This is a genomic window from Brevibacillus humidisoli (assembly GCF_020923435.1).
In the GTDB taxonomy this organism is placed as follows: domain Bacteria; phylum Bacillota; class Bacilli; order Brevibacillales; family Brevibacillaceae; genus Brevibacillus_E; species Brevibacillus_E humidisoli.
Genome location: NZ_CP087263.1, coordinates 2,760,644 through 3,222,016, shown reverse-complemented (window position 1 = coordinate 3,222,016; position 461,373 = coordinate 2,760,644). Strand labels below are relative to the sequence as shown.

Below are 461,373 nucleotides of genomic sequence, written 5' to 3'. Positions count from 1 at the left end.
CGATACGGATGTGCTGAGACCGTTGATCGAGGCCTGGCAGCAGCGCGGCATGATGATAAGACAAGATAGCGCGGTGATTGGCGGGGTGATTCGCTCTTTTTTTACTCTTGCCCTGCACAAACGGGAGATTGGCGAGGAGGTTTATGAACAAACCTTGGATTTGTTGGCTGAACTGATCGCCAACGGTCTGGTTATCGAGAGGAGGGAACAGCATGATTGAGGTGGCGGATCTGCAGTATGCCTATCCGGGCGAGCGAGAGGATACGATCAAAGGGATTGATTTTTCCATCGCCCCTGGTGAGATTTTTGGTTTTCTTGGCCCGTCAGGCGCAGGCAAAAGCACAACGCAAAAAGTTCTGATTGGCATGTTAAAAGAGTATCGAGGACACGTCTCTGTGCTGAAACGGGAGCTGCGCTCGGCGGGGCCGGACTACTATGAGAGGATCGGAGTTGCCTTTGAGTTTCCCAACTTTTACAGCAAGTTCACTGCTCTGGAAAATCTGCAATTCTTTCGTTCCTTATACACTGGGAAGACAGTGGACCCTCGCCGTTTGCTGGCCCGAGTCGGGTTGGAGCGGGACGCAGAGATCAAAGTAGCCTCCTACTCCAAGGGAATGAAGATGCGGCTCAACTTCTGCCGAGCTTTTCTGAATAATCCCGAGATCATCTTCCTCGATGAGCCGACTTCTGGGTTGGACCCGGTCAACGCAAGAATCGTCAAGGATTTTATCCTGGAGCAAAAAGCGGCAGGCAAGACGATCGTAATTACGACCCACAACATGAACGCCGCGGATGAATTGTGTGACCGCGTCGCTTTTATCGTCGATGGACAGGTGAGCCTGATCGACTCGCCAAGCTCCTTGAAAGTAAAGTACGGCAGGAAAGTAGTCCGGGTGGAGTACAGGCGGGACAGGCAGCTGCAGACGGCTGATTTTGCGCTTGACCGTTTGGCCGAAAATGCACAATTTCTCCACCTATTGAGCGAAACAGAGATTGTGACGATGCACACGCAGGAAGCGACGCTGGAGGATATTTTTATTGACGTGACAGGGAGAAGGTTGTCATGAGGGTGATCGCAGCTGTTCGTCACGATGTCCGCTTTCAGTTCCGACATGGGTTCTATTACGCCTATGCGGTGATCAGCGTGATCTACATCCTGCTGCTGCATCGTCTGTCTGGAGAGGCAAAACCGTTGACTGCCTCCTTTTTGCTGTTTTCTGATCCAGGGATGCTAGGGTTTTTTTTCATCGGCGGGATTGTGTTGTTGGAGAGGGGGCAGCAGATTCTTGATCCTTTGTTTGTGACACCGTTTCGCATCTCTGAATACGTAACCGCCAAGTTGGCCTCGCTTATCCTGTTGGCGCTGGCCTCGACCGGGGTGATCGTCTTTGGTACGTTTGGCACCGACTTCTCTGCGTTGCCATTGCTCATCGGAATCATGCTTACATCCAGTCTGTTCACCCTCATTGGTTTGTCTGTAGCGGTACGGGTCAAGTCGATTAATCAGTATCTGTTCACCTCGCCGGTATATATGACGATTCTTTGCCTGCCACTATTGGAACATGTCGGACTCATGGAAACTCCCTGGTTTTGGCTGTTCCCGACGCAGGGGGCGCTCATCCTGATCCACGGTGCTTTTGTCCCGCTCACTGTACAGGAATGGCTGTATAGTGTGCTGGTACTGCTGGTGTGGAACACAGCGGCTGTCGTGTGGGCGGGTCGCTCCTTATATCGTCATATCGTTTTGCAGAAAGGGGGGAGGGGATAGTGAGACAGATCGCAACGTTGGCACTTGGTGATCTGAAACAGATCAGCAGGGACGCGCTGATGATCCTGGTAACGGTGGCTCCCGTTCTGCTTTCTCTCGTTATTGGTTATGCCGTGCCTTGGATAGATGGCACATGGCTTGTCGGTTTGCCGTTTGCACTAGGTGATTATGATCTGCTCTCGCTCAGCTTTCTCCTGCTCGTCAGTCCGCTGATGCTGGGTGTGCTGAGCGGGTTTATCATCCTGGACGAGCGAGACGAAGGGATTTTGATGCAGCTAGCGGTCACGCCGCTTTCCCATACCCGTTATCTGTTGTATCGCATGCTGGGCCCCGTGTTGGTCAGTACCGTGCTGTCGTTTTTCGTGATGCCGATTGCCGGTATTAATCCGCTGTCCCTGTTCGAGATGATCCCGATTGTGGCTACGATGGCGCTGGAAGCGCCAATCATTGCACTGGCAATGGTTTCATTCGCTGCCAACAAGGTGGAGGGGATGGCCGTATCCAAAGTCCTCTCTCTCATACTTATTGCGCCGGCAGTCGTCTATTTCGTCCCGTCAGTCTGGCAGTATACGGCCGGTATCCTTCCCTCCTTCTGGGCAGCCAAAGCCTTTTTTGCCAGTGCCCGGGGGAGTGAGGACGTCTGGTTTTGGATTCTATGCAGTTTGTGTTACCATCTGTTTCTCGTCTGGTTTTTGGGACGACGGTTTCGTCCCAGAGGTTAGAAAAAGACTCCGATGCAGTTTTATGGTATCCTGTATCGGAAGACAAAAAAGTTTATTTGCCGAGTAAGGTTGTGTCATAGATGAGCAACATCATGCTTTTTTTGTTTGTGGTAGCACCACTTGGCATATTGGTTCATGAATGCGGCCATCTGCTGATAGCCATCCTGATGCGGGTGAGGGAGTGTAAAATCCATCTGGGAGTGGGCCCTGTTCTGTATAGCGGGAGCAGAGTGACGGTGAGACTAGCTTTTTTCATGGGAGGAACGACCGAGTATTCCGTTTCAGAAGACCCCAGTATGAGAGGAAAAGTAGCCCTTATCTCGCTTGGCGGACCTTTGTCCAACCTGCTGTGTTACTGGCTCATCCAGCAATGGATCACGAGCTATCATATCGAGAGTATCCTGCCGACCTATTTTCTGATGTTTAATCTCTGGTTGGCCGTGATGAACGTCATACCTGTCAAGTTAGGTCAGATCAGGTCTGATGGTTGGCTGTTCTTTCATAATCTTTATGCCTTTTTGAAAAAGAAAGAGAGATAACCGTTCTCGCAGAGTCAAACAGGAATCACGCAGGGGAGTGACTTGGGATGCAGACGCATCACATCCTCATAAATGAGCTGCTTCCTGCTTACATGGAAGGCATGGTAAGCGATGAAGCAAAAGAAGCGATCGAACAGCATCTGACAGAATGTGAACGCTGTCGACAACGTCTAAAAGAGATGCTGGACGAACTGGCGGAACCGTCTCATACGGACCATATGGGAAAAACTCGGCACGACAAAGATAGTGCTGACGACCTCCGCTTCGTCAGACGCATGAAGCGAGTAGCCCGCAATACGTTAGCCGCTGTCTTGGCTGGTGTGCTCCTCTTCTCTGCTGCTAGCTGGACGCTGGGCAAGATCTTTACTGAGGAGGAGCATCAAGCCGAGGAGCTTGAGGAGAATCGGGAGTTGATACAGATTGACAGCAGTCTGGTCTCCCTATCGCCGCCCCAATTGGAGATTCTGAAGCGGTCAGGTGTTGCAATCGAGGTTGTAGAACGAACCTTTGGTCAAGATGAGAGCAAACTGGTCTATCGATACCACTGGGATAGTCCCAACATTGACTATGTACAGGAAGACATATACTGGCCCAATCATCTCATCGCCATGGACTTAACCAACAACGAACTGATCATGCGTAAAGAAAATGTCAGTTCATTTGGGCATCGTGAGGATCTGGTCACCTGGAAGCTGGAAGGCGTGCGTGAAAATACGGAGACGATCGGGATTGAGCTGCCGAACTTTGCGATCTTCTACAAACCGGGTGAGTGGGAGACCGCTCTGAACAAAAGCGGGGAGACACGGATTGACCAGATCGTGGAAGTAAACCAGGTACAATTCTACATTGAAAAGGCGGATGTGAAGGATTCACAAGTGATCGTTTACTACCAACAATTGAGCGACGTACAGGAGGTTGGGCTGTACGAGCTTAGCTTTTCTCTGGTCGACGAACAGGAAACGGAGTGGAACAAGGAGCCGAATATCGATTTTCAAATATCGGAAAAACGTACGACCAGCTTGCCGATTTACAAAGACATGGAGGGGCTGGTAGCACTTCGCCTCGAACATGCGGCGCTCATTGTTCCAGGTATGCGTTACAAGTTTGATGTTCAACCATAATGTTGCGAGCCTTCTGGGGACGGATAACCCGAGGCTTTTATTTTTTCATCACAGGTGTAACCTTTCGCCTTTGTTTGTTACTACATGAGTGAGAGGGGAAAAGGAGGACTATCTTTTGAGCCTATTTGATCAACTGAAGCGTAATCATCGGGCTCGTAGTTCTTTATTGGATGAATTGACGGGGTTTTACAAGAAATACAAATCGCTGGTCTACGTGTATTTTTTCCAGCTAACGGGTTCTAGTGAAGAGAGCGAGGAACTGACGCAAGAGACATTTTATCAAGCGGTCAAGTCGATTCATCGATTTAAGGGACACTCCAGCTTGAAGACCTGGTTGCTGCAAATTGCCCGCAATGTGTATCGCAACAAGGTGCGGTCGTGGGCCAGGGATCAGTTGGTATACGCTCCGGTTGAAGTTGAGCTGCAGCCCGATGAAACGAACAATCCGCAAGAAGTGGCTTTGCAGAAATATTCGCATTCTCTGATACAGCAGATCTTCAGACTTATGCCCGAAGACTACCGCGATGTCTTGATTTACAAGGAGGTCGAAGGATTATCTCACATGGAGATCGGCGAGATCCTGAATAAAACCCCTCAAACAACCAAAGTTCTCCTCTATCGAGCGAAGAAGCGCTTTCGACAGCTATACGACCTGGAGGTGATCAGGGATGAGGGAACAGTGTGACATTGTGCAAGATATACTCCCTCTCTACATGGATGGGGCACTTCGCCAACCAACCAAGGATTATGTACAACGTCACTTGGCTGAGTGTGAGAGATGTCGGGCAGTCAAACAGGAATGGGAGAAGCTCGACAAGTGGCAGGCGGGTCGGTCCATCGGACAAGAGCCGCTGACCATCTCGACAGAGGAAGCCCGTTTTATCAAAGAAGTGAAAAAATGGCGAAGGAGGAGCGGGTTGTTCTTCCTGCTGCTGATCGTGTTGTTTTCAGCCGTTACCTGGATGCTTCGGACTTATCTGTACGAACCGATTCCCGCCGATAACCCCATGCAGTCCGTACGTGAGGTCATTCATCTTGTTCCCTTGCTGTAAGGCTGCAGCTTTACGCTAAGGAGGTAGTACGTGTGTTGGTATTGGAACTAGTCATTATCTTGCTTGCAGCAAAACTGGCGGGAAGCATTAGTGTCAAGATGGGGCAGCCGTCAGTGCTGGGGCAGTTGGTTGCCGGAATCGTGATCGGACCGTCTCTGTTGGGGTGGGTCAATAACAGTGAAATTTTGCAGGAACTTAGCAATGTAGGCGTTATTCTACTGATGTTTATTGCTGGTTTGGAGACCAATCTCAGGGAGTTTCGGGCTAGCGCCAAGGCCTCTACAGCCGTCGGGATTGGTGGCATTATCCTGCCGCTAGCTGGGGGATATGCTTCCGGGATGATGCTCGGACTATCTCCATTTGAATCGATGTTTTTCGGATTGGTGCTGACGGCGACCAGCGTGAGCATCTCCGTTCAGACGCTGCGTGAACTGGGGAAATTAAAAAGCAAAGAAGGAGCCACCATCCTTGGAGCGGCCGTGCTCGACGACATTGCGGTGATCATCTTGCTTGCGTTGTTGATGAGCTTGATCGATTCGGGGGTAAGCGTCGGAATGGTGGTGCTGAAGAAATTCCTGTTCTTTGCTGCAGCCATCCTTATCGCTTGGAAGGTTGTTCCGTGGGTGATGAATCGCTTTGCCCACTCAGGTATTCAGCAGGCTCCTCTGGTATTGGCCGTGATCCTCTGCTTCTCGTTTGCTTACTTCGCAGAGGCAACCGGTGTAGCCGGTATCATTGGGGCTTATCTGGCGGGCATCGCTATTTCCACGACCCGGATGCAGGAAGAGATGATCGAAAAGGTGGAAGTGCTCAGTTACGGCATCTTTGTCCCGATCTTCTTCGTCAGCATTGGGATCAGTACACAAATCAGCGGTGTAGACGGGATGTGGATGGTCATACCGCTCAGTCTGCTGGCGATTCTCGCCAAGCTGATCGGCAGCGGATTGGGGGCGAAATGGGTTGGATTCTCTTGGCGCAGTTCTCTCGGCATCGGGGCAGGTATGGTCTCCAGAGGAGAGGTTGCCTTGATTCTGGCTGCGCTTGGGCTGGAACAGGGGATTATTGAAGGGTCGATGTTCTCCGTGCTGATTATGGTTGTGTTGGTTACGACAATTGTGACTCCTCCGATATTGAAAGTTCTGTTCCAAGAAAAAAACGTGGTAGCAGTAGAGAAATAAGTTTGGCCGTCATGAGGTCTTCAGATTTTTCTGGAGACCTCATCGTCATTGGATAGAAAATGGCATGATGGTGTGACAGTATTCAGGAGTAGGCTTTTCGGCCGCGTTTCTGCTTCAATAGAAGTTGTCGCGAATCCCCTTTTGATACTGCTCCGCTTCTTGAGGATGGCGGAAGATGACCACCGTTTTTCCGTCTTGTACCGCCTTTAGCTTTTGTAGAATCGCCGGTCTTTTCTTTTTACGAAAGTTCCAGATCCATTGCAAGAACTCCCAATCAATTTTTTCCGAGCAGCCTTCTGCCATGTCTGCTCTGGTTTTTCCGTGATACTGTATTCTCCTCTTGACTACCCGGTAAAGACAGAGGGATCTTGGAAAGTCGAAGAAAATCACCGTGTCGGACTTGTCCAATCGAACATCAAGCGTTTGTGAGTAATTTCCGTCGATGATCCACTCGTCTTGTTCGGCCAACTTTGTTACAATCTCCTCCCACTCCTCACGGGGAGTCGCTTGCCAACCGGGCTTCCAGTAAAATGAATCCAGATGAATCACCGGCAAACCTGTCAGGCGGCCCAAAGACTGAGCAAAAGTTGACTTCCCTTATCCAGCACACCCCAGTACGAGTACGCGTTTCAATCCAGACCCCACCCTTTTGGCCAAATGGTCATTGCAGTGGCCTTCCGTTGTAAGACCCATGATAGTATACCATGAAATGACAGTCTTCTTGGTGTCATTACTCAGAATAAGTTGTACGACTCAGAATAACAAGAAAGTGTGAACGAAAAGGAAACACCCGAGGTTTTACCCTCGGGCGTTTGGCTTATCCACTACTTCTCTGTACTTCCTACAACAGCAGGTAAGCCACGGGCGCAGCGATAATCAAGGTGAGGATGGTCCGCTCCAGCCAGATGATCAGCAGCTTGGGAATGCTGATCGGAATATCCGTCGACAGGATGCAGGGGATCGTGGCCGAGAAGAACAGGACGGCCGAGACGGACAGGACGCCGATGACGAACTTTGTGATCAGGGGTGCGTCTGCCGTCAGCAGAGCGGGCAGGAACATCTCGGCGATTTCGATCGCAGACGCTTTTGCTGCCAGCAGCGGTTCCGGAATCTGCAGCAGCAGGGTAAATGGATAAAAGATGTAGCCCAGCAGATCAAATACCGGGGTGTACTCGGCCAGCACTAGGCCGATCAAGCCGACAGACATGATCGAGGGCAGGATGCTCATCGTCATCACAAACCCATCGCGCAGGTTTTCCCAGACATTGCGGGCTAGACCTGACGATTTGTCTGCTGCTTCCATCGCTTGTCTCCAAGCAGTGGACAGGAATTGACTGCGAATCACTTGTTCCGGCTCCCCTGTCTCCGTATAGTAGCTGTCGCTCAGCTTGCTAAGCGGCCAGATCCGCACGGTGATGGCGGTTACGGCAAAAGTAATGATCAGCGTAGCCCAAAAGTAGAGATTCCAGATTTCCATCAGGCCGAGGGTCTTGGCCACGACGATCATAAAGGTGGCCGATACGGTGGAAAATCCGGTAGCGATAATCGTTGCTTCTTTGATCGTGTACTTGCCTTCTTTAAATACCCGGTTTGTAATCAAAAGACCAATCGAATAACTGCCGACAAACGAGGCGACAGCGTCAATCGCTGAGCGGCCCGGTGTTTTCCAGATTGGACGCATGACCGGCTGCAGCAGCACGCCGATAAACTCCAGCAGACCATAGCCGACGATCAGGGCCAAAAAGACGGAACCGATCGGCACCAAAAGCCCTACCGGAATCACCAACTTTTCAAAGAGGAACGGCCCCATGCTGCTGGCCATCATCCAGGCAGGTCCCATCTGGAAGTAAATCATCGCAGCGACGATCACGCCAAGTACTTTTAAAAAGGAGAAAACGATGCTGACCTTGTCTTTGTTCCAGCTTTTCGTAATAAAGGGATAAAGAGCACCTAACAGAATGACGATCAGAGCATAGAGAGGAACTACAGACGGAAAACTTGTCCTGAACCAGGTGACGATATGATCAAGCGGGATAGAAGAACTACCGTTCACGGTGACAGGAATAAAAAACATGAAAATACCGACTAAACTAAACACAATGAACTTGACCACACTGGCAGGGGCAGTAGAAGGCCCTCTGGTTTCAAGCTGAATGCCGGATTGTTCTTTCAAACGCAACATCCTCCTTTGCGAAATGATCCTTTATGGGGATGGCCATAGTGCCCTGTCTACACCTGATGAGGGATAAACAGGGCGCTAATGGCTCCTATACCTGCAATTCGCCGATTTCCTCTTCGATCAAGCCTACGAGCTTGCCACTGCGAATCAGATCGGCAGCTTGCCGGATGTCGGGGGATAATACCCTGTCTTGTTCAAGCGGTGGAACATGCTGGCGGAACAGGTGGTACGCCGCTGCCGTTCCGACCCCCGGTTTGAGGGGCTGCATAAACTCCAGCGCCTGGCTGCTGCACATCCATTCAATCCCCAGTACGTTTTCGGTATTCCCGATAACTTTTACGGCTTTCAATGCGGCAGAAGTGCCCATGCTGACATGGTCCTCCTGCCCTGCCGTAGTTGGAATCGAATCGACGGAAGCGGGGTGGGACAGCACCTTGTTATCCGACACCAGGGCAGCCGCCGTATACTGCGGTATCATATAGCCGGAGTGAACCCCGCTCTTATCCACCAAGAAGGCGGGATGCCCGCTGTACTGTGGAGAGACCAGCCGGAATATCCTGCGCTCGGATACATTGGAGATTTCTGTGATTGCCATAGCCAGCATATCCATCGCCATGGCGACCGATTCCCCATGGCAGTTGGCAGAGGAGATGGCGACGCCTCCATGCTCATCAAAAACCAGGGGGTTATCCGAGGCGGAGTTGATTTCTCTTTCGATTACCTCTCTTACAAAGGCCACCACATCCTTGCTAGCCCCATGGATCTGGGGGATCGAACGGATACTGAGCGCGTCCTGAGTTCGGTAATCTTTGAATCTTTCGGCGATTTCGCTTCCTTTGATCAATTGCTGTATATTTTCGATGGTCTTCTGTATCCCTGGATGACGTTTCACCCTGGCGATTCGCGGATCGTAGGCGCGATAGGTTCCTTTCAGCGCTTCGAAACTGATCATCGAGACGATGTCGGCAGTCTTCAGCAGATTGATCGCATCATAGACAGCAAGCGCACCAAGGGCGGTCATATCCACGGTTCCATTGATCAACGAAAGTCCTTCTTTCTCAAAAAGCTCGATCGGCTCAAGTCCGCAGCTGTGCAATGCTTCACGCCCGCTCATCTGCCGCCCGTCGCAGATCGCTTCTCCCATGCCCAACAAAACGAGACTGATATGGGCTTGATGGGATAAGTAGCCCAGAGACCCCTCTTTTGGCACAAGCGGGGTGATCTCATGGTTCAGGAGGGAAACCAGCGCTTCCACGGTTTCCAGGCGGACACCAGAGTAGCCTTGGGACAGACTTTGGATCATCATCATGATGATCGCTCTGACCTGCTCTTGTGCCAGAGGCTCTCCCACTCCGCAAGCATGGCTCATAATCAGGTTTTTTTGCAGTTCTTTGGAGTCGGCAGTCGAAATTTTTACGCGCGCGTTGTCGCCAACTCCCGTCGTGATGCCGTAGACGACCCTTTCCTCGAAGACAAACCGTTCGACCAGGCTGCGTCCATGAACAATCCGCGCCTTTACTTCATCTGCTAGCTCCAATTGAGCATGATAGCGGGCGACGGCGACCAGTTCCTCTATGCGAAGATCATCATGGTCGATCGTTACCTTGTTCGGAAGACACATCTTCTGCACTCCCCTTTGCTGATCAGAACTGTATTCATTTCAATCAGGCCGTGTGGTTTGCTGCGACAGCTTCTTCCTCAGCCATGTCGATGTTCGCCGTGTCCGGGTGATTCGCTCGGTCATATACTTCCTTTTGCAAGATTCCTTTGATGGTAGAGTACGTCTGGACGATCATGAAGAAGAGAACAGGAAATCCTGCCACGGTGGCCATCTGCTTGACTGCGTCGATACCGGTGATATCTCCGCCGGTTCCCGCTGTAATGTTCAGCAGGGCCAACAAACCCATGATGATACCCCAGAATAGTTTGATTTTTCCGGGCGGTTCCGGATCGGCAATCGTATTGCCCGTGGTGGTAAGCGATGAGACAGTGGTCGTCAGCGAGTCAGCCAAGGTCGTAAAGGAAATATAGACGGCAATCAAGAGAATCCAACTGATCAGGGTAGCCAAGGGGAAGTGCTCAAGGAAGGCGAACAGCGAGAGCTCCAGGCCGCCTTCTTGCGTGTGAATCATGTCCCACAACTGGCCGCCGCCTTTCCAGTCAAAGTAAATCGCTGAGCCCCCAAAAACCCAGAACCAGATCGCTCCAAAACCGGCGGGCAAAAGCAGATTCATCACGACAAACTGGCGAATCGTTCTGCCGTACGCCAACCTGGCCAGGAACATCCCGATGATGGGAGCATAAGCCATCCACAAGGCCCACTCGAAGATCGGCCAGCTTTTTGGCCAATCGGATCCTTCCATCGGACTCATCCACAGATGTTTTTCCGGCATGTGACTGAGATAATGTCCAGTTGCTTCTGTACCGAGATTGAGTACAAAGGTAGTCGGTCCGAAAACAAAGACAAAAATCATCAAGAACAGGAAAAGTTTGGCGTTAAAGTCTGCAAGGGTCTTGATCCCTTTCTGCAGCCCGGTGTAGCTGGAGATGATATAGGTGGCAGTGATTGCAATCACTAGCACGGACCATAACCCGGGACCGGTGCTGATGCCCGCCAGGTGGTCGAGCCCGCTGCCAATCTGCAGGACGCCCTCACCCAGGATGGCAGCCATCGCTCCGGCGATCGCGAACATGCAGATGGCGTCGATGACCGTGCCGAATACACCGAATGCTTTTTTGCCCAGCAGCGGATAAAGGGTTGATCCGACGCTGTAAGGGAGTTTCAAGTTGTAGTGGGCATAGGCTACCGCAATACCGCAGATGACGTACATCGCATAGGGAGCGAGGGTCCATTGTTCCATGACCGCGGCCATCGAGAAAAGCGCTGCCTCTTCCGTGCCTGGTTGAATGCCCAATTCTGGTGGCGGACTGCTGAAGTGATAAAGCGGTTCTGCGGTACCCCAAAACAAGATGCCAACCCCGATCCCGGCCGTGAGTGAGATTGCGAACCATTGCCATTTGGTCACAATGGGAGTGGCGTCTTTTCCGCCAAAGCGAATCGATCCGTACTTTGAGAATCCGAGATAGAGACAGATGAAAATAAGAGCGAGGGCCATCAGGTTAAAGAGCCAACCGAAGTTGGTGAAGGCAAAATCGACAATCGCCGTTTGCAGATTGTAGAACTGCTCTGGTGCGACGATGCCAATCAAAACCGTTGTCACCAGCAAGATGGCCATAGGTAAAAATACTCCCCAACGAATCTTCTTTTGATTGTTCATCTTGATCGTTCCCTCCCATGCTGCGGATCACTTTACTGTTATACTGCATTAAAATCTTGGCGTGCAGAAAAACGAACTGAATGCGCTTTCAGAAGCTTCGCATAGGAAATGCGCCTGATACGCGCACTTCCTATATGAACCAAGAAATGTTTCACGTCTGCAACCGCTGGGCAACCCCTGTCAAGAACGAGAGCATCACATGGACCGCCGTTTTGACAGTCATGTCCCTCAGGTCCTTGAACGGATCGAGGCAGACGATGTCAGCCGCTTTTACCTTGTCACACTGACCAGCCAGCCAAACGGCTGCAAACAGTTCGTCACTGCGCATCCCGCCGGGAGTGGAAGCCGGCACACCAGGGGCATAGGCAATGTCCAGCACGTCCATGTCAACGGTGAGGTAGATCGTATCCACCTTGCGGCTCAACGACTCCAGCGCTTCGCCAATCGTGTTCTCGATCCCTCTTTTGCGAGCCTGGTGCAGGGTTACGTAGTTGACACCTTTTTGGTCAGCGTATTCTTTTAGCGAGCGGGCGTTGAAGAAGCCGTGCAGTCCGATGTTGTAGACATCTTCGCCGCGGATTACATCGCTTTCGATCAGATTGCGGATCGGTGTGCCGTTGCTCGGCCCGTTGTCCGACAGGTCACGCAGGTCGAAGTGGGTGTCCAACTGCAGGATGCCGACCCGTTCGTCGCGGTGCACGTCCCTGTAGCCTTTGACCAACATCGCGGTGATCGAGTGATCGCCCCCCATCACCACCGGCATGATGTTGGGATGATGGGTGCGCATGCTGGCCATCGCTTCGCGGATATGGCGATGACAAGTCTCGATGCTGGTTACGTGCTGGCGGACGTCGCCGAGATCGACGACGCGCAGAGCGGATAGGTCCTGATCGTAATCCAGGTTGTACGTATTGAAGTACTTCCAGGCCCGACGCATCGCATCCGGATTCTCACTGGCAGCGGAAGCAGAAATCGACGAGCGGGACAGGGGAACGCCAAGAATGGCCACATCATAACGGGACCAGTCAACTTCCGCTGTCTGCGCCGGATCAAGTGTCTCAATCCACTCGTGCACTTTTCGCTCGGCTCCAGCCGTGCTCCGCTCCCAGGAAAACGATGGCGGTTTTAGTTGGGGATACGGGTACCGTGTCACACCAACCGTCCTCCTTCCACTACTTTCACGCCAGCCTTGATCACCGTATCGGTGTGGTTGACGCCGTAGCGGTACTGCAGCTGCATGTAGTTGGGCACGTCAAAAATCGTGATGTCTGCTTTTTTGTTTACTTCGATGCTGCCTACTTCATGACCGCGGCGGATGGCGTGGGCTGCGTTGATCGTGGTGGCGACCAGTACTTCCGCCGGGGTCATGCCCATTTTGAGACAGCCCAGATTCATGATCAACGGCAGGGAAACGGTCGGTGAAGAGCCGGGATTGCAGTCGGTGGAGAGGGCCACCGGCACGCCAGCGTCGATCATCTTCCGGCCGTTGGCTGACTCCGCCATCAGGAAAAAGGCGGTTCCAGGCAGCAGGACAGCGATCACGCCAGACTCCGCCATCATCGCAATCCCCTTGTCGGATGCGCGCAGCAGATGATCGGCAGATACGGCTCCGATCTCGGCGGCCAGTTCCGCTCCCTCATATGGTTCGATCTCATCCGCGTGGATTTTGGGCAGCAGACCATGCTTTCGCCCTGCTTCGAGAATCCGACGTGACTGCTCAGGCGTGAAAACACCTCGTTCGCAGAATACATCGTTAAACTCAGCCAGCTTACGCTGGGCTACTTCCGGGATCATCACATCGATGACGTAATCGACGAAGCGGTCGGGATCCTCTTTGTAGTCTTGTGGAACAGCATGGGCACCCATGAAGGTGCTGACGATGTCGATCGGATGGCTCTTGTTCAACTCGGCGGCGACCTCCAACTGCTTCAGTTCATTCTCCAGCGACAGACCGTATCCGCTCTTTGCTTCCACGGTGGTCACCCCATGCAGGAGGAACTGGTCCAGCCGTTTTTTGCTTTCACGGTAAAGGGTCTCGTGACTAGCCTGGCGGGTAGCGGAGGTGGTAGCGTGGATGCCGCCGCCCCGATTCATGATCTCCATGTACGTCGCGCCTTTTAGTCTCAAGTCGAATTCGTCTTCACGGCTGCCGGCGAACACCAGGTGGGTGTGGGGATCAACCAGGCCAGGGGTGACCACTTTGCCGCTGGCATCGATGATGTCTGCATCCTGCATCCGTTCCCGGCAGGCTGTAGCCACCTCTTGGTCGGTGCCGACATGGCGGATCAGGCCATCCTCCAGCCAGACACTGCCGTCTTCAATGATGGACAGTTGCTCCATCCGTTTTCCGGTGAGCGGTTCGCGGGAACTGCCAGCCAGTGTCACCAACTGGCTGGCATGGCGAATCCAGAGCGGTTTTGTGCTCATGGAATCTCTCCTTTCAATCAAGCGTTGCAATCAGGACAAATCGTTTCCGTATGCATGACTGGTCACTACTCTTTTAGCATCGGGATGTGGACCCCTTTTTCCTTTGCCGTCTGGATGGCAAGCTCGTATCCGGCGTCGGCGTGGCGAACGACTCCCATTCCCGGGTCACTAGTCAGGACGCGTTCCAGACGTTTCTCCGCTTCTTTTGTACCGTCTGCTACGATGACCATCCCGGCGTGCAGCGAGTATCCCATCCCTACACCGCCGCCGTGGTGGACCGATATCCAGCTCGCGCCTCCGACGGCGTTGATCAGCGCGTTGAGGATCGGCCAGTCGGCCACCGCATCGCTGCCGTCTTTCATCGCTTCCGTCTCCCGGTTGGGGGAAGCGACCGAGCCAGAGTCGAGGTGGTCGCGCCCGATCACGATGGGAGCCTTTAGTTCACCCTTGGCAACCATCTCGTTGATGATTTTGCCGAAGCGGGCCCTCTCGCCGTAGCCCAGCCAGCAGATGCGGGCGGGGAGACCTTGGAACTGAATCCGCTGCTGGGCCATTTTGATCCAGTTGCAGAGATGCGTGTTGTAGCTGAACTCGCGCAGGATCACTTCATCCGTTTTGTAGATGTCTTCCGGATCTCCAGACAGCGCCGCCCAGCGGAACGGTCCTTTACCTTCGCAGAACTGAGGGCGAATATAGGCAGGAACAAAGCCCGGGAAGTCAAAAGCATTATCCACTCCCTCATCCTTGGCTACTTGGCGGATGTTATTGCCGTAGTCAAAGGTGATCGCTCCCCGCTGCTGCATCTCCAGCATCGCCCGAACATGAGTGGCGATGCTTGCCCGTGATTTTTCCTCGTACGCCTTGGGATCGCGCTGGCGCAGTTCGGCTGCCTCCTCCAGACTCATGCCGATTGGGATGTACCCGTTGAGCGGGTCGTGCGCCGATGTCTGATCGGTCAGCACATCGGGAATGAAGCCGCGCTGCAGCATCTCGTTCAGCACTTCGGGAGCGTTGCCGAGCAGTCCGATCGAGAGGTCTTTTTTGTCCCGTTTAGCATCGAGCGCCAACCGAATCGCCTCGTCCAGATTGTCGGTCATCACATCGAGGTACTTCGTATCGAGGCGGCGCTGGATGCGGGTAGGGTCTACTTCGATATTGATGCTGACCCCGCCGTTGAGAGAGACGGCCAGTGGCTGGGCGCCGCCCATCCCGCCGAGACCAGCGGTAACCGTGATCGTACCTGCCAGGCTGCCGTTAAAATGTTGGCGCGCGCATTCAGCAAACGTCTCATACGTGCCCTGCACAATGCCCTGGCTGCCGATGTAGATCCAGCTGCCGGCCGTCATCTGGCCGTACATCATCAAGCCTTTTTTGTCCAACTCATGGAAGTGGTCCCAATTAGCCCAGGCTGGTACCAGGTTGGAATTGGCGATCAGTACGCGCGGCGCGTCTGCATGTGTTTTAAAGACGGCTACCGGCTTACCCGACTGCACCAGCAGTGTCTCGTCGGCTTCCAGGTTTTTCAGTGTTTCTACGATCGCGTCAAAGCATTCCCAGTTGCGGGCTGCTTTACCGATGCCGCCATAGACGACCAGGTCTTCCGGCCGCTCGGCTACATCGGTATTCAGGTTGTTGTGCAGCATGCGCAGTGCTGCTTCCTGTATCCAGCCTTTGGTATGAAGTTCTGTGCCGGTCAACAGGGGCACAACTCGCTTGTTCGTATGGTTTGTGATAGGCATGATCTCACCTGCTTTTCGATAATGGATTTGCTCCTCTTTAGTATAGAAAAAGAGGAGCAGCGAAAAACAGGAGGCTCCCTTTCGAATCGGTTTCATTTTTTTCTGTCAACGTGGACAAAAGAAAAAGCGCTTACAGCGATATAAGCACTTTCTTTCGGTTTCTTTCATTTTTTACGATTTCGAAACGAGCGGGGGGATGTTCCTGTTTTTTCTTTAAAAATTCTGCTGAAGTAGTTGGCATTCACAAACCCGCTCTTATCTGCGATTTCCTGTACGGACAGGTTGGTTTCCAGCAGCAGGCGCTGTGCTTCCTTGAGTCGGATCGAGGTGAGCAGCTGGCGGAACGAGCTGTCCGTCCGTTTGGTCATCAGCGAGCTGAGATAAGCCGGGCTGCGGTCGACGTAGCGGGCGACGTCTTCCAGACGCAGATCAGACTGCTGAAACTGTTCTTCCATATAGCGGAGCGCTTGTTCGACCACATCGGTACGAGCACTCTCCCGGTGGTGACTGGCGGCATCCAGCACTTCGTAGAGAAACAGCAGGAATTCCTGGACGATCCGGTAGAGGATCGGATTGTACAGGATCGTCTCAAAAACACGGTGATAGAGATCTTCCACCGCGCCTTCGTCCAGGTAGTACGACTTCATGAAGCGGCGTACCTGTGCCAGTATGCTGGTCAGCCGAATCCGCAGCAGTCCCGGTTCGGGATAGGGTGCTTCCTTGTTTAAAAACTCCCGGTACATCCAGCGTTTGATTTTCTCCCGATCCCCGTCGTTAAGCATCTCGATCCAGGTTCGCTGTTCGGCAGGCGTGAGGAACGGGTCAATCATCAGCCAATCTACTTTTCCTTGTACCACTGAAATCTGCCGGTATCCCTTAAAGAAACGGATTTCGAGAGCCTGCTTGGCATGACGGTACTTCTGGTTGAGTGTCAGCAGCGGATCGTCTGTGTCGTAGATGACGATAGACAAGGGTTCAGCAGATGTTTCTTCCCACTCCCGCAAGAGACGGCTTCCCAGGTAGTGCAGCTGCTGTGCTGACTGCAAGTGCTCGGAGGGGAAGACACAGACGATGGCGTCGCTGAGCGGCAGCAGCACGGGCGGCGCGTGAAACGGGTACTCCTGCAAATAGCTGAGCAGCGTCGTCAGTTGTGCCGTATCTTCCGGCTGGATCAGCATCAAGTGGTAGGAGGTGCCAGATGCTTCTTGCGGCAAAAACAAGGAACGGTAGGAGACGGCAGGTGAAGCAGGAGCCGCGGTTCCTGCCGATGCCCGCACAGATGGGAGCAGTTCCCTTGCGCAGCGGGTGAGGACCCGTTTGATCGTATCGGGTGACTGTGGCTTCACCCACAGGTCAATAGCGTGCAGTTCAATTCCCTGCACAGCTCTCTCAAATGTGGCCTCTGCGGTCATCACGATGACCACGGGCTGGTAATGATGGATCAGCTCCTTAAAACTGTCCCATGCTTCCCGCGGAATCATGTCCAGTTCGATACAGATCACGTCAGGTACTTCTGCTTCGATCAGGCGAAATGCTTCGGTCGGCGTTCCCGCTGTCAGCACGATCTCATAGTTGAGCGCATAGGAGGAGACGAGCCAGGCAATCCCGGTTCGTTCGTTTTGGTCGCGGTCGGCTATCAGCAGTTTGGCCATGGGAATCCTCCTTCACTATCTGTCTTTAGGGGGAACAAGAAGCGGCCCTGAAGGGATGTTCGATCAAAAGATTTGCTTTCATTATACCTCTTGAGCGTGCTGGAAACAGTGTGACTTTCAAGTTGGACAACTGCGGTTTATACTGGAAACAGTTTGAGTGGAGGTTACAACCATGTCAGCAACAGCAGCAAAACTACGTGAAGCACCAATCGGGAAGTTGTTTTTTGCCTATCTGCTCCCTTCGGTTCTCGGTATGCTTTTAATGTCTGTCAACATTGTGATTGACGGTATCTTTATTGGTCATGGAGTCGGCCCCAATGGATTGGCAGGGGTCAATATCGCCGTTCCTGCTTTTTCGATCTTCATCTCGATCTCGCTATGGATTGGGATTGGCGGAGCGACGCTGTATTCCATTTCCCTGGGGGAAAACAAGCAGAGAGAGGCGCAATCGATCTTTTCCCAAGCCTGTACCCTGGCTATTCTGCTGATCGGCGTGATCATGATTATCTGCCTGTTCAACATCGAACCTCTCGCCCTGCTGCTTGGGGCCAATCAGGTGATCCTGCCGTATGCGTTGGATTACCTGTCGATTCTGTTGATGTACGGGATCGTGTTTGTTTTTCAGAATATACTGAGCATCTTTGTTCGCAACGATGGCAATCCCAATCTGTCGATGGCCTCTCTGATTGTAACTGCGATCCTCAATGTGATCCTCGATTACGTGTACATATTTGTCTGGGGATGGGGAGTGGCGGGGGCGGCGTACGCGATTGTTCAGGCAACCGGGATCGGCTTTATCGTCCTGCTTACCCATTTTTTCCGGCGGAACAGGACGCTGCGGTGGGTGCCCGTTCGCTTTGATGGTCACACGATCAAGCGCATCTTGACGATCGGCTTTCCCAGTTTTGTTGCCGAGATCGCCATCGCGATCGTGACGATTGCGATGAATCTGGCCTTCATGCGGATGATTGGAGAGATCGGCGTTGCTTCCTATTCAATCTTGAACTATCTGCACTCCTTGATGCTGCTCGTATTTCTCGGAGTCGGGTCAGCGCTGCAGCCGCTCGCCAGTTTTCACTACGGAGCACGGCTGTACGATCGTCTGAAGCGCTGCATGCGGCTGGCCGTGATCACGGCGCTGGGGCTGGGCCTCTTTTTTCTTGGTACAGGCTGGCTTTTTGCCGGACCCCTCGTCGCCCTGTTCGACGTCACCTCGGAGGAACTGTATCAACTGACGGTGAACGGGTTGAGTTTGTTTTTCTTAAACTATTTGTTTTTAGGCTACAACCTGGTGTACGCCACCTATTTTCAATCAGTAGGGTATATCCCCGTCGCCTTGATCATTACGATTGGCCGGGGAATCCTGCTCGTTTTGCTGTTTTTATGGCTGCTGCCGGACTGGTTGGGTCTCAACGGGATTTGGCTCTCCGTACCTGCGGCTGAGGCGTTGACCGCGCTTATGATCTTTCTCTTTGGACGCTTGAGACGGTCTGTTCCCGATCCGATGGTGTAAGGGTGGGCTGTTTCGATTGGTTAGCAAACATGCAGGGGAATACAGCAAGCAAACAGGCGCTGCTTTTTTTCAGCAGCGCCTGCTTAATAGACAGATCATCATGCGGTGTAATCGCAGCGTATGCATTCACCAAAGCCATAATAGTTTACCAAAGCCATATTAGTTCACTAAAGCCACTACTTTCCCCAGAATAATCCCGACGATGCCAAAATCAGCGTCGCCAAAGGTGGTTCCCTCAAATCCGAGCGAGCCCAGTACCGGCAGAAGCATCGCAGGCAAAAAGCTGATCAGCAAACCGTTTACGAAGGCGCCGGCAATCGCTCCGCGACGGCCGCCTGTCGCATTTCCAAACACGCCGGCCGCGGCACCGGTAAAGAAGTGGGGGACAAGTCCGGGTACGATCACTTTCAATCCGAAGATCGGCAATAAGAACATCGATACCAAACCTGCGACAAAGCTGGCAAAAAATCCGATCACAACGGCATTGGAGGCAAACGGGAAGACCGTCGGACAATCAAGTGCCGGAATGGCGTTTGGCACTACTTTGTCGGCAATCCCTTTAAAGGCGGGCACAATCTCGGCCAGCAGAATCCGCACCCCGGCCAGTACGATGTAGACCCCTGCGGCAAAGGTAATCGCTTGCAATACCGCATAGACGAGGTAGTTTTGGCCACCGCTTAGTTCCTGCTCAACCAATCCTGGCCCTACTGCAAGGGCCACAATGAGAAACAAGAGCGTCATCGTTAAGGATACAGAAACGGATGTATCTCGCAAAAAGCCCAGTGATTTTGGCACTTTAATCTCTTCTGTCGATTTTTCCGGGTTGCCGACCACTTTTCCGATATACCCGGCCACCAAGTAACCGACAGAACCGAAATGACCCATCGCAATGTCATTGGTACCTGTAATTTTTCTCATAAAAGGCTGCAGCATGGCAGGAGATAAGACCATCAATGCACCGAGGATAATCGACCCGATGATCACCATTGGTACGCCCTTCACACCACCGGTCGACAAGATCACGCCAATCAGGCACGCCATAAACATCGTGTGGTGACCCGTCAAGAAAATGTACTTAAACGGGGTGAAGCGCGCCAACAGGATGTTGACGATCATCCCGAACAGCATGATCATCGCTGTTTCCGCGCCAAAGGTTTGCTGGGCGAGCGCGACGATCGCTTCATTGTTGGGGATCACACCCTGGATGTGAAAGGCCATGTCAAACATTTTGCCAAAAGCGTCTAACGCGCCCACCAATATGCCTGCGCCAGCGCCCAGGATCAGAAAGCCCATGACTGTCTTTAAGGTTCCGGAGACGACATCAGCCGTCCCTTTTTTCTGCAGCAGCAATCCGACCAGGGCAAACAGCCCGACCAAGATCGCTGGGGTTCCCAGTATGTCTTTCATGATTAGATCAAGCATCGATGATCATCCCTTCGTGAAGTATTGTTGCAAGGCTTCCTTGATCTCTGCTTGGTTTAAAATGTTCTCAAGACCAATCACGCAGCGTTTGCCATCTTCCAGTTGATCCACAATATCTTTTGAGCCCAGATACACATCTGCCTGCTCTGTTTTGCTCGTCGCCAGATCGGTGTGGGAGACTTCCGCTTGCACGCCCATCTCAGCGAGGATTTTCTTTACGTTCATCTCCACAATGAAGCTGCTGCCCAATCCATTTCCACATACCACCAGAATCTTTTTCATGCTTTTCCCTCCTATTCGGAATACGTTGCGATATATCGAAGTATGGTATCTTTATCATTGGCGGCGATCAGTTCGTCGATGTTGCTTTCTTCGGACAGCATCTTTGACATCTGCGCCAATGCTTTTAAGTGGGTTTCTTGGTCGATGGCGGCCAATACGATGATCAACTGTGCTTCCCGCTCTTGGTCCTCTGAGAATGAGACGGGCTTCTTCAATCGAAGCAAACTCATGCCGACCCGGTTTACTCCCTGCTCCGGTCTTGCATGCGGCAGCGCCACTTTGGGAGCAATCACGACATAAGGACCGTTTTCTTCCACGTTGGCGATCATCGCCTGCACATACCCCTCTGTGATCGACTGGCTGCGCAGAAGCGGTTCGGCTGCCGTACGTATGGCTTCCCGCCAATCACTCACCTGGTCTTTCAACAGGATATATTCTTCGCGTAACAACTCGTCTAGCATTGGTTTTCGCTCCCTTTTTAGCTGCTTATGCTGTTGCAACACCTGCTTGATTTCCTCTATGACCTCTTCCTCTTTTTCCAGGACTGCATATTTTTTCACTACCTCGACGATGCTTTGTGCCGTCACATGGGAAGGGGAATGGTTGGATAAGTTCTCCATTTCATTTAACAGGTGCACTTTATCGGCATCCGTTAAGATCGGGTTGACGAAAATGATCCGATGACGCGGGTTGCTTATTTTGGTCGTAGAGACAACCAAGTCTACCTCTTCCTGAAACTGTTCGTATTGCCTGAGGGTAAGGGGACCAAGCAAATCAATGTTGGCAAAAAGCCCCTCCAACTGCTGCGCCAGGATGCGAGAGGTGCCTACGCCATTTGCACAAACCAGCAAGACACGCCGCAGGGTGCTCGCTGTGATCCCTTGTCGCCGCATCCAGCCTCCGAAATGAACGGTAATATAGGCGATCTCATCTTCTGTGATCGTTTTGCCGACCAATTCTTCCAGCGGTGAGATGCTTTTTTTGGTCAGTTCATAAATGTCGCGATATTGGCGCACAATCACGCCTTTCAGCGGGTTGGAGACGTCGATGTTATAGATAAAGCGGTAATAGGCTGGCTGCAGGTGAAGATACAAATTTTGTTCCAGTTCAACGCGGTGATCAAACACCACACAGGCTCGCATCTCAAACAGATCAACCATTTTCCGGATCGCCGCTTTTAGAAAAGGAATCTCATGCTGCTCCGTCGACTGATCCAGTTCATTCACCTTGGCGCTTAGCAGCAAGGTAGACAAATAGCATTTTTCGTCCTGATTCAGCTTGATTGGGATGATTCGCTCCAGCGTATCAACTACCTGATAATGCTTTGTCGTCACGATGTGCTTGATCTGTTTTTGTGGAAAAGAGACGGGATGGCCGCTCAAAAACCGCTGGAGGTAGAGAGAAAAGAGATAACTTAATAGCTTGGTCGAATCATCGGCAAACTGCAGATGCAAGTGGTACTCGCATTCCCCCAGCCATTGCAGGATCGCGTCGGGAGTAGGAATGTCTCCCCGGCCTGCAAGCAGTTCCTGGATCAACCGTTCTTGACCATCATGCAGCAGAGAATGTACGGATTGACTTAACAGATTGCGGATCGTCAATTCACTCCCGCTGATCCGATATCCATCCGTGTGCGAGTAGGAGAGTCGCAGCCCCTGCCGTTCTACTTCCTTTTTGATGTGCTTGATATCATGTAAAGTGGTATTGCGGCTGACACCAGTCTTCTCCATGCACTCGCGTGTGGTAATTCGTTCATCGGTCAGGAGCAGATAGAAAAGCAAATAGAGCTGCCTTTCACCTGGGCGCAAAGCAGATAGATCGAAGCTTTTTGTTCCCGTGATCCGAGCTATCGCTTGCTTCCTGCTGTCGTCGAAATAAAACCCTTTTGCATAGATGTACGGTACGGCTGGCAAACCAGATTGTTTGAGCCAATCGTTGATTTTCCCGATGTCGTAGTATAATGTTCTACGAGAAATCGAGAAATGTTCCATCAATTCCTTGACTGACACGTAGTGATGGGACTGCAGTAGATACTGCAAGATTTGCATTGCTCTTTTGTCTAACATGGTGGCCACCTTTAGCACAAAATCATGCACAATCTGCTGCTTGCACAGATGGTAGAACATCTGTTTATACTACTACTTTACTATATGGGGCATTTGTATTGTCAGACCGAATGTTACCAAGCAGACTTGTGCAAAAATTGTTCCCTGGATACTAATGGGAAACGGCAGTTGTAGAATGAATAGGTGTGAAAGAAGCCAGCGAAACGGGTTGAAAAAGAAGCAGGTTAGTCTCGCGACAAGTGCGGAACAAGCAGATATCCTGCTATACCTAGTTGTGAGATCATCTTGTTTTTTGCGAACTTAGGATCTCAGGTGAATATTGCGGCTGTGTGTACGTCTTCATATAAGCAGACCATATTGTCAGTTAAGGAGAAGATATCGTCTGCGAGTTTGAATTCCCGCATAAAAGAAGAGAAGAGGCAGTTGCCTGCTGTCTGGAGGATGAAGCCGGCCAATAGGCAGCAATCCAGGAAAAGCGAGGAGGGTCAGCGGTGACCAAAGATCTATCCAAATACGTCGGATACACATTTGAGCCGTATGCGTATCGCGTAGAAGCAGGAAAAATCCGCGAGTTTGCACTTGCGATCGGCGATGACAACCCGATTTACCATGACAGAGATGTTGCCCAGCAGTCAGGCTTTCGCGACATCCCTCTACCCCCTACATTTTCTACCGTGATCGAGATGTGGGCAGGACCCAGTTTCGAACATTTGATAGAAGTGTTAGAGCTGGACCCGCTTCGCGTGCTGCACGGAAAACAACGGTACGATTACGGCAGTGTGATCTGCGCGGGTGATGAGATCACCGCCTGCTCACGGATTGTCGCTGCCGAGTCGAAAAGCAGAATGAACCTGTTCACATTGGTGACAGAGTATGCCAATCAGCAGGGAGAACAAGTACTGAGAGCTGAGTCGGTGATCATCGAGATGCAGGAGAGAATGAGAGCGAAGGAGGGAAAAGGATGAAAGAACTGCCCATCCTACATAAGCAAGCGATTACCCACACCCAATTAGTCCGCTACGCCGGTGCCTCTGGTGATTTCAACCCGATTCATACGGTTGTACCCGTAGCCAAACAGGCTGGACTGCAAGATGTCATCGCCCATGGGATGCTGGTGATGGGGTTCGCGGGACAGGCGCTGACAGAGTGGTTCCCCCGTCAGTATTTGCGCAGTTTCCAAGTGCGGTTTTCGCGAATGACCTATCCAGGCGAGCAGTTGTCTGTGAGTGGTCAACTAGTGGAGTCGATGGTCCGCGATGGTGAGGAACGCTGGCTCGGCGAGCTGATCGTGACCAACCAGACGGGTGAAGCAAAGCTGAAAGGAACCTTTGAAGTATGGAAAGGTGAACCAGAAGGTTCGGAGAACTTACCATTAATTCCCTAGAAAATTGATTCACATTTTTACCGTTATTAGAAATAGAAGCCTTCTCCTCCTCGGGAAAAAGGTTGTCGACAGTCCCACCCAAATACGCGCAGACCGGGTGGGGCCTTTTTGTGGGACCGAAGACATACAGATATGTAAAATCAGGAAAAAAACACATTATATGAAAAGGGTTGATAAAATCATATTTTCATTTAAAATGAAAAAGAAGTTCATAGAAAGACCCCTTATTATGAGTGGTGGAGGGACTGGCCCGATGAAACCCGGCAACCCACTGGAAGGCAAACTTTCAGGAAGGTGCCAATTCCTGCAGGCATACGACCTGGCAGATAAGGGAGAGCGGTGCAGATGCGATCCTCTTCCCTGTCAGCAGGGGAGAGGTTTTTTCGTATTCTTTTACACTTACACAACAAGGAGAGAAGCAGTCATGAAGAGAGTATTTTTGCTGCTGTGTCTGTTTGCCTTGGCCTTGGCTGGCTGTGGCGGCGGCGGGCAGCCAGCGGACTCCAGCCAGTCGCAATCGGCAGAAGGAGATCGAGGCCAAGATCAGCCGAAGAAACGGATCGCCCTGGTGCTCCCGGAAAAAATCGGCGTCAATCCGTTCTTCCAGCAGATGGATGAAGGGGTTAAGAAAGCGGCTGAGGAGTTTGGACTGGAGGCAAAAACAATTGAGGCGACCGATCCCAACGCGTTCGAAGAAAACCTGCGGGTTGCGGTGGCTGAACAGTACGATTTGGTTATTACGGCTACCTTTCAGGCAGAAGATGCTTTGAAAAAAGTGGCGACAGAAAATCCGGACCGTCAGTTTGCGATCATCGACACGGTCATTGATCTGCCCAACGTGCGCAGCGTCTCATTCCGCGAGCACGAAGCGGCATACCTGATGGGGGCTGCCGCCGGACTGGCGACCAAGACAGGAAAAGTGGGAATGGTAGCAGCGATGGATATTCCACTGTTGAAAAAATATACGGTTGGCTTCGAGGAAGGTCTGAAAGCGACCAATCCGGATGCGGAGTTCCTGTTGAACTACGTAGGCAGCTTTGAAGATCCGGCAAAAGCGAAAGAATTGGCGCTGCTGCAGCATTCACAAGGTGCTGATTTTATTGCAGGGGCCGCTGCTGTAGGCGATCTGGGCGTGTTCGAAGCGGCCAAGGAGAAAGGGTTTTACACAGCCGGCCAAGACATAGACCGTACGGAAGTGGACCCGGAACATGTCGTCTTGTCACAACTAAAGGGTACCGATGTAGCGGCGTATGAGACGGTAAAAGATTTTGTCAACGGCACGTTTACACCAGGGGTGGTCGATTACGGATTGAAAGAGAAAGGCGTTGGTCTCACTTTCGTCACCCACGAAAGCAAGTCTCCGCTCCATCCGTTTATCGGCGAAGAGACGATCGCCAAAGTGAAAGAAATCAATGACGAGATCGTCTCTGGCAAGCGTGAGGTCCCCGACCCGCTGAAAAACTAGATCGGGCAAACCGGCTACCCACCGTAGTCGGTTTCCTCTTTTCTCGACAAAGGGGTGACACTGTGTGACTGTTTTACTGGAAATGGAGAACATCACCAAGCTGTATGGCACGTTTGCCGCCAATCAGCAGGTTAGCTTTTCCCTCAGACAAGGGGAGATCCACGCGATCGTGGGGGAGAATGGAGCGGGCAAAACAACGCTGATGCGCATGTTGTACGGCATGGAAAAGCCGACAGATGGCACCATCCGGATCAACGGAGAAGTGAAGCGGTTTGACAGCCCGGCAGACGCGATCAAAAGCGGGATCGGCATGGTTCACCAGCACTTCATGCTGTTTCCCACTTTCACGGTGGCAGAAAATATCGTGATCAGTCAGGAACCGGCAAAAGGGGTCTGGTTTGACCGGAAAAAGGCGGCCGCTCAGGTGAAGGAGCTCTCGGAAAAGTACCGGATGAGCGTCGATCCCCACAAGAAGGTCTGGGAGTGCACCCTGGGCATGCAGCAACGTGTGGAGATTCTCAAGGTCCTCTACCACGGTGCCGATATCGTGATTCTCGATGAGCCTACGGCCGTGTTGACGCCGCTGGAGGTAAAAGAGCTGCTGGTTACACTGAAACATCTCGCTCAGCAAGGAAAAAGCGTCATCCTGATCACGCACAAACTGCACGAGGTGATGGAAGTGGCCGATCGTATCACGGTGCTGCGGGGTGGACAGGTTACGGGGACGCTGAAAACAGCGGAGACAAACGTGGAGGAACTCTCCCGGTTGATGGTCGGCCGCGACATCGCTGAGATCCAGCGCAGCGAACGGCCGCGAGGTGATGTGCTGCTTGCGGTAAACGAACTGTTTATCCGCGGCAACTCGGGGAAACCGCTGTTGGACCGTGTCAGTTTTCGCGTCCATGCTGGTGAGATTGTCGGGATTGCCGGTGTGTCCGGCAACGGTCAGTCAGAACTGATACAGGTCATCACCGGTCTGCGCAAGGCAGACCAGGGAGACGTTTACCTGCTCGGACAACCGATCACCAACGCACCGGTGCGCAGCATTCGACAGCAGGGTATGGCCCACATCCCGGAAGATCGTTATCTGTTGGGAGCAGCCAAGGACGGCAGTATCGTCGAAAATGCGATCTTGCATCAGTACGTGCAGCCGCTCTACCGGCGCTTTGGCCTGCTCAGGCAGAAGCGGCTCCAGCAGTTGACCGAGCGCTGGGTGAAACAGTTTGCTGTCAAAACCAACTCACTGTATGAAAAAGCGCAGCATCTGTCAGGGGGGAACCTGCAGAAGCTGATCGCCGCCAGAGAGATCGGACAGGAGACGCCTTTTTTGCTAGCGGCTGAGCCGACCCGTGGCGTAGACATCGGGGCCATGGAGTTTATTCATGCCCAGCTGCTAAAAAAGCGGGAGCAGGGTGACGCGATCCTGCTCGTCTCATCGGAATTGTCAGAAGTGATGGCCTTGTCCGACCGCATCCTGGTGATGTACGAAGGCAGAGTTGTCGGGGAGTTGGACAGTCGGGAAGCGACGGAAGAAGCGATCAGCCTGTTGATGGCGGGAGGAGGAGCACGATGAGAACGAAAGAACTAGCTTTTGCCCTGCTCCATCCGCTGCTGGCCGTATGCGTCGGGCTGCTCGCCGGTGCCCTTGCGATCTGGGTGGTGGGTGCTTCGGTAATCGAGACGTATGCCGAACTGTGGAAAGGTGCGTTTGGCAGCTTTTACTTTTTTACCAATACGCTAACCAGAGCGACGCCGATCATCCTGATCGGATTGGGGGTGGCGCTTGCCTTTCGAGCCGGGTTTTTCAATCTCGGGGCAGAGGGCCAAATGGTGCTGGGAGCTGTGTCGGCTGCTTTAACGGCTCTCTACCTGCCAGGTCCTGGATGGGTGAAGCTGATCGCGGCCTTGTTGGCCGGGTTTCTCGCAGGAGGGCTTTGGTCGATCCTCGCTGGTTGGCTGGATGCCGCCTTCCGCTTAAATCTGTTGATTACGACCTTGCTGATGAACTATATTGCCGCCTTGTTTGCCGGTTATCTGGTGACCGAACCGTTTAAGGACACATCAGGTTCGGCAGCGATGGCACAGACGCCGATGATCGACAATACGGTCTGGCTGCCCAAGCTGTTTTCCGGCATGAGCCTGCACGCCGGTTTTCTGATCGCGGTCACGGCGGCGATCCTGCTGTACTTGATGATCCGCTCCAGCTCATTTGGCTATGAAGTGAGGGTGTTGGGATACAATCCTTCCTTTGCCGCTTACGGCGGCATCCGCCGCACACGGGTGATGCTGTGGAGCATGCTGATCAGCGGCGGGTTGGCGGGACTGGCAGGAACAGTGGAAGTATTGGGCATGCAGTATCGTTATATCGATGGCGCCTTGACCGCACCGGGGTACGCCTGGACCGGACTGATGGCCACTTTGCTGGCCAATTCTCATCCGCTGGGTACCGCTGCTGCCGGCATTCTGTTGGCTGCGTTGGAGACGGGAGCGATGGGAGTGGAACGCAATACAGAGGTGCCGCTGGAGATAGCCAGTGTGATCCAGGCTGTCCTGATCTTGTTCGTCTCGGTCAAGTTTAGCTACTCGTTCTGGAAACGGAAAAAAGGGAGGGGATCACATGGAACAACTGCTTGACCTCTCCTTGTTGAACTCAACCATCCGGATGGTGACGCCGATCCTGCTTGCCGCTCTCGGAGGAGCGCTCTGCGCCCGCGTCGGGTTGTTTAACGTGGGGCTGGAAGGGCTGATTCTGATCGGAGCGTTTTCGGCGATCGTCGGCAATCACTTTACAGGCAGCCTGCTGTTGGCCATTCTCTTTGCGGTGCTTTGTGTGGTGCTGTTTTCCCTCTTGTTTGCCTACATCACCATCGACCTCAAGGCAAACGAGATCGTCGTCGGGATCGCCCTAAACTTCCTGGCGACTGGACTGACCACGTTTGCCCTGCGCACGATCTTCGATGTCAAGGGTGCCTTTTACGACAAAAATATGGAGGGGCTGCCATCAATCGATCTGCCCATCATGGGTGACGTTCCGGTGGTGGGGACGATTCTCTCCGGACATTCGCCACTGGTCTACCTTGCCTTTGGCCTGGTTTTCGTCCTGCACATCTACCTGTTTAAGACGGTCTCTGGTTTCCGGCTGCTGGCTGCCGGTGAGAATCTGACTGCTGCCAAAAGCTTGGGGATGAAAGTTCGTCGAACCCAATACGGAGCGATCCTGGTTTGCGGTCTCTTGTGCGGATTGGCAGGTGCCCAGTTGTCGCTTGGACAGGTGACCATGTTTTCTGAGGGGATGACCGCGGGTCGCGGCTTTATCGCGCTGGTGGCGATGATGCTCGGGCAGTCTAATCCATTTGGCGTGATGGGGGCCAGTCTACTCTTTGGCTTCATGGATGCGCTCAGCATCCGTCTGCAGGGATTCTCGATCCCTACTCATTTCACCTTGATGCTGCCGTACGTGATGACGATTGCAGCGATGTTCTTCTTCCGGGACAAGAGCTATCTGCAGCTCGCACAGCGGGGCGGGGGCGGTTCGCGCTAGCGAGTGTTTGACAAGTATGGTGATTCATGGGCAGAGTGGAGTTGTGAGGCGAACCGCTGCCCCGCTTTAGAACAACTCCACACGAGAGAGGAGGCGGTAGCAGATGAACAAAGCAGAGCGGATCAAGCGGATGAAGGTTCCCGCCGTCGATCCGTCCCTGGCGCACCGATTGCCGCCGGGTCAGGTACTGACGGATCGGTTTCCGATCCTGCATGAAGGAGACGTGCCGACATATGACCTTGACACCTGGACACTGCGGGTCTTTGGCGAGGTAGAGCAAGAGAAAGTTTTCTCGTTCACCGATCTGATGGCGCTGTCGCAGACCCAGTCAGTCTGCGACATCCACTGCGTCACTCGCTGGTCCAAGTTTGATACCCAGTGGGAGGGCGTGCGCTTCACTGAGTTGCTGGACGTGGTGCAAGTGAAGCCGACAGCGAAGTACGTGATGCTCTACGGCGACCATGATTACACGGCCAACCTGCCGCTTCGCGAGCTGATGGGCGAGGGGATTCTCTTGGCTCACACCTATGCAGGCAAACCGCTCACCGCGAAGCACGGCTGGCCGCTGCGGCTGATCGTACCGCACCTTTACTTTTGGAAAAGTGTCAAATGGATTCGCGGGATTGAGTTTATGACCGAAGACCGCCCCGGATTCTGGGAGCAGAACGGTTTTCACAATGATGCCGATCCGTTTCGGGAGCAGCGTTTCTCTGGAGAGGAACTGCCGATACCGGAAGACGAATGGTTGAAAAAGGAGTTTGATTGAGATGCTGTTATCCATCCTACGTGTCAATCCGGAAGAGATCCCAGCCCAGGCGATTGTCTGCGGCGATCCGCACCGTGCGGCAGTAATCGCTGATTACTTGGAGAACAGCCGGGAATTGGCGTTCAGCCGCGAATACCGCACGTTTGTCGGCGAGTATAAAGGGGTGCCGTTGGCGGTGGTCAGCCACGGCGTCGGTTCACCCGGTGCCGCTGTCTGCTTTGAAGAACTGATTCGGGCCGGGGTAACCACCTTGGTCCGGGTGGGCACGGCAGGCTCACTGACCGGCGAACTTCCACCTGGTAGTTTGGCGATCAGCACCGCCGCGGTACGTGAGGAAGGGTTGACCCGCCAGTATGTGCCGCAGGGTTTTCCGGCAGTTGCCGACAGCACCGTGGTCGAAGCTCTGTACACTAGTGCACGCGAGAGAGAAGGAGTCGTCAGGAAGGGAATTACCCTCACGCTGGATGCTTTTTTTCGTGGCGTGGTCGAACTCCCGCATAAAACGTATCAGCAGGCAGGTGTGATTGCGGTGGAGATGGAGACAGCCGCGCTGTTCGTGATCGCCTCCCTGCGCGGCGTTAGGGCGGGATCGATCTTGGCGATCGACGGTTATGCCGACGTGGATCTGGCTCAGGAGTACAACCCGCATACCGATGAAGTGGCCAAAGCGGTGGCGCGGGAGATTGAGATCACACTGGAGGCGTTCCGCAGGCTGTCGTCCCAGGAGGCATAAAGGAACGTGAACGAGAGTAGGACGACAGAGGATAAGCGATAGAGAAGCTAGAGAAAACGGGCAGATGTACGGAAAGAAAGCCTTTTAGGGACAGAGTGAGCTCCCTAAAAGGCTTTTGCTTTTAGTGGGGCTCACCGCCCCCTCTTAGATCTCAGAACGATCCACTCGCTGACAACCAAATGCAGGACGAGACCGGCCCAAATGTTCACATTCAGTACTTCTTGCACCATGTACGCTATTCCTCCAGCAGGAAGAGCCAAACCATTGAACAAATAGGAAAGAAGCAGCAGAATCGGCACCAGGACGCGTGCGCCAACAGCGACCAATGTAATGCCGAAACTGTGAATCATCCATTTGCGGTACTCCTCGTATTCACCCCTTACCGCTGTACGATACCCCTTCCAATTGGTGAACGCTTTTACGCCGAACTGTACAAGAGCCAATTCAGCCGCCAACCACCAAAAGCTGTCTGACCAAATCTGATGTGTTATCACCATCGGCTCCGCTAGGTTGGTTGGCAAAAGTGTCCGGAAAAGAGCTGCTTTCCACCTGTACCGAGGCTTGGTCTTCAAGCTAGGCCGACTCTTCATCAGTCGGCCATTTTCATGTGCAGGATTTCTACAGGAGAATAATGGTCCACAGAGCGCACCTCCATTTTGTGTGAAAATTTGCTGAACGAGCAAAAAGGACCAGGAATCAAAGAAATACCTTGAATCACCTTGTGATTTCAAAGAATAACGTTCAGATCAGCAACAGAGCAAGGCAAAATAGGAAGGTTTTGCTTTCTTCCTTGAGATTTGCACCAATTGCCCGATTATGGTAATTTGTTGACTTGGATAAACTGACCATGAATTCGTTCATCAGGTAAAGAAATGAGAGTAAAAGGTGATGAACATGAAAAACGTAACAGTCGTATTCTTCTTGGCGTTGGCACTTTTACTGGGAATAGCAGCGTGTTCGGATCAGACAGAAACACCGCCACATTCGGAGCACAGCAATGCCGGAGAAACGACAACAGGACAGCCGGATGGGGAGCAATCAAATAGGGAACAACCAAGTGGAGAACAAGTGAAAGAACTGGATATTTCCTATGTAAAGGAAAACCTGAAGCAAGGTCTCTCCCAAGACGAAGTGAAGAAGTTGTTTGGCGACAAGTTCACGAAAGTAAAAAGCGCGATGGACAACACCGACATGTGGCGATATGATTTCGGTGCCAGAGAAGGATACCAGTCGCCAGATGATCAGTATGACACGGTAGATGTGGAAGGGATCAAGAACGGAGAACTGGAGATGATCGTATTCGTTGGCTGGACGATCGATGGAAGGGTTGACACTTTTTCCGCCTACTACATGAAAAAAAGCGATGGAAATGTGTACGATTATCGAGTGCTGCCAAATGGTGAAGTAAAAGAGCAAGCCATTTGATTCTATTGATAGTGGGTTCTCCTGCCTTTGCCGAGGGAGCAGACGTTCCGAACCGTCCGCCCCCCGGCTTTTTTATTAGGCATGCTGCAAGGCGGCCGGTTTTGGTCTGGCACCCGATCCATGTCGGGCGGAGAGTGAAGCAAGTGCAGCCCGATACTGTTCAGTCAAGGCCTGTTGGATCTCTGCCGAGGCATACGGGTGGACCGATAAGCCGGCGTTCAGGAGAAACTGTTCGTACTGCTCTGCGATTTGAACTTTTTGCAGTGCCATCTCAATGTGAATGTTGCGAGCCATGGGAGTATGCATGCCCATCGCCGAAGAAAAATCTTCCTTGGCCATGGAGACTGCGTTGAGACGTCCGTCCAGGGCAATCAAATAGTCTGTTTCGGATGAAACAGCGCCAATGGTTGGGAGTTGCTGCACAGGAGGCAAGGAAACGTATCCCGAGTCTTGAGGGGTCAGGAGTTGTTGCATTGCTTTCATGTGGGCAACCATGATTTGCAGGTTGTTCTGTACGATCAACTGTAATGAATGGCTCGTCTGCAACGATAAGTAGTAGCTCAGCTTGGCAATCGTCCCCTGGTGCATCGGGAGGTGATTGCCCATGAGACCGGCATCAACGGCGTACAACTGCAATGACCTCATCCTTTCCAATTATTTGTGTACGTTTGTAAGATAACCTGAACCATATGTGACTGATACATGCCTTGGATAAAAATATCAAAACGAAAAACCTCCGCCGTTGTACGTCAGCATACTGGTCAAGACCCCATTTTGTAGACACTAAAAAACCCCCCCGGCCGTTAGGCCGCAAGCTGACGCCTGTACTCGACTGGCGTCAGCTTATTTAATTTGATTTGTATACGCTCCTCATTGTAAAAACGAATGTAGTCCTCAATTCGTCTTTGTGCCTCATCCAGACTTCGTATATCATAAGGATAGAGAGCTTCCGCCTTCAGATGCGAGAAGAAGCTTTCCATAGCGGCATTGTCCAAACAATTGCCGCGACGGGACATGCTGATTCGGGCGCCAACCTTCAGCAGCATGTCGTGGTATGCGTGGGACGTGTACGGGTAGCCTTGATCGCTGTGAACGATCAGTCCAATCACGTCCTTATGCTTTTCAAATGCTTTCCGAAACGTCTCTAGGACAAGGGCATTGTCATTGTGTAAGCTCACATGGTACGCCACGATTTCGTTGTGAAACAAGTCTTTAATCGCTGATAAGAAAATGCGTTGATCTCCTACACGAAACTGGGTAACGTCGGTCACCCACTTTTGGTTCGGTTTCTCGGCTGTGAAGTTACGCTTCAACAGATTTTCGGCAACACGACCATCTAATTCAGCCGCTTGATACGTGCTCCGATACGCTCGCTTGCGACGAATAATGGCTTTCAGCCCAAGAATTTGCATGAGCCGTAACACCTTCTTATGATTCACAACCTTGCCGTATTGACGAAGGAGTTCCGCCTGAATTCTTCGATACCCATATGTTCCTTTTCGTTCTGTACTTTCTTCCTACACCTCCCGCATCCAGATTTCCAAACACTTTTTTAGGATTTCGTTCTCCCGTTTCAATTTTCGCACATGTCGACCTTGATCGATGTACTCTGCACGTCGTCCACGCTGGTCCAAAAGACCAAACTCCCCAAGTTGTTTGTATTTCCGCATCCACTTTTTCACTCGATCCTTATCCTGGATTCCCAAATGCTCAGTGATTTGTTTGTACGTCCAATTCTCCGCTACATGCAACCGAATCGCCTCAATTTTCATCGTCATTGGATAATGCTTGAACTTTTGCCCTTTGAATGCCATAAAGAATACACCCCCTAAAGTAACATCGGTTTTCCCTAGGGGTTTTTCCAATGTCTACTTTAAGGGGTGCACTTCATACATCAGCGGAGGTTTTTTAGCTAAGCATTCATTCTCAAGATCTAAGGGCCGAAGGGATACCAAAAACTCTCAAACACATACAGCTTCAGAAAGATAGAACAGACGACCAATCCGACGCTCGCGGTCAGTGTGAAGGTATCCAGTCGGGTAAACGACGTAGCGTTGTACCAGCTGCGGCTGCGTCGGTTGCCGAAGCCACGCAGTTCCATCGCGTTGCTCACCGTCTCCACTCGGTCGAGACTGGAGACAAACAGCGGCATCAGCAAGGCTACCCACGCTCTCATCCGCTTCCCTATGCTGCCGCTTCCTTTTTCCAGAGAGACGCCGCGAGCTTGCTGGGCATGGGCAATCTGCATGAATTCACGCTGCACATTGGGCAGATAGCGCAAGGCGATGTTCAGCGAATAAGCGATCTTGTAGGGAACGCCAATCCGATGCAGACTGCTGGCCAGTCGGCTGGGGTGAGTGGTCAGGATAAACAGGATGGCCATCGGGAAGATCGCCAGGTATTTGACGATCAGCATCACACTGTAAAAAGCGGTTTCTTTGGTGATCGTCAGACCGGCAACCGTAAAGAGCGGATGCTGCACCGCTACGAACCTGCCAGCGTAGGAAGGTGTCAGGATATTGGTCAGTACAGCGGTTAGGGTGACGAATCCGATCATCATCAGGATCATCCGCCGGATGCGCCAAAAGGAGATCTGAGCTAGTGGAATCAGCAGAAACCCCCCCAGTAAAAAGACGGCCAGGATACGAATGTCATAGAACAGGAAGATGGAGACAACCCAGCACGCCAACAGAGCAAGCTTGGTTCGTCCGTCCATCCGATGCAAAAACGAGCTGCCGGGAATGTACTGAAAGTTAAACGATTGCATCTGTCTTCACCTGCCTGTCCGCATCGATAAAGTACTGGATAAACTGGTCTGGCTGCGCAACCCCCAGGTGTTTGGCCAACTGGTACAAACTGGTTGTGCGCAGACTGGCCGCTGTCAGCGGCGGCTCGTCGGCAAACAAGCGGGATGTGGCCATATCGCCGATGATCTCCCCCTGACTAAGCACGATGGAGCGGCTGGTGTACTCCAGGGCAAGATGCATGTCATGGGTTACCATCAGCAGAGCGATACCCGTCTCTGTCAGACGGCTGATAAAGTCCATCATCTCCCGATAGTGACGGTAGTCTTGTCCGGCTGTCGGTTCATCAAGCAGCAGGACCCGCGGCTTCATGGAGAGGATCGACGCTATCGTAAGGCGTTTTTTTTGTCCAAAGCTGAGCGCAGAGACCGGCCAGTTCTTGTGGCCAAGCAGGTCGCATACGTGGAGCGCCTCTTCCACACGTTGCAGGACTTCCGCTTCATCCAGACCAAAGTTGCGCGGACCGAAAGCCACTTCATCTTTTACGGTCTCCTGAGAGATCATGTGGTGTGGATTTTGCATTACGTAGCCGATCTTGCCGCCCCGCTGGATGACGTTTGCCGATTCAGCCGGTTTCCCCTCCAGAAAAATCCGCCCCTGCAGCGGTTTCAGTATGCCAAGCATCAGATGGGAAAGTGTCGATTTGCCGGCTCCATTATGGCCTAACAGGGCAATACGTTCCCCTGGACGGACCGCGAAGCTGATCGCCTTCAGCAAGGGCTCCTCAGGGGTATAGGAAAACCAGACATCGTCGAACTGAAGCAGAGGAGCCGTATCCACCAAGGGGGCATCGGATGCTGCAGTATGGAATTGCCATTGGCGGAAGCTAGGCAGGACATCGTCGCGTTCGACTGCGCTGACCGCCAGGGGAATCGTCTCTGCGGTATAGGTGAGACCGGCCCGCTCCAGTGCTTCCAGATAGAGTGGATGACGGATGCCGGTTTGCTTCAGTTTTCCAGAGCTGACGACATCGGATGCGCTGTCATCGGCCACGATCTCTCCTTGCTCCATCAGGATGATCCGATCCATGCCGATCTCCAGCACTTCTTCAATGCGGTGCTCGACGATGATGATCGTTTTGTTGTACCGCTGGTGAATCTCGTCAATCAGGGCCATCACCTGCTGCCCGCTTTGGGGGTCAAGGTTGGCCAAGGGCTCGTCGAACAGCAGGATGTCCGGATTCATGGCGGGGATGCCGGCGATCGCTACCTTTTGCTTCTGACCCCCGGAGAGTTCCTGAGGACTTTTGTCGATCTGACTAACCATGTTTACCTTGGCCAATGCTTCCTTGACCAGCGCGACCATCTCTTTGTAAGACATCTCTTGGTTCTCCAGGGCAAACGCCACGTCCTCACCGACGGAAAGTCCGACAAACTGCCCTTCCGGGTCCTGCAAGATGGTTCCGACACTCTCGGAGATCTCGACGATTCTCATGGACGAGGTCGGTTTGCCATCGATGATGATCTGCCCCTGCAGTTCTCCCTTGTAGCTGTGGGGAATCAGCCCGTTGAGACAGCGGGCCAGCGTCGATTTGCCGGAACCACTCGGACCGGCGATCAGGATTTTCTCGCCGCGGCGGATATCCAGATTGATCTCGCGAATGGTCGGATGCTTCAGACCTTCGTATGTATAGCTCACCTGTTTTACAGATACGATTGGTTCCATTCTGACTCCTTTTCAGTGAAAAACCCTCTGCAGCGAGAGGGTTTCTCTATCTTGATCCAATTGATAAGACGTGATGGGGCGCTGCAGTTCGTTTCTTACTTGCCGATCTCCAGGTCGGTATGCCCGCTTTTGCGGCGAGCAAAGGCAGCGATCAACAGCAAGCCCAAAGTAGCTACCCAGACGACGTTAACCAGTGCCGGGACGATGGCCCAACTCACAACGGCTGTTGCAAACGGCGTTCCCATCGCGACGTCTACCAGAGCGGCTGCGGTAAGACCGACGATGTTGCCAACCAAACCGTAGAGGACAACCCACAGATAATGCTTTGTACGAACCTGGCCGCGGTTCACATCGAAATCCTTCATAAGAAAGACGAGACCGGCGAATATGCCAATGATCCCGTTGCCGATGTTCCAGTGCAGCCAGATCTGGCCAGAGAACAGATCATTGATCATCGCACCAAACGTGCCGACGAAGAAGCCGACCAGCGGACCGAACATCGCTCCGATCAGGGTGAGGACGGAGATGGCCGGACGCAGGCTGTTCCCGGCGACCGGAACGAAGTTGGTCACGTAGGATAGCAGACCGTAGAGGACAGCACCAATCCCGATCACCACGACCGTTTTGGTACTAAGTTCAAAGATAGACTTAGATGAAGACATGAGTGCATTTCCCCTTTGATGATAAAATAAAAAAACTCCCAATAAGAGGAGTTGTACACGTCCTCTTATCTTGCAAGCATCGCGCTTGCGGGAATTGGCACCATCATGTTGTGCGTCACATGTGGTTGCCGGGTTTCATAGGGCCCTGCCCCTCCACCTCTCTGGATAAGAGATCTTTGGCTATGTAAAAACAGATAAAATGTACCATTTGATGATCATGATGTCAATCTGTTTTTATGCTTTAGAATTATCGCTATACTGACCTTGCCAGGAAAATATTGAAACAAAGGAGTTGGACGATGGAACAGTACTGGCAGCACGAGGAGTTCGTCATCTCGACAGAGAAACGTTACCTGAATCTCGATTTAATCCATACGTTTTTGTCACAGGACTCATACTGGGCCAAGGGAGTACCGCGAGAAGTGGTAGAAAAAGCGGTTCAGCATTCAGCGCTCTGCTTTGGTCTTTACCGGGGTGATCCTCGGCAGGGCACCGTCGAGCAGGTTGGCTTTGGCCGGGTGATCAGCGATCTAGCTACATTTGCTTATCTTGCTGATGTGTTTATCCTGCCTTCGCATAGGGGGCTTGGACTGTCGAAGTGGCTGGTACGGGTGATTGTGGAGCACCCTGAGTTGAGTAGACCGAGACGGTTTATGCTCGCGACGCAAGACGCCCATACGCTCTATCATCGTTATGGATTTGCTCCGCTGGACAAACCGGGGATGTTTTTGCAAAAAGTAACCAAAAACCCTTACGGAACAGAGTCTTGACGCTTGATAGGATGTATACTAGAATGTGAAGGACGAACACAACGAAATAGACTCGTATAATCATGGGAATACGGCCCATAAGTATCTACCAGATGACCGTAAATCATCTGACTACGAGTGAAAGAGCGTCTAGGGTTCCGCTTTTCCGCTGCTTGCCGTCTTGGCTACAGTCGAGAGATGATGGGAATGCGAGTGATAGAGCACATGCTGCGCATCCTCTAGGAGAAGGTCTGGACCGAGCGACGCAGACACGTGAGTTTGGCTTATGTGTTACACCTTAGGGAGAAAAGCCCAGAAGGACAGGTTTCACTTCGATTGCATGTCTGTAATCAGTGGAACTGTCCCTCTGGGCTTTGTTTGTTATTGGTACAAGGAGGCAGCCTAGCCGTCGGGGAGTTGCGTGCTGATGCGACATAGCAGATGCGCGGGCCCGTCAGGTATTGCCGATTAAGATAGAAGATTTGCGGCGGGACGGACCGCCGATTACGACAAAAGGGAGACGAGATGATGAAAGCATTGCAGGAGCGCATCAGACAGGACGGTATCGTTTTGTCCAGTCAGGTGTTAAAAGTAGATTCTTTTCTCAATCATCAGGTAGATCCGATGCTGACGATGGAGATCGGGCAGGAGTTTGCCAACCGGTTTCGAGCGGATGGCGTCACCAAGGTGCTGACGATCGAAGCGAGCGGCATTCACTTCGCGATGGCTGCCGCGTATGCCTTGCGGGTGCCGTTTGTCTACGCCAAGAAAAAGCAGGCGGTTACGTTGACGGAGGATGTCTACAGCGTGCCAGTCTATTCTTTTACCCGCCAGGAGACGTACCGGATCAGCGTATCCAAGCGTTATTTGTCCGAGGGGGACCGCGTGCTGATCGTAGATGACTTTCTGGCTACCGGTGCTGCTCTGCTGGGACTGGTAGAGATCATCAAACAGTCCGGTGCAAAACTGGTTGGCGTCGGTGCTGTGATCGAAAAGAGCTTCCAGGAAGGTCGGGGCAAACTGGAACAAGCGGGTGTTGCGATCCATTCGTTGGCTCGGATTGAATCGATGTCGCCTGGTGAGATCCGGTTTGTAGAAGAGACAGAGAAAACACTGGCAGAGGAGACGAGTACACGATGCTAAGCAAACAAAAACAGTTTACGCTGGGACTGCAGCATGTCCTGGCGATGTACGCAGGGGCAGTAGTTGTCCCGCTGATCATCGGCGGAGCACTCAAGCTGTCTTCTGCCCAGATGGCCTACTTGATCGCCGCCGATCTGTTTACCTGCGGGATCGCTACTCTGCTGCAGGTGATTGGGACACGATATCTGGGGATTCGCCTGCCGGTCGTGTTGGGCTGTACCTTTACGGCGGTCGGGCCGATTATCGCGATTGCCTCTACGACCAACCTGGCTACGGCTTACGGGGCGATTATCCTCGCCGGGATCTTTGTCCTGCTGGCAGCGCCGTTATTCGGCAAGCTGCTGCGCTTCTTTCCCACCGTCGTCACCGGTTCGGTCGTGACGATTATCGGGGTATCGCTGATCCCTGTCGCGATGAACAATGCGGCAGGCGGACAGGGCAGTCCCGATTTCGGTCAGCCGCACAACCTGCTGCTTGCGTTCGGTACGCTTGCGCTGATCCTGCTGGTTAATCGTCTATTTGGCGGTTTCATCCGGGCCATTTCGGTGTTGATCGGACTGATTGCAGGTACAGTGGCTGCCTATTTTATGGGGATGGTCAGCTTTGCCGAGGTCTCCAACGCATCATGGATCAGCATCGTTCAGCCCTTTTACTTTGGGACACCTCAGTTTGATCTGGTGGCGATCCTGACCATGATCCTGGTCTGTGTGATCAGCATGGTGGAGTCGACAGGAGTCTACTTTGCACTTAGTAAAATAGCTGAGAAAGAGTTGACCCAAGGCGATATCGTCAAGGGCTTGCGGGCCGAAGGGGTGGCCATCGTACTGGGCGGCGTGTTTAATGCCTTTCCCTATACAGCCTTCTCGCAAAACGTCGGACTGGTCTCGCTGACGCGTGTCAAAAGCCGTGATGTGATCATCGCCGCCGGATTGATCCTGGTCGTTCTGGGGATGCTGCCCAAGCTGGCGGCCCTGACCACTGTAGTCCCGAGTGCCGTATTAGGCGGGGCGATGATCGCGATGTTTGGGATGGTTGTCGCGTCCGGGATCAACATCCTCTCCAGTGTCGATCTGAAGCAAAACGAGAACCTGCTGATCGCCGCCTGCAGCATCGCTGTCGGTCTCGGTTCTTCCGCCGTGCCGCAGATGTTTGACCTGCTGCCGACGACGCTCAAGATGCTGCTGCAAAACGGGATTGTCACCGGTTCGTTGACTGCTGTCGTGTTGAATATCCTGCTGCTGCACACCAAGCAAAAGAAAGAAACCAAGTTGGTCATACAGACGTCTGTGAATGAGGCGTAGACAGAAGACGAGGAGGGTGTCCCAAAAGTAAACTTAGGAACGACCTCATCAGAAAAAAAATTAGATAAGTCTCGGAAGAAACAAAAAACAAAGGAGCTAAGCGACCTGTTCTCGCTTAGCTCCTTGTCTTTGGGCGTCCACTGCAGCCTTCTTGAGCAAATTGTGGGCAAGGGAAAGCCACCCGACCTCCAGACTTACTTTCGGTAAGCCTCGAAGCAGGAACCTTTTGAACCCTCGATTGTTCTTCATAGCACCAAACACGGGCTCCGGCTCAATCATGCGCCTCACTGCCAGGGCATACCCTTCTTCGCTGCGGAGCTTCTGCTTTGCTTGGTTCTTTAGCCGCAAATACTTCATGCTGACTTTGACTTCGCGATTGCCTTGGGCTTTCGTACACTGAGACTTCAACGGACAGTCCTCGCAACCGGCGCTTCTGTAATGACGGTACACGATTTCGTATCCACTTTCCGTTTTCTCCTTGCTCTCTCTTCGGAAATGGAGGGTTTGCCCCGCTGCGCATGTCCACGTATCTTGCTCACTGTTATACGTCCAGTTGTCGATCTTGCTGATGTCCCTTTGCCATGCCTTGCTTTTTTCGCGGTGATACGTGCTGTATTTGACGATGGCTTCGACTTCGTTTTGTTCGAGATAGTCATAATTCTCTTCGCCGCCATAACCCGCATCTGCGATGACGCTTCTCGGTAGCTTTCCGATCTGCGCCTTTACTTTTTCAAGATGAGGGATAAAGCAGCGCGTATCGGTCGGCCGCTGATGCACACTGTAGCCGACAATGAATTGATTTTCGGTGCCAATCTGCACATTGTAGCCAGGTTTGAGCTGGCCGTTTCGCATGTGGTCTTCCTTCATTCGCATAAAGGTAGCGTCAGGGTCCGTTTTGCTGTAACTATTTCGAGTGCCTAGTATCTTCTCATGTGTTTCATACTTTTGGAGGCGAGGAAGCAGGTCTTTGCGGATGGTGCGAACCGCCTTCTTTAGTGGCTTGTCTTTTGGCTTCTCCTGCAGGCGTTCCTCCAATTGCTTGACGGCATGCTCCAGCTTTTCACTTGTGAGGGTAGAGGACTCGCCCAGCTCGCGAAGATCTTGGCCCCCGTGCGCTCCTTCTTCTTGCTTTTCGGCTTCCTCAATGGTGGCAAACAAGGTCTTCACTTTCTCCTGGAGCTTGGCTTTGTGCTTGACGACAGCCTTTCCCCAAACAAACGTATACCGATTCGCATTGGCTTCGATCTTGGTACCGTCCACAAAGTAATGCTCCAGCTGCACGTAATTCTCCTCGACCAAGAATTGAAGAATGGCGGTAAACACAGTCTCCAGTACGGGTTTCATTCGTTCCGAGCGAAAGCGGTTGATGGTGCGGAAGTCCGGACGTTGTCTGCCTGCGATCCACATGAACATTATGTTTTCACGGACGGCCTTGGCAATCTGGCGAGAAGAGTAGATGCGCTGGGTGTAGGCATAGATGATGATTTTGGTGAGCATCTTGGGGTGATAGCTGTCTCGTCCGCCTCCGGGGTAAGCCGCGTCAAAGATGGCGTCGTCGAGACGATTGACAGCGGCGTTGACCACACGAACGAGATGATTGGCGGGAATGTCCTCTTCTACATCCATTGGTAAACAAAGTTGATCCATGGTATATTGAATGTACAAAGAAACCACTCCTTTTGTATGTGTTGGGTCGCACTTACATTTTACCAAAGGATGGTTTCTTTTTGTTTTTCTAGATTGAAAAAAAAAGGGGATCCCTCAGCCATTATTCATGGCTTTTGGGACACCCTCCTCGATTCTCATTGGAAGCTGGTTTTAGTTTCTGGAGAAGGTGAGAGTAAAATCTCTCAGATCTCCAACCTGCTCTTGCGTATCATACGGATCATCATCCCAAGCGATGTAGCTGAACCATGCATCCAAATCAACTCGTAATTTTGTTTTATAATCCCCATCACCAATGTAGTCAGGTTCCGATTGGGTAATCGCGGCGAAATTTTGTACAGTAGCAGCGACAACATATTCTCGCTCGGCGGTAGACCAAGGAATGTCATAATCTCTATACTTGATCTCCACATTTACCTCTTCATCATCGGGAACATCTGATTCATCTTCTACATAGATGTCATATTCATCTTCTGTCATAGATATCTGTGAAGTGATACCAATCGACCCACCATACTCCGTCCCGGATACCACTCCCGATAATCCTCCGCCAACAGAATATTGCCATGTGGTCTTTTCTGGGCTTTGCTTCGGGTCATAATCAAATGCATGATTGTCATATCCCTCGTCATTGAAATGATCAAAGTCTATCTGAAACTCAAACTGATCTGTTTCATACTCTGGGTCAGAGACGTCGTCATTATCTGGATCTATATGTGCCTGACCCATGTACCCAATATAAGCATCCCCTGATTCATCCCAAAGGTCTGCGAACTGATACCAGAACCTGGCATCACCGAAAGAACTGTAATCATTTTCGTAGTTCCATCCCCACTCATCCCAACCGTTTTCCACATTAAACTCATCAAAATCTTCAGCTCTTGCGGTATTTAGCAAACGAAACTTTGTTTCATCTAGCTTCATAATATGTGAAACCTCATGATCTTTTTGCCGATGCCACGCATTTACGATAATAAGCTTATTTACTTCTTCATCCGATGGATGATCTCGTGCAAAAGCGGCTCCCCTGACATATTTGCCTGATTTCGTTTTTGACAATGCAAGATAAATCTGTTCCTGACCTTCTTTTAACCTCTTTTCAGGGACTGCATGATCTCCTGAACTTGTTATTTCGTATAGCTTCGTATACAAGTCTAGAGAGTCGGTTTTAAAATGAATGGAGTACCCTTTATCAAGGAATTTGTCCAGTTTTTTAAACGACTCCTTCGATAAAAGTTGTTCTGCCATCTTGTCATCGATAATCAAAGTCTTTATTTTATTTGTTTTCTCTCGTTGTTCAATTTGTTCGTAGTCGGGTTCTGGTCCATCAAGTTCCTCAATATCTATACTTTCTGACAAATCTTCTGGAAAACTGAAACTGTCGAATACAAAGACTTGCATATTTTTCTGTTTTTTGATCTCTTTCAGGGTTTGTTGTTCATCATTGTACAGATATTTAGAATCAAGTACGTCTGCTTTTAATGGATTTGGAATATAAGCTTCAAGGATAAACAAACTGAAAAGAAAGCAGCAGATCAAAAGAATCTTTCCTATTTTCAAGCCCAAAACCCCTTTCGTGGTAAGATGGGTGAATCTTCCACCGAAAAAAGCTTTAAGCCTCCTTTCTTTCGCGGTTGGAATGTCCCTTACTTTTTTGGATAATTAATCCTGGCGCTAAGCATACAGCATGAGAAAAAGGTTGTAAACCCCTTTTTCCATTTTTAGTTAGCAACCTTGTGGTGTCATGCAAAACCTTTCCCTACCAAAACTGAGTCACATTCAGTATGAAATAGTACTATATCTGACCTATCTGCCGTTACAAAGCATTTTTTACCCAGTGCATCATATGGTACTATGAAAAGGTAAGCTCATATCCTTTTTCAAGAATGGAGGAGTTCAGCGGTATGGCAAAAGCGATTACGGACTGCACGGTCTTACATAATGGTGTGGAAATGCCCTGGTTTGGCTTGGGCGTATGGAAGGCGCAAGAAGGAGACGAAGTAAAGAGGGCGGTTCGCTGGGCGCTTGAAACCGGCTACCGCAGCATCGACACGGCTGCCGTGTACGGCAATGAAGCAGGTGTTGGGGAAGCGATCCAGGAGAGCGGTGTTGCCCGCGACCAACTGTTTGTAACCACCAAGGTGTGGAATTCGGAGCAGGGCTACGAGACAACCCTGAAAGCATTCGAAGAAAGCCGCAAAAAACTGAAACTGGATTATCTCGATCTGTACTTGGTGCACTGGCCAGTCAAAGGGAAATACAAAGAGACCTGGAGGGCACTCGAAAAGCTGTACAAGGACGGACACGTACGGGCAATCGGGGTCAGCAACTTCCAGGTGCATCATCTGGAAGATCTGATGGCCGATAGCGAGGTTGTCCCCATGGTGAACCAGGTGGAATTCCATCCGCTGTTGACGCAACAGGAACTGCGTACATTCTGCCGTCAGCACAGTATCCAACTGGAGGCGTGGAGTCCGTTGATGCAGGGCAATCTAGATCAGCCGCTGCTGACCCAACTGGCTGAAAAGTACGGGAAAACGCCAGCACAGATCGTGCTCCGTTGGGATCTGCAGAACCAGGTGGTCACTATCCCTAAATCCGTTACGGAGCATCGCATCCGCGAAAACGCCAATATCTTTGACTTCGAGCTAAGCGCCGAAGACATGGAACAGATCAGTGGGCTGAACCAAGACAAACGCTTTGGCCCCGACCCAGATAACTTCAACTTTTAAAAATGCAGGACAGAGGGTAACCCGTCGAACGAAGGCGGGTTACTTTTTTTGACGGATAGAAGAAGGACAAGTTGGTTGGAGCAGGGGACCATATAACCCTCCCAAGCCAGGATTGAGGCTGTTCATATGGGAAGAATGCCATGATGTACGCAGAGTTCCCAATCGGTGTACGGGAAGATTCTGTCCAACCTGTTCTGTTGGTGAGACAGAGAAATAGGGCGTTCTCTAGAGGAGAGATGCATCGGGAGGATGATAAGGGTTCCATGTATAGTGACAAGATGGCGGAGTACGCAAGGAAATGTTGCGTATGCAAGCAAACGTTACGCGGCGAAAGAGAAAAACAGGTGGGTGAAAGCCTTGGCAGTGCCCACAGAGTCGGAGCGGAAACAAAGCGGTACACGCTTGACGGCCAACTGCTCCCCTGAACTCCCTTCGCCCCTTGAGGGCTTCTGTCCGACGTACCGTTTTGTTGGAGCGTAGACAGTCATCCTGGCTTCCCCGCAGGTACTGGCACGAGCCGAGCGTGTTTTTCTCTTTCACCCCCTATAGCTTGTCCAAAGCGGTGGGCCACCAGCTTGTCATTTCTCTGACGGTTTTTCTTATGCGTCCCGCAACAACCCCCTCAGCACAACCGCAAAGAACCTGCGGCTTTCCAGCGGAAGGTTAAAACTATCATCACTCATACACCAGTCATAGATGCATCCCCGCATGCAGCGCGTCAACGTCTCGATGATCTCCTGCAGGGACAGATCGCTGCGCAACTGATCACTGCCCTGCCCTTCGCTTACAAACGCTGTCAGAATGTTGTACAGATGCCGGCTTTCATCCAGGAAGTAATTGTGCGGATTAGGGGTTAAGGCGTTGATGTAGATCACCCTCATGATCTCTTTGCCCAGTTCATGTTGGATGTACGTCATCTGGGCATCGACGAACGAGAGGATCTTCTCGGTCGTACGCATGTCGTGAGGTATCGTTTGACTAAAACTCCAATAAAACTCATCGATCTCTTTAAATTTCTCCAAAAAGATTTCGTACTTGGATTGAAAGTGGGTGTAAAAGGCGCCTTTTGATGTGCCGCTTTTTTTGACGATTTCATCTACGGTTACTTGATTGTATCCTTTCGTGCTAAACAAGCGTAAAGACGTCTCCAGAATCTTCTTTTTTGTTTTTTGTGCCTCGATTTGTCTAGGCGTCAACTTGGACACGTTGATGACCCCTCTCCATTTTTAAAATTTTCTAAATATTATTGACTATAACCTGGGTGCTCCTATAAAATGGGTGGCAGTGACAGACTGTAGTCTGCGACTGTGGTCCGCGAAATCGGGTTGTACGTTTCCATCTTATCTGTTTTTCTCAGGAAAACTCAACTCAATCACAAAGAATCCATCATTGGAGGTAAACCATGGGGGAGGGAGAAGCTGATGGACATCGTCGGAGACAGAACCTTGCGGGACTTGCTGCAGGAAAAAGTGAGCATGCATCGGGAGAAGCCGTTTCTGCTGTTTGAAGATGAGGGTGAGCGAGGCTTTCACCTCACGTATGGGCAGTTCGAGGAGAGAGTGACACGTCTTGGCAACGCGTTTGCGCAGTTGGGTGTGGGAAAGGGAGACAAGGTAACGATACACTTGCCCAACTGTCTGGAATTTATGACGGCCTGGTTCGCAATCGCCTCGATTGGAGCTGTGATGGTGCCAACCAATATCCTGTCCACTGCAGGCGAGATGGAGTACATCCTGGAACATTCCGGGTCCGTCCTGCTCATCACGGAAGAACGGTACCTGCCCAAGTTTGATCAGCTGCGTGGCAAACTGCCCAACCTTCGCAGCATCCTGCTTTCCCGTTATAAAGGAGGTGAACATGCAGACAAGAGTTTAGATCACCACATGGAGCGAGCTTCCACTGCACCGCTGGAAGTACCGCTGAACCCGGAAGATGTGGCTGCCATGCTCTACACCTCTGGCACGACATCACGGCCAAAGGGTGTGCTGGTCACCCATGCCAACTATCTGTATGCAGGCGAAGTGATGTCGAAGTCGATCCGGTTGTCGCCAGAGGATCGTCAGTTGATCGTGCTGCCTCTCTTTCACGGAAATGCACAGTATTACTCAACCATGTCAGCCTTGACAGTTGGCGCAAGCGTTGCCATAACGGAACGGTTTAGCGCCTCAAGGTATGCAAAACAGGCGAAGCGTTTGGGGGCTACGGTCGGCTCGCTGTTTGCCGCTCCGATACGAATGATCTTGGCGCAGGAATACGATCCGGCCGATCGTGAGAACCGGTTGCGTGTGGTCTGGTTCGCCCAATCCGTGACCAGAGAACAGCTGGCCCTCTTCGAAGAGCGTTACGACACCAAACTGCTCCAGCTGTACGGGATGACGGAAACGATCGGAGCCCCTTTGATGAATCCGCTCGACGGCATTCGCAACAACATGGGGATCGGCAGACCGACTCTGGGTTACGAGGTAAAAGTGATCGATCCATCCGGCATGGAATGTCCAAGGGGAGAGGTGGGTCAGCTGATTGTGAAAGGAATCCCCGGCCGCAGTTTGATGAAAGGATATTTTCGCAATCGAGAGGCAACGGAAGAGACGCTGAGGGACGGCTGGCTGTACACGGGAGATCATGCGCGGATTGATGAAAGCGGTTACTTTTTCTTTGTGGACCGCGCTAAGGACATGATGAAACGAGCCGGTGAGAATGTAGCGGCTCAAGAAATCGAGAACGTGATTGCCAAGCATCCCAGTGTATACGAGTGTGCGGTGATTGGCGTTCCCGACGAGATGCGTGACGAATCGATCAAAGCGTATGTGATGCTACACCAGGGAGCGCAAGCAACGGCGGAGGAGATTATCGCTTTCTGCACGGCTCGTCTGGCCAAGTTCAAAGTTCCTGAATATGTGGAGTTTGTCGAGGAGTTTCCTCGTACCTCTGTCGGTAAGATTCAAAAACATGTGCTGCGCAGATGGCACGAAGAGCGCGGTTGAACACACCCCCTGTTCAAGAGAAAGGATGCTTGGATGCAGCAGCGTCCTTGAAGGGGTGTGTTGGATCGAGCAGTCTGCGTGCTGCCATATCAAAAGGGGGCATCAGAATGGTTCGGGGCTTCTCGCATTTCTTCGTTCGCGTCATGGAAAGGTATTTGCCGGATCCTTTCCTGTTTGCGACGATCTTAACTTTTGTGGTTTTCGGTACGGCGTGGATACTCACTCCCAGCTCGCCATTGCAGCTGGTCGATTACTGGGCGGAAGGATTGTGGAGCCTGCTGGTCTTTACGATGCAGATCAGTATCGCTCTGGTGACAGGCACTGCACTTGTACGAACCAAGGCTGTCACAAAAGGGCTTAATTTTCTCTCTTCCCTTGCCAAGACGCCGAAAGCGGCGTATGGGCTGACTGCTCTGATTGCAGGGGTGGCAAGCTTAGTCTCATGGGCGATTGGACTGGTAGTCGGGGCATTTGTTGCCCGACAGATGGCGCTTCGAGTAAAAAACGTTCATTACCCGCTGCTTGTCGCGTCTGCTTATTCGGGATTTGTGATCTGGCATATGGGCTATTCCAGCAGTGTGGCTCTCTTGATCGCGACGGAGGGACACCCGCTGGAACAGATGATTGGCATTATCCCTGTCAGCGAGACGATGCTCGCGCCTTTTAACGTAATTACCGCGCTCGCCATCTTGATTACGCTGCCATTTGTGATGATGCGGATGGCCCCAAAAGAGAGTGACGTGGTGACGATTGACGCCTCTTTACTAGCAAAAGAGGAGACCGCAGCCAGTGTCGCAGCGGTTCAGAAAACGGTGCCCACATGGGCCAGTAAAATAGAGCGCCTGCAGATCGTTAACCTGCTCATCGGCGTGGCCGGCCTGATCTATCTCATCCGTCACTTCTCCAATGGCGGTTCGCTTGATCTGAACATTGTGAATCTAAGCTTTCTTGTCGCCGGGATCCTGCTGACCAAGACACCGATCGAATATATAGCAAATGTCACCGAAGGCGGAAAATCGTTGGGACCGATCGTGCTTCAATTCCCCTTTTATGGCGGAATCATGGGTCTGATGACCAGCTCCGGCTTGGCGGCTATCGTAGCGGGATGGTTTGTCGCCATCTCAACGGCGGAGACGCTGCCGTTCTGGTCTCTGATTTGCGGTGGAATTCTGAATGTGTTTGTTCCCTCGGGAGGAGGCCAGTGGGCCGTCCAGGGACCGATCATGATGGATGCGGCGCTTCGCTTGGGCGCGGACCTGCCCAGGGTGGCGATGGGAGTCGCATGGGGGGATCAGTGGACCAATATGATTCAACCGTTTTGGGCGCTGCCTGCCTTGGCCATTGCGGGGCTAAAAGCGAAGGATATTATGGGCTATTGCGTGATCACGCTGATCATCAGCGGCGTGTTCTTCTCGTTAGGTATTCTGTTTTTATAATTTGCCTTTCGTACGAGTATAAAGGAGAAGCGGGATGCTTATTCTCCTTCCTTTTCTGACGCACCTCCGGCGTGGTTCCCGGACGGTGCTTTTTTTCTATTGAGGGTTCCAGACAAGTACCGATTTTTCCCTAAACAATTGTCTTACTTGATGACTGTTCGTTAAGATAGTACTTATTGAGCTGTTCTGAGAAACGATGGTGGAGCAGCAGACCGAATGGAGGGAGAGGAGATGCGGAAGCGTCTTCGCGAATTAGGGTATCAGGTCGGCCGGTATCAGCCCGGAAACCAGAATGCGATTGTCGATGTAGCCGGGGTGAGAGTAGGCCATGTCACGCTTAACCAGGATTTGCCCGATGGGCGAGCGGTTCGTACCGGTGTCACCGCGATTCTGCCGCATGGCGGCAACCTGTTTCGGGAAAAGGTGCCTGCCGCCTGTCATGTGATCAACGGTTTTGGCAAGACGACTGGCTTGGTACAGGTGGAGGAATTGGGACAGATCGAGAGTCCGATCCTGTTCACCAACACGCTCTCCGTCGGGGCAGTCCTGCACGGGGCGGTACAGTACCAGTTGGCGCAAACCCCGGAAATCGGCACGAGTGCCGGCACAGTAAACGTGATTGTCGGTGAGTGCAACGATGCCTATTTAAACGACATCCGTGGACTTCATGTGACGCCGGATCATGCGATAGAGGCGATTCGCAATGCCTCCCAGACCAATCTAGAGGAAGGGGCGGTCGGCGCAGGAGTTGGCATGTCCTGTCTCGGGTACAAAGGCGGGGTCGGCACTAGTTCCCGGCGGATCGACACAGGGGAGCAGGCGTATACAGTCGGTGGACTGGTGGTTAGCAACTTCGGAAGGCTGGCCGACTTGAACCTGTGGGGTTGGCTAAGTCCGCTGGCGAGGGATGAGCAAGCGGAGGAGCCCAACCGTGTCGGACGAGAGCAGCTCCGTCCGCAATCGAACACCAGTGAGGAACCGCTGCCCGATGGCTCGATTATGATCGCCTTGGCTACGGATGCGCCGCTTGATGCACGGCAGTTGAAGCGACTGGCCAAACGGGCTGTCTTCGGGTTGGCGAGGACAGGCAGTTATGCAGCCCACGGCAGCGGCGATATCGTGATCGCCTTTTCTACTGCCCGCAGGATCGCCACTCAGCGGGCAGATCAGTCCCGACAGGGTGAAAAGGATCCGCAAGCGGGCCAGCGTGAACAGGTTGAGCTGTTGCGAGAAGACGGGGAGACGATCAACCGCCTGTTTGAGATGGCGGCGGAAGTGGTCCACGAGTCGATCCTCAATTCGCTCTGCAAGGCCGCTGCCACAACCGGACAGTCAGGCCGCTACAGGGAAGCTTTTCCTTACGACTTGCTGGATCGGATGCGTTTTTTTGGTGTTGAGGGATGAGAGCAGGCATAGGTACTGGCGCTGCCGGAAGCAAAAGCACAGCGTGAACGAAGACGGAAGATCAGGAAGGGAAACGCGATGATACCGATTTATGCGCTGCGTGCATACAATTACTTTTACTTTTCACTGCTTGCCATTTTTATTTCGTTTTTACCGGTTTACCTCAATGGCCGAGGCATTTCACCTGCGGAGATCGGCCTTCTGGTAGGAGTCGGGGCTTTCGTCGGCATCATCTCCCAGCCGATTTGGGGAGTGATCAGTGACAAGTATCGGACGATCCGAAAAGTAGTGATCGTGGTTTTGGCTGTTTCCCTCGTGCTGGGAACCCTGCTGTTTCAGTTTTCCAACATTCTGCTGCTGTTGGTCTTTGTACTCCTGCTCTACTTTTTTCTGCTGCCCAGCGATCCACTGACGGAAAGTCTCAGCTACCAAGTGGCCCAGCAGCATCAGATCAGCTTCGGCTCGATCCGCATGTTTGGTGCGATCGGATATGCGACGGCTTCCCTGTTCATCGGATACGTCCTTGATTGGTTCGGGATAGGAAGTATGGCGGTGCTCTTCTTCGGTTATGCCCTGATTACCCTGCTGCTTGCCTTTGCCATTCCCGATGCGCCAGCGGCAGGCAAGCCCGTCTCCTTGGCCAGCTTGCAGCAATTCCTGTTTTATCCGAAAACACTGTGGTTTTTCTTGCTGGTGCTGATTGCTGCCATTCCGCATCGCACCAATGATGTTTTTCTGGGCGTATACATCCAGAGTATGGACGGCACCACAGGCATGGTGGGGCAGGCCTGGTTCCTCGCTTCCATGAGCGAGGTGGCTTTTTTTGCCGGCAGTGCGTGGTGGCTGCGCAAGGGGAAAGAACGGCAGTTAATCCAGGTCGCTGCCGTCGTGTATGTGTTGCGCTACCTGGCCTGTTCGCTGGTGACGGACCCGCAGTGGGTCGTCTATCTGCAACTGCTGCACGGGCTTACGTTTGCCGTCTTTTATCTGGCATCGATCCAATACTTGTATCAGATCGTACCCGAAGAATGGAGAGCGACAGGACAAACGGCGTTGGCCGTGATCTTCTTTGGCATCTCAGGGATTATCGGTTCGTTTGCCGGTGGTTGGGTATTTGACCGATTCGGCGGCTCTACTTTGTATCTGGTGATGTCAATCGGCTCTCTGCTCAGTCTGCTGTTCAGCACTACGGTGCCGAAGAATCGCTAGGCATACCCTGCTAGGGACACTTTCAAGTATGTGAACATACCAATCTGGCTAAAAAATTGATACCATAAAGAGCATGGGACACATCCTACACAAAGTTGGTGATCGCTGTTGTTGAAACTAACTGGTGAACGAGTCATACCCGAGTTGATGAAGCCCACCAACGGACTTTTGTTGGAGCATCTGGCCCGTTATTACTTTGCTACGCCTTATGTAGAGGGGCGGGTTCTCGATCTTGCCTGCGGTGTCGGCTACGGAACCCACATGATGGCCAAGACGTGCAAAAAAGAAGCAGCAGAAATCGTCGGTGTCGATGTAGATCCGGAGACGATTCAATATGCCAACAAGACGTACAACCATCCGTTGATCACCTATCAGACGGCAGACGCCTTGGACCCGGAATTGCCGCAGAAGCTGGGATTGTTTGATACGATTGTCAGTTTTGAAACCATTGAGCACCTGGATGACGACCAACGGTTTATGGCAAGTCTTTACGAGATGCTCCGTCCTGGCGGGACGCTCGTCTTGTCGTCGCCATTCGGGCAGGGAAGAGGGAAACCGTGCAGCGAACCGTTCCATGTCCATCAGTTCACGGAGGCGGAGTTTGCGGAACTGTTCCATGCGTTTCAGGAAGTAGAGCTCTATTATCAGCGGGGCGTGACAATCGAGCCGCCGCGGCGAGATGTGAAGTATTACCTGGGTGTCGCCGTATGCAAAAAATAAGCGGTAATGGCCCTGCCATTACCGCCTTTTCAGTACGGGAATCCAGATCTCACTTTTAAACGTCGGTGAGCTGATATCGTTGTGTTCATTCCACAGGATTTCAGGACCTTCTATCTGTTCGTAGCTGGAGGAGGGAAACCATTCGGCATAGATGCGTCCCCAGGTCTCCTGCAGCGTATCAGGAAATGGTCCGACAGCTTGGAATACAGCCCATGTTGAGGCAGGGACTTCCAGGTGGGCCAGGTGGTCCGGGCACACATTCGTCGTTGCCACGCCTATATAATGATCCAACTCCCCTTTTTCCTCCATTCGGCCCTCCGAAAAGTTGGTGGATGCTTGAATCAGTCCCGTAGGCTCCACATTGGAGAGCTGCTTTAGTGTAAGGATCGTCTTATTATCTAGCGTTTTCCACATAGCAGCAATCTCTGGATTGATCCCCTGGAATAGAATAGGCACTCTTTTTTTGATGCCAACGATGCGAAACGCTCCTTTTTCCTCGATGCGGTAGTTCATTTCTTTTCCTCCTTTAATTGACAACTGGAAGGTCATTGGCGGAAATGCTTTTAGTGATGGACCGCTATTTCTGGCTTCTGATGGCGTTACGCCGTGCAAACTTTGAAACGCTCTGGCAAACGAGTCGGGTGAGCTGTATCCATATTTGATCGCGATATCGATGATTCTCATGCTGCTGTGTGTAAGCTCAAATGCTGCAAGCGTAAGGCGTCTGCGGCGGATGTATTCCGATAGCGTGATGCCGGCGAGGAAGGAAAACATCCTTTTAAAATGATATTCCGAACAGAGAGCCAGTCTGGCCGCTTCTCTCAAGTCGATCTCGTTGGCGAGATTTTCCTCGATATAGGTGATCGCTTGGTTCATGTTCTTGAGCAAATCCATTGGATGACCTCCTTTGTCAATAGAATAGCAGGAGTGAAATCGACCCATCCGACATTTCGTGCACAATACTGCAGGATCTGTTCTTTATGGCTTTAGGGTAGGGTGTTAGGACGCAAACATGCAAGATTTTCTGATTTCACAAAATAAAAAGGGATTGACGAAGCGTACAAACGACTGTATGATGTTGCTATTACCAATTATGTTAGAGTGGAATACTCGGAATTGAATACCCTATTCTCTTATCGAGAGCAGGCTGAGGGACTGGCCCGATGACGCCCGGCAACCGACCGCACCTGCTGTGATCGCCACAGCAGACGGCACGGTGCTAACTCCTGCAGGAGCAATCCTGAGAGATAAGAGGCGGCGTCTCGTACGAACCACCTCTTTCCTCAGGGAAAGGGGTTTTTTCATTTCCGGTCGTTTCACTGCGAACACAGACAGACAAGGGGGAGCCTACATGTTGAAAAAATGGATGACACTACTTTTGCTGCTGGTGGTCGTGCTGGCCGGATGCACCAATGAACAGCCGCCGCTGCAGCAAGCCCAGACAGATCAGACCCAGACAGAGCCGCAACAGCAGGACTCGTCAACGACGGAGACGGCATCTACCGAATCGGGAGGAGAGACAGAATCGTCTGGCGCCAGTGCGGAGATTCCTGCAGCAGTCGACAAGCCGCTCAAGATCGCGCTGATCAGTGAGTTTTCGATCGGAACGTTCTCATCCCAGTATCAACAAGGGGTAGAAGAGCAGGTGAAGCGTTTTGGCGGTGAGCTGACCGTCTACAATGCGGACAACGATCTGGCCAAGATGGCGGCTCATCTGGACACGGCTGTCAATCAAAAGGTAGACGGCATCCTGATCAACCACGGTCGGGCGGAAGCGCTGCAGGCTGGAGTGGAGCGAGCCGTGCAGGCGGGCATCCCGGTTGTCTCCTTTGACAACGATCTTGATAAAGTGGAAGGCGTCACAATCATGGACCAGGATGATTACGGCCTCGCTTGGCAGGGACTGAAGAAGCTGGCACAGGACATAGACGGACAGGGGCAGATCGTCTACATCTGGGTTGGCGGATTCGCGCCGATGGAAAAACGGAACCGTGTCTACAACATCTTTCTGCAGCGTTATCCCAATATCAAGGAGATTGCCCGCTTTGGCTCAGCGACGGCCAATACGGCGCTCGACACGCAAGCCCAGATGGAAGCGATCCTGAAGAAGTATCCCAATAAAGGGGATATCGCTGCCGTATGGGCACCATGGGATGAGTTCGCCAAAGGGGCGACCCGCGCGATCAAGGCAGCCGGACGGACAGAAATCAAGGTGTACGGGATTGACCTGTCCGACGAGGACTTGCAGATGATTCAGGAAGAAGGCAGTCCGTGGAAAGCATCAGCCGCAACCGATCCGGCCGATATCGGCCGCGTACAGACCCGCTTCCTGTACCAAAAAATCGCCGGGGAGAAAACACCGAAGTACTTCTCGCTTGATCCTCATCTGGTGGAACAGGAAAAATTGCCGGATACGCCAATCAACATGGACGAATTGCCGAAGTACGTCAATGGCTGGGGAAAAAGCGACGCTGCCATCTCGCCCTGGATGTCGACACTGGAGAGCAAGAATAGCGACTAGCGCTTGACATAATGACAAGACTGACCGAAAAAGGAGGACGTGGGATGAAAAGCTCCCTGTTGGAGATGAGACAGGTATCCAAGTGGTACGGGGACGCTGCCGCCCTCCAAGGCGTCGATTTTGCGGTTAGAGGCGGAGAAGTGCATGCCCTGCTCGGTGCTAACGGCGCAGGAAAAAGCACACTGATGAAAATTCTCTCAGGTGCCCAGACAGCCAGTGCGGGAGCGGTCATCCTGGATGGTGAGCCGCTCACCCTCGGTACGCCCCGCGCGGCCAAGCAGGCGGGCATCCACCTGGTACAGCAGGAAGTGGATACCGGACTGATTCCTTCCCTCAATACGGCAGAAAACATCCTGCTGGATCGGCAGGTGTCGCGCTCCGGTTTGTTCGTCTCTCCTTGGCGGCTGGTGGGGGAAGCACAGCGCATCGTGGATGAATGCGGCTTTTCCCTCCCGTTGACTACTCAGGTAGAACAGTTGACCTTGGCTGAAAAGCAGTTTGTGCTGATTGCGCGGGCTGTCGCGCAGGACGTGCGCTTTGTCATTTTTGACGAACCTACGGCACCGCTTAGTCTTAGAGAAGCGGAGGCGCTGTTTGCCTTGATCGGACGGCTGAAGCAGAGAGGGATCGGCGTCGTCTACATTTCCCACCGCTTGTCAGAAGTGTTTCGCATCGCCGATCGGATCACGGTGCTGCGAGACGGTCAAAATGTCCTGCAGCGCACAGTGGGCGACACAGACATGGACGAGGTCGTAGCGGCGATGTTGGGCAAACGTTTTGCCGAGGAATTCCCCAAGGAGCCGACTGAGCGGGGAGATCTTTTGCTAGAAGTCAGCGGCTTGCGGGCGGGACACAAGGTGAAGCGATTCGACCTCAGGCTGCATGCGGGAGAAGTGGTGGCGGTCGTTGGCCTGGTAGGCGCCGGCAAAAGTGAGACGGCGCGTCTCCTGTTTGGTGCCGATCGCATGGAGGACGGACGGGTTTGGCTGAGCGGACGGGTGATCAGCTGCCGGACACCGATGGAGGCGATCTGGCACGGGATTGTACTGGTGCCGGAAGAACGGAGACAGCACGGTGTGCTGGTGGAGGAAACGGTGAAGGACAATCTGACGCTGGCCAATCTGGCAGCGTACTGTACAGCGGGCGTCGTCCAGCGTGGCACGGAAACGAGCAGAGCGGCGTCAATGGTTGAGCGGCTTGGCATCAAGGCGGCGGGGTTAGATCAACTCGTCGGCCGGCTGTCCGGCGGCAATCAGCAGAAAGTGGCCGTCGGCAAGTGGCTGCTGCGGGATGCACAGGTCTACATGTTTGACGAGCCGACCAAAGGGGTCGACATCGGGGCCAAAAGCGATATTTTCCGGCTGATCAATCAACTAGCCGCCGAACAAAAGGGAATCGTCTACTTCTCCAGTGAGATCGATGAGGCGATGGGGATTGCCGATCGTCTGCTGGTGATGGAGAATGGACGAATCGTCAAAGAGTGGGAGCGGAGCGAGTGGATCAGTGGAGCGGTAACACCAGAGACAGTGATGTTGTATGCAAGTGGAGGTGAAGCGGATGGAAGCGAATCCTGAACAGCAAACGTCTGTAATCGGCGGCTCATCCGATCCGTCTGATACGGCGGCAGAGAAGAAGGCTTCGGGCAAACAGAAGTTGACACCGTTTGTCCAGCGATATGGATCGCTTGCGGCCATTGCCGCCGTCATTCTCTTTTTTAGTATTGTGAACGAGAATTTTCTCACGTATGCCAATCTGGCTGATATTCTACGGTCCATCTCGATCGTTACGCTGGTTGCGATTGGCGTTACCTTTTCGCTGATTGTAGGCGGATTTGACCTGTCTGTCGGCTCGATTGTCAGTGTCTCCACCGTCTTGTCGGCATCGCTGATGGTATGGTACCGGCAGGAACTGTTGGTGGCGATCCTGCTGCCATTGCTGGTCGGACTGGTGATCGGACTGGTCAACTCCCTGTTGGTCGTCCGCGTGCGGATTCCCGACATCCTGGCCACGCTGGTCACGATGTACATCTTTCAGGGGATCCATCTCAGCTATACAAAAGGGTTTTCCATCTACAACAACATGCCGATGGAAGATGGAAGTACCGCTCCAGGCATTATCATTCCGTCCTTTTTGTTCATTGGACAAGGCAAGCTGTTTGGCATTCCTGTACCGGTGATTTTGATGGGTGTGGTGGTTGTCCTGGTTCATCTCTTTTTAACCTATACCCGGTACGGCCGGTTTCTCTACGTCACAGGCGGGAATATCGAAGCGGCCCGCCTCTCTGGCATCCCGGTGAACCGCTACCGGACGTTGGCTTACCTGTTGTCAGCCTTTTTTGCTTCTTTGGGCGGTATCGTGCTGGCTGCCCGGATCGGTACCGGTCAGGTTATGGCGGGAGCGCCGCTGTTGATGGACGCGGTGGCCGCTGCCTTTATCGGGTTTTCCATCTTTGGTCAGGGCAAGCCCAACGCCTTTGGAACGTTTTGCGGCGCCGTGTTGATGGGCGTGATGATGAACGGATTGACCATGCTCAACGTCCCCTATTACGCGCAAGATATCGTCAAAGGGGTCGTACTGGCCGGAGCACTGGCGTTTACCTATCTGCCCAAGTGGCGGAAAGGCTGACAAGGCGAAAAATGGCACAAAGCGGTGCCCTCGTACAGAAGATGGAATGAGGGCATGCCCTTTTACTGCGTCTCTACTGCACGCCAGTTTTTCCATTCTGACGTTGGGCGCCATAGATATCTCTTGATTCAATACCTGGTGCGTACACTTCCCATACCTAGTGTGTACCCAAATGAGACCCAATGCCGGAGTTCACCGCTGATCTGCTCGTGTTGGCGACGGACTCCTTCTTTGTCCGTCCTGGCAGAGCTGTTCAATAAGCTGATGGTCAGGCAGCGGCGTAGATGAGGCTGTAGAGAGCTTACTCTGCTTCGTCCCCGAAGTACTGTGTCATCTCCTCGGTAGCACTGGTTTGTGGGTAATCGACAGCATCTTCGGCAGGCTTGGCAGCATCTGGGGATGATCTGACAGTATCTACGGCAGGTGCCGCAACATCCACGGAAGGTCTAGCAGCCTCTCCGACAGCTTTTGACGTATCGTCCTGTTGCTCATCCAGGTTGGTCCGCATCCGGAAAAATGGGCCGGGGGAGTGCTCCACGATCAGCCGATCGTTCAGTTCGGCAAAGTCGGGCAGCGACAGTTCCTCCGCTTTCTGTTTCTCTTCCATCTGTACACTCCTTTCTGGGTGCCTGTTGGATAGCGTTCCCGTTTTGGTTAAGCGGACTTGATGGGGATTGCTGGAAGTCACATGCATGATGCACTCGGTAAAGACGACCAGTTTGTGGTACAATGAGGCGGAGTAAGCGACTGTGAGGATACGTGAGGGATTGCAGAATCTGGGGAGCTTGCGTATCATGCCTGGAATGATTCGAAGGGAGGAATCGCAGTGGATCAGCCGAACAAGCCGCTCGTACCGGAACTGGAAGAACTGGTTTACAAGTTTACCGAACTGCTGACAGGCGAAGCGACTCCGGAGCGGGTGGAAATGGTCAAGGTATGGTGTCTCTACAGCCATATGCTAAAGGTGATGCCGCAGCTCATCCAACATTGGGCGAGCGAACCGGATCATCAGGAAGCACGCGGCCAAATCAAACAGATGGTGGAGCAGATCAAGCAGTGGAACGCAGAAAAGAACCAGAATCCGAGCAACGGCTCTCTTCCGCAGTGAAGGAAGAGAGTCTCTCTATTCCTTTCTATTACCATTGATTTTGCTTGTGTTTAGTGCTACTATATTTTTTGCCGCTCATTTTTGATTCACAACGGAAAAACCTCTTGACTTTCTGGTGTAAAGCTGTTATGATCTATTAATGTCGGCAGTTGATATGCTGCTCGATACGAGAGCAGATACAACAATGGATACGTGCCCTTAGCTCAGCTGGATAGAGCGTTTGACTACGAATCAAAAGGTCGGGAGTTCGAATCTCTCAGGGCACGCCATTTTCTTTGAGTCGGGAAGTGGCTCAGCTTGGTAGAGCGCTTGGTTCGGGACCAAGAGGTCGCAGGTTCAAATCCTGTCTTCCCGACCATTGTTTCATTATTTCTATTATTGGGCCGGTATGGCGGAATTGGCAGACGCGCGCGACTCAAAATCGTGAGGGAAACCGTGGGGGTTCAAGTCCCTCTACCGGCACCATCAAACGTTGATATGACGCTGATTGTACGTATGTTCAGTCGGCGTTTTTCCGTTTAGTGGTCCGGGAAATAATAGGCGGTCATGATGTGTATATTCGCGACCAGCCGCGCGCGACAAAATCGTCTCTCCAACGGAACGAATACGATCGCGGGCGATGGTATTTGACACGAAGAAGACGGAACCAATTACCGGACCGAGGCTTTGAACCGTTACAGAAACCGATGCACCTTGTCGATGATTTCGAAACGGCGCTCCAGGTGTTTCTGCGCGATTATAAAATCCGCAACATCAATGAACTTACGATCCGGTTTTATCGAGGTCGATTGACAAATGCAGCGGAATATCTTAGCCGGTAATATCGTGCTTATAAAATGGATTCACCTCGCTTTATTAATAACCCACTTAACGAAAAGAATAAGCATCATGAAGAAAGATACCGTCGCAAGCAATAACCCCGTTACGTCTGCTCCGAAAGAAAACCCGTAGTCATAGGCTTTATATTCCATATAACCAATGAATACAGCAATAATCAAGACATGCACGCCCACTGAAAATATAAATGCTTGTAAGATTGATTTACTCATTTTAACTCCTTTCCTAACTCAACTTGTCAAGATTCACCTAGTTCCTCCTATACATATAGCTTTCCTTCCCCTACTTTCACACTGGTTCCGCCAACTTTCACTTGTTTGTACTCATGACCATGCTTCACAACGGTAATATCGATTAGGCTTGGCCTGCCCATTTCCAACCCTTGCTCGCTGCGAATCTCGTATACGCCTTGTACAGCAGGAGGGACAACGCCATGCTCAACCAGGTAGACTCCAAGGGGTCCACTCGCCCCACCTGTCGCCGGATCTTCTCTGATCCCCATCGCCGGAGCGAACATTCGACTGTGGACGTCGGAGTCCGCGTTTTCCGTTTCCACAGCAAAAGCGAAGATATGCCGGGTATGCTCATCGGTGGCAAATCCCTCCTGCCAAACATCCGGTCTAAAATGGATCCGGCGCATGGCCGCGAGCGATTGAACAGGAATAAACAGAAAGGGTACGCCTGTCGACACGGTTTGGATCGGCAAATCCTGGCGTATGTCTTCAACCGCTAACGAAAGCAGTTCCGCAGCCGATTGTTTATTGTGAAATACTTCCCCAAAGACGGGTGTAGGCTGGAACATCTCGATTTTTCCGATACGCCCATTTTCTTTCTGTACGATCACCGTAATGTCGCCAACACCCTCTTCAAAAACCCACACGTTCTCTCCTTCCACCGTCTCGATCAAGCCTTCATTTGCCAAAACATAGGCTGTTCCAATCGTCGGATGGCCGGCCATCGGCAATTCGATATCGGGGGTAAAAATTCTCAGCTTTCTATGATGGCGTGCGTGATCTGGCTCATATACGAATACGGTTTCTGAAAGATTCAGTTCTCTGGCGATGGCCTGCATTTCTCCCGTGCTTAATGCAGGCGGTTGCGTGAAAACGGCAAGCTGGTTGCCGCCAAATATTCGATCTGTAAATACGTCGGTCAGCGTGTAAGCTAATGTTCTCATCTAGGCATCTCACCTTTATCGGGCTGAAAATTCCTTTATATTCATCTTATATCCGAGCTTTATATGAATCAAATGAATCATTATAATATCATAAATGAAAATTATTTATATATAAGGTGAGATAAGATGACACTGGTGCAATTGGAAGTGTTTCAGAGCATTGTGGAGACGGGCAGCTTTACAAAAGCCGGCGAAGTTTTGGGTCTAACTCAATCAGCTGTCAGTCACGCGATTGCGGGATTGGAGTCAGAGTTTGGGTTTACCCTATTCAAAAGAAGCCGTTCAGGAGTACTTTTGACCGATGAAGGGCAAAGAATGTCCAGCTACGTGCAACATATATTGCAATTGACGCAGAAAATAAAACAAGAAGCGGCTGCAATTGCCGGATTGGAGACCGGCACTGTAAGGGTCGGCGTATTCCCGAGCGTTGCCGCACGATGGTTGCCTTCGATGATGAAACAATTCCAATCCAACCATCCTGCGATCAAGATAAAATTGTTTGAAGGCGGTTATGAGGAGATTCAGAACTGGATCTCTAGTTTTGCTGTCGACCTTGGCTTTCTGTCTCTGCCTGCCGAAGTCGCGTTCGATACCGTACCGTTGGTAAAAGATCGACTGGTTGCCGTATTGCCGAAACAGCATGAACTCGCCGCTAGGGACCAGCTTCGTGTGGAAGAAATTGCGAACGAACCGTTTATAATGCCAAAAGCTGGGTGTGATGCCCTCGTGAAGCAGCTTTTCCAGAAAAACCGCCTGAAGCCTAACGTTGTGTTTGAAGTGGCGGACAACCAGGCTATTGTTTCCCTCGTACAAGCCGGATTAGGGGCGACGATCCTGCCTGAAATGACGATATCTCCTGGCCAATACCAGGTAGTTGTCAAATCGTTGGATGAGCAGGTCTTTCGGGAAATTGCCATCGCCGTCACCTCGCTGGAGACCGTTTCGCCGGCTACGCGAGCGTTTATCGAAACAGCCAAACAGTTGATGAAAGAGATGGAATGAGCCGAAATATTTTGTCTCTCGATCGATCCTTGCACATTGGAGCCGAATTGTCTATTATAGATATTACAACTCCATAATAATAATGATCTTAGGCAGCGAGGAGGGAAACATGCAGTTCTCTAAAAGCACCGATTATGCCCTGCACGCCTTACTTCATTTGGCTAACTCGGAGCGCCGCTACAACATCGGAATCAAGGAGTTAGCTGCGATGCTCGGCGTTTCAGAAAGCTACTTATCCAAAATCATGTCCAAACTGAGGCAGGATGGAATCGTACGTGCTGTGCCGGGGGTGAAAGGCGGTTACGAGCTTGCGCGACAGGCCGGTGAGATTACGTTTCTTGATGTTATTCAAGTGATTGAAGGGAGACAGCATCTGTTCGAATGCTCCAACTTGAATTCGCAGCAGCATCGGTTGTTAGCCGAAGCGAAAGGTGCCGAACGGATTGGGAACGGCCTGGGCAACGGCGAATGTCTGGTTAAAAAGGTGATGGACGGCGCGGAACAACATCTGCATCAATACTTGCGGGAACAGACAATTCAGTCAGTACTGGATGAGGCTAACAAGCGTTGCAACCATGAAGTGGACAAGAAGTGATACACTTCTTGTACGTTAATTATGGATATTGTAGATCCGTGGAGGTGTATTAATAATATGGAAAAACAACTTCTCGATGTAGTGATTATTGGCGCAGGCCCGGCAGGGTTGAATGCCGCCCTTGTGTTGGGGCGGGCGAGGAAAAATGTGGCGGTGATCGATGAAGGCCGTCCCCGCAACGCCGTGACTCGCGAGGCCCACGGCTTTCTTACTCGCGACGGAATAAGTCCCAGTGAATTTCGGCGAATGGCAAAGGAAGAGATCAGCGCCTATCCCTCCGTGTCTTTCGTGGCGGATACGGCCGTGTCGATTGCGGGGACAGACGGTCATTTTCAAATTACGACTGCGCAAGGAAACACTTTTACAAGCAAAAAGCTGCTGTTTGCCGTCGGAATGAAGGATCGACCGCTGGACATTCCTGGATTAGCAGAGGTTTATGGAAAAAGCGCCTTCGTCTGCCCGTATTGCGATGGCTGGGAATTGAGAGACCAGCCGCTTGTCGTCATTGCCAAGGGGGGCGATGCCATGCACTTCGCTCCACTCATATCTGGATGGACGAACCGTTTTACCATCTGCACGAACGGCCCCGATGAGCTGACGGACACACAGCGCGAGGAGCTGCGTCGGCATCGCGTCCCCGTATACGAATCGCCCATCCGGTCCATCGACTCAGACGCCGGTATTGTGCAGCAAGTAGTTCTCGAAGACGGAACGACCATTCCGTGCAGGGGCATCTTTTTTAAACCGAATCTGGTTACGGGATCGGACTTGCCACGAGCCATCGGATGCAACATCACGGAAACGGGAATGGTTGTCGTCGATGACTTCGGGAAAACGAATGTTCCGGGCGTCTACAGCGCCGGGGATGCGGCTTTGCGGCTGCATCAGGCCATTGCTGCCGCCTCCATGGGCGCATTTGCCGCCGCGGCCATAAACAATGAACTGAATATGGAGGCTTGGAGGCGGAACGGATGAAGATTATTGCGACAGGTATGACAGGTAATATTGGGGGTTCAGTCTCCATAAACCATAGTGAAAAGAGTGAGGAACGATGATGAATGAGTTATTTCATGCAGCCATTTGGGAAAAAGCGTGGAAAGACGATCCCGATACTAGCGCGAAGAAGATGCAAAAAGCCGGTATCGAACCGGCCAGAGCCTTTGATCATAAGGCCAGGGCTTTCAACGAGCAATCGTTTAATGAAGAGGGAAGGAAACGAACCAAACGAATCATGAACTGGCTTGAAGGACAAGGTGTTCGATTCAAAAACGCCTCCGTTCTAGACATTGGGGCTGCTTCGGGAGTATTTTCGGTGCCGTTTGCGGAGCGAGGGGCCCATGTAACCGCCGTAGAGCCCTCTCTTGCGCTGGTGGAACTGCTGGAAGAGAACATCGCAACCTTTGCCGAAGACAAAGTGAAGATTGTACCGGAACCGTTTGAGGATATTGACGTGCAGGCCAGGGGCTGGAGCCATGCCTTTGATCTCGTCTTTGTCTCGATGTGCCCGGTCATTCTCAATTGGGAGAGCGTGGAGAAGGTACTCCATTGCGCCCGGCAGTTTTGTTATATCAGTATGTCCGCGGGTTCCATAGAGAACAGTCTGGTGAATGAAATCTGGCCGTTGGTCACCGATCAGCCCCTCAAGACGGAAAACGCTGAAATGGGATATTTGCTCCATCTGCTGTATCTCAAAGGATACTCCTATGAATCGCTTATCTCACGGGAAACGAAAACGACGGAAGTCTCCAGAGAAGCGGCGTTGCAGGAAGTGATGACCTGGCTTCGCAATCACGGTCTGCCTGTAGATGATCGGAATCGGAAAACGGTTGCAGACTATTTGGAGCAAACGTATCCATCAGGTAAAGTGGTGGTCCGGCAGAGTGGCCGTTTTGGCAAGGTACTCATTCGATTGCAGGATCAGAACATGTACACCAGAGAAAATCTGTACGATACGCTTTAGTCAACATGACCTTCTTGTGTGCTTCCAGTTTCCGTTTCATCGCGAGGTACCAGCCATACGCTACAAACGCTGCACTAATGCGTCGGTGCTAATCGTCGGAACTATTGTGTAAATAGACACGATATCTCCACCCATTCACTTCTGTTGAATCAATCTCTCCTTGTCAACTTCTCTGAATTGACCGATCGATCTGATGATAATCTCAGGGATAACCAGCAGAAGGGCAATGGAGCCGTATACGCCAATTGTATAGCTGGTAGCGTAAACAAGACCGAATCCTTGTAGAAGAAGCCTGATGCCATGAATAACCAGGTTCGTAAAACAAAAGGCGTAACTTCGGATCATCCAGTTCCGATGCTGGATGATCCGTTTCTTTTTGATTTGAACGAATGCCATAATGGTTATAAACAGCCATAAAATATTCAGCGTATTAAATCCGATACTGCTGATTTTTCCTCCCGTGGCGTAAGGTGCCATATATCCGGACGTCAGCACGACAACGAATACGGACACGAAATAAACGTAGCCGTTCATTCGATGGAACGTTCGACTTTTTTCAAAGATGCGATGGGAAAAATTGAGCAGCCCCGCCGCCAAGGCCGTGCAGGCAGTGGCAACATGAACATGCATAACGGTTAACCAGACCGGGAGATTAAGCTCGCGCTTCAGTCCGGTTTTTTGGGCTACAAACCTCTCGGCTCCAGGGTCGATAACGTAATTGTCCACCAACGCGTAAAGGATAAATAGAATGCTGACACAGGCCAAAAGCCCATATAATGTTTTCCGTAATCTCATGTCATTCAACTCCCGCGGCTCCATGTTTATCACCTATCCACAAATCCCCCTTCTACTCACCTGATAGGAAGATAGCATGGAAATCTCTCAAATCAAGCGCAAAAAAGGTCACAAAACCATCAACAAATGGTCAAAATATGTGCGAAGCCGTTTGTTTTTCGCGGAAGAGATGATACATTTCATGTAAAGATAGTAGGCAAGGGAGAGTCCCCGAAAAAGAAGACGGGGTAGTAAAAGGCGGGATAAACGTGAATGAAAGACCTACAATCTTAGTCGTGGACGATGATCAGAACATCGTTGAACTATTGAGGGACTTTTTGGAGAATGACCATTTTCTGGTCGTAACTGCCAACGACGCGTCGCAAGCATGGACAGCGTTTCGGCAACACAAGGTGCATTGCATCATTCTAGACATTATGATGCCGGGACAAAACGGATTTGACTTCTGTCGGCGCATTCGGCAGGAGAGCGACGTTCCGATCCTGTTCTTGAGCGCCCGCAGCGATGATGTAGATAAGATTCGCGGACTGACACTTGGCGGCGATGATTATATCGTCAAAACCGCTTCACCCGGCGAGATCGTTGCTCGCGTGAAGGCTGTTTTACGACGCGCTGGCACGCAGCAAGCAAGCACGGCAAAGGTGTTGGACTTTGGCCGCATCAAGCTCGATTTGTCCACTCGAGAAGTGTTCGTCGATAGAAACAACGTCTCGCTCACGCCGAAGGAGTATGAGCTGCTCCGATTGTTTGCGGAACATCCCAGACAGGTTTTTACCTATGACCAATTGCTTACGAAATTCTGGGATGGCATCGGCGATAAGCATACGATTCGCGTTCATCTGAGCCGTCTTCGAGAGAAGATCGAGCGTGATCCGGATCAGCCGCAATATTTGACCAACGTCTGGGGCGTGGGTTATCGCTTCGAGGGGCGTATCATATGAGAAAGCTTCGTGTTCGTACGTATTTCTTGTTTAGCCTGGTGCTCCTCCTGCTGCTGCCTTGGGTTTTCTTCGTGGCGGCCCATCTCATGACGACCCAGTCGTTGGATATTGCCGCGGGTCGGCCGAATTCGCATACGGTTCCCTTGTTTGCGGCGTTCGCAGGTCTTCTGCTCGCTTTCTTTATTATAGGCATGCAAACGCGAAGGCTCCTTCTCCTTCCCCTTGAGCGGATGAGTCAGGCAGCTCGTCAAATTGCTGCAGGCGATTGGGACGTACAGCTTCCCCGTGCGACGATCAGAGAAATCGCCGAGGTTCAAGACGGTTTTGAAATCATGGTGAAGGGACTTCAAAGCTCGCATGAGAAACAGGCGATGCTGGAGGAGGAACGAAGATTCGTCATCGCTGCCGTGGCACATGACTTGCGGACACCGCTATTTGCCTTGCGTGGTTATTTGGACGGGCTTGAACAAGGCATTGCGCACACACCGGATCAAATAGCGAAATATGTGACCGTTTGTAAGGAAAAGTCGGCGCAAGTGGCTCGGTTGGTTGAGGAACTTTTTACCTTCGCGAAAATCGAGTACCTGGAACCCGAGCGGAGTGAGAGCACGGCTGACTTTCTTGACATTATTCAGAAATCGATCCACAGTCTGGAGCCGCAGGCGCAACAGAAACACATCTCAATCGTTTTCGATCATGAGTCGGATAACTGTATGATCAGAGTGGATTCACACGTATTGGAGCGGGCGATGAGTAACTTGTTGGATAATGCTGTGAGGTACACGCCTGCACATGGCATCATTCATGTTCGATGTCGTCGGGAGAGAGATCGAATAGCGTTCACGATCCACGATTCAGGGCCGGGCTTTGCGCCGGAAGATCTCCAGCGGATCTTTGAGCCTCTTTACCGGGGAGAGCAATCGAGAAATCGTGCGACAGGAGGATCCGGATTGGGGCTTACCATATCACGACGCATCATCCGCCAGCACGGAGGCGAGCTTGCTGCAGACAACCACCCGGGAGGAGGCGCCATCCTCTCCGGCTGTCTACCTGCCGCTAACCGATAAACATTCTGATGGAGCAAACATGAAAGCCTGATTTTTACGATTGCCGCGAAAGGGGAAAAGCTCGTCGCCCGGCCGTTCGACTGATCTTTGCAAAATACTGAACCGACCGTTCCTGAAATGGTATACTGTCGCTACGGAAAGGAGGGGTCACTATCGGACGCTCAAAGGAGTTTGACCGGGAGCAAGTACTTCATAAAGCCATGCTGGTTTTTTGGAAAAAAGGCTATGACGCGACAAGTATACCGGATTTGTTAAACGAAATGGGGTTAAGCAGATCAAGCCTGTACGAAACCTTCACAGATAAAGAGACGCTATATCTCGAAGCGATCCAACATTACAAAAAAATAAATCAAAACAAAAGAAATCTCTTGGTCCATGCGCCGTCAGCCAAGGTTGGCATCCGGCAATATTTCGATCGGCATATCGCTTCCGCATTTAGCGTTGATTTGCCCAAAGGATGCTTGGTGACAAACGCAACCATCGGATTGGATTCACCGGATGAGCAACTGCGAAAATTCATACAGGACAATTTTGAGGAATTGGAGCAGGCTTTCTACGAGCTTTTGCGTAAAGGACAGCAGACAGGAGAAATCGACTCCGCGAAAGATATAAAGGTTCTGTCTCTCCTCTTGCTTAATCTCAATCATAGTATCAATGTCCTGTCCAAGGTAAAAACCGACAAGACCGTTTTTTATGACATGGTGGATGCGGTCATTGAGATGCTGTAAGCTCATTCTTTTTTTTTTAAGATTACAGGAACGATCGTTCCGGAAAAGAGGCCAGGAGATGAACACAATCGAAGATCGAAATATTGAGAAACCTTTCTCAGCGCGGATCATCTTCATTCTCGCTGCCGCGTGCGGCTTAATCGCCGCAAATCTTTATTATGCACAGCCTTTGGTTGGCCCCATTAGTTTGGAGCTTGGACTTTCTTTCGAAGCAGCAGGACTGATTGTCACGCTCGCTCAAATCGGTTACGGAATCGGATTGTTGTTTATCGTGCCCTTGGGAGACATCCTGGAAAACCGAAAGCTTGTGGTTGCGTTATTGTTTCTCAATGCCATTGTTTTGACGGTTGCAGCAGCCATCCAAAACGCTGCGTTGTTTCTCGCCGCTTCCCTGTTTATCGGGTTGGGCTCAGTCGCGGCTCGGGTGCTGGTGCCGTACGCGGCTCATCTTTCGCCGGCCCGATCTGTACCTGCCGCCCCACACGCATGAGGGGGTCAAGATAAAACGGCACAGATCAAACAGGAAAAACTATTTGAACAATACGGTCTGAAAAAAAGCGATGGACGATTATTCCCGTTCGAGTTGTCGGGTGGGATGCTCCGCAGGGTGTTGTTTGCAACAAGTGTTCGAGAGGGGGTCAAGCTAGTTATTGCTGATGAGCCGACACCTGGTATCCACCCGCAGGCACTTTCCGAAATCTTAAAGCAACTGAAGCAATTTGCAAAAGATGGTGCGGGAGTCATGCTGATAACGCACGATATTGTATCCGCGTTGGAAATCGCAGACCGAGTGGCTGTCATCAAGGATGGAGCAACGGTGGAAATCTCCGAGGCGGCAGCTTTTGAGGGCAAGGGCGAGCGCCTGAAAACCGAATACACCCAAAGGTTGTGGAGAGCCTTGCCGCAAAATGATTTCGATTTGGAATTCAAGGGAAGGACTGTGTGCACCATGACTCTGATTGGAGAGAATCTGGGTCACTATTATCAAAAAGAGCGCTGGATTTTTAAAGATATGAACATTTCAGTAGCCCCAGGCGAGGTGCTTGGGCTATCCGGTTACAGCGGTTGCGGAAAAACCACGTTGGCTAGAATTTTAGCAGGGTACATCTCACCCCGCACAGGCCATGTAACGTTAGATCGTAAACCTATGGAACGAGGGACTTTTCGGCCGGTGCAATTGATATACCAACACCCGGAAAAGGCGATTAACCCCAAGTGGCGGATGCGGGACGTTTTGACCGAATCCTACACACCCTCGCAGGACATTCTGGATGCTTTCGAAATACGGGCGGAATGGATGGACCGCTGGCCCGTTGAGCTTTCCGGTGGTGAGAAGCAGCGCTTCTGGATTGTCCGTGCGCTGAATCCCGCCACGAAGTATATTATTGCCGACGAAATGACCACCATTCTGGATGCAATTACACAGGCCCAAATTTGGCATGCATTTCTCAGGATCTGCAAAAGCCGAGACATTGGTGTCGTTGTGGTCAGCCACGAGAGCAGTCTCTTGAATCGGTTATGTGACAATATTTACAAGGTAGGGGAGCAGTAGAGACAGAGCAAGCAAATACTGTTCGTGGTTTCATCGTTATCCCGTCGGCTGGCGGGATTTTTTTATGTTTATCAGTCTTTAAGATGGAAGAGCTATCACGTCTGCAGAACCTCAGATGCCGGAAATGTCAAAACAATGGACGGAATTATCCATGTTCGTTCCCGTTTCCTTTTGTATAATTAACAATGAGAATCAATATCAAAAAACAAAACTGCAGTGGCAAAAAGGGAGAGGGAAGAGATGTTTCGGTCAAAAAGGGGTTTACTCGTACTAACAGCAGTACTGCTGTGCATGATGGTCATCGCTGGCTGCGGAGCTACTGGACAGGAGAGTGCCGTTACCTCCAACCAACTGGCCGCAGGGGAGCAGGGCAAGACAGAGCAGCAGAATCAAGAAAACCAGGCTGTTGGAGAACAAAACAGTCGAGTGGTTGAGCATGCGATGGGCAGCACCGAGATTCAGGGTACACCGCAAAGGGTTGTCACTCTTTATCAAGGGGCCAATGATGCTGCCATCCTCCTGGGAGTCAAGCCGGTGGGTGCGGTTGAGTCTTTTGTCGAACAACCTTGGTATAAGTACATACGCGAGCAGATGGACGGAGTGACGAATCTTGGGAATGAAACCCAACCCAATCTGGAAGAGATTCATAAGCTCAAACCTGACTTGATTATCGGTGCCAAATCTCGCCACGAAAACATTTACGAGCAGTTGAAGGCGATCGCGCCGACGGTGATTGCAGAGGATAAGGATAACTGGAAGACCACGTTGAGCCTGGTTGCAAAAGCAGCAAATAAGGTAGCGGAAGAAGAAGCATTTTTGGCAGAGTGGAATCAAAAAGTGGCTCATTTCAAAGAGCAAATGGGTGAGAAGTTGAGTACAGAAGTATCCATTGTGGACTTTCGAGCGGATCACGCCCGTATCTTTTATGCCGGTTTTTCAGGCCTGGTTTTAGAAGAGTTGGGGCTGTCTCGTCCTGCTCAGCAGCAAGGTGAGGACTGGGGTGTCAAGCTGACATCCCAGGAAACGATCCCCCAAATGGATGGGGATGTCATTTTTGATTTGACGAGTGTTGATCGTGACGATGGTCGATTGGAAAACCGAAAAAAATGGACCAGCCACCCACTGTGGAAAAACTTGAGAGCCGTTCAAAACGGAAGAGTCTACCAGGTAGACACGGTGATTTGGAACAACGCAGGGGGGCCGATTGCGGCGATGAAGATGGTAGACGATGTGTATCGCTACTTTGAGGTGAAATAAAGCTTTACCCATTTCAAAAAGCAGGCTCGCGAGGGGGGACCGACATCTTTGTCAGTCACCCCCTCATGTGCTTATGCTCCACTTCACTGTGGATTATGTAGGTTTTTTCGATAGAAAGGGATGGGGCAACCTGGTGGAAACGTGGAAACGAAACCTGTTCATTTTATACGTGGGGCAATTTTTGGCGATGGCAGCGATGAGCTGCGTCACTCCCTTTTTGCCTCTTTACTTGCAACAATTAGGACTTACCGATCCGGAAGAAGTTCGCATGTGGTCGGGCATCATTTTTGGTGCGAACCTGCTGACAGCCTTTCTTTTTGCACCGGTATGGGGAAAACTTGCCGACCAGTACGGGCGCAAACTGATGCTGATTCGTTCCGGTATTGGCGTGGCGATTACGATCACGTTGATGGGATTCGCTACGAACCATATTCAACTGCTGTTCTTGCGTTTGATAAACGGGATTCTAGCTGGATTTGGCCCTGCGGCAATCGCTCTGGTCGCCACCAACACGCCAGAGGAGCGGACCGGATATGCCTTGGGGATTTTGCACGCCGGCTCGGTGGCGGGGACGATTTGTGGTCCCTTGTTGGGTGGACTGCTCGCTGATCTGTTCGGATTTAGCGCCGTCTTTTCCTATCTCGGATTCAGCATGTTTGCCGCTACGTTGATCGTGATCTTTTTGGTCAGCGAAAACTTTGAAAAAAAGGAAAGCAAAGAGAAGACGGGGTTTCTGCAAGATTTTCAAACCATCGTGGCCAAAAAACCGGTTGCGCCTCTGTTCGTCTCCGCATTCATCATCAGATTAGCGATGGTGGGTACATTGCCGCTTATTCCGCTGTATGTGCAGCAATTGGCGCCAAGCCAGGCAAACCTGGCTTTTTTAGCCGGCTTCACGGCGGCAGTCATGGGGGTGGCCAACATGATTGCCGCACCTAAACTGGGCAAGCTGGGAGACAAGTTCGGCTCACACTATATTCTGATCTGCGCGGTGTTTGGGGCGATTCTCTTCTTCGTCCTGCAAGCATTCGTCACGGAATTGTGGCAGCTCATCGTGCTGAGGTTTTGTACCGGTGTCTGCCTAGGCGGCATGACGCCCTCTATCAATGTGCTGATTCGTCGTTACGCGCCAAAAGGGATGGAGAGCCGAACATACAGCTACTCCCACTGCGCTTTGTTCCTGGGGGGCTTGGTCGGGTCGGTCGGAATGGGGGCCATCGCCTCTTATTTTGGTCTGTCGATGATCTTCATTTGTTCAGCGCTTTTTTGCTGGTGAACAACGTCTGGATGAAGTGGACGGTACTCCCCCATATTCAGTCTCAGCGGGAGACGACTGTCGACCAGCGGACAGGATAGGGACTGTGCAAAGAAACAGAATTCGCTGCTCTATGCCAAATGGGAGGAAATGATATGAGTTTCAGAAAAGCGAGGATGGTCATGGAAACTTCTATCTCTGACGATAGGGCCAAAGAACAGTTTGCCGAGCTGCATCGCCGGATTGTGGGTCTTGTTTCCGAATTGGAACTAGCTGAAACAATCACGTTGGCGGTGGAATTTAGTCCATCGTCAGCCCGATTGGAAATGGATGACGACGCTCAAGATTGGAAACTGAGTGAAAGACAACGCCAGGTGGCGGGCATGCTGTGTCGGCACTATTCCGTGAAACGGATTGCAGAGACCCTGTTTGTCTCTGAACATACGGTCAAAAAACATATCCAAAACATGAAAAAAGCACTGGGCATAGAAGCCTCAGGTGCTGACTTTGTCTATCAACTGCAGCAAAAACGAATCGGCCAAAACGAGAGGATACTCGATTGAGATGATTCGGATTATCCAAATGAAGCATTTACACTTTTTGGGAGTTAGGTTATCGTTATGATTGATGATGATTATCATTATCAAATAATCGATGGTATGCTCAATCCAAGAAGTGAGGTGTGAGGGTGGATGAATCCTGCGGAAACAGCACAAAAGACCGAAGCAGAAGAATGGATCAGCCCGTTTCAATCCGCATCCTATGCAAAAGTGGAACAGAGACTCCTGTGTCAGCTGATCGAAGCGGTTCTCTACGAGGAAATTGTTGTGCCTCAAGAAGGACTGCCTCGCGCTGAAGATTTCCAAGGAGATCTGGTGCTGACAGGGAAAACAAATGACGGAATACCGGTAGCGTATCACTTTTCCTGCGCACGTAGATTCAGCTTTGGCCGCTTTCGTGTCAGCAGAGGAACAGTCATACGCCAGCCGTCCGATGAAGCGCCGACCGCTGCCACCGTGTCCGGATTCGTCGAAGAAGTGCTCGGACAAGTACAGCAAGGTGAACGACTGATGCGGTTCCTGGAAGAGTTGGAACAGACGCTGGCGAAGGATCTGCAAGCCCACCAGTACCAGTCGCGTCATGCTCCCCTAGCGAGGACAGAGCGTGACTACGATGAGTTGGAAGGAGATATCATCGACGCTCACCCCTATCATCCCTGCTATAAATCACGGATCGGTTTCAGCTTGCGGGACAATCTCTTGTACGGCCCTGAGTTTAAAAGAAACCAGCGGCCGCTGTGGCTGGCCGTTGCGAAGGGGGAGAGTGCGATTTCCCTATCAGCCGGGGTGGATTACCTGCTGATGATCACAGAAGAACTGGGACATGGCGTGTTTGACATGTTTGCTTCCTCCTTGCATCGTAGAGGGCTGGACGCTGACGACTACTATTTCATGCCGGTGCACCCTTGGCAGTGGGAGAACATCGTTCTGCCCAGCTTTCATCGTCAGTTGGCCGAACAGAAAATCGTTCTATTAGGTCAAGGCTCTGATGATTACCGCCCGCAACAGTCGATTCGCAGTTGGGCCAACTTCACCCACAAAGAGAGGGCGTATCTGAAACTGGCGCTGAACATCACCAACACATCAACCAAACGAATACTGGCAAAACATACCGTGATGAACGCACCACTTGTGTCGGATTGGTTGTGCTCGCTCACGAAAGAGGACGAAACGGCTCAAAAACTGGATTTTGTCTTTTTGTCTGAATTCGCCGGGATCTCCTATGACTATGAGCAGCTCCCTCCCCTCCAGCAGCAAAAAACCTACGGAAGTTTAGGCGTGATTTGGCGAAAAAGCCTGCATCGCCACCTGAGAGAGGGAGAACAAGCTGTTCCGTTCAATGCACTCTGCTGCATGGACCGAGAGCAGCCTCTGATTGAACCATGGGTACGCGCGTTTGGACTAGAGACCTGGACACGTCAGCTGCTGGAGATTGCGATTACGCCAATCATTCACATGCTCTACGCGTACGGCATCGCGATGGAGTCCCATGCGCAAAATATCATTCTCATCCATCAAGACGGACGACCCAGCCGGATCGCGTTAAAAGATTTCCACGATGGCGTTCGCTTTTCCAAACAACATCTGTCGCAGCCGGAAGCGTGCCCTGACTTTCACCAGGAGCCTGCTCATCATCGTGCGATCAACCGTCATTCTTTCATGCAAACCGATGATCTATCAGCCGTCAAGGACTTTGTGCACAGCGCATTTTTCTTTGTCTGCATCAGCCAATTGGGGATCTTTTTGCACGAACAGTACGGGCTGGAGGAGAGGCGTTTTTGGGAAATGGCAGCCGAAGCGATCCATACCTACCAGTGTCAGCATCCGCAGCACAAGCATAATTTTGCCCGATACGATCTGTTCTCCAAAACGATTCAGATCGAACAGTTGGCGAGAAGACGGTTATGGAAAGATACCGAAGTAGATCCCAAGCCTGTGCCGAATCCCCTGTATCACTATCGGTAAGGAGTCGTCCAAGGAGGGAAACGATGAAAAGAGAAGAGAATGGTCCTGGGTACAGTGCCACCCCCTATGATCACGTCGTGGATGAGGCAGAGCAGCGTGTGATGGAAGACCTGGTCAACGCCTTGCTCGCCGAACAACTGCTGGATGGACATGATGAAGTGGAACGTCTCTCTCAAGCAGATTGGGAGAGGATCGTAAGAGATGATGTTGTGATGGCTGCAGTAGACAGAAGGCTCGCTTATGCAGACAAGCAGGTGAGTATCTATCGCTGGTGGCTGGAGCGCGGACGGGCGATGATCGTTTTTCCTGTCCATCCTGCCATCACCCAACCATTTCGTTATGACGCGTCCGAGGGAGTGTTTCAGGTGCGACTGGATGAAGGCGACCCCATCCATCTGACGCTGACAGAACTGGGACCGTTAGAGCTGATGCAGCATCTCATCCGGCTTTATGCAGACGACCCCGTCACCGTCAATCCCGGGGAAGCCGATCGTTTTCTGCAGATGCTGCAGCAAACGCTGCTGCAAACATCCTGGTCGCTTGAGACCAAACGAACGGTTGCAGGTGTATTAGAGCTGCCGCCTGCTGCTTCACTATTGGAGCTGGAGAGAAGAGCAGCCCTGCGTGACCGGCCGTTCCATCCCGTCTCCAAAGGAAAACTGGGGTGGACACAGCAGGAATATCGCAGGTATACCGCAGAGTTTGGCACGCCGATTCAACTGAATTGGATGGCGGTGAAACGTCAGTATCTGGTGTCGGGACGGGATGAGGATGGGATCGATATCCGCCCGGTTGACATGCTGCTGGACGAGGAGCAGCGAGATGTGATTCGGGAAGAAATGAGCAGACGAGGGTTACGAGACGAGCAATATATAGCCGTTCCCGTCCACCCATGGCAAATGTCTGCTGTATTGCCGAAGCAGCTGCATCAGGAGATAGAACGCGGGGTTTGCGTACCGTTAGATTCTGCGGCCGGGACGTGCTACGCCACATCTTCGATCCGCTCGTTACTGTCTGAGAACGAAGGCAACTATCACGTAAAACTTCCGTTGGGGATTCATTCGTTGGGTGCTGTGCGGTATCTATCGGCGATCAAACTGATCAATGGGCAACGTGCGGAACGATTGATGAGACAAGGTGTGCAGCAGGACCCATTTTTGCAAAAGCGTCTCTTTTTGTGTGATGAGACACACTGGTGGGCCTATCTGCCTGAAAATAGAGACTTGTTTGCCGATTATCCAAGACATTTGTCCGCGATGATCAGACAATACCCGGCAGAATGCATCGAGGATGATACGGTGCGTTTAATGCCGATGTCTGCTCTGGCTGTTTTCGACCAGGAGGGTCACCTGTTTGACGAATGGCTTCGCATGTGCGGTTTGCAACCTGACGAAGGAGCTGTATTGCGCTTATTTCGAGAGGTTTTGCTGCTCTATTATGAGATTTGCTTCCGCTTGTTCCGGTTGGGCATGATGCCAGAGGTGCACGGGCAAAATTGCGTCTTGATCTGGAAGCAAGGGAAAATAGAAGGCTTGCTGCTGCGCGACCATGATGCACTGCGATTGCATGTTCCGTGGCTGAACGCACACGGCCTGGAAGATCCCTCCTACCGACTGAGATTGGGTTATCCCAATTCGCTGTATCATGAGACGCCTCAGCAACTGCTTGCTTACTTCCAGACGCTTGGCATCCAGGTAAACAGTTATGCGATTCTGAGCAGCTTGTCACGATATTACGGCATAAAAGAAGAGCGTTTGTGGGCGGAGCTCCAACAATGTTTGGAGCAGGCTGTCATCATGGCCAACCTTCCGGATGCAGGAAAGGAGATCCTGCAGGAATGTTTGTTTGACAAAGCGAGTTGGCCCTGGAAACAAATCATCCGACCGCTGTTGAAGCATCATCCAAGGGTGCCGGGAAGCATGCCCTCTGGCATGGGTGAAGGAGTAAATCCTTTTCAAGCCAGAGCCATCCTATTGCCAAAGGAAGTGGTCCATCGTGATGCATGATCAGGTTCAGGTAAGAGAGAGGTCAAAAAACGATCCGTATCTCAACAAACAAGCGTCGAGAGAGTCGAATGCCAGATCGTATCCGCGACGGATCCCGATCGCGATCAAGGAAGCAGAAGGAATTCACGTAAAAGATATGGATGGCAACGTTTATTATGACTGCCTGGCTGGAGCCGGAACGTTGGCACTAGGACACAATCACCCAGTGGTGATTCAGGCTATTCGTGAGATGCTTGATCGCAAGCTGCCTCTCCACACACTCGATCTCACCACACCGTTAAAAGAACAATTTGTCGATGAATTGTTTGATAGCCTGCCTGAGGAATTCGCCAAAGACGCTCGCATACAATTTTGCGGCCCTACGGGTGCCGATGCCGTGGAAGCGGCGATCAAACTGGCCAAAACAGCAACCGGCAACCGGTCCGTCCTATCGTTCCAAGGTGGATATCATGGAGCTACCCATGCCACGATGAGTCTGAGCGGCATGTTGGGACCGAAGGAAAAGGTGCACGGTTTGGTACCGGATGTGCACTTCTTGCCGTATCCTTACGCGTATCGCTGCCCGTTTGGCGTCGGCGGAGATGAGTGTCACCAACTCAGCAGCCGCTATATCGAACGGCTGCTCCAAGATCCCGAAAGAGGGATCTTGGCCCCGTGCGCGATGATCTTTGAAGCTGTGCAAGGGGAAGGAGGGGCCATACCGGCGCCAGTCGAATGGATTCGCCAGATGCGCCGAATCACACAGGAGCACCATATTCCGCTGATCATCGATGAGGTACAGACTGGACTGGGCAGAACGGGAAAAATGTTCGCGTTTGAACATGCGGGCATCATCCCTGATGTGATTGTTTTATCCAAAGCGATTGGAGGAAGCCTGCCGCTGTCGGTCATGATCTACAACAAACGACTGGATGTATGGAAACCGGGCGCTCATATCGGAACGTTTCGCGGCAATCAGATGGCGATGGCAGCAGGGCTGGCAACGTTAACCTACATCAAGGAACATGACCTCCCCTCCAAAGCGGATCGTCTCGGCGACCGGTTGATGGACCATTTGAACGAGCTGATGAAGAGAGTGGGATGGATCGGCGACGTGCGCGGGCGTGGTCTCATGATCGGCGTCGAAATCGTAAACCGGGATGCTGAGCCTGATCATATGGGACATTATCCTGCCTATCCTGAACTGGCCAGCCGTATTCAGCGGGAGTGCCTCAAACGCGGACTGATTCTGGAAGTCGGCGGCCGGCATGGGGCGGTTGTCCGCTTTTTACCGCCCCTCATCGTAACGGAGAGTCAAATCGACGAGATTGCCAAGATTTTCAGGGAGGCGGTCCATCAAGCTTGCACGGACGTGACGTGACACACGACAAGATTCCCAAAAGAAGACGGGAAGGGAGTAGGTGAGAAGGAATGCTGCCGCAATCAACAAACCGTTCTGTTTTGCTAAACAGCGGGAGGCTGGCTGAATCGGCAACCATGCACGCCCTGCTAAACAGTTATCTAAGAGAGAATGGAGTGGCCGATCCACGAATTGAAACCTCCCAGACGCGTGATCCTTTTTCCGTGAGCGGAGAGAAAATCGTTGTCTTCCTGCCTTTGACAGGCAAGTCGATCGTGGGCACGATGGTGCATTACTCCAGCATCGGACAGCATTTGTACGGTTCATCATTTTATGAGGTGCAGGAGGATGGAGGACTCAAAAAGCTGGAAATCGGTCGATTCATGGATTTGCTGCTGCAGGAATTGAGCCGCCAAGACTCGGAACACCGAGATACCCGGCGGCTTCAAATCAGGGCACTGATGGAGAACAGCCTCCATAATATGAAGATGTTTATCGAGCACGATTTGCAGACCAGATCGTCAGAACCAGAACCATTCGATTATCTCCGTTCCGAGCAATCGCTGTTGCTGGGACATCCGTTTCATCCGTTTCCAAAGTGTTCGGAAGGATTTACGGACGCTGATCTGCCAAAATACAGTCCGGAAATGGGCGCCTCTTTTCCCCTTCATTACATCGCCATCCGGAACGAGTACATAAAAGAGGAATGGATCGACGGAGGCGAAGGGGCTTTGTCACCCTCCGTTGTGGAGTACGCCGTGCAGCGATTGGGTATACGGTCAAGCGAGTACAGGCTGCTGCCGATGCATCCCTGGCAGGCGGATTACGTCCTGCAACAAAAGGCTGTCAGCGAACTGCTCCAGCAGGAGGTCATTGTCGATCTGGGCGTACGGGGGCCAGTGGTATATCCAACATCGTCGGTACGAACGGTATGGAACCCGGAGACAGGCTATCACTACAAGTTGCCGCTCCATGTCCGGATTACCAACCTGACACGTGTCAACACGGCGGAACAGGCGCACAGGACACTGGATGCGGCCAGAGTGATCCACCATCTCAGAGACCAGTTGGAGACGGAGTCATTCAAGGTTTTGCTCGAGACGGGCTGCTGCAGAGTGGTGGCCGATACAATCCTGCCGGGGGAACAGGGTCACCTGGTCGACGACTTGAGTGTCATGTATCGCCCGATGAACGGAGTGTCCGCAAACACCTACGTAGTGGCCTCCTTATTGGAGCGCCATCCGGGAGAAGAGGAGCCAAAACTGATCGCCATGGTCAGGATGACCAATCAAGGTTGCCTGCCTGACTTGTCAGTCTGGCTGCAGCGATACTTGCTTCTGTCTATCGTGCCGCTCCTCCGTGTATGGGCTCATACTGGAATCAGTTTTGAAGCGCATTCGCAAAACTCGCTGATAACTGTGCGGGATGGGCTGCCCGACTGCTTTTACGTGCGCGACCTGGAGGGCGTCAGCATCGACCGTAAGCTAGCAGACGAGGCTGGCTGGATCGGTACGCTCCTCGCAGATGACAGCCCCGTCCTGTACGCAGACGAGGAAGCGTGGATGAGGACCAAGTACTATTTCTTTGTCAACCATCTGGGAGCGCTGATTCATACGATTGCCTCCTACCAACGAGTGGACGAGACGAAGTACTGGCGCATGGTGAAAGCTTTGCTAGAGGGGGAGCGGGCACGATTCACCGCAAATGAGCGCATGCTGGCGTGTATCGACGATTTGCTGTATGGCCGTTTCCTGCCGGCAAAGGCGAACTTCACCAGTTGTTTTCGATCCAGGGGCGAGAAACCGATCTTTGTATCGATACCCAATCCGATCTATCACTGTGAAGTGGAATGATGAACACATCTGTCACGCTGGAATATTGCTCCTTGAAAAATGGTTACCATCTTGTTATGTTTATGATATGTTGAAAATGATTATCATTCTTTTCCGAAGGGTTGAATGCAATGAAGAACGAGCCCCATCTTTCAGAGCGACTCGCTTCTTGTGTATACATATTGGAAGATATTCAACGCATCCACTCTAGTGGATCATTCATTCAACCAAAGACATCGTTGTATAGCATGGTGTTGTTCAGGGAGGCGGAGGGAGAGATTGTGATTGACGGATGCAGCTATCCCATCGAGCAGCAAAAGGTATTCATCCTGCCACCTCAATCGAGTGTGAAGCTGCGGATAGATCCAGGTAGTCAGGCAGATTATGATTACGTACGATTCCACGCTGTACAGATCTTGGATCAACAGCATGTTCAGCTGGCGGAATTGCAGTGTCCGAATGAAATCACCACTCCCTACGTTCATTTTCTAATCGATCGGATGGATGAAGTGGCAAGGAAACGGCACAGTGGCGATCATTGGGATGCGATGCAGGCCAATCTTCTGTTTCAGGAGATCATCTTCGGATTATTCAAAGATGCCACAGATGAACAACAACGACCGGATGTTGATCAAGCGATTCAACTCACGCTGGATTATATGGAGCAGAATTACCGTTTGCCTATTACCCGGGAAAAGCTTGCCGGGATGGCCGGGATGAGCGCAGATTATTTCTCACGCGTGTTCAAGAAAAAGCTTGGACAAACACCGATGGAATATTTGACGGAAGTCCGAATCAGGCAAGCCAAGCAGCTGCTGCTGCAGTCTCACGACTCGTTCCGTTCCATCGCCCAGCGTGTCGGTTACAGCGATGAATTTTACTTCAGCCGGAAATTTAAGGCGGCGACTGGTGACTCGCCAAAAGCTTATGTGAAAAAGTTTACCTACTCACATAGAGTGGCTTCACTGAAACATCTGCCGACCGGTCATCTGATTGCTCTTGGTATCGAGCCTTACGCTGCTGTGATTAATCATGTCTACCCGATCACGACACAGCTGCAGAAGACAATCGCTGTAGGTGACTTCCAGCCGGACCTGGAGAAGCTGATGAGAGCGAAACCAGACTTGATTGTGACGAGTCAGTGCACTCCCTCTGCAAAAGAGAAACTGTTGGACCACATTGCTCCTACCGTGAGGCTGCCTTTTTTTCAGGATTGGCGAATTCATTTGCAAACGATTGCCAAGATCATTGGGAAAGAAAGGGAGGCCAAGATCTGGCTGGAGCGTTATGAGCAAAAGGCGGAGATGATACGTAAGCAGATCAAAAGGAAAATCGGCGATGATACCGTTCTGGTCGTTGGCATCGGTGAAGGGAAGATGTGTGTATATGGCCAGCGCAACCTGGGGGCGGTTTTGTACGGAGATTTGCAGTTGGGAGTACCGCGGGGAGTCGAGACGATTGCACATTACAAAGAAGTCGCTCTGGAAGATCTGTTTGCGTATGAGGCGGACCGGATCTTGTTAACCAGCTATAAGCATGATGGAACCAGGCGGATGGATGAGGCGATCCAGCGCGAAGTGAGCGCCCTGATGGCAAACAGTCAATGGCATGGATTGAAGGCGGTCAGGAATGGAGCGGTATCCTATATGCATGACAGTCAGCATCTGTATACCTGCTATACCTCTTTTTCACATGATCTGCTGTTGGACAAAATGTATCAACTGTTCGTGTCGGATTTGCCCAAATAGTGGACGTAAAAATCCATGTTCAACAGAATGGGTGTCCGTATAATGAATAATGAGAATCACTATCACTTACTCTGGGCAGATTCATCCGTGCAGACCAGAGGTTTAGGATGGTGCTAGCCCATGAGATGGAAAACGTCATGGAACACTGTGAGGACACAGCAGCATGGCAGCAAGTGAAGGAAGAGGATGAAAATGACGCGCCACTTATTTGCTCGTACATCAATGAAACTGTTCGGCTTAGCCCTCGGTTTCTGTCTGTTTGCCCTCGCTTTTCTGTCAAGTATTGCTCTCGGTCAAACACCGATTGCACTTGACACAGTTGCGGATGCTTTTTTTGCCTACGATCCGTCATCAACAGACCATCTGATCATTCGAACGACACGAATATCGCGTGCGCTCATTGCCGCTGTGATTGGGGCCAGTCTAGCGGTTGCAGGCGCGCTGATGCAGGCGCTGACAAGGAATCCGCTGGCATCCCCCAGCATTTTTGGCATCAATGCTGGCGCTCTGTTTTTTATTGTCATGGCGGCAACCTTTTTTTCCGTCACATCATTGGTCCATTACATGTGGATTGGCTTTGCGGGAGCGGCCATAGCCGGAGTCTTGGTCTACTTGCTGGGCTCAATGGGGCGAGACGGATTGTCTCCTGTCAGGGTCGTATTGGCGGGAGCGGCAATAACGGCCCTCTTTGTCTCGATTACCCAAGGGTTGCTGGTAGTTGATCAACAAGGATTGGAAGGGGTGCTGTTCTGGATTGCCGGTTCCGTGACGGGAAGAACGATAGAGATGCTGGAACCTGTGTTGCCCTTCATGATCGGCGCAGGAGCTTTGGCTTTCTTGTTAGGGAATCATATCAATATTTTGCTGTCGGGCGAGGATACGGCGAAGGGGCTGGGACAGCGAACGGTTCTTGTCAAACTGCTGATCGGATTTGCCGTCGTCTTACTGGCTGGCGGATCGGTTGCGGTTGCCGGTTCCATCGGGTTCGTAGGTTTAGTCGTACCCCATATCGTTCGGGCGCTCGTTGGTATCGATTATCGCTGGATCATACCTTACTGTGTGCTGTGCGGAGCCAGCCTGCTGTTGGCAGCCGATGTTGCGGCGAGGTTTCTCATCATGCCGCAAGAAGTGCCTATCGGAGTGATGACCGCTTTCATCGGCACTCCTTTCTTCCTCTATCTTGCTCGCAAGGGGTTTGGCAGTCATGGATCCTAATCTTTCTTTTCGCAGCAGAAACGACTTGATCTCTTTCCAGATCCAGAAGCGAACGATTCCGGTCCTGCTTGCGCTGATTGGGTTTGGCGTGCTGGTGCTGATTGGCGGTCTCTCTGTCGGGAGTACGATGATACATCCCATCGATGTCATCAAGCATCTGTTCGGATTGGGAAGCGGTGAACATGCCTTTACCATTGATACGCTCAGACTGCCGAGGATGCTCCTCTCCTTGCTGGTGGGAGCAGCACTTGGCGTATCTGGGTTGATTCTGCAAAGCATCATCCGCAATCCGCTCGCTTCTCCTGATGTGATCGGCGTGACAGGTGGTGCTTCGGCTGCCGCGGTGTTTTTTCTTTCGTATATGGCGTCCGAGAGAGCAAGCTCCTCTTGGCTGCCTCTGGCAGCCCTTGCAGGTGCCGGATTGGTTTCACTGATCATTTACCTCTTGGCTTGGAAAAAAGGGGTAACACCGATGCGGATTGTGCTGGTTGGCATTGGAATGGCGGCAGCGATGGGAGCGCTTACTACGTTCATGATTGTTCTCGGGCCGATTGCTACCACGATGAAGGCGTACATTTGGCTGACCGGAAGTGTTTATGGAGCCAGTTGGGAGAAGGTCTATGCGATGCTGCCATGGCTTCTCGTGTTTGCCCCGCTGGCCCTGTTTTTTACCAGAGCAGTCCACGTACAGGAACTGGGAGACCAAGTGGCATTCGGCTTGGGAGCGAGAGTGCAGCTGCAGCGCTGCGGCCTCCTGTTCATTGGTGTGGCGTTGGCCGGATCTGCCGTCGCATATGCGGGAGGAGTAGGATTTATTGGTTTGATCGCCCCCCACATAGCGAGGAAGCTGATTGGCCGTTCGTTCGCCGGTTTGGTCCCGATTTCTGCTGTCATAGGCGGGCTGATCATGGCTTTGGCCGATATCGTGGCCAGGACAGCCTTCTTGCCCCTTGACATTCCCGCTGGTGTATTTACGGCAGGCATAGGTGCTCCCTTTTTTATCTATCTGCTCTATAAAAATCGCTATAAATGAATAGCAAGAATCGGTATACGGTAAAGGTACGGCTTCACTAGTCCAGGCATCCATGACTTGATGGAAGGAACGAAGATTACCTTATGGCAGGGGGAGTAGTCTAGTGTTTCGGATTCAACCAAGAGTACAGGGTGTAACGCCGGAACTTCTGTCACTCTATCGGGATATTAGTCCTTCGACGATTGGCCATTTTACAGACTTTGGTTTTCTAAAGGGTCTGCATCCATTGTTTAGGCCCATTCGACTCCTGGGCAACGCGGTAACCGTTCGCATTCCCCATGTGGATGCTACGGCGATTCGCTATGCGATGGAGCTGGTGCAGCCAAACGATGTGCTTGTGGTAGACATGAGTGGTGATGATCATAGAGCGTGCTGGGGCGAATTCAGGACCTACGCGGCAATCGCCAAGAAAGTGGCCGGAGTAATCGTGTCCGGGTGTGTCACCGATGTGCGAGCGATTACGAAGCTAGGTTTTCCCGTCTATTCAAAAGGGATCAGCGCCCTAACCACACGTTCTTTGGAACTGGAGGGTGAGGTGAATACCACGATCAGCATCTGTGGTGTTAGCGTCCATCCAGGAGATTTGATCGTAGGGGATGATGATGGATTGTTCGTCGTAAAGCCGGAGGATGCAAAAAAGATTGGCCTGATGGCATTGGAAAAGCAGCAGAGAGAGGACGTGCGTAGACAGGAGTATGGGTGTGACACCTGATGAAACGTCCACTCTGGCAGCTTCGGCAACGGTTGATTCGGCTTTTCCAATGAGCTTACGAGTTTGCCAAACGTTCTTGACAGGAGGAATCAACTCTGGTAATTTTTATTTTGATAATGATTATCATTACTGATAAATAACACAACCACGAGGGAGTCTTGTCATGCGAGAGATAAAAATACGTTTCCTAGCGGCTGCTGCGGTTTTCCTGCTTTCTGCACTGGTCGCCGCTTGCGGTGGGGGGAACAACGGTAATGGCGGCGGCGCGGCTACCATACCAGCAACAGAGAAACCGCAAGAATCATCCACCGAAGCACCTGCAGCGAAAGTGCGTACTTTTACGACCGTTAAGGGAGAGGTGGAGATCCCGGTCAAGCCGCAGCGAATTGTTACGGATTACTACGGGGGAGAATTGCTCTCTGTCGGCGCCAACGTAGTCGGTGTGGAGCCGATGGCTTTTGACAATCCCTTTCTTAAGGAGCGGCTCAAGGGGGCAGAAAACATAGGCGATCCGATCAACGTGGAAAAAACATTGCAGCTGGAGCCGGATTTAATCGTGGTCATGTATGACAAAAACTATGAAGCGTTGTCCAAGATCGCGCCCACTCTGTACATTCCCTACGGCACCACGACTGATGTCTACGAAACGGTACGCCTATTCGGAGACATCGCTGGGGAACCGGAAAAGGCTGAACAGTTTATTGCCCGCTTCGAGCAGAAGGCGGCGGAGGGGCGCGAGAAGTTGCAGGGTGTGATCGATGAGAATGCTACCTTTGGGCTTTATGAGCTGACCGACAAAGGAGATCTGTGGATCTTTGGCAACAACGCGGGCCGGGGCGGGCAAGCCGTGTACAACGCGCTTCAGCTGCGGATGCCGGAAAAGATGACCGGCGATGATACGCAGACGCTCCAACTCTCCTTGGAGACACTGCCGGAGTATGCGGCCGATTACATGTTTCTGACCACGTATGACCCGCAAAAGAAGGGGGAGGCCCAGAAGCAGTTGCTGGACTCTTCGGTCTGGCAAGGATTGAGTGCGGTAAAGAACAATACGGTTTTCTACAATGATTTTCAAACGTTTTATCCGTATGATCCGATTTCTGTGACCGAGCAGATTGACCTGATCGTCGATATGCTGATCGCCAGAAGCGAAGAAAACATGAACAAGAAATAGATGTAGTGGCAAGGAGCGGGAGAGATGAAGCGACAGAATCATCATCTTTGGAAAATCTGCTGTCTGATTTTGCTGCTGGGTGTACTCTCTGCTTGTGGAACAAGTGCCGTTCAACCATCCGGCTCATCCACGGATGCGGAGCCCGCGAGCGAGAACGAGGAAACCGTCCTGTATCAGGCAGCCAACGGAGAAGTACGCATTCCTAAAAATCCTGAGCGGATTGTTGTGCTTGCAGACAGTTATGTCGGCTATTTTCTGGCGTTGGGCATCAAGCCTGTCGGCGCTACCGATCATGCACTGCAGAACCCGTATTTTCAGGGAATGACAGACGGGATCGAGAACTTGGGTGATGGAAAGTCGGTCGAGAAGATTTTGGAGCTCCAGCCGGATCTGATCATCACCTTCAGCGGGGTAGAAAACATCGGCAAGCTGGAGAAGATCGCGGCAACGGTCGCTGTAGAGTACGGCAAGACAGGTTATCGAGAGCAGTTGCGGGAGTTTGGCAAGATGACGGGTCGGGAAGAGCAAGCCAACGAATGGATCGCCGAATGGGATCGAAAGCTTGCCGAACAGAAACAGAAGGTTACAGCGGCGGTAGGCGATCAAACCGTATCGATCCTCAGTCCCTATGCCAAAGGGATTTACGCGTACGGCCACAATTATGCCAGGGGCGGTGAAATCCTTTATCTGGAGTTTCAATTAAAAGCGCCTGAACTGATTCAGCAGGAAGCGATCGACAGCGGTCAGGGCTGGGTCAGTCTTTCGCTGGAGAGATTGCCTGATTACGCAGGTGATTACATTTTTACTTGCGATTGGTCGGGCGATGACGCCGATCCGTCGGCTGTCTATGACAGCAGCATTTGGCAAGGGCTGCCCGCTGTGCAAAACGACCGTGTGTTTCAAATCGACCCGATTGCTGCTTATTTCAACGATCCCATCTCCCTGGAAAAACATCTCGAATTTATTGTGGAGAAGTTGACGCAGTGATTGGCGCATGTCGGACGAAGTGTTCCATCTCTAAACTAGCAGATCAACAGGAAGAAGGATGGTTTTGATGAATTCCCACACCGGCCATGTCATACAAGCTGAACCCTCTGTCCCTAAACTGCGTACAAGGCCTGTTGCCGCCTCGATTGTTTTGCTGGGGGGATTCATCGCCGTTGTCCTGGGTCTGGCGACATCGATTTCGGTTGGAGCGGCCGATATCAGCTTGCTTACGGTTTGGCAAGCTTTGTTCCACTTTAATCCTGACCTGACCCAGCATCAAATCATCCAGGAACTGCGGCTTCCACGTGCTTTGGCCGCAGCCATGGTTGGCGCCTGTTTCGCTGTTGCCGGTGCGATTATGCAGGGAATGACCCGCAACCCGCTGGCTGACTCTGGATTGCTCGGTCTGAATGCGGGAGCGCGATGCATGCTTGCCCTATGCTTTGCCTTTTTTCCGGGACTCCCTTATCTCTACTTGATTTTGTATTCCTTCCTTGGGGCAGCGCTCGGAGCGGCTCTGGTCTATGGGATTGGTTCGTTGTCGCAAAACGGGCTGACACCGGTCCGGCTAACGTTGGCTGGGGCGGCTGTCAGCGCGTTGTTGGTCGCTCTCAGCGAGGGGATTGCGATTTACTTTCAGGTTGGACAGGATTTGGCGTTTTGGGTTGCGGGCGGTGTGGCAGGTACCAAGTGGTTCCAACTCAATGCCATGTTCCCTTGGGTAGCCGGAGCGCTGATCGGGGCGCTGTTGCTGTCGCGCTCCATCACGATGCTGAGCTTAGGTGATGAGGTTGCGACAGGTCTTGGGCAGCGGACGAGGTGGGTAAAGCTGGCAGCTGCGATCGTCGTGCTGGTGCTGGCCGGGGCCGCAGTCTCTGCGGTCGGATCGATCGGTTTTGTCGGTCTGCTCATCCCCCATGTCGCCCGTTTTTTGGTTGGCGTCGATTACCGTTGGATCATCCCATGTTCGGCCGTGCTCGGCAGTCTGCTGATGATCCTCGCCGACATCGGGGCGCGAATGATTAATCCCCCGTTTGAGACGCCGATCGGTGCCCTGATTGCCCTGATTGGGGTCCCGTTCTTCCTCTACCTGGTGCGCAAAGAGAGAAGGGAACTGTAATGGAAGTGATCAGATCTACCCAGGTGGAGCGCCGTCGTGCTGCTCGAGCAGCAATCGTCATGTCTGCTTTGGGTATCCTCATTCTCGTCATGCTCGTGATCAGTTTGAATACGGGATATATCCGCTTGGCGCCGTTTGATGTATGGAAGACATTGATCGGAGCCGGCACGGATAAACAGGAGCTGATTCTGTTCGATTTCCGACTGCCTCGGATCGTGATCTCCGTACTGGTCGGCGCAGGTCTCGCAGTATCGGGCTGTATCCTGCAGGGGCTGGCCCGCAACGCGCTTGCAGAACCAGGGATCCTCGGCATCAATTCCGGTGCCGGCTTGATGGTTATTTTGTTTGTCTCTTTTTATCCGACCAATGCGGCCGCTCCGGTTTTCTTGCTGCCGCTGCTCGCATTAGTAGGCGCAGGCTTGACCGCCGCTCTCATCTACGGACTAGCATTTAAAAAACACGAGGGGCTTTCTCCCACGCGGCTGGTCCTGACGGGTATAGCCGTTGCTGCCGGAATCAATGCTGCCATGATCGTGCTGACGATCAGACTGGACCCAAATCGCTTTCAGTTCGTAGCCACTTGGCTGGCGGGGAACATATGGGGAACCGATTGGGACTTCGTACTGGCGTTGCTGCCGTGGCTGGTCGTACTGCTTCCCTTCGTCTTCCGCAAGGCCAATGTGCTGAATGTGCTCAACCTAGGTGAGCTGACGGCCGCAGGGTTGGGGGTTCTGATGGAGAAGGAACGTCGCTACCTGCTAGCTGCCGCGGTCGGATTGGTCGCCTCCTGTATTGCCGTCAGCGGAGGCATCACGTTTGTCGGGCTGATCGCTCCCCATCTTGCGCGGCAGTTGGTCGGGCCGAAACACCAGTTTCTGCTGCCAGCCTCTGCCCTAACAGGGGGATTGCTGCTGATCACAGCCGACACGCTGGGACGTTGGATCCTGCAGCCTTCGGAGATTCCTACTGGTATAGTGGTGGCGGTGGTTGGGGCGCCGTACTTCTTGTACTTGTTAGCCAAATCAAAGGCATAAGCTTGTTCATGTTATCAGGCAGATCGTGAAGTGGGGGAAGGATGGACATGGAGCGTTTGTACACACAACAACTGGATATCGGATATGCAGAGACATTGATCGTGAAAAATCTCAGCCTAACCGTACCGACAGGCAAAATAACAGCGCTTGTCGGCTCGAACGGGTCCGGCAAATCGACTATCTTAAAGACGATGGCCCGGCTGATGAAGCCAAAAGCAGGCGTCGTCTTGCTGGACGGAAAGACGATTCACGAGCAGCCGACAAAGGAAGTCGCCAAGCAACTGGCGATCTTGCCGCAAAACCCGACGGCACCCGAGGGACTGACCGTATCGGAGTTGATCGGCTATGGACGGTTTCCCCATCAAAAACGGTTTAGCTTAACCCGTGAGGACAAGGAGATCATCCACTGGGCCATCCAGGTTACAGGCATGGAGTCTTTTAGCGATCGTCCGGTTGATCAACTGTCGGGAGGACAGCGCCAGCGTGCCTGGATTGCCATGGCTCTGGCCCAACAGACTGATATCTTGTTTTTGGATGAGCCGACCACGTTCCTGGATATGGCCCATCAGTTGGAAGTCCTGCAATTGCTGCAAAAGTTAAATCAAGAGGAAGGACGAACGATTGTAATGGTCGTTCACGATCTAAACCATGCTTCCCGGTATGCCCATCACATCGTCGCCATCAAATCGGGCACGGTAGTCAGCGAAGGATCGCCGCATCAGGTCATGACCCAGGAAGTACTGCGCGAGGTGTTTGGCATAGAGGCTGATATTTTGCACGATCCGAGAACAGGTGTGCCACTATGCCTGCCGTTTGCGCTCGCTGGCCCATCGGAGCATGCGCAGTCGCAGACGGTGAAAACAGGTGATTCCTCGCTCATAGACGATCAGAGAGTACCGCTGACGTCGGCCAGGTAAAAGCGTTGTAGAAGGATTGTCAAAGCACTGCAAAAGCACTGTAAAAAGCGCTGCAAAAGCGCTGGCGATCGCTAGCTATAGTTATAAAAGATCTGGATGGTGGTCAACCCTGGATTGAGGAGAGGGGAATAAGAGGCACCAATGGGGGGACGCTTACCTATCAGAATTAGAAGAGAAGTTCCATATCCGGCTAACAGACCGGGAAGAGGAGGCGCTATTCTCGCTTTCAGTGGAGGAACTATTGGATCAAGCAAACATGAAGCGATTTTTGCAAATTTACGCTCCTTGCATTCAATCACCGGACCTGCAGCCGGCGTCCACCTATTTCTGCTCTTGGTTTGCGTATGTGGCGATGGCACAGCATTCGGGGATCAGCAGACTCAGCTTGTCCCACAAGCTAGAAGCGCCCAATAGCAATACGACATCGACACACACAATCCTTTTGCTAGGGAATGATCTGCAACTGCTTGGCCAGTTGGACGATTCGTTTGGTGTTGTGCTTCTTTAGCCGCAGCCATTGCAGATAAGGGAACCTCCCTTTGATCACAGCAGATAGTTTACATAGTTCATTGTTGATCGTCTGTTCTGCATAATACAGCTTGTCCGCGATTTGTCTGCGGTTGTATCCTTGGTCCAACAGCTTCAGGATTTCCAGCTGGATCGGTGTGATCTGCCGTCGCAGTTCCATGTCGTACGCCTGGATGAATTGATTGATCAGTACACCGGTTGTTGAATGATGAAAGCTAGGCTGCTTGGCATGAGCAGTTCGGATCGCTTGCGGCAGGTCGCGGTAATGTTCTTTGGTGATGTAATTGGTCACTCTGCCGTAGGCAACAGCGTGGGCAACCAGGGCTGCGTCATCGAGGGAAGAAAGCACGATGATGGGCATGGCCGGGAACGATGCCCTAATCTCGATGGCTGCTTCAATGCCATCGTATGGCGAGTGGGTCAAGTGATTGTCCAACAACAGGATATCGATCGAGTGAGAGGTGACCGCTCGCAGCAAACTCTCTTTGTCCGCAGCTTGTCCGATCACCTGAAACTCTGGTTCCTTGTCGAGAAAACGGACAAGCAGTTCGCAAAACAGCGGATCGTCGTCACAGAGAAAAATCTTAATGCAGCTCATGCGTCAGGCCCCATTTCTGATCCAGTGCGGGTGCAGGCAACTTCTGCCGTAATGGCAACACAATAGTGAAAGCGCTTCCTTTTCCGGGTTCACTTTGCACTGATATGCTTCCGTTATGCTTTTCTACAACTAGCTGACAGTAACTCAGTCCCAGACCAATATGGCCGCCTCCCCGTTTGGAGGAGTAATACGGTTTGAAGATGAGAGGCAGGTGCTCCTTGGGGATGCCGCAGCCGTTGTCACATATGGTGATTACTGCTTTTCGCTTGGTAGCGAATATGCGGATATCCAGTACGCCGCACCCCGCTTCCATCGATTCCACTGCATTCATGATCAGATTAGAAAACGCCTCTTGCAGATGGGCAGCATCACAACATAACAAGGGAACCTCTTTTACATCCATCTTCCAAACAACCTCCTTTCCATCCAGCAAATGGCGGTGGGCACGCAAGGTTTGTTCCATGATCTGCGAGATACTGTTGAGAGTAGGCGATATCTCGACCTGATCCAGCTTTTTTTGCAGGCGGAACAGCAGCTGCAGCATCTGTTTCGTCTCTGTACGCAGCAATTCGATGTCATCTGTCAGCGATCGGGTTTGCTGCTGGTTCACTTCTTCGCTCATTCGTTCGACCAGCATGTTGAGAATAATCACTCTGTTCTTGATCGCGTGATGCAGCAGTGATGTTCCGGAGGCGACCGTTTGCCAGGTATGATCGAACATTTTTTTGTCTGACAAACAATGCTTGTCCAACCGAAACGGTGCAACGAATCCCCGATAACGAGTAGATAAAACAAAGAAAAGCAAAAAACAGATTCCAACAAATAGAGGTATATAATGGTAACCGTGGAAATGTTCATCGTGGATGCGGGGGATAAAGTGTAGACAAAGATAAGCGATGACCGGTGGAATGACGATACAGGCTGTTGCCATGTGCTTTTGCCGCAATACCGGGTTGTCTTCCCAATACAGCGTATGCAGCAGCAGCAGGCAGGTTAGCAGGTAGTATGGTCCTACCCATGCCAGCATCAACTCTTCGGCGAAGTGAGGGTCGCCAGTAGACAGCGTAAAAAAAGGGGAAGGTAGAACCGGAATCAGCAATAGAGCGGCCAGTACTCGCTGTCCTGTTGGAGTGGCCACGCCTGAGTAGACGATGGCGAACATCAGGATGGCGTACGAGGAGGTCATTTCGCCAAACAATCCCAAGTAGACTTGAGCCTGATACAGGATGTCCAGGTGCAAAACAGGCAGCCAACGTTCTGATTCCATCTGCAGAAGAAGCTGATCCGATAAGAAGTGGGATGCATCCATCGCACATCCGGACAGCAGAAAAAAGGACGGCCCAACGATTCGTTTCTTTTTTAGGGTCAATGAGAATAAGGACAATGGCGGCAATCAGTTGAACGATAAAGAGATCCATCAGACTGTTACCTCCCTGTCTATCAAAATGTGTCGATCAGCGTTGCCGAATTGGAAGCGTCTTGGCACTTTTACGCCACCTCCAGCATCGATTCACATCCCTCCTCATATATATCTCTGTACATATATTCATATTATTAACATAATTATCAGTATTTGTCAATCATCAAAAGGCGAGTATATCTGTCATGTTTTTCCTGTTATATGATGGTTTTGTCAGGACTGACAAAACATTTTTTTATGAAAGGGTGTGTCGAAATTGCTCAACAAGTCAGGCGTAAACAAAGTTGCTCTCTCGCTGGTGCTCACGCTCACGGGAATGAGTGGAGGGTTGACTGCTTTGGCGCAAGAGGAGATGGACAAGATCTCCTACCATGAAGACTTGAACACCCCCTCCTATATCGGCGAAACCTGGAAAGCACCGAAAGGGGTCAGCAAGCAGGAAGCCCTGTGGGCGTACCTGGAGGAGAAAAAAGAGAAGTTTAAGGTAAGTGGTGATGCCAAACGCTTTTTTAAAGTGAAGAGTGAGGAAGCGGATGAAGCGTTGGGAACATACCACTTCCGTCTGCATGAGGTGTACGAGGGCATTCCTATCTATGGCTCCGATCAAAACATCGCAATGGATAGCGAGGGCAACGTGACTGCGTTTTTTGGCCGGGTTACGCCAAATCCAGAGCAGATTGATGTCCCGACGGAAGCCAAGATCAAGGAGTCGGAAGCGATCAAGATCGCCAAAAAAGATGTGGAGAAAAAAGCGGGCAAAGTGAGTTGGCTGGATGAACAGCAGGCGGACAAGGCGGCCTCAGATGCTGATCTCGCGGTTAAGAAAGAGCGTTCAAATGCAAAAGCAACCTTGTACATTTACCCGTTTGAAGGTGAAAACTACCTCGCTTATGAAGTGGAAGTGGTCCATCTCAGCCCTGAGCCCGCCCGCTGGTTCTATTATGTAGATGCTGTCAGCGGCGAGGTGATTGACAAGTACAATGCACTGACGGAAGCGACCGGATCCGGCAGAGGGGTTTTGGGCGACACGAAGACGTTTGAGGTATATCCCTACAATTCCCGTTATTACCTGTATGATACGACACGGGGGTCCGGGATCTTGACCTATGACGCCCGCAACTCTTCGTTAATTTACAGCAACAGCACGGTTTTTAACGATCCTGCCGCTGTGGATGCCCACTATTATGCCAGCGTGGTATACGACTATTACAGCGATGTCCACGGCAGAAACAGCTATGATGGCAGAGGATCGGAGCTGGTATCGTACGTGCATTACGGAAACCGGTATAACAATGCCTTCTGGACCGGTTCAGAGATGGTCTATGGCGATGGGGACGGCAGTACCTTCATTCCGCTGTCCGGCGGCTTGGACGTTGTGGCCCATGAGATCACCCATGGTGTAACGGAAAGAACAGCCGGTCTCATCTACCGCAACGAGTCGGGAGCGATCAACGAGTCGATCTCCGATATCATCGGTGCGATGGTGGACCGTGATGACTGGATGATGGGAGAAGACGTGTACACTCCGCATATCAGTGGAGATGCCTTGCGCTCGATGTCTGATCCCACCAGATTCGACCAGCCTGATCACTACAGCGATCGCTATACAGGCAGTGGTGACAACGGAGGCGTGCACATCAACAGTGGGATCAACAACAAAGCGGCTTACTTGATCGCCCAAGGCGGCACCCATTACGGTGTCAGCGTTACGGGTATCGGACGGGCCAAGACGGAAAAGATCTACTACCGCGCTCTGACCAGATACCTCAACTCCAGTTCCAACTTTGCACAGATGAGGGATGCTGCGGTACAGGCGGCGGCTGATCTGTACGGTGCCAACTCTCCTGAAGTGACGGCGGTCAACAGAGCATACGACGCAGTAGGTGTCCAGTAATCACTGGATAGGCCTCGATTGATGGGAAAAGACGACCTAGCAAAGAGCCAGATAGCAAACGACAGTACAGCCAACGGCTATACAGCAAACGACAAGTAACACCAATAAAAGCAAGAACCGTTTCTTTCATGTAAGAGACGGTTCTTGCTTTTCGCTTTCTACCAGGAAAAAACAGATCGCCGGACAAAAGCCGCCTGCGCCGCAGGAAAGAGACAAACGTGTTACAATAGGAAGGGTGCCCCAATATGGTGACGGCCGATGGCTACGAAGTATGGCTTTGCCCGGTTTGCCGATAGGATATCGGGCTCGGGAGGAGAACTGCAAACAGAACTGACAGGAGGAATGTGAGATGAGATTGGCTGGAAAAAAGGTGGTCTGCTTCATCGAACATGAGTTCGAAGATTTGGAACTTTGGTACCCGGTGCTGCGCCTGCGTGAGGAAGGCGCGACGGTGGAGATCGTCGGTCCTGCGGCCAACGAAACCTATCACGGGAAGTACGGGGTTCCCTGCAAGTCGGACAAATCGCTTGTCGAGGTGAATCCCGCCGACTACGACGGTGTGCTCGTTCCCGGTGGCTGGGCGCCGGATAAGCTGCGTCGCTATCCGGAAGTGCTCTTTTTTGTGCGTGCCATGCACGAATCAAAAAAGCCGATCGGTCATATCTGCCATGCTGGGTGGGTGCTGGCTTCAGCCAGAATCCTGCAAGGTGTAACCACTACTTCGACTCCCGGCATCAAAGATGACATGGAAAACGCGGGTGCCACCTGGGTCGATCAGGATGTTGTCGTCGACGGCCACATTGTCGGCTCCCGTCGTCCACCGGATCTACCCGCTTACGCCAAGGCGTTTGCCGACCTGCTGGCCAGGTAGTCACGGGTTATAGAGAAAAAATCCTCGTTGAAACTGTGTGACAATTTTGATAAAGTGATTATACCAAACTCCACATGGGAACTGGATTACCTCTGGGGAGAAAGCCGCAAGCTCGATCTCAACGTTAGCAGGTAAAGCCCAGTGACGTACAAAGGCCCTTTATTGCCATAGAGGGGTGTTGCGTTACTGGGTTTTTTCTATTTTTCTCAACCACATAAGGGGGGATTTGGCATGAAGAAGAAGTCGTGGGGAACCATCTTGCTGTCAGCAGCTATGGTTGTCGGGTTAGCGGCCTGTGGAGGGACAAGCGATTCGCCAGCGTCTGGGGGTCAGAATTCTGAAAGCGCTTCAAATGGAAGCGGCACCGAGCAATTGAAGATCGGTGCTGTTCTGGAATTGACCGGGAAAGCCTCTGTCTGGGGCGTACCACAGCGCGACGCCATCCAGATGGCGGTGGAAAAAATCAATGCGGATGGAGGAATCAATGGGAAAAAGCTGGACCTGATCGTCTACGACAACGAATCAAATGAGACCAATTCCCTGGTGGCAGCCAAAAAGCTGGTCAGTCAGGACGAGGTTCTTGCGGTGATCGGAGCTGGCACGACACCGACGACGATGCCGCTGATTCCCTACATGACAAAGGAGGAAGTGCCGCTGGTCTCGGTTGGCTCCGGGGATGAAATCGTCCACCCCGTCGAGGAGCGGAAGTGGATTTTTAAGACGCCGAGCAACAATGCAGATATCTCGACCAGTATTGTCCAGTTTCTAAAGGCGCAGGGCAAGACCAAGGTGGCTTTCATCTCTGTCAACAATGCATACGGTGACAGCGGCAAGCAGACGTTTGAGCAGATTGCCAAAGAAAGCGGCATTGAGATCATCGGGGCAGAGAAGTTTGGTGCGACGGACAAAGACATGAAACCACAGTTAACCCGGATCAAGAGTCTAAACCCGGATGCGGTGATCGTCTGGGCGATCCCGCCGGCCGCTTCGATCGTCAACCGCAACTTTTGGGAGCTGAAAATGGACAGCATGCTGATCTACAGTTCCGGTGCCGGGGCTAACGCGTTTATCGAATTGGCTGGCGAAGCGGCAGAAGGAACTTACATCGCCACCAGCAAGGTATGGGTGGCGGATCAGCTGCCGGCAGATGATCCACAGAAAGAGATTCTTGTCGACTACGTAAAAGCATACGAGGAGAAGTACAAGGCCAAGCCAAGCCCGATTGACGGAATGGCCTACGACGCGGTGCTAGTGCTGACGGAAGCGATCAAACAGGCCGCTGTCAAGGGAGAAGTGACGCGGGCGACGATCCGAGATGGATTGGAAAATGTGAACCATCTGGTCGGACTGACGGGCATCTTTGATACGGCAGCGGATAACCATCAGGGCTTGAAGCCGGAGGATGTCGTGATGCTGCAAGTGCGGGATGGCAAATGGGTGTTGGCCCAATGAGCGGACTTTCCTTTCCCGATCTCTTGCAACTGCTCTTCTCCGGAATCGCCGTTGGCGGCATTTACGCCTTGATCAGCGTTGGCTTCGTCACTATATACAACGTCAACGGCGTCATCAACTTTGCACAAGGTGAGTTTGTGATGGTTGCCGGGATGATCGGGGCGACATTGGCGACGACCGGCCTGCCGCTGTGGCTTGCCTGTCTGCTCGCCGTAGGGGCAGCTGGCCTGGTAGGAGCTGTTGTACAGCGGGTCGCCCTGCACCCGGCACGCTATTCCTCTGAAGTGGTGCTGATCATCATAACGATTGGACTCTCTATCATGCTGAGGGGAATCGCCTTGTTCATCTGGGGGAGCAATCCCCGCACCCTGCCTGCGTTTTTTGAAGGAGAACCATTTACGGTGCTGGGGGCGGCTGTGCCTCGGCAGGATATCGTCGTTGTGATCATCGCCGTGCTCTCCATGCTGCTGTTGTACCTGTTTTTTGAACGAACCTATATGGGGACTGCTCTGAGGGCCTGCATGATCAATAAGGAAGTAAGCAGATTGATGGGCATCTCACCGGAAAAAATGGCCCTGCTCAGCCTCGCGCTTGGTGCCAGCTTGGCCGGTGTGGTTGGCGTGGTGGTAACGCCGATCTCACTGGCTACGCCGGAGATGGGCTTGATGATTGGATTGAAGGGTTTTGTCGCGGCTACGCTGGGCGGATTGACCAGTATTCCCGGAGCGGTACTGGGCGGATTGCTGCTGGGAGTGCTGGAGTCGCTTGGCGCCGGATTAATCTCTTCCGGCTACAAGGATGCGATCGCCTTTTTCCTGTTGATCCTTCTGCTCGTGTTGAGGCCGCAGGGGATACTAGGCGGTCGCAGTGCCAAACGGGTGTAGGAGGTGAGGCATGAGATGGAAAAACAGCTAGAAACGAATGTACATGCCAACAAACCCGTGTTTCCGCAGCGATGGCACGTACTGATGGCCCTTGGGCTGCTGCTGTTTGCCGTACCACTCAGTACCGGGTCTTATATCACGAGCTTGTTTGTGCTGATGGGCATCTACGTCATTGCAGCGACTGGGATGACCCTGATCATGGGATATGGTGGCATTGTGACACTTTGCCAGGCTGCGTTTTGGGGCATGGGAGCCTATACGTCGGGAATCCTGACCGCGACCTACGGCTTCCCGCCGATTGTCGCTCTGCTGATCGGCATCGTTTTGACCGGAGGGGTTGCCGCGTTGCTGGGGTTGATCACGATCAACCTGCACGGACACTTGCTTTCCCTGGCCACTTTGGGATTTGGCATCGTCGTCAATATTTTTCTGTTGGAGGAAACGGAACTAACGGGAGGGCCCTCTGGTTTGGTCGGAATTCCTTCGTTTGACTTGTTTGGGCTCGGGTTGTCCTCTGAGACAGGCTGGTTCTACTTTGTCTGGGCAGTGGCGCTTGCTCTCATTCTGCTCGTGCGCAATCTGGTCAGCTCTGCTTGGGGCCGTACCTTGCAGGCTGTGCATGCCAGCTCAGCCGCGGCAGAAGCGATGGGGGTGCATGTCGGTCGCTATCGCTGGCAAGCTTTCATCATCAGTGCTGTGCTGGGGTCGATCAGCGGGTCCCTCTACGCTCACTACATGACCTTCATCAGCCCGGAGTTGTTCGGATTTGAGCAGTCGATCAAGTATGTGCTGATGGCTGTCGTCGGTGGGCTGGCCTCCGTCTGGGGCGGACTTGTGGGAGTGATTGTGGTGACCGTACTGATCGAACTGCTGCGCGAAGTGATCCCGCTGCTCTTGTCAGAATCGTCTGCGGGGGCGATGGAGACGATCTTTTTTGGCGGACTGCTCGTCGTGATGATGATCTTCATGCCGCAAGGGATTTCCGGAGGATTGAGCAAGCTCTGGTCAAAGCTGAGGCAACACGATGGGAGGAAAGCGACATGAACGGACAGGCGTTGCTCTCCTTTGAAGGCAAACCGCATCAGATCGCCCGCCGTGGACTCTCACGTACCTTCCAAAACCTGCAGGTGTTTACCAATCTGAGCGTGCTGGAAAATGTGCTGGTGGCCTGTCGACAGACGCAAGAAGCGGGGCTGTTGTCGGTGATGCTGCGATTGCCGCGCGTACAGGAACGGGAGCAGGCGGCGTCTGCCTTTGCCCAGAAGCTACTGACCGACGTTGGATTGACTCACAAGGCGGATACTCCGGCAAAAGATCTGTCATTTGGTGAGCAGCGTCTGCTGGAGGTAGCCAGGGCACTGGCGGTTGAGCCGAAACTGCTGCTGTTGGATGAGCCGATGTCCGGATTAAGCAGGGAAGAAATCGCCTCGATGGTCAATCTGTTGAAGCGCCTGCGGGCAGACGGACTGACGATTTTGCTGATCGAGCACGACATGTCGACTGTGATGGAGGTAGCTGACCAGATTGTGGTGCTGGAGTTCGGAACGCCGATCGCGATCGGAACACCGGCAGAGATCCGCAGCAATGAGCGGGTGATCGAAGCATACCTGGGAAAAGAGAGCGGAGAGTTGACCAGTTCGTCCACGCGGCGGCAGCCAGCGGAGGAGGGGACGGCTCTCGAGGTGCGTCATCTGGATGCTCACCGAGGCAGCATCCATGTGTTGAGAAACGTCTCTTTGGTAGTTAAACGGCATGAACTGGTTACGATCGTCGGTGCCAACGGCGCAGGCAAGTCTACTCTGTTGGCGGCGATCTCGGGACTTATCCCGGTATCAGCAGGAGCAGTGTACGTGCACGGAAAAGAAGTACAGGGAAGGACTGCCGAACAGTTGGCTGCCCTTGGCATCAGTCATGTGCCGGAGCGGCGGGGAATGTTCGCAGAGCTTACCGTTGAGCAGAGCTTGCAACTTGGCGCATACACCCGCAGACACTTCTGGAAGCCGGACAGAGGGGAAGCAGCATCGATTGAAGAGGATGTAGAGCGGATGTATGCCCTGTTCCCTCGTTTACGGGAGCGACGCAAGCAGCTTGCCGGGACGCTGAGCGGCGGCGAGCAGCAGATGCTTGCGATCGCCAGAGGACTGATGGCCAGACCGCAAGTGCTGATGCTGGATGAACCCTCCCTGGGCCTGGCACCACTTATCGTTGCTGAGATCTTTGAGAAGCTGTACGAGTTGAAGGAACAAGGGATGACGATCCTGCTGGTCGAACAGAATGCGCGAGCTGCCCTGCGCATTGCAGACCGCGTCTATACCCTGGAGCGGGGCAGCATCCAGTTTAGCGGGGCGCCCGAAGAACTGCTCGCGGATGCTCGACTCAGCCAGGCGTTTCTCGCCGGACCCTAAAGGCAACAAGAGCGGAATCGATAAAATCCTGCTGTTTTTGCGGGAAATCGGCAGTGAGGGAGGTGTCGACATGACTGATTACGAAGGCAGAAACACGGTGCTGGCGGCCGGATTCGCCCAGGTGCCCAAAGGAACTACACTGTACGAAGTCTACACATTGGTTGGCTGTGTGTTGATCATCGATGTGGATGATGATGTGATCGTGGACGCCGCGTTTACGTTTGTCATGGAAAAGACGAGCGACTATCTGGCTCATCTGCTCCGAGGCAGAAGCATCGCCAATGGTGTGGGTGATATTACCAAGTTGATACAGGAACGATTTCTGGTACCCGGTCAAGGGGCCGTGCTGCAATCGATACGAGCGGCGATCGATCGTTATCACGAGATGAGAAAACAATGAATAGAGAGTCAAGCTGCTTATTTACGGGGATGCGGAGCACAACCAATTCTCACTAGCAAATAAGGCCGGCGGAACAAGGAAGAGGACATGGCGATTGTCATGGTCTAAGCCTTGGTTTCAGCCGGCCTTGTTCATATTCCAACCCAAAACAAGGAGGAGTTTCGTCATGAAGTTTGGTCTTTTTACTGTGTTTGACAACTATGCCAACGAACTGCCGCGCACGCCGGGTCAGTTTTTGGAGCAGGTGCTGGAACAGACCGTGCTTGGTGAGCAATACGGGTACGATGCCGTATGGTATGCCGAACATCACTTTCACCAATACGGCATACTGACATCGCCCCATATGTTGATGACGGCTGCTGCCGGGATCACTAAACGGATTCGGCTCGGGGTTTCAGTAGTGGTCCTGCCCTTCCACGATCCTGTCCGGGTGGCAGAAGATTATGCGCTCGTCGACTATCTCAGCGGCGGTCGTTTAAACATGGGATTAGGCAGCGGCTATCTGCCGCATGAGTTTGGCGGTTTTAAGATTGATCCGGCTATCAAACCGTTCTTGTTTAATGAGAAATTTGATATTCTCAAACGGCTCTGGAGTGGAGAACGGTTCACCTATAAAGGGGAGTATCACGAGTACGGGGAGATCTCGCTCGACGTTCTGCCGGTACAGAAGCAGGTGCCTACCTGGGTGGCAGCCCTTCGTCCGCAGGGAGTGGAATATGTGGCCAAGATGGGTGAGCCGATCATGGGGGTCGCCTATGTAAACAGCAACTCTGTGGCCGAGTTGAAATCAATCATCGACCATTACGATAAGTCCAGTCTGGCGGCAGGATTTGATCCGGCCATGTTGGAAAAGCCGATTGCCCTGCATGTGCATGTGGCCGAGACAACACAGGAAGCAGTGCAGAACGCTTATGAACCGCTCAACCGCTACCTGCGCACCAGGCTGTACGGCAAAGGGGCGGTATATGAAGATCTCGCCGCCAGAGAACAGTTGATTGTCGGTTCGCCGGCAGACTGCATCGCCGAGATCAAGAAGTACCAAGACGCCGGCGTCAATCATCTGATGTGTTTGATGAACTTCGGAGGCATGGAGCATGAAAAGGTGAAGTCGTCGATCAAGTTGTTTGCCGAGGAAGTTATGCCCGCCTTCCGGGATCAATAGTGAACGGGAGGCCGCCCGCTTTCTAACCCAGAAAAGCAGATCAGTGAACGGTTATTTTGCCCACCGATAGCCGACAGGGGGATCGGGCAGCAGTACCTTCCGATGACATTACAAGGCTGCGATCATCACTCCATCGCAGCCTTTCTTATTTTTTTGACTTCTCTCAAGGATCGCAGTTTTCTCACTCCATCCTGTTTCTAGTCGTTGAACAAACGGATGAGGTATGGTACATTCGGCATGGTGAAGTAGACAGATGGAGATGATCGAGTCGTGAACAGCAAGCAAGTGATGGAGAAGGGGAGTTTTCCGGAGATGGCCGAGCGGATCGAGCGCGCTGCCCGCCTGGCGGAGGAGACAGGCGATAGCGGCACGGCGGCTAAGCTGCGGCAGTTGGCGGAAAAAGCGGGCGGAGGAGAATTGGTGATCGCTTTTTGCGGCCATTTTTCGGCTGGAAAGTCGACCATGATCAACAGGCTGCTCGGCAGAGAACTGCTGCCGTCCAATCCGATCCCCACCAGCGCCAACGTGGTCAAAATCCGCGGTGGCGAATCGGTTGCCCGCGTCCATACGCGCCAGCAAGGGGTGCTTCACTTCGATCCTGAGACAGAGATGGAAGAATTGAAGCGGTTTGCAGCAGACGGAGATACGGTGGAATGGGTGGAGATATCCTGCCCTGACATTTTTCTCGGCGAGCATGCTGCTTTGTTGGATACCCCTGGCATCGATTCGACCGATGCTGCCCATAAAGTCGCCACGGAATCGGCGCTGCATCTGGCCGATGCGGTGATTTACATGATGGATTACAATCACGTGCAGGCAGAGGAAAACTTTCAGTTTACCAAGACACTGAAGGATCGGGGAAAACCGGTCTTTTTGGTGATTAATATGATTGACAAGCACGTCGATTTTGAATTGGATTTCGACGACTACAGAGAGAGTGTAGAAGAAGCGTTTGAAAACTGGAACATCGCGCCCGATGCCATTTTTTACACGTCACTTGCTGAACCGGATCACCCGGAAAATCAGTATGAGGCGTTTTTCGGTCAGTTGACGGAACTGCTCGCACAGCGGACGCAACTGGTGCGGACAAGCGTTACCCGCTCCGCCCTGTATCTGGTCGAGGAGCACCGTCGCTATCACATCAGACAGCATGAAGAACAGCGGCATGCGCTGGAGGCAGAGTTGGCCGCGGCTGCAGAGGGGATGGACAGCAACGATCGGGAAGATGTGGAGGATGCGCTGGCACAAACGGAACAGCGTATCGCCGAACTGGAGGCGACTCCGAATCGTGCATTGGATGAGATGAAGACAGAACTGACCAAGCTGTTGGAAAACGCCCGCCTCACCTACTACAGCACCAATGAAGCAGCAGAGCGCTATCTGGAGAGCCGTCGTCCAGACTTTAAGGTGGGTCTGCTCTTTGCGTCAAAAAAGACGGAAGAAGAGCGCGCGGCCCGACTGGAGGGGCTTTTAGGCGATTTCCGAGACAAAGTGGAGGCCAATCTCGACAGACACTTTAAGCAGTTGATGGTAAAACTGCCGGAGGGGTACGGCTTGCACGACGAAGAGTATCATGCGGCCGTGCACAAGGTAGAGGTTGAAGTGACGCCCGAGTACCTCGCCGACCGGGTGAAGCCGGGCGCCGGTTCCCGAGAATACGTGCTCAACTACTGTCAGGACATTTCCGATGGCATCAAAGCGGAATATCGAAGGATTGGCCTAACCCTGATCGAGCAGATAGCCGCACGGCTGAAAGAACGCTCGGCGCTGGAGCGCAGCGAGCTAACCCTACGTATGGAGAAGCTTCGCGAGGTAAAGGGAATGCTGGAGTCGCAGGCTCAGCTTGCCGCGGCGGAAGAGGCGGCTGCTGAACGACTGCGATCGATTTTGCTAGAGGGAGAGTAAACCATGAACCTGGTACAGACAAAACTATTGGATACGGCTGAGCGACTGCGCCTCGTCAGTGCCGAGATTGCCGGATTGCCCGGCATGCAGACCCAATCGCAGTCATTGATCGAGCGTGCCGAGCGGCTGGGTGCCAATCGTTTTACAGTGGCCTTGTTTGGCGCGTTCAGTGCGGGCAAGTCTTCGTTTGCCAATGCCCTGCTGGGCGATATGGTCCTGCCGGTCTCGCCCAACCCGACGACTGCAGCGATCAACAAGATCATGCCGCCGACCGATGATGCTCCGCACGGAACGGTCCGCGTCCTGCTGAAGACGGCTGAAGCGATGGAGAGCGATATCAAGCGGTCACTTGCCGTCTTTGAGATCGTCACAGACGACCTGCAAAGCGGCCTCGATGCGGTAGGAAGCATCGATGTTTCCCAGATTGCGCCAACTGCCAAGCCGCATTACACATTTTTAAAGGCGGTCATCAAAGGGTGGCCGGAGATGGCCGACCTGCTGGGCGGCGAGCAGGTTGTCGATATGAAGGCGTTTAAAGGGTTCGTAGCCAAAGAGGAGAAGGCTTGTTTTGTCGAATTGGTGGAACTGTTCTACGAGTGCCCATTGACCGCTCAGGGGATTACACTAGTGGACACGCCGGGAGCTGACTCGATTAATGCGCGGCATACCGGCGTCGCTTTCGACTACATGAAAAACGCGGACGCCGTCCTGTTCGTCACGTACTACAACCACGCCTTTTCTCAGGCTGACCGTGAGTTTTTGCTGCAGATGGGACGGGTCAAAGAGACGTTTGAACTGGACAAGATGTTCTTTATTGTCAATGCTGCCGATCTGGCTGCTTCACCGGAAGAGTTGAGCGGAGTACTCTCCCATGTGGAAAAAAATCTGCTTGCCTGCGGTATTCGCCACCCGCGGATCTATCCGCTCTCCAGCCAGACCGCCTTACTGGCCAAACTGCACGAAAAGGGCAAGCTGTCCGGCTCTGCAGAAAAGGTATACCGTCAGCGAACCGGCACAGCAGAGAATGGGCCGCTGCCGGCTGCTGAGCGGGCGCTGGCTCTCTCCGGACTTCCCGTGTTTGAGCAGGATTTTCTCCGTTTTACGCTGGAGGAACTGACGCAGATGGCAGTGGAAGCGGCGGAGAGTGAGATGAGACGGGCCTCCAGCAACCTTGCCGAGATGATCTCCCTGGCTGAACAGGGGGAAGAGGTCCGCAGCCAACGAAGAGAAGAATTAAGTGAAGTGCGTCGGCAGACCTTGGAGACGCTTGACTCTTTTCTGTCTGCTTCCGTTGAGCGGGAGTTGGACAGTGAGCGCGAGGAACTGTTGTACTACGTCAAGCAACGCATCTTTTTCCGCTTCGCAGAACTGTTTCAATATGCTTTTAACCCGTCTGTGTTGGTTGATGACGGTCGCAATCTCAAACAAGTGCTAAAAAGCTGTCTGCAGGAATTGCTGCGCTCGGTCAGCTATGATCTGGCACAAGAGCTCAGAGCAACCTCGCTTCGTCTGGAGAAGTTTCTCAACGGATGGGGCGTCAAGTTGATCGATCAGTGGAGCGAACAGTTGGCGAGCCACGCTCCCGGCTTCCGTCTGTCTCCCTATACGGCGCGACGTGTACAGACACCTGCCTTTGACGAGGAGCTGTCGTCTGCCTCGCTGCCCCACTTGCAGGCGGCGCTTTCCCTGTTTAAAAACACCAAGGATTTCTTTGAGCGGGACGGAAAGCAGAAGCTGCGTGAAGAATTGGAGAAGCTGCTGCAAGAGCCTGTCAGCAGCTATCTGCAAGAGGGCGGGGAACGCTTGGCGCAGACCTTTGCCTTCGCTCTCGCCCGGATGATCGAGGAAGAACGGGCGAGGGCGGCCAGACAGGTGGAGGAGTACTTCACCGGTCTCATAGCCGCACTAGAGATGAAAGTAGATATGGCAGACCTGCGGCAAAGGCAGCAGCGGCTTGCCGAATTGCTGGGGTAAGGATTGGATCATAGGACGTAAGAGAACCCCTCCGGAAGAGAGAATGGGCACGTGCTGCCTGCTTCTACCGGAGGGGTTGTCTGTATCCTTCTATTCTTGTGTTGCGTGTACTACCGATTCAACCTTTACCTGACGATCTCAGGCGCCTTTCCTGTTGAGACAGACAGCCTGTTCCAGCAGTTAATCGTATTGATCGCCATGATCAGGGCTACGAACTGCCGCTCGTCAAAGTAAGCGCGCACCTTCTCGTACACCTCCTCAGGGACCCCAGCCTGCGAGATGAGCGTGACGGCTTCTGTCAGAGCCAACACGGCTTTTTCCTCCTCGCTAAAATGGGGAGCTTCGTCCCAGGCATTCAACAGATAGATGCGCTCTTCGGTCTCTCCCAGCTTCCGTGCGTCACGCGTATGCATGTCAATACAAAAGGCGCAGCGATTGATCTGCGAGGCGCGGATTTTGATCAATTCCAGCAGTCTCTTGTCAATTCCGCTCTCTTTGACGTACGATTCCATCTTCAGCATGGTCTGAAAAGCCTCAGGATTTGCTTGCGCATGATGTAATCTCATCTCAATTCCTCCTTGTAATCGTGATACACCAACATGACGATTCAGGAGGAGATCTTGTGACAAGACACGCTTATCGAGAAAGCTGTTCTTCTGACGCAGAGGCTTGTTCCACTTGTACTTCCCCACTGTTGTCTAGGAAAACCTGGAATTCTTTGATGATCGTCGGCTCGGCGGAAGGCTGGCTCACCTGATAGCGGAGCACCTGAAACGTGCCGTCACCCGTCAGTTTGCCGCGAAACTCCACATCCAACAGCTCCGAGCGATAAAAGCTGAAGTTGGCCAGTTCGGTTTTTTTCAACTCCTCAGCGAGCAGCTTGCCGTCACCAGAGAACATCGCCTGACGCAATGGGGCGGAGGAGTCGTACTTCTCCTGCAAAAACGTTTGTAACTGTTGGGCAACTTCCGAATCGGCCAACTCTTTTCCTGCCAGCAGCATCTGCCGTCCCGCTTCTACAACCTGTCGCCCACTCTCTATGGCCTGTTCCACCTCAGTACGAAATGGTAATAGTAGTGCGAACAATAGAAGCAACAACCATACATAACGCATCGTGATCACGTCCCTCTTTCCAATCCGGAGGCGAGAGCTTGCCGCACCAGGAAGAACCCTGTTGCAGCGCGACTCTGAGCACCCCCTAGGTGTACAGCTCGCCCGTGAAGAATCATTACACATTTTATCCGAAAGAGAAGCCGATTAAAATAGCACACCAGGCAGTTCACCTCCGAACCTCCTCGCATAAGATAAAGAAAAGCGGATAACCGCCTGAGTAATGAGGAGGAGCAGATCATGCAAGGCAAAGTAAAGTGGTTTAGTAAGGAAAAGGGCTATGGATTTATTGAGAAAGAAGGTGGAGGAGACATCTTCGTCCATTTTACGGGAATCGCCGGCAGCGGCTTCCGCAATCTGGAGGAAGGCGAAGTGGTAACCTTTGATATTGTAGAAGGGCAAAAGGGGCCACAGGCGACTAATGTTATTCGACAAGGATAACCTACGGCTCAGTCGTTACGCGGCCGCCTAATGAATAGACGCAGCCTCCATTCCGGTCGTCAAAACCAATATTTCTTTCTTAACAGACTGGACTGTTAGGGAACACCCTGACAGTCCAGTCTGTTAATGGAATCGGCAACCATTTTTTATTCGAAGTGACCTCGTTGTTGCTCGCTCCGGTCCCCAATCCAGAAAGGAAATCCCCCCGCCCCTTGAGGGCTTTTGGCCGCTGTACCGATTTGTTGGAGCGGAGACGGTCATCCCGGCTTCCTAGCAGGCACTGGCACGAGCCGAGCGAACCTGTTTTTCTCTTTCGCCCCCCACTATGGTTCGTCCAAAGCAAAAGACCATCAGGGTGTTCCCTGGCAGTTTTTCTGTGCTGACTGTCTGTGCTGACTGAGGTTGCCAGTATGCCGCACAGTATGGGGAGACCGCGACAGATGTGCGGCGATCGCGCTGGAGAACTGCACAACCCTGCCAACTTCTGCTATGATGAAAGAAATCGAGCTTGCGAAGACGGGGGATTACATACGATGAGCGAGTGGTTGTCATCCAATCTAAAAGAGTTGCTGCGGGCAGAGGAGGATCAGATGATCGCGTGGCGGCGTCATCTGCACCAGTACCCAGAGCTCTCCTTTCAGGAGGAGAAGACACCGGCGATGATCGCCGAGATTCTGAACGGATTTGAACTGGACGAGGTGAGAACGCAGGTGGGCGGACGCGGGGTTCGGGGCCTGCTGTGCGGAGGTGCGCCGGGACCGACCGTCGCGCTGCGGGCAGATTTTGACGCCCTGCCGATCCAGGATCAGAAAGAGGTGTCCTACAAATCTCAAGTCCCTGGGGTGATGCATGCCTGTGGACATGACGCCCACACAGCCTCTCTATTGGGATTGGCCCGTGTGCTGGCCCGTCACCGCCACCTGTTGAGCGGAAACATCGTCTTTATTTTTCAGCACGCAGAAGAAGAAAATCCGGGCGGCGCGATCCAGATGGTAGAAGACGGGGTATTGGAGGGAGTTGATGCCATCTTTGGCGCCCATCTCTGGTCACCCGCACCTGTCGGCAAGATATTGACGGCTCCCGGTCCGATGATGGCCAACGTAGATGACTTTTATATCGAAATCAAGGGCAGGGGCGGACATGCTGCCCTGCCGGAACAGACGGTCGATTCGATTGTGGTGGGTTCGCACATTGTCGCTACCCTGCAAACGATTGCCAGCAGAAATGTCAGTCCGCTGGAGAGCGTCGTGGTCACAGTGGGCTCGTTCCGCGCTGGAGACAGCACCAACGTGATTGCCGACACCTGCAAAATGAGCGGGACAGTTCGTACCTTTCTGCCGGAAATACGCGATCTGGCGGAGCACCGGCTAAAGGAGATCGTGATCGGTACGGCCACGATGATGGGAGCAACGGCTGCGGTTCATTACGATCATGGATATCCTGCCGTCATCAACACCCTGCACGAAGCGTCGATCCTGCGTGACGCAGCCGTAGCGGCCGCCGGTGAAGAACAGGTGGAATGGATGAAGCCGACGATGGGCGGAGAGGACTTTTCCTATTACCTGCAGCGGGTGCCGGGCGCATTCGTCTTTATAGGAGCGGGCAATCCGGAAAAGAATGCGATCTACCCGCATCACCACCCACTGTTCGACATTGATGAGTCAGCAATGAAGATCAGTGCAGAGGTACTTGGTCTGAGCGCGTTGAACTACCTGATGCAGGGTACAGGAGGGGAAGAAGCATGATGCATTCGTTTTCGTTTCCGCTTGATGAGACGCTGACGCTACGCGGCGATCTGCATCTCAGCGATGATGCCAAAGAGCAGCGGCCCGTATTGGTATTCTGTCACGGATTTAAGGGATTTAAGGACTGGGGCAGCTTCCCGTACGCGGCTGAACAGCTGGCCAAGCGAGGCATTGCCGTCATCCGCATCAACTTTTCCTGCAACGGTGTTGGCGAGAGTCTTACGGAGTTTGACGAACCAGAAAAGTTCGCGGTCAATACCTACGCGCGAGAACTTGCCGATCTGAGTGCGCTGCTACGTTGGCTGAATGACGATCAGCTTCCCGCTTCTGCTTCCTTGGATAAAGAGCGATTGTTCGTGCTCGGCCACAGCAAGGGGGGAGGCGATGCCATTTTATTTGGAGCCAATAACCCGCAGGTTCGGGGGATAGTGACGTGGAACGGCATCGCCAACGTCAATCTGTTTGACGCGAAACTACGGGCAGAGATTGCTCAAAACGGCGTAGGCTATATTCTCAACGGCCGTACTCAGCAGCAGATGCCGATCTCCAAGGTGGTCATCGAGGACGTAGACCAAAACGCGGACGCATACGATCTGCTGGCCAAGGTGAGCGCGATGCCGCAGCCGCTGCTGATCGTTCAAGGCGATGAGGATGCTGTGCGCCTGATCAACGGCGCCCGGCAACTTCACGATGCCGCACCCAACAGCCGCCTGCATTGGATTGAGGGAGCTGGCCACACATTTAACACGGTACATCCGTTTGCGGGTACGACGCCGCAGTTGGAAGAAGCGATCGACGTTACGGCACAGTTCGTGCTCGACCACTCTCGCTGAAAAAAACAATTCCATTCTTTACTTTTGACAAGATTGCGAAAAGAGCAACCCATGCTCTTTTTTTTCTTGGAATAGCTATGGTATACTGTTAGGCAACCCTAAAGCATATCAAATAAAAAGACAATTTAAACAATTGGAAAAGATGGAGTGTTGAAGTTGGAAAACTTGGGAGAGAAACGGATCTGTTTGTACGATACCACCTTGCGTGATGGGACACAGGGAGAAGGTATCAGCTTATCTGTCGAAGACAAGGTAAAGATCGCTGTGCGCCTTGATCAGTTCGGGGTCGATTTCATCGAGGGCGGTTGGCCGGGCAGCAATCCCAAGGATATGGCGTTTTTTGAGCGTATGAAAGAGGTTCCTCTGGGTCATGCCGTGGTTGCTGCGTTTGGCAGCACGTGCCGCCCGGGGGTGAGCGCTGAGGAGGATCAGAATCTGAAGGCGATTCTCGACAGCGGCGTGAAGGCGGCCGCTATCTTTGGGAAATCGTGGGATCTGCATGTTACGCAGGCATTGAAAACAACGCTGGAAGAGAATCTGCGGATGGTTGCTGACTCGGTCCGTTTCCTCAAGCAGCACGGGTTAACCGTTATGTTTGATGCTGAACACTTCTTTGACGGGTATAAACAGAATCCGGTCTATGCCCTAAACGTACTGGAGGCCGCAGAGGCAGCAGGTGCTGATTGGCTTGTCCTGTGTGACACCAATGGAGGCAGTCTGCCGCACGAGATCAGCGAGATTGTGGCAGCGGTGCGCAGCAGTCTGCAAGCGTCGATTGGCATCCATGTTCATAACGACGGAGAGCTGGCAGTGGCCAATTCGTTGGCCGCCGTACAGGCAGGGGCAACGCAGGTGCAGGGTACGATCAATGGCATAGGCGAGCGCTGCGGCAATGTAAATCTGATCTCAGTGATTCCCAACCTGCAGTTGAAGATGGGCTACTCCTGTGTCAGTGCGGAAAACTTGGCTCAGCTCACCTCTCTGTCGCGCTATGTGGCGGAGATTGCCAACATGGCGATGCCGACCAACCAGCCATTTGTCGGCAATAGTGCTTTCGCCCACAAAGGCGGCATTCACGTCAGTGCCGTACTGAAAAACCCGCAAACGTACGAACATCTCGTACCTGAGCAGATCGGCAACAGACGTCGTGTGCTCGTCTCTGAACTGGCCGGACAGAGCAATCTCTTGGCCAAGGCGGAAGAGATGAATATTACCTTTGACCGGAAGCAGCCGGAGTCGCGTGAGATGATCAAGTTGATCAAGGAACGGGAGTATCAGGGATATCAATACGAGGGAGCAGAGGCGTCGCTCTCTTTGCTGCTGTTGCAGGCGTCAGGCGAGGAGCGTCAACTGTTCGTGCTGGAGTCGTTCAAGATATGGATGGAAAAGTCGGCGGAGAAGTCGATCCTCTCCGAAGCGATGGTCAAGATAAACGTGAACGGTCAGATCGTGCATACGATCGCAGAAGGGAATGGTCCAGTCAACGCCCTGGACAACGCCCTGCGCAAAGCATTGGAGGATTACTTCCCCTGCCTGTCAGAGATGTACCTGACCGACTACAAGGTGCGTGTACTGGATGAAAGTCAGGCCACGGCAGCCAAGGTTCGGGTGCTGATCGAATCGATGCATAACGGCGAACGCTGGAGTACAGTAGGTGTCTCTACCAATGTGATTGAAGCGAGCTGGGAGGCATTGGTCGACAGTATACGCTACCTGCTCTGGAAAGAAGGCTGTATCCTGGATTCTCCGAGTGAGGAGACGGAACGTCCGATCGGGATTGTCAATCACTAGAGATGAAGCGATAGTACGAGGCCGGGGAGTGATCCCCGGCCTCGTTGTGCGTGAAAAACAGCTGTGCGAATGCTACATCTCCAGGATTTTGCCCGGATTTAAGATGAGATGAGGGTCCAGTTGGTGCTTGATCATCTTCATGAGCGGCAGGGTATCTGCGTGCTCTCGTTTCAGGTACTTGATCTTGCCGATGCCAATCCCATGCTCTCCCGTGCAAGTGCCCCCTTTTGCCAGGGCGTATTCGACGATCTTTTCGTTTACCTCTTTCACTTTGGCCACTTCGTCCGGATTCTGTGTGTCAAACATCAGGACAGAGTGGAAGTTCCCATCTCCGACATGGCCAAGTACGCCTCCGACAAGGCCTGTCGCCTCGATTATCTCTCTGGCGTATACAATCGCCTCACTTAATTGGGAGAGAGGTAGGCAGACATCAGTCAACATCATCTCCTTGCCCGGATTGCCGTGTTTATAGGCGTAGGCCAGATTGTGGCGGGCTTCCCACAGCTTGGCGCGCTGCTGTGAATCGGATTCCACCAAAAACTCTTCGCAGCCGTTTGCCTCAAGCAACTCCCGCGCAAATGTCACATCGTGCTTGATTGACATCTCGCTGCCGTGGAACTCCAAAAACAAGGTAGGCTGTTCAGGATAGTTCGTCTCACTGTGTTTGTTCACTTGTCGAATGGAATGACTGTCGACTAGTTCCACCCGGGCAACCGAGATGCCGGCAGACAGCAGCGAAATCGCCCCGTCTACCGCCGCTTGTACTGTTGGAAACGCCGCTCTTCCTGCGACGATCGCTTCCGGGATGCCGTACACGCGCAGCGTAATCTCGGTAAACACCCCCAGCGTCCCTTCCGAACCGACAAACAGACTGGTTAAGTGGTAGCCGGAAGAGGATTTTGCGGCCAATCCACCAGTGTGAATCACGCTGCCGTCGGCCAGGACCACTTCCAAGTCACGAACCTGGTCGCGCATGATCCCATAGCGGACGCTAGTCGTTCCGCTGGCGTTGGTTGCTGCCATTCCGCCGAGGGTTGCAGCAGCACCTGGATCAACGGGAAAAAACAGTCCGTATTTCTTTAACGCCTGGTTTAGCTGAGTGCGGGTCACTCCAGGCTGTACGCGGACAAGAAAATCTTCGGGACGAATCTCCAGAATCTCGTTCATGTATTGGAAGTCGATCGAGATGCCGCCCTTGAGCGGGACGCAGTGCCCTTCCAGGCTGGAGCCTGCTCCAAAGGGAACCACAGGGATGTGGTGTTCGGTGGCGTATTGGAGGATGGCGGACACCTCTTTTGTTGAGACGGGAAAGACCACGATATCAGGCAGTACAGGGTTGTGATGCGATTCGTCCTTGCTGTGCTGCAGCAGGATCGATTCGGTCTCTGTCGCCCGTTCGTCTGCGGTCAAGCGTCTGATGTCGCGAAGCAGACTGGCTTGATTTAGCCTCATGTTGTATGCCTCCCGTGCGCGATAACAGGATTACGCGCTCTTTTTTAACTTGCGGGCAGCCCAGTTTCCCAATGATTGGATCAATTGTACGAGACAGATCAGGATGATCACCGTGGCGATCATCACCTCAATATCCCACTGCTGATACCCGTAGCGCAAAGCAAGGTCGCCCAAGCCGCCGGCACCCACCGCACCCGCCATGGCGGTTGCACCGATCAAACCGATGGTGGCAATGGTCAGACACAAGACGATACCAGGTCTCGCTTCACGAATCATGATGCGGAAGATGATCTGCGAGCGAGATGCACCCATGGCCTGATAGGCCTCAACCACCCCGCGGTCCACCTCCAGCAGTGCCGTTTCCATCAAGCGGGAGATATATGGGGCGGTATAGACGATGAGTGGGACAATCGCCCCTTCGATACCGATTGACGTGCCGACGATCAACTCTGTAAACGGAATGATCGCCACCATTAAAATAATAAACGGGAGCGAACGAATCACGTTAATGATTGTATTCAGGGTATGGAAAATCAATGCGCTTGGCGCAAGATGGCCGGGCCGGGTGATCACCAGCAGCACTCCCAGCGGGATGCCGATCAAGGTAGCGATAAACAGCGAAATCCCCACCATGATCACTGTTTCCTGTAGCGATTGCCCGAACAAGGGCAGCATTTCCTGCAGACGTTCGATCATCCTGCCACCTCCTCTTGCGGGACTAGATCGACACTGTAGACGGACTTGCGAAGGTAAGCGATTGCTTCCTCCACATCGTTCTCCTCTCCGGATATATGCAGCAGCAGGATGCCCAGCGCTGTACCTTTGATGGAGGTAATGGAGCCGTACAACAGGTTCGTGGTGACCGGGTAGCGAGCCGTCAACGTTCCCAACACCGGGTCCAAGGCCGCATCGCCGCGGAAGGCGACTCGCAGCACTTTGGCAGCGGGACCGGTATGCTTGATCTTGGCCATCATGTCGGCCGGGACTTCGTCGTCAAAGATCGTCCGGATGAAGTTGCGTGTGGTCTGTTGCTTCGGACTGCTAAAAACATCGATCACACTGCCTTGCTCGATGATCACACCGTTTTCCATGATCGCTACGCGATCGCAGATTTTTTTGATCACCTGCATCTCATGGGTGATCAGCACAATCGTCAAGTTAAATCTTCGATTGATATCGAGCAGAAGCTCCAGAATCGAATCGGTCGTCTGTGGGTCGAGAGCAGAGGTTGCCTCATCGCACAACAGGATCTCGGGGTCCATAGCGAGAGCTCGGGCGATGCCGACGCGTTGTTTCTGCCCGCCAGAAAGCTGTGCCGGATATGCGTTGGCTTTGTCCTCCAGCCCTACGAGACGCAGCAGATCGGCCACCTTTTTATCGATCACGTCTTTGCGCACGCGGTTCATCCGCAAAATCTCGGCGACGTTGTCAAACACGTTGTAGGAAGAGAGCAAGTTGAAATGTTGAAAGATGATGCCTATTTTTTTGCGGGCATTGCGCAGCTCTTTCTCTTTTAGCGCCAGCATGTCCCGGCCGTTGACGGCGACTGTTCCACTGGTAGGCTTTTCGAGCAAGTTGATCGTACGGAGCAGGGTGCTCTTGCCTGCTCCGCTAAAGCCGATTACGCCGAAAATTTCTCCTTTTTTGATTTGTACGCTGACGCCTTTCAACGCATCTATCTGCTTGTTTCCAACTCTGTACGTCTTGTGTATATCGGTAAGCTGTATCATGGATCGGGGCTCCTCGCTGTTCAAAGATGTGTTTCCCTACCAGGAGGGGAGCACTGCTCCTGCAAAGTGTTCTTCGATAAACTTCTTCACTTCTTCGGAACGGTAGATTTCCACCAGTTTTTTGTAGGTAGGGTTCTCCTTCTCTGATTCGTTCACAGCCAGAACATTTACATAGGGGGAGTCTCCGCCTTCTGCAAAGATCGAATCTTTCGTTGGATTGTACCCGGCTTCCATGGCGAAGTTGGTATTGATGCTGGCTGCATCAAGATTGTTGAGTGAGCGAGCGAGAAACGGTGCTTCCAGCTCCTTGAACTCCAGGTTTTTCGGATTATCGGTGATATCTTGCGGTGTGGCCTGATCGCCGACACCCTCTTTTAATGTGATCAGACCGGCTGACTGATAGAGCAGCAGTGCTCGCGCACGGTTGGTCGGATCATTTTGAATCCCGACGATTCCCCCTTCAGGGATCTCCTCTACGCTTTTATACTTGGTGGAGTATAGCCCCATCGGGAAGGTGACAGTTTTGCCGATTACCACGATGTTGGTTTTATGGTCTTGGTTAAATTTTTCGAGAAACGGAATCGTCTGAAAACTGTTGAGGTCAATGTTTCCTTTGTCAAGAGCCTGGTTCGGCAGGACGTAGTCGTTGAATACGACGACCTCTACTTCCAAACCTTCCGCTTTCGCTACCTCTTTCACCTTGTTCAGAATCTCTTCATGCGGTCCCCCGGTCACACCTACTTTGATCACTTGCTGCTCGGCGGATTGTCCGCCTGTTTGGGCCGCTTCTTCTTTGCCGCCGCATGCTGAAACCAATGTAGCCATTATGAGCAGGATAGCTGCTAATAAACTCTTTTTCATATTTTGATTTCTCTCCTTTTTTCTATGGTGCAGAACATGTGCGCATCAGTCTGGACTCCGTTTTCTTGTGCCACAGTATTACATCGATGGGGGTCATCCGCTCCTTTCCATGAAAAAACCTCTTCCGAAGGAAGAGGTGGAAGCCAGATTCAATTCAGGTCTACCATTCCTCTCTTATCTCCCGGAGCAGTTCCGCTGGATTTGGCACCACAATTAAACAATTAGGTTGCCGAGGTTTCATTGGGCCAAGTCCCTCCACCTCTCTTCATAAGAGATTTTCGTTATATGGTTGGTCAGAATTCCTATCTGATTAGTTGGATTATACTGTAACAAAAAAAGCTTGTCAAACATTACCGGTATTTACAACGAACGAACTCCCTCTAGGAAAAGAGGGAGCCTGCTCGTTGACGATTACTCCTTGACTCGAACCGCCGTTCCCGTAGCGACGACAATCATCATGCCTTCGCGCAGTGTTTCGAAATCGAGATCGACTCCGATGACGGCATTGGCCCCGAGTCGTCTGGCTTTCTCGGACATCTCCTGAAGGGCCAGTTCCCGCCCTTCATTCAGCTTGCTTTCGTATGCTCCGCTGCGTCCTCCGATAATATCTGTGATACCGGCGAGAAAATCACGTACCACATTGGCCCCCATGATTACCTCTCCGCTAACCACGCCGTAGTACTCCACGATCTCTTTTCCTTGCAGTGTGCTGGTAGTCGTTATGATCATTCGTGTTCCTCCTTATCCGTACTCGGTTTATTGTTTACTATAGAGACTACGAACAACCACAGGGAAAAGTTTCAGAATGGTAAAATGGTTTGCAGTAGTTTGATCTGTACTGGTTTTGGGAATATACTGGTAGCTAGTCCGAACAGGAGGGAATCTTGTGTTCAACGAGCGACGTGTCGATTGGCGATACAGGTGGTTGGTCATTACAGCCGCATCCGTCTTGTATGCCTTTCTGTCTTATGCAACAGCAGGCATCGAAGTAGGAGATACTGCCCACTTTCGACCTGCTATCGCGATATTGGCCGTTACTGCTGCAATATTTGGGCCGGTAACCGGTTTTTTCGTCGGCTTTCTGGGGAATATGGGAGTGGATCTGCTTCTTCAGGATATCTGGTGGCACTGGAGTGTCGCCAACGGCATCATCGGTTTTATTACCGGGCTGCTGTATGTCGTTCCCGGATATCAGCCTAGACAGGGCCAGATGCTGGGCATGCACCTGGTGATGTTTGTTGTGCTGGCAGCAGCCGGCAACTATACAGGACTTACGCTTGCGGCGCTGCTTGATGTGATGGTGTCTGAGACTCCGTTTCAGGAGGCGATTTTCGGGTGGGCGGTTACGCCAGCCACATCCAATGTACTGCTCAGCAGCGTATTGGGCATCCCGCTCCTGTATGGATATGTGGTGTGGAAACGCATTCAAATCTCTTCCGTCGTACCGTGTGAAGATGGGGATTGTGATTGAGATGGGGGGAGGAGATGGAGATATAGGCATCTCCGCTTTTGAGCTGGCCCGAATCCGATCACATATCCATCTGGATCTCTTATCACAAACTCCTTCCATGTACCGCACGGAAATCTCTCTATCTACAGTCCGATCCAAATAGCTGCACCTTTGGCCACAAATTTTTGATACGGTGCGTGTCCTGTCCTTCTTCTAGCCGATAGAATCTCTTTTGTTCAACTTTGATCTCACCAAGGATATTCAAACAGATCTTTTTCCTGATTTATCCATGTGCCCCTCCTTGACGTTACTGGGAGATAGACGAAAAAAAACGAGCGATTCCTTACGCGGCCAGGACGATTTTTATTTTTTTCTCTATAGAAGACAAAATGTTTGGATGAAGAAAGAGAGAAAAGCGCCGAACCATAGCGGTCCGGCGCTTACAATCCTTTTACGATTGCTTTCTCATGCTGCCCAGCTCTTCGACGATCGCTGTCATTTCATTAATGCTGAACGATTGTTTTTTCTGCACCATATTGTACAGGTACAATAGATCTTCATAGCTGGAGAGGTCAAAGTCTTCCGGCCGCATCACAGATGCATTGACCATGTTTAGTTTTCCTTTGATCCCTTCCAGTACAAAACGCAGGTTTTCCTGGGTGGCTTCTTTCAGATCAGCCATTGCACAGATTCCCCCTTTACTTGGTTAATTGGCCGCGGGTGACGCCCAGTTGGTTGATCGCATTCAGCGTCCGCCATACATGGGTGCCGCTTACCTGTCCGCGCATCGCCTGGCGGTACAGGCTAATCACTTCCTGTACGCGATCAGCTTCTTCTTCTAGGAATTCAATCCGATAGCTGCCCACTCCATACTTGATAAACTCTGTCAGATATTCGGCACCAGACTGGTCGATGGCATTGTATACGGTGTTGCGGCAGCCAGTGTCCACTCGAACCGGGTGGGAGAAGCCGACCCGATCCTGCAGCGAGATCCGCGACTGCTCACAAGGTGTTCCGCAGTTGGTGTGGTCGGTACCGTCGCTTAGGAATGTGCAATAGACACAGTGTTCGGTGTGAAACATCGGCATGTGCTGATGAATCACCACTTCCATCCGGGATGGATCGGTATGGGCCAAGAGGTCCATCATTTGCTGGATGTTTAAGTCGTATGATGCCGTTACTCGTTCCATACCAGTCTCTAAAAACAGGTTGACGGTCTTATGGTTGGCAATGTTGAGCGAAAAGTCTCCGATCAGCGGGATCGGATGCTCATCTTGTCGTGCCAGATAATAATAGAGTGCCCCGGTGTTGCGGATGAGGATGGCATCCGGTTTGCTTTTGGCGATCAGGGCCAGAACTCCATTTTCGTCCGGCATGTGGATGCGCATCGTAGCCAGCGCGATCCGCTTTCCGTATCGATGGGCCAATTGGACGGCCTGCGGATACTGTTTGACAAACTCAAAGTCGGCGTACAGCATATCAACATCCGTTTGGGCAGCAGCTTCCACCTGTTCGAGTGAACGGCACAAGGCGGTCAACTGCGGCTGCTTCCCTTTGGTCGGCTGCGGCACATCCGCGTACGGATCGATGACTCGCTTTTGGTACCGCGGGGGCTGTTGGCGCAGAACGGTTAGCTGTTCGACGGCCTCTCGCCGCATCCGGTTCAATTCGCTGACCGGTACGATCACCTCGCCTTCCAGTTGCAGGGTGAGATCGTGTGGGGCCAACTCGAATACTGTTCCGCCCAATCGGCTGAATTGTTCATGCAGGAGGGCTACAACCAGAGGACGCTTGTGAGCCGCCTCCAGCGGCATTGCAGAGTGAACGGTCACCGCGTGATTTGCCAACCGGTCCACCCAAGTTGTTGCAAGAGCTTCCCCTGCCCGGCCCGACACATGTACAGAAAGCGGGAAGGTATGGTATGGCTTCTCGGTTTCAAAGGACTTGCGAAGCCTCTTGTCCAACTCGGGGTCGTTTGTCTTCCATACCCGATCCCCAGCGTGGACCCGCCGCAGATCGACGTCGCGCCGTCCCATCACGATTTCGTACACGCCGTCTGCGACCTCTCCTTCTACCTTGCGACCGCGCTTGATGATATCGTAGACGCGGCCGCCTTCTTCCTGTTGTGTCGGGTCCCCGGCATCAAAGACAATCCCGTCTCCGCGCTTCAGTGGTGCGCACAGTTCGACCAGCACTGCCTGCTTGAGCACTTGCTTGACTGTCCCCAGATAAACCCCCCGGCTTTTTGGAAACGTTCCGTCCAGCAGTGTTTTGTTGTTCGTACCCAGCAAAAAGCCAGGGGTGAACCCGCGCGAGAAGCTTTGCTGCAGTTCGCGCAGCTCGGTCTCATCCGGCGAACGGTGATCGCTGAAAAAGTAGCGGTCGATCGCTGCCCGGTACTTGCTGACCACATTGGCTACATACTCGGGAGATTTCAACCTGCCTTCGATCTTGAAGGAAGTGACGCCGGCCTCGATCAGTTCCGGCACGAGCTCGATCGCGGCCAGATCTTTCGGAGAAAGCAGGTAGGCGACATTGCCCATCTCTTTCTTTGTGCCATCCACAATCAGATCGTAGGGCAGTCTGCAGGCCTGTGCACACTCTCCACGGTTGGCGGAGCGACCGCCCCACATCTCGGAGGTGAGACATTGCCCGGAGTACGAGACGCATAAAGCGCCGTGGACGAATACTTCCATGGGCAGCTTCGCCTTATCGCCGATCGTTCGAATCTCCTTGAGTGAGTTCTCCCGTCCCAGCACGACGCGTTCCAAGCCAAACGGTTTGGTGAACTCTACCGCTTCCGGTGAAGTGATCGTCATCTGTGTGGAGCCATGGATCGGGAAGTCGGGTGAGATGTCGCGAATCAGCTTGACCAGTCCGAGATCCTGCACGATCACCGCGTCTACGCCAGCGTCGATACAGGCCTCGATCAGTTGGCGACTTTCGTCCATTTCGTTTTCGAAGACGAGGATGTTAAAGGTGAGAAAACCTTTTACCCCGTATAGATGGAGAAAAGACATGATCTCCGGCAGTTCTTCGACCCGGAAGTTTTCGGCGCGAGCGCGGGCATTAAACTTTTCAACGCCAAAGTAGACGGCGTTCGCTCCATTGGCCACCGCTGCCCTCAGGCAGTCCCAGTTGCCGGCAGGAGCAAGCAGTTCTATATCGTTACGGCTAATGGCTTTAGACACGTTTCTACCTCCTGTTCCACCCTTCATCATAGGAGAACGGAACGTCGTCCGCAAGTAAAACCTGTAGAAAAAGGCTGTCCGCCTTAGGCGTCCAGCCCCTCAAATACAATCGAAACCTTCTCTTCCATGATTTCTTCCAACGGCCATGCCCCATCACTGTGCACCCAGTCGTACAAGGCATTATAGTAGATGTTTTCCAACATGTTAGCTGCTACAAGCGGATTGAACTTGCTTTTCAGCCGCCCTTTTTCCTGGGCGTCTTCAATCAGGTCGGCAAACAATTCGCGAAGCTCAAAGTAGACGTGTTTCTCCGACTCCAGAACCTGCCGGTGTTTCCTAGACGATTCGATCAATACCTTGATCAAGTCGTAGTTTTCGATATTGACTTCGTTCATAATCTTGTAGATTCTCAGCACCTTCTGCTTGCAACTGTCGCCGAAGTCCCATTCTTCACGCCGTTCCTCCACTTCCTGTATCCGCTCGTAAGCCCAACTGGCGATAATCGCTTCCTTGGAAGTAAAGTGGAGAAAAATCGTTCCTCTGGCGACGTCCGCTTCCTCGGAAATCATATCGATCGTCGTGCCGTCAAATCCGTTTTTCTCAAACAGCTTGATCGCAGCGTTGAAAATACGCTGTCGCGTTTCCCGTTTTTTACGTTCTCTGCGTGTCGTCAAAGGCGAACACCTCCAACACTATTATAGCATACGACAAGAAATGACACGCAGCCTGTAGGCAGAATGGAGAGAGCGTGGGAGAGGAGATCGCTTTGCCTGCAGAGGTAGTTTCGACTGATTGGTACTGGTGGCGATCAAACAAAAAAACAGACGAAAAAAGACTAGACGAAATCGTGCATTTTATGTATATTTATATACCATAATGAATATTTATACCGATATTGAGACGTGTGGGAGAGCGGAGGAATGAAACCATGAGTATGACGGGTGCCCTGACAATCCGCCATGCAATGACGAGTGATGTTGACCAGATGCTGATGATCGTCAATCAATACGCGCAGCAGGGTTTGATGCTGCCGAGGACGAAAATCTCGATCCTGGAGAACCTGCAGTCCTTCATCATCGCTTACGATGGACAAAACGTAATCGGCGTAGCTGGGCTGCACATCTTGTGGGATGATCTGGCGGAAATCCGCTCGCTGGCGATCGCAGAGAGCGCCAAGGGGCTAGGGGTTGGCAAGCGGCTGGTCCTTTCGCTGGTTGGAGAGTGTGAGCGGTTAGGCATTCGACGGGCACTTGCGCTTACCTATCAAAAGGACTTCTTTGAGAAATGCGGCTTCCACGTAGTTGCCAAGGAGTCGCTTCCCCAGAAAGTATGGAAAGATTGTATCAACTGTTCCAAACTGCCGTTCTGCGATGAGATCGCAATGATTCGGGAGTTGGGATAGAGAGAAAAGGCGCTGGACCAAGAAAGCGAGTGAGCAGGTTGTGTGACCGGAGTACCATTCGATGATGGCTTTTTGCAAGCGTAATGGAGTATTAGACGGGCACAAGGGGGGGATGACATAACTTCCCTTACGTTCCCCCTCTTGTCTGGTGAACTCAAGCCAATTACGTTTTAGCTTGTTTTATTTCTGCAGTATTCCAATCAGATAATATTTCAAATTTTGTATTTGAAATATTCAAGTGGTTCATATCCTGCCCACCTTTCATTACTGTACATCCGAAACAATGATTGGGAATCGTTCAACATGCCCTAAATGACTAATTCCGGTACTCTTTTTTTTAGCTGATTTTTAGCCGACTTGACTGCCCTTTTCACGACATGGCTTTCGTCGTTCTCTAGGCAATGGAGGATCTCTATCGCCTTCTCCAAATGTTTTGCCCCTTCTGCTGCCGAGAATATCTTCGCTACATTCCATCTCGCATGCTCACTTTCCATATTCACCCATTTGTCTATTCTATCTAAAACCTTATCAGGATAATATCTTAGAAGTCCATCACCAATTGCATAAGGGCCTAAATTATTTTTTACGTAGGGATGACCATCTGTCAGTAATTTCTCCACCAGATCAAGCAGGGGTTCGGCGTAGGTCTCTTTTTTTGTTTTAGCTGCGATTTTTGCTGCGACTGCCACAGCTCTTCTTATTTTAAATGAATCCTCATGGAGCCATATCTTTAATTTTGGATAAAATTCGTCGAAATTCTCTGCCAATATTCTTCCGCAGGCGCCTGCCGTCCATTCACGTACTTCCCAATCTTCATTATCCGCTAATTGACGGATTAACTCGGTTGCTTCCACAGGTTGAACAAGGTAGGAGAAGGCAATCAAATGAGCAGATATTTCCAAAGCAGTTGTATTACCGATTTTAACGTATCGTGAAGCAAAGTCCCATATAGATCGTTTGTCGAAATTGTGGAAAGCCTTAATCATCTCAACCGCTCTGGATTTTATAGCCGTATTTGGGGTGTTTCGGTGCGGGGATTTTTTTGCGTTAAGTATGGCTACTGATTTACTTGCATTCTCAGATTGTAAGGCATTTAAGAAAGGTTGTTCCCAATCTGACTTTTGACCCATTTGGCTAAACCACCTTTTATTATCTAAATTATCTGTAATTGGAAATCGGTATATCCTAACAATACAATATGAAGTCAGACTATTTCAATATTTAATTGGTAGATTTCAAAACGTAGTCGGCGTTGCTGGTTTGCACATCTTGTGGGATGACCGGTGAATCTCCTTGCACTCATGAGAGATTCATCCGTTTTTTCTGTTTTCGTGGTCCCCATGGCTTGAAGACCGAGATCACGAACATCGCTGCCAGGGAAAGGATCTGCAGGATAATCCCAATCCACAACTGTTGGCTGTTTACGTGAAATGACGGGTTTTGCAGGGCGTTCAATCCCTCTGAAGACGTCAAGGTAACTGCTTGTAACGTCCAGAAATACATGCCGATTGGTCCCAATACGATGGACGTCAAGGAAGGATTGACGCTTCTCCTGATCCAGTAATAGTTGAACAGTCCCCAGTGGGTCAGCACAGATAGTAAGATGCCGGTTACGAGAGTGCCGATCGTCGAAGCACGCACAGCTGTTTGGGCAAGCACATGCATACTTGTATAACATGCCTTCAGCACACTTTCATCGTCCGTATTGGCTGCCGTGATGCTGAAAATCAGAAAGACAACCGCTACTCCGAACATGATCGCTGCGAACAACAGATGAAGGGTGAGCAGCCACCTTCTCTGGGGGGCGCTTAGTTTTTTCATGCCATTCACTTTATTCCTCGAAATCCCGTGTCCGCTTGTCATGATAGTATGAGTCCCTAAATCGATCCTTACTAAAATCTAAAGAAAGCATAAAATCGGGAGTGAATGCTACGACTCCTTTTCAATCACATGTGAATGAGTCACCCTCTCGGAATGATCGATTCCTTTTTTCCTAAACATTGAGGCGATACCCGACACCCCAAATCGTCTCTATATACTGTGGTTTGGACGGATTAGCTTCAATTTTTTCTCTCAGTTTGCTGATATAAACGGTAACGGTAGCATTGTCACCGAGAGAATCCCATCCCCAGATTCTCTCGAACAATTCATCTTTACTGAATACCCGGTTCGGATGGGTAGCAAGAAACAGCAGCAGATCGTATTCCTTGGATGTTAACAGAACCTCCGTTTCATTTACGAACACCTTACGCGATAACTTGTCGATTCGAAGGCCACGCAGGTGGATTTCATCTCGCTGCTTCATCCGGTTATCACTCGTTAAGCGGTCATAGCGGGCCAGATGGGCCTTCACCCTCGCGACTAGTTCACCAACGCTGAAGGGTTTGGTGATATAATCGTCAGCGCCAAGTCCAAGCCCATGTATTTTATCGATGTCCTCTTTTTTCGCGGAGATCATCAGGATCGGAATGTTTTTTACCTGACGCACTTTCTTGCATATTTCGTATCCGTCTGTTTTCGGGAGCATCAGATCGAGGATGATGAGATCGTACTCTTGTTCAAGTGCCTTCTGGAGGCCGATATCTCCGCTTGTCGCGATCTCCACCGCGAAGCCGCTTGCTTCCAGATAATCCTTTTGCACTTCCACAATGACCTGCTCGTCCTCGATGATGAGGATTCTCTTCATCACTGTTCACCGCCATTTTTTGTCTTTGGCAGGGTAAAGGAAATGCTAGGTCTGCATTCAAAGCAAAAGCTGATTGATCATCGGCGGCTCCGTCACCATTGCTTTCTATCGAATAGCATCCACCCCGCCGTATAAGCGATTATACAATAAGCAAGCAGCAGAACCAGCGTATTGAACAGTTTCTCAATCGATGCGCCATCTCCTACCCACAGCACGTACCAATTCGTATAGGAAAAGACGGACAATACGGACACTTGCGGGAAAACGAATGGCAAAAGCTTGGCTGCGCCATAGATGGATACAATCAGTGTTATAGCGCCGCTGGTGTTGTTGAAGCATTGTGCGAGCAACACGGCAATCAAACCGATTGCCATCATTGGCAGAAAAGTGGCTGCATAGGCCTTGATGCTATCCAGCAACCCGCCGCCCACATCTGCCCCCGCTACAAACCAACCGGAGATGACAGAAGCCATCCAAAGTACCCCGAGATAAACGACAATATAGATAGCGATCACCAACACTTTCGAGGTGAACACTTTTGTTCTGGTGATGGGGCGTACGAGAACCAGTTTCGACGTGCCAGCCGCTGCTTCGCCGGAAAAAGAATCGACTGCCGTCATAAACAAAAACAACGGAAGGAAGGTGAACGTAAACAAGCCAAGCATCAGCATAGGCAGGTTGCTTCCGAGCCCTCTGAAAACGGCATTCTGCTCTAAAAAAATCAGCAACATGGCGGAAATGACGGGAACCAACAAGGTTAGCAGCAGAAATCCTTTCGTTCTCTGGCGTTTCCATAGTTTTTCCATTTCATTCAGCGCATTTGCGTACAAGCTATTCATACATATCCGCTCCCTTCGGAGCTTGGATTTGTGACACAACATACTGCTCAAGTGTCATCTCTTTATTGACCCATTCATTCACGTCTCCAAGGCGGATGAGGCTGCCGTTGCTCATGATCCCGATGCGGTTTGCGATCATGCTCAAGTCGTGGATCATATGGCTGGAAATCAGGAAAGTCATTCCTTGTTCGAGGGCCAACCGCCGAATCGTATTGCGAATATCAACCATTCCTTCGATATCAAGACCATTGGTCGGTTCGTCCAGGATGACCAGCTGCGGATTGGACAACAAGGCCGAGGCCAGCGCCAGCCGTGCCTCGTCCCTTCGCTTTCAACTTCTGTGATTTTCTTTCCGGTCAAGTCGATCTGTTCCGGTACCGTTTGGTCGTAGTCAGAGAAATCGGCCTGAAGCTGAATGGAGAGACGATGATGTTTGCCAGAGTCATCAGTACCCGTAATGTTGATTTCCGCTGTTTGTTGTTCGAGCAAGTTGTCCGGGCTTATCTGGGCGTCCAGATTGATGGCTTCTACCTTGATGTTTTCCGTCAGCTTGGGAAGGTTCGCTTTCATATCGAAAGTGGCTTTTCCATGATCCCAGCGCTCGCCATCAGCAACCTTGGATGCGATCAACGTCCCCAGTGCATGGACAACTTCGGGAATCTGGCTGCCAGACAGATGCAGCGCAGCCTGCTGGCCACCGTCCGTTTCACGTTCCACCGTCGCAAGCTCCCGCATATGGCCCATCAACGCATCGAATACTTGCTCCACGGCTTCTGGCGGGTGGGGCATATCCCCTTTGCGCTGCCATTTCGGAACGTCATGCTCCCTAACCCGATACACATCATCAGCGCTGCTTTTGAAAATCACTTTTCCGTCTTGGCGATATACATTCAAGGAATGCGTCTGTGTTCCTCCAGAGTGCGAATTCTCGAAAGCTTTTGGCTGCTATGTGCATTGTTCTGCTTCACCTCCGTGCAAGACTTGCCAAAGCTTTCTGTATCTCATCATAGCCACCAACTCTGAAACGCCTCTAAATCAATCCTAAATAAAGTATAAATATCGCAAGGAAGCAGGAGGCGATAGGGTCAGACCTAACGAATCAGACTGTAACGTGTGGCAGTGCGTGGTTTATAATGGCTTCACCGGGAAGGGCAAATATCGAGTCAATTGGCCTTTCGCTTGCGTTTACGAAATGGCAGCATTTCGTTGTTTTCCAGGCAAAAGGGGAGAGAAAAGGGGGAGATAGGATGGCTACGGTACCGTATTTTTCGCAGTGGGAGTCGCGAGAGTTGGCAGCAGACTTTTTAGCTGGGACATTGCATCCTGCGGACGACCCCTTGTGGCATCTGTCCGGTGCATCTGACCGGGATGAGTACGCCCAATGGAGCTTTCATATTTGCGGCATGGCCTGTCTGAAGATGCTGCTCGCTCATTGGCACAAGCGGATAATTCCTACGATGGAACTGATGAAGCGCTGCCGGGATTACGGAGGATACGTCGTCCATGAGGATGGGACGATTAAAGGGTTGATTTACCGTCCCTTTGTTGCCTTTATCACCGATCAGTTTGGGCTGCAAGCTGAAGTGAAGGAGCATACGCCAATCGAAGAGGTATGCGATCTGCTGGAGAAAGGTTATGTGTACATCGCCTCGGTCCACCCCAGCATCCGTACGCCGCAGGTGACACCACCCAAGCAGGGGGGCCATTTGGTGTATCTGTTCGGCCAGAATCGTCAGTGCCGCGAGGCCGTTTTTCACAATCCGTCGGGACACACGCCTGCCAATCAGGAACATGTTCATCTTAGCCGCGATGTCTTTGCACGATTTTATGCCCAGCGCGGAATCTTGATCAAAGCACCCGGGTGACTTACTGAGGTACGTTGCCGCTCGCACAGTCCGGACTGACGGCCACTGCTTCATCTGTCCTCATCTAACGTTGCCCGCCTTTTTCAACTCTTGCAATACAAGATGCTGTACCCGCTGTCAGCATAGGAAACAATACCAACCACTACGAGCTAAAACGTGGTGTCTTTTCATGTCTGGAATTGAAACGAACGGCCATTCTGCTGCGTTACATATTTAGGAAATGAACAGTGTAAGATCACGCATGCTGACATCTGGTTGATCGATGATCAGAGACTTTCGCTGCGAGGGGGAGATAAGCTTGGACAGAGGAATGGCATGGACGGGTAGATGGATCGCACTGCTTTTTCTATTTTCCGCCCTGTTTGTCGTCACTGACTCACCTGCCATTGCGAAACAGGCGTATGAATCGTTTACAGTAGAGGTGGATGGACAGGTACTTAGCTACCGATCGGACGATTACTATCTGGAGGGAGACCGTACATTTGCCCAAGCAGAAAAACTGCTTGCCGCCCTGGAAGCGGAACACAGCGTCGACCTCAAACAGAAGATCGTAATTGCAAAGAAAGGGAAGATCACACTCACTATGCCGATTGGCGAGGCGTATGCCATGCGAAATGGCAAACGCCTTGCACTGGAGCAAGAACCCCGGATCGTCAACGCCAACGTGCAGATACCAGTCCGGTTTGTCAGCGAAGCGTTGGGGGGGACGGTTCACTGGTATGCCGATACGCGGACTGTGATTGTTGACACCAAGCCGAAGGATATGGGGATCATTGACAATGACTTGCTGGACGCTGCTGCAAAGGGCAAAGTGGAAGGAATCGCGATACGTTTAGGCCAGTCACGTAAAGAGGTGGAGGCAGTTTGCGGAGTAGCGGTCGACTCCTTCTCCTATGAGGGAGGGTTGTTTTACGAATATCCGGATTGCCGTTGTTCGGTTTTCTACGACGATCAGGAACGAGCAGCGGTGCTCTGGATTTTCCAGTCAGCGATAGGCAATCTGAATACAGCCGACGCAAAACAGATACTAGGCAGTCCAGAGTGGGAGGAAGAGAACCAGACCTGGGCCGGTTACCTGCTCTACTATCCCGCCGGGGCGAACGCGATCACGCTTCGTGCATCATCGAAACACGGAACTATCAAGGGATTCTGGCTACGAGAAAAACGCTCATGAGAAAGGAACAAGCAGAGAAACGAAGAAAAGCTAGTGAATGCATGATCAATGACAGGAGTGATATCAGGTGGATATAGCAAAGCTGCAGCAGCAAGTCGCTGATTTTGTCCGTCAACACAACATGGAGACAACGGTCCCCGTACGGTTGCTCGACCTGGCATCGGAGATGGGGGAAGTGAGCAAGGAAGTGCTCAAGACAACCCGCTACGGAAAAGAACCGTTTCATCCGACAGCAGAGTGGGAGAGCGAGTTGGGTGACCTCTTTTTTTCGCTGATCTGTCTGGCCAACAGCACCGATGTCGATCTGGAGCATGCGCTCGCTGCGGTGTTGGACAAGTACGTGAAGCGGCTGGCCAACAGCGGCGATGCTGGTTCGGGGAGTTGACGGGTGTTGCTTCCGACACGCCTCGCCCGGCGGAACTGGCATTCCAACGGATATGCCTGACAAGTGAAGAAATGAACGGTAAACAGAAAGACTTGTGTAAACGTGGCACACGTCTCTGTAATCGAAAATAGACCCCATCCCCGGACAATAACCGGGGATTTTTTCCTATTCAAGCGACGCTATTGAAGCGGCTCGCGCCGGTGAGCAGGGCAAGGGATTTGCTGTAGCGGCTGGTGAGGTGCGCAATCTGGCGGAAGGGACCAACGAAGCAGCCGGCACGATCATTGAGCAGATCCCTCACCCGGTGTGCCGATAAACTTGTGGCTGCCTTCCTCAGGAAAAAGGATATTCCGGCTCGTTTGTTGAATGATAGAAAAGAGTGGAGTATGTGTCGGAGGGACTAGACGTGCAAACGAACATCGACTGGGATATGTACCTGCTTCCGTACGAACAAGCGGTAGAAGAGTTAAAGGTAAAGCTGAAGAATCTTCGCAATGAGTTTAAGCGGCGAAAAGACCACTCACCGATTGAGTTTGTTACCGGCCGGTTAAAATCGGTGAACAGTATATACAACAAGGCGAATCGTTTGCAGTTCCCGGTTGATGAAAACATTGCTTGGGAGATCAAGGATATTGCCGGTATTCGCATCATCTGTCAGTTCATCGACGATATCTGGATTGTCGTGGAGATGCTGAGGCAGCGGCAGGACATGCGGATTTTTTTGGAAAAGGATTACGTGTCGACACCAAAGGAAAGCGGGTATCGCGGTTATCATTTGGCTGTCGAATACCCGATTATGACGGCTACAGGTCAGGTAACCATACCGGTTGAGATCCAGATCCGGACATTGGGGATGAACTTTTGGGCGACGATTGAACATTCGTTGAACTACAAATACGAAGGGATTATTCCTTCCGATATCCGGCGCAGGTTGATTGAGGCGGCCAAGGCCTCCTACATCCTGGACAATGAGATGAACAACATCCGGGAGGAGATCAAGGAAGCGCAAATCATCTTTACCCGCAAGCGGGAAGTTCCGATGGAATCGCTGCTCGGTCTGGTGGAGCTGGATCTGGATCTGGACGCTGAGGCCGACGACATTGCGGGAGCTGGGGAAAACGAATCAGAAGGGAATGACAAAACCAGATGACACAGCGGACAATCTCCTGGAGCGGGGAAGTGGAGAAGCGAAGAGAGGAACTGCTGAAGCACACCCAGGCATTTTTGCAGATTAAAAGTGTACTGGACCCGCAAACGGCGCAAGCAGGTGCGCCGTTTGGCGAGGGAGTAGCAGCGGCGCTCGATTACGTACTGCAGCTGTGTGAAGCAGCCGGGATGAAAACAGCCAATGTGGAAGGGTACGCTGCCCATGCAGAATTTGGACAAGGTGAGGAGCTGGTTGGCGTCCTCAGCCACGTCGACGTCGTACCGGAGGGGGACGGCTGGACGACCCCTCCTTATGCCGCAGAGATCGTCGACGGCAAGATCGTCGCCCGGGGTGTCCTTGACGACAAAGGACCGACAATGGCTGCGGTTTTTGCAGCTAAGATCGTTAAGGAACTGGGGCTCCCTTTGAAGCGGCGGGTACGCTTGATTTTCGGGACCGACGAGGAGACGAATTGGCGTTGCGTCAAACGCTATTTTGAGACGGAAGAGATGCCGACGTACGGATTTTCTCCAGACGCCGATTTTCCGCTGATTTACGCGGAAAAGGGATTGACACACCTGGTGTGGCGGCAGACGCTGGAAGCGTATGAGCGATTGGACGGCCGCAGCGGGGAAGGGACAACAAAGACAGACAGCGAGGTAGACGCCATCCTCCACTCCTTGGAAGGAGGGCTGAGGATGAACATGGTTCCGGATCGATCCCGTGCCGTCCTGCAGCCGGGATTGCAGTCGGCAGAGGCTTTGGCTGAGCAGTATCGTACATACCTCCAACAGCATGGATTAACCGGAGACGCCGAGGTGGAGGCGGACCATCTGACGCTAACGCTTCAGGGCGTATCTGTCCATGGCATGGATCCGGGCAAAGGCGTCAACGCGGCCACGGAGCTCATCCACTTCCTGGCCGGACTGAATCTGGACGAGCGGGCGATGAGATTTGCCCGTTTTGTCGACTCCTACTTGTACCGTCAGCACGGTGCAGAGGCACTGGGACTTGCCCATGATGATCCGGAAATGGGACCGCTGACGATGAATGTGGGGATTATCCGCTATGCCTCGGATGGAGAGATTGAATATCACATCAATATTCGCTACCCGCATTCGCATCCCTATGAACGGTGGCAGCCAGTCTTGCTGAAGCATCTGGAGCGGGAAGCGATGACGCAGGAAGTAGAGGATCATATGCTGCCGCATCGGGTTGAACCGTCGTCGCCGCTGGTGGGAACTCTGCAGCGGATCTACACGGAACAGACCGGCGAGGAAGCGTACCTGATCGCGATCGGCGGTGCTACCTATGCCCGTTCGCTGGACCAAGGAGTAGCGTTTGGACCGTTATTCCCCGGTCGTGCCGACTCGGCTCATCAGCGGGATGAACATCTCTACATCGACGATCTGTTAAAGGCGACCGCCCTGTATGCACAGGCGATCTACGAACTGGCTAATCTATGACCTGAAGGCCACGAGACAGCCGCTTGGTTGGCTGCTGCGTGGCCTTTTCTTGCCATTTTGGGCATACTAGCTTACCATAGATGGGTGCACTGTCGCAGGAAGGAAGTGGTATGCAATGACACGCGTTACATTCGAATCGTTCGGTCTGCGTCCCGAACTGATGCAGGGGATTCAAGACCTTTACTATAAGCAGCCAACGCCAATTCAAGCAGAGGCAATCCCGCTCATCCTCGAAGGAAAGGACGTCATCGGTCAGGCACAGACGGGCACCGGAAAGACGGCTGCTTTTGTGTTGCCGATTCTGGATCAGTTGCAGTTGGAAAAGCGGGACATCCAGGCGCTCATCCTGACACCCACACGGGAGCTGTCAATCCAGATCGCAGCCGAGATTGAAAAACTGGGCAAGCATCTCGGTGTCCAAACCCTCTCCCTGCACGGCGGAACCGACATCGAACGGCAGATCAGCAAGTTGAGCCGGACCGTGCATATCGTGGTCGGAACGCCAGGACGGGTGCTGGACCACTTGAAGCGCGGCACACTTCATTTCGGGCGGATTTCCTGGTTGGTGCTGGATGAGGCGGACAAAATGTTGGAGATGGGGTTCCTCGAAGACGTAGAGCAAATCATCGTCTCGACGCCGCAGGATCGACAAGTGCTGCTGTTCTCTGCGACTATGCCTGATCAGGTCAAGCAGCTTGCGCATCGTTTCATGAAACAGCCGCCCCATCTCAAGATCGACAATAGGCAGAGGACGGTAGAAAGCATTCGGCAGGTCTGCTACGTGATCAATCAGACCGATAAAATGGACGCTCTACTTGATTTGATCGAGAGTACAAAGCCGTATCTGGCGATCATTTTCGCCAACACACAGCAGCGCGTCCAGGTCCTGACCGCCCATCTCCAACAGCAAGGGTACGATGCTCAAGCATTATACGGCGATCTCAGCCAGAAGAAAAGGGAGACACTGATGCGGGACTTCCGCAACGTGAAGTTTCAGTTTCTCGTCGCAACGGATATTGCGGCCCGTGGATTGGACGTAGAAGGCGTGACGCACGTATTTAATTACGACATTCCGTCCGACGTAGAAAGCTATATACACCGAGTGGGACGCACAGGTCGGGCCGGACAAGAAGGGACAGCTATCTCGTTTGTCTCGCCGCGCCAAAAAAGCTTGATTCAGCGGTTTGAGAAAGCGACTCGGGCTGAGATCGAGGAAAAGGTGCTAACCCCCGGCCACCACCTTACAGAGGGACGGCGGCAGCGGGCGGAAGAACGGGAGGCGTTTTTTGCCCAGCAAAGGGCAGAACAGCAGCGCCAGCAGGCGGAGAAAGAGAAGAAGCAGGTAGAACCGCTGGTGGACGCATTGAAGAAAAACCAAAAGGTAAAACCGGGTTATAAAAAGAAACTTTCCAAAGAAGTGGAACAGTGGAAGAAACAGTACGAGAAGAAGAAAAAGTGGGAGCAAGCCAAAGCGGAGCGCAAGGCGGCAAGGAAAAAAGGAAGCGGGCAAAAAAAGCGATAATATGTTTGTTGGCAAAGGTGGCTGTTTAAATAGACAGCCTCAGCCTGTAGACAAAGGGGCGGGGCGGGGGAGAGTAGCTCTTTTCCTCCAGTCGCTCCGTTGCCAACCAGCGAGGAAGTGGGACTGTCCGCTGCGCCAATCCGAAGCGGGCGGTCGCAAAAAGTGGACATCGCTACGATGTACCTCAGGGTTGCGCCCGAAAGCCCCCGCTTCGGACTGGCTCCGCTGAGCTGGTTGGCAAGAGTCGCTCCTTCCGGAAAAGAGCTACTCTCCGCCTGTACCGAGGTTTTGTCTACACGCAATGGCTGTCTAAGTAGACAGCCTTTTTCTGTTCCTACCCTACTTTGGCGAGAGAATACCATACACACAAATGATTTGTATACAAACTATTTGTGCATGTGGTATTCTTATCATAACGTTTTGCGGATGGTTGAGAGGAGGGTAGAGATGGACCGGATTGAGGATTGCTTTACCTTTTTGCTAGGGAAGGCGTACCAGAGGTTCTCCCAAATCGAAAAAGAAAGACTGCGTCCGTACGGAGTTACTCCGGTACAGTTTGGGCTGCTTCACCTGTTGTGGGAAAAAGATGGGCGAAAAGGGTCTGAGTTGGGAGAGCGCCTGCGACTGGACGGTGCGACCATCACAGGAATGTTGGACCGCCTGGAGCAAAGCGGACTGGTTGAGCGGCGCAGTGATCCAAAGGATCGCAGGATCAACCTGATTTACCTGACGCCGAAAGGGAAAGAGTTGGAGAAACCGTTGAATGATCTCCTTGATCAGCTTCAGGCGGAACTGCTAAGCGACTTTCCAGAAGAAGAAGTGGCGTTTTTGAAGAAAATGCTTGTTCAGTTGGGATTGGGCAGGTAAGTAATCGATTCCTGCCCTGCAAGGAGAGAGATAAGGTGAGAGAGAAACTGCACTATGCTTGGGTAATCTTGGCGATCACATGTTTGACTCTGCTGGCTGTTCAGGGAGTTCGCCTCTCGTTTGGAGCATTTATTCAGCCGTGGGAAGAAGAGTTTTCTGTAGACAGAGGAATGATTTCGCTCATTTCCATGGTTAGCTTTATCGTTTATGGCATCTCCCAGCCTATTATGGGAAAACTGATCGATCGGTTTGGAGTACGCTTGATCCTGTCAGCCAGTACACTGTTGATCGGAGTTAGTATCTTGGCTACGTATTTGGTCACTTCCCCTTGGCAGCTGCTGATCCTCTATGGAGTGCTCGCTTCCATCGGCGTTGGCGGAGCGTCCAACGTAGCAGCTACAGTTGCCGTTACCAACTGGTTTCATGCGAAAAGAGGTCTCGCATTCGGGATCATGGAAGCAGGTGTAGGTGGCGGACAGATGATCCTGGTCCCTGCTTCCCTGTTTCTGATCGCCTGGTTTGGATGGAAGTACACAGTTATCGTGTTGGGGCTGATGTTAGTGGTGCTGGTCTTGCCAATCCTCCTGCTGCTGCGCAATCATCCAGAGGAGAAAGGACTTCAGCCATTAGGCGGGTACAGCAGCGAAGAAACGGATAACAACGACAGCAAAGACCAGCAGCACTCTCTACCGGTCGGTGCGCTGCTGTGGAACAGGAACTTCTGGTTTCTGCTGCTTCCTTTTTTTATATGCGGCGTCACCACGACCGGGTTAATGGATACGCATCTCATTCCTTATTCGCATGATCACGGATTTTCCACCGAGGTGACGGGAGCGGCGGTCAGTACGCTGGCAGCGTTCAATATCGTCGGCATTCTGCTCTCAGGAGTGCTTGCCGATCGGTGGAGCTGCAGGAAGATTCTTTGTTTTCTGTATGCCGTTCGCGCCCTCTCCATCGTGATCCTGCTGTATAGCCACGACCCCATGTGGCTGCTCGGATTTGCCATCCTGTTCGGTTTGGTTGACTTTGCGACGGTCGCTCCTACGCAAATGCTGGCAACGACATATTTTCAACGTTATTCGATCGGAATGATGATGGGATGGCTGTTTCTCAGCCATCAGTTGGGCTCGGCGCTGGGAGCTTACATTCCGGGGGTGTTGTACAACTACACCAACAGCTACAACCTGTCCTTTTACGCATCGATTCTCTTGTTGATCGGGGCATCCCTGCTCAATTGGCTGCTGCCCGAAACAAACAAACGGAAGTCGACCGCTGATCATTCAGCAGAACCTCACTCTGCATAACCTGACCTACGGCATAGACTACTTGGGACGCTGCCTAAATGGCAGCGTTTGTTTGTGCACTGAACAATAGAATAGTCCGTTTCCCAATGGGTTAGCCTACAGAAAGGATCAAGATCATGTCCAAGGAGGGACGGTACGATGAACAAGCAAATCGTCCAGGCGATCATCTCTGATTTGCGAGAGCTTCATGGACTGCCGGAGGAAGTCCAGACCAAAATCCTGCGGCTTCACTCGATCTTGGCGTCGTATTCCGATGAACAGTTCGAGTCAGCATCCGATGGTGTCGTCACCCGGCCAGCCGCTGAACAGATGGTCACCCCAGATGATCCAGGAAGAGCCGTCTACGATTTGTATGCGGAGCTCGACCAGTATGCAGAGCAGAATCGAAGCGATGGAATCGATTCGCAGGTGGTGTCCCTCCTTCAACGTCTTCGTGGTCTACTTGACGCTTATGAGCGAGATTTCCCCTAACCGTCCCCGCCTGCATCTCCCTTTCTACAGACCTATCCGTTTTGTAAGAAAGAATTCGCATAGTCCCGTTTTTTTCTTCTGAATAATTGTTATAATCAATCATAAAGGATAGGAATAGGTCTTAGTTCCTGTATTTGTAGGCTGTAAGATCCAGGTATACGTTTAACTGGGAGAGAAATAGGGTAGTACCCATATTAGTAGTCTTCCATTACATCTATGTTTCTGTACAGGGGAGGAGATACGCGAGATGAGTGAAGTGTGCCCTAGCTGCGGTCGCCTCAAGCGTGCCAATCAGGAGTTCTGCTCATCCTGTTGGGATGGCGAGACGAGAGATTATAGGGCGGTTAAAGCATATTTGCGTACCCACCCGAATTCTAACGCGATGCAGATCGCCAATGCCACGGGTGTCTCGGTATCCAAGATCATGAGGTATATTCGGGATGGGGCGCTGATGACGGATCGCAGCTAGAGAGTCGATATGTTAACCGACTCTCACAGCCAGCGAAGTCCTTTGGGATAATGGTTTTTCAATTGACGGTCCGATTGCTTGGCCCATCCAAGTGAGAACGTGTCTACACGGATCAGTGTCCAGCCGTTTTTCGCTTCATGGGGTAAACTCTCTCCTCTGAGATAGCGCAGCAGCAGCGGATCGTCAGCGTGGAAATCGGCTGTATACATACATTGATCAGCGGATAGTGCCAGTGCCAGTGCATGTGAGGGTTCAAAACGGTTTTTCTTCATCGTACCTAGGTGCCAGCCTGGGCGCAGTACCTTTAATCCATCAAGGTTTGGCGCGGCGGGGGGCAGGTAGTACAGCTGCTCACCAAACAGCGTAAAGGCGTCTGAATCGTTGGTTTTTTCCCACGCGCCTATAACGGTGTTCTCAGCAAATAACCGCCATGCGGCGATGCTCTCCTCACGGCTTATGGCGGGCTTGGCGGCACCTTTTTTTCTTGGGCTGCGCCTGCTGTTGTCAGTGAACGTTGGTTCGTCCGATGGATCCGCCTGCTGCTTCACCATTTTCGCAATAAAGTGTCCTTCGCCTCGGAGATGGTGAGGCCAGAGACGAGCGGACAGCGAAAGCCGGTTGTCAGGTCTTTTTGCCCAATCTGCTTGACCTGGTCGGAACTGCTCACGATGCGGGGTGGGCACAAGCGTAAACCCTGGATGATCTGCGAGAAAAACCTCAACGGTCTGCTCGTTTTCCTCCGGAGCAAACGTACAGGTGGAGTAGACCAGCGTACCTCCCGGCTTCAGCATCTGGGCGGCCGCTTGCAGGATCTCGCACTGCATCGCATGACATTGTGCTACTTTGGCCAATGACCAATCGTCACACGCTTCTGGCAGCTTCCGAAACATCCCTTCACCGGAACAGGGTGCATCTACCAGAATCCGGTCAAAGGCATGGTGAAAACGAGCTGCGAGTCGTTCCGGTGTTTCGTTGGTTACGATCGCGTTGGTTACCCCAAGTCGTTCGATGTTTTCGGAGAGGGCTTTGGCGCGGGTCGGGTGGATTTCGTTTGCGACAAGCAGTCCTTGCCCTTGCAGGGCAGCTGCAATCTGTGTTGACTTGCCGCCAGGAGCGGCGCACAGATCGAGCACGACATCACCTGGTTGCACATCGAGTGCCTCTGCTACTGCCATCGCGCTTGGTTCTTGCAGATAGTAGAGACCGGCGGCGTGATAGGGATGTTTGCCGGGACGACCCACTCCAGAATAGTAGAAGCCTAGGTTGCACCACGGAACAGGGTGCAGCTCAAACGGGCTGATCGCCACAAATCGCGCTGGATCTACTTTTAACGGGTTGACCCGCAAGCCGTGCCAAGCTGCCTGCTCGTATCCTTGTAAAAACGATTCGTATTCCTGTTGCAGCATCTGTTCCATCCGTGTACAAAAAAGTTCTGGTAGTGGTATGCGCATGAAAAACCTCCTGCGAGAAAAATATCGAAGGCCTGTGCCGAGACACAGAGGATAAAGACGAATAGTGGCGAATGGTATGTTCCAAGGAGAGGTGAGATTTACCTTGAACGTATCACGCCTGGAAAAACATCGCACACAGCGAAAGATAGACAGTGATGTTAGCCGCTTTTGGGTCCTCGGGTTGTTGTTCTCGCTGCTGATCCTCGGCGTTGAGTTCTTTGTTGAGATACCAGAGCAAGCCGATTGGCTGCAGGAGATGGAGATGAGCCTGTTTAGCGCCAGCTTTACCTTTCTGGCGTTTTACCTGCTGGGCCTGACGTTTGTCTTTTCCCGACAGCAAGAAGCGGGTAAAGTAAACCATCATGTGATCATCTACGCTTGGCTGGGAGCGATTCTCTATCATCTGTTTCTGCTGATCACCAGTATTTCCAATCAGCACATCTACAAGGCAGGCATCATTTTGTTTCTTGGTCCATTTTTCCTGACCATCTTTCATTTTATCACGTATTTGGCCGCTTTGCGCGAAGCTCGTCGGGAAGACGAGCGGGCAACAGCTGCTTCCCGAGAACGAATCGCGTACCAGCTGATCCTGGAAGCAACGCGCGTACACGATGAACTGACACGATTAAGATCTTCGTATCCGGAAGTGGACCAGATGCTGCGGGTCAACGGCTTTCACCCCAAGATGGAGCGCTTCATCCTGGAGATGCAGCACTACTTGCACGCAGAGCAGTTTGAGCGGAAAGACATTGAACTCTTGGAAGGTCATTATCTCTATCTGGAAAACTTGCTTGTCTTGGTCAAGCAGCTTCCAGAGGTGATGGAGTCCCGTTTGTATGCCCATCGTGAAGATGATCGTTCCACTTTTACCTTATAGGAGGTTGTTGGAGATGCTTTGGAAAAAGAAAAAGAATCAGGTTCAAGCAGAAACAGCGGCAGCGATTGCAGTGGTCGATCCCGCTGACGAACAGAAACGGTCACTAGAGAAGGACATTCTCGCCCTGTACGAGCGAATGGGCAGCATCATAAAACAGCACGGACTGGTCAACGCGCAGCACGGAGAGATCGCCGATATCGCGGCTCGTCTAAAGGAGACCATTGACCAGATCAGACAGATCAGTGAAGAATCGGACGTGACGGCGAATCAACTCTCAACGGGCGGAGAACGGTTGACACAGATCTCGAAAGAATCACTCGACAGGTCACAGGAGGGGAAGAAAGCGCTGGAGGATGTCGTAAGTGTCATCTCCAGATTGGAGCAGGAGTCGGCTACTACGTCCACTTCGATGAACAGGTTGGAGGAGCGGTCTGGTGAAATCACAACGATTGTCCAGGTGATCAGTGATATTGCCAACCAGACTAATCTGTTGGCGCTCAATGCAGCCATTGAGGCCGCACGGGCCGGTGAACAGGGACGCGGCTTCGCTGTGGTAGCAGATGAAGTGCGCAAGCTGGCCGAGATGACAGCCAACTCCACGAAAAGCATCGCCTCTCTGATCGAAACGATGCAGGAGGAGACGAAGGTAGCGTTGGCTAATGCAGAGAAAAATATCGCCACGATTCGGCAAGGGCTTGAGCTTAGCCAGTTGGCATCTGGCAAGATGGACGAGACCGTCAGCGCGTTCAACCAGGTGGAGCAGGAAGTAAGTGGGGTGATCGAGACGATCGGGCGGCAGAAAACGTTTGCCGATAGTATCGCCCAACAAGTGACGGAAGCACAATCGCTGCTGGACAGTGTCCATGAGGAATTGGTCTCGCACGTAAAAGAGTCAAGCATCGTCGATCATGAACTGGAAGCCAGCTATGAAGAATTGAAACGGATGTTGGACAGAGCCCCTTCAGCGTAACGGCAGGGGGCTTTCTACATAATTGATTTTCTTTGGATGATTGGAGGGTACAGCATGAAAATCGGACTAAAATTGCTGTTAGGGTTTTTAGCTGTCATTATTATTTTTACCGCCGGTGTCGGCGTGATCCTGCAGCAGGTGGCAGGAATAGAAGAGAATGTATCGGCGATGATCAGGAGGTCGGACCGAGCGATCGGGATTGAAGAACTGCGCAGTCTGGATCGGGCCAAGCGGGGACAGATACAGGCGTTCATCATGGAAGCCAACCCTGAATACGTGACTGCATTTAATGAGAGGGTAGAGAGGCAAAAAGGCATCCTGGAACAGATCGAAGTTAGGATGGACACGGAAGAAGAAAGAGAGCTGTTTAATGAGATCATCGGAATAAATCAAGTGATTGACAAAGTGGTCAATGATCAGATTATTCCTGCGGTTCGACAGGGCAAAATAGAGGATGCCATCGAATACAATCAGATGCTTGCCGCGCAGCGAAAACAGCTGATGGATACGCTCGACCAGTTGGTGAATCTGGTGAGAGAATCCAGGATGAGCGCTGTGACCCAGGCAGAGGAGAAAATTTCCGCCACCTACCTGGTCGCACTGGTTTCTATCTTGGCTTCGGTGATCGTCGGTTTCTTGATTGCCTTCTTCATCTCGCGAATCATCACAGGACCATTGAAACAGATTCAATCCGTCGCTATGCGCATGGCTGAGGGGGATCTCAGCGTAGAACAGGTAAAAACCAAATCAAAAGACGAGGTAGGCCAGCTGACACAGGCGATTAATACGATGAATGACAACATCAAAGGGCTGATTCGTCAGACGGCAGAGATTGCACAAAATGTGGCGGGATCAAGCGAGGAACTGCAAGCATCGTCGACCGAGATGACCCGCGGCATCGAGCAGGTCTCGGCAACAGCAGAGCAGTTGGCCTCAGGGGCCACCTCACAAGCAGAAAATGCTTCGGAAACGCTTGGCGTGATCCAGCAGGTATCGGAAGAGATCAGCGAGGTAGCTGAGCACGCCGGAGAAATGGAAAAGCAGTCCCGACTGGCCAACCAGGCGACCCAGAAAGGGTTGGATGGTGTACAGCAGTCGATTGGGCAGATGCAGACGATCGAAGAGAAAGTATCTACTACTTCACAGATTGTGGCCGAGTTGGGACAAAAAACAGAAGCGGTTACACAGATTCTGGCTGTCATCAATGATATTGCTTCCCAAACCAACTTGTTGGCACTCAATGCGGCAATCGAAGCAGCACGTGCCGGCGAACAGGGACGCGGATTCGCTGTGGTGGCAGACGAGGTACGCAAACTGGCGGAGCAGGCTGCAGAGTCGACCAACCAAATCGCCGGCATCCTGGATGCCGTACGGCAGGAAGCGGGAGAGGCCGAAGCATCGATGGGTGAAGTGGTAGAGCAGGTGAGACTTGGTTCGGGGAAAATCAACGAGACAGGAGAGCTGTTTTCGGAAATTACCCAGATTGTGTACGATCTATCTTCCAAGGTGCAGCGAGTCAACAGTTCAGCGGAACAGATCATGCAGAAAAGCAGCCAAGCGGTTCAATCGGTGGAGAGTATTTCCGCGATTACTCAACAGTCGTCGGCAAGCAGCGAAGAGTTGGCTGCATCGATGGAACAGCAAAGCGCTTCGATGGAAGAAATCAACGGCATGGCGGAAAATCTGGCCCGAATGGCCGAACAGCTCAATCAGTCGATTGGCAGGTTCCGCTATTAGCATGTGGGTACCGAAGGCATCTCAATATCGAGAAGGAAAGAGGCGAGGCTGTCAAACCGTTGACAGCCTTTTTTATGTCCCTGTCCCCATCTGTGTCTGGATCGCTTCATCATATAAAAGCGTTTCAGCGTCACCCCGTGTTCTTGCGGGGTTAAGCGCTTCCATTGTAATCTCAAGACAGAAGATATCATTCTGTTTTAATCATGGAGGGGAAACAGATGGCGACAGATTTCTTTCCCATTCAAGACTGGGATCACGTGGAGTTTTACGTGGGAAATGCTAAGCAGGCAATGCATTATTTAACCAAGACGCTTGGCTTTGAGGCATTTGCCTACGCCGGGCTGGAGACAGGCAGCCGTGACAAGGTGTCGTACGTCCTCAAACAGAACCACCTGACATTCGTGGTGAGTGGGGCACTCACTCCTGAGCATCCGATTGCCGATTTCGTGAGACAGCACGGGGAGGGCGTAAAGGATATTGCACTGCGCGTCGAAGACTGTGAACAGGCATACCGGGAAGCGGTCTCTCGCGGAGCGATTCCGATCATGGAGCCGACTGAGTATCGTGACGAACAGGGAACAGTGAAAAAAGCGACCATCGGAACCTATGGAGATACTGTTCACTCGTTCATTGAACGAAAAGACTACAAAGGCGCATTCTTCCCTGGTTTCAAGGCGTACGAGCCAATCGTAAAAGGGGAAGGCACTGGATTGATCGGCATTGACCATATTGTCGGGAATGTGGAAGTGATGGATGAATGGGTTGCCTATTACGAAAAGGTGATGGGCTTCACTGCGACCCAGAATTTCGACGACGACGATATTTCTACTGAGTATTCCGCGCTGATGTCCAAGGTGATGCAAAGCGGCACCGGACGCATCAAGTTCCCGATCAACGAGCCGGCAGAAGGGAAGCGGAAGTCGCAGATCGAGGAGTTTCTGGAGTTCTACAAAGGGCCCGGCGTGCAGCATATCGCACTCTTGACCAATGACATTGTGGAGACGGTGACCAAACTTCGTGAAAATGGGATGGATTTCCCGTATGTACCCGATACGTACTACGAGGATCTGAAGGATCGCGTGGGAAGCATCGAAGAAGACATCGAAGTGTTGAAAGATTTGCGCATTCTCGTTGATCGTGACGACGAGGGATACCTGCTGCAGCTGTTCAGCAAACCGGTGGTCGACCGTCCAACCCTGTTTTTCGAGATCATTCAGCGCAAGGGTGCACGTGGGTTCGGCAACGGCAACTTTAAAGCGCTGTTTGAAGCATTGGAGCGGGAACAAGAACTTCGCGGCAACCTGTAAGCACGGGGCAGCGATCACGATCATGGACCATCGATTAGGGGAGTACTGCCGAGGTACTCTCCTTTTTATGTGTTCGCAAGCTTCGGGTTTTCCTATCATCCGCTCTTTTAGGTGTGTATCCCGTTCACAAGTATGGTACACTAACCATAACAGACAGATCCATATGGGTGGCGATACAGGTGCAAGAGTTTCCGATAGATGCGGTGAAACAGTTGGCCCTTCGCTGTGCACGGGCGGCCGGCGAACTCAGTCTCGAGCGGTTGAAGCAGCCTTTTTCGGTTGAATACAAGACCTCGGCATCCGATCTGGTCACGGCGGTCGACAAAGAAGTGGAGCAATACGTAGTAGAGACGATTCTGAAACAGTTCCCCGATCACGGCATTCTCGGTGAAGAGAGTACCAGCCAGAGGGATACCACCAACCACGAGACATTGTGGATCATCGATCCGATTGACGGGACGACCAATTTCGTTCATCAGCAGATCAATTACTCCGTGTCGATCGCGGTCTATCATCAAGGAGAAGGCGTGATCGGCGTCGTCTATGACCCGTCACGCGGAGAGATGTTTTGGGCGGTCAAAGGCGGGGGAGCTTTTCTCAACCATCGTCGGCTGCGATTGACCAGATCGGTCAAACTGGAGGAAGCGCTGCTCTGTACCAGTGTCTTCTGGAACAAAAGAGCAGAACAGATCGGCATCGACCAGATCGTAAAGCAATTGGCGGGAAAGGTGCGGGGGATGCGTCTTTTGGGCAGTGCGGCACTGGAATTGGCTTATGTGGCAGCAGGCCGTTTGGATGGTTATGTCAGCATGTCGCTGCATCCGTGGGATTTTGGAGCAGGCAGGATCATCGTCGAAGAAGCGGACGGAGTCGTGACCCAGATCTCCGGCGTACCGTTGCCCTACGCAGAAAACAGCAGTGTGATGGCCTGCAATCCGACGTTTTATGATGAATTGCTCAACCATCTCAAAGCCTCATTTGAACAAGACTGATGCAATGATACCGACGTGATACATACATCTTTATACAGGGCAGCGAGCCATGTTGGTTCGCTGCCCTGTCATGATTTGGAACTCTTTTACCTGACAGTGATAAAGACTTATAGCTCCCCTGCGTCGTGCAGCATATGGACAGTCAGGACATACATGGCGTGTGACCAGGTGAGTGGGATGACCCAGGCAGGCTCCCCACTCTGCCTGTCCACCTGTTCCGGCAGCAGATCAAGCGACGTACTATGGGCGATGGCCCATTCCAGGTGTTGCCTGGCTTCGGAAAACCGTCCTTGTTTGATCCGGAACTGGGCAAGCCATAGGGTGGTTAAAATCCATGGGTTCCCACCGATGTAAGAATCGTCTTGATACCGCCGAATCCCGCCAACGAACGGGGACGTGCAGGTCAGTTCAATGGCGTCGGCCGTCGCGGACATTCGTGGGTCGTCAGCTGGGAGCAATCCGAAGGGCACGGTCAAGCCAAGCAGACTAATGTCCATCACTTCGTCGTATTCGATGAAATAAGTGGTGTAGCCCTTCTCGTCTGTTTCGCATTCGACCGGCTGACCTGCTTCCCGGGCCCGCAAATAAGTTGGATAATCGACAACCAGCCTGCGTCCCCGATAAAAGGTACCTGTCCGCTGATTGACCGTCTGCGACAAGATTGCTGCTTTCAATCTCTCTGCTGCCTCGCTCCACAGCTGTACCTGGCTCTGTTTTTGCAGTTCGCGGGCAATCGCGGCAGCACTACGGAGACCTGCCCACACTGCGGCAGCGGAATAAGTATGGGAAGCAACCCGTTCTTCCCATAAATCGCATGTCGGCAGCGGCAGTCCCGTCTGTGGATCGAGACGGGTTAGAAGGAACGCAGCCCCCTTTTCCACCGCTGGCCAGATTTCTGACAGGAAGGTGTGATCATGAGTCGAGAGGTAGTGCTGATGCATTCCCCACAAAATCGATCCCCCTTCATCAATCTGCAGTCCCCATGATGGAGCTAGCCGACCATCGTGATAGTGGCGCTGTTGCCAACTTCCGTCAGGGTCTTGGGCAAGCAGTGTCCACCGATAAAAAGATCTGGACATCGCAGAGAGTCCGGCACGGTCAAAAGCGGTGGCGATATAGGCGGCGTCGCGACCCCAGCAGAAGGCATAACCGCCGCAGCGCGTGAATGCTTCGTCGAATTCGGGAGCAGCGATGATGCTTCCGCTCTGCTTGTCAGAGACCAGTGCAAAAACCAGTATGGAGCGCTCATAGAGACGGCGAATCCGCTCATCTGCCAATGGAAGCGAGGGTAGTTGCTGCAGGAACTGGCGCCAGTGGTCAGTTGTTGCGGCGAGCCATTGCTGTACGGGCCTCTCTTTGGCGACCCGCATTTTACGGATGGCTTCAGCGATGCTGTGGCCAGCTGTGAGATAGAGCGGGAGAGAGACAGTCTGACCAGGCTGGATCGATAGCTCCCAGCAGATAGCACCGTCAGAAGCCATTGCGATTCGGTTCCCGATCAAATCACCAGCAGCCGCCTGTGGCAGGGCATCACCGCAGGTGTATCCGGTGCAAACGTTTGCGCTAGCGAGCGCAAACGAGTAGGTATGACGAAAAAAGACCAAGCCATCCACTTGAGAATCATAGGTGACGGTATTGTAAAAGCGGTTTTCGCCGATCGTCAGTGAGGCATAGCAGACAAAGCGTATCTCCATTTCCGCTGTGCCGGTATTGGTCAGTTCATAGTGACGTACCAGCAGGTCACACTCCGACGAGACAAAATCGGTGGTAGTGACTTGGAGAGGAAGCCGCATCCCGGTTGCCGTACTGCGCAGCACGTTGGTTTGGTCGATGTATCGTTGTTGATGGTGCCAACTGTCGGGATCGTCCAGCCAGATGGTCTGCTGCTGCTCGTCTAGCCAGATACCGATTCGCATCCGTTCGATGTGCTGAGGGATGTCCAGATGCGGCCACCACAAACGGTAGAGTTCTCCGTTGGCTCCCAAGGCGGCCAGCATGGAAGAATTGCCGATGATCGCGTCATTTCGATACGGTTTGTTGGTTACAGGTGATAGTAGCACGTGAGATACTCCTTTCGTTTTCAGCACTGATCGGTTCTGCAGTGATCGAACTGGGCAGATGGCCTCCTCCCCTGTTGCCCTGCTAAGGAGGAGGATCAGTTCATGTCTCTAAGGGGGTATCACCTGGGACGTGGCGCACCCGACGAGCCTCTCACAATCAGGCGGTGCGGCACGATCACCTGTTTTTGCAGGCTGGATTCCCCAGACAGTCTGCGGATCAACTGCTGTACAGTAAGGTAGCCCAAGTGGTAAATCCCGATGTCGATTGTACTGATCGGCGGGTTGGAGAGTTCCGAGAGCATGATGTTGTTAAAGCTGATCACGGAGACGTCTTCGGGTACGCTCAGCCCGGCTTCGCATAGACCGCGAATCATCCCGAAAGCCACAATGTCGTCCGCGATTACGAACGCTGTGGGCTTCTCCTGATAGTTCATCGCGACCGAAACGGCGTGAAAGCCGCTCTTCTGCAGGAGATCAGCGTTGATCACCCACTCGTCCCGGAAGGGTAAGCCGACTTCTTCCAATGCTTGCTTGTAGCCTGTCAAACGATCGTGGATCACCACCATATCCGGCGGCCCCCCGACAAAACCGATGCGCGTGTGCCCCAGGGATATCAAGTGATGGGTGGCGTCGTAGCCGGCACTTACGTTGTTGTTGTTGACCAGGAACAGATCTTCATGTTCGGGAGAGCGGCCCAGCAAAACAAAGGGAAAGTCAAGTTCCAGCAATCTCTCAATGATCGGGTCGCCAAGCCGTGGAGCCATCAGAATCAGACCGTCAACGCGGCGCCCCAACACCATGCGGGTGACTGCGTCCAGTTCTTCTTGCTGACTGGTGGCCGAGGACATCAGCATGTCGTAGCGAGCTGTATTGGCGTAGGCCAGCATGCCTCGCAGCACCTCTGAGAAAAACGGATTGACAAACAGCTCTTCTGCTGAACGGGGCAGGACCAGCCCGATCGTCTGTGTACTCTTGGAAACGAGGCTTTTTGCCATGATATTGGGATGGTAGCCGAGCGATTCCATTGCCTCTCTTACTTTTCGAGCGGTCGCCGGACTAATCTTGGGATGGCGGGAAATCACCCGCGATACCGTAGAGGGTGAGACCCCTGCGGCACGGGCCACATCCTTTATGGTAACGGACATATGTTCCTCCTGCTGCACGAGGTAGTGCAAACGTTTGTTTTTTCTCATCGTAGCGAAAAGCGAAGCGATTGTAAACAGTTGTCTGCTGAAAAAACAAAATACGAGAAAATGGAAGAAAAATAAATAAATACTGGAACTTTACGGTGCCAGAAAGAGATATTCTGATCTATTTAGCTCATATTGCTCATTTTGGATGAATGGAAGCGTTTTCCTTGCTGGACGGTTTGTTGTAGGATGATGGTACACACAGGCAGAGGGGCATCCTAAATCAACAGCGGTGTTCTATCCTAGTTTGTGCAATCGTTTGCACCAGCGGCACCATGCCTTCCTCAGATAAGAGACGGTGTCAAAATTGCTGCCGTCACAGGTGTCTAGCTAGCGCTATAGCGCCGTACTTGATTTAGGCCAGGTCCAGGCAGAAATCGATTAACTAAGAGAAAGGGGTACAGTGATGAAACGCGTTTTTGGCATCTTGACGGCGGCCGTACTATTCTCCATCTTGCTGGCCGCATGCGGCGGTTCTGGAGGAAGTGAAGCGACTGAAACAGCAGGACAGCAGCAAGACGGGCCAGTTACTGTGACGTTCTGGACCACGGTACGGGAGTCGGAAGCGGTTGCACTAAAAGAAATAATTGATGAATTCGAACGGCAGAATAAAGAGATTAAGGTAAACATGCAGTTGGTTCCCTTCGGAGAGGCGCAAAACAAGTTCCGTGCAGCGGCGCAGGCCGGCAACGGTCCGGATGTGCTGCGCTCAGAGGTGGCATGGACACCGGAGTTTGCCAAGCTGGGTCTGCTCGAACCACTGGACGACTACTTTCAAGACCAGGATGACTTCCTGGACGCGCCGTTGAATTACAGCAAATGGAACGGCCGCGTGTGGAGCGTTCCGGAAGTGACGGACGCTCTGGCACTCCTATACAACAAGAAAATGTTGGCTGGTGCCGGCTTTGCTAGTGCACCGAAAACGATGGAAGAGTTTGCCCAAGCGGCCAAAGCTCTCTCCAACGGCACGGATAAATGGGGATTCTACTTGCGTCAGACGGAGGCCTACTTCAGCTTGCCGTTTGTCTGGGCGTTTGGCGGTGGACTGATCGATGAGCAGAAACAGATTCTGATCAATACCCCAGGGGCTGTAGAGGGAGTGGAGTTCGCGCTTAAGCTGCGCGATGTCGATCGTGTCTCTCCTCGCGATTTGGACGCTGCCAACAGCTATCAAAATATGAATGAAGCATTTAAAAACGGTTCGGCTGCCATGATTTTTAACGGTCCGTGGGCCATGACCGACATTCTTTCCGGAGAGCAGTTTCAAGATCCGACCAACCTCGGGATCGCACCGATTCCCGCAGGACCTGGCGGACAGACGGGCTCGCCGGTGGGGGGGCACAGTCTGGCGATATATGCCGGTTCCCCGGTCAAAGACGCTGCGTACAAATTGATCGCGTTTCTCACCAGTGCGGAAAGCCAGGCGTTTCTCGCCAGCAAGAATGGGACGCTGCCAACGCGTCGGTCGGCGTACGACATGCCTGAATTGAAGGAAAACCGCATGATTTCTGATTTCCAAGCGGTGATGGAGGCGGCCAAAAACCGCCCGGTGATTCCGGAAGGCGGACAGATTTTTGCCGCTTTTGATCCGGAGATCCAAGCCATTTACAAAGGGGAAAAGAAACCACGGGAAGGATTGGACGCGGTCGCTCAAGCGTGGCGGACACTGCTTGGGCAATAAGCGCACGACAATAGGCTGCAACTCTTGGGAAAGGGAGAGGGGCTCAAGATTCCCTCTTCCCTTCCGTGGTTGTAGGCGGTCTAAAACGATTGCCAGGAAAGGAGGCGGGATGCTTGGCAACTCGCAGCAACTGGTGGATTGCCTATCTCTTTTTGGCTCCAGTGATTGTGGTGATGGCCTTGTTGGTGTTTTATCCGTTGCTACAAGGAGTGATCTACAGCTTCACCAATATGACCCAGTACAATATGGGCAGCAAGTTTGCCCCGGCCAGTTGGGAGTTCATCGGACTAAAACATTACATTGATTTGTTTTCATCGATGCTGCAGCCTGAGTCTGTGTTTCGCGACGTCATCATCCAAACGCTCATCTGGACGTTTGTCAACGTGTTTTTCCATTTTACGATTGGTCTGATCCTGGCGTTGCTGCTGAACCGAAACATCAGGGGACGAGGCATCTACAGGATGGTGTTGGTGGTGCCGTGGGCGGTGCCATCATTTATCAGCGCGTTTTCCTGGACGTGGATGTACAACCAATCGTACGGAGTGTTCAACATCCTCCTGGCGAAGCTGGGATTTGCCCCAATTCCCTGGTTGGGGGACAGCTTCTGGGCAATGGTGTCAGTCATTATCGTAAACATATGGATTGGAGTGCCGTTTATGATGATCACCCTATTGGGAGGGCTGCAGGGTATTCCCCAGAGCTTGTATGAGGCGGCTCGTGTAGACGGCGCCACTCCATGGAGACAATTCTGGACGATCACGCTGCCGCTGTTAAAGCCTGTGGCTGCAACAGCTACGGTACTTGGCGTGATCTGGACGTTCAATATGTTCAACATCATTTATCTTGTGACCCGAGGCGGTCCAGCACGCTCTACACAGATCCTGGTCACCTATGCTTACCAAGAGGGGTTTATGAACTGGAACTTCGGGCTGGCCGCCACCTATGGTGTGGTCATTTTAAGTTTCCTGCTCGCCTTTACCTTGCTGTACCAACGACTGCTCAAGGAGAACAGCAACGAGGGGGTGTACTACTGACGTGACCCGATCCCATTGGTGGGTGCATCTCCTGCTGTTGCTGGCTTCCTTTATTGCCGTATTTCCCGTGCTGTGGATTATGATGACCAGCTTTAAGCAGCGGGCGGAAGTGTTCTCCACCGAACTTCACCTCATCCCGCAGACCTTTACCTGGGAGAACTACGTGCATGTGCTGACCAGAGCAGACGGCGTGTTTCTGCGATGGATGGCGAACAGTTTTCTGGTTGCCCTGCTGACCTCGCTTGTCGCGCTGGCTTTGTCGACGACAGCTGCCTATGCCTTGTCCCGCTTCAAGTTTGCCGGCAAGCGGGCCATTCATTATGGTTTCTTCTTGACCCAGATGTTTCCAGGGGCGTTGCTGATCATTCCGCTCTATAAGATTGTCAACTCGCTCGGGCTGTTAAACAACTATCTCGGCCTGATACTCGCCTACTGCACGGTAGCTGTGCCGTTTTGCGTGATGATGCTGAAGAATTTTTTTGACACTGTGCCCTACGAACTGGAGGAAGCCGCCCGTGTTGACGGTCTGTCTCATTTCGGCACCTTTTACCGTATCGTCCTGCCGCTCTCCATCCCTGGTGTAGCGGTGACCGCTTTTTACGCCTTTATTACAGCCTGGAATGAGTTTCTGATCGCGCTCACCTTTATGTCTGATCAAACGATGTATACCTTGCCGATTGGCTTGCAGCAGTTCGTCAACCAGTTCAATGCAGACTGGCACTATCTCTCCGCCGGAGCGATCATCGTCACCCTGCCGGTACTGGTTGTATTCTTGATTGCCCAAAAGTACCTGGTGGCCGGACTAACATCAGGGGGAACCAAAGGATAATCAAGGGGGGAGAGGATTGTCGAGGAGATTGTCTGCATACGTGACTGAGAGCATCAAGATCATCCGTGCCCATCAACACCCTGCGGGGGCGATTATCGCCTGCTCCACATATCCAGCGTATCGATACGTATGGCTGAGAGACGGCACGTTTGCCGTCTATGCGTTGGACAGGATGGGGGAGCATGGACCAGCTCGCCGCTTCTACGAGTGGTGCTCTTATGTGCTGCTGAAACACCAAGGAAAGGCTCAGCGTGTGATGGAACAGGTGCGCAGCGGCAAGACTGCAATCGATCAGGATCAGTTTTTACACACGCGCTATACCATTGATGGTGATGAGGGGAGAGAAGAATGGGGGAACTTTCAATTAGACGGATACGGTGTACTGCTGTGGGGAATAGCCGAGCACTTACGGATGAGTGGAGGGACGGCACTCTCTGGGGCCACTCAGTCAGCTGTTGAGTTGATCGTTGATTACTTGCTGACTTGTTGGAGGCTTCCGTGTTTTGACTGTTGGGAGGAGTTAGGTGATCGGTTCCATCCGGCGACATTGGCTGCTGTCTACGGCGGTTTAGCTGCCATTGTTGCGTATTTGCCACAGAAACGAAAGAAAGTGGCTGAAGCGTGTGAAGCGATCCGACAGTACGTCTTGCAGGATGGCGTCAGAGGCGGCAAGTTTGTCAAGTCGATCGGCCATCCCGGGGTCGATGCCAGCTTGTTGTGGCTCTCGGTGCCCTTTAGACTGGTCGAACCCGAGGATGGACGGATGACTCGGACAGTTCGACAGATGGAGCAGGAACTGGTGCGCGGACAGGGGGTACACCGCTATCCACAGGATCTGTACTACGGAGGTGGGCAATGGCTGCTCTTGTCGGCCTGGTTGGGATGGTTTTACCTACAGGTGGGGGAGCGACCAAAAGCAGTAGAGATTCTAGACTGGATGGAAACGAAGTGGAGCGAACGAGGACTGCCCGAACAGGTGCAGGACGTCATGATAAATCCTGACATGTACGACAGATGGACAGCGCATGCTGGCCCGCCTGCCTGTCCGCTTGTCTGGTCGCACGCGATGTATCTCGTTCTGATGACGGAGGTGGAGAAAAAAAAGCCCACTTTCCGGCCGGCAACCTAGGGCGGCCAAAAAGTGGAGAATTGGGGACGCTATGTCCATCGCAGGGTCTGACAACTTCATCGTAATCTAGTTCTATTAAGAAACGGTTTAGATATGATGGAGTTTCGATAAAGGTATTGTAAACAGCGTATGATGGCTGCCCTTTTTCCCTCCCCCTTATGCAGGTGTCCAAGCAAAGACAGGCTAACAGCCATAAAGTAAACTACTGGCAGCGCCGGATAGGTAGACTGCCAAAGCGTCTGGGAGAGAGGAGGAGGGAAATGGGCAAACGTAATGATGACGGGTTTATCTGGATCATCGTGATCATCGTGATCATCTTCGCTTTCTGGGACGACTAAGTGAGACTTGCTATAGGGGGGCGCAGCATGCAGCGGTACTCGATCATCTACCTGCCCCATCGATCTTCCATTCCAAGTATCCCATCATCCGTACTCCCCCCTGGCTTCTTCCTGTGTATGGATGGTCTACGCAGCTAGAGCGACGTTTCTAGAGAACAGAAAATGAGAGGATGTTGCTTCGTGTATTATCATGAAATGCCGTATTACGATTCACCGTACGACGATTCGCCATATCGCCGTCTGGTCCAATATCGGCGTAGACCGCCAAGACGCCGTTGTCCGGATTTCTGCGATTTCTGTCCGCCGAGATGCTGCCGTCCTAGAAGGCGCAGACCGTACTGACAGTAAACAAGCCATGCCCACACACTGTTTGGTGGGGCATGGCTTTTCCCTACAGGATTAGTGAATATGCTGCAAAAACTGCCTGGTCCGCTCTTGTTGCGGACGGTTAAACAGCTCTTCAGGTGTGCCGCGCTCCAGAATCACGCCACCGTCCATAAAGATCACTTCATCAGCCACTTCGCGGGCAAAGCTCATCTCATGGGTGACGACGACCATCGTCATCCCTTCCAGAGCCAGCTCTTTGATCACTTTCAGCACCTCAGCGACCAGCTCTGGATCAAGTGCCGAGGTTGGTTCATCGAACAGCATCACTTTCGGATCCATCGCCAGCGCACGGGCGATGCCAATCCGCTGCTGCTGTCCCCCGGACAGCTGGAAGGGATAGTGGTCCGCTTTTTCGGCCAAGCCTACCTTGGCCAGCAGTGCTTTTGCCTTTTGACGGGCTGTTTCTCTACTCTCTCCTTTGACGGTGAGCGGTCCTTCCATCACGTTTTCGATGGCGGTCATGTGCGGAAACAGGTTAAACGACTGGAAGACCATGCCGGTTTGCTTGCGGAGCTGCAGGATTCGCTTTTTATCCGTTTTGCCGGAGAAGTCCAGTTCAACGTCACCGATGCGAACCAAACCGGAGGTGGGGATCTCCAGAATATTCATGCAGCGCAGCAGAGTTGTCTTGCCTGATCCGGAAGGGCCGATGATGACGATCACTTTCCCCTGCTCGATGGTCAGGTCGATACCTTTCAAGACGTTCAGCGAATCAAAGCGCTTGTGCAGTTGTCGGATGGAAATCATCTCAGTACTCTCCTTATCGCGCGACATAGCGGTCTAATCGCTGTTCGATTTTGTCCTGGATCAACGCCAGCACCATGCAGATCACCCAATAGATGAGCGCCGCTTCGCTGTAGATCAGCAACGGTTCGTAGGTGGCAGCGGCAATTTCCTGGGCCTTGCGAAACATCTCCGGCACAAGAATGACGGCGGCCAGCGATGTGTCCTTGACCAGACTGATAAAAGAGTTGGCCAGCGGCGGTATGGAGACACGAGCCGCCTGTGGCAGGATGATCCGCTGCAGAGCCTGACGATAGGACATCCCGATGGAAAAGGCGGCTTCCCATTGGCCCTTTGGGATCGACAGGATGGCGGCACGGACGATCTCGGAACCGTACGCTCCCACATTAAGGGAAAAGCCGATGATCGCAGATGGAATCGGATCCAGTGTCCAGCCGATGTTAGGCAGTCCGTAAAAAATGATGAACAACTGTACCAGCATCGGCGTCCCGCGAATGATCGAAATATAAGTACGGGCGATTCCTTCCAGCAGCTTGACGCCGGAGATGCGAGCCAGTGCCGTCAAGATCGCGAGCACCAATCCAATCGCAAAGGAGACCACGGCGAGGGTCAGTGAATAGAGCAAGGCTCCTTTCACCAGATGGGGAAAGGAGCTTTGCGCGATATCGATCAGACGGTTGATCCGTTCCGGGTTAGCGAACCATTCACTTGGAAACATCCGCACCAAACCATTTCTCAGAGATTTTCAGATACGTTCCGTCTTTCATCATTTCATCCAGAGCCTGATTGACAGCTTCAACCAGCTCCGGATTTCCTTTGCGGAACATGAAGCCGTTCTGGGCTGCGTCTGGGTGTTTGGCGACCATCTTGATCGGGGTCTCCGGTTTTTGCTTTAGGAAGTCCAACAGTGACAGACCATCGTTGATCGTCACATCGACCCGTTTTGATGACAGCAGATCTATCGCCTGGTTGAATCCTTCTACGCCAACGATCTCGGCCCCGTTTTCACGGGCGATGTCAGTCAGGTTGCTGGTCAGCGTCTGAGCCGCCTTTAATCCTTTGATGTCTTCAAATCCATCTACCGTATTGTTCTCTTTATGAACGACCAGTACAGCTGTAGAGGTTACGTATGGCTTGGAAAAGTCGTACTTTTCCTGCCGGTCTGGTCGAATTCCCACCTGGTTGGCGATCATGTCAAACCGTTCGGCGTCAAGACCGGCAAACATCGCGTCCCACTGGGTCTCCATAAATACTGGTTCTACGCCGATCCGCTTGGCAATCTCAGCCGCCAACTCGACATCAAAGCCGGTCAGCTTGCCGGAGTCATCGTGGAAAGTAAACGGTGCGTAGGTTCCCTCTGTACCGATGAGCAGTTTCCCCTCGGCCTTGATCTTTTCCAGCAGGTTTTGCGCCTCTGCTTGTTCGGCAGGAGCTTGCTCTTGGGACGTCTGTCCGGCAGATTCCGGCGTGCCGGATGAACCAGTCGTACCTGAGGTGCCGCAGCCGGTAAGAGCGAGCAGGAATACGGTTGATGCAATCGCAAGAAGTTTTTTCATTTTGAATCCCCCACTAAACCGATATGATTTATATTCTTGTACTGTACCGGGGAGCGGAACGTTTGTCAACTGGCTTTTGCACTTGCGGCAAAACTTTTTGCTTCTCATCGAAATGTCCTTCTGCTATGATGGATAGAGCGACGTGATCGAGAGTTCGAAACCCCCTCCTCTCGTAAAACAAAACTAGGGGAGAGTGATTCACTAACGAATGTAACGAATTCATTCTCGTAACCGATTCGGACAAGTGACGACAACACCACTCTCCACCTGTGCTTGATGCCTGGTGCAGGGTGGTTTTTTTATTGGGGGCATGTCGATCAACCGTCGCTGGCAGTGTGAAAGCCACGTGAAAAGAGACAGCATTTGATGCTGGGAGGTGAACGGAAGATGGCTGCTTTTGAGGTTCCGCGCAAGCTCCAACAGCTGCACCGTGATATCAGGCCCGAACAACTGCGCTATCACAGCAAGCGTGTTGCCATCACCAAGGTGTTTACGTTTGATGCGGCTCATCACATGCACAACTACGAGGGAAAATGTATCAGTCTGCATGGTCATACCTACCGCCTGGAGGTGACGATCAGCGGCTATCCCAACGAGATCGGCATGAGCATCGACTTTGGAGAGATCAAGTCGATCTACGAAGAGCGCCTGAAAGGGCGGCTGGATCACAGATACCTTAATGAGACGCTGCCACCGATGAACACATCGGTGGAGAACCTGCTGGTCTGGATCTGGGAGGAGATCGAACAGGCGCTCGCGGAGAAGGGCCTGAAGGCGTCCGGATTCCGGATTGAAGAGCTGAAGTTGTACGAGACCCCCAACAGCTACGGTACCCTGAAGCGGGAATGGATGGAGGAAGCGTAATGACTGTCGCGGATCATCGTACAATGAGACTGCCGATGGTGGAAATCTTCCAGACGGTCGAAGGGGAAGGAGCAAAGGCAGGCTTTCCGACTACCTTTGTCCGGGTGTTCAACTGTAATCTGCGCTGCACCTGGTGCGATACGACTTACAGCTACGCCCCTCACCAGCCCGCCTTTTATGCGACGATTGGCGAGATCGTCGCACAGGTGGATGGCTACGGCAACTCATACGTCTGTCTAACCGGCGGTGAACCGCTGATGCACGGTGAGAAGTCACTGGCATTGGTTAAAGCGTTGAGCGAAGTCTCCTGTGTGCAGGATCTGCATGTTGAGACGAACGGTGCTGTTTCACTAGCGCCGTTTGTCCAGCTGCGCCAGACAGAGGAAGATGCAGGAGGCAAACTGCGTTTCGTCATGGACTGGAAGCTCCCGGCCAGTGGTGAGGCAGAGCGTATGATCGCGGAAAATCTATCGCTGCTGGGAGCGCAGGATGAACTGAAGTTCGTGATTGCTGACGAGCGAGACTTTCAGGCTGCATGCGAGGTGCTGGATCGCTGCCAGACAGCTGCGCTGCCGCTGTTCAGCCCGGTTTGGGAGACGATGCCGCCAGCGCGGCTGGTAGAGCTGATCCTGGCCAGCGGTCGTAAAGATGTGAAGTTGAACATGCAGATACACAAGGTGATCTGGCACCCGGAGACACGCGGTGTGTAACCCGCTTTTTGCCGAGAGGAGGAGGCCGTTTTTGAACAGCAAACAAAAGAGAGCCGTTGTCGTACTGAGCGGTGGTCTTGACAGTACGACCTGCATGGGAATCGCCCGAGAGCGGGGATATGAGCTGTACCCGCTCACCTTTGACTATGGACAGCGGCACAATCGTGAAGTGGAGCAGGCCAAGCAGATAGCAGCTTACTACCAAGTAGAGCGGCACCAGATTGTCGCCACCAGTTTTTTGCGTGATATTGGCGGCAGCGCTTTGACGGACGAGACGATACCCGTCTCCACAGACGGTGTGGAGGATGGGATTCCTGCGACGTACGTCCCGGCCCGCAATCTGATCTTTCTGTCCATGGCCACCGCTTATGCAGAAGTAGTCGGCGCGTCTGCGATTTACATCGGGGTGAGCGCCGTCGATTTCAGCGGCTATCCCGATTGTCGCCCCGTCTTTATTGAGGCGATGGAGCAGGCGGCTCGGCTGGCAACGCGGCTTGGCACAGAAGAGGGCCAGTTGTCGATCGAGGCCCCTCTGCTTCACGCCAGCAAGGCGGATACGATCCGCCTCGGACTTGCGCTGCAAGTTCCGTATCACCTGACAACTTCTTGTTACCAAGGTGAGTCGGCCGCCTGCGGTGTATGCGACAGCTGCCGTCTGCGCATCAAAGGATTCCGTGAAGCGGGGGCGGTCGACCCGATCGAATACGCCATTCCGATTGATTGGCCTACCCAACCATCTACGAAATAGAAAGGAAGAGAGATATGGCACAAGTAGAGCACAACCACAGCAAGTACAACAATATCCGTTTTGACACGCAGGATGAGTCGGCTATCATGGTTGACATTCTGGAGACCATCCCGTATGAATACGTCGGCAAACGGACGGAAGTGATGCTTCCTACCAATGAGTTTACGTCTGTCTGCCCATGGTCGGGCTTGCCGGACTTCGCCGAGTTGAAAATCTACATGATCCCAAACGAGAAGCTGATCGAGATGAAGTCGCTGAAATACTACTTGACGTCCTACCGCAACGTGGGCATCTATCAGGAGCATGCGACCAACCGGATCCTGAACGATCTGGTCGCTTGCTGCGATCCGCTGTATATGCGAATTGAAGCGAACTGGAATGCCCGTGGTGGACTGGGCACAGAAGTAGTGGTAGAGTACAAGAAGGAAACAAATGCACGGTAAAGTCGGTCATACCAAGGAGTCATGCTGCAGATGAACGATTGGCGGATGTACACGGACGCAACAGGGGAAGAGAGTACGCATACAGCTTGGCATGAGGTGCTGCAGGCGATCGCGACGCTGGACGGTGAGAGATGCACACTGGTACATGCGGCGTATGGCGAGCATGTTGATCTGGTCGTTGCCGGTGGAGACAACGGCAAGGTGCTGGTTCAGTGGAAAGAGTACGAGCCGAGCGAACAGCACTTTGTGCTGACTCTGGATGCTCCTGTGCACACACTGGAGACCCTCACGGTGGAGGGCAGTGAAGCTGCCTTTCCGGGGACGTGGTGTGTACCGCTTGAGCAGGCGATTCCTGTCTGCGGCGACATCCTGCGAACCTGTGAGCTTGCAACGTACGAGGGGATCAGGTGGCTGCCGGTGGAGGAAGCGTCGCCAACCGTATAGTGGCGGTACCAAAAAAGAACCTGGGGAGTTGGAGGGACACAAGCTGTGGAAATGGGGTCGTTGGTCTCGTCCATTGCGATCATGGCAGCGATTATCGGGATTGGCGCTTTGATTGCCAGACACACACCGCTGAGCCATGACAGCCGGCAGTTGATGGTCACGATCATCGTCAACGTAGCGATGCCTTGTATCATCTTAAACGGAATCTTTCAGATCCCGATTGACAAGACGTTGTTGAAGCAGATCTTTCTCATCTTCTTTCTGTCTGTTTTGTTTAACTGTATTGGCATCGGCATGGGCTGGCTTGCAGCCAAAATGTCCGGTGCGTCGGCTAAAAAAGCACGTGAGATGGCGATTGTCTCTGGCCTGGGCAATACCGGTTTTATTGGCCTGCCGCTATGTGCCGCTTTATTTGGGCCAAAAGGGGCACTGCTTGCCGCGGTCTTTGACGCCGGTCTCGATTTTACGCTCTGGACAGTGGGTGTCATGCTGCTGCAGGAGAAGCGTACCCTGTCGTTTGCCGGATTGAAGGCGTTGGTGAACATCCCGATGCTGGCCATTGTAGGTGGCCTTTTGATCGCATTGGTAGGGGTGCAGCCGCCAGAGACGGTGAAAACGTTCGTGGCCACTCTGGCCCACCTGGCATCTCCACTGGCCATGATGTACATCGGCTTTTTGATCCCCGCTCTACTGACAAGGAAAAAGCATCTGCCGCTGCCGATCATTGGTCTGCCGATTGTGATGAAGTTGTTTGCGTTTCCCATGGCCATGATCCTGGCATTAAGCTTGTTCACACTTCCTGTAGATGTGGTTCAAGTAGTGGTGATCCAGGTGGCGATGCCCAGTCTCACACTAGGCTCCATCCTCTTCGCCCGATATGCAGCAGATGAACAGATGGGAGCCATGGCAACCGTCTTTTCTACCCTGATCGGACTGATAACCATACCGCTGATGGTCCTGTTGGGTGGTCGCCTGCTGGAACTGTGAGAAGAGCTGCTCTCCGTCTATACCGAGGCTTTGTCAGCACGCTTAAAACTCCTGTGGAGCACTCTTTAGCAGGAGTTTTTTAGCGTGGTTGTATCAGTCTTGACAGGCCATTCAGGTCATCCCAGCCATACGCACGTTCAGATAAGGTCACACCATCAATCTCAATGATCCCTTTATATGTAGTTTTCCAGCTTTCCACATGTACGTTAGCTATCCCGTATGCCTCTCCTTCATATGCTCTTCTTATTTTCGCGCTAAGCCTCCCTCACGATAAAAGAAAACAATGGCCGCTTACAGCTTGATCAGTCCATCATCAAAGAGGTCCTGAAAGCTACTAGATTGATCGTAACAACTCCAATAATTGCCTGCAATACCAAGGATGATATAATAACGAATAGAGTTTACACATTCTCTGCATGAATACCGATGGCGAACAGTCTTACTCGACCTTATGATTCAAACGGTATCATGGGAAACACCGGGAGGTAATATGCGGACCCACGATCAAAAGCCAGCTCAAGGGGCATATCAAAGGAATCAAAGCAATTCATCTGATAAACGGAAACAGACTGCCCGCATCTGTGCTTTCCCGTCATCACCTGATTTGACACCGTCTGCTCTGCAGATTATGCAGCTGCAGAAAATCATCGGCAATCAGGCGGTTACCCAGATGTTACAGTCAGGATTTCCTTCCCCGTCTGTTCTGCAAGATGGACCCGGGTACAAGGAGGAAACCACACCGCACGCTGAAACGAATCCTCGGGTGATGCAGCGCGTAATCCGGCAGTTCACCCAAAACGACTCTCCAGATGACAAGATGGAAGTTGTGGATGACGAATTATCAAATTCCGGAGACGCCCTCCAACTGCGATTGGAGCGCTGCATCGAAGAAAACTATGACTATCTTACACCAGAACTGCAGGAGCAGATCTACAAGTCGTTCCCGTATGAGAAATTCCGTACTCTCTTTGAACAGATTGATCAAACAAGCATGTTTCCAAATGTGGAGAAAGATGCGTTTACCGTTGAGGCCATCAACCAAATCATCTGGCAGTATCTGAGCCAACAAGATACTCCAACCAAGCGACTCTCCATCAAACTTGATGCTCCAAAGACTGTGGATAAAGAGCTGGCCAAAGAAATGAGCAGGCAGATGAGGCTGCAGCTGGAAGGGCTCAACAAGTTAACGGCAAAGCAGTGGCTTACGAATGCCATTTTAAACCGCATGAAAACGACAGAGCAAAAAGTGAGTGATTACACCACAAAAGAGGGTACGAAAATCGCCAACCTGATTGATAACGCACTGCTGCAAAACGACGATTTGGCGAGAATGATTTTGCGCGAAATCCAGATGCGAACAATGGTTCAATTGCAGACATTTTTCTTAGAGAAAACAGACGTCCCAAAAGAATATCAGCAACTGTTGAAAGCGATTGACACCGCACTATCCCAGAAAAAAGAGGTCTACCTGGCGTTTAGGAAAAACAAAGGGCTGGAGATCCTGCATACCTTTACTGTCGCTTCCGTATCCGGCGGTATTGGACGACAGCATGGGGAAGGGGATGAAAAATGGTTCCGCAAGCAGTTTGCAGACGGAGTCAAACTAGTAGAAACCATCTACCCCGGTAGATTGAAGAAAAACGCAGTGATTCACAATCCGGACCAATGTGCAGGCGGGCCCTACGAAATACTGTGGCAGCAGGGACGAGAAAAACTCCTTGCCTTGCAGCAACGGTACCAGGAGGCAGCGTTTCAGTATAAAAAACAACACTGGTTGGTTGAAGACTCTTATCGAAAACAGCCGCCTAAAAAGAGCGGTTCCGGCGAAATAGATCATGAAAAAATAGCGGAAGAACAGAGAAATTTAAACCAACTGAAGAATCGGTTGTTAGAAAGGACACAGCAATACGTGGAAGCTATGCTGCACCACATCGGCAACTATGATGTCAATTCCTCCCTCGGTGAGGCTTGGATGGACAAGCGGGTAGGGAGGCTTATTCTCGATACGTTGAATATACCTATGGAGCAGTTGGACTCCACATTGATGGATGTTCAGATGGATCTTCCCGATCCTGGGAAAAACGATATGCAGCCTCTCATCACGATCGACACGATTGAGGACGCTCTTCCCGAGCATACCCCAAATCCAAAGAAGCGAGCGAAAGAAAAAGAGACGAAAAGAGTGGGGAAAAGACTGAAAAAAGCGAGTGAAAAAGTTGAAAAAGGGCCTAAGCAGATCAGTTTGTTTGATTGGAGCTATAAAAATCAAGAAAAGCAGGCTTCCAGCAGCAAGAACAAGAGTGATTCCAGCAGCAAGAACAAGAGTGATTCCAGCAGCAAGAACAAGAGTGATTCCAGCAGCGAGGTCAAGAGTGATTCGAACAGCCAGCACAAAAGTGATTCCAATGTAGACCTGAATCGCTACAACATCACTCGCATTAGCGGAGAGGGATTCAACTGCTATATTCGCTCGATTGTAACCGGAACGCCTGAGGTTCCACGAGATCAAATCGAACATATTGTTCAAGCGATTTCAGACCATCTGGCTCATGTTGGACTGCGCACAGCCGTTGATTTTATCGATGCCGGCGGGTTGGTTGCCGCGGAAGTGAGGCGGGTTATCGGGCTGCTCACAGGTACCAATCGTACCCCCAGCGTCGAGATTGTCATGCAAGGGCCCAATGGTTATACCCGTTTTGTGGCAAGTCAAGGGGATTACAGGGTTATCCTTTTGTACACCCCAGGCCATTTTAGTTTGCTTAGGGAAAAGTAGAGAACCAGGCCTGTCACTTTACTTAAAAAATGTTGGTTTAAGATAAGCGACAGGCATATATATGTAAAAGCAATGCAGAAGATGGGAACGTTTTCATTTCCTCGAGGGAATTATTTGACAATTAGTAACAATACAACTATAATTCTTGGTAACTTTGTTAGTTAGGTTAACTAACAGTGGTGGTGAGTCTGATACATGAGCGATTCCAAAAAAACAAACAACAGCAAGCTGCTAAAAAAGTTGAACAAATCGGAGATTCTGCAGCAGGTGATCCAGCACGGTCAGATTTCACGCGCCGATATCGCCAAAGAGGCTCGACTCAGTCGTCCCTGTGTCTCGGCATTGGTGAGCGAGATGATTGAGGATGGGCTTCTGCAGGAAGTGGGGATTGGTGACTCCAAAGGGGGGCGCAAACCGATCTTACTGGAGTACAACTATCAGGCTTACGTCATTGCCGGGGCTGTGTTTGAAGGGACTACCCTGCAGATGGCACTGGCAGACTTGAAGGGAGAGTTCCTCGCCCGCCACCGCACCAGATTGATGCATCCGGCCGATAGTGATCGAGTGCTGCAAGACATGGCGGACGGGTTGGAGCATCTGCTTCAGAGAAGCGGTGTCACCCGTGATCGCCTGTTGGGTATCGGCGTGGGACTGCCGGGGATTACGCAGCGGCGAAGCGGTACAGTTAGTTTCTCGCCAAGCACGGGGTGGATGGATCTGCCGGTGCAGCAGGAGATCGAACAGAGGCTCGGCATTCCGGTCATTATCGATAACGACGTAAACATGATGACGTTGGGGGAATGTGCCCGCGGGGCCGGTACTGGTTCGGCGCACGTTGTCTACATGTACGTAGGCACGGGGATTGGTGCAGGGATTATTCTCGACGGACAGTTTTTCCGGGGCAGCCGGGAAGCGGCCGGGGAAGTGGGCTACATGATGATCGGCCCGCTGCACCAACGAGCCGACGGGGAATTCGGCGTGTTTGAGAAGAACTACTCCGTCCCCGGCATCGTGCAGCGAGCAAAGGGATTTCTCCCCGACCTGTCAGAGAACATGAGCATCCTGACAGAACTGATCCGGCAGACCAAACAGGGGAACAAGGAAGCAGAACGGCTGATTGCCGATGTGTACCGCCACTGGACATACGGCATGGCCAATATGATCAGCGTCCTCAACCCGGAACTGCTGATCCTGAGCGGCGAGATGGTTCACATCGATGACGATGGTGTCGATCAGATCAGTCGATGGCTGGCCGAGTGGGTACCAGTCGTACCGCGAATTGTGAAAGCCAGTTTGGGTGAAGAAGCTGGCTTAATCGGGGCCGTCTACAGCGTCTTGGAAGCGTTTCCTTCCGAAAAGCTGTTAGATAAATGACGGAATATCAAAAAGGGGGAAAAGGCATGAGAAAATCAAGCAGTCTGTTGAAAAAATGGATGCAAGGCGTGTTTGCCGGTACGCTGGCGCTGACGCTTGCAGCTTGTAGCGGAGGCGGTCAAGGAGCACAGCCATCAGCCGACAATACGAGTCAACCGGCAGGGGGGGAACAGAATTCGTCCGGTGACACAGGGGCGGAGCAGCCAGAGTCGCAGAAGCTGATCATCTACACAGCACGAGACAAAAACGTGATTGAAGCCGTAAAACCGAAGTTCGAGGAAAAACACCCGAACATCGAAGTTGAAGTACTTACCATGGGGGCTCAGGAAATCCTGGAGCGGGTACGCGCCGAAAAGGCGAATCCCCAAGCCGATTTCTGGTGGGGTGGGACGCAATCCGCACTGATGACGGCCGCTGACGAGGGATTGCTGGAGAGCTACAAACCGAGCTTCAGCGACAAGATTCCGGAGCTGTACAAAGACCCGCAAGATCGCTGGTATGGCGAGATGCTGCTGCCGGAAGTGATCATGTACAACTCGCAGGCGCTCAAAAAAGAAGAGGCGCCTCAGGATTGGGACGACTTGCTCGATCCAAAGTACAAAGACAAAATCATCATCCGCGGTGTCCTGCAGTCGGGGACGATGCGCACAATCTACTCCTCGATGATTTTCCGTCAAGGAGCGGATACACCGGAAAAAGGGTATGAGTGGTTGAAGAAGCTGGACGCCAACACCAAGGAATACGCGCAAAACCCGACCAACCTCTACCTCAAGCTGGCTCGTCAGGAAGGCTTGATCTCACTGTGGAACCTGCAGGACATCATGATCCAGAAAGAGAAGAACAACCAGCCGTTCGACTTCATCTATCCCGAGAGCGGGGCTCCGATCCTTGTCGATGGAGTAGGTATTGTCAAAGGAGCCAAGAACATGGAGGCGGCCAAGGCGTTTTACGAATTCCTGTTTGATCAACAGCTTCGCGTCGAGTTGGCCGAGACCCTGTACCAGATCCCGACCAGAAGCGACATCAGCAAAGATACGCTGCCTTCCTGGCTGCAGGGAATTGAGCTGAAACCGATGGAGATCGACTGGGCTGTGATGGCGGCCAAGGAAAAAGAGTGGATGCAGTATTGGGATGAAAACATCAAAGGAAAAGGCAGCGAGTAACGTCAGGCGGGGGAATCCTCCGTCTGCTCATATTCACAACGGGGGGAATCGGATTTGAGCGGTGTGACACTGGAGCATGTAAGCAAACAATTTGGCAGCGTGCGAGGCGTAGATGATGTAGACGTCGAGATCAAGCAGGGAGAGTTTTTTACCTTTCTCGGCCCCAGTGGATGCGGCAAGACCACGACACTGCGGATGATCGCCGGTTTTTATTTTCCGTCTGCCGGCCGCATCCTGTTTGGTGATCGGGATGTGACCGCACTGCCGCCCAATAAGCGCAATACGGGGATGGTGTTTCAAAACTACGCCCTTTTTCCTCATATGACTGTGTTTGAAAACATCGCGTTCGGCCTGCAGGTACGCAAGCTGTCGCGCGATGAGATCAAGAAAAAAGTGGAACGAGCCCTCGCACTCGTCCACATGGAAGGGTACGGCAGCCGACGGATCGATCAACTCTCAGGCGGTCAGCAGCAGCGGGTGGCTCTGGCGCGTGCCCTGGTGATCGAACCGCAGATTTTGCTGCTGGACGAACCGCTTAGCAATCTGGATGCCAAGCTGCGGGAGGAGACCCGGTTCGAGATCAAGCGCCTGCAGCTGGAGTTGGGCATTACGACGATCTATGTGACGCACGATCAGGCGGAAGCGATGTCGATGTCTGACCGCATTATGGTGATGAACAGTGGCGTGGTCCAGCAGATCGGTACGCCGGATGAGATCTACAACCGTCCGTTGAACCGGTTTGTCGCCTCCTTTATCGGTGAAACCAATCTGTGGGAAGGAACGATTACCGCGATTGCCGACGGGGAAGCGCAGATTGAGGTGGCTCCTGGTCTTGTTCTCATCGGCAAGGTGGACAATACCTCGCCGGCCAATCAGTTGGCGGTGGGGAATAAGATGACTGTCTCAATCAGACCGGAGTATATTCGTGAGGCGAAAGCGGACGATCATGCCAATGTAGTCAAGGGGGAAATCCTCGTTTCGGAATTCACCGGAGCCAGTGTCAATTACGTGACAGAGATCGGGGAGAATCGGCTGCGGGCGATGTTTGTCAACCAGGGGCACAGAGTCAGACAGCGCGGTGAGGAGCTTGCCCTGCACATTCCTGTCGAAAGCATTTACTTCGTGGGGTAGGGGGGATCTGAATGAAGCTGGAACTGTCAAAACGGATTTCACCGAAACCAAGGACGTCCCTCACCTCCTCCCCCTACTTCGTATATGTCCTGGTCGCGCCGTTATTTCTCATCTTGCTGGCTTATGTGATCTACCCGCTGTTTGAGACGTTTTTGCAAAGTGCACAGGTGGAGGGACAGTTTTCACTGCAACACTACGCCAACTTTTTTGATCCTGAGCATCCAGCCAATCTGGAAGCTCTCTGGACCAGCTTGTACATCTCGGTGTTAAGCGTCATTTGCTGCGGCATCGTAGGCGTATCGATGGCGTTTTTGCTGGAGCGGTACGAGTTTCCCGGCCGCAAGATTTTGTCGGTGCTGGCCATGGTGCCGATGGCGCTGCCGCCGCTGGTGGGTGTGCTCTCGTTTACCTTTTTGTACAGCGAGAGCGGCATTATCCCCCGCGCGCTGCAATGGCTGTTTCAACTGGAACAGGTCCCCTTTTCCTTAAAAGGCATCTGGGGCGTGCTGGTCGTGCACACGTTTACGATGTACACCTACTTTTACATGACCGCCTCCGCGGCGATCAAGGGGCTGGACCCGTCTCTGGAAGAAGCGGCTGCCAGCCTGGGAGCAGGTCGCTTCACCGTATGGCGACGTGTGATCTTGCCGATGCTGACACCGGCGATGGTAGCGGCCTCCCTGTTGGTCTTTATGATCTCGATGGCTTCCTACACCGCGCCGTTGATTTTTGGCGTCGATCGCACGATGACGATGCAGATATACCTGTCGCGAACCAACGGCAATCTGGAGATGGCTGCCACCCAATCGACGATTCTGTCGATCGTCTCCATTTTATTCTTGTTGATCATGCGCTGGTATCAAAGTGCCCGCAATTACCAGAACCTGAGTAAAGGGGTAAGTGTGCATCGTACAGAGGTGAAAAGCCCTGTAGGACGCTACGTCTCGATCGTGCTGTCAACGCTTGGGGTGATCGTGCTGATGCTGCCGATCCTCGTGCTGGTGCTGATCTCTTTCTCAGAAGACGGGACGTGGACCGTGCAGATCTTGCCGCCTATCTATACGCTTGATCATTACATCGAGCTGTTTACCGACAGTGATACGTGGGAGCCGATAGCGACCAGCTTTGAGCTGAGTTTTATCGCCACCATCGGAAATGTCATATTCGGCGTAGCCGCTGCGTATGCGATGGTCCGATTGAAGTTCAGAGGCAAAACACTGCTCGATGTGCTGATCATGCTTCCTTGGGCACTGCCTGGGACGGTTGTAGCGGTCAACCTGATCGCCGCCTTCAGCGAACCGTCTGCCTTTAGCTTTCAGCAGGTCTTGGTGGGCACCTTTTGGATTATGCCGCTGGCTTACTTCGTCCGACACCTGCCGCTGGTGTTCCGCTCTACGTCGGCCACGTTGATGCAGATGGACAGTTCGGTGGAGGAAGCGGCCCGCAATCTGGGGGCTACCTGGTGGTACAGTTTTCGGCGCGTCGTCTTTCCGATGGCTTTAAGCGGCGTGCTGGCAGGAACACTGCTGGCGTTTGTGCAGGGAATTGGCGAATTCGTCGCCTCCATCCTGCTGTTTACACCAAGCGCTACACCGCTTTCCGTTGCTATTTTCCAGCGTATGTACGCGTTTGAGTTCGGTACGGCGTGTGCCTATGGAGTACTGCAAATCACACTTATCATTATCGTTCTGTTCTTTTCTCGAAAAGTAGCTGGAGACAATGCCGGGACGGCCGTCTGATCACCGATTGGACATCAATCCGCAGCAAGCACTCCCTGATACGGCTGGGCAGCTGTGGTTGATGGGGGAGGAAGGACAGAATACTTCCTGCCGATAGATCAGTCCGAGTCTAAAGCGAAACGGAGGAACGTGGAATGAGAAAGGGGAAATCATTCACCAGACTGTTATCTCTTGTCACGTCGGTGGCGCTTCTGTTTAGTCTGCTGCTGCCGGCACTCTCGCAAACCGCTTATGCCGAGCGGGGCGTGGTCGATCTGTGGAAAGCAATCAAACCTCTCACCACCATCGCCAGCGCCATGAACACGGGTGCCCACCCGGACGACGAACACAGCGCGATGCTTGCTTATCTGGCGTTGGGGCGGGGTGTGGACACATCGAGCATCATCGCCAACCGCGGTGAAGGCGGGCAGAATGAGATCGGCAGTGAGCTGTTCAACGCTTTGGGCGTGATTCGCACACGGGAGCTGCAGGAAGCATCTGCTGCCAACAATGTGACACTGGGCATTCTCAGCGAAGAGATCAACGACCCCATCTTTGATTTCGGTTTCTCTAAAAGTCCAGACGAGACACTCTCCTTGTGGGGAGAGAAGGTGGTTTACGAACGTCTCATTCGCAAGATTCGTGAACTGCGGCCTGACGTCTTGATACCTGCCTTTTTAAATGATCCCTCCCAACATGGTCACCACAGGGCGATCAGCATTCTCACTGTGAGGGCGTTTCAGGATGCAGCCAATCCAGACGTTTTTCCGGAGCATCTGGAGCGGGGACTGCACCCATGGCAGGTGAAAAAGCTGTACATGCCGGCTACGGAGAAGGATTATACCGTATCCGTGCCGGTAGGTGACTACGATGAAGTATACGGCGCCTCATATCTTCAGTTGGGTGAAGAATCCCGGTTCATGCACAAGAGTCAGGGAATGGGCCGGCATTACGATGAGGGGCCGCATTACAACTATTACAAGCTGGCCAATACCAGCGAAGGGGCAGTCGATCAAGCCGACAAGCAAAAAGAAGCGGATTTCTTCGATGGGATCGCCTACACCTTTGCTGATTTGGCCCAGGAAGTAGCATCCAAAACAGGCGGACAGCAAGCGGCACAAGGCCTGCGCACGCTCCATAAAGATGCGCAGGAAGTGATGGAGGCGTATCCGCAGTTTGCCGAAGTGGCCCGGGAAGTACATGAGATGAAGCGCGATCTGGAGAAGACAGTCGCACAGGTAGAGGCGTCCCAGCTGGATGAAGCGACGCGGATCGATCTGCTGCACCGTCTGCGGGTAAAGGCGGAGCAGCTTGACAAGGCCAGTGCAGAAGCGGTCTCGCTCGTAGCCAAGCTGAGACCGGAGACGGGTGAACTGGTCGCCGGACAGACAACCAAGATGACCGTGACCGCTTACAATGGCGGCAGCGTCAAACTGAACCAGGCGGAGCTGAGGCTAAACGCACCAGCCGGCTGGCAGGTGAAGCCGTTGGGTGAGACACACTTCGCCGAACTGGGCTACAATCAGACGGTTTCGGCCGACTTTGCGGTAACGGTGCCAAACGATGCGCCGCTGTTTCATCCCTACAAGGCGTCCGCCGTTACGGCTGACGTAAGCTGGGAAGCATTTGGCAGTGAAAGTATGGTTCGTGCTGCACCAACCCAGACGATTGCGGTACTGCCTGCCTTCTCGGTATCGCTCGACCCGCAGGCGACCGTGCTCAATACGCGCCATCCACAGGAGCCGATTCCGGTAAACGTGACGGTACGGAACTATATGCCTGGTGCAGCTACCTCTACGATCACGCTGCAGGTGCCGGATGGGTGGACGGTTGAGCCTGCCTCCCGGACACTCTCGTTCGCCAGCAAAGGGGAGACGAAATCGACCGATTTTACCGTCAAACCGGCCGCTTCTGTACCAAAAGGCAAGTACATGATTACGGCAAAGGCAGCCAACGGCAGCGTAGAAAGCAGCCGTGATGTACAGGTGATCCAGTATCCGCATATTGGCCGAACGTATTTGATCCAGCCGACAGAGCTGACCATCCAGGCATTTGATTTGGTTGTGCCGGAGGGACTAAAGGTAGGCTATGTCTCCAGCGGGTTTGACGATATTGATCAGTACCTGCGTCAGTTGGGTGTGGATGTGGTCGAACTGGATGCGAAAGAGATTGAATCTGGCGATCTGAGTCAGTATGACACGATCGTGCTCGGCATCCGTGCTTACGGCTTTAGGCCTGAGTTGATCCCGAGCAATGGCCGTCTGCTGCAGTATGCAAAAGACGGCGGCAATCTCGTCGTACAGTACCACAAACCGTTTGACAATTGGTCTCCCGACTTGGCACCTTACCCGATCACGGTCGGCAGTCCGTCCATCGAGTGGCGCGTCACGGACGAAACTTCGCATGTGACGATGCTGGCACCCGATCACCCGATTTTCAACACGCCGAACAAGATCACAGAAGAGGATTGGCAGGGCTGGATTCAGGATCGTTCGCTCTACAATGCATCTGAGTGGGGCGATGAATACGTAGAACTGATCTCTACAGGAGATCCCGGTGAAGAAGAGTTTACTGGCATCTTTTTGACGGCGCCGTATGGCAAAGGCACCTATACCTACAGCACACTCGTCTGGTATCGTGAAATCCCGGCCCTCGTGCCAGGAGCGATTCGGATGTTTGTCAACATGATCAGCTTGAAGCAATAAGACGAGACGGGGGAGGAGTTAGTCACACTACGGCGGGCTCCTCTCCCGCACATGACACGGGGAGGATATGATGAAGATAGCCGATCTACATGGACGAGAGCTTGGCACTGCCCTGGCAGAAGCGAACTATGCAGTGCTTCCGCTGGGTTCGCTTGAATACCATGGTCCGCATTCGCCATACGGAACTGACCAGATCCTCGCTGAGGGGTTTGCGGAGCTGATCGATCCAGAGAGCAAACCGCTGATCTATCCGTCCATTCCTTTTTCGCCATGTCCAGGGAAAACGGTCGACTATCCTGGAACGGTCTCCATCCAACCAGAGGTATACATCGCCTACCTGAGGGATGTGGTAACAGGTATCTGTCAGTTGGGAATACGCAACATCGTCCTGCTTAATGCTCATGACGCCAATATGGGCCCTTCGCGCACGGTAGCCGAAGCGGTTACCGCGGAATACAAGGATGCCAGCTTTTTGTTGATCAACTGGTGGCAGATGGCGGCTGTCCCGTTTTGTGAGCAGCAGGGACTGTTCCAAGGAACCGCGGGCCGGGGGCACGGCGGTCCGTACGAGATGTCAGCAGTGAAAGCACTCCGCCCCGATCTGGTCGCCGTGGAGGAGGAAGATGAGGAACTGGATGCGATATCGCCATTATCTCCGCTTCCGTATGTGCTGGTAGAGAGCGCTCCTTCTGGCTGGGCGGGATATACCGGCCGGATCCAGCAAACCTCCCTGCAAGCGGGAAAAGCGATTGTCGCCGAGGCTGCCAAAAACATGAACCTACTGATCTGCAACTGGCTGGAGATGAGAAGAAAGCTGTCAGGAGAGAGGGGAACCAACGATGAATTATAGAGAAAAAGTGCTTCAGCAGGAGGGCACCAGCTTCCCGGGCAAAACCTATACAGAGGTCGTGCTGGAGCCTGCCTTTAACGAAGCGAAGAACCATCTGCTGGAGCCGATGATGGCTGTGAACAAGGCCCATCTGATCATGCTCCGCGAACAGGAGTTGATCAGTGAAGCGGAAGCTAGGGCGATTGCCCGGGCCATTCGCCAGCTTGATCTGGAAGAACTGCGCCGCTCACCGTATACCGGGCAGTTTGAAGACTTGTTCTTTCAGGTAGAGAGTCGGCTGTTGGAAGTTGCCGGTGACGTAGCCGGCAATCTGCACCTGGCCCGCAGCCGCAATGATATGGGGGTAACGATCTATCGCCTGGTGCTGCGTGACAAACTGCTGCACACCCTCTCATCGGCCCTCTATCTGAAAGAGCATTTGCTCCAGTTTGCCGAAGAGCATATGGAGACGGTGATGATCGGCTATACCCACACGCAGCAGGCACAGCCGACGACGATGGCCCATTATATCACTGCGGTGGTCGACTCCCTTGATCGCGACATTGATCGTCTCATCCATGCCTTTCACACGGTCAATCGGAGCAGTATGGGCGCTGCAGCTCTGACGACGTCGGGTTTTTCGATCAGTCGGGAGCGGATGAGAGAACTGCTCGCCTTTGACGATGTTGTAGAAAATGCCTACGACGCGATCGGCGGAGCCGATTATCTGGGGGAAACGGCTGCCGCAGTACAGCTGGCCGCGGTCAACCTGGGGCGGACGGTGCAGGATATGCTGCAGTGGTGCACACAGGAGTTTGCTGTGCTGAGAGTGGCCAACCCATACGTCCAGATCAGCTCTATCATGCCGCAAAAGCGAAACCCTGTCTCCTTTGAGCATATGCGTTCCCTCCTGTCCAGTGCGGCCGGGAATGCTGCGACTGTGCTGACGATGATGCACAACACGCCGTTTGGCGATATCGTCGACACGGAGGATGATATGCAGCCTTATGCCTGGCGCAGCTTGTCCGTGCTGGAGCAAATGTATCGACTGTTCGCATGCGTGATCGCAACGATCGATGTGGACAAGGAACTCTTGCTCGAACGGGCCAAGAACAGTTTTGCCACCGTGACAGAGTTGGCTGACATCCTCGTGCGAACGGATGGTCTTTCTTTCCGCACATCTCATCATATCGTCAGCCGTGTCGTCCGCGAAGCGATGCAGCAAGGGCTGGCGGCCAACCAGATCAGCCTGGATCTTGTGAATGAGGCGGCAGAAGCGGTGATCAAGCGCAAGCTGAAACTGACGGAGGATCAGTTGAGATTGGCGCTTGATCCTGCCCATTTTGTCATGGTGCGCACGCTGCCGGGCGGGCCAAGTCCGCAGGTGATGAAGCGAATGATTGAACAGCGGAAAAAGCGGCTGGAGGTCAATCAGGAATGGCTTCAGACAAGGCGACAAACCATCGGGGACGCTCAGCTTTGGCTGGATCAGGTGGTGGATGGATGGAGTGAATCTTGATGAAGCGTATACAGGTCCCGCTGCTCGCTGTAGATGGAGGGGGAACAAAATGCTTGGCCGCAATGGTGGCTACAGATCGGCGCATCCTCGGAACAGGTCGTGCCGGATCCTGCAACTACCAGGGGATAGGCACAACCGCAGCGGCTCGTGAACTGACCAATGCCATTCGGACAGCGATGGCAACGACAGCAGCAGAGGGAACACCCTCCACTGAGGAAGCAGATGCCTCACCCTCCACAGAGGGCAGGGTGTGGGAAGTGGAGTGCGCAGTATTTGGGATGGCTGGTCTTGATACGGAATACGACCGGCAGGTAATCGTGGAGATGGTAAAAGAGGTGTTGGCCCAACTGAAGATCCACGTTCACCACCTGATTGTGGAAAACGATGGATTTGCCGCCTTGTTGGGAGCTACCGACGGAGACGCCGGGATCCTGGTGATCGCAGGCACCGGTTCGATTGCCTATGGGATCAATGGACAGGGGATAACCGCTCGGGCTGGCGGCTGGGGACATCGTGTGGGAGATGAGGGAAGCGGCTATTGGATCGGTAAACAGATGATTACTGCCGTCCTAAAGGCAGCCGACGGTCGCGGGGAGCCAACCAGGCTGACCGATCGTCTGCTTCGCTATCTTGGTCTGTCACAGGTGGAAGAGTTGTATAATTGGACATATGGCCCCTCTTATTCGGTAGAAAAAGTAGGCGAACTCTCTCCCCTGGTCAGTCAGACAGCGGCAGAAGGCGATGTTGTGGCAGCCCGAATCCTCACACTGGCAGCGGAGGAGCTGGCACAAGCGGCGCGGGCAGTGATTCAGCAGTTGTCGATGCACGAGCAGCCATTCAAGATGATCCTGCAAGGTGGCGTTCTGCAAAACGATCAGCAGGTGAGGCGACTGGTCGTAGAAAACGTGCGACACTTCACGCCACAGGTGGTAGTCGACACGGCCAAACACGACCCGATCTCCGGAGTGATCGCCAAAGGCATATCGTACTTGAACAAAAGGGAGAAGGCGGAATCAGACAGAGGTGTTGAAAAATGAAAAAACTGTTGTTTTTGTTTCCTCATCCTGATGATGAATCGTTCGCGTGTGCGGGGACGTTGGCCAAGTATCACGAAGCTGGAGAGGAGACCTATCTGGTCTGTGCCACTTCCGGCTGCAAGGGAAAGTCGGGACCGTTTCAGTTTACCTGCCGCGAGGAACTGGCCAGCCACCGCGAGCAGGAACTGCGGCAGGCGGCTTCCATCCTGGGGATTACAGAGACCTTTCTCTATCGCTATCCAGATGGTTCGCTTGCCGACCAGGACTTTGCCAAGCTAACCGGGCGGATTGCTGAGACGCTTCTCGCAGTAAAGCCGAACGTGGTGGTCACCTTTCCGCCAGATGGTGTGACGGGACACCCGGATCATATCACCTTGTCAAAAGCGACGGTACAGGCCGTACTGCAGGTGGAGCCAATGCTGCATCCCGAACATTACTCTGATTTTTACTTCGTATCGATCCCGCATTACTATGACCACTGCCAGGACAAGGGACCACAGGCGGCTGTCCCTATTACCGGCAAAGTGGACATCTCCCCCTATCGGCAGACAAAAGGGGAGGCACTGCGTGCACATCAGAGTCAGGCCTACTCTCTGAACCGGGCCTACCCTGGTGTATTGGAAGGCGACTTCAGTGTCATTGGCAACTATGAATACTATACGCTGGTTCGATCCAAAGGCAAACCAGTGGATCCACAAGTATGCGCGCAGGGAATTCGGATCATTGAACTGTAGCGGAAGGAAAAGAAAGAATCAGCTTCCCTTTGTCGGTGGAAGGTGATCCTTTCTTTTTTTCATCGACGAATAAAAAAGTTTAGTTGCAATTTGAAAGTTTTGGGGCAACCAAAGCAGGGCGGGTGCTGGAGACAACGATGACATGCGGCATATTTGGTTCGATAAACATCAGCATAGGGCTGTTTTTCTCTTTCGCCCACCACTATGCGTGTCGCAAAGCAAAATAGCATCAGCGTGTCATTTCTCTAACAGCGTGCATTTCCCTGAATTGCACCCCTCACGGCAATTCTCAAAGGGGGAACCCTGTCCCGCTGCATGATCACGCCCAACTCAGCCTTTTCCTCAGCGCATCAGGCACGGTCTGATCAATGACAATCTCCTTCGCCTGGTGAAAGCGAGCGAACGCTTCCAGAGACTCACGGAGGGCAAGCTGCAGGTCTGACGTGATCTCCACATCCTGCTCCAACTGCAGCAGCCGGACGACCAGCCTCTCCTCTTTCCGGTCCAACCTAGGGTCCATCCTGCCGATCAACCGATCTCCGTACAGGATGGGCATCGCATAATAACCATATAGGCGTTTCTCGGCAGGCGTGTAGATCTCCCACTTGTAGTGAAAATCAAACAAGTCGACGATTCTCTCTCGCCGCCACAGCAGGTTGTCCAGCGGCGGCAAAAAGGTGAGCGAAGCAGCAGACGACATGTCGTGCCGCGAACAGTCCTGCCACTGCCGCAGCTGCTCCAGATCTTCGGACAAAATATAATACGGCCGTTGGATTCCTTCGATCTGCAGAGCGGTTACGACACCAGCCTGCAGACGACGTTCGATTTCTGTCCGTCGCTCGCCAGCAGGGATTTTGCACCAGCCAAATCGCGGATCCTGTGCATCAAAGAGACGGTAAGCTCGGATGTACTTGTCTATCAGTGCTTGGGTTGCACTGGTACGATCCAGCGATGCAGCCTTCCGACGCTGTCCCTCCACAACCGTCTTATCGGCCAAATCAAAGAAGCGTTCGGTACCGTCCCGCCTCGCTACCATGACGATCCCCATGTCGAGCAGCAGGTTGAGGACGAGCGATGTTTCTTTTGTCTTGGGCGTGGTGTTGTCCCAATAGCCATGTACACGCTTGCTGGAGCGGAAAGCACGTGAAGGGAGCGGTCCCTCCTCTCGCAGGCGTGTCAGCACCTCTTCCACTACCTCACCCATTTGCTCCAACCTGCCCGTCAGACGAGCTTTGTAACGGTCCCGTATAGGCTCAAATATAGCGTAATCCTCCATCGGAATGACACACGCTTCATTGGCGATGTACTCAAATATTTTGTTTTTTACGAGTAGTTGTTCGAGGTGGGACGGACGGTAGGCAGGCATGCGGGCGGCCAGCACCAGATGCTGATTCCGTTCTGCGGCGGCTACCGGATCAATCTGGACGCACTCCAACCTGCGGATCATCTGCAGTGTTTCTTCTGCATCTTTGCCGCTTAGCGTCTTTTTGCTGTCAGCGTCTAACAGGCCTTGTGCAGCCAGGAGAAATCGGCGAGCCGCTATGCGGTCCACGGGATAAGCTGAACTCATGACGAACCTATGCGATCAACCATAGCAGGTGACCCCTTTCTGTGCACGTTCTGTAAAAATATTCATCTGTTAGTATATGTCAGTCTTATTAGTCCAGACAAGTCCAACGATGAGGAGTTTCGTCGTCCGTTTGCGATACTTTTACCGGAAGCTGGAAACACTCTTACTAGAGAAAGATGGACGAAAGGAATGAAACATTTTTCTGTGGAAAGCAGTCATACAACACAAATGGATCATAGTTGGTGGAGGGATCAAGAGATGGACAGACGCAAAGTGTTGCCGACATTGGTGCTGGCACTCTCCCTGATGACAGCCGGAGTGGGCGCTGCCGATACAGACGTACAGGTCACCCTGGGTGGCGAGTCCGTCGTGCTGGCACAGGAATTGGTGGTGTACAACGACCGTACGATGATCGATGTAGAGGATGTAGCGAAGCTGATCAACGGCGGTGTGGAAGAAGAGGAGGGTGTGATCACGCTCATCGCCTCCAACGGATATCAACTGAGGTATAAACCAGGCACAAATCAGGTGAAGACGGGTCGAGAGTGGATCACCATCGATCAGGGAGCGATCGTCAACGAGCAGAGCAGTTATCTGCCGCTTCGCTGGACCCTGGAGGAATTGGGGTACCAGGTAAAGTGGGATGAGAAGAACCGTACCATCAACGTGAATGAAACCAAAACGGCCGGAACATTTGTTTCCGTAGCTCAAGACGCCCTCACGGAGGAACAGAAAGCATTCGTCGAAAAGGTAAAGCAGAAGCAAGGTGTTCATCGTCTCGGTGATCTGTATGTGATCGCACGGGGAGAAGTGCCCCACCCAGGATATGGTTTGAAGATCGAAAAACAGCAGATGAGCTGGGAGCAGTTGTTGGTTTACGTCCGTCTGACCGAACCAGAGGAAGGTAAGATGTATCCACAAGTGATCAGCTACCCCTATGTGGTTGGGAAAGCAGAGTTGCCGCCGTACTCCACAATCCAGTTTATCAATGCTGAAACAGGCAAGCGTTTGTTTGAGAACTGAGGCGCAAGCGCGAACCATCGCGGACAACCGCACTGGTATGGTTCGATTCACGGAAAGGAGATGTTCTCGTTGAGACAGTTGTGGTTGGTATTGCTGGTTGTGGGTCTGCTCGCTGCAGGCTGCACCGGTCAAGAGGCTGAGCAGACGACGGGAGGCGCAGAAGCAGGAAAAGTGGAGCAGCTAGAGGCTGCTCGCAAGCAGTTGGAGGCGGAACGGGACCAGTTGAAGCAGCAGGTGGCGGAACTGACTACTCAAGTGAAGCGGTTGACAGAAGAAAAAGAAGTGCGCAATCTCGTTGATCTACAGGCTCGGCAGGTGATTGCCGCCATGCTGAAAAAGAATGATTCAGCGTTGCGTGAGCTGGTTGCCGATACAGTAACGGTAGAGAAAGAAAAACTGGTGTTTCGCGATCTTGCCGGCTCAAAAGAACCAATCGATTATCCTTTTCTTGAGCGTGCCAATGATGTACGCCAGCGTTGGTACGAACTGCAGCCCGACGACCGGTTCGTCACCGGAATGGAGATCTACGGCGACGATTCGCTGCTCGCGGTGATGGTGATGACCTTCCGAAAAGAAGGGGACAGTTGGAAACTGGAGAGCATCGCAAATGATATTTAAGGATCTCCAGGTGGACCAGATCAGCCGTTTGCCGGATGGATCTGGTCTTTTGTACTACGAAAGATAACCCCCGCATCTCCGTTCTTTTACCGGATAGCGGGGGCGATGGTTTTTTCTCACACTTTCCTGATCTCTGTCGGTTCCGGCAGAGAGCGATTGCGGACGAGGAACAGCAGCAGGATCGCTCCCACCAGCACCGCACCGGCGATATACGGTGCGCTGTAATGCCAGGAAAACAAGGCTCCTGCGACGACCGGCCCCAGGATGCGGCCCAGACTGTCCATCGAGCTCATCGTTCCAGAGGTGACCCCTTGTGCCTGTGTCGTGCGGCGTGTGATCAGCGAGGTAGCGGTAGCCCGAATCATCCCTTGACCGGCACCAAACAGCGAGAGATAGAGCGAGAGGCTCCAGAAGCCTTGTCCGATCAGGATCAGGACAAAGCCAACCGCGTACAAACCCAATCCCAGTGAAAGCACAGCCGATTCTCCCCACTTCTTCACCATCCGCCCGATCAATCCGCCCTGCACGATGGCAGCAATAATCCCCATCACCAGGAACATGTAGCCGAGATCTTTTGAGGTCATGCCGAACAGATGACCGATATAGAGGGCAAACGTCGCTTCCAAACCGGCAAACGAAAACGAGACAATAAACAGCAGATTGTACAGCAAGGCGAGTCGTCCGCTCATCGCCGACAGCGGATTGATCCACCGCTGCCCGCCGCGACCGGCACGGTTGTCACGCGGCAAGCTCTCGGGAAGCATCGCCAGGACAAACAACATCGTCAGGAAGGCCACTCCCGCTGCGGCAAAGAACGGGTAGGAGGCGTTGATGTCGCCGAGCAGACCGCCGATCACCGGTCCAAATACGAAACTGAGCCCGACGCCAGCGCCAATCACGCCCATCCCTTTTGCCCGTTCATCCGGCGGGAACAGATCTGCCACCATCGCGGTCACGGTCGGGATGGCAGCAGCGGAGACGATGCCTCCGAGAATCCGGTAAAGCAGCATCTCACCATATGTATCTGAAAGTCCAAACAGTACAAAGGTAATCGAAAAGCCAATCAGACCGGTAACGATCAAGGGCTTTCGACCGATCCGGTCGGACAGGCTGCCCCAGAGCGGCGAGAACAGAAACTGCATAATATTATAGCTGGCAAACAGGATGCCGATTTGCAGTGAGTCGGCACCGATCCGCTCAGCAAAAAAAGGCAGGATGGGAATAATAATGCCAAATCCGAGCATCATCAAAAACATCACGCTGAATAATAAGGTGAGCAGCTTTTTGTGCACGAAAAAAACCTCTTTCTTTTTGCCTCCGAATGAACTATTCTGCATCCACCTTACGTGATGGCTAACCGGAAGTCAAGCCAGCGGAATCGGGTTGTCTGACCGTCGGACGTGTTATAATGAAGCAGTGAAAAAAATGTCGTCAAATCGTCACCGGTTACCCTGTCATCACCTGCTGCCTGACGGGTGATGAGTCAACCGGCGAGCAACGGCTTTGGAGGAAAAGAGATGGAACGGCTGATGGTCTACTATTTTGCTTGGCAAGAGGATGAATGGCTCGATGAGATCCTCGACTATTTTTCTGAAGTAAATGCGCTTGTCCCAACGCAGCAGACACTGGAGCTGGTCAAAGAACAGCGGCGGGAGGAGGGCATTGGAAAGAGCCTGATCATCGTCAATACGGCAGGGGAGCCGGAAAAAAGCGGACGCTTTCTCGACCTGCTGACGCAAGACGACACGCTTGCCGATGCCCCCCTTTACATCGTCGGGGTAAGCGAGCGGGAGGCGGCGGATTGGCAGCAAGCATATCCCCGGGCAAAAGTAGTGGCGATTACCGGCTTTGCGGTGGAGTTCGACTATACCCGTGTGCTGGCAGGGATGGAATCGGCTTGGGAGGAAGTGACGTGAAGCAAGAGCAGTTTGATCTCAAGCACTTCCTGCACCGTTTTGGCATCGTCATCTATACCGGAGATCCCGAGGGAGACCGCTTGCTGATCGAAGACGAAATCCGCGAACTTTACCAACTCGGTTTGATCGATAAGGAAGAATTTATGAAAGCGATCGCAGCCCTGCGAGAGTCAAAAAAATAACCGGTTGTTCACCCAGCACTAACAAGCTGTGGTATAATCACACTGCAATGAATCGGAGGAGGGAAAATTCTTACATGACGAATCAAGCGTCTATTGATCAGCTAGCGATTAACACCCTGCGTACGCTCGCCATTGATGCGATTGAAAAAGCCAATTCCGGCCACCCCGGCATGCCGATGGGTGCCGCACCGATGGCACATGTGCTGTGGAGCCGTTTTATGAATGTCAATCCGCAAAATCCTCACTGGATCAACCGGGATCGTTTCGTGCTGTCCGCCGGTCACGGCTCGATGCTGTTGTACGCCATGCTGCATCTGATGAAATACGATGTCAGCATGGAAGATTTGCAGAACTTCCGCCAGTGGGGCAGCCGCACCCCGGGGCATCCGGAGTATGGACATACTCCCGGTGTTGACGCCACCACCGGACCGCTCGGTCAAGGGATTGCCATGGCTGTCGGCATGGCGATGGCGGAGAAGCATCTGGCTGCTACATACAACCGCGACGATTACGATATCGTCAATCATTTCACCTATGTGATCTGCGGCGATGGCGACCTGATGGAAGGTGTCTCTGGAGAGGCTTCTTCCCTGGCCGGTCATCTGAAACTGGGCAAACTGATTATGCTTTATGATTCCAATGACATCTCGCTGGACGGGGAACTCTCCCGCTCGTTCTCCGAAGATGTGGCGATGCGCTACAAAGCGTACGGTTGGCAGTACCTGCGCGTCGAAGACGGCAACGATCTGGCAGAGATTGAGCGGGCGATTTCAGAAGCGCGTGCCGATCTGGATCGCCCGACTCTGATCGAGGTAAAAACCACGATCGGCTTCGGCAGTCCGAACAAAGCTGGCTCGTCTGCGGCACATGGTGCCCCGCTTGGAAAAGATGAGGCAAAACTGACCAAAGAGGCTTACGAATGGGGGCACGACACTGATTTCCACGTCCCGCAGGAGGTCTCTGATTTTTACCAAGGTCTGGCGGATGCTGGACAAAAGCGGGAAGCAGAGTGGGCGGACCTGTTCGCTGCCTATGCAAAAGCGTATCCGCAGTTGGCGGAGCAGTTTAAGACTGCCGTATCCGGGAAGCTGCCGGAGGGCTGGGATGCGGAACTGCCTGCGCATGAGACGGGCAGCAAACTGGCGACCCGCGCCGCATCAGGGAAAGCGATCAACGGAATCGCCAAACGCGTTCCCTATCTGTTTGGGGGCTCGGCTGACCTGGCTCACTCCAACAATACGGTGATCAAGGATGAGGGCAACTTCCTGCCTGGCAGCTACGAAGGGCGCAACATCTGGTTTGGCGTACGCGAGTTTGCGATGGGGGCAGCTCTCAACGGGATGGCATTGCATGGCGGTCTGAAGGTGTATGGAGGGACGTTCTTTGTGTTCTCCGACTATCTGCGTCCGGCCATCCGCCTCTCCGCACTGATGAAGCAGCCAGTCATTTACGTATTTACGCACGACTCGATCGCGGTCGGGGAAGACGGTCCGACTCACGAACCGATCGAGCAGCTTCCTGCCCTGCGGGCGATGCCAGGATTGACCGTACTGCGCCCGGCTGACGCCAATGAGACCAATGAGGCGTGGCGTTATGCGATCACGCGTACGGATGAACCAGTAGCGCTGGTCCTGACAAGGCAAAACCTGCCGGTGCTGGCAGAGACCGCAGCGGCCGCTAGCGAAGGTCTGCCAAAAGGGGCATACATCGTCGCCGACGCCGAAGGGGGTCAGCCTGACCTGCTGCTGCTGGCGTCCGGTTCGGAAGTCTCGCTTTGCCTCCAGGCACGCGAACAACTGGCTGCACGCGGTGTCAAAGCACGAGTCGTCAGCATGCCGAGCTGGGAGCTGTTTGAGCGGCAGTCCAAAGAGTATCGCGACTCTGTAATTCCACCTACGGTGAAAGCACGATTGGGTGTAGAGATGGCCTTCCCGCAAGGCTGGGAGCGTTATACAGGGGACGGCGGCGCTGTACTCGGGATCAATGTGTTTGGCGCTTCTGCTCCTGGTGAACGGATTATGCAGGAATACGGCTTTACAGTAGAACATGTGGTCAGCGAAGCGGAAAAACTGCTAAAACGCTGATCCGGCTCCAAGAGGTATGACAGATCGACATGGCCTATCCCCGCGGCGGGATAGGCTTTTTTTGTTCACCAGGGTATATGTGGGATTTTCTTATTCAGAGAAACATTTTCACAAAAAAAACGTCTATAACACGAGGAGAGGGGAAAGAAACCAGGAGGTAAAGAAAAATGGCTGGAGCCAAGAAAAAAAGGTTGTCAGAAAAAACAAGATGCTGGTATTCGTTGCCTCATTCTTCGTCTTTTTAATGTTTGCGGTTGTAGGGGGGTATTTCGCACTGCTGATGGCAGGCGAAAAGATGATCGACATGCAGAAGCTGGAGGATTTAAAGCTGGAAGCTTCTGTTTTGTACGACAAGAATGGAAATGAATTCGGCAAGCTCTACATTGAGGAGGATCGGGAGTACGTCTCGTTCAACCAGATACCGGAGCATGTGAGAAATGCATTCGTGGCGGTTGAAGACAAACGATTCTTTGAACACAACGGGATTGATATCATCCGGATCGGCGGAGCGATCATCAAAGACATCCAGGCGGGCAGTGCGGTTGAAGGCGGCAGCACGATCACCCAGCAGCTGGCTCGCAACGTATTTCTCTCTCATGAAAAGACGTTTTGGCGCAAAACCAAAGAAGCGATGATCGCGATCAACCTGGAGCGGAAGTTCTCTAAGGACGAAATCCTGGAAATGTACCTGAACAAGATCTATCTTGGTCCTGGTATTTTCGGGGTGAAGGCGGCCAGCAAGTACTACTTCGGCAAGGATAATCTGCAGGAGCTCGAATTGCATGAAGCGGCCATGCTGGCGGCGCTGCCCAAGGCACCGGGTACCTATTCGCCGTTCGCTAATCCAGACAAGGCAAAGGAGCGGCGCGATACCGTTCTGCGCTTGATGATGGAGCAAAACTATATCACACAGCCAGAAAAGGAAGCGGCCCAGAACCAACCGCTGCCGGAGAACGACGGGCAGGAGGAACGGGGGCTGAAAAAAGGCTACCGGGCGTTTATCGATTACGTCGTACGGGAAGCCGCTCAGGTGTACGGGATCACGGAAGACCAACTGTATCGCGGAGGTTGGGAGATCCACACCACGCTTGATCCCAAGATGCAGGATGCGATGGTAAGTGCCTTTGCCGATCCCAACAACTTCCCTCCAGACGGAGCAGATCGCCAGGTGCAATCCGGCATGGTCGTGCTCGATCCGAAGACAGGCGGGATCGCGGCAATGATGGGAGGTCGCCAATATGCAGCCAAAGGCTTTAACTTTGCGGTCGACACCCAGCGGCAGCCTGGGTCTTCGTTTAAACCCTTGGCTGTCTATGCACCTGCCTTGGATAGCGGCGAATGGAACATGTATTCCAAACTAAACAACACCAGACAGGACTTCAACGGGTACAAACCACGCAACTACAACGGCAAGTACAGCAGTTCGGTCACGATGCGCCAAGCTGTTATCGATTCGATCAACGTCCCGGCAGTTTGGCTGTTAAATGAGATGGGGATTTCGGATGCGATCAAGTACATTGAGAAGTTCGGGATTCAACTGCAGCCCGAAGATCGCAACCTGTCGATTGCCCTAGGCGGCCTGCACAAGGGGACATCTCCTCTAGCGATGGCCCAGGCGTATACGACATTCGCCAATGGCGGCAGCATGGCTCACCCCTATGTGATCACCAAGATTGAATCGCAGGAATTCGGCATTGTGGAATCCGCCGAGCCCAAGCATACTCAGGTGCTCTCGGCACAGGCCGCCTGGGAGATGCATCTGATGCTGCAGGCTGCTGTCGAAGAAGGCACCGGTCGGTATGCACGAATCAGCGGACGCCATGTAGCCGGTAAGACCGGGACAACCGAATCAGAAGCGTACCGGAACAACACCAAGTACAACAAAGACGCCTGGTTTGTAGGCTATACGCCAAACTATGTAGGGGCGGTCTGGATGGGGTTTGACCCCGAAGACAAGCAAAACGCGATGACGCAGGGCAGCAGCAAACCGGCGCAGTTGTTCAGCAAGGTGTTTGCACAGGGCCTGCAAGGGGTGAAATCGACGGACTTTACGCCTCCACCGGGAGTAGAAAAGCCGGATAAACCGGTGCAGATGCAACCGCCTCAGGTAATGGCCGTATTGGCGCTGGATAATCACATGCCGGAAGTGGTTATCACTTGGATTGGAAATGAAGGTTTGGAACTGACCTACGATTTGTACCGATTTGTCGATTCACCAGAGGAGAAAGAGCTGGTACAAGAAGGGATTACAGCGAACCAATACGTCGACGCGTTTGAAGGAACCCTGTACAAATACATTGTCATCCCTCGCGATGCGGAGGGGAAAGAAGGTCCTCCGTCCAATCCTGCAGAAGTAGATATGTCGCAAGTGCAACGATTCCTGGAAGACGCGGAGCAGCATCATGAAGATCAGGGAGAAGGCGGCTTCGATCAGAATAACGGGAACGAGGACAACAACGGCGATAACAGTGGGCAGGATGAAAACGGGGACGGTGGCAACGGATGGCCCGGTGACGACGGCAGTGGGAACGACAATGACGGGCAAACCGGTGACACCGGAGACAATAACGGTGAACCCAATGATGGCGGTCAAGGCAACCATGACGGATCCACGCCCGATGATGGCAATAACGACAGCCAAAATAGGGAAGGTAGAAACGACGGTGATGACGGAGAGCAGCGGAACGATCAACTCGATCCTACGGAAAGCGGCGACCGTCCGACAGATATTCCGCAGTTCAACAATGATCCATGGGGAAGCCAATGATGTAGACTGACCCCCGACATACAAAACAGCGGTAGTCTTTGACCAGAAAATATAGTCTTAGACTACCGCTGATTTATTGAACGATTGCACTCGTTAGTTCATTGATTCACTGGCTCCTCCGTGATACCGCATCGCTATCTGAATCCGAAAAACACGCCAACGACCCGTTTGCGACAATCGGCCGCATCGGGTAGTTGTCTCTTTTTCAATTGTCAAGTGTTGGACTATTTGCACTTTTCGCCATGCGTGTTACAATACAAGAAACCCGTAACTCATTGCCACTTTCCTTGATGATGCCCAGATATTTTTTCCAGCGGGAGGGATTCACATGGCCGATTTGGTAAAGTTGGATTTGCACCAGTTTTTCTATGAGAAGTTGCAGCAGGCAAAGACCCATTTTGAGCGAGCACTTGATTGCAAGCATACGGACTTTGATGACCTCTATCCATACATGAATGAGCAGCCCCAGTTTTTCTGGTACAAACGCTACGTTGCCTGGTCGGAACTGCTCACGGTGGTGAAGCTGGCGGAAGAGCTGGAGATTGATTGGAAGACACTGTTTACCGAGCAGCAGGTTTCTTTTATTGATGGCAAAGTGCTGCAGGGAAAAGTGCTGGATCACTGGTATCCAGAAGAAGACAATGTCCAGGAAGAGAAACTGGAGCAGTTGGAGGAGTAAACTCTGTCCATTGCGGACTTATGGTTTAACCAAAAGAGAAGCGAGTAGGCGCATGGTTGCGTCTGCTCGTTTTATTTTATAGGACTGCTTGCAGGTAGTCTCGTGATGATTTGTCAGAAACTGCTTAAAACCGTTGTCGTGATGATCAAGAGGACTCTTTTAAATAACAAGCTAGTTGAATCTTCAGCAGATCTTCCGGGCTGTTCAAGTCCACTTGCAAAAGCTCCTCGATTCTCCGCAGGCGTTGGTACAGGGTGTTGATGTGAATGTGAAGCCCATCTGCCGTTCTCTGCATCGATTGGTTGTTCGCGATGTAGAGCCGCAGCGTCCGCTCCAAGTCGCTGTTTTTCGCTTTGTTCGTACGCAGCGGATGAAATACTTCTCCAATGAATGTCTCGATTTCAGCTTGTGATTGGTGAGCAATCAGCCGGTTTACTCCGAGCTCCCGATAGTGTATGACGCCGCTTAGGTGGCGATTCACCAGGTAGGCGATCGCTTTCTTCGCTTCCTCATAGCTCTTTTTGATCTGCTCCATCCCTTCGTACATGCTGCCCATTCCTATACAGAGCGAGGACTCGCCCAGACGGTGCCACTCTTCTGCGATTGCGCTGCAGACGTCGGTCAGCCTGGTTTCCTCCATGCGGTTGGTGAGCGAGACGAGCATGGTCACATGATCGTGAAAGCCGTACACAAGATGGCTGGCACCATAACATTCCTGTTTCACTTTTGCGACCAGCCGGTGTATCTGGGCTTCCAGCTTCTGCAGATCTTGATAATCTGGTATTTTAAACAGCACAACCGCATATGGAGCGGAAGGGACAAGACCGAATTCCTTGCCTCGGCTGGTCAACAGCTCGGGATCTTGAAAGAGGAGCAATTCCTGAAAGAATTCGTGCGTTTTTTTGTAATAGATGGAGGCAATCGTTTGCTTTTTTACCAGCTCCAGGGCAAGCACCGCTCCTCCCTGTTCGATCGTGATCTGGTCCAGTTCGGGAAGTACGGGATGATCGGTCTCGACGAGCAAACAGCCGAGCAACACCGTATCATTGATGATCGGATATAGATAGCAGCTTGTATTATCATCGGTGACGATTTGGGCGAAAATCGGACGGCGCCTGTACCGGAACAGCTGTGAAACCTCATCGGAGCTGATCATGGGACGAGCAGCCGCGATGGTTGGATAGTACACATCCTCCAGGCAGTCGATAAACGCCACCTGCTTCTCCGTGATCCGGTTCATCGCCTGAACGATTACGTCGCTTCCTTTGTTCTGCAGCGAAAGGCGGGTCAGCGTATCGTGGATTTCGTTCCGCTTGATCAGGGATTGGTTTTTTACCTTCAACTGTTTGCTCAGTTCGTCCAGTTCCTGCAGGGCTGACTTTGTCTCCATATAGAGCTGCGCATTTTGTATGGCTATGGCGGCCTGATCGGCGAATCCTTGCAGGAGATGCAGGTCTTGCTCTGACAACTCTCCCTCTTTTTCAAACTGGTGCAATACCAGCACACCGATCCGCTTCCCTCCGATCGTGATGGGTACGTTCAGCATCGCTTTTAAGCTGCTAAGTTTTTTGGCTGCATCCAGATGGGAGTAGTTCTCCGCAGACAGATCGCTCATCCCCTGGTGGGCTTCGGCGTTGGAATAGTAGATCCGTGCTTTGCCGTCTTGAAATACTTTACCGGCGATCGATTCGCCGATCCGCAACCGGAACTGTTGAATCGGGCCTTCGGCAAACCCGACAGCTGCTCTGGGAACCAGCCGATCAATCTCCGGGTCGTAGAGGTGAAGCAGACCCGCGTCGGCGGCAGGGATCACAGTCAGGGCGTTGCCAATCATTTTTTTGATCAGTTCGTCCAGATCCAGCGAGGCAGTAATGGAGCGAATTCCTTCAATCAGCTTGCCTAATTCCATGTTTTTCATGCGGATGGTCTGCTGCAAGAAACAGACGTGAAGGAGCATCCGCAAGTGCTCCAGCTCGCCGTCTGAGAACGGACAATGGCTGCTGCAGAGGGAGACGACTGCGAGAAACCCTTCGGGATAAGCGAAGGTGATTTGGATATCGCATTCGCTAACGGTGAGTGCGTACGCTTTGTCGATCGGCACCGTGCCTGCAGTAGGCGGTGACGAAAACTGGCTTGGCCCGCGACCGCAAGCGAATGCCAGACGGTGGTTGCGCGACTTGCCAATCCAGATGGAATAGCTAGTGTCTGCTCCCTTTTTCTCGATAAAGGCACAGACCGCCTCAAGGTTATCCATGACGCCTCTCTCCTATAGAAAAACTTCTATAATAAATGATCAAATGATGTAGATACTTACATTGTACCTTGAGTTCTGAATTCATACAATTATCAGTAAACAAATGGTCTTGATGGGCAGTAAGGAGGAGGAAAGGGAATGAGTGAAACCTATCGCAACTATGTAAATGGCGAGTGGATCAACTGCCGCTCCGGACAGTTGTTTCCCAGCGTAAATCCAGCCAATACCAATGAAGTGTTGGGGTATTTCCAAAAGTCGAACGCAGACGATGCACGAGACGCGATCCAAGCGGCCAAGGCCGCGTTTCCAGCTTGGTCCCAGACGGCTGCCCCGAAGCGCGGCGAATTCTTGTTCAGGCTGATCCAACTGCTTGAGAACAAGCGTGAGGAATTGGCGGAGACGATTACCCGTGAAGTAGGCAAAACCTTGCGGGAGGCGAGAGGCGAGGTCAACAAAACGATCTTGTCGATGAAGCAGTTGACAGGTGAAGCTACCCGATTGACCGGACAAACCGTGCCTTCCTGGGATGAGCAGGTCTTTGGATATACCGTACGCGAGCCAATCGGCGTGTTTGCGATCATCGCACCGTGGAACTTCCCGTTGGGCATCGGATTGTGGAAAATCGTACCGGCGATCATTGCCGGCAACACCGTCGTGTTCAAACCGGCCAGCAACACGTCGCTGATCAGCGTAATGTTGATGCAGCTCTTGATCGAGAGTGGCGTACCCACAGGAGTCGTCAACATGGTTACCGGACCGGGGGCGGTCATCGGCGATGAATTGGCGCATCATCCAGACGTAAAAGGAATCTCCTTCACCGGCTCGTCCGAAGTTGGCTTGGCGCTTGGTCAGGCTGTTGCTTCCCGCGGGGGCAAGATGCAGGCGGAGATGGGGGGCAAGAACCCGGCGATCATTCTGGAAGACGCTGACATTGACCTGGCAATCGACAGTATTGTTTTGAGCGGCTTTCTCGACAACGGACAGCGCTGCACCGGAACCAGTCGCGTGCTCGTACTGCCTGCTGTCGCTGAAGAGGTGAAGACGAAGCTGATCAAAAGGGCGAGAGAACTGAGGGTCGGCAACGGATTTGATCCAGAAAGCGAGAACGGACCGGTGATCGATCAAAACCAACTGGATACGTACCTGTATTATGTGAAAAAAGGCGTGGAAGAGGGAGCGGTACTGGAGTGCGGCGGAACGCGCCTAACCGACGGTGCCCTGCAGCACGGATACTTCGTAGCTCCGACCGTATTTACCAATGTGAAACCTGATATGGTTATCGCACAGGAAGAAATATTCGCACCTGTGATCTCCGTGATCGACGTGGAGTCGTATGAGCAAGCGATGGAAGCGGCCAACCGGGTGGAATTCGGACTTTCCTCTACCATCTTTACCAACGACTTGAATAAGGCGTTCCAATTCGTACGGGGCATTCAATCGGGCGTGACGCACGTCAATCTGCCGTCCACCCACTTTGAGTCGCAGTATCCGTTTGGCGGCAAGAAGATCTCCGGCATCGGTCCAAAAGAACAGGGCGAATCGGCACTCGATTTTTACGTAGAACTGAAAACAGTCTACGTACGCCCTTAACCAGGAAAGAGGTAGAAAATGGTGGAAACAATCGGCTTGATCGGCATTGGCGCGATGGGAAAGGGAATGCTTAAAAATCTGCTGCAAAAAGGATATCAGGTATACGCATACGATGCAGAGCAAACGTCAATAGACTGGGCTGTCCAACAGGGAGCGATCCCAGTCTCGTCTCCACGGGAGATCGGCCAAGCGGCGCAGGTGATTTTCACCTCTCTGCCCGGACCGTCAATCGTGCGACAGGTGTTGGCAGGGGAGGATGGCGTCTTTTCCTCTCTCTCCTCCGGCAGTTATCTAATCGATACGAGCACTACTGATCCTGAAACGGCCCGTGATCTGTACCGATTGGCGAGGGAGAGAGGAGCACACTTTTTTGACTGTCCGGTCAGTGGAGGGCCGGCAGGTGCAGACAGCGGGGCGTTGACGATTATGGTGGGAGGTGATGAAGAGCAGTTGCCGACTGCTCGCCCGTACCTAGAGGCGATCGGTCAAGAGATCGTCTACCTGGGTGAGTCGGGCTCCGGACAAGTGGCGAAGCTGTGTCACAATGCAGTTGTAGCCACGATCACGATTGCTCTTGGGGAAGCGTTTACGGTCGCCAAGAAAGCGGGAGTGGAACCAAGCAAGTTGGCGGAGGTGATCGACAAAGGATCTGGTCATAACCGGGTACTCTCAATTTTCGGACCCAATATATTGAATGGCACCTATGAAGAGGTGAAGTTTCGGCTTGAACACATGCACAAGGACCTCTCTCTGTATGTCGGTACCGCCACGTACTGTACCGTACCTGCGCTGATGGGTTCGGTAACCTATCAGTTCTATGAAGCGGCCAAGGCCCAAGGAAAAGGAACACTGGATTCGTCCGCCGTTTGCGAGGTGATTCAATCCCTGGCAAATCATTGAATGGATAGAAAAGCGTTTGTTCGATATCGGAAAGGAGGAAGAAACAGGATGACTAAGGTTGGGAAACGGAGGGATGCAGCGTGAGTGAAGAGCGCGTACGCGAATGGAAGCTTCACGTCATCGTCCTAGGGCTGGTGATTGTGACCGAACTGATCGGGACGAAAAAGATTGATTTAGGGATCGGTGTCTTGGCGCTTTTCCCTATGCTGTATGCATTAGTCATCGGCGGTTTTATCAGTTGGCCTACCTTCAACTGGTTGAAAATGGGTGAAATGAAGCGGGCATCTTATATTTTGGGCATTGCTTTCATGCTGTTTGTAGCCAAGCTGGGCACGATGTTGGGGCCGTCTCTGCCGCAGATCTTTGACGCCGGTTTCTCACTCAGTGTACAGGAGATCGGCCATTTTGTCGGAACGATCATTCTGGGGCTGCCGATCGCTCTGTTAATCGGGATGAAACGGGAGGCGATCGGTGCGACGTTCTCGATTGACCGTGAACCAAATCTGGCGGTCATCTCTGAAAAATATGGCGGCGATTCTCCGGAGGTACGGGGCGCATTAGGGGTATACATCTGCGGAACGATCTTCGGAGCGATCTACCTCGCCTTGTTGGCCGGCTTCCTGGGTAGTCTGGGCCTCTTTCACCCGATTTCGCTTGCGATGGGCGCGGGAGTCGGCTCTGGCAGCATGATGGCGGCTGCATCTGGAGCACTGGCGGTTACGTTCCCCGAACATGCAGAAGAGATCGCTGTGTTTGCTGGGGCAGCCAACCTGATTACGATCATTATCGGGACTTATGTATGTATCTTTTTCTCGCTCCCCGTCACGGTTCGCCTCTACCGCTGGCTAGAACCGATCTTGGGCAGACGGCATGCTGTCGATAAAGGGGAGGGAGTCAGCCGATGAAGCAAAAACTGTTGATCGTCTCAATCATCGGCTTGATTGCTATTTTAGGGAACTGGGTTGGGTACGGCGTTTCTCCAATTGAAGCGTTGCCCGGCATCATGATCATCGTAGCTGTCACGATCATCGGCTGGAGCTTAACGGACTGCCTGCCGTTCAAACTGCCAGCGGTTGTCTGGATTTCTTTGCTGGCCTTATTGATTACTTCACCCGTTTTCCCGGGCAACTCCTATCTAGCCGAAATGACCGCAAAGATTAATTTCATGGCGCTGGCCACACCGATCCTCGCATACGCGGGGTTATCGTTCGGGAAAGACCTGGCCGACTTTAAAAAGTTGAGCTGGCGGATCGTTGTGGTCTCTCTCGTGGTGTATACCGGGACGTTTCTGTTTGCGGCCCTGTTTGCGGAGATTATGTTCCGCATACAAGGCAAGTTCTAGGCGGAGCCAGTTTTTGACTCACCGACGGACGGATAGGAGGCCGCAGTGATCAGTGCAGCCAATGATACGTCACCCCAGGCGTTTTTTCATGGCTGCCGGCAGGGATCAACTGGCGAGCGCCATTTGTCCAGGCGAGCAGTGGCTGGGCTTGTGATGAGATGATCACATCTGTACCAGGACTGACAAAGCTGTACAGCTCCTCTACGTCGGCATTGTGCAGACGGATGCAGCCCAGCGATTTCGCCTTGCCGATGCTGTCTGGATCGTTGGTGCCATGAATGGCGTAGGATGTGTTGAAAAAAGTCATCCCTCTTGAGCCGTAGATATTGCCTGCGCCTGCCGGGTAGTTCATCTTTTGCAGAATGGTGAAGTAACCGTCCGGTGTCGAGTCGTTTTTCCCGATCCCGATCGGATACTGGCGCACGAGATGCGGGCCGCTGGTCAGCAGAAGCCGATGGGAGGGTTTATGTACAAGAATCCGCAGCGGATCCAGTGGTATCGTCGGTTCTGCATAATAGGGCAGCGGCAGAACTTCTGACAAGCTATCCCAAGCCATGTCAGGGCGGAATCGATCGGGGCGGTACGCCCACTGAAGGTCCGCTGTTTGCGCCGATTGATGCTGCAGCTTGGCCGGAACAGCCAGCCGGGGCAGAGCGGACAGTCTGTTGGCCGGAGTGGGCTTGGTCAAATCCTGCAGTTGTCCTGGCAGGCGACCGGTTTGCTGATAGGTGCGATAGAGGGCATTTCGCATCAGCAGCACCTGTTCCAGCGTCTGCTGCTCCTCAGACAGCGCCCGTTTGGCATCCGCTACAGGAGGTTGATCGGCGCACTCACAGGCAGGATCATAATAGTTCTCCGCAATCAACTTGTTGCTTGTCGGATCAAAACGGATGATTCCTTTTACCGTCGTCGGGCGATAAAACAGCAGCGGCGTAAAAGATGGCAGTCCACCTGTCTCGGGTACGAGGATCACGGTAAACGGAACCGTGAAGTGCAGCCGTCTTGACGCGAGGTAATGTTTTACCTGGGCTTGCAGCCTTTTGCCTGTCAAACCTGGCGGAACGGCGATTACTTCCGTATGCTGCACAGGATCCTTTTCGACGCCGCTGGTTTGTGCTGCGACAGCGGCGTTCTGGTCAGTCTGCTCAAGGACGGGGGCCAGGGTAGGATGAGGGAGCAGCGACAGCAGCAGTGTAAGCACAGCCAGAGAGAGCAGCCGTCTCAGGGCTGCCTTCCATCGCCGCTGTCTTCGCTCCTTCAGCAGCCGACGATATGCTTGCCGCGCCAGATCGTGGAATTCGCTGCTGGCATGCCCGTGTATCGCCTGACGGTAATATTGTAAAGCCCGCTGCCGGTCACCGTGACGCTCGCTCTCCTCGCCTAGGTGAAACCAACCAACTGCTTCCGTTGGATAGCGTTCTGTCAGATGGCGGTAGAAGTCAAGCTCGGTTTGTCCGGGATAGCGGATCAGATAGGCTATTTTTTCTTGAAGGAATTGTGCCTTGTTCACGCAAAACCCTCCCCTACTACCCATATCGGTAAGGATTGGAAATTAGATTAGGAGGAGCGTGTGTCGATGCCCAGCAGTTGTTCCCAAGGAAGCAGGGCTGCCTGCTGTGCAGTCAGGTTTCGGCGGTTTAACTGTTCCTGTATGAGTAGCATCGCATATGCATAGCCTGTGCGTAGCGGCATCCCTTCGATTGGAAGGCCAGAGGGAGCACGTGAGAAAAGGGCCTGTATCAGTTCTGTCCGGTAGAGGTGTGGGACAAGCAGATGATTCAGTTTGTCGATGTGGGCAATCGTCCAGTTCACGGTCTCTTCGGGGACAAAGCAGTATTCCGCTAGCGTTCGCCCGGGGAAGGTCTCTTTGGTGAAACAAGCGGCCAATCCTTCTGTGACCAGCCGTTGTCCGACCGATTGCTCAAACAAATTCTCCCTAGATGGAGACTGTCTCAGCCAGTGATGGAATTCGTGTGCCAGCAGCAACTGCAGTTCTGCCACCTGCCCATCGACCGCTTCCAGGCAGATCACGGTCACCATGCGCCCCTCGTAGGGTACGCTGTAGATGTTGGTGCAGTCCAATCCGACGATAACGTAGACATCCTGGCCATCAGGCGTGAAAGATAGTCGCTGCAGCAGGTCGCCTGCGGCACTGACAACCATTTGCTCAAACATGGCCGGCTGACCGACACTATCCACTAACCGGTCAAACCGGGAGCGGCCAAGGGATGCGATCCGGGAGGCTACAAGCTCTTCTGTCGGGTAGCCTCTCACGGCATAGTGAAGCGGCTGAAGCAGGTGCTGATTCGGTCTCCAGTAGTGCTGACGATACTGCTCTACCCAATCTTTGCTTGTGCTGCTGGTGTAGGCCTGCAAAAAATCTCGATACAGCCAATGCCAGTAAATCATCTGCTCCCCTCCCTTCCTTTTCATGGTAATCCTTTGCAGGAGGAAAGAAAAGAAGAGAGCAGAAAAAAGAAAAAAGGAGGCTGCTGCCCCCTTTGTATTATAAGCGAAACCGCTGCGTAAGCTCCTGCAGTTCCTGGGCCATCTTGCTCAGATTAGCGGTTGAACTGCTGATCTCTTCCATCGAGGCAAGCTGCTCCTCTGACAAACCGGCTACACCTTGGATGTGAGAAGTAGATTCGCGGGCGATCATCGCCATCAGTTCTACCGTGCCCGTTACCTGTTGTGCGCTGGCCGACAGCTGTTCAGAGGCTGCTGAGACCTCCTGTATCTGATCAGTTGTCCGCGTGACAGCTTGTACGATTCGCTCAAAGGCTTCACCGGCATCTCGAACGGTGGTCATCCCTTCCGATACATCCCGATTGGCTGTTGTCATCGACTCTACAGAGAGGTGGGTGTCGCTTTGGATCTGCTCAATCAACTGTGCGATATGCTGAGCGGAGGCTTCTGACTGTTCCGCCAGCTTGCGCACTTCATCGGCGACGACAGCGAACCCTCTGCCTTGTTCTCCTGCACGGGCTGCTTCGATCGCCGCGTTTAGAGCAAGCAGGTTGGTCTGTCCGGCTATACCGGTGATGACAGCAATAATCTCACCGATTTCTCTGGACCGCTCCTCCAACTGTCGGATCACTTCTGTGGAACGGCCGACAGAATGGCGGATCGATTCCATGTTCCGAACGGCTTGTTGGATAGTTTCATCGCCGCGTGCTGCCTCGTCTGACGTTTGCGCCGACAATTCGGAAGCAGCCGCCGCCGATTCGGCAATCCGCTGGATGCCAGTGACCATCTCTTCCATGGAACGAGCGCTCTCTTCTGCGCTTTGCTGTTGGCTGTCTGCTCCACTCGCCACTTCCTGGATCGTAGAAGCAATTTGTTGGGTAGCGTCTGCCGTTTGATCGGCACTTGCAGCCAATTGTTCCGAGCTGGCCGACAGATTGACGGCACTTGTACCGACCTGGCCGATCACTTCACGCAGATCGCGGACCATGTTGTTGCAATCCGCTGCCAGGCTGCCGATCTCGTCTCGATTTTTACACGCAACATCCTCTACCCTCAAATCTCCCTGGCCAACCTGTTTCATATTGTCCGAGATTTGTTTCAGCGGTACCGTTATGCTTCGGGTTAGCCTGTAGGCGTAGACCATACCAAAAAGGACAGAGATACCGAGCAGCCATCCTGTCAGGTTGTTAGCGCGTTGGTAGGCCGCATCTGCCTCCTTGATTGCCTGGTTAGCGCCGTCATTATTCAGCTTGATCAGAGTGTCGATATACCCTTGCATTTCTGAGTAGATCGTGTCGGCATCGAGCAGCAGCAGGTCCATGGCAAAGCTTTCTCCCTGTTTGCCGACATCGATCATTTGCTGATGCAGCTCCAAGTACTGTGCCCATGTTTCCTGCAAACTGGTAAACGCTTTTCGTTCTTCGTCCAGCACGATCTTTGCCTGGTATCGGGAAAGGGCTGTCTCTACTTTGCCCAGCGTCTGATCCATCTCCGCAAGCAGTTTGTCCCGTTGCGACTGATCTTGCGTCACAACGTATTTCAGTTCCAGAGAGAGAACCCGTTCGGTTAGATAGTTCACATTGTTGATGATGCTCACGCCCGGCAGCCAGTTTCCGTTAATCTCTTCGGCTTCCTGATAGATACTGCTCATTTCCTTCATGCCGAGGCTGCCAACGCCAAGCACGAGTAACATCATAAAGATAAAGCCCATATACAGTTTCTTACCTACACTAAGTTTGATCCTGCGTTTCATCCTGCTGCCTCCTGTTGGTTGTTCATCGATTGCACATAACTAGGGTTATTCCCTACTTTTCCTGAGGCAAAACAGTTTCTTTTTCATGGAAGGATCGGGTGAATCCGCTTACCATGAAAGTACATCACGTTGCAACAGGTTTTTGAGGGATGCATAAAATAATCGGCTGCCATTTGTCAGGGCAGCCGAATAGGCGCTTTGCGCGGTTCATTGCTTTATAAAAGATCGCTCTCTTTCTCCTGTTTCTCTTTAAACAGTGCCCATATGACAAGGATATCAGCTACAAGCGCAAGGAGAGCAGCCAACAGGGTTAGATCTTCGCTTGACAGACCGTTCTTCTTCAGATTCATCGCCTCTTTACATCAGCGTTTACACCTACTATATGTAGTGACTACACAAGTTGGGTGGGCCGCCGCCTGTACAAAGCGCGTAATATTCGTGGGATCTCCTCATGTGCAGAAGGAGAGATGGAAGTTTCATTTGTTCCGTGATCAAGGCAGGTAAACCGCTTCTGTACGATAAATCCGCTGTCCGCGGCTGGCAAATCGTTCTTCGTACTCCGTCATCACATTTTGTTCGGCAAACGGCGATTGATGCAGGTCAAACGTGATGTGACGCAGTTGGAATCGTTCCTCAGAAAACTGGTTGAGCGAGTACTCAAACAGTTTTTCATTATCCGTTTTGAGATGAATCTCACCATGGGGTTTCAGTACCTGTTTATACATCCGCAAAAAACCGGCGTAGGTGAGGCGTCGTTTGTGATGACGTCGTTTAGGCCAGGGATCGCTAAAGTTGAGGTAGATGCGATCCAGTTCTTGTTCCGCAAACAGATCGGGTAGCAAGGTCGCGTTGTACTGAACCAGCGCAAGATTGGGTATGGGCCTCTTCTCGGTCCTCTGGGCGGTACGGTAAATCACCTCTGCCTTTACCTCCAGCGCAATAAAGTTGATCTCTGGATGCTGCTCGGCGAGAGTTGTAATGAAGCGGCCTTTGCCGCAGCCGATCTCCAGATGAAGCGGGTGGTCGTTGCCAAAGCGTTCCTGCCAACGCCCGCGATAGGCAGTTGGGTCTTCTACGAACACTGGATATTGACGGAGCGCTTCCTCAGCCCCGGGGATATTGCGTAATCGCATGAGAAACCTCCTCGAGAAGTATCACGGATGAAAAAAATCCTTCTACATGTTATTATGTTCGGCGTCACAATTCAAGAGAGCAACTCAACGATTGCGGGATTTGCTACAATAAAAGAAGGAAAAGAACAAACGATCCGCAAGCATCACTTGATCGGGAGGGGAAAAACAAACATGACGATAAAAGAAGCCTGTCAAAGCCTGACAGGAGAGATCGTGAAATGGCGCAGGGAGTTTCACCGTCATCCTGAGCTGTCGTATGCCGAGAGCAGGACAGCCAGCGTCGTGGCCGGTATGTTGCGGCAGTTTGGGTTAGACGTACGCGAGGGAGTAAATGGATATGGCGTGGTGGCCGATCTCGTGGGGAAGATACCAGGCAAGACGGTAGCCCTGCGCGCCGACATGGATGCGCTGGCGATTGTGGAGGAGACGGGGCTTCCCTACGCTTCCGAAGTGCCGGGGATTATGCACGCCTGCGGGCACGACGGGCATATGGCTGCCTTGTTGGGAGCGGCCCAGATCCTGAGCGGCATGCGCGATCGGCTGCGGGGGAGTGTTCGCTTCATCTTTCAACCCGCTGAAGAGATTCCACCCGGTGGTGCAATAGGGATGATAGAAGCAGGGGCGCTGGATGGTGTAGACGTGATTTTTGGTCTCCACCTATGGTCAGAGTTTCCGGTGGGTACCTTCTACACAACACAGGGGCCGATGATGGCTGCGGCTGACCTGTTTACGGTCACGATCAGTGGCAAGGGGGGACATGGCGGACTGCCGCATAAGACGGTTGATTCTCTGGTGATTGCCTCCCATCTGGTGATGGCGTCTCAGCATATCGTCAGCCGTCAGGTCAACCCGCTCGATTCAGGAGTGGTTACTTTTGGGTTGCTGCAGTCCGGGTCAGCGTTTAACGTGATTGCGGACAAGGCCGTGCTGAAAGGGACTGTGCGCAGTTTTGATCCTGTGGTAAGAGATTTGCTGCAGGGACGATTGGAACAGACGGCTGCCAGCATAGCCCAGATGTATGGGGCCCGGATCGATATGGATTATGTACGGGGCTACCCTGCGGTGATCAATCATGAACGGGAAGCGAGGGCAGCGATGCAGGAAGCTGAACCGGTGTTTGGCGCCCAACATGTCGGTATCATGCAGCCTAACATGGCTGGAGAGGACTTTGCCTACTACCTGCAAAAAGTGCCTGGTGCCTTCTGTTTCGTCGGCGCGGGGCTGCCGGAAGGACCGGTATATCCGCACCATCACCCTCGGTTTGTGATCGATGAACGGGCACTTCCTCTAGCCACAGAGTGGCTTTGCCGGATGGCGTTGCGGTACGTTATGTAATCTTACCTAATAGTAAAGAGGCTAGCGGTAGGTTGAGAGTAGTGCGTAGTTTCACAACTACTGCAAACAACTCTTTGACCTACATAATTTCTTATCAAGTCGTGCCTCGGTCTTCAGTGCGAATGGATGGAGAGGTGTTGGGCTTCTACGCTGTTAAGGGATTTTTAACAGGTGGTAGCAACTAGCTCGAATTCAGTTAAAGGACTGAGGTAATTCGCTGGAACGGGTCCCCTTCACTGTAGAAAAATCCTGGCCCAACTTATAGTCTCCCGCATATTGGTCTCAGTAATGTGTGATTTTGGGCGCTTTGGGTTTGTTCCCAAGCACACAAATCGAACTCAGACGGAAAAGAACCCGAGTAACAGGCTTTTGATAGAGTCCTTTACTCGGGTTCTTTTTTTCATATATGGCATGTATATGCCAGCTCTCATACGCAGCAGAAGTCTGTCACTACTAGATCTCCATAATCCCGCCCTTGCTCGCATTGGTGACCAGCTTGGTGTAGCGGGCAAGATAGCCAGTCTTGATTTTCGGCTCAAATCCGGGCCATTCTGCTTTCCGCTTGGCCAGCTCTTCGTCGGAGACGTGCAGTTGGATCGAGCGCCCTTCGAGGTCGATTGTGATCAAATCACCATCGCGAATGAAGGCGATTGGACCGCCCTCGGCCGCTTCCGGAGAGACGTGTCCGATACTGATCCCGCGGGAGGCACCAGAAAAGCGACCATCTGTGATCAGCGCCACTTTGGTACCGAGCCCCATGCCGACAATTTGTGAAGTAGGGGCCAGCATTTCCGGCATACCCGGTCCGCCTTTTGGCCCTTCATAGCGGATGACGACGACATGGCCTTCTTTTACCTTGCCGTTCGCGATCCCCGCCAACGCTTCTTCCTGAGAATCAAAGCAGATCGCCGGCCCTTCGTGCTTTTTGATCGAGGCGTCTACCGCACCGGTTTTGATGATCGCTCCTTCTGGCGCTATGTTGCCAAACAAGACGGCCAGTCCGCCCCGTTCACTGTACGGGTTGTCGAGGCGATGGATCACCTTTTCATCCTTGATTTCTGCATCCTTGACGTTTTCCGCCAGCGTTTTGCCCGTCACCGTGATCCGCTCCATGTGAAGCGCGCCTTCTTTTTTCGACAGCTCACGCAGGATCGCAGAGACACCGCCTGCATGGTGGCAATCCTCGATGTGGTAGTCTGAGGCAGGAGCCAGTTTGCATAGGTGAGGCACACGATCTGCTACCTGGTTGATGCGCTCAATCGGATAATCGACTCCGGCTTCATGGGCCAACGCCAGCGTGTGCAGAACGGTATTGGTCGAGCCGCCCATCGCCATATCCAGGGCAAAGGCATCGTCAATCGCTTCTGCCGTGACGATGTCACGCGGTTTGATGTCATGTTCGATCAAGTGCATCAGATGGGCTGCCGTTGATTTGGCCAGTTCCTTGCGCTCCGGCCACGTGGCGAGAATGGTACCGTTGCCGGGAAGTGCAATCCCGAGCACCTCTGCCAGACAGTTCATCGAGTTGGCGGTGAACATCCCCGAACAGGAGCCGCAGGTAGGACAGCCAAACTGCTCCAACTCTTGCAGTTGATCGTCGTTAATAAGTCCAGCTTGGTGGGCACCGACGCCTTCAAAGACAGACGAGAGCGAGATGCTGCGACCATCGCTTGTCTTACCTGCTGCCATCGGGCCGCCGCTGATAAAGACGGAAGGAATGTTGACGCGAAGCGCCCCCATCATCATTCCAGGGGTGATCTTGTCGCAGTTGGGGATGCAGATCACACCGTCAAACCAGTGGGCATTCACGACGGTCTCAAAACTGTCAGCAATGATCTCCCGGCTGGGCAGGGAGTAGCGCATCCCGATGTGGCCCATCGCAATACCGTCGTCTACGCCGATCGTGTTGAATTCAAACGGAACAGCGCCAGCTTCACGCACAGCTTCCTTAACCACTTTGCCGAACTCCTGCAGGTGAACGTGGCCCGGAATGATGTCGATGTACGAGTTGCAGATCGCGATAAACGGCTTGTCGAAATCCTCCTCCTTCACCCCGGCCGCACGGAGCAAACTCCGGTGTGGTGCACGGTCAAATCCCTTCTTAATCATGTCACTTCTACGTTTTTGCTTTGCCATGGTTACCTCCCTCTCCTTACTGTCGAATCCTACGTCGAGATGTTTCTCTGGTGAGCCAGAACGTATGTCCTGTGGGACTCTTTTCTGCCCTATATGACGTTTGGAATAATCACTGACAAAAGAGCTGTTGTCCTTAAGCTCTTATAACTTTCAATCATACCGCAAAATAAGAAAATTTCAAGATTTGCGACCAGTTTTCCAATAAGAGAATAGAGGGGGGGAGTGATAAATCTGCTTCATTCGACAAAAACAAATTTGTGTAATTAAAACGACAAGTTTCGACTATTTTCGATTTGGGAAAAGGAAAGATAGCACAAAGGTGGGAGGGTGGATCGGTTGAAAATTTCTGTTTTGCTGAAACTGATGGGCGGCATATTGACTGTTGTCATGCTAGTAAGTGTTCTCACCGTATTTCAGTTGAATTCGAGTATTTAACAGGAACGGGAATGGGTTCAAAAGCAACTCATCACGAGACAGCTTGGATTTGACCTGAAAAATACGTCCGATTACCTCACTCATGAGATGCGGGCTTGTGTGCAGTTTGGCGACCGTGTTCACTTCGATAATTATTGGCGTGAGGTAAACGAGACAAAGACACGTGAAAGGGTCATCCAACAATTGCGGGAATTGAACACACCCGAAGAGGAGCTGGCTCTAGTCGAGCAGGCAAAGCAGCAATCGGATGATCTGGTCAGGCTAGAGAGGAAGCGATGAAAGCTGTCGAGTCAGACGATTTCGACAAAGCCCGACAATTGATGTTTGGCGAGGAGTATGCATCTTATAAACAGAAGATCAATGAGATGATCCTGCAATTCCAGGAGACGATGGAGAAGCGGGTAGATGGGGAAAAGAAGCAAGCCAGCGACATGGCGGCCTTCTATCTCATGCTGACTAATGTGATGATCGCTCTCGTCTTGTTGAGAGGGGCTGGCGTGTTTGTCGTCTTGTTTAAAAAACTGAGGCCGCTCACTGTCGTATCGCAGCGGTTGAACGAATTGGCTGGCAACGAAGGCGATTTGACGGCACGCTTGCCCGTAACAGGAAAGGATGAAGTAGGCGAGCTCTCAGCGTCGTTCAACGCGATGTTGGAACAGATTCAGCGTCTTGTCGCGCAGGTTGGCGAGTCGGCGGAACAGGTAGTGGCGTCAGCAGAGGAACTTTCGGCCGGTGTAGAGCAAAACAGCAAGGCAGCGGAACAGATCTCTCTAACCATCCAAGAGGTAGCGGCTGGTACGGATCGGCAGGTGCAAAGTGTGGGAGAGGGATCTGCATCAATTGCGGCGATGACCAACCAGATCTAGGAGATTGCCGCGCATGCCGGTGATGTCTCCCAGAAGGCAGAGGATACGTCCAACAGGGCCGTCGCAGGCAACCAGTCGATCCAAACAGCGATCAAGCAGATGAATTCCATCCATCGTACAATGAAAGATCTAGCCGTAGTGGTCAACACATTGAGTGACAATACTGCAAATATTGGTCAGATCACTCAAGTGATCACCGAGATCACCGCTCAAACCAATCTGCTCGCCCACAATGCTGCAATTGAAGCAGCGCGCGCAGGCGAACATGGCCGAGGTTTCGCAGTTGTTGCCGACGAAGTGAGAAAACTGGCCGAACAAGCTGCTGCCTCGACACAAGAAATCGTCCAACTGATTGCTACGATTCAGGAAGCTACCAGCCGTGCTGTTGAGTTGATGGAGACCGGCACCGAGGAGGTGACTATGGGAATCGAGGTGGTCCATACCGCTGGAGAATCGTTTGAACAAATCCAGCAATCGATCCGGATTGTCACTACACAGATCCAGCAGATCACGTATCTTCCAGACAGGCATCCGCCAGCAGCGAACAGGTCAACCAAGCGATTGAACAGATCGCTGAGACTGCCGCCGAAGCAGCGTCGGGCACGCAAAGTGTTTCCGCGGCAACCGAGGAACAGTTGGCATCCATGGAAGATATTTCAGCATCCACTTCTGCTTTGGCCAAAATGGCAGAAGAACTGCAGCAGCTGATCGGAAGGTTTAAGGTATAGCGGAGACTGACAGATAGGGTTCGACATGGATAAAGGCAGTATACAGAAAACGCGCTCAAGAGCAGCACTCCGAGCGCGTTTTGCTTTTGATCGACATCTGGGCGTTGGGGTACAATGGAAAAGGATCTGGTACTAGGAACGACCGGAAGCGGAGGAGAGAGCTATGCTGGAAGAATTACGAGAGATTTGGGAGAACGGAACGGAACAAGAGCGTGAAGTGCTTGCATTGGCCGCTCAAGCTGTACGTCGCAAGCGGGAGCGGAACAGCGCCTATCTGTCCGGTTTTCTCGGCCTGTCGGGAGAGTATCTCGACGAGGAAAAGCGGACGTATCAGTTTATCGTGCCGATTACACCGTTTATGCACAATTCGCTCGGGGTGGTGCACGGTGGGATTACGGCCACGCTGATCGATTCGACGATGGGCTCGTTGATCAACCGATCGCTGCCAAACGGACGGTACGCTGTGACAACGGAACTGAAGATTAATTACATCCGTCCCGGCACGGGCAAACAGCTGCGCTGTGTAGCCGCTATCCTGCACCGCGGACAAAGCCTGGTCGTGTGTGAGGCTAGCTTGTACGACGATGTGGAGCGATTAGTGGCCCACGCTACCGGCAGCTTTATGCTCCTCGGTCACCCAAAAACTAAGGGGGCTACGGGATAATCGTCATTCCGCTGTATTTGGCGATGTACTGCAGCATCTTGTTGGACAGCGGGACGATAAACTCCATATCTTCCCGTTCCACAACACCGGAACGGGTAACAACCCGTCCCCACTTCACGGCTATCTTATAGTAATCGGAACCATACTCGGAACGAGCCTGATCGGCACTGTGGCGAAAGGGAATCGTCCGCTGTTCCGGTGAAATCGGCACGATGCTGAGAATGTCGTGCAAGAACAGATGGTAGGTCATGTGCGGCTTTTGAAACACCAGTTCTTTGCTGGTGACGGAACAGCTGTAGCTCCTGTTCATCTGGGTGAGCTTCAGCTCGCCTTCCAGGTTTCTCAAGCGGATAAAATCGCTGTTCACGTGTACCTGCCTCCTTTCTTGTAAGCAAGCAGCTTTTTTCTATGATAGTCAGCGCACGATGAAAAGGCAAGGGAAAATCAAGGCAATCGTCACGCGACGCAACGGCAATAGGTCACAACGACCCAATGGAGTCCCCACAGACAAACACCGTTTTGCAGCGGGAGGCGAGTATGCTCTTCGCAGGTCTGCTAAGGATGTAAAAGACAGGAAAAGGAGTAGGAATCAAGATGCTGGAGATTGCAAAACAAGCGGCCCGCGAAGCGGGTGGATACCTGAAGCAACGATTCATGCAGCAGCTAACCCCTGATCTGGAATCGCACAACGATGTGAAGCTGCCGGAAGACAAAGGGAGCGAAGAGCGGATTATCCGTTTGCTCCACCAACACTTCCCCACGCATACGATCATCTCGGAGGAAGTGGGGATGGTGCGACGAGAAGACGAGTATCTCTGGATCGTCGACCCGCTGGATGGGACGAACAACTACTTTATCGGCTATCCGTACTTCTCTGTTTCGATTGCCCTACAGCAAGCGGGGCAGATTGTGCTGGGCGTGGTGTACAATCCGATCGCTGAGCAGATGTTTTGGGCGGAGCGCGGAAAAGGAGCCTATCTCAACGGCAGGCGGATCTCCGTCAATACACGCCGTGAACTGACCAAAGCGGTGGGTTCCTATATCCGTGGACGTGATTCGTTGAGCAGAGAAGAGGAACTGGCTTTCACCGAACCGTTTGTGCTGCGAAGCAAACGGCTGCTGCGGACGATCGCCCCGGCATTGGACTGGTGTTTATTGGCAAATGGTTGGATCGACTACATCATCTTGCAGCGGTCCAGTGTGATGGACGTGGCGGCCGGCATTTTGATTGCCCAGGAGGCGGGTGCGAAGATTACAGACTGGCAGGGGCAGACGTATCAACATAAACCATTTGATCCCGATGATCTTCCATCGATGATGGCGAGTAACGGTCCGCTGCACGAGGAGGTTCGTCGCCTGATCAAGGAGTGATCGCATGAGCCAATCCGTGCTCCAGCAGATGATTGAGGTTGCCGCACCTATCCTTGATGCGTTGTACGACGGAGTCGTAGTGATCGATAAGGCGGGGATTGTTCGGTATGTAAACGAAGCGAACCGGCGGATCACCGGACTCGCACCGGAAGACGTGCTGGGACAGTACGTGACAGATGCCGTTCCGTTTTCCCGTCTGCTGCACACGTTGAAAACGGGAGAAGCACAGACAGGGGTAAAGACGAAAGTGCTGGACAGAGAGGTCATATCCAATATCACGCCGCTTGCCCATCGAGGCAAACGAATAGGGGCGCTGTCGTTGTTTCGGGATGTGACGGAACTGCGGCAGCTAACGGAACAATTGCAGGTAGCGGCGGAGACGATCCGCACCATGCAGGTGCAAACTTTTGAACCAGATGGCGTGCTGTTTGGCCGCCATCTCAAACGGGAACAGATGTGGCGGCTCGCGCAAAAAGCGTCGCTAATTCCCTCGCCTGTGCTGCTGATCGGGGAGAGTGGGACAGGAAAAGAAGTACTGGCCCGCTACATTCACGCTTCGAGCGAGCGCAGGGAGAAACCGTTTCTGGCGGTAAACTGCGCAGCGATTCCAGAGTCGTTGTTGGAAAGCGAATTGTTTGGTTATGAGGAAGGGGCATTTACGGGAGCGAGAAAAGGAGGGCGTCCAGGATTATTCGAGATGGCAGAAGGAGGGACGCTGTTCCTCGATGAGATCACAGAAATCGGGATTCACCTGCAGGTGAAACTGCTGCGGGTATTGCAAGACATGAGAGTGATGCGGGTAGGGGGCAGGATGGAGCGAAAAACAGACGTGCGGGTGATCAGCGCTTCCAATCGCGATGTTTCCAGTATGGTGCAGGAGGGTACATTCCGCCAGGATCTGTACTATCGGCTCGCTGTTTTCCCGATACAACTGCCACCGCTCCGGGAGACAGGCGAAGATATCCGCCTCTTTACCCAATTCTTTTTTGAGCGAGCCAAACAAAAGCTGGGCCGCCCCCATGTCGTACTCTCCAAAGAAGCGCTGCTCCACATCGAGCAGTATCATTTCCCCGGCAATTTTCGTGAACTGTCCAACCTGATGGAACGGGCGGTAGCCGTTTGCGAACATGATCGGATCAAGGTGGATGATCTGTCCCTGCAGCAGCTATCCAGTCCTGGTAGTCCGCCCCTTGCAGGAACTGATGAACCGATTCGGACATTGGCGGAAATGGAGGCTGCCTATATCCGGTATGGGTTGCAGCGATCCGTCACACGCGGGGAACTGGCCAAACAGCTTGGCATATCCAGATCGACTCTCTATCGAAAGCTGAAAGAGTATGGACTAGATGGTCTTGATGTTTCGAAATGAGACAAAAATAATACAATGAAGCTCCCGTTTTAAGGTTCGCTCGTTTTCGAATCGTGTGCTGCCGATCGTTCTGTTTCCTGGAAAGTGGCTATGATCGATGGAAGGAAAAGAATACAATCTCCCGTGCCATCCCTCTTTTTTTACAGCCTCTAAGCGGAATGTTCCGCTTTTTTGTTTCATAATGAATCAAAAAAGGTTTTTGGTGTTCTATTATAGGACATGTGAATGAAAGTATTGGTTAGAGTAGGGGCCCTAACATAGAAAAGGGCCTCTCTTTTTCGGGGAAAAACGATTGGCGCAGCAGAACCTCCATCGGCCCTCCCCAATTCTCGCCATGGCATTGGCACGCGGATTGCTACCCATCATAAGCAGGTAGAAGGAACTGTGAATACCGAGGAGGCTGAGTGATGGAAAATCATTATCGTGCGGAGCCATACAAGATCAAGATGGTGGAGCCAATCCGGCTGATTCCCCGTGAGGAGCGGATCAAGCGGATCATCGAAGCGGGTTACAATCCCTTTTCCCTGCGCGCGGAAGATGTCTATATCGACCTGTTGACCGACAGTGGAACGGGAGCGATGAGCGATACACAGTGGGCGGGCTTGATGATAGGAGACGAGGCGTATGCCGGCAGCCGCAGCTTTTACCATCTGGAACGTGTCGTCCAAGAGCTGTTCGGGTATCGCTACGTGATTCCTACCCATCAGGGGAGGGGAGCGGAACAGGTGCTGTTTCCGCTGCTGCTCCATACCCCTGGTCAAATCGCGATCGGCAACATGCACTTTGATACAACCAAGGCACACATAGAACTGGCCCGTGGGTGTGCGCTCAACTTCGTCGTCGAGGAAGCGTTCGATACCGACTCTCTCTATCCGTTTAAAGGCGATTTCGATCTGCAAAAACTGAAGACTTATCTGGATGCCACCCCGCGTGAGCAGATCGGGTTTATCCTGATTACAATCACTTGCAACAGTGCTGGAGGACAGCCCGTATCGATGGCCAATATCCGTGCGGTTAGTAAGATGGCGCGGGAGAGAGGACTGCCGCTCTTTTTTGACGCTGCCCGTTTTGCGGAAAACGCTTATTTTATCAAGCAGCGGGAAGCGGGATATGCGGACAAGAGCACCGAGGAAATAGTGCGAGAAATGTTTTCTTACGGCGACGGGTTGACGATGAGTGCCAAAAAAGACGGGTTGGTCAACATGGGCGGCATGATTGCGCTCAAAGAGGATGAAAACCTGTACCGGCGGATCCAAGCGATGGTCGTCCCGTATGAAGGATTCCCCACTTACGGTGGCTTGGCCGGACGCGATATGGAAGCTTTGGCCCGCGGCTTGCGTGAAGTGATTGAGGAAGCTTATCTGGCTCATCGGATGGGACAGGTGGAACGTTTGGGACGTTGGTTAGACGAGGCAGGCATCCCCATCCAAAAGCCGGTAGGCGGTCATGCCGTATTTGTCGACGCCAAAAAGTTCCTGCCGCATATCCCATTCGATCAATTCCCTGCCCATGCGTTGGCAGTGGAACTGTACGTAGAGGCAGGCGTGCGCGGGGTGGAAGTAGGTTCCTTTTTATTGGGGCGTGATCCGGAAACCGGAAAAAATCTGCAGTCGCCTGTTGAGTTCCTGCGGCTGACCATCCCTCGGCGCGTCTACACAGACAACCACCTGCGGGTGGTGGCTGACGCCCTGATCAGCATTTACAAGCGGCGGGAGCAGATCAGCGGAGTACGTTTTACTTATGAGCCCGACATTCTGCGTCACTTTACTGCCAGACTGGAGCCGGTATCGGGGGACGCCTTCCCTGGTGAGGAGACGAACGAGTAGAGAGTAGAGTCTTGATAGAGATGAAAGAATTCATTCTGGCCTTGCACTTCAGTTGTATTGTACGCTATTCACAGTAGGGAATTCATAGGGTGGTTCCGTACAGAGGCAGCGAGCTGTTGAGGCTCGCTGTGATGGTTTGGAGGTGAAACCATGGAAAAAGAGAAATGGTTTGCAGTAGCGATTGGGGGACTGGCCGTATCGATCTTGATCGGCTCATATGTCATCGCTGGTGCGCTTGAGCAAGTAGCACGGGCTCGCTATGGGGATGACAGCGGGCAAGTGGCTCAGGCGATCCGTAAGTTGGCCGATGTAACAAGAGAGGTCGCCAGCAGTAGAGGTGGGCAGCGGGACAACGTGCAAGGGGATAAGGAATACATGTACATGAGTGATGCTGCCCAGTATCTTGGCATGGACTACAAGGAATTGTCGGAGTTCGTGAATCGAGCAGAGTTGGGCATTCCCTACATTGCCATCAATAACAAGTATATTTTTTATAAGGATGCCCTTGACGACTGGCTGAAAGATGCCCGGATTCACATCAGTATGCGATAGACCCCGGCATAGGACAGCCGGGTTTTTTCCCCTAGAGGGGCCCTTTCACTCCAATTCGACAGAAAGATCGCTGCTCACAATCTGATCTCAATCAGCCGACCAGCCGTCACTGTCAAACCACATCCCTCGTACGTCGTTATCGATCGCTTTTCGCACGTAAGGAAGACGATCCCTGCCTCTTCATACGCCTTTCTGGTTGCTGCATTCACGACCTGTTCATCCCCGTCGAGATGACCGAAAAAGAAAGCGGCTCGCTTGGTTGACGCGAGCCGCTTTGATGATAATATGCTTACTTCTCGTACTGGATCAGCACTTGTTTGACTTCATCGATCCAGATCACTTCTGCGCCCAACTGCTCGCTGACAAAACGCAGCGGAACGTAGAGGGAGCCGTCTTTGATTACGCTAGGCTGCGGAAGCGTGACGGTTTCACCGTTCACTTCTGCCGTGCTGCTGCCATTGGTCAGGACGATGCGAACATCGTCTTTTTCAAAGATAGCCGCTTTGGTCTCAGCGTCGAAGCTGATGTCAGCTCCCATCGCTTCCCCGATAAAGCGGAACGGTACCATGGTCGTCCCGGTTTTCGGATCTTGGTACGGCTTCACGTCAGCATGCGCTTCACCGTTCAAAGTAGTCGAGTTCTCGTTGAGATCGAATACGATCATCCCGGTTTCCTTGTTCATTTCTTGTACGATCGCGTACAGGAAGCCGTCTTTATTCAGGCCTTCTACTTCTTTTTCTTCGGTCAATTGCTCGATCGAGATAGTGTCTTCCTCATCCGGATAGGTAAACGAGGTGGCTTCACCGTAATTCCAGATGTAGCTGTCACTCTCAAGGCCGAGTTTTACCGGAACCGAGAGTTCCCCGCTAGGATCTTCAAAAGATACTTCGATGGTGCTGGTGGTGCGGACAGGCAGCTTGTCGTCGTTGATGTAGTAATCCAGCTCTACTTCCAGCGACTTCAGCCCTTCTTCTTGTGCCATTTCCACCATTTCGTCAACCGTGTAGGTTTGTTCCAGGGTGTCTACCATCGTTTTCAGCTGCGCCAGACCTTCGTCTACCATCTCTTCGATGTGAGCCTTGCGATCTTCAGCTGGGAACGGCATTTCTTCGCCATTCGCTTCGGCAAACTCACTGATCGCTGTCATCAGATCGATGGCAAAGCTGCGAACTTCTGGGTTGGTCGTAGCATCTTTTGCCGTATAGAGGAAGAGGTTAATCAGCTCTTTCGTATCCAGTGTGATGGAGACGTGGGTTGCCTCTACCTCATCGCCGTTCGGCAGGGTTACTGTTTCTGTGCCGAGATTCTCAGCGTCAGACAGCTCGAAGCCGTATTCAGCGACGTACTTCTTCAAGAAGTCGATCATCAGCTCATTTACTTTTTCCTGGAAGGCTTTTGCCTCTTCCGGATCGATACCGGATTGGTCCATTTCATTTGGATCGATCGCGATGTACTTCTCATCAATCGGAGACTTCAGATAAGTCGTGTTGGTATCGAGCAGCAGTTCCAGCGCTGCTTTGTCGTCTCCTGTCCACAGCCCTTTTTCACGAAGCAGACTATCGTCATTTGCTTCCAATACCAGTTTTGCGCGGTTGAGATCAAGCTGTGACCCACGAATGGTCAGACCTGCCTCGATCGCGTCCAGTACCGCTTGAGCCTCTTCGTCCACTTCTTCGCCGGACAATTCGAGCAGTTCGTCGATGTTGCCGGTCAGTTTCAGCGTCCCTTGGTAGTCGTAGTTTGGATTTTCTACCGATTGGACGACAGCATCACGTACGAGTGACGCCTCTCCTGCGCACCCTGCGAGCAGCAGCATGGCAGACAGGAGTAGAATGATTCCCTTCTTCAAAAACATCTGGTACACCTCTTTCTTGTTTTCGTGCCATTAGTTGGCTGCGCCGAACGCGGAACAGCCATGAGCTGAATGAACACCCACATGTGTATACGTTACAACATGCGGAAAGTTTCGGGAAAGAGAAAATAATCAGGGATGGCAAAAATACCTAGCAATTCATGATAAGATAAAAGAACAAGCGCGAACGAATTCTGCTGCCTCAAAGAGCAAGAAAGGACGAAGCAACATGTGGAAGTGGATTGTACAGCTATGGAAAAACTTAATGAGCGAAGCGGAAGGGGAACAACGCCCGCCTGATCTCTCCTCGCACGCTGTGAAGCCGCGATCTCTGGAGGCTCGCTCCAAAAATATTTATCCCAAAGACCGGAAGAGGCGCCGATCCTCACCCCCGGAGGAAGAGCGGGGAGCGGAGCGGCGTGGGCAGTTTCGGTTTCCTGTCATTCCCGATCAGCCGAAGCGAACCTCGCGGGGGAGTGACGATCTGCCGGCTCCATACGAGCTGTTCGCCCAATCGACGACGCGCCGAGAACAGGACAAAGAGGGAGTTGCAAGTAAAGAGCAGCCTGCTTCTCAAGCAGAAGTCCCACCGTCCAAACGATGGGAAAACAAAGAGCAGGTGAACGAGTCGAACCGGGAACGGTCGAGGGAGCAAAGGACGCCAAAAGCGGAACGTCACAAAGAAAGCGCCAGTTTGGAAGCGACAGAAATCATTTCTCCCATATACGGCAGGATCGATCCCAATCAACGACGTGTTTCGGACGATCCGTCCCGTAACCAGTTCCATCAGAGCGAGCAAGAACACTCGGAGTCAGATCCGCTGCGAGATGAACGGATGGCAGATGTGAACAGCGGCGATGAGCAGGAGAACGGATCTGCCGCCGTTGAAAAGGCATCTCCGGCTGCAGTAGATCTGACAAATCGGTGGGAGCAGTCGGCAGTAGAAGAAAACAAGCCAGAAGAAAACAGCAGGGGAGAGCGCAGTCCAGAGGAGGGCACATCAGGAGAGCACATTGACAGCAAAGCAACCAACTTCTCCCCATTCTTGCCACGAGAGACCGGTGCCGACGCACAAGCGAACCAGCTCAGCGATGAACGGAACGGGTCTTTGCAAGGAGAGGCTAGGAGCAGATCATATCATTCTGAGGAGACTGACCAAGCCGAGGAGACTGACCGAGTGGTGGGCGCGGCTGCGGAGTTGGCAGTCTCTTCCGAATTGGGAACGAACGCGGATCACGACCCAGATGATGAGGCGGCCGTCACACTGGATGCGGCTCCAACGTCTTCTTGGTCCGCTACTGGACAGGAGATGACCAAAGAGCTGTGGTTGCAGCAGCATCATAATGAGGAACGGGAACGAATGGAAGACCAGGTGCGATCGGAGCAAACCCGCCCATCCATGCAACCCGTGGCAGGCCCGTCGTTTGCCCGTACGGTCACACCTTCAAACGTGCCGGACAGGATGTTTGGCAGAGCGGCTGAAGGGCGGCAGGAAACTTACCGCTACCCTCCGCTTGACTTGCTGCAATCGCCGCCGCAGTTGGAACAAGCAGATGAGGAGTCAACGAGCGAACAGAGACGGCTCTTGGAGGAAACGCTGGAAAACTTCAACGTTCAGGCACAGGTTGTGGGGATTGTCCGCGGGCCCAGCGTGACCCGTTTTGAACTGCAGCCTGCGCCCGGGGTAAAGGTAAACAAGATCACCGGACTGTCCGACGATATCAAGTTGAGCCTGAGCGCCAAGGATATCCGCATTGAAGCGCCGATTCCCGGACGAAACGCGGTCGGTATTGAGGTACCCAATCGCAAAAGCATGCCGGTCTATATCCGCCAAATCATCGAGTCTGCTACCTTCCGCGAACATCCGTCACCTCTGGCAGTGGCACTTGGCATGGACATCGGCGGTGAGGCGATCGTCGCCGACATTAAAAAAATGCCGCATGGGTTGATCGCTGGGGCGACGGGTTCCGGAAAAAGCGTCTGCATCAATTCAATCATCGTCAGCCTGTTGTTCAAAGCAAGTCCAGATCAGGTCCGGCTGCTGCTGATCGATCCCAAGATGGTAGAGCTGGCACCGTACAATCACCTGCCGCATCTGGTCACACCTGTCGTCACCGATGCCAAGCAGGCGACTGCCGCGCTGAAGTGGGCTGTAGAGGAAATGGAGCGGCGCTATGCGCTGTTTGTGGACGCTGGCGCTCGCGACATTGAACGGTACAACCGCGTTGCGGAGGAGGCTCTGCCGTATATCGTGATTATCATTGACGAGCTGGCTGATCTGATGATGGTCTCACCGCAGGATGTGGAGGATGCGATTATCCGCATCGCGCAGAAGGCCAGGGCGTGCGGGATCCACCTGCTGCTGGCCACACAGCGGCCATCTGTTGATGTCATCACCGGCAACATCAAAGCAAACGTGCCGACCCGACTCGCGTTTGCTGTCTTCTCCCAGATCGATTCGCGGACCATTCTGGATCAGTCTGGCGCGGAGCGGCTGCTGGGGCGCGGCGATATGCTGTTCCTGGAGAGCGGGGCAGCTCCAGTCCGTCTGCAAGGCAACTTCGTGTCCGACGATGAGATCGAGCGGATTACCGAGTTGATCAAGCGACAGCGAAAACCAGACTACCTGTTTACCAAAGAGGAGCTGGAACAATCTGTTCAATCCTATGATGCAGGGGAAGATCCACTCTATTTTGAAGCGCTCGTTCATGCGGCGGAGCAAGGACAGGCTTCCGCTTCAGCGCTGCAGCGTCGTTTTCGAATCGGCTACAATCGGGCGGCCCGCCTGATCGAAATGATGGAGGCTGATGGGTACGTATCCGGCCAGAGCGGGGGAAAACCGCGTACGGTTTTGATTTCTCCGGAGGATGCCAAAGCACTGACAGAAGGGACGAGCCTGTTTTAGGCGGTGCCGAATGTACGCTCTTTTCCCGGTTTGACGCATCAGATATGTTAAATTAACTGGTTTTCAAGTATACTTAATAGTAAAACCACATTTCAGCTAGTGAAACGACACGGGGAATCTTACCTTCATTCACATGACGCTGCTCGAAAGCGGGGGAGAGTTGTGGAAGAACAAAAGTCGACCGTACGGGCTGTTGAACGGGCACTGGACATTTTGCTCTGCTTCACAGAGACCACCGAACTGGGATTAAGCGAAATCGCCAACCGCATATCCCTGCATAAAAGCACGGTACACCGTCTGCTCGCTTCATTGGAGGGGAAGGGGTTTGTGATCCGTGATCCGCAAACGGAAAAGTATCGGTTGGGATTCCGCATCTGGGAATTGTCCGCCAATATGTCCCGCTCCGATGATCCGGCGCAAATCCTGCTGCCGGAGATGGAGAGGCTGCGTGATCTGGTAGGAGAGACGATCAGCTTGTACGTGAGCGACAATAAAGAGCGGATCCGCATCCAGGCCGTGCAGAGCAACCAAGCGATTCGCCGCGTCGCTCCCGTCGGTGCACGGATGCCGCTGGCCGTTGGCGCTTCCAGCAAGGTACTGGTCGCTTATGCCGACGAAGCGACACGGGCGGATATTTTGCATGACCCTGACTGGCCGGATACGGTAGATAAGTCTGCCTATGTAGAGCAGTTGGAAGAGATACGTAGCTTGGGCTATGCCACCAGCGTGGAAGAACGAGAACTAGGAGCAGCAGCGGTCGCGGCGCCGATTTTTAACGGATTCGGGAAGATCGTGGCTGCTCTGGCAGTATCGGGTCCATCCAACCGCTTGACGATGGAGAGAATGAAAGAAATCTCTGGACCGGTGATGGAAGCGGCTTGGAGAATGGGCAAGATGATCAAGTAGGATGGCGAGCGCAGCGGGAATGGCGGTCGTTTTGATTAGGCTGGTGTTATGATCAGTGGATATTTGGTGAGCTTGTTCTAAGAGTGGATATGTCGTCGATCCCTAGTAGCGTCGGAAACCCGGGGGATCGACGACATTTTGTGTGTTGGAGGAAAGATGAGAAAGATGAAGTATAGTGGAGGGAATCTATGGCTTTTCCATCTTTAGGTTTTCGCAGATAATGAAAAGCAGGAGTGTGACAGGGGTTGGAGAATCCTATTGTTGTCGGGGGTTTTTGGGGGTTGTATCGTACCTATGAGGAATTGAAACACCTACTTGGTGCGCGATATTCCCAATCTATCGAAAAGGTTGTATCGTACCTATGAGGAATTGAAACGTTGAAACTTCCGGGTTTCGAGAAACTGCGCGTCCTCCGGTTGTATCGTACCTATGAGGAATTGAAACAGTTGATTGAACCAATCAACCAAAGATTGCAACGTGGGTTGTATCGTACCTATGAGGAATTGAAACCTTTCTCGGCGTTCATTCGATAATATTCAGCCGATTTCGGTTGTATCGTACCTATGAGGAATTGAAACTCGGTCTTGCGCTTAGCTGTCAGTGTATCCTCCGGGGTTGTATCGTACCTATGAGGAATTGAAACTGATCAAGATAACTCGTCCTATAGTCCCAGTTGGTGGGGTTGTATCGTACCTATGAGGAATTGAAACGGCAACCGAATGAGATCGCACGCCTCCGCGCGGAAGGGGTTGTATCGTACCTATGAGGAATTGAAACACGTTAAGTCGCCGCCATTTCCCGTCAATTGCCGCGGTTGTATCGTACCTATGAGGAATTGAAACTAATAGTACTGAGGGCACACCCGGAGTAGTGACGTGGGTTGTATCGTACCTATGAGGAATTGAAACTTGTATAGAACATTTTCCCATCCATCAAACCATATGGTTGTATCGTACCTATGAGGAATTGAAACTCACGCAACCACAAAGGCCTGCCCCTCTGATCCGTCGCGGTTGTATCGTACCTATGAGGAATTGAAACCGTCTCCGCTGGTGTAGTCATCGATAACCTCCGGAGTTTGTAATCGTACCTATCAAGAATTAAAACCGAAGTGCCGATATAACAAATCGTAGCGGTATGAAAAGTGTTTTTGATCCTCCCCCAAGAAAGGGTTTGCTCAGAAAAAAACTCACCAAAAAAGCCCTTGGCCTTGCCTACCGGCAAAACCAAAGGGCTTTCGTCATGTGCGAACGATTGGATTCCTACCCTGGCTTTCTAGCCTGAACGCCACTCCCCAATTGTACGGTGCCCCCAACAAGGGACCGACGTCCACTCCACATAGAAGAAACGGCGGTTCCCCGCCGTTCTCCTGTCACTCTATTCCCGTCAATCAGCCTACTGCTACCGGATTCTCATCCATCAACTGACGCAGTACCGTTTGCAGGATACCGCCGTTTTTGTAGTAGTCGATTTCCACGGTGCTGTCGAGACGGACGATCACGTCGAATTCAAACGTGCTGCCGTCTTCGCGGGTTGCTTTTACTTTTGCTTTTTGGCCCGGCTGTACGTCATCGCCAAGACCGACGATGTCAAATGTTTCTTTGCCGGTGATGCCAAGCGATTGCCAGCTTTCGCCGTTGGCGAACTGCAGCGGCAGGACACCCATGCCCACCAGGTTGGAGCGGTGAATCCGCTCGTAGCTTTCAGCGATGACCGCTTTCACGCCGAGCAGGAAGGTACCTTTTGCCGCCCAGTCGCGGGAGCTTCCTGTCCCGTACTCTTTGCCGGCGAGGACAACCAGCGGCGTGTTGTTGTCTTGATAGTTCATGCAGGCATCGTAGATCGACATCACTTCGCCTGTCGGCAGGTACGTGGTGACGCCGCCCTCTGTGCCCGGTGCCATTTGGTTGCGGATGCGGATATTGGCAAACGTACCGCGCATCATCACTTCGTGGTTACCGCGACGGGCACCGTAGGAGTTGAAGTCTTTCCGTTCTACTCCTTTTTCCTGCAGGTAGAGACCGGCCGGACTGGTTGGCGCGATGTTTCCTGCCGGCGAGATGTGGTCGGTTGTTACCGAATCACCAAGCAGGGCCATTGATTTTGCACCTTTGATGTCAGCGATATGGCCTACTTCGTCGCTCAGATCCTTGAAGAACGGCGGCTCTTGGATGTAGGTGGACTTTTCGTCCCACTCGTACAGATCGCCAGCCGGTGTCGGGATCTCGTTCCAGCGCTTGTTGGCCGTAAAGACGTGCTCGTACTCGGCACGGAAGAATTCTGGGTTCATCGCTTTCTTGGTCGCTTCTGCGACTTCTTGCGGTGTCGGCCAGATGTCTTTCAGATAGACGGGCTGACCGTCTTTGCCGGTTCCGATTGGCTCTTTGGTCAGGTCGATGTCCACGGTACCAGCCAGTGCATAGGCGATGACCAGCGGCGGCGAAGCCAGGTAGTTGGCTTTTACCTGAGCATGGATACGCCCTTCGAAGTTGCGGTTACCCGAAAGCACCGCTGCTACCGTCAGATCGTTGTCAGCAATCCCTTTGCTGATCTCGTCCGGCAGCGGACCGGAGTTGCCGATACAAGTGGTGCAGCCGTATCCCACGGTATGGAAGCCGAGTTGGTCGAGATATTCCTGCAGACCTGCGTCCCTCAGGTATTGGGTTACGACGCGGGAACCTGGCGCCAGCGAACTTTTTACGTAAGCAGGTTTAATCAAGCCTTTTTCTACGGCTTTTTTCGCTACCAGTCCTGCACCCAGCATCACGCTCGGGTTGGATGTATTGGTACAGGAAGTGATCGCGGCGATAACCACGGAACCAGTTTTCAATACGCTCTTTTCGCCGTTCGGGTGAACCACTTCCGATTGGGCGGCGATTTTATCTTCGGACAGACCGAAACCGCCTTTCTCAATCGGGGTGCGCAGGCTGTTGTTGAAGGTTTCCTTCATCGCAGTCAGTTCGACACGGTCTTGCGGACGGCGAGGACCAGCCAAACTAGGCACGACGGTGGAGAGATCCAGTTCGAGCGTCTCGCTGAAGACCGGATCCGGAGTGTCGTCCGTACGGAACAGACCTTGTTCTTTGGTATAGGCTTCTACGAGTGTGATCAACTCTTCACTGCGGCCAGTCTGACGCAGGTAGTTGAGTGTCTCGGCGTCAACCGGGAAGAAGCCCATCGTAGCACCGTATTCCGGAGCCATGTTGGCTACTGTCGCACGGTCAGCCAGTGAAATGCTTGACAAGCCGGGGCCGTAGAACTCGACGAACTTGCCGACCACGCCTTTTTTCCGCAGCATCTGGGTAACGGTCAAAGCCAGGTCGGTCGCAGTCGCTCCTTCGGACAGCGTACCGGTCAGCTTGAAGCCGACCACTTCTGGTGTGACGAAGTAGAGCGGCTGGCCGAGCATGCCCGCTTCTGCCTCGATACCGCCGACACCCCAACCGACTACACCCAGGCCGTTGATCATGGTGGTGTGAGAGTCGGTTCCTACCAGCGAGTCAGGGAAGGCCACGATTTCGCCATTTACTTCACGGGTGGCCACGACGGTAGCGAGGTACTCCAGGTTTACCTGGTGAACGATACCGGTCGCCGGAGGCACGGCACGGAAATTGTCAAACGCCGTTTGCGCCCAGCGCAAGAAGCGGTAGCGCTCTTCGTTGCGTTCGAATTCCAGATTCATATTTGTTTCCAACGCATCTGCAGAACCAAATGCGTCAACCATCACAGAGTGGTCAATAACCAGATCGACTGGTACCAGCGGGTTAATCCGTTTCGGATCGCCACCTTTTGCTTTCATTGCTTCGCGCATGGCAGCCAGGTCAACCACGGCGGGAACACCGGTGAAGTCCTGCAGCACGATACGAGCAGGCATCAGCGGTACTTCGCTGTTGGCGTCACGTCCCTCGGTCCAGTTGGCCAACTGCTGTACATGCTCTTTGGAAATCGCACGACCGTCAAATTGGCGAACGGCAGCTTCCAGCAGTACCTTGATCGAGAACGGCAGCTTGGAGACAGGGCCAATCCCCTTCTCTTCCAGCCCCTGCAGTCGATAGTAAGCGTAGGAGCGATCTCCTACTTGCAGCGTCGATTTCACTTGATAAGCGTCTTTGTTCGACAAATCGATCACCCTCCTTGTTCATCAAGCAATGATAGAGGAAACGAGAGTGTTTCATCAGATGAAACCCGGTTTCGTTTCTTTGCTATGGCTTCATTATACTCGATATGTGCTTCGTCTACCATAGTCTTTTCACAAAATCGCAACAAAAAGTTTCAAAATCTCACCGTCCAGCTAAATGGGGAGGGCGATCAAGCTCCAATATACCTGGCGTGCAGAGAACGGGCCAGTACGGGGTCATCCGTCCCCTGAACCAGCACACGACCATCAGGAAATACAACCAGTGTATGATCATCAATATGGAAGCGGATCAGAAACGGATTTCGTTCCACCTCGCCCAATGGAGCGAGACGATCTTGCAAGGTCTTCAGGTCAAGCTGCATATCGGCAGCCGGACTGATCTGGATGGTGTTGCGTCCGCAGAGCGAGGCAGCCAGTCCCTCTTGTGACACTGGTTCAAGGTAATCGAACTGATGCTGGACACAGGTGGGACAGTCGATCCGTCGCGCGGAGGAGACCCGAATCTGTTGATGCTGATTCTGCCATAGATCAAAGTGTTCCAGATGTGGATTGAGGGCATCTATTGCACCGACCAACAGCTTGAGTGCTTCTGTCGCTTGATAGGAGGCGATGACATGGATGATTGGGCCGATCACCCCGGCGGTATCGCATGTGGGCGTGTCACCCGGTTTGGGCGCCTCCGGAAACAGGCACCGCAGACAAGGAGTGAGGCCTGGGCGGATCGCCGTGAACATGCCTTTGGCACTGACTGCTCCCCCGTACACCCAGGGGATGGAGTGTTTCACGCAGAGATCATTGATCAGATAGCGAACCTGAAAGTTGTCTGTCGCATCGAGGACGAGATCGACATCGGCCAGGCAGCGTTCGGCGTTGAACGGCGTCAGGTCGGCCACAACAGGCTCCAACATTACCTGGGAGTTGATCCGCCGCAGCTTGTCGTAAGCTGCCATCGCCTTCGGCAGATGTTGTTCGGCATCGGTCTCGTCATAGAGCATCTGTCGCTGCAGGTTGCTTGGTTCGACAAAATCGCGGTCGATCAGCCGGACAAAGCCGATTCCAGCGCGTACCATGTGATTGGCCAAAACGGTCCCGAGTGCTCCCATGCCAACGATCGCCACTCGGCTTGCGGCCAGTTTTTCCTGACCATCCCGACCGATCGGGGCAAACAAAACCTGTCGGGAATAACGCATATCCACTGCAAATACTCCCTTTCCTGACGAGGAGGTGGCGGAGCGGAGAACTGCCTGTCGAGTGCGTTTCTTCCGTTCGCTTTTTTCCTCTTCTTTTTCTTTTTCCCAATCTGCACGTTTTGTTGCAAAAGAGCGAGGTGGTTTTTTCCACAAAGGGCAACTACCACCGCTTTTCCCAACTAGACGATAACACAAACGGGCAAACCTGCCAAATCTTCCGAAGCAGCAGTAGGCTGGCCTGAACACAGATTTTTGCTCTGTTGATTTTGTCCCCTGGCTGATATAGGGTAGAGGAAAGTATGGATAGCAAAGCGTGTGGAGGAGGAAACGAGATGGGGCACGATCAACTGACACATTTTAATGAACAAATGCGGGCCAAGATGGTTGACATATCTGATAAAGAAACGACGAAGCGGGTCGCTGTTGCCTGCAGTCAAGTAAAAATGACGCCACAGACGCTGCAGCGAATTCGCGATGGACGGATTGACAAGGGTGACGTGTTGGCAGTGGCTCAGGTAGCCGGGATCATGGCAGCCAAAAAAACGTGGGAGATCATCCCGATGTGTCACCCACTGCCGCTCTCAGGCATCGACATCCGCTTCTCCTTTGAGAGTGACGATACGCTCGCCGTCGAAGTAGAGGTAAAGACGACCGGCAGGACAGGGGTAGAGATGGAAGCGTTGACGGCGGCCAGCGTGACAGTGCTGACGGTGTACGACATGTGCAAAGCGATGGATAAAGAAATGGTACTGGGGCCGACCTACTTGCAGTCCAAGACAGGCGGGAAGAGCGGCGAATTCGTCCGATCCGATCAGCCTGGAAAAACGGTATCAGAATAAAAGGGAGCGAAATCACAGCAGCAGATGGGACAACGGCTCTTATGCAATGGCGAACGGCCAGGTCATTTCAAAGGTACAAGGGATGTTTTGAAGCGGAGACGGTCTTGACCGCTTCTTTGCGGGCACTGCCACGAGCCGAGCAAACCTGTTTTTCTCTTTCGCCCCCCACTATGCTCGTCCAGAGCAAAGAACCGCCAGGGTGAAACTGTACCCACTTGTTAGACGCTAGCTAACAGGGGAGATGCAGTTCCGCTCTGGTGGTTATTTCATTGCCGGACAAAAGTTCATGCTTTTTTAACAAAATAGACACAATTTCTCGTAACTCTCTTTCGTATTTACATGTTGAAAGGAGACGATCACGATTTCCTGCTTCCAATGGCGTCAGGTTCCAACCGTTTTTACGAACGGTAGTCTTGCTTGCGTAGTTCTACTTGTGGGATAATATTTCGTGCTTCGAAATGTTCGTGTCTCGAAATATCTAGGGGAGGGAAATGATTGGATCATCTAGAGCGATTGTCCGATCTACTGGTGCAGACGAACGAATTGTTTTATGACATCTTTTCGGAGGTGGTCGGACGATACGGCATTTCATACGCAGAAGTATTTGTCTTGAAGCACATCATGGAATCGCCGAGAACAATAGGGGAACTAAGCAAGCTGTCCGGCTTTCCGTACAGCACGATCTCAGGAGTGGTCGACCGTTTGGAGAAAGACGCATACGTCGTCCGGCAAAAAGATCAGAACGATCGGCGTGTGGTTTGGGTCTGCCTGGCAGGCGATTTGGAGCAGTTGGAACAGCGTCTCCCGTTTATGAGCAAAACCTATTTGGGCGAACTGTTTGCCGGAATGACGAAAGAGGAAGTGGAGCAGATATGCCAATCTTTCATGCTGGTCAACAGGTACCTACAGGAAAAGCTGGCAGCACAAGCAGAAAGAGAGAGGAAGTGAATCTATGAATTTATCGGGATTCTCGATCAAGCGTCCCGTTACGATTTTGATGGTTTGTGTCGCGCTGATTTTGTTCGGGTTCGTCTCTCTGCCGAGATTGGCAGTTGAGCTGTATCCCGAGTTAAATCTGCCGGTCGCTGTGGTCGTAACCTCGGTTGACGGTGCAGCGCCCGCAGAGGTGGAAAACCTCGTCACCAAACCAATCGAAGAAGCAGTCGGAACAACGGCTAATGTGAGTAAACTGATGTCCAATTCGGCAGAAGGAGCCTCACAGGTGATTATCCAGTTCGACTGGGGCACTGATATGGATCAGGCACTGCTAGATGTTCGGGACAAGGTGGACCTGGTAAAAGGTGCCCTGCCGGATTCGGCCAATGCACCGCGTATTTTGAAGCTGGATCCTAACAGCATGCCTATCTTCACCCTCGCCTTGTCCGGTGAAGAAGATATCGTGAAGCTGAAATCAGTCGCCGATGACGTGATCAAGCCACGGCTGGAACGAGTGGAAGGGGTAGCATCTGTCGGTGTGTCCGGTGGACGCGACCGAGTGATTGAGATTGTGCTCGACCCCAACAAGACCGCTGCATATGGGATCACAATCGATCAGGTGCAGCAGGCTCTTTCCTCCACCAATGTTTCCGGTACGGCCGGTTCCGTACGGAAAGGCGACGGAAAACTGAACATCCGTGTGGAAGGCGAGTACGGTACAGTTCAGGCCATCGGCAATACGCCGATTCGCGTGGCCAGTGGGTCCATTCCGTTGAAAAACATCGCCGAGATCAACGATACGTATAAAGAAGTGACACAAAAGGCGACACTGGACGGCCAGCCGAGTGTCGGGCTCAACATCACCAAGGCATCCGGCGGCAACACAGTTGAAGTGGCCGATGAAGTAAATAAAGCCCTTCAGGAACTGAAGGCAGAATTGCCTGAGAACATGAAACTGACAACGATTATGGATGCGTCCGTATTTATCAAAGATTCGATCTATACGGTTGCCGAGCATGCACTGGTTGGTGGTTTGTTCTCCATTGTGATCCTGCTTCTGTTCTTGAACAGCTTCCGTTCTATGTTGATCGTCGCGATCGTCATTCCGATCTCGGTGATTACCACCTTCTGTCTGATGTACTTTACCGGACAAACGATCAACATGATCTCGCTGGGCGGATTAACCTTGGGACTGGGGTCTCTGGTCGATTTTGCGGTCGTTATCCTAGAAAACGTCTACCGCCTACGACAAGAAGGAAAAAGTATGCTGGAAGCGGCCAAGTTGGGCTCGCAAGAAGTAGGTACGGCTGTCATGGCTTCTGCTCTCGCGCAAATCTCCGTCTTCCTGCCGATTGTTTTCGTCGAAGGATTGGCCTCCGAACTGTTTGGTCCCATGGCACTGGCCGTTGTCTACTCGCACGTAGCAGCGCTGTTTGTCTCGCTGGCCTTGGTTCCGATGCTCAGTTCTCGTTGGCTCAAGCGGGTTCCGGATGAATCGATCTACGAAGCAGGCTACCGCGGCCTCAATCCGATCATCTGGTTTAACGTGTGGTTTAGCAAAGTGAGCCGACTCTACGGCCGGATGCTTCGCTGGTCGCTTTCCCACCGGAAAACGGTCATCGGTGGGACGATCGTATTGTTTATCGGAGCCATTGCATTGACTCCGATGGTAGGAGCCGAGTTTATTCCGGGGATGGACCAGGGCAAGATATCGGTTTCGATCAAAACGCCAAACGGTACGGTGCTCTCCGAGACGGAAAAAGTGGTGCAGCAAGCAGAAGCGATTGTTAAAGAAGTGCCGGAGCTTGAGCAGTTGTACATCTCGATGGGCAGCAGCGGTGGTCCTGCGATCGTTGCCAATGCGATGAGCAACCAGGCACAGTTGGAGCTGACGCTTGTCGACAAAGAGGCCCGTACGCGAGAGACGGTTGACGTAGTGGAAGATCTGCGGCAACAGCTGTCCAACATAGCGGGTGCTGAGATCACCGTATCAGAAGTGGATCAATCGGGTACGTCATCTGGCTCACCGGTGAGCATCAGTTTGCGTGGTGATGATCTGGACGTCCTGAAGGATATCAGCAGCGTCGTGATGGAAGAGATAAAAAGTGTGCCTGGGATGCGCAACGTATCATCCTCATTGGAAGAAACCCAGGTGGAATACCAGGTTGAAATCGATGCAGACCAAGCTAGTCATTATGGTTTGAGCACGTCGCAGATCCTCTCCAACGTGCGAACGGTATTCCAGGGACAGACGGTCACCCGCTATCGCACAGGTGAAGATGAGATTGACGTGGTTGTCAAGATGCCAGAGACGTTCCAGGAAGATATCAGCTTCCTCAATCAACTGCGTATCACCACGGCGAGCGGAGCGCAGGTCCCTCTCTCCTCTGTTGCCACGATTACGGAAGAGGCTGTACCGCAGATGATCAGCCGTACCGATCAGGCTCGGGAAGTAAGTATTACCGGAGATACTGTCGGACGGGATCTGAATTCGATCACGATGGAAATCAGGGCGAAACTGGATCAGCTTTCTTTGCCTGATGGCTACATCGTAGAAATGGGCGGGGATGCTCAAGAGATGGCTGAATCCTTTAGCAGCCTTGGACTGGCGATCATCTTGTCAATCGCTCTGGTCTACATGGTGATGGCCAGCCAGTTTGAATCCCTGTTCAGTCCGTTCATCATCATGTTCTCCATTCCGCCAACCTTGATTGGCGTCGTGGTCGGGCTGTTGTTGACCGGAAACCCGCTAAGTGTGCCAGCTTTGATCGGGTATATTCTATTGATCGGGATTGTCGTGAACAACGCGATCGTGTTGATTGACTACGTGAACACGCTTCGAAAACGGGGAGAAGAGAGAAACGAGGCCATTCTCCAAGCAGGGCCGCTGCGTCTGCGTCCAATCTTGATGACAACATTGACGACAGTACTTGCCATCATGCCGCTCGCGTTTGGCGGCGGTTCGGGGAATGAGTCGATGGCTCCTATGGCGATCGTCGTCATTTTCGGTCTCAGCTTTTCCACATTGATCACACTGTTCTTGATCCCGGTCGTCTACACCTTGTTTGACGATTGGGGACGCAAGATTCGTGGGTTCCGCTTTCGCAAGCGCCGGGGCCTGAAAACAGCCGCCGAAGAAGCCGGACCGAGTCTGGAAGGAGGAAACATATGAGACGTGTAAAACAATACCTGACGAGTTTTGTGATGCTGACATTGGTGTTAGCCGGCTGTAGTGCCCAACCGACTGCGGTGGAGGAACAGAAGGAAGAAGCGCCTATCCCGGTACAGGTGGAGAGTTTGACCGAAGGATCGGTTGGCGTAGCAGCAGGTTTGACAGGCACGCTTGCCCCAGGCAAGACGGTACAGGTCGCTCCTAAGGTAAGCGGCAAGATTCAAACACTCAATGTTGAACTGGGACAAAAAGTGAGCCAGGGAGATGTGCTGTTCAAGCTGGATCAACAGGACCTGATGAACAGCGTGCAGCAGGCAGAAGCGGCTTACAAGCTGGCATTGGCCAACTTCAAGCAGAGCGATACAAGTTCCGCTCAAGGGGTGGAGCAGGCTAAAAACAGCCTGACCCAGGCAGAGCAGGCGCTGAAAGACGCGAAGCTGAATGAACAACGGATGAATCAGTTATTCAGCCAGGGTGCCATCTCTCAGCAGCAATATGAGCAGGCGAAATCGGCTGTAACCAATGCGCAAACGGCCTATGACAATGCAAAAGCTACCTACGACGCAGCGCAGAAGCAAGTGGGAATCGGTGTATCCCAAGCCTCGGTTGACCAGGCTCGAGTCTCTCTGGAGAACGCTAGGGAACAACTGGCCAACTCAACGGTTACGGCTCCTATCTCTGGCGTAGTCTCATCTGTTTCAGGGTCGGTAGGAGAGATGGCCTCGCCACAGATGCCGGTAGTCGTGCTAGTTACCACTGATCCGCTGCTGGTCAAGGTGAACGTTTCCGAACAGGAGATTACAACGCTTCAGGTTGGCTCCAAGGTGACGGTTCACCTGCCGGCTTTGGATAAAGAACTGGAAGCTAGTGTAACGGCGATCAGCCCGGTGATGGATCAACAGGTCAAGGGATACCCGGTAGAAATCTCGATCCCCAATCCAACAGGTGAATTAAAGTCTGACATGGTCGCAAATGTGCAGCTGAGCGATGGCACCGAGAATGCCAAGACACTGGTTGTATCGAGAACGGCTGTGTTCGATCAGGATGGCAAGCGTTATGCGTACATTGTAGAAGGTGATCAGGCCAAGCAGGTGGAAGTAACCACTGGGGCCGAGTCAAGCGACAAGATCGAGATCCTGAGCGGCTTGAATAAAGGTGATCAAGTAGTCGTAAAAGGTCAGACGATGCTGAAGGATGGCGCCAAGGTCAAGATCCAGCAGACCGACAAGTAAGCAAACAGCTGTAAACGGGGGGATTGACATTGCTGCAACCCCCCGCTAGTATAGAAAAAGATCGAAAACAGAACGATCTGACAAGTCGATCACTTATCGAGAGAGGCGGAGGGACTGGCCCTATGAAGCCCGGCAGCGGGTCTCGCCCACAAGCGAGATGCTGTGCCAAATCCAGCAGGAGTACTTCCTGACAGATAAGGCTGTGCTGGCAGATGCATACCCCTTCTTCTGTATGGAAGAAGGGGTTTATTCTTTGGCTTGAAAGGAAGGACAGACGATGCGCATCAGACCCGCTTCCATCATGAATCAACTACCCACGCAATTCTTTTCTACTCTTGTGGCCAAAGTAAACAAGGTAATAGCGGAAGGGCATGACATTATCAACCTCGGGCAGGGGAATCCTGACTTGCCGACTCCCCCGCATATTGTGGAAGAATTGCAGAGACAGGCTGCCGATCCCATGCATCACAAGTATCCGCCGTTCCAGGGCAGACGGGAACTGAAAGAAGCAGTTGCCCACTGGTACAAGCAGGAATTCGATGTGGATCTCGATCCGGAAGAAGAGGTCGCCATCTTGTTTGGGAGCAAAACCGGGCTTGTCGAGATTTGTCAGGTGTTGCTTGACCCCGGTGATGTGGCATTGGTGCCCGATCCGGGATATCCAGACTACTGGTCGGGCGTGGCAATATCCGGCGGGCGCATGGTGATGATGCCGCTGCGGGAAGAGAACCAGTTTCTCCCCGGCTACGGTGAGCTGACGCCGGCAGATCTGGAGAGGGCAAGATTGATGTTCCTCAACTACCCGAACAATCCAACTGCGGTTACTGCCCCTATCCAGTTTTTCGAGGAAACAGTCCGCTTTGCACGGCGCCATGAGATCGTCGTATGTCACGATTTCGCCTATGGTGCGATCAGTTACGACGGCAAGAAGCCGGTTAGCTTTCTGCAGACCCCTGGCGCCAAAGAGGTAGGGGTGGAGTTCTACACACTGTCCAAAACTTACAACATGGCAGGATGGCGTGTCGGTGCAATGGTTGGCAACCGGGAGTTGGTTCGCATGATGAACCTGCTCCAGGATCACTATTTTGTCAGTTTGTTTGGTGCTGTACAGATGGCGGCAGTACGGGCGATGACCGATACACAGGAGTGCGTACGCCAACTGGTCGAAACCTATGAAAGTCGTCGCAATGCGTTGTTTGACAGCTTGCGACAGATCGGCTGGCAGGCGTCGCCTTCGCAAGGTTCTTTCTTTGCCTGGCTGCCGGTGCCGGACAAGATGGGGTCAGCCGCGTTTGCTGATCTGCTGCTGGAAAAGGCACACGTTGTGGTAGCACCGGGCATTGGATTCGGTGAGCATGGTGAAAACTACGTTCGGGTAGCATTGTTGACATCGGAGCAGCGATTGGTCGAGGCTGTCCAGCGAATCGCCAGATTGGAACTGTTTTCAGCAGGACGATAGGAGGGTGTCCAGCAGCGCTTGTGGCTTGCTGGGCATTTTCATATGATCAGGTCAATCAGGTACTTGGTTGACTTTTTGTTTCACGTGAAAACAGTAAATTCGGAAAATTGGGTCGAGTCTTGACGATTTTTCACCTTTTGCTGGGCAACTGCATAGGGTAAACGAGAGCCAAAAGAGGTTTGTTAGAAAAGAGTATGTCTGGATAAACTAACGATAAACTCATGCAGAAACAACACTCCTTGCTGTGAGCTTGATATTGACAGATAATGATTTTCATTATACGATGGTTGCAGATAATGATAATGAGTATCATTTCGCTTGATCATGTGAACTGATCTTCGCTGTACACAGGAGGGCGTTATGCGGTACCAGATCGACGGTTACACAGATATGTATACGGTGATTGCCAATGAGCGAAAAGTGGGCGGTGCGGTAGAGGCTGGCATGCTTCGCCTTCGTTCCGGAGAGGAGTACCGGAATGCGGTGATTACGCGTTTGGAAATGGCAGCTTCCCAGTTTTGTTCGATCGGCTTTGTCACCGAAGAGGGGCAGCGCTTGATCGTACACGTCAACGAGATTGGCATGATCGCCGATGCCAGGCACGTGAATGTATGCGAGCTGCAAAACGAGTGGATGCGGGAACAAAAGCTGGCAGAGCGCCTGCGTCATCTTAAGCGTCTGTGTGAGTTGAACGAGGGTAGTTGTACGCCTCCGTTTCAGGAAGAGGTGCAGATACTGGTTCAGGATGTGGGACTGGAGCAGGCAAGAGAGCACGTTGATCTGCCATTCCTCCCATCCGGGGAGCAAACAAAGGTCGTACGGATCGCTTAGCGCTTCTTTTCATAAAAAGTGGTACATAAACAAGCGGCAAGCCGTGAAAGGCGTGCCGCTTGTTTTCATTCCATAACCGGTTAGGATATTCCCACTGAGCTAAGTTCAAAACTAACTGCCGTGATTAACACGACGTCATTAGCCTGCCGTGATTAGCCCTCTGCTTCCTCCAACGTACAAATCGCACTGGGGCGCTTAATTCGCAGAACCACGCACTCGTATACACGGAACAGGTGGTTCATCTGCTCGTCGCCGAGGAAGGCCGTGTCAAAATCTTCAGCGATGGCCAGATCGAGATTGTGACGGCCGGTGGCAACCAGTACGCCTGCCTTACCCTTAATGACGGGTGATTGGTATACCCCGTCTGTGACCAGGCTGCGCACGTGCTCGATCTCCAGTACATTGGTCCCTTTGTGGACTCTGTGCAGCAGCGAGTACAGCTCTGGCGATACGACCAAGGCATAGGGGCCGCTGTGGCCCATCTTCAACAATTTGTTGCGGGCTTCCACGATATCGGCAAAGGCGTTGCCCGATTCCATCCAATCGCTTTTGATGTGCGTCAGCCGTCCTTTGACGTTCATGAGACCCGGCAGCTCAAACGGATCAGAACCGTTGAGGATCAAATCATCCTCCATCAAGGCGGAGCCGGCTGCAGCGTTGACCGCTGCACTGAGATCAAGCGGCATCCCCAAGGTACGAGCTTGTGAGACGTCACGCCAGTAGAGCATAAAATCCTTGTAGAGAATCGGAATCGTCAGACTGACTCTGCGGCTCGGCTGGGTCAGTTCCAGCGATTCCCCGCGCAGACTCAGGTTGCCGAAGCGGGACTCTTCGTAGATATCGTTTGTTACCGTTTGAACTCCCTCGCCTAGTGGTCCGTAAATATCGATAAAACGACGACCGACCAATTGACGGCGCGCCATTTCAATAACAGCTTCGTCCAGTTGCTCCCACTCTTCTTTGGAAAGGGGAGAGTCCGGAAATTTTCGCAGCTTGTCCATACTTTTCCTCCTGTGGTCATTGTACGGTTTTTCCATGTGCAACGTTTGAGCAGTCACCAGCAGTGCCATCAAGAAATCCACTCGCTGCCCTAACTTAGCTATGTAAGTCGCAGACTGCCTACGGTCAAACCTTTTTTGCCTGGTTTGGATACCTCTACCACCTGTTGAGGTGATGAATGGCTCCCGGTATCTTTGAGCGCACCAGCCGATGCCTGGAGATGGTCTACCTGATGAATACTGTGTCCTTCATCGTGATCAACCAGATTGCCCACTTTCACATCTGCAACTCTCTCGGTCAACCCAGCCATCACCTCTTTTACCGTCAGATAGTCAGCTTGGGTATTGTCGCGCATTTGACTGAGCCATTCACGATCTTCTTCACCTGTGAATTCGTACATGGCAAGTTCCAGGTGTTCACGGAAGTTGTGCAGGCCGAATCGTTCCAGATTAATGTCGGAGAGTAAGCGGGACAACTCGCGATTGCTTAGTTGTGCAGCCTTGCCTTCGCTGATGATCGAATTGAGATGTGGAATCAGTTCATTTAAACGGTCTAGTCGCTGCTCTTCTTCTTCATAGATGTGGTGATAGTACAGCCGGGTGTGCTCATCCTGCGCGTTGTCGATGATGGGCTGCAACATCGACATAAACTTGCCGATGCCATCTTTGGTCCGTTCAAATATGGATCGTAGTTGCGGAAATTCCTCCATACTGCCCACCTCCTCGGGAATCTCGATTTCACTCTATTATACCGTTGGCAAAACATACCGGGCAAGCAGATATCCGTCTCTTTCCTAGTGTGTGCCAACATCTCCATCTTATCAAGAAAGAGTATTGCCAAAGCCAATTGGGAATGATAATATTTATCAATAAGAATGATATTTATTATCAATTGAAAGGTTAGATAAAGGAGGAGGCAAGATGTCAGCCATACTCGTAATCGGTGGCGACCGGCTTGGCAATATCGTACATGTCCTGCAGGAAAAGGGATTTGAGCAGATTTACCACGTTACAGGACGAAAAAGCTCACAAACCGGCCTCAAGATTCCAAGCGGCGTCCAAATGATTCTGGTCCTTACCGATTTTGTCAATCACAATCTGGCCAAGACGATCAAGAACCAGGCGAAAGAGCGACAGATGCCGATTCTTTTTTGCAAGCGTTCCTGTGCAGCTATCGTGAAAGCCCTGCAGCAGGTAGCGTAACGCAGTGATTCCGATTGACCCATCGGTTCCATCCGGATACATAAGGAAACGAAGATACCGTTATAGACCGCCTTGGCGTTGGACAGCCTAGGATAAGGGTTGACCTTACTGTAGATAAACGGGAGGGAAGATGATGCCTGAACATGAGCTGGGTCATCTGCCTATTGCGCAGCTGACACCTGAGCAGTTAAAAGATCTGCAGCAGGCGGAAATCCGTCTCAATCAGGAAGGGCAGCCTGTCTACCTGATTGCGTTTGCCCAGCAGCCAACCCAGCCGGGAGCGGAAGAAAGGTAAATCAGGATAAAAACGTACCCACTTTTTCACCTAGGAGAAAGTGGGTACGTTTTTGTGTGGAAAGCAACGACCTCCCTATTCATTTCTGGCATACCAGGCCGGCCTGCTTTGTGCCAGCCAGGAGAGCTGGGAGCGGATGGCGACGTTAATAAAAATCACGCAGATACGGCTTTAGGGCGTCGATCCCGATCGCAAAGCCAAGACATTGACTGGACTGGATGATAAACGCATTCATCCCAACCACTTCTCCATGCAGATTGATCAATGGACCACCGCTGTTTCCCGGGTTAATCGCAGCATCTGTCTGCAGAACTTCCTCATAGACGCGTTTGGCGACATGCAATCGTCTGTTTTTCGCGCTGATAATACCTGCCGTTACAGAATTCTCTAATCCTAAAGGGGAACCAATCCCAATCACCCACTCACCTACCTGTGTGGTACGTGAACTGCCTAGGGGCAAAGCACGCAGTTTGCGGTCGGCATCGATTTTGAGAATCGCATAATCCCGATTGGAATCGCTAACGACGGGCTGTGCTTGGTAGACGCGACCATTCCACAGTTTGACCAGGACGTTTTTCGACTTGTTGATGACGTGTTCACTTGTCAAAATGTATCCCTGAGGATGAAATATAAATCCCGTGCCAAAACTGCGTTCTTTCATCGAATCGTTCAATGGTTGGCTATCCAGCAACTGGTTGATAAACTGCTTCAGATCGGACGGGATTGAAGATCCTTCGGTGACAATCGAAACGACACTGTCTTTTACCTGGTCTACCAGAGGTACAAAAAAATTGTATGGGTGAAGGCTGCTTTTCGCGGGATACTTGTGATGTACGACGCTGGCCCATTTCTTACGCTTCAAAACAATCCATCCCCCCAACGCAGTAGGTATGTATCATCTTATGGCGGATAAACAGGAGAAGGACGCCCATTTATCGAGTGGAAGCAGGCAAGCGACCATGAGAGGGAGAGATGACCCGATTTTCCCTACATCCATGTCTGGTCATGATGCTCCTACGTAATCCAAGGGGAATAAGAACCATGTCTTTAAAAATAATGTAAGATTATCTGACATTCGGTCTTGTTAAGAGGTGTCCCTTCCTGTTTAATGGAGATAGGTGAGATACGAACATGAGGTGATGGTGTTGGGCAGTGAGGTGAAAGTTGAACAAGTGACATCAGTTGCAGAGCATCTGGAGGTACTTTCCGATCTTCTCGTCCAGGTGGTAGAGGATGGCGCATCGATTGGATTTTTACCGCCAATGAGTCGTTCTGATGCTTTAGACTATTGGACAAATGTACTCAATCCCGGAGTCATCCTGCTCGTTGCCAGAATAGACAACCAACTAGTCGGGAGTGTACAGATCCATTTATGTACGAAACAGAATGGGACCCATAGAGCGGAAATTGCAAAGTTAATGACACACCCTGACTATCGACGGAAAGGTATTGGACGTACCCTGATGCAAAAGGCTGAAGAAAGGGCAAAGCAGGAAGGGAGGTCGTTACTCGTTCTCGATACACGAGAAGGAGATCCTTCCAACTACCTGTACGCATCCATAGGTTTTACGCAGGCTGGACGGATACCCTGCTATGCCAGATCGGCAAATGGCGAATTGGATGCTACCATTCTCTATTACAAAAGTACGGTTTAGCGAATCGATGAGGCGGTAAACGAACACCCCCGCAGTATAGAACCCCGCCAACCCCGAATATAAATCCCCTCAGACGATTTGTGCAGGGCAACTTTCGCGTGACTCGCGGTGTCCTGTGGTCCGAGGGGATCATATTCACTTCCTGCGTGCGGTATCTTACTTCAAGTTTTCCGGATTGAGCGATTCCAACTCCGGTACGACAAATCGCCCGTCTTTGCGAATCAGGCGGTCGTCAAAGTAAATTTCGCCGCCGCCCCACTCTGCGCGTTGGATGCAGACGAGGTCCCAATGCACGGACGATTTGTTGCCGTTGGGAGCTTCGTCATAACACTGACCAGGCGTGAAGTGGAAACTACCGTCGATTTTTTCGTCAAACAAGATGTCTTTCATCGGATTCTGAATGAACGGGTTGACCCCGATTGCGAATTCGCCGACGTAGCGTGCCCCTTCGTCTTCGTCAAAAATCTTGTTGATTCGTTCGGTGTTGTTCGCCGTTGCCTCGATAATTTTCCCGTCCTTAAACGTTAGTCGCACATTCTCAAAGGTAAATCCTTGATACGGTGAAGGTGTATTGTAGCTGATCACCCCATTGACGGAATGCTTTACAGGAGCAGTAAATACCTCTCCATCGGGAATGTTGAAATGACCGGCGCATTTAATCGCAGGTATTCCCTTGATCGAAAAGGAGAGATCGGTTCCCGGACCAGTGATCCGCACTTTGTCCGTCTGTTCCATCAGCGAAACCAGGTTGTCCATTGCTTGGGCCATTTTGCTGTAGTCCAGGTTGCATACGTTGAAGTAGAAATCCTCGAATGCCGCCGTGCTCATGTTGGCCAGCTGTGCCATCGAGGAGTTCGGATATCGGAGAATCACCCATTTGGTCTCTGGTACCCGCACATCCAACACCGGTCGTTGCAGCAGGCGGGAGTACATGCTCATCCTCTCGCTTGGAACGTCGGCAAGCTCGTTGATATTGTCGCCACCGCGAATCCCGATGTAGCAGTCCATTTTTTTCATAAAGCTGACATCCGCTTCACGCATCACGGCAAGCTGCTCTTCGTTTACTTGCAGCAGGAGTTCCCGTTGAATGGTAGGGTCAATCAATTGGACGTACGGTTGCCCGCCTGCCTCGTATACCTTTTGGATCACGGCCTTGACCAGGTCAGGTACCTGACCGACCGCGTAAATCAGCACATTTTCTCCTGGCTGGACACGAACGGAATAGTTCACCAGGTTTCCGGCAAGCGTCTCTACACGTGGATCTCTCATCGTAAGTTATACCTCGCTTTCTGATACGTCCATCCTATTGTACACAAAATAAAGCAGAAATCGAACCCGTCGGGCGATTTTCGGCAAAAAATTTTTTGCAAAGAAAAAAAGCTGCTCATCGTGAGCAGCTTGTAACGTGAAACGCGCCAAAAAGGATTCGGTTTTTCATATATACGTTCATGTCAGGTGCTTTGTGCCACTTTTTTCTATGACAAGCGGCGAGGCAACGGGAGGCGCAGCAATGGCTCCGCCTAAAAATGTAGGATTACCGGGCGATTATTGGGTAACTGGCAAGGGCATTAGTCTTCAGAGGCGCCGACGATTACCAACAGGATGAAGAGCACCAGCACAATCACGAAATCGTCGAAATCACCATTGAAAATGCTACTCATGTTTTTCCTCCTCCTCTGTTCTCCAGGTCTATTGTGCTTACATCCATAACATATGGGTCTGCATTACGAGGAGGAACGGCATTCGCCCATTTTTGCAATGAATATTATTCAGAAAACAGGGAAAAGCTAGAGGATACGAAATGACAAAGCTTGAGGAAAGGATGACATTTTTATGAGGAGGCATCTGTCTCTGTCACAGTCGGACTCGTATGAACACTTGTCGATCACGATCAGCGTAGGCGAGGGTTTCAAGTCGATTGTTTGGAAAGCGGAGTACGACATGGACTTCAATACCGAGTGCTTGTTTTGCTTTTCCGACCGAATCACCGGGTACAGGGTGGAAGACGAGTCGGGTAGAGCGGGTAAAGTAGCCGTCTGTCCGAAGTGTGAAAAAGTGAATGCGGTTTACACCTGACCGTTGGTAAACGGGTTGGGAATATCGTCCTGTTTGCCAATTGCCAAGTAAAAGATAGCCGCTCAGGGAGCGTGTCCCCCTGAGCGGTTTGTCTGTCTAAGACCGGTTTATCTATCGGGCGTTACCTGTTGTTCCCTCAGCCAAGCGTCGTGCAGCCATTTTTCCGTAACACGACCACCTTGCCAGACAATCCCCTGTTCAAGGTGTTTGCCAGGGTGGCCCATGCCGGTCACTCTTTCCCCCCCTTCTCAGTCTTGGCACCGCATCCACCATGTACCACCGCCTGTACGGCAGGATTTTATGGTGCAGCCCCGAATCTTAGTTAGGTGGAATTGCGGGGAAACTGAGAAAGGGGATTTGTATGTTGAAGAAATGCAGCCGTTGTGGATGTCAGATGGGAATTGGACTTCGCAACGTGATCTACCGCAACAGCGTAAAGATTCAAAATGTGCCTGTCCATGTCTGCTCAGACGAGACATGTGCCCATTCGCAGGTTGTGGAAGAAATCAAGGATGACTTAAAGCAACTGATGAATGACCTGGGACGCAATCCAGGCCGTCAAGATATTGACTTCGAACAAATCTGCGAGTTTTCCAATCTGCTGGTGATGGTAGCAGATCACTGTGAGGAAACCGCAGTTACGTATTCTGTGGAACAAAAAGTAAATGACCTGCTGGATATGTTTTTGCTGGCCCAATCCGTCGGCGACCAGAAATGGATGAACGAGATTCGCCGCCGTTTGACACAGTTGATCCGCTAGTAAGCTGGGCACCTCTCGCTTAGGCAGCCGTCGTCTTGCGCAGTCCTGAACTGATGATCATGATTGATGCCTTTTCCTGCTGTTTGCTGAAAAGGTTGTTTCCCATGCTGGTTTTACCGCCAGTTTTTTCTTATACTGTGAGAGAGGGAACAACTCATGGCAACTGGATGATAGAGAAAAGGGAGGATCACACGATGGCGTCACTTACGCAACTTCATTCTGTCGAACAACTGGAGCAGTTTGTCAACCAGCCGGGCAAGCGCTTGCTGTTCAAACACAGCACGATTTGCCCGATCAGTACGTCAGCACACGACGAATTTTCCGCCTTCCTGGAGGAAAACGAGCTGCCCGCAGCGATCGTTCTGGTGCGGGAAGATCGTCCCGTCTCCAATGATATCGCCGAGCGTTACGGCATCAAACACGAATCACCGCAGATTTTCTTGCTCGAAGACGGCTCTGTCAAATGGCATACGTCCCACTGGAAGATTACCAGACAGGCGATTGCAGAAGCAGTTCAAGCCTGAGGCGAGGAGGGAGTGCGATGGAACGATTGACGGACCAGCAGATTGAAGAGCGTTTGTCGACTGCTGCTGGCTGGGTGCGCACAGATGAGAAGTGGATTGAGCGGAAGTACCGCTTTAAAGCGTTTATGGACGGAATCGCGTTCGTCAACAAGGTGGCGGAGCGGTCCGAACAGCACGACCACCATCCGCTGATCGCGATCGACTACAAGCTGGTCACGCTTCGCTTGTCCTCCTGGAACGCCGGCGGCTTGACCGATCTCGATCTGCAGATGGCGCAGGAGTTCAATGAATTGTTTGAACAGCAAAAGCAGTAAAAACCAAGCTAAGAAGGCTGTCCCCGAAGGAAAGAACGATTATGGGAGGGGGCGCCTTCTTTTCGCTTGTCGCCGATCCCACACGTAGCGGGAGAGAAATAGAAAACGCTCTCTTCACATCAGCTGAAAAGAGCGTCATCCTCCGTATTCTATTACGACTCCCAATACAGCTCCAAAACATCCCCATCCTTAATCGGAGTTTGGAAGGAAGCAGGCTCACTGTTTACCGTCGTCATCAGTCGCAGCTGTCCTTCTTTGCTGTTTGGCGTCAACTCCACATCTACATAGCGAAAGATATCGTTAAAGACAGGAGGTGGGCTTGGTGAGATGTTGATCGCAATCACGGCGCCATCATGGACGACGGTCTCCTCGCTGACCGGCTTGCCGTCCATCGTAATGGAGAGCTGGGTGGTGCGTATTGATACCGGCCGTCCGTTAAACGTCACATGAATCGCCAGGTGGCTCCAGTCTTCCGAAGGTGACAACTCTTGGATCGTCGGCAGGGGCAGTGACTCCACCGCATAGTACAAGTCGTCTCCAGTGCGGATGCGGTCTGCTGCTGTTGCCGGTTTGCCATTCAACGTCAGCTTCACCTGCGTCTGCGGGATGCGGCAGTTCTGCCCGTTTAGGGTGACCTGGATGTAGCGGGTCTCTTCGATGCTGCCAGGAGCCGGAACAAGACCGGTCTGTTGCAAGGCTTCACCCACTGTTCGCGGGAGACGCACCTCGATCTGATCGCGATCGCTTAACGGAGCGTCCAGCGGATAGGGCTGGCCGTTGACGAGAGCGACCGGAGCCAGAGAGACCGGTTTGCCGTTTGCCGTCAGGTCCAGAGTATCCACTTCGTCGAGCAGCTGGGCAATCGATGCCTCTGCCTCTGCGCCATCCTGACCGGGCACAACGGTAATGACATCACCATCTGATAATGGTGCGTCCAATCCCACCTGCTCTCCGTTTTGCAGGATGGCCGGCGCGGTACCGTGACCGCCCGGTATGATCCGCATTCGTCCATTCAACGTGACGGTCTTGGCCAGTCCAGGGCGTCCGTACAGACGGCGGATATCCAGTCCGGCGGTCAACAGGGAGTCTCCGACACTTACCTTGCGCAGATCGAAGATGCGGATCGGGTTGTCATTGACAGTCACCGTCATGTATTTGATTGGATGTTTGCGGGCAGCTACTGCGATGCCTACTGGTGTGACGAACTCCGGACCGCTGATCTGCGGATGATGGCCGATGAACTGCTGGATGGCATCGGCTCCCCGGACAGCGACTCGATTGGCCGGCAGTTTGAGGCTTGCGGCCAGCTTTTCCGGCAGTTTAGGCGTCAGACTGCCGCCGCCGATCAGCATCACCGCTTGTGGCGGTTTCCCGTTTAGTTCCATGATTTTTTCAGCGATCTTGCCGGCCAGACGGTCAATCTCCGATTCAATCCCCTGCACGACCTCCTCCCGTGACAAGGTATGTTCGATCCCCAGAATATCTTGAAACTGAATGGTCTCCTCGTGGATCAGCTTGCGCTTGACCGTTTCCGCGATCGAAAAATCAAGCAGAAAGGCATTCATCAATCCGTCTGTGATTTCGTCTCCGGCTACAGGCACCATGCCATAGGCGGTAATCGTGCCTTCTTCGGTCAGGGCGACGTCGGAGGTTCCGGCCCCGATGTCTACCAAGGCGATGTTGAGGCGACGCATGGTGACCGGGATCAGCACGTTGATCGCCGCGATCGGTTCCAGTGTCAGGGCCTGCATCTCCAAGTCGCAGCGCTTCAAGGCAGCCAGCAGCGAATCGACTACGACACGCGGCAAAAAGGTGGCGATCACGTCAATACTAGCCTTGTCCCCCCGCTGATCGACCAGACTGCCGATCACTTCACCATCCAGATAGTAGTTGACGACGCTGTAGCCAACGCAGTAATAGCGGGTGGTGTCCTGTTCATTCAACTCTTTGGCCAGTTCCGCTTGCGCCTCCTGTACAGCTGTAAACTCTAGGGTCAGGATATCGTCCCTCGTCAAACTGGTTCGGTGGGTGATCTCCATCTCCACCTGCACGCGTCGTGTGCGCAGCGATCGTCCGGCAGCGGCCACCGCTACTTTACGCAGGGGGCCGTGCTTTTCGGCGAAGCGGTTCTTCACTTGTTCAATCACCTTTGCCACTGCCACCACATCGTGAATCTGACCATCCAGCATCGAGCGTTCGTCATGCTCCTGGATTTCACAGTCGATCACGTTAAACTGCTCGTTGTCCGGCTCGACGATCAGCCCGACGACGCTGCGTGTACCGATATCCAAGGCAAAGATCGCATGTTGATCTGGTGTATCGTGCGACATGCTGCCGTCACTCCTTTTTATCTGCAAAAACATTGCTGTTGTTCTGGCAATTTTTTCGTTCCTTCGTATGTATTCGCTCTCGCTGCCAAGAATCCTGTCGAAAAAGCGCAGCAGTTGTCTGTCTCCTCAGAAATGAAAGCGCTTTAAATTTCTTTACAAACACTTTCGCGCTTTTTGGCGCTAAAATGCTGACAAACGACTTGGGTTCCTTTATAATATTCCCTAACTTGTCGGGTAGCCGAAAGAGAGATTAGCCGTACGAGAAGGGGTGGAGAAGATGAGCAACGAACAAATCGAAACGTTGCGCAAGCAAGTGGACGAGATTAATCTGAAGATTTTGGAACTGGTCAGTCAACGGGCAGAGCTCGTTCAAGAACTGGGCAAGGAGAAGTTGAAACAAGGGATCAACCGCTTCGACCCCGAGCGCGAGCGTGAAATGCTCAATCTATTGGTGGAACATAACAAGGGACCGTTCACGGATGACACGGTACGTTATCTGTTCAAGCAGATCTTCAAGGCCTCGCTTGATCTGCAGAAGGACGATAATAAGAAAGTACTGCTGGTCAGCCGCAAAAAACAATTGGAAGATACGGTTATCCATGTAAAAGGAGTCGCCTTTGGCGGTTCTGCACCTGTGTTGATCGCCGGGCCATGTTCCGTTGAAAGCTATGAACAGGTGCGGCTGGTTGCGGAAAATCACGCAAAACAGGGACTGCGTGTCCTGCGCGGCGGCGCATTCAAACCTCGTACCTCTCCCTATGACTTCCAAGGGTTGGGTGTGGAAGGGCTTGAGATCCTGAAGCGGATCGGAGACGAGTTCAACCTGGTTACGATTAGTGAAATCGTCAGCCCGAACGATATCGAACTGGCGACACAATACATCGACGTAATCCAGATCGGTGCTCGCAACATGCAGAACTTTGAGTTGCTCAAAGCGGCTGGCCGGGTCAACCACCCTGTGCTGCTGAAACGTGGTTTGTCGGCGACGATTGAAGAGTTCATCTATGCCGCAGAATACATTGTATCAGAAGGCAACACGCAGGTGATGCTTTGTGAGCGCGGGATTCGCACGTATGAGAAAGCAACCCGCAACACGCTGGATATCTCCGCTGTCCCGCTGTTAAAACAGGAGACCCATCTGCCGGTATTTGTAGACGTAACGCACTCTACGGGGCGTCGCGACCTGCTTCTGCCGACGGCAAAGGCTGGACTGGCGGTAGGCTCTGACGGCGTGATGATTGAAGTTCATCCTGATCCGGATGTCGCCTTGTCTGATGCCAAGCAGCAGGTGACGATTCCGCAATTCAATGAGATCCTCGACGAGTTGTACGCATCCGGGCTGTACAAACAGGAAACGACGGCAGCCAAGTAAGTAGGACGGAGGACCCGGCGCACTGAACCGGTATTTCACGTCTCTATCCACAGGCAGCCAATCAATAGAAACCGGCGTCCCGGATAAACGGGATTGCCGGTTTTTCTAATCGGATAAGCGGATCTGTTTTTTCATAGAATAAATAGAAGAAAACGATTGCATCAAACGGACGTATGTCGTATGATATGTCCATACATTTATGAAAACAATTATGAAAACCAAAATATGGTGGAAGGAGTGGTTTCACGATGCCGATTACTATCTACGATGTCGCCAGGGAAGCAGGCGTCTCCATGGCCACGGTTTCCCGTGTCGTCAACGGCAACCCTAATGTAAAGCCGACAACAAGGAAAAAGGTACTGGCCGCGATTGAGCGTCTCGGGTATCGCCCAAATGCCGTGGCGAGAGGTCTGGCCAGCAAAAAGACAACGACGGTCGGGGTCATTATTCCGGACATCTCCAGTATGTTCTTTTCCGAACTCGCCCGGGGAATCGAAGATATCGCCACCATGTACAAATACAATATTATCTTGTGCAACTCTGACCAACGGCTGGAGAAAGAGTTGCAGTTAATCAACACGCTGCTTGAAAAGCAGGTGGACGGACTGCTGTTTATGGGTGCGGAAGTAAAAGACGCCCATCTGCAGGTGCTGTCGACAGCCTCGGTCCCGGTCGTGCTGGCTGCTACGCGGGATGTGGAAAGTGTACTGCCGTCGGTTACGATTGACCACTTCCAAGCAGCGTATGACGCCACCCGGCTGCTGATCGATGACGGTCACCGCCGCCTCGCGATGATTAGCGGACCGCTCAACGATCCACTTGGAGGACTGCTTCGTTTTGAAGGCTTTAAACAGGCCCTTGCCGACGCAGATATCCCCTATGAGGAAGAACTGGTCGCCAAAGGGAATTACCAATACAATTCAGGATTGAATGCGATGAAAGATTTCCTCAAGCTGTCTCAGCCGCCCACGGCTGTGTTTGCGGCCAGCGATGAGATGGCGATCGGTGCGATTCACGCTGTCCAGGATGCCGGGTTGCGCGTGCCGGAGGACGTGGAAGTGATCGGGTTTGACAATGTGAGACTAGCCGAGATGGTACGGCCGCGTCTAACCAGTGTGGTACAGCCTATGTACGACATCGGGGCGGTCGCGATGCGCCTACTGACGAAGTACATGAACAACGAACAGGTGGAACAGCATATTGTGGTACTGCCGCATCGGATTGAACATCGAGAGAGCACGCGTACGCAAGCGTAACACTTTATAAAAAGAAGAACGCAAGTCTGATTGCAGATACAGGAGGATTGCCATGCGCATCGGAATCATCGGCGCGATGGACGAGGAGATCGCGCTCTATCACACCGCGATGACGGAGACGGTCTCATCTACGAAAGCCGGAATTACGTACCATGAAGGGAAGTTGGCAGGTCAGTCGGTTGTGCTTTGCAAGTCAGGTGTGGGAAAAGTAAACGCCAGCGTCTGCACCCAGATACTGGTCGATCAGTATCAGGTGGATCGTGTTATTTTTACCGGTGTGGCAGGAGCGGTTCACCCGGAGTTAAACATCGGCGATATCGTCGTCTCTACAGACTGTCTGCAGCATGATGTGGATGTGACGGCACTGGGTTTCCAACCAGGGGAGATTCCTTTCCAGGAGAAGTGGGTCTGGGAAGCGGATGACGAACTGATCCGTCTCGCCGTCGCTGCCGGCAAGACAGTCGGGGAGGGGGTCCGTGTCCTAGAGGGGCGTATTCTCTCCGGCGATCAGTTTCTCGCAGATCGGGAGAAAGTAAACCAACTGTACAAGCAGTTTGCCGCATCCTGTACGGAGATGGAGGGAGCAGCTGTTGCCCAGGTTTGCGCAATGAACGGGGTACCGTTTGTCATTGTCCGCTCGATGTCGGATAAAGCTGACGGTTCCGCTCACGTCAACTTTGCTGAGTTTACCCAATTGGCCTCCCAGCGTTCGTTTGCCATCGTTACGGGGATGCTGGATCAGATGAAGCCACAGGCGGCCCCGGTGATTGTATACTCCACGAAAGGCTGTGTGGACTGCGAGATGGTGAAGCAATACCTCCAGGAACAAGGTATTGCCTATGAGGTCCGCGATGTGATGGAGCGGCAGGAATATCGTGAAGAAGTGGAACGGTTTGGTTTTCTTGGTGTACCAGTGACCGCGGTTGGCGATAAGGCGGTAAAGGGATACAACCCCGCCGAACTGGAGCAATTGCTGCGTGGTGTGGATCGGACGGATACCTAAGCATGCTGTCATACCTGGATAACAAGCTTTCATTGAAACAACTGATCTGGTTGTTTCCAGTCATCTTTTTAATTCACGATGCAGAAGAAGTGATCACGTTTGAGTGGTGGATGCAGGCCAACCTGGATGAGCTGCAGTCACTCGTTGGCAGCAGTTTGCTAGCCCCGTTGATTCTGGCATCGGCGAGCATGACGACGGTTCAGTTTGCGATAGCTGTAGGGGTCATCTTCGTGTTTATCTTATCATCCAGTTACCTTGCTGCCCGCTCCCTTACGATGGGCGGAGGAATGCAATACTTTCTAGTTTGTCTCACAGTTATGACGGCCAATGTGTTTACTCATGTTGGCCAAAGTGTGCTGTTTCATGGGTATACGCCCGGTGTCGTGACAGCTGTTACGGTGCTTCTGCCGTACACGTGGTACATGTACCGCCGTCTTCGCGGAGAACAACACCTGCAGCCACAGAGCCTAAAGGGATCGCTTCCTTATGCACTGCTGGCACTGCCGGTGTTGTATCTGGCTCATGCTATTGGGCGGTTGATCGGTTGATGGAATCCTTGTTTTGGCAAGCAGAGTTCAGAGCAACTTATCAATCAACATATCAATCATAGGCCTTCTTTTAGCGTTAGGGTAAGCGCTGAGAGAAGGTTTTTATAAACACAGCAGAGATTTAGTCTTTCGCAGTTGATTCCTCACCGAGCTTCAGAGCATGAGAACGGCTGTTGCTCACATATTAACGAAAACGATTCATATGTTCGATAAGAGGCACACTGAATCAGCCCTCGAGAAAGACGGCAAGATTGGCCAGGGTGGAGCTCATCCCCTCTTCATGCTCATCCTGCCGAATCCCTTCAGGCACATCCTCACAAATGATCGAAACTTCGGTGCCCTCCGGAACCGCGTGCAGATTCCAGGTCATGATCATCTTGCCGGCGAATGCCGGGTCTTCAGACACGAATTGGATTTGCTGTACGATCCGCTTGTCCTCACTCAATTCCAGAAATTTTCCTTGAACGACGTCAGAGTTCTCTGATGTTTTGCCGACCATTTGATCAGAACCGACATAGGTGAGCGTCATGCGATAGGTTCCGCCTTCCCAAGCCTGAAAGTCATCGATTCTTCCCTCCATCCCTTCCGGCGGAAGCCATAAAACCAGCGACTCCGGGTTCAAAAAGGCTTGATAAATGCTTGATGCGGGCGCCTTGATGATTCTTTTTGCTGAGTCTATCCTCTTTGGGTTTGCATTTGACATTTTCACTTTCTCCTCATCTTCTAAGGTTTTTCTATATCCTATAACTTTTTCCAGCACGACATTTCTTATCGTTTGCTATCTGTCACGCATTTGACCAGTTTTTTTGCGGAAAGAGGGATGATTTCGGGCCACGACAGTCCAAGAACGATTTCGCAATCATAGGAGGGAGAAACCTGCCAAGGAGTAGATCAGTGATGCATGCCAGCATACAAAAACTCCCGTATCCACCTCTGTTATACGAGAGTTTTTGTCGTCCTTATGCGGGAATACGCATGACACTTAAAATGCATGGTCATTACTGCCTGAAACCATTCGCAACCTAAACCCCTACAGCCTGAAGCCCAAAATAGACCACAAACAAACCGGCAATGACGTACAGCGGTACCGACACGTCCCGCCCTTTTCCAAGCAGCCATTTCAGCAGCGGATAGGCAACAAAGCCGAAGCCCATCCCGTCGACGATACTGTATGTGAGCGGAATCAGCGCAATGGTTAAAAAAGCGGGAAACCACTCGGACAGATCGTCAAAAGGAAGATGTCTTACGCCCTGCATCATCAATCCACCGACGACGACCAGAACGGGAGCGATCGCGCTTTCCGGAATCAAGGTGACGACAGGGAGCAGCAGCAAAGAGAGCAGAAACAGCAGGCCCGTTGTAAGTGACGTCAACCCGGTTTTGCCGCCTGCCGAAATGCCGGCCACACTTTCAGCTGCCGATACGGTGGGGCTTGTACCCCACAATCCGCAGGTGATCACAGAGACAGCACTTGCCCGCATCGCAGCCGACAGTGATTCCGGTTTCCCCAGCAGTTGGAGCTGGCTGTGGATCACTCCGATACTTTCAAAGATCACAACCAGGGCAATCGAGAAAGCGGCGATCCAGAAGGTAACGGAACCGACTCTCTCAAAGCTCAGAGCGGCGAACACGGAGTCATACGAAGCAAGAGAAAAGCTGCTTGATTGATTCAACCCGTCGGTATCGATTTGTCCGGCCAAGGCAGTCAACAGTGTACCAGCTGCGATACTGATCAGGAAGCTGCCCGGCACTTGCCGCAGGAAAAGAACCAACGTGAGAAGCAGGGTGAAGATCGTCAGCAGAATCTGCGGGCTGGAGAGAGGCCCCAGTGCGACAAAGGTTTCCTGGTCGAGGATGATCACCCCGCCTTTTTGCAGCCCGATAAAAGCGAGGAACAGCCCGATGCCAGCTGTGATTGCCTCTTTCAGCGAGCGTGGAATTGCCGACGAAATCACATGAGCTAAAGGGGTAAACGATACGACTGCAAAGACGATACCCGCAGTGAAAACGGCAGCCAACGCCTCCTGCCAGCTCAATCCCATGGAATGGACCAACGTGTAGGCAAACAGGGCATTGATCCCCATTCCGGGTACCAACAAGAGCGGTCGGTTTGCCCACACAGCCATCAGGAGACAGCCGGTCACCGAAGCCAGCACCGTCGCAACAATGCCAGCTTCCAGCGGGATCCCGGCGTCAGCCAATATGGATGAATTGACTACGACGATGTAGACCATCGTAAAAAAGGAGACAGTACCGGCAAGCAGTTCTCGTCTCACAGTGGTTTCGTTACCCTTCAGATGAAACAGATAATCCAGTAAGCGGTGCAAACATCTACCTTCCTTCTATATAGTCCCTCGCCCACCCATCGTATCAAGTGATCGATTCAGATAAAGTCCAAACTGAGATCACCATTGATCGTATTGTACCAGAGAGAGCGCCCCTATGCCAGCACGCCTGTGTGCACACCGCATCCGGCCTTGACAGGTGGGAGAAAGGAGGATATGATGTTTGTAACTTACAAAAAGTAAGTGTAAAACAAGTCGTGCACCTGATCAGGGTGCCGACAGACAGAGGTGATTTTCATCATGATCCAGATCATTCCATCAGACCAGCGTTTTCTCACTGATCACGGGTGGTTGAAATCCCGCTTCAGTTTTTCCTTTGCCGAGTATTACGACCCGAATAATCTGCAGTTCGGGCCGCTACGAGTGTTCAACGACGATGTGATCCAACCGGGCACCGGGTTTGGCATGCATCCTCATCGCGACATGGAGATTATGACCTACGTCATAGAGGGCGTGCTGGAACACAAGGACAGTATCGGCAATACCGGCATCATTCGCCCGGGAGAAGTACAGCGGATGACAGCGGGGAACGGCATTTATCACTCCGAGTACAACCCTTCCGAGGATACTCCGCTTCATCTGCTGCAAATCTGGTTTCTGCCCAATCAAAAAGGACTGACGCCATCTTGGGAGCAAAAGGAATTCACCAAAGAGCAGCAGACAAACTGTCTGTTTCCTGTAGTGTCCGGTCGGCCCAACGGGGAGGCGCTCTCCATTCATCAGGACCTAACTGTCTATCTGTCCCGGCTGGAAGCGGGGCGCGAGCTGACCCACCAGCAGGAGGAAGGACGCAAGATCTATTTGTTTGTGATCTCGGGCGACCTGCAGTTGGATGGTGAACACCAACTGTCCACGGGTGACTCAGCACGAATCGATGAACGCTCCCAACTGCATCTTGCCACCACCGCAGGGGCGGAGTTTATGCTGATGGACCTGGCGTAACCATACACGTCCATACAAAGGTTTAGGTTCCTGGCCGGTAGTCTTCTCCTGTTCTCCCCCGGTAATAATGGATGTGTCCATCGTTAAAGGTGGTTTGACCGGAAAACTCATGGTAGTGGCCGCCACCGGGCAGCGGAATCGGCGGCCCCGTCCACCCTCTGTAATAATGAACATGACCGTCGTCAAACGACGTGGTCCCCTCATAATAATGAACGTGACGCGCCCCTCTTCCATAGGGGGGTGACGTCCGTCCCCTCATCCTGTGCCTGTGTCCGTCATTGATTGTCGTTCTGGTCCGATAGGAATGTATATGGCCAGGTATGTCAGTGAATTGGACAAATGTGACATCATGGCTGTGTGTATCGCTCAACGTTGCCCTCTCCTTTCCCTCTGTTTGTACAGTTGATGCTCAAATGATCGGTAATGAAACGGTTAAACGACTATTTCCTCAGAAAACCGATTTTCAAAAAGATACGATTCTTCTCTGTTATAATGGATGTGTGACTGAAGACATCTGCCGCCACCGACTCAGGCAGGATCGTACTGATCTTGTTTTCGTCGGAGCGACCAACTATGTGAGTAGGAGTTTTACACCGTGATCATAACCGTTTTGATAGCGATCTGGGCTTTTGGACTGCTGCTGCTCTTCACCGACCCGAGACGGCTTTCTACCCGCTGGGCTAGTGCAACAGCCTTTATCGGAGGATTAGGTTATTTTGCTGCTGTTATCGACGAAGAGTTGTATCCGCTGCTGCAGGGGTATGTTCAACAGTATCCGCTGCTCAATCCGGGGATGCTCTTTGTCAGCAGCGTATCATCGTTTATCTGTCAGATCGGGCTTCCCTACACTTTTTTGATGTTTGCCGTACATTCCTGTGACTTTATGCCGAATCGAGTGAAGATGATCATCCAGTATGCGGCACTTCTGCCACCGCTGTTAATGCTGGTGATTACACCGATTTACCCGGTGCTTCAATTCGATTACTGGATCATGGTCATGTGGGTTACGCCCTATTTTCTCTGTACGTGTGTGTTGCTGATATACCTGTATTGGACGGAACGGGACCCAATGGTTAAGAAAAGCCGGTTCATCAATAATGTTCTGGCTATTCTTCCGCTGTTGTTCGTCTTCATCTCTATTTATGTGATGCGGATTTTCGATCAGTACGACGCTTGGCGTTACAACATTGTCATCGTTTCGCTGCAGTTTATCCTGTTTTTGGCGATCAGCGTCAAATACGGACTGCTTGGCGTCAAGCTGAGGATCGAAAAGCGACGTTTGGACAGTACACTGCGGGCGATGACATCTGGAGCGTCGATCCTCAACCATACGATCAAAAACGAATTGGGCAAAATCAACCTGTATGCCGATCGGATTCAGTCCTACGCGTCCGATGAGAAGCGGAACGAGATGAACGAAGATATGACGGTTCTGCTGCAGTCCACCCAAAACATCATGAACATGGTGAACCGGATCCAGGGACAGATCCAGGACATTGTACTCAAAGAGGATATCGTCCCTCTGCATGAAGTGGTCACTCGTGTCCTGCAGGATGTGCGGCCGTACGTCGAAAAAAAGCAGATCGAAGTGCGCCCCCATCTGGACGAGAAGGCCTGGATCAAAGGGGACCCGGTCCATCTGCGTGAAGTGATCGCCAATCTGTGTCAAAACGCCATCGAGGCGATGCATCAGGGAGGCGTGCTGACCGTTTCTCTATACCGTTCCAAGAAGCATCTGGTCGTATCGGTAGCCGATACCGGTGTCGGCATCTCCAAGGAAAATCTGGGAAACGTCCTGGATCCGTTCTTTACGACCAAAAAAAATGGGCAAAATTATGGTCTGGGGCTTTCCTATTGCTATAACGTGATGCAGAAGCATCAGGGGATGCTTGAGATTCAGAGTGTCAAGGAGCAGGGAACGACAGTTTATCTCTACTTTCCGAGCAAGCTAGTAGTAGAGAAGAGCCCCAGAGAGGAGTGATAGTGTGGCTAAGATCCGCATCCTGATCGTAGAAGATGATGCCATCTGGCGAAAAGGATTGGTAGACTATTTGTCCAAAGAACCGGACTTGACGATAGCAGGCACAGCCGAGACGAGAGAAGAGGCCGTGCAGCTCTTCCAACAGCAGGTGGTGGACATCGTCTTATTGGATATCAACCTGACCGAAAACAATCTGGACGGAATTGACCTTGCTCATCAATTGGTCGATCTCCAGGCAGATTGCAAAATCATTATGCTCACCTCACTGACCCGGGAGGAGATTATCGTCGAATCGTTTTCGGCGGGAGTGGTCAACTACATTAGCAAGCTGGATTATAAAGAGATACCGGCTGCCGTCCGCGCCGCCTACCATCAGCAATCGGCGATCCACCCGACAGCTGCTGCCGCACTGCGCCATGAATTCTTGCGCTTGAAGCAGGAAGAGAACCAGAAGCTGCTCTCTCCGGCTGAAAAAGAAATCCTGCAGTTGATCCACGATGGATATACCCAATCAGAGATTGAGAAGCGGCTGCATATTGCCAAGCGGACGATCAAAAATCACATCAACCGGATTCTGAAAAAAATGGGGGCGAAAACGAGCAAAGAAGCCGCTTCGATTGCCAAGCAGAAAAAGATGCTGTAGGGAACAGGCAAAATCCTGCCCGCGTCGTCATCCCTGGCCCCTTCGCTTGCGATTGTAAAGAGAAGGTGTCTGTGGTAAAATCAAGTTACTTTTAAAGGATGGAGGGTTACGTGTGCATTCAGCCCGATTGAGAACTTTGTACATCTAAATGTTCATATGTACAAAGGCTCTGCCTGTGTGCAGAATAATCGGGATTGGTCTGCCCATTTACATGTAACCCTGTTTCGTTATACGCGAATAAGCGGGAGGGCCCAGTCTGCCCTCTTTTTTTGTGCTATCGAAAAGTCTACGTTTGATAACGAGATACGGGGCAAAAGTACGCGGGAAACGTTGCGCCGTCAGGATGACGGCTTGTCAAGGTTTCCTGCGATGACGTCAATAGAGAAAAGCAGCAGCAAGTGAATAACCAAACCTGATGGGAAGCGACTGGCGCTCATGCTGTGTGTCATTCATTCGGTCAATCCTTTTTGGTCGAAAGGATAACAAGGTGATCGTGGCATGCCGCATAACCAGTTGTCTCATGCAACATAACCAGTTGTGCAAGGTTTGGTTTGTTTACGGTTGATCTGCAACAAGTGATTCTTCCGCACTCTGTTGATCTCCTCTTCCGGTTACGAAACGCACAGGCAGGCGCCTGTGCGTTTTCATTTTTTACGTAACGGAGGAGCGACATGAATAGACAAGATAAACGTCATAGAAAGGCGCGAAAGGGCTTAGAAGGGCCTAATTTTTCCGGCCAGCATCTGCTGCACAACAAACGGGTGATCCAGGAGATGATCCAGTTGGCGGGGATTACGTCTGCCGATACCGTTTTGGAAATTGGAGCTGGCAAAGGGGCGTTCACGCTGAGCCTGGCGGAGCGAGCAAAACACGTTCTGGCTGTTGAGTACGATCCGGTTTTTGTAGAAGTGCTCCGGAAAAAGGCGGAAGGGTACCGAAATATCAAGGTCATCGAACGAGATATTCTCAAAACAAGCCTGCCAAGAGATCCGTTCAGTGTTGTCGCCAGTATTCCTTATTCCATCACCACGCCGATTCTGGAAAAACTGCTTTATCCCCCGTCTTCGGCCATTCAACGAGCCGTGCTGATGATCGAATATGGAGCGGCCAAGCGCTTCACTGCCAATTCGATCATCAACCCTCGCATTCTCAAATGGAGAATCTGGTTTGAAATGAAGTTGATCAGGGTGGTTGGCCGCAGCCATTTCTCTCCCCCGCCCCGTGTAGACTCGGCCATATTGCGTGTGCGGAGGAGAAGCAGTCCACTCGTGGCGAGCCATCACCACAGTCGATTTGTGGCATTGGCCGAATATGGATTGAGGTGTCCGGAGCTGCCGATTTATGAAGCGCTCAACGGTGTATTTACACCTCCTCAACTAAAACATGTGCTCAGGGATGTCGGGAGGGAGCGCGATGCACCGATTTGCTCTTTGAACGAGGATCAATGGGGCGTCGTATTCCTTGCGATGCTGAGGCATGTTGAACCACATCGTTGGCCTAAAAAACAGAGGAGGAGAGATCGCTAGCGACCCAGTGGCTGTTGAATAGACTGGCCGAGAACGTTCGGGGGAGTCTTTTGGTTCGATACAAATAGGGTTTACTCGTTCCTTCACGCGATTAGGCAGATGCTCATATGCTAATCGTGAAAAAGGGAGGAGATCGCTTGAATATGAGTGGATTTGACCAAGCAGCCTTGTTTGAACATCGCTTTTGGCTGCAAATCATGGGGGATCATGCCCGTTTTATCCTGCAAGGCCTGGCGCCGACAGAAACTGAAGAGTGGAAACGGGCAGAGTACTTCAAACAAGTGTACGACTTGCTGTTGGAAAAAGCGAGGCTGGAGCTTTCCGGTGACGAGCTGACGAAGTTGACCGAGCAGGCGCAGCATTATACGATCGAGTTCCGCAGTTTTAAACTGCACCTGCTGCGGCGTCATCTCGTAGGTGAAATCGCGATCAGTTTGCCCCCTACCTTTATCAATCACATGGTAAACGAGCTGGAGGAGTATGTGAGGATCTTGCAATGTTTGTGCAAAGGTGAAGCGCCTGCGCCCTGTCATCCCGTGCACTACCACCTGCTCTGGCTGCCTGATGCGGCGGGTCATGCCGGGAGCATCACGTCATCGCTGGACCTCGTCGAGCATCAACTGAAGGAGAAAAGCAGGGAATACACCCGGTCGTTTGAGCAGCTTTACCTCAAAGCGGTCGAGTTGGCCGGTTATCTCCGCACTCATCTGGAGCAGTTTCCCGCTCTGTCTCGATTCAATCATCAGGTAGAGTTGGAAATCGCGTTGTTCACCAAGTTCCTGCACGAGATCGAAGAGATGGAACTAACAGATACGGTGCTAGGTACTCTCTCCCCGCTCATGCCCGATCACATGGCGCGGGAAGAGTGCTATTACCTGATCAATCTGGCCCACGTAACAGAGTTGACGCCACCAGACTGTGATCCGACCAGACCGCGGGTGGAGCAGGAGTAGCGAAATAGCTGCATGGAAAAGGGCTCCTGCATCAGCTGAGCAGGTCAGTTCTGTGCTCATGTGAAGCTGTAGTCGTAGCAGATCCCGTACAATTCCGCAATCTCGGTTTCAGTGGGTACTTTGGGGTTATTGGCCGGACTTCCGCTTGCGATGGCATCAGCAACCATCTTCGCAACGACCTGGTCCAGTCTGTTCCGGTCAATGCCCCAGTTTTTCATGTTGGGGATTTGCAGATCAGCACATAGCAATTTGACCTGCTTGACGGTCTCTTCCGCGGCTTCCACGTCAGGATCGTCTCCCAACCTCCTGTCGATCCTGCGAGCGATCTCAGCGAGCCGTGATGTACAAGCGTCTTTGCTGTACTCCAGTACAGCGGGCAAAAGCATCGCATTGGATACACCGTGGGGAACGTGGAACAGCGCTCCGATCGGCCGAGACATGCCGTGCACCAGGCAGACCGAGGCATTGGAGAAGGCCGCACCAGCTTTCATCGCTGCCAGGGCCATCTGCTCCCGTGCCTCCAGGTCTGTTCCGTCGTTGTATGCCTTTCGAATATTTCGGCAAATCAGATCAATCGCGGATAATGCGAGCATATCGGTCATCGGTTGGGCACGGCGGGAGAGATACGCCTCCATCGCGTGGCACAACGCATCGATACCGGTTGCAGCGGTCACATGGGGAGGTGAAGTGAGCGTGAGAACAGGGTCTACAATCGCTGCTGTCGGCAGGAGGAATGGATGCTTGATCATCATCTTCACATGCTCCGCGGTATTGGTTATGACGGTCACGTCCGTCACCTCTGATCCTGTGCCTGCTGTCGTCGGGACAGCAATCAGAGGGAGCGAGCCGTGCAGGACCGGTGTTTTTCCTCCTGTATAATCTCCGATATATCCACCGTTTGTAGCAAGCAGTGCCACCGCTTTGCCGGCATCGATACAGCTCCCCCCACCGATCGTGATGATCACCTTGCATTTCTCGCGCAAGCATACATCCAACGATTCTCGCACATGAATGTCTGTCGGTTCCGAATCCACCTGCAAGTAAGAGGCGTAGGATAAGCCGGCGTCGGCAAGCAGCTTGTAACAACGACGGACAACCCCCAAACTGTCCATCACCTGGTCGCTGATCACAAGCGCTTTTTTTGCCCATCGCGCTGCCTGCACGCCTACTTGGTCGAACGAATCCCTACCGTACAGGACCGTTTCCGGCATGCGAAACACAGAATATGTACCCATAATTAAAGCACTCCCTTTCACTGGTTCCATTTCTCTACTGAAATAGCAAAAGATCAGTATGGCTGATCCTATCTGTATGTGAAAAAAAAGAGGTTGCATGACTCGCTGTTCCAGACGTCCCGCTGTCGTTGTCTGCCCTGCCAGCCGAAATAAGCGGTGACAGAATCGTTGTGACGTAAGGAAAAGTTGACGTTGTGCGATTGGATATACCAAACAGCAACGATCTGTGTGATAGTGTAAATGGATCTGCATGTACCATCTGAAGCCAAAGAGGAGTGAGCCTATTGTGAGAGATAAAGTTGCTTTGATCACCGGTTCAGCAACCGGAATTGGCCGGGCGATTGCCCTGCGTCTGGCACGTGAAGGGGTGCATGTCACCGTCAACTATTCCCGCTCCGCAGAGGAAGCGATACAGACCGTAGAGCAGATCAGACAATGGGGAGTAGAAGGTTTGCTCTACCAGGCGAACGTCGCTGACGACGCAGCTGTGCGCAACATGGTTCAGGCCACCATACAACAATTCGGAAGGCTGGATATCCTGGTCAACAACGCGGGAGTGACTGATTTTGTTGAGCACCGCGATCTGGAGGGGCTGCATGACGAGCACTGGGATCGCGTGATGAGTGTCAATGTAAAAGGGATGTTCCACTGTTGTCGGGCAGCGGCTCAAGAACTGCAGAAGCAAAAAGGCTGCATCGTCAATATTGCGTCGGTGGCCGGGATGACCGGACTGGGCAGCTCGATTGCGTATGCCGCGTCCAAAGCAGCTGCGATCAGCGTAACGAAATCGCTGGCTCGGGTGCTGGCTCCCGATGTGCGGGTAAACAGCATCTCACCGGGCATAGTCGATACCCGCTGGGTTGCCGGACAAGAGGAGCACGTCAAACGGTTGGCCAGCGGAACCCCGCTCGGACGGGTCGCTACCCCGGAGGATGTAGCCGAAGCAGCCTATTCGTTGATAGCGCACGCCGGGTTTGTGACGGGGCAGAATATCGTCGTAGATGGCGGGATGTTTATCTGAGGCGCCTAATTGCTCCCATTTTACGACAAAAGTTGATCGGTTCCCACAGGAAATCTAGCTTTTTGCGGTTGGAAATGCGCGCCCCCTAATCAAGCATGGGATAGGGGGCGTTGCCATTGTTACATCATGTTATGACCAGGTACCAAAAAAAGTTGGTACTTTTTAAAAAACGGCCACGCCTTAGAATGGTAACTAACAAAGCTCATCATTCTGAAGGAAAAGGTGTGGTCTTATATGTTTATCTTACATGCCTTCGTAAGACTGTTGTGCAAGTTGATGTTTTGCGTACGTCTGCAGGGATTGGAGAAAATCGATTTCTCCCAACCTGCGTTGATCATCCCCAACCATGTGTCGCTGCTGGACGCTGTTTTGCTGTCAGCCTACCTGCCCAAGTCAGCGACATTCGTCGCCAATACGGACATCGCCAAGCGGTTCGCCTTTCTGCTCCGCTATCGCAAACACATCACGGTGGATCCACTCAACCCGTATTCGATGAGAAGGATGCTGCGTGTGGTCAAGGAGGGAGAATCGCTGGTGATTTTCCCGGAGGGACGGATCACGACGACAGGCGGACTGATGAAGATTTACAGTGGTGTCGGCTATATTGCGATGCGGACTGGCGTCACTGTCTATCCGGTAACGATTCTCGGTCTGGAACGATCCGTTTTTTCCTATCTGAAAGATAAAGTGAGGCAGTCCTGGTTCCCCCAGGTGACCGTAGCCGTCGGTTCACCGTTTACGCTGCAGAGGGACCCCAACCGCTCGATGAGGGAGCAGAAGGCAGAGGCCAGCGACTTCATCCTGCGGATCATGCAGCAGGAGCTGTTCCAGGCCCGGATGAAGACGGGAGTCAATCTGTTTAACGAGGCGCTGCAGGCGGCCAGGATGCACGGGGCCAATCTGGAGATCTGCAAGGATCTCACTACTGCCGTGACTTACCGTAAGCTGCTGATCGCCAGCTATGTACTGGGTAGAAAACTGAATCCACTGCTGCCCGCCAACCAGAACGTAGGCGTACTGCTGCCTACCTCAATCGGTCATGCAACGCTGTTGTTTTCTCTGTTCCGAATCGGCAAGACGCCGGCTATCCTGAACTTCTCGCTCGGTGTACGAACACTGCTGGACTGCTGTGAGACGGCTGGAATCTACACCATTCTCACCTCCCGGGTATTCGTCGAGAAAGGGAAGCTGGAGTCCTTGATCGCCGGACTGCAGGAGAAAGTCTCGATCATCTATCTGGAAGATATCCGTGAGAGCGTCACGCTGGGGGATAAACTGACGGGGCTTGGTCTCTATCTGATCGGAAAACAGTCCAAGGCCAAGAACAACGAACTGATACTATTCACTTCCGGCAGCGAGAGCAAGCCGAAAGGTGTGGTGTTGACCCACCAGAATCTCTATGCCAATATCCAGCAAGTTCGCAGCGTGATTGACTTTACGTCCCGCGACAAAATCTTCAACGCGCTGCCGATGTTTCACAGCTTTGGACTGACGGCCGGTACGTTTTTGCCGATCTTGACCGGTGTTCCTGTCTACCTGTATCCGAGTCCGCTTCACTATAAAGTGATTGCAGAGCTCTGCTACGACCAAAATGTGACCATCATGTTTGGAACCTCCACTTTCCTGGCTGGTTATGGCAAACATGCGCATTCCTACAACTTTTACTCGTTGCGGTATGTGTTTGCAGGGGCTGAAAAGCTGAAGGAGGATGTTCGCCAACTGTGGCAGGAGAAGTTTGGCGTCCGCATTTTTGAAGGGTATGGAGCGACGGAGACTTCACCGATTCTCTCGCTGAATACGCCGCTTTGCAATCGACAGGGAACAGTGGGACGTCTTCTTCCTGGCATTGAGCATCGGTTGGAGCCGGTTGAGGGGATTGCGGCGGGCGGCCACCTGGTCGTACGCGGTCCCAATGTGATGAAAGGTTATCTGATGCACGGCAAAGGGTTCATCCCCGTTGAAGAATGGTACCAAACAGGTGATCTGGTTGAGACGGATCACGATGGATACGTGACGATCCAGTCGCGGCTGAAACGGTTTGCCAAAATCGGCGGAGAGATGATCTCGCTCAATCTGGTAGAGGAACTGGCGGTTCAGTGTTATGGTCATTCTGAATTCGCGGCTGTTGCGATTAGTGATCGACGCAAGGGAGAGCGAATCATTCTCTACACCACTGATCCTGCCGCCCAACTGGTTGCTCTGCGGCGCTATATCACAGAAAACGGATACTCTCCCTTGCTGCAGCCGCAGTCGATCCGGGTCGTTCCCCAACTGCCCCTCTTGGGAAGTGGAAAAACCGATTATGTCAGCCTAAAACAGATGGCGGAGAGAGGAGACCAAGCACATGCGCCAACTACGGCTTAAGCCATTGCCCGCCCTTTATATCACCCAGTTTCTGTCTGCTTTTGCCGACAACATGATCTTGTTTGTCATCGCCAACCTGCTGACCGATAACGGTTTTTCTCCAGCGGCACTGGCACTCGTCTCCATCGCTTTTTTCCTGCCTTATCTCGTCCTGGCACCGGTAGTCGGACCGTTTGCCGATAAATACCCGAAGACACTGGTTCTGGTGATCGGCAACCTGATCAAAGTGCTGGGGGTGCTGTTGCTGATCTTGATCGATCAGAGCAACATTCTGCTGCTGATGTTGTGCTATTTCACCGTAGGTGTGGGGGCGGTCGTCTACTCGCCTGCCAAGTACGGGATTCTGCCTGAATTGACCGGGAACGAAGACGAATTGTTTCATGCCAACGCCCGCATCGAAGCGTACACGATCATCGCCATCCTGACTGGTATCGGCGGTGGCGGTGCAATAGCGGCGATGACGCCGGCGATCACTTCTTCCCTGATCTGTTTGGCGCTGTATCTCTTGTCTGTGTTGATGACCTTTTTCATTCCGCGGATCGGCGGGGACTCGTCGATCCGTTATGGAAGAGAGGCATGGAATTTCGTCGATCATCTCCAGCAGTTGTTCCGAGAACCAGCGACGAAGTTCTGTCTGATTGGAACGGGGGCTTTCTGGATGAGTTCGGCGGTGCTGCGGATAGCGGTCCTGGCCTGGATTCCCATCTCGCTAGGCTTTGATCCCAAGGACTTCTCCGTCTCCCTCATCCTGGCCACCACCTCTCTTGGCATTATTGCTGGTGCGTTTCTGTCGACCCGGATGATTCCGCTGAGCCGCTTTTACCGTTCTGTCATCTACGGGTTTGGGATGATGGTCTTGATTCTGCTGTTTCCGCACTTCCATCTGACCAGCATCGCTGTACTTTTCCTGCTGGCCGTCGGCTTTCTCGGCGGAGTGTTTATCGTACCGATGAATACGGTGTTGCAAGAGGAAGGAAAGCGGATGATCGGTTCCGGCAAGACGATCGCGGTCCAAAACTTTGTCGAAAACTTCCTGATGATGGTCGGTTCCGGTTTCTACTATGTGGTGGTCTACCTGGGGTTGTCGGTTTCCGCCGCGATCATGGTGCAGGGACTTTTGCTGCTCGCATTCTTGCTCTACCTGAACAGGGTGAAGCGGCAGGTGGCTGCGGCGGCGTAAGCTTGCAGGAAAGGGGCAACCAAATGAACCAGCATGACAGAGAATAACGATCAGTTGTCCCCTCTTTTCTCAACCTTTATCTTGAGTAAAAGAACCGTCTTGTCTTCCTGGATCATCTGCTTGATCTCCTCTTCTTTCGTGAGATCGTAGGTATGGAGCTGATTCTCCGCTTCACGGTAGACAGCGAGCAGCTTTGTCTCCCCTGATTGCAAGCTGATTTTTTCGTCACCGATGGCGTAATCCCAGTTGCTGACGCCTTCACCACTGAGAATATCTGCTGGTTGAACGGGGGCCATAGTGATTCCATGTGCGTAGAGCAAGAACATCTCCTTATCCTCGGCAGCCTTGATGATTCCCCAGCCCATCTGGCCTGTTTCAGATTGGTTGGGGCTGTTGCCGTAGGAGAGTTCAGCCAAGGGAGACTGCTCCACCAGTTTCCCCTCCCTGTATCCTTCCACCCAGATTCTGACCCAACTGCTGTCGGCGTACGGCAGTTCCAATGTATAGTCGAAGAGTGTTCCTAGGTGCAATTCTTTAAATGTTTTCTCATACGTACTGTCCGGACTTGCGGAGACGTAGGCAACAGCAGGATTCGTTCCATATTCAGACTGACAGCCGGCGGCAGAGATGATCAGCAGAGCGAGAGAAACGAGAGAGAACGCTTTCTTCCACAATGATTGCAACCTCCAAATCATGTTTGTTATTTCTTTTACGCTATGGTCAGCAGATCCGTTTCAGCACAGCTTGCTGCGGATCAAGGTACAAGGGACAGAAGCTACAAGAAAGCCCCCTATCAAAAAGGGGGGTGAAAATGATGCGGCATGATCTTATTTGGCAAACGTCATAAGGTAACTGTGACTTTTTAACAATTGATGGATTACATTTCGCTGTTGTTGTGTTAGTGCATAGAATACAAAGTCAATTTGATCATTTTCACTCGGCAGGACAACAAACTTGGTGATGCCATGAAAAATTATCTCTCTTTCTAGCTCCACTCCAATGCTGGCATCAACACGCAGGATGACCTTCATACAGGTATGCCTCCTTGACCACACTATAGCGTAACAAAATTTTGGAGGATTAAGGTGAAAAAATAGGGGGAAATCTTGTCAAAATTGTTACGAACATTGGAAAGAGCGGCTGACCTTACCGCTTAGCGATGAGATGGGAAGTTCTAATGATGTATTTCCCCGATTGCTGAATGGGAAATACTCCTGTTGCCGATTTATCACTGTTTCTGTCTCTGTGGGTTAAATGTTGCGGGACCGAGGGCCGTACACGTCAACAAGCCAGACCCGATTGTTGTGGAAGATAGCCGCCTTGCCGTCCAATATTCCTTGGACCAACTCTCTGCTGTCAAACACCTCTGTATAGTGACTGCGTGCAAGCAACTGCTCCACTTCGTTCGCTTTTACATTGGAGAGAGGTGTGAGGACATCCCGCTCAAACTCGTCCTTCCCTACAAGATGAGCAAAATAGACCAGATCGGTTTGAATCCGGGCAAGCTCCTCTGCTGCAGATCGGAACAATTCTGGAATGTCTCCAACGCGTTACCATACGGGTCCATTGCTAATCGAAAAATGTACCGTGCGGCTTTCATTCCATGAGAGGGAATGAGTTGGCTTTAATACTGGCGTTCGTGAGGAGATGGGTGATCGGTAACGGAAAAAATTAGACAGCACCATAAAGGTGTGCTATAATTAACTGTCTCTTTGAATGAATTCGATCCTCTTTTGTTTTCCGATTCACTTGGCGCGGTCATCGGAGCCGCAAGGATGAAAGAGAGGAAGGGCTTTCGTTGTTTTGGTTTTCAAAAGTGTTGCTTTTTGGCTATATATGACTCACCCTGAGTTTTTCCACGCTAAAAAAGGAACGGCTTCATTCAAAAGAGTGAAGGCGACGACATAAGCAAAAAGATAGTTGCATGTTATATTCGCCTGACTAAACTGCCTGATAAGGGCAGTTTTTTCTCATGTTGCACCATGGGGTACCGATAGGCAGAATACGATGGAGGGGTTAGCCGTGACACAGCCTTGGTCGCCGGAGCGAGTGGTATCTGAAAAACTTGCCTTCCAGCTCATCGAAGATCAGTTCCCGCGATTGGCACCGGTTGAACTGTCGGAGTTCGGAAAAGGTCGGCCAACTCCGCACTACCCGTGGCCGTTTACCGGATACACCTTGGTATCGGGAGAGATGCCTGGCAGGTTGACGACCGCTTAACGTCGGTAGGCAGTCGAGCCGCTCGCCGCTTTCCTGCAGAGATTGCACCACTTTCCCGTGGAGGAAGCTGAGAGAGCAGTTGTTGCTCGCGATCAGCTGCAGCGACTGGATGTGGCGAAGCAGAAGCCGAAACTGGAGGCAAATATAGAAAAGATGATGGCACATGGACTGTGGCCACGAGACAGACGTCTATCACAGTTCCTCGCTTCGCTGCAGCCCGTCGAAGCTGATGCGAGATTGGCCGTCGTACATGGCGACCTACATATTCGAAATGTACTGGTAGACGAGCAAGGTCTCAGAGACTAGTATCCGCTCACAGGAGAGCCTGCACTTGGCCTTGACGGAAGAGGAGTAAAAGAGGAACATCTGCGAGCAGAAGAGCACGTTTTTAGCGGACCACATGATACATGACAGAAGTGGGGAAAGAGAAGAGGTGGGACTCAGCATGAATCGCATAAACTTGGTGAGATGGGTAATTGGCATCGCAGTCTGTATTACTCTCATCGGCTGTAGTTCAGCAGCAGAGTATCGATCGGAAGCAGGATCTGAGGCGACTGGTGGCACAGAGACTCGTCCTGCCGGGTTGGCTGCAATAGTGACCAAGGTAGTAGATGGCGACACGATCAAGGTAGAGATCAATGGCAAAGAAGAGACGGTTCGCTTGCTATTGATCGATACACCAGAGACCAATCACCCCAGGCTCGGCCAACAGCCGTTTGGCAAAGAAGCAAAAGAATTCGTAACGGAAATCCTGACCGACAAAACCGTAGAGCTTGAGCAGGATGTGACGAATGGACCAGACAAGTATGGAAGGCTGCTTTACTATGTGTATGTGGATGGTGAGCCCGTGCAAGAGATGCTGCTGCAGCAAGGCTTGGCCCGAGTCGCTTATGTATACGTGCCAAATGTAAAATACGTAGACAAATACCGGGAGCTGCAAAAGCAGGCGCAGGAAGCTGCCGTCGGGATCTGGTCGATCGAAAATTACGCACAGGAAGATGGCTATCATGCGGAAATCGCAGGAGCGAGAACAGGGCTCCAGAACGGGCAGAACGCCACATCAGGAGACGCGAAACCTGATGCAGAGCAGCAGGGGGATGCGGACAGAGCACGTTTGCGCTATGATCCATCCGGACCGGATCGTGATTGCAGTGACTTCTCGTCCCATGAGGAAGCGCAGGCCTTCTATGAGGCGGCAGTCGGGCCAAAGAGCGATCCGCATCGCCTGGATCGGGATGGGGACGGCTTGGCTTGTGAAAAATAAAGCAGTGAATAAGCGAAAAGGAGGGGCCTCTTCCGGTTGGAAGAGGCTTTTTCAATCAGGACTGGAAAACGACCTGCTCCGCTTCACTTCCTCCACGATCACCTTTACTCCCTGCTCGATTTGCTCCGGCTGCGCCCGTGAAATACTGATCCGCAAAAACTTCTCCCGCTCCAGGTAATCCGATAAATAGAACTGCTTTCCGGATACAACGGTGACCTGCCTCTCTGCAAGCCGCTTGGTCAGGCGCTCCAGGTTAACTGTCGGCGGCAGCATGAACGGCATATACACACCGGAGCTGACACCCGATATTTCGATCAAACTGGCATCGTTATGCCGCTGTACGGCCTCATGCAGAGCTCGCATTCGTTTTGCGTATTGTCTGCTTATTTTACGCTTGTGCCGCTCGTACATGCCATTTTTGATGTACACGTCGAGAGCGGCTTGGGATAACAGAGAGGTGTCGACGTATCGTTTGTATGCGTAAAAGGTTTCCAACAATGGTTCCGGCAACACGGCGGCGCCCAAACGCAAGCCGGGGAAGATGATCTTAGAGAAGCTTTTCAGATATACGACGTGCGACGTTCTGCTGTACGCATATATGGGATCAAAACTCCGTTCTTCGCCCAGATCGGCCATATAATCATCCTCCACGATGTACACGTTGTACTTGCTTGCCAAACGTGCGATCGCTTTCCGTTCTTCCTCGCTATACGAGGTGCCCAGCGGGTTGTGGTACCTCGACATGGTGTAAAAAAATTTAATTCTGCCGTGTTTGAACTTTTCCTCCAATTCCTGCAAATCAATCCCTGTCGTGGAACGGGCGATTCCGCACACAGGTATGCCCTCAGCCTCAAGAAAACGCAAATAAATATCGTAGCTGGGCTGTTCGACCAAGATGACCGATTTGCCGTTTGGAAACGGCATTTTCGCCAGTATTTCCAACGACTGCTGTACGCTCGACGTAATCACGACTCGCTCCGCTTTTGTAAACACTTGATCGCCGGCCAAATGAGTAACAAGCGTATGGCGCAGCTGTTCCAGCCCTGTCGCATCACCATAGGTAAACAGCTGATATTTGTAGGTGTCGATCGCCTTGTTCAAACAATGCTGGAAGTCCAAATAGGGAAACACGTTTACATCTGGCGAGGCCGAAGAAAAATCGATCATGCTGCCTGTTTGCCTAACTGGCGGCTCTCCTTGTTTTTCGACCACGTAATAACCGCTTTGTGCTATCGAATATATGGCGTGGCGCTTCTCCAGTTCCGCGTATGCCCGGATGATCGTACTGATGCTGCATCTGTAAGACTTGGCAGCGTTGCGTACAGAAGGCAGCTTTTGACCCGCACGGTATTGCCCTTCCTGGATTTTTTGTTCCAGGTCGGAAAGGATGGATAAGTATTTTTTCACGCCGCTCCCTCCTCATGTTCTCTGATCATTATATAAGAGGCGGCCAACTGTATCGATACACTTTTCATAAAACGAGATTGTTCCGCTCTGCATATAGTCGTACAGTTCAAGTAACGGGGAAATGTTCGCGAACGACAATCCCGACGATTGAAGAGAGGTGGACATGATCATCAACCCAAAAGGACTGACACTTGCTTATCTATCTGCAGTGTTGAACGCAGCGATTATCGGATTTTCTTTTTTGTTTACCAAAATGGCGCTCGAACATGCCCAGCCGATTGACACGCTCACGTACCGCTTTGCTGTTTCGTTCGTGGTCATGTCGATCCCGGTTCTGCTCGGTCGTGTCTCATTAAACTACCGTGGCAAACCATTATATAAAGCGTTTCTGCTGGCAACGATGTACCCGCTCGGATTCTTCATGCTGCAAACGATTGGGCTGCAGCACGCCACCTCTTCAGAGGGAGGGATCTTGTACGCCTTCACACCGGTCTTGACCACCTTGCTTGCTTTCATATTTTTGAGAGAATCGATAACCGTCCCGCAGATGCTGTCGATTCTGCTCTCGATATTCGGTGTTGTGTTTATCTTTCTGATGAAGGGAAGCGGCATCGATTTGCCGAACATGACGGGAGTCTTTCTGTTGTTCTTATCGTGCCTGGCGATTGCCGGATACAGCGTTTTGGCCCGGTCGCTCCTGAGAACTTACCGTCCCATGGAAATCACATACTTGATGCTGGGCATCGGGTTCGTCACGTTTCTGGTTATATCGCTCACCGATCATGTGACCGCAGACACGCTTGATCATTTTGTTGCACCGCTGGCAAGCGGCACCTTTATCGTGTCGATCCTCTACCTTGGGCTGATGGCTTCACTGGTCACAGCGCTGACGGCAAATTACACCTTGTCCAAAATAGAGGCTTCCAAAATGAGTGTGTTCAGCAATCTGTCCACAGTCGTCTCGATCGCGGCTGGGGCGATGTTACTCGGAGAAGAGATCATGGGGTATCATCTCATCGGTTCGGCGCTGATAATAGCAGGGGTGATAGGAACAAATCGTTTGGGACGAAAAAAAGCAGAGGCGCGCATCTCCGATGAGAGACCATCATACGGTACCATTTCTGATCATGCGGTGAGGGAATAATCGCCTCAGCGATAGGAGTTGTCACTTGAAAAACATATTGTTAGGAGGCAGGATGAATGAGTAAGTTGAATGCTTTATTTCGCGAGAGAATCGGTCTGCCGCAAGACGAACCGATTACGTTTGATGACTTGGAAAACGTGCTTGAAAAAACGGCCAAGGCGATTCCTTTTGAAAATCTATGCATCATAGAGAAAAGAACGCGTGCGATTACCAAAGAAAGCTTAATAGACAAAATACTTGTTAAAAACGAAGGTGGACTATGCTATGAGTTAAACGCTATTCTCTACCTTTTCTTGCTGGAAAACGGGTTCGATGCAGTCCTAACACGTGGACGCGTTTACCAGCATGATCTGCAAGCTTATCACACAGTTGGCAGAACCCATGTCACCATTCTGCTTACTCACGAAGAACAGACGTATGTAGTCGATACGGGTTTTGGTGGGAATCTGCCCTTAAAACCTGTCCCTTTAAGCGGGGAAACCGTTGCCTCCAGCAATGGAGACTTCCGGATCATAAAAGGGAAGGGCGAACATGGAGACTATGTTCTGGAAATGAAACTGAAACATAAGGATACGGATTGGAAGATAGGATATGCTTTTGATTCTAAACAGGTTATCACCGATGTATCGGAATGTAATGCCGTTCAAACAATCATTGTTGAACACCAAGAATCTCCCTTTAACAAACATCCGTTGGCCACAAGACTGACAGATGGGGGAAGTGTAACCGTGACAAACAGCTCATTTACCCAATGGAGGGATGGAACCGTTGCAAAGGAGAAAATCGATCACGGGAGGTTCAAAGAGCTGTTGAAACAGCATTTTGGGCTGCAGATCATCTCGTCTTAACAGTGGTTGGCTGTCGTTTGTACAAAGTGAGCCTCTAACCCGTGGTCAAGCAAGATTTCCCCGCATAGGATGGAAGTAGCCGATCGGCTGATAGATATGTTCATCATAAGGGGTGAGGCAGATGTCTACGGGGACAGCAATTGCCGGACCCGCTCTGGCAACGGTGGAGCAGGCCCGGCAGTGGGCGCAAAGCAGAAGTGCAGCTCAAGCGTTCATTGAGGTGGCTGCGATTTACTGGAGGCTGGGCACCGACATCGGCATTCGGCCGGAGGTTGCCTACGCCCAATCGGCCAAGGAAACAGCCTTTGGGCGATTTGGGGGTGTGGTGGACCGTTCGTTCCACAACTGGTGTGGTTTAAAAACGACTGAGGGAGGCAGCAGCAGCGATCCGAATGCACATGCCAGGTTTCCCGATGATGAGACCGGAGTGTTGGCACATATGCAGCACCTAGCTCTATACGCTGGCGTCGAGGTTACCGGACCGATTGTCGATCCGCGTCATTTCTCCTTCTTGCGAGGGACGGCCGAGACGGTGGAAGCCCTCGGCGGCAAGTGGGCGCCATCGGCGGATTATGGACAATCGATTGTTCGGGATTATCTGACCGGCTTGTTGGCTACGCAAGTGCCAGCACCGCCTGCTGACAACCGGCACTGGGCTCAACAAGCACACGATGAACTGCGGGCAGCCGGTTATCTGCTCAATGACCACAGCCAGTCGTTGGATGCACCTGCCACAGAAGGAATGGTGATTGAGCTTGTCAATCGGCTGAGAAAAGCGATTGGCGCTCCTGACATTTGATGCTGGTTCATACGATGATTAAAAAAGTTGACTGATCTCGGCAACATGCTATGGAAACAGCAATTCAGCAACAATTGGCTGCCTTCCGCCATGCTATTGTTCACTGAACCGAATGGTTGAGACATTTACAATGAGAGGAACGGATGGGAAAGAGTTGATTTCTGTTCCTCTCTTTTATCTTGTTGATTGTGTCTTGGCAGTACCTCTATCAGCAAACAGTAAACAATCCGTCATAAAAAGCGATATGGACAGCTTTTTTCTTCTGTATCCATACCTCTTTTTCGTACTGGTCTACTTGCTCGCTGTTCTGGTGCGGAAGACAACTGTTTTATCGGTATTGCTCGGTTCTACACTCCCATGGCTCCTCTGGCAACACCAGCCAAGACGCTTTTCATCCCTATCATCTCTTCTTTTCAAACATACATAGTGTGCTGTTGTCATTAATTATCAAAATATATCGAAAATTAAAAATGGACAAGTTGTTGAATTTCTTTTACTATTTTTTGTGAGCAGTTTCAATTTTGTGGAAAAGCGAGGGGATCACGATGAGAAGAAAAGCACTTCTATCACTTTTGCTTACCGCTAGCCTTTGTTTCAGTACTGCCGCGGTATGGGCGGCACCGGAAAAAAATCTTACATCAGACCAGGCGTTTGATAACAAGATTGTCAAACGGATTAAGGTAGAGAACATTTACAATCACATTGCTGAACTTTCAAAGACTCCACGAGTTGCCGGCACTCCGGCTGAGGATCGGGCGGTGGAGTATATCAAACGAGAATTTGAATCATATGGTTATGATACAGATGTACAAGAGTTTGAGATATACACCTATACAGAGCCTGACCAGTTGGAATTGCATGTCGACGGCATAACGTTTGATCCCGCTCCAAGCAGCTTCCAATATGGCGTCAATGGAACGGTAACGGGGGAGTTAATTTATTGTGGGTTAGGAGCCGAGAGTGATTTTGAAGGAAAGGATGTTACAGGAAAGATCGCCCTGATCAAACGCGGCAGCTATACCTTCGCAACCAAGATCTTAAACGCTGCTGCGGCAGGAGCTTCTGCTGTGATTATTTACAACAATGCTGACGGTGTGATGAATGGAACGCTGGGTGGTCCCGATGATGGGTATGTTCCGTCGCTAGCCATCACCAACGAGCAAGGGGAAGCTCTGAAAACCCGCTTGGATGCTGGTGAGACCGTTACCGCCACCCTGATTGTGGAGGGAGCGGCGACAGACAAAGCGATGTCCCATAACGTAGTGGCCACCAAAAAGGCGACCCAAAAGTCGACCGGGGAACTGATACTGGTTGGTGCTCATCATGATTCCGTAGAGGGAGCGCCGGGAGCAAATGACGATGCGTCAGGCACAGCGACCGTTCTTGAGTTGGCACGTGTGTTTGCCAATGCTCCGACTGATACCGATATTCGGTTTGTCACCTTTGGGGCAGAGGAAAATGGGCTGTTGGGGTCGTATGAATACGTGGAGAGAATGACGGAAGAGGATTACGAGCGCACGGTGGGCATGTTCCAAATGGATATGGTTGGCAGCAAGGATGCCGGTCCCTTAATCATGTACACGGCTGACGGGGAGAAAAACATCGTCACCGATCTGGGAGCAGCAGCGGGCGCCCGTCTATCGGAAACAGGTGAAGCTACTCCTTATGGGATGGAAGGACGCAGCGATCATGTTCCATTTACTGAGGTGGGGATACCTGCTGCACTATTCATCCACGCGCCGGTAGAACCATGGTATCATTCTCCGGAAGACACCATAGACAAGATTAGTTTGGACAAATTAACAGAGGTATCCCACATTGTTGGGGCGGCCGTATATCAGGCGGCCCGCCCTGATACTCCGGCGTTAGGCAAGGCCAAGGTGGCGCCTAAAGAAGTGGATTATCATTTTGAAGAAAGAGAACTGGAGTAACTGCGGGTAAGCTTTGCCTGCACATGAAGGACACGCGAAGGACACGCATCATGCGTGTCCTTTGTTGTGTTTTTGGTGTACGATGAATAAATCTGTTTTTTTCCTGTCACGTTTCGGTGTAGTTGATTCGTTGTATAGGATGAAAGGGGTGATAGGAGTGGATGATACTGAGCTACGTCAGCTCGTTGCTGACGTACTGAGTGGTGATACCGAGAAGTTCGAGCATATCGTGCGAGAATACCAAAAATCAATCTTTCTGTATTGTTACCACATGCTTGGCGATTACGCTGAAGCAGAGGACTGCGCACAAGAGGTATTTCTGAAAGCATATCGCAACCTGGAAAAGTATAACCGGGATATCCCGTTTGGCGCTTGGTTGTACAAGATATCCTACAATCAATGTATTGATCTGATCCGTAAGCGAAAACTGGCGAAATATCTTCCCTTCTTCTATCGAGATGAGAAGGAAAACAAAGAGGTAGATCTGCAGATTGAAGCCAATTATTTCGATGAATTCGTACATCAGGCCATGTCCCGATTGTCAGCAGAAGAGCGGAATTTGATCATTTTACGCTGTGTTGAGGGCAAGAGTTATCAAGAAATCAGCCTCATCTTTCATCAAAGCAGCGCCAATCTGCGAAAAAAATACGAGCGTACGGCTGCAAAGTTCCGCAAGTACTATCTCCAAGCGAAGGGAGCGGATGGTGTTGGACAAGGACCAGGATTTGAAAGAACTTTTTCATAACGCACAGCTTCCCGAAGTTGACTTGACGGGAAGCGTGATGAGGAAGCTAAATGCCAATCAAAACAAAAAGGAGCGATTTACTGTGAAAAACAAAGTGGGTCTGTTGGTCGTAGCGGGAGTACTGTTGACGGTGTCATCTGGTTTTGCGATGTTTAAATATGGGTCGTTGCAAAATCAGCAGGGTGAAGTGGTGTATGAGGTAAAACCATCGAAAGAGTTGGAGCAGCCTCAATATCAAGAAGAAGACCTGAATCGCTTGGCGATGAGCTCACAATTGGCCGATGAGCTGCTGCAGGATGGTTCAGCGGCGATCTTTTACATCGTTCCAAACAACCCCAACCACCAATTAGAGACAGAAGTCAAATCAGAAGTCTTTACCGATGCGTCCGCCCTCCGGAGCAAATTGAAGGATGAGTCGGCTGCGATTATGGACAGTTTAAAAGAAGATTACAAGTTTACTTGGGCTAGGCTCACCTTTGATCCCGTCACGGAAGTGAATCCTCTAACTCCTAAAGAGCAAGCGGCGACAGCAGAAAAGCTGCGGAAGCAGGCGGAGGAATCGAACAAGGAGTACGCGATGATGCCGGTGGAACTCTCTGATGATCATTGGCGTATCCTGAGCACATACAAAAAAGGAGAGAGCGAGATCCAAGTTTTTGTCTCCAGATCTGATGAGCCAACTACGATCTATGCGCACGATGAATGGAACTGGAAATCGGAAAAGATCGATGTGAATGGAGTCGAAATGCTGTACACCGAATATGAAGGCGGGGGAAAAGGGATCGTATGGGTACATGAGATTGCGGGTACTGAGCAGCATCTGCAATACAATATCCAAGTAGGCAACGATATCAGCAAAGAGGGCTTGATCGAAATCGCCAAATCGTACCTGAAGTAACCGATTGGAGTGTTGAACGGAGCGGTTGGTCCGGGGGAGCCTCGGGCTCCCGCTCCGTTCCTGCTCCAATTCGCGTTTCGACTTCAACGTACCCCCGCCACGTCGATGTGAACCGGCTGCGGCTGCCGCGCATCTTCTTGTTCACCGGCGGACGAAACAAGATCGAGAGTTTGAAACAGCAGCTGCGAATAGGGATGGCGGAGTTGATGAACCTCGCCCTGAATAAACGTTTCTACGAGTTCTCCTTGATACATGACCGTGATGCGGTCACATAATTGCAGGGCAGATTGCAAATCATGCGTGATGAACAGATAAGCGATCTGCTCTGTTTCTTGGATGCGCTTGAGCATACGGGTGATCGAGGCTTGCGCTGGTTGGTCCAGGCTGGCGATCGATTCGTCAAAGATAATCAACTCCGGATGCACGGCGAGGGCTTTCGCCATGCAGACGCGTTGCTTCTGCCCCCCGCTTAATTGGTCTGGATATCTGGTTAAAAAGGAATGATCAAGCTCTACCAAATCCAGCAGTTCTCTACAGCGTGCCTCCCAATTGGCTGCTTCGGGGAAAAAATTGCGAATCGGCTCTTCCAGAAGCTCACCCACGCGCATGTTGGGATAGAGCGAAGCAGAGGAATCTTGCAGCACCAGCTGCATCCGCTTGTAAATCTGGCGTTCCTTGAGGCGCCTTTTGGTCAGCGCTTGTCCATCCAGAAGGATCTCGCCGGATGTGACAGGTTCCAGGTTCATGATCAGCTTGGCTAGCGTACTTTTCCCGCTCCCGCTTTCTCCCACCAACCCCAGGCTTTCACCTTTTTTCAGCGCCAGGTTTACCTGTTTGACTGCTTGCAGAGTCGGATGTGACCGAAACCACGGTCTTCTTGTACGTACTGGATATTCTTTTGTTACGTTGCGCAGCTCTAGCAAAATCATCGAACCATTCCACCTCGCTCCATTCGAATGATGCGATCGGCAAACCTCTGCACACTTTGCTGGTCGTGGGAAATCAGCAAAACCGTCAAGCCCAAATCGTGCTGCAGCCTTTTCAGAAGGGATAAAACCTTTTCTCGATTGATCATATCCAGCGCGGTTGTCGGCTCATCCGCAATGAGAATCTTGGGATGCAAACTAACCATCATCGCCAGCAACACGCGTTGGCGCATCCCCCCGCTTAATTCAAAGGGATAGGAAGCCAAAACAGAAGCAGGGTCGCGAAAGCCAACCTGCAGCAACAGCGAATGCAAGTATATGTCCCGTTCTTTTTTGCTGATCTTTCTCTTCTGTTGCAGGAGCGTTTCTACCATCTGCTTTTTGACAGTCTGAATAGGGTTTAACCCATGTAAGGAATCCTGTATCAGCAAGCCAATTTCTTCGCGTCGAAGCTTCTGCCTGCCCCTGCTGTCAAGATCGAGAATCTGTTTATCCTGATAACGGATACGACCATTGGTCACTCTCCATCCCGCTTCCAACAATCCAACGATGGCATGTGCGGTCAAGCTTTTCCCACACCCACTGGGGCCAGTAAGTGTGACCATCTCTCCCGGATACAACTGAAACGAAACATCTTGGACAATTGGCGTCCACTTTCCATCTTCCTGGCAGGAGATTTCCAACTGTTCAACACACAACAAAGATGGAGGCATGGTCCTCATGTCACACCTCTTGCGATATCGGCGGGTTCGCTTTTTCGATACCGTTCACTGATGAATTGGCAGCACAAAACAAAGAGCAAAATGGCCAATCCCGGAAAAATCATCACATGGGGAGCTAATTGAAAATATGCTGTGGCGTCATGCAGCATGACCCCCCATTCTGGCGTAGGCGGCTGAGGGCCTAATCCCAAAAAAGAAAGTCCGGCCATCATCAGGACGATTCGGCCCATATCCAATGCCCCAAAAATGCCGATTGGCGAAGCAATTTGCGGAAGAATATAACGCCACATGATCCGCAGGCGCGAATTCCCCGCCATCCGCGCTGACAGGATGTACTCTTCCTGGCACACTTTCTGCACAAGGCTGCGTATCAATCGAACATAACTCGCCCAGCGCACCATGATGATAGCCAAAATCAGATGTACAAGACTAGGCCCTAAAAGACCGACAATGGCGATCGTCAGCACAATATCGGGAATCGCCAGGGTACTGTCGATCATCCGCATCAAAAAACGATCGGCACGTCCGCGCAGGAACCCTGTCATCAGCCCGATGGGAAGACTAATCAGCAAGGTGAGGAGCATGATCAAAAACGCGGACGTCACGCTGATTCGGATCCCGTACAAGATCCGGGAGAACACGCAGCGTCCCAAGTGATCTGTGCCAAACGGGAAGTCCCAGGAGGGAGGAGATAACCGATTGGACAGTTGAATCGCCAAGGGATCGTGCGGAGAAATCGACGGCGCGAAAGCACCGATCAACATGATCAGAAAAAGCAAGCCAACGCCTGTCAAAAAGCCCTTATCTATGCCAGCCAAGTCGTTGCTCATGAAACGCATGAAATGGGTTACCTCCTCCTATCGAACCCGTAGTCGCGGGTCAACAAGCACAGAAATAAAATCAACGACTAGATGAATGATCACGAATAAGATCGAAGCGAAAATCACATAGCCTTGAATGACCGGATAATCCCGAAGCGAAATCGCCTTCATCACGTATTGCCCGATGCCTGGCCAGGAAAAGATCGACTCCACGATGACACTGCCGCCCAACATAAATGCGAAGCTCGTCCCTGCCATATTCACAATGGGCAGAATGGCATGTCGGAAGACTTGGGATAGAAAAATGCGGCTGTTTGAAAAGCCCCGTGCCTTTGACGCAATGACAAAACGTTGTTTCATCATCGCCAACATATTGGATCGCAACAGGCGGGCGTACACTGTACCCAATCCCAGCCCAAGTGTCAAAGCTGGCAAAACGAGATGTTTCCAGGTGCCGCGCCCCATGGAGGGCAGCCAGCCGTACTGGACGGAACAGACATAAATGAGCAAGAAGCCAAGCCAGAAGGAAGGCAGGGAAGAGCCTAACAGAGCGAGCGCTCTGCCCAAGCGGTCCAGCCAGCCACGAGCGTAAATCGCTGTAGAGATCCCGACAACCAACGTGACCGACATCATCACCAGCAGTCCGGCCGCGGCTAGTTCAATCGTGGCCGGCAGCCGTTTGAGCAGTTCTTCCAACACAGGTTCCCGAGAAACGTAAGACGTACCCCATTGCCAGGTAAACACATCCGTCATCCACTGTACATATTGACTGCCGAGCGAATCGGTTAATCCCAATTCTTTGCGCACGTGCTCCAATGCATCTTCGGACACAGGAACGCCAGTCGTTGTGAGCAAAAGGTAGGCGGGATCGCCGGGAGATAACCGCAACAAGAAAAAAGTAAGGCTGGAGACAAAAGCGATCACAAATAGCAACTGCGCGATATGCCTTGCCCAGAAGTGAATCATCCCGCTCTCACTCATTCACGTCGAGGCGGGCATCGATGTAGTAAAACTCAACCGGATGGGGAGTGAAGCCTTTCACGCCACGTCTGACTGCAAAAATCGTGTTGGGATGAACGATAAACGCTTGGGGGAGATCCTGCTGAATCTGCTTTTGGATGTTTACAGCCAATTGATTGCGCTTCGCTTGATCGGTTGTTTGGTTCAGCTGATCCAGCATGCTGTCCAAAACAGGCGAGACGTAGCGGCTCATATTGGAGAGGCTCGTAGAGCGATAGAAAATGTTTAAAAAGTACTGCGGATCGCCGGTGTGGGCCGTTAACATGCTGTACATGGACAGATCCCAATCTTCCTTTTCCAAAGTTTCATCGATATTCTCTACTTGCCGAATATGGACCAGGATGCCCGCTTTCAACAATTCATTTTGAATGATCTCCGCCATGACCGTTAATTCGGGCCGTTGCGGAAACGTCACCAGTTTCACTTCAAATGGTTTCCCTTGTTTTTCCCAGATACCTTCTCTGTTTTTCTCCCAGCCGCCTTGCTTCATCAATTGGTCGACCGTCTGTGTTTCTCTCTCTTTTTGGATCTTGCCAAATGGCAGGACGTCTGGAAAGGGACTGTTCGCTTCCGCAGCTTCGCCTCTCATGATCGAGTTGACCATCTCTGCTCGGGGGATGGACATGTTGACCACTTTTCGATGAGCCAGTTCTGCAAAAAAAGGAGACTTCATATGAAACATCAGCATGTGTGTGCGCAGGGAGGGAGCGGTTAATACGTCGATGTTTTGATCCTGCTTCAGGAGTTCGATCGAGTCAATCGGGATATCGACCGCGGCATCGACATCCCTTGACTGCAGGGCCATGACTCTCGTATTGCCATCAGCGATGAATCGAATCGTCACTTCTGACAAGCGTGCTTTTTCTCCCCAGTAGTCCTCATATCGCTCTAGGACAAGCGACTCGTCTTCGTTGAATTGCTTGAATTGAAAAGGGCCTGTCAGAGCAGGATAGCTGTCCTTCTGATCAATCGTTTCTGTGTCAACAATGATAGCGGAGGGGGATGCCAAATGGGCGATCAAGGCTGCGTTTGGCTTCTCGGTCACGATTTTCAATTGATTCGCAGCCAGTACTTCGATTGACTTTACTTGCAGCAGATCCTTTACGGTTGGATCATTCGTCATGGACCGCAGCAGGGAGTTTTTCACACTGGGCGCATCCATTTTCTTTCCGTTATGAAAATGGACGTTTTCCTCTAGCGTTACGATCCATGTCGTTTCATCTTCTTGTTTCCACTCCTTGGCTAACCAAGGTGTCGGCTTCAATTGTTCATTTAGCTTGATCAAGGTTTCCCCAGCACCAGACCGCAAGACCTCCCAGCCATCACTGCCATGTGGGTCCAGGCTAGCTGGTTTCCAACTGAAAGCCATCGTCAAGGTTTTGGCAGGAGTCGGATCTGCTGAAGGTTCTGGGTTGCTGCCCTGCCCGATTGTCTGTTTCGTCGGAGTGGAGCATCCGACCAACGACAGCACCAACACGAAGGCAGTTATCCAGGTAACGAATGCATGCTGTGTATTCCTGCTTTTTCTCATTACGAATTCTCCTTTTTCCTTTTTGCAAACAAAAAAAGCATTCCTGCCAGGTGTAAGAGGTCAGAAATGCTTGGTCAAACCACATGCGAAACAAGACCTGTTATGGAGAGAGGACTCACATCAGGTGTTTGTCCATCCAAATGGTCATCAGCATACCAACCACCTTCCCTAATATCCCGTAGGTCAACAGTGATCGTAAAATAGGCTGGTCTCCTGACTGAGGGCATCCCTTTCAGACCTTCCCAGGCACAAGCCCAGTGGTTTTCCTGAAAGTTGTCAGCACATCATGCTGATACCCAACACAGTGGCGGGTCCGTGCCGGATTCGAACCGGCTTCCCAATTAAGCCGATAAAACGGCAAGCGTTTTATCATGCACCTATTCCGGATATGAATTTTTAGACAATGCCAGAATTCAAACTCATTCTAATGCTTAGACTTTTCCTTGTCAACGGCACTCTGTAAATCCAAATGTGGGGGTCATAAAAAAATGTAGAGAATAGGAAGGCAAACGCTCTCCCAAAGTTGTTGCTTGCACCACGAATTTGGTCGGTGCAAGCAACAGTATGTTCTATTGTATACGTAAGACAAGCCCTTGGCTGATTGCGTCATCCGATCATCTCAACCGTACTTCTAACTTTTACCGCTTCAACGGATTTGGACATTCGTTTGCTGTATCTAATAATGCGGCATTAATGCCATTCAGGAAAGCCATTGCGCTCGCTTTGATGATATCCGTGTCCATGGCTCGCCCAGCGTAAGTTTTGCCGTGATGCTCAATACGGATATTGACACGCCCAATGGCTTCTTTTCCTCTGGACAAGCTGTTGATTTTGTAATCTTTCAACTGGACATCCAGACCCACCAATGATTTGATCACGCTATAAAGGGCATCGATCGGTCCGTCGCCAACCGCGCTGCCTTTAAAGACTTCTGTTCCTTTGTTCATTTTGACGGTCGCTGTCGGATACAGATCATTGGTTACCACTTGGAAAGAAATCAATTCGTACAGATGGCCGCTCGCCGCTTCATGTGTGCGGTGATTGGCTACGAGGTAATAGACATCGTGATCATAGACCTCTTTTTTCGCATCGGCAAGGGCAAGGAATTTTTCGAACAACGCCTCAAAATCAGCCGAATCGCTTGTTTCAAAACCAATTTTCTCAACGGCATTTCTAAAGGCGTGGCGGCCGGAGCGTGCCGTTAGAATCAGTTCCATACTTTCTGCCCCGACCTCCTCTGGCGATAGAATCTCATACACCTGCTTATCCTTCAACAGTCCATCCTGATGGATTCCGGAAGAATGTGCAAAGGCGTTTTCACCCGTAATCGCTTTATTCACCTGCACATCCAGTCCCGTTAGATAGGTGAGCAGTCGGGAGGTCCTCATTAACTCAGTCGTCTTGATCTTTGTCGAACAGTGGTAAGAATTCTCCCTTACTTTGAGTCCCATCACCACTTCTTCCAGTGAAGTGTTGCCGGCCCGTTCGCCTAATCCATTGATGGTACACTCAACTTTATCGGCTCCATTTTTTATTGCGGCGAGCGTATTGGCCGTTGCCAGTCCGAGGTCATTGTGACAGTGAACACTCAAGATTACGTCCTCGTTTAGATTTTTTAAGCGTTCATTAATTCTGCGGATCAGATCGCCGAACTCTTCCGGTATCGCATAACCGACTGTATCGGGTACATTGATGATCGTAGCCCCTGCTTTGACGACAGCTTCAATCGTTTGCCACAAATACTCAAATTCCGAACGTGAAGCATCCTCCGTAGAGTACTGCACGCGGGGAAGCAGAGATTTAGCGTATTTGACCGCGTCAACACCCATCTGCAGAACCGCTTCCTTAGACCGGTTAAACTTTTTGTCCACGTGAATGTTGGAGGTGCCGAGCACGATATGAATAAACGGATCTTGTGCGATCTTGATGCTTTCATAGACAGCGTCGATGTCGCTTTTCACCGCACGGGCGAGAGCGGTAATCGAGACAGCATCCCCTACGCTGCGGGCAATCTCCTGCACTGCTTGAAAATCGCCCTGAGAAGAGGCAGGGAAACCGGCTTCAATCATATCCACTTGCAGACGCTTCAATTGCTGTGCAAATTCTACTTTCTGTTGCACATTCAGTTTGGCACCCGGTACCTGCTCTCCGTCACGCAAGGTGGTGTCCAATACGAGTATATGACGTTTCATCTCCATTTCCTCCTCAGAAAACCTGAATATCTATATGTCAAGCGGGGCTGATTAAACCCGGACTTTAATCAAAAAAACCTCGTCTCTATCTAGAGACGAGGTTATTCCCCGCGGTACCACTCTACTTCATTTCAATTGAAATGAGCTCATTCGATGGCCATCACCATCTATCCTTGTAACGGTGGAATTCCGGCTTACCCTACGTTGTCGGGCAGCTGTTCATAGACGAGTTCGAAATGAGCGATACTGCCGTTTCACACCAACCAACGGCTCTCTGGAAGATCTCTTCACTTCTACTACTTCTAATCGTAACATTTGGGTATGAAATTAGTAGAAATTGTATTGCATTATGATGATCATGTCAACATAGATTTCTTTCATAAGCACGAAATGCCTGATTGCCTGCTGCCCGTGGCTTCCCTTTACGATTCGTCTTGGCGGCGCGGCACCTGCTACATTTCCTTCGTTATCGCTTGCTTTGCTAGTTTCTCTGCAGTACGCTTTCCGAATCTTGAATAATAAAGCAATACAATCACAACTGGCACGACTGCCAGAACCAGGTACAGATTGCTATAGACGGTTGCTACCGGGCTTGTGTTCATCGGATTCCAATGGGCCACAGTATCTAGATCAATGATCCTGCCGTATACGCTTGCGGAGATGGCGCCGGCCAGAAAGTTCAACATGGAAAGAAGTCCCATCCCGATCCCGACTTGCTCTTTCGGTAGCGTCTGCGAGATTGTATTGGATAAAGCGATGAACATGAATGTCTGACCGACGATGCCGATCACAAGGAAGCACATTACGAACCATGGCGAAGCACCTGCAAACGTCGACAAGAAAACAAAGCAAGCGAACAGCAATATGAAAGAGGTGTAGACGAGAAAGGAATTGCCTTTGGCATCGGCCCACTTGCCCGCCTTCTTCCCCAACAGCGCAGACGCCAACGCTGCCGGTACCATGACGAAGCCGACCAGCCCCGGGTCAAGCTGATTCAACGTGAATAAAGTAAATAAAGGCATGCAGAACAACCATCTCCAATCAAGGATGCTTACGACGCCAGAGGCAACGACCGGACCGAGCACGTTGCCGATCGATAGTCCGGTCATCGAGATTCCGATCGCATGTCCGCGTCTTTCCGGCGGGAAATAGCGGACAGGAATGATGGAAGCAATGGCCGGGACGACCGCGGCTCCCGACGCCTGCAAGATTCTTCCCAATAAAACCATCCAATACGCTTGCGCGATCAATCCGACGAGGGAACCTGCGGCAAAAAAGCAAAGCCCGAATGTAACCAGATTTTTCAGCTTGAAGCTGTCGGCCAATTTGCCGTACAGCACCGTTCCGATCGCGTAGATCAACAGATAGACGGTGGATACCCAACTAACTTGCGCGAAGGTTAAGTGAAACTCCGAACGGATCTCGGTCAATACAATATTGAACATCGTCGCGCTCATGAAGGAGACAGCGAGGGTAAAGGCGAGAACGAGAATCAATTTTTCTCCGTTCTGTTGCGGTATGGAATCATCCATTGTAAGAACCTCCTAATTTCCAGTGCAGCAATTGTCTTCCTTGCAGCCTCTATTTTATAATCGTGATAACATAAATAAAAATATATCTTATTCAATATAGCTTATTCCTTTAAGTATATGAATGGAGGCAGACAGCGATGGAATTGCTTCAGCTTCATTATTTTCGAACGGTCGCAAAGCACGAGCACATGACCAGAGCCGCGCAGGAGCTTCGCATCGCACAGCCTGCTCTGAGTAAGACGATTTCCAGATTGGAAGAGGATCTGGGCGTCCCCTTGTTCGATCGGCAAGGACGGCAGATCCGTCTCAATACGTATGGAAAAGCGTTCCTGGACAAGGTGAATGCAGCGTTGAACCTACTGGAGGAGGGGAGAAGAGAGGTGGTCGACCTGGCAGGCATGGACCACGGCAGCATTCATCTCGCCGCTCCGACATTAGATCGGCTGACGGAACCGCTTGGCGCCTTTGTGTCCCGATATCCCGACGTGAACATTCGGATCACGCAAGCTCCGACGGAAGAAATGACCCGTTTGATCGACTCTGGAGAAGTAGACTTTTGCTTTTCCGCGATGCCTCTGGAAGGGCAGTGGATTCGTTCTGCTTCCGTTCTGAGAGAGGATGTGTATCTCGCAGTCTCTGCCGGGCACCGGCTGGCCGGACGGCAGAGCGTTTCGCTGAAGGAAATCACTGATGAGCCTTTTATCGGCTACAAAGAAGAGTTTGTCTTCCAACGCATGAACGATGCTTTCTTCCGGGAAGCAGGCATCGCCCCTAAATTCATCTGCCGGGTCGACGAGCCGTCTGCGGTCGCCAAACTGGTTCAGGCTGGACTGGGGATTGCGCTGATCGGAAGCTGCGGAAGAGATCCAAAGTCCGAGTTGACGACGATACCCATCGAATATCCGGTATGCAAGCGGGATTTCAAGATCTTCTGGCATGATAAGCGCTATCTATCTTTGGCCGCGCGTAAGTTCCGAGAGGCGATCATCGCATACTACGCCGATCCGTTGGACGGGGAGAACGCTCTGGCGACGCTTTCTTCCTGATTCTTTGCTTGAATCGCCTCCAGTCCTGTTGTTATCTAATAGGTGAGAAAAGGGTGGGATAATGAAACTGAATCATCTCAATTTAACCGTTCCGGATGTCCCGGCTACTCGGAATTTCTTTTGAATCCTATTTTGGTTTAACGTGTGGAGCGCAGCGCGGAGATGGCTTTGCGGTCCTGTTTGATGACGATGGTTTTGTACTGACCTTAATGAGAGGGAGCGAAGTGAAGTATCCAAAAACCTTCCATATTGGCTTTCCCCAGAAGAGTGAAGAGGAAGTGAACAAAATCAATCAGCGCTTAAAAGAGGATGGGTATGATGTAAAACCACCCGTACATTCACATGGTTATACCTTTTATGTTGAAGCGCCTGGGGGATTTTTGGTTGAAGTGCTTTGTTAAGGCAAAGGGATGCAGAGAATCCCTCTTTTCGTGTTATAGCCAATACAAACAAGCGTGGTTGACTGCAGCATGCCGAATATAAAAAGATTGCCCTCCACCTTGTCAGGCAAGGGTCGGAGGGCATTATCGTCACACCATGATTTTGCAGATATCGTTGGTAAATTCTACAGGATCTTCGATCGGCAGTCCTTCGATCAAGCAGGCTTGGTTATACAGCAGGGCGGTGTACAGATTCAGTTTCTCCTTGTCTGTTTCAAACGCTTCTTTTAGCGAACGAAATACGCTGTGATCAACATTGATCTCCAACACCTTGTCCGCCTTCACGCCGGATGCATTGGGCATCGAGTTCAATACCTTTTCCATCTCAATCGTGAGTTCACCCTCAGTGGACAAACAGACGGGATGCGTCTTCAATCTTTTGGAGGCTTTTACTTTTGTCACTTTTCCAGACAACTGGCTCGTCATATAATCGAACAGCGTCTTGTTCTCGTTGTCGTCGGCATCGGTATCGCTCTTAGCCTCATCTGTGTCAATGCCCAGGTCGCCGCTGGATACGGACCGGAATTCTTTCTCTTTGTAGTTCTGCAGCATCTTGATCGCAAACTCGTCGATATCCTCCGTGAGATAGAGGATTTCATAGCCTTTTTCCGTGACGAGCTCGATCTGCGGCAACTTGCTGATTCGTTCCACCGATTCCCCGGAAGCATAGTAGATGTACTTTTGATCCTCTGGCATTCTCGATACGTATTCGTCTAGCGTAACCAGCTTTTTCTCCATGGAGGAGTAGAACATCAGCAAGTCTTGCAGAGCGTCCTTATGCATGCCGAAATCGTTGTAGACGCCAAACTTTAATTGTCTGCCAAAAGCGTTGTAGAACTGTTCGTATTTTTCTCGATCATTCTTTAACATGCTTTGCAGTTGGCTTTTGATTTTGCTGGCAATGTTCTTTGCGATCAGCTTCAATTGGCGGTCTTGCTGCAAAATCTCCCTGGAAATGTTGAGAGACAAGCTTTCTGAATCTACCATACCTTTGACAAAACTAAAATGATCGGGGAGCAGTTCGGCGCACTTGTTCATGATCAGCACGCCATTCACATACAATTCTAGTCCCTTTTCATATTCCTTGGAGTAATAGTCAAACGGGATGGTCTCCGGGATATAGAGGATGGCTTGGTAGACAATCGCTCCATCTGCGTTGATATGGATATGTTGGAGCGGCTTGTCGTACCCGTAGCGTTTTTCCGTATAAAACTTGTGGTAATCTTCGTCTGTTAATTCGCTTTTATTTTTCCGCCAGATCGGTACCATGCTGTTGACGATCTGTTCTTCCTGATACTCCTCGTACTCGGTGTCACTGCCTTCTTTCAATCGTGAGGTGGTGATGTCCATCTTGATTGGATAGCGGATAAAATCGGAGTATTTTTTAATAATGGCTTTTAGGCGATATTCGTCCAAAAACTCATCGAAGCTTTCATCCTCCACATTTTCTTTGATCTTCAGGATGATGTCGGTCCCCACTGTTTCTTTCTCACACGGCTCTATCGTATAGCCGTCAGCGCCAGCGGACACCCATTTGTATGCTTGGTCGCTGTAAATGGATTTGCTGATCACCGTCACCACATCGGCAACCATAAACGCAGAGTAGAAGCCGACACCAAACTGACCGATCAGATTGTGGCCGTCCGTCACGTCTACTTCTTTTTTAAAAGCAAGCGAGCCGCTCTTGGCAATCACCCCTAGATGTTCCTCAAGCTCTTCCTTGGTCATGCCGATACCCGTATCGCGAATCGTCAATGTCCGCTGATCCTTGTCAGGAGTCACCTTGATGTAGTAGCTGTCTTTGTTAAAGACCAGATTGTTGTCCGTCAATGCCTTGTAGTAGATCTTGTCGATGGCATCACTGGCATTGGAGATCAACTCCCGCAGGAAGATTTCTTTTTGTGAATAAATGGAGTTGACCATCATTTCCAACAGCCGCTTGGATTCGGCTTGGAACTGCTTCTTTTCCATCGTCTCTGTTCACCTCTCTAAAAAAATAGCGCTCCAACCGGAGGGGATCGGGCAAACGATCCGTAAGCACTCAGGGCATCAGAGTGCTGCTCACTTTTTTTATAGCAATGCCCGTATGTTGTGTCAATGTGACAAAACGAAAAATGTCATTTATATTTGTGTCAGTCATTACTGACAGACATTTTAAGATTGGGGTTTTTGCATGTTTGAGAACAAAAAAATGGACACTTCCGAAAAGATTATGATTGCTGCTATCGACCTCATGGCGGAAAGTGGCTACAACGGAGTAACAACGCAGCAGATTGCAGAGAAGGCCGGATATAGCGAAAAAACTTTGTTCAGACATTTTAAAAGCAAGCAGAACTTGTTGGAGTCGGCTTTTAATCGGTTTCATTATGCTGAAGAAATGAAAAACCTGTTCGAGTCAAACATTCAATGGGATCTCCGCGCGGATCTACTCATGATTACCCAAAGCTATCACCGAATCATGTACCAAAATCGAAAATTAATCATGATTGCAGCGAAAGACGGCGGCAACCTCCCGGGGTTTCGCGAAAAAACACATAAACATCCGCAGCAATTGAAGACTTTGTTGACCGATTACTTTAAGCAAATGGAAAATATGGGGAAAATCATTCGGACCGATCCGGAAACGAAAGCCCTGGCGTTCATTTATATGAATTACGGTGCGGCTATGGGCAGAATGAACGGAGATTCCATGCTACAAAATATTTCATTCGATAGGTTTATCGAAGAGGAAGTGGAGATTTTCACTAGGGCATTATTGCCCTGATTATTTTCAAACGATATGTCAGTCATTAGTGACAGACATAACAGGGAGGAAGAGAGTTTATGGATGCCGCTTTACAGAAACGAATCGGAGAGAAACTGATGTACATCGTCATGTTCACATTGGCTTTGTCCGCGATGAGTGTACTGATGTTTAACCTAGTCCTTCCGCAAATTAGCGAGGAATTTTTACTTAACAATGCTCAAGTCAGTTGGGTGACATCCGCATACGCGCTGATTTATGGGATCGGCACAGTCGTTTATGGAAAACTGGCGGACCGATACAAACTCAAAGATCTATTGACGTTTGGAGTGATTCTTTTTGCACTCGGCTCGTTGCTCGGTTTGGCCGCTCAGACCTTCTGGATGGTCCTCTTGGGAAGATGTATGCAGGCAGTTGGAGCGGCAAGTATTCCTGCCAGCGCTATGCTGATTCCGCTCCGCTACTTTCCCCCTGAACGCCGCGGCTCGGCTATGGGTACTGCATTCGTTGGGTTAGCTCTAGGCAGTGCGCTCGGGCCTGTCTTATCGGCATTGATACTAAGTGTCATGCACTGGAGATGGTTGTTTGGCATTCCTCTTTTCATCTTGCTCACACTTCCTTTTTATCGACGCTATTTGGGGGATGATCAAGGATCTCCAGGAAAAATGGATTGGTTAGGAGGTAGTTTACTTGCTGCTGCGGTGACTTTATTGCTGTTGAGCGTAACATATGAAACGATATGGTTCGCTTTGGGGGGATTGGTCAGTTTGCTGTTGTTCATCGCCAGAATACATTTGACTTCCTTCCCCTTCTTTCCGCCAGGGCTGTTTAAAAACAAGACCTATACCCTAGGATTGATCATCACCTTCCTGATAAGTGGGATCGGCTTCTCCCTTTATTTTCTAAGCCCGCTGCTGTTAGCCCATGTCAACGTGCTTCCCGCCAGTTGGATCGGGTTTGCGCTTGTCCCGGGCGCTGCAGCATCAGCCATTTTAGGCAGAAAAGGAGGAAAACTCGCGGACTCGAAAGGCAACTCCTATTTGTTTTTTCTAGCTTCTGGGCTATTATTCAGCTGTTTTATCCTGCTTTCCACTTTCACCGGCATAGCTGCAGCATACATTGCCATCTTTTTAATTCTTGGCAATGTAGGGCAAACCTTTATGATGATTGCAATGTCTAACTCGGTCTCAAGAACGCTAACGAAGGAACAGAGTGGCGTGGGAATGGGGCTCTTGAGCATGATGAACTTTATTGCGGGGGGAATAGCAACCGGAATTTACGGAAAACTGGTTGATTTTGATCAAGTCACTCATTGGAATCCTGCCAATATGTATTCGGCTGGTGCTATTTACAGCAACATCTTTCTTGTCCTTGCCATTCTTCATGCCTTGATCCTGTTGGTATACCAATATTATTTTAGGAGGAGTTGGAGAGATTAGGTAGGTTATAAAAAAGGACTGTTCATATTGAACAGTCCTAATCCTTTTTAAGTATGGTGGAGCATAGCGGGATCGAACCGCTGACCTCTACACTGCCAGTGTAGCGCTCTCCCAGCTGAGCTAATGCCCCGTATTGTTTTGACTGCCTCCTGACTGCCGACAAAAGTGATTGTAGCATATTGGGATAAGGAAATGCAAGAGGGAATTATGAGGTAATATATGTAAAGGTGATCCTTATCACCGCCAGCCGAAAATCGCCAACAGAATCAGCCCCCACAAGATCGCTTCGATTATGTTGCCGACAACACTAACCGTAAACCGAATCTAGGCCATCGACGCAAGGTTGTGGCTCTCCTGCAGGATCAATGGCAGCTGTGCGTTCAGGTAGGGGCGGACCAATTCAATGATCATGAGGCCGCTCAACGAGAGCAGCGTCAATAATGACACTGCGTTACATCATCACCAGGCAATAAAGAAGGGGAAATCTGGGAGCACACCACTAAGCGGCCCCTGTAGAGATCCGCTACACCTCGTAATACCTCGAACCAATCCACCCCGCCAGCCGGTCAACTCCAGTCCGTCGGTTGGCAAATGCATCGAACGAAAGTGTATTTCGCTTAAACTGCTGCAGATAGGCAAATCCGGGTCGCGCGACGGTATCGGTCAAATAAGCGGATCGGGCAGCATCTGGTTTCCGCAGGCTGTTTAGTACACGGATCATCCGGCTTGCATCGGTAATGCCGATCCCGTGTCCGTAGTATTGACCGTTGCTCAACACGATCGCGTTTTCTCCCTGCCATTGGGGAGTGTCCGGGTGATAGTCCGGGTTTTTGAAATAGACCACGTCGCCTGGCAGCATGACGGTTCCGGTTCGCGAGGACAAGCCGAGGTCCTGGTCGTAGTGCCAGTCGTAGAGCAGCATGTTGGCAAACAATCGGTTGAAGTCAGGCAGCTTAATCGCGGCTAGTACGGCTCGATAATACACGATAACCATAGCGGTCGCACATTCAAAAGCATATAGACGTCCATTGCGATAGATATCCTGGATGCCGTCAGATGGAAAGACGCCGTCACGGATGCGAAAGCCGCCGAAATCGGTCAGGTTCCAGTACTTCTCATTACAACGCGACTTTTTGAAGGTGGCAAATGAGACGCCGCTGGCATTGAGAGCTTTCGCTGCTTGGACAATGTATTGGCGCAGTGTCAGTTCGAACTGCAGGGCTGTTTGGTCTGGGTAGGAGAAAACTTCATTACTTGCCGCCATCTTCTCGATCGTTTCCACCTGGGCTTCCGTCCATTGCTGCTCTTTCAGCAAGGAATCGGCCTGGACATTATTCCCGCCAAGTTGTATCATTCCATGTTTCCCCACCATTCGTACGAAATCTGCTGACTTCCTCCATGTATATGCTCATCTCTTGTTTCCTGACACTAGCTGATTTTTTTCCATGATATGGGATGAATCAATCTGATTATTTCATACTTTTATCATTGTTTGAACATATTTGCCTGTTATGATGTAGGTACAGTCGATCTACGGTATCTCCTATCAACCGCACGCCAGCGGTTGCAGCCGATAAAAAACCGTCCGGTATCTCCTCAGCCGACATCAGCAGGAAATCCGGGCGTTTAAATAGATCAAAGCCCTCCGACAAAGGGAAAGATCGGAGGGCTTGGTGTGATGGAAACGGGTAAAAGGGTGAATCAGCTCTCGTTTACAGCAACCTGCAACATGTTGCTCAACTGCTTCATAGGGATGGAGAACTCGGGAATTCCGGCCGCATATGGTGTGTATTCATACACCTGGAAGTAAATGACTAAAGCGTCGTCTGTCAAGTAGAATTCCTGATCTTCGTCGATCGATGCAAAGGGGGAGAGCAAGTAAAGTTCGCCGTCCTGCACCTTCTGCTCGATTTGTTTTTTGATCTCTCTATTGATTGTTTCTACATAAGAAGTCCCTTCACGAAACAAATCCTTTAACCCATACAACTTGCCGTCGGTCAGTGAAAAAGTATAAGAAGAGGCATTCGTGATCCCATGCGCCCCTCCAGTGTAGACATAATCGTAAAAGACGATGCTGAGCCAATTATGCTGATTGTATTTTACTTCATAATTGAGATCGAGGGTGTATCGACTAGCGCTTTTCAACGCTGGGTCGAGCTCTTGGTCCATTGCTGCTTTGTCAGTTAGGAACGCCTCTTTTACTTTGCGTGTTCTCGTTTTGATAAGATCGTTAATGGTCGATTGAATCGTCGTATCGCCCAATCCCTCTATTTGTGGGTACTGGATGGCAATCGATCCGTTGTCCAGTTCTTCTGATTCTTTTTGGTTACCAACGTCAGGTCATTTTCTTCCTTGTGCTGCAGATGGACGAATCTGGTCGCTTCGTCCCAACTGACCTCCATACCTAGATGGTTGGAGACGAAGCGAAGCGGGATTAGCGTCGTTCCGTCTTGCATCACGGGGGCCGTCTCCATGAACAGGTCATGGTCATTCACATTGACCCGATGTTCATCCACCCGTAATTGAATCACCTTTGAATCAGATTGGAGGGTAATCTGTTTGTCGGCTGGTTCCCATGTGACACGAAATCCGAGTACCTCACTGAGTGAACGGAGCGGGACCATTGTATGTCCATTATGTATTTCTCCCTGCAGCGGCAGTCTCTTTCCGTCAAGGGTAATGACAATCTCCGATTCTGCTCCAGCGGACGCTGGCAGAGGTGCAGGCGCAGCAAGCAGCATAGGTATGATTATGGCTGCGGCCAGTTTATTTCGCAGCTGTGCCATCTCATTCTCTCTCCCTTCCTTTGATCTCTCTAGTATAAGCCATATCATGTCATTTGTCTGTTCCGAAACCTTCTGAAACCCGGCCCGGTCGAGAGGGTGCAGAGATCGGGTACCTTGCCGTCATCTCTCCCCTCTAAGAGTTGCAATCCCTAATGCCTGGTTCTCCCACAAGAGCTGCTCAATCATATTTTGTTGAAATTCTTCACAACGAATCAGGATAACAACTTCAGAAGTGATGCCTTTTGTTCCGTAGCGCCGTTGTTTAACCATGAACAGTTTTAGCAGCAGCCCCAGCAAGATGCCACCTACCGCCCCGATGATCCCCCAGATGATCGGCCCCCATTTCAGTTCATACCCGTATATCGCTCCCAGTAGCATGAAAACGGTACCTAAGATTGCACCCAGATCGAGCATACTAAACCCGTCTGCGCGATGAATGGTGTCAAACACCTTCTTTGGTTCAGTCCTTTTGTCCATGGGTACTGCCAGAATCTGATCTTTGCCTAGCCCGATCTGTTCCATCGCTGTGAGGGCCAACTCCAAAAAGATCGATTGTTCAAACGTCGCCACAATATACATGCTTGCATTCCTCCGCTTACAACGGCAATTCAAAATTTTGATTTTGATACTGCCTGCGCAGATATTGCGACTGTACTTTTTCAAACAGCTTGTTTAATTCGGTTGCACTTACATAAGCATCATAAAAGATAAAACAGTAAATAGAAGGCAGATACAACAACCATTGCATGTCGAGGATTTGCGTGCCGCGAGCGAAGTTGCCAACAAAAGTGTGATGAATGGCTTGCGGAAGATGTGAAAAGTACATTCACGGGGGGGACCGTCACGTCTTCTCGGTCCGCCAGCAGATAGAGTTTGTTCAGGTCGATAGTAGAGCGATAGCTGTCCCAGATCGCAAACATATAAATGCCAAGATAAAGAATCAGCCACCTGGTATCCAGCACTTGCTTTGCCTTTTCAAAATGACCCTGCATCGAATACATGATCCCCAGATTTACCTTTGCCTGATGGTTGATAAAGACTTCCCATAAGATCAGGATCAAGGCCTTTCCATGGCGATGGTGCATGAGATTGCCAAATCCGGGATAAGAGAAGGCAAAAAAAGAGACTACCCAAGGGTTGCGCAGGTGCAGATGGTTGGTTGTCAGCGTAGACAGAAAAGCCCTTGGACGCCGAGGCGAAACGTTTTGGTTCATTCTCGATTCCTCCGCAGTGGTAGAGTAAAGCATTTGTATTATTTGCCAGTTGCCTCTGAATATACACGGTCTCCATCGTTTCGGAAGAAGAGAGATGAGTCATCCACATTTCGATGTAGGTTGAAACATCAGGGTGTTAGAATGGGCAACGAAGCGATCATAGAGTTGGAGGAGTGCGAGATGCCTGATCAAGTTGAACAATGCAAAGCAAGCCGAACGATTCACCCTAGCATTTTATACTATGGCACACCCGTCATTATGCTAAGCACGGCAAATGAAGACGGGACGACCAATCTATCGCCGTTGTCTTCGTCGTGGGCGTTGGGTTCCTGCATCGTGCTGGGGATCGGATTAGGAGGGAAGGCGATCGAGAATCTGCAGCACCGACCGGAATGCGTGATAAACGTTCCGCATCCAGGGCTGTGGAGAGCAGTGGAATCACTTGCGCCGCTGACAGGAAAGTCTCCCGTTCCCGAGGCCAAACGTCAGAACGGGTTTCGCTACGAAAAAGATAAATTTACGGCAGCGGGCTTGCTCCCCGTCCCATCGGTCGATGTACTCCCTGATCGTGTCAGTGATTGTCCCTTGCAGATGGAGGCAAAAGTAATGAACATCCGCGTACCCGAGCACAACGCCTTTTTTGCGATCGTGGAGGCGGAGGTCGTGCATGTACATGCCCACGAGGACATTATGCTGAATGAGCGTCACATCAACCCCCAAGCGTGGAGCCCGTTGATCTATAACTTCCGTCATTACTTCGGCTTGGGGGAAGAGTTGGGCAAGTCGTACCGAGCCGAGACGTGAGATGAGTGAAAAACCGGCTTGGCCGTACCTCCTTTCCGGGGAGCGGGCCAAGCCGGTTCACGGTATCTGTCTTGTCATGCTCATGATGGTTTGTCCAAAGACGTGTCGGCGGTCCAGTAGAGAATGGCGGCGACGACCAGAAAAGCAATCAGGGAGAAGCCAGTCTTCAAATCTTGTGACGTATCGCCAGCCATTGCGGCCGCGATGCAGATGACGGCTCCAATCGTAATCGCAGCGATCATCCCGGATTCGCCACTGAATGCAAGCATTTTGAGCAGCAAAGAGATGATGATCAGGGCGGCAATGGTCATGCCTGATACCGGGTTGGAAGAACTGCCGACAATCCCTACGATGCGTGATGAGACGGTGACGAAGAAAAAGCCAAACAACATTACCAGCAATGCTCCGGGTATACCGATATTGATGGTGGGAGTAAAGGCCAATACCCAGATGAGAATCAGCACGAGCAGGACGATGTACGGCATCGCCATGTCCTGCTCTGTACGCAGTACGCCTTGATTGCCGCCACCCCTGGCCGCACCAAACCCTTTTACCGCGATTCGAAAGGAGGAGAGGATCGTGGAAGAAGCTTTAAACAGGCTGATGATTCCTCCGAAGGCGACTGCACCGGCACCGACATAGCGCAGGTAGTTGCTCCAGATATCCCAAAAGCCCAGATCGCCAATGGACGCAGTGGCGGGGAAGATCGGCTGCGTCGCGAACGAGCCGAAATAGCTGATCAATGGTATGAGCCCGAGCCAGCCAAGCACTGCGCCTGCCAGCATGTAGCCGGCAATGCGCGGTCCGATGATAACCCCTACCCCTAAGAGTGAGGGCAGTGTATCCATTCCGATGGCGGCATTTTTGAAGCCGGGAATCGCAGTCTCAATCTCCGACGGAAACGCCTTGACCCCATCGGCAATCACCTTGAATAAAGCACCGACTCCCAAACCGCTAAAGACTAGTCTGGCGAGCCCGCCTCCTTTTTCTCCGGCGATCCTCCGGATAGGGAAGGGTTTTGTGTCGTTGACGATCAATGCTTTGCGCAGCGGGATCATCATGATCACGCCGAGAATCCCTCCGGCCAAGGCGATGACAGCGATGGTCGACAGACTGGGATTCAGGTTCCAGATAAACAGGGCGGGCAGTGTAAAGATCACACCAGCTGCGAGTGACTCCCCGACGGAGGTAATCGTCTGCACCATATTGTTTTCCAGGATCGAGCTGCGGCGTAGAATTCCTCGCAAAATCGCCATGGAAATAACGGCGGCTGGAATAGAAGCACTTACGGTCATCCCAACGATCAAGCCCAGGTAAGCATTGGCGGCACCGAATAAGATCGCCAGGATGCCGCCCAACAAAAAGGCTGTCCAGGTCATTTCCGGTCGACGTTCGTGCGGGGGGATGTACGGAATAAAATCCGGTTGCGGATTGCGAGCCCCGGAGGAGCGCTGTTGATCTGCCAAGATGATCCCTCCTTATCCATTATCTTGTAGTATTCGAACAAGAGGGGAGCGAAATGCATGCGATTCCATTCTTCCCAGCAGCAGGACCTCTGGAAAGGAAAAAAGGCCCCGCTTAAGCGGGACCCAATCTGCACAGCTTAGATTTTAAATCGGCCAACCAGTTCATTCAGATTTTGCGCCATATCGGTGAGCGTCTGGAACGAATGGGACATTTTTTCCACTAATTCTTTGGTCTCCGTGGATACTTGCGTCACCCCTTCTGTAGCCGCCGCCACTTCTTTTGCCACATGGCTCATCTCGTTCACCGAGGAAGTGACCTCTTCTGAGGAGGCATAGAGCTGCTGAGCGCTTGCTGAGATGTCCTCCATCTCTTCGGAGACTTTTTGCGAAGCAGACAGGATGCGGGCAAACGTCTCGCCAGCATCTGTCACTACGATGCGCCCTTTTTCCACCTCTTGGGTACCGACACGGGCAAGCTCTCCTGCCCTGTTTGTCTCTTGCTGAATCTCCAGGATCAGGTCTGCGATCTGGTGAGCGGATGTACTGGACTGCTCCGCCAGTTTCCTCACTTCGTCGGCTACCACGGCGAAGCCTTTGCCTTGTTCGCCTGCTCGCGCTGCTTCAATCGCCGCATTTAAGGCAAGCAGATTGGTCTGGGAAGCAATATCCGTGATGATACCAATGATTTGATTGATCTCTTTGGAGCGGTCTTCCAACATTTTGATGACCTGGGCAGAGTCGTTGACCGATCGGGAGATGAGGCCCATCTGGTTAATCGAATCTTGCAGGGCTGTATTCCCCTTGTGTGCTTCTTCTGTTGCCTGATGGGCGGTTTCGGTCACGGTATTGGCCGATTCGGCAATTCGCCCGATACCAATCGCCATCTCTTCCATTGTTTTGTTCGTCTCCAGCGAACCTTGGACCTGTTTCTCCGTCCCTTGCACCATCTCTCGTACCGAATCAAATACTTGGCCAGAAGAGGCAGAGACCGTTTGGACGACCTGCCCCAAGTCATCGGAGGAGACTGCGATGTGAGCGGAGGACTGCTTGACCTGCTGCAAGACGTCTCGCAGCGATGTCCTCATCCTGTTGAAACTGTCGGCCAGTTTGGAGAATTCATCCTTGGAGGAGAGGATTATTTGACGGGTCAGGTCGCCTTTGCTTACCTCGTCTGCGGCCTCGACCAGAACAGCAAGCGGTCGGGTAATGGAACGAATGATGTAATACATGATACCTGCGCTGATGATCAAGGAAGCAATCACGACGAACCCGGTGATCATAAATATTTGATTCAATTCCGCAGCGTTTTCTGACGGTACCCAAGTGCCGCCTATTTTCCAACCGGTCAATTCGTTGGTCAAAAAGACCATTTGTTTTGATCTGCCGTCATTAATCTGGATCTGCTGCGTTAATTCCTGCAGCTTGGTTTGCGCTCCTTCCTCATTTTGCTCAGCCCCCTCTTGCGGGAGGGTTTCCCCGATCGTTACTCCCTGGTCCACATAGTCAAACGTTCCCTCATTTTGCGCCATTATCTGGCTCAGATATGAGGAAGCAGGCGTCCCCGCTTTTACTTTCGGGTGATAAATGACTTTTCCGTTTTTATCCAGGATAAAAGAGAACCCGCCTCGACCAATCTCCACTTCCAGCGTTCGTGCTGCCAGCGCGCTGAGATTGAGGTCAAAGGCGAATACTCCCTTTCCATTGGCCAGCGTCTTTGCTATGGTGACATCCATCCGGTCGCCATTGCTGCTGAGGTATGGTTCGGTAATCACTACTTCTCCTTTGTGTTCCATTGCCAGCTTGTACCACGGACGGGTTCTGGGGTCGTAAGAGGCGACGTCGAGTGAATTATCGGCTGAATCAATATAACGGCCGCTGTCCAATCCGACGTAGGGGATAGCGTCCGGATTGTGCTGGTGGTACTGCTTGAACATCTCATGGATCGCTTCCGTTTCCTCGTCGTTTTCATCGGTCACTCTGATCACTTGGCTGAAGTAGTTGGCGGCATTGATTTTAGGCTGGATGATGTCCGTAATCAGGTTATCAACGATTGCCGTGCTTTGCCTTGAGTTTTGCAGCAACAAATCTTGAATCACGTCTTTTGCCGTTTGATACGAGAAAAACCCGAGCACCAATACAGGCAATAGCAAAATTAGAAACGAATGCAACAGCTTCTGCTTGACGGACAGGTTGATGGTTTTCATAGATGTTTCCCTCCTGTTGAATCCAGTCTCGTCAGAAGTTATTCCCGAGTTGCCGAGATGGGAAACCGGGAGTTCATAATTGTCATAATATTACGGGTAATATTGGAAGACTGAGTGTTCGATTGCCATCTGCGCAGGTCGGACAGAGGGGAGGGAGCACGTACAGAGGCCGCCTCAATCTAGGCAAGAGATTCAATCTATAGTATGATGTAAATCATAATTATTACGAATTGCCAATATCACCAATCGATTTGTGGCTATTGCGATGGGGAGACGAGGGGGCCGTACGTAGAAAAGATGGATAACGTCTGGAGTGCAACAGAAAAACAGAACGCTGAAAGGATAGATGTGGCATGTCTACATGGGATTTAACGAAAACAAAGCATCATGTGTTCATCTGTAATGGCGGAAGCTGCTCGAAAATGGGAGGAGAAGAGGTGACCCTGGCCATTCGTCAGGAGATTCAGCGTCAACAGGCTGATGACTTGATCCACACCACCCGAACAAGGTGCAACGGTCGCTGTGAAGACGCATGTGTGGTAATCGTGTACCCGGAAGGGACATGGTACCGAAATCTGCAACCGGCAGATGCTGCGGCACTGGTTGGCCAGCATTTGCTTGCCGGGAAGCCGCTCGACCATTTGCTGTCCCATCGGTATGCCGATGGTTCGTTTTTACGGATGGAGGGAGCGGCAAAAGGGACGTTTAAACGGTCTATACCCAGTCAGTAGTCAAGACGGAGCGTATCTGTTACACGTGTTCGCGGTTAGCCTGCAGCACTCCGGCAGGATGGGAGTTGCGCGGTGCCGGTCGGAACCTTCCACTGATCAGGGAATCGACACACTCTTCCAATTCTAGTGTAATGTAGAGATTGAGCTCTGGGACCTGAGCGACAAATTTGCCCGTTTGGTACTCGTAGATGAGCTGTCCTGTTGGCTGCAGTGGATATACTTCGAGATCCATTTTCTGCTTGATGGACAACTGCTTGAATTGACGCAACATATAAAACAGCTCGCCCCAGACTGGCATATACGGTTTTTTCCGGTACCGGGCGAGTAGATGGAGCAGCTCGTCTTGCAGCATGGAATGATTTTTTTCTGCTTTGTTGGTCATCCGCCATCACCACGATGTTTTTACCCCCTATCCACCACGGATAAACATGGGAATCGCTGGAGGAAATTGCTTTAACAGGTGCGAATGATTGCGGGAAACAGAAACGGAAAACAGGAGGTATAGGCATGAGCAAAGTATGGTCAGCGCAGCTGCCGGTGGTACAGTTTCGGGTAGCGCGGCCGACGGACCAGCTTGACAAGATCATTACGTTTTATCGGGATGGGCTTGGCTTGAGGCAAGTCGCCGCTTTTGAGGGACATGATGGCTATGATGGTGTGATGTTTGGGCTGCCGGGGGTGGACTATCATCTGGAATTTACCCAGCATGTGGAGGGGAGTCCATGTCCCGCACCGACTAAGGATAATCTGCTCGTCTTTTATATCCCGGATCAGGAGGCAAGGGATGCGATCGTCACCAGATTGGAGAAGCTGGGCTTCGGTCCCCCGGTTGAACCGGAAAATCCATACTGGCGTCGAAGCGGGATCACAATCGAAGATCCAGATGGTTGGCGAGTTGTTTTGATGAACACATCCGGGTTGTCAGGTACATATTAAGAAGCTCGGCACTCAGAGGGGAGGAAAACGTGGTTGAAGGATCAAAATCGGATCGGCATCGCCCAGTCAGAACGTATCAGATTGCGCCATGCCGGACGTGACGACTTGCCCTTCATCTTGCGGACAGAAGGAGAGACGGAGAATCGGCAGTATGTCAGTCAATGGTCGGGCGAGCAGCATCATACGGCGATGCTGAACAATGATTATGCTTATCTGCTGATCGAGGCGTTGGCGGAGAGGAGGCCGCTTGGTTATGTGATCATCGCCGGGCTGAAGAACCCCAATAGAAGCGTGGAATTGTTGCGGATTGCCTTGGCGGAGAGAGGAAAGGGGTACGGAAGAGAGGCTCTGCAGTTGATCAAACACTGGGTGTTTACCGAGTGCAGGGCCCACCGGCTGTGGTTGGACGTGAAGGAAGGAAACGGCAGAGCCCAGCATCTGTACCGTTCAGAAGGATTTGTCATAGAAGGGACCCTTCGCGAATGTATAAAGGTGGAGGGCTCTTCTGATGACTATGAATCGTTGATTGTCATGTCGATATTAAGCGGGGAATACGGAACCGCATGATAGGATGATAATGATCAACGAAGAGCCGATTTTCCGAGAAGGAAAGTCGGCTCATCTGTTTACCGCTTGCTACATCTATTTGTATCGAGAATGGTTCTAGAAGCTGATCGCAGAACGTACCATGTACATATCTTGTCAAAAACGTTCATTGACAAGTGTCACTTTCCCAACCGCCTGTCCTGATTCCAGATGACGGTGGGCCTCAGCTACTTCTTCAAACGTAAAAGTTCGCGGATCAAGGAGCGGACGAAGTTTTCCTTCATCGGCGATCTGGGCCACTTTGGTCAGGATCTGACCGTGCCGTTCACGGTTGGTTTGATGGAGCAGGGGGATCAGCATAAATACGACGTGCAGGTTAAGCCCTTTGCCGTGAAGGGGGCTGAGATCGTGCGTGGACCTTGCCGCGATTGTGACCACTGTTCCGTTCAGCTTGGCTGCTTCAAATGAGCGGTCCAGATTGTCACCGCCTACTGTGTCAAAGACGAGGTCGAATCCATCTCCTGCAGTAAGCGTCTCAACGTACTCCGCCACACTCTGTGTGCGGTAATTGATCACATGGTCCGCGCCCATGTCACGAGCCACGGCCAGTTTGTCTTCTGTGGAGCCGGTAACCGATACCGTCGCACCTGCCCACTTGGCCAACTGCACCGCAATATGACCGACGCCGCCGGTTGCGGCATGGACCAGGACGTGCTGATCGGCTTGGACGCCAGCCCGGTCGATCAGACCTTCCCAAGCGGTTATGGCGACGAGCGGCAAAGCAGCCGCTTCCTGCATGGAGAGCTGCTTCGGTTTGGACGCGACCAGCGCAGCATCAGCCAGCATATAGTCAGCCAGTGCGCCACCTGGTGTGCCTTTCACGCCACCTGCGCAGGCATACACTTCATCGCCAGGATGAAAAGCGGTTACCCCCTCGCCAACCTCTTCCACCACTCCAGCCACGTCTCCGTGCAATACGGCAGGTAGCTGCGGCGAGATCCCTGAGAGGACTCCTTTTCGGATCTTGGTGTCCACCGGGTTTACACTTGTGGCCGCTACTCGGATCAAGACATGACCTGGGATAACCGCAGGACGGGGCAGATCCGCCGATTGAAAGAGAGAAGGATCTCCAAACGAATGAATGACCTGGGCTTTCACAGATATTCCCCCTTTTGGATATTTTACATCTATCGTACACTTCTATTGTAGGTCAAATAGGATTGAACGGAAAAGGGGATTTACCGTTTTTGCCCTGTAGTATACCAGATTATAGAAGTCTGAAATCCTGAAATAACAGGAACAAGGCTTACATGTCTATTGATTATTCTACCAATTACTGGTTTGGAGAATTTTACGATTTTTTTTATCATGAAAGCCTTGGGTCGAAAATATGGATATATCGTATGATAAAAAGGCAGACCCTTTTGGGGTCTGCCGAGGACGGCGCTGTGGGGTCGGAAGCGATTTATCCACTTTACTCCACCGCCCGGCTGCTCTCCGGCGATGGCAGACAGATGGACTGGACTACCAATCGTTTCTTACCCGTGTCCAATATTTCATCAGGCGCTTTCTTATCCGTTTGTACAGTTGGGTCGCATTTTTCTGTACAGCGGGATAATGAATCAGCAGCGTGATGAGGATGATGAGAAACTCATAGAGTGTCAAAACACTCACCTCCTAGCTTCCGACCCACAGTATCCCGTCAGTACATCTTATTCGCTTACATATATTCACATTCGTAACTTTTTTGGCGATGCAGATCTATTGTCAAGGTTTGTTTGCGGAGACGGGAAACGGGATATTCGCCTCGATCAGGCAGCCCCTTTGTGGACGATGGGCCATGAGGGGGTTTTTGTTTGATTCGATCAGGGGTGAACTAGGCGAGGTACCTCCCAACCTGTTGCAAAAACGTGATACAATCAGGAAGGGGCGGAGCCCCGCGACAACAAAGCGTGGAATAAAGAGAGGGTTTTCTCAGATGCGAATCATCCTATACTTGCTAGTCATTATAGCGGCCAACATCATTACCGCCGCTTTTCCACCGATCCAACTGTGGTGGTTCCTCGTGCCGACGGGGTCCTTTTTGATCGGGGCGACCTTTATCCTGCGGGATCTGGTTCAGATGCGTTACGGCAAAAAGACAACCTATCTGGCGATTGGCATCGCCTTGCTCACTTCGGCGTTAAGTTCCTATCTGCTCGGTGATCCGCTGGTGGTCACCTTTGCTTCAGCCGTTTCGTTTATCGTCTCGGAGGCGACGGATACAGAGATCTACTCCAGACTGAAGCGGTCGCTGGCCAAGCGCCTCTTTTGGAGCGGAACGATTGGTGGTTCGCTGGACAGCGTCATCTTTGTCATTCTGGGCATCTCGCCGATCGGGGCCGGGTTCATTCCTTGGGAGGCAGTACCATTGGCTGTGGCGGGTCAGGTACTGGTGAAAGTGCTGATGCAAGGCTTTGGAGCTGTGGTGCTCAGTCAATGGGGGGCAATCCGCATACAGGAGAACATAAAATAGATGAATTGCTCAACCAGTACTCTGATCACTGCGGATAATATGGACATAGAAAAGACCGGGAGCTGTGCTCCCGGTTTTTATATTTCTATTGCAAGCAGCTAGTGCGGCGATATTTCTGCTAGCTGGTTCGCGCCGTATCGTTAAGGGTCTCCGCTGATTGGGAAACTTTCTGGGTAGCGCTTCCAATCTCTTCAATCACGAGCACCAGCTCATTCATCTGTTTTTCCACGCTTTTGATCACATCGAGGCTCTCTCCCATCGAGGCGGAGATATGGTCAAAGGCACCGCGAGCGGTTTCTGATTCGGTTTGAGCCGCTTGTACGTTCTCCTGTACAGTGAATATCGACTCTACCACTTCCGTCGTGAAGCGGGAGGTATGAGAGATTAGTTCCGTGATTTGCTTCACCGAATCTTTGGTCTGTTCTGATAGCTTGCGAACTTCATCGGAGACGACGGCAAACCCTCGACCGTGCTCACCCGCTCGCGCCGCCTCGATGGCAGAGTTAAGGGCTAGTAGATTCGTCTGTTCAGCGATCTCCTTTACGATGTGGATCACTTGCTTGATCTGATCGGCGGATTCGTTCAGTTTTTGAACCGTTTCTTCCATATTTATCATTTTTTGATGAATCGAAGTGATTCGTCTCTCCAACTCGACAACGCGAGCGCGACTTGATTCAGCCAGTGCCTGGGTTTGCTCCGTTTTCTGGGAGCTGTTGTGAACCGCCTCGTTCACCTCGTTGCTGCTCGCCACCAGTTCTTGCACCGAGGCACTGGTCTGTGCGGTGAGCGCGGCCAGGTCGTCGCTAAAGGAAGCTATTTTTGCCTGCAGTTCTTGCTGAGCCCGATACTGCTCTTCTCTCTGCCGAATGTTTTCTTTTTCGTAGATTTCCAACACGATCTGCTGTTCAAAGTTGAGGATCTTGGAGATTGTCGTTGCCAACTGGAGCCACTCCTCCTTGCTGGAAAAGTGGCTGCTTAGCAGTTTCAACAGCGCAACCTGCAAGTTTTGAAAGGCGCCCATGTACCATTTCGGTTCCAGGCCGATGCGCAGGTGGATCTGTGCCACCCTGATTCGTTTCTCTAGGTATTGTTGGTCGAACGTGCCCGAAAACATCTCGATCAGATGAGTGTGAAGGGTCTGTTTCAAACGTTCGACGGTGCTATGTTCGTCGATCATGTCGCGAAGAGCCTCTACTGCTAGCACCTTTTGATAGAAATAATCCACAACCTCGTCAATATGCCTCTCGACCAACGGCTGCAGCTTCTTGGAAAGCTGGACTTCCGCTGCCGACAGGTCGATCATCGTCATCTGTTTGGAGATGTCTTCATGTTCTCCCAGATCCAGCGTGATCTGTTCGTGTCTAGCTGCGCTGATCCAACTGGAAGATTCCCCTGGCTGCTTCGAGGAACCAATGAGTCCTGTCAGTTTTTGAAAAGGGTTTTTTGTCATCAGCATCCCCGTCTCCTTTTCTGCAATCGAGCAAATGATGGAAAATGAATTGATTTCATCATACTAAAGATGTTCATACCCTTTCAACAAAGAGATTCAAACATCAGCGGCTCATGTCGGTGGCAGTTGCCTAGAGCCAATTGCAGCCTATCTCGTTACTATTCCAACTGCTTCCATACACAATGAGTTGCCCCGATTGATGAGCCCTCGGGATCAAGAACCTTTCCTCCCTTAGGCCATACACTATAGTGAAATACTGATTCCGTATGGAGGAGAAGAGATGCAGTTTTGTTACGAGGACAAGATGCCGCTGCGAATTCTCGACGAAGGAGAGTTCTGGAAGCAGCAGGAGAGTGAGCACACTGTCGTGATACGGGAGCTGGTTTCCAATCTGGAAAAGCCGTTTGTCGAGGCGCTGGAAGCGTGGGAACAGGCGCTTGCCAGGACACAAGCTGTGTTTGTCAGGTATATTGAAACGGTCGTTCGGTCAGGAAAGTGGGTTGGAGCGGAGATTGACCACCAGATCATGGAACTGGTGCAGTTCGCTCTGACGCAGAGTGAGCAGTTTATCAGTCTGCTCAACCAGTTGGGGAGCGAGAGCGAAGCACTGAAACAAAACCCAACCGCCATCGTCGTACTCAATCACATTCGGCGCGAGTCGGAATACTTCATCGGGATTGCGCTGGCGGTGCTGTCCAGCAAAGGGTAATCAGGCAGTGAACACGGTACCTGTATCGGGTACCGTGTTCTACATATGATGCGCCTTCGGGAGACGCTTTGGGGTGCGATTTATGGAAAAAAACCTCCGTATGTGAAAAAAATGTCTGTTGCAAGAATTAACCAGTTTGCTTAGAATAAATTATGATAATGAAAATCATTATCACAAATAATACGTTCTCATGAACTTTCAATCTGAAGGAAGGTTGACGTGGTGGGAATCCTGTTCAAAGCAGTTGGCCGGATTCGAAGCAACAAGCCAGTTTCCTATGCGGAGGGGATACCAATGGCAAAGATTGTGCTGGTTTATGCCAGTATGACCGGAAACACCGAAGAAATCGCAGACGCCGTTGCGGAGGGAATCCAAGAGACGGGAGTGAGCGTTGACATCAGGCAAGTGCTGGACGTGAACGCTGCCGAGTTGGCTGAATACGAAGCGATCCTGCTGGGGGCGTACACATGGGGAGATGGTGAACTGCCTGATGAATTTCTCGACTTTTACGACGATCTGGACCAGCTTGATTTAAGCGACAAAAAGGGAGCGGTATTCGGCTCATGCGATTCCAGTTATCCGCATTACGGAGCAGCCGTGGATATTTTGACGGAGAAGCTCCGCGAACGCGGCTGCGACATCGTTCGTGAAGGTTTAAAAATTGAGCTGGCTCCGTCTAATGAGGAGAAAGAACAGTGCAGGCAATTTGGCCGCCAGTTCGTTTCCTCCCTACAGATTGCCAAATAAGATGGTGGCACTTTATCTTCACGCTGCCCGGGGCTTCGCTCCGGGTTTTCTCATGTCTGAAACATCTGCAGATTTTAAAGCTTTCGTAAAAAACGGTTGCAACGAAAAGAGGTCAACGTGTAGAATAGTAAAAAAATAAAGAAAAGAACCAATGGTTCTAATAGAGAGACAGTCAGGGGGTGTCAGTTCCTTTGTGGCGCTAAAGACATTAGATAATGCGTTGGAATTATTGAAGTACTTCTCCCGGGAGAATCCCTCATGGGGAGTACGTGAATTAGCTAAGGAGATGGGGATTAGTCATTCCATTGTTTACAGAATTTTGACTACTTTTGAGAAGCATGGCTTTGTGGTTCAAGATGCAGAAACGAAGAAGTACGAATTGGGTATGCGGTTTTTGGAGTATGGTCTGATCATGCAGGACAAGCTGCGAATCTCCGACATGATGCTGCCGGTGATGAGACGGCTCGCTGAACAGTCTGGAGAGTCCGTTTTTTTGACTTGGCTGGATGGGATGGAAGCAGTCTATGTGGAGATTGCCGAGAGTTCCCAGAGAATCAAGTATGCGGTCTCCAAAGGGAGCCGCACACCGCTCTACGCCGGGGCCTCGAACAAGACGATCATGGCGTTTCTCCCTGAAGAAGTGCAGATGCGGATTATTGAGAAAGGATTGGTTCCCCGCACGAACAGGACAATTGTCTCCCCCAATGAACTCTTGGCCAATCTGCAAGAGATTCGTCGGCAGGGTTGGTGCTATTCGATCGGGGAGTACGCGGACGATGTGGTAGGGATATCGATGCCGCTGTTCGACAGAAGGGGCAAGGTAACAGGTTCCTTGACCGTCGCCGGACCTTTGTACCGCATGCCGGAAGAAAAGGTAATGCCGCTGCTGGACATCCTGAAAGTCGGTTGTCAGGAAATTCAGGACTACATTCGCACCTTGAAGCTGGATTACGCTGAACTCACGCAACCACAGTGATCAGGCAACAAAGAAAAGGGGGATTTTCATGAGAAAGAGCGTAAAGACATTCATCACGTTGATGCTAGCCCTGTCAACCGCTTTGGTGGGCTGCTCATCAACACCAGAGGGGAGCAGCAGTCCGACTGCGGAAAAGCCCGCTGAGTCAGCAGCACCTAGCACAGCTCCAGACAGGCCTTTTGTCTACCTGGAACAACAGGTGATCAACTCGATCGACCCGGCCAAGCATACCGATGAAAGCTCTCTGCACGCTGTGATCAATACTTACGACCCATTAGTCTACCCGAAGATTGAGGAGGGCTCGATGGAGCCTGGTCCGCATATCGCCGAATCCTGGCAGGTGTCGGAGGACGGGAAAACCTACACCTTCAAACTGAGAGAGGGCGTTAAGTTCCACAGCGGCAACGAATTGAAAGCGGAAGACGTAGTCTTCTCGATGCAGCGCATGCTTTCCCTGAAAAAAGGTTTCTCCTGGCTGTGGAATGGCATCCTGGAGAAAGAGAATGTGAAAGCGACCGGGGATTACACGGTGGAGTTCACACTGGACAAGCCGTATGCCCCGTTTATCTCCACACTCACCCAGCTGTTCATTATCGACAGCAAGACCGTGATGGCCAACCTGGCGGAAGGGGAGTTTGGCGAGTTTAAGGACTACGGCCAAAAGTACCTGGAAACCAATAACGCCGGTTCCGGCCCGTACCTGATCGACAAGTGGGAACGTGGTTCGGAGATGGTCCTCAAGAAGTTCCCGGACTATTGGAAGGGTTGGAAAGAAGGGCAAATCGAGCAGATTCAGTACAAGATCGTACTGGAAGAAGCAACCCTGAAGACCATGATCAAGTCGGGTGAGGCCGACATGGTGAACCAGTGGATGTCGATCGAAAGCTTTGAGCAGTTGAAAAAAGAACCAGGCATCGTTGTCGAGGAAGATCCGAGCGTTCAGCTCTACCATCTCCCGATCAATACGCAAAAGCCGCCGTTTGACGATATCAACTTCCGAAAAGCCGTCTTGCACGCCTTTGATTATAAGGTAGCCACCGAACAGATCCTCAACGGAGCCGAGCAAGCAGCAGGACCTGTTCCCTCACTGGTGCCTGGCCACAATCCAGATGTAACAGTCTACCAAAAAGACATGGACAAGGCTAAGGAATTCCTGGCCAAATCCAAGTATGCCGGTCAGGAAGTAGAAATCGACTATATGTACATCTCGGACAACGCCACCGAGCGCAAAACGGGATTACTGCTGCAAAGCAGCTTGAAACCTCTGAACATCAAGGTAAATCTGGTCGGTGTGCCGTGGGCACAGATTACGGAAGCGACAGTGCAGCCGGAGACCACGCCGCACATTGTTGCGATCTATGACACGCTGAAGTATCCGCACGTAGACAGCCATACGTACGGTATCTACCACCCGAGCTCCAAAGGAAGCTACCGCTCCTCTAGCTGGTACGACAACCCGCAGACGGCGGAGGTGCTGGACAAAGCGAGAAGCTCCACCGATCCGCAAGAGCAGGAAAAGTACTACAAGGAAGCGCAGAAACTGATTACCGATGATGCCGTTTCCCTCTATATCGCCAACCCGATGCACTACATCGCATACCGCGACTACGTACAAGGGTACAAATTCCTGGGGATTCTCGGGTATGACGTCGGCTTCTACTACTTCACGCTAAAAAAATAAGGCGGTTTGACAAAGATAGAAGGCCTTTTTCATAAGGCCTTCTGTCAATCTAGGCGAGAAAGGTGAGTTTATGAAGGCATTTATCATCAAACGTGTCCTGCAAATCATACCTGTCATGATTGGACTTTCGATACTCATATTTACTCTCTCGCGGATCATGCCTGGTGATCCGGTCCGCCTTGCTCTGGGGCCGGAAGCGACGCAGGAGCAGATCACCAAGATGAGAGAGGAACTTGGACTAAACGAATCTCTGCCGGTTCAATACCTCCATTACATGGGTGGGGTGCTGCAGGGGGATCTTGGAATCTCGCTTCGCACCAACCGCAATGTCATGGAAGATTTGGTTGACAAGTTTCCCGCCACACTGGAGCTGACCACGGTCGCGATGGCCTTGTCGATCCTGCTCGGCGTGCCCCTCGGCGTAATCGCTGCTGTACGGAAGGACAAGTGGGAAGACCACGCTACCAGGCTGGTCGCACTCTCCGGGGTGGCAATCCCACGCTTCTGGCTAGGGATTATGCTGCAGATCGTGTTTGCGTATTGGTTCTCGATGCTGCCAACGGTGGGCAGGGGCGATATCGTGCCGACGACCATTACGGGAATGCGGCTGTTTGACAGTTTGATTACGTTCAACTTCCCGGCGTTTTGGGATAGCTTGCAGCATATCATCCTGCCGGCGATCTCTCTTTCACTGGGAACACTGGCGCAGATCATGCGTCTGACCCGCTCCAACATGATCGACCAGGTGAGAAAAGACTACATTCTGGCCTCCAAAGCTTACGGACTGCCCAAGCGGATGGTCGTCTACAAGTACATGCTAAAAAATGCGTTCACCTCGACGCTGACGATTATCGGGATGACCTACGGCTTTTTGCTGGGCAACGCCTTTCTGGTGGAGGCGGTCTTCTCCTGGCCGGGTATGGCGCAATACGGAATTCAGGCGGTTATCTACAAAGACTTCAACGCGATTGTTGGGGTGACGATGGTGGTCGGTATTGCCTTTGCCATCGGGAACCTGATTGTCGATATTTTGTACGGCTACCTTGATCCGCGGATCAAATACAACTAACAGGTGATGTTATGAACGCTCGTATCGAAAAGGAAAACAACGTTGTCAAAACTCCGGAGAAAACCGAAAACGTACGGCTGGAGGAGTGGAAACGGGCGTGGAGTCGATTTCGCCGAAGTACGATGAGCATGATCGGTCTCGGGATCGTCCTGCTCGTCATCCTCTCCGCTGTTTTTGCCCCGTGGGTCGCTCCCTATCCGGAAGATGCGGGGGAAGTGGTTTGCTTCGACCGGGCGCATCAACCGCCGAGTATGGAGCATCTGTTCGGTACGGATGAGATTGGGCGCGATATCTTCAGCCGCGCGCTGTTCGGCGCACGGATCTCGCTGTCGCTTGGTTTTTCCGTGATGATTCTGGCGATTCTGATCGGTGTGCCATTGGGGCTGATCGCCGGTTTCTGGGGAGGAAAAGTAAACAGTGTGATCATGCGTCTCACCGATATCTTTCTGTCGATTCCATCGCTCGTGTTGGCGCTGGCTGTGGCTGCAGTGATGGAACCAAACCTGACCAATACCATGATAGCCGTCTCATTCGGCTGGTGGCCCTGGTTTACCCGCCTGGTTCAGGGGGAGGTTCTCTCACTTAAGAACGAGCAGTTCGTCCAGGCCAGCCTGGGGATGGGCGCAAGCAAATGGCGAGTCGCATTTAAAGAGATTTTGCCCAACTGTATTTCTCCGATCATTGTCAAATCCACCTTGGACATGGGCTTTGTCATCCTGCTGGGCGCCAGCTTGGGCTTCCTCGGCTTGGGTGCCCAACCACCGATACCGGAGTGGGGGACGATGATTTCCGAAGGCCGACTCTATCTGCCGGAAATCTGGTGGGCCGCTACCTTCCCGGGGCTGATGATCTTTGTCACCGTGCTTGGATTTAATCTACTGGGAGACGGACTGCGCGACGTATTTGATGTCCAAGTCGACCAACAGGGGTGATAGCTGATGAGTGCGTTGTTGGAAGTACGCGATTTGAAGATAAACTTTAACACCTACGAAGGAACGGCTCAGGTGATTAACGGCGTCAATATTGAAGTGAAAAAAGGAGAGGTCATCGCGCTGGTCGGAGAATCTGGCTGCGGCAAGTCGGTCACGGTCCGTTCCATGCTGGGATTGGTCCCGACTCCGCCGGCCCGTTACGTAAACGGAGACATCCGGTTTGAGGGCAAGAGCCTGCTTAACCTCTCCGAGGACGCATGGCAGCAGGTGCGCGGCCGGGGGATTTCGATGATTTTCCAGGACCCGATGACCTCGCTCAATCCTGTCTTCACGATTGGTCAGCAGCTGATGGATGTGTACATGTATCAGGGGCGCAAGAACCTTTGGCTCGGCTCCAAGAAAGAACTGCGAGCCAAGGCAAGAGCGAGAGCGATTGAGATTTTGGAAAAAATGCGCATCCCTGACCCGGAAGCGATGCTGGATCGCTATCCAGTAGAGCTGAGCGGCGGCATGCGGCAGCGGATCTTGATCGCCCTGGCACTGATCCACAATCCCAAGCTGCTGATCGCGGACGAACCGGGGACCGCCCTGGATGTCTCGGTGCAGGACCAGATCCTGATCGAGCTGAAGCGCCTGGTGGAGATGGAAGGGATCTCGATGATTTTCATCACTCACAATCTGGGGGTAGCCCGGATGATCAGTGATCGGACGTATGTCATGTATGCAGGAGAGGTAGTGGAGGAGGCCAAAACGGATTTGCTCTTTTCCGAGCAGTACCATCCGTACACCCAGGGACTGTTAAGCTCTATCCCCAAGCTAAGCGGACGGATGGGAGACGGGATCGACGGGAAAATCCCCGACTTTACCAACCCGCCGCAGGGGTGCCGATACTATGACCGCTGCCCGAAGCGACTGACGGAGTGCAAGACAGTTCCGCCGCATCTGCAGCCGATCGAAGACGGACGCAAAGTCGCCTGTCATTTATTCAACGAAAAAGGGTGATATGCGATGGCAGACTATATGCTGGAAGTGAACAACTTAAAAAAATACTTTCCTATTTATAAAGGTTTGTTGAAGAAGCAGGTGGGCGAAGTAAAAGCGGTGGACGACATCAGCTTGCAGATCCCCCGCGGCAAGACGATTGCTGTCGTCGGTGAATCCGGCTCCGGTAAGACGACACTGGCCAAGGCGATCATGCGCTTTCATGAGCCGACAGCCGGCAGCATCATCTACGATGGGCGGGATATTACCCATATCGGGGAGTCGGAGCTGAAAAAATTGCGCCAGGAGATGCAGATGGTGCATCAAGACCCGTCTTCTTCGCTCAACCCCCGCAAGCGGATCAAAGACATCCTGGAAGAGCCGCTGATCATCCACAAGGTAGGGACAAAGGTGGAGCGAATCAAGCGGGTAAAAGAGCTGCTGGAGATTGTAGAGCTGCCGCAGGACTTTTTGTACCGTTATCCGCACTCCCTCAGCGGCGGTCAGAAGCAGCGGATCGGCATCGCCCGCGCGTTGGCGCTCAATCCGCGATTCATCTGTCTGGACGAACCCACCTCGGCGTTGGACGTTTCCGTGCAGGCCAAGATTGTCGCGCTATTGAAGCGACTGCAGCAAGAGTTCGATCTGACCTATCTATTTATTACGCACGATTTGAGTCTTGTCCGCAACTTCGCTGACATCGTAGCGGTGATGTACCTGGGGAGCATCGTCGAGTATGCCGAGGTAGAGACCCTCTATACCAAGCCGCAAAACCCGTACACGCAGTCGCTGCTCTCGTCCATTCCAGTGGTCAGTGAGGAAGAGCAGTCGATGCTGCCGGCCAAAATACCGCTCAAAGGGGAAATCCCCAGCCCGAGCAACATGCCCAGCGGCTGTCGCTTCCACACCAGATGTCCGTACAAAAAGGAGATCTGCATGACACCGCCTGACTTGTTCCAAACGGAAGAGGGCTCGCTGGTACGCTGTCATCTGGTCAACGAATCAAAAGAAGCAGTAGGGGTGTGAACGGGATGAACAAACTGAACAAACTGACTAGAGAGATGATCGCTCCACTGCTTACCGGCGGCTGCATTCTCGGCGGTGGCGGTGGCGGTTCCATGGCGGAAGGGAAAAAAGTGGCCGAGCTGGCGTTCTCGCTCGGCTCCCCTACTCTTTTGCCGATCGAAGATTTGGGCGATTCCGATACGGTGTTGACGGTGTCGGCAGTGGGAGCACCGGCGGCCCCTAATCAATACGTAGAGCCGATCGATTTCGCCCGCACTGTGCAGACATTTACCCAGTACACCGGTCAGCATCCACGCGCCATGATGACCAACGAAAACGGTGGTTCAGCCAGCGCCAACGGCTTGCTGCAATCGGCGGTCTTGGGTATACCTGTTCTGGATGCTGCCTGCAACGGACGGGCTCATCCGACCGGCGTGATGGGCTCCATCCGTCTCAACGAACTGTCCGATTACCGCTCCGTACAGGTGGCGATCGGAGGGAAACCAGGCACCCATTCACGTGTCGAACTGGCTGTTGCCGGCACCATTGACGCCTGCTCCTCAATGGTCAGACAAGCAGCTGTACAAGCAGAGGGACTGGTCGTAGTCGCGAGAAATCCGGTGAGCGGCAGCTACGCTAAAGCAAACGCGGCGGTGGGAGCGATCTCCCACGCCATCGAAGTAGGACAGGCTAATCTGGACGGAGCAACCCCGCTGGACAAAGTAGAAAATGTGGCAAAGGTGTTGGGTGGATCCGTTCTGATCGAGGGAGAAGTCCGCAATCTGGTGCTCAACACGATCAACGGATTTGACTTGGGTGGATTGCGTATTGTCTCAGGCAGTCAGGATATGGAGCTCACCTTCTGGAACGAGTATATGACGGTAGAACTGGGAGAGCAGCGCCTTTCCACCTTCCCGGATCTGATCATGACGTTTTCTGCCGAGACAGGAAGCCCTGTTACGTCGGCTGAGATTCGTGAAGGTGACCGGGTATTCGTGATCGCCGCACCGTATCAGAACATCCTGCTGGGAAGCGGCATGTTTGTCGAATCCAACTATCAGATCGTCGAGAAGGTGCTGGACAAATCGATCATTCCGTTTATCAAGCCTTTGTTTCAGTAGATGTGCAGCAACCAGATCACGAGACGTGAGGAGTAGGGTAGCCATGAAAAAATTAGGTGTTGCGACCATTGGTCAAGCCCCCCGTCCGGATGCGGGGCCGATCCTTGAGAAGCACCTCGGTGGTAAGGCAGAGCTGGTTCAAGTGGGCGTGCTGGATGGTATGAGTGAAGCAGAGGTAAACGAACGCCTCGCCCCTGCTAAAGGCCAATACACGCTTACCTCCCGGCTGACAAACGGCGTATCTGTCGTGATGGCGCGGGAAAAAATCGAGCCGATCCTGCAGGAAAAGATAGACGGACTGGAAAAAGAGGGCTGCGAGCAGATCCTGGTCCTCTGCACAGGGGTATTCCACAACTTGAAGACAAAGTCGGCTTACCTGATCGAACCCGATCAAATCATTACCCCAACCGTTGCAGCCATGGTCAAAGGACGTCGCTTCGGGGTGATCGTCCCCTTGCCGGATCAAGCGGCTTCGCTAGCGGATAAATGGCAGCCGCATGGAGTAGAGCCGCTGTATGCAGCAGCAAGCCCTTACGAGTTTCAGCGGGATACCCTGGAGGCAGCCGCCGTTTCGCTCCAACAGCAAGGGGCTGAGATCATCCTGCTCGACTGCATGGGATACGTGGAGGAGATGCGCCAGATTGCAGGGGAAGCATCGGGACTGCCTGTCATCTTGTCCAATGCGATCATGGCTAAAATCATATCTGAGATGCTGTAGGAGGGATTATCATGTTTGAAGCACGCAGAGCAAAACTGATCCAACTGCTTGGCGAGAACAACCTGGACGCAGCCGTCCTGGTGCCGGGGCCCAATATGTACTATTTTACCGGGCTGCAGCTCAAGCAGAGTGAGCGCCTCAATCTGGCTATCCTGACCAAGAGCGGGGAGCTGATATTCCTCGTTCCGCAGGTGGAATTGAGCAAGACTGAGTCGATCGCCGACTCAAACAAAATCTTCTGGTATACCGATGAGCAGGGGCCCAGTCAGGCGCTGGCGCAAGCCAAGACCGCACTTGGCACGCTTTCCCGGATCGGTGTCGAGTACAACCAGATGCGGGTAATGGAGGCAAAAGCGGCAGAAGCACTGGGTGCGGCGCAAACGGCTGATGTCTGTCCGATCATCGACACGCTGCGCATGCAAAAAGACGCGCAGGAAGTAGAGCTGATGAAAAAAGCGGTCGCCATCGTCGAGGAAAGCCTGCAGGCGACGCTTCCTTATATCAAGCCTGGCGTGGTGGAACTGGAAATCGCCGCTCAGTTGGAGTACGAGATGCGAAAACGCGGCTCGGGGGGCACGCCGTTTGGCACCATCGTCGCTTCCGGCTACCGCGGGGCACTGCCGCACGGTCGGGCAGCCGATAAAAAGATTGAATCAGGTGATTTGATCGTGCTTGACTTTGGTTCCACCTATGGCGGGTACGTTGCCGATATCTGCCGTACCGTAGCCGTTGGGGAGATCGCAGATGAACTGAAAACGATCTACGAAGTGGTCCGCGAAGCGCAGCAGGCAGCGGTTGACGTGATCAAACCGGGAATTACTGCGCGTGAGGTAGACGAGACGGCCCGCCGGATCATCCGCGAGCGGGGGTACGGTCAGTATTTCACGCATCGCACCGGTCACGGCATCGGACTGAGCGGCCATGAAGCACCGTACATGATGCAAAACAGTCAGGTCGTATTGAAGCCCGGCATGTCGTTTACCGTGGAACCTGGGATCTACCTGCCGGACAAGGGCGGGGTACGGATTGAGGACAATATCGTGATCACCGAAGACGGATTCCTCAACCTGATGTCTTACACCAAAGAACTCATCACACTGTAGAAGGTGGTAGGTGGTACAAGTGGACATACAAAAGATACGACAAGATACGCCGCTGCATCAGCAGTATGCTTACATCAACACAGCGGCTGCTTCGGCTCCGCCGCAGCAGGTGATCGACGCGATGACCGGTTACCTGCAGAAGACGACCAGTGTCGGCCCTTATCTGCCTGCATTTCGCCGCGAAGTGTATGCCAAGGTAGATGAGATTCGGGCCAAGACAGCTGCTTTTATCGGGGCCAAGCCGTCGGAAATCGCCTTTACCAAAAACGGTACGGAGGCGATCAACTTTGTGGCCAGCGGCCTCAACTGGAATGAAGGCGATCAAGTGATCCTCGCCGATCTGGAGTTTCACAGCAACTACGTACCCTGGTTGAAGCTGCAGAATGATCGCAATGTGAAACTGACTGTCCTGAAGACAGATAAAAGCGGTGTGATTCGCCTGGATGCATTAGAACAGGCGATCACGCCCAACACAAAACTGATCACCGTTTCCCATCTGCCCAACGCATCAGGCGCGCTGCAGCCAGTCAAAGAGATCTGCCAGTTGGCCAGGCGTCGCGGCGTGCTCAGCCTGATCAACGCCTCTCAGACACTGGGTTTGGTGCCGCTGGATGTGAGTGAGTTGGAGTGCGATTTCCTCGCCGCCTGCGGTCGCAAATGGCTGCGCGGTCCCGAGGGTTCTGGAGTGCTCTACATCCGAGAAGAGCGGATTGGCTCGATCACTCCGACCCTGATCGGCTGGGGTGGGACAAGCTGGGATTTTGACACCAACGAATATTCGTATCTGCCAATCGCCAAACGTGTGGAGGCGGGTTGTCCGATCATCCCGTCCATTTTAGGCTTGGGAGCCGCGATAGAATACGCTGACGAGATCGGGATCAAAGCGATCTACGAACGGGTGAAAAAGCTGACGCGCTATACGGTGGACAAAATGTCCACCGTGCCAGGAATGGAGATATACGGTCCAGAGGACATCAATAACCGACTGGCGATTATTCCGTTCAACATCGCGGGACTAACGCCGGATCGGATCACTGAGTATCTGGAAGAACATCACATCATCATCGAAGCGGGCACGTTTATGGCCAACACCATGCTGCAGCAGTACGGCATCAACAAGATGGCCCGCTTCTCACCTCATTACTTTAATACCGTAGAAGAGATTGACCGGGCGGTAGAACTGATGATCAGCTTGGTAGAGCAGGAGGGAAAATAGATGAACCAGTTTTTTATCCAATCCGCCTTTAACGTACTGAAAAACGGGCTGCAGGTAAAAGAAAACGAACAAGTACTGATCGTAGCAGACGATCAACAGCAATCCTCCCTGGTCGACGCATTTGTTACGGCGGGATCGCTCTTGGGCGCCAAGGTGGGCAAACTGGTTTATCCGGCCGTACCCCAGCAAAACAAGGAACCGATGGGCTTCGTCGGGGAGAGTCTCAAGGCGGTGGAAGCGGCCGTCGTACTGCCCAAGGTATCGATCACCCATGTCGAAGCGATCCGTCAGGCCCGCAAGCACGGGACCCGTTTTCTCGTCTGCAGCGGCCTGGATGAACGGATGATGACAGGAGCCGTCAACGCTGATTACCAGAAGATGAGTCAGTTGACCAACCGCTTCGTCCAGTTGTTTGAGGCGGCGGATCAGGTACGGGTGACCTGCCCCAACGGTACGGATGTCACGTTCTCGGTGAGAGGGCGTGCCACGATGGCTGTAGACGGGATTTGTACCGAAGCAGGTGCCTGGAACTTCGCGCCGGCCGGAACCACTGCCACCGCTCCGTTGGAGGGGACAACCAACGGCACGATCGTGTTTGACGGAAGTCTCGCTCCCTTTGGCGTAGTGGATGAGCCGGTCCGCTTGACGGTGAAAGACGGCCTGATCCGGGAGATCGCTGGAGGGCGGACGGCCGCAGACTTTGCAGAACTGCTCCAATCGTACGAAGATCCCAATGTGTACAACATTGCAGAAATGGGAATCGGAACGAACGAAAAAGCCGAACTTTCTGGTAAACTAATAGAGGATGAGCGCATCCTGGGTGCGTTTCACTTCGGGATCGGCAAAAGCCTGAACATCGGCGGTGAAGTGGACGCGCCGTTCCACACGGACGGGATGATCATGAAACCGTCTGTCTATGTAGACGGAAAACTGGTTGTGGAGGCTGGGAAGATTCTCTATGGCGAATAAGGAATGGACGGCAATCAGCTGCCGGGTGCTGCAAAACTGCCTCGGTCTGAAAGAAAACGAACAGGTATTGATCGTGGCCGACGACAAGAAAAAAGAGATCGGCGAAGCATTGTACGAAGCGGCTAAACAGCTTGGCGCAGAAGCACTGCTGATGGTGATGCAGGAGCGTCAAAAATCGGGTGAAGAACCGCCGCAAACTGTCAGCGAAGCGATGAAACAAGCTGACGTGGCTGTCTGTGTGACGGAGCACTCCCTCACTCACACACAGGCTCGCAAGCAAGCGGTAGCCGCCGGCACACGGGTAGCGACGATGCCGGGGATTACTCCGGACATGTTCCTGGAGGGGGCGATAGCCGCCGATTACCAGCAGGTGAAAGAACTGACCGATAAGGTAACCGGCTACCTGACCCGCGGCAGACAGGTGAAGATCGTCAAGGACGGGTGCGAACTGAACTTCTCCATCGAGGGACGTCCCGGCGTTCCCAGCACAGGCGTCTACCTGAATCCCGGTGAGTCAGGCAACCTCCCGTCCGGGGAAGCCTACATTGCGCCACTGGAAGGAACCGCTTCCGGGAAGATTCTGGTAGATGGCTCCATTGCGGGTATCGGCAAGATCGATGCCCCTCTGCTGCTGACGGTAGAAGATGGACGGTTGGTCAGTGCCGAAGGGCCGGCAGGAGAGAAACTGCTGTCGATGCTCGGTGAACAGGATGGCCGCCTCTTGGGCGAGTTTGGCATCGGGACTAACGACAAGGCCCGGATCACCGGTGTTGTCCTGGAGGACGAAAAGGTGTACGGTACGATCCACGTCGCCTTTGGCAGCAACGTTACGTTTGGCGGTACCGTACAGGCAGGTGTGCACATCGACTTGGTCGTCAATCAGCCGGATGTGTACATCGATGATGTGAAGCTGCTGGATAAAGGGCGGATGATGGTGTAGGCCGGACACGGATTATTGTCTGGCGGCAGAGGAACATCAATTGCAATGGCATCATCTCCCCTATCGCTATTGGGCAAGTGGTGGTTGAGGAGTACGAAATACGACAAAGCGCCTCCGTTTCTTCAAAGACGGGGGCGCTTTGTTTGATGATAGAATGCGGGATGTACAACCTCTCACTTTAGGTTCGTTCTTTCTTATCGCTTCTTTTTCTATTAGCTGCATCAAAGCAGTGCCTATACCTCTATTTTCTTCCGTACTATCTAACGAAATCATCTCGCAATCATTTCCTATAATCATAAACGTGCATTGCCCAATGATGGTTCCTGTCTCATTTAAATGAAGTTGCAAGAAATGGAGTCTCTCATACCCGCAGTCCGGATTTGGGAATTGATCACGGATTCAGGCTTGTGTTACCCTGTATGAGTCGGAAATATTAGGCAAATCAGGAAGAAGAGTTTTCGCGTTACAAGTTTTTCAGAGATTGACATACCTGACGCTTGTATGCGTATTGCTGCTCACCGGATGCACCAAGGGATCGGAAACATCGCAACAGTCACCCTTGGAACAGGTCGGTTCGGAGACGCCCGTACCGGAGCAGGCCGAACAGGATCCCTCATCCGGCGGCGGAGAACAAAGCGGCGAAGATCTTAACCAGCAGGCGGTTCCCGAAGGCTGGGGAGAAGCGCCCCCGCTGCCAACGTCGATGATGGAAACGATCGAGTATCCGGTGGGGCGGTTTCATGGGGTGACAAAGATCGAAGCGGATCCAGAGGCGAAAGCATTCTATGCAAAGCTTCCCGTCCCGTCCGAAAATGCAAGCGATGCGGAAATCGAGCAGTATTTTACTTATATTTACAGTTTGGTGAAGCCGGATTTCCCGAACCCGCGCAGCATCAGCATGAATTACAGCCAGTCGATGCCGGACGGCTCCGGCGCGGTACCGGCAGAATTGCAAAAGGAAACGTACAACGTCGAGATTGTGCTCGATGCGAGCGGCAGCATGGCGAATAAGATGGACGGCAAGACGCGCATGGAACTGGCCAAAGGAGCGATTGCCGATTATCTATCTTCTCTTCCCAAGGAAGCGAATGTCGGACTTCGCGTATATGGGCATAAAGGCACCGGTTCCGATGCGGAAAAAAATGTGGTTTAGGATTCTTCACAGAGCTTGACAAAGGATAAACAAGGCGGGTATTATTGCATTGTATATGAGCATATGCTCATATGCTGTGTTTTCTGTCTATGGCTCACTTTGGAGGAAGTCTCATGAATGCAAACGAACACGATTTCCTGACGGCAAAAACAGTTCAGGATGTCTCCCTCATCTTCAAGGCCTTGGCCGATCCGACCCGGATCAAGATTCTCTACCTGCTCTCACAGGAAGAGTGCTCCGTCAATCATATCGCAGAAGTGCTGGGGATGTCGCAGTCAGCTGTCTCCCATCAGCTTGCTTATTTGCGCAACCTCCGGCTTGTCACCTATCGACGGAGCGGGAACACCTTTTTGTATACCTATGATGATGAGCATGTGATCGCTCTGTTGAAACAGGCGATTGATCACGTGCAGCATCAGTGAGGAGGAACCCTATGCATCACCACCATGGCCATTCCCATCACCATCATCATCACGATCATAATCATTCGCATCATCATGATCACGGTTCCAGAGAGGGCAATAAAAAGGGTCTTACTATCGCGTTGCTCATTACAGCCGGCATCATGTTGCTTGAGTTTGTAGGTGGCTTGCTGACCAACAGTTTGGCGCTGCTCTCCGATTCCGGACACATGTTAAGTGACACTAGTTCCCTGGCGCTTAGTCTGGTGGCAATCTGGTTTGCTGCCAGGCCTCCCTCTCCCCGCAAGACATACGGGTTTTACCGCTTCGAGATATTGGCCGCGCTGTTTAACGGGGTCACCTTGTTTCTGATTGCCGGTTTTATCGTCTGGGAAGCGTACGAACGATTTCTGGAGCCGCCGGAGGTGGCCGGCGGTACGATGATGCTCATCGCGAGTGTTGGCTTGATCGCCAATCTGATCAGCGCATTTGCTCTCATGAAAAAAGGAGACGTCAAGCACAATGTGAATCTGCGCAGCGCCTATCTGCACGTGATCGGGGACGCTCTCGGTTCCGTCGGTGCACTGCTCGCCGGTCTGCTCATGTATCTGTTCGCTTGGTATTGGGCGGACCCGTTGATCAGCGTGCTGGTCGCTTTGCTGATCCTGAAGGGAGCTTGGGGAGTCATCAAACATACGGTACACATCCTGATGGAGGGGACCCCGATCACGGTAGATCAGGATGAGGTAAAAGCGACGCTTGAAGCAATCGACGGTGTGGTCAATGTACATGATTTGCACATCTGGACCATTACATCTGGGCTTGATTCCCTTAGCTGCCATCTGCTGATCGAAGATAAGGCAGACAGTCAGGAAATCCTGCAGCAAGCGATTGACAGAATCAAACAGCGATTTCAGATCGAGCACACGACAATCCAGGTGGAAAAGTCGCAGTTGCAGCATGCGGAGACGAGAGTGTGAGCGGATCAAGACTTGAGGAGGTTACACCGTGATCGAACGATGGCTGCGCCAGTCCAAACAAACCGTCATCTTTACCGGAGCGGGGATGTCGACCGAGAGCGGTCTTCCTGACTTCCGTTCCGCACGGCAGGGACTCTGGAGAGGAAAAGACCCTGCGATGTATGCCAGTACCCATGCACTAGAGTACAATCGCGCGCTGTTTGTCGACTTTTACCGCATGCGCATCGAGGGACTGCTGGCCTGCCAGCCGCACATCGGACACCGGATCATCGCTGACTGGCAGCAGCGCGGCCTAGTATCGGCGATTATCACCCAGAACGTCGACGGGTACCACCAGCAGGCGGGCAGCCAGGATGTGATCGAACTGCACGGCAGTTTGCGCACCGTACGCTGTCTGGCCTGTGGGCGGCGCTATCCGGCGGAAAGATACCTGCAGGAGGACGGGACACGATGCACCTGCGGCGGTTTCCTGCGGCCGGAGGTGGTCCTGTTTGGCGAAATGCTGCCGGAGCAGGCCTTGCAGGCAGCGGAACGAGAGATGGCTAACGCGGATCTATGCATTGTCCTCGGCTCTTCGCTGCAGGTCAGCCCGGCCAACCTGTATCCACAAATCGCCAAACAGAATGGTGCCAGATTGGTAATCGTTAACATGGAACCGACCGAACTGGACGATCTCGCCGATCAGGTCGTACATGATTGCAAGATTGGTGACTGGCTGCAGAGAATGGACCAGGCACTACGTCAGTAAAAACACGGCATACCGGCCTTTGCCTGCACCTGACAGAAGCTAGGCAGGTTTGTACATTTTTTGTCAACTTATTTTATATAAGTAAAGTCGGATTTGTGGTAAGATGTTGTCTTGAGGGACAAATCTGAATCAATATACCTGCGGGTAGTCCTTGGCTCTTACGCGGGTATCTAAAGGAGTTCGTATGGGAAATCGCCAAACATGGTTGGAACAGGCCTTATTTGTATCTTGGGCTATATCGGTTGTTGCCACGCTGGGCAGCCTCTATTTCTCTGAAGTGCTGATGTTTATCCCGTGCGAGTTGTGCTGGTACCAGCGAATCCTGATGTACCCGCTGACGATCCATCTCGGGATTGCCGTCGTGCGCAAGGATTACAACCAATCTCTCTATACCGGGGTCTTGGCGGTCATCGGGGCTGCCGTATCCACCTATCATTACCTGATCCAAAAGATGACGACCTTAAGTGAGTTGGGTGCCTCCTGCGGTGTGATCCCTTGTACGACCCAATATATCAACTGGCTTGGGTTTGTGACCATTCCGTTCTTGGCTTTGGTTGCATTTCTATCGATTGCCCTGCTTCAGTATTACATTTGGCAAAAGCGGAAAGGATAGATCAGCTTATGAAAAAAATCATTATTTTTCTTGTGGTCGTGATCGCATTGTTTGCCGCGTTGGGTGTCGTCACCTTCTATTCCAACAAACAGGCGGCGCAGGGAAACCCGTACGGCAAAGAGACGCTGCATGCGGCAACCATTGAGCAGTTAGACGATCCACTGTACGGCAACCAGATCACGCCAGACGAACTGCAGGAAAAACTGGATAACAAAGAAGAACTGTATGTCTACTTCTACGATCCGACCTGCCCGCACTGTAAAGAAACCACACCGATCCTCGTTCCATTGGCCGATGAACTGAAGATCGATGTGAAGAAGCACAATGTCCTGGAATTCCAAGAGGCATGGCAGAAGTTCCAGCTCACCGGAACCCCGACGTTGATTCACTTCAAAGACGGGAAGGAAGTGGGCCGACTGGCAGGCGGTCAGGAGGAAGCTTCGCTCAAGAGCTGGTTTGAAGAGCAGCAGTAACGGTCAGTCTGGAGCCGTTTTCCTACATGGAAAATGCGCTCCAGTTTTTTTGCTTTGCTACTCTATTTGCTCTTGCGGTAATGGTAATGAAATGGAAAACCATGCAGCCATAAGTCAACGTATTGATAGTGATGCCTTGTTCGCATACAGATCAGCTGTAGGCACACAAACAAGACGAATCATATCGTCTCTAGAATCAGGCGATCTCAAAGAGAAGGTTGAAGCTAGTAGAATCAAAAAGTTATTCGTTTTGATACATCTCCTGGTATTTAATCAATACTCGTTTTAATAAATATAATTTTTACGACAAAATACTTTGGTTTTGAAATACTTCAATTCAGAGTAACTAAAGTAAAGGGTAAAAAGAACTAGGATTGAAAGCCCTAAACTTGGAACAGATTCATTTCAAGTTCAGAAAAAGGCCTGCTTCGGTTGTAGGCCTTTTTCTTTATTTTGGAAAACTACCGCTTATTTGTCATAATTCGACAGATTTCTTGCTGGAGATTCAGTACAATCGCTCTGAGGACGCTGGAAAATTAAAACAAGAGGTGTGTTCGACAAATGGCTGGAGATGGATCACGTTTTTTGGTAGGAACATGATTTTTACAGAGGAGAAAGAGGTAATCACCACATGCTGGAGTCAAAGCGAAGAGCCATCATTTTTTTAACGTTATCGTTTTTGCTAGCCCTGCTGGCCGGGTTCCTGTTTTTGAAAAAGATCCAGCAGATCAATGCAGAGCTGGGAGAAATGGTTGAGATTTACGTTGCCTCAACCGATGTTGCATCCCGTTCGCTGATCCAGCCAGACCAAGTGACGACCAGGCAGCTGCCCAAGAAGTACGCAGATGATTCGTACATTACGGACAAAGCGAGTCTAAAGAACAAAGTAACCGTTGTGCCGTTGTCCGAAGGTGACATTATTACCACGAACATCATCAAGCCTGCTACCATCGTACGGGACCAGAACAATCGTCTCATTACCGTGTACGCATCGGGGAGGGTGATTTTTGATCAGCAGTTGGAAGCGCTGGATCGCGTAGACATCATCGTCTCCCACGAGGTGAATGGAAAACAGGTCACAGAAGTGTTTATGAAGGATGTCCCGGTGGCGATGGTAGCCAAAGTGGATGATCAGTTTAAAGGTGTGGCTCTAGAACTGCCGTTTGAGCAAGTACCGTCTTTTATCCATCAACAGCATTACGCAGATCTCATCCGAATCTTGAAGGCAAACGTCGGGAAAGGTGAATTGGGCATCCCGCAGCCCTTTGATCAGCCCCCTCAGCAGGGTGAGGAGACGTCCGAGCAGCAACCTCAGAGCGGGACTGGCGACCAGGCGGTCACACCGGTTGGAGATCAAGCCAATCCATCCGTCAATGTGCCGGTCACAGATCAGCAGCCGCCCGCCAATCCAGACGCGAAACCGGAGGGGCAGCCATGAATACAGGGATCAAACTACTCGTCGTCGCTGATTACGATTCAGTAAAAGATCTGCTGCAGGAAGCACTCGCCTCTTATCAACAGGTAGAGTACACCACGTCACGCGAAGTAAAAAAAGAGATTGACCGGATCGGTCCGCAGGTTGTACTGCTGGTGCAGCCAGAGGACGGTTCCGGCGTGGAACTGGTGCAATACATACAGAGTGAACTGCCAGAAGGAATCATCATCTTTCTCACCGAGAAGCAGGATTTTGTGCTGCTGCGGGACATCGTCCGCGCAGGTGCGGTTGAATATATCCTGATGCCGGATGAACTCTCTCTGCTGACCGATCGCTTGGATAAAATTTCCGAACTGATGCAGCAGCAGCAGAGAAAGAGAGGAACGTCTGTCTCGGGACAGGCGTTTGTCCGGGGGCGTGGAAAAGTATACTCCTTTTACAGCGGCAAAGGGGGGAGCGGCCGGACACAGCTGGCGACCGGCTTTGCCCAGTCGCTCAAGCTGGAGTCCACCGCCCGCGTGCTGCTGATCGACCTGAACTTGCAGTACGGAGGAGCAGAGACCTTTTTGTCGTTGGACAGCAACCGCACGTTGGCAGATCTGATCCCGGTCATGCACGAGATGAACGAGAATCACATCCGCAATGTGTCGCAGCGGGAGAACCATTCCAAACTGGAGGTCCTGCTCAGTCCCCGCGATGCGGAGACGGCAGAGAACATGACCGAAGAGTTTGTGAGCCGTTTGATCCGGGCCAGCCGACGCAGCTACGACTTTGTGATCATCGATCTGCCGGCCAACATGAACGAGTTGACCTATACAGCGCTGGAAGAATCAGACTTTATCTACTATGTGATGAACCTGGACACTCCTTCGGTGCAGATCTTCCGGTTGGTCGAGGATTTGTTCAGACGGCTGCGGATCGATACGGCTGGGAGAATGGAAGTGGTAGTGAATCAGATAGGTAGGGATAACGAACTGACCATCTCCGACCTGAAGGGACTGATCAATGCCCCGATTGCCGCCGAAGTTCGGCGAGACCATCGCGGCGTCCAGGCAGCAGTCAACCAGGGGCTGCCGCTGCAAAAAGAGGCAAACGAGAAAAAGCTGATACCGGCAGCAAAAGACATTCGCAAATGGGTGCTAAAGAAGCTGTCGTAGGAGGGTGAGGCAGGGTGGCCTTATTTCAACGAAAACGAGACAAACCAGCAGAGAGCGAGCAAGCACCACGTACCCAGGTGGCTTCCTCCTACCATAACCCTTATATTGATGAACTGGCTGAACACTACAAGGCCCGGCTGTTGCGTGAGACCAATCTGGAACGGCTGACCAGTCTCTCCGCCGGTGAGATGCGGTTGGCTATCGAACGGCTGGTCTCCCAGTACATGTCTGAAGAGAAAGTCGTCATTCCCAGGAATGAGAAAGAACTCCTGCTCACCCGGCTGATCAACGAGTCTGTCGGCTTTGGACCGCTGGAACCACTGCTGGGTGACCCTGAGATTACAGAGATCTCGATCAATGGGCACAAAGAAGTCTACATCGAGAAAAACGGACGTCTGGAGCGAACCGATCTGAAGTTTCGCGACGAGGAGCATCTGCGGCACATCGTAGATAGGATTGTCGCTCCGCTCGGTCGGCGGATTGACGAAAGCTCCCCCATGGTCGATGCCAGGCTCAAAGACGGCAGCCGCGTCAACGTGGTGATCCCGCCGATCAGCCTTAATGGCACTTTGATCTCCATCCGTAAATTCCGCAAAGAACCGTACACAATGGACGATCTGCAAGGATTTCAATCCTTTAACGAAGCGATGTCCCGCTTCCTGCAGGGGATCGTGGAAGCCAAGCTAAACGTCCTGATCTCCGGCGGTACCGGCAGCGGAAAGACTACCCTGCTCAATGCAGTCGCCCGGGCGATCCCGCACTACGAGCGGGTCATCACGATCGAGGACTCCGCGGAGTTGAAGCTGGAGCGGCCCAACTGTGTCGGCATGGAAGCACGCCCGCCCAACATGGAGGGAAAAGGGGAGATCACCATCCGTCATCTGGTGAAAAACTCGCTCCGGATGCGCCCAGACCGGATCATCGTCGGGGAGGTGCGCGGTGCGGAAGCGTTCGACATGCTGCAGGCGATGAACACCGGTCACGAAGGCTCGCTGACCACCGTCCACGCCAACTCGCCGCAGGATGCTTTTAACCGGCTGGAGGGGATGGTGATTATGGCCGGGATGGATCTGCCCGCCTCCGTCATCCGCGAATATATCGTCAGTGCCCTCGATTTCATCGTCCAGGTGATGCGTCTCTCCGACGGGACGAGGAAAATCGTCTCCATCTCGGAAGTGGTGACCAGACCGAACAAACAAGTGGAGGTAAACGAGATCTTTCGCTTTCATCGGATCGGGATCGGCAAAAAAGGAGAAGTGCTCGGCTACTTTACGCCCACAGGGGTGATCCCGCACTGTCTGGAACGGCTGAGGGTATTTGGCATCGAGATCGATGAATCGATTTTTCAAGTGGAAGAGGTGAAAACAGGTGACCATCTCTATCCTGTTTAGTCTCGCGGTACTGCTGGGTATCTGGGGGATCTATGACTACCTCAGCTACCGGTCGAAAAAAAGCGAGTGGAAAAAGAAAGCGGAAGAGTGGTATGACGTCAAGTCAACCCGCAAGAGCTTCATCATCGTCTGGGGCGACAGGTTTGACCAAACTGCTCATGCCAAAGAGATAGAGAAGAAGTTGAAGAAAGCCAACCTGCCGCTTGCCCCCTCTGAGTTTTACGGGATATTACTGGTCGGTTCGATGGGCATCGCTTTTTTCCTCAACAATGTAGTTGGTCTCTCGTTTCCCTACAATGTTCTAGGCGGAGTGGCCGCCATGTACGTGATCCAAAGCATCATGTTTTTCGTGCGGCGCAACAAGTATCAGCAACGGCTCAATGATCAATTGCCCGAGATCTGCCGCCTGCTGGCCAACTCGCTACGCGCCGGCATGACCCTGCAGCAGGGGGTCGCGCTGGTGGCCCGGGAGTTGAGTTATCCGGCAGGGGACGAATTCAGCCGGATGAACCGTGAACTGCAGCTCGGCGTCAGTTTTGAACGAGCCCTCATTGACATGGAGAAGCGCATTCCGTCCCGTGACTTCCGCATCTTCGCCGCCACGCTACTGATCCAGCGGCGGGCCGGCGGCAACCTCAGCCAGGTGCTGCAGGAGATGGCGGAGACGATGGAGGACCGGAGGATCGTCAACCAGGAGATCAAGACGATGACCGCCGAACAGCGCTACGTCTCGATCCTTGTACCAATCATGCCGATCGCCCTCGTCTTGATGATGAACATGATGAACAAGGGCTTTATCGATCCGTTGTTTAAAGGAGTGGGCTTGGTCTTGCTGGTATTATTCGCGATCGGTACGATTCTCTCTTACATCCTGGTTAAGAAAGTAACCAACATAAAGGTGTGAAATTATGGATGCCTTTATCATCACCAGCTTGTTTTTGTGCATGCTCTTCTTCGCCATCTTTCTTAAAGAATGGTACCGGTACACAATTGAGCGACAAAAGCTGATTGACCATGTGCATGACGTCACCGGATACAGAACGTACAACATCCGCAAGCCGGAAACCTCTTCAGAGCGTATGGTGAAGCGCCTGCTCCGCTACGGAGATGATTACGCCGCATTGGGCCAGCGCTTTAACTTTTTCAGCGAGTCACACGAGGTGGAGGACTGGTTGCTGAAAGCGGGCCGACCGCTTGATCTGACGGTCGCTCGTTTTCAGGGAATCAAGATCGTACTTGCCCTGCTCGGCTTGATCGTGGGACTTTTCTTCTTCCTGCTGGGCTTTCCCTTTGCCCAGTTTGGCTTGGTGATCTGGCCGATGATTGGCTATTTTTTGCCGATTATCTGGATCAAGAGGAAGGCAACAGAGCGGCAGAATCAGCTGCGTTACGACCTGCCTGAGTTTTTGGATACGGTCAGCGTCACCCTGCAGGCGGGGGTAAGCCTAGATCAGTCGCTGCGGGAAGTGATCAAGTTTTTTGAGGGACCGATCCGTGAGGAGTTCTCCCGCTTCAACCAGGAGCTGGACCTCGGCGTACCGCGGGAAAAGGCGTATGAGCAGCTGCTGCGGCGCAATGACAACCCGGAATTTCAGATGCTGATCAAGGCGCTGGTGCAGGGCATGAGGTTGGGAGTACCCATCGCGGTCACGTTTAAGGCACAGTCGGAGAACATGCGGCGGATACGGAAGGAACTGGTGAAGGAAAAGGCGGCCAAGGCATCGCCGAAAGTGACCTTGATTACGACCTTCGTCGTGGCGCCGACTGCGATTATGTTGATCGGCGGGTTGATGGTTCTGAACATCTTGGAGAATGCCAGCATTTTTAAGGAGCTGTTCCGCTGAAATAATAAGTACTTTTGGGGAGGTGGTGTTGAGTTCGGACGGTGTGGGAGGTATAGCAGATGGTAACAGCGGTATCATCAGGATTTATCCAAAAGAATACATTTGAAGGGAGAAATGAAAGATGAAACGTTTCATGCAAAAGACTTATGTGAAGGCAATGGGTGCGTTGCAAACACTGCAAAATCAGAAAGGTGCACAGGCGATTGAGTGGATTGCGTTGGCTGGTGTGGTATTGGCGATATTTACTGCGATTGCTGCTTACTTTAAGGACGGTGAGCAATCCGTAGGAGAAGCGGTATCTCAGACTCTTTCAGATATTATCAATGGTATAGCCGGAAAATAATACATCCAGCTTTTGGGGTTCTCCTTATAAGTTGAAGATAATGCGTGTTGGTGGTTAGAACTTTAAAACTCTCCACCAACACGATTATACATTCACACAGCGATAAATTAGAAGGATTTGCTTTTAGCACTGAAGTTGTTTTCCAGTAAGTAGGGGGGTATTTGGAAATGAGAAATATCAAGCTATTAGGGGTAACTATCCTCCTCTTTACCATGTTGAGCGCTTGTTCTCCAGATGAGGGAAAACAAAACGAACCTTCTCCAGAAACCGTAACCAAAACAACTGATAAAGAAAAGGCGGAATATCCCAGTCAATCTGATGACAAGACGGATCAAACAACAAGCCGTGAAGAAAAAATAAAGGATTTACAAGCGATGATTCCTGAAGGGATTGAAAAGATCCCAGAAACAGCAGAAGAGTTTGCCGCCTTTGCTCCAGGACGCTTTGCCGGTGTTTCTTATTCAGAACATCGAGAGGAAATAGAATCAATTCTACGGCAGTTTCCCAACATCGATAACCCCGATGACGAGATCATCGAGATGTACTTCCTTGCTCTATTGGGCTTGTTTGCAGAGGATTATCCTGATCCCCAGCAGCTCATTGATGAGATCAAAATGGCTTCATTCGGGAACCCAGAGATAGACGATCCCCGATATCAGTTTAAAGAACAGTACAACGTAGAGATCATTCTGGACGCTAGTGGAAGCATGGCGGGCAAAGTGGGAGGCAAGACAAAAATGGAAGCAGCGAAAGAAGCGATCAAGTCCTTTGCGGAGTCTTTGCCGGAAGAAGCCCATGTCGCCCTTCGCGTATATGGACATAAAGGTAGTAGTCAAGAATCGGATAAAGAACTGTCATGCGGTAGCAGTGAATTGGTGTATGATCTGCAACCCTACGACGCGGAAAAGTTGCAGACTGCCCTCAATCAATTCCAGCCCACCGGGTATACGCCCATTGCCCGCTCCTTACAAGAAGCGCAAAACGATTTAAAGGGCCTGTCTGGGGAGAAGAATACCAACATCATCTATCTGGTCAGTGACGGAATTGAGACGTGCGATGGAAATCCAGTAGAAGTGGCAAAACAGCTGGCCGACTCTGAGATTACTCCGCTGGTCAATGTGATTGGATTTGGTGTGGATGGGGAAGGACAGCAGCAGCTAAAAGAGGTAGCAAAGGCCGCGAATGGTCGTTACGTGTTGATCCAGAATCAAAAGGAACTACGGGAAGAATTTGAGAAAGCGGAAGAAGTGGCGCAAAAATGGCGAAAGTGGAGGTTTGAGGCATCTCAAGATGCTAATTCAACCCGAGTAAGGCGTATGCTGGATATCGGCGCATTTGCTCTTGAATGGGTTTTTTCAGCAGGTGATGAGAATCATCATTTACGACTAGCAGAATCTGATTTAGAGGACTATGTTTCCAAAGATATAATTGATGAAATTGTTAAGTTAAGAAAAGAACATTACAAAAGGGCTAAGAGTTTGGGAGATGAACAGAAAAAATTTCTGAACTCACTGAATAACAAAACCTACAAAGAAACCATTGAAGCCATCCATCAAAAGTATAACGAGAATACAAAAAGCAATGAGACCAAGCAATAGAGTCGTAAAAATATTCTAGCTGTGTAAAAAATGGGAGGGTAAAATGTGAGGAAATTAGTAAGAGGCCCGATATGGGCCGGAATGTTTGCGTTTCTGATTCTTTTCATGAACTTTTTACCCCTCGTTGCGTTCGCAGAAGTAAATCTTGAAGCACCGAAATACCAGGTTCCTGAATTGAATAACCCGGAATGGGAAGTACCGGAGATGGAACCACCCAATTGGGATACTCCAGACTTACAAGCTCCTGAGTGGGATGCTCCTGATCTACAAGCTCCTGAGTGGGATAGACCGGAACTAAATGTTCCTAAGTCAGATGTACCACAGTTACAAGTACCAGACTTGGATGTACCAGGGCTCGAGGCGCCGGGGTCACAAATACCCGGTTTGGAAGTTCCAAATGCACAGTCACCAGATCTGGAGATTCCTCAAACTGGTATTCCAACCCTAGGGAATCCAAATCCACAGCAACCAGAATCCCTTGTTCCAGAGTTGAACCAACCAGGCTTGGATCAACCAAACGCATCGGAGCGAAAGGGTCCAACAGCTCTGGATGCGTTAAAATCGACGACAGGGATTTTAAATCATACCGTTGTATTTGTTGAAGAGTTGAGTGCACCTGACTTTGATCAAAGTACTTTAAAAGGCAAAGTGTTGAACCTGAAAGGCCGCCAGTTTTTGGAGATCTACAAGCTAGGTTCAAAAGGAAACGAAGCTTTTGAATTCTCAGCCGATCTTGCTGATGCGGGGTTGAAAGTTTATGACGCTTTTGATGCGCGTAGGTATTTTCAAGACGCAAGAAATGCCGTTGAAACGAATTACCGACGTTTTGGACAGGGGACAAACAACTTAAAACCATGGTTTTCGAAAAGTAGCAACCTCAATCTGGATGTACCCAAAGCAAACCCATATTTGGGTGCTGTAGGATTGGGACTGTCTCTATCCGAATTCGCTAATAATAAACTTGCTTACGAAAATGCAAAAAATGACCAGGAAAAAACCGATGCAGTGATTGGTATGGTGGGTAATGTGGGAGATTCCATGACCAACGTAGGAATGATGATTTCACGCGTTCCGATTCCCGCAGTCCAAGCAGTAGCGGGAGGATTAATCGTAGTTGGAACGGTGTTAAGCGTAGGTAGCATGGTCGCTAAATGGGCTAATTCGAAAACGGGCAGAAAAGTAATCAAAGGAACCGTGGATGCAGTCAAGAAAGGTTTCAATAAGGTTAAATCCTGGTTCGGATTTTAATGTGGTGCAGACGGGGGATATCAGATGAAAGCGGTAGAGACACCAGAAATTAAGGCACAAATAAAAAAATACAAAAAATGGTTGGAAAGTGCCACGCTGTTTCCTTACACGTTTAAGTGGAACGATAGCGAATACTATTATGTCTATTACAAACGGACAGGAAGTAGAGCCGGGATTTTAATTTTGGATCTATATGCCCAGGTGGTATCGCGTGATGAAGCAGAGAAAATTGCCGTAATGGTTGGAAATTATAACAGTATAGTGGCGGAAGGGACTGACAAGTTAAGTCGTGACAAAGCTCGACCGATTTGGCCCATTCAAAACATGATGGCATTACTTGATCAACTGGAACCCGAGTGTTCATCTTTCCCTAGTTTTCTAGAGATTCAGGAGGATTGGCATAGTTTCCGACAATCCTTGCAAACTATCTACACCGGTCAACAACGGTTACAGGAAATCTACGATGAAATGCAGCAAGTAGATGATACTGTGCATGAGAAAAGAAATTATACCTTGACACCCGAAGATGTTGAGCAAATGCGCAAACTGATGAGAGAGTGGCAGCGAACCATGTATGCAGAAGGACGTAAGCAGTTGGAGTCTCTTCCCTTGGTTCGACGAATCAGAACGTTCTTAAATCAGCATCACAATCAGGTAGATCTTCAGGTAAGGTCTACTGTAGGTCAACTGCTGCAACTCATTAAAAAGTACCTTGATCCAGATTCTTTGAAAAAGTTACGTCGGTCACTTAGTGGGTTTGAAAAAGATGAACATGGTCAACCCGTAACCTTTGCACCGGGCGAACGCGGAATTGAACAAATGATGAAAATGTATGAGCGAAGGGCGGAGTTTGATTTAAAACGAGTGTTTATAGATGGTTTGAGAAACGAGTAATAAATTCCCTTCAACTTTGTTTTGACCGGTGCTATATCTAATCAGATTAACGTAAACACTACGATGCTTACTCAACATTTACTCACTCGGTAAAATCAAGATTGAAAACAGGTGACGGTCATGCATCCTTTTAAACAAAGTGTAATATTTTACGCGAGAAATATTGAATATCTGCTGTTGTTGGCGTTCGCCATCGTGTTGCCCTTTTCTCTGCTTCACACCTTTGTGACAAATTACGTTTACTTCTGGACGGTGTTAACAGATACAAATGCCTTTGGCGATGTTGTTAATACGTTTTACATGTTATTGTTTTTCTTCGTAGGCCAACTACCGTTTGTTCAATATGTGCAAAGTGAGGTTGAAGGAGAAGAGAAGGGGCTGCGTAGAGCGTTCCGCACATTTTTTGTACATGGGTTCTCCGTCTTTTTGTTTGGTCTGCTGTACGTTTTGCTGGTACTGATGGGGTCGCTCCTGTTTATTGTTCCAGGTCTGATAGTACTAACGCTTTTTTTCCTCACACCATTCTTGGTCGTAATGAAAGACCAGTCTGCGTGGAAAAGTTGGCAAGTAGCTTTTCAACTGGGGAAGAGGAATTTTCTACCGCTTTTTGGTCTGCTGTTGGTAATGAGTGTCGTAGAGTGGCTGATTGGCTTCACTGGTTTATTCGGAATATCTATGGTTACAAGCAATTATGCCGCCTTTCTGTTTAGTCAAATTATGTTAAATATGATCATCTACCCGTTTATGGTTGTTTTGATCACGTTTTACGTTCGAAAATGGCGGAATGATATGCACGGGGAGCGTAGCCCCGAACCGTTGGCAGACTAATAAGAGATGTCCTTGCGGGAGATGAATAGGAAATGGCTTCAAAACAGGGTTATTTCAACAACCAAAAAGGTTCGGTCACCGTTGAATTCATCGGTATCCTGCCCGCCGTATTTATCGGCATGCTGGTGTTATGGCAGTTTCTGATGGGCGTCTATGCGGTGATTGTCACCCAATCGGCAGCCAATGAGGCGGCTAAGGTATATTCGATAACCGAAAACGAGAGTGAGGCGGAGCAGGCGGCGGAGAAGATCGTGGAAACCGTAGGCGAAACATTAACCTTTGATAGCCTCTCCATCTCAAACACAACATCTGACGGGTATTTCACGGTGAATGTGGATGTTTCCTTTAACCTTACCTTTCTACCGGACATCATCACAAAAAATGTAGTGGACGAAGATGAGCAATACCTAGCCATTCCGATCGAGCAGGAGCTGCGCAGCCGGAAGATCCACTAAACCTCCCGACCACGACACGAACCCGGGTGCCTGGGAACCGAGAAATCAGGTGATGGATATGGGAAAGCAATTGTTTGTTCTGTTGCGCGAAGAACGTGGGAATATCACGATCTTTTCCATGACGATTTTCTACTTCATGATCTTCACCCTGTTTGTTGCGCTTTTTAATTTTTCAACGGTTTTCGTGGATAAGCAGCAGGCGGCCAACACTGCCCAGCAAGCCACCTTTGCTGCGACCAAAGCGGTGTATGAAGAGATTGAAGATGCGATTGATCGGTATGATCGATCGATAGCCCGATTGGAAGACCCGGTATTTATTTGGCCCTTGGTCCAAAAGGAGAAGGCCCAACTGCGGTCTCGCCATACAGGTTGGGCGGATAGTGAGATTCATTATGCGGCCATCGATAATGTATTGTCCTCTATGCTGCCCGGTAATCTCGAACTGCAAGCATATGTATCTGCAGGTCTGCTAGCGTCTCGTGCAAAGGTGAAACAGGCGGTGCATACCATCTTAGCTGAGAATGGAGCTTCACAGTCCGACTATACAATCAAGATGTTTACCAGTGATGATCGAATCGAAGTAAAAGCTGCGGTTGAGTATGAGTCAGTTACGTTCGGCTTGGAGTTCATGCCTTCCTATGAAGAGCAGGTGTATCAGACTGCGCAAAGCAGACAAGTGGGTTTCTTGGATGCCGTCGGCTTCAGCACGGCTGCCTTCTTTCCGTAACCATGCCTATTTCTCACACGCGTGCATCGACCTTTAAAAAAACAGCCCAGACACATTTACCGATCCATACCATCGTAACAAGGCGGTGAGACAGATGAGCTGCGTACAACGATTGCTGTTTCTACTGATGACCAGTAGCTTGCTTCTGGGCCTGCTTAGTGGCTGTTCACCCAGTGCATCCCCCCCGGGTTCCTCTGCTGAGAAGCCTCAACTGCCCCAAACAACCCAAGAGTTGGTCGTCGTCCAACCGGGACCGTTTGCCGGTACCCATTTTTATCTGTCCGATTACCCGCATAACCAGACGATCCAACAGGTGCTCGACCAGCTGCCTAACCTGCCGGACGGCTTGAATCCCGAGATGCTGCCGATGTATTGGGTCAAACTGAACTCGCTATTTACAGAAGACTACCTCAGTCCACAGTCGGTAGTCGATCGCTGGAGAATGGCGTCATTCGGCAGTCCTGACCTGGAGGATGCCCGTTTTCATTTTAAAGAGCATTTCAACGTGGAGATCATCCTCGATGCCAGCGGCAGCATGGCAGGGAAGATTGGAGAAAAGAGGAAGATGCAGTTGGCCAAAGAAGCAATTCAGGAGTTTGCCCAATCGCTGCCGGAGGGGGCCAATGTCTCGCTGCGCGTCTACGGGCATAAGGGCAGCAATGCCGATGAGCACAAAGAACTCTCCTGCAGCAGCAGTGAGCTGGTCTATCCGCTGCAGCCTTACGATGCAGAGGAGATCAAGGCAGCGCTGGAGCGGTTTGAACCGACTGGTTGGACGCCAATTGCCGGTTCCTTGAGGCTCGCTCAAAACGATATGGCAGGGTTGGATGCGGACAAGAATACCAATGTGATCTATCTGGTCAGCGACGGGATTGAGACCTGTGACGGTGATCCCATTGCCGTGGCCAAAGAGCTGTCCCAGTCTGAGATCATGCCGCTGCTTAATGTCATCGGGTTCGATGTGAATGCCGATGGCCAGAAGCAGCTAAAGGCGATTGCCCAAGCTGCTGAAGGATTATACGCCAACGTGACCAACCAGGAGCAGTTTAAGCAGGAGTTGGAGAGGGCAAAAGAAATCGCCGAGAGATGGGAGAAGTGGAAGCAGAACGCCCTCTCGGAGGCGGAGGCGGTCCGTATCGATCGGCACAAGTGGATCGAGCGATATGACAAAGACTGGTACGAGAAAAACTGGCGGGAAAGCCTCAATCTGGGCGCTGCGATTGATTATCTGTACGCTGCGCGAAAGATCGGTAGCGAGGCAAAGGCGTATTTTACCGAACAACGGGAAGCGCGGGAAGCGTTTGTGACCCGTTCGAAAGAGGAACTGATCGAGTATCTGCTGACGCTTACGGAGAAGTCCTACGAAGAGATGAAGGAGGAGATTGATCAGAAGTATAGCGGGACTGGAGATGAGTCAGTGGGTTGAGAAGGGATTAAGGCCGGTTATTTCCCGAAGATCTTCGTAAAGGAGTGATCCTCCCCGTGAGCACAAGAGAAAGAAGATATCAACGATTCTAGAACATCCTAGGTGTTCTTACATATGGAGTTTTGTTGCCGTTCACTTCTCTTTTGATTTTAATTGGAGAACCAATTCCCTACGCGATTATCGCTTTTTGGTTCTCCTTGCCGTTTATCGAAGATATGTCAATGGAGCAGTTGCGCCGACAGGAAGCGAAACGATCAGAATAGGATAAACTTTTCTAGCCCTACTATTCGTTTGGAGGTCTGATCATTGTGTCCAAGCAGGAACGAAACTGGCAGCGGTTTTGGAAGTTTATGATGATCTATTTTTATGTACTCATTACCCCGGCAGGTATAATCTTGTCATTCTACCGGTGGGAATTCCCTCTTGATCTGCTGATTCTTGCGATCGGGATTCCGTATATGCGCTCTAATCATCTGAAACAGATTAGAAAGAAAAATTCCGAACCAGTCGGTTAAAAATCTGATCCGTTACTGCTTACCCCTCCACAGACCTCAGAGAAATAACAAAGCCGCTCGAAGTCCGGCAAGCAATGAGATGAGGAAACTACCCCTCCTGATTAATCCCATGAAAAGCAGAAAAAGCAATGCCTCACAGGAATCGTAGTGGCAAAAACCAAGGCTGTCCTCCAAAGGCAGCCTCGGACCTTCCCCTCACCCCAACCCCTCACAAAAACTTACTCATAAATATCTCATCCACATACTCCCCATCAATCACAAAATGCCTCACCCGCGTCCCTTCCACCTCAAACCCGTACCGCTTGTACATCTCAACAGCCAGTTGATTGTTGGAAAACACATCGAGCGAGATCTTCTCCAGCCCGTGCGCTTCTGCCCAGTCGATCGAATACTGCATCAACTGCTTGCCGATCCCAAGCCCGCGGTAGTTGGGACCCACCCAGATCCGAAAATCGGCGACGTGCGCATTCATGTTTAGCTGCCCTCGCTTCAACTGCGCTACTCCGACCACTTCACCATCCAAGACCGCTACGGTGTACATGCTGCCTTGTTCTTTCATCTCCCGGATAGTCTCAGCCTCTTCCCGTGTTGTAGCGATCGAATCCGGTTCTTCTTCCAAGTACCCACCCTCATTGACCACACGCTTGATCCGCTTGATGATGGCAGAGGCATCATCGGATTGGGCGGGGCGCAGTGTGATCTGCTTGCCGTTTTTTGCCGTATAGCTCCGTTCGTAAGCAAACGTCTCAGTCTCCGTCTCAGTCGGCGTTTTTTCCATCACGACCATCGTGGATCAGCTCCTTGCGTATAACGTGTCCTCTACAGTGTTTGCTTTGCAGTCACCAATCCATTCATTCCGTCACTTCTTTTTCCGGCTGCGGTACTGTTTCGCGCAGCTGAGTCAAGGCCTGCTCTTCGGCCGGTATGCGTACTCGCACCAACAGCCAGAGGTTGGCCAGTGAAAACAGCACAGCTGTAGCATACGCAGAAAAGGTGAGCGGCAGCGTCAACAGCTCAATCCCGACGATCCAGTAGTTGGGGTGACGCAGATAGCGGTACGGTCCGCGTGAGATGCGGCCAGCATCGGGGAGGATCATGATTCGCGTGTTCCAAAACCGTCCGAGGCTGCTGATGCACCAGTAGCGTCCCGCCTGCGCCAGCAGAAACAAGCCAAACGGCAGATACCAGTAAGCAGCCAAAGGACGCTGTCCCCACAGGACTTCCAGCAGCAGGCTGAGAAAAAAAGCTGCATGGAGGGAGACGATGTACTTGTAGTGTTCCGCTCCTGCCTCATACCCCCCATGCTCTCTGATGTAGGCGGCATTGCGCTGTGCAATCCATAGCTCTGCCAGCCGCTGCAGCAATACGGCTCCGATCACGATCAGGAAAAACAGGTTCACCGATGCATACAACCTCCTGCCTGCAAAATCACCACTTCCGAGCTAAATCCTGGTCCCAGCGCTGTCAGCAGCCCGTATTCTCCCGCCGCCCACGGCTGCTTGAGACTTCGTTCCAACACGTACAGTACGGTCGCCGAGGACATGTTGCCGCAGGAGGACAGCACCTCCTCTGCATCCCGCGTCGACTCGTCGGTCAGCTCAAGCGTTTCTCGGTAGGCAGCGACTACTTTTGCGCCTCCAGGATGCGGGATGTAGCGGCTGATCTGCGACAGGGTGAGCCCATAACGTTGCAAGGCCTGATCAACCGTCTGCCGCATGCGCTGCTTCACCAGTGTGGGGATGTCGCGGGAAAAGATCACCCTCAGCCCGTCGTCGGTGACATCCCAGCCCATCACGTCGAGCGAATCACGCCAAGTCGTCGTGGCGCTGCCTACAATCATTGGAGTAGAGTGGAAAGTGGGATGGCTGCGCACGTATTCGTCACCGGCTACCAGTACAGCGGCAGCTCCGTCGGCAAATAGCGAAGTGGCGATGAAGTTGCTTTTGGAAACGTCACGTTTCACAAAGGTGAGTCCGCACAGTTCCACCGATAGCAGCAGCACCAGCTGATCGGGATGAGCCTTGGCGTAGTCGCAGGCCCGCGAGATGCCCATCGCTCCAGCGACACAGCCCAGCCCCCAGATCGGGATGCGGGCGATATCTTCTCTCATCCCTAGCAGGTTCAGGATGCGGGCATCGATGCTCGGCGTCGCGATGCCGGTACTGGAGACATAGATCAGGCAGTCAATCTCTTCAGGAGCCAATCCGTTTGTTTCGAGACACTGGTTGATGGCCTCCGAGCCCAATCGACAGGCGTTGTCCACATACTGCTTGTTTTTTTCAGCAAACCGATGATCACGTAGAAACCACTCAGGTGGCATGCAAAAACGCCGCGTGCGGATTTCCGTGTTGGGGAAGATCTTCATCAGCCGATCAATCTGGGGAAAGCGGTCGCGAAACAAGTGATAAACCAACCGCATCGATTCTTCCTGCGATATTTCGTATGGCGGAACAGCCTTGCCGACGGACAGGATGTGTGGCAAGCGAACATCACTCCCATTCACTGGAAAAAATCAGTTAGAGTGTGCCCATTCTGCCGCGAGGTCATTCGAGCGACCGATACTCAGTTGGAAGTACTATACGGGGGCGTGGAGGGGTAGGGGAGGTTATCATCTTGTGGCGAAGCAGTCAGTCAATGACTTCTCTCCTCTGGACAACAGCATGCAGGGACCTCTGTTGAGAGGTCCCTGATCCATGCAACTCAAATGAACGGTAATAGGTAGCTGAGGGACGAAGAGAGGGATTAAAATTCTCCCGGAATGGGCGGGGCGACGTATTCAATCGGTTCGTCAAAGGTGATGTAGTCCAGGTTGACCATTAACAAAAGATAGCGTATGCCCGTGTCCGGATCGCTAATGATCAGGTGGTCGCGGCCTGCTGCTTCGATGATTCCGCGAAACACTTTTGCATTCCATTCTGTATTGTTCTCAAACGTCATGTACACGGTTGCCATTTTGCCGCGATTTAAGCGTAAGATGTTTTCTACATACGATTGCTCCACGAAATCTCTTGTGCCAGGAATCGGGGCACCGCTCGGCGGCAGCATCGGTATCGCCTGCGGTGTCAGCTTCTGTGTTTCCATTTGTGGTGAAACCATTTGTCCCGGGTCGTAGTAAAAGGGTTGGTTGGGTGTCGCAAGTCCCTGATAGGGTTGATTCGGCGTCGCGAGTCCCTGATATGTCTGGTTTGGCAAGGAGAGTCCTTGATATGGCTGATTCGGCATCGCGTATCCCTGATAACCCTGATATGCCTGATAACCCGGAAAACCCTGATTTGGATTGCAGTACATTGCGCGATTCACTCCTCTTTTTTTACAATTGCATGGTATGTGGGGTGTCAAAACGTATTATAAACATTTGGGCAGTTTTGGCTGGTGGGGGCAAAGAAGCAGTGGGCTTTGTAGCGGCCCGTATTCGGCTGGTTGTACCATTCCGCAGGGCATCCTCCAGTAGGTCTGAAAAACCAGAGCGAGTAACTAGCGGGATGATATCGCTTGCCATTGATCACTTTGCGAGCCAGCCGTATCTCCCTTTCTCGTGCCCGCTGGTAAAAATAGGGTTTCTGTGTTGCCTCGAACCCGCCTGGTGACTGAAACACCATGTCGCGAATCGAGCGTATGCCTTCGAAGTCGAGGCAGTTGGACCGGACCCGGTTGACACCGACGTTGCCAACCATCAACATACCCAGCTTGCCCTCTCCCTCTGCTTCGGCCCGCATCAGACGGGCCAGCATCTTTACCCCGTTCGCTGTAGCTTTGATGACAGCCAATCACAACACCTCACTTATCGTCTCTACACCCATAATATATGGAGGGATTTGCAATGGGTGATTGACCTGGGGAAAAGAAAAAAAGTGGGCGAAAGGCCTATGCCATCGCCCGTTCGATTTGTCGAACCAGTTCTTTATCACCGCTGATCAGCAGGATGTCGCCCACTCTGATCTGCGTGTTTCCGTGCGGGATGAGCAGGTCGTTGCCGCGAAAGATGCGGATGACCAGCGCATCGTCGAGAAAGGAAAGATCGCGAATAAACCGGTTGTGCAGCCGTTCGTTGTTCACGGTTACCTCGTACATGCAGTCATCTTTCTCCAACATCTTCAACAGGGACGGATATTCGATCAGTACCTGCAGCAGCAGCCGATTGGAGAGAAAAGTGGAGAAGAGCTGTACGCCTTCCGTAAGTTCCTCGCTTCGCTGTTCGCTGTCCATCCGGCAAATCACATTTTCCACTCCACCTGACTTGGCCCAGTTGGCTATGCGTACGTTTAGAGGTTCATCGCTGGTGAGCGCTACCACGTAATCACTGTTCAGTACATCATAGTTGCTCAGCTCTTCTGGCTCCAGTGCGGAGAGCGTAACCATAGGAAACGGGTAGTTGCGCTCTTGCTGATCCGATGAAGGGTCTGACGTATAGATGGCTACTTCATAGCCATCCTGATGAAGCTGCTTGGCCAGCGCCAGGTTGATCGTGTTGGCGCCGATCAGGGAGATTTTCCTGGTGGACGTCTCCACGTGTTCAGGAACCGTTCGCTGGAACAGAATCGGCGAGATCACACAGGAGAGCACGGCACCTACGATCAACGCAGCTTGCACATTTTCGCTGATCACCCCCAACTCCAATCCCACAGCCGTTCCGGCGATGATCAGGCTGAGGGTAGACGGAAGCAGAAAACCTGCACCCAGGGTTTCCTTCCAACTGAACCACTTGCGCCAGATTAGGACAGGCAGCAGCTTGGACACATAGTAACTGATAATAATCAGCGGCAGCAGCAGCAGGACGTTCGCGTCGCCGAACAGATTGTGCAGTTCCATCGTCGCGCCGACCATGAAGAAAAAGATGGGAATCAAAAAGCCAAAGCCAAATGACGTTAACTGATGGGTAAACTCTTTCGATGGTGCCAGCAGGGAGACGATCACCCCGGCCAGGAAGGCACCAAGAATGCTTTCCGCGCCTACCTCTTCCGACAGCACGACGAAGAACAGGATCAGCGCAAACACGCCGCGAGTTCCCAACTGCACACTCTCTCGAGAGATTCTCTCGATCAACTTGTTGGTGGCAAACCGCAGGCTGAACCGATAGACGAAAAAGACGACAACAAACAGGATCAGCAAGAGAAACGGTTTGGTCAGGTTGTTTGCCGAGAAGGCGACGTACAGAGACAGCAGAATCATCGTCGCAAAATCGGATATGACAGCCGTCAGCAGAATCGTCTGTCCGTACGGCGTGTTGGTAATCCCTTTGTCCTTTAGCGTCGGTACGACGATGCTGAGTGAGATCGTTGAGATCAAAAGGGTCATAAACCATGGATCACGGACCAGACCAAGCCACTGCATCAAGAGGGCAAAGCCGCAAGAGATCAATAATATCAGCACAAACGTCACCGCTGAGAGCACCAGCGGATTGGCTTGTGAAGGTTTTTTGCTTTTCACCCGGAACGATTCGAAATCAATCTCCAACCCGCTCAAAAACATCAGGTAGATCAATCCAAGAGAAGAAAGCAGGGAGAGCCACTGATCGTCATGAATCAGTCCCAGGCCGCTCTTGCCCAACAGCAGACCTGCGATAATCTCTACTACGACGACCGGCAGAAAGCGCCAGCGCAGCCGATGGAGGATGATCGGGATCAGAAACGACAAGGTGACGACGATCGTTAAAGAGAGTACAGAGTGATTACCTTCCATGTGGAACCTCCTGGGTAGACAGCCTAGGTTTCTATTTTACCGAAGGATGCTCCGATGGAAAAGCGGAATTCACACTTACAGGACAGCTTCTTTTACGTGACGTGTATAACGGGCGCGGATCAGCAGGAAATAGGCAATCTGGGCCGCGATGAAACCAAGCAAAACGCTGATCGTATGGAACGCGATTGACAGCTGGAACATGCTTTGCAAGGCGACAAAAGCAAACGAACTGTGAATCACAGCTACCACGAGGGGGACAAAAAAGAGCAACAACAACTGCGTCGTTACAATTTTCGTCAACTCTTTTTCAGACAACCCGATTTTGGTGATCGCCTGATACTGACGACGATCATGATCCAGGTCCATATACAAGCGGAAATAGAGAAAGCTGCCGGCGGCGATGAAAAATACCGCCCCCACCAATAGTCCGACAAACAGCATGACACTGTTTACTTGTAGAGCATGCAGATAAGCAGCACCGCTTGTAATAAAACCAAACCTGGGGAGTGTGAACGGCCCCTCTGACTGTTGATAAAACGCCAACAGTTCCTGGTTCACTTGTTCGCCGATCTGCGTTGTCTCTTGCCAATCCTTCACGGTGTAGCCAACATAAGTGGCCTTCTCCCAGCTCCAGTTCTCTCGGTTCATCTCTTCCGATACCTGGATCGAATCATATACCTGGTCAGAGATCAGCAGCAGATTCATCCCCATCAGCGCACGAGAGAAGATTGGTTTTTCAACGGCTCCATTGATCTTGAGGGTAATCCCGCTCTCTTGAAACGTCACCGGTTTTCGTTGATTGGCCACTTTTTCGATCTGACTGATGTTGCCCGGGATCAATTTGGCTTCTGTTTCTGCAATCGATTGGGCAGGGTACCCCAAGCTGTTTGCCAACCGGTTGTAGTCCGTTTCGCTCACCAGCACCACTTTGTTTCCGTTGGTTTTGCTGGTCTGAGACTTTACTGTTACACTAACCTTTTCAATCAGGACTTGCTGCCTTTGCAGGTCAGCTTCGATCATGGCCAGATGTTTCGCTTCCGACGGGTTTTCCCCGTACGACGCATAGCTGACGGCAAAGGGAAAGTTCAGCTCGTATTTTTTGCTCATCGTACCGGTTGCGGCCAACGCTCCCACCGCACAAAAGGCGACAGTAGACACAATCGTGACCAAGAAGAACATGTGAGCGTTGTCTTTGAGGCGATAAGCAAGCGTCGACAAGGTGATGAGGTTGGTCTGCTTCCAGTAAAGAGCTCGATTTCGCTGCAAGATCCGGATCGCGAATACACTCAGCTGCGTAAACAGGAAATACGTGCCCACGATGACCATACCCGTGACGGGCAGCAGGCGTTCTATGATCGTATCATTCGTAGTCGTTACCGCCAGATAATAGCCAACGGTGAGCAGCACGGCGGACAATAGGGAGAGAAGCGGCGATGTCTTCGGTTCCCGTTTTGGCTTTGCGCTCGCTTGAAACAGGTCGATCAGTTTGTTGACACGGGTGAGCAGTGCCGTAAACGAAGAGTACAGTGAAGGCTCCGAAGGTCAGCAGTAGTGCTTTCCATGACAGATGAAACGGCAGCGACTCCATGATGATGGCTTTCGCCCCGATCATCAGAAAGAGTTTTGCAAACAACATCCCTGCGATCATCCCTGTTACAGTTGCGGCTAGGCCGATCAGGATGTTTTCCAGAAAGATCAGCTTGTTGAGTTGTGAACGAGTCATCCCGTGCATCATCAGAATTCCGAATTCCCGCTTGCGCGACTTTAGAAATGCACGGACAGAATAGAAGATGAAAAAGAAGGAAAATACATATATCACGTATTCAGCCGCTTCCATCCCTCTGATGGCGATTTCTCTGAATACCCCTTCCTTGACATCTGGGTGAAAGATAAACATCGCGTAGATGAAAAAAATCATCACGGAAAAGGCGCTGCTCAGAAAATAGGCGGCATACAGACGCTTGTTCCGGATTACGTTGTAAAAGGCGAACTGGCGAAAAGTCATCGAGGTACTCCTTCCCACATAATGATCATATGACAACACCCACTGTAGAGCGTGCTTTTATTGTAAAGGACCAGATATTGCCTCTCCCATTGAATTAACTTTCATTTTTCTTACAAGATCGTAAGGATTGTTTCCTTTCCTCCTAGATCATGACGCGGCTGGCGGTTATCCGGTCACGACGATGAAGCCGGCTGGGAGGGGGTATGAAACTGACCGCCGGGCAATGAAAAAACCGCACGTCCTCTATTTTTAGAGTGCGTGCGGTGCTTTGCTGTGCACGATGGATACGATGGATCTTTCTACTTCGCCGTCAATTGGAAGCTCTCGATGATCTGCGGGATCTGTTCAGATAGTGCGCTGTAATCACGGGCTTCCTCCCCTTCCAGACCCATGTCAAGCGGTCTGCCGTACAGGTAGACCTGATCTCCGTGAGTGGTAATGATCGTACCCGGATTAGGCCCGTCTTTCTCTTTCTCCCATTCCGCAGCAGGGAGAACGCGAATATGGAAGAGCTGCTGCCAGACTTGGGGATCTTCTGCATGATAGAGAAAATAGGTGACTTGATGACGCGTTTCGATCCGATACTTGCCTGCCCAGTCACTGGGAATGGTTAGCGAGTATCCGGCATCGTTTTGATAAAGGCCTCCTTCGCCAGGCTGTTGATTTGCTTGCTGAGCAGAGGAGTCAGTTTGGGTGCTATCGTCCTCCGCGGGGCTGGAGTGTTGGGAGCTCTCACCTTCAAGAGGGCTGGAATGCTGGCCGCTATCCTCCACGTCGGAATGCTCGGTGCTTCCTGCCTCGACGTTAGAATGGCTTTCACTCGCGGCAGTGTCTGGCTGCTGGGCGGTCAGGCTGCATCCGGTAATCAAGAGGAGGAGCAGGATGATGAGGGTATGTCTTTTTTTCATGACGTAGAGAAGCCTCCTTGGGCAACTGGCGTATCAGAATAAGGATTATTATTTCACCGCGTCTTTGTCAATTCCTGCTGATCGTCTCACGAAGGAGAAAGGATTGGGGTAGTACGCCCGGCCATCGATGTAAAAAGGAAGGAACCTACCTCATTGACGTTAACGTTAACGTAAAGTAAACTATTTGTAAATTCTGATGTTTCCGACAGGAGGGATTGTCCAAAGGAGGACATATATCGATGAGTGATCGCAAGGAGTTATTTTCGATCTCAGAATTAGCAACTGAACTGGACATTAGTACGCGCACGATTCGTTACTACGAAGAAGTGGGATTGATTCAACCCGCGCGCTCCGAGAGGGGGATACGCCTCTACACACGGAGTGACCGGGCGAGACTGCGCCTGATATTGCGAGGGAAGCGGTTTGGTTTTACCCTCGAGCAGATCAGGGAGATGATCCAATTGTTCCAGGAGGACCGAACTGGGCGCAAGCAGTTGGAACGGACAATTGCTTACGGGAGCGAGAAGCTGCAGGAGATTGATCAGCGGATCAATGAATTGCTGCTGCTGCGTGAGGAAATCGTCACGTACATGGAGAAGTTCGAGCAGCGCTTGCGCGAGACAAGCAAACATTGAGCAGACGGAAGAGGTGGAAGCGTGAATCTATCTGCATTATTGGCGACAAATGGTCGAAAGCACGGTGACAAGGAAGCGTTGATCGATGGAGAGAGACGGATCAGCTACCGGGAGTGGAATCAGCATGCCGATTACTGGGCGGCACGACTGCGGCAGATGGGGATCGAGAGAGCAGATCGGGTAGCGATCATGATGCCCAACTGTCTTGAGTTTGCGATCATGTACATGGCGATCATGCGCAGCGGAGCGATCGTGGTTCCGATCAGTGCCCGTTCTGCACCAGAGGACGTCTCCTACGTTTGTGAGGAAGCAGAGTGTAAAGGGATGATTGTGCACGATCAGCTTTTCGCTGTGGTTGCACAGCTTCCTGCCGGCCGACAACTGAGAGCCCTGATCAAGACCGGGGAGGGACGGGATGGATGGCTCGGAATGGATGACGGTCATTCTGATCCATCTAACAGAGAATGGAAAGCGCTTCCTTGTGATGCGGAAGTACCCGAGTTTAGCGAAGATGACGAAGTAAGTATGCTGTTCACCTCCGGTACGACCGGCCGTCCCAAAGGGGTGCTGTTCACTCATCGCAACGTGTTGACGGTTGCCAAGATGATGGCGATCGAGATGCAGATCGATCATCGCAGCCGGATTCTGCAAATGATGCCGCTCAGTCACTCAGCTCCGCTTCATCTGTTCTTCCATACGGGGATCATGGTAGCAGCGACCCAGGTGTTGGCTCCTACTTTTTCACCGGAGCTGCTGCTCGCGCTTGCCCAGAGGGAGCGGATCACCCATTTCTTCGGTGCTCCCGTCGCCTACTTGCTGACCATGAAGCATCCGGATTTCCTTCATTGTGATCTCTCCTCTGCACATTGCTGGGTCTACGGTGGGGCACCGCTTTCCAAAGAGATGGCAGAGCAGATCGAGCGGGCATTTGGCCAAGACAAGGTCGTATGTGTCTATGGATTGACGGAGGCGGGGCCGACCGGAACCGCTCTGCGTCATGCCGAGTACCCCGACAAGGCGGGCAGCATCGGGAGAGCGGTGCTTTACACCGAAGTAGAAGTAGTCAACGAACGGGGTGAGCCCGTACCTGCAGGCGAGCCGGGGGAAATCCGCATCCGCAGTGAAGGAACGATGAAAGGGTACATCCATAATCCGGAAGCCACTGCCGAGGTGGTGCGCGACGGCTGGGTGTATAGCGGCGACATTGCCCGTGTCGATGAAGAGGGCTTTCTCTGGGTGATCGACCGAAAAAAAGATGTGATTATCAGCGGTGGTGTCAATGTTTACCCGAAAGAAATCGAGCAAGAGTTAGAGCGTCACCCTGCTATCCAAGAAGTGGCAGTGGTCGGGGTTCCCCACCCTGAATGGGGTGAGACGGTAAAAGCTTGCCTGGTGCTGCGGGAGCAGGCGGCAGCCGATGCCGGGCCGACCGACTGGCTGGCGGAAGTTCGCCGTTTCCTGAGTGGAAAAGTAGCTGATTATAAGCTGCCTCGGTTGGTAGAGTGCTTGACTGCCTTGCCTCGCAATGCAAGCGGAAAAGTGCTGAAGCACGTCTTGCGTGAACAAACAGAAGCATGAGGAGGAGAAAACGGATGAGCAATCTGCAAAAGCTGATCGACAGTCGGGGGTACTCTAACAACATTCCCCATCCCCGCAGTCGGTGGCACGATAATTTTTATACGGCTGATCCCAATCTCGACTACCTGATCGGACGCTATCTGCCGCAGTCGATGCAACCCTGGGCCAGAGAGCAGCTATCCCGGTTCGGAGCCTACGTCGCCGGACCAGTCGACGAACGGGCTGCGTATACCGACGGCGAGGGCAGACCGCGTCTGCGCAAGTACAACAGGCTGGGGGAAGATGTGTCAGAGATCATCACCAATGAAGGATATCGGAAGACGGTTGCCGATGTATATGGAGCGGGGATTGTCAGCTACCTCTACCATCCGGTTCCCGAATTGGGTGAGAGGGTTCCTTATCTCTATTCCTATATGATGGGCTATCTGCTCAGTCAGTCGGAACCGGGCTTTTACTGTCCGGTGACACTGACGATGGCTGCTGCTCACCTGGTGGATCGTTACGGCAGCGAGGAGTTGAAGCAGCGCTACCTGGTCGGTCTCACTTCTCGCGACTATGAGACCTTGTACGAGGGAGCCACCTGGTTGACGGAGCGGCAGGGGGGATCAGACGTAGGGGCCAACCTGACAGTGGCCGAACCGGTGGCGGATCGACCTGGCACCTATCGACTCACAGGGGAAAAATTTTTTGCCAGCAATGCAGGTGCGATGGTAGCCACTGTGATGGCGCGGATTGATCCCGACAAGCCAGGTACCAAAGGGTTGGGATTATTCCTGGTGCCGTGGACCACACCCGACGGACAGCGGAATCGCATCTCGATCAGGCGGTTGAAAGAGAAGTTGGGCGTAAATGCGGTCCCGTCCGCCGAAGTATTGCTGGAGGGAGCAGAGGGGTATCTGATCGGGCGGCCGGAACGGGGTTTCGCTTACATGGCGGAGGCGCTGAACATCTCCCGCATCTGCAATGCCGTCGCCTCCATCGGGATCATGCGCAGGGCGTTTTATGAGGCCAAGGATTATGCGGCGCGGCGGAGCGCTTTTGGCTCATCGATTGACCGATATCCCATGGTACGGGAGATGCTGGTTTCGCTGCTGGTCGATCTGGAGGTAAGCACAGGTGCGGTGTTTGAGATGATTCATTACTTTGACAAGGCAAACACTTACGGTGATGCGGACCAAGCAGAACGTGTGATAGCCCGTCTGTTGATTCCGCTGCTGAAGTACCGTACCGGTGACGAAGCTGTCCAGGCGAGCCATACCGCGATTGAGATCCACGGCGGCAACGGCTACATTGAGGAGTACGTCACTCCGCGTCTGCTGCGGGATGCGCAAGTGACTACAGTCTGGGAGGGCACGTCCAATATTTTAGCCCTCGATCTGCTGCGGGTCATGCAAAAAGAGCAGGCCCACGAGGTATTTTGCCAGGTGATGCGAGAGCGCATCATAAAAATGACCCATCCGCTATCCAAGGTGTTTGCGATGCGCATCGCCGAAGAGCTGGAACTGCTGGAGCAAAACCTCGCCTATTTGCTCCAACAGTCCGACGAGTACGTAAACTACAAGCTGAAGACTGTGGCCAATCATATGATTGATCTGTTCTGTCTCAGCAACATCGTGCTGGATGCAGAGCAGCAGGTAGAACAACAGGCAAACGCCCGCAAGTATGTACTGGCACACCTCTACTGGAAGCAACATTTTGCCGTCAGTCAGGATCGAGGTGTCAAACAAGATCCTCTGCTGGATGTTCGGTTCTTCACAGCGCTGGTCGAGTATCAGCAGGTTGGCGAGTCGGAACTGCAAGCTGCTTTATCTCTTTTTTCGACGCTTCAGGAGGAACCATCCTAAGGTAAGGATGACAGCCACCGCAAGCAGCGAAACCTCCAGATATTGATCCAGCAGCTCTTTCGCATGCTTGCCGTAGAGAAAGAACAAGACACCGATCAGGTAAAACTTGATCCCTCGTCCGAGGATCGAATACACGATCAGCCGAAACAGCGAAAATCCGAATACGCCGGAGAGGATCGTAAATACCTTGTACGGGATCGGGGTAAACGATCCGATCAGGACGGCGGCATCGCCGTCCTTTGTAAACTTATCCGTCGCCACCTCAACCCAGCGGGCGGGAACCACTTTATGCATCAGCGGTTTGCCCAATGCCTTGCCGAGCAGGTACCCCATCGGGGCGCCCAGCACCGAGCCAAAGAAGGCTACCGTTGCGTAATACAACGCGTCCGCTGGTGAGACAAGGCTCATCGCGATCTGCAGAAAAAATGGCGGCACAGGCAAAATAAATGAGTCAAGAAAGGAAAGGGCAAATAAACCGAATTGCCCGTACTGCATGAAAATCTCGGAAATGGTATCAAACATCGTGATCTCCTTCTTTGTACCAGATGGCAATCATTCCTATCACTACCTTTGAGATCCTGCCTGGCAACCAGAGCAAAAAGTGGCCGAAGGGCGTTTCAGGTGCAAGCAGTTTCCTCCGTTTGATGCGTGAACTCCACTCTATTATACCGTACATGTTTATGATTTTAAGTAACAAAATAGGACATTCGGCTGGAACGGCGAACGCCTGGTCTCTCTGCCTATTATTCTTCAAAAACCCGGAAAATGTCGATCACTTTGGGACATACTGGTAGGTGATGCCTAAAATCAATTCGAAAGCGAGGCGAATGCGATGCAACACCACCAGTACGGAGCACATGAAGTGATCGAACTCCATGAGGTTCTTGCCGCTTCGGTCGACGCCCTAAATCTGTTTCGGGTCTATCTGTCATACGTGCAGGATCCAGAGCTTGAACAGATCGTAAGTCACCAGCTTTCGTTTATGACGGATGAATACAATAGCCTGATTCACCTGATTCACGGCCGGGGGATGCCGGCAGCCAGTTCTTACAAGAAGGTTGCTGCCCCTGGGCAACAAGCCGGTATGCAGGGCGGAGAGCAGGTTGAGCGGCCCAATCGGGCTTTCGAGCTGATTGATGACCGCGATGTGGTATCCACTCTGCTTGGCACTCACAAAGCAGGTGCCAAACTGCGCATGGATGCCGCACTGGAGTGCGCCGATGCCCAGATACGAAGCGCACTCTTGCAAGCAGCCAACAACTGTGCGATGCAGGCCTTCGAGACATGGGGGTACATGAACAGACGTGGTTTCTACGAACTCTCGACGCTGCAGCCCACCGCCTCTGCACATGTTTTGGGTCGGTATCAGCCAACGACTGAACGGTCTGCCGCAGACGCTTCCCGCTTTCAGCCAACCGAACAGGTACAGGCGCCACCAGGACCTGTTTATCCAACCATGCCGTCTGCTCCGTCAAGCAGTACTGCCCGTGAGGACGTAGCCGGGAGCCATGCAGGAGGAGAACGGACATCACCAGTTTCCGGTCTCGGCTTTCCGTACCTGTCCGGAGCAGTAGATCACCAGACGAAAATGCAGCAGACGGATGAGGAATCAGAAGGTCCTGCATCCCGCCACTAATCTACGCCCACGCATGTTTCGCATGTATTCTCAGGAGGACTCTGAACGGCTTGTTTCCCCAGCTTGTACCCGTCATCGGCCGCCTCTGCCAATAGGCAGGGTCGGCTTTTTGTGTTAGGATGAAGGAGGAAATGAGGTATGAAGGAGGGCTCCTTTGTGATAGACGAAATCCTGAAGCGGGCGGTTGCCGGAGAGCGGCTGGGCCTGGAAGACGGCTTGGCCCTGTTTGAGAGCGACGAAATCGAAAAGATCGGGCATGCCGCCAACCAGGTGATGCTCAAGTGGCATCCGGATCCGATCACGACCTTTGTGATTGGACGCAATATCAACTACACCAATATCTGTGACAAATACTGCCGATTCTGCGCCTTTTACCGTCCCCCAGGTTCTGCCGAAGGGTATGTGCTGCCGACGGAGACGATTCTGGAGAAGATTCAGGAGACAGTAGACGTCGGGGGAACGGAGATTCTGATGCAAGGCGGGACCAATCCTGATCTGCCGTTGGAATACTATCTGGAGCTGCTGCGGACGATCAAGCGGCGGTTTCCGCAGATCACCATGCACTCCCTGTCGACGACGGAAGTGGAAAAGATGGCGGAGTTATCCGGCCTGTCGATCGAAGAAGTACTGCGTCAATTGAAGGAAGCCGGATTGGATTCGCTGCCGGGAGCAGGTGGAGAGATCCTCGACGACCGCACCCGTATGAAGATCTCCCGTGTGAAGGGTTCCTGGAAGCAGTGGATTGATGTACAAAGGGCCGCTCACCTAGTAGGGCTGCCTGGGACAGCTACGATGGTGATTGGCTTTGGCGAGCAATTGGAGGAGCGGGTTCTCTCCCTGATGCGGATTCGCGAGCTGCAAGACGAGACAAAGGGCTTCACCGCGTTCATCACCTGGACCTTTCAGCCGGAGAATACCAACCTGAAAGCAGTCAACAATACGCCGGAAGAGTATCTGAAGACGCTGGCGATCAGCCGTTTGATGCTGGACAATATTCCTAACTTTCAGTCCTCGTGGGTGACGGTCGGACCGGAGTATGGCAAGCTTTCGCTCTCTTACGGGGCCAACGACTTCGGTTCGACAATGATCGAAGAGAACGTCGTCTCCGCTGCCAAGTGCGCCTACAAGGTAAACACCAATACGATTTTGCAGATGATTCGCGAGGCAGGCAAAACCCCCGCGCAGCGCAATACCAAGTACGAAATCCTGCGTGTCTTCCACGAAGGGGAAATGGCCGAAAACGATTTTGTGATGCAGAACTAAGTCGGCATTTACCAACCGTTTAAAAGTATATCGCCACTCACAGGTCATATACTGAAAGTACAAGACGGTTGGGGGTGGAACCATGCAGACACTGTCCGTGTTTCTCGAGGCAGACAAGCCTTGGCACAGCGAAATGTTTCGGACGGCGATTCGCAAGATCGAGAGCAAAGTGGAGACAGGTTCCGTGACGATTGAGTACAAAGAAGAGATGCGTGGCACATATCATGTATTTCGCTTTGTCAGTTGGTCGTCTGAAGAATACACGCTGGAGACACGGGATGTGGTTCGCTCTTTTATCGCACTGGTTGCGGTCGAGTGGATTGTCCGGGTGATGGAACCGGATGTGATTCAAGGCGTATTGGCCAAAGAGTACGGTCCTGAACTGGCCCAGGAATGGGAAGCGGTGCTGCCCCATATCCAGCACGTGCTGCTTGATGCAGAGGCGGGACAAACCCGTGATGCCGCTACGGCACGTAAAGCCAGGATCTACCGCAAGATTCATGCCTACCTGCAGGACAACCATGAATTGGTGCTGGAAGGGTTTGTTCGGTTTCGGCTCAAGGAGTACTGGGACGAACTGGCTGAGGCCGTGGAGTGGGGCATCGAAGAGTATTTGCGGGAAAAAGAGTATCGTGAATTCGTCGAACTGCTTCGTTACTTCATCTCCCTGCAGGAAGCTCGGTACAGAATCGTTCATGTCGTGCCCCGCAACGGGAAGCCATACGGCCTGTTTGACGAGAAAGGGCAGGTGATCCGACTCGATCAGTTGGATGCGATGATCAGCCACTCGGAGCAGGAGTTTCGCGATGAGGATTACTTGGTTAGTGCCTTGGTGACCTTGGCACCTCTCAAGATTGTACTGCACCGATCGGAGGAAAAACCGGCACTGGCGGAAACCCTGCGCAGCATTTTTGGCGAGCGGCTCTCCTACTGTGGGGCCTGTGCCTATTGCCTCAGTCGGAATCGAACCAACCTTGACTTTCGCAAGCCGACTCACTATAATACATAAAGAAATGAGTTGGCCTATCGGTCAGAGACATACATGCGATGAGAAGGATATGGACGTTTCTTTCGCCGTCCTAGAGAGGCAGGCCATTGGCTGGAAGCCTGCCACGAGCGAGAAACGATCTACCCCCTTCGAGCAGCGGCTGGGAACCGTGCAGGGCACGCAGTAACGGCTCGCCGGGCATTTTGCCCGTTATCCGTAACGAGGGATAAACTTCTGCCTCACTGTCGCCAGAGGTTTGTCCGAATGAGGGTGGTACCACGAGAACGATGCGCTCGTCCCTTTCCGGGGATGTGCGCTTTTTTATTTTCCCAAAGGAGGAATCCAGACGTGGCAAAAGTAAATGTAACGCTGCCGGATGGTGCTGTACGCGAATACGATGCCGGGGTTACCATCGAGGATGTGGCGGCTTCCATCAGCCCAGGGCTGAAGAAGAAGGCGATCGCAGGCAAACTGAATGGTAAAGTAGTCGACCTATACACACCGATTACAGAGGATGCACAGGTGGAAGTAGTGACGCTTGATTCACCGGAAGGGCTCGAAGTGTACCGACACAGCGCGGCACACTTGCTGGCTCAGGCTGTCAAGCGGCTGTATGGCAAGGAGGTAAAGCTGGGGATTGGTCCGGTGATTGAAAATGGCTTTTATTACGATATGGATATCCCGGCCAGCTTGACTCCTGACGATCTTGGCAAGATTGAAGCGGAGATGGAGAAGATCGTCAAGGAAAACCTGCAGATTCGCCGTAAAGTGGTGGGCCGCGAGGAAGCTCTCCAGATTTATGAGGAGCTGGGCGATCATCTAAAGCTGGAACTGATCCGCGATCTGCCGGAAGATGCGGAGATTACCATTTACGAACAGGGCGAATTCTTCGATCTTTGCCGGGGGCCTCACCTGCCATCCACCGGCCTGATCAAAGCGTTCAAGCTGATGAGTGTGGCTGGCGCGTACTGGCGTGGTGACTCCGATAACCAGATGCTGCAGCGGGTGTATGGCACCGCATGGCCCAAAAAATCGGACCTGGACGAGTACCTGCACTTTATCGAAGAGGCCAAGAAGCGGGACCACCGTAAACTGGGCAAAGAGCTGGAACTGTTCATGTTTTCCGAAGAAGCGCCTGGCATGCCGTTCTTCCTGCCCAAGGGCTTCACCGTTCGCAACGAACTGGAGCAGTTCTCCCGCCGTTTGCAGGAACTGGCCCACTACACCGAGGTGCGCACGCCGTTTATGATGAATCAGCGCTTATGGGAACAGTCAGGTCACTGGGATCACTATCATGAAAACATGTACTTTTCCGAGGTGGACGATACCAAGTTTGCGCTGAAACCCATGAACTGCCCCGGACACATGCTGATCTACAAGAATAAAATCCACTCCTACCGTGATCTGCCGATCCGTTATTCAGAGTTCGGTCAGGTGCATCGTCACGAGTTTTCCGGCGCCTTGAATGGCATGCTGCGGGTACGGACGTTCTGTCAAGATGATGCCCACGTCTTCGTCCGCCCAGACCAGATCGAAGACGAGATCAAGCGGATGATCAATCTGATCGACAGCATTTACAAAGTGTTCGGCTTCCCTTACTCTGTGGAGCTGTCCACCCGTCCGGAAGATTCGATGGGCTCGGATGAACTGTGGGAAATCGCAGAAAGCTCGCTGAAAAACGTGCTGGACGAACTAGGCATTGAGTACGAAATCAATGAAGGGGACGGCGCGTTTTACGGGCCGAAGATCGACTTCCAGATTACCGATGCGCTGAAGCGGCGTCATCAGTGCGGAACGATCCAGTTGGACTTCCAGTTCCCGGAGAAGTTTGACCTCACCTATATCGGGCAGGACAACGAAAAGCATCGCCCGGTCGTGCTGCACCGTGCCATGTACGGCTCCATGGAGCGGTTTATCGGGATCCTGGTCGAACACTACGGAGGGGCTTTCCCTACCTGGCTGGCACCGGTGCAGGCCCGTCTGATGACGATCAACGAAGTACACGCTCCATTTGCCGAGGACGTATACAACAAGATGCTCCATGCTGGTATCCGGGTTGAACTGGATATCCGCAACGAGAAGATCGGCTACAAGATACGCGAAGCACAGGTGGCGAAAATCCCGTACATGCTGGTCATTGGTGAAAAGGAAGTGGCCGATCAAACCCTGTCTGTCCGCAAGCGGGGAGTAGGCGACCTGGGCGCCCAATCGGTGGATGAGTTTGTCGCGGCGATTCGTGAAGAAATCGAAGAAAAACGATAACCCTTGACAAGCGATTGAATGACATGTAAGATTGTATAGGTATCATATGTTCGAGAACGAAGCAGAAGCGCCCAGCTTCTCACCTGCATCGACGTCCACTTGGACAGTTGACGGGTCTCCTGATGTCAAAGCTTGACTCCTATTGCTAGGTGAGATCAGTGTGGGCGTTTAGCGCCCGCACTTTTCTTTATTTCCGTATTTGCTCTCGAAACATAACGGAGGTGGCACATTATTAGCAAGGACCAGATGTTAGTGAATGAGGCGATTCGAGCTCGTGAAGTCCGCCTGATTGGGCCAGACGGCAACCAAATGGGTGTTGTGCCGATCAGGGAAGCACTGCGCATTGCGCAAGACGCCAACCTGGATCTCGTCAACGTGGCCCCGACCGCGAAGCCTCCCGTATGTCGGATCATGGACTACGGCAAGTACAAGTACGAGCAGGCCAAGAAGGAGAAAGAAGCGCGACGCAACCAGAAGATCATCGAGTTAAAAGAAGTTCGCTTCTCATCCAACATCGAAGAACACGATTTCCAAACCAAACTTCGCAATGTGCGGAAGTTTTTGCAGGACGAAGACAAGGTGAAGTGCAGCATCCGCTTCCGCGGCCGTGAGATTACGCACGCCGAGATTGGGCAGCAAGTACTGGATCGCCTGGCAACGTTATGCGAAGACATCGCCGTCGTTGAACGCAGACCGAAAATCGATGGTCGCAGCATGATCATGATTTTGGCTCCGAAGTCGGACAACAAATAGATTGGAGGATCTACTCATGCCAAAAATGAAAACCCATCGCGGGGCAGCCAAACGTTTTAAAAAGACGGGAACCGGCAGACTGAAGCGCGATTCTGCGTACACCAGCCATCTGTTCGCCAATAAATCGACCAAAGCGAAGCGCCATCTGCGCAAAGGCGGCTACGTGTCGAAAGGCGATCAACAGCGGATTGCCCAGTTGATCACGTATCTGTAAACCATTTCTTCTTTGACAACAATCATTTGAGCATGTGCTCCGCAAGTGTCCCACAGTGGGACCGCCATGCTTGATATACCAGGAGGAATTGATTATGCCAAGAGTAAAAGGTGGCGCTGTAACACGCCGTCGTCATAAGAAAGTACTGAAGCTGGCGAAAGGATACTTCGGGTCCAAACACCGCTTGTTTAAGTCGGCTAACGCTCAGGTGATGAAATCCCTGCTCTACGCCTACCGCGACCGTCGCCAGAAAAAGCGCGACTTCCGCAAGCTGTGGATTACGCGGATCAATGCGCAGGCACGTGTGAACGGCCTCTCTTACAGCCGTCTGATGCACGGGCTGAAGGTAGCTGGCGTGGAAGTAAACCGCAAAATGCTGGCTGATCTGGCTGTTAACGACAAAGTGGCGTTTAACGAACTGGCGGCTCTGGCCAAAGGTAAGCTGAACGCGTAAAAACAGAAGCTCAGTTGACTACGGAGAGCTCATCCCATCACGTGGGATGAGCTTTTGCTATGCAAAGCATCTTGCTGCTCTGCTCCGATTAGCAGCCGCAGCCGCCCTCATCGTCGTCAACCGGTTGCCAGGTCGTCTCTTGACCAGAGACTGGGCAAGCGGCAAACGTTTCATCAGTCTCGTAACGTTTTGTCGTTCCGGTACCGCATACATAATCGCCAGCATTTGTTACTCGTTCCCCTGTCTTAAATGCGTTTCTTTGCTCTGCCACTGTTAGACACACCTCCTTCCCCGCTTTAGGATGCCCACCAGGGACAGGACGTACCGTGGCAACAATACCCGCCCGCAGACATGCCCCTCATCCATGAATTCGCCTCTACAAGCGGCGAATTTGCACCATCTTCCATCTGTCAAACAGTGAGCCTCTGCTGAACATAAGGCTCCAGACCTCTTTGTGCAAGCGGCCATCTTCCATGAACGTGACTTTGAGAGGAATCTCTGCCGTGAACAGATTCACTTCTGGCGAATGCTCTTTGTCCTTGACCCGTCTCGCATAGCTGATCTTCTCAGGAGAAAACGGCAAGCTCGCACCGTTTGTCAGCATCTCAAGGGTAACCCGGTCGTGTTCATGCAGGGAGGTCAGAAAGTAGTCAGCCAGCTGCTCTGGAGAGGACTGCATCACTGTTTCCAACAGCCGGCCGCTCGCTTTCAGGATCATCAGACTATGGCCGGGATCGGGCTCCCGCCTACGGTGTGTGGCACTGCCGAGAAAATGGATGCAAAAGTGGCCGGGAAACCCGTTGTCGGCAATTGCACCCGCTCCGTGCGGCATACCGTGCATGGAAGCTGCGTAGTGCTGACCGTCGATAGATACCAGGATCGCTCGACGTCGCCAACTCCACTTTCCCTCGTAGATTTGCTTCAGTGTGGCTGTGTCCTTCCGAGTCAGCGGCTGGACATCGGCATGGCGGCTACCCGCCCGCCGCTGTATGGCAAACTGTTTTCCCGTTTCCAGATCGGTAACAAACGCATAAGACATGCGGCGAAACTTTTTTTTCACGTCTTTCCAATGCAGCGGTTGTCCGAAGTGCGCCTGCTCGACATAACGAACCCAGAGGTCCAGGGTACGGCTGACGCCTGCAGAAATCAGCCTTTGTCGTCCGGATTGGTCATATAGCCGGGACAGCTCGTCATAGGTGAACTCCTGCTTGCCGATCTGGATGTATGCTCGGGGCAATTCAGGTTGTGTTTCCCACCTCACCGGTTTGCTCTTCAAGATTTGCTTGGCTACTTTATTACTGCTGCGAACCGTTAGTTCCGAGAAGAAAGACGATTGCGGCGATGTTTTTACGATGATGCGAATCGTTTTATCTGCTGGAGCTGCATGTGCGGGTGTGATCAGAAGCAGCAGGCTGATCAGCAACAGAATCGATTGTCTCACCAGCAAATCCTCCTTGATCTTGAAAGTGAAACAGTAATGTCTGTTATTATGTGCGGAAGCCTGCTGATTAGTCGCTTGCTTGCAGCGAGTCAGTTCCCAAAACGGAAGCAGCCCACCCAGCCGACTAACCTGATATAGACGTTTCATGCATGAAAAATCGAATGCAACTCATAATAGGGCTGAGATTATCACGCTGGGTGGGGTTCGCAAAACATGATCAAACACATGCTGGTCCACATCTTGCTATGCACAGCTCTCCTCTGTTTTAGCTCTCCAGTCGTAGCCGATGACGGGGCGGACGAGGTATACCTCTACATTAATTTATGGCAAAACAGAATCTACTTGAAAGATCAGGAGGACAATATCTTATACTCGTACCGAATTGCACCGGGAGCCAAGGATACACCATCTCCGGTAGGCATTTTTCGCGTGATTCACAAGTCAAGGGATTGGGGCGGCGGATTTGGTTCCCGATGGCTGGGGCTGAACGTGTCGTGGGGCACGTATGGAATTCATGGAACCAATCGTCCGGAGTCGATCGGCCGTTACGCCAGCCACGGTTGTTTTCGCATGCGCAACAGGGAGATCGAGAAATTGTACGAACACGTGCCTTTGGGAGCGACTGTGATCATTGATGGGCCCATTATGGGTCACGAAGATTTGACTTACCGCATACTGGTTCCAGGTTCAAAAGGGGCCCTCGTCCAGTTGGTTCAGAACCGGCTGCGTGCAGCAGGCTACTACGAAGGGAAAACGCACGGAATCTTCGATAGACAGATGGAGCGAGCCGTCATTCGTTTTCAAAAAGAGGAGGGGTTGGATGTAACGGGCCAGATTCATTGGGTCGACCTCCGGTATCTGGGCATTATCGAATGAGCGAGGTGAGAAGGGTTGCTGATCCGTGTACTTGCAGCCATATGGATTTATTTCGTAAGCTCTTTATTGTTTCCATCAATTGGGTACGCCGTCGCTCCCTTGCCGTCCGTCGATGTGCTAATCGATGCCGGGCACGGTGGAGTAGACAGTGGCGCGTTTTATCAGGATCTGTACGAAAAGGAGATTAATCTGCAGGTGGCGAAACGGCTGTACGATGAACTGGCAAAAAGGGGACGCAGTGTGGTCTTGAATCGGACAGGTGACTATGCGCTTAGTGATGAGAATCAATGGCTGAAGATCCGTTCCAGGCACGTGAAAGATCTGGCGCAGCGAGCTCAGCTCGCCCGACAGATCACCCCGAAAGTGATGATCAGCCTGCACGTCAACTGGTCTGGAAATCCGCGTGTTCGTGGACCGCTGATGATTTCGCAGCACAGCCAGCAGAGTACGGTACTGGCCCACCTGCTCCAACACTCTGTAAACGAACTGTACCAGTCACACGCAAAACCGGTACGCAGGAAGAGCTACTACCTGCTCAATCATTCTGGATGTCCCACTGTGATCGTCGAGATGGGGTATATTACCAATCATCAGGACCGACAGTTGCTGACCAATCCGAAGCATCAGAGTCGTATCGCCCAAGCGATTGCAGCAGCGATTGATGAGTATCTGATGATGTTTGGTCATCTGCAGCAGGAAGAAATCGATTAATTCCTCTTATTGACAACCAAGGGAATGTACGCTACGATAGGTTCAACAAATTGCATAGGATCTTCTTATCAAGAGCGGCTGAGGGACTGGCCCTATGACGCCCGGCAACCGACTCCCATTCGATTGGGAGAATACGGTGCTAATTCCTGCAGAGATTTTCTCTGAGAGATGAGAAGGAATGCTTACGTACATACGTATGAAAAGCCTTCTTCGCTCAGAAGTAGGCTTTTTCTTTTGTTCAAATCATCAAGCGTTGACGGAGAGATAGAAAGTATAGGCAGAGAGGAGATCACACATGAAAGTGGAGACCAGACTGGTGCAGATTGGGGTAGGACGTGACAAGACGACAGGAGCAATCAGCTATCCTGTCTATCAATCGACGGCGTATCGCCATCCGGCACTGGGGGAAAGCACGGGGTACGATTACACCCGGACAGCTAATCCCACACGTGATGTGTTGGAACAGGCGATCGCTTCACTGGAAGGCGGGGATGACGGATTTGCCTGCGCCTCCGGCATGGCTGCGATTCAGACGGTCATGGGTATTTTTTCACAAGGCGATCACTTGGTGGTATCGCTTGATTTGTACGGCGGCACGTATCGCTTGTTTGAACAGGTACTAACACGTTTTGGCTTGTCGTTTGATTATGTCGATCTGCGCGACCCGGTGTTGGTGAGAGAGGCGATCCGTCGAGAGACCAAAGCCATTCTCGTGGAGACCCCAACCAACCCGCTGATGCAGGTGACCGATCTCGCCGCCATGGCTGAGATCGCTTGGGAGTTTGATCTGCTGCTGATTGTTGACAATACGTTTTTATCCCCTTACTATCAGCGGCCGTTGGAACTGGGAGCGGACATTGTGATTCACAGCGCTACCAAATACTTGGGCGGTCACAATGATGTGATTGCTGGATTGATTGTCACCAAAGGGGGCGAATTGTCTGAGCGGATGCGCTTTTTGCACAACTCGATCGGGGCTGTGCTTGGTCCCCAGGACTGCTGGTTGTTGATCCGCGGGATGAAGACGCTGGCGCTGCGCATGGAGCGGCATCAGCAAAATGCCTATAACGTTGCCCGCTTTCTGAAAAATCATCCGGCGGTGACGGAGGTGTTTTATACCGGACTACCCGAGCATGAAGGGCATCAAGTACAGAGCCGGCAGGCTTCCGGATTTGGCGGCATGGTATCCTTCCGCATCCGACAGCCAGTGATGGTTGCCGCTTTTTTGCAGGAACTGCAGTTGATCTCGTTTGCGGAGAGTCTGGGGGGCGTGGAGTCGCTCTGTACGTACCCGGCTACCCAGACACATGCCGATATCCCGGTCGAGGTTCGAGAAAAGGTGGGCGTCTGCGATCGGCTGCTCCGCCTCTCGATCGGGATCGAACATACTGACGATCTGATTGCTGACCTGCAGCAGGCGCTGGACAAAGCACTTCAAACAGGAGGAGGGCGGGGATGATGAACTTTGCGACTCGAGTACTGCATGGCACCAGCAGCATCGACAGAGTGACCGGGGCTTCCAGCATCCCGATCTATCAGGCTTCCACCTTTCATCAGTTTGATATCGATCAGCCGGGCGAGTATGACTACGCCCGTTCCGGCAATCCCACACGCCAGGCGCTGGAGGAGATGATTGCCCATCTGGAGGGGGGGAAGTACGGCTTTGCTTTTGCATCTGGGATGGCGGCGGTATCCAGTGTGTTTTTACTTTTCTCTGCCGGTGATCACCTGGTTGTGGCTGAAGATGTATACGGCGGGACCTATCGTGTGCTGACCAATATACTCTCTCGGCTCGGGGTGCAGGTCACGTTTGTTGATACGACGGACCCGGAGGCCGTCCAGGCGGCGATTCAGTCCAACACTCGGGGACTCTACCTGGAAACACCGTCCAATCCGACGCTCAAGGTAACCGATCTCGCACTGCTGTGCAGTCTGGCACGCGATAAGGGATTGCTGACCATTGTGGACAATACATTCTTAACCCCGTATTACCAGCGCCCGCTGGAGTTGGGGGCAGATATCGTGGTTCACAGCGCGACCAAGTTTATCGGCGGTCACAGCGACGTAGTGGCTGGTTTGGTGGCAACACGTGATGAGCGATTGGGCAAACAGCTTTACGCCATCCAGAACGGTTTTGGATCCATTCTCGGAGTCCAGGATTGCTGGTTGGTCATGCGCGGATTGAAGACGTTGAAGACGCGGCTGGATGTCAGTTCACAGAGTGCCGCTGCTATCGCTCGTTGGCTCGATGCTCACCCGCTTGTGGATCGTGTATACTATACCGGATTGCCCGAACATCAGGGGCATTACCTGCAAACCCGCCAAGCCTCCGGGCACGGAGCGGTTCTTTCGTTCGATCTGGGCAGCAGAGAGCGGGTTAAGATTCTGCTCGACGCGGTGAAGCTGCCGTTGGTCGCAGTCAGTCTGGGAGCGGTAGAGAGTATTCTCTCTTATCCGGCACAGATGTCGCACGCCTCCATGCCGCCAGAGGAGCGGAGACAGCGAGGCATTACCGATGGCCTGTTGCGACTGTCGGTTGGCCTGGAGGATGTAGACGATCTGATTGCTGACCTGGAGCAGGCACTGGCTGCTACTGCCCGTTATGCATCGGCGAACAATACCTCGAGCAAGTCGTGCGGCAACTGGTGAGCGGTCGACCACTTTCACAAATGAGTACAAGATTTCGGACGTACGCGGGCAAAACAAAAGACCGTCAGGGTGACTTGGACTTACCCCTGACGGTCTTTCTCTTTTGCGATCATGACTCACGATGTACTTTCTACGCAGATGTTCAGAGATCCGTCGTTTGGATGACGTATCCCTTGCCCTTCTCCACGCGTTTTTTTTCCACCAACGAGATTTCCTGTATGGTCGGCGGGATGAGATGCTGTCGGTTAAGCTGGCTTTCCGCGTAGGAAAAGGCCTTTTCATCCGAGTCAGCAAGCACCACCGCTACAAAAGGACCGGCTGATTGGGTGATCACTTCCAGTTTGTAGAGAAACATGTGACCCTTCCTTTCGCTATTCTCGCTTCCCGCTTCCCGCTTCCCGCTATGCTGTCGTTGCCAGAATCTGATCAAGCTGGGTCTGCAGCACCTCGTGGCCAACCCGGCGGACGAACTGATGAAACTTCTCATCCGGCTGTCGGTTGGCTTTATAGTACTCGATCAGATGAGCGATGACCGGGGCCACGCGTTCGGCGGGAATCCGGCCTTTCAGCCGTTTATTGAAGGCAGGATCGGGCCCCAGACTGCCGCCAACATGAATGTCAAATGCCTCAATCATCCCCTGTTCCGTCTTGACCTTTGCGCCTTGCAGGCCGATATCGGCAATCTGCTGTTGTCCGCAGGAGTTGGGGCAGCCGTTGATGTGCAGGCGGATCGGCGTATCTAGCTCTACGTTCTCGTCCAGCCAGTTGGCGATGGCGAGCATTCGTGCCTTTGTCTCTACGATTGCCAGATTGCAGTATTCGATCCCGGTACAGGAGACGGCGTGACCGATAAACGTGCGGGGGTTTGGGGTCAGTTTATCCAGCAGCGGTTCCGTCAACAGACCGTCCAGCTTTTCGTCCGGCACGTTTGGGATCAGGATATTTTGCGAGTTGCAGGTGCGCAGCTCGCCGTTGCCGTACTGTTCGGCAAGACGAGCCAGTTCATCCAGATCGTCCGCCGAAATACGGCCGACAGGGAGCAGCAGGCCGACGTAATTTAGTCCCGGCTGCTTCTGTTTATGGACTCCGGTAAAGTAGCCGGCATTCCAGCCTACCGTCCGATCTGTTCCTTTTTTTGGCATCGGGCCGATCCGTTCGATCAGCTTTTCCAGAAACTTCTCAGCTCCCCAGTCTGCCACCAGGAACTTGAGTCGGGCGTGGTGGCGCTTTTCCCGGTATCCATAATCGCGGAATATCGTGGTTACGCCGGAGGCTACCTTGACCACTTCTTCGGGACGAACGAACAGATCAAGCTGTTGGGCCAGATACGGCTTTGCCGAGAGGCCGCCGCCCACCCAGACGTGAAACCCGATCACTTCTTCTCCCTCTATCTCTTTTGAGGCTGGGGTAAAGGCTAGATCGTTGATTTCTGCGTGACCGGTATTGTAGATATTGGACGAAACAGACGTCTTATACTTGCGCGGCAGGTTGGAATATTCCCGATTTAACAGAAAATGCTGTTCCAATTCACGCACGATCGGTCTGGTATCGATCAGTTCATCGGGATCGATGCCTGCCAGCGGATTGCCGACAATCGTTCGCGGGACATCACCACAAGCTTGATAAGAGAAGAGTCCGACCGCTTCCAGACGGTCAAACACATCAGGCAGGCACTCTGTTGGCAGCCAGTGAAACTGTACAGCCTGCCGCGTGGTGACATCCACCAGATCCCTGCCGTAATCGCGACTGATCGCAGCCAGCGCACGGGCCTGTTCTTTGTTCAATACACCCGAGGGAATCCGGACCCGCATCATGAACAGTCCGTTCCCTTTGGGACGTTGTTCATAGATGCCGGCCCATTTAAAAAAGCTCAAATCCTCCTCGCTAAATGCTCCGTAACCCTGATGGGCAAGCTTCCTGATCTTGTCGATGATATCTAGTCCGTCACGTTCCAGCTTTACCAATTCCAGTTTGTTCAACTTGTCCCGATCTGTTTCCCAGGGACGAATCTGCTGTTCAGACATTCCTTCCAGCCTCCTCCACAAAACCAATTAATTACGTAGGAATAGTTAGGTTTAAGTATACGACTGCCTCTCTGTACGGTCAATACCCAGTTTTCCTTTTCGCTAAAGGAGTGTAAACAGAGTTGACAAAGGTAGGGAGGGCGACTAATATGGGAAATAAATAACATTAATCCGATATAAAAAATCGGAATTGGCGAGGTGTAGTGACTTGGGTTAGGCAAGTATCCTTCACCAAGCTGCTCTCATAAGATGATAAGCGAGGTCTCACAAGGAGGGAAGTTGGGATGAGTAGTCATGTAAGTACATTATCCAAAGAGGAGATCACACTTTGGGCGTATCGGCTGGAGCACAAGCGACCCGAGGAAATATTGGCGTGGGCCGTCGAGACCTTCGGTGACCAGATTGTACTCGCCTCAAGCTTCGGCTCAGAGGACGTGGTGCTGATCGATATGCTTCATAAAGTGGCACCGCAAACATCGGTCTTCTACTTGGACACCAATAAGCACTTTAGCGAAACATACGAGACGCGAGATCGGTTGGCCGAGCGGTATGGCAAGCGGTTTATTCAGGTTCTGCCCAAATTGACTCTGGAGGAACAAGCGAACCAGTATGGCGACGAACTCTGGAAGCGGGATCCCAACCAGTGCTGTCAGATTCGCAAGGTAGAGCCGCTTACTGAGATCCTCTCGCGCTATCGGGCGTGGATTACCGGCATTCGACGCGATCAGGCACCCACACGGGCAAACGCACAAAAAATCGAGTGGGATAACAAGTTTCAACTGGTCAAGTTTAACCCGCTTGCCTCTTGGACATACGAGGATGTCTGGTCTTATATTCGAGCCAACGATGTACCGTACAACCCATTGCACGATCAGTATTACCCCAGCATAGGCTGTGACGTATGCACACGGCAGGTGAAGCCAGGTGAAGATCCACGAGCAGGCCGATGGTCCGGGTTTGCCAAGACAGAGTGCGGCTTGCACAAGTAGACGATGCGAGGAGGAGAAGATAGATGACGTACGAAAACCTGCCACATGGGGGAACACTGGTGAATCGCTTGCTGTTTGGCCCAGCACTTGATGAAACCAGGCAATTGGCCAAACATCTGCGGACGATCACGGTTGACAAGTGGGTCGTGTCTGACATCGATTGCATCGCGGTTGGTGCCTTTTCACCGCTGACCGGATTCCTGAACGAACAAGATTACGACTCCGTCGTAGAGACGATGCACCTGGCCGATGGGACGGTTTGGACGATTCCGGTTACGCTGGCAGTGGATGAACAGTACCAAGATCTGAAGCCGGGTGAGAAAGTTCTGCTTCGCGGCGAGGACGGAGTTGACTATGCGGTTCTCACAGTGGAGAGCATGTACCGTCCTGACAAACAGAAAGAGGCGCTGCACGTCTATCGAACAGCAGAGCAGCGCCATCCCGGGGTGAACAGGTTGTACGAACGTCCCCCTCTGTATCTGGGAGGTCCGATCGATGTCCTGCATCGTCCTGTGCCCCGCCTGTTCCCAGAGTACTACTTTACTCCGTCTGAGACCCGGGAAATCTTCAGGGAGCGCGCCTGGAGAACAGTAGTTGGCTTTCAGACGCGAAACCCGGTACATCGCGCACATGAGTACATTCAAAAATCAGCACTGGAGATGGTTGACGGATTGTTTCTCAATCCGCTCGTCGGAGAGACCAAATCGGATGATGTACCAGCCCATGTACGGATGGAGAGCTACCTCGTCCTGCTGGAAAACTATTATCCGCCAAACCGTGTGTTTCTCGGTGCCTTTCCAGCTGCGATGCGCTATGCGGGCCCGCGGGAAGCGGTGTTCCATGCCATGGTTCGCAAAAACTACGGTTGCACCCATTTCATCGTAGGTCGCGACCATGCGGGAGTGGGGGATTACTATGGGACGTACGACGCCCAACACATCTTTTCCGAGTTCAGCAGGGATGAGCTAGGGATCGAGCTGCTATTCTTTGAGCACAGCTTCTACTGCCGAAAGTGCGGCAGCATGGCAACCAGCAAAACCTGTCCGCATGACAAAGAAGAACATCTTACCCTCTCCGGAACGAAAGTGCGTCAGCTTTTGCGGGACGGACAGACGCCGCCGCCGGAGTTTACTCGTCCGGAAGTGGCCCGAGTACTGATTCGCGGTCTTTCCGAAAAAAAACCGGTCACTTCCTGATTATACCGCCGTCTCAGGATCAAAATCATGGAAGACGAATATCTTGTGTGTTTAAACCAATTGATCATCCGCTCACGGAAAAGATGCCTTTGGACAGAGGCGTCGGGGGAATTCGTGAGTGGATATTTTTTTTGATTTATCTGAATGCGCTTACATGCGTGACGCATCTTTGGGATCCGGATCTGGCTGAACGTTTGATCGGACAAAAGTTCAGTAAAAATAATTTGAAGTGATTGACACCCCTTATCCGCCTAGCTATAATCAGTCATAACTTGTTGATTTATTTTCTGACTACATTACAAGTTTTCAAATTTTTAGATTAATTTAACAAAACGTGTATGAACACACTGGCGTTGATGAGGACAACGTTAGACGCCTCTTCTTTCACAGAGAGCCCGGGGCGATGAGAACGGGTAGGAACGCGTCTGACAGCTCACCTCTGAGCCGCCTGCTGAAATCCATCCATCACAGGGTGGAGAGTAGGCAAGGCCGCCTGACACCCGTTAGCGTGTCGCAATCGTCACTCTATATGTAGACGGCTGCAAGAGGTCGGTCGCCGCAAGGCACCGATAAATTTGGGTGGTACCGCGAATCCTTTCGCCCCAATCAGACATGACAACATCGTGTCGGGGTGAAAGGTTTTTCATTTTTAATAGGAACAAATAGGAGATGGAGGAGGAAAAAACATGAGTGTGGAAGCCGCCGAGTTGACAAACAGAAAAAGTGCGCCGGATATCGGTTTTGGGGAAGAGTTGACCGGTGCGGAGGCACTATTGCGCTGTCTGATTTTGGAACAGGTGGAGTACGTGTTTGGCTATCCGGGCGGTGCGGTATTACCCATCTACGACTCGCTTTACAGCAGCTACCTGAAACACATCCTCACCCGCCACGAACAAGGAGCCATCCACGCGGCTGACGGGTATGCCCGAGCCACCGGCAAGCCAGGTGTAGTAATCGCCACTTCCGGTCCGGGTGCGACCAATCTGGTCACCGGTATTGCCACGGCCCAGATGGATTCGATTCCGCTCGTCTGCATCACGGGCAACGTCGCGCAGAATCTGATCGGTACCGATGCGTTCCAGGAAGCGAACATTACTGGTATCACCCTGCCGATTACCAAGCACAACTACATGGTGCGTGACATTCGCGATCTGCCGAGAATTGTGAAAGAGGCCTTTTACATTGCCACAACAGGCCGACCAGGACCTGTGCTGATCGATATTCCGAAAGACGTGAGCAACGCAAAAGCGCCTTTCTACTATCCAGATAAGGTGGAAGTGCGCGGCTACGAGCCAACCAGGGTCCCGACAGACGAAGAAGTACAAAAGTTTCTGGGGGCGATCCACACAGCGAAAAAACCGGTCATCCTGGCAGGCGGTGGTGTGATCGCATCCGGTGCCGACAGCGAACTGCTCGCTTTTGCCGAAAAGACACGTATCCCGGTGATCAATACCTTTATGGGTCTTGGCGGTTTTCCCGGCGTACATGAATTGGCGCTCAACATGCCCGGCATGCACGGCAGCTACGCAGCCAACCAGGCACTGCTGAACGCAGATTGTGTGATCGGCATCGGAGCCCGCTTTGATGACCGCATCACGATGGGTCGCACCAAGGAGTTCGCTCCAAATGCCAAGATCGTGCACATCGACATCGACCCTGCCGAACTAGGCAAAAATGTGGCCACGATGGTTGCAGTTGCCGGCGATGTGAAAAGTACACTGATCAAATCGCTGCCGCTGGCTCAGGAGTGCGATACAACAGATTGGTTGGCACAGATCAAATCTTGGCAGCAGGCTCATCCGTACCAATACAAAAAAACAGACGGGGAGCTCAAGCCGCAGGAAGTTATCGAAATGCTGTATGAAACGACGAACGGAGAAGCGATTGTCACGACCGATGTCGGTCAGCATCAGATGTGGGTGGCACAGTACTACAAGTTTAAGCGGACCCGCTCACTCGTCTCATCCGGTGGTCTGGGCACGATGGGCTTCGGGTTTCCGGCTGCGATCGGCGCCCAACTGGCCCACCCTGACCGCACGGTGATCTCCGTCGTAGGGGATGGCGGTTTCCAGATGACCAATCAGGAACTGGCCATTCTCAAGCAGTACAATATCCCGGTCAAGGTAGTCATCATCAATAACAGATGCCTAGGAATGGTTCGCCAATGGCAGGAGCTGTTCTACGACAACCGCTACAGCCAGATCGATCTTAGCTGCAGTCCGGATTTTGTCAAACTGGCCGAAGCCTACGGCGTGAAAGGGATGCGTGCCGCCACTCCAGAGGAGGCGCAAGCCGTCTGGAAAGAGGCGCTTGCACACGACGGTCCGGTAGTGATTGACTTCCAGGTCACGGCCGAGGAAAACGTTTATCCGATGGTAGCCGCCGGCAATACCTTGGATCAAATGGTTATGGGGGATGAATAATCGATGGAACGTCACACAATAGCTGTACTCGTAAACGATGAACCCGGTGTTCTCACCCGCGTCGCCAATCTTTTCGGTCAGCGTGGTTTCAATATTGACAGCATCACTGTCGGTGCATCCGAGGAAAAAGGACTTTCGCGGATGATTATTACCACCGGCGGGGATGAACAGCATTTGGATCAATTGATCAAACAGCTAAGCAAACTGATTGATGTGATCTCCGTCACCCACTTGAGCAAGGATCCGATGGTTACGCGCGAGCTTGCGCTGATCAAGGTAAATGCCGCGCCAAGCCAACTGGTCGAGCTGAATGGGATTGTAGAGCCGTTTCGCGCTTCCATCGTCGACATCGGTCCATCGTCTCTGATCATCCAGGTGACGGGCGACTCGGAAAAAATCGACGCCCTGCTGGTTCTGCTCGAACCATACGGGGTTCGCGAGCTGACCCGAACAGGCTCGATCGCCATGGCTCGCAGCATCGTTCCCGCTGCGGCTGCGGTATAAGAGGCAGGTAACACGTTTCTTCTACCATATACGAATACAAAATCGATACGCATTTCAAGGAGGAATTCCCATGGTAAAAATGTACTACGAATCTGATGTGAACAAAGCTGCCCTACAGGACAAAACGATCGCCGTCGTTGGTTATGGCAGCCAGGGACATGCACAGGCGCAAAACTTGCGAGACAGCGGCTATCAGGTCATCATCGGGCTGCGCCGCGGTAAATCGTGGGAGCAGGCTGAAAAAGACGGCTTTGAGGTGTATACCGTAGCAGAAGCAACCAAACGCGCTGATGTGATCCAGATTTTGATGCCGGATGAGCGGCAGGCTCAAGTATACAATGAGGAGATCGCACCAAATCTGAAACCCGGCTCTGCCCTTTTCTTCTCCCATGGTTTTAACATTCACTTTGGCCAAATCGTTCCTCCAGATGATGTAGATGTCGTCATGGTGGCACCGAAAGGACCAGGACATCTGGTTCGCCGTGTCTACACCGAAGGGTTTGGTGTTCCGGGACTGCTCGCTGTCCATCAGGACAATACCGGCAATGCCAAGGATCTCGGCCTTGCCTATGCCAGCGGAATCGGTGCAACCCGTGCAGGTGTGATTGAGACCACCTTCCGCGAAGAGACAGAAACGGATCTGTTTGGTGAGCAGGCAGTGCTTTGCGGTGGGGTCTCTGAATTGGTCAAAGCAGGTTTTGACACACTGGTAGAAGCGGGGTATCGTCCAGAGATCGCCTACTTCGAGTGTCTGCATGAGCTGAAGCTGATCGTTGACCTGATGTATGAAGGCGGCCTCGCCCGGATGCGCTACTCCATCAGTGACACCGCTGAATTCGGTGATTACAGCACAGGGAAGCGCATCGTGAATGAAGAGACGCGCAAAGAGATGAAAAAAGTGCTGGCAGAGATTCAAGATGGTACCTTTGCCCGCAACTGGATCTTGGAAAACCAATCGAACCGCGCTGCCTTTAACGCACGCCGCCGCATTGAAGCCGAACACGGCATTGAGCAAGTGGGTGGCAAACTTCGCGAAATGATGTCTTGGTTGAACAAATAAGATCGATTGCGAAGATGCCGAACCACTTATCACTTCGTTCGGCCACCAAATAGAGAGGATCACGGAGGAGGAGGAAAAGCGAGATGCGCACGATCGAGATTTTTGACACCACGCTGCGTGATGGTGAACAGTCTCCCGGGGTAAACTTGAGCACGAATGAAAAGGTAGAGATCGCCCTACAACTGGAAAAGTTGGGTGTGTCGCGGATTGAGGCTGGCTTTGCCGCTGCCTCCCCCGGTGATCTGCAGTCCGTGGCAGAAGTGGCCCGCCGCGTCAAGCAGGCAACGGTAGTCAGTCTGGCCCGATCCGTGCCAAACGATATCGACAAAGCGTACGAAGCGCTGCGTCATGCTGCCAATCCGTGTATCCACGTGTTTATTGCGACTTCTCCGATTCACCGTCAGTACAAACTGCGGATGAGCAAGGAAGAAGTGATCGAGCGAGCGGTAGCAGCGGTACGCCATGCCAAGAAATACGTCCAGGAAGTAGAATTCTCTGCCGAGGATGCCGGTCGTACGGAGATCCCGTTCCTGGCAGAAGTGGTTCAGGCCGCCATAGATGCTGGTGCTACGATTGTCAACATTCCCGATACGGTAGGATACATGACACCGCACGAATACGGCAACATCTTCCGCGAACTGACTCAGCGCGTAAACGGAATCGAAAGAATCAAGCTGAGCTGTCACTGCCATGATGATTTGGGTATGGCCGTCGCCAACAGCCTGGCCGCGATCGAGGGTGGGGCTACGCAAGTCGAAGGGACGATTAACGGCATTGGCGAACGTGCCGGGAACGCAGCTTTGGAAGAAGTAGCTCTGGCACTCGAGACGAGACAGGACTACTACCAGGCCAAAACCAATCTCAACTTGAAGGAGATCGCTCGGACCAGTCAGTTAATCAGCCGTCTCACCGGCATGATCGTCCCGGGAAATAAGGCTGTCGTCGGAGCAAATGCCTTTGCCCACGAGTCTGGCATCCATCAGGACGGTGTGCTGAAAGAGGTTACCACCTACGAGATCATCCGTCCCGAGACAGTTGGGTTCAAGTCCAACCGTCTGGTGCTTGGCAAGCATTCCGGCCGTCATGCCTTTAAAGACAAACTGGCGGAACTGGGCTATCACCTGCAGCCGGAAGAGATCGACGTCGCTTTTGCTTCGTTCAAGGAATTGTGCGACAAGAAAAAAGAAGTCAGTGATGATGACATCATCGCACTGATCGATACAAAAATGATGGCCGTCGCCGAGGCATACAAGCTGGAATCGGTACAGCTCTCCTACGGCAACCTGTCGATGCCGACAGCCAGCGTCCGCCTGATCCGTCAAGATGGGACGGTCGCGGAAGAGGCGGCATGCGGCAACGGATCTGTGGACTCGATCTACAAGGCGATCGACCGTGCTACAGGCGAAGAGGTGACGCTGGCCGACTACAAGATCGTTTCGGTTACACATGGCAAAGATGCACTGGGTGAAGTGTTTGTCCGCCTCCAGCAAGGGGAGATAACCGTGCAGGGACGCGGTGTAAGTACCGATGTGCTAGAAGCAAGCGCGCTAGCCTACGTACGTGCGATCAACAAACTAATTGAACGCCGCGGAGAAGTGCTGGTCGGCAGTGCACAGTAAGGAGAATCTGTTCGGACCGCTCGCCACGTGAGCGGTCCCATCGATCTTGATCGAAAATCCACAATCACAGGAATCGGATCGATAGGGTGATCCAACCCTCGAGAAGCATGGAAATATGGAAAGAACGGGGAACATTTGCATATGAAGAAATCATATAACATTGCCATTTTGCCTGGTGACGGGATTGGACCGGAAATTGTGGATGCTGCGGTAAAAGTGCTTACCCAGGTGTCGGAACAAACCGGCGTCACGTTTACCTACGCATACGGACGCATCGGAGGATGCGCGATTGATGAAGACGGTACACCGCTGCCGGAAGAGACGCTGCGGATCGCAAAAGAGGCAGATGCCGTATTATTGGGAGCGGTTGGCGGTCCAAAATGGGACCAGAATCCCGGGCATCTCCGTCCGGAAGCAGGTCTGCTAGGCATTCGCAAAGGACTCGGCTTGTTTGCCAATCTCCGTCCGGCTACCATGCATCCCAGTCTGGTCGATGCCTCTTCTCTGAAGCCGGAAGTGGTTGCCGGCGTTGATCTGATGGTGGTTCGTGAGCTCACCGGCGGGATTTACTTTGGTGAGAAAAAGCGGTATACCCAAGACGGGGTAGAGGTAGCGGAAGATCAGCTCATCTACAATGAGGCAGAAATCGAGCGGATCATTCGGATGTCGTTTGAGATCGCCCGCAAGCGGGACAAACGCCTCTGCTCGGTTGACAAGGCGAATGTATTGGAGAGTTCCCGCTTATGGCGCGGTGTAGCCGAACGTGTGGCCAAAGATTATCCAGATGTGGAGATGACCCACATGCTGGTTGATGCCTGCGCGATGCAGCTGGTTCGGGCCCCGAAACAGTTTGACGTCATCGTGACGGAGAATATGTTTGGCGATATCTTGAGCGACGAAGCGGCCATGTTGACTGGCTCGATCGGTATGCTGGCTTCGGCTAGTCTTGGCGAAGGAAGCTTTGGATTGTATGAACCGGTACATGGCTCTGCACCCGACATCGCAGGTCAAGGCGTTGCCAATCCGCTGGCTACCTTCCTCTCTGTTGCCTTATTGCTGCGCCATTCCCTATCGATGGATCAGGCTGCGGATGCCGTAGAGCAGGCTGTCTGGGCTGTGCTGGATAAAGGCCACCGTACGGCTGACATTGCGGTGGACAGGACGCAAGCAGTTGGTACGGAGCAGATGACAGCATACGTAGTGGAAGAGCTGTTGAAACAGTTGACACAGAAATAGAATATGCAGTTTGGAAAACATCCTTTCTCTTGGCAATGGGCCAAGGGGGAGGATGTTTTTCTCATTTTCTCTAAAATCGTTATAAATCGACTGGTTTAAGTGTCGTTTCATCGGGAACAAGCTCGCAATACAATGTAGCATCCTCACGTGAAAGGAGGGGAACTAATGTTTAAAAAGCAGAAGCGCAAGTTTAAAAAGGGGAAGTACTCGGCAGAATTTAAACAATTTGCAGCAGCAAAATCCGGAGTTGGAAACGCAGCCGCTATTAACCAGGCAACCGCCTTTGGTGAAAATGAAAAAAAATTCAAGAAGAAAACCGTTCACAAAAAAGAGGTCCACAAGAAAAAGGACTTCCACAAAAAGGACTTTCACAAGAAGGACTTTCACAAGAAGGACTTCCACAAGAAAAAGAAATTCGACTGGTAACACTATTACCCCCTGCCAACTTCCGGCAGGGTTTTTTTTGCCAAAAAATGAGCGAATCACCCTGTGCATTCGTCGTTACAGAAACACCTACTCCGTCATTATAATGGTACATACATGTATAGGGAGGTGCAGTTGATGCAACGAAACCTGGTGAAAACAAAAAAGTACAGAGTTGGCAAGAACACCTTTATTGTTATTAAGATTTTCCAACGGGCGAAGGCAAAAACGGATGAGGGCAATGCACTGGCTACCAACCAGGCAAACGTGAAAATTTTCAAAAAGAAAATCAAAGAAAAACGGTATTAGCTAGAACCGGGCGACGGCGGCGTAAAAAGCCGCCGTCTCTTTTTACTTGAAGAACGGAAAATCAGCTTGTAACTGGATTGATTCTTCTTTTATACTGAAACTATTCATGAAAGGGCTTCATCAGAAGCATCAGCATCGGGGGGAACGGTTTGATCGGTGGAGACTTGTTTGTTCCATTCACAGCAGTGTTGGCGCTTACTGTGTTCGTCGGGGTTGCAGCGAAACGATCCGTTCGCTCCGCAAAGGATTTTTCCAATGCAGGAAGCACTCTAAACTCCGGTATGGTGGCGGGAGCGTTGGTCGGCGGATTTGTTGGCGGCACGTCTGTTATCGGAACGGCTGAGCTGGCATTTCGTCACGGGTTGACTGCTCTCTGGTTTACGCTGGGAGGGGGGGTCTCGCTGATGCTGCTCGGTCTGTTTGCCGGTCGGTTGCGTCGTGTCGGGGTAGAGACACTGCCCGCTTTTGTCGGGCATTTGTACGGTGATGCTTCCCGACTGGGAGCCAGTCTGTTTTTATCGGTAGGGGTCTTCATTCAGGTAGTCGCCCAACTCCTGGCTGCCTTGCCTCTGCTATCGGTCCTTTGGCAGATGCCGCTGGAAGCGGCAGCAGCGGTCCCTGCGCTATTAATCCTGACTTATGTTTTTTTTGGCGGGTTTATGGGAGCCAGTCTCGTAGGTGTAGTAAAGACTTTCATGCTGCTCGGCTTGCTTCTGGGGATGGGCATTTGGCTGTTTGGCAGCCTACCGCTGTCCGCGTACCAGGTGTGGTGGGAAGCAGGTCGACTCTCGCTGTTTGCCGATGGTGTCTCCGCCGGTTGGGCGCAGGGGATGGCGATGGTGATTGGTATTTTTTCTACGCAAGCCTATTTGCAACCAGTCTTTGCTGGACGAGATGTGGCAGCGGCACGTATCGGCTCCACTACAGCCGGCATTGTGGTCATCTTGATTGGTCTGATCAGTGCCTGGGTAGGTCTGTTCATGCATGATATACACCCTGATATTGTCCCGCGTGAGGCAATCCCGCAGTTTTTTGTTCTCCATACACCAGCCTGGATCACAGGCGGAGCGATGGCCGTAATTCTGCTCTCGGTCGTCATGACGGGGGCGGCCCTTGTATTAAGCATCGGCACTATCGTCAATCAAGACGTGATCCAGCGCTTCACGACCCGTTTTTCCAGCGACCAGCAGCAGGTGATGCTCTCCCGTCTGTTGATCATGCTGTTCATTTGTTTGGCCTATTGGCTCGTTATCTCCCATACCGACTCTTACATTTTGGATTGGGCGTTTCTGTCGATGACACTGCGTGGTGTGACCGTCTTTTTCCCGGTGGTCCTGTACCTGCTCGGCTTCCAGCCTGTGAGCCGCCGCAGTGCGACAATCGCCGTCTGGGGAGGACCGATCACGGCCTTGCTGTGGGCCGCGATTGCGTATGCCAATACCGGCATTGATCCGTTATACGTAGGAGCAGCGGTCAGCTTATTGGCCCTGCTGGCGGATCGAAAACAGAAACCAAAAATGAACACCCCATCCCTTGGCCATGACATCCAGGGATGAGGTGTGCGGGTTAACCGATCAGAATTTTTCCTTTTGGATAGCGGTAGTACTCTTTTTGCCTGCGCTGAGCCAAGGCGATCGCGATGGTCAGCGGCCCGATCCGTCCAATGAACATGGTTACTGCGATGATTACCCGTCCGACCGGCGACAGATCCGGGGTTAGTCCGAGTGAGAGCCCGACCGTAGCAAAAGCCGACGTCGTTTCGAACAGGATCACGATAAACGGGACATCGCCTTCTGTTAAGGAGAGGATCGTTGATACGACGATTAAGAAAAACAAACCGCTCAGGGTTACCGTCAGCGATTTGTAGATGAAAACAGGCGAGATGCGCTGGCGAAAGAAAACGACGTCTTCTCTACCTTTGATCTGGGACCAGACTGCCCCGATCAAGGTAGCAAACGTAGTCACTTTGATCCCACCACCAGCAGAGCCGGGCGAGGCACCGATAAACATGAGTACGATGGTCAAGAAAATCGTCGCTTGCTGAAAGTCAGCTACATTTAGCGTAGTGGCGCCGCCTGAACGTGGCGTAATCGACTGAAAGAGGGAAGCCAGAAACTTGCCCATCACGGACAAGGGCTGCAGTGACCTGGGATTGTTCCATTCAATCAGTAAGATAATCCCCATTCCGACCAGTGTCAGGATCGATGTCGTCGCAAGCACAACTTTGGTGTGCAGGGATAATCGCCGCGTATGACGGTATTCGTAGAGCTCGCTCATCACGAGGAACCCGATGCCGCCGATAAAGATCAGCGATCCTATAACCAAACTGATGATCGGATCTTCCGGATAGCGGGTAAAGCTGTTAAAGTCGCCCATCAGATCAAATCCGGCGTTGTTAAAGTTTGCGATGGAGTGAAAGATGCCGTAATAGATAGCTTGACCAAGCGGCATGTCGATCGCAAAACGGGCTGCCAGGATCGCCCCCGCAACCAGTTCGATCACGACCGTAAAAATAAGGATCTGCAAAACCAGGCGGACAATCCCTTCGATTGAGTTCTGGTTGAGGGCCTGCTGCAAGACCAAACGATCCTTCAGGGAGATCCGTCTGCCCAAGAGAAAGGCAAAAAACGTGGCAAAGGTCATAAACCCGATCCCGCCGATTTGAATCAACGTCAAGATGACGATTTGACCAAACGTGGAGAATGTGGAGCCGGTATCTACTACGACCAGTCCTGTTACACATACCGCCGAGGTAGCTGTAAACAAAGCGTCAATCCAGGAGATGGGCTGCCCATCCACGGTTGCCAGCGGCAAGCGTAAGAGTGCGGTTCCAATCAAGATGATCGAAAGAAAGCCGAGCAACAGGACTTGGGGTGGGTTTACTTTTTGATGTTTTCCAGGTTTTCTAGCCATCCAAATCGCATCCTTTTTCCAAGACAAACGCTTTATGCCCAAGACAAACGCTTTATGCCCAAGATAAACGCTTATGTTGCTGATCCGCTCATGTTAGTATAGCGGATGAGGAGAAAAAATGGAACATTTCCCTTGTTGTTAGGAAGGAGGAAGAAGATGAGTACAGAGGAGCATAAGGCAGAAGCGCCAAAACGGATTGGCTGCATGATTATTACCGTCTCCGACACACGCACCACAGAGACGGATAAGAGCGGACAGGTGATGAAGCAGTATCTGGAAGATGCAGGCCACCAGATCGTGCTGTACCGGATTGTCAAGGATGAACGGACGGAGATTGTGGACGCGATCAATACCGGGGCCTGCCATCAGGATGTTGACGTGATTCTGCTCAATGGCGGAACAGGTATCGCGGCGCGCGACACCACCTACGAGGCAGTAAGCGAACTGTTGGAAAAAGAGATGCCGGGTTTTGGAGAATTGTTTCGGTTTCTAAGTTATACCGAGGATATCGGCTCTGCAGCGATTCTGAGCCGGGCGCTGGCGGGGACGTATCGGGGCAAGGCGGTTTTTTCTACACCGGGATCGTCCGGAGCGGTTCGACTGGCGATGGGGAGGTTGATTGTACCAGAGCTGGGCCACGTGGTGCGGGAACTACGGAAATAAGCTGCGGTACCAGCGTCTGTTTGCTTAGCTTCCGCATGGTTTGGTATAATGAAATGCTGGACGCACCCGACCCGCTGTCCGTATCGGCGCTGGGGGCGGAAGTCCTTTCTGCGGATGCGATGCAAAGGAGGGATGAACTGTTGAAAATCGTCCTGACCACACTAAATGCCAAATACATTCACTCTTCGTTGGCGCTGCGCTATCTGCGCAGCTACGTCAAACCGTCGTTTCCCGACGTTGAACTGGTGGAGTATACGATAAATGACGTGACGATGAACATCGTGGGTGATATTTTCAAGCGAAGCCCTGACCTCGTCGCGTTTTCCTGTTATATCTGGAACATACGAGAAACCCTCGATGTGATTTCAAACCTGAAAAAAGTGCTGCCGGAAGTGCCGATCGTACTTGGCGGTCCGGAAGTAACCTACGATGCCGACTACTGGTTGAAATCACACCCGGCGATCGATGTGATTGTGATCGGGGAAGGGGAAGAGACATTCCGCGAACTATGTGAAGCGTATCAGGAAGCTAGGCTGCGTGGAACGCAAACCGATCTACAGACGGTAAACGGGATTGCCTATCGCCATGAGGGACGAGTCCGTTACACCATGCCGCGTGAGCAGTTGAAAGACCTGAATCAGATCCCATCTCCTTACGAGGAGCATCTCGAGGAACTGGATAACCGGGTCGTCTATTTTGAAGCATCTCGCGGCTGCCCGTTTAAGTGTCAGTACTGTCTCTCGTCTATCGAGGATGGTGTGCGTTACTTCTCTATGGAGCGGGTGAAGCGGGACTTGCAGCGGCTGATTGAGCGTGAGGGTGTGAAAACGATCAAGTTCGTCGATCGCACCTTTAATATCCACAAGAAGTACGCCATGGAAATCTTTCAGTTTCTGATTGACAACCATAACGGTACCGTGTTCCAGTTTGAGATCACAGCCGATATCTTGAAGCCTGATGTCGTCGACTTTCTTGCGGACAACGCGCCGCCGGGAATCTTCCGCTTTGAGATTGGCGTGCAGTCGACCAATGATGAGACCAATCGTCTGGTACAGCGAATCCAGAACTTTGAAAAGTTGAGCTATACGGTTAAGCGGATCAAAGAGTCGGGGAAGATTGCCCAGCATCTCGATCTGATCGCCGGTCTTCCCGAGGAGGATTATGCCTCGTTTCGCAAGACGTTCAACGATGTCTTTGCACTCCGGCCGGAAGAACTGCAGTTAGGATTCCTAAAGATGCTGCGTGGTACGGGAGTTCGTGCACGGGCCGCCAATCACGGATACATCTACATGGAGGAAGCGCCGTACGAAATCTTGGGCAACGATATCCTCTCCTATACGGAGATCCTGCGGATCAAGCGAGTAGAGGACGTGTTGGAGAAGTACTGGAATGCCCATCGGGTGGACCGGACACTGGAGTGGATCTTGGGGCGGCATTTTGAGACACCGTACGACTTTTTTCAGGAGTTCGGCGATTACTGGGAAGAGCAAGGATGGGGCAGACTTGGCCACCAACTGGAAGATTTGTTTGTCCGGCTTTATCAGTTTTTGCAGGAACGAAGCAGAGAAGGACTTGAACATGTGCTCAGTTTGATGAAGTTCGATTATCTCTACAATCAAAAGCATCGACCGCGAAAACTGTGGTGGCCGGACCCCATGGAGAAGCGGGAGATGCAGGAGGTGTATCGACAACTACAGCAGCAGGAGCAGGACGGTTTGCTGCCGGGCGGCTTTATGCAAGACCTTGCTTCGGAAAAGGAGTACTTCAAACATACCGTTGTAACAAGTGTGTCGTTTGATATCCGGCGCTGGTTGGAGCATGGGGAGTTTAATCCCGGGACATTTGCTCTGGTTGTCTACTACCCCTATCGATCGGCGGTTTCCAACGCTTATGAGATCGTAGGAAGGCCGCTGCCCGTCACAAACTAACCAGTCCCGGATGGGAAAGCCCCCTCTGCCGTCGTGTGAAGCAAGCCGTTTACGCGACTGACAGCGGGGGCTTCTTGTGCTAACGCCGGTTTATTCCTCGTTGATCAATCGCTCCAATTCATCCAGCGTCTCTTCAAATACATCCATCGCCTGCTGGATCGGTTCGGCGGTGGACATGTCGACACCCGCAGCTTTCAGCACCTCGATCGGTGGAGCGGAGTTGCCCGCTGCCAGGAAGTGGTCCCGGATGCGGTTCACCGCTGGTTCTCCTTCGTCCAGCACCTGCTGGGCGAGAGCGACAGAGGCGGCGAAACTGGTGGAGTACTGGTAGACGTAGAAGTTGTAGTAGAAATGGGGGATGCGTGCCCATTCCATCGCAATCTCTTCGTCAGAAATCATGGCAGGCCCGTAGTATTTTTTGTTGATGTCCAGATAGATCTGCTTCAGTGTTTCGGCGTTCAGTGTTTCCCCTGCCGCTTCCCTCTCGTGGATCACCTTTTCGAATTCAGCGAACTGCGTCTGACGGAACAACGTGCCCCGGAAGTTCTCCAGATACTGATTCAACAGGTACATTTTTTCCTGTTTGGTCTTTGCGTTGGCGTACAAGCTCTTGAACAGCAATGTTTCATTCATCGTGGAGGCCACTTCCGCTGTAAAGGTCGGATAGTTGGAGGAGATATACGGCTGCGCTTCATTGGTGTAGAAGGTCTGCATCGCGTGGCCCATTTCGTGTGCTACGGTGAATACGTCGTCCATCGTACCTTGATAGTTGAGCAGGACATAGGGATGAGTGTCGTATGCTCCCCATTGATACGCGCCGGGTCGCTTGTCATCCGTGGAGTAGACGTCTACCCATCCGCCGTTGAAGCCCTCTGCCAACGTTTTCACATACTCGTCGCCAAGCGGCTTTAGACCATCCAGTACAATCTGCTTCGCTTCCTCATAAGGAATGTATCGGTCATCGGCCGGTGCAATCGGGGTGTAGATGTCGTACATGTGCAGTTCGTCCACGCCGAGCATTTGTTTCTTCAGCTCCATATAACGGTGCAGCAGCGGCAAATGGGCGTTGACTGTCTCGATCAACTGATCGTATACCTCGGGCGGCACGTTGTTGGGATGCAGACTGGCTTCTAGTGCAGAGTCGTATTTTCTCGTCGTCGCATAAAAGTTGTTTGCTTTTACTTCTGACGCGAGTGTCTGTGCAAACGTGTCCCGGAACTTGGCCAGGGTACGGTAGTATGCTTCAAATGCGGCTTTGCGCACATTGCGGTCTTTGCTGTCCATGTAGGAGATGAAGTTCGCCCGGGTCAGTTGTACGTCTTTCCCATCTTCATCTTTGATCGTCGGGAAGGTGACGTCCTTGGACAGCATGCCGTAGATGTTTTCCGCCGCGCCCGCGACAGGCGTTGCTTTCGCCAGCAGTTGTTCCATCTCGACTGACAGGCTGTGCGGTTTGGCCCGCAGCACATCTTCCAAGAAGCCTTTGTAAGCAGTCAGCTTCTCATCAGACAGATAGTGGTTTATCTTGTCATCTGCAATCTCGACGATCTCGGGGACCAGCCAAGACGTCTTTTCGCGGACCAATGTACTCAGGTTCTCAGCGCGATTGGCCAGTTCCTGAAGTTGTGGATTGGACATATTGGCATCCAGTCCCATATTAGCGTAGACGTATAGTTTGTCATGCAGACGGTTGAGGGCACTGTAGTCCTCCAGTGCTTTCAGCAGATTGGCCGCCGATTCACCCAGTTTGCCCTGATGCTTGACGAAATCGTTGGCCAATTGCTCCGCCTTCTTCACATCGGCTTCCCAAACCTCTTGGTTGGCATAGATATGCTCCAACTTCCACTTGTACTCTGCAGGGATTTCGGCGCGATTTTCGTACACTGGCAGCTGCTGCTCTGCAGCTACTGCCACCGCTTGATTGCTCAGCGGAACAAATGGCGCCGAGGTGGATCCGACAACCAATGCGACTGCGGTCAATGTGAGAAAGATCGGTTTTTTCATGAGCTAGGATTCCCCCTTTTGGATTATATAAAATTTTTTGACTATAAAAAGAAATTAAACAAAAGTGTAGTTTTTCCTTCCATTTTTTGAGGTAAGGAAGAGAATCTTGTACGACCGTCTCTTTTTGTTTACCATGGGGTTATGTTAAAAAAAGATACAGGGGTACAGAATGAAACGAAATCAGATGAAACAGCGCTTTCGCTTTAACCCTCCACAAGTGCTTGTCGCCGGTTTTGCCTTGATCATCGTGATCGGAGCATCGCTGCTTCGCTTGCCGATGGCGACGGAGGATGGTCTTGGCATGGATTGGCTGGACGCTTTTTTCACTGCCACTTCAGCCACTTGTGTAACCGGTCTGGTGGTGGTCGATACGGGCACCACGTTTAGTCTGTTTGGCGAACTGGTGATCCTCACCTTGATCCAGATAGGCGGCCTCGGGTTTATGACATTTGCAACGCTTTACGCCTTGTTTTTAGGGAAGCGAATCTCGTTGAAGGAACGCCTGCTTCTGCAGCAGTCGCTCAACCAGGTCTCGATGGAAGGAATTGTGCGATTGGTCCAACTGCTGCTGATCTTTACGGCGATCTGTGAAGTGGTCGGCGGTCTGCTGCTGGCAGCCCGTTTTGCATATGACATGCCAGTTGCTCAAGCCTTGTATTACGGCATCTTTCACGCGATCTCCAACTTTAACAATGCCGGATTTGACCTGATGGGGGAGTTTAGGAGTTTTACCGGCTATGTAACCGATCCTATGATGAATATCGTGCTGTATGCCTTGATTGTGCTCGGTGGGCTCGGATTTATGGTGATGGCCGAACTGTACGATTACCGCTACCGCCATCGTTTGTCCATGCACACCAAGGTGGTGCTGGCGACAACAGGCAGTTTGATTGCGCTAGGCACCGTGGTGATCTTTTTGCTGGAATTCAGCAATCCAAAGACGTTGCAGCCGCTCTCGATGTTCGGGAAGTTTCTCGCTTCGCTGTACCAGTCGATCACACCGCGCACAGCCGGCTCCAATACACTGGACATCACGCAAATGCATCATTCAACCTTATTCTTCATCATGTTTTTGATGTTTATCGGCGCGTCTCCAGGCTCAACCGGCGGCGGTATCAAGACAACGACGTTTGCCACGCTGATGGGTGCTGTTTGGTCGCAGATCAAAGGAAGAGAAGATATCGTCTTTTTCCGGCAGCGAATCATGCCGCACATGATTGCCAAGTCGCTCACTGTTATCGTCAGCAGCTTGTTCCTTATCGCTGTCACTACGATGGTGCTGACGATTACCGAGGGAAAGATAGAGTTCATTAAAATTCTGTTCGAGGCAGTCTCGGCCTCCTCTACAGTGGGTCTGTCGATGGGTCTTACCCCGGAATTGACTCCTTATGGCCGGATGATGTTGATCTTGACGATGTTTGCCGGACGGGTCGGTCCGCTGACCATCGCCTTTGCGCTGGCTCAGCGGAAGCAGAAAGAGTATTTCCGCTATCCACAGGGGAAAATCATGATTGGATAAGCAGCGGGAAACCTTTTGAGCGGTTGATGCGTATTTATACTAGGTAAATGCCCGGTCGAAATCAATGAGTGCCGGGCACACGCCCTGCATATGTAGACGCATACCAAAGGAGTGGAGAGAATAAGGACGGCGATGGAGTGCAAGAGCTTCAAACAGGGCCTCAGTACTTGTCCGTCTGACGGTTAGGAGAATCCCGTGATGGAAATCAACTTTGAGACACTGCTTACTTTTATTGAGCAATACGGCTATTTTGCTTTGTTTTTTTTGCTGTGGCTAGGCATCGTCGGACTGCCGATTCCTGATGAACTGGTCGTGGCTACCGGCGGATTAGTCGCTTCCCTTGGTTATCTGGATCCCGTTTACGCATTTGTGGTTGATTACATGGGAGTTGTCTCCGGATTGACGATCGGATATCTGTTGGGCAAGTGGTTCGGAAAGCCGATCCTCCGTTGGCTGTCGCGAAAGAAAAAGATGGAACGTTATATTGTCCGTTCCACCGCATTGATTGAAAAGTACGGGGCATACGCCCTCTGTCTCTGCTATCTCTTTCCGGTGGTGAGACACATCGTTCCCTATGTCGTAGCCATCGGGGGAATGAACTTTCGACGGTATGCGTTGTTTTCCTATACAACCGGACTAGTTTGGACTTTTTTCTTTTACATGGTTGGCTTTCTGTTTGGTCAGCACATGGATACGATCATAGAGATGTCCCGCAGGTATGGATATTACGGACTGGGGCTGCTGATCTTGCTGATCATCGCGGGATTGGGAATCCGCCGTCTGGTCTTGGCCAACCGCTCTTACAAACCGGAGAGGGAGTAACGTCGTGAAGCAGCAGCAGAAGCTTGCAGCCCATCGAAAGATGAGAAATGGAATATTAGCTTGCGGCTGGCTCGCGATGATCTATGGTTGGTACAGCGAACGGCTGCTGTTCCTGTTTGCTGGCTGGCTATTGATCAATCTCTACTCTTTTGGGTTGATGGCAGCTGACAAGCGATCGGCACGCCAGCATCGGCTGCGGATTCCCGAGAGCAGTCTGCTCATGCTGGCCGCTCTCGGCGGGGCGATGGGGACGGGAGTGGGTATGGTTACCTTCCGTCATAAAACGAGGCATTCGTGGTTTGTGCTTGGTGTACCGTTGCTGATCGTGCTTCATCTGCTGCTGTTCTTCCGTTTGGCGTGGTAAGCTGTAGCGAGTGGCCGATGTAAGCCGAACAATTCCTATATGTCCACCCTACACGTAGGACCGTCAGATTTTTTCTGGCGGTTTTTCTTATTTCATGCGAAAAGGGGAAATCCTAACATCGGCACACACTTTTTGGGCACACTAATATCTACCTGCGAGCTGTCGGGAAGGAGGCTGCCGATGAGTATACGAGAGCAGTGGAGACAGATGAAAAACAAAAAACGGCAGAAGGTGCATGAAGATCACTTTCATCAAACCATGCAGTCGGTTCCCGCCCGTCCTCTCACAACCGATCTGAAGGAGAACATCCAGATGATCAGTCAAATCCTCGGTTCCACCGACGACCTCGCGATCCGGCTGATCCGACTAAAGGAGAGCGGGAAATCTGCAGCTGTGCTCCATCTCAGTGGCATGGCCAAAAAAGAGGATATTAGCGAGTTTATTGTCAAGTACCTGACGACATCGATACACGAAAGCGAAGAACCGGCCATCCACGAGATAGAGCGGGGAGCCGACCTGCGCCATGTAATTCGAAGCATCCTCTCGGGGAATGCCATTCTGTTGATCGAGGGAAAAAGGGAGGCTTACATCGCCAGCACACCTGGCTGGGATCGGCGCGGCGTGGAGGAGCCGCGCGTAGAGGCGGTGGTACGTGGGCCGCGGGACGGTTTTACCGAGACCCTCACCGTTAATGCGGCACTGATTCGGTTTCGACTGAGAGACCCGAATCTGCGATTACGTCGGTTGGTGGTAGGTGAGCGGACACAGACTGCGGTCAACGTGATGTATCTGGACGGTCTGGCAGATCCGGGGATCGTCGATGAGGTGATCCAGCGTATCCAAAAGATCAGGGTGGACGGCGTTCTGGAAAGCGGCTATATCGAACAGTTTATTGAAGACCGCACTTGGTCGCCGTTTCCCCAGATCCAAAACACCGAACGGCCAGACAAGGTAGTGGCCAACCTGCTGGAGGGAAAAGTGGCCATTCTCGTGGAAGGGACACCGTTTGTGTTGGTTGCACCTGCTGTCTTCTCCCAGTTTTATCAGAGTCCGGAAGACTACTACGAACGCTTCTACATCAGTATTTTCATTCGGGTGATTCGATTTACCAGCATGATGATCGCGCTGTTTTTACCGTCTTTGTACATTGCCTTTAGCTCGTTTCATCCGGAGATGATCCCCTCGAAGCTGGTGATCGCGATGGCAGCTGGTCGTTCAACCGTGCCGTTTCCATCGATTGTGGAAGCCTTCATCATGGAGATCACGATTGAGATCTTGCGCGAGGCAAGTGTTCGACTGCCTGGACCGATTGGGCCTACGATTGGGATTGTCGGAGCACTGGTCGTCGGTGAGGCGGCGGTTACGGCAGGTCTGGCCAGCCCGATCATGGTGATCATTGTGGCGCTGACGACGATTGGCTCTTTTGCGACTCCCAGCTATAGTGCCGCTATCTCGATCCGCATGCTGCGCTTTCCGATGATGATTATGGCTGGCATATTTGGACTGTACGGGATCATGCTGTTCCTGATCTTGATCGTCATCCATCTCTCCTCCATCAAATCGTTTGGTGTTCCGTACATGTCGCCGTTAAGCCCGATCAAAATCCGCGACATGCGGGATTTACTCGTCCGTCTGCCGTTGTCTAGGATGCGGAGGCGGCCATCGCTGTTTAACCCGCTGGATGAGGTGCGGATGGAAAGGAGAGAAGGGCCGTGAGCAGAGGAAACGATCAGTTATTTGGCACTTTCTCCACCTGGCAGTTGACGACGCTGGTCACCAGTACGCTGATCGGAGTCGGAGTACTCACCTTGCCGCGAGCCACATCAACTGCGTTGGAGCAATCAGGATGGTTGGCACCGTTTATCGGCGGACTGATCAGCATCGCCGCCTGCTGGCTGATCGCCCAGCTTAGCCGTCTCTATCCGGGACGTACGATTGTGCGATACAGTCCGTTAGTGTGGGGAACGACCAAGTCGGTAAAAGTGGGCGTGTTGCTAAGCCTCCCTTTTGTCGTCAGCTTTCTGCTCTATTTATTTACCGTCACCGCCTTTACAGCACGTATCTTTGGTGAAGTGGTGGTCACGGCGGTGCTGCTGCAAACACCTCTGGAAGCGACCATTATCACCATGTTTTTGTTGGTGGTGGCTCTGTGTCAGTATGAACCTGAGGTGGTCGCCCGGGTCAATGAACTGCTTTTTCCGCTGATTATCCTGCCCATTTTGTTACTAGCCATCGCTTCTTTCCAGAAAGCAGATTGGAACAATCTGCTGCCGGTTCAGATCTCCTCCTGGGACAAGCTGGTGGACGGTTTAATGGAATCAACCATTTCATTTGAAGGATTTGAAGTGATGTTCATCTATTTTGCGTTTGCCCAGCAAGGGACATCGAGGAGGACGGCCAGCGTGGTCGGGATCACCATGGCGATCTTGGTCTACACCTTGATCGTGTTGGCCGGCATTGCTGTATTTGGTCCTAACGAATTACAGTTGCTAACCTGGCCGACACTGGAGTTGGTCAAAACCACACAGGTTCCAGGGCTTGTTTTGGAGCGGATCGAGTCAGCCTTTTTGGCGGTTTGGGTGGCAGCCGTCTTTACAACCGTCGGGAATGTTTACTACGCTTTCATCTATGGTCTGCGGCAGCTGCTTGGCAGGGGCATGGCATTTCAGCGGATCATGTCTGTTTTCCTGTTGATTCCGCTGTTCGCTGTCGCCCTTTTCCCACAGAATCTCGATGAACTGTTTCGCTATAGCAGTTACCTTGGCTATCTCGGTCTGGTTGTGAATCTAGTCTATCCGCTGCTTTATATCATTGTTTCGTATTTGCGAAAGCGACACCGGAAAGCAGTGCGGGGTGAGAGTGTTGACTAGGAGAAGAAGCAGGTGGTTATTGCTGCTGATCATAGTGACCGTCGTGACGACCGGCTGCTGGGATCGGCGTGAACTGGAAGAGCGGATCTCAGTCCTCGCCATCGGAATTGACCATATAAAAGGGAAAGAAGACCGATATCGAATCAGTGTGCAGATCCCGATCCCCATTAAAATTGCCGGCAGCGGCGGACGAGGGGGAGGGAGCAGCGGCGATGCCGTCAAAATAGTAACCACCACGGGCAAAACCGTTCAGGATGCGATGAACAACCTGCAGAAACGCCTGAATCAGCAGATCTTTGTCGGACACACCCGGGTTTTAGCGATCAGTGAGGACGTAGCCAGAGCAGGCATGAAAGCAGCCTTTGACGCCTACCGGCGTGATCCGACGATACGCCGGCTGCTCTGGCCGGTTATCGTAAAAGGTGAAGCGAGAACACTGCTTATGGCCAATCCCAAGCTGTCTCAAATCCCAGTGGTGTTTATCATGGACCTGATTGAGAACGGGGCGAGATCGGGCATGATTCCCGATCAGACCCTTGGCGATTTCTACAGCCAGACGTCCAATCAAGCGTTGCAGCCGATCATGAACTATGTGGAAGCTACGGAGGAAGATGTTGGCTGGAGAGGTGTCGCTGTGTTTCGTAATCATAAGATGGTCGGCACGCTTGAGGATGAACAAACTTGGGTGCTGCTGCAGCTGCGGGATCAGATGCAAGGAGGGGACGTGGTGGTTCCTCTGCCTGGGAACGAGGGGGATTACCTCACATTTCGTCCTCATTTCGTGGATACGCATCTCGAGATGAAGCATACGGGCGGATCGCACCATGCTCACTATACCTGCACTGTACAAGGGGATGTGATTGAAAATACGAAAGGACCTCAGATAAAAGGGGAACAAGGGGTAAACAAGCTGCAGGAAATCATTAAGAGAGAGATGGAGAAGCGGGCCGCAGAACTCTTGGTCAAGCTGCAAAAGGAGTATCGCAGTGATGTCCTCAAACTGGGCTTGTGGGTCAAGGGGCATCATCAGGACTACTGGAGCCGTCATGATTGGGAAACATCTTTTCCCGATCTTCCGATCAAAGTGACGTACGATATTCGGATTCGCCGGTTTGGGATGGAGATGCAATAAAACAGCGGCACCGAGTGTGCCGCTGTGACATTATATTGTGTCCATCTGCTAAGCAGACTCATGGTTGCGTACACAGGCGTACCTGCCTGCTTACACGGGCGTGCCTACCTGTTTGGGCAGGTGGTTGGCGATCTCGTCTGCCATTTCCTGCTGCTTGCTAGGATCGCTGTTTTTCCACAACACCTCAAACAGGACGCCTAATCCCGGTAGTGTTTTTTCCTGGCCGGTCGTTACGGCATCGTTGATTGTATCTTTTACGGCAGATGAGTCAGAACCCTGCATTTTATACATGATCGCTTGACGCAAGTTGAGCTGGTTGATGTTCACGCGAGTTGCTCCTTTCTTAAATAGTGCGCTTCACTTGAAATAGTATTTCTCTGAGCCGGGCAACTGATACGCTTTTGTTGCGGTTCGTTCTGTGTGGTATAATGCCTTGTAAAGTTCAACGGTATCGACGGTGGATAGAAAAGGAGTAGAGACAAATGTCCAAACAGTTTGCAATCATCGGGATGGGGCGGTTTGGTTCCAGTGTCGCCCGCACGCTGTACGAGATGGATTATGAAGTGATGGGGATTGATGAGGACGAAGAGAAGATTAATGAAAACATTCAGTATGTGACACATGCCGTTGCTGCTGATTCTACGGATGAGCGGGCGCTGAAAGAGATCGGCATCCGCAACTTCGACGTTGTCGTCGTCTCGATCGGTGCGGATATCCAGGCGAGCATCCTGACGACGCTGATCCTCAAGGAGATGGGTGTCAAAAAGATCGTAGCAAAAGCGCAGAACGAGCGGCACGGACAGGTGTTGTACAAAGTGGGGGCCGATCGTGTCGTCTTTCCGGAGCGTGACATGGGGGTTCGTGTCGCCCATAATCTGATTTCCGCCAACGTTCTTGATTTCATCGAGTTGGCTGAAGATTACAGTGTTGCCGAGGTAGTAGTCGCCCCGACAATGGTTGGCAAGGATTTGCGCCAGTTGGACGTGCGTGCTCGCTACGGAGTCAACGTCATCGCGATTAAAAGCGGAGAGCAGTTTAACATTTCGCCGCGTCCGGATGATGTGATTCAGCATAACGATGTCCTGGTTGTGATCGGTCACAATCGCGATTTAAAAGAGTTTGAGGAGAAGGCGTAACAGATGACTTTGGACGTGATTCATTCTCCCCACAATCAGCAGATCAAACGGCTGGCCAGCCTGCTTAGTCGAAAGGGCCGCACGGAGTCCGGTCGGTATCTGGTCGAAGGGGTACACCTGGTGGAGGAGGCCCTCAAGTCTGAGGCAGAGGTCACTACTGTTGTCTATGATGCCGAGCGCGGGATTCCCGAGGAGATTGCATCGATGCTGGCGGGCCGACCGGACGTTGCCTTGCTGCCTGTCTCCTCATCCATCTTCCATAAGTTGTCGGAAACCAAATCACCGCAGGGAATCCTCGCTGAGGTGGGCAAGCGGCAGCTCGACTGGAAGATGTGGTGGAACGGGCAGAGGAATCATGACAGGTTGCTATTGCTGCTCGATGAGATACAAGACCCCGGGAATCTAGGCACCATCCTGCGAACGGCTGAAGCGGCCGGCGTCGATGCGGTTGTCGTCGGTCGGGGGAGCGTTGATCTCTACAACGGAAAAGTGGTTCGTGCGACGATGGGTGCTCTGTTTCGGTTGGCTGTATTTGTTGAGGATCTGGTTCCGCTGATGGATGAGATCGCCCAGGCAGGGGGAAACCTGCTGGTCACCTCCCTGGAAGAAGCCAGTCAACCGTATGATGCCCCGCTGTATGCCGGGCATGTGGCAATCGTGATCGGTAACGAAGGGAGAGGAGTTTCCCCCCATGTACGGGAGCGGGCGACAGACTATGTCCATATTCCTCTCTACGGGAAGGCAGAATCTCTGAATGCCGCAGTGGCTGCGGGGATTATGCTATACGAAGCAAGACGGCAGCAAAAGAAAAGAGTGTAGCTGTCTCGCTCCTCATGAAGTACTCACGCTATGAAGTGGCATGCTGCTTTCGCTGCTCCGAGTGAGCTTGCCGAGCTAATGACCACTGCTCTTGAGCCATGTGGACGATCCCCGTCTCGATCGTTTCCCCTTTCATTTGAACCACTTTGGAAAAGTAGCGGACCGCATCATCCAGGCTGCCGATACGTCGCTTCAGTTCACCGATGAGGTAGAGCATCCGTACTTCTGACATTTCTTTGTCGCCGACCACATAGTCTGAGTGCTCATACGAGCGTTCGTATTCCTCTGCGGCAAACTGGATGAATCTCTGTTCCTCTGCTTCATCCTGCAGAAAGCGGTACAACCAACTAAGGCGCAGGCAGAGTCCTGCCTTGATGCTGTGCGGCTGATCGGTCAGCACTGCTGCATGGAGAGCCAGCTTGTAGGCGGCAGTGGCTGTCTTGATGCTCCGCAGGCTTCCGAACTGCTTTTTCTGCCATTTGGCGGCGATTTGCTGTTTCACCAGTTCACGCGCTTGTGGGGTCAGGGTTGTCGAAAAATGTTCGGTGAACGAGAAGCCGCATTGCGGACAGACACTTACCGTATACAAGATCGGATTGCACTGCTGTTCTTTGTAGTAGGTGCAGAAATCGGTGTCTCGGCTGATAGCGGCCTGCATGCCTTGCCGAACTTTCTTGGTCGGAAATGTGTGATCACAATAGAGGCAGGTTACCGTTTTATCGTACAGCAAATCCATTTTGTTCACGATGTCTTCCTCCTTAGATGTCAAACCTGACAACAGCGATTGTGGGATTTGCAAGCAGGGACGCTTTGCGGTATAATTTTTACACCAGTTTTCATCATGTGACAGTGCGATGAAGGAGCCTAGTACATGGAATCGTAGCCTTTCAGGGAGGAAATACCGCAGACTGAGAGTATTTCCAGTGCTACATCTATGGAATTCCCTCCTGAGCTGCCCTCTGAAACCACTTTCCGTGTTTAAGTAGGAGGCGTCCGGATCATCCCGTTATCGATGACGAGAGTGGGGCAGTATCTGGCTGCCTAAGATGGGTGGTACCGCGAGCAAACGGCTCGTCCCTTTGGGGACGGGTCTTTCTTATTTTCAAGAGGAAAAGGAGCGAACGATTGTGCAATCACGTCTTCAGGAATTGAAACAGGCCGCCATGTCGCGGCTTGGTGAAATCTCAGACACGCAGCAATTGCAAGAACTGCGGGTAAAGTACCTGGGCAAGAAAGGTGAATTGACGGAGATTTTGCGGGGCATGGGCAGCCTGTCCGCTGAAGAACGTCCGGTCGTAGGACAGTTGGTCAATGAAGTACGGGGCGAACTGGAAGCGGCAATCGCGGCGAAGCAAACCGCGTTGAATCAGGCCGCTGTCGAGGCAAAGCTGGCAGCTGAATCGCTTGACGTCACGCTGCCGGGTCGACCGTTGCCAAGTGGAACGATGCATCCCCTGTCGCGCATCATCGAGCAGGCCGAAGATATTTTCATCGGTCTTGGCTTTGAAGTGGCAGAGGGACCGGAGGTAGAACTGGATCACTTCAACTTTGAAATGCTCAACCTGCCAAAAGATCACCCGGCCCGCGATATGCAGGATTCGTTTTACATCACCGAGGAGATTCTGCTGCGGACCCAGACTTCGCCGGTACAGGCACGGACCATGTTGAGAAAAGAAGGAAAAACACCAGTAAAGATTATCTGTCCAGGGAAAGTGTACCGACGTGATGACGATGACGCGACCCACTCCCACCAGTTTACGCAGATCGAAGGACTGGTTGTGGACAGAGGAATCCGGATGAGTGATTTGAAGGGAACCTTGCTCACGTTTGCCCGGCAGATGTTTGGTGAAGACCAGCAGATCAGGCTGCGCCCCAGCTTCTTTCCGTTTACCGAACCAAGCGTGGAGGTAGACATCCAGTGCATTTTCTGCGGAGGAGATGGCTGTCGCACCTGCAAACAGACCGGCTGGATCGAAATCCTCGGGGCCGGTATGGTCCATCCGCGTGTGCTGGAGATGGGGGGCTATGATCCGCGTGAAGTGAGCGGTTTTGCCTTTGGAATGGGCGTGGAGCGAATCGCCATGCTCAAGTACGGGATTGAAGACATTCGCCATTTCTACACCAATGACGTCCGGTTCTTGCGTCAGTTCAATCGGGTATAGGGGAGGAGACTACAGATGAAGGTATCGTATCAGTGGCTGTCGGCATACGTCGATTTGTCCGGAATGACGCCGCACCGGTTGGCAGAATTGTTAACCAGCAGCGGGATTGAAGTGGATGCGGTAGAATCGCGCAATCAAGGCGTGGAGAATGTTGTGATCGGATACGTCAAGGAGCGGAGCCAGCATCCTGACGCCGACCGCTTAAGCGTCTGCGTAGTGGATGTTGGACAAGGAGAAGATTTGCAAATCGTCTGCGGCGCTAAAAATGTGGCGCAGGGACAAAAAGTACCGGTTGCGCTGCCGGGGGCCAAACTTCCGGGAGGCCTAAAGATCAAACGCTCCAAACTGCGTGGTGTGGAATCGCAGGGGATGATCTGTTCGGCCAAAGAATTGGGCCTCAATGATAAACTGCTCGCCAAAGACCAGCAGGAGGGGATCATGGTTCTGCCGGAAGAGGCGGAAGTGGGTGCTGATGCCGTTTCCTACCTGGGACTGGATGATTATGTGCTGGAGTTGGGGCTAACTCCAAACCGTTCGGATTGTTTGAGCATGCTGGGGGTGGCTTACGAAGTGGCGGCAATCCTCGGCCGCGACGTACAGATTCCACAGCTGGAACTGGTTGAAGATGGAGCGGATAATCCCTTGTCTGTCCGGATTGAGGCCAAAGATCACTGTCATCAATATCACGGCCGCCATTTTACCCGGGTGCGAATCGGTTCATCGCCGCAGTGGTTAAAGAACCGATTGATGGCGGCTGGGGTACGTCCGATCAACAATGTGGTCGACGTGACCAACTATGTGATGCTGGAGTACGGTCAACCGCTGCATGCCTTTGACGCAAACTGTGTCAGCAACCAGGCAATCGTTGTGCGTCTGGCCGAGCCAGGGGAAAAACTGGTAACGTTGGACGATCAGGAGCGGGCCTTGGATGAGCAGACATTGGTCATCGCCGATCCGCAAAAGGGATTGGCGATTGCCGGTATCATGGGCGGAGCCAACTCTGAGGTGACGGAGAAGACCGAGGAGATCATACTCGAATCAGCCTACTTTACGCCTCAGTCGATCCGTCGTTCGGCACGGATGCTGGAAATGCGGACAGAAGGCTGCGTCCGGTGGGAGAAGGGCGTCGATCCCAACCGTGTTCCATTGGCGGCCGATCGGGCTGCCGGACTGATCCAGCAATTGGCCGGAGCGGTCGTCTCCAAGGGGATAGCGGGTGAAGTGGTGGAACAGCGCCAACCGGTGGTCGTCTCGTTGACACTGCCCCATCTGAACCGCCATCTCGGCATGTCGCTAAGTCCAGAGGAAGTGTCGGCCATCTTTGGCCGTCTGCAGTTCGCTTACCAATACAGCGAGGAAACCTGGCATGTGCAGATCCCCACACGACGCAATGACATCACGCTAGCCGAAGATCTGATCGAAGAAGTAGCTCGTCTGTACGGTTATGACAAGATCCCGACTACGCTGCCGTTTGGAGAGACCACACAAGGCAGGCTGACGCGCGACCAGTCCCTTCGTCGTCGAGTGCGTCATCACTTGATTGGTGCCGGGTTGTCAGAGGCGATCGCCTATTCGCTGATCAATCCGGGGAGGCTGGATGACGTAGCGGGTCTACATGAGCAGAATCTCCACAGCTTGCGGTTGGCGATGCCGATGAGTGAAGAACATAGTGTCCTGCGGGTCAGCCTGCTGCCGGGACTCTTGCAGGTCGCCCAGTACAATAAAAACCGGCAAAATCACGATCTGGCCATCTTTGAATTAGGACATGTTTTCTTGAGTGAAGAGAGCACACCAAGCCAACTGCCGGAGGAGCGGCTCTATCTGGCCGGTCTGCTGGCTGGTCAGTGGCTGCCGCCCAACTGGAACAAAGAGAAGCAGCCGGTAGACTTTTACCTGCTCAAAGGGATCGTCGAGTCGCTCCTGGCGAGCCTTGGCGTCACAGATGTGGAGTGGCATCCAACAGCAGAGCGGGCAGGCATGCACCCGGGGCGAACAGCAGACATTGTCATTGCTGGAGAAGCAATTGGCTACCTCGGTCAACTGCACCCGGCTGTGGAAAAAACGTACGATCTGGAAGAGATATACGCATTCCAACTGGATACGCATAAGCTGTTTGCTCATGCGACGGATCTTGGTCTCTACCGTCTGCTGCCCAAGTTCCCGGCGATGAGCCGCGACCTAGCGTTTGTCGTCGAGCGCAGCGTGCAAGCCGACACGCTGACTTCTATGATTCGACAAGCGGCAGGCGACTGGCTGGAATCCGTGACGTTGTTTGATGTGTATACGGGTGAGCATGTTGCAGCTGACAAGAAGAGTGTAGCCTTCTCCCTTGTCTACCGACATCCGGAGCGAACGCTGCAGGACGAAGAGGTGCAGGAAAGCGTCAGCAGGATCGTACAACTGTTGACTGAGCAGTTGGGTGCGGAGCTGCGGAAGTAGCCGCTGATGCTTCCTTGTATTCAGCAAGCAGGCGACGGATTGAGCAGCCGTATCGGGAAAGCGGACGTGAAATCTTGACGAAGGTTGTCAGATTCAGTAAAATCACATCAAGAGTTTGTGTCATCCCACCCGACAGTTAGTGGTTATGGAGAATGCAGCTACACTACTTGGACGGCGCGTATCAAGGAGGAGGCCTTTGTGCAAGATGACGGGAAAAACCGCTTGACCGTGGATATCTTTGGACAACAGTATCGGCTCACTGGGAAGGCTAGCGTCAATCATATGCGCATGGTCGCTGGATACGTCGATGACAAGATGAACGAAATCAGTGAGGGCAACAATCGTCTGGACACGACAAAAATCGCCGTATTGGCTGCCGTAAACATTTCAGACGAATACTTCCGTCTACGCCGGGAATACGAGGAACTGCTGAGGATTTTGCAGGATGACGCGAGACGCCAAGTGAACAGCAGAAGCTGAAGAAGAGAGGTCGTACCGAAACTTGTTTCGGTACGACTGTTTTTTTGACGTTCGTCCAAAGCAAATGACTATCAGAGTTTTTTCCCTTGACAGTTTTTTTCAAAGAGAACAGGAGCCGCAGCTGGCTCCTTCTTTTTTGCCGCAAAATCCGCTTTGTCTGCTGGTCGTATGATGAATTTTCACATCCTGGTTATTTGCTGGATTTCGACGGAAAAAACGAATACATATACTACTCTAGGCAGCTTTTGATTGGAGGTTTTTTCATGCCCCATTCCCGTGAGGAACATACCCCCCCGGTTGGCTACTGTCGAACCACTGGGGAATGGTTCGCTTACCATCAAGCCCGGGGTAAGTCCATGGAAGAGCACTTCATGGAATTTTACTGTGACCACAGCAGCGAACATGTGATGCCCAGAGGACTGGAAGAAACCGTTCCATGGGAATTCGCCAACAGACCGTTCCGTCATCATCCCAGTCCATTTCTGGCCGTGATTTGCGATGGGAGGATTTGGGGAGCAAAAGGGGCTGTGATCACCCCTGACAATAAGCTGTTGTGGGATGTTTCCCTGGAGCATTCGGAACAAACCCCTGAACAGCATTCTGTCTTTCAGCAGGCCCACATGCCGTCGGTGGAGTACCATGCAGAAACGTTGGCTGTTCTGACCTATACGGCAAGCGAAAGTTATTTTCATTGGATGCTGGATGTGCTGCCCCGCATCGATTTGTTGAATAAAAGCGGCATAGCCATCGACAAGTTTGTCTTCAATACCAGTCCCTGCCTACCCTTTCAGCATCAGACGCTGACCGCCCTTGGCATTCCCCCTGACAGACGCATCGAAATCGAGGCAGCTTCCCATCTGAGAGCGAAGAAACTGGTCGTGCCTTCACTGATCGGGTACACCTCCCATTATCCCAAATGGGCCGTTGCTTTTCTGCGAACAGCGTTTTTCCAGTATACTCATCTATCAGACAGAGGAAAAAGGATTTACATCAGCAGGGCTGACGCCAAGCACCGGCAGCTTACCAATGAACAGCAGGTGTTGAAGCTGCTGGAACCATACCGTTTTCAAACCGTTACATTGAGCGAATACACAGTAGGCGATCAGATCGCGCTGTTTGCATCTGCCGACGTCATCGTTGCCCCGCATGGAGCAAACATGACCAATCTTCTCTTCTGCCATGCGGGCACCAAGGTGATCGAACTGTTTTCACCTGGCTATGTCAACCCGATCTATTGGGCCATAAGCAATCATGCAGGTCTTGATTATTATTATCTCATTGGCAAAGGCAGACGTTCACCGCAGAATGTGTATGAATTGTCGCGGGCAAAAGAGGACATAGAGGTTGATCTCGATCAGCTATCCAGAATGCTCAAGTTGGCAGGCATGTAGGTGGGGATCATGTACAGGGACGCCGTATGCAGAAAGTGGTGAGAACGATGAGAATTCTGTTTTCCACCTATTGGGGCATCCCCCAGGCGGGGAAGTTGAATACGTCTATTCATTTGCTCAAAAAAGAACTGGAGCGGCACGGCCATCAGGTCGATCTCTTGGCACACCACCCGGATATGCAGCAGATCTATCTGGTCAGTCGCCAGCCAAAAGGCGCGTTTACGAAGGTGATGAGCGGTCAATCCGTTGACAAGGCAAAAATCAAGCAAGTGATTTATAGCGAACTGTATCGGTACTATCAAAAATATTTACCGCATGTTCATCCATGGATTCGCTGGCGGGAGATTGAGCGTTACACTTTTGAATTAGCCGTTTCTTTGTTCCATTTGGACGGATACGACATGATTCACACCCATGATGTCATATCGACGAGAGCCTTATGGAGAGTGAAGCCGCGTCACATTCCGCTGATCTTTCAAAATCATGGTCTGTTGGCCAACGATCGTACCATCGCTGATCATATTGGGAACAAAGAGAGTTTGAAGTGGAAATACGTTGTAGCGGAAGAATACTACGGTGCGATTTCATGCAATCAAACGCTTGTCCCTGCGAAATGGCTGCTGGATCAATTAAACCACCATTACGGGGTCCCAAATGAACAATGCAAGATCATCCCGTATGGATTGGACTTGGACCAGTTCCTCGAATGGCTGCAATACGAGCCGTATCCTGTTGTGCAAAAGAAACCTGACCAATATGTCATCTCTTGTCCGGCGTCACTTGCGCCGCGGAACGGACATAAAATCCTGATCGAAGCATTATGTGTACTCGCTCAAAAGCGGAACGATTTCATCTGCTGGCTGATTGGCGACGGCGAGATGAGGCATGAGCTTGAGGAGCATTGTGCTAAACAGGGGATTGCTGACCGCGTCGTTTTTTTAGGGCACCGGGCGGATGTACCTTCCTTGTACAACAAGACAGATGTTATCGTCTTGCCTTCTTTGGAAGATCTTCAGCCATCCGCTATCATGGAAGCACAAATCGCCGGGAAAGTTATCATCGCTTCTGACAGCGGAGGAATACCAGAGATGATCAAACATGGGGATACCGGTTTGCTCTTTCCGGTCAGTGACAGCGAGCAGTTGGCCGAGAGACTGTCGGAAGTGATGAATGATTCTGATCTGCGGCAGCACCTAGAGAGAAACGCGAAGGAATGGGGAGTTCACCAGTGGCCCTCAAAGGTTTGGGGTGAGCGCGTGATCAATGTGTACGATCAGGTGCTGAAAGCGCTGCAATCTCCAGCCCCCAACACCCTTCAGCAGCCTCATCTTGGCATTCCACACGGTTTCACGAAAAAGAGGTCGCTGCGAAGGGATTCGGCAGCAAGCATGTTTATCTTTCGCGTCCAAAGCCAACTGCACGAAAAGGAGTGGGATGACATGTCAAGGAATCTCCCAGCACACTACTCAATCCCGGACTTGTCCTTTCTCAAGGTACTCACAGAGACAAATCACTTCGATTCATGAACCATCCACACACTCTCGTGCCCAGCTAGCGAGGGAGTTTAGCTCGGAGAGAGAGAAGAGAGGCAGAGTGCCTCTCTTCAGTCTGTAGACAAAGCCTCGGTACAGGCGGAGAGTAGCTCTTTTCCGGAAGGAGCAACTTTTGCCGACCAACCGAGCGGAGCCAGTCCGAAGCGGGGGCTTTCGGGCGCAACCCTGAGATACCTCGTAGCGATGACCACTTTTGCGACCGCCCGCTTCGGACTGGCGCAGCGGACAGTCCCGCATCCTCGCAGGTTGGCAACGGCGCGACTGGAGGAAAAGAGCTACTCTCCCTCGCGCCGCTCCACTTTGTCTGCAATCTGAAGAGAGGCAGAGCGCCTCTCTTTTTCTTCGTTGGTTGTCGCCATTGGTCACGTCTTGTGGGAGTAGCAAAACAAACCAAAACAGATGAACAAAAGGGCTGTACTAAACAACAGTAATCCTAGCGGCTGTCCGGCATGGGCTCCTAGCATCGGGCTCATCATACCGGTCATGGTGCCGCTTGACAGCCCCGCCAGCACGGTTTGCTGGTCACCCAGTGATCCGAACAAGGCGCCAACGGCTGCAGCGATGAAAGTGGTGGCAATGGCTGCAAAGGCATAAGACTCAGAAAACTGATAGCCGATCACAATGCCGCTGGTCGTGCCAAGCAGGGTGCTTGATGTCATCGCCAGGTTCATCGCAACGTGAAACCCGACAGATTGGCGATACCGGTAAAAGAAGAGGTAGCATACGGCTGTCGCACCAAAACAGCAGAGTAAAATGATCCACCAGAGCCAGTTCCCATTCACTCGTTAGACCACCTGCCAGTCGAGACAGTATCTGTTCCGTTTGCCTACTCCTGCACAGGACCTAGTCCCAGCCCGCCTCAGCGTAGTACAATGAAAGGCAAATGGTTTGTCTACGTCCAGCATATGCCCCTCGTCCTGCAGGTAGAAGCAGAGCCAGCTACCAGGCAATGTATTGAAGAGATCAGTCTTTTCTGCAAGCGTAGACGGCCGGGTAAAGCATGAGTCGACATGTACGGTGTTCCGTCAGGCGTGCGCATCGTGTGAGTGAAGGGTATAATAAGGAATGGTGACATGTCGGTTTGCAGCCAGAGACAGAATTGCTTCACATAGTAGGGAGGGCTTGAGAGATGACGATTCAGACGAAGGAACAGCTGATTGAAGCGGCCCAACGACTGTCGATTCGGGAGAAAGACGAACGGTTAGGTCAGCTTTTACGAGATATGGGTACGGTGTTGATTGCCTTTTCCGGAGGCGTGGACAGTACCTTTTTGCTAGCTCGCGCGGTACAGGAGCTAGGCGATCAGGCGATAGCGGTGACGGCCGCCTCCGAAACATTTCCCACCCGGGAGTTTGAAGCGGCCAAGCAGTTGGCGGGCCGTCTTGGCGCCCGTTTTGTGACCACACAAATCAGGGAGATGGAGAATCCGAACTTCGTCTCCAACCCGACCAACCGCTGTTTTTACTGCAAGGATGGATTGTATGAGCACCTTGCCACACTGGCCGAACAAAACGAATGGAATGCTGTGATCTGTGACGGAGCGAACATGGATGATCTGGGCGACTATCGCCCCGGGCGCATGGCTGCTGCCCAGCGTGGCGTGCGCAGTCCTCTCCAGGAAGCCGGATTGTACAAGGAAGAACTGCGACAGTTGTCAAAAGAGATGGACCTGTCCACTTGGAACAAACCATCATTTGCCTGCCTCTCTTCTCGGATCCCCTATGGGTCTGAGATTACACTAGAGAAGATTGATCAGATTGATCGAGCAGAAGGGTTTTTGCTCAGTCTCGGTTTTCATCAGGTCAGAGTGCGGCATCACGGACAAATCGCCCGCATCGAAGTGCTGCCGGCCGATTTTCCCAGACTGCTGGAACATCACCAGGAGATTGATGAGAAGCTGAAGCAGATCGGGTTTACCTACGTGACGCTTGACCTGTGGGGCTATCAGACAGGCAGTATGAACAACGTCTTGCGTACGGAAGTGAAGGACAGCCATGGTTGAAGTGGAGCGTATTCTAGAGCAGGTGAAAAATGGTCAATTGAGTGTGGCAGAGGCGAAGGAACGTCTCACCCAAGTCGGGGATCTTGGCTATGCCCAGCTTGATCTAAACCGTCAGGAGCGGACCGGGTTTCCCGAAGTCGTCTATGCAGCAGGAAAAACGGTTGAACAGGTAATCGGCATCTTCGAAAAGTTAAAGCAGACACAGGATGTCGTATTGGCTACAAGGGTCACATCCGAACAGGGAGAACAGCTGCAAAACAGAGTCCCGGGCGTGATCTATGATACGCAGGCCAGAGTGGCTGTCTGGAGCCGCTCTCCTCTTGAACCGCAGCGGAACGGTTACGTCTGCGTTGTTGCTGCCGGCACTTCCGACCTTCCAGTAGCGGAGGAGGCGGCGTGGACCTTACGCTGCTTCGGCAGTGAAGTACGCGTAATCGCTGATGTGGGCGTGGCTGGAATCCATCGATTGTTTCATCGTCTGGAAGAGATTCGCGGGGCATCAGTGATTGTCTGCGTTGCTGGGATGGAGGGTGCATTGACCAGCGTGGTTGCCGGGTTAGTAGATAAACCAGTCATTGCTGTGCCGACAAGTGTGGGCTACGGCTCGTCTTTCGGTGGACTCTCCGCTCTGTTGACGATGCTCAATTCTTGTGCGAGTGGTGTGGCTGTAGTCAATATCGACAACGGATTCGGTGCAGGGTACTTGGCGGGAATGATCCATAGACAGGCCGGCCTGGACCATTAAAAAAACAAGGGGAACGTAGGATTGCCCCTTGTTTTTGCTACATGCTGGTCGGCTCGATTAGGTCTCCTGCTTTCTGCCGGCGTCACCGTCACGCAGATTGAGATGCGTCTTGATCGGAATAAACAAGTCGATGATACCGATGACAAGAGCGGCCAACAAGGCACCGAGGATTGTAACGCGAAATCCGGCAACGACAAACTGCGTGAAGTATATCACGACCGCACTGACCAGAAATCCGATGATCCCTCGATTATACGGTGAGATCCGGTCGCCGAACATCGCTTCGATACCCCAGCCGATGGCTGCGATGACGACGGCTGCAAACAGGGCAGTCCAAAAGCTGTTGACGCTGAACCCGGGTACCAAAAAGCCAACGAACAACAAGACAATCGCTGCAACGATAAAGCGAACCACGTGACGTAAGATCGTCATGTTACCCCTCCATTTTTGATGCGTTCCTTTCCTTTTTCAGTATGAACATCCGGGGGCAAAACTATGTAACGGGCGAGGCGCTGATTGTCTAACGACAGATCGGCTGCCCGTCCTTAGCAGTTCTTTTTCCGGCGTGGTATAATCAGAGAATGAACGATTTGAGGAGGGCCTACGTGGAGCAGCGGGTTTTAAATACGTTGGAATACGATAAAGTAATCGCTATGCTAGTGGACAAGGCGAGCTCGACGCTTGGCAAAGAGCGGGCACAGGAGCTGGTCCCGTTTACAACGATAGAGGAAGTACAAGATGCGCAACAGGCGACGGAAGAGGCCAGCCTGGTGCTTCGCCTCAAGGGAAGCGTACCGTTGGGCGGGATACGTGACATCCGCCAATCTCTCCAGCGGGCGAGGCTGAGAGCGATGCTGTCGCCGGCTGATCTGCTGGATATTGCCAGTACGATCTACGCTGGCAGACGGCTGAAAACGTTTCTGCTCAATCTGGCCGAAGAGCAGGAACTGCCGATGTTGACAGGATGGGCAGAACAGATCGAAGGACTGCGTGATCTGGAAGAGGAGATCAAGCGATGTGTGGACGATCATGGTGACGTGGTTGATAGTGCCAGTGTGGAGCTTCGCCGTATCCGTCAGGAGATTCGCGGTCTGGAATCGCGCATACGTGACCGGCTGGAGCAGATGACACGCTCGTCCAGTTATCAGAAGATGTTAATGGAAAACATCATTACCATCCGCGGAGATCGTTATGTCATTCCTGTCAAGCAGGAGTATCGTCACGTGTTTGGCGGCATCGTTCATGATCAGTCCGCATCCGGAGCAACCCTGTTTATCGAACCGGAAGTCGTCGTCACGATGAATAATAAACTGCGTGAAACCCGTTTGAAAGAGGAACGGGAAGTGGAGCGGATTCTGATTCAGTTGACCGAGCAAGTGTCGGAAGTGGTCGAATCGCTGCAGATCAATATAGAGATGCTGGGTGAACTGGACTTTGCATTTGCGAAAGCGCAGTTTGGTACGAGCCTGAAAGCGACGATCCCCCGACTGAACGATAACGGGATCATTCGTTTTCGAAAAGCGCGGCATCCGCTGATCTCTGCAGAGGAAGTGGTGCCGATCGACGTGGAGTTGGGACGACAGTACAGAGCAATCGTGATTACCGGTCCCAACACGGGAGGAAAGACCGTTTCGATCAAGACAATCGGTCTGCTCTCCCTGATGGCTATGGCTGGCCTGCCTATCCCTGTGGAAGAAGAAAGCGAGGCAGCGGTCTTTTCGTCTGTATTTGCCGACATTGGCGATGAGCAGTCGATCGAACAGAGTTTGTCCACCTTTTCCAGTCATATGACCAACATTATCCACATTCTCAAGTCGATGGATGAGCGGAGTCTGGTCATCTTTGACGAATTGGGGGCAGGTACCGATCCGACAGAAGGGGCCGCACTGGCGATGGCCATTCTCGATCACGTCGTGGAGCGTGGCGCTCGCCTGCTGGCGACCACACACTACAGTGAACTGAAGGCGTACGCCTATGATCGCGAAGAGGTGATCAACGCCAGCGTCGAGTTTGACGTGCAGACGCTTCGGCCCACTTACCGGCTGTTGGTCGGGGTGCCGGGACGTTCCAATGCATTTGCCATCGCCAGACGCCTCGGTCTCTCAGAGCGGATCATCGAAGAAGCCCGCCGTACGATCAGCGAAGAAGAGAGTCAGGTGGAGACGATGATTGCTTCGTTGGAGCGGAATGCGCGGACGGCTGAACAGGAGCGGCAGCAGGCGGAAGCACTCCGGGCGGAAGCCGAACAACTGCGCCGCCAGCTGGAGGAGGAGCGCAACCGTTTTGCCGAAGAGAAGAACCGCCTCCTGGAGAAGGCCGAAGAAGAGGCGCGAATTGCAGTGCAGCTGGCCAAGGAGGAAGCTGACACCATCATTCGCGAACTGCGCGAACTGCGGGCAGAAGGGGCGGAAATCAAGGAACACCGGTTGATTGAGGCCAAGAAACGGCTGGGTGAAGCCGTCATGGAGCTAGAGAAAGAAAAGGTGAAACAACAGCGTCCCAAGGCGGTGCGAGCAGCACAGCCGAAGGTAGGTGACGAAGTGATGGTGCACAGCTTCGGCCAACGCGGCACAGTATTGGAAAAAGCATCAGATGACGAGTATCTGGTGCAGATCGGGATCATGAAGATGAAAGTAAAGCAAAGTGATCTCAGTGTGCACAAGGAGGCGAAGGCTCAACCCGCTGCTCAATACACGGCGGTTAAATCTAGAAAAGGCAGCGTCAAGATGGAACTTGATCTGCGCGGCTGCCGTGTAGAGGAAGGTCTGCAGGAAGTGGATCGTTATCTGGACGAGGTTCTGCTCGCCGGTTTGCACTCTGTCTCGATCATTCACGGTCACGGTACGGGTGCACTTCGTAAGGCTGTGCACGATTTTCTGCGCGGTCACCGCAGCGTCAAGTCGTTTCGCCTAGGCGGCCAGGGGGAAGGCGGGGTTGGCGCGACCATTGTGGAACTGAGGTAACGAACCAAGTTCTCACACAGATGGCCGAGGCCGTCTGACTGGATCGGATCGGCCGCACAGGGGGGGGAGTATGGAAAACTTGTTAAGCAATCCGTATTTTGCGACTGCCGCTTACTATGCCGTGACGGGACTGGGGATGATCCTGTTTCTGATCGTGTTTGAACTGGTGACACGGTATCGGGTATGGGAGGAGATGAAAAAAGGAAATATTGCTGTGGCAATGGCTACAGGTGGCAAGGTGTTCGGGGTTGCCAACATTTTCCGTTTCTCGATCGAGCAGCATGACAGCATCGGGCAGGCACTGATCTGGGGCTCGTTTGGTTATTTGCTGTTGCTGATCAGCTATTTCATCTTTGAGTTCATGACCCCCAGCTTTCAGGTGGATGTGGAAATCGAGCGGGGCAATCGCGCCGTAGGTTTTTTGGCCATGGTCATATCAGTCGGCTTTTCGTATGTGATCGGGGCCAGTTTGACACTGTGATCAATCTGAGGGAGGGTCATACATGTCAGTCGAACGGTCAGCGGACCGGATCACCGTTACCATCATTCAACATGGCGTCCGCCATCAATTGCATGTGAAGCGGGGAGATAATCTGTTGATGGCGATGGTAAGAGCGAAGTTTCCGGTGGAGTATATGTGCACGACGGGAAAATGTACCACCTGCAGGATGCTGATGGAGGTACCGCCCGAATCAGCGGCCCCAGCCAGTGAGACAGAGCGTTACCGGCTGGGCGCACCCGCCGTAGAACAGGGGTATCGGCTGGCCTGTCAGTTGTACGTTGAGGGGCCGCTGACTGTCTGTCTGCCAGATCAGCCGAATTGATCGTGCTGTCGTCTGATTTGCCTGCCAATCAAGTACGACGCCAGGACCTGACACCGTACTGTTTGCATGCTCTGATACTTTCTGCTCTATCCATTTGTTCGAAACACAGGTATAATAACGTCTGGTTGCAAAGCGTAGTATGGGGAAGCGCGTTTTGCACTGAAGGAGGATTCACCTTGGAGACACTGTACAAGGTGCTGCTCGTTGTCTGTCTGTTATTTTTGATCGCAGGCGTGATTTACGTAACCTATTACCTGCCGTAGATTCCCTCCTCACTGACTGGATAAGTCTATCCACGAGGAGTCCAGACTGCAGCATCGCTCTGCAGATGACAGCGAGTTGCCGAAAAGACAGGGGAAAAGAGGAGATTTGTGATGACAACGGATCCCGTCCGCGTAGCGGTTGTCGGACTTGGTTTTGTCGGATTGCCGCTCGCACTCACCTATGCGATGAAAGGAGCGACCGTAATCGGCGTTGATGCGTTGCCGAGCGTGGTCGAGGAAATAAACGCGGGGCGTTCCCATCATTTGGAGGCGTACGAGGGGAAGACGCTGCCGGAGATTTTGCGCGAACAGCTGGCCGCCGGTCGGTTTTACGCGACCAGTTCCTATGAGGAAGCGGCAGCCTCTGTGGATCATTATATCGTAACCGTTGGACTGCCCGTACATAACGGCGATCCAGACCTCGGACCGCTGAAGAGCTGTGCCCATACGCTGGGCAGTGTCATAAAGCAGGGAGATACCGTGATGCTTCGCAGTACAGTGGTACCGGGTACGACAGAAGAAGTGGTTCTGCCGATATTGGAACAAGTGAGTGGGCTTGTTGCAGGAAAAGATTTCTATTTGACCTACTGTTCAGAACGAATTGCCGAAGGGCGCGCATTTGAAGAGTTTATACACATGCCGCTTGTGCTTGGCGGTGTCAACCAGGAGAGCGCGGACAAAGGGAAGGAACTGCTCGCCTTTATCAGCGAGGCGGATGTGACCATATCCGACATCCGCGTCGTGGAGACCGCAAAAGTGATCGAAAATATCCAACGCGACGTCAACATTGCGATGGTGCAAGAGTTTGCCCGTTTCGCAGAGGCGTATCAGATCGACACGTTTGAACTGATCAAAGTGGCCAACACCCACAAACGGGTCCAACTGCTCACGCCGGGACCAGGAGTGGGCGGCTACTGTCTGCCCAACGCGCTCTACTACCTGCTGCCAAAAGCAAAGGAACTGGGCGTTCCGATCACGCTGCTGCAAAATGCTCGTCAGATCAATGACAGTGTGCCAAAGGTTTTGGTCGAGATGCTGGAAAGAGAACTGCGCGCGGTGAACAAAAACCTGGCAGGCGGTCGAATTGCCATATTAGGTCTTGCGATGAAAGACTTCTCCAACGACGACCGAGTAAGCCCTGTCCACGATTTGATCAGCCTGCTGCAGGCGGCCGGAGCGGAAGTTGTTTCCTACGACCCAGCCGTTCCTAGTCGGTATGAGCATAAACGGGACACGCTGGAAGAGGCGGTACGTGGTGCCGATGCACTCATGCTGACTGCTGTCCAGCAGGCGTTCGTCGAGATCGACTGGAAGATCCTTGCCCGGGAAATGGCATCTGAGCCCATTTTGTTCGACACCAAAAACCGCATTCCACGGGAGTTGGACAAAGAGATACGGGTCGTGCGGGTATAGTGAAGAAGACGAACCAATCTTATGAAGCGGCTGTGCCCTCGAGGCGCAGCTGTTTTGTTACTTTTGATCCCGCTCTTTCTTTCGTCCTTGGCCATTCTGCTGATTGCCGGGAAAAACGACCCTTTCCCATTTGGTAAGAAAGTAACAGACTAGCAGTGTGATCAGTACAACGGCCAGTGTGAGCAGCAATTCATGCATATAGCAGCCCTCCTTTTCTGTTTGTGTCTGTTCATACGAATGAAAAGTGCGGGGGTTTCTTGCGAAGGAGAGGTTTCTAGAAAACAAAAAAGCAGCCCCTGTGAAGAGCCGCATACATCATTCTGTCTGCTTTGCAGGGGCTGTCTGGATTCTGCCATTTTCGTCGATTCGTACATTGACGGAGATCGACTCCACTCGGCCGCGTAGTTTCGCACCATCTTGCTCCAGTAGCGGAACGGCTCGGCCAAGTTCTGTGTAGTACGGCAGCATGGTTAGTTCACAGGCGGCTTCCTTGGTGCATTCCGCCTGAAGAATCATCGTTTCCCATGTTTTGGGTTGGGTGGAGCGGGTGAAGATAAAGTTACCCAGGCTGTAAGCGATCCAGCCGTTTTGATACCGTTCAAATCCTTGCAGCACATGGGGGTGACCGCCAATCACCAGATCAGCTCCTGCTTCAATATAGGCATGGGCCAATGTTTTCTGATGGTCGACGGGGTAATCTACCTTCTCTTCTCCCCAGTGGGCAATCACCACGACAAGGTCTGCGTTTTCCTCTGCGAGCCGGATCGCCGCTACCGCTTTTTTTGGATCATAGCTGGCAGCCACCCCTGGTTTTTCCTTTCCGGCGTACCAGCTAACATGTGGAACCACCCGACTAAACCCCAGGAACGCCATGTTGATACCGTTTCGTTCAACATAAACAGGGGCGTAGGCGCGGCGCTCGTCCACTCCTGCACCAACGTACTCAATCCCATTTTCACGCAGTACCTGGAAGGTATCCAACAAGCCGCTTTCTCCCTGATCCAGGGAATGGTTATTGGCCAGGTTGACCAGATCCACTCCAGCTTCTTTTAACGGCGGAACCGCGTCCGGTGATGATTTGTACACGTACGCTTTATCGGCTGCAGGTGTGCCTTGTCTGGTTACAGGCGTTTCCAGATTGGCGATCGTGTAATCATCTTGCTGAAACATATCGCTTACATAGGTATACGGATAGCTGTACCCTTTCTCATGAAGCAGCGTTTCTACACGTCCGGCCATCATCACGTCGCCCACAAACGTGAGCACAACGGTCTCGTCAACAGGGGCGCTCCTGCGAGGCTCTTGCTCTTGCGCGCTCTTCCCGCCGGTTGGAGGGGGGCTGCCCGTGGTGTTGGTTACGATGTCAGCGCTCAAAAACAAGTAAATGACACCTGTGATGATGAGCATTGTCAGGAATACCGTCAACATGGTGAAGCGGCGGCGTCTGGCTTGCCGACGTTCCGTTTTGATCCGGTTGGTTCTGGATTGATACATGTTTCTCCCTCTGGTTCTTCCTACGCGGACTGGAGATCGACGATCCCTTTAGTACCGGGGAAGAAAGTCATTTACGTCCAGCATAACAGAAGCAGGGAGTAGAGAAAACATCAATAAGACCCATCCTGACGCATGTTTCCCTTCTCATGCATCTCTCCATATTTGATTGAATCTCGGTCCTCTGTCAGCAAAGGATGGGATGACTCGATTACTCGTCTGCTGCCGGCATGTTTTCAGCAAACTGTTGGTTTAAGCGTTGATAGCTCTCAGGAAACTCTGCCTGATAACGGAGAAAAGCGGGGATTGGATAGCGGATGCCCCCTTTGTGAGTGCCTTCCAGGCCAACGATTAACTCCTCCGCATCGGCAAACCGGAAGCTAAACGCCATCTCGGTGTCCTGCGTCTGGGCAAACAGGCGATCGCCATAGCAGGGGAGAATCACTTGTGGCTCTCCGGTTTGCAGGGTCTTAATCGCGATGTCGGCGCAGTCGGCGCGGGAGGAGAAGCTGGACGTAATAGAGCCGCCTCGCCTGTAGAGCATACCGGCTACCAGCCGCATCACCTGTGCTGCGTTGCCGTAGATGACGACGACGTCTGGCTCAAATGGTGCCCGATTGAGCGGAAAGGAGACATAATATCCACTATCTTCTGCAGCTAACTTGGGTACATCTTGTTCTGTCCGTCTGGCAGCGTCAAGTGTTTCCGTGTACATGCCGCAGGCCAGATGCCCCTCGCTGTAGTAGGGGAGGGCAGGCTGGTAGCCAAAGGCCACTTGGGCGATCGGACAGGAGAGATCTTCACCGTTCATCGCGATCGACCATCCGTAGCGGCGAGAAAAGCCCACAGCCTGACAGATCGTGATCTCGTAACCGAAGTCGCGCTTTGGACGTTTCGCCTTTGTCGGCAGAGCGCTTTTCTCCTTGACGATTTTGATGCCTACCGGGAACATATCTGGCCGGATGTGTTTCATCAACGATTCATCAAGTTGTTGGGGTTTCATGGGATACCTCCCTCTCATTTTTTACACGTGATTTGCGGCAGGCTGAGACATCGTGAACTGGTAAATCACAGTGCAACGGAGAGTAGCTCTTTTCCTCCAGTCGCGCCGTTGCCAACCTGCGAGGATGCGGGACTGTCCGCTGCGCCAGTCCGAAGCGGGCGGTCGCAAAAGTGGTCATCGCTACGAGGTATCTCAGGGTTGCGCCCGAAAGCCGCCGCTTGCGTACCGGTTCCGCTCGGTTGGTTGGCAAAAGTTGCTCCTTCCGGAAAAGAGCTACTCTCCGCCTGTACTGAGGATTTGTCTACAGATTTATAAAATAGTTAGACTATTTTATAAATTTGCACTTGAACAAAAAAACTTTTTTCTTTATAGTATATTACAAAAATGGACAGTCTGCCCATCCGATTTATCCAGAAGGAATATGTCCCTGTCGACTAACTTCCACAAGTTAAACTGTAACCGATGCCATAGTAAGCTGAACAACTCATTCCCAGTGCTTCTGTGTCCTTCCGGCAGTTTGCTCTCCACCACTTATCCAACAAGACTCCCAACGTGCGTTAGCGCGGTGCGACCACACACCATCATCTTGCCATCTCTCACAAACAAGGGGAGACGCCCCTCACGATGTTAGAACATTCGCAATTCCCTTTACATAGTGTATCACAGAAATCATTCCAGTCTCTCCAGAGGAATCGCTGCAGCATCCAACAATAATCGTCATAGGGAGAGTGCAGAGGCAATAGAGTGAAAGTAATGAATGGCATGTTATGAGACAAGGTTTTGCCTCAAGAAAACCGCGTCTTATCATTGCTGTGAAGGAGTGATCGTGAAATGTTGCACATTGTGGCCTGTATCAAACAGGTGCCGGACACGAAAGTGATCAAGATGAATCCCAAAACCAACACCATGGATCGGTCCAGTGCACCGGCGATATTAAATCCCTATGACGCGCATGCGGTGGAGGAAGCGGTACGTCTCAAGCAGCGCTACGGGGGGAGCGTGTCTGTGTTGACGATGGGCCCCCCGCCGGCAGTAAAAGCGATACGCAAGTGTGTGGAGATCGGTGCTGATGAGGGATACATGATCAGTGACCGCGCGTTTGCCGGGGCGGATACCCTGGCGACCAGCTACGCCCTGACCAAGGCCCTGCAAAAGATAGAAAAGATTCAGCCGATCGATCTGATCATCTGCGGCAAAATGACGATCGATGGTGATACCGGACAAGTCGGCCCGGGGATTGCCAGACGATTGGACATCCCCCCGCTGACCAATGTCAAGAAAGTGGTTGAAGTGAACAAGGAAAAGGGGTACGCCTTGATTCACCGCAAGCTGGAAGATGGATACGAGGTGGTTCAGTCATCGCTTCCGTGTCTGTTTTCCGTGGAAAAAGAGATTAACGAAGTACCGTATGCTCCACTGCCCAACATGCTCAAAGCCGCTCGTTATCAGCCAATCATCTGGTCGGTGGACGATCTGGATGATGTCGACCGCACCCAACTCGGCTTGAAGGGCTCTCCGACGATCGTGGCCAAAGTATGGCCGCCGGAAAAACCGAAAGGGGGAGAGATGTTGGAGGGCAGTCCGGCAGAACAGGTGGACCGGCTGATGGAAGTCCTGCTTGCCAAAAAAGAGTTGTTCCGTGTGAAGGAGGTGCGCTGATGAACCTTGAAGAATACCGCGGTGTCTGGGTATTTCTCGAGCACAAGGAAGGATCGATCGTACCCGTCTCGCTTGAGCTGTTAGGAGCGGGGCGAGCGCTGGCCGACAAGCGCGGGGTGCCGCTGGCCGGCCTGTTGATCGGCGACCAAGTCAGGCCCCTGGCGCAGACGGCGATCCAGTACGGTGCTGACATCGTCTACGTGTATGATGACCCTATTTTTCACGACTACCGTACGGAGTCGTACATGAAAGCAGTAATCGCCTGCTGTGAAAAGCACAAACCAGAAATTTTCCTCTATGGAGCAACGTCGACCGGCAAAGATTTGGCCAGTGCGGTGGCCACCGATTTGGCTACCGGTTTAACCGCTGATACCACCATGCTGGACGTAGATGTTGATACAGGTCTGCTGCAGGCTAGCCGTCCGGCGTTTGGCGGCAACATCATGGCCACGATCCTCTGCAAGAAACACCGTCCACAGATGGCAACGGTCCGTCCAAAGGTGATGAAGGCTTTGGACCCCGACCAGTCGCGAAGCGGAGAAATAGTGGAAGAACATGCGACGATGAGGGAAGAAGATCTGCGCACCAAGGTGCTCAAGATCGTTCGCGAAGCCAAAAACACCATCCGGATCGATGAAGCGGACGTGATTGTCGCCGGTGGAAAAGGACTGGGCAGTAAAGAGGGCTTTCAGTTGATTCACCGGTTTGCGGAGACGATCGGAGCGTCGGTTGGCGCCAGCCGCGATGCCGTGGAGGCAGGCTGGATCGATCATCCGCATCAGGTGGGGCAGACAGGTGTGACCGTCACTCCCAAGATTTACTTTGCGATTGGCATCTCCGGAGCGATCCAGCATCTGGTCGGCATGCAAAATGCAGGACTGATCATTGCGATCAACAAAGATCCCCATGCAGCCATCTTTCAGCACTGCCACTATGGGATTGTCGGCGATGCGTTTGAGATTGTGCCCATGTTGATGGAAGCATTTCCAAAAGCCGTACTTGGAGAGGTGCAATATGGCGGAAAAGTTTGATGTGATTGTAGTAGGGGCGGGGCCAGCTGGGACCTCCTGTGCCTATACATTGGCCAAAGCGGGCGTCAATGTGCTGATGATCGAGCGGGGGGAGTATCCCGGTTCCAAAAACGTGATGGGCGGGGTCTTGTACCGCAAGATGATGGAGGATTTGATCCCCGAGTTTTACAAGGAGGCTCCTGTCGAACGACCGATTGTGGAGCAGCGGTTTATGATGCTGGACCAAGAATCGGCGCTGACGTTCGGTTACAAAGGGCTGGAGTGGGGGAGAGAGCCATACAACAACTTTACGGTACTCAGAGCCAAGTTTGACCAATGGTTCGCCGATAAAGCGGTAGAGGCTGGGGCTCTGCTGATCAATGAGACGGTTGTGCTGGAGTGTATCGTCGAAGGCGGCAAGGTAGTTGGGGTGCGAACCGACCGACCGGATGGCGATGTCTATGCCGACGTGGTCGTCCTCGCCGATGGGGTTAATTCCCTGCTGGCCAAATCGTTGGGCTTCCACAAGGAGTTCCGCCCTGACGAAGTGGCTCTGGCCGTGATGGAAGTACTAAAACTGGACAAAAAGATCATCGAGGACCGCTTTAACCTGGAAGCCAATCAGGGCTGTACGATCGAGATTTTTGGTGACGCGACCAAAGGGATTCTGGGCACCGCTTGGCTCTATACCAATAAGGAAAGTCTCAACATCGGCGTCGGCACGATGCTGTCAGGGCTGATCAAGCACAAGCTGAAACCGTATGAGCTGCTGGAATACGTCAAACAGCATCCGATGATTCGCCCCTATATCCAGGGGAGCGAACAGCAAGAATACCTGGCCCACCTGATCCCCGAGGGCGGGTACCGCTCGATGCCCCGGATTGTGGGTGACGGAGTGTTGGTGACAGGAGATGCCGCACAGCTGGTCAATGCGATTCACCGCGAAGGTTCCAACATGGCGATGACGTCGGGTGTGTTGGCAGCAGAAGCGATTATGGCAGCGAGAGAAGCGGACGATTTTACGGAGAAAACGTTGGACAGCTATCGCGTCAAGCTGATGAACAGCTTTGTCGGCCATGATCTGCAGAAATACAAAGATGCTACCCACCACTTTGAAAAGTATCCGCATTATTTCGAACAGTACATCCCGCTGATGAACCGTGCAGCCAGCCAGATGTTTACGGTGGACGGCACGCCAAAGCGGGAGAAACAGAAAAAAATCTGGCGTGATCTCGGCTCCACCGGGCAAAAGTTCAAGATCGCCCGCGACTTGTACAACGCATGGAAGGTGATGAAGTGATGAGTGATCAACCGAAGGGACAATCGATTGAAGAGAAGCAGTACCTCGTCCGGTTTAAGGCGGACACCCGCTCCCACCTCCACGTGCTCGATTACGATATTTGTGCCACCAAGTGTCCCGACAAAATCTGTACGATTTTCTGTCCGGCGGAAGTCTACAAATGGGAGGACGTCCGCATGCATGTCGGTTACGAGGGATGTCATGAGTGCGGCAGCTGCCGGATCGGATGCCCGCACCAAAATATCAAGTGGGAGTACCCTAAAGGTGGTCACGGGATCATCTTTAGGCTGGCTTAGGTTATGTTGGCTGCCATGTTTGCCGTGGGTGACTATGTCAAGTTTGCACGGGATGGTGCAGTAGGACTGGTCATCACCATTCGTGAGGATCGCTGTCAGGTGATGTGGGAAGACCACTTTGTCAGTTGGGAAAAAGTCGAATTGCTGCAGAAAGTAGAAGCAGATGCAAAAGGGTAAAAAGATAGACAAAAGCTCCAGGTTCCCGGAGCTTTTTTTATTTGGAAAAAAATTTTCTCAAAAAGTGCAGGGCGAAATCTCCTTTCATTCGTCATCTATAAAGAGAGCAGAAAGGAGGGGGAGGAAGATAGAAGATGAGCTGATCGTCCAGCAAGTGCTGGCGGGAGACGATGATGCGTTTCGCCTGCTGATTGACAGGTACCGCCCGCACCTCTACCGGATTGCTTATTCCATTCTCCGTCACGCCAAAGATGCGGAAGACGTCACCCAAGAAACGTTCGTACAAATCTACTATTCTCTCCCCCGCTACCAATCAAAAGGGTTGAAAGCGTGGATCAATCGCATTGTCGTCAACAAGGCGATCGATTGCAAACGAAAACGTCAGCGACAGCGGCTGGAATTGACGGATTCACCGGAGGAGGATGCCGTATCGCTGATCGCTGCCGATGCCAAAAGCAATGTAGAACTACTACTGCTGCAGAAAGAGCAGGAGGAAGCGCTGCGCAAACGTTTTAAAGAACTGCCTGCCAACTATCAGGATGTGATATATGCCTACTATTTCGAGCAAAAAACGTACAGCGAGATCGCAGCCGAACAAGGAATAGAGGTAAAGAGTGTGGAGTCCAAGCTCTACCGGGCTCGAAACTGGATACGTCGAAACTGGGGGGGAGAAGAATGGACAGGAGCCACTACCGCCAAACGGAATGGTTAGCCTATCTCCAGGGTGAGCTGACCTCAAAACGAGAGGAACAGTTGGAAAGACACCTGTATGCTTGTGACCAGTGTCTGGAGGTCTATCTCGCAGCACTTGAGCAGACAGCCCCTGTTGAGCTGGCGGCAAACGGATCGACAGACCGTGACGATCAACGATTCGCGGAGCAGGTGATGGCGGCCATCAAGCAGGGCAAGCAAGAAATGGCAGAAACGGTCGATCGAGAACGATCCGATCGAGAATTATCCGATCCGTCCCCTGCTGTGAAACCGAAGGTGACGTCAACCCATGATCGAGCGTTATACCGGCATCCACTGTTCCACTACGCGATTGCAGCAATGGCAACCATCTGTTTGATGACCGCCGGTATTTTCCAGGAAGTAGTAGCACGGGCATCGCAGTGGAACGATCGACCCGTGGTCGAAGAAGAACGTTTTTCCCAGCAATTGATGCAGAAAGCTGTGCTCCTGCTGGACTCCATTCATCTATCAGAAAAGAGAGGGGATTTACGTGAATAGACCAAGTGCACTCGTTGCTTTTTGGCTCGGTTTTATTCCTGGACTCGGTCATTTTTATTGGAACCGGGCGATTCGAGCCGTCCTTTATGCGCTTTGCTTTTTTGGCCCGCTCGCGCTCGGTTTTCTGCTTGCCGTTGTCACTTCAGATGACGATCCGTTGATCATTTGTCTGATCTCTATCCCGGTTTGGATGATCAGCATCCTGGATCTGTTGGTCACCCTGCTGCGCCATCCGGCAGCACAGCATCTCCAATCGGATCCTACAGAAACAGGCAGCGGCAAAAGGGAGCCGGTCGATTCCAACGAACGGTTTTTTACGATCATATTGTCCTTCATTCCCGGCTTGGGCCATTTCCAACTGGGGCTGATGAACCGAGGGATTGCTTTTCTCGCCGCTTTCTTTGGCGCTGTAATCATGATTGGCTTTGTCATCGTGTTGACGGGAAATGAAGGGTTTTTCGTTTTCCTGGGCGTTCTGCCGATTATTTGGCTGTACAGCATGTTTGATGCGATCCAGCTGTTGAACCGCAAACAACGGGGGGAACAGCTGGTTGACCGTTCCATTTTTGAAGAACTGGAAGAAAGCCGTGAAACAGGCAGGCGAAGCAGGATTTTGGCGACTTTGCTGGCTGTCTTCCCTGGAGCCGGTCACATGTATCTCGGATTGCAGCGACGGGGCCTGCAGTTGATGGCTGCTTTCTTGTTCACGATCTATGTGCTGGATCTGCTGTACCTCTCGTTCTTTTTATTTTTGATCCCGTTGATCTGGTTTTTCAGCTTCTTTGATGCGCTGCAGCAGATTTCCCGCGAAGGCAAGGGAGAGTTGCGGGACGAGCCGATTGTCGACTGGCTGGCCAATCACCAGAAGTGGTTGGGCGTTGGTTTGCTGGCTCTTGGGGCCTTTTATCTGTTTGATCAGGTCGTGCTGCGTGTCATCGAGGAACTATTGCCAACATGGAACATCTCCTACTGGTTTCACCGCTATTTTCAGACGACGGTGGTTTCCATCCTGCTGATCGGCGGTGGTCTCAAACTGGTTTGGGGTACGAGACGAAGCAGTGGGGAGGATTCAGAATGAAACAGTGGCGCGTAGGTACGGTTTCCATGGGCGTTTCCATGATCTGCTTGGGAGTGGTTCTCTTTTTGACCCAAGTAAAAGGAGTAGAGCTGCTCAACTCCTTGCTATCCTGGTGGCCAATCATTGTCATTTTGCTCGGTTTGGAGATCCTGCTGTACAGTATCTTCGCCAGGAAAGAAAACCTGGCAATCAAATACGATGTAGTCAGCATCTTGCTGGTAGGGTTCCTCGGAACGGTCTGTATCGGGATGACGCTGTTGACCTCATTTGGGCTTGTCGCCGAAGTACGCCACGCTCTCTCGGCGGTGGAACGGACGTATCCGCTTCCTTCGTTTTCCCAGCAGCTGCCGCCGGAAGTGGAACGGATTGTTGTCCAAGCGCAGGGGCTGCCCATCACACTGGATAGCGGCGATGATCGTCAGGTACGGATCTTTGGCAGCTACCGCACAACCACGATTGGCGATGGCGAGTCAGCAGAATGGCAGGCAGCTGATTTTTCTTCGATTGAGACGGTCGGCCATACGATGTATGTGACGCTTCACCAACTGCCGGAGAAGCACGGGTTGTACAGCTACTCTCCACGGACAGAGATTACCCTGGTTCTGCCGCAGCAGGTACCGGTAGAGGTGCGGGGAGACGATCACGACATCCAACTCAATCTGAGCGCGTTGAGCAGTAATTGGACAGTAAAAAACGCCGCTCACGTAGCGATCAGCCTACCGAAGAGCGGCGACCTCAAACTGTTGACGGTGACGGAGCAGCCGCCGCAACAGACAGATGCTAAGTGGAGAACAATGGGCAGGACGGAGTCGCCACTGTCAGACGGACAGGAGGGGGAATCCATGGAGAAGATGTACAAGGGGGAACTCATCCTGGGTGAGGGAACGCATGAACTGCGTGTGGTCAACTCTTTTGAGGTAACAGTCAACACCTTATAGAACTATAGATAAGGAGCAGCAAATGATGCAAAACGCAAAACGCTTCGGTTTTCACGGGTGAAGCCATGTGACATCACCCGGAACCGAAGCGTTTTGCTTTACGCTGTCCCTATGCTGTTGGATCGATCTGCTGCTGCCGTGCCTTTTCTTTCTGCAGATTACGCAATGGCATCGGCGGACAAATGTTGCGGGTCAGATAGGAAACTATGAAGATGGTAATCAAGCCGGATACCATCGCCAAGGTCCGGAACGGAAACAGGACCACGCCGTCTTCGATCATCGGATAAGGAATCATCACAGGGATCCCCAGTATCGGTTCACCGCCACCGATCCGTAGGACCAGCGAAACGATAAACCCGGCAATGGCACCGTATTTGTTGGCACCTTTGTAAAACAGGGCGGTCGTCAATTGCGGAAAGAGGATGCAATAGACCAGATCGGCGCAAAGATACCAGAGCGCATAGATGCTTTTTACATTTAAGGCGATCAACGTTGCCGATACGCCGATGAGAATGATGATCCGTTTCATCACTTTTTGCAATTGTTCACCGCTGGCTTTTGGCCGGATCAGCGGACGATAGATGTTCCATGCTGCCATCGAGGAAGCAGACAGAATGGAAGAGTCAATCGAGGACATGACGGCGGCTGCGAGAGCTCCCAATCCAATCGCAGACACAATCTCGGGAGTCAGGTATTGGAATACATAAGGCAGCACCATCGAAGCGTTTTCAGGAGTGGAAGCTCCCACGGAGGACCAATCGACACTGTATCCGATCATACCGATCAATACAGCAGGAATGGCAGCTACAATGCAGAGTACCCCGGCAATAATCGATAACCACATGGCTGTTTTTTCATCTTTCGCAGAGAGGACACGCTGGAAATAGACCTGCCATGGAATTCCGCCAAAGATCAGCAGCAGAGCGTAATCCCACCAATTCCAGTAGTAATTACCCCAGTCAGGATCTGTCCAGCCCATTAACGGAGGGAACAGGTTGGCATAACTGCCCATGCCATCTTGAAATGCAGTGACAGTACTCTCCAGTCCGCCAACTTTTGCAAAGGCAAATGGCAACACGAGGAATAGACCGACAAACACGATCAGAAGCTGCAATACATCTGTAAAGGCGACTGACCACATTCCGCCAACAACCGTATAAGCGATGGCAATGGCCGCGGATAGAATGATGGATACTTGAAAGTCTAATCCCAGCAGGGTTCCGAATAAGGTTCCCAACGCTACCAGGATCGCGCCGCTCCAGAACAGTTCACCCAATAACGCAGGGATGTAGAGAATTCCGGCCATTCTTTTTCCATAGCGAGCCTCCAAAGGATCCAGCATGGTTAAGAACTCATAACGGCGCATGATTCGCGCATAGAAGATTCCGCCAATAATCAAGCTGAGTGCATATCCCCACGGTGCTTGCGCCCACACCAATCCCGAAGAGTAGGTGGACTCTGCTGTGCCGGAGATATAACCGCCACCAACCCATGTGGCCGTCATGGTAAAGATGGCTACCCATAATGGAATTGCTCTTCCAGCCACCATCATATCGCCGATGGTATTCCTTCCTTTCTTTCCGGCAGCGATGGCTCCAATGTAATACACGGCTGCGTAAAAGACCAGCATGGAGAGTAAGCCTCCCCAATGTACATCGCTCCCGGAAAAAAGGACATAGCCCGTTACGATTCCAAAAAAGAGCAGCAGCCCCAAAATGGTAGATACAAGCGGAGAGCCCAAAGCAAAGTTCCCATTGTCACGATTGCGTACCAGTGTCTCGTCATTGTGTTTGGAAGTTTTATTAAAACTTTCCATTCCTTCACATCATCCCTTCTTGGTTTCAATAATAGTCGGAATAATCAGTAAATTATTGGAAGGATTACCCCCTTCCCGCTAAATATTGTATATCAAGCCCAATTAACGAGGTTAATTGGGCGGATTTTCTTCGAGCAAACGGAAGATTTCTTTGTTTTCAAAGGATGCGATCAACTTTTCAAGCCATTGATAGTATTTTTTGGACCAGTCCAGCAATTCCATGTCTGCTTTGGCTTTCTTGTAGATGCCTACCGGTGCGCTGGGATCGTCCAAGATCATCTTTAGCTTCTCTTCCGCTTTTTTGATCGCTTCCATGTTCACCTCGATCTCCCTGTTCCATTTTTTGCAGAAAAAGGAGATGAAGGATTTGAAAAAATCTTTTTCAGCGGAATAAAGATCTTTTCGCACTCCTTTTTGCCAAACTTTATGCACCATGTCGATCTGCTGCAAAGCACGAATCGAGGTGCTCATGCTGGGTTTGCTCATCCCCATCTTGGAGCTCATCTGATCCAGGGTCAGCGGCTCATCTGTGAAGTACATCACCCCGTACAGCCTGCCGATCGAAGGGGTAACCCCGTACAAATCCATGGTTTCGGAAATGGCGTCAATCACCAGTTCCTCAGCTTCCGCCAAAATGTTTTCGTGCTTTTTTTCGGGTTCCTCCACTTTTCATCCCTTCCATCCACGTGATTTGTTAAATTTGTTTTGAATTCTTTTTCATAATACCAGAAAGATCTGCATTGTCAAATTTAAGAGTCGGCATTTTTCAACGCATTTGACAGATAGACGGATCGGATGATACGATTTAGTAAATTCAATTTGTTAATAATTTATTTAACAAAAAACAAATTTTGGTGGTGATGAGATGAAGAAAATGTATATAAACGGGAAGTGGGTAAAAGCCCGTTCCGGTGATATACGGGAGATTATCAACCCGTATAATCAGGAGGTGATCGCACAGGTTGCCGAGGGAGGAGAGCAAGACGCCAAAGCGGCCATTCAAGCAGCCAGAGATGCTTTTGACAAAGGCGAGTGGCGACAATGGAATGCCACTCAGCGTGCAGATCTCCTGTACCAGGTTGCAGAAAAAATCAAACAGTATCAGCGGGAGCTGGCAGAACTGGAAACCTTGAATACTGGAAAAACCGTAGTTGAAAGTGAAGCCGATATGGAAGGGATTGCTGCGGTCTTTCAGTACTATGCCGGTCTGGCCGACAAAGATGGGGGGGTCGTCATCCAATCTCCCAATCCGGATACGAGAAGTTGTCTCGTGCGGGAACCGGTAGGGGTGTGCGGACAAATCACACCATGGAATTACCCGCTGTTGCAGGCATCCTGGAAGCTGGCGCCTGCATTGGCAGCCGGGAACACCGTCGTGCTGAAACCAAGCGAGATTACGCCGCTCACGACGATCCGCATCGCCGAAATCTTTGAGGAAGTGGGATTTCCTCCTGGGGTTGTCAATATCGTCTTAGGTCCCGGGGCCACAGTAGGGGCTGAGTTGGCTGAAAACCATGATGTGGATCTGATCTCGTTTACGGGCGGCGGCGTCACGGGGCGAAAAATCATGCAGGCAGCGGCTGGCAACTTCAAAAAGCTGTCGCTTGAACTAGGCGGCAAGAATCCCAACATTGTGTTTGCTGATGCCGATTTTGACACAGCCGTCGACTATGCCTTGAATGCTGTCTTTTTCCATGCTGGGCAGGTCTGCTCGGCAGGTGCCAGACTGCTGGTAGAGGAATCGATCCATGATTCGTTTGTGGAGGCAGTGGTGGAAAAAGCGAAGCAGATTCGCATGGGCAGTGGATTTGATGAAAAGACGCAGATGGGGCCTGTCATGTCCAAGGAACATCTAGCCAAGATTGAAGGCTACATTCGACTGGGGATAGAAGAAGGGGCGAGATTGGTCTTGGGCGGTAAACGACCGGATGATCCTGAATTGCAGAACGGATTCTTTATCGAGCCGACGATATTCACCAACTGCCGGACGCACATGCGGATTGTGCAGGAAGAGGTGTTCGGCCCTGTGCTGACGGTGGAAACCTTTCAAACCGAAGAGGAAGCGATTCGCTTGGCCAACGATAGCCTCTACGGTCTGGCGGGAGCAGTCTGGACGCAAGAGATGAATCGGGCTCAAAGAGTGGCCAGCGAGCTGCGAATGGGTACTGTTTGGATTAATGATTACCACCCGTACTTCCCGCAGGCTCCATGGGGAGGATACAAGCAATCCGGGATCGGTCGGGAGTTGGGATTGATCGGGTTGGAAGAGTACACGGAGACGAAGCACGTATACCAAAACATCAATCCGCAGCCGATGAAATGGTTTGATTGAGCCATAGATAGCTGAGCCATAAACAGGATGAGAGAGGAGAAATGAATGATGAACATGCGTTTTGAACGGATGGAGAGATTAAAAGGATTTGAGATGCCGACGGTTGTCAAGCATGGGATCGGTGTGATCCAGTATGCAGGGGAAGAAGTGAAACAGCTTGGCGTGACCAAGGTACTGTTGGTGACCGATCCGGGCGTGAAAAAAGTAGGCCTGATCGATCCGGTGGCAGAAAGCCTGATAGCAGCCGGCATGGAAGTCGTCCTCTTTGACAAGGTAGAACCCAACCCATCGATCAACGTAGTCGCTGAAGGAACAGCTCTTTATCAAGCAGAAGGCTGCGATGGACTGGTTGCGGTCGGCGGCGGCAGCTCGATGGACACGGCCAAAGCGATCGGGGTAGAGGTGGTCCACGGTGAGCCGGTCTTGAACTATGAAGCGGCGGAAGGCAAAAAACCGCTGGAAAAACGGATTCCACCGTTGACGACGATTCCGACGACAGCCGGGACAGGAAGTGAAGTGACACAGTGGGCGGTCATCACCGACCCGCAGCGCCAGTTTAAGTTTAATACGGGAGGGCCGCTGATTGCCGCTCACCTGACGATCATCGATCCGAAGATGCATGTCTCGATGCCTCCTCACATTACTGCAGCGACAGGTATCGATGCCTTGTCCCATGCGATTGAATGCTACACCTGCCACTATGCACAGCCGATCACAGATGCCGTCGCTCTGCTTGCGATTGAGTATGTAGCCAAGTACCTGCGTCGAGCGGTGGCCAACGGGCATGACATCGAAGCGCGGTACGGGATGGCGCAAGCTGCGATGCTGGCCGGCCTTTCCTATGGAAGCGAATCTGCAGGTGCGGCACATGCGATGGCCCAGACCTTGGGCGGCATCATTCCGGTTGCTCACGGTCCATGCGTAGCCGCGATGCTCGGTCCGGTGATGGAATACAACTGGATGGGCGAGCCTGAAAAATTTGCGCGGATCGCACAAGCGATGGGTGTCAATACGCATGGGATGAGCCTGGAAGAAGCAGCCAAGGCCGCAGTCAAAGCGGTTTATGAATTGGTAGAAGATGTGGGAATTCCGACCCTGGATGAACAGGGAGTACCGGCCGATATGATCCCTCGCCTGGCACAGGAAGCGATGAACGATCCGCAAACCGTCGGCAACCCACGGGATATGAGTGTCAAAGGCTATGAATGGATCTATCGCCGCTGCTACAACCTGGAGCCGTCCACGTTGTAGAACGGTTAAAAAGAAAATCACATGCGTAATGCAGCCAACTTTGTCAGTTGGCTGCATTAGTCTGTAGGTAAAGGGGAGCGGCGCGGGGAGAGTGGCTCTTTTCCTCCAGTCGCTCCGTTGCCAACCTGCAGGGAAGCGGGGACTGTCCGCTGCGCCAATCCGAAGCGGGCGGTCGCAAAAGGAGTACAGCTACGAAGTATCGCAGGGTTGCGCCCGAAAGCCCCCGCTTGCGTATTGGCTCCGCTAGGCTGGTTGGCAAAAGTCGCTCCTTCCGGAAAAGAGCGACTCTCCTCCTGGACCAAGGCTTTGTCTCCCACGCTAATGCAGCCAACTTGGCAAGTTGGCTGCATTTTTTTAACGAAATGGATAAGTGATGGCATAGGTAGGAGACCAAGATTCCCGACGTTCTCGGCTAATGCCAACGTTGCGAGGCGAAAGAGAAAAACAGATGAGCGAAAGCCTTGTCAGTGCCCACAGAGTCGGAGCGGAAACAAAGCGGTACACGCTTGGCGGCCGACTGCTTCCCTGAGATGCATTCGCCCCTTGAGGGCTTTTGGCCGCCGTACCGTTTTGTTGGAGCGGAGACGGTCATCCCGGCTTCCCCGCGGCTCTGGCACGAGCGGAGCGAATCTGTTTTTCTCTTTCGCCCTCCACTTATGCTCGTCCAAAGCAAAGAACCGTCAGGGGACTTCACTTTTCCCCTGGGGGTTTTTCCAATTCGTACCCTTCCCACGTGGCAGCAAGCCCTTGGCGAAGCGTATAGCGCGGCTCCCACGCAAGCTGTTGCTTCATTTTTTCATTGGACAGACAACTGTGCCGGATATCGCCGGGACGCGGCGGTCCGTACTCGCGGGCTACTCGGGTCCGGGCAACCTGCTCCAGTTCATCGATCAGTTGATTGATTGAGGTAGGCAATCCGGTACTGAGATTAAGCACCTGGTTGTCGGCCTTGTCGAAAGCTCTGATCATCGCATCGGTTACATCACCGACGAAGATGAAATCGCGGGTTTGCTCGCCGTCTCCGTTGATCGTAAGCGTTTTGCCATAACGAATCAGTTCCGTAAAGATCGCCACCACTCCGCCATCCGATTTGGCCAGCTGTCGCGGTCCGTACACGTTGGCAAAGCGAAAGGCTGTGTAAGCTATGCCGTACAGATGATGATACGCTGCAAGGTACCCTTCGCCAGCGTATTTGCTGACCGCGTAGGGAGACAGCAGATGGCCGGCCATCTCCTCGACGATCGGCACGCTGGCGGGCTCACCGTAGACAGCTGCGGTAGAAGCGTAGATCACTTTGCGAACCTGCTGCTGTCGGGCTGCTTCCAACAATCCAATCAATCCCTGGATATTGATTTGGGCGTCTAATGCAGGATCGCGTACCGAGACCGGGACGACACTTTGTGCCGCCAGATGGACGATGATCTCCGGCTTCTCCTCTTTGATTACATCGCGCAGGCGCTCATCACAGATGTCGAGGTTGTAATAGATCGCATCAGCAGGGACATACTGCCGCAGGCCGCTGCTTTCGTTGTCGACGACGATTGTCCGATGCCCTGCTGCAAGCAGCTTTTCAACAAGATGGGAGCCGATAAAACCGGCTCCCCCTGTAACCAGTACATTCATGGATTCACGCTCCTGTCCGGCTTCTTTTTGGCCAGCGAGTGGTAGAGATCGACGGTCTGTGCCGTCATCTGTTCAATCGTATACGACTGCAGCAGTTTGCGGAACGCTGCTGCTGACAGGCGGGCGCGAAGGGCGGGATCCTCAGCGAAGCGCAGCATCGCCTGGGCCAATTCGCTGACCGATGCGGATGGAACCAAAAGACCTGTCTCTTCGTCATCAACAAACTCTTTGATGCCCCCAACCGCCGTGGCTACCACCGGCACCTCCGAGGCGACCGCCTCCAGGATCGTGTAGGCCAAGCCCTCATGAAGTGATGACATCACAAACGTATCAAAGGCATGCAGGCAGGCAGGGATATCATTGCGGAAACCGGTGAACACCACCTGGTCGCCCACGCCAAGTCGCTGTGCTGTCTCTTCCAACAGTTGACGCTCTGGCCCGTCACCGACCATCACCAGATGGCAGGGAGCAGGGGCGAGCCGTTTGGCGGTTTCGGCAAACGCTTCAATCATATAGGTCAACCCTTTAACCGGGACAAAACGGGCGACCGTGCCATAGACCAGGGTATCGGGCGGCAGGCCCCATTCACTCAGCAACCGGGCCCGGTCGGTGTCGCGCTGCTCCGTTTGGCGAAATGGCGCAATCTGAATTCCGTTGTAGATCAAACTGATCTTCTCGTCCTGTATGCCTTCTTTATGTAAAATGTTCCGAATCGCGGCGCTAACCGCGATGTAGTAATCATTAAGCGGGCGAGTCGCCTTTTCCAGGATCGAGACGATCAGGAAGGCGAGCGGATGGACATAGTCATAACGCAGGTAGCTGTGGACCGTGGTCAGGATGGCCGGCACCTTGCGGATGGAGGCCAGCCGTGCAAAAAGGTTGGCTTTTACCCCGTGCGAATGGACAATGTCCGGCTGGTACTTGCGGATCACCTGGGAGAGTCCGCCCAGCAGCCGCACGTCAAAACGTCCGTATTGGCTCAGCGCAACCACAGGAATCCCTGCCTCACGCAGTTTGCCGGCAAAGACGGAATCATAGAAACAGACCACCTGGGCCTCAATTTCGTCTCCGGGAACGGACGATAGAAGGTTGAGAATATGCTGTTCGGCTCCTCCAAATTCTCCTCCGCCGATCACGTGGAGGACGCGCGTTTTGTTGTTCATTTGATCCACCGAACCTTTCCAACAAACCATTTTCACTATAGCAGATGGTCAGGGGATTCGCAATAAAGTGAGACTTGTGGTATGGTAATAGCGGTTATTTTACTGGATGAGGAAGATACGATGACGAGAAACAAACATGTGCTGATGATCGCATACGCTTTTCCGCCGATTGGCGGCGGCGGAGTGCCAAGACCGCTGAAGATGGCTAAGTATCTGGGCGAGTTTGGCTGGAACGTCCACGTATTGACGGTCGATCCCAGTTATCATGCGACGCTGGATCGCTCCCTGCTTGCTGAAGTTCCGGAACAGGTGAAGATTTATCGGGCCAAAGAGATCCCGCTGCTGCCCAAACCGGCGCCAGCGCAGGCGACGGACGCCGGGAGGCCATCTGGCAGCCATCCGTCCTTGACTGAACGGATCAAACAGCAGGTGGTCTCTGTATTAAAGAAAGCAAAGCCTTACCTGCTAATACCCGACGAAAACATACTCTGGTACCCTGCCGCGGTCAGACTGGGGCGGGAGATCATGCGCCGAGAGAAAATCGATGTGATCTTCTCCACTTCCGGCCCCGCTACCGACCATCTCGTCGCGCTGAAACTGGCGGAGTCGTTTCCTTGTAAGTGGATCGTCGATTTCCGCGACCCCTGGACACAGAACATGCACCGCTCCGGGATTCTCTGGCGCGAGCGGCTGGAAGAGCGGATGGAAGCCCGGGTGATGGAGCGTGCCGATGCGCTGACAACGGTGACCGCTACCTTTGCGGAGAACTTTCGCCAAAAGTATGGATCGCTGATCAAGCGGTTGGAGTTGATCTACAACGGGTTTGACCGCGCTGACTTTGCCCATTTGGGGGAGGTGCCGAGAACTGACGAGAAGTTCAGGGCGGTCTATGCCGGAATCTTCTATCAGAAGCGAAATCCCCGGCTCCTGTTGGAAGCGGTCAAAGAATTGATCGACGAAGGACGGGTTCAGCGCGACGAGATCCTGCTGTCGTTTGCCGGTGTGTTTGATTATCCCGGTTATTCGGACAACGTCGACTGTGTGAAACGTCTGGGGTTGAGCGACGTCGTAGAAGTATTGGGCAATCTGCCGCACAAAGAGGCGCTCGGCCTGATGAAGAGCGCCGATACGCTGCTGCTGGTCAGCGATGTATCCCCAGACGCAGGCGCCTATATTCCTGGCAAGCTGTATGAATATATGGGCGTCGGCAAGCCGATTTTGGCGCTCAACATGCCGGGAGAAGCGACAGAGATTATCGAGCGCTTTGGACTGGGGCAGGTGGCTGATCCTACGGACAAGGCCGCGATCAAACAGGCCTATTTGCAGCTATATGAAGCATGGCGGCGTGAGCGGCAGTCGTCAGCCAGCATCACGGATATCCGTCTGCCGGCTGACGATATGGCTGAGCGAGTCAAGCCTTATGAACGACGGGAGCAGGCGAGGCAGTTGGCCCGATTGATGGATGAATTGATTGAGGCTCAGGACTAGGGATTCCTGTGTTCACAATGAGCAGGTTGCTTCAGCAGTTGGTGTGACCCATCCATGCACAGAAAAAAGACTGTTGCTGGCATGTCGTGGCAACAGTCTTCTTTTACGCCCGCATTAGCCTGGCGATCGGTCCGCCGGGGTTGACGATGTCGCGGAACAGCGTGTAGGGCATGGCAAATAGAGGGAACCCGTAAGCATACGGGGTGTACTCATAGAGTTGAAAGTAGATGACAAGGGCATGTTGCGTCAGGTAGAACGGCTGATCGCTGCCTATTCCGCGAAAAGGGGCAATCAGCGGGATGTTTTGGGCCTCGATCTGCCGTCTGATATAGGCATCGATCCGTCTCTTCCAGTCGCTGCCGGGCAGGAACAGGTCAGCCAACTGATAGATTCTTCCAGTCCGCAAGCTAAAGGTGAGCGATCGTTTGTACTGCATGCCGTGGGCGCCTCCGGAATAGCTGTCCGTATCAAACACCACGCTTAGTACGCCCCTCCGATTGACGGGAAGCATGTACGTACCGGTTAGATACTGCAGCCCTGGGACGTTCTGCTGGCGAATCATGGAGAGGACAAGCTGCTGGATGGCTGCGTTGATGCGCCGTTCTACAGCGCTAGCAGGCAGCCCTGCGACCCGCGGATAGCGAAAGGTGATCGGTGGCCTCCTGATGACCTGTTCGGTGATGCTGGCGACAAGTCCGTTATATCTCAATGGACCACGCTCCTTTTTCTCTATGCTATGATTGGCGGACCGTCGATTCTACACCCATTCTCCCTTTTGTCGGGGGTTCGGGTGGAGAAGTTGCATATTTAGACGTGATTTGTCAGCATCAGACAAAAAGGGTGATTTTTCTTTCGAGATTTGTCCTTTGGCTGGATTTTCTTTCGGCTACAGATATGGTATGGTAAACAAGTGAGTTTTTCGGAAATGTTGGTAAATGAACCGTTCTTAAAGGAGGAAACAAGATGCGCCTGATTGACAACCAAGGCCGACTCTTCGGAAAAGTAAACCTAATCGATTTTCTGCTGATTCTCGTTGTCTTGGGGGCGGTGGCGTTTGGCGCCTATAAAATGACCCAGGGGGAAGTGGTGATCAATGCCCCTGAGAAAAACGTATCCGTACAATTTTATGGAAATGCGCTGTATCCGTTTGTAATTGAGAATATAAAGGAAGGCGACACGATTCGCTCACTCGATACCAACGACGTCATCGGCAAGATTGTAGACATTCAGGTCAACGATGCCATCAACCTTGTTTCCACCGCTGACGGACGAACCGTAATCAGCAAGATTCCCGACAAGTTCAGCGTCTACATTACGGTAGAGGGGAAAGCCAGCCTGGTCAACAACATTCCGCATGCCGGCAATACACCGCTATTGGCTGGGCACGAACTAAAGATCAAAGGGACAAGCTTTACGATGTTTAGCGTCATCTCCAAGGTGCAACAAAAGTAACGAGAGGGTGAAGAGCCCATGCAAAAGTCGATCCGGATTCGACCTGCCCGGTTGGTTCTGATTATTTTGTTGGTTATCGTGCTCGGTTGGGTGACAGGGGAAAAATTGGCAATTCGCTCCGAGTTGGGAGAAGGCCCTCGTCAAACGCTCATCACCGTCTCGGCGGAGGGTGTGGAGAAGTTCATCGCTGATGCCGTACTCGTCGGTGATCACGTCTTTAAAAAAAATGACATCAATCAATTGTTCGGCAAGATCGTCGATGTTGAGGCCAAACCGGCCAAGATGCCTGCAGTCGATCAGGCTACTGGTAGGACCAAGATCGGCACAGCACCTGAACATTACGACGTGTTTGTCACGATTGAAGCAACCACGTCCCGTTCGCCGTACGGCAATGTCCTGATCCACAACGGTGTCGTCGAACTAAACCAATACCTTCCTCTATGGACCAATCACGCTTCGATCAAAACGCGGGTTATTGGGATTGAGGACAAGAAGGAGGGGAACGGCTGATGATCGAATGGATTGAGCAAGTCATTCGCACATCCTGGCAGCAGCGGCTGCAGGCATTGCTGGCCGCCCATCCGTATTGGGCATTTGTCAGTATTGTCGCCTTTGTCACCACCTTGATACACATGATCGTTCAGTTGATGTTTGAGGGATATATCTTCTCCCTTTTGTTTACCATTGGCTCCGTCGTAGCGGGCAGTATCCTGTTCGTGGTGAAGTATTACAACAAGCAGGGATGGTTGACCGGCAGTTGGCCCGTCCGCATCTGTATCGAACTATGGAACCATGATGAAGACGAGGAGTAAAGGGTATGTATAACTGGAAAATCGTTTTACCCGCCCTGCTGTTGATTGCCTTTGGGGTTGTCCAGGGGAAAGTGGAGTTTACGATGGAGCTTACCCTGTACGCTGCCTTTTATCTCGCAGGGATATATAAAAAGGAATATGCCTTGTACCTGTTCGCCCTTTCGTTTCCCTTCATGACCTACCGTCCGCTGATGTTCTTCCTGCTGGTGCTGATTTTTTTGCTCCTGCTGGATGGAGTGGATAAGCAGCGGTTGAAGCAGGTACTGACCAGCAAAGTGTTTTTCGCCTCCGCCTTCTTCATCCTAGCGGTCGGAATCACTGCGGTTACGTCAGTGAATCTGCGGGAAAGTCTCGGGGAATACGTGCTGTACTACATCCCCAGTCTGATCTTGCTGGTGGTGATGATGCTGATGATCGGATCGAAGCAGGTGCTGTATCGCTTCCTGCTTTGTTTTGTCATCTCCGGTGCATTGATCTCTGTGTACGGATTGGCGCAGTATTTCCTGTTGGACTCGATGCCAGGCAAGTGGGTGGACCGGGAAACCAACCCGCTGTTGGATAAACGGGTGTATGCCACATTCGGCAACCCTAACATTTTTTCTCAGTTTTTGCTGTTGGTCATGCCATTGGCGTTTGTGCTGATCTACTATGTGCGTGACTTTAAGCAGAAATGTCTGGTCGCTGTGCTGTTTGGATTGACAGCACTGGCGCTGCTGCTCACCTTTTCGCGAGGGGCCTGGCTGGCAGCGGCTATTGCGTTCGTGCTGATCCTGCTCAAGATCGACCGGAAACTGATCCTGACCGGTATGCTTCTCTTGGTCGTTGCCGTTTTGTTTGATCTGATCCCGGATGTGATCAAGCAGCGGATCGCATCGATCGCCGATCCGTTTGAGGATACCTCCGGCCAGTGGCGACTGCAGGCATGGTTGTCTGCTCTAGCCATTATCCGCGACTATTGGGTCACAGGGATCGGCATGGACACGACAACCTTTAACCGAGTCTATGTCGACTATCAGATGCCGCAGGTAAACGTGTTCCACTTTCATAATATCTGGATTCAGTCGTTCGTTACCGGCGGGATTTTGGGAATCGGCTCACTCCTATTCCTGTTTTATCAATTAGTGAAGACTAGCTTTGCGGTGGCGGCCAACCGGCTGCAAAAACGCCTTTCCATCTGGGGGATCGGATTGTTTGCCAGTTTGATCGGGCTGGCAGCCGCCGGCATGACCGAGGATGTGTTCCACGATTACCGGGTGATGATGGCGTTTTGGCTGATCGCTGCCGCAATTGGCGCGATTGAGATCATTCTGCGACAGGAGCGTCGGGAGAATGAAACAGCGTAAACTGGCTCAGGTGGGTGTCTACCCGCCGCCGGTAGGGGGGATATCCGTTCACATCCAACGCCTCTGTCGGGCTTTGGACGCGCGGGGTATCCCCGTTACCATCTATGACAACACAACGGGTGAAAAAGATCGGGACGTGAAGTATACCGGCAAGATTGAAACATGGGCGCTCCGCTATCTGTTTGGCTGCCGGGAAGATGTGATTCACGTCCATTTTCTGCGCTGGCAGGTGAGACTGCTGCTATCCTTATTGGCACTGCGCGGCAAACGGGTGATCTTCACCGTCCACAACATGCGCGGCGAAGAGCAGCCGCTCTCCTGGATAAAGCGGTTGATCGTGAAGGTGACCAGCCGACTGGCATACCGCTTTATTGTGGTCAATCCAGAGTTTGTGGACCGGCTGGCGGCCTGTGGAGTTGATCCTGAGAAGATCGTCTTCATCCCACCGTTCATTCATGGACAGCAGGATGAGATTCCCATCTCCCCTGAGGTAGCGTCGTTTCTGGCCAGTTCGGATACCAAGCTGCTGTTGGCCAATGGTGCAGTCGGCACCTACCACAAGGGTGTCGACTTGTACGGAATCGATCTGATCGTCGATCTGGCAGAGCGGCTCGCCGGGATGCGTCGCGATGTGCGGATCATTTACTGCGTGACCCATGTCGCCGATCCAGTATACTACGAAAAGCTGCAGCAGCAAGTATCGGAACGCGGACTGACAGAAGTGTTTTGTTTTTTGCATGCACCGCCGGAGTATCAAACGCTGCTAAAGCGCTCAGCGGTCTTTTTGCGGCCGACAAACAGTGACAGCTACGGCATTTCCGTGTACGAGGCCCTGCATTCGGGCGTACCGGTGGTGGCCAGCGATGCTGACATTCGACCGCCGCAGACGGTATTGTTTGCCGATCGCGACCTTGACGATTTTCTGGCCAAGACCGTTTCCGTGCTCGACGGCGAACGTGCTCTCCACGAGCAGGGAGACCCGGTTCCTGACTATGCCGAGCAGATTATCGCCTTATATGGCCTTGCGGAGAGAGCGCGATGAGCCGATTCCAACAAATTGTTGCGATGGTGTTCGTTCTCTCCCTGCTTGGTCGCGTCCTCGGGTTTGTCCGTAATCTGTTTGTATCTTCCACCTATGGGACGAGTATCGAGGCGAGCGCCTACTACGCTGCCGTCGTCATACCGATGACGCTCTGGATTATCTTTCCGACGGTGGTGAACTCTCTCTACATCCCGACGATGAAGGGATTGATGACTGCTGGAGAGGAACAGCGGGGCCATGATCTGTACAGCAAGCTGTTCACGTTGACGATTCTCATCGGAGGCGGCGTCAGCCTGTTTGGATGGCTGTTGAACGGTCCGGTCACCAACCTGCTGGTACCGGGTTTCTCCGCAGCAGGGCAGCAGTTGGTTGCGACACAGTTGGGCTGGATGTGGCCGTCGGTTCTGTTTATCGCGCTGCTCAGCCTCTGGTCCAGTTTGCTTAATGCCCGTGATCGCTTCTTTGCCTCGTCGCTCAGTACAGTGGTCAATGCCGCGGTGACGATTCTCTGCTTTTACCTGCTTGTCCCGATGCTAGGATCAACGGGATTGGCGATCGCGACTACGATCGGTTTTGCTTTGGCGGCGGCGACGCTTCTTCCTTCCGTTCTTTCCATGGGAATGCCGTTTCGCCTCAACTTCCGCTGGCGCGGCGATCCGCTCTTGCACAGCATGGGAGAACGCTTTATTCCGATCCTATTCGCGCTCATCCTAGGACAAATCACGGTCTTCTTTGAAAAAATGATCGGTTCCGGATTAGGGGAAGCGAAAATTTCTGCTCTCGCCTATGCGATGACGATCGTGCAGCTGCCGATGATGGTGGTCGGGGCAGCTACCGTTCCCTTGTTCCCACTGCTCTCAGAATATGTAAAGCAGCAAAATCTGCAGGAGATGAACCGCGTGCTCACCTTGGGGCTGCGCTACCTGCTGGTCCTGCTGGTACCGATCAGCGTTGGCTTCTTTCTGTTGGGCAAACCGCTGATTGAGATGCTGTATCAGAATAACAACTTTGGCCCGGAGGATACTGCGCTTACCTACTGGGCGCTGATCTTCTACGGGATCGGACTGTTCGCGATTGCTGCCCGCGACTTGTTTACCCGCGCTTTTTATGCTCTGGAAAACACGCGCACTCCGGTGATATTCGCCGCAGTCAACGTAGCATTGTTCATCTCGCTAGGCTTGCTGTTGGTTCCCTGGCTGGACCACGGCGGGATTGCCTTGGCCATGTCCCTGTCGGCGTTTCTCAACATTGCCCTGCTCGCCGTGGCGTTAAGACGTCGGGTCGGCCCGTTTCTATCATCCGATCTGTTCAAGACAGCCGGCAAGACGACGATGGCTGTCTTGGTGATGACGGCGGCAGTGATGCTGCTGAAATATCTTGTACCTCTGCCGTATGCGTGGCTTCGGTTTTTCCTGTATACGGGCTCTGGTGCCCTCGTCTACGCATGTATACTGTATCTGGTGAAAGAACCACTGCTGGCGGAAATCTTGGGCAAAGTCTGGAAGAAAGCGGCGAGGCGAGGCCAGTAACAGGTGTTCTCTATTGGGAATGCCTGTTTGTCGATTGATTCGGACGTGCGTGATATGACTTCTTGCCCTTGTCTAACGGCATCGTTTACGGTAGTATGATTAGGATTATCTGCAGTTCATACCGGTTATTCCAAAGGAGCACATACATGTTTGCAAAAAGTCACTTTCTCAGCGGTGCGCTGATTCTGGCTTTGGCCGGTGTCTTGTCCAAAGTGATCGGCATGTTCTACCGCATTCCACTGCAGGAGATTGTCGGCAATAACGGGCTCGGTCTGTATCAAGAGGTATATCCGCTTTATCTAACCTTTCTCATCCTGGCTACGGCCGGTGTGCCCGTAGCGCTGTCGCGCATGATTGCCGAAGCGCTGGCCGAAGGTCGTCCTGAATTGGTAAACCAGATCCTGGCCCGCAGCATGCTGATGATGGGCGTGATCGGACTGCTGCTGTTTGTACTGCTCTATCTCAGTTCGCCGCTGATCGCGATCCTGATGGGCAATCCTCACTTGACGCAGCCGATCCGAGCGATTTCGTCATCGCTCTTGTTTGTTCCGTTGATTGCGGTGCTGCGCGGTTTTTTCTACGGTCATCAAAAGATGCTTTACGTCGGCGTCTCTCAAGTGGTGGAGCAGACCCTGCGTGTGGCTTTCATTTTATGTTTTTCTCTCTATCTGGTATCGCTGGGCAAAGACACCGACACGGTGATCACCGGGGTAAACATCGGAACGATGCTGAGCACCGTCCTGAGCCTCGCTGTGCTGCTGTTATTTCTCTGGCTGCAAAGCCGCAAGCAAAAAGGCCAACGGGTGAAATATGAATGGCGCAGCCTGCAATGGTGGGGAGATCGCCAGTTTTATCTGACGATGTGGCGCATCTCCTGGCCGATCTGTGTCAGTGCGCTGGTTATCCCGATCTTTAGCCTGGTCGACTCCTTCTTTGCGATTAATATCTTCCGCTATATCTGGCACGTGGATGGCTGGACGGCAGACAGCTGGTTCGGCATTTACAGCAGAGGGGGACCGCTGCTGCAGTTGGCCAGTTTGTTTGGCTCCTCGATCGCGCTGTCAATCGTGCCGGCGATTGCGGAAGCGCGACGGCAAGGTGATGAAGAGCGGGTCACGATGTTGATCCGGCTTTCTTATCGATTCGCCTGGTTGATTGGTCTCCCCGCTGGTCTGGGCATTACGGCTGTGGCAGAGGGAGCCAATCTAGCCCTGTACGGAGATGCGGAGGGGACGCGAGCGATGGCGATCCTGGGGGTAAGCGCTGTTCCCTTGTCACTGCTTTTGGCAACGAACGGCATTCTGCAAGGATTAGGGAGAGAGAAACAGCCGGCTATTCACCTCGCCTGGGGAGTCGCGATAAAAGCAGTTGCCACGATTGTGTTCACCTCCTGGATGGGAATAGACGGATTAGCGCTGTCCTGGCTGCTCTCCACTGCGGTTGTCTGCTACCTCAATCACCGCGTGCTCAGCCGACTGGTGACGGTGGAATTGAAATGGCGGTTAGACATGGTGCTGCCGTTGGTTACGGCCAATGTCATGTTGCTGCTGGCTTGGGGTACGACGGAGACGGTTTCCTTTCTGCTGGCATCTGCTCCACTCAGCCCTCGGCTGTTAGGAGCTCTAGAGACGACTGCCGGTATCGCCATCGGCGCATCTATCTACCTGGGATTGTTGTTGGCCATACCGCTGATCGAGCGGAGAGAGCTAGAGTGGATACCGGGCGGTGCTCGACTGCAGCAGTGGCTGGATACAATCGAAAAACGGACAATTGGATTGCGTCGGTAACGTTTCGATGCAACCACCGATGGACAAGCTCCTGTTCGCAGAACGGGAGCGCTTTTTTTCACATAGGGATGTCAATGGAGGTAATACTAAGAAAAACTGGGGGGTACAGGTATGAGACTCCTCTCCGTTTATCAAACCTGGAGCTTGATCCTGCTTTTCCAGATCGGCAGTAATGTGGTCTTTGGTTTTGCGGCAGTGGCGAAGCAGGACGCTTGGATTGCTGCAGGGCTGAGTGGTGTGCTGGGTATGCTGCTGCTCTACCTGTACAGCAAGCTCTACGAATGGCATCCCACAGCGAATTGGGGTGGCTTAGTGACACATGTATTTGGAAAATGGCGGGAGGAGCTCTCTCCCTGGTTTACATCGTGATCATGCTTTACGTCGCTGGGCGGGTATTGCGGGATTTTGGCGAATTGATCGACTCTTTTCTGCTGCCTAAGACACCGACAGGCTTTTCCATGTTTGTTTTTTTACTACTTGTAGGCTATGCCTGTTTTGCTGGCATTGAGCGGATGGCCCGGCTAGGGGAGATGTTCATTCCGTTGGTCCTCTTGCTGCTCGTTTTGCAGGTGATCTTTTTGTCATATCGGATGTAATGGAATTCCGCTGGTTGTATCCGGTAGCAGCTGATTGGAGCAGGATCGCTGCAACGATATTTCCTCTTGGGGTAACCGTTCCGTATGGTGAGACAACCGCCTTTGCGATGTTTTGGCATCTGACTGTTCAACCCCGGGGATTTCGACGGGCCGCACTATGGGCGAGTGGACTGTTTACCCTGATCATCACGGTATTGGATTTGCTAGGCGTGGCAACATTAGGAGCGGAAATCTTTTCGCGAGCGATTTATCCATTGCTGTCTACGTTTCAGATGACAGCTGTCAGCCAGTTTGTGGACAATGTAGACCCGTTGATTGTGATCAACTACATGATCGTCGGCATTTTTAAAGTTCTCATCTTCACTTATGCAGCTTGTGCCGGGATTGCCACACAATGGAAGCTAAGCAACTACCGGGCTGTAATTCTGCCGGTCTGTCTGCTCGTCTGTCTGCTTGCCACCTATATGGCACCTAATCTTTCCAGTCATATTTTTACGGGTCTCAAGTGGGTTCCATGGGTCATGTGGGTTCCATGGGTCATGTGGGTTCCATTGTTTCTCGTCATTCCGCTGTTGCTTTTCCTGGGACTTGGGGTGAAACGGGTGCTCGGTTCAAACAAACCGAACGAAAAGGAAGGGTAGTATGCAACAGAGATCAGAGCATGTAGATTTGCGAAGCTTGGATCGGTTTATGCAAGATGTCAGGTTGCGACTGATCGACAATCCTGATCTCGTCCTTCGATTTTTTGGCTCCTATCTGGTCATCTATATCGCTGGTTTAGTGGACCTGCACCGCCTGCAGGAAGAGGTGATCGGGCCGCTCCGCATCGAACCGGACGATCATTCCGTACATGCGGCCAACCTGCGGGATACGGCTAAAATGGACGAGGTGGTTCAAGCACTTTTGACAGGGAACGTCGTGATTGGTCGAGAGGGAGATGAACGAGTACTGCTGGCGCATCTCACCTCCATACCGGAGCGCAGCGTCGAAGAGCCGCAGACGGAAGCGGTGATTCGCGGTCCTCGCGAGGGGTTTACAGAGCGGCTAGAGACCAATATGGCGCTGATTCGATATCGATTGCCCAGTGAACGATTGCGGGTCAAGCAATGGTTTATCGGTCGGTTGACTCGTACAGAAGTAAGGCTGCTCTATCTGGACGGGATCACAGAGCCAGGGCTGGTTGAAGAAATCTCGCGAAGAATCGCAGCCATTGACCAGGACGTTGCCCTCGATAGCAACTACATTGAGGAGATGATTCGCGATCATCGCTACAATTTGTTGCCGACAGTTCAATCTACCGAACGACCTGATGTAGTGGCAGGAGCTCTCTCAGAAGGACGCATCGGCATCTTAGTGGACAATTCACCTCAGGCATTGATTATGCCTTTTCAATTCTGGAGCGGTTTTCAGGCGAGTGAAGATTACTACAGCAGCTACTTGTTTGCCACTTTTGTACGAACCGTTCGCGCTATCTTTATCTTTATTGCGTTGTTGCTGCCGTCGTTTTATGTTGCCATCACCACATTTCACCAAGACATGCTGCCGACAAGCCTGCTGTTTTCCGTTGCTGCCTCACGCGAAGCAACCCCTTTTCCGGCACTGGTGGAGGCGTTGATGATGGAGTTTACCTTTGAAGCCCTGCGGGAAGCCGGGTTGCGTCTGCCGCCACCGGTTGGGGAGGCGGTCAGCATTGTGGGAGCGTTGGTCATCGGGCAGGCAGCGGTCGAGGCAGGTATCGTCTCGGCACCCATGGTAATCGTCGTTTCCCTAACCGGGATTGCATCATTTACCATTCCTCGCTACAATGTCGGTTTTGCCCTGCGAATCCTTCGCTTTCCATTGATCTTGCTGGCGGGAACATTGGGGTTGTTTGGGATTATGTTCGGCATCATCGCGTTGGCCATCAACCTGACAGGGGTTTACTCGGCTGGTGTGCCTTAGATTGCTCCGATTGCTCCCGAACGTCTATCCGGCTGGAAGGATATGCTGGTACGGATGCCATTGTGGCGGATGAAGAAGCAGACCCTATCCCAGCCTGGCCGCACCAGGCCGACCGATCCGGGTGAATATGACTTGTATCGCCTGGTTCATGATAGACGAAAGAAACAAGCCGCACCTCGTGGAGGGGATAGCCGTGAGCGGTCGGAATAAATGTCTCATCAGTCTGTGTATTTCCCTGCTCTGCCTCCCCCTTGCCGGATGCTGGGATCGTCGGGAGATCAACGAGGTCGCTTTTGTGATGGTTAGCACGTTTGACACAGGAGAAGAACCTGGAACGTATCAGGGGAAAGTCAGAATCGCAATTCCTACTCAGGCGGGAGGAGTCCAAGCTGGAATGAGTGGGGCACAACAGCAGAACCCGGCGATGATCGTGGCTGCAAGGGGGAAAAATCTGCCCCGACCGATGCACTGCTGGAGATGCTGCGGCGTGAGATGGCCCCACCCACACTATTGCGTGACGTCTTGCTGTCGTCATCAAGTATAGGTTCGCAGCCGATCACTGCTGCCTTTACGATGAAAGGAAGTAATCCCAGCCACTTTGCACTAAACGCGATCGCCCTGTTTCGAGGTGACAAGCTGGTCGGGTACGCGGAAGGCAATTCCGCGATCATGTTAAACAGTTTGCTGGGAAAGAGCCGTTTGGTGTGATCAAAGTTCATCTCCCTGATGTGAAAGGGGAGTTGTCGATCGAATTGGAAGAACTGCGTCCCAAGGAACACGTAAGCATTCAAAACGACAAACCAGTCTTCCGGTTCACTGTTAAGGCAAAAGGCAGGGTGATGGAAAACACCACAAACCTGGATTTAAGCAATCCCCGTATTATTTCAGATGTGACGGATGCATTTGCCAAAACCATCAAACAGGAATACGAGAGGTTGCTTAAAAAATTACAGAAAACCTGCAAGACGGATAGTGCTTCCATGGGGGCCATGATATACCGCTCCCATCCCGCGTATTGGCGAAAAATCGAAGCGGATTGGCCCGACATGTTTACCCGTCAGGAGATTCAGTGGACAGTAGATGCCCGCATTTCATCAATTGGAGTAGCGGGTCCGCCCATGTCGCTGCCGGAGGGCGAGGTGAAAAAGTAGATGCTGGGAAGCTTGCTGCTGTTTACCTGTACGATTCTCCTCGCTGCACTCCATCAGTATCGCTATTGGACCAAGCAGGGGAGAAAGCGCGAGGCGCAGGTGTTCCTGCTGTGGATGGGGGTTGCCTGGGGGTGCGGCATGCTGTTTTTAGCTGGTATTACGCTGCCTAGTCCAACCCGACCGCCGTTTGGATCGCAATGAACGACGCAAGGCACGCTCTTCGGTCATCCGATTGCTTTGGATAACAGAAGGAAACAGCTGCGAGTCCAAGCCTCGCAGCTGTTCTTCGTTCCACCTGAGATGGTCGAGCGTTTTCTTATGTTTTTTGATAGACACAGACAACCATCTTGACGAAATACTCGCGCAGTCCGGGGAGCTTGGCCAGAGCGGCCAACTGAGGGCGAAGCGGAACCTCGCGCTCATAGACGGCAGGATGAGCGACCCCTTGCTGGATGCGACGAAAGCGGGCGATCGTCATTTTGTTGATATAGGAGAAATACTCCTCACCCTGATCCTTGCGGCTGATGCGGAACGAGATTCGCTCCGGTCCATCGGGCAGCGGTTCCACCAAACGTTTGTAAGATTCGATCAACGTTTTTTCTGAGAATAGCGAATGCACCCAAGGAATGCCGATCGCGTCGGACAGGTGTGCCCCGTAGGGATGGAAGTAGGGTGGAAAGTTGATGTAGAGATGGCCGCCTGGCTTCAGTACGCGGAAGCACTCCTCCAGTGTTGCTTCCGGATTGTCGACGTGTTCCATCGCGTCATTCATGATGATCGTGTCAAAGCTGTTGTCGTCGAACGGCATCGCCGAAGCGTCGGCCGTGAGGAAGCGGGCCACATCAGCAAGTCCTTTCTCCCGGGCAAAGGCATTGCCTTCTTCTGCATAATGAGGTACGATATCGATCCCGACGATCTCCTGCGGCCCAAAGGTTGCGTAATAGCATGTCTTCCCGCCGCCGCCGCAGCCGATGTCGAGCACTGTTTTTCCTGCAAACATCTGCTGTTGTGAATGATAAGGCAGGAAAAACTGGATCGTCTGATCTCCTTTTTGAAACTGCCATTCGGTATAGGTCATCTTGCCGTCATTGGCCAGATTAAAAGGATGGACAGGCAGTGGGAATAACTTGTTTATTGCAAGCAATAGAGACGAAGCCAACGACAAGGTCATATCCTCCTTCGATCCGTGACGGATTACCGAGATTGGGCCAGTGCTTGAAGCACCAGTTTGCTGCTTTTCAACGCCTCCTCGGCTAGCAGGCGGGAGTGATGGGCTACGATGCCGCGTTCCCGCTCCAGATTGACAAGTCGATCGGCAAGCAGCGGAAGCAGCGTCTCTGATGTTAAATCTCGGATATGTCCCGCAACCGGCATCCCCGCTCGTTCGACGAAGCGGTCGATCTTGGGATCATACGAGATCCCGGTAAACGGGATGTTCAGCACGCAGGCCAGGATCAGCGAATGGAGCCGCATCCCGACAACGTAGTCGCACTGCTTGAGCACACTCATGATCTCGTGAAACGAAACCGGTTGTTCCAATAGCTTGGCCCCCGGCTGACGCATCAATGACATGATCTGCCGAGAAGGGGTCAGGTCGCTCGGATAATGCATCGGGACAAACAGAACATTCCAGCCCTGCTCTATGTAAAAATCAGCGGCCTGGGCGATGATCTGCTTAAATGCCTCCTCTTGCTTCCAATCCCGGACAGAGAAGGCGACAAGCGGTTTGCTGTGGTCGCTGTACAGGTTTTTGAGCAGTTGTTTTCCCTGTTCTTCCTCGATGTCTGCCGGGTGGATGGTGAGCGCGGGATCAGCGGTTACAAAAACCGGTGCCTTGGTCACGCCGCAAGCTTTAAAATCTTCACCTGATTCAAAATCCCGAACGGTGATCACGTCGACCCGATTCACCACCTGCTTGATGAGAAACCGGCTTGTCCGATGCAGAATCGGGCCGAATCCCTGTGCGTAAAACACGACCGGTTTTCCCAGCAGCTTGGCAATACTGACGATGCCGAGGTAGTAAAGTACACTGCGAGGACTAGTTACATCCTGCATGAGTGTGCCGCCGCCCATCACCAGCAGGTCGCACCGTTTCAATTCCCGCAGGATGGTGGCAAGACGCCAACGATTGTGAGCCGGAATTCCGAACAACGACGTCGTGCGCTCAGGCTGGTTGGACAGCACGGATAGGGAGATATGAGGTTGTTCCCGTCTGAGCCCGGTAATGATCCCGTACAGTACGACATCGTCCCCGGCATTGTTAAAGCCGTAATATCCGGAGATGAGAATTCGCGGCATGAGAGAACCTTCTTTCTGTAGAAAACATGCACAAAAAGGGCGGTTGCAACGGCCCTGGATCGTTGCAGGTAGCACGTTTTTTCCCCAATAGTGGTGACATGCTCAAGTATAATAGAGTGCAGGGGAGGAGTAAAGCAATCTAGCTCAGGTAGTAGATTCCGCCGATCAGCAGCAGAGCACTCGCTGCGATAAACAAAATGCTGAGAACGAACAACCCTTTGTTTTTGCGGCGGCGGTAGAAGAATTCATCAAACATCATCTGTACCTCCATCCCGTAATGGTTCCTTCTGTATGTTACCACGTAATCAAGCGGGGAGCCAGTTGCAGGATGAATACAGTGAGTAGGAGTATACAGGGAGAAGGAGTGTGGAGTGAATTGTCGGCGTATTGGTTGAAATACACACTGCAGTTGGATCCGAAGTTGGAAGAGTCATTTGCGGAAGAACTGGCCTCATCGCCTTACACACTTGGCTGGATGGAACCAGGCATCGACGTGATCCGGACTGATAACGGTTATGATTACCGGGAAAGAGATGACGTACCCCTGACGGCCTATCTGTTCGAACCGTTAACAGATGGGCAAGAAGAGCGGGTAGAGCAGTTGCAGCATGTTTTGGAGAAGTGGGCAGGGCAGGTCACGCTGCTGAAGGTAGAGAAGGTACGGGAAGAACACGAGAGCTGGCAGCAGCAGTTCGAGCCGGTGCAGGTCGGAGAGTGGCATATCGCTCCTTCCTGGTCGGGGGAGGGAGTTGTTGAGGATCTTTCACGTGTACTGTGGATCGATCCGGGGGCTGCTTTTGGCACAGGTTATCACGGAACGACGCAGGATATCCTCTACCTGCTGCAGGAGCTTCCGCTCACTGACAAGCGTGTGTTGGACATCGGCTCCGGTTCAGGCATCTTGTCTATTTTCTGTGCCAAGAACGGCGCTTCCTGGCCGGTCTATGCCATCGACATCAATCCGGCTGCTGCCGATCAGATCGATCACAACTGCTCGCTGAACCACTTGCCCAAACAAGCTGTACAGGTTGTAATCGGAGATCCGCTGGAACCGGCGGCAGCAGAACAGCTGCCCCGTGATGCAGACCTGATCCTGATCAATATTGGTGCCGAAGAGGACGTGGCAATGCTGCCGGTCGTGCTCCGCTCCCTGGCGTGGGGAGGGACGGTGATTCTCTCGGGGATCGTGGAGTGGAGCCGAGAGATGGTGGAGCAGGCATACCGGGAAGCAGGATTCTCACCGATCGCTGAGCGAATCAGCGGAGAGTGGGTGACGCTTGTAACCCGCCTGTGCGATAATGAAAAAAAAGCATGAAGGGAAGAGGGTACATGATGGATCCAGTCGTCATTGTCGCAGCCGGGCGAACACCGATTGGTTCGTTTGGCGGCAGTCTGAAAGATGTAAGCGCTCGCAAACTGGCGGAAGTGGTCATCCGAGGAATTCTGGATCGTTCGGGGATCGACCCTGCTCACGTGGACGAGGTGATTCTTGGCAACTGCATCCAGCGAACCGATGAAGCCAACATCGCCCGTACAGCGGCGATCGATGCCGGACTGGGGAAAGAGGTGACCGCCTACACGGTTCAGCGGCAGTGCTCATCGGGGATGCAGGCGATCGTCAGCGGGCTGTCGCAGATTGTGCTGGGAGACAGCGAGGTCGTAATCGCCGGAGGGGTAGAGAGCATGAGCAATGCTCCCTATGTCTTGAAGCAGACGCGCTGGGGCAAACGGATCATGCATGGTGAGATGACCGATGCGCTGTGGGAGCTGTTAACTGATCCCCATCACCAGATCCTGATGGGGGAGACGGCGGAACGACTGGCCGACAAATACGGGGTCAGCCGGGAAGAGCAGGATGAGATCGCCTATCGCAGCCATAAAAACGCCATCCAGGCGATTGACAGCGGTTTGTTTCGGGATGAGATCATCCCGGTTCCGGTCCAGAAACGAAAAGAGACCATCCAGGTCGATACCGATGAGCACCCTCGGCGCGATATTTCTCTGGAGGGGCTGGCCGCGCTCAAACCCTCTTTTCGGGAAGATGGGACCGTAACCGCTGGAAATGCTTCGGGAATAAACGATGGTGCCGCAGCCGTTCTCCTGATGAAGGAAAGCCGTGCGCGGGAGATGGGACTGGAGCCAATGGCACGGATCATCTCCTATGCCTGGGCTGGGGTAGAACCCGATCTGATGGGGTATGGTCCGGTACCGGCTACGCAGAAGGCGCTGGCCAAAGCAGGGCTGACCCTGCATGACATGGAGCGGATTGAAGTAAACGAGGCATTTGCCGCCCAATACCTAGCCGTGGAAAAAATGCTGGAGTTGCCGCGGGACATTACCAATCTCAACGGCAGCGGCATCTCGCTCGGGCATCCAGTGGGCTGCACAGGATGCCGCATCGTCGTTTCGCTGCTGAACGAAATGAAGCGGAGCGGTGCGAAGCGCGGCCTGGCCACCCTCTGTGTGGGCGGCGGCATGGGCATGTCCATGGTGTTGGAGCGGTAACACAGGCAAGTATATCCTGACTCTCTCAAGGCCATACTAACAGAGAACCCCATTCAGGCGATCAGCGTGATGGGGTTTTCATCTTTGAGGCCATGAAAAGGGGGCAAGGGGATTGGTGAAGCGCTTGATAAACCGACGGGCAGCCAAACCCGTCATCGGCCTCTTGATCCTTGCGATTGTTTGTTCTGCGGCAGGATATACGTTTTATACGGCTTATCAGTTCAAAAAGATGACCAGGGAATGGTATCAATCGCTGTCCAAAGAACCGTCTGCCCTCACTGAGAGCGACACCGATCTGAAGCAGGAACAACCGGAGGAGCAGGGAACTCCGTTATTTCCCAAGCCGAGACCGCTGAAGCCTTTTACGCTGCTGCTGATCGGTGTGGACAGCCGGGAGGGAGAGCGGGCCCGCTCCGATACGATGATGCTGGCTGCGGTTCATCCCGTCCGACAGCGGATTTATCTCCTCTCCATTCCGCGCGACAGCTATATGGAACTGCCCGGAAGAGGGTTTGATAAGGTAAATCATGCCATGGCGTACGGTGGCCCTGCCTTGTTGAAAGAAACGCTGGAGCAGTACTTTGATGTTCCGATTGATCGGTATATCACAGTCGATTTTGAAGGGTTCCGACAGGTTGTGGACGAGCTGGGCGGCATCCAGGTGAACATCAAAAAACGGATGAAATACACAGATCCGACTGACGGAACGCGTATTGACCTGGAGCCTGGGCTGCAGGTGCTAAACGGCAAGCAGGCCCTTGACTACGCCCGCTATCGGAAGAGTGACATCGGCCGTGAAGACAGTGATGCTGAGCGAATCTCCCGACAGCAGGAGATTCTGCAGGCATTGGTGAAAAAAGGTGAGTCATTGCAGGGGGTCATCAAGGTATTTTCGCTAATGGACATTTTAGGCGGTCACGTGAAGACCGATTTGTCTGAGGCGGAGATTGCTTCTCTCCTAATCTCCTACCGCGATTCTCAAAAAAACCTGCTCCTAACCGATACCCTGAAAGGGCAAGATCAGCGGATCTGGAAGAACGGTCTTCGCGTGTGGTATTATCTGGTTGAACATGCAGAAAAAGAGCGGATCCAACACCGCCTGCTGGAAGAACTAAAGGGGAAGACCGCCAGTTGACGAAGCTGTCCCGCCTCTGATCACGGTGTGTCATGCGGGGAGGTTTCCTAACGGAAAAATTGTTGGAAAATAGAATCGGTTTCGACTACAATGGAGTCAGGAAGAAGTTTTGGATGCGCTTTCACGGGAAGGATGAGCTATTCGAAGGACCGGAGGGATTTGCGATGTCAAATGCCAAGCCTTGGATTGCCAGTTACCCCGTAGAAGTACCTGCGTCACTGGAATACCCCCGTGTTTCATTGACGTATTTTCTCGAACAGTCTGCCAGAGAATTCCCCCACAATCATGCCCTTTACTTTATGGGCAGACGGATCACCTATGCTGAATTGCTGTCGCTATCGTATCGATTTGCCCACGCATTGATCAGACGCGGCGTCAAAAAAGGTGATCGCGTAGCCATCATGTTGCCCAATTCACCGCAAGCAGTCATTTCTTACTACGGAGCTTTATTTGCCGGTGCCGTTGTCGTACAGACCAATCCCCTCTATACCGAACGCGAACTGATTCATCAGATCAGTGATTCGGGAGCGGAAGTGATTGTCACACTCGACTTGTTGTTCTCCCGCATTATGAATGTCAAATCTTCCACATCACTGCGTCGCGTCATCGTGACCGGCATGGGTGAATACCTGCCTGCCTTGAAGCGGCTTGTGTACCCGCTAGTGCAGCGAAAGCAAGGGCAAAGGCCGCAGGTGGCGTACGGCAATGGAGTGGAGGCCTTTTCTGCCCTGATGGACGAGGGGGACACTTCTCCCGTGCGGGTAGAAATCGATCCAGAAGAAGATCTGGCTCTTTTGCAGTATACCGGGGGGACAACCGGAACGGCCAAAGGGGTTATGTTGACACACCAAAACCTGATTGCCAACGCCGTCCAGACTTTCGCGATCATTTACAAACTGAAGAAGGGCCAGGAAAAGATTCTTGGAGCCCTGCCGCTTTTCCATGTCTACGGGATGACTACCGTGATGAATCTGGGGATACAGATGGCTGCAGAAATTCAGCTGATCCCGCGGTTTGATGTTAAGGAGATCCTGAAGACAATCCACCATGCGAAGCCCACCCTTTTTCCCGGAGCACCGACGATGTACATCGCCTTGATTAATCATCCCGAACTGAAAAAATACGACCTGTCTTCCATCAAAGCTTGTGTCAGCGGTTCTGCGCCTCTTCCTTTGGAAGTGCAGCAGCGCTTTGAGGAACTGACCGGCGGCAGGCTGGTAGAAGGGTACGGGCTGACCGAGAGCTCACCGGTCACCCACTCCAATCCGCTTTGGGGCCATCGAATTAGCGGCAGTATTGGGCTCCCGTGGCCAGATACGGATTGTCGCATTGTTGATCCCGCTACAGGTGAAGTACTGCCGCAGGGCGAAGTGGGAGAGTTGGCAGTAAAGGGACCGCAGGTGATGCGAGGATACTGGAACCGGCCGGAAGATACGGCAGCGGTGCTGCAGGATGGCTGGCTGTTGACCGGTGACATGGCCTACATGGACGAAAAAGGTTACTTTTACATTGTCGATCGGAAGAAGGATATGATTATCGCGGGAGGCTACAACATCTACCCACGCGAGGTGGAGGAAGTCTTGTTTGAGCATCCTGCCGTGCAGGAGGCGGCAGTGGTAGGAGTACCTGATCCTTACCGTGGCGAGACAGTGAAGGCTTTTGTCGTCGTCAAACCGGGTCAGACGGCCAGCGAGGAAGAACTGGACGCCCACTGTAGGAAACGGTTGGCTGCCTATAAAGTTCCTCGCATCTACGAATATCGCAGTGAACTGCCCAAGACGATGGTTGGAAAAGTGCTGCGAAGACAGCTGCAGGAAGAAAGCCGGCAACAGACACTAGCAGAAGCCTCAGCACAGGAGATGGCGCCGTAGCGTCGGTTATGCTGTGATCGAAGCGTTTACTCATGGGAAACCACCGTTGTTTTCAGAAGAAGACGACGGTGGTTTTTCTGTTGCCTTGTGCAAATTTCCCCCTCTTTACATAAATGTCCACCTTACGAGAATACAAAATATTCCGATAAAGTGGAAATAGGGAGTCTATCCCTTATTTCCCATTCCTTTACTGTCTCTCGCAGGAGGTGGTCGATGCGTCTGTTCTCTAAAGGAAACGAATTGTTCTTCTGTTGGCTGGTTTTTTTGTTTATTCCATTCATTTTGACAGGAGGTTTGCTCGTATGAGATTCCACAAAGGGATTGTCAGTAGGAGCATCGTTTGCTCCATGATTGCTGCACTGGTTTTGTCGCTGTTGCCGTTGTTTGCTTTCTCCGCTCAGCCGGCTGCGGCTGCTGAGGGCGCCAAAATCGTCGGCTACTACCCCTCTTGGGGTGCATACGGTCGCAACTACAACGTTTGGGAGATAGACGCAGGAAAAGTGACGCACATCAACTACGCATTTGCAGACATCTGCTGGGATGGCAGGCATGGCAACCCGGATCCGACCGGACCCAACCCGCAGACGTGGACCTGCCAGGATGAAAACGGGACGATCAACGTTCCCAACGGAACGATTGTGTTGGGCGATCCCTGGATTGACGCTCAGAAGTCATTTCCCGGCGATACCTGGGATCAACCGCTTCGCGGCAACCTGAATCAGTTGATCAAGCTGAAACAAGACAACCCGCACCTGAAGACGATTATTTCAGTAGGCGGCTGGACCTGGTCAAACCGGTTCTCCGATGTGGCTGCCAGCGCCCAAACGCGCGAGACCTTTGCCAAATCGGCGGTCGATTTCGTTCGCAAGTATCAGTTTGATGGCGTCGATCTCGACTGGGAGTATCCTGTAGAAGGCGGATTGCCAGGCAACAGCAGACGTCCGGGGGACAAGCAAAACTACACGCTGCTTCTGCAAGAGGTGCGTGAGCATCTGGACGCAGCGGAGCGAGAGGATGGTCAGGAGTATCTGTTAACGATCGCCTCAGGTGCCTCCCCCGCCTTTGCGCAAAATACGGAGCTTGACAAGATTGCTCAGGTGGTCGATTGGATCAATATCATGACCTATGACTTCAATGGCGGCTGGCAGACGATTAGTGCACACAACGCGCCGCTCTATTTCGATCCGGCTGCGGAAGCGGCGGGAGTGCCGCAGGCGGCATCGTATCATGTAGCTGCTGCTGTGCAGGGCCATCTATCCGCTGGTGTGCCTGGGAACAAACTGGTGGCAGGTCTGCCGTTTTACGGTCGCGGCTGGGGTGGCTGCCCCAGTGCCAACAACGGCGAGTACCAGACATGCACCGGCACGTCTAACACTGGTACGTGGGAAAAAGGGGTATACGATTTCTCTGACCTGGAGGCCAACTACATCAACAAAAACGGCTATACCCGCTACTGGAATGACACGGCAAAGGTACCGTTCCTCTACAATCCTGCCCAGCAGACCATGATAAGCTACGACGATGTTGAATCGATCGGATACAAAACGGCCTACATCAAGTCTGAGGGCTTGGCCGGAGCGATGTTCTGGGAGTTCAGCTCCGATAGGAACAACACCTTGTTGAGCAAAGTGTACGACGATCTGCTGGGGTCGGCGCCAGGAGATACGACGCCGCCGACGGCACCAGAGAATGTAACGGTGACCGGTCAAACAGCCAACAGTGTATCACTCCGTTGGGATGCGGCAACAGACAATGTCGGGGTTGCGGGGTACATCGTATCCTACGATTCTGCCGATGTTGACGTGAGCGGTACGAGCACCACGATTACCGGATTGACGCCTGATACGACATATACGTTTACGGTACAGGCTAAAGATGCGGCCGGAAACGTCTCAGCGGCCAGCAGTCCGGTTACAGCAACCACCGAACCGGCAGGAGAGGACTCCGAACCGCCAAGTGCACCAGCTAACCTGCGGGCAACCGAGACGACTTCCACCAGCGTAACATTGGCATGGGACGCTTCCACGGACAACGTCGGGGTAAGCGGGTACACCGTTGCCTACGGTACGACCAGCCTCGACGTGACCGAGACCAGCGTCACCGTCAGTGGCCTGACAGCAGACACGTCCTACACCTTTACGGTGAGAGCAAAGGATGCGGCAGGCAATCTGTCACAGGAGAGCAGTGTTACGGTGAGAACCAACTCCGCTGCCACCTGCGACTACCCGGCATGGAGTTCCTCAGAAGTCTATACGGCAGGTGACCGTGTCACCTACAATGGTATCATCTACGAAGCCAAGTGGTGGACGCAGGGCGAGCAGCCAGATCAAAGCGGTGAGTGGGGCGTCTGGAAATACATTGGAGAGTGTAGTTAGAGTGTGTGCAGTTGGGGAGCTAGCAAGAGAACGTAGTCAGAGAATGTAGTTAGAGAATGTAGTTAGAGAATGTAGTTAGAGAATGTAGTTAGAGTAACTAGTTAGAGTATCTGAGTTAGAGAGTCCAGTTAGAGACTGTAGACAATGAGTCGGTAATGAGTAGCTCTCTTGATGCCGAGAAAGTAAGGAAGAGGCATAGGGGCAACAAAACAACCAAACAGAACCGGGGCAGGCAGTTTCCAAGCGACTGATGGGGAAACGGCCTGCCCTGCTCGTTGTGATCAGGTTCCGGTATGAGATCCAAACCCTCCAGTGATGGCATCCCGATCGTCATCAGATGATGGCTCCAAGGGATTGACAATGGTGCTGGCCATGTATTACACTTGATTCGTGAATGAATGATCATTCATTAGAAGCGGCAGTACATCCAGCTAACATCATGGCATAGAAAGTGGAGGTTCATCATGGCGAAAAAAACGGGGGAAAAATATCAAGCCATTATCGATGCAGCGGTTCGCGTGATTGCGAAGCACGGGTATCACAACGCACAGGTATCCCGCATCGCAAAAGAGGCGAAGGTAGCTGACGGTACGATCTACCTCTACTTTGAGAACAAAGATGACATTCTCATTTCTCTTTTCAACGAAAAGATGGGGCGATTTATCGAGACTTGCCGCCAACGCATTGAAGAGGCGGAGTCGATTGAGGAGAAGGTGTACGTCCTGATTCATGCACACCTGAGCCAGCTGGCCCAAGCTCCGGAACTGGCCATCGTCACGCAGATTGAATTGCGTCAATCCAATCCGCTGATCCGAGAGGGGATCGGCGAGGTGATGAAGGGGTACTTCAATCTGATTGACAGCGTGGTGAGAGAAGGCATGCAGCAGGAGGTATTCCGTCCGGATATCGACATCCGTTCTGCGAGGATGATGATCTTCGGAACATTGGACGAAGCAGCGACCACCTGGATCATGAAGCAGTGCAAGTACGACCTCGTCTCTCACGTGAAACCCATCCATAACCTCTTCCTACACGGTTTGATGAAACACTGATCTAAGAAAACGCTTTAATTGCCTGTTGGACTTTGCTACAATATGATTTAGCATTGCAGATCTGAGCGATCGTTCAGGAGGGCCCATCTTTTACAAGCGGGGGGAGAGAATCATGTCGTATCACAACTTGAAAGTGGTGATCAAAAACCGTGTCGCACTGGTAGCGATTGACCATCCACCGGCCAACGCGTTGAACAAATCGACGCTGACCGAACTGGAAGCCATGCTGGACTCGCTGGAGCAGGACCAGCAGGTGAAGGTTATCGTATTGAGTGGAGAGGGTCGTTTTTTTGTGGCGGGAGCCGATATCAAAGAGTTCACCGCCCTTAGCGGTGACGATGCGGAAGCGATGGCAGTAGCCGGACAGCGGGTGTTTAACCGCATTGAATCGTACCCAAAACCGATTATTGCCGCTATTAATGGCGCTTGCCTCGGTGGAGGCTTGGAACTGGCAATGGCTTGTCATATTCGCCTGGCAGCAGCAGAAGCCAAGCTGGGTTTGCCGGAGCTTAACCTGGGGATTATTCCCGGATACGGAGGCACACAGCGACTGCCCAGACTAGTCGGTCGAGGCAAGGCGACACAAATGATCCTAACCTCTGAAATGATTGGGGGAGACGAAGCGCATCGCATCGGTCTGGTTGACGCGGTCTACCCACTCGACCAACTGTTGGCGGAGGCCCGTCAGTTGGCGGCGGCGATTGCCGACAAAAGCAGTGTGGCCCTTCGCCTGGCGCTTGCAGCGATTCAGGCCAGTACGACCGAGACGTTTGAGCAGGGTCTTGCCCGTGAAGCGGCGTTGTTTAACGAAGCATTCTGCTCAGAGGATCGGAAGGAAGGCGTCGCCGCATTCCTGGAAAAGCGAAAACCCCAGTTTAACGATCGATAAGGGAGGCAGTTGCGATGAATATCCTGGTTGTCGTAAAAGAGACATTTGATACAGAAGAAAAAATCGTCATACAAGACGGAAAAATCAGTGATGATGGTGTTGAGTTCATCATCAACCCTTATGACGAGTACGCCGTAGAGGAAGCAATCAAGTTGAAAGAGGAGCATGGCGGTGAAGTGACAGTCGTTTCGATCGGACCAGACAGGGTGGAGAGTCGGCTGAGAACAGCACTGGCGATGGGAGCGGACAAAGCGGTGCTGGTTGATGACGAATCACTATTTGGCGACGAATACACCACGGCTAAGGTATTGGCTGCTGTCGCCCAAAAAGTGGGCTTTGACATCATCCTTGCCGGTCAGATGGCGGTTGACTCCGGTGCCGGACAGGGCGGGCCCCGACTTGCCGAAGAACTGGGGATTAACCATGTCTCGACTGCGGTCAAGCTGGAAGTGAATGGAACTTCAGTGAGGGTCGAGCGTGACATCGAAGGTGATCTGGAAGTAGTGGAGACCTCGCTGCCTATCCTGATCACGGCTCAACAAGGGCTGAATGAGCCGCGGTATCCTTCCCTTCCAGGGATTATGAAAGCGAAAAAGAAACCGCTCGAGCGGCTTTCTGCTGACGATCTCGGTCTTGCCGCCGATCAGGTGACGGCAAAGACAGAAGTAGTAGACCAGTATCTGCCGCCGAAGAAGCAAGCCGGCCGCATACTGGACGGTGAGATCAAGGATCAGGTGTCGGAATTGGTCCAATTGCTGCGCAGCGAAGCGAAAGTGATCTAAGCGGAAGAGGGGATAGACGATGAAAAAAGTACTGGTTCTTGCAGAAGCACGTGACGGTCAACTGCGTAACGTTTCGTTTGAAGCACTGGCGGCTGCGCGCACAATCGCCGACGGCGGCGAGATCGTGGCAGCCGCGTTTGGACCGGGAGCGGACGCCTATGCTGCAGCACTAGGCGAGCATGGGTCGAGCAAGTTGTACACCATTTCAGATGAATCGCTTGCCAACTATACACCGGACGGCTACAGTCAGGCACTGGTGGCTGTCATCCGGGAGGTGGATCCGGATGCCATCGTAGCCGGTCATACCGCGATCGGCCGGGATCTTTTTCCCAAAGTGGCGGCACGTCTGGGTTGCGGACTTGTCTCCGATGTGACAGCAGTTGAAGCAGGCCCGCTGTTTACACGTCCGATATACGCTGGCAAAGCATTCGAGAAGCGGAAAGTCACCGAGGGGAAAACGCTGGTGACGATTCGTCCGAACAACATCCAACCGGCTGAAACTGAGCAGGGGAAAACGGCAGAAGTGGTTTCGGTTGCTGCTGAGATCAAGGACATCCGCTCCATCATCAAGGAAGTGGTGCGCAAAACTTCCGGCAAGGTGGATCTGTCCGAAGCTAAGGTGATCATCTCAGGCGGTCGCGGCGTGAAGAGTGCAGAAGGTTTTCAACCGCTGGAAGAGCTGGCCGACGTGTTAGGGGCGGCAGTGGGAGCTTCCCGCGGCGCTTGCGATGCCGGTTACTGCGACTATGCGCTGCAGATCGGTCAGACCGGGAAAGTCGTGACACCTGATCTGTACATTGCCTGCGGCATTTCCGGCGCTATCCAACATCTCGCCGGAATGTCCAACTCCAAGGTGATCGTCGCGATTAACAAAGATCCGGAAGCACCGATCTTCCAGGTAGCTGACTACGGCATTGTCGGTGATCTGTTTGAAGTAGTGCCGCTCTTAACCCAGGAGTTCAAAAAAGTATTGGCATAACGAAGAGCCAGGGAGACATCATTCCCTGGCTCTCATTTATTCAGATCGTATGGAGGCGGAAGCGGATGGGGCTACTCCCACCGATCCGCCCATTCACCGATCGCGTCTACTACCGATTCCAGATCTTTCCCCTTTTCAGTCAACTCATACTCGATGCGAACCGGCGTTTCTGGATAGACGTGCCGCACGACGATGTTGCAGCTCTCCAATTCTTTCATCCGCTCCGTCAGCATCCGGTCGCTCATGTCCGGGATTTGTTCTTTTATTTCCTTAAACCGTTTGGGGCCGTCCATCAGTACCCGCATGATCAGACCGGTCCAGCGTTTGCCGATCAGCTCCATCGCCTTTTCAAATTTGGGGCACATCTGGGAGTAATCCTTGTTCATATCGTATCCCCCAATTGTTGCTTGTGATACTTATGTCTACTTATATAAAGATTATGCCATAAAGTAAGTGTGCACGCCAAGTGTTTGAAGCGCAATCAAGGCAGCAGAAGGATCAGAACAGGTAAACAAAACGGCTGTTTTACCCTTGGCCATTTCACTTTGATACATATCCGATTGTTCGTTGATAAACCCCAGCTGCGGCAGTGAAAGTTCGATACGTTCAGACTGATCGGCAAGGGCAGACGTATGTCCGATCTCACTGCTCAGGTAGGAGAGTGAATCGATCGGGATTTCCGCGTAGAGTTGGCTAACCAGACGTTCCGCTTCCGGACGACTGTCAAACAGCGCGATAATCGCAGCCACAAGAAGCCCCCTCCTTTCCTCCCCATATCTTTTAACAGGCCGGGGCAGAATATGTGTAGGGAAATGAGCACAAAGCAACTGCTGCAAAGTGTCGTGAGGCGTGGTCAACTGAGGAAGAGAATGGTATACTGTAAATCGTCAGTGACAATGGCAGGTACAAGCAAAGGAGGTTTACACGGATGGCAATTGTGAACGCAACCGACCAATCATTCACGCAAGAAGTAGAGCAAGGCGCTGTATTGGTCGATTTCTGGGCTCCCTGGTGCGGTCCCTGCAAAATGATTGCACCTGTGTTGGAAAAAATTGACGAAGAGATCGGCGACAAGTTGAAGATCGTGAAAGTAAACGTCGATGAGAATCCTGAATCATCGGGTCGCTTCGGGATCATGTCGATCCCTACACTATTGGTCTTTAAAGATGGGCAACCAGTTGACAAAATCGTCGGTTTCCAACCCAAAGAAGCCTTGATGGCCACGATTGGCAAACACATCTAAGTGTGTGGGGGTTGCTTGGCAGCACACGTCGTCAGACGGTGCTGCCTTTCCCATTTTCTATGCATACATAATAGTTTGCGTTTTCGTAATCTTTACATTACAATGTTACATATCTCTTATAACTATTTAGGTGCTTTCAAGGGGGACATTATGAAAAAGTCACGGCTGTTACCATCAATGCTATCCATCCTGCTCGGAACGTCGCTTCTGGTCGGATGCGGCGGACAAGCCACGACCAGCTCCGGTGGCGAATCCGGAGGAGAGAGCAGCTCTGGCGGCGGTGGAGAGATCCATGCCAAGATCGGTGTCGTCAGCTTCCTCTCCGGATCGGGTGCAGCCTACGGTGAGGCGCAAAAGGCCGGTTTGGAACTGGCGCAGGAAGAATTGAATGAGGCCAACAAAGGCAAGCTGAAAATCGATTTATTGTTTGAAGATTCCGGCGGCAAGAAAGAGAGCGCCATTAATGCCGTCAACAAGCTGATCAACCAGGACAACGTCGTTGCCATCATCGGTCCAACTTTGTCAGGTGAGATGTTTGCAGCGGGGCCGATCGCGAGCGAGGCGGAGACGCCGATCTTTGGCATCTCCAATACGGCAGAGGGCATCAACGATATTGGCGAGTATGTCTTCCGCAATTCACTGCCCGAATCGATCGCCATCCCGGCTGCGATGAAAAAGGCAGTGGACAAACTGGGGATCAAGAGTGTTGCGTTCATTTACGCATCTAATGACGACTTTTCTGTCTCCGGTTTTGAGACGATGAAAAAGACAGCGGAAGAGCTTGGCTTGGAAAACTTGGGTGAGTCAACGTTTTCCATCGGCGACGTTGATTTTTCCGCCCAATTGACCAAGATCAAGGAACTGAATCCGGATGCGCTTTTGGTTTCCGGACTGTACAAAGAGGGGTCCCTGATCGTCAAGAAAGCACGTGAACTCGGCATTGAGTCTACGATCATCGGTGGCAATGGCTTTAACAACCCGAAAGTGTTTGAGATTGCCGGCGATGCTTCGGAAGGGTTGATCGTAGCCACACCGTTCAGCCCGGAAAAGAAAGACGAGAAAGTGCAGGCGTTTGTCAAGGCGTTCGAGGCCAAGTACGGAAAACAGCCTGATCAATTCGCAGCGCAAGCCTACGACGCTCTCTACATCATGAGCCAATCGCTCCTGGCTGCAGGCGAAGCTGATCGCAACAAACTTCGCGACTCGTTGGCACAGTTGAAAGACTTCGAAGGCGTATCTGGCAAACTCTCGTTCGACGAAAATCGCAATCCGATCGGCGAAGCTGTCGTCGTGGTAGGAAAAGGCGGAAAGTACGTACCGTTCGAGTAACCAATGGATAATCAGGCAGTTGAACATCAACACAGGGTCATTGCCCGGGGGCTCCCGGGCAATTCCTTTGTCCCGTGGCGTAAAACAAGCTCTGCGGGTCCCATGCATTCATCCTTTATCTACTACCTCTCAAAGGGGGAAACAATGTGTTTTGGCAACAACTTGTCAACGGTCTAACGGTTGGCAGCACCTATTCGTTGATTGCGATTGGCTACACCTTGATCTTCGGGGTGTTGGGGATCATCAACATGGCGCACGGACAGATCTTCATCTTTGGTTCTTTGGTAGGCCTCTACCTGATTACGGAGGTGGAGATGCCGCTGGGGATTGCCTTTTTGACGGCTATCATCGTATCAGCCGTACTTGGATTGATTCTGGAATATACGGCACTGCGGCCGCTGCGCAAAAAGAACGTACCCCACTTGGCCTCCCTGATCAGTACGATCGGGTTTGCCATCCTGGTGGAGGAAGCGATGCACAAGCTGTTTGGCGCTGACTCGCGTGCTGTTCCCGTATCACTGGGCAGTGAAATGTACGATCTGGGAGTTGTGCAGGTACGAGGCGTAGATCTTATCATTTTGACTGTTTCATTGGTTCTGATGTTTGTTCTCCACTTCTGGATCAATCGGACCAAGATGGGGAAAGCGATCCGAGCGACGGCTGAAAACAACGAAACGGCCAGCATTCTCGGGATCAATACCAACATGGTGATCGTTGCTACCGTTGTCATCGCCTCCGCGTTAGGTGGCGTGGCCGGCAGCTTGATCGGTTTGGCTTATTCTGCGCTGATTCCGTCGATGGGCTTAAACCTTGGCTTCAAGGGACTGGCTGTGCTGATCCTCGGCGGTGTCGGAAGCATCACCGGGGCGATGGTTTGCGGCATCCTGCTCGGAATCGCGGAAGTTTTCTCTGTAGCTTATGGCGATTCGTCCTACCGGGATGCCGTTGCCTTCGGCTTGATCATTCTCATTCTCTTGTTCAGACCGCAGGGTTTGTTCGGGCGCAAGGTGTAGGGAGGTGGCAGAGTGATGGATTTGTTTAACCCGTATAATTTGCAGGTAATCACCTTTATCGTCTTAAACGGCATTTTAGCCATCAGTATCTACATCACGTTGGCTACCGGACAGCTCTCGCTGGGTCATGCCGGATTTATGAGCATCGGCGCCTACATGGCCAGTATTTTAACCAAACAGGCAGACGCCCCGCTGCTGATCGCCCTAATCGCCGGAGGCTTGTTTGCCGGTCTCATCGCCTTGTTGATCGGTGCCCCCACGCTAAAACTGCACGGACTCTACCTGGCGATTGCCACCTTGGGCTTTGGCGAGGTAGTCCGCGTTATTTTTCTCAATCTGGAGATCACCAACGGAGCACTCGGTCTCACCGGTCTGCCGTCGATTGGCAGTTCCCTGTACGATCGGATAAAGGGACTGGGCCTCAATGCCGACACGTTTGGACTGTCTGTATTAGAAATAAAAGCAGCGCTGACACTGCTGTTCCTCGTGTTGTTGTTTGCTGTGGTGCTTTTCCTAACCCTGCGGCTGCATCGTTCCAGGATCGGTCGCGCCTTTGAAGCGATCAAGGCGGACGAGACTGCCGCCCGGGCGATGGGGTTGCCGGTTGCCTATTACAAGATGCTGGCGTTTGTGCTCGGAGCCGTACTGGCGGGGATTTGCGGCGGCTTGTTCGCTCATATCACAACCACGATCACACCTGACGATTTCAACTACCACAAGGTGGTAGAGATTCTCTCATTTGCCGTAATTGGCGGCAGTGAAGTGGTCTGGGGACCGCTGTTTGGCGCACTGATCCTCACCTCGCTGCCTGAAGTGCTGCGTGCCGTGGCGGAGTACAAAATGATCATGTACGGGGCGATCATGGTCCTGGTCATGGCGTTCCGACCGCACGGCTTGATCGGTGCCGACACCTTTGCCCGCTTGTTCCGCCGTCGAAAGAAAACACCGTCGCAGCAAGCAGAGGAGGGGATGTAAGATGCTGCTTGAACTGAGCAATGTGGGCAAGAGCTTTGGCGGGATCACGGCTTTGCGTGATGTCAACTTTGCCGTCGCTGAGGGTGAGATCGTCGGCTTGATCGGCCCCAACGGAGCGGGCAAAACGACGATCTTCAACATGGTGACCGGCATCTTTGCACCGACCAACGGACAGATTCGTTTTAAGGGACAGCCTCTGGACGGCATCCCCTCGCACAAGATTACGGGGCTGGGGATTGCCCGGACGTTTCAAAACATCCGTCTGTTCGGGCACATGACGGCACTGGAAAACGTAAAAGTAGGCTGTCACACTTGGACGCGGGCCGGTTTCTGGTCCTCGCTGCTGCATACCCGCAAGCAGCGGGAGGAAGAGAGGATCGTTCGTGCGAAAGCAGAAGAACTGCTGGCGTTTGTTGGTCTCACCGAGGTTGCCGATGTGCGGGCTGATACCTTGGCTTACGGGCAGCAGCGCCGTCTGGAGATTGCCCGTGCTCTGGCTACACAGCCTCAACTGCTGCTGCTCGACGAGCCTGCTGCCGGGATGATCGAGAGCGAGACAGCAGAGCTGATGCAATTGGTACAAAAGATACGCGACAACGGCACAACTGTACTGCTTGTCGAACACGACATGGGACTGGTGATGAACCTCTGCGACAAGGTGGTTTGCATCAACTTCGGGGTCAAGATCGCGGAAGGCACCCCTGATGAGGTACAGAACCACCCAGACGTGATCGAGGCGTATCTGGGCAAGGAGGAGGAAGAAGCATGCTAGAGATACGCGACATAAGCACCTCCTACGGACAAATCAAGGCGATCCGCAATGTTTCGCTGGATGTGCCTCAGGGGAAGATCGTTGCGTTGATCGGGGCCAATGGAGCGGGTAAAACGACGACGATGAAGACGATTGCCGGACTGCTGACTCCCGATAGCGGGACGATCGCGTTTAACGGTCAACGGGTGGAAGGTTGGAAGCCGCATCGATTGGTGCAGGCGGGGCTTGCCCTTGTGCCGGAGGGACGGGCGATCCTCAGCCAAATGACGGTGCAGGAGAACCTGGAGATGGGCGCTTTTCAGCGGAAGGATTTCAAAGGAATCCGAGATGATATGGAAAAGATGATGACCTGGTTCCCCATTCTCAAGGAGCGTCTGAACCAGTTGGGGGGGGACGATGTCAGGCGGACAGCAGCAGATGCTGGCGATTGCACGGGCCTTGATGTCACGCCCCAAACTGCTGCTGCTTGACGAACCGTCGATGGGGTTGGCGCCGATCGTCGTCAGTGATATTTTCAAATCGATTCGTCAGATCAATCAGGAAGGTACGACCGTGTTGATTGTGGAGCAGAACGTGAAGCAGGCGCTAAAAATCGCTGATCATGGCTATGTGCTGGAAGCAGGGCGGATCGTACACAGCGGGACAGGACAGGAACTGCTGGCCAACGAACGGGTGAAAGAGGCGTATCTGGGCGGCCGTAAAGCGGAATGAGAGGAAGAAGAGCGATCTATTGTATCGCTCTTCTCTCTTTTCGGCGAGGAAGGATCCTGACCCATCCAGGCTGATGGGTGACGTACCGATTGCAGAACAAGGCATGGAATATTGCTGCCCGTTTTCTGATGTGCGTATATGTGCAGAGTGGATCGGATTGTGTACAATGTCAGTGAAGAAGGAGGGGATGACCATCATCATGCCTCACGTTCGATTGTTGTGTGCGATCGTGTTGTTAAGTCTGGGGCTGTTTGCCTGTTCATCGACCGATCCGGCGCCCCAGCAGCCCGATCGTGATGAGCTGGCAGTTGAAAAGGAATCAGGTGTACTATACGTGACGCCGGTTGATCTATTCACCGGAGAAGCCGCTAGGCTGAAACCGTTTTTGGGTGAGGCCGGAGCTGTTAAGCTGGCTTATACCGGCAACAAGCGAATGATCAAGTGCTCGCTGGAGGTGTGGGAAAACGGCCAAATGGTGCAGACGATCAGTTCGATGAGCAGCGCGATGAATCAGAAAGAAGACAGCGATGTGTACTCATTTGACGGAGAGTTGATTATCACGATCGACGAGGTGAAGACGGACGAGAAACCGGCTCCCTACGCTGTCAAGTACGCGTTTGTGGATGAGCAGGGATACAGCATGGGGGAAGGAGAGATTCCCTTTGAAAAGGAATTTTCCAGCCGCGGCGGAATCAGCCAACAAGAGCCGATGCAGATCCCTGAAGACGGAAAAGCGATTATCTGGGGTATCCAGGCGACTGACAAGAGATCGATGACGTTCTATAACTCGGCCGAAGAGACGGTAAAGCAAGCCGAGTGGGCGTTTGTGGCCACTGTCACGCTGACCGACTGAGGCCGGCTCGGTCTGCTGGCAATTGGCATGTTTACCAGGCAGGGAAGGTTTTTCTGATGGCAGACGGGAACGTTTGTGCTACGATAGAGGTTAGGAATAAAGTGCCGACGACAACCAAGGCATGCTTATGAAAGGAGGATCGATCGTGAGCGGAATCAAAGAAAAACTGGCGGTGTTGCCCGATAAACCTGGCTGTTACCTGATGAAAAACAGCGCCGGCGAGATCATTTACGTCGGCAAGGCAAAAGTGCTGAAAAATCGGGTCCGTTCCTATTTTACCGGCAGCCATGACGGCAAGACACAGTTGCTGGTCAGCGAGATCGCTGATTTTGAATACATCGTCACCTCCTCCGCCATTGAGGCGCTGCTATTGGAATGCAATCTGATCAAAAAGCACAATCCCCGCTACAACGTGATGCTGAAGGACGACAAAACCTATCCGTATATAAAAGTAACCAATGACAGGCATCCCCGCCTGGAGATCACCCGCAAGGTGAAAAAAGACAAAGCCAAGTACTTTGGTCCATATGCCAACGCTGGAGCGGCCCAGGCAGTCAAGAAGCTGTTGGATCGTCTCTACCCGCTGCGCAAGTGCAAGACGATGCCGAAGCAGGTATGTCTCTACTACCATCTCGGGCAGTGTCTCGCACCTTGTGTCTACGAGGTAGATCAGGCGGAAAATGAACGAATTGTGGATGAGATTGTCAAGTTCCTCGACGGCGGACACGAGGCGATGAAGCAGCGTTTGACTGAACAGATGACCGAGGCGGCTGAGAATCTGGAGTTTGAACGGGCCAAAGAGCTGCGGGACCAGATTCGCAACATCGAAGCGGTGATGGAGCAGCAAAAAGTAACCTTTTCGGACGACGTGGACCGCGACATCATCGGGTTTGCCGTGGAGAAGGGCTGGATGTGCGTGCAGGTCTTTTACATCCGCCAAGGAAAAATGATCGAGCGTGAGACCACCTCTTTTCCTTATTATGGAGAAGAAAAAGAAGATTTCATGTCCTACCTGGCCCAGTTCTACTACGATAAGCAAAATGCCCTGCCGAAAGAGATCCTGCTGCCGGAAGAAAGCGAGCCGGAGCTGCTGGCGCAGTGGCTGGGGGTAAAGGTGCTGACGCCCAAGCGCGGCAAGAAAGCAGAACTGATCCAGATGGCCCGCGAAAATGCGCGCATCGCTCTGTCCGAAAAGTTTGCGCTGATGTCCAAAGATGAAGCGCGTACGATACAAGCGGTTCACAATCTGGGACATATCCTGGGGATCGGCACCCCTAATCGGATCGAAGCGTTTGACAACTCCAACATACAAGGGACGGAGCCAGTCTCGGCAATGGTTGTCTTTACGCAGGGACGTCCCGACAAAAAAGAATACCGCAAGTTCAAGATCAAGAGTGTGGAAGGACCGGACGACTACGGCTCGATGCGGGAAGTGATTCGTCGCCGCTATACGCGGTTACTGCGCGAAAACCAACCGCTGCCCGATCTGATCGTAATCGACGGGGGCAAAGGACAGATCAGTGCTGCCATGGATGTGCTGGAGAACGAGCTGGGGCTGTACATCCCAGTCTGTGGATTGGCCAAAGATGAGAAGCACAAGACGGCCGAACTGCTGTTCGGCGATCCGCCGCAGCCGGTGAAGCTGGGACGGGACAGCTACGAGTTTTACCTGCTGCAGCGGATTCAGGATGAAGTGCACCGTTTTGCCATCACCTTCCACCGGCAGTCGCGCAGCAAGACGCTGCTCTCCTCCCGACTTGATGAGATTCCGGGGATCGGTGAGCGGCGCAGGAAAAAACTGTTCCAGCATTTTGGCTCGTTAAAAAAGATGCGCGAAGCAACGGTCGAAGAGTACCGTCAACTGGGGATTGGCGACAAGCTGGCCAAAGAGATCATTGCCCATTTGCAAAAAACCAATTGAACCTCTGAATAGGTCATGGTATAATCCCTCACAAGTGAATAGGAACCTCACTTCCCACATGCGAAGTGAGGTAGAGGCGCGAAAACCATGAGTACCTTCCTCGAGAGACGGGAATCGATGACAGGAATGGGAAAGGGGAATTCGCCGAAGTGCAGGTGGCCACCCGCGGCGGCCTGTGCTGGGTCTGCGTCGAACAGACGCAGGACTGTCACCTGAGCGAGAACCCGCGCTGCAGGTGGAGGGCTATCTCACGGGGACGAACGGTGCGCCCGTTTCGTCTGCGTCAAAGGGGGAGGGGGAACGATGTATGTCCATTCAGGGCAGCGGCAGGTTTTCCTTGTCGTTGCCCTTTTCTGTGAGAGAGAGTAGATAGTCGGCCGGATAAAGGTGTGTTCATGGCGATATGATCAGATTGGGATAAAGGGGAGAAGAACGACAATGGGGTTGATCGTGCAGAAGTACGGAGGTACCTCCGTAGGAAGCATTGAACGAATCCAGCGGGTGGCAGACCGCATCGTTGAATACAGGCAGGCAGGTCATGATCTGGTAGTGGTCGTGTCCGCGATGGGGAAGTCCACCGATGTGTTGGTGGAGATGGCCAAGCAGATCGCTGTTTTTCCGTCGGAACGGGAGATGGATATGTTGCTGAGCACCGGGGAACAGGTTTCAATTGCCCTGCTCACGATGGCGCTCCATCAAAAAGGATGTGACGCTGTCTCGCTGACCGGCTGGCAGGCCGGCGTTCGGACCGAGTCGGTACACGGCCGCGCACGGATCACAGAGATTGACAATCAGCGTATTCGAGATGAACTGGGGAACGGGCGAGTGGTGATCGTAGCCGGCTTCCAGGGAGTCTCAGAAGAAGGAGAGATCACAACACTGGGACGCGGCGGTTCCGATACATCCGCCGTAGTGCTTGCCGCCAGTCTGCAGGCGGAGAAGTGTGAAATCTTTACAGATGTGGCTGGCGTCTATACGGCTGACCCGCGCGTCGTTCCTGCCGCGCAAAAGCTGCCGCACATCTCTTGTGACGAAATGCTGGAGTTGGCCAATCTGGGGGCAGGCGTCCTGCATCCCCGCTCCGTGGAGGCTGCGAAAAAATATCGTGTCAGGTTGGTCGTCAGATCCAGTTTTACCACCGAAGAAGGTACGTATGTAGAGGAGGTTGCCGATATGGAAACAGGCAGAGTCGTGAGTGGCGTCGCGCATGATGAGAATGTGGCAAAAATTACGGTCATCGGCATGCCGTCCAATGGCGGTACGCTGTCTAAGCTGTTTCATACGCTTGCTTTGTCACAGGTGAACGTGGATATCATTATCCAGGGGTCCTATGATGCGGAGATGACCAATGTTTCGTTTACCGTGTCCGCGGGCGATCTGCATAAGGCACTGGATGTACTTGAAGCTAATCGGGAAGCGCTCAGCTTTGAACGAGTGGATCATGAGACCGGGCTCTCCAAGGTTTCCATTGTCGGAGCAGGGATGATCAACAATCCAGGGGTGGCGGCAGAGATGTTCCGTCAGCTTGCGGAACAGGAGATCTCGATCAAGATGGTCTCCACTTCCGATATCAAGGTGTCCTGCGTGATTCCGGCCGAGCAGACCGCTGTCGCTGTACGTACGCTGCACACGGCATTTGGTCTTGACGTCGAAGAGCCGGCTGTCGTATACGGACGTTCAGCCGCCGAGTAAGATTGGTATGGGTTGACAGTCTTCCCCAGCAGTCGTATGATGAAGGTACATGACAAGTAAATAGGCGATTCTTATCAAGAGTGGTGGAGGGACTGGCCCGATGAAACCCGGCAACCCCGCAGGAGCGGAGAGGTGCTAATTCCAGCAGGTGCATGCAGCATCTGGAAGATAAGGTCGGGACTTGGCTCGCGTACGGATGGCCCCCTCTTCTCTTTCAGAAGAGGGGGTTTTTTGACTGACTCGGTCCGCTGTTCGAACAGGCAGACCGACTCTGGGGGGATGAAACCGATGAAGAAGCTGGTGATTGGCGATATTGAACTGGAATCAGGTGAAGTGCTCAAAGAGGTAGAAGTGGGGTATGAGACGCACGGAACCTACGATAAAGAGCGGGGCAACGCCGTTTTGATTTGTCACGCCCTGACAGGCGATGTCCATGTAGCTGGAGACGAATCGCAAGCAGGCTGGTGGGAAGGCCTGGTAGGGCCTGGGATGCCGATTGACACCAATCAGTACTATGTGATCTGCTGCAACGTGCTTGGCGGATGTTACGGCACAACAGGGCCAGCCAGTATCAACCCGGATACAGGCAAACCGTATGGCTCCTCTTTTCCGATGGTAAGTATTCGTGACATGGTCCATACGCAGCATCGATTTCTTCAGGCGTTGGGAATTGAGCAATTGTATGCGGTGGTCGGCGGTTCGATGGGCGGGATGCAGGTATATGAATGGGCGATTACCTATCCCACCTACATGAAGATGGTTGTGCCGATCGCTACGTGTACTCGCTTTTCTGCAATCGCCATAGCGTACAACGATGTGGGGAGGCAGGCAATCGTGAACGATCCGGCATGGCAGGGCGGCGATTACTACCCTGGTCCAGGGCCGACCAGCGGCCTCGCCGTTGCCCGGATGCTGGGGATGATCACCTACCGCACCGCTGAACTGTTTGAGGAACGGTTTGGGCGCAGCCTGCAGGAGCAAGCGGACAGCAGTTCATTTGACACCCCTTTCCAAATCGAGAGTTATTTGCGGTACCAAGGAGAGAAACTGGTCGAACGGTTTGACGCCAATAGCTATCTCTGTTTGCTGAAGGCGATGGATACGCACGATGTTGGCCGTAATCGCGGCGGCATCGAACATGCCTTGTCCGGCATCAAGGCGCAGGTAGTGGGGATCGGGATCAGCAACGATTTGCTGTATCCCTTGGATCATCAGCGGGAGATGGTAGACGTGCTCCGTACCTATGGCATCCGTGCTGACTTTTATACGATCGACTCGAAATACGGACATGACGGCTTTCTCGTCGAGTTTCACAAGATGGGGAACATATTGGCTCCCTACTTTGCCTGATCCAATTGCTCATCATCAAATGCCTCTTGCCTCCAGTTATCGCTCATTCCATCGGTTGAAGCCGGACGGTGATCAATGCCTCCGGCTTTTTTCCTGATCGCTGGTGAATCTCTAACCCTGCCTGGGCTGGTTGATCTCTCCAAGCGCCGATCGCTCCAGCCAGAAGCCCCGCTTCCAACGAGAGCATCTGGGTCAACCGCTCAACAGGGATCAAGGCATACGAAGAGTGCTGAAGACCGAAGCGGACAAGCTGCTGATGTTGTTCCAGTACTTCCAGCTTGCCCAGCCCTAGCCGGATAAAAGTCATCACCAGATCTTCTGCTGAGTCGATGACGATTTGATCGCCCAATTCCTTGCCTGTCCAATACAGAATCGGTGCTTCACTCTCGCCGAGCAGTCGGCGGGTCAACGTCTCACGCAGCAGATAGTAGCCGAGATACGGCATGCTCATCTGTTCGATTGGTCTGATCGCATCAGGAGACAGCAGTTCAGATAAAGGATCGATCGTTCGTTTCATCAGTCGTTCCCCTTTTCTCGCAGGTTTTACTAGGATACATATGAGAAAAAGAAGGAAGACATGCCCACTCACAGAGATGGTACAACTAAGTTTATTCTAACGTTAGATTAAGTCTACCAATCGGCTTGACGCTCTCTGGAGACAGGAGTACAATGGTTTTGGTCACATACTGTACTTCATTTTGCCATTTTATTGACACAATTCTACAGTGATTCCGCATCGGGGCAAAGCGTGACACCGCGAACAGGCTTGAGGAAAGTGGTGATCCTGCCTTGTCCGTCGGGATGCGTGGGATGTGTCTAACTGATTCTCCATTGGGACAGGATAGAGAAGAGCAAAGTAGGGGTTACAGGGGGACAAGACTGGTTTACAGACAAAAAAAGGAGGGACCCATGCATGGCTAGGAGCAGCCAGCACTTTCTCAATCACAAGCTTCATTCACTAGTAGGCTTGGTTCCGGTGGGCCTGTTCTTGTTGTTTCACTTGACGGCCAACCACCAGGCAACCAAAGGGCCGGAAGCGTTCAATGAGACCGTTGCTTTCATTGAGAGCTTGCCATTTTTGCTGGTACTTGAGTTTGGCTTGATCTACATTCCATTACTCTTTCATGCAATCTACGGGCTTTACATCGCGTTTCAGGCGAAGCACAATGTGGGCAACTTCGGCTACTTTCGCAACCATTTGTTTTTGTGGCAGCGCATCACAGGCGTGATCACCCTGATCTTTGTCGCCTGGCACGTGTGGGAGACGAGAGTGCAAAAGGCGCTTGGAGCGGCAGAAGTGAATTACGACATGATGGCTAACATCCTCAGCAGCCCGGCTATGGTGGTATTCTACACGATCGGGATCCTGTCCGCTGTCTTTCATCTCTCCAATGGAATCTGGTCGTTCCTCGTACACTGGGGCATCACGGTAGGTCCGCGCTCGCAGCGTATCGCCACCTATTTCACGATGGGTGTATTCGTTGTCGTCTCGTTCATCGGTCTGCGTGCGATGGCCGCATTTATTCAATAGGGATAGGGGGCAGTAAACGTGGCAAAAGGTAAAATCATAGTCGTCGGCGGCGGCCTGGCAGGGCTGATGGCGACGATCAAAGCAGCAGAAAAAGGTGTGCCTGTCGACCTGTTCTCCCTTGTGCCGGTGAAGCGTTCTCACTCTGTCTGTGCGCAGGGCGGCATCAACGGTGCCGTCAACACAAAAGGGGAAGGCGACTCGACTTGGGAACACTTTGACGATACGATCTACGGCGGAGACTTCCTGGCCAACCAGCCGCCGGTTAAAGCGATGTGCGATGCCGCACCCGGGATCATCTACATGCTGGACCGGATGGGTGTGATGTTTAACCGTACAGCGGAGGGCTTGCTCGATTTCCGCCGTTTCGGGGGAACCAAGCATCACCGTACCGCATTTGCCGGTGCAACGACGGGGCAGCAGCTGCTCTACGCATTGGACGAACAAGTGCGCCGCTACGAAGTAGAAGGACTTGTCACCAAATACGAATACTACGACTTCCTTGGCGCGATTATTGACGATGCCGGAACCTGTAGAGGGATCACAGCCCAAAACATGCGGACTGGTGAAATCGCTGCCTACCGTGCCGATGCTGTCATCATGGCTACCGGTGGCCCGGGGATCATCTTTGGAAAGTCGACCAACTCGATCATCAATACGGGTACGGCCGCAGCTGCCGCCTACCAACAGGGCGTTATCTACGCCAACGGTGAGTTTATCCAGATCCACCCGACAGCGATTCCGGGCGATGACAAACTGCGCCTGATGTCCGAATCGGCCCGCGGTGAAGGGGGACGCGTCTGGACGTATCGCGACGGGAAGCCATGGTACTTCCTGGAGGAAAAGTACCCGGCCTATGGAAACCTGGTACCGCGTGATATTGCCACACGCGAAATCTTCCACGTCTGCGTCGATCTCAAACTGGGGATCAACGGGGAAAACATGGTTTACCTCGATCTCTCCCATAAAGATCCGAAAGAACTGGATGTGAAGCTGGGCGGGATCATCGAAATCTATGAAAAATTCATGGGGGACGATCCACGCAAGGTCCCGATGAAAATCTTCCCGGCTGTTCACTACTCGATGGGCGGCATGTGGGTTGACTTCAACCAAATGACCAACATCCCTGGCCTCTTCGCTGCCGGTGAGTGCGACTACTCACAGCACGGTGCCAACCGCTTGGGTGCCAACTCGCTGCTCTCTGCCATCTACGGCGGAATGGTTGCTGGTCCGAAGGCAATCGAGTATATGAACGGTCTGGAGAAATCAGCGAGTGACGTAGCTAGCACCGTATTTGATGGTTATGTCAAGCAGGAGCAGGAAAAATACGACAACATTCTCAAGATGGACGGCTCGGAAAACGCTTATGTCATTCATCGCGAGTTGGGCGAGTGGATGACGGAAAACGTCACGGTGGTCCGCTACAACGATCGCCTGCAGCAAACCGATGAGAAGATTCAGGAACTGATGGAGCGCTGGAAAAAGATCAACATCAACGATACGCAGCAGTGGAGCAACTCGGGTGCTCAGTTTACCCGCCATCTCTGGAACATGCTCGCACTTGCCCGCGTCATCACCATTGGCGCACTGAAGCGTGACGAGAGTCGTGGCGCCCACTACAAGCCTGATTTTCCGGAGCGCGATGATGAGAACTTCCTGAAAACGACGATGGCCAAGTTCAATCCTGATACGCTCGCTCCTGACATCTACTACGAAGACGTCGATATTTCGCTGATTACGCCACGTAAGCGCGACTACAGCAAAAACAAATAAGCAAGGGGAGGGAATAGACGATGGCTGACAAGTACGTACACCTGATCATTACCCGTCAGGACACCCCTGACAGTACACCGTACAAGGAAGAGTTCAAGATTCCCTACCGTCCCAATATGAATGTGATTTCTGCCTTGATGGAGATTCAGCGGAATCCTGTCAACGCCGAAGGACAGAAAACCAAACCGGTACAGTGGGAGTCCAACTGTTTGGAAGAAGTATGCGGTGCCTGTTCGATGGTGATTAACGGCAAACCCCGGCAGGCATGTACAGCACTGATAGATAAGCTGGAGCAGCCGATCCGCTTGGCACCGATGAGCACGTTCCCGGTCATGCGTGACCTGTCGACGGACCGCAGCCGTATGTTTGATGCGTTGAAGCGCGTCAAGGCTTGGGTACCGATTGACGGTACCCACGACCTGGGCCCGGGGCCGCGGATGCCGGAAGTAGATCGCCAGTGGGCGTATGAGCTATCCAAGTGCATGACCTGTGGTGTCTGCCTAGAAGCCTGCCCCAATGTGAATGAAAAGTCACCGTTCATCGGCCCGTTTGCGATTTCGCAAGTTCGCTTGTTCAACGAACATCCTACGGGCAAGATGAACAAACATGAGCGTCTGGAAGCACTGATGGAAGACGGCGGAATCGCCGATTGCGGAAACTCGCAAAACTGCGTGCAGTCTTGTCCGAAGGGAATTCCGCTTACCACATCGATCGCTCACATGAACAAAGAAACAACCAGACACGCGATCAAGTCGTTCTTCTTCTCCTGATCTGATCGTCATTTGTTCACACTCCAATCGGTTATCACCGGTTGGAGTTTTCTTTTGTCCTGAATATCCGCGCCGTCTGCATGGAAAACTGATGTAGATGAGGAAACGATGTTTTCAGGAGGAGACCGACGTGAAAAAGCATCTACTAGGTTGCGGACTGGCATTATCCGTATTTTTTTTTCCCCTCTCTATCCAGGTAAATAGCGACGGAGTGAGGAGCGAAGCACCGGATCTCGCCACAGGCAGGGAGCAGAACCAATGGCAGAAGCGGGTGATTCAGGATCTCAAACATGCAAAAGACAGCAACTCCAGGCCATCGCTCGCATCAGGGCATGCCGCTGGGCAGCAGGGGATCACGCTTACTGGAGCGGATGAGTGGACCGACTTAAAGCGGGTGATTGTCGGCGAGCAGGTCTCCCAGGGGCCAGCCTCGTCCCTGGAGATGATCGAAGCGACAAAAGCTTGGCGAGAAGCAGGCGTCAAAGGAGAAGGCATGTTGATCTCCATCATCGACAGCGGCATCAATCCCAAGCACCCAGATATGCCTCCACCGCGGGACAAACGGGCGGCGCAGCGCAAGACGGGAACGCAGGAAAAAGTGATCGCCGGATACAACTGGGCTGATCGCAATCAAATCACCAAAGACGTCGGTGAATCCCAGCACGGCATGCATGTAGCAGGCATTGTAGCTGCCAATGGCAAGGTAAAAGGGGTAGCTCCGGAGGCACAACTGCTCAGCCAAAAGGTGTTCAGCAACTACCAGGGAGAAGTAGCCGGTCTGAGCGAGTCGATCCTGTTTGCAATCAACGACTCGATCAACAAAAAAGCAGATGTGATCAACCTGAGCCTCGGCTCTTCGGCGGGATACGTGGATCAGTACAACGTAGAGCAGCATGCGATCAAACGGGCCGTCGACCATGGGGTGATCGTCGTCGCCGCTGCCGGAAATGACGGCTACTTCGGCAGTGATAAGGTGAAGCAGGAAAACCCTGATGTAGGGATGATCGGTTCACCAGGACTGGCCCCGGACGCCTTGTCGGTTGCTTCAGCCAACGCCACGACGCTGGCTGGCGTCAGCTTCCGCCTGAACGGGATAGAGGGACTGGAGCGGGTAGTCTACCTGCCGGCCCGCCCCTCCGAAGCAGAGGCAGTCAACCCGGTGCAGGCACTGCCTGATGCCAAGGAATTGGTCTATGTCGGAAAAGGTAAGCCGGAAGATTACAATGTGAAGGTAAAGAACAAGGTGGTCTTGATCGAGCGGGGCGACATCCCCTTTGATGAGAAGCTGAAGTTGGCCGGGGAAGCGGGAGCGGCAGGGGCGATCGTCTACAATAACGAAGCGGGACCGATGATGATGAGCGCCAATGAAGCGAAGCAGCTGCCAGCTGTCTCTATTCTCAAAGAGACCGGTGAAGCGATCGCTGAGCAGTTGAAAAAAGGGAAACGAATCAGCGTGCAGTTTGACGGTGAATACGGTCAAAATCCGTTGCCGTATCCGGCAGGGGGGACGATTTCCTCCTTTTCGTCCTGGGGTCCTACGCCGAATCTGCAGTTCAAGCCGGAGATTACCGCTCCCGGTGGTGGAATCTTGTCGACCGTGATGCAGAAGGATTACGCCGTCAAAAGTGGTACTTCGATGGCCACGCCCCACGTCGCTGGTGGGATGGCTCTACTCAAGCAGGCATATCAACAGATGGGACGTAAACTGGAAGGACGGGCACTGGTGGAAACCCTCAAAGCAGCTGCGATGAATACGGCTCAGCCTATCCTCGATCCGCGAGAAATCGCTACGGCGTCGGTCGGCGAACAAACCGGTCCCCATCCCTATTCCCCACGAGTACAGGGCGCAGGCATGATGCAGGTGGCAAAAGCGATCCAAACACCGGTGATCGTCACCGACGCCAAAGGGAAAGCCGGTGTCTCGTTGGGGGAAATCGGCAACAAGCTTACCTTCTCACTCTTTGTTGACAACCGGTTTGGCCAGAAGCCGCTTACGTACACGGTAAAAGACGCTTATGGTGTGCTGACAGATCTGTGCCATGACGGCATCAACTACCTGACCTCTGTACCGTTAAAGGGAGCCAGGCTGCAGTTTTCCACCGACAAAATAACAGTTGCGCCGGGAAAACGGCAGGAGGTAAAAGTAACCCTGCAGATCCCAGAAGACGCACCCCGCAATATCTTCAGTGAAGGGTTTATTGCCTTCACGCCTGAAGACGATTCCCTGCCCACCCTGCATGTACCGTTTTACGGCTTTTACGGGGATTGGGAGGCCCCGCGGGTGATGGATGCGCCGATGTGGACAGGAGCGAGTCAGGAGCATCGAACCGGAGTCAAGACGACCTGGTACCATGACAAGCAAAACGATAAGTGGAAGTATCGGGATTACCTGGGTGTGACGGGTGTCGACGACAACGGACAGGTACAGGTGGATCCGGACAAGATCGCCTTTTCTCCTAACGGAGACGGTCATTATGACATCGCCTCGCCCTCGATCACCTTTTTGCGCAATGCGAAGCAGGTTTCTATCGATATTTTTGACCAGTCCGGCAGACGGGTGCGATCGTTGGTACGGGATGAGAAGGTGTACAAATACGATCAGTCAAAGCTGGGTGTTCCCTACTACTATACGGAAAAAGAAGAATGGGCCTGGGATGGTACGTCCTACTCCATAGAAAAAGGTGAGTATGTACAGGTGCCAGACGGTGTATACCACTTTGTTATCCGCTCCAAAAACGACGGGGAAAACGCCAAATGGCAAAC

At 52.3% G+C, this 461,373-nt stretch carries 430 protein-coding genes, 4 tRNA genes, 7 pseudogenes, 1 CRISPR repeat array, 10 riboswitches and 2 other annotated features (2 of these 454 only partly in view); of the genes and pseudogenes, 307 read left to right on the top strand and 134 right to left on the bottom strand.

Translation table 11 applies throughout. The annotated features are described in order from the left end of the window. The 9 genes from LOK74_RS15835 to LOK74_RS15795 all read left to right on the top strand — a co-directional run. Positions 1 to 220, top strand: partial view of a TetR/AcrR family transcriptional regulator gene (locus LOK74_RS15835; RefSeq protein ID WP_230042986.1) — the 3' portion only. Its footprint begins 401 nt before the window's first position; 220 of the gene's 621 nt are visible here — the last part of the coding sequence; the start codon falls outside the window, past its left edge; the stop codon is at positions 218 to 220. Next, positions 213 to 1,067 carry an ABC transporter ATP-binding protein gene (locus tag LOK74_RS15830; protein WP_230042985.1) on the top strand — a complete coding sequence of 285 codons (855 nt, stop codon included), beginning with the start codon at positions 213 to 215 and terminating at the stop codon, positions 1,065 to 1,067. The genes LOK74_RS15835 and LOK74_RS15830 overlap by 8 nt, the downstream gene beginning before the upstream one ends. Continuing rightward, entirely contained in the window at positions 1,064 to 1,768 is a 705-nt protein-coding gene (locus tag LOK74_RS15825; RefSeq protein WP_230042984.1) for a fluoroquinolone export ABC transporter permease subunit, read from the top strand. The genes LOK74_RS15830 and LOK74_RS15825 overlap by 4 nt, the downstream gene beginning before the upstream one ends. After that, positions 1,768 to 2,490, top strand: a complete 723-nt coding sequence (locus tag LOK74_RS15820; protein ID WP_230042983.1) for an ABC transporter permease — start codon at positions 1,768 to 1,770, stop codon at positions 2,488 to 2,490. Before LOK74_RS15825 ends, LOK74_RS15820 begins: the two co-directional genes overlap by 1 nt. A gap of 80 nt (positions 2,491 to 2,570) precedes the next feature. Then, the gene (locus LOK74_RS15815) at positions 2,571 to 3,029 is read left to right on the top strand and encodes a site-2 protease family protein (protein ID WP_230042982.1); all 459 of its coding nucleotides are present in this window, start codon (positions 2,571 to 2,573) and stop codon (positions 3,027 to 3,029) included. 47 nt (positions 3,030 to 3,076) lie between these two features. Further along, the gene (locus LOK74_RS15810) at positions 3,077 to 4,150 is read left to right on the top strand and encodes a zf-HC2 domain-containing protein (RefSeq protein WP_230042981.1); all 1,074 of its coding nucleotides are present in this window, start codon (positions 3,077 to 3,079) and stop codon (positions 4,148 to 4,150) included. A gap of 115 nt (positions 4,151 to 4,265) precedes the next feature. After that, positions 4,266 to 4,835 (top strand): RNA polymerase sigma factor, encoded by a 570-nt coding sequence (locus LOK74_RS15805; RefSeq protein ID WP_230042980.1) that lies wholly within the window; start codon positions 4,266 to 4,268, stop codon positions 4,833 to 4,835. Continuing rightward, positions 4,819 to 5,202 carry a zf-HC2 domain-containing protein gene (locus tag LOK74_RS15800; protein ID WP_230042979.1) on the top strand — a complete coding sequence of 128 codons (384 nt, stop codon included), beginning with the start codon at positions 4,819 to 4,821 and terminating at the stop codon, positions 5,200 to 5,202. Before LOK74_RS15805 ends, LOK74_RS15800 begins: the two co-directional genes overlap by 17 nt. A 32-nt stretch (positions 5,203 to 5,234) precedes the next feature. Further along, on the top strand, positions 5,235 to 6,380 hold the full coding sequence (locus LOK74_RS15795) for a cation:proton antiporter (RefSeq protein WP_230042978.1): 1,146 nt from the start codon (positions 5,235 to 5,237) through the stop codon (positions 6,378 to 6,380). A 114-nt stretch (positions 6,381 to 6,494) separates the two neighbouring features. On the opposite strand, the gene LOK74_RS15790 is transcribed toward LOK74_RS15795, so the two are convergent. The 8 genes from LOK74_RS15790 to LOK74_RS15755 all read right to left on the bottom strand — a co-directional run bounded on the left by LOK74_RS15790 (position 6,495) and on the right by LOK74_RS15755 (position 17,655). After that, complete coding sequence (locus tag LOK74_RS15790) at positions 6,495 to 6,929, bottom strand: P-loop NTPase family protein (RefSeq protein WP_230042977.1); 435 nt, start codon at positions 6,927 to 6,929, stop codon at positions 6,495 to 6,497. 292 nt (positions 6,930 to 7,221) lie between these two features. Beyond that, the gene (locus LOK74_RS15785) at positions 7,222 to 8,562 is read right to left on the bottom strand and encodes a YjiH family protein (protein WP_420908679.1); all 1,341 of its coding nucleotides are present in this window, start codon (positions 8,560 to 8,562) and stop codon (positions 7,222 to 7,224) included. A gap of 85 nt (positions 8,563 to 8,647) precedes the next feature. Continuing rightward, positions 8,648 to 10,180, bottom strand: a complete 1,533-nt coding sequence (hutH, locus tag LOK74_RS15780; RefSeq protein ID WP_230042975.1) for a histidine ammonia-lyase — start codon at positions 10,178 to 10,180, stop codon at positions 8,648 to 8,650. Positions 10,181 to 10,223: 43 nt separating this feature from the next. After that, positions 10,224 to 11,837, bottom strand: a complete 1,614-nt coding sequence (locus LOK74_RS15775) for a BCCT family transporter (RefSeq protein WP_230042974.1) — start codon at positions 11,835 to 11,837, stop codon at positions 10,224 to 10,226. A gap of 151 nt (positions 11,838 to 11,988) precedes the next feature. Further along, a complete protein-coding gene (gene hutG / locus LOK74_RS15770) occupies positions 11,989 to 12,990 on the bottom strand; it encodes a formimidoylglutamase (protein WP_230042973.1) in 1,002 nt (333 codons plus the stop codon). Continuing rightward, positions 12,987 to 14,264, bottom strand: a complete 1,278-nt coding sequence (hutI, locus tag LOK74_RS15765; protein ID WP_230042972.1) for an imidazolonepropionase — start codon at positions 14,262 to 14,264, stop codon at positions 12,987 to 12,989. The genes hutG and hutI overlap by 4 nt, the downstream gene beginning before the upstream one ends. A gap of 65 nt (positions 14,265 to 14,329) precedes the next feature. After that, positions 14,330 to 16,003, bottom strand: a complete 1,674-nt coding sequence (gene hutU, locus LOK74_RS15760) for a urocanate hydratase (protein WP_230042971.1) — start codon at positions 16,001 to 16,003, stop codon at positions 14,330 to 14,332. A 164-nt stretch (positions 16,004 to 16,167) separates the two neighbouring features. Then, a complete protein-coding gene (locus LOK74_RS15755) occupies positions 16,168 to 17,655 on the bottom strand; it encodes a helix-turn-helix domain-containing protein (protein ID WP_230042970.1) in 1,488 nt (495 codons plus the stop codon). Between the two features lie 172 nt (positions 17,656 to 17,827). Between LOK74_RS15755 and LOK74_RS15750 the strand changes: the two genes are divergently transcribed. Then, positions 17,828 to 19,168, top strand: coding sequence for an MATE family efflux transporter (locus tag LOK74_RS15750; RefSeq protein WP_230042969.1), 1,341 nt, complete (start codon positions 17,828 to 17,830; stop codon positions 19,166 to 19,168). Between the two features lie 159 nt (positions 19,169 to 19,327). Here the strand turns inward: LOK74_RS15750 and LOK74_RS15745 are convergent, their stop codons facing one another. From LOK74_RS15745 to LOK74_RS15735, 3 genes are read right to left on the bottom strand one after another with little or no spacing between them, the layout of a single operon-like run. Then, positions 19,328 to 20,590: a PTS ascorbate transporter subunit IIC gene (locus LOK74_RS15745; RefSeq protein WP_230042968.1), complete on the bottom strand. Its 1,263-nt coding sequence runs from the start codon at positions 20,588 to 20,590 to the stop codon at positions 19,328 to 19,330. Positions 20,591 to 20,596: 6 nt separating this feature from the next. Continuing rightward, on the bottom strand, positions 20,597 to 20,872 hold the full coding sequence (locus tag LOK74_RS15740) for a PTS sugar transporter subunit IIB (protein WP_230042967.1): 276 nt from the start codon (positions 20,870 to 20,872) through the stop codon (positions 20,597 to 20,599). Positions 20,873 to 20,883: 11 nt separating this feature from the next. Beyond that, entirely contained in the window at positions 20,884 to 22,938 is a 2,055-nt protein-coding gene (locus LOK74_RS15735; protein WP_230042966.1) for a BglG family transcription antiterminator, read from the bottom strand. Between the two features lie 491 nt (positions 22,939 to 23,429). Here LOK74_RS15735 and LOK74_RS15730 point away from each other — a divergent pair, with 491 nt between their 5' ends. From LOK74_RS15730 to LOK74_RS15695, 8 genes are all read left to right on the top strand, one after another. Further along, the gene (locus tag LOK74_RS15730; RefSeq protein WP_230042965.1) at positions 23,430 to 23,903 is read left to right on the top strand and encodes a MaoC family dehydratase N-terminal domain-containing protein; all 474 of its coding nucleotides are present in this window, start codon (positions 23,430 to 23,432) and stop codon (positions 23,901 to 23,903) included. Then, positions 23,900 to 24,322 (top strand): MaoC/PaaZ C-terminal domain-containing protein, encoded by a 423-nt coding sequence (locus LOK74_RS15725; protein ID WP_230042964.1) that lies wholly within the window; start codon positions 23,900 to 23,902, stop codon positions 24,320 to 24,322. The genes LOK74_RS15730 and LOK74_RS15725 overlap by 4 nt, the downstream gene beginning before the upstream one ends. A gap of 221 nt (positions 24,323 to 24,543) precedes the next feature. Then, a riboswitch (SAM riboswitch) is annotated at positions 24,544 to 24,655 on the top strand. Between the two features lie 91 nt (positions 24,656 to 24,746). Continuing rightward, positions 24,747 to 25,787 (top strand): BMP family lipoprotein, encoded by a 1,041-nt coding sequence (locus LOK74_RS15720; RefSeq protein WP_230042963.1) that lies wholly within the window; start codon positions 24,747 to 24,749, stop codon positions 25,785 to 25,787. A 64-nt stretch (positions 25,788 to 25,851) separates the two neighbouring features. After that, positions 25,852 to 27,360, top strand: coding sequence for an ABC transporter ATP-binding protein (locus LOK74_RS15715; protein WP_230042962.1), 1,509 nt, complete (start codon positions 25,852 to 25,854; stop codon positions 27,358 to 27,360). Next, complete coding sequence (locus tag LOK74_RS15710) at positions 27,357 to 28,421, top strand: ABC transporter permease (RefSeq protein ID WP_230042961.1); 1,065 nt, start codon at positions 27,357 to 27,359, stop codon at positions 28,419 to 28,421. Before LOK74_RS15715 ends, LOK74_RS15710 begins: the two co-directional genes overlap by 4 nt. Further along, a complete protein-coding gene (locus LOK74_RS15705; protein WP_230042960.1) occupies positions 28,405 to 29,328 on the top strand; it encodes an ABC transporter permease in 924 nt (307 codons plus the stop codon). Before LOK74_RS15710 ends, LOK74_RS15705 begins: the two co-directional genes overlap by 17 nt. Positions 29,329 to 29,431: 103 nt before the next feature. Further along, positions 29,432 to 30,094, top strand: coding sequence for a sulfite oxidase-like oxidoreductase (locus tag LOK74_RS15700; protein WP_230042959.1), 663 nt, complete (start codon positions 29,432 to 29,434; stop codon positions 30,092 to 30,094). A 1-nt stretch (position 30,095) separates the two neighbouring features. After that, complete coding sequence (locus LOK74_RS15695; RefSeq protein ID WP_230042958.1) at positions 30,096 to 30,827, top strand: nucleoside phosphorylase; 732 nt, start codon at positions 30,096 to 30,098, stop codon at positions 30,825 to 30,827. A 131-nt stretch (positions 30,828 to 30,958) separates the two neighbouring features. Here LOK74_RS15695 and LOK74_RS15690 read toward each other — a convergent pair whose 3' ends face one another. Further along, complete coding sequence (locus LOK74_RS15690) at positions 30,959 to 31,399, bottom strand: hypothetical protein (RefSeq protein ID WP_230042957.1); 441 nt, start codon at positions 31,397 to 31,399, stop codon at positions 30,959 to 30,961. Between the two features lie 322 nt (positions 31,400 to 31,721). On the opposite strand from LOK74_RS15690, the gene LOK74_RS15685 reads away from it, so the two are divergent. Then, positions 31,722 to 32,252: a hypothetical protein gene (locus LOK74_RS15685; RefSeq protein WP_230042956.1), complete on the top strand. Its 531-nt coding sequence runs from the start codon at positions 31,722 to 31,724 to the stop codon at positions 32,250 to 32,252. Between the two features lie 75 nt (positions 32,253 to 32,327). On the opposite strand, the gene LOK74_RS15680 is transcribed toward LOK74_RS15685, so the two are convergent. The 6 genes from LOK74_RS15680 to LOK74_RS15655 form a co-directional block, all read right to left on the bottom strand. Beyond that, a complete protein-coding gene (locus LOK74_RS15680) occupies positions 32,328 to 32,888 on the bottom strand; it encodes a hypothetical protein (RefSeq protein WP_230042955.1) in 561 nt (186 codons plus the stop codon). A gap of 167 nt (positions 32,889 to 33,055) precedes the next feature. Beyond that, positions 33,056 to 33,727 (bottom strand): IS3 family transposase, encoded by a 672-nt coding sequence (locus LOK74_RS15675; RefSeq protein ID WP_230047029.1) that lies wholly within the window; start codon positions 33,725 to 33,727, stop codon positions 33,056 to 33,058. 42 nt (positions 33,728 to 33,769) lie between these two features. Further along, positions 33,770 to 34,066, bottom strand: coding sequence for a helix-turn-helix domain-containing protein (locus LOK74_RS15670; RefSeq protein WP_230042954.1), 297 nt, complete (start codon positions 34,064 to 34,066; stop codon positions 33,770 to 33,772). Positions 34,067 to 34,185: 119 nt separating this feature from the next. After that, the gene (locus LOK74_RS15665) at positions 34,186 to 35,019 is read right to left on the bottom strand and encodes an energy-coupling factor transporter transmembrane component T family protein (protein ID WP_230042953.1); all 834 of its coding nucleotides are present in this window, start codon (positions 35,017 to 35,019) and stop codon (positions 34,186 to 34,188) included. Continuing rightward, entirely contained in the window at positions 35,006 to 36,721 is a 1,716-nt protein-coding gene (locus LOK74_RS15660) for an ABC transporter ATP-binding protein (protein WP_230042952.1), read from the bottom strand. The genes LOK74_RS15665 and LOK74_RS15660 overlap by 14 nt, the downstream gene beginning before the upstream one ends. A gap of 95 nt (positions 36,722 to 36,816) precedes the next feature. Then, positions 36,817 to 37,383, bottom strand: a complete 567-nt coding sequence (locus tag LOK74_RS15655; RefSeq protein WP_230042951.1) for an ECF-type riboflavin transporter substrate-binding protein — start codon at positions 37,381 to 37,383, stop codon at positions 36,817 to 36,819. Between the two features lie 62 nt (positions 37,384 to 37,445). Then, a riboswitch (SAM riboswitch) is annotated at positions 37,446 to 37,555 on the bottom strand. A gap of 127 nt (positions 37,556 to 37,682) precedes the next feature. On the opposite strand from LOK74_RS15655, the gene LOK74_RS15650 reads away from it, so the two are divergent. From LOK74_RS15650 to LOK74_RS15640, 3 genes are all read left to right on the top strand, one after another. Next, positions 37,683 to 38,153 carry a GNAT family N-acetyltransferase gene (locus tag LOK74_RS15650; protein WP_230042950.1) on the top strand — a complete coding sequence of 157 codons (471 nt, stop codon included), beginning with the start codon at positions 37,683 to 37,685 and terminating at the stop codon, positions 38,151 to 38,153. Between the two features lie 32 nt (positions 38,154 to 38,185). Beyond that, positions 38,186 to 38,287, top strand: a riboswitch (purine riboswitch). Positions 38,288 to 38,660: 373 nt separating this feature from the next. Beyond that, positions 38,661 to 39,275 carry a xanthine phosphoribosyltransferase gene (locus tag LOK74_RS15645; RefSeq protein ID WP_230042949.1) on the top strand — a complete coding sequence of 205 codons (615 nt, stop codon included), beginning with the start codon at positions 38,661 to 38,663 and terminating at the stop codon, positions 39,273 to 39,275. Then, positions 39,269 to 40,576: a nucleobase:cation symporter-2 family protein gene (locus LOK74_RS15640; protein WP_230042948.1), complete on the top strand. Its 1,308-nt coding sequence runs from the start codon at positions 39,269 to 39,271 to the stop codon at positions 40,574 to 40,576. Before LOK74_RS15645 ends, LOK74_RS15640 begins: the two co-directional genes overlap by 7 nt. Before the next feature lie 96 nt (positions 40,577 to 40,672). On the opposite strand, the gene LOK74_RS15635 is transcribed toward LOK74_RS15640, so the two are convergent. Both LOK74_RS15635 and LOK74_RS15630 read right to left on the bottom strand, forming a co-directional pair. Continuing rightward, complete coding sequence (locus LOK74_RS15635; RefSeq protein ID WP_230042947.1) at positions 40,673 to 42,241, bottom strand: IS1182 family transposase; 1,569 nt, start codon at positions 42,239 to 42,241, stop codon at positions 40,673 to 40,675. Positions 42,242 to 42,394: 153 nt separating this feature from the next. Next, on the bottom strand, positions 42,395 to 43,801 hold the full coding sequence (locus LOK74_RS15630) for a hypothetical protein (protein ID WP_230042946.1): 1,407 nt from the start codon (positions 43,799 to 43,801) through the stop codon (positions 42,395 to 42,397). Between the two features lie 344 nt (positions 43,802 to 44,145). On the opposite strand from LOK74_RS15630, the gene LOK74_RS15625 reads away from it, so the two are divergent. From LOK74_RS15625 to LOK74_RS24105, 3 genes and pseudogenes are all read left to right on the top strand, one after another. Continuing rightward, positions 44,146 to 44,973, top strand: coding sequence for an aldo/keto reductase (locus LOK74_RS15625; protein ID WP_230042945.1), 828 nt, complete (start codon positions 44,146 to 44,148; stop codon positions 44,971 to 44,973). A 103-nt stretch (positions 44,974 to 45,076) separates the two neighbouring features. Then, positions 45,077 to 45,187, top strand: a pseudogene (locus LOK74_RS24395) (transposase zinc-binding domain-containing protein); the annotation flags it as partial. A gap of 143 nt (positions 45,188 to 45,330) precedes the next feature. Beyond that, positions 45,331 to 45,453, top strand: coding sequence for a hypothetical protein (locus tag LOK74_RS24105; RefSeq protein WP_255679462.1), 123 nt, complete (start codon positions 45,331 to 45,333; stop codon positions 45,451 to 45,453). Positions 45,454 to 45,572: 119 nt separating this feature from the next. Here LOK74_RS24105 and LOK74_RS15615 read toward each other — a convergent pair whose 3' ends face one another. Next, positions 45,573 to 46,178 (bottom strand): TetR/AcrR family transcriptional regulator, encoded by a 606-nt coding sequence (locus tag LOK74_RS15615; protein WP_230042943.1) that lies wholly within the window; start codon positions 46,176 to 46,178, stop codon positions 45,573 to 45,575. A gap of 216 nt (positions 46,179 to 46,394) precedes the next feature. On the opposite strand from LOK74_RS15615, the gene LOK74_RS15610 reads away from it, so the two are divergent. The 5 genes from LOK74_RS15610 (at position 46,395) to LOK74_RS15590 (ending at position 52,726) form a co-directional block, all read left to right on the top strand. Then, positions 46,395 to 47,957 carry an AMP-binding protein gene (locus LOK74_RS15610; RefSeq protein ID WP_230042942.1) on the top strand — a complete coding sequence of 521 codons (1,563 nt, stop codon included), beginning with the start codon at positions 46,395 to 46,397 and terminating at the stop codon, positions 47,955 to 47,957. A 107-nt stretch (positions 47,958 to 48,064) separates the two neighbouring features. Further along, positions 48,065 to 49,393 carry a short-chain fatty acid transporter gene (locus LOK74_RS15605; RefSeq protein ID WP_230042941.1) on the top strand — a complete coding sequence of 443 codons (1,329 nt, stop codon included), beginning with the start codon at positions 48,065 to 48,067 and terminating at the stop codon, positions 49,391 to 49,393. A 231-nt stretch (positions 49,394 to 49,624) separates the two neighbouring features. Then, positions 49,625 to 50,797 carry a DmpA family aminopeptidase gene (locus tag LOK74_RS15600; RefSeq protein ID WP_230042940.1) on the top strand — a complete coding sequence of 391 codons (1,173 nt, stop codon included), beginning with the start codon at positions 49,625 to 49,627 and terminating at the stop codon, positions 50,795 to 50,797. 78 nt (positions 50,798 to 50,875) lie between these two features. Beyond that, positions 50,876 to 52,006 (top strand): MFS transporter, encoded by a 1,131-nt coding sequence (locus tag LOK74_RS15595; RefSeq protein WP_230042939.1) that lies wholly within the window; start codon positions 50,876 to 50,878, stop codon positions 52,004 to 52,006. A gap of 108 nt (positions 52,007 to 52,114) precedes the next feature. After that, positions 52,115 to 52,726 carry a class I SAM-dependent methyltransferase gene (locus LOK74_RS15590; RefSeq protein ID WP_230042938.1) on the top strand — a complete coding sequence of 204 codons (612 nt, stop codon included), beginning with the start codon at positions 52,115 to 52,117 and terminating at the stop codon, positions 52,724 to 52,726. 18 nt (positions 52,727 to 52,744) lie between these two features. Here the strand turns inward: LOK74_RS15590 and LOK74_RS15585 are convergent, their stop codons facing one another. Further along, complete coding sequence (locus LOK74_RS15585; RefSeq protein ID WP_230042937.1) at positions 52,745 to 53,620, bottom strand: AraC family transcriptional regulator; 876 nt, start codon at positions 53,618 to 53,620, stop codon at positions 52,745 to 52,747. 236 nt (positions 53,621 to 53,856) lie between these two features. Continuing rightward, positions 53,857 to 53,980, top strand: a riboswitch (SAM riboswitch). 97 nt (positions 53,981 to 54,077) lie between these two features. Between LOK74_RS15585 and LOK74_RS15580 the strand changes: the two genes are divergently transcribed. From LOK74_RS15580 to LOK74_RS15570, 3 genes are read left to right on the top strand one after another with little or no spacing between them, the layout of a single operon-like run. After that, positions 54,078 to 55,247 carry a sugar ABC transporter substrate-binding protein gene (locus LOK74_RS15580; RefSeq protein WP_230042936.1) on the top strand — a complete coding sequence of 390 codons (1,170 nt, stop codon included), beginning with the start codon at positions 54,078 to 54,080 and terminating at the stop codon, positions 55,245 to 55,247. 44 nt (positions 55,248 to 55,291) lie between these two features. After that, complete coding sequence (locus tag LOK74_RS15575) at positions 55,292 to 56,821, top strand: sugar ABC transporter ATP-binding protein (RefSeq protein WP_230042935.1); 1,530 nt, start codon at positions 55,292 to 55,294, stop codon at positions 56,819 to 56,821. Beyond that, positions 56,805 to 57,872, top strand: a complete 1,068-nt coding sequence (locus LOK74_RS15570) for an ABC transporter permease (protein ID WP_230042934.1) — start codon at positions 56,805 to 56,807, stop codon at positions 57,870 to 57,872. The genes LOK74_RS15575 and LOK74_RS15570 overlap by 17 nt, the downstream gene beginning before the upstream one ends. A 301-nt stretch (positions 57,873 to 58,173) precedes the next feature. Here LOK74_RS15570 and LOK74_RS15565 read toward each other — a convergent pair whose 3' ends face one another. Next, positions 58,174 to 58,479, bottom strand: coding sequence for a hypothetical protein (locus tag LOK74_RS15565; RefSeq protein ID WP_230042933.1), 306 nt, complete (start codon positions 58,477 to 58,479; stop codon positions 58,174 to 58,176). A 219-nt stretch (positions 58,480 to 58,698) separates the two neighbouring features. Here LOK74_RS15565 and LOK74_RS15560 point away from each other — a divergent pair, with 219 nt between their 5' ends. The 4 genes from LOK74_RS15560 to LOK74_RS15545 all read left to right on the top strand — a co-directional run bounded on the left by LOK74_RS15560 (position 58,699) and on the right by LOK74_RS15545 (position 59,445). After that, positions 58,699 to 58,980: a DUF2573 family protein gene (locus tag LOK74_RS15560; RefSeq protein WP_230042932.1), complete on the top strand. Its 282-nt coding sequence runs from the start codon at positions 58,699 to 58,701 to the stop codon at positions 58,978 to 58,980. Between the two features lie 192 nt (positions 58,981 to 59,172). Further along, a tRNA-Arg gene (locus tag LOK74_RS15555) sits at positions 59,173 to 59,249 on the top strand. Between the two features lie 12 nt (positions 59,250 to 59,261). Then, positions 59,262 to 59,338, top strand: a tRNA-Pro gene (locus LOK74_RS15550). 24 nt (positions 59,339 to 59,362) lie between these two features. Continuing rightward, a tRNA-Leu gene (locus LOK74_RS15545) sits at positions 59,363 to 59,445 on the top strand. A gap of 377 nt (positions 59,446 to 59,822) precedes the next feature. Here LOK74_RS15545 and LOK74_RS15540 read toward each other — a convergent pair. Next, positions 59,823 to 60,029, bottom strand: coding sequence for a hypothetical protein (locus tag LOK74_RS15540; RefSeq protein ID WP_230042931.1), 207 nt, complete (start codon positions 60,027 to 60,029; stop codon positions 59,823 to 59,825). A 47-nt stretch (positions 60,030 to 60,076) separates the two neighbouring features. Further along, on the bottom strand, positions 60,077 to 60,994 hold the full coding sequence (locus LOK74_RS15535) for a PhzF family phenazine biosynthesis protein (protein ID WP_230042930.1): 918 nt from the start codon (positions 60,992 to 60,994) through the stop codon (positions 60,077 to 60,079). A gap of 126 nt (positions 60,995 to 61,120) precedes the next feature. On the opposite strand from LOK74_RS15535, the gene LOK74_RS15530 reads away from it, so the two are divergent. The 4 genes from LOK74_RS15530 to LOK74_RS15515 all read left to right on the top strand — a co-directional run bounded on the left by LOK74_RS15530 (position 61,121) and on the right by LOK74_RS15515 (position 64,551). Then, entirely contained in the window at positions 61,121 to 61,996 is an 876-nt protein-coding gene (locus LOK74_RS15530; RefSeq protein WP_230042929.1) for a LysR family transcriptional regulator, read from the top strand. A 109-nt stretch (positions 61,997 to 62,105) separates the two neighbouring features. Beyond that, positions 62,106 to 62,591: an RrF2 family transcriptional regulator gene (locus tag LOK74_RS15525; protein WP_230042928.1), complete on the top strand. Its 486-nt coding sequence runs from the start codon at positions 62,106 to 62,108 to the stop codon at positions 62,589 to 62,591. A 57-nt stretch (positions 62,592 to 62,648) separates the two neighbouring features. Beyond that, positions 62,649 to 63,566 (top strand): NAD(P)/FAD-dependent oxidoreductase, encoded by a 918-nt coding sequence (locus tag LOK74_RS15520; protein ID WP_230042927.1) that lies wholly within the window; start codon positions 62,649 to 62,651, stop codon positions 63,564 to 63,566. A gap of 76 nt (positions 63,567 to 63,642) precedes the next feature. Continuing rightward, positions 63,643 to 64,551: a class I SAM-dependent methyltransferase gene (locus LOK74_RS15515; protein ID WP_230042926.1), complete on the top strand. Its 909-nt coding sequence runs from the start codon at positions 63,643 to 63,645 to the stop codon at positions 64,549 to 64,551. A gap of 135 nt (positions 64,552 to 64,686) precedes the next feature. Here LOK74_RS15515 and LOK74_RS15505 read toward each other — a convergent pair whose 3' ends face one another. Beyond that, on the bottom strand, positions 64,687 to 65,346 hold the full coding sequence (locus tag LOK74_RS15505; protein ID WP_230042925.1) for a DUF2306 domain-containing protein: 660 nt from the start codon (positions 65,344 to 65,346) through the stop codon (positions 64,687 to 64,689). 248 nt (positions 65,347 to 65,594) lie between these two features. Between LOK74_RS15505 and LOK74_RS15500 the strand changes: the two genes are divergently transcribed. The 21 genes and pseudogenes from LOK74_RS15500 (at position 65,595) to LOK74_RS15395 (ending at position 89,788) form a co-directional block, all read left to right on the top strand. Beyond that, positions 65,595 to 66,287 (top strand): response regulator transcription factor, encoded by a 693-nt coding sequence (locus LOK74_RS15500; RefSeq protein ID WP_230042924.1) that lies wholly within the window; start codon positions 65,595 to 65,597, stop codon positions 66,285 to 66,287. Next, entirely contained in the window at positions 66,284 to 67,354 is a 1,071-nt protein-coding gene (locus tag LOK74_RS15495) for a sensor histidine kinase (protein WP_230042923.1), read from the top strand. The genes LOK74_RS15500 and LOK74_RS15495 overlap by 4 nt, the downstream gene beginning before the upstream one ends. Before the next feature lie 200 nt (positions 67,355 to 67,554). After that, on the top strand, positions 67,555 to 68,082 hold the full coding sequence (locus LOK74_RS15490; protein ID WP_230042922.1) for a TetR/AcrR family transcriptional regulator: 528 nt from the start codon (positions 67,555 to 67,557) through the stop codon (positions 68,080 to 68,082). A 58-nt stretch (positions 68,083 to 68,140) separates the two neighbouring features. After that, positions 68,141 to 68,539, top strand: a pseudogene (locus LOK74_RS15485) (MFS transporter); the annotation flags it as partial. A 150-nt stretch (positions 68,540 to 68,689) separates the two neighbouring features. Next, positions 68,690 to 69,634, top strand: a complete 945-nt coding sequence (locus LOK74_RS24260) for an ATP-binding cassette domain-containing protein (protein WP_420908676.1) — start codon at positions 68,690 to 68,692, stop codon at positions 69,632 to 69,634. Between the two features lie 240 nt (positions 69,635 to 69,874). Continuing rightward, positions 69,875 to 70,891, top strand: a complete 1,017-nt coding sequence (locus LOK74_RS15470; protein WP_230042920.1) for an ABC transporter substrate-binding protein — start codon at positions 69,875 to 69,877, stop codon at positions 70,889 to 70,891. A 133-nt stretch (positions 70,892 to 71,024) separates the two neighbouring features. Further along, the gene (locus tag LOK74_RS15465) at positions 71,025 to 72,167 is read left to right on the top strand and encodes an MFS transporter (RefSeq protein WP_230042919.1); all 1,143 of its coding nucleotides are present in this window, start codon (positions 71,025 to 71,027) and stop codon (positions 72,165 to 72,167) included. A gap of 134 nt (positions 72,168 to 72,301) precedes the next feature. After that, positions 72,302 to 72,709, top strand: a complete 408-nt coding sequence (locus LOK74_RS15460) for a helix-turn-helix transcriptional regulator (RefSeq protein WP_230042918.1) — start codon at positions 72,302 to 72,304, stop codon at positions 72,707 to 72,709. Positions 72,710 to 72,838: 129 nt separating this feature from the next. Further along, positions 72,839 to 74,671: an IucA/IucC family protein gene (locus LOK74_RS15455; protein ID WP_230042917.1), complete on the top strand. Its 1,833-nt coding sequence runs from the start codon at positions 72,839 to 72,841 to the stop codon at positions 74,669 to 74,671. Between the two features lie 23 nt (positions 74,672 to 74,694). After that, positions 74,695 to 76,677 carry an IucA/IucC family protein gene (locus tag LOK74_RS15450; RefSeq protein ID WP_230042916.1) on the top strand — a complete coding sequence of 661 codons (1,983 nt, stop codon included), beginning with the start codon at positions 74,695 to 74,697 and terminating at the stop codon, positions 76,675 to 76,677. Further along, the gene (locus LOK74_RS15445) at positions 76,670 to 78,037 is read left to right on the top strand and encodes an aspartate aminotransferase family protein (protein WP_230047027.1); all 1,368 of its coding nucleotides are present in this window, start codon (positions 76,670 to 76,672) and stop codon (positions 78,035 to 78,037) included. Before LOK74_RS15450 ends, LOK74_RS15445 begins: the two co-directional genes overlap by 8 nt. A gap of 50 nt (positions 78,038 to 78,087) precedes the next feature. Further along, positions 78,088 to 79,869: an IucA/IucC family protein gene (locus tag LOK74_RS15440; protein ID WP_230042915.1), complete on the top strand. Its 1,782-nt coding sequence runs from the start codon at positions 78,088 to 78,090 to the stop codon at positions 79,867 to 79,869. 260 nt (positions 79,870 to 80,129) lie between these two features. Next, positions 80,130 to 81,596 carry a helix-turn-helix domain-containing protein gene (locus LOK74_RS15435; protein WP_230042914.1) on the top strand — a complete coding sequence of 489 codons (1,467 nt, stop codon included), beginning with the start codon at positions 80,130 to 80,132 and terminating at the stop codon, positions 81,594 to 81,596. Between the two features lie 192 nt (positions 81,597 to 81,788). Next, a complete protein-coding gene (locus LOK74_RS15430) occupies positions 81,789 to 82,811 on the top strand; it encodes a FecCD family ABC transporter permease (RefSeq protein WP_420908675.1) in 1,023 nt (340 codons plus the stop codon). Continuing rightward, positions 82,801 to 83,844, top strand: a complete 1,044-nt coding sequence (locus LOK74_RS15425; RefSeq protein ID WP_230042913.1) for a FecCD family ABC transporter permease — start codon at positions 82,801 to 82,803, stop codon at positions 83,842 to 83,844. Before LOK74_RS15430 ends, LOK74_RS15425 begins: the two co-directional genes overlap by 11 nt. 103 nt (positions 83,845 to 83,947) lie before the next feature. Then, positions 83,948 to 84,556, top strand: a complete 609-nt coding sequence (locus LOK74_RS15420) for an RraA family protein (RefSeq protein WP_230042912.1) — start codon at positions 83,948 to 83,950, stop codon at positions 84,554 to 84,556. A 163-nt stretch (positions 84,557 to 84,719) separates the two neighbouring features. Continuing rightward, positions 84,720 to 85,730, top strand: a complete 1,011-nt coding sequence (locus LOK74_RS15415; RefSeq protein ID WP_230042911.1) for an iron-hydroxamate ABC transporter substrate-binding protein — start codon at positions 84,720 to 84,722, stop codon at positions 85,728 to 85,730. A 24-nt stretch (positions 85,731 to 85,754) separates the two neighbouring features. Beyond that, positions 85,755 to 86,717, top strand: a complete 963-nt coding sequence (locus LOK74_RS15410; protein ID WP_230042910.1) for an iron-hydroxamate ABC transporter substrate-binding protein — start codon at positions 85,755 to 85,757, stop codon at positions 86,715 to 86,717. 67 nt (positions 86,718 to 86,784) lie between these two features. Further along, positions 86,785 to 87,837 carry a FecCD family ABC transporter permease gene (locus LOK74_RS15405; protein ID WP_230042909.1) on the top strand — a complete coding sequence of 351 codons (1,053 nt, stop codon included), beginning with the start codon at positions 86,785 to 86,787 and terminating at the stop codon, positions 87,835 to 87,837. Then, a complete protein-coding gene (locus tag LOK74_RS15400; RefSeq protein ID WP_230042908.1) occupies positions 87,837 to 88,871 on the top strand; it encodes a FecCD family ABC transporter permease in 1,035 nt (344 codons plus the stop codon). The genes LOK74_RS15405 and LOK74_RS15400 overlap by 1 nt, the downstream gene beginning before the upstream one ends. A gap of 47 nt (positions 88,872 to 88,918) precedes the next feature. Continuing rightward, on the top strand, positions 88,919 to 89,788 hold the full coding sequence (locus LOK74_RS15395; RefSeq protein ID WP_230042907.1) for an ABC transporter ATP-binding protein: 870 nt from the start codon (positions 88,919 to 88,921) through the stop codon (positions 89,786 to 89,788). A 445-nt stretch (positions 89,789 to 90,233) separates the two neighbouring features. On the opposite strand, the gene LOK74_RS15390 is transcribed toward LOK74_RS15395, so the two are convergent. Together LOK74_RS15390 and LOK74_RS15385 are read right to left on the bottom strand one after the other, a co-directional pair. Then, positions 90,234 to 90,914, bottom strand: a complete 681-nt coding sequence (locus LOK74_RS15390; RefSeq protein WP_230042906.1) for a response regulator transcription factor — start codon at positions 90,912 to 90,914, stop codon at positions 90,234 to 90,236. Then, positions 90,901 to 92,223 carry a sensor histidine kinase gene (locus LOK74_RS15385; RefSeq protein ID WP_230042905.1) on the bottom strand — a complete coding sequence of 441 codons (1,323 nt, stop codon included), beginning with the start codon at positions 92,221 to 92,223 and terminating at the stop codon, positions 90,901 to 90,903. Before LOK74_RS15385 ends, LOK74_RS15390 begins: the two co-directional genes overlap by 14 nt. A 427-nt stretch (positions 92,224 to 92,650) precedes the next feature. Here LOK74_RS15385 and LOK74_RS15380 point away from each other — a divergent pair, with 427 nt between their 5' ends. The 11 genes and pseudogenes from LOK74_RS15380 (at position 92,651) to LOK74_RS15330 (ending at position 105,281) form a co-directional block, all read left to right on the top strand. After that, positions 92,651 to 94,228 carry a M4 family metallopeptidase gene (locus LOK74_RS15380; protein WP_420908794.1) on the top strand — a complete coding sequence of 526 codons (1,578 nt, stop codon included), beginning with the start codon at positions 92,651 to 92,653 and terminating at the stop codon, positions 94,226 to 94,228. Between the two features lie 349 nt (positions 94,229 to 94,577). Then, positions 94,578 to 95,099 (top strand): type 1 glutamine amidotransferase domain-containing protein, encoded by a 522-nt coding sequence (locus tag LOK74_RS15375; protein ID WP_230042903.1) that lies wholly within the window; start codon positions 94,578 to 94,580, stop codon positions 95,097 to 95,099. Positions 95,100 to 95,330: 231 nt separating this feature from the next. Beyond that, positions 95,331 to 96,551 (top strand): ABC transporter substrate-binding protein, encoded by a 1,221-nt coding sequence (locus LOK74_RS15370; RefSeq protein WP_230042902.1) that lies wholly within the window; start codon positions 95,331 to 95,333, stop codon positions 96,549 to 96,551. Further along, complete coding sequence (locus tag LOK74_RS15365) at positions 96,548 to 97,435, top strand: branched-chain amino acid ABC transporter permease (RefSeq protein WP_230042901.1); 888 nt, start codon at positions 96,548 to 96,550, stop codon at positions 97,433 to 97,435. Before LOK74_RS15370 ends, LOK74_RS15365 begins: the two co-directional genes overlap by 4 nt. A 15-nt stretch (positions 97,436 to 97,450) precedes the next feature. After that, positions 97,451 to 98,479 carry a branched-chain amino acid ABC transporter permease gene (locus LOK74_RS15360; protein ID WP_230042900.1) on the top strand — a complete coding sequence of 343 codons (1,029 nt, stop codon included), beginning with the start codon at positions 97,451 to 97,453 and terminating at the stop codon, positions 98,477 to 98,479. Next, positions 98,476 to 99,024 (top strand): annotated as a pseudogene (locus LOK74_RS24390) (ABC transporter ATP-binding protein); the annotation flags it as partial. The gene LOK74_RS15360 and the pseudogene LOK74_RS24390, both read left to right, overlap by 4 nt. A 39-nt stretch (positions 99,025 to 99,063) precedes the next feature. Beyond that, positions 99,064 to 99,840: an ABC transporter ATP-binding protein gene (locus LOK74_RS15350; RefSeq protein WP_420908793.1), complete on the top strand. Its 777-nt coding sequence runs from the start codon at positions 99,064 to 99,066 to the stop codon at positions 99,838 to 99,840. A gap of 70 nt (positions 99,841 to 99,910) precedes the next feature. Next, complete coding sequence (locus LOK74_RS15345) at positions 99,911 to 100,240, top strand: DUF3870 domain-containing protein (protein ID WP_230042899.1); 330 nt, start codon at positions 99,911 to 99,913, stop codon at positions 100,238 to 100,240. A 166-nt stretch (positions 100,241 to 100,406) separates the two neighbouring features. Then, on the top strand, positions 100,407 to 101,402 hold the full coding sequence (locus LOK74_RS15340) for an LLM class flavin-dependent oxidoreductase (RefSeq protein ID WP_230042898.1): 996 nt from the start codon (positions 100,407 to 100,409) through the stop codon (positions 101,400 to 101,402). 270 nt (positions 101,403 to 101,672) lie between these two features. Next, entirely contained in the window at positions 101,673 to 103,307 is a 1,635-nt protein-coding gene (locus tag LOK74_RS15335; RefSeq protein ID WP_338148615.1) for a dynamin family protein, read from the top strand. A 3-nt stretch (positions 103,308 to 103,310) separates the two neighbouring features. Further along, on the top strand, positions 103,311 to 105,281 hold the full coding sequence (locus LOK74_RS15330; protein WP_230042897.1) for a dynamin family protein: 1,971 nt from the start codon (positions 103,311 to 103,313) through the stop codon (positions 105,279 to 105,281). Between the two features lie 125 nt (positions 105,282 to 105,406). On the opposite strand, the gene LOK74_RS15325 is transcribed toward LOK74_RS15330, so the two are convergent. Both LOK74_RS15325 and LOK74_RS15320 read right to left on the bottom strand, forming a co-directional pair. Further along, positions 105,407 to 105,847 (bottom strand): carboxymuconolactone decarboxylase family protein, encoded by a 441-nt coding sequence (locus tag LOK74_RS15325; protein ID WP_230042896.1) that lies wholly within the window; start codon positions 105,845 to 105,847, stop codon positions 105,407 to 105,409. 70 nt (positions 105,848 to 105,917) lie between these two features. Further along, positions 105,918 to 106,394 carry a hypothetical protein gene (locus LOK74_RS15320; protein ID WP_230042895.1) on the bottom strand — a complete coding sequence of 159 codons (477 nt, stop codon included), beginning with the start codon at positions 106,392 to 106,394 and terminating at the stop codon, positions 105,918 to 105,920. Between the two features lie 234 nt (positions 106,395 to 106,628). Between LOK74_RS15320 and LOK74_RS15315 the strand changes: the two genes are divergently transcribed. From LOK74_RS15315 to cimA, 4 genes are all read left to right on the top strand, one after another. Beyond that, on the top strand, positions 106,629 to 106,832 hold the full coding sequence (locus LOK74_RS15315; protein WP_230047023.1) for a cold-shock protein: 204 nt from the start codon (positions 106,629 to 106,631) through the stop codon (positions 106,830 to 106,832). Positions 106,833 to 107,365: 533 nt separating this feature from the next. Next, complete coding sequence (locus LOK74_RS15310) at positions 107,366 to 108,577, top strand: M20 metallopeptidase family protein (RefSeq protein WP_230047022.1); 1,212 nt, start codon at positions 107,366 to 107,368, stop codon at positions 108,575 to 108,577. Further along, the gene (locus LOK74_RS15305; protein WP_230042894.1) at positions 108,574 to 109,410 is read left to right on the top strand and encodes an alpha/beta hydrolase; all 837 of its coding nucleotides are present in this window, start codon (positions 108,574 to 108,576) and stop codon (positions 109,408 to 109,410) included. Before LOK74_RS15310 ends, LOK74_RS15305 begins: the two co-directional genes overlap by 4 nt. 165 nt (positions 109,411 to 109,575) lie before the next feature. Continuing rightward, a complete protein-coding gene (cimA, locus tag LOK74_RS15300; RefSeq protein WP_230047021.1) occupies positions 109,576 to 111,201 on the top strand; it encodes a citramalate synthase in 1,626 nt (541 codons plus the stop codon). Between the two features lie 72 nt (positions 111,202 to 111,273). Here cimA and LOK74_RS15295 read toward each other — a convergent pair whose 3' ends face one another. The 5 genes from LOK74_RS15295 to LOK74_RS15275 form a co-directional block, all read right to left on the bottom strand. Continuing rightward, positions 111,274 to 112,653 (bottom strand): FAD-binding oxidoreductase, encoded by a 1,380-nt coding sequence (locus LOK74_RS15295; RefSeq protein WP_230042893.1) that lies wholly within the window; start codon positions 112,651 to 112,653, stop codon positions 111,274 to 111,276. A gap of 30 nt (positions 112,654 to 112,683) precedes the next feature. Next, complete coding sequence (locus tag LOK74_RS15290; protein ID WP_420908674.1) at positions 112,684 to 113,349, bottom strand: methionine ABC transporter permease; 666 nt, start codon at positions 113,347 to 113,349, stop codon at positions 112,684 to 112,686. Continuing rightward, a complete protein-coding gene (locus tag LOK74_RS15285) occupies positions 113,346 to 114,383 on the bottom strand; it encodes a methionine ABC transporter ATP-binding protein (protein WP_230042892.1) in 1,038 nt (345 codons plus the stop codon). The genes LOK74_RS15290 and LOK74_RS15285 overlap by 4 nt, the downstream gene beginning before the upstream one ends. Before the next feature lie 36 nt (positions 114,384 to 114,419). Continuing rightward, positions 114,420 to 115,244, bottom strand: a complete 825-nt coding sequence (locus LOK74_RS15280) for a MetQ/NlpA family ABC transporter substrate-binding protein (RefSeq protein ID WP_230042891.1) — start codon at positions 115,242 to 115,244, stop codon at positions 114,420 to 114,422. A 171-nt stretch (positions 115,245 to 115,415) separates the two neighbouring features. Further along, positions 115,416 to 115,518, bottom strand: a riboswitch (SAM riboswitch). Between the two features lie 137 nt (positions 115,519 to 115,655). Beyond that, complete coding sequence (locus tag LOK74_RS15275; protein ID WP_230042890.1) at positions 115,656 to 115,973, bottom strand: YbjQ family protein; 318 nt, start codon at positions 115,971 to 115,973, stop codon at positions 115,656 to 115,658. A 157-nt stretch (positions 115,974 to 116,130) separates the two neighbouring features. On the opposite strand from LOK74_RS15275, the gene LOK74_RS15270 reads away from it, so the two are divergent. Continuing rightward, positions 116,131 to 116,715 (top strand): ECF transporter S component, encoded by a 585-nt coding sequence (locus LOK74_RS15270; RefSeq protein ID WP_230042889.1) that lies wholly within the window; start codon positions 116,131 to 116,133, stop codon positions 116,713 to 116,715. Between the two features lie 430 nt (positions 116,716 to 117,145). Here the strand turns inward: LOK74_RS15270 and LOK74_RS15265 are convergent, their stop codons facing one another. The 3 genes from LOK74_RS15265 to LOK74_RS15255 are packed head-to-tail and all read right to left on the bottom strand — an operon-like array spanning position 117,146 to position 120,559. After that, complete coding sequence (locus LOK74_RS15265; protein WP_230042888.1) at positions 117,146 to 117,376, bottom strand: DUF1128 domain-containing protein; 231 nt, start codon at positions 117,374 to 117,376, stop codon at positions 117,146 to 117,148. A gap of 16 nt (positions 117,377 to 117,392) precedes the next feature. Next, on the bottom strand, positions 117,393 to 119,912 hold the full coding sequence (locus LOK74_RS15260; protein WP_230047019.1) for a U32 family peptidase: 2,520 nt from the start codon (positions 119,910 to 119,912) through the stop codon (positions 117,393 to 117,395). A gap of 56 nt (positions 119,913 to 119,968) precedes the next feature. Continuing rightward, the gene (locus tag LOK74_RS15255) at positions 119,969 to 120,559 is read right to left on the bottom strand and encodes a TetR/AcrR family transcriptional regulator (RefSeq protein ID WP_230042887.1); all 591 of its coding nucleotides are present in this window, start codon (positions 120,557 to 120,559) and stop codon (positions 119,969 to 119,971) included. A gap of 254 nt (positions 120,560 to 120,813) precedes the next feature. Between LOK74_RS15255 and LOK74_RS15250 the strand changes: the two genes are divergently transcribed. Further along, positions 120,814 to 121,287: an N-acetyltransferase gene (locus LOK74_RS15250; protein WP_230042886.1), complete on the top strand. Its 474-nt coding sequence runs from the start codon at positions 120,814 to 120,816 to the stop codon at positions 121,285 to 121,287. Positions 121,288 to 121,595: 308 nt separating this feature from the next. On the opposite strand, the gene LOK74_RS15245 is transcribed toward LOK74_RS15250, so the two are convergent. The 5 genes from LOK74_RS15245 to LOK74_RS15225 form a co-directional block, all read right to left on the bottom strand. Further along, on the bottom strand, positions 121,596 to 122,417 hold the full coding sequence (locus tag LOK74_RS15245; RefSeq protein WP_230042885.1) for a DNA alkylation repair protein: 822 nt from the start codon (positions 122,415 to 122,417) through the stop codon (positions 121,596 to 121,598). A gap of 169 nt (positions 122,418 to 122,586) precedes the next feature. Then, positions 122,587 to 123,108, bottom strand: coding sequence for a hypothetical protein (locus LOK74_RS15240; RefSeq protein WP_230042884.1), 522 nt, complete (start codon positions 123,106 to 123,108; stop codon positions 122,587 to 122,589). A 172-nt stretch (positions 123,109 to 123,280) separates the two neighbouring features. Continuing rightward, complete coding sequence (locus tag LOK74_RS15235) at positions 123,281 to 123,973, bottom strand: response regulator transcription factor (protein WP_230042883.1); 693 nt, start codon at positions 123,971 to 123,973, stop codon at positions 123,281 to 123,283. A gap of 92 nt (positions 123,974 to 124,065) precedes the next feature. Further along, positions 124,066 to 124,812, bottom strand: coding sequence for an ABC transporter permease (locus LOK74_RS15230; RefSeq protein WP_230042882.1), 747 nt, complete (start codon positions 124,810 to 124,812; stop codon positions 124,066 to 124,068). Positions 124,813 to 124,989: 177 nt separating this feature from the next. Further along, entirely contained in the window at positions 124,990 to 125,706 is a 717-nt protein-coding gene (locus LOK74_RS15225; RefSeq protein WP_230042881.1) for a hypothetical protein, read from the bottom strand. A 353-nt stretch (positions 125,707 to 126,059) separates the two neighbouring features. Here LOK74_RS15225 and LOK74_RS15220 point away from each other — a divergent pair, with 353 nt between their 5' ends. The 11 genes and pseudogenes from LOK74_RS15220 to LOK74_RS15170 all read left to right on the top strand — a co-directional run bounded on the left by LOK74_RS15220 (position 126,060) and on the right by LOK74_RS15170 (position 135,482). After that, the gene (locus LOK74_RS15220) at positions 126,060 to 126,677 is read left to right on the top strand and encodes a C39 family peptidase (protein WP_230042880.1); all 618 of its coding nucleotides are present in this window, start codon (positions 126,060 to 126,062) and stop codon (positions 126,675 to 126,677) included. A gap of 298 nt (positions 126,678 to 126,975) precedes the next feature. Further along, entirely contained in the window at positions 126,976 to 127,851 is an 876-nt protein-coding gene (locus LOK74_RS15215) for a copper amine oxidase N-terminal domain-containing protein (protein ID WP_230042879.1), read from the top strand. Between the two features lie 67 nt (positions 127,852 to 127,918). Beyond that, positions 127,919 to 128,236, top strand: a complete 318-nt coding sequence (locus LOK74_RS15210) for a MazG nucleotide pyrophosphohydrolase domain-containing protein (RefSeq protein ID WP_230042878.1) — start codon at positions 127,919 to 127,921, stop codon at positions 128,234 to 128,236. A 178-nt stretch (positions 128,237 to 128,414) separates the two neighbouring features. After that, positions 128,415 to 128,531: pseudogene (locus LOK74_RS15205) on the top strand (methyl-accepting chemotaxis protein); the annotation flags it as partial. 135 nt (positions 128,532 to 128,666) lie between these two features. Continuing rightward, positions 128,667 to 129,386 (top strand): GTP pyrophosphokinase, encoded by a 720-nt coding sequence (locus LOK74_RS15200; protein ID WP_230047018.1) that lies wholly within the window; start codon positions 128,667 to 128,669, stop codon positions 129,384 to 129,386. Further along, the gene (pepV, locus tag LOK74_RS15195; protein ID WP_230042877.1) at positions 129,383 to 130,849 is read left to right on the top strand and encodes a dipeptidase PepV; all 1,467 of its coding nucleotides are present in this window, start codon (positions 129,383 to 129,385) and stop codon (positions 130,847 to 130,849) included. Before LOK74_RS15200 ends, pepV begins: the two co-directional genes overlap by 4 nt. Before the next feature lie 115 nt (positions 130,850 to 130,964). Beyond that, entirely contained in the window at positions 130,965 to 132,371 is a 1,407-nt protein-coding gene (locus LOK74_RS15190) for a DEAD/DEAH box helicase (protein WP_230042876.1), read from the top strand. 447 nt (positions 132,372 to 132,818) lie between these two features. Beyond that, positions 132,819 to 133,238: a MarR family winged helix-turn-helix transcriptional regulator gene (locus LOK74_RS15185; RefSeq protein ID WP_230042875.1), complete on the top strand. Its 420-nt coding sequence runs from the start codon at positions 132,819 to 132,821 to the stop codon at positions 133,236 to 133,238. 35 nt (positions 133,239 to 133,273) lie between these two features. Next, a complete protein-coding gene (locus LOK74_RS15180; protein WP_230042874.1) occupies positions 133,274 to 134,542 on the top strand; it encodes an MFS transporter in 1,269 nt (422 codons plus the stop codon). Between the two features lie 138 nt (positions 134,543 to 134,680). Further along, positions 134,681 to 135,013 carry a hypothetical protein gene (locus LOK74_RS15175; protein ID WP_230042873.1) on the top strand — a complete coding sequence of 111 codons (333 nt, stop codon included), beginning with the start codon at positions 134,681 to 134,683 and terminating at the stop codon, positions 135,011 to 135,013. Positions 135,014 to 135,260: 247 nt separating this feature from the next. Next, complete coding sequence (locus LOK74_RS15170; RefSeq protein ID WP_230042872.1) at positions 135,261 to 135,482, top strand: hypothetical protein; 222 nt, start codon at positions 135,261 to 135,263, stop codon at positions 135,480 to 135,482. Between the two features lie 23 nt (positions 135,483 to 135,505). Here LOK74_RS15170 and LOK74_RS15165 read toward each other — a convergent pair whose 3' ends face one another. Next, complete coding sequence (locus LOK74_RS15165; protein ID WP_230042871.1) at positions 135,506 to 136,933, bottom strand: RsmF rRNA methyltransferase first C-terminal domain-containing protein; 1,428 nt, start codon at positions 136,931 to 136,933, stop codon at positions 135,506 to 135,508. A gap of 103 nt (positions 136,934 to 137,036) precedes the next feature. Here LOK74_RS15165 and LOK74_RS15160 point away from each other — a divergent pair, with 103 nt between their 5' ends. The 5 genes from LOK74_RS15160 (at position 137,037) to LOK74_RS15140 (ending at position 142,816) form a co-directional block, all read left to right on the top strand. Further along, positions 137,037 to 137,810 carry a hypothetical protein gene (locus LOK74_RS15160; protein WP_230042870.1) on the top strand — a complete coding sequence of 258 codons (774 nt, stop codon included), beginning with the start codon at positions 137,037 to 137,039 and terminating at the stop codon, positions 137,808 to 137,810. 13 nt (positions 137,811 to 137,823) lie between these two features. Next, positions 137,824 to 138,780 (top strand): methyl-accepting chemotaxis protein, encoded by a 957-nt coding sequence (locus LOK74_RS15155; protein WP_277613389.1) that lies wholly within the window; start codon positions 137,824 to 137,826, stop codon positions 138,778 to 138,780. A gap of 54 nt (positions 138,781 to 138,834) precedes the next feature. After that, positions 138,835 to 140,517, top strand: coding sequence for a methyl-accepting chemotaxis protein (locus LOK74_RS15150; RefSeq protein ID WP_230042869.1), 1,683 nt, complete (start codon positions 138,835 to 138,837; stop codon positions 140,515 to 140,517). Between the two features lie 218 nt (positions 140,518 to 140,735). Beyond that, positions 140,736 to 141,824 (top strand): 4-hydroxyphenylpyruvate dioxygenase, encoded by a 1,089-nt coding sequence (hppD, locus tag LOK74_RS15145; RefSeq protein ID WP_338148614.1) that lies wholly within the window; start codon positions 140,736 to 140,738, stop codon positions 141,822 to 141,824. A 173-nt stretch (positions 141,825 to 141,997) separates the two neighbouring features. Continuing rightward, the gene (locus LOK74_RS15140) at positions 141,998 to 142,816 is read left to right on the top strand and encodes an inositol monophosphatase family protein (protein WP_420908792.1); all 819 of its coding nucleotides are present in this window, start codon (positions 141,998 to 142,000) and stop codon (positions 142,814 to 142,816) included. 107 nt (positions 142,817 to 142,923) lie between these two features. Here the strand turns inward: LOK74_RS15140 and LOK74_RS15135 are convergent, their stop codons facing one another. Together LOK74_RS15135 and LOK74_RS15130 are read right to left on the bottom strand one after the other, a co-directional pair. Continuing rightward, the gene (locus LOK74_RS15135; RefSeq protein ID WP_230042866.1) at positions 142,924 to 144,876 is read right to left on the bottom strand and encodes a glycoside hydrolase family 15 protein; all 1,953 of its coding nucleotides are present in this window, start codon (positions 144,874 to 144,876) and stop codon (positions 142,924 to 142,926) included. A gap of 119 nt (positions 144,877 to 144,995) precedes the next feature. Continuing rightward, positions 144,996 to 146,021, bottom strand: coding sequence for a LacI family DNA-binding transcriptional regulator (locus LOK74_RS15130; protein WP_230042865.1), 1,026 nt, complete (start codon positions 146,019 to 146,021; stop codon positions 144,996 to 144,998). A 451-nt stretch (positions 146,022 to 146,472) separates the two neighbouring features. Between LOK74_RS15130 and LOK74_RS15125 the strand changes: the two genes are divergently transcribed. The 5 genes from LOK74_RS15125 (at position 146,473) to LOK74_RS15105 (ending at position 151,480) form a co-directional block, all read left to right on the top strand. Continuing rightward, the gene (locus tag LOK74_RS15125; RefSeq protein ID WP_230042864.1) at positions 146,473 to 147,747 is read left to right on the top strand and encodes an extracellular solute-binding protein; all 1,275 of its coding nucleotides are present in this window, start codon (positions 146,473 to 146,475) and stop codon (positions 147,745 to 147,747) included. Positions 147,748 to 147,860: 113 nt separating this feature from the next. Further along, positions 147,861 to 148,781 (top strand): carbohydrate ABC transporter permease, encoded by a 921-nt coding sequence (locus tag LOK74_RS15120; RefSeq protein ID WP_230042863.1) that lies wholly within the window; start codon positions 147,861 to 147,863, stop codon positions 148,779 to 148,781. 1 nt (position 148,782) lies between these two features. Further along, positions 148,783 to 149,610, top strand: a complete 828-nt coding sequence (locus LOK74_RS15115) for a carbohydrate ABC transporter permease (protein ID WP_230042862.1) — start codon at positions 148,783 to 148,785, stop codon at positions 149,608 to 149,610. 16 nt (positions 149,611 to 149,626) lie between these two features. After that, positions 149,627 to 150,739, top strand: coding sequence for a glycoside hydrolase family 15 protein (locus tag LOK74_RS15110; RefSeq protein ID WP_230042861.1), 1,113 nt, complete (start codon positions 149,627 to 149,629; stop codon positions 150,737 to 150,739). A 528-nt stretch (positions 150,740 to 151,267) separates the two neighbouring features. Then, the gene (locus tag LOK74_RS15105; RefSeq protein WP_230042860.1) at positions 151,268 to 151,480 is read left to right on the top strand and encodes a hypothetical protein; all 213 of its coding nucleotides are present in this window, start codon (positions 151,268 to 151,270) and stop codon (positions 151,478 to 151,480) included. On the opposite strand, the gene LOK74_RS15100 is transcribed toward LOK74_RS15105, so the two are convergent. Genes LOK74_RS15100 through LOK74_RS15090 form a run of 3 tightly spaced genes read right to left on the bottom strand, consistent with a single transcriptional unit; the run spans position 151,477 to position 153,764 of the window. Beyond that, positions 151,477 to 152,211, bottom strand: coding sequence for an amino acid ABC transporter ATP-binding protein (locus tag LOK74_RS15100; protein WP_230042859.1), 735 nt, complete (start codon positions 152,209 to 152,211; stop codon positions 151,477 to 151,479). The genes LOK74_RS15105 and LOK74_RS15100 overlap by 4 nt on opposite strands. Positions 152,212 to 152,224: 13 nt before the next feature. Further along, entirely contained in the window at positions 152,225 to 152,926 is a 702-nt protein-coding gene (locus LOK74_RS15095; protein ID WP_230042858.1) for an amino acid ABC transporter permease, read from the bottom strand. Then, entirely contained in the window at positions 152,913 to 153,764 is an 852-nt protein-coding gene (locus tag LOK74_RS15090; RefSeq protein WP_230042857.1) for an amino acid ABC transporter substrate-binding protein, read from the bottom strand. The genes LOK74_RS15095 and LOK74_RS15090 overlap by 14 nt, the downstream gene beginning before the upstream one ends. Before the next feature lie 387 nt (positions 153,765 to 154,151). Here LOK74_RS15090 and queD point away from each other — a divergent pair, with 387 nt between their 5' ends. The 16 genes from queD to LOK74_RS15005 all read left to right on the top strand — a co-directional run bounded on the left by queD (position 154,152) and on the right by LOK74_RS15005 (position 172,943). Beyond that, the gene (gene queD / locus LOK74_RS15085; RefSeq protein ID WP_230042856.1) at positions 154,152 to 154,628 is read left to right on the top strand and encodes a 6-carboxytetrahydropterin synthase QueD; all 477 of its coding nucleotides are present in this window, start codon (positions 154,152 to 154,154) and stop codon (positions 154,626 to 154,628) included. Further along, a complete protein-coding gene (locus tag LOK74_RS15080) occupies positions 154,628 to 155,338 on the top strand; it encodes a 7-carboxy-7-deazaguanine synthase QueE (protein WP_230042855.1) in 711 nt (236 codons plus the stop codon). Before queD ends, LOK74_RS15080 begins: the two co-directional genes overlap by 1 nt. A 94-nt stretch (positions 155,339 to 155,432) precedes the next feature. After that, positions 155,433 to 156,086 carry a 7-cyano-7-deazaguanine synthase QueC gene (queC, locus tag LOK74_RS15075; RefSeq protein ID WP_230047016.1) on the top strand — a complete coding sequence of 218 codons (654 nt, stop codon included), beginning with the start codon at positions 155,433 to 155,435 and terminating at the stop codon, positions 156,084 to 156,086. 14 nt (positions 156,087 to 156,100) lie between these two features. Next, positions 156,101 to 156,529, top strand: coding sequence for a preQ(1) synthase (gene queF, locus LOK74_RS15070; protein WP_230042854.1), 429 nt, complete (start codon positions 156,101 to 156,103; stop codon positions 156,527 to 156,529). Between the two features lie 30 nt (positions 156,530 to 156,559). Then, positions 156,560 to 156,973, top strand: a complete 414-nt coding sequence (locus LOK74_RS15065; protein WP_230042853.1) for a hypothetical protein — start codon at positions 156,560 to 156,562, stop codon at positions 156,971 to 156,973. A gap of 51 nt (positions 156,974 to 157,024) precedes the next feature. Then, positions 157,025 to 157,960 carry an AEC family transporter gene (locus LOK74_RS15060; protein ID WP_338148673.1) on the top strand — a complete coding sequence of 312 codons (936 nt, stop codon included), beginning with the start codon at positions 157,025 to 157,027 and terminating at the stop codon, positions 157,958 to 157,960. A gap of 490 nt (positions 157,961 to 158,450) precedes the next feature. Then, on the top strand, positions 158,451 to 160,733 hold the full coding sequence (locus tag LOK74_RS15050) for a hypothetical protein (RefSeq protein WP_230042851.1): 2,283 nt from the start codon (positions 158,451 to 158,453) through the stop codon (positions 160,731 to 160,733). Between the two features lie 195 nt (positions 160,734 to 160,928). Then, positions 160,929 to 162,107, top strand: a complete 1,179-nt coding sequence (locus LOK74_RS15045; RefSeq protein WP_230042850.1) for an ROK family transcriptional regulator — start codon at positions 160,929 to 160,931, stop codon at positions 162,105 to 162,107. A gap of 26 nt (positions 162,108 to 162,133) precedes the next feature. After that, a complete protein-coding gene (locus tag LOK74_RS15040) occupies positions 162,134 to 163,270 on the top strand; it encodes an extracellular solute-binding protein (protein ID WP_230042849.1) in 1,137 nt (378 codons plus the stop codon). A gap of 54 nt (positions 163,271 to 163,324) precedes the next feature. Next, entirely contained in the window at positions 163,325 to 164,401 is a 1,077-nt protein-coding gene (locus LOK74_RS15035; protein ID WP_230042848.1) for an ABC transporter ATP-binding protein, read from the top strand. A gap of 11 nt (positions 164,402 to 164,412) precedes the next feature. Next, positions 164,413 to 166,140, top strand: a complete 1,728-nt coding sequence (locus LOK74_RS15030; RefSeq protein WP_230042847.1) for an ABC transporter permease — start codon at positions 164,413 to 164,415, stop codon at positions 166,138 to 166,140. Positions 166,141 to 166,274: 134 nt separating this feature from the next. After that, complete coding sequence (locus LOK74_RS15025; RefSeq protein ID WP_230042846.1) at positions 166,275 to 168,824, top strand: NEW3 domain-containing protein; 2,550 nt, start codon at positions 166,275 to 166,277, stop codon at positions 168,822 to 168,824. A 70-nt stretch (positions 168,825 to 168,894) separates the two neighbouring features. Next, positions 168,895 to 169,674: a creatininase family protein gene (locus LOK74_RS15020; protein ID WP_230042845.1), complete on the top strand. Its 780-nt coding sequence runs from the start codon at positions 168,895 to 168,897 to the stop codon at positions 169,672 to 169,674. Further along, positions 169,664 to 171,172: an argininosuccinate lyase gene (argH, locus tag LOK74_RS15015; protein WP_230042844.1), complete on the top strand. Its 1,509-nt coding sequence runs from the start codon at positions 169,664 to 169,666 to the stop codon at positions 171,170 to 171,172. The genes LOK74_RS15020 and argH overlap by 11 nt, the downstream gene beginning before the upstream one ends. Then, a complete protein-coding gene (locus LOK74_RS15010; protein WP_230042843.1) occupies positions 171,172 to 172,209 on the top strand; it encodes an N-acetylglucosamine kinase in 1,038 nt (345 codons plus the stop codon). Before argH ends, LOK74_RS15010 begins: the two co-directional genes overlap by 1 nt. Further along, the gene (locus LOK74_RS15005) at positions 172,206 to 172,943 is read left to right on the top strand and encodes a PIG-L deacetylase family protein (protein ID WP_230042842.1); all 738 of its coding nucleotides are present in this window, start codon (positions 172,206 to 172,208) and stop codon (positions 172,941 to 172,943) included. The genes LOK74_RS15010 and LOK74_RS15005 overlap by 4 nt, the downstream gene beginning before the upstream one ends. A 319-nt stretch (positions 172,944 to 173,262) precedes the next feature. Here the strand turns inward: LOK74_RS15005 and LOK74_RS15000 are convergent, their stop codons facing one another. Continuing rightward, positions 173,263 to 174,495, bottom strand: coding sequence for a winged helix-turn-helix domain-containing protein (locus tag LOK74_RS15000; protein WP_230042841.1), 1,233 nt, complete (start codon positions 174,493 to 174,495; stop codon positions 173,263 to 173,265). Between the two features lie 276 nt (positions 174,496 to 174,771). Here LOK74_RS15000 and LOK74_RS14995 point away from each other — a divergent pair, with 276 nt between their 5' ends. Together LOK74_RS14995 and LOK74_RS14990 are read left to right on the top strand one after the other, a co-directional pair. Next, positions 174,772 to 175,536, top strand: a complete 765-nt coding sequence (locus LOK74_RS14995; protein WP_230042840.1) for a stalk domain-containing protein — start codon at positions 174,772 to 174,774, stop codon at positions 175,534 to 175,536. A gap of 69 nt (positions 175,537 to 175,605) precedes the next feature. Further along, positions 175,606 to 176,154 carry a hypothetical protein gene (locus tag LOK74_RS14990; protein ID WP_230042839.1) on the top strand — a complete coding sequence of 183 codons (549 nt, stop codon included), beginning with the start codon at positions 175,606 to 175,608 and terminating at the stop codon, positions 176,152 to 176,154. 116 nt (positions 176,155 to 176,270) lie between these two features. Here the strand turns inward: LOK74_RS14990 and LOK74_RS14985 are convergent, their stop codons facing one another. After that, complete coding sequence (locus tag LOK74_RS14985; RefSeq protein ID WP_230042838.1) at positions 176,271 to 177,446, bottom strand: MFS transporter; 1,176 nt, start codon at positions 177,444 to 177,446, stop codon at positions 176,271 to 176,273. A 225-nt stretch (positions 177,447 to 177,671) separates the two neighbouring features. On the opposite strand from LOK74_RS14985, the gene LOK74_RS14980 reads away from it, so the two are divergent. The 5 genes from LOK74_RS14980 to LOK74_RS14960 all read left to right on the top strand — a co-directional run bounded on the left by LOK74_RS14980 (position 177,672) and on the right by LOK74_RS14960 (position 183,782). After that, positions 177,672 to 178,070 (top strand): hypothetical protein, encoded by a 399-nt coding sequence (locus LOK74_RS14980; protein ID WP_230042837.1) that lies wholly within the window; start codon positions 177,672 to 177,674, stop codon positions 178,068 to 178,070. Continuing rightward, on the top strand, positions 178,067 to 178,252 hold the full coding sequence (locus tag LOK74_RS14975; protein ID WP_230042836.1) for a YqgQ family protein: 186 nt from the start codon (positions 178,067 to 178,069) through the stop codon (positions 178,250 to 178,252). The genes LOK74_RS14980 and LOK74_RS14975 overlap by 4 nt, the downstream gene beginning before the upstream one ends. Before the next feature lie 74 nt (positions 178,253 to 178,326). Continuing rightward, the gene (gene tkt, locus LOK74_RS14970) at positions 178,327 to 180,336 is read left to right on the top strand and encodes a transketolase (protein WP_230042835.1); all 2,010 of its coding nucleotides are present in this window, start codon (positions 178,327 to 178,329) and stop codon (positions 180,334 to 180,336) included. A 208-nt stretch (positions 180,337 to 180,544) separates the two neighbouring features. After that, positions 180,545 to 183,103, top strand: a complete 2,559-nt coding sequence (locus LOK74_RS14965) for a PBP1A family penicillin-binding protein (protein ID WP_230042834.1) — start codon at positions 180,545 to 180,547, stop codon at positions 183,101 to 183,103. A gap of 328 nt (positions 183,104 to 183,431) precedes the next feature. Further along, on the top strand, positions 183,432 to 183,782 hold the full coding sequence (locus tag LOK74_RS14960) for a hypothetical protein (RefSeq protein ID WP_230042833.1): 351 nt from the start codon (positions 183,432 to 183,434) through the stop codon (positions 183,780 to 183,782). Between the two features lie 145 nt (positions 183,783 to 183,927). On the opposite strand, the gene LOK74_RS14955 is transcribed toward LOK74_RS14960, so the two are convergent. Further along, positions 183,928 to 186,036, bottom strand: coding sequence for a helix-turn-helix domain-containing protein (locus tag LOK74_RS14955; RefSeq protein WP_230042832.1), 2,109 nt, complete (start codon positions 186,034 to 186,036; stop codon positions 183,928 to 183,930). Positions 186,037 to 186,174: 138 nt separating this feature from the next. Between LOK74_RS14955 and LOK74_RS14950 the strand changes: the two genes are divergently transcribed. The 4 genes from LOK74_RS14950 (at position 186,175) to LOK74_RS14935 (ending at position 189,868) form a co-directional block, all read left to right on the top strand. Then, entirely contained in the window at positions 186,175 to 187,626 is a 1,452-nt protein-coding gene (locus LOK74_RS14950; RefSeq protein ID WP_230042831.1) for an aldehyde dehydrogenase family protein, read from the top strand. 18 nt (positions 187,627 to 187,644) lie between these two features. After that, positions 187,645 to 188,526, top strand: a complete 882-nt coding sequence (locus tag LOK74_RS14945; RefSeq protein WP_230042830.1) for an NAD(P)-dependent oxidoreductase — start codon at positions 187,645 to 187,647, stop codon at positions 188,524 to 188,526. Between the two features lie 80 nt (positions 188,527 to 188,606). Further along, on the top strand, positions 188,607 to 189,431 hold the full coding sequence (locus tag LOK74_RS14940; protein WP_230042829.1) for a DUF3100 domain-containing protein: 825 nt from the start codon (positions 188,607 to 188,609) through the stop codon (positions 189,429 to 189,431). Beyond that, a complete protein-coding gene (locus LOK74_RS14935) occupies positions 189,428 to 189,868 on the top strand; it encodes a hypothetical protein (RefSeq protein WP_230042828.1) in 441 nt (146 codons plus the stop codon). Before LOK74_RS14940 ends, LOK74_RS14935 begins: the two co-directional genes overlap by 4 nt. A 49-nt stretch (positions 189,869 to 189,917) precedes the next feature. On the opposite strand, the gene LOK74_RS14930 is transcribed toward LOK74_RS14935, so the two are convergent. From LOK74_RS14930 to trmB, 5 genes are all read right to left on the bottom strand, one after another. Beyond that, on the bottom strand, positions 189,918 to 191,378 hold the full coding sequence (locus LOK74_RS14930) for a L,D-transpeptidase (RefSeq protein ID WP_230042827.1): 1,461 nt from the start codon (positions 191,376 to 191,378) through the stop codon (positions 189,918 to 189,920). 47 nt (positions 191,379 to 191,425) lie between these two features. After that, a complete protein-coding gene (locus LOK74_RS14925) occupies positions 191,426 to 192,277 on the bottom strand; it encodes a DUF2268 domain-containing putative Zn-dependent protease (protein ID WP_230042826.1) in 852 nt (283 codons plus the stop codon). Positions 192,278 to 192,374: 97 nt separating this feature from the next. Next, entirely contained in the window at positions 192,375 to 194,087 is a 1,713-nt protein-coding gene (locus LOK74_RS14920; RefSeq protein WP_230042825.1) for a methyl-accepting chemotaxis protein, read from the bottom strand. A gap of 215 nt (positions 194,088 to 194,302) precedes the next feature. Beyond that, a complete protein-coding gene (locus tag LOK74_RS24095; RefSeq protein WP_255679459.1) occupies positions 194,303 to 194,437 on the bottom strand; it encodes a hypothetical protein in 135 nt (44 codons plus the stop codon). 141 nt (positions 194,438 to 194,578) lie between these two features. Beyond that, positions 194,579 to 195,220: a tRNA (guanosine(46)-N7)-methyltransferase TrmB gene (trmB, locus tag LOK74_RS14915; RefSeq protein ID WP_230042824.1), complete on the bottom strand. Its 642-nt coding sequence runs from the start codon at positions 195,218 to 195,220 to the stop codon at positions 194,579 to 194,581. A 171-nt stretch (positions 195,221 to 195,391) separates the two neighbouring features. On the opposite strand from trmB, the gene LOK74_RS14910 reads away from it, so the two are divergent. Next, complete coding sequence (locus LOK74_RS14910; RefSeq protein ID WP_230042823.1) at positions 195,392 to 196,555, top strand: M20 metallopeptidase family protein; 1,164 nt, start codon at positions 195,392 to 195,394, stop codon at positions 196,553 to 196,555. 453 nt (positions 196,556 to 197,008) lie between these two features. On the opposite strand, the gene ilvD is transcribed toward LOK74_RS14910, so the two are convergent. Further along, positions 197,009 to 198,691: a dihydroxy-acid dehydratase gene (gene ilvD / locus LOK74_RS14905; RefSeq protein ID WP_230042822.1), complete on the bottom strand. Its 1,683-nt coding sequence runs from the start codon at positions 198,689 to 198,691 to the stop codon at positions 197,009 to 197,011. Positions 198,692 to 199,225: 534 nt separating this feature from the next. Here ilvD and LOK74_RS14900 point away from each other — a divergent pair. From LOK74_RS14900 to LOK74_RS14885, 4 genes are all read left to right on the top strand, one after another. Further along, positions 199,226 to 199,405, top strand: coding sequence for a hypothetical protein (locus LOK74_RS14900; RefSeq protein WP_230042821.1), 180 nt, complete (start codon positions 199,226 to 199,228; stop codon positions 199,403 to 199,405). Beyond that, positions 199,402 to 199,992 (top strand): HAMP domain-containing protein, encoded by a 591-nt coding sequence (locus LOK74_RS14895; protein WP_230042820.1) that lies wholly within the window; start codon positions 199,402 to 199,404, stop codon positions 199,990 to 199,992. Before LOK74_RS14900 ends, LOK74_RS14895 begins: the two co-directional genes overlap by 4 nt. A 3-nt stretch (positions 199,993 to 199,995) precedes the next feature. Next, a complete protein-coding gene (locus LOK74_RS14890) occupies positions 199,996 to 200,700 on the top strand; it encodes a methyl-accepting chemotaxis protein (protein WP_255679614.1) in 705 nt (234 codons plus the stop codon). A gap of 183 nt (positions 200,701 to 200,883) precedes the next feature. After that, positions 200,884 to 201,384 (top strand): PaaI family thioesterase, encoded by a 501-nt coding sequence (locus tag LOK74_RS14885; protein ID WP_230042819.1) that lies wholly within the window; start codon positions 200,884 to 200,886, stop codon positions 201,382 to 201,384. Here the strand turns inward: LOK74_RS14885 and LOK74_RS14880 are convergent. After that, positions 201,374 to 201,751 carry a hypothetical protein gene (locus LOK74_RS14880; RefSeq protein ID WP_230042818.1) on the bottom strand — a complete coding sequence of 126 codons (378 nt, stop codon included), beginning with the start codon at positions 201,749 to 201,751 and terminating at the stop codon, positions 201,374 to 201,376. The two genes, LOK74_RS14885 and LOK74_RS14880, sit on opposite strands and share 11 nt — an antisense overlap. Before the next feature lie 227 nt (positions 201,752 to 201,978). Between LOK74_RS14880 and LOK74_RS14875 the strand changes: the two genes are divergently transcribed. The 4 genes from LOK74_RS14875 to LOK74_RS14860 all read left to right on the top strand — a co-directional run bounded on the left by LOK74_RS14875 (position 201,979) and on the right by LOK74_RS14860 (position 206,502). Next, on the top strand, positions 201,979 to 202,755 hold the full coding sequence (locus LOK74_RS14875) for an inositol monophosphatase family protein (protein WP_230042817.1): 777 nt from the start codon (positions 201,979 to 201,981) through the stop codon (positions 202,753 to 202,755). 4 nt (positions 202,756 to 202,759) lie between these two features. Continuing rightward, positions 202,760 to 204,124: a sigma-54 interaction domain-containing protein gene (locus LOK74_RS14870; RefSeq protein ID WP_230042816.1), complete on the top strand. Its 1,365-nt coding sequence runs from the start codon at positions 202,760 to 202,762 to the stop codon at positions 204,122 to 204,124. A gap of 407 nt (positions 204,125 to 204,531) precedes the next feature. Beyond that, positions 204,532 to 205,950: a tryptophanase gene (locus LOK74_RS14865; protein WP_230042815.1), complete on the top strand. Its 1,419-nt coding sequence runs from the start codon at positions 204,532 to 204,534 to the stop codon at positions 205,948 to 205,950. A gap of 150 nt (positions 205,951 to 206,100) precedes the next feature. Next, positions 206,101 to 206,502, top strand: a complete 402-nt coding sequence (locus LOK74_RS14860) for a MerR family transcriptional regulator (RefSeq protein WP_230042814.1) — start codon at positions 206,101 to 206,103, stop codon at positions 206,500 to 206,502. A gap of 74 nt (positions 206,503 to 206,576) precedes the next feature. On the opposite strand, the gene LOK74_RS24090 is transcribed toward LOK74_RS14860, so the two are convergent. After that, a complete protein-coding gene (locus LOK74_RS24090) occupies positions 206,577 to 206,711 on the bottom strand; it encodes a hypothetical protein (RefSeq protein ID WP_255679458.1) in 135 nt (44 codons plus the stop codon). Between the two features lie 80 nt (positions 206,712 to 206,791). Beyond that, the gene (locus LOK74_RS14855; RefSeq protein ID WP_230042813.1) at positions 206,792 to 208,357 is read right to left on the bottom strand and encodes a copper amine oxidase N-terminal domain-containing protein; all 1,566 of its coding nucleotides are present in this window, start codon (positions 208,355 to 208,357) and stop codon (positions 206,792 to 206,794) included. A 226-nt stretch (positions 208,358 to 208,583) separates the two neighbouring features. On the opposite strand from LOK74_RS14855, the gene LOK74_RS14850 reads away from it, so the two are divergent. Both LOK74_RS14850 and LOK74_RS14845 read left to right on the top strand, forming a co-directional pair. After that, positions 208,584 to 211,259, top strand: a complete 2,676-nt coding sequence (locus LOK74_RS14850) for a DNA translocase FtsK (protein ID WP_230042812.1) — start codon at positions 208,584 to 208,586, stop codon at positions 211,257 to 211,259. Positions 211,260 to 211,421: 162 nt separating this feature from the next. Then, positions 211,422 to 212,165, top strand: a complete 744-nt coding sequence (locus tag LOK74_RS14845) for an IclR family transcriptional regulator (RefSeq protein ID WP_230042811.1) — start codon at positions 211,422 to 211,424, stop codon at positions 212,163 to 212,165. A 279-nt stretch (positions 212,166 to 212,444) separates the two neighbouring features. Further along, positions 212,445 to 213,206: direct repeats of the CRISPR family, unit length 30 nt; unit sequence GGTTGTATCGTACCTATGAGGAATTGAAAC. Positions 213,207 to 213,555: 349 nt separating this feature from the next. On the opposite strand, the gene acnA is transcribed toward LOK74_RS14845, so the two are convergent. Both acnA and LOK74_RS14835 read right to left on the bottom strand, forming a co-directional pair. Continuing rightward, positions 213,556 to 216,285 carry an aconitate hydratase AcnA gene (gene acnA, locus LOK74_RS14840; RefSeq protein WP_230042810.1) on the bottom strand — a complete coding sequence of 910 codons (2,730 nt, stop codon included), beginning with the start codon at positions 216,283 to 216,285 and terminating at the stop codon, positions 213,556 to 213,558. Positions 216,286 to 216,473: 188 nt separating this feature from the next. Beyond that, a complete protein-coding gene (locus LOK74_RS14835) occupies positions 216,474 to 217,499 on the bottom strand; it encodes a ThiF family adenylyltransferase (RefSeq protein WP_230042809.1) in 1,026 nt (341 codons plus the stop codon). Between the two features lie 326 nt (positions 217,500 to 217,825). On the opposite strand from LOK74_RS14835, the gene moaC reads away from it, so the two are divergent. The 6 genes from moaC to LOK74_RS14805 all read left to right on the top strand — a co-directional run bounded on the left by moaC (position 217,826) and on the right by LOK74_RS14805 (position 225,962). After that, the gene (gene moaC, locus LOK74_RS14830; RefSeq protein WP_230042808.1) at positions 217,826 to 218,332 is read left to right on the top strand and encodes a cyclic pyranopterin monophosphate synthase MoaC; all 507 of its coding nucleotides are present in this window, start codon (positions 217,826 to 217,828) and stop codon (positions 218,330 to 218,332) included. A gap of 495 nt (positions 218,333 to 218,827) precedes the next feature. Next, a complete protein-coding gene (locus LOK74_RS14825; protein ID WP_230042807.1) occupies positions 218,828 to 219,280 on the top strand; it encodes a MarR family winged helix-turn-helix transcriptional regulator in 453 nt (150 codons plus the stop codon). A 4-nt stretch (positions 219,281 to 219,284) separates the two neighbouring features. After that, entirely contained in the window at positions 219,285 to 222,440 is a 3,156-nt protein-coding gene (locus LOK74_RS14820; RefSeq protein WP_230042806.1) for an efflux RND transporter permease subunit, read from the top strand. Beyond that, positions 222,437 to 223,672 carry an efflux RND transporter periplasmic adaptor subunit gene (locus tag LOK74_RS14815; protein WP_230042805.1) on the top strand — a complete coding sequence of 412 codons (1,236 nt, stop codon included), beginning with the start codon at positions 222,437 to 222,439 and terminating at the stop codon, positions 223,670 to 223,672. The genes LOK74_RS14820 and LOK74_RS14815 overlap by 4 nt, the downstream gene beginning before the upstream one ends. A gap of 90 nt (positions 223,673 to 223,762) precedes the next feature. Next, positions 223,763 to 223,873, top strand: a riboswitch (SAM riboswitch). Between the two features lie 76 nt (positions 223,874 to 223,949). Beyond that, positions 223,950 to 225,131, top strand: a complete 1,182-nt coding sequence (locus LOK74_RS14810) for a pyridoxal phosphate-dependent aminotransferase (protein WP_230042804.1) — start codon at positions 223,950 to 223,952, stop codon at positions 225,129 to 225,131. A gap of 360 nt (positions 225,132 to 225,491) precedes the next feature. Further along, the gene (locus LOK74_RS14805) at positions 225,492 to 225,962 is read left to right on the top strand and encodes a hypothetical protein (RefSeq protein WP_230042803.1); all 471 of its coding nucleotides are present in this window, start codon (positions 225,492 to 225,494) and stop codon (positions 225,960 to 225,962) included. A gap of 152 nt (positions 225,963 to 226,114) precedes the next feature. Here the strand turns inward: LOK74_RS14805 and LOK74_RS14800 are convergent, their stop codons facing one another. Continuing rightward, positions 226,115 to 226,963, bottom strand: a complete 849-nt coding sequence (locus LOK74_RS14800) for a family 1 encapsulin nanocompartment shell protein (RefSeq protein WP_230042802.1) — start codon at positions 226,961 to 226,963, stop codon at positions 226,115 to 226,117. Between the two features lie 98 nt (positions 226,964 to 227,061). Further along, entirely contained in the window at positions 227,062 to 227,670 is a 609-nt protein-coding gene (locus LOK74_RS14795; RefSeq protein WP_230042801.1) for an IMEF encapsulin system ferritin-like cargo protein, read from the bottom strand. A gap of 211 nt (positions 227,671 to 227,881) precedes the next feature. Between LOK74_RS14795 and LOK74_RS14790 the strand changes: the two genes are divergently transcribed. Next, positions 227,882 to 228,163 (top strand): DUF2325 domain-containing protein, encoded by a 282-nt coding sequence (locus LOK74_RS14790; protein WP_230042800.1) that lies wholly within the window; start codon positions 227,882 to 227,884, stop codon positions 228,161 to 228,163. A 133-nt stretch (positions 228,164 to 228,296) separates the two neighbouring features. Then, positions 228,297 to 228,458 carry a hypothetical protein gene (locus tag LOK74_RS14785; RefSeq protein WP_230042799.1) on the top strand — a complete coding sequence of 54 codons (162 nt, stop codon included), beginning with the start codon at positions 228,297 to 228,299 and terminating at the stop codon, positions 228,456 to 228,458. A 145-nt stretch (positions 228,459 to 228,603) separates the two neighbouring features. Here LOK74_RS14785 and LOK74_RS14780 read toward each other — a convergent pair whose 3' ends face one another. Beyond that, positions 228,604 to 229,320, bottom strand: a complete 717-nt coding sequence (locus tag LOK74_RS14780) for a S1C family serine protease (RefSeq protein ID WP_230042798.1) — start codon at positions 229,318 to 229,320, stop codon at positions 228,604 to 228,606. Positions 229,321 to 229,597: 277 nt separating this feature from the next. Between LOK74_RS14780 and LOK74_RS14775 the strand changes: the two genes are divergently transcribed. Next, entirely contained in the window at positions 229,598 to 230,113 is a 516-nt protein-coding gene (locus LOK74_RS14775; protein ID WP_420908791.1) for a GNAT family N-acetyltransferase, read from the top strand. A 156-nt stretch (positions 230,114 to 230,269) separates the two neighbouring features. On the opposite strand, the gene LOK74_RS14770 is transcribed toward LOK74_RS14775, so the two are convergent. Together LOK74_RS14770 and LOK74_RS14765 are read right to left on the bottom strand one after the other, a co-directional pair. Further along, positions 230,270 to 231,382, bottom strand: a complete 1,113-nt coding sequence (locus LOK74_RS14770) for an aminopeptidase (protein WP_230042797.1) — start codon at positions 231,380 to 231,382, stop codon at positions 230,270 to 230,272. Positions 231,383 to 231,681: 299 nt separating this feature from the next. Beyond that, a complete protein-coding gene (locus tag LOK74_RS14765; RefSeq protein ID WP_126428158.1) occupies positions 231,682 to 231,774 on the bottom strand; it encodes a YjcZ family sporulation protein in 93 nt (30 codons plus the stop codon). 172 nt (positions 231,775 to 231,946) lie between these two features. Here LOK74_RS14765 and LOK74_RS14760 point away from each other — a divergent pair, with 172 nt between their 5' ends. Further along, complete coding sequence (locus LOK74_RS14760; protein WP_230042796.1) at positions 231,947 to 232,189, top strand: hypothetical protein; 243 nt, start codon at positions 231,947 to 231,949, stop codon at positions 232,187 to 232,189. A gap of 107 nt (positions 232,190 to 232,296) precedes the next feature. On the opposite strand, the gene LOK74_RS24085 is transcribed toward LOK74_RS14760, so the two are convergent. Further along, complete coding sequence (locus tag LOK74_RS24085; protein ID WP_255679457.1) at positions 232,297 to 232,422, bottom strand: hypothetical protein; 126 nt, start codon at positions 232,420 to 232,422, stop codon at positions 232,297 to 232,299. 128 nt (positions 232,423 to 232,550) lie between these two features. Here LOK74_RS24085 and LOK74_RS14755 point away from each other — a divergent pair, with 128 nt between their 5' ends. From LOK74_RS14755 to LOK74_RS14745, 3 genes are all read left to right on the top strand, one after another. Continuing rightward, complete coding sequence (locus LOK74_RS14755) at positions 232,551 to 232,949, top strand: hypothetical protein (RefSeq protein ID WP_230042795.1); 399 nt, start codon at positions 232,551 to 232,553, stop codon at positions 232,947 to 232,949. 194 nt (positions 232,950 to 233,143) lie between these two features. Next, entirely contained in the window at positions 233,144 to 233,473 is a 330-nt protein-coding gene (ytxJ, locus tag LOK74_RS14750; protein ID WP_230042794.1) for a bacillithiol system redox-active protein YtxJ, read from the top strand. 17 nt (positions 233,474 to 233,490) lie between these two features. After that, complete coding sequence (locus tag LOK74_RS14745) at positions 233,491 to 233,787, top strand: 4a-hydroxytetrahydrobiopterin dehydratase (protein WP_230042793.1); 297 nt, start codon at positions 233,491 to 233,493, stop codon at positions 233,785 to 233,787. A 152-nt stretch (positions 233,788 to 233,939) separates the two neighbouring features. On the opposite strand, the gene LOK74_RS14740 is transcribed toward LOK74_RS14745, so the two are convergent. Beyond that, positions 233,940 to 236,117, bottom strand: a complete 2,178-nt coding sequence (locus LOK74_RS14740) for a cell division protein FtsA (protein WP_230042792.1) — start codon at positions 236,115 to 236,117, stop codon at positions 233,940 to 233,942. Between the two features lie 277 nt (positions 236,118 to 236,394). Here LOK74_RS14740 and LOK74_RS14735 point away from each other — a divergent pair, with 277 nt between their 5' ends. From LOK74_RS14735 to LOK74_RS14720, 4 genes are all read left to right on the top strand, one after another. Further along, complete coding sequence (locus LOK74_RS14735; protein ID WP_230042791.1) at positions 236,395 to 237,489, top strand: bifunctional 3-deoxy-7-phosphoheptulonate synthase/chorismate mutase; 1,095 nt, start codon at positions 236,395 to 236,397, stop codon at positions 237,487 to 237,489. A gap of 248 nt (positions 237,490 to 237,737) precedes the next feature. Beyond that, complete coding sequence (ccpA, locus tag LOK74_RS14730) at positions 237,738 to 238,745, top strand: catabolite control protein A (protein WP_230042790.1); 1,008 nt, start codon at positions 237,738 to 237,740, stop codon at positions 238,743 to 238,745. 52 nt (positions 238,746 to 238,797) lie between these two features. Further along, positions 238,798 to 239,748, top strand: coding sequence for a 5'-methylthioadenosine/adenosylhomocysteine nucleosidase (locus LOK74_RS14725; protein WP_230042789.1), 951 nt, complete (start codon positions 238,798 to 238,800; stop codon positions 239,746 to 239,748). Between the two features lie 2 nt (positions 239,749 to 239,750). Continuing rightward, on the top strand, positions 239,751 to 240,296 hold the full coding sequence (locus tag LOK74_RS14720) for an HXXEE domain-containing protein (protein ID WP_230042788.1): 546 nt from the start codon (positions 239,751 to 239,753) through the stop codon (positions 240,294 to 240,296). 226 nt (positions 240,297 to 240,522) lie between these two features. Here the strand turns inward: LOK74_RS14720 and LOK74_RS14715 are convergent, their stop codons facing one another. Together LOK74_RS14715 and LOK74_RS14710 are read right to left on the bottom strand one after the other, a co-directional pair. Beyond that, positions 240,523 to 241,056 carry an SRPBCC domain-containing protein gene (locus LOK74_RS14715; RefSeq protein ID WP_338148613.1) on the bottom strand — a complete coding sequence of 178 codons (534 nt, stop codon included), beginning with the start codon at positions 241,054 to 241,056 and terminating at the stop codon, positions 240,523 to 240,525. Positions 241,057 to 241,318: 262 nt separating this feature from the next. Then, a complete protein-coding gene (locus LOK74_RS14710) occupies positions 241,319 to 242,623 on the bottom strand; it encodes an NCS2 family permease (RefSeq protein ID WP_230042787.1) in 1,305 nt (434 codons plus the stop codon). Between the two features lie 258 nt (positions 242,624 to 242,881). Here LOK74_RS14710 and LOK74_RS14705 point away from each other — a divergent pair, with 258 nt between their 5' ends. Continuing rightward, positions 242,882 to 243,583: a pirin family protein gene (locus tag LOK74_RS14705; protein WP_230042786.1), complete on the top strand. Its 702-nt coding sequence runs from the start codon at positions 242,882 to 242,884 to the stop codon at positions 243,581 to 243,583. 22 nt (positions 243,584 to 243,605) lie between these two features. Here the strand turns inward: LOK74_RS14705 and LOK74_RS14700 are convergent, their stop codons facing one another. After that, complete coding sequence (locus LOK74_RS14700; RefSeq protein ID WP_230042785.1) at positions 243,606 to 243,953, bottom strand: YmaF family protein; 348 nt, start codon at positions 243,951 to 243,953, stop codon at positions 243,606 to 243,608. Positions 243,954 to 244,178: 225 nt separating this feature from the next. On the opposite strand from LOK74_RS14700, the gene LOK74_RS14695 reads away from it, so the two are divergent. The 4 genes from LOK74_RS14695 to LOK74_RS14680 all read left to right on the top strand — a co-directional run bounded on the left by LOK74_RS14695 (position 244,179) and on the right by LOK74_RS14680 (position 248,686). Further along, on the top strand, positions 244,179 to 245,564 hold the full coding sequence (locus LOK74_RS14695) for a sensor histidine kinase (RefSeq protein WP_230042784.1): 1,386 nt from the start codon (positions 244,179 to 244,181) through the stop codon (positions 245,562 to 245,564). Between the two features lie 4 nt (positions 245,565 to 245,568). Beyond that, a complete protein-coding gene (locus tag LOK74_RS14690; RefSeq protein WP_230042783.1) occupies positions 245,569 to 246,207 on the top strand; it encodes a response regulator in 639 nt (212 codons plus the stop codon). Between the two features lie 671 nt (positions 246,208 to 246,878). Then, a complete protein-coding gene (gene erm / locus LOK74_RS14685; protein ID WP_230042782.1) occupies positions 246,879 to 247,733 on the top strand; it encodes a 23S ribosomal RNA methyltransferase Erm in 855 nt (284 codons plus the stop codon). A gap of 143 nt (positions 247,734 to 247,876) precedes the next feature. Beyond that, positions 247,877 to 248,686: a DUF2935 domain-containing protein gene (locus LOK74_RS14680; RefSeq protein ID WP_230042781.1), complete on the top strand. Its 810-nt coding sequence runs from the start codon at positions 247,877 to 247,879 to the stop codon at positions 248,684 to 248,686. Positions 248,687 to 248,742: 56 nt separating this feature from the next. Here the strand turns inward: LOK74_RS14680 and LOK74_RS14675 are convergent, their stop codons facing one another. Then, positions 248,743 to 249,921 (bottom strand): iron-containing alcohol dehydrogenase, encoded by a 1,179-nt coding sequence (locus LOK74_RS14675; RefSeq protein WP_230042780.1) that lies wholly within the window; start codon positions 249,919 to 249,921, stop codon positions 248,743 to 248,745. Positions 249,922 to 250,207: 286 nt separating this feature from the next. Here LOK74_RS14675 and LOK74_RS14670 point away from each other — a divergent pair, with 286 nt between their 5' ends. The 3 genes from LOK74_RS14670 to lplT all read left to right on the top strand — a co-directional run bounded on the left by LOK74_RS14670 (position 250,208) and on the right by lplT (position 254,486). After that, entirely contained in the window at positions 250,208 to 250,942 is a 735-nt protein-coding gene (locus LOK74_RS14670) for an SDR family NAD(P)-dependent oxidoreductase (protein WP_230042779.1), read from the top strand. A gap of 234 nt (positions 250,943 to 251,176) precedes the next feature. Then, positions 251,177 to 253,306, top strand: coding sequence for an AMP-binding protein (locus LOK74_RS14665; protein WP_230042778.1), 2,130 nt, complete (start codon positions 251,177 to 251,179; stop codon positions 253,304 to 253,306). After that, positions 253,287 to 254,486: a lysophospholipid transporter LplT gene (lplT, locus tag LOK74_RS14660; RefSeq protein ID WP_230042777.1), complete on the top strand. Its 1,200-nt coding sequence runs from the start codon at positions 253,287 to 253,289 to the stop codon at positions 254,484 to 254,486. The genes LOK74_RS14665 and lplT overlap by 20 nt, the downstream gene beginning before the upstream one ends. 50 nt (positions 254,487 to 254,536) lie before the next feature. On the opposite strand, the gene LOK74_RS14655 is transcribed toward lplT, so the two are convergent. The 3 genes from LOK74_RS14655 to LOK74_RS14645 form a co-directional block, all read right to left on the bottom strand. Beyond that, the gene (locus tag LOK74_RS14655) at positions 254,537 to 255,160 is read right to left on the bottom strand and encodes a hypothetical protein (protein WP_230042776.1); all 624 of its coding nucleotides are present in this window, start codon (positions 255,158 to 255,160) and stop codon (positions 254,537 to 254,539) included. 153 nt (positions 255,161 to 255,313) lie between these two features. After that, on the bottom strand, positions 255,314 to 255,517 hold the full coding sequence (locus tag LOK74_RS14650) for a hypothetical protein (RefSeq protein WP_230042775.1): 204 nt from the start codon (positions 255,515 to 255,517) through the stop codon (positions 255,314 to 255,316). A gap of 219 nt (positions 255,518 to 255,736) precedes the next feature. Then, the gene (locus LOK74_RS14645) at positions 255,737 to 256,015 is read right to left on the bottom strand and encodes a spore germination protein (RefSeq protein ID WP_230042774.1); all 279 of its coding nucleotides are present in this window, start codon (positions 256,013 to 256,015) and stop codon (positions 255,737 to 255,739) included. Between the two features lie 493 nt (positions 256,016 to 256,508). On the opposite strand from LOK74_RS14645, the gene LOK74_RS14640 reads away from it, so the two are divergent. From LOK74_RS14640 to LOK74_RS14630, 3 genes are all read left to right on the top strand, one after another. Then, positions 256,509 to 256,706 (top strand): hypothetical protein, encoded by a 198-nt coding sequence (locus LOK74_RS14640; RefSeq protein ID WP_230042773.1) that lies wholly within the window; start codon positions 256,509 to 256,511, stop codon positions 256,704 to 256,706. 57 nt (positions 256,707 to 256,763) lie between these two features. Then, on the top strand, positions 256,764 to 257,012 hold the full coding sequence (locus tag LOK74_RS14635) for a phosphotransferase (RefSeq protein WP_230042772.1): 249 nt from the start codon (positions 256,764 to 256,766) through the stop codon (positions 257,010 to 257,012). Between the two features lie 139 nt (positions 257,013 to 257,151). Next, positions 257,152 to 257,970, top strand: a complete 819-nt coding sequence (locus LOK74_RS14630; protein WP_230042771.1) for a thermonuclease family protein — start codon at positions 257,152 to 257,154, stop codon at positions 257,968 to 257,970. A gap of 51 nt (positions 257,971 to 258,021) precedes the next feature. Here the strand turns inward: LOK74_RS14630 and LOK74_RS14625 are convergent, their stop codons facing one another. Further along, positions 258,022 to 259,377, bottom strand: coding sequence for an aminotransferase-like domain-containing protein (locus LOK74_RS14625; RefSeq protein ID WP_230042770.1), 1,356 nt, complete (start codon positions 259,375 to 259,377; stop codon positions 258,022 to 258,024). 163 nt (positions 259,378 to 259,540) lie between these two features. Here LOK74_RS14625 and LOK74_RS14620 point away from each other — a divergent pair, with 163 nt between their 5' ends. The 6 genes from LOK74_RS14620 (at position 259,541) to LOK74_RS14595 (ending at position 265,742) form a co-directional block, all read left to right on the top strand. Further along, positions 259,541 to 260,521: a DMT family transporter gene (locus tag LOK74_RS14620; protein WP_230042769.1), complete on the top strand. Its 981-nt coding sequence runs from the start codon at positions 259,541 to 259,543 to the stop codon at positions 260,519 to 260,521. A gap of 56 nt (positions 260,522 to 260,577) precedes the next feature. Beyond that, positions 260,578 to 261,369 carry an arylamine N-acetyltransferase family protein gene (locus LOK74_RS14615; RefSeq protein ID WP_230042768.1) on the top strand — a complete coding sequence of 264 codons (792 nt, stop codon included), beginning with the start codon at positions 260,578 to 260,580 and terminating at the stop codon, positions 261,367 to 261,369. Positions 261,370 to 261,490: 121 nt separating this feature from the next. Continuing rightward, the gene (locus LOK74_RS14610; RefSeq protein ID WP_230042767.1) at positions 261,491 to 262,168 is read left to right on the top strand and encodes a glucosaminidase domain-containing protein; all 678 of its coding nucleotides are present in this window, start codon (positions 261,491 to 261,493) and stop codon (positions 262,166 to 262,168) included. 545 nt (positions 262,169 to 262,713) lie between these two features. Then, the gene (locus tag LOK74_RS14605; protein ID WP_230042766.1) at positions 262,714 to 264,099 is read left to right on the top strand and encodes a M28 family peptidase; all 1,386 of its coding nucleotides are present in this window, start codon (positions 262,714 to 262,716) and stop codon (positions 264,097 to 264,099) included. 157 nt (positions 264,100 to 264,256) lie between these two features. Continuing rightward, on the top strand, positions 264,257 to 264,844 hold the full coding sequence (locus LOK74_RS14600; RefSeq protein WP_230042765.1) for an RNA polymerase sigma factor: 588 nt from the start codon (positions 264,257 to 264,259) through the stop codon (positions 264,842 to 264,844). Then, positions 264,807 to 265,742, top strand: coding sequence for a DUF4367 domain-containing protein (locus LOK74_RS14595; protein WP_230042764.1), 936 nt, complete (start codon positions 264,807 to 264,809; stop codon positions 265,740 to 265,742). The genes LOK74_RS14600 and LOK74_RS14595 overlap by 38 nt, the downstream gene beginning before the upstream one ends. Before the next feature lie 83 nt (positions 265,743 to 265,825). On the opposite strand, the gene LOK74_RS14590 is transcribed toward LOK74_RS14595, so the two are convergent. From LOK74_RS14590 to LOK74_RS14560, 7 genes are all read right to left on the bottom strand, one after another. Next, complete coding sequence (locus LOK74_RS14590; RefSeq protein ID WP_230042763.1) at positions 265,826 to 266,671, bottom strand: ABC transporter ATP-binding protein; 846 nt, start codon at positions 266,669 to 266,671, stop codon at positions 265,826 to 265,828. Continuing rightward, positions 266,668 to 267,390, bottom strand: coding sequence for an ATP-binding cassette domain-containing protein (locus LOK74_RS14585; RefSeq protein ID WP_230042762.1), 723 nt, complete (start codon positions 267,388 to 267,390; stop codon positions 266,668 to 266,670). Before LOK74_RS14585 ends, LOK74_RS14590 begins: the two co-directional genes overlap by 4 nt. Beyond that, on the bottom strand, positions 267,387 to 268,220 hold the full coding sequence (nikC, locus tag LOK74_RS14580; protein WP_230047012.1) for a nickel transporter permease: 834 nt from the start codon (positions 268,218 to 268,220) through the stop codon (positions 267,387 to 267,389). Before nikC ends, LOK74_RS14585 begins: the two co-directional genes overlap by 4 nt. A gap of 27 nt (positions 268,221 to 268,247) precedes the next feature. Then, positions 268,248 to 269,177 carry a nickel ABC transporter permease gene (nikB, locus tag LOK74_RS14575; protein WP_230042761.1) on the bottom strand — a complete coding sequence of 310 codons (930 nt, stop codon included), beginning with the start codon at positions 269,175 to 269,177 and terminating at the stop codon, positions 268,248 to 268,250. A gap of 7 nt (positions 269,178 to 269,184) precedes the next feature. Then, the gene (locus LOK74_RS14570) at positions 269,185 to 270,762 is read right to left on the bottom strand and encodes an ABC transporter substrate-binding protein (RefSeq protein WP_230042760.1); all 1,578 of its coding nucleotides are present in this window, start codon (positions 270,760 to 270,762) and stop codon (positions 269,185 to 269,187) included. Positions 270,763 to 270,948: 186 nt separating this feature from the next. After that, positions 270,949 to 271,158, bottom strand: a riboswitch (cobalamin riboswitch). Positions 271,159 to 271,400: 242 nt separating this feature from the next. Next, positions 271,401 to 272,954 (bottom strand): 2-isopropylmalate synthase, encoded by a 1,554-nt coding sequence (locus LOK74_RS14565; protein WP_230042759.1) that lies wholly within the window; start codon positions 272,952 to 272,954, stop codon positions 271,401 to 271,403. An 88-nt stretch (positions 272,955 to 273,042) separates the two neighbouring features. Then, positions 273,043 to 273,273 (bottom strand) — a binding site (T-box leader). A gap of 133 nt (positions 273,274 to 273,406) precedes the next feature. After that, positions 273,407 to 274,486 (bottom strand): MFS transporter, encoded by a 1,080-nt coding sequence (locus LOK74_RS14560; protein ID WP_230042758.1) that lies wholly within the window; start codon positions 274,484 to 274,486, stop codon positions 273,407 to 273,409. A 137-nt stretch (positions 274,487 to 274,623) separates the two neighbouring features. Here LOK74_RS14560 and LOK74_RS14555 point away from each other — a divergent pair, with 137 nt between their 5' ends. Next, positions 274,624 to 275,532 carry a LysR family transcriptional regulator gene (locus tag LOK74_RS14555; RefSeq protein ID WP_230042757.1) on the top strand — a complete coding sequence of 303 codons (909 nt, stop codon included), beginning with the start codon at positions 274,624 to 274,626 and terminating at the stop codon, positions 275,530 to 275,532. Positions 275,533 to 275,593: 61 nt separating this feature from the next. Next, positions 275,594 to 275,933 (top strand): annotated as a pseudogene (locus LOK74_RS14550) (VOC family protein). Between the two features lie 129 nt (positions 275,934 to 276,062). On the opposite strand, the gene htpG reads toward LOK74_RS14550, so the two are convergent. Beyond that, positions 276,063 to 277,943, bottom strand: a complete 1,881-nt coding sequence (gene htpG, locus LOK74_RS14545) for a molecular chaperone HtpG (protein ID WP_230042756.1) — start codon at positions 277,941 to 277,943, stop codon at positions 276,063 to 276,065. 202 nt (positions 277,944 to 278,145) lie between these two features. On the opposite strand from htpG, the gene LOK74_RS14540 reads away from it, so the two are divergent. Both LOK74_RS14540 and LOK74_RS14535 read left to right on the top strand, forming a co-directional pair. Continuing rightward, the gene (locus LOK74_RS14540) at positions 278,146 to 278,736 is read left to right on the top strand and encodes a TetR/AcrR family transcriptional regulator (RefSeq protein ID WP_230042755.1); all 591 of its coding nucleotides are present in this window, start codon (positions 278,146 to 278,148) and stop codon (positions 278,734 to 278,736) included. Between the two features lie 59 nt (positions 278,737 to 278,795). Further along, on the top strand, positions 278,796 to 280,154 hold the full coding sequence (locus tag LOK74_RS14535) for an MFS transporter (protein ID WP_230042754.1): 1,359 nt from the start codon (positions 278,796 to 278,798) through the stop codon (positions 280,152 to 280,154). Positions 280,155 to 280,208: 54 nt separating this feature from the next. Here LOK74_RS14535 and LOK74_RS14530 read toward each other — a convergent pair. The 7 genes from LOK74_RS14530 to LOK74_RS14505 all read right to left on the bottom strand — a co-directional run bounded on the left by LOK74_RS14530 (position 280,209) and on the right by LOK74_RS14505 (position 284,154). Continuing rightward, a tRNA-Ala gene (locus LOK74_RS14530) sits at positions 280,209 to 280,284 on the bottom strand. Positions 280,285 to 280,478: 194 nt separating this feature from the next. Further along, positions 280,479 to 280,601, bottom strand: a complete 123-nt coding sequence (locus LOK74_RS24080; protein WP_255679456.1) for a hypothetical protein — start codon at positions 280,599 to 280,601, stop codon at positions 280,479 to 280,481. Positions 280,602 to 280,677: 76 nt separating this feature from the next. After that, positions 280,678 to 281,508 carry a protein-glutamine gamma-glutamyltransferase gene (locus LOK74_RS14525; RefSeq protein ID WP_230042753.1) on the bottom strand — a complete coding sequence of 277 codons (831 nt, stop codon included), beginning with the start codon at positions 281,506 to 281,508 and terminating at the stop codon, positions 280,678 to 280,680. A gap of 347 nt (positions 281,509 to 281,855) precedes the next feature. Further along, positions 281,856 to 282,416, bottom strand: a complete 561-nt coding sequence (locus tag LOK74_RS14520; protein WP_230042752.1) for a DUF3298 and DUF4163 domain-containing protein — start codon at positions 282,414 to 282,416, stop codon at positions 281,856 to 281,858. A 5-nt stretch (positions 282,417 to 282,421) separates the two neighbouring features. Then, complete coding sequence (locus tag LOK74_RS14515) at positions 282,422 to 282,940, bottom strand: copper amine oxidase N-terminal domain-containing protein (RefSeq protein WP_230042751.1); 519 nt, start codon at positions 282,938 to 282,940, stop codon at positions 282,422 to 282,424. 120 nt (positions 282,941 to 283,060) lie between these two features. After that, entirely contained in the window at positions 283,061 to 283,519 is a 459-nt protein-coding gene (locus LOK74_RS14510; RefSeq protein WP_230042750.1) for a hypothetical protein, read from the bottom strand. A gap of 119 nt (positions 283,520 to 283,638) precedes the next feature. After that, a complete protein-coding gene (locus LOK74_RS14505; RefSeq protein WP_230042749.1) occupies positions 283,639 to 284,154 on the bottom strand; it encodes a hypothetical protein in 516 nt (171 codons plus the stop codon). Between the two features lie 180 nt (positions 284,155 to 284,334). Here LOK74_RS14505 and LOK74_RS14500 point away from each other — a divergent pair, with 180 nt between their 5' ends. Next, positions 284,335 to 284,958, top strand: coding sequence for a flavin reductase family protein (locus LOK74_RS14500; RefSeq protein ID WP_230042748.1), 624 nt, complete (start codon positions 284,335 to 284,337; stop codon positions 284,956 to 284,958). A gap of 80 nt (positions 284,959 to 285,038) precedes the next feature. Here the strand turns inward: LOK74_RS14500 and LOK74_RS14495 are convergent, their stop codons facing one another. Beyond that, positions 285,039 to 286,424: an OPT family oligopeptide transporter gene (locus LOK74_RS14495; RefSeq protein ID WP_230042747.1), complete on the bottom strand. Its 1,386-nt coding sequence runs from the start codon at positions 286,422 to 286,424 to the stop codon at positions 285,039 to 285,041. Positions 286,425 to 286,561: 137 nt separating this feature from the next. After that, complete coding sequence (locus LOK74_RS14490; RefSeq protein WP_230042746.1) at positions 286,562 to 288,628, bottom strand: methyl-accepting chemotaxis protein; 2,067 nt, start codon at positions 288,626 to 288,628, stop codon at positions 286,562 to 286,564. A 353-nt stretch (positions 288,629 to 288,981) separates the two neighbouring features. Here LOK74_RS14490 and LOK74_RS14485 point away from each other — a divergent pair, with 353 nt between their 5' ends. Beyond that, complete coding sequence (locus LOK74_RS14485) at positions 288,982 to 289,359, top strand: (2Fe-2S) ferredoxin domain-containing protein (protein ID WP_230042745.1); 378 nt, start codon at positions 288,982 to 288,984, stop codon at positions 289,357 to 289,359. Between the two features lie 19 nt (positions 289,360 to 289,378). Here LOK74_RS14485 and LOK74_RS14480 read toward each other — a convergent pair whose 3' ends face one another. Next, positions 289,379 to 289,741, bottom strand: a complete 363-nt coding sequence (locus LOK74_RS14480) for a hypothetical protein (RefSeq protein WP_230042744.1) — start codon at positions 289,739 to 289,741, stop codon at positions 289,379 to 289,381. Positions 289,742 to 289,866: 125 nt separating this feature from the next. Here LOK74_RS14480 and LOK74_RS14475 point away from each other — a divergent pair, with 125 nt between their 5' ends. Further along, on the top strand, positions 289,867 to 290,295 hold the full coding sequence (locus LOK74_RS14475) for a VOC family protein (protein WP_230042743.1): 429 nt from the start codon (positions 289,867 to 289,869) through the stop codon (positions 290,293 to 290,295). A 33-nt stretch (positions 290,296 to 290,328) separates the two neighbouring features. Continuing rightward, positions 290,329 to 290,862, top strand: a complete 534-nt coding sequence (locus LOK74_RS14470) for a GNAT family N-acetyltransferase (protein WP_230042742.1) — start codon at positions 290,329 to 290,331, stop codon at positions 290,860 to 290,862. 135 nt (positions 290,863 to 290,997) lie between these two features. On the opposite strand, the gene LOK74_RS14465 is transcribed toward LOK74_RS14470, so the two are convergent. Both LOK74_RS14465 and LOK74_RS14460 read right to left on the bottom strand, forming a co-directional pair. Next, complete coding sequence (locus LOK74_RS14465) at positions 290,998 to 291,999, bottom strand: zinc-dependent alcohol dehydrogenase family protein (protein ID WP_230042741.1); 1,002 nt, start codon at positions 291,997 to 291,999, stop codon at positions 290,998 to 291,000. 366 nt (positions 292,000 to 292,365) lie between these two features. Beyond that, complete coding sequence (locus tag LOK74_RS14460; protein ID WP_230042740.1) at positions 292,366 to 292,506, bottom strand: hypothetical protein; 141 nt, start codon at positions 292,504 to 292,506, stop codon at positions 292,366 to 292,368. A gap of 313 nt (positions 292,507 to 292,819) precedes the next feature. Between LOK74_RS14460 and LOK74_RS14455 the strand changes: the two genes are divergently transcribed. After that, entirely contained in the window at positions 292,820 to 293,356 is a 537-nt protein-coding gene (locus tag LOK74_RS14455; protein WP_230042739.1) for a VUT family protein, read from the top strand. A 118-nt stretch (positions 293,357 to 293,474) separates the two neighbouring features. On the opposite strand, the gene LOK74_RS14450 is transcribed toward LOK74_RS14455, so the two are convergent. Further along, the gene (locus LOK74_RS14450) at positions 293,475 to 294,812 is read right to left on the bottom strand and encodes a globin-coupled sensor protein (RefSeq protein WP_230042738.1); all 1,338 of its coding nucleotides are present in this window, start codon (positions 294,810 to 294,812) and stop codon (positions 293,475 to 293,477) included. Positions 294,813 to 295,086: 274 nt separating this feature from the next. On the opposite strand from LOK74_RS14450, the gene LOK74_RS14445 reads away from it, so the two are divergent. The 14 genes from LOK74_RS14445 to LOK74_RS14380 all read left to right on the top strand — a co-directional run bounded on the left by LOK74_RS14445 (position 295,087) and on the right by LOK74_RS14380 (position 308,973). Further along, on the top strand, positions 295,087 to 295,515 hold the full coding sequence (locus LOK74_RS14445; protein WP_230042737.1) for a DUF2935 domain-containing protein: 429 nt from the start codon (positions 295,087 to 295,089) through the stop codon (positions 295,513 to 295,515). 294 nt (positions 295,516 to 295,809) lie between these two features. Then, positions 295,810 to 296,262: a flavodoxin gene (locus LOK74_RS14440; RefSeq protein WP_230042736.1), complete on the top strand. Its 453-nt coding sequence runs from the start codon at positions 295,810 to 295,812 to the stop codon at positions 296,260 to 296,262. 193 nt (positions 296,263 to 296,455) lie between these two features. Further along, a complete protein-coding gene (locus LOK74_RS14435) occupies positions 296,456 to 297,238 on the top strand; it encodes an IclR family transcriptional regulator (protein ID WP_230042735.1) in 783 nt (260 codons plus the stop codon). Positions 297,239 to 297,266: 28 nt separating this feature from the next. Further along, positions 297,267 to 298,919 (top strand): ABC transporter substrate-binding protein, encoded by a 1,653-nt coding sequence (locus LOK74_RS14430; RefSeq protein WP_230042734.1) that lies wholly within the window; start codon positions 297,267 to 297,269, stop codon positions 298,917 to 298,919. Between the two features lie 70 nt (positions 298,920 to 298,989). Beyond that, on the top strand, positions 298,990 to 299,988 hold the full coding sequence (locus LOK74_RS14425; protein WP_230042733.1) for an ABC transporter permease: 999 nt from the start codon (positions 298,990 to 298,992) through the stop codon (positions 299,986 to 299,988). An 11-nt stretch (positions 299,989 to 299,999) separates the two neighbouring features. After that, on the top strand, positions 300,000 to 300,920 hold the full coding sequence (locus tag LOK74_RS14420; RefSeq protein WP_230042732.1) for an ABC transporter permease: 921 nt from the start codon (positions 300,000 to 300,002) through the stop codon (positions 300,918 to 300,920). Between the two features lie 6 nt (positions 300,921 to 300,926). Then, positions 300,927 to 301,922 carry an ABC transporter ATP-binding protein gene (locus tag LOK74_RS14415; RefSeq protein ID WP_230042731.1) on the top strand — a complete coding sequence of 332 codons (996 nt, stop codon included), beginning with the start codon at positions 300,927 to 300,929 and terminating at the stop codon, positions 301,920 to 301,922. A 6-nt stretch (positions 301,923 to 301,928) separates the two neighbouring features. Continuing rightward, positions 301,929 to 302,927 (top strand): ABC transporter ATP-binding protein, encoded by a 999-nt coding sequence (locus LOK74_RS14410; RefSeq protein ID WP_230042730.1) that lies wholly within the window; start codon positions 301,929 to 301,931, stop codon positions 302,925 to 302,927. 5 nt (positions 302,928 to 302,932) lie between these two features. Next, on the top strand, positions 302,933 to 304,027 hold the full coding sequence (locus LOK74_RS14405) for an S-methyl thiohydantoin desulfurase family protein (protein WP_230042729.1): 1,095 nt from the start codon (positions 302,933 to 302,935) through the stop codon (positions 304,025 to 304,027). Positions 304,028 to 304,070: 43 nt separating this feature from the next. Then, the gene (locus LOK74_RS14400) at positions 304,071 to 304,745 is read left to right on the top strand and encodes an AroM family protein (RefSeq protein ID WP_230042728.1); all 675 of its coding nucleotides are present in this window, start codon (positions 304,071 to 304,073) and stop codon (positions 304,743 to 304,745) included. Positions 304,746 to 304,756: 11 nt separating this feature from the next. Then, positions 304,757 to 305,848, top strand: a complete 1,092-nt coding sequence (locus LOK74_RS14395; RefSeq protein WP_230042727.1) for a M24 family metallopeptidase — start codon at positions 304,757 to 304,759, stop codon at positions 305,846 to 305,848. 19 nt (positions 305,849 to 305,867) lie between these two features. Next, complete coding sequence (locus LOK74_RS14390; RefSeq protein WP_230042726.1) at positions 305,868 to 307,064, top strand: aminotransferase class V-fold PLP-dependent enzyme; 1,197 nt, start codon at positions 305,868 to 305,870, stop codon at positions 307,062 to 307,064. After that, positions 307,065 to 308,033, top strand: coding sequence for an aminopeptidase (locus tag LOK74_RS14385; RefSeq protein ID WP_230042725.1), 969 nt, complete (start codon positions 307,065 to 307,067; stop codon positions 308,031 to 308,033). Then, complete coding sequence (locus tag LOK74_RS14380) at positions 308,023 to 308,973, top strand: aminopeptidase (RefSeq protein ID WP_230042724.1); 951 nt, start codon at positions 308,023 to 308,025, stop codon at positions 308,971 to 308,973. Before LOK74_RS14385 ends, LOK74_RS14380 begins: the two co-directional genes overlap by 11 nt. Before the next feature lie 66 nt (positions 308,974 to 309,039). On the opposite strand, the gene LOK74_RS24255 is transcribed toward LOK74_RS14380, so the two are convergent. Next, positions 309,040 to 309,321: a GNAT family N-acetyltransferase gene (locus LOK74_RS24255; protein WP_420908671.1), complete on the bottom strand. Its 282-nt coding sequence runs from the start codon at positions 309,319 to 309,321 to the stop codon at positions 309,040 to 309,042. A 133-nt stretch (positions 309,322 to 309,454) separates the two neighbouring features. On the opposite strand from LOK74_RS24255, the gene LOK74_RS14375 reads away from it, so the two are divergent. From LOK74_RS14375 to LOK74_RS14280, 20 genes are all read left to right on the top strand, one after another. Continuing rightward, positions 309,455 to 310,126, top strand: a complete 672-nt coding sequence (locus LOK74_RS14375; RefSeq protein WP_230042723.1) for a vWA domain-containing protein — start codon at positions 309,455 to 309,457, stop codon at positions 310,124 to 310,126. A 113-nt stretch (positions 310,127 to 310,239) separates the two neighbouring features. After that, the gene (locus LOK74_RS14370; protein ID WP_230042722.1) at positions 310,240 to 310,548 is read left to right on the top strand and encodes an ArsR/SmtB family transcription factor; all 309 of its coding nucleotides are present in this window, start codon (positions 310,240 to 310,242) and stop codon (positions 310,546 to 310,548) included. A gap of 11 nt (positions 310,549 to 310,559) precedes the next feature. Then, positions 310,560 to 311,507: a cation diffusion facilitator family transporter gene (locus LOK74_RS14365; protein ID WP_230042721.1), complete on the top strand. Its 948-nt coding sequence runs from the start codon at positions 310,560 to 310,562 to the stop codon at positions 311,505 to 311,507. A 28-nt stretch (positions 311,508 to 311,535) separates the two neighbouring features. Beyond that, positions 311,536 to 312,255, top strand: a complete 720-nt coding sequence (locus tag LOK74_RS14360) for an NAD-dependent deacylase (protein WP_230042720.1) — start codon at positions 311,536 to 311,538, stop codon at positions 312,253 to 312,255. Between the two features lie 184 nt (positions 312,256 to 312,439). After that, entirely contained in the window at positions 312,440 to 312,868 is a 429-nt protein-coding gene (locus tag LOK74_RS14355) for a disulfide oxidoreductase (RefSeq protein ID WP_230042719.1), read from the top strand. An 8-nt stretch (positions 312,869 to 312,876) separates the two neighbouring features. Continuing rightward, positions 312,877 to 313,341 carry a thioredoxin family protein gene (locus LOK74_RS14350; protein WP_230042718.1) on the top strand — a complete coding sequence of 155 codons (465 nt, stop codon included), beginning with the start codon at positions 312,877 to 312,879 and terminating at the stop codon, positions 313,339 to 313,341. A 631-nt stretch (positions 313,342 to 313,972) separates the two neighbouring features. Beyond that, complete coding sequence (locus tag LOK74_RS14345; RefSeq protein ID WP_230042717.1) at positions 313,973 to 314,779, top strand: CpaB family protein; 807 nt, start codon at positions 313,973 to 313,975, stop codon at positions 314,777 to 314,779. Next, positions 314,776 to 315,933 (top strand): CpaE/TadZ family protein, encoded by a 1,158-nt coding sequence (locus tag LOK74_RS14340; protein WP_230042716.1) that lies wholly within the window; start codon positions 314,776 to 314,778, stop codon positions 315,931 to 315,933. Before LOK74_RS14345 ends, LOK74_RS14340 begins: the two co-directional genes overlap by 4 nt. Positions 315,934 to 316,010: 77 nt before the next feature. Then, the gene (locus LOK74_RS14335) at positions 316,011 to 317,324 is read left to right on the top strand and encodes a TadA family conjugal transfer-associated ATPase (protein ID WP_420908790.1); all 1,314 of its coding nucleotides are present in this window, start codon (positions 316,011 to 316,013) and stop codon (positions 317,322 to 317,324) included. Beyond that, positions 317,302 to 318,228 (top strand): type II secretion system F family protein, encoded by a 927-nt coding sequence (locus tag LOK74_RS14330; protein WP_230042714.1) that lies wholly within the window; start codon positions 317,302 to 317,304, stop codon positions 318,226 to 318,228. The genes LOK74_RS14335 and LOK74_RS14330 overlap by 23 nt, the downstream gene beginning before the upstream one ends. Positions 318,229 to 318,232: 4 nt before the next feature. Next, positions 318,233 to 319,168, top strand: coding sequence for a type II secretion system F family protein (locus tag LOK74_RS14325; RefSeq protein WP_230042713.1), 936 nt, complete (start codon positions 318,233 to 318,235; stop codon positions 319,166 to 319,168). 121 nt (positions 319,169 to 319,289) lie between these two features. Further along, entirely contained in the window at positions 319,290 to 319,511 is a 222-nt protein-coding gene (locus tag LOK74_RS14320; RefSeq protein WP_230042712.1) for a hypothetical protein, read from the top strand. A 167-nt stretch (positions 319,512 to 319,678) separates the two neighbouring features. Next, a complete protein-coding gene (locus tag LOK74_RS14315; protein WP_230042711.1) occupies positions 319,679 to 321,109 on the top strand; it encodes a vWA domain-containing protein in 1,431 nt (476 codons plus the stop codon). 45 nt (positions 321,110 to 321,154) lie between these two features. Then, complete coding sequence (locus LOK74_RS14310) at positions 321,155 to 322,357, top strand: hypothetical protein (protein WP_230042710.1); 1,203 nt, start codon at positions 321,155 to 321,157, stop codon at positions 322,355 to 322,357. 24 nt (positions 322,358 to 322,381) lie between these two features. After that, entirely contained in the window at positions 322,382 to 323,251 is an 870-nt protein-coding gene (locus tag LOK74_RS14305; RefSeq protein WP_230042709.1) for a hypothetical protein, read from the top strand. Between the two features lie 120 nt (positions 323,252 to 323,371). Beyond that, a complete protein-coding gene (locus LOK74_RS14300) occupies positions 323,372 to 324,079 on the top strand; it encodes a hypothetical protein (protein WP_230042708.1) in 708 nt (235 codons plus the stop codon). Between the two features lie 32 nt (positions 324,080 to 324,111). Next, positions 324,112 to 324,534, top strand: coding sequence for a TadE/TadG family type IV pilus assembly protein (locus LOK74_RS14295; RefSeq protein WP_230042707.1), 423 nt, complete (start codon positions 324,112 to 324,114; stop codon positions 324,532 to 324,534). 58 nt (positions 324,535 to 324,592) lie between these two features. After that, positions 324,593 to 325,261, top strand: coding sequence for a pilus assembly protein TadG-related protein (locus LOK74_RS14290; protein ID WP_230042706.1), 669 nt, complete (start codon positions 324,593 to 324,595; stop codon positions 325,259 to 325,261). Positions 325,262 to 325,355: 94 nt separating this feature from the next. After that, complete coding sequence (locus tag LOK74_RS14285; protein ID WP_230042705.1) at positions 325,356 to 326,687, top strand: VWA domain-containing protein; 1,332 nt, start codon at positions 325,356 to 325,358, stop codon at positions 326,685 to 326,687. Positions 326,688 to 326,995: 308 nt separating this feature from the next. Further along, a complete protein-coding gene (locus LOK74_RS14280; protein WP_230042704.1) occupies positions 326,996 to 327,202 on the top strand; it encodes a hypothetical protein in 207 nt (68 codons plus the stop codon). Between the two features lie 208 nt (positions 327,203 to 327,410). On the opposite strand, the gene LOK74_RS14275 is transcribed toward LOK74_RS14280, so the two are convergent. From LOK74_RS14275 to LOK74_RS14235, 9 genes are all read right to left on the bottom strand, one after another. Continuing rightward, a complete protein-coding gene (locus LOK74_RS14275) occupies positions 327,411 to 327,989 on the bottom strand; it encodes a GNAT family N-acetyltransferase (RefSeq protein ID WP_230042703.1) in 579 nt (192 codons plus the stop codon). A gap of 64 nt (positions 327,990 to 328,053) precedes the next feature. Beyond that, positions 328,054 to 328,602 carry an isoprenylcysteine carboxyl methyltransferase family protein gene (locus tag LOK74_RS14270; protein WP_230042702.1) on the bottom strand — a complete coding sequence of 183 codons (549 nt, stop codon included), beginning with the start codon at positions 328,600 to 328,602 and terminating at the stop codon, positions 328,054 to 328,056. Next, on the bottom strand, positions 328,599 to 329,684 hold the full coding sequence (locus LOK74_RS14265; protein WP_230042701.1) for a type III polyketide synthase: 1,086 nt from the start codon (positions 329,682 to 329,684) through the stop codon (positions 328,599 to 328,601). Before LOK74_RS14265 ends, LOK74_RS14270 begins: the two co-directional genes overlap by 4 nt. 260 nt (positions 329,685 to 329,944) lie before the next feature. After that, complete coding sequence (gerQ, locus tag LOK74_RS14260) at positions 329,945 to 330,490, bottom strand: spore coat protein GerQ (RefSeq protein WP_230042700.1); 546 nt, start codon at positions 330,488 to 330,490, stop codon at positions 329,945 to 329,947. A 47-nt stretch (positions 330,491 to 330,537) separates the two neighbouring features. Beyond that, the gene (locus LOK74_RS14255) at positions 330,538 to 330,969 is read right to left on the bottom strand and encodes a cell wall hydrolase (protein ID WP_230042699.1); all 432 of its coding nucleotides are present in this window, start codon (positions 330,967 to 330,969) and stop codon (positions 330,538 to 330,540) included. Between the two features lie 97 nt (positions 330,970 to 331,066). Further along, the gene (locus LOK74_RS14250) at positions 331,067 to 332,881 is read right to left on the bottom strand and encodes a monovalent cation:proton antiporter family protein (RefSeq protein ID WP_230042698.1); all 1,815 of its coding nucleotides are present in this window, start codon (positions 332,879 to 332,881) and stop codon (positions 331,067 to 331,069) included. A gap of 75 nt (positions 332,882 to 332,956) precedes the next feature. Further along, positions 332,957 to 334,297 (bottom strand): FtsX-like permease family protein, encoded by a 1,341-nt coding sequence (locus tag LOK74_RS14245; protein WP_230042697.1) that lies wholly within the window; start codon positions 334,295 to 334,297, stop codon positions 332,957 to 332,959. Beyond that, positions 334,242 to 334,886, bottom strand: a complete 645-nt coding sequence (locus tag LOK74_RS14240) for an FtsX-like permease family protein (protein ID WP_230042696.1) — start codon at positions 334,884 to 334,886, stop codon at positions 334,242 to 334,244. The genes LOK74_RS14245 and LOK74_RS14240 overlap by 56 nt, the downstream gene beginning before the upstream one ends. 299 nt (positions 334,887 to 335,185) lie before the next feature. After that, positions 335,186 to 335,794, bottom strand: a complete 609-nt coding sequence (locus LOK74_RS14235; RefSeq protein ID WP_230042695.1) for a hypothetical protein — start codon at positions 335,792 to 335,794, stop codon at positions 335,186 to 335,188. 239 nt (positions 335,795 to 336,033) lie between these two features. Here LOK74_RS14235 and LOK74_RS14230 point away from each other — a divergent pair, with 239 nt between their 5' ends. Genes LOK74_RS14230 through LOK74_RS14220 form a run of 3 tightly spaced genes read left to right on the top strand, consistent with a single transcriptional unit; the run spans position 336,034 to position 339,851 of the window. After that, complete coding sequence (locus tag LOK74_RS14230) at positions 336,034 to 336,429, top strand: MerR family transcriptional regulator (RefSeq protein ID WP_230042694.1); 396 nt, start codon at positions 336,034 to 336,036, stop codon at positions 336,427 to 336,429. 21 nt (positions 336,430 to 336,450) lie between these two features. After that, positions 336,451 to 338,007 (top strand): class I adenylate-forming enzyme family protein, encoded by a 1,557-nt coding sequence (locus LOK74_RS14225; RefSeq protein ID WP_230042693.1) that lies wholly within the window; start codon positions 336,451 to 336,453, stop codon positions 338,005 to 338,007. A gap of 14 nt (positions 338,008 to 338,021) precedes the next feature. After that, a complete protein-coding gene (locus LOK74_RS14220) occupies positions 338,022 to 339,851 on the top strand; it encodes an acyl-CoA dehydrogenase family protein (protein ID WP_230042692.1) in 1,830 nt (609 codons plus the stop codon). On the opposite strand, the gene LOK74_RS14215 is transcribed toward LOK74_RS14220, so the two are convergent. After that, the gene (locus LOK74_RS14215; protein WP_230042691.1) at positions 339,813 to 340,373 is read right to left on the bottom strand and encodes a YqaA family protein; all 561 of its coding nucleotides are present in this window, start codon (positions 340,371 to 340,373) and stop codon (positions 339,813 to 339,815) included. The genes LOK74_RS14220 and LOK74_RS14215 overlap by 39 nt on opposite strands. 310 nt (positions 340,374 to 340,683) lie before the next feature. Here LOK74_RS14215 and LOK74_RS14210 point away from each other — a divergent pair, with 310 nt between their 5' ends. From LOK74_RS14210 to rplT, 7 genes are all read left to right on the top strand, one after another. Then, complete coding sequence (locus LOK74_RS14210) at positions 340,684 to 341,487, top strand: spore coat protein (protein WP_230042690.1); 804 nt, start codon at positions 340,684 to 340,686, stop codon at positions 341,485 to 341,487. A gap of 156 nt (positions 341,488 to 341,643) precedes the next feature. After that, positions 341,644 to 342,750 (top strand): cyclic dehypoxanthinyl futalosine synthase, encoded by a 1,107-nt coding sequence (gene mqnC, locus LOK74_RS14205; RefSeq protein WP_230042689.1) that lies wholly within the window; start codon positions 341,644 to 341,646, stop codon positions 342,748 to 342,750. A gap of 82 nt (positions 342,751 to 342,832) precedes the next feature. Next, complete coding sequence (ytxC, locus tag LOK74_RS14200) at positions 342,833 to 343,759, top strand: putative sporulation protein YtxC (RefSeq protein WP_230042688.1); 927 nt, start codon at positions 342,833 to 342,835, stop codon at positions 343,757 to 343,759. Between the two features lie 327 nt (positions 343,760 to 344,086). After that, positions 344,087 to 346,000, top strand: a complete 1,914-nt coding sequence (gene thrS / locus LOK74_RS14195) for a threonine--tRNA ligase (RefSeq protein WP_230042687.1) — start codon at positions 344,087 to 344,089, stop codon at positions 345,998 to 346,000. 246 nt (positions 346,001 to 346,246) lie between these two features. Then, positions 346,247 to 346,753 (top strand): translation initiation factor IF-3, encoded by a 507-nt coding sequence (gene infC / locus LOK74_RS14190; RefSeq protein ID WP_230042686.1) that lies wholly within the window; start codon positions 346,247 to 346,249, stop codon positions 346,751 to 346,753. Positions 346,754 to 346,769: 16 nt separating this feature from the next. Further along, positions 346,770 to 346,967, top strand: coding sequence for a 50S ribosomal protein L35 (gene rpmI, locus LOK74_RS14185; protein ID WP_230042685.1), 198 nt, complete (start codon positions 346,770 to 346,772; stop codon positions 346,965 to 346,967). 94 nt (positions 346,968 to 347,061) lie between these two features. Further along, entirely contained in the window at positions 347,062 to 347,421 is a 360-nt protein-coding gene (gene rplT / locus LOK74_RS14180; protein WP_230042684.1) for a 50S ribosomal protein L20, read from the top strand. Between the two features lie 88 nt (positions 347,422 to 347,509). Here the strand turns inward: rplT and LOK74_RS14175 are convergent, their stop codons facing one another. Both LOK74_RS14175 and LOK74_RS14170 read right to left on the bottom strand, forming a co-directional pair. Continuing rightward, entirely contained in the window at positions 347,510 to 347,692 is a 183-nt protein-coding gene (locus LOK74_RS14175; RefSeq protein ID WP_230042683.1) for a hypothetical protein, read from the bottom strand. A 105-nt stretch (positions 347,693 to 347,797) separates the two neighbouring features. Next, complete coding sequence (locus LOK74_RS14170; protein WP_230042682.1) at positions 347,798 to 348,862, bottom strand: hypothetical protein; 1,065 nt, start codon at positions 348,860 to 348,862, stop codon at positions 347,798 to 347,800. Positions 348,863 to 349,075: 213 nt separating this feature from the next. Here LOK74_RS14170 and LOK74_RS14165 point away from each other — a divergent pair, with 213 nt between their 5' ends. From LOK74_RS14165 to LOK74_RS14150, 4 genes are all read left to right on the top strand, one after another. Continuing rightward, positions 349,076 to 349,738, top strand: a complete 663-nt coding sequence (locus LOK74_RS14165) for a L,D-transpeptidase family protein (protein ID WP_230042681.1) — start codon at positions 349,076 to 349,078, stop codon at positions 349,736 to 349,738. A 15-nt stretch (positions 349,739 to 349,753) separates the two neighbouring features. Beyond that, on the top strand, positions 349,754 to 350,449 hold the full coding sequence (locus tag LOK74_RS14160) for an N-acetylmuramoyl-L-alanine amidase family protein (protein WP_230042680.1): 696 nt from the start codon (positions 349,754 to 349,756) through the stop codon (positions 350,447 to 350,449). 62 nt (positions 350,450 to 350,511) lie between these two features. After that, a riboswitch (SAM riboswitch) is annotated at positions 350,512 to 350,624 on the top strand. 120 nt (positions 350,625 to 350,744) lie between these two features. Next, positions 350,745 to 351,908 carry a PLP-dependent transferase gene (locus LOK74_RS14155; protein ID WP_230042679.1) on the top strand — a complete coding sequence of 388 codons (1,164 nt, stop codon included), beginning with the start codon at positions 350,745 to 350,747 and terminating at the stop codon, positions 351,906 to 351,908. Next, positions 351,908 to 353,098: a trans-sulfuration enzyme family protein gene (locus LOK74_RS14150; RefSeq protein WP_230042678.1), complete on the top strand. Its 1,191-nt coding sequence runs from the start codon at positions 351,908 to 351,910 to the stop codon at positions 353,096 to 353,098. Before LOK74_RS14155 ends, LOK74_RS14150 begins: the two co-directional genes overlap by 1 nt. Before the next feature lie 142 nt (positions 353,099 to 353,240). On the opposite strand, the gene LOK74_RS14145 is transcribed toward LOK74_RS14150, so the two are convergent. Further along, positions 353,241 to 353,453 carry a DUF3906 family protein gene (locus tag LOK74_RS14145; protein WP_230042677.1) on the bottom strand — a complete coding sequence of 71 codons (213 nt, stop codon included), beginning with the start codon at positions 353,451 to 353,453 and terminating at the stop codon, positions 353,241 to 353,243. Positions 353,454 to 353,499: 46 nt separating this feature from the next. Further along, complete coding sequence (locus tag LOK74_RS14140) at positions 353,500 to 355,122, bottom strand: nitrite/sulfite reductase (RefSeq protein WP_230042676.1); 1,623 nt, start codon at positions 355,120 to 355,122, stop codon at positions 353,500 to 353,502. A gap of 284 nt (positions 355,123 to 355,406) precedes the next feature. Here LOK74_RS14140 and LOK74_RS14135 point away from each other — a divergent pair, with 284 nt between their 5' ends. From LOK74_RS14135 to LOK74_RS14090, 10 genes are all read left to right on the top strand, one after another. Next, on the top strand, positions 355,407 to 356,111 hold the full coding sequence (locus tag LOK74_RS14135) for a phosphoadenylyl-sulfate reductase (protein WP_230042675.1): 705 nt from the start codon (positions 355,407 to 355,409) through the stop codon (positions 356,109 to 356,111). Positions 356,112 to 356,134: 23 nt separating this feature from the next. Next, positions 356,135 to 357,307: a sulfate adenylyltransferase gene (gene sat, locus LOK74_RS14130; RefSeq protein ID WP_230042674.1), complete on the top strand. Its 1,173-nt coding sequence runs from the start codon at positions 356,135 to 356,137 to the stop codon at positions 357,305 to 357,307. Positions 357,308 to 357,993: 686 nt separating this feature from the next. Next, positions 357,994 to 359,730 carry a biosynthetic-type acetolactate synthase large subunit gene (ilvB, locus tag LOK74_RS14125; protein ID WP_230042673.1) on the top strand — a complete coding sequence of 579 codons (1,737 nt, stop codon included), beginning with the start codon at positions 357,994 to 357,996 and terminating at the stop codon, positions 359,728 to 359,730. A 3-nt stretch (positions 359,731 to 359,733) separates the two neighbouring features. Beyond that, the gene (ilvN, locus tag LOK74_RS14120) at positions 359,734 to 360,234 is read left to right on the top strand and encodes an acetolactate synthase small subunit (protein ID WP_230042672.1); all 501 of its coding nucleotides are present in this window, start codon (positions 359,734 to 359,736) and stop codon (positions 360,232 to 360,234) included. Positions 360,235 to 360,304: 70 nt separating this feature from the next. After that, positions 360,305 to 361,294 carry a ketol-acid reductoisomerase gene (ilvC, locus tag LOK74_RS14115; RefSeq protein ID WP_230042671.1) on the top strand — a complete coding sequence of 330 codons (990 nt, stop codon included), beginning with the start codon at positions 360,305 to 360,307 and terminating at the stop codon, positions 361,292 to 361,294. Positions 361,295 to 361,377: 83 nt separating this feature from the next. After that, positions 361,378 to 362,913, top strand: coding sequence for a 2-isopropylmalate synthase (locus LOK74_RS14110; protein WP_230042670.1), 1,536 nt, complete (start codon positions 361,378 to 361,380; stop codon positions 362,911 to 362,913). Positions 362,914 to 363,054: 141 nt separating this feature from the next. Continuing rightward, complete coding sequence (leuB, locus tag LOK74_RS14105; RefSeq protein WP_230042669.1) at positions 363,055 to 364,149, top strand: 3-isopropylmalate dehydrogenase; 1,095 nt, start codon at positions 363,055 to 363,057, stop codon at positions 364,147 to 364,149. A gap of 165 nt (positions 364,150 to 364,314) precedes the next feature. After that, positions 364,315 to 364,575 carry a hypothetical protein gene (locus LOK74_RS14100; protein ID WP_230042668.1) on the top strand — a complete coding sequence of 87 codons (261 nt, stop codon included), beginning with the start codon at positions 364,315 to 364,317 and terminating at the stop codon, positions 364,573 to 364,575. Between the two features lie 135 nt (positions 364,576 to 364,710). Beyond that, a complete protein-coding gene (locus LOK74_RS14095; protein ID WP_230042667.1) occupies positions 364,711 to 364,881 on the top strand; it encodes a hypothetical protein in 171 nt (56 codons plus the stop codon). Between the two features lie 149 nt (positions 364,882 to 365,030). Beyond that, positions 365,031 to 366,437 carry a sodium:solute symporter family protein gene (locus LOK74_RS14090; protein ID WP_230042666.1) on the top strand — a complete coding sequence of 469 codons (1,407 nt, stop codon included), beginning with the start codon at positions 365,031 to 365,033 and terminating at the stop codon, positions 366,435 to 366,437. Positions 366,438 to 366,447: 10 nt separating this feature from the next. Here LOK74_RS14090 and LOK74_RS14085 read toward each other — a convergent pair whose 3' ends face one another. After that, on the bottom strand, positions 366,448 to 367,794 hold the full coding sequence (locus LOK74_RS14085; RefSeq protein ID WP_230042665.1) for a TrkH family potassium uptake protein: 1,347 nt from the start codon (positions 367,792 to 367,794) through the stop codon (positions 366,448 to 366,450). Positions 367,795 to 367,950: 156 nt separating this feature from the next. Here LOK74_RS14085 and LOK74_RS14080 point away from each other — a divergent pair, with 156 nt between their 5' ends. Then, positions 367,951 to 368,457 (top strand): MogA/MoaB family molybdenum cofactor biosynthesis protein, encoded by a 507-nt coding sequence (locus LOK74_RS14080; RefSeq protein WP_230042664.1) that lies wholly within the window; start codon positions 367,951 to 367,953, stop codon positions 368,455 to 368,457. 140 nt (positions 368,458 to 368,597) lie between these two features. Then, on the top strand, positions 368,598 to 370,385 hold the full coding sequence (locus tag LOK74_RS14075) for a B12-binding domain-containing radical SAM protein (RefSeq protein WP_230042663.1): 1,788 nt from the start codon (positions 368,598 to 368,600) through the stop codon (positions 370,383 to 370,385). Between the two features lie 90 nt (positions 370,386 to 370,475). Here the strand turns inward: LOK74_RS14075 and pepF are convergent, their stop codons facing one another. Then, positions 370,476 to 372,389 carry an oligoendopeptidase F gene (gene pepF, locus LOK74_RS14070; RefSeq protein WP_230042662.1) on the bottom strand — a complete coding sequence of 638 codons (1,914 nt, stop codon included), beginning with the start codon at positions 372,387 to 372,389 and terminating at the stop codon, positions 370,476 to 370,478. A 169-nt stretch (positions 372,390 to 372,558) separates the two neighbouring features. Between pepF and LOK74_RS14065 the strand changes: the two genes are divergently transcribed. From LOK74_RS14065 to LOK74_RS14040, 6 genes are all read left to right on the top strand, one after another. Next, positions 372,559 to 373,908 (top strand): TrkH family potassium uptake protein, encoded by a 1,350-nt coding sequence (locus LOK74_RS14065; protein ID WP_230042661.1) that lies wholly within the window; start codon positions 372,559 to 372,561, stop codon positions 373,906 to 373,908. Between the two features lie 198 nt (positions 373,909 to 374,106). Further along, a complete protein-coding gene (locus tag LOK74_RS14060; protein ID WP_230042660.1) occupies positions 374,107 to 374,730 on the top strand; it encodes a DedA family protein in 624 nt (207 codons plus the stop codon). A gap of 4 nt (positions 374,731 to 374,734) precedes the next feature. After that, entirely contained in the window at positions 374,735 to 375,094 is a 360-nt protein-coding gene (locus tag LOK74_RS14055; protein WP_230042659.1) for a DUF1294 domain-containing protein, read from the top strand. A gap of 180 nt (positions 375,095 to 375,274) precedes the next feature. Next, on the top strand, positions 375,275 to 376,810 hold the full coding sequence (locus LOK74_RS14050) for a spore germination protein (RefSeq protein ID WP_230042658.1): 1,536 nt from the start codon (positions 375,275 to 375,277) through the stop codon (positions 376,808 to 376,810). Continuing rightward, positions 376,807 to 377,964, top strand: a complete 1,158-nt coding sequence (locus tag LOK74_RS14045) for a GerAB/ArcD/ProY family transporter (protein ID WP_230042657.1) — start codon at positions 376,807 to 376,809, stop codon at positions 377,962 to 377,964. The genes LOK74_RS14050 and LOK74_RS14045 overlap by 4 nt, the downstream gene beginning before the upstream one ends. A gap of 19 nt (positions 377,965 to 377,983) precedes the next feature. Then, complete coding sequence (locus LOK74_RS14040) at positions 377,984 to 379,096, top strand: Ger(x)C family spore germination protein (RefSeq protein ID WP_230042656.1); 1,113 nt, start codon at positions 377,984 to 377,986, stop codon at positions 379,094 to 379,096. A gap of 90 nt (positions 379,097 to 379,186) precedes the next feature. Here the strand turns inward: LOK74_RS14040 and sspI are convergent, their stop codons facing one another. Continuing rightward, positions 379,187 to 379,423 (bottom strand): small acid-soluble spore protein SspI, encoded by a 237-nt coding sequence (gene sspI / locus LOK74_RS14035; RefSeq protein WP_230042655.1) that lies wholly within the window; start codon positions 379,421 to 379,423, stop codon positions 379,187 to 379,189. Positions 379,424 to 379,578: 155 nt separating this feature from the next. Here sspI and LOK74_RS14030 point away from each other — a divergent pair, with 155 nt between their 5' ends. Further along, positions 379,579 to 380,232: a potassium channel family protein gene (locus LOK74_RS14030; RefSeq protein ID WP_230042654.1), complete on the top strand. Its 654-nt coding sequence runs from the start codon at positions 379,579 to 379,581 to the stop codon at positions 380,230 to 380,232. Positions 380,233 to 380,235: 3 nt separating this feature from the next. After that, on the top strand, positions 380,236 to 381,051 hold the full coding sequence (locus tag LOK74_RS14025; protein WP_230042653.1) for a TrmH family RNA methyltransferase: 816 nt from the start codon (positions 380,236 to 380,238) through the stop codon (positions 381,049 to 381,051). A gap of 28 nt (positions 381,052 to 381,079) precedes the next feature. Here LOK74_RS14025 and LOK74_RS14020 read toward each other — a convergent pair whose 3' ends face one another. Then, entirely contained in the window at positions 381,080 to 381,787 is a 708-nt protein-coding gene (locus tag LOK74_RS14020; RefSeq protein WP_230047011.1) for a DUF2225 domain-containing protein, read from the bottom strand. 109 nt (positions 381,788 to 381,896) lie between these two features. Continuing rightward, positions 381,897 to 382,133, top strand: a binding site (T-box leader). A 45-nt stretch (positions 382,134 to 382,178) separates the two neighbouring features. On the opposite strand from LOK74_RS14020, the gene pheS reads away from it, so the two are divergent. The 5 genes from pheS to LOK74_RS13995 all read left to right on the top strand — a co-directional run bounded on the left by pheS (position 382,179) and on the right by LOK74_RS13995 (position 389,049). Further along, positions 382,179 to 383,213, top strand: coding sequence for a phenylalanine--tRNA ligase subunit alpha (pheS, locus tag LOK74_RS14015; protein ID WP_230042652.1), 1,035 nt, complete (start codon positions 382,179 to 382,181; stop codon positions 383,211 to 383,213). Between the two features lie 15 nt (positions 383,214 to 383,228). Next, the gene (gene pheT / locus LOK74_RS14010) at positions 383,229 to 385,652 is read left to right on the top strand and encodes a phenylalanine--tRNA ligase subunit beta (protein ID WP_230042651.1); all 2,424 of its coding nucleotides are present in this window, start codon (positions 383,229 to 383,231) and stop codon (positions 385,650 to 385,652) included. Positions 385,653 to 385,850: 198 nt separating this feature from the next. Beyond that, complete coding sequence (zapA, locus tag LOK74_RS14005; protein ID WP_230042650.1) at positions 385,851 to 386,132, top strand: cell division protein ZapA; 282 nt, start codon at positions 385,851 to 385,853, stop codon at positions 386,130 to 386,132. A gap of 263 nt (positions 386,133 to 386,395) precedes the next feature. Continuing rightward, on the top strand, positions 386,396 to 387,523 hold the full coding sequence (locus tag LOK74_RS14000) for a glycosyltransferase family 61 protein (RefSeq protein ID WP_230042649.1): 1,128 nt from the start codon (positions 386,396 to 386,398) through the stop codon (positions 387,521 to 387,523). Between the two features lie 47 nt (positions 387,524 to 387,570). Beyond that, the gene (locus LOK74_RS13995; RefSeq protein ID WP_230042648.1) at positions 387,571 to 389,049 is read left to right on the top strand and encodes a glycosyltransferase family 4 protein; all 1,479 of its coding nucleotides are present in this window, start codon (positions 387,571 to 387,573) and stop codon (positions 389,047 to 389,049) included. Positions 389,050 to 389,438: 389 nt separating this feature from the next. Here the strand turns inward: LOK74_RS13995 and LOK74_RS13990 are convergent, their stop codons facing one another. After that, positions 389,439 to 389,858, bottom strand: coding sequence for a hypothetical protein (locus LOK74_RS13990; protein WP_230042647.1), 420 nt, complete (start codon positions 389,856 to 389,858; stop codon positions 389,439 to 389,441). 347 nt (positions 389,859 to 390,205) lie between these two features. Between LOK74_RS13990 and larE the strand changes: the two genes are divergently transcribed. Then, complete coding sequence (gene larE / locus LOK74_RS13985) at positions 390,206 to 391,078, top strand: ATP-dependent sacrificial sulfur transferase LarE (RefSeq protein WP_230042646.1); 873 nt, start codon at positions 390,206 to 390,208, stop codon at positions 391,076 to 391,078. Then, positions 391,071 to 391,823: a nickel pincer cofactor biosynthesis protein LarB gene (gene larB / locus LOK74_RS13980; RefSeq protein WP_230042645.1), complete on the top strand. Its 753-nt coding sequence runs from the start codon at positions 391,071 to 391,073 to the stop codon at positions 391,821 to 391,823. Before larE ends, larB begins: the two co-directional genes overlap by 8 nt. 57 nt (positions 391,824 to 391,880) lie before the next feature. Here larB and LOK74_RS13975 read toward each other — a convergent pair whose 3' ends face one another. After that, positions 391,881 to 392,255 carry a phage holin family protein gene (locus tag LOK74_RS13975; protein ID WP_230042644.1) on the bottom strand — a complete coding sequence of 125 codons (375 nt, stop codon included), beginning with the start codon at positions 392,253 to 392,255 and terminating at the stop codon, positions 391,881 to 391,883. 173 nt (positions 392,256 to 392,428) lie between these two features. Between LOK74_RS13975 and LOK74_RS13970 the strand changes: the two genes are divergently transcribed. The 4 genes from LOK74_RS13970 (at position 392,429) to LOK74_RS13955 (ending at position 397,286) form a co-directional block, all read left to right on the top strand. Continuing rightward, positions 392,429 to 394,786 carry an endonuclease MutS2 gene (locus tag LOK74_RS13970; RefSeq protein WP_230042643.1) on the top strand — a complete coding sequence of 786 codons (2,358 nt, stop codon included), beginning with the start codon at positions 392,429 to 392,431 and terminating at the stop codon, positions 394,784 to 394,786. Positions 394,787 to 394,856: 70 nt separating this feature from the next. Next, positions 394,857 to 395,267: a DUF350 domain-containing protein gene (locus LOK74_RS13965; RefSeq protein WP_230042642.1), complete on the top strand. Its 411-nt coding sequence runs from the start codon at positions 394,857 to 394,859 to the stop codon at positions 395,265 to 395,267. A 22-nt stretch (positions 395,268 to 395,289) separates the two neighbouring features. Beyond that, entirely contained in the window at positions 395,290 to 395,610 is a 321-nt protein-coding gene (locus LOK74_RS13960) for a 2Fe-2S iron-sulfur cluster-binding protein (RefSeq protein ID WP_230042641.1), read from the top strand. Positions 395,611 to 395,984: 374 nt separating this feature from the next. Beyond that, positions 395,985 to 397,286 (top strand): nucleotide sugar dehydrogenase, encoded by a 1,302-nt coding sequence (locus LOK74_RS13955; protein WP_230042640.1) that lies wholly within the window; start codon positions 395,985 to 395,987, stop codon positions 397,284 to 397,286. Positions 397,287 to 397,343: 57 nt separating this feature from the next. Here LOK74_RS13955 and LOK74_RS13950 read toward each other — a convergent pair whose 3' ends face one another. The 3 genes from LOK74_RS13950 to LOK74_RS13940 all read right to left on the bottom strand — a co-directional run bounded on the left by LOK74_RS13950 (position 397,344) and on the right by LOK74_RS13940 (position 399,780). Next, positions 397,344 to 397,484 carry a hypothetical protein gene (locus LOK74_RS13950; RefSeq protein ID WP_230042639.1) on the bottom strand — a complete coding sequence of 47 codons (141 nt, stop codon included), beginning with the start codon at positions 397,482 to 397,484 and terminating at the stop codon, positions 397,344 to 397,346. Positions 397,485 to 397,601: 117 nt separating this feature from the next. After that, a complete protein-coding gene (locus tag LOK74_RS13945) occupies positions 397,602 to 398,780 on the bottom strand; it encodes a CapA family protein (RefSeq protein ID WP_230042638.1) in 1,179 nt (392 codons plus the stop codon). A 208-nt stretch (positions 398,781 to 398,988) separates the two neighbouring features. After that, entirely contained in the window at positions 398,989 to 399,780 is a 792-nt protein-coding gene (locus tag LOK74_RS13940; RefSeq protein WP_230042637.1) for a DUF169 domain-containing protein, read from the bottom strand. 831 nt (positions 399,781 to 400,611) lie between these two features. Here LOK74_RS13940 and LOK74_RS13935 point away from each other — a divergent pair. From LOK74_RS13935 to LOK74_RS13895, 9 genes are all read left to right on the top strand, one after another. Beyond that, entirely contained in the window at positions 400,612 to 401,439 is an 828-nt protein-coding gene (locus LOK74_RS13935) for an electron transfer flavoprotein subunit beta/FixA family protein (RefSeq protein ID WP_230042636.1), read from the top strand. After that, positions 401,439 to 402,470 (top strand): electron transfer flavoprotein subunit alpha/FixB family protein, encoded by a 1,032-nt coding sequence (locus tag LOK74_RS13930; protein ID WP_230042635.1) that lies wholly within the window; start codon positions 401,439 to 401,441, stop codon positions 402,468 to 402,470. Before LOK74_RS13935 ends, LOK74_RS13930 begins: the two co-directional genes overlap by 1 nt. Then, positions 402,454 to 403,749 carry an FAD-dependent oxidoreductase gene (locus LOK74_RS13925; protein ID WP_230042634.1) on the top strand — a complete coding sequence of 432 codons (1,296 nt, stop codon included), beginning with the start codon at positions 402,454 to 402,456 and terminating at the stop codon, positions 403,747 to 403,749. The genes LOK74_RS13930 and LOK74_RS13925 overlap by 17 nt, the downstream gene beginning before the upstream one ends. After that, positions 403,749 to 404,045 carry a ferredoxin family protein gene (locus LOK74_RS13920; RefSeq protein WP_230042633.1) on the top strand — a complete coding sequence of 99 codons (297 nt, stop codon included), beginning with the start codon at positions 403,749 to 403,751 and terminating at the stop codon, positions 404,043 to 404,045. Before LOK74_RS13925 ends, LOK74_RS13920 begins: the two co-directional genes overlap by 1 nt. A 3-nt stretch (positions 404,046 to 404,048) precedes the next feature. Then, entirely contained in the window at positions 404,049 to 404,222 is a 174-nt protein-coding gene (locus tag LOK74_RS13915) for a hypothetical protein (RefSeq protein WP_230042632.1), read from the top strand. Positions 404,223 to 404,376: 154 nt separating this feature from the next. Beyond that, complete coding sequence (locus LOK74_RS13910; protein ID WP_230042631.1) at positions 404,377 to 404,934, top strand: RNA polymerase sigma factor; 558 nt, start codon at positions 404,377 to 404,379, stop codon at positions 404,932 to 404,934. Next, on the top strand, positions 404,898 to 405,452 hold the full coding sequence (locus LOK74_RS13905) for an anti-sigma factor family protein (RefSeq protein ID WP_230042630.1): 555 nt from the start codon (positions 404,898 to 404,900) through the stop codon (positions 405,450 to 405,452). Before LOK74_RS13910 ends, LOK74_RS13905 begins: the two co-directional genes overlap by 37 nt. Next, positions 405,445 to 406,530 (top strand): DUF6677 family protein, encoded by a 1,086-nt coding sequence (locus LOK74_RS13900; protein ID WP_230042629.1) that lies wholly within the window; start codon positions 405,445 to 405,447, stop codon positions 406,528 to 406,530. Before LOK74_RS13905 ends, LOK74_RS13900 begins: the two co-directional genes overlap by 8 nt. After that, entirely contained in the window at positions 406,527 to 407,468 is a 942-nt protein-coding gene (locus LOK74_RS13895; protein WP_230042628.1) for a LiaF transmembrane domain-containing protein, read from the top strand. The genes LOK74_RS13900 and LOK74_RS13895 overlap by 4 nt, the downstream gene beginning before the upstream one ends. 109 nt (positions 407,469 to 407,577) lie before the next feature. Here LOK74_RS13895 and LOK74_RS13890 read toward each other — a convergent pair whose 3' ends face one another. Together LOK74_RS13890 and cudC are read right to left on the bottom strand one after the other, a co-directional pair. Beyond that, the gene (locus tag LOK74_RS13890) at positions 407,578 to 409,284 is read right to left on the bottom strand and encodes a high affinity choline transporter 1 (RefSeq protein WP_420908668.1); all 1,707 of its coding nucleotides are present in this window, start codon (positions 409,282 to 409,284) and stop codon (positions 407,578 to 407,580) included. A gap of 111 nt (positions 409,285 to 409,395) precedes the next feature. Then, positions 409,396 to 409,950, bottom strand: a complete 555-nt coding sequence (cudC, locus tag LOK74_RS13885) for a choline uptake/conversion transcriptional regulator CudC (RefSeq protein WP_230042627.1) — start codon at positions 409,948 to 409,950, stop codon at positions 409,396 to 409,398. Positions 409,951 to 410,149: 199 nt separating this feature from the next. Here cudC and betB point away from each other — a divergent pair, with 199 nt between their 5' ends. Both betB and LOK74_RS13875 read left to right on the top strand, forming a co-directional pair. Continuing rightward, entirely contained in the window at positions 410,150 to 411,616 is a 1,467-nt protein-coding gene (betB, locus tag LOK74_RS13880) for a betaine-aldehyde dehydrogenase (RefSeq protein ID WP_230042626.1), read from the top strand. Positions 411,617 to 411,664: 48 nt separating this feature from the next. Next, positions 411,665 to 412,867, top strand: a complete 1,203-nt coding sequence (locus LOK74_RS13875) for a choline dehydrogenase (RefSeq protein ID WP_420908667.1) — start codon at positions 411,665 to 411,667, stop codon at positions 412,865 to 412,867. A gap of 56 nt (positions 412,868 to 412,923) precedes the next feature. Here the strand turns inward: LOK74_RS13875 and LOK74_RS13870 are convergent, their stop codons facing one another. The 3 genes from LOK74_RS13870 to LOK74_RS13860 all read right to left on the bottom strand — a co-directional run bounded on the left by LOK74_RS13870 (position 412,924) and on the right by LOK74_RS13860 (position 415,653). Next, positions 412,924 to 413,169 carry a hypothetical protein gene (locus LOK74_RS13870; protein WP_230042624.1) on the bottom strand — a complete coding sequence of 82 codons (246 nt, stop codon included), beginning with the start codon at positions 413,167 to 413,169 and terminating at the stop codon, positions 412,924 to 412,926. A gap of 388 nt (positions 413,170 to 413,557) precedes the next feature. Beyond that, complete coding sequence (locus LOK74_RS13865; RefSeq protein WP_230042623.1) at positions 413,558 to 414,490, bottom strand: NAD-dependent epimerase/dehydratase family protein; 933 nt, start codon at positions 414,488 to 414,490, stop codon at positions 413,558 to 413,560. After that, positions 414,487 to 415,653 carry a glycosyltransferase gene (locus tag LOK74_RS13860; RefSeq protein WP_230042622.1) on the bottom strand — a complete coding sequence of 389 codons (1,167 nt, stop codon included), beginning with the start codon at positions 415,651 to 415,653 and terminating at the stop codon, positions 414,487 to 414,489. The genes LOK74_RS13865 and LOK74_RS13860 overlap by 4 nt, the downstream gene beginning before the upstream one ends. 120 nt (positions 415,654 to 415,773) lie before the next feature. Here LOK74_RS13860 and LOK74_RS13855 point away from each other — a divergent pair, with 120 nt between their 5' ends. After that, complete coding sequence (locus tag LOK74_RS13855; RefSeq protein WP_230042621.1) at positions 415,774 to 417,141, top strand: glycosyltransferase family 4 protein; 1,368 nt, start codon at positions 415,774 to 415,776, stop codon at positions 417,139 to 417,141. Positions 417,142 to 417,244: 103 nt separating this feature from the next. Here LOK74_RS13855 and LOK74_RS13850 read toward each other — a convergent pair whose 3' ends face one another. Next, the gene (locus LOK74_RS13850; RefSeq protein ID WP_230042620.1) at positions 417,245 to 417,850 is read right to left on the bottom strand and encodes a DUF3298 and DUF4163 domain-containing protein; all 606 of its coding nucleotides are present in this window, start codon (positions 417,848 to 417,850) and stop codon (positions 417,245 to 417,247) included. A gap of 254 nt (positions 417,851 to 418,104) precedes the next feature. Here LOK74_RS13850 and LOK74_RS13845 point away from each other — a divergent pair, with 254 nt between their 5' ends. From LOK74_RS13845 to LOK74_RS13780, 12 genes and pseudogenes are all read left to right on the top strand, one after another. Next, on the top strand, positions 418,105 to 418,593 hold the full coding sequence (locus LOK74_RS13845) for a DUF4330 domain-containing protein (protein ID WP_230042619.1): 489 nt from the start codon (positions 418,105 to 418,107) through the stop codon (positions 418,591 to 418,593). An 18-nt stretch (positions 418,594 to 418,611) separates the two neighbouring features. Next, complete coding sequence (locus tag LOK74_RS13840; RefSeq protein ID WP_230042618.1) at positions 418,612 to 419,103, top strand: DUF4330 family protein; 492 nt, start codon at positions 418,612 to 418,614, stop codon at positions 419,101 to 419,103. Further along, positions 419,103 to 419,405 carry a hypothetical protein gene (locus LOK74_RS13835; protein ID WP_230042617.1) on the top strand — a complete coding sequence of 101 codons (303 nt, stop codon included), beginning with the start codon at positions 419,103 to 419,105 and terminating at the stop codon, positions 419,403 to 419,405. The genes LOK74_RS13840 and LOK74_RS13835 overlap by 1 nt, the downstream gene beginning before the upstream one ends. A 5-nt stretch (positions 419,406 to 419,410) precedes the next feature. After that, positions 419,411 to 420,748: an O-antigen ligase family protein gene (locus LOK74_RS13830; RefSeq protein WP_230042616.1), complete on the top strand. Its 1,338-nt coding sequence runs from the start codon at positions 419,411 to 419,413 to the stop codon at positions 420,746 to 420,748. Further along, positions 420,735 to 421,790 (top strand): glycosyltransferase family 4 protein, encoded by a 1,056-nt coding sequence (locus LOK74_RS13825; protein WP_230042615.1) that lies wholly within the window; start codon positions 420,735 to 420,737, stop codon positions 421,788 to 421,790. The genes LOK74_RS13830 and LOK74_RS13825 overlap by 14 nt, the downstream gene beginning before the upstream one ends. Next, positions 421,787 to 423,319, top strand: a complete 1,533-nt coding sequence (gene murJ / locus LOK74_RS13820; protein WP_230042614.1) for a murein biosynthesis integral membrane protein MurJ — start codon at positions 421,787 to 421,789, stop codon at positions 423,317 to 423,319. The genes LOK74_RS13825 and murJ overlap by 4 nt, the downstream gene beginning before the upstream one ends. A 146-nt stretch (positions 423,320 to 423,465) precedes the next feature. Further along, positions 423,466 to 425,106, top strand: coding sequence for a putative polysaccharide biosynthesis protein (locus tag LOK74_RS13815; RefSeq protein WP_230042613.1), 1,641 nt, complete (start codon positions 423,466 to 423,468; stop codon positions 425,104 to 425,106). Positions 425,107 to 425,217: 111 nt separating this feature from the next. Beyond that, positions 425,218 to 426,343 (top strand): annotated as a pseudogene (locus LOK74_RS24385) (GerAB/ArcD/ProY family transporter). Position 426,344: 1 nt separating this feature from the next. Beyond that, positions 426,345 to 427,643 carry a spore germination protein gene (locus LOK74_RS13795; RefSeq protein ID WP_230042609.1) on the top strand — a complete coding sequence of 433 codons (1,299 nt, stop codon included), beginning with the start codon at positions 426,345 to 426,347 and terminating at the stop codon, positions 427,641 to 427,643. 492 nt (positions 427,644 to 428,135) lie between these two features. Continuing rightward, positions 428,136 to 428,351: a hypothetical protein gene (locus LOK74_RS13790; protein ID WP_230042608.1), complete on the top strand. Its 216-nt coding sequence runs from the start codon at positions 428,136 to 428,138 to the stop codon at positions 428,349 to 428,351. Next, positions 428,348 to 428,794, top strand: a complete 447-nt coding sequence (locus LOK74_RS13785) for a Ger(x)C family spore germination C-terminal domain-containing protein (protein WP_230042607.1) — start codon at positions 428,348 to 428,350, stop codon at positions 428,792 to 428,794. The genes LOK74_RS13790 and LOK74_RS13785 overlap by 4 nt, the downstream gene beginning before the upstream one ends. Further along, complete coding sequence (locus tag LOK74_RS13780) at positions 428,795 to 428,995, top strand: hypothetical protein (RefSeq protein WP_230042606.1); 201 nt, start codon at positions 428,795 to 428,797, stop codon at positions 428,993 to 428,995. A gap of 115 nt (positions 428,996 to 429,110) precedes the next feature. Here LOK74_RS13780 and LOK74_RS13775 read toward each other — a convergent pair whose 3' ends face one another. Together LOK74_RS13775 and csaB are read right to left on the bottom strand one after the other, a co-directional pair. Beyond that, the gene (locus tag LOK74_RS13775) at positions 429,111 to 429,959 is read right to left on the bottom strand and encodes a class I SAM-dependent methyltransferase (RefSeq protein ID WP_230042605.1); all 849 of its coding nucleotides are present in this window, start codon (positions 429,957 to 429,959) and stop codon (positions 429,111 to 429,113) included. Between the two features lie 29 nt (positions 429,960 to 429,988). After that, positions 429,989 to 431,092 (bottom strand): polysaccharide pyruvyl transferase CsaB, encoded by a 1,104-nt coding sequence (csaB, locus tag LOK74_RS13770; RefSeq protein ID WP_230042604.1) that lies wholly within the window; start codon positions 431,090 to 431,092, stop codon positions 429,989 to 429,991. Positions 431,093 to 431,429: 337 nt separating this feature from the next. Here csaB and LOK74_RS13765 point away from each other — a divergent pair, with 337 nt between their 5' ends. The 9 genes from LOK74_RS13765 to LOK74_RS13725 all read left to right on the top strand — a co-directional run bounded on the left by LOK74_RS13765 (position 431,430) and on the right by LOK74_RS13725 (position 442,680). After that, positions 431,430 to 432,407 carry a 50S ribosomal protein L11 methyltransferase gene (locus LOK74_RS13765; protein ID WP_230042603.1) on the top strand — a complete coding sequence of 326 codons (978 nt, stop codon included), beginning with the start codon at positions 431,430 to 431,432 and terminating at the stop codon, positions 432,405 to 432,407. A 17-nt stretch (positions 432,408 to 432,424) separates the two neighbouring features. Further along, positions 432,425 to 433,597, top strand: a complete 1,173-nt coding sequence (locus LOK74_RS13760) for a thiolase family protein (protein WP_230047009.1) — start codon at positions 432,425 to 432,427, stop codon at positions 433,595 to 433,597. A 115-nt stretch (positions 433,598 to 433,712) separates the two neighbouring features. Further along, a complete protein-coding gene (locus LOK74_RS13755) occupies positions 433,713 to 434,732 on the top strand; it encodes an LCP family protein (protein WP_230042602.1) in 1,020 nt (339 codons plus the stop codon). 164 nt (positions 434,733 to 434,896) lie between these two features. Then, positions 434,897 to 436,603 (top strand): long-chain-fatty-acid--CoA ligase, encoded by a 1,707-nt coding sequence (locus tag LOK74_RS13750; RefSeq protein WP_230047008.1) that lies wholly within the window; start codon positions 434,897 to 434,899, stop codon positions 436,601 to 436,603. Positions 436,604 to 436,905: 302 nt separating this feature from the next. Further along, a complete protein-coding gene (locus tag LOK74_RS13745; protein WP_230042601.1) occupies positions 436,906 to 438,978 on the top strand; it encodes a glycosyl hydrolase family 18 protein in 2,073 nt (690 codons plus the stop codon). A gap of 464 nt (positions 438,979 to 439,442) precedes the next feature. Next, positions 439,443 to 440,030, top strand: a complete 588-nt coding sequence (locus LOK74_RS13740) for a fatty acid metabolism transcriptional regulator FadR (RefSeq protein ID WP_230042600.1) — start codon at positions 439,443 to 439,445, stop codon at positions 440,028 to 440,030. Between the two features lie 112 nt (positions 440,031 to 440,142). Beyond that, the gene (locus tag LOK74_RS13735; RefSeq protein WP_230042599.1) at positions 440,143 to 440,919 is read left to right on the top strand and encodes an enoyl-CoA hydratase; all 777 of its coding nucleotides are present in this window, start codon (positions 440,143 to 440,145) and stop codon (positions 440,917 to 440,919) included. A 14-nt stretch (positions 440,920 to 440,933) separates the two neighbouring features. Further along, a complete protein-coding gene (locus tag LOK74_RS13730) occupies positions 440,934 to 441,701 on the top strand; it encodes an electron transfer flavoprotein subunit beta/FixA family protein (RefSeq protein WP_230042598.1) in 768 nt (255 codons plus the stop codon). A 19-nt stretch (positions 441,702 to 441,720) separates the two neighbouring features. Next, entirely contained in the window at positions 441,721 to 442,680 is a 960-nt protein-coding gene (locus tag LOK74_RS13725; RefSeq protein ID WP_230042597.1) for an electron transfer flavoprotein subunit alpha/FixB family protein, read from the top strand. Positions 442,681 to 442,751: 71 nt separating this feature from the next. Here LOK74_RS13725 and LOK74_RS13720 read toward each other — a convergent pair whose 3' ends face one another. Then, complete coding sequence (locus tag LOK74_RS13720; RefSeq protein WP_230042596.1) at positions 442,752 to 443,066, bottom strand: winged helix-turn-helix transcriptional regulator; 315 nt, start codon at positions 443,064 to 443,066, stop codon at positions 442,752 to 442,754. A gap of 51 nt (positions 443,067 to 443,117) precedes the next feature. Continuing rightward, a complete protein-coding gene (locus LOK74_RS13715; RefSeq protein ID WP_230042595.1) occupies positions 443,118 to 443,429 on the bottom strand; it encodes a hypothetical protein in 312 nt (103 codons plus the stop codon). Between the two features lie 179 nt (positions 443,430 to 443,608). Between LOK74_RS13715 and trxA the strand changes: the two genes are divergently transcribed. From trxA to metX, 10 genes and pseudogenes are all read left to right on the top strand, one after another. Further along, positions 443,609 to 443,923, top strand: coding sequence for a thioredoxin (trxA, locus tag LOK74_RS13710; RefSeq protein ID WP_230042594.1), 315 nt, complete (start codon positions 443,609 to 443,611; stop codon positions 443,921 to 443,923). A 150-nt stretch (positions 443,924 to 444,073) separates the two neighbouring features. Next, positions 444,074 to 445,252 (top strand): ABC transporter substrate-binding protein, encoded by a 1,179-nt coding sequence (locus LOK74_RS13705; protein WP_230042593.1) that lies wholly within the window; start codon positions 444,074 to 444,076, stop codon positions 445,250 to 445,252. 146 nt (positions 445,253 to 445,398) lie between these two features. Next, on the top strand, positions 445,399 to 446,265 hold the full coding sequence (locus LOK74_RS13700) for a branched-chain amino acid ABC transporter permease (protein ID WP_230042592.1): 867 nt from the start codon (positions 445,399 to 445,401) through the stop codon (positions 446,263 to 446,265). Between the two features lie 15 nt (positions 446,266 to 446,280). Beyond that, positions 446,281 to 447,240 carry a branched-chain amino acid ABC transporter permease gene (locus LOK74_RS13695; RefSeq protein WP_230042591.1) on the top strand — a complete coding sequence of 320 codons (960 nt, stop codon included), beginning with the start codon at positions 446,281 to 446,283 and terminating at the stop codon, positions 447,238 to 447,240. Between the two features lies 1 nt (position 447,241). Further along, positions 447,242 to 448,012, top strand: coding sequence for an ABC transporter ATP-binding protein (locus LOK74_RS13690; protein ID WP_230042590.1), 771 nt, complete (start codon positions 447,242 to 447,244; stop codon positions 448,010 to 448,012). Then, positions 448,006 to 448,723 (top strand): annotated as a pseudogene (locus tag LOK74_RS13685) (ABC transporter ATP-binding protein). Before LOK74_RS13690 ends, LOK74_RS13685 begins: the two are co-directional and overlap by 7 nt. A gap of 166 nt (positions 448,724 to 448,889) precedes the next feature. After that, the gene (locus tag LOK74_RS13680; protein WP_230042589.1) at positions 448,890 to 449,576 is read left to right on the top strand and encodes a hypothetical protein; all 687 of its coding nucleotides are present in this window, start codon (positions 448,890 to 448,892) and stop codon (positions 449,574 to 449,576) included. Between the two features lie 127 nt (positions 449,577 to 449,703). After that, on the top strand, positions 449,704 to 451,497 hold the full coding sequence (gene uvrC / locus LOK74_RS13675) for an excinuclease ABC subunit UvrC (protein WP_420908789.1): 1,794 nt from the start codon (positions 449,704 to 449,706) through the stop codon (positions 451,495 to 451,497). A 63-nt stretch (positions 451,498 to 451,560) separates the two neighbouring features. Next, positions 451,561 to 451,751, top strand: a riboswitch (Lysine riboswitch). Positions 451,752 to 451,935: 184 nt separating this feature from the next. Further along, positions 451,936 to 453,189 carry an aspartate kinase gene (locus tag LOK74_RS13670; RefSeq protein WP_230042588.1) on the top strand — a complete coding sequence of 418 codons (1,254 nt, stop codon included), beginning with the start codon at positions 451,936 to 451,938 and terminating at the stop codon, positions 453,187 to 453,189. A gap of 68 nt (positions 453,190 to 453,257) precedes the next feature. Further along, positions 453,258 to 453,364, top strand: a riboswitch (SAM riboswitch). A 113-nt stretch (positions 453,365 to 453,477) separates the two neighbouring features. Next, entirely contained in the window at positions 453,478 to 454,539 is a 1,062-nt protein-coding gene (gene metX, locus LOK74_RS13665) for a homoserine O-acetyltransferase MetX (RefSeq protein WP_230042587.1), read from the top strand. A 43-nt stretch (positions 454,540 to 454,582) separates the two neighbouring features. On the opposite strand, the gene LOK74_RS13660 is transcribed toward metX, so the two are convergent. Continuing rightward, positions 454,583 to 455,056 carry a DUF2507 domain-containing protein gene (locus LOK74_RS13660; protein WP_230042586.1) on the bottom strand — a complete coding sequence of 158 codons (474 nt, stop codon included), beginning with the start codon at positions 455,054 to 455,056 and terminating at the stop codon, positions 454,583 to 454,585. Between the two features lie 396 nt (positions 455,057 to 455,452). Here LOK74_RS13660 and LOK74_RS13655 point away from each other — a divergent pair, with 396 nt between their 5' ends. From LOK74_RS13655 to LOK74_RS24140, 4 genes are all read left to right on the top strand, one after another. Next, entirely contained in the window at positions 455,453 to 456,070 is a 618-nt protein-coding gene (locus LOK74_RS13655; RefSeq protein ID WP_230042585.1) for a succinate dehydrogenase cytochrome b558 subunit, read from the top strand. Between the two features lie 18 nt (positions 456,071 to 456,088). Next, positions 456,089 to 457,840 (top strand): succinate dehydrogenase flavoprotein subunit, encoded by a 1,752-nt coding sequence (gene sdhA, locus LOK74_RS13650; protein ID WP_230042584.1) that lies wholly within the window; start codon positions 456,089 to 456,091, stop codon positions 457,838 to 457,840. Positions 457,841 to 457,860: 20 nt separating this feature from the next. Further along, complete coding sequence (gene sdhB, locus LOK74_RS13645; RefSeq protein ID WP_230042583.1) at positions 457,861 to 458,610, top strand: succinate dehydrogenase iron-sulfur subunit; 750 nt, start codon at positions 457,861 to 457,863, stop codon at positions 458,608 to 458,610. A 130-nt stretch (positions 458,611 to 458,740) separates the two neighbouring features. Further along, positions 458,741 to 461,373: the 5' portion of a S8 family serine peptidase gene (locus tag LOK74_RS24140; protein WP_277613387.1), read on the top strand. The gene runs 1,180 nt beyond the window's last position; only the first 2,633 of its 3,813 coding nucleotides appear in the window; its start codon is at positions 458,741 to 458,743; the stop codon falls past the right edge of the window.

Excerpts from the sequence above, each read along its gene's own strand:
- LOK74_RS14300 (WP_230042708.1), top strand. The coding sequence starts at position 323,372 with ATGCATCCTTTTAAACAAAGTGTAATATTTTACGCGAGAAATATTGAA.
- LOK74_RS14490 (WP_230042746.1), bottom strand. The coding sequence starts at position 288,628 with ATGAAAACCATCAACCTGTCCGTCAAGCAGAAGCTGTTGCATTCGTTT.
- LOK74_RS14345 (WP_230042717.1), top strand. The coding sequence starts at position 313,973 with ATGCTGGAGTCAAAGCGAAGAGCCATCATTTTTTTAACGTTATCGTTT.
- LOK74_RS14140 (WP_230042676.1), bottom strand. The coding sequence starts at position 355,122 with ATGTCTGAACAGCAGATTCGTCCCTGGGAAACAGATCGGGACAAGTTG.
- LOK74_RS15600 (WP_230042940.1), top strand. The coding sequence starts at position 49,625 with ATGCGGAAGCGTCTTCGCGAATTAGGGTATCAGGTCGGCCGGTATCAG.
- larB (WP_230042645.1), top strand. The coding sequence starts at position 391,071 with ATGGTTGAAGTGGAGCGTATTCTAGAGCAGGTGAAAAATGGTCAATTG.
- LOK74_RS13825 (WP_230042615.1), top strand. The coding sequence starts at position 420,735 with ATGAAACAGCGTAAACTGGCTCAGGTGGGTGTCTACCCGCCGCCGGTA.
- LOK74_RS13705 (WP_230042593.1), top strand. The coding sequence starts at position 444,074 with ATGAAAAAGTCACGGCTGTTACCATCAATGCTATCCATCCTGCTCGGA.
- LOK74_RS14150 (WP_230042678.1), top strand. The coding sequence starts at position 351,908 with ATGAACTTTGCGACTCGAGTACTGCATGGCACCAGCAGCATCGACAGA.
- LOK74_RS14340 (WP_230042716.1), top strand. The coding sequence starts at position 314,776 with ATGAATACAGGGATCAAACTACTCGTCGTCGCTGATTACGATTCAGTA.
- LOK74_RS15165 (WP_230042871.1), bottom strand. The coding sequence starts at position 136,933 with ATGCGCATACCACTACCAGAACTTTTTTGTACACGGATGGAACAGATG.
- LOK74_RS15400 (WP_230042908.1), top strand. The coding sequence starts at position 87,837 with ATGGAAGTGATCAGATCTACCCAGGTGGAGCGCCGTCGTGCTGCTCGA.
- LOK74_RS14355 (WP_230042719.1), top strand. The coding sequence starts at position 312,440 with ATGGGAAATCGCCAAACATGGTTGGAACAGGCCTTATTTGTATCTTGG.
- LOK74_RS14775 (WP_420908791.1), top strand. The coding sequence starts at position 229,598 with ATGGTGTTGGGCAGTGAGGTGAAAGTTGAACAAGTGACATCAGTTGCA.
- LOK74_RS15430 (WP_420908675.1), top strand. The coding sequence starts at position 81,789 with ATGACGCGCCACTTATTTGCTCGTACATCAATGAAACTGTTCGGCTTA.
- LOK74_RS14910 (WP_230042823.1), top strand. The coding sequence starts at position 195,392 with ATGACGATAAAAGAAGCCTGTCAAAGCCTGACAGGAGAGATCGTGAAA.
- LOK74_RS13735 (WP_230042599.1), top strand. The coding sequence starts at position 440,143 with ATGTCGTATCACAACTTGAAAGTGGTGATCAAAAACCGTGTCGCACTG.
- LOK74_RS14745 (WP_230042793.1), top strand. The coding sequence starts at position 233,491 with ATGGAACGATTGACGGACCAGCAGATTGAAGAGCGTTTGTCGACTGCT.
- LOK74_RS14425 (WP_230042733.1), top strand. The coding sequence starts at position 298,990 with ATGAAGGCATTTATCATCAAACGTGTCCTGCAAATCATACCTGTCATG.
- LOK74_RS14895 (WP_230042820.1), top strand. The coding sequence starts at position 199,402 with ATGAAAGCTGTCGAGTCAGACGATTTCGACAAAGCCCGACAATTGATG.
- LOK74_RS14610 (WP_230042767.1), top strand. The coding sequence starts at position 261,491 with ATGTCTACGGGGACAGCAATTGCCGGACCCGCTCTGGCAACGGTGGAG.
- LOK74_RS15810 (WP_230042981.1), top strand. The coding sequence starts at position 3,077 with ATGCAGACGCATCACATCCTCATAAATGAGCTGCTTCCTGCTTACATG.
- LOK74_RS14925 (WP_230042826.1), bottom strand. The coding sequence starts at position 192,277 with ATGATTTACTGGCATTGGCTGTATCGAGATTTTTTGCAGGCCTACACC.
- LOK74_RS15525 (WP_230042928.1), top strand. The coding sequence starts at position 62,106 with ATGCAGTTCTCTAAAAGCACCGATTATGCCCTGCACGCCTTACTTCAT.
- LOK74_RS13915 (WP_230042632.1), top strand. The coding sequence starts at position 404,049 with ATGTTGGCTGCCATGTTTGCCGTGGGTGACTATGTCAAGTTTGCACGG.
- LOK74_RS14945 (WP_230042830.1), top strand. The coding sequence starts at position 187,645 with ATGGTGGAAACAATCGGCTTGATCGGCATTGGCGCGATGGGAAAGGGA.
- LOK74_RS15390 (WP_230042906.1), bottom strand. The coding sequence starts at position 90,914 with ATGAGCTGCATTAAGATTTTTCTCTGTGACGACGATCCGCTGTTTTGC.
- LOK74_RS15815 (WP_230042982.1), top strand. The coding sequence starts at position 2,571 with ATGAGCAACATCATGCTTTTTTTGTTTGTGGTAGCACCACTTGGCATA.
- LOK74_RS15520 (WP_230042927.1), top strand. The coding sequence starts at position 62,649 with ATGGAAAAACAACTTCTCGATGTAGTGATTATTGGCGCAGGCCCGGCA.
- ytxC (WP_230042688.1), top strand. The coding sequence starts at position 342,833 with ATGCAGACACTGTCCGTGTTTCTCGAGGCAGACAAGCCTTGGCACAGC.
- LOK74_RS15260 (WP_230047019.1), bottom strand. The coding sequence starts at position 119,912 with ATGAAGGGTGGAACAGGAGGTAGAAACGTGTCTAAAGCCATTAGCCGT.
- LOK74_RS15825 (WP_230042984.1), top strand. The coding sequence starts at position 1,064 with ATGAGGGTGATCGCAGCTGTTCGTCACGATGTCCGCTTTCAGTTCCGA.
- LOK74_RS15365 (WP_230042901.1), top strand. The coding sequence starts at position 96,548 with ATGAGCGGACTTTCCTTTCCCGATCTCTTGCAACTGCTCTTCTCCGGA.
- pepF (WP_230042662.1), bottom strand. The coding sequence starts at position 372,389 with ATGAAAAAACCGATCTTTCTCACATTGACCGCAGTCGCATTGGTTGTC.
- LOK74_RS14870 (WP_230042816.1), top strand. The coding sequence starts at position 202,760 with ATGAGCCAATCCGTGCTCCAGCAGATGATTGAGGTTGCCGCACCTATC.
- LOK74_RS14605 (WP_230042766.1), top strand. The coding sequence starts at position 262,714 with ATGAGAAGAAAAGCACTTCTATCACTTTTGCTTACCGCTAGCCTTTGT.
- LOK74_RS14380 (WP_230042724.1), top strand. The coding sequence starts at position 308,023 with ATGGCGAATAAGGAATGGACGGCAATCAGCTGCCGGGTGCTGCAAAAC.
- LOK74_RS14950 (WP_230042831.1), top strand. The coding sequence starts at position 186,175 with ATGAGTGAAACCTATCGCAACTATGTAAATGGCGAGTGGATCAACTGC.
- LOK74_RS14790 (WP_230042800.1), top strand. The coding sequence starts at position 227,882 with ATGTCAGCCATACTCGTAATCGGTGGCGACCGGCTTGGCAATATCGTA.
- LOK74_RS15275 (WP_230042890.1), bottom strand. The coding sequence starts at position 115,973 with ATGATCATAACGACTACCAGCACACTGCAAGGAAAAGAGATCGTGGAG.
- LOK74_RS14000 (WP_230042649.1), top strand. The coding sequence starts at position 386,396 with ATGCCCCATTCCCGTGAGGAACATACCCCCCCGGTTGGCTACTGTCGA.
- LOK74_RS14165 (WP_230042681.1), top strand. The coding sequence starts at position 349,076 with ATGATCAAACACATGCTGGTCCACATCTTGCTATGCACAGCTCTCCTC.
- LOK74_RS14885 (WP_230042819.1), top strand. The coding sequence starts at position 200,884 with ATGCTGGAAGAATTACGAGAGATTTGGGAGAACGGAACGGAACAAGAG.
- LOK74_RS15740 (WP_230042967.1), bottom strand. The coding sequence starts at position 20,872 with ATGAAAAAGATTCTGGTGGTATGTGGAAATGGATTGGGCAGCAGCTTC.
- LOK74_RS13845 (WP_230042619.1), top strand. The coding sequence starts at position 418,105 with ATGCGCCTGATTGACAACCAAGGCCGACTCTTCGGAAAAGTAAACCTA.
- LOK74_RS14145 (WP_230042677.1), bottom strand. The coding sequence starts at position 353,453 with ATGTTTCTCTACAAACTGGAAGTGATCACCCAATCAGCCGGTCCTTTT.
- LOK74_RS15290 (WP_420908674.1), bottom strand. The coding sequence starts at position 113,349 with ATGATCGAACGTCTGCAGGAAATGCTGCCCTTGTTCGGGCAATCGCTA.
- LOK74_RS14025 (WP_230042653.1), top strand. The coding sequence starts at position 380,236 with ATGACTTTGGACGTGATTCATTCTCCCCACAATCAGCAGATCAAACGG.
- hutI (WP_230042972.1), bottom strand. The coding sequence starts at position 14,264 with ATGAGCACAAAACCGCTCTGGATTCGCCATGCCAGCCAGTTGGTGACA.
- queD (WP_230042856.1), top strand. The coding sequence starts at position 154,152 with ATGGCTGCTTTTGAGGTTCCGCGCAAGCTCCAACAGCTGCACCGTGAT.
- LOK74_RS13940 (WP_230042637.1), bottom strand. The coding sequence starts at position 399,780 with ATGAAACCCCAACAACTTGATGAATCGTTGATGAAACACATCCGGCCA.
- LOK74_RS14415 (WP_230042731.1), top strand. The coding sequence starts at position 300,927 with ATGAGTGCGTTGTTGGAAGTACGCGATTTGAAGATAAACTTTAACACC.
- LOK74_RS14455 (WP_230042739.1), top strand. The coding sequence starts at position 292,820 with ATGCGAATCATCCTATACTTGCTAGTCATTATAGCGGCCAACATCATT.
- LOK74_RS15405 (WP_230042909.1), top strand. The coding sequence starts at position 86,785 with ATGAATTCCCACACCGGCCATGTCATACAAGCTGAACCCTCTGTCCCT.
- LOK74_RS15065 (WP_230042853.1), top strand. The coding sequence starts at position 156,560 with ATGAACGATTGGCGGATGTACACGGACGCAACAGGGGAAGAGAGTACG.
- LOK74_RS15250 (WP_230042886.1), top strand. The coding sequence starts at position 120,814 with ATGAGTATGACGGGTGCCCTGACAATCCGCCATGCAATGACGAGTGAT.
- LOK74_RS13750 (WP_230047008.1), top strand. The coding sequence starts at position 434,897 with ATGTCAAATGCCAAGCCTTGGATTGCCAGTTACCCCGTAGAAGTACCT.
- LOK74_RS14480 (WP_230042744.1), bottom strand. The coding sequence starts at position 289,741 with ATGACCAACAAAGCAGAAAAAAATCATTCCATGCTGCAAGACGAGCTG.
- LOK74_RS13740 (WP_230042600.1), top strand. The coding sequence starts at position 439,443 with ATGGCGAAAAAAACGGGGGAAAAATATCAAGCCATTATCGATGCAGCG.
- ilvN (WP_230042672.1), top strand. The coding sequence starts at position 359,734 with ATGGAACGTCACACAATAGCTGTACTCGTAAACGATGAACCCGGTGTT.
- LOK74_RS13660 (WP_230042586.1), bottom strand. The coding sequence starts at position 455,056 with ATGAAACGAACGATCGATCCTTTATCTGAACTGCTGTCTCCTGATGCG.
- LOK74_RS15670 (WP_230042954.1), bottom strand. The coding sequence starts at position 34,066 with ATGGCATTCAAAGGGCAAAAGTTCAAGCATTATCCAATGACGATGAAA.
- LOK74_RS13945 (WP_230042638.1), bottom strand. The coding sequence starts at position 398,780 with ATGTATCAATCCAGAACCAACCGGATCAAAACGGAACGTCGGCAAGCC.
- LOK74_RS14800 (WP_230042802.1), bottom strand. The coding sequence starts at position 226,963 with ATGGACAAGCTGCGAAAATTTCCGGACTCTCCCCTTTCCAAAGAAGAG.
- LOK74_RS15650 (WP_230042950.1), top strand. The coding sequence starts at position 37,683 with ATGGAACAGTACTGGCAGCACGAGGAGTTCGTCATCTCGACAGAGAAA.
- LOK74_RS14675 (WP_230042780.1), bottom strand. The coding sequence starts at position 249,921 with ATGGGTACATATTCTGTGTTTCGCATGCCGGAAACGGTCCTGTACGGT.
- LOK74_RS15265 (WP_230042888.1), bottom strand. The coding sequence starts at position 117,376 with ATGGCTGATCTGAAAGAAGCCACCCAGGAAAACCTGCGTTTTGTACTG.
- LOK74_RS15245 (WP_230042885.1), bottom strand. The coding sequence starts at position 122,417 with ATGGGTCAAAAGTCAGATTGGGAACAACCTTTCTTAAATGCCTTACAA.
- rpmI (WP_230042685.1), top strand. The coding sequence starts at position 346,770 with ATGCCAAAAATGAAAACCCATCGCGGGGCAGCCAAACGTTTTAAAAAG.
- LOK74_RS13835 (WP_230042617.1), top strand. The coding sequence starts at position 419,103 with ATGATCGAATGGATTGAGCAAGTCATTCGCACATCCTGGCAGCAGCGG.
- uvrC (WP_420908789.1), top strand. The coding sequence starts at position 449,704 with ATGAAAGGAGGATCGATCGTGAGCGGAATCAAAGAAAAACTGGCGGTG.
- LOK74_RS15735 (WP_230042966.1), bottom strand. The coding sequence starts at position 22,938 with ATGTTAGACAAAAGAGCAATGCAAATCTTGCAGTATCTACTGCAGTCC.
- argH (WP_230042844.1), top strand. The coding sequence starts at position 169,664 with ATGAATTATAGAGAAAAAGTGCTTCAGCAGGAGGGCACCAGCTTCCCG.
- LOK74_RS14230 (WP_230042694.1), top strand. The coding sequence starts at position 336,034 with ATGAGTGATCGCAAGGAGTTATTTTCGATCTCAGAATTAGCAACTGAA.
- LOK74_RS15595 (WP_230042939.1), top strand. The coding sequence starts at position 50,876 with ATGATACCGATTTATGCGCTGCGTGCATACAATTACTTTTACTTTTCA.
- LOK74_RS15385 (WP_230042905.1), bottom strand. The coding sequence starts at position 92,223 with ATGGATGCATCCCACTTCTTATCGGATCAGCTTCTTCTGCAGATGGAA.
- LOK74_RS14515 (WP_230042751.1), bottom strand. The coding sequence starts at position 282,940 with ATGGCACAGCTGCGAAATAAACTGGCCGCAGCCATAATCATACCTATG.
- LOK74_RS15025 (WP_230042846.1), top strand. The coding sequence starts at position 166,275 with ATGAGAAAGGGGAAATCATTCACCAGACTGTTATCTCTTGTCACGTCG.
- LOK74_RS14865 (WP_230042815.1), top strand. The coding sequence starts at position 204,532 with ATGGAAAATCATTATCGTGCGGAGCCATACAAGATCAAGATGGTGGAG.
- LOK74_RS13695 (WP_230042591.1), top strand. The coding sequence starts at position 446,281 with ATGGATTTGTTTAACCCGTATAATTTGCAGGTAATCACCTTTATCGTC.
- queC (WP_230047016.1), top strand. The coding sequence starts at position 155,433 with ATGGGAATCGCCCGAGAGCGGGGATATGAGCTGTACCCGCTCACCTTT.
- leuB (WP_230042669.1), top strand. The coding sequence starts at position 363,055 with ATGAAGAAATCATATAACATTGCCATTTTGCCTGGTGACGGGATTGGA.
- LOK74_RS14475 (WP_230042743.1), top strand. The coding sequence starts at position 289,867 with ATGAGCAAAGTATGGTCAGCGCAGCTGCCGGTGGTACAGTTTCGGGTA.
- LOK74_RS14770 (WP_230042797.1), bottom strand. The coding sequence starts at position 231,382 with ATGAGAGATCCACGTGTAGAGACGCTTGCCGGAAACCTGGTGAACTAT.
- LOK74_RS15080 (WP_230042855.1), top strand. The coding sequence starts at position 154,628 with ATGACTGTCGCGGATCATCGTACAATGAGACTGCCGATGGTGGAAATC.
- LOK74_RS13865 (WP_230042623.1), bottom strand. The coding sequence starts at position 414,490 with ATGAATGTACTGGTTACAGGGGGAGCCGGTTTTATCGGCTCCCATCTT.
- LOK74_RS14060 (WP_230042660.1), top strand. The coding sequence starts at position 374,107 with ATGGAAATCAACTTTGAGACACTGCTTACTTTTATTGAGCAATACGGC.
- LOK74_RS15745 (WP_230042968.1), bottom strand. The coding sequence starts at position 20,590 with ATGCTTGATCTAATCATGAAAGACATACTGGGAACCCCAGCGATCTTG.
- LOK74_RS13890 (WP_420908668.1), bottom strand. The coding sequence starts at position 409,284 with ATGGAAAGTTTTAATAAAACTTCCAAACACAATGACGAGACACTGGTA.
- LOK74_RS13730 (WP_230042598.1), top strand. The coding sequence starts at position 440,934 with ATGAATATCCTGGTTGTCGTAAAAGAGACATTTGATACAGAAGAAAAA.
- LOK74_RS15785 (WP_420908679.1), bottom strand. The coding sequence starts at position 8,562 with ATGTTGCGTTTGAAAGAACAATCCGGCATTCAGCTTGAAACCAGAGGG.
- betB (WP_230042626.1), top strand. The coding sequence starts at position 410,150 with ATGAAGAAAATGTATATAAACGGGAAGTGGGTAAAAGCCCGTTCCGGT.
- LOK74_RS15515 (WP_230042926.1), top strand. The coding sequence starts at position 63,643 with ATGATGAATGAGTTATTTCATGCAGCCATTTGGGAAAAAGCGTGGAAA.
- LOK74_RS14315 (WP_230042711.1), top strand. The coding sequence starts at position 319,679 with ATGAGAAATATCAAGCTATTAGGGGTAACTATCCTCCTCTTTACCATG.
- LOK74_RS15755 (WP_230042970.1), bottom strand. The coding sequence starts at position 17,655 with ATGGCCAAACTGCTGATAGCCGACCGCGACCAAAACGAACGAACCGGG.
- LOK74_RS15175 (WP_230042873.1), top strand. The coding sequence starts at position 134,681 with ATGAACAAGCAAATCGTCCAGGCGATCATCTCTGATTTGCGAGAGCTT.
- LOK74_RS15045 (WP_230042850.1), top strand. The coding sequence starts at position 160,929 with ATGAGCGATTCCAAAAAAACAAACAACAGCAAGCTGCTAAAAAAGTTG.
- LOK74_RS14650 (WP_230042775.1), bottom strand. The coding sequence starts at position 255,517 with ATGAAGGTCATCCTGCGTGTTGATGCCAGCATTGGAGTGGAGCTAGAA.
- LOK74_RS15535 (WP_230042930.1), bottom strand. The coding sequence starts at position 60,994 with ATGAGAACATTAGCTTACACGCTGACCGACGTATTTACAGATCGAATA.
- LOK74_RS13780 (WP_230042606.1), top strand. The coding sequence starts at position 428,795 with ATGCTGGGAAGCTTGCTGCTGTTTACCTGTACGATTCTCCTCGCTGCA.
- LOK74_RS14535 (WP_230042754.1), top strand. The coding sequence starts at position 278,796 with ATGGATGCCGCTTTACAGAAACGAATCGGAGAGAAACTGATGTACATC.
- LOK74_RS13815 (WP_230042613.1), top strand. The coding sequence starts at position 423,466 with ATGTTTGCAAAAAGTCACTTTCTCAGCGGTGCGCTGATTCTGGCTTTG.
- LOK74_RS15285 (WP_230042892.1), bottom strand. The coding sequence starts at position 114,383 with ATGATACAGCTTACCGATATACACAAGACGTACAGAGTTGGAAACAAG.
- LOK74_RS15105 (WP_230042860.1), top strand. The coding sequence starts at position 151,268 with ATGAAATGCCGTATTACGATTCACCGTACGACGATTCGCCATATCGCC.
- LOK74_RS15235 (WP_230042883.1), bottom strand. The coding sequence starts at position 123,973 with ATGAAGAGAATCCTCATCATCGAGGACGAGCAGGTCATTGTGGAAGTG.
- LOK74_RS15340 (WP_230042898.1), top strand. The coding sequence starts at position 100,407 with ATGAAGTTTGGTCTTTTTACTGTGTTTGACAACTATGCCAACGAACTG.
- LOK74_RS15505 (WP_230042925.1), bottom strand. The coding sequence starts at position 65,346 with ATGAGATTACGGAAAACATTATATGGGCTTTTGGCCTGTGTCAGCATT.
- LOK74_RS15030 (WP_230042847.1), top strand. The coding sequence starts at position 164,413 with ATGAAGCTGGAACTGTCAAAACGGATTTCACCGAAACCAAGGACGTCC.
- LOK74_RS14385 (WP_230042725.1), top strand. The coding sequence starts at position 307,065 with ATGAACCAGTTTTTTATCCAATCCGCCTTTAACGTACTGAAAAACGGG.
- LOK74_RS13855 (WP_230042621.1), top strand. The coding sequence starts at position 415,774 with ATGACGAGAAACAAACATGTGCTGATGATCGCATACGCTTTTCCGCCG.
- htpG (WP_230042756.1), bottom strand. The coding sequence starts at position 277,943 with ATGGAAAAGAAGCAGTTCCAAGCCGAATCCAAGCGGCTGTTGGAAATG.
- LOK74_RS15060 (WP_338148673.1), top strand. The coding sequence starts at position 157,025 with ATGGGGTCGTTGGTCTCGTCCATTGCGATCATGGCAGCGATTATCGGG.
- LOK74_RS14080 (WP_230042664.1), top strand. The coding sequence starts at position 367,951 with ATGAGTACAGAGGAGCATAAGGCAGAAGCGCCAAAACGGATTGGCTGC.
- ilvB (WP_230042673.1), top strand. The coding sequence starts at position 357,994 with ATGAGTGTGGAAGCCGCCGAGTTGACAAACAGAAAAAGTGCGCCGGAT.
- LOK74_RS13905 (WP_230042630.1), top strand. The coding sequence starts at position 404,898 with ATGGACAGGAGCCACTACCGCCAAACGGAATGGTTAGCCTATCTCCAG.
- LOK74_RS14875 (WP_230042817.1), top strand. The coding sequence starts at position 201,979 with ATGCTGGAGATTGCAAAACAAGCGGCCCGCGAAGCGGGTGGATACCTG.
- LOK74_RS14565 (WP_230042759.1), bottom strand. The coding sequence starts at position 272,954 with ATGAAACGTCATATACTCGTATTGGACACCACCTTGCGTGACGGAGAG.
- LOK74_RS15470 (WP_230042920.1), top strand. The coding sequence starts at position 69,875 with ATGTTTCGGTCAAAAAGGGGTTTACTCGTACTAACAGCAGTACTGCTG.
- tkt (WP_230042835.1), top strand. The coding sequence starts at position 178,327 with ATGACGAATCAAGCGTCTATTGATCAGCTAGCGATTAACACCCTGCGT.
- LOK74_RS14995 (WP_230042840.1), top strand. The coding sequence starts at position 174,772 with ATGGACAGACGCAAAGTGTTGCCGACATTGGTGCTGGCACTCTCCCTG.
- LOK74_RS15190 (WP_230042876.1), top strand. The coding sequence starts at position 130,965 with ATGACACGCGTTACATTCGAATCGTTCGGTCTGCGTCCCGAACTGATG.
- ilvD (WP_230042822.1), bottom strand. The coding sequence starts at position 198,691 with ATGGCAAAGCAAAAACGTAGAAGTGACATGATTAAGAAGGGATTTGAC.
- LOK74_RS15660 (WP_230042952.1), bottom strand. The coding sequence starts at position 36,721 with ATGGAACCAATCGTATCTGTAAAACAGGTGAGCTATACATACGAAGGT.
- LOK74_RS14810 (WP_230042804.1), top strand. The coding sequence starts at position 223,950 with ATGCGCATCAGACCCGCTTCCATCATGAATCAACTACCCACGCAATTC.
- LOK74_RS14510 (WP_230042750.1), bottom strand. The coding sequence starts at position 283,519 with ATGTATATTGTGGCGACGTTTGAACAATCGATCTTTTTGGAGTTGGCC.
- LOK74_RS15685 (WP_230042956.1), top strand. The coding sequence starts at position 31,722 with ATGAAAAACGTAACAGTCGTATTCTTCTTGGCGTTGGCACTTTTACTG.
- LOK74_RS15050 (WP_230042851.1), top strand. The coding sequence starts at position 158,451 with ATGCGGACCCACGATCAAAAGCCAGCTCAAGGGGCATATCAAAGGAAT.
- LOK74_RS13920 (WP_230042633.1), top strand. The coding sequence starts at position 403,749 with ATGAGTGATCAACCGAAGGGACAATCGATTGAAGAGAAGCAGTACCTC.
- LOK74_RS14290 (WP_230042706.1), top strand. The coding sequence starts at position 324,593 with ATGGGAAAGCAATTGTTTGTTCTGTTGCGCGAAGAACGTGGGAATATC.
- sdhB (WP_230042583.1), top strand. The coding sequence starts at position 457,861 with ATGGCTGACAAGTACGTACACCTGATCATTACCCGTCAGGACACCCCT.
- LOK74_RS15725 (WP_230042964.1), top strand. The coding sequence starts at position 23,900 with ATGAAAGAACTGCCCATCCTACATAAGCAAGCGATTACCCACACCCAA.
- LOK74_RS14155 (WP_230042679.1), top strand. The coding sequence starts at position 350,745 with ATGAAAGTGGAGACCAGACTGGTGCAGATTGGGGTAGGACGTGACAAG.
- LOK74_RS14740 (WP_230042792.1), bottom strand. The coding sequence starts at position 236,117 with ATGTCGCACGATACACCAGATCAACATGCGATCTTTGCCTTGGATATC.
- LOK74_RS15155 (WP_277613389.1), top strand. The coding sequence starts at position 137,824 with ATGCTTTGGAAAAAGAAAAAGAATCAGGTTCAAGCAGAAACAGCGGCA.
- LOK74_RS15410 (WP_230042910.1), top strand. The coding sequence starts at position 85,755 with ATGAAGCGACAGAATCATCATCTTTGGAAAATCTGCTGTCTGATTTTG.
- hutU (WP_230042971.1), bottom strand. The coding sequence starts at position 16,003 with ATGCCTATCACAAACCATACGAACAAGCGAGTTGTGCCCCTGTTGACC.
- infC (WP_230042686.1), top strand. The coding sequence starts at position 346,247 with ATGTTAGTGAATGAGGCGATTCGAGCTCGTGAAGTCCGCCTGATTGGG.
- LOK74_RS14295 (WP_230042707.1), top strand. The coding sequence starts at position 324,112 with ATGGCTTCAAAACAGGGTTATTTCAACAACCAAAAAGGTTCGGTCACC.
- LOK74_RS14445 (WP_230042737.1), top strand. The coding sequence starts at position 295,087 with ATGCAGTTTTGTTACGAGGACAAGATGCCGCTGCGAATTCTCGACGAA.
- LOK74_RS14365 (WP_230042721.1), top strand. The coding sequence starts at position 310,560 with ATGCATCACCACCATGGCCATTCCCATCACCATCATCATCACGATCAT.
- LOK74_RS15455 (WP_230042917.1), top strand. The coding sequence starts at position 72,839 with ATGAATCCTGCGGAAACAGCACAAAAGACCGAAGCAGAAGAATGGATC.
- LOK74_RS13860 (WP_230042622.1), bottom strand. The coding sequence starts at position 415,653 with ATGAACAACAAAACGCGCGTCCTCCACGTGATCGGCGGAGGAGAATTT.
- trmB (WP_230042824.1), bottom strand. The coding sequence starts at position 195,220 with ATGCGATTACGCAATATCCCCGGGGCTGAGGAAGCGCTCCGTCAATAT.
- LOK74_RS15565 (WP_230042933.1), bottom strand. The coding sequence starts at position 58,479 with ATGGAAGAGAAACAGAAAGCGGAGGAACTGTCGCTGCCCGACTTTGCC.
- LOK74_RS13725 (WP_230042597.1), top strand. The coding sequence starts at position 441,721 with ATGAAAAAAGTACTGGTTCTTGCAGAAGCACGTGACGGTCAACTGCGT.
- LOK74_RS14100 (WP_230042668.1), top strand. The coding sequence starts at position 364,315 with ATGTTTAAAAAGCAGAAGCGCAAGTTTAAAAAGGGGAAGTACTCGGCA.
- LOK74_RS24095 (WP_255679459.1), bottom strand. The coding sequence starts at position 194,437 with ATGAATCTGAAGAAGAACGGTCTGTCAAGCGAAGATCTAACCCTGTTG.
- LOK74_RS15220 (WP_230042880.1), top strand. The coding sequence starts at position 126,060 with ATGGCTACGGTACCGTATTTTTCGCAGTGGGAGTCGCGAGAGTTGGCA.
- LOK74_RS14220 (WP_230042692.1), top strand. The coding sequence starts at position 338,022 with ATGAGCAATCTGCAAAAGCTGATCGACAGTCGGGGGTACTCTAACAAC.
- LOK74_RS14815 (WP_230042805.1), top strand. The coding sequence starts at position 222,437 with ATGAGACGTGTAAAACAATACCTGACGAGTTTTGTGATGCTGACATTG.
- LOK74_RS14920 (WP_230042825.1), bottom strand. The coding sequence starts at position 194,087 with ATGAAACGCAGGATCAAACTTAGTGTAGGTAAGAAACTGTATATGGGC.
- erm (WP_230042782.1), top strand. The coding sequence starts at position 246,879 with ATGAATAGACAAGATAAACGTCATAGAAAGGCGCGAAAGGGCTTAGAA.
- LOK74_RS15540 (WP_230042931.1), bottom strand. The coding sequence starts at position 60,029 with ATGAGTAAATCAATCTTACAAGCATTTATATTTTCAGTGGGCGTGCAT.
- LOK74_RS14135 (WP_230042675.1), top strand. The coding sequence starts at position 355,407 with ATGAGTAGTCATGTAAGTACATTATCCAAAGAGGAGATCACACTTTGG.
- csaB (WP_230042604.1), bottom strand. The coding sequence starts at position 431,092 with ATGCCGCGAATTCTCATCTCCGGATATTACGGCTTTAACAATGCCGGG.
- LOK74_RS15570 (WP_230042934.1), top strand. The coding sequence starts at position 56,805 with ATGGAAGCGAATCCTGAACAGCAAACGTCTGTAATCGGCGGCTCATCC.
- LOK74_RS13830 (WP_230042616.1), top strand. The coding sequence starts at position 419,411 with ATGTATAACTGGAAAATCGTTTTACCCGCCCTGCTGTTGATTGCCTTT.
- LOK74_RS14210 (WP_230042690.1), top strand. The coding sequence starts at position 340,684 with ATGCAACACCACCAGTACGGAGCACATGAAGTGATCGAACTCCATGAG.
- LOK74_RS14440 (WP_230042736.1), top strand. The coding sequence starts at position 295,810 with ATGGCAAAGATTGTGCTGGTTTATGCCAGTATGACCGGAAACACCGAA.
- LOK74_RS14795 (WP_230042801.1), bottom strand. The coding sequence starts at position 227,670 with ATGGAGGAATTTCCGCAACTACGATCCATATTTGAACGGACCAAAGAT.
- LOK74_RS15800 (WP_230042979.1), top strand. The coding sequence starts at position 4,819 with ATGAGGGAACAGTGTGACATTGTGCAAGATATACTCCCTCTCTACATG.
- nikB (WP_230042761.1), bottom strand. The coding sequence starts at position 269,177 with ATGATTCACTTCTGGGCAAGGCATATCGCGCAGTTGCTATTTGTGATC.
- LOK74_RS14065 (WP_230042661.1), top strand. The coding sequence starts at position 372,559 with ATGAAACGAAATCAGATGAAACAGCGCTTTCGCTTTAACCCTCCACAA.
- LOK74_RS14935 (WP_230042828.1), top strand. The coding sequence starts at position 189,428 with ATGAAGCAAAAACTGTTGATCGTCTCAATCATCGGCTTGATTGCTATT.
- LOK74_RS14850 (WP_230042812.1), top strand. The coding sequence starts at position 208,584 with ATGTGGAAGTGGATTGTACAGCTATGGAAAAACTTAATGAGCGAAGCG.
- LOK74_RS13655 (WP_230042585.1), top strand. The coding sequence starts at position 455,453 with ATGGCTAGGAGCAGCCAGCACTTTCTCAATCACAAGCTTCATTCACTA.
- LOK74_RS15005 (WP_230042842.1), top strand. The coding sequence starts at position 172,206 with ATGAAAAAACTGTTGTTTTTGTTTCCTCATCCTGATGATGAATCGTTC.
- LOK74_RS15395 (WP_230042907.1), top strand. The coding sequence starts at position 88,919 with ATGGAGCGTTTGTACACACAACAACTGGATATCGGATATGCAGAGACA.
- LOK74_RS14980 (WP_230042837.1), top strand. The coding sequence starts at position 177,672 with ATGGAACGGCTGATGGTCTACTATTTTGCTTGGCAAGAGGATGAATGG.
- LOK74_RS13690 (WP_230042590.1), top strand. The coding sequence starts at position 447,242 with ATGCTGCTTGAACTGAGCAATGTGGGCAAGAGCTTTGGCGGGATCACG.
- LOK74_RS14805 (WP_230042803.1), top strand. The coding sequence starts at position 225,492 with ATGCGGTACCAGATCGACGGTTACACAGATATGTATACGGTGATTGCC.
- moaC (WP_230042808.1), top strand. The coding sequence starts at position 217,826 with ATGGGGCACGATCAACTGACACATTTTAATGAACAAATGCGGGCCAAG.
- LOK74_RS15580 (WP_230042936.1), top strand. The coding sequence starts at position 54,078 with ATGTTGAAAAAATGGATGACACTACTTTTGCTGCTGGTGGTCGTGCTG.
- LOK74_RS13975 (WP_230042644.1), bottom strand. The coding sequence starts at position 392,255 with ATGACGATCTTACGTCACGTGGTTCGCTTTATCGTTGCAGCGATTGTC.
- gerQ (WP_230042700.1), bottom strand. The coding sequence starts at position 330,490 with ATGTACTGCAATCCAAATCAGGGTTTTCCGGGTTATCAGGCATATCAG.
- rplT (WP_230042684.1), top strand. The coding sequence starts at position 347,062 with ATGCCAAGAGTAAAAGGTGGCGCTGTAACACGCCGTCGTCATAAGAAA.
- LOK74_RS15610 (WP_230042942.1), top strand. The coding sequence starts at position 46,395 with ATGGACATCGTCGGAGACAGAACCTTGCGGGACTTGCTGCAGGAAAAA.
- LOK74_RS14450 (WP_230042738.1), bottom strand. The coding sequence starts at position 294,812 with ATGCTGATGACAAAAAACCCTTTTCAAAAACTGACAGGACTCATTGGT.
- LOK74_RS14960 (WP_230042833.1), top strand. The coding sequence starts at position 183,432 with ATGGCCGATTTGGTAAAGTTGGATTTGCACCAGTTTTTCTATGAGAAG.
- LOK74_RS14235 (WP_230042695.1), bottom strand. The coding sequence starts at position 335,794 with ATGAAAAAAAGACATACCCTCATCATCCTGCTCCTCCTCTTGATTACC.
- LOK74_RS13840 (WP_230042618.1), top strand. The coding sequence starts at position 418,612 with ATGCAAAAGTCGATCCGGATTCGACCTGCCCGGTTGGTTCTGATTATT.
- LOK74_RS14050 (WP_230042658.1), top strand. The coding sequence starts at position 375,275 with ATGAGTATACGAGAGCAGTGGAGACAGATGAAAAACAAAAAACGGCAG.
- LOK74_RS15665 (WP_230042953.1), bottom strand. The coding sequence starts at position 35,019 with ATGCAATCGTTTAACTTTCAGTACATTCCCGGCAGCTCGTTTTTGCAT.
- LOK74_RS13670 (WP_230042588.1), top strand. The coding sequence starts at position 451,936 with ATGGGGTTGATCGTGCAGAAGTACGGAGGTACCTCCGTAGGAAGCATT.
- LOK74_RS13875 (WP_420908667.1), top strand. The coding sequence starts at position 411,665 with ATGAACATGCGTTTTGAACGGATGGAGAGATTAAAAGGATTTGAGATG.
- LOK74_RS14250 (WP_230042698.1), bottom strand. The coding sequence starts at position 332,881 with ATGGAAGGTAATCACTCTGTACTCTCTTTAACGATCGTCGTCACCTTG.
- LOK74_RS13720 (WP_230042596.1), bottom strand. The coding sequence starts at position 443,066 with ATGAACAAGGATTACTCCCAGATGTGCCCCAAATTTGAAAAGGCGATG.
- LOK74_RS15320 (WP_230042895.1), bottom strand. The coding sequence starts at position 106,394 with ATGCGTTATGTATGGTTGTTGCTTCTATTGTTCGCACTACTATTACCA.
- metX (WP_230042587.1), top strand. The coding sequence starts at position 453,478 with ATGAAGAAGCTGGTGATTGGCGATATTGAACTGGAATCAGGTGAAGTG.
- LOK74_RS15010 (WP_230042843.1), top strand. The coding sequence starts at position 171,172 with ATGAAGCGTATACAGGTCCCGCTGCTCGCTGTAGATGGAGGGGGAACA.
- LOK74_RS15720 (WP_230042963.1), top strand. The coding sequence starts at position 24,747 with ATGAAGAGAGTATTTTTGCTGCTGTGTCTGTTTGCCTTGGCCTTGGCT.
- LOK74_RS15750 (WP_230042969.1), top strand. The coding sequence starts at position 17,828 with ATGTCAGCAACAGCAGCAAAACTACGTGAAGCACCAATCGGGAAGTTG.
- LOK74_RS13965 (WP_230042642.1), top strand. The coding sequence starts at position 394,857 with ATGGAAAACTTGTTAAGCAATCCGTATTTTGCGACTGCCGCTTACTAT.
- LOK74_RS14725 (WP_230042789.1), top strand. The coding sequence starts at position 238,798 with ATGCGCATCGGAATCATCGGCGCGATGGACGAGGAGATCGCGCTCTAT.
- LOK74_RS13790 (WP_230042608.1), top strand. The coding sequence starts at position 428,136 with ATGGCCCCACCCACACTATTGCGTGACGTCTTGCTGTCGTCATCAAGT.
- LOK74_RS13960 (WP_230042641.1), top strand. The coding sequence starts at position 395,290 with ATGTCAGTCGAACGGTCAGCGGACCGGATCACCGTTACCATCATTCAA.
- LOK74_RS14735 (WP_230042791.1), top strand. The coding sequence starts at position 236,395 with ATGAGCAACGAACAAATCGAAACGTTGCGCAAGCAAGTGGACGAGATT.
- LOK74_RS14525 (WP_230042753.1), bottom strand. The coding sequence starts at position 281,508 with ATGATACAACTTGGCGGGAATAATGTCCAGGCCGATTCCTTGCTGAAA.
- LOK74_RS14820 (WP_230042806.1), top strand. The coding sequence starts at position 219,285 with ATGAATTTATCGGGATTCTCGATCAAGCGTCCCGTTACGATTTTGATG.
- ytxJ (WP_230042794.1), top strand. The coding sequence starts at position 233,144 with ATGGCGTCACTTACGCAACTTCATTCTGTCGAACAACTGGAGCAGTTT.
- LOK74_RS14680 (WP_230042781.1), top strand. The coding sequence starts at position 247,877 with ATGAGTGGATTTGACCAAGCAGCCTTGTTTGAACATCGCTTTTGGCTG.
- LOK74_RS15415 (WP_230042911.1), top strand. The coding sequence starts at position 84,720 with ATGCGAGAGATAAAAATACGTTTCCTAGCGGCTGCTGCGGTTTTCCTG.
- LOK74_RS14720 (WP_230042788.1), top strand. The coding sequence starts at position 239,751 with ATGCTGTCATACCTGGATAACAAGCTTTCATTGAAACAACTGATCTGG.
- LOK74_RS14615 (WP_230042768.1), top strand. The coding sequence starts at position 260,578 with ATGAGTAAGTTGAATGCTTTATTTCGCGAGAGAATCGGTCTGCCGCAA.
- LOK74_RS15230 (WP_230042882.1), bottom strand. The coding sequence starts at position 124,812 with ATGAATAGCTTGTACGCAAATGCGCTGAATGAAATGGAAAAACTATGG.
- LOK74_RS15705 (WP_230042960.1), top strand. The coding sequence starts at position 28,405 with ATGGAACAACTGCTTGACCTCTCCTTGTTGAACTCAACCATCCGGATG.
- trxA (WP_230042594.1), top strand. The coding sequence starts at position 443,609 with ATGGCAATTGTGAACGCAACCGACCAATCATTCACGCAAGAAGTAGAG.
- LOK74_RS13795 (WP_230042609.1), top strand. The coding sequence starts at position 426,345 with ATGCAACAGAGATCAGAGCATGTAGATTTGCGAAGCTTGGATCGGTTT.
- LOK74_RS13930 (WP_230042635.1), top strand. The coding sequence starts at position 401,439 with ATGAACCTTGAAGAATACCGCGGTGTCTGGGTATTTCTCGAGCACAAG.
- LOK74_RS15445 (WP_230047027.1), top strand. The coding sequence starts at position 76,670 with ATGCATGATCAGGTTCAGGTAAGAGAGAGGTCAAAAAACGATCCGTAT.
- LOK74_RS15460 (WP_230042918.1), top strand. The coding sequence starts at position 72,302 with ATGAGTTTCAGAAAAGCGAGGATGGTCATGGAAACTTCTATCTCTGAC.
- LOK74_RS15605 (WP_230042941.1), top strand. The coding sequence starts at position 48,065 with ATGGTTCGGGGCTTCTCGCATTTCTTCGTTCGCGTCATGGAAAGGTAT.
- LOK74_RS13745 (WP_230042601.1), top strand. The coding sequence starts at position 436,906 with ATGAGATTCCACAAAGGGATTGTCAGTAGGAGCATCGTTTGCTCCATG.
- LOK74_RS15625 (WP_230042945.1), top strand. The coding sequence starts at position 44,146 with ATGGCAAAAGCGATTACGGACTGCACGGTCTTACATAATGGTGTGGAA.
- murJ (WP_230042614.1), top strand. The coding sequence starts at position 421,787 with ATGAGCCGATTCCAACAAATTGTTGCGATGGTGTTCGTTCTCTCCCTG.
- LOK74_RS14420 (WP_230042732.1), top strand. The coding sequence starts at position 300,000 with ATGAACGCTCGTATCGAAAAGGAAAACAACGTTGTCAAAACTCCGGAG.
- LOK74_RS14215 (WP_230042691.1), bottom strand. The coding sequence starts at position 340,373 with ATGTTTGATACCATTTCCGAGATTTTCATGCAGTACGGGCAATTCGGT.
- LOK74_RS14110 (WP_230042670.1), top strand. The coding sequence starts at position 361,378 with ATGCGCACGATCGAGATTTTTGACACCACGCTGCGTGATGGTGAACAG.
- LOK74_RS14095 (WP_230042667.1), top strand. The coding sequence starts at position 364,711 with ATGCAACGAAACCTGGTGAAAACAAAAAAGTACAGAGTTGGCAAGAAC.
- LOK74_RS15775 (WP_230042974.1), bottom strand. The coding sequence starts at position 11,837 with ATGAACAATCAAAAGAAGATTCGTTGGGGAGTATTTTTACCTATGGCC.
- LOK74_RS13935 (WP_230042636.1), top strand. The coding sequence starts at position 400,612 with ATGTTGCACATTGTGGCCTGTATCAAACAGGTGCCGGACACGAAAGTG.
- LOK74_RS14965 (WP_230042834.1), top strand. The coding sequence starts at position 180,545 with ATGCTGGTATTCGTTGCCTCATTCTTCGTCTTTTTAATGTTTGCGGTT.
- LOK74_RS15375 (WP_230042903.1), top strand. The coding sequence starts at position 94,578 with ATGAGATTGGCTGGAAAAAAGGTGGTCTGCTTCATCGAACATGAGTTC.
- hppD (WP_338148614.1), top strand. The coding sequence starts at position 140,736 with ATGGCGACAGATTTCTTTCCCATTCAAGACTGGGATCACGTGGAGTTT.
- LOK74_RS15295 (WP_230042893.1), bottom strand. The coding sequence starts at position 112,653 with ATGAGGCTAAATCAAGCCAGTCTGCTTCGCGACATCAGACGCTTGACC.
- LOK74_RS15100 (WP_230042859.1), bottom strand. The coding sequence starts at position 152,211 with ATGATTTCCATCCGACAACTGCACAAGCGCTTTGATTCGCTGAACGTC.
- LOK74_RS14570 (WP_230042760.1), bottom strand. The coding sequence starts at position 270,762 with ATGAGAAAAAGCAGGAATACACAGCATGCATTCGTTACCTGGATAACT.
- LOK74_RS14555 (WP_230042757.1), top strand. The coding sequence starts at position 274,624 with ATGGAATTGCTTCAGCTTCATTATTTTCGAACGGTCGCAAAGCACGAG.
- LOK74_RS15530 (WP_230042929.1), top strand. The coding sequence starts at position 61,121 with ATGACACTGGTGCAATTGGAAGTGTTTCAGAGCATTGTGGAGACGGGC.
- LOK74_RS14085 (WP_230042665.1), bottom strand. The coding sequence starts at position 367,794 with ATGGCTAGAAAACCTGGAAAACATCAAAAAGTAAACCCACCCCAAGTC.
- LOK74_RS15450 (WP_230042916.1), top strand. The coding sequence starts at position 74,695 with ATGAAAAGAGAAGAGAATGGTCCTGGGTACAGTGCCACCCCCTATGAT.
- LOK74_RS15585 (WP_230042937.1), bottom strand. The coding sequence starts at position 53,620 with ATGGATTTGCTCAAGAACATGAACCAAGCGATCACCTATATCGAGGAA.
- LOK74_RS15575 (WP_230042935.1), top strand. The coding sequence starts at position 55,292 with ATGAAAAGCTCCCTGTTGGAGATGAGACAGGTATCCAAGTGGTACGGG.
- LOK74_RS14430 (WP_230042734.1), top strand. The coding sequence starts at position 297,267 with ATGAGAAAGAGCGTAAAGACATTCATCACGTTGATGCTAGCCCTGTCA.
- LOK74_RS15130 (WP_230042865.1), bottom strand. The coding sequence starts at position 146,021 with ATGTCCGTTACCATAAAGGATGTGGCCCGTGCCGCAGGGGTCTCACCC.
- lplT (WP_230042777.1), top strand. The coding sequence starts at position 253,287 with ATGCGCCAACTACGGCTTAAGCCATTGCCCGCCCTTTATATCACCCAG.
- LOK74_RS14760 (WP_230042796.1), top strand. The coding sequence starts at position 231,947 with ATGAGGAGGCATCTGTCTCTGTCACAGTCGGACTCGTATGAACACTTG.
- LOK74_RS14860 (WP_230042814.1), top strand. The coding sequence starts at position 206,101 with ATGGAAAAAGAGAAATGGTTTGCAGTAGCGATTGGGGGACTGGCCGTA.
- ccpA (WP_230042790.1), top strand. The coding sequence starts at position 237,738 with ATGCCGATTACTATCTACGATGTCGCCAGGGAAGCAGGCGTCTCCATG.
- LOK74_RS15425 (WP_230042913.1), top strand. The coding sequence starts at position 82,801 with ATGGATCCTAATCTTTCTTTTCGCAGCAGAAACGACTTGATCTCTTTC.
- LOK74_RS14665 (WP_230042778.1), top strand. The coding sequence starts at position 251,177 with ATGTTTATCTTACATGCCTTCGTAAGACTGTTGTGCAAGTTGATGTTT.
- LOK74_RS15700 (WP_230042959.1), top strand. The coding sequence starts at position 29,432 with ATGAACAAAGCAGAGCGGATCAAGCGGATGAAGGTTCCCGCCGTCGAT.
- LOK74_RS14620 (WP_230042769.1), top strand. The coding sequence starts at position 259,541 with ATGATCATCAACCCAAAAGGACTGACACTTGCTTATCTATCTGCAGTG.
- LOK74_RS14320 (WP_230042712.1), top strand. The coding sequence starts at position 319,290 with ATGAAACGTTTCATGCAAAAGACTTATGTGAAGGCAATGGGTGCGTTG.
- LOK74_RS14370 (WP_230042722.1), top strand. The coding sequence starts at position 310,240 with ATGAATGCAAACGAACACGATTTCCTGACGGCAAAAACAGTTCAGGAT.
- LOK74_RS15640 (WP_230042948.1), top strand. The coding sequence starts at position 39,269 with ATGCTAAGCAAACAAAAACAGTTTACGCTGGGACTGCAGCATGTCCTG.
- LOK74_RS15490 (WP_230042922.1), top strand. The coding sequence starts at position 67,555 with ATGCTGGTTTTTTGGAAAAAAGGCTATGACGCGACAAGTATACCGGAT.
- LOK74_RS13925 (WP_230042634.1), top strand. The coding sequence starts at position 402,454 with ATGGCGGAAAAGTTTGATGTGATTGTAGTAGGGGCGGGGCCAGCTGGG.
- LOK74_RS15170 (WP_230042872.1), top strand. The coding sequence starts at position 135,261 with ATGAGTGAAGTGTGCCCTAGCTGCGGTCGCCTCAAGCGTGCCAATCAG.
- LOK74_RS14755 (WP_230042795.1), top strand. The coding sequence starts at position 232,551 with ATGTTGAAGAAATGCAGCCGTTGTGGATGTCAGATGGGAATTGGACTT.
- LOK74_RS15830 (WP_230042985.1), top strand. The coding sequence starts at position 213 with ATGATTGAGGTGGCGGATCTGCAGTATGCCTATCCGGGCGAGCGAGAG.
- LOK74_RS14705 (WP_230042786.1), top strand. The coding sequence starts at position 242,882 with ATGATCCAGATCATTCCATCAGACCAGCGTTTTCTCACTGATCACGGG.
- LOK74_RS15095 (WP_230042858.1), bottom strand. The coding sequence starts at position 152,926 with ATGTTTCCAAGTGAATGGTTCGCTAACCCGGAACGGATCAACCGTCTG.
- LOK74_RS14500 (WP_230042748.1), top strand. The coding sequence starts at position 284,335 with ATGCCTGATCAAGTTGAACAATGCAAAGCAAGCCGAACGATTCACCCT.
- LOK74_RS14240 (WP_230042696.1), bottom strand. The coding sequence starts at position 334,886 with ATGACTTTTCGCCAGTTCGCCTTTTACAACGTAATCCGGAACAAGCGT.
- LOK74_RS15125 (WP_230042864.1), top strand. The coding sequence starts at position 146,473 with ATGAAACGCGTTTTTGGCATCTTGACGGCGGCCGTACTATTCTCCATC.
- LOK74_RS15440 (WP_230042915.1), top strand. The coding sequence starts at position 78,088 with ATGCTGCCGCAATCAACAAACCGTTCTGTTTTGCTAAACAGCGGGAGG.
- LOK74_RS15645 (WP_230042949.1), top strand. The coding sequence starts at position 38,661 with ATGAAAGCATTGCAGGAGCGCATCAGACAGGACGGTATCGTTTTGTCC.
- LOK74_RS15345 (WP_230042899.1), top strand. The coding sequence starts at position 99,911 with ATGACTGATTACGAAGGCAGAAACACGGTGCTGGCGGCCGGATTCGCC.
- larE (WP_230042646.1), top strand. The coding sequence starts at position 390,206 with ATGACGATTCAGACGAAGGAACAGCTGATTGAAGCGGCCCAACGACTG.
- LOK74_RS14350 (WP_230042718.1), top strand. The coding sequence starts at position 312,877 with ATGAAAAAAATCATTATTTTTCTTGTGGTCGTGATCGCATTGTTTGCC.
- pepV (WP_230042877.1), top strand. The coding sequence starts at position 129,383 with ATGACACAGCGGACAATCTCCTGGAGCGGGGAAGTGGAGAAGCGAAGA.
- nikC (WP_230047012.1), bottom strand. The coding sequence starts at position 268,220 with ATGAGCAACGACTTGGCTGGCATAGATAAGGGCTTTTTGACAGGCGTT.
- LOK74_RS14540 (WP_230042755.1), top strand. The coding sequence starts at position 278,146 with ATGTTTGAGAACAAAAAAATGGACACTTCCGAAAAGATTATGATTGCT.
- LOK74_RS15090 (WP_230042857.1), bottom strand. The coding sequence starts at position 153,764 with ATGAAAAAACTTCTTGCGATTGCATCAACCGTATTCCTGCTCGCTCTT.
- LOK74_RS14590 (WP_230042763.1), bottom strand. The coding sequence starts at position 266,671 with ATGATTTTGCTAGAGCTGCGCAACGTAACAAAAGAATATCCAGTACGT.
- LOK74_RS15710 (WP_230042961.1), top strand. The coding sequence starts at position 27,357 with ATGAGAACGAAAGAACTAGCTTTTGCCCTGCTCCATCCGCTGCTGGCC.
- LOK74_RS15655 (WP_230042951.1), bottom strand. The coding sequence starts at position 37,383 with ATGTCTTCATCTAAGTCTATCTTTGAACTTAGTACCAAAACGGTCGTG.
- LOK74_RS15200 (WP_230047018.1), top strand. The coding sequence starts at position 128,667 with ATGTACCTGCTTCCGTACGAACAAGCGGTAGAAGAGTTAAAGGTAAAG.
- LOK74_RS14955 (WP_230042832.1), bottom strand. The coding sequence starts at position 186,036 with ATGGATAACCTTGAGGCGGTCTGTGCCTTTATCGAGAAAAAGGGAGCA.
- LOK74_RS14020 (WP_230047011.1), bottom strand. The coding sequence starts at position 381,787 with ATGGATTTGCTGTACGATAAAACGGTAACCTGCCTCTATTGTGATCAC.
- LOK74_RS14765 (WP_126428158.1), bottom strand. The coding sequence starts at position 231,774 with ATGAGTAGCATTTTCAATGGTGATTTCGACGATTTCGTGATTGTGCTG.
- LOK74_RS14505 (WP_230042749.1), bottom strand. The coding sequence starts at position 284,154 with ATGAACCAAAACGTTTCGCCTCGGCGTCCAAGGGCTTTTCTGTCTACG.
- LOK74_RS14275 (WP_230042703.1), bottom strand. The coding sequence starts at position 327,989 with ATGGTCGTGATGGAAAAAACGCCGACTGAGACGGAGACTGAGACGTTT.
- LOK74_RS15325 (WP_230042896.1), bottom strand. The coding sequence starts at position 105,847 with ATGAGATTACATCATGCGCAAGCAAATCCTGAGGCTTTTCAGACCATG.
- LOK74_RS15150 (WP_230042869.1), top strand. The coding sequence starts at position 138,835 with ATGAAAATCGGACTAAAATTGCTGTTAGGGTTTTTAGCTGTCATTATT.
- LOK74_RS14395 (WP_230042727.1), top strand. The coding sequence starts at position 304,757 with ATGTTTGAAGCACGCAGAGCAAAACTGATCCAACTGCTTGGCGAGAAC.
- LOK74_RS14785 (WP_230042799.1), top strand. The coding sequence starts at position 228,297 with ATGCCTGAACATGAGCTGGGTCATCTGCCTATTGCGCAGCTGACACCT.
- LOK74_RS14410 (WP_230042730.1), top strand. The coding sequence starts at position 301,929 with ATGGCAGACTATATGCTGGAAGTGAACAACTTAAAAAAATACTTTCCT.
- LOK74_RS13760 (WP_230047009.1), top strand. The coding sequence starts at position 432,425 with ATGGATCCAGTCGTCATTGTCGCAGCCGGGCGAACACCGATTGGTTCG.
- LOK74_RS15040 (WP_230042849.1), top strand. The coding sequence starts at position 162,134 with ATGAGAAAATCAAGCAGTCTGTTGAAAAAATGGATGCAAGGCGTGTTT.
- LOK74_RS15305 (WP_230042894.1), top strand. The coding sequence starts at position 108,574 with ATGATGCATTCGTTTTCGTTTCCGCTTGATGAGACGCTGACGCTACGC.
- LOK74_RS13895 (WP_230042628.1), top strand. The coding sequence starts at position 406,527 with ATGAAACAGTGGCGCGTAGGTACGGTTTCCATGGGCGTTTCCATGATC.
- LOK74_RS15020 (WP_230042845.1), top strand. The coding sequence starts at position 168,895 with ATGAAGATAGCCGATCTACATGGACGAGAGCTTGGCACTGCCCTGGCA.
- LOK74_RS15280 (WP_230042891.1), bottom strand. The coding sequence starts at position 115,244 with ATGAAAAAGAGTTTATTAGCAGCTATCCTGCTCATAATGGCTACATTG.
- LOK74_RS13995 (WP_230042648.1), top strand. The coding sequence starts at position 387,571 with ATGAGAATTCTGTTTTCCACCTATTGGGGCATCCCCCAGGCGGGGAAG.
- LOK74_RS14485 (WP_230042745.1), top strand. The coding sequence starts at position 288,982 with ATGTCTACATGGGATTTAACGAAAACAAAGCATCATGTGTTCATCTGT.
- LOK74_RS14325 (WP_230042713.1), top strand. The coding sequence starts at position 318,233 with ATGGATGCCTTTATCATCACCAGCTTGTTTTTGTGCATGCTCTTCTTC.
- LOK74_RS15370 (WP_230042902.1), top strand. The coding sequence starts at position 95,331 with ATGAAGAAGAAGTCGTGGGGAACCATCTTGCTGTCAGCAGCTATGGTT.
- LOK74_RS15695 (WP_230042958.1), top strand. The coding sequence starts at position 30,096 with ATGCTGTTATCCATCCTACGTGTCAATCCGGAAGAGATCCCAGCCCAG.
- LOK74_RS14305 (WP_230042709.1), top strand. The coding sequence starts at position 322,382 with ATGAAAGCGGTAGAGACACCAGAAATTAAGGCACAAATAAAAAAATAC.
- LOK74_RS13955 (WP_230042640.1), top strand. The coding sequence starts at position 395,985 with ATGACAACGGATCCCGTCCGCGTAGCGGTTGTCGGACTTGGTTTTGTC.
- LOK74_RS14405 (WP_230042729.1), top strand. The coding sequence starts at position 302,933 with ATGAACAAACTGAACAAACTGACTAGAGAGATGATCGCTCCACTGCTT.
- LOK74_RS14030 (WP_230042654.1), top strand. The coding sequence starts at position 379,579 with ATGTCCAAACAGTTTGCAATCATCGGGATGGGGCGGTTTGGTTCCAGT.
- LOK74_RS14285 (WP_230042705.1), top strand. The coding sequence starts at position 325,356 with ATGAGCTGCGTACAACGATTGCTGTTTCTACTGATGACCAGTAGCTTG.
- LOK74_RS15360 (WP_230042900.1), top strand. The coding sequence starts at position 97,451 with ATGGAAAAACAGCTAGAAACGAATGTACATGCCAACAAACCCGTGTTT.
- LOK74_RS15495 (WP_230042923.1), top strand. The coding sequence starts at position 66,284 with ATGAGAAAGCTTCGTGTTCGTACGTATTTCTTGTTTAGCCTGGTGCTC.
- LOK74_RS14400 (WP_230042728.1), top strand. The coding sequence starts at position 304,071 with ATGAAAAAATTAGGTGTTGCGACCATTGGTCAAGCCCCCCGTCCGGAT.
- LOK74_RS15240 (WP_230042884.1), bottom strand. The coding sequence starts at position 123,108 with ATGAAAAAACTAAGCGCCCCCCAGAGAAGGTGGCTGCTCACCCTTCAT.
- hutH (WP_230042975.1), bottom strand. The coding sequence starts at position 10,180 with ATGTGTCTTCCGAACAAGGTAACGATCGACCATGATGATCTTCGCATA.
- LOK74_RS13680 (WP_230042589.1), top strand. The coding sequence starts at position 448,890 with ATGTCAGTGAAGAAGGAGGGGATGACCATCATCATGCCTCACGTTCGA.
- LOK74_RS15380 (WP_420908794.1), top strand. The coding sequence starts at position 92,651 with ATGAGTGGAGGGTTGACTGCTTTGGCGCAAGAGGAGATGGACAAGATC.
- LOK74_RS14630 (WP_230042771.1), top strand. The coding sequence starts at position 257,152 with ATGAATCGCATAAACTTGGTGAGATGGGTAATTGGCATCGCAGTCTGT.
- LOK74_RS15310 (WP_230047022.1), top strand. The coding sequence starts at position 107,366 with ATGAGCGAGTGGTTGTCATCCAATCTAAAAGAGTTGCTGCGGGCAGAG.
- LOK74_RS14560 (WP_230042758.1), bottom strand. The coding sequence starts at position 274,486 with ATGGATGATTCCATACCGCAACAGAACGGAGAAAAATTGATTCTCGTT.
- LOK74_RS14585 (WP_230042762.1), bottom strand. The coding sequence starts at position 267,390 with ATGAGGACCATGCCTCCATCTTTGTTGTGTGTTGAACAGTTGGAAATC.
- queF (WP_230042854.1), top strand. The coding sequence starts at position 156,101 with ATGGCACAAGTAGAGCACAACCACAGCAAGTACAACAATATCCGTTTT.
- sat (WP_230042674.1), top strand. The coding sequence starts at position 356,135 with ATGACGTACGAAAACCTGCCACATGGGGGAACACTGGTGAATCGCTTG.
- LOK74_RS15330 (WP_230042897.1), top strand. The coding sequence starts at position 103,311 with ATGAACCTGGTACAGACAAAACTATTGGATACGGCTGAGCGACTGCGC.
- LOK74_RS14855 (WP_230042813.1), bottom strand. The coding sequence starts at position 208,357 with ATGTTTTTGAAGAAGGGAATCATTCTACTCCTGTCTGCCATGCTGCTG.
- ilvC (WP_230042671.1), top strand. The coding sequence starts at position 360,305 with ATGGTAAAAATGTACTACGAATCTGATGTGAACAAAGCTGCCCTACAG.
- LOK74_RS13950 (WP_230042639.1), bottom strand. The coding sequence starts at position 397,484 with ATGCATGAATTGCTGCTCACACTGGCCGTTGTACTGATCACACTGCTA.
- LOK74_RS15185 (WP_230042875.1), top strand. The coding sequence starts at position 132,819 with ATGGACCGGATTGAGGATTGCTTTACCTTTTTGCTAGGGAAGGCGTAC.
- pheT (WP_230042651.1), top strand. The coding sequence starts at position 383,229 with ATGAAGGTATCGTATCAGTGGCTGTCGGCATACGTCGATTTGTCCGGA.